The sequence below is a fragment of the Pseudomonas sp. ICMP22404 genome, assembly GCF_006227205.1.
In the GTDB taxonomy this organism is placed as follows: Bacteria; Pseudomonadota; Gammaproteobacteria; order Pseudomonadales; family Pseudomonadaceae; genus Aquipseudomonas.
The window spans coordinates 1-461,373 of sequence record NZ_VCNG01000003.1 but is presented as its reverse complement, the minus strand read 5'-3'; the positions used below and the strand labels follow the sequence as shown (position 1 = coordinate 461,373).

Genomic DNA, 461,373 nt, shown 5'->3' with positions numbered 1-461,373 from the left:
TCCCTCGTTCGTGTTGCGCAGCTAAGCCTGCGCCAGGACGAACGACACCGCGGCTCGGAATGACCCGCTCACTTTTTTCCAAGGTTTTCAAATGCGCTGCCGGATCGGCAGGTAGTTGAACAGGGAGCATTTGATATGACCAGACTCACCACCGCCCAACGTATCGTGATCGGCTTTGCCATCGCGCCGCTGGCCTTGATCGCTCTGGCGTTGTATGCCTTGCACGATCTGGCTGTGCTGCGCGACCAGGCCGAGCAGATCGTCAGGCAGGATTGGCCGAAGATCGACCCGATCATGGTGATCGCCACGGGCGTGCGCGATAACGCCAGGAACACCCGGGACTTGCTGATCGACAAGAACAACGTGCAGGTGCAGCAATCCATCGATGCCACGCGGCAACGCATCACCCAGGCTTTCGCGACGCTGGAGCCGCTGTTGTTTCAGCCCGAAGGCAAAGCGGCTTTTGCCGAACTGAAGAAGCGTCGAGAGGCCTACGTGGCCGCATTCGTCCAGGTGCAGGCGCTGATCCGCCAGGGCGCGATGGATGAGGCGATGATGCAGCTCAGGCAAGGGGTGATCCCGGCGGAGCTTGAGGTGTACAAAAGCCTGGAAGGGCTGATGGCGATGCAAGGCACGTTATTCGCCGAACGCGAGCACCTGGCCCAGGCGCGTTACAGCGATGCGCGGCGCAACATGCTGATGTTGGTCCTGGCCTGCCTGGCCGTGGTGAGTACCGTGGCGATACTGGTGACCCGCAGCGTGACCCGTCCGTTGGGCGGCGAGCCCGATGACGCCGCGCGGGTGCTGAGCCACATCGCCCAGGGCGACCTGACGATCCGCGTGCCGGTAGGCGTCGGCGCCAATGACAGTGTAATGAGCAACATGCACGACATGCAGCAGAACCTCAACACCATGGTCCGGCACATTGCGGCCTCGGTGGATCGGGTGGCCAGTTCATCCGAAGAGCTGAGTGCGGTGAGCAGCCAGACCAACAGCACGTTGCAGTTGCAAGGCATGGAAATCGAGCAGGCTGCGGCGGCGGTGAACCAGATGACGGCGGCGGTGGACGAGGTGGCGCGCAACGCCGTGAGCACCAGCGAAGCCTCGCGAGTCTCGGAGCAGACCGCCCAGCGTGGCCGTGAGCAGGTTCAGCAGACGGTCGCTTCCATCTCGGCGCTGGCGGACGGCGTGACGGACACGTCGGCGCGCATCCAGCAGTTGGCGGGACGGGTCGAGGACATCAGCTCGGTACTGGATGTGATCCGTGGTATCGCCGAGCAGACCAACCTGTTGGCCCTGAACGCCGCCATCGAAGCCGCCCGGGCCGGCGATGCCGGGCGTGGCTTCGCGGTGGTGGCTGACGAAGTCCGCGCGTTGGCCCATCGCACCCAGGATTCGACCCGGGAAATCGAGGACATGATCGGCAACATCCGCCAGGACAGTGGGCATGCCGTGACGGCCATGCAAAGCAGCAGCGAGCGGGTACAGGATACCTTGCAAGTCGCCCAGCGTTCCGGCGACGCCCTGGATGAAATCGCCCGCTCGATTTCGCAGATCAACGAGCGCAACCTGATGATCGCCAGCGCCACGGAACAACAGGCCCTGGTGGCCCGGGAGGTGGACCGCAACCTGGTGGGCATTCGCAACCTGTCGGAACAGGTGCTGCTGGGGGCAAGGCACACGGATACGGCCGGCCAGGACCTGGCACAGATGGCCGGCTCGCTGCATGAGACGGTGGCGCGGTTCAAGGTGTAGCCGAGTCGGGGTGAAAGGTATGTGGGAGCGAGCCTGCTCGCGATAGCGGTGGGTCAGTCCAGGAAGATGTTGGATGTGCCGGCGTCATCGCGAGCAGGCTCGCTCCCACAGGTTTTGCGTTGTACGGGATGCTGTATACGCCGCAAACCCCATGTGGGAGCGAGCCTGCTCGCGATAGCGGTGTGTCAGTCCAGGATGATGTTGGATGTGCCGGCGTCATCGCGAGCAAGCTCGCTCCCACAGGTTTTGCGTTGTACGGGATGCTGTATACGCCGCAGACCCCGTGTGGGAGCGAGCCTGCTCGCGATAGCGGCGTGTCAGTCCAGGAAGATGTTGGATGTGCGGGCGTCATCGCGAGCGGGCTCGCTCCCACAGGTTCTGGCGGCGTATGCACTGTCTCGTGGGATCACCACCCCCAGAACTGCAACCACCAGCCATATCCCACCAGGCCGCAGGCCAATGCCAGGCATGTCATGGCAGGTAATCGTCGAACCGGGGGCACCTGTTCCAGGCGTTTCCAACCCAGCCACAGGCTCCAGCTCATCGCCGCCAGCAACAGCGCGGCCCGAGCCGGTTGTACCCATTCGAGCGACAATCCTTCATAGCGCAACAGCTTCACCGTGGTGGCTGACAAGCCGAGAAACAGCCCTGCACCACCAAGAGGCGTCAAGATGATGGCCAAGGGCCAATACTGTGCAGCATCCCCCGATATTTTCGCCGCCAGGCGTATCAGCAGCGTCAACGAACCGCCCAGCAACAAGGCACTCATGCCCAGGTAGGCAAGGATGCACAACCCATCGAGCCAACTGAAACTGTCATTGAGCTGCGGATAGTGCGTCAGCAGCCACCACGGCGCGTTGTCCTGAAGGGGCCAGAGCAGATCGTGGGTGATCAGCCATTGGGCCAGGTTCTGCTTCAAGGCGATGAACCACGGGCTGACGGTCCACTGGAAAGCGCCCATGGCCAGGCCAATGACGCCGAACAACAGCAAGCGCACGTCCCACGGCGAGACGCTACTCGGTGTCGAGTGAAGGATTTCCTGGTTGCTGGAACGGGCGATCAGGCGCACGGCATCGCGCTGGCCGCTGCAACGACCGCAGGCGTGGCAGTCGGCGGCGCCTTGCATGCGACGAATGTCCAGCAAGGGCGCGCAGTTGGGCGGTGGCCGACGGGGCGCCGGGTTTTCCAGCCAGCGTTGTTCGTCCACCTGAAAATGCACTGGCGCCAAACGGGCGAGCAGGGCGAAGACGCCGCTGACCGGGCACAGGTAGCGGCACCACACCCGTTTGCCCCGGGCGAACAGCAGGCCGACGATCACCGCCGCGACGGTCGAACCGCCGAGGATCAACAACGCAGCCTGGGCATAGTCATAGACGCTGATGAGTTGGCCATAGATCGTGGTCAGGCAGAACGCCAGGGTCGGCCAGCCGGCCCAGCGCAGGCCTCGGGGCATGCCCAGGCCCTTGCCGTAGTGGCTGGCCCATTCGCTCAAGGCCCCTTCTGGACACAGCACACCACACCAGAGCCGGCCGAACAGCACAATCGACAGCAACACGAAGGGCCACCAGAGGCCCCAGAACAGAAATTGAGCCAACAATGTGAGGTTGTCGAAAAGGCGCGCCTGGCTGTCCGGCAAGGGCAGGAATGCAGGTATCACCAGCAGCACCCCATAGAACAGCACCACCGCCCATTGCACCGCACGAATGATCGCGCCGTGGCGGCGCATGCCGTCACCCAGGCGCTGGAGCCAGGCATTCAGGTCGGGCATGGCAGGGTTTCCACCTTGCGTGGCCGCAGCCAGCCGACGACGGTCAGCCAATAACCGATCCACACCAGCAACGTCAGTGCACTGGGACTCGCCCGATACCCGGCAAAATCGGCCAGGAAACCACCGAACCCATGACCATCATCCAGGATCGCGCTGGTGTCCCACAGGGCATCGCCGATGCCGCGATACACTGCCTCAGGCCAGTCCATCGCAAGCAACTGTCCGCCGACCCGTTCGATACCGCTGACCAGCAACGCCGCTCCCAGCAACAAAAGAATTGCCTCGCTGATGGCAAAGAAACGTGGCCATGAGATGAACCGTCGACTGCTGTGCAGCAAGGAAACGGTCAGCAGCGCCAGTACCAGCCCAGTCACCGCGCCAATGGCGAACAGGCCCAACTGCGGCCCCTGCAGGCGGGCCCCGGCACCATACAGGAAGACCACGGTTTCACTGCCTTCTCGGCTCACGGCCAACAGCGCCAGGACCAGCAGGCCCAGGCCACCCTGGCGGTCCAGGCGCTGATCGGCGTGACGGGTCAGTTCCTGCTTGAGCGTGCCGGCGTTGCGGTGCATCCAGCTCACCATCTGCACGATCAGCACACTGGCGAACAGCGCCAATGAGGCCTGGAACCATTCGTTGGCCGCGCCGCTCATGGCCTCGCCGGCCAGCAGGATCAGACCGGCCAGCGCGGTCGAAAGCAGCAGGCCCAGGGCAGCGCCGCTCCAGACGTAGCGCAATAATTGCCGGGTCTGTCGCTGCCGGCTGACCCAGGCCTGGAGAATCCCGAGTACCAACAAGGCCTCGACGCTTTCGCGCCAGACAATAAACATCGATTGAGTCATGCAAACGCCTCCTGCTGACCGATTACTGGGCCAGGATGCCGCCCTCGGGCAGTTGCGGATTGAATTCATCGAAAAACGGATAGTGCCCCGGACGCAACGGGTGAATCACGACAAAGGTGGTGACCCCGGGCGACAGCACTTTTTCCACTCGCAATGGCGTGCTCTCGAACTCCGCCGGGCCCTGGCCGACGTTTTTCAGCACGATCTTGAAGCGCTGTCCGGCCGCTACTTCCAACAGCGCCGGGGTGAAATGTCCGTCGCGGATGCTTAGCTCATAAGTCGGCAGCTCGGCCTGGGCCAGTGAGGGCAGCAGGCCCGCCAGCATCAGCCAGGCCAGGCGTCCATACCTTGCGGGCTGCCCGCAGGTTCGGCGGGCCATCTTCAATATCCGCCTTTCTTGCCGATCCCGGCGTAGACAAATTCGTAGTGCAATTCACAACGTTCGAACCACGGCGCGACGCCGGTTTCCTTATCGGTATGACGACCGAGCGAGCCATGACCGCCGGGGGGCAGGAGGGTGAAGGTCAGTTGATATTTGCCGGGGCCGAGCAGCTTCACGTTGTCGCCGTAGTGCGGTCCGTCATTGGCGACCATGGCGTGGAAGTCACCCTTGAGCTCGGTGTCGTTGCCCTGTTTTTTCAGCAGGAACGACACGTTGAGGTAAGGCACGAAGCTGCCTTCCTGGAAGCCTTGCGGGTTGTCCGCCGTGGCGCGGATATCCGCTTCCAGGTGAACATCGGAATCAGCAGTGGCGCGCATCATGCCGGCCGGGGCCATTTCAATCGGTTGCAGGTACACCGCGCCGACTTCCAGTCCCGGGCACATTTGCGGTTCGCCGATGGGGTATTCCTTAGCCTGGGCCAGTGGCGCGAGAACGAGGAGGGCGAGAGACAGGGGAACGGGCGTGCGCATGATGACTTCCTGGACGACGTAAGAGTTGGCCGGAGTCTAGGGAGCTTCGCTGCGAATAATAATGATTATTGTCAATTTTCAGCGTGATTCCATGAAAGCGATGAGAGGAAGGCTCTTGATCGAAATCAAGGGCTGTACGGGACTGGCGCGGTAGGGTGCAGCTACACCCATCTTTCAGCGGGGTTCCCATGGCCAAGCCCTTTCCCGTAAGTCCCAAACACCCTGAACGCATCTGCTGGGGCTGCGACCGTTACTGCGCGTCGAACGCCCTGGCCTGTGGCAACGGCGCCGACCGGACCATGCATCCGGCTGAGATGATCGGGGAGGATTGGTACCTGCATGGGGAGTGGGGATTGGAATTGACTGACATTACAGACCAAAGCGCCAATCCGAAGAAATAGACTAAAGCACCTGTCTGAAGGAATAGACCAAACCTGTGGCGAGGGGATTTATCCCCGCTGGGGCGCGAAGCGGCCCCACAATCTTAGGGCCGCTTCGCAGCCCAGCGGGGCGGTGCGACGTTTCGCTGAATCCCCTCGCCACATTAAAACCTGCCAGCCTGGAAATAACTGGCTGGCAGGTGTACTCAGAGCGTCGGCATCTGCCCGATCCGCCCCATCATCTCGGTCACGATCTGCAAGTCCAACATGAACTGCTCGACCGTCTTGAACTCGTTGTCGTTATGCCCGGTGTATTTGACGTCGGGCATTGCCAGGCCGAACTGCACGCCGTTGGGCAGGTCGTGGACCGAAGTGGCGCCCGCCGAGGTGCCGTACTTGTGTTCCATGCCCAGGTTCTCGGTGGCCACGGCTAGCAGCGCCTTGACCCATTCACCCTCGGGGTTGCGGTACATCGGTTCGTCGATGGAGTAATCGAAGGCCACCGCCACGTGGGACTTCTTGCTCCAGGCAGCCAGTTTGTCGGCAATTTCGGACTTGAGCGCTTCAGTGGGCTTGCCGACTGGAACACGCAGGTTGACGGCGAGCTTGAAGGTCTTCTCATCCATGCCGACGTAGGTCAGGGAGGCGGTCAGCGGGCCCATGAACGCGTCGGAGAAGCCAATCCCCAACTGCTTGCCCAGGTAGTCCAGGCCCCAGTTGTCAGCGGCGTAGCGGGCGGCGTCGGTGATGTGGTTGTGCTTGAGTGCGACCTTGCCGTCGAGGCCGTTGATGAAGTCCAGCATCCGCGCTACCGGGTTCACGCCCGACTCGGGTTCTGACGAGTGAGCGGAAACACCGGTAAAGGTCAGTTGGACGTCTTTGCCGACGACCTGGCTGGCGACCTCGAAGTTGCCGCCGTTGCGCTTGGCATAATCGGTACCGGCCTTGAGCAGGCTGGCGGCCAGTTTGGCAGGCTTGTCAGCGACGAAGGTGGCCACCGATGTCGATGGAATCTGGTTGGTTGCCAGGCCACCGGTCAGGGCTGTAATTTCGGCGCCCTTGCCTTGTGCGGGGCGGCGGGCAAAGTTTGCCATGACCGTGCCATAGCCTTTTTCGGCAATCACGACCGGGTAGCCGCCATCCAGCGCCAGGTTGTAATTCGGCGTCGGGTTGTGTTCGAAGTAGTAGGGGATCGCGTCGCCGGTGGTTTCTTCGGTGGTGTCCACCAACAGCTTGAAGTTCCTCGCCAGGGGCAGCTTCTCTTCCTTGATGATCTTCATGGCATAGAGCGCCACGACGATACCGTTCTTGTCATCCTCCGTGCCTCGGCCGTACATGCGGTCGCCCACCAGGGTGACTTTGAACGGGTCGAGCCGTGTGCCGTCCTTCAGCACCCAGTTTTCCGGCGTCACCGGGACCACATCGGCGTGTGCGTGGATACCCACGACTTCGTCGCCGCTGCCTGGCAGGGAAATTTCATAGACACGGTTGTCGATGTTGCGGAAGTTCAGATTGAAGGTCTGGGCGAGGCTCTTGATCTTGTCGGCGATTTTGAGGAATTCGGGATTCTCGTGCTGGGCCACGCCGTCCTTGCGGTAGGTCGGGATCGCTACCAGTTCTTTCAGGGTTTCGGTGGCGGCGCTGCCGTATTTCACTCGCGCGTAGATGCCCAGCAGACGATGGATTTCATTCTGCTGTTCGGTTGAAAGGGGCTTGTTGTCGAGAAAGGCGTTGATGGCCGGACCCAGGTCGGCGGTTTTGGCCAGGTCACTCTTGGCCACGCTGCCCAGGAATTGCCTGAAGTCGGTGACCGATGTGTCAGCGAGGGTCTTGACGAGCGTCGCGCTCTGCTGCGCGGTGATGTTGGCGAGTGCTGGCGCGGAGAGTGTTGCGAAGCTGGACAGCAGCAGGGTGGTCACAGCCAGGTGCTTGAGCGAGAAGTCCATTGCTGGGGGCATTCCTTTGCAGGCGAGTTGAAGGAAGATGTTTCATTGGCGAAACAACTACGCAACCTAACACTGCTGCCCAGCGGGCAGGGAGCCTATGAGGTGGATTTGTCGCACACTCAAGCAAAAACGGCGCAGAAATGAAAAACAACCAGGCGGGCAGCGCCACTGTGGGAGCGAGCCTGCTCGCGATGACGGCGGCACATTCAACATCTGCGTGACAGACCCACCGCTATCGCGAGCAGGCTCGCTCCCACAGAGGACTCAGGGTGTATGCGGTCTTTGCATATGCCACCTGATCTTGTGGGAGCCGGGCTTGCCCGCGATGACGGCGGTCCTGTCAGCGTTTCAGCGACAGATCCACCGCTTTCGCGAGCAAGCCCGCTCCCACAGGCCATTGCGGCATTGCTTAATGCGGTGCGCGAGGAATCGTCTTGAGCAGGTCTTCAGGGCTGATGTACCCGACCACCGGCTGCGCCGTGCTGCCCGGCAACGGCAGGTCGAGGATGTGGCCCTTGATCTTGCCGACCACATGCATCTCGCAAGGCTTGCAGTCGAACTTCAGTGTCAGGACTTCATCCCCATGGATGAGCTGCATCGGCGCGACCTTGGTGCGCACGCCGGTGACGCCCTTGGCCTGCTTGGGGCAGAGGTTGAACGAGAAGCGCAGGCAGTGCTTGGTGATCATCACCGGCACTTCACCGGTTTCTTCGTGAGCCTCGAACGCCGCGTCGATCAGCTTGACGCCATGGCGATGATAGAAGTCCCGGGCCTTCTGGTTGTAGACGTTGGCCAGGAACGACAGGTGCGACTCCGGGTACACCGGTGGCGGACTGGTCTCGGCCTTGCGGCCACCGCGTGGGTGAGCTTTGACGCGGGCGGCGGTCAGGGCTTCGATGGCTTCGCGCCGCAACGCCTTGAGCTGCGAGTTGGGAATGAAGAACGCCTGGGGCGCATCCAGCTCGATGGCGGTGGCGTGGTATTCGGTGGTACCCAGTTGGCCGAGCAGGTCGTGCAATTGCTCCAGGGCCTGCTCCGGCTTGTTGGCCACGCCGAACGGTCCGTCCAGGGCGACGCTGGCACGGATGCCTTCCTCGCTGGTGGCCGTCAGTTCCAGGCGCTCTTCGCGCAGGCGCGCGTTCCACGCCAGGCCAACACGGCGCTCGGATGAGGTCTTGAGCAGGGCTTGCTGCCAGTTATGGTCCAGGTTGCGGCTCAACGGGTGGTTGGGGCGCAACTGGTACATCCCGGCTGGCATTTCGTTCGGCTCGACGCGGTAGCGGTAGCGCTTCTGGCCGTCTTCTTCGAATTCGCCCTTGGGCTCGGCGATGTTGGCCCGGAAGCCCACCACTTCACGCTTGACCAGCACATTCAGGCCGTCGCCGTTGGACAACGGATCGAAGGTCACGACCTGCAGGTCGCGCTTGCCGACTTTTTCCACCACGCCCACCGGCACGCCGGTGAAGGTCGGTGAGTCGAAGGCACCGATGTCGATCTTGCGCTCGCTGACGAAGTAGTCGGTGCTGCCACGGTGGAAGGTCTTGTCCGGGTCGGGCACGAAGAAGTGCGCGGTACGACCGCTGGACGCGCGGGCCAGGTCGGGGCGGTCTTCGAGGACGTCGTCCAGGCGCTGGCGGTAGTAGGCGGTGATGTTCTTCACATAGCCCATGTCCTTGTAGCGCCCCTCGATCTTGAACGAGCGCACGCCGGCTTCCACCAAGGCGCGGATGTTGGCGCTCTGGTTGTTGTCCTTCATCGACAGCAGGTGTTTTTCGTAGGCGACGACCCGACCCTGGTCGTCCTTGAGGGTGTAGGGCAGGCGGCAGGCCTGGGAGCAGTCGCCACGGTTGGCGCTGCGTCCGTTCTGGGCGTGGGAGATATTGCACTGGCCGGAGAATGCCACGCACAGCGCGCCGTGGATGAAGAATTCGATGGCAGCATCGGTTTCGTCGGCGATGGCGCGGATTTCCTGCAGGTTCAGCTCGCGGGCCAGCACCAGTTGCGAAAAGCCGGCCTGGTCGAGGAACTTCGCCCGGGCCAGGGTACGGATGTCGGTCTGGGTGCTGGCGTGCAGTTCGATCGGCGGAATGTCCAGCTCCATCACCCCCAGGTCCTGGACGATCAACGCATCGACACCCGCATCGTACAGCTGGTGGATCAACTGGCGGGCCGGCTCCAGCTCGTTGTCGTGGAGGATGGTGTTGATCGTGGTGAATACCCGGGCGTGGTAGCGGTGGGCGAACTCCACCAGCCGGGCGATATCGCCCACTTCGTTGCAGGCGTTGTGACGCGCGCCGAAACTCGGGCCACCGATGTACACGGCGTCGGCGCCATGCAGGATGGCCTCGCGGGCGATGGTCACGTCGCGGGCAGGGCTGAGCAATTCCAGATGATGTTTGGGCAAGGACATGTATTTTTAGTCAGGCTGGTCACGGTCGAAGCGACCATTGTAGCCGCCAGGCGCCTTGCCGACACCTGTGGACTTGGATTTGTGCGATCCGGACCGATGCACGGCGGTTCCCAACAGGGTCAAGCCGACGTTGCGCTGGCGCTGCACCAACGGTTTCGCCCGGTGTTCTTGGCCAGGTACAAAAAGGCGTCGGCGGCCTTGATCAACATGGCGGGCGTTACGTCCACCGTGCCCGGCTGGGTAGTGGTGATGCCGGCGCTGGCCGTGACGATGCCCAATGGATGGTCGACATGTTCGATGTCCAGCGCCCTGATGGCGTCAAGAATGTCCTGGGCGACCTTGGCGGCACCAGTGCCGTCGGTATTGGGCAGCAGCACGGTGAATTCTTCGCCACCGTACCTGACCGCCAGGTCCCCCGGTCGTTTGACCGCGTCCTGGATCGCCCCGGCAATGGCATGCAGGCAGTCATCCCCGGCGGCGTGCCCGTATTTGTCGTTGAAGCGCTTGAAGTAATCGACATCGAGCATGATCAGGGCCAGGGAAGAGCCCTGGCGCTTGGCCAGGCGCAGCTCATCGGTCAAGGCAAGGTCCAGCTTCCTACGGTTGCCCAACCCGGTGAGGCTGTCGGTCAGCGCCATGTCCCGCATGCTCTGGTGCGCATGACGGATCTGCTTTTCCATGATGATCCGGTAGCGCAGTTGGCTCAGGACGATGAGGCCGAAGCCGACCAGGGTGACGATCAGGAAAACCAGCACGAAGCCGGTCTTAAGCAGGTCGCGGCGCCAGGGCGCGATGATGGAGTCCCGGGACAGGCCGGCTTCCACCACCAACGGGTACGTAGTCAGGGCGCGGTAGCCGTACAGGCGTTCGGTGTCGTCGATCACTGCACGGGCTTCGGCAGTACCCTGGTTCGATGTCGGCAGGAAGTTCTTGAAGATCACGCTATTGACCAGGCTCTTGCCGATCACCGTCTCGACGAAGGGGCGCCGTACCAGAATGGTGCCGTTGCGCAGGGCCAGGACCAGGGCGCCCTTGTCGTCGATCTTGAAGTCGCCGTAGTAGTCCACGAAGTAGCTGACCTTGATCGTTCCAAGCAGCACGCCGGCGAACGAACCGTCGGGATTGTTCAGGCGTCGGGAAATGGGAATGATCAGGTCGTCGGTGGACCGGCTCCTGATGACTTCGCCGATGCGTACGTTTCGATCCGTGTGGGTGCGGTGGTACTGGAAATAGTCACGGTCCGCGTTGTTGGCCGGTTCCGGGATCGTCTCCTTGTCCGTGACCACCCATTGCCCATCGGGCCCATAGATAAACAGCCCGTGCAGTTGCGGCATGATGGCGGATTGCTGCACCAGTAGTTTATGGAGGCGCGGGATATCGATGTTTTCGAATCCGTCGCCTTCCACTCGCTCGCTGAGTGCGGCGGTGACGACGTCCACCTGGCGGATGGTGTCTTCTGCATGCTGGGCCGTCGCCCGCGCCAGGTTCGTCACCGAATCGCGGGCGGCCGAAAATGCAGCACGGTAGTCACGCCATGTCCTCCAGCCTTCAACGGACAGGAAGGCTATCACCACCACCAGCATGAAACTGATGGTCAGCCTCAATGCCGCGCCTGGCCGCGCAGCCTGGGGGTCGAAATCCTCGACAGGGCTTTCGCCTTTTGGCTCCGGCCGTTTGCGTCCGAGCATCAACATTTCCTTTTACGACAAGTCTGCGCACTATGGATGCGCAGCCTATCTTATTCAATTCCAGCACATTAGCCAGTTGCGAGATCGACGTTGGCACAGACGCAGTGGGAAGCTCTTATGAAAGTTGGTGTCATTTCCGATACCCACGGATTACTCCGCCCCGAAGCGCTTGCCGCGCTGGCGGGATGCGATCGGATCATTCATGGCGGAGACATCGGCAGCCCCGGGATCCTCGAACAACTGGCATCGATTGCTCCGCTGTATGTGGTGCGCGGCAACAACGACCTGGATGCCGATTGGGCCAGGCAGCTTGCCGATAGCCTGCAATTCGATCTGTGTGGGTGGCAGGTTCTGCTGGTGCATGACATTGCCGATGTACCGGCTTCACTCGACCCGGGGGTGAAGGTGGTCATCACGGGGCACTCCCACAAGCCGGGTATCGAATGGCGTGGCGAGCGCTTGTATCTGAACCCCGGCAGCGCCGGCCGGCGGCGTTTCAAACTGCCGGTGACGCTGGGGTTGCTGGAGGTGAGTGCAGGCTCGATCGAGCCGCGGATCGTCTCGTTACTGGAGTGATGAAAGGGTGCGGGGCTGGTGCGAGGAGGACCGCTGTCGAGGAAGCCATTGGCTTTACTACCGAACAGGGGCGAAGTGGAATTACCTGCGGAAAAGCGCCATCATTTAGCCTTCATTTGGGCTCAATGACAGGGATGACATGCAAATCGATAATCTGAAGCGCTTTCTGGAAGCAGGAACGACCTTCTCCATGGGCGATGCCATCACGCCCCACACGGCCAATGATTTCTGGCAGTGGGCCTTCTCCAATATGAATGTGCCCGTATTACGAGGCGTGCTGATCGAGTACCTGGTGGCAAAGAAGTTGATTGCCCATTGCGACGACATCGTCGGTGATACGGTACGAGCGCTGACCACCTATACCCCGCGCAAAGGCGATCTGACCCGCAGCATTGAAAAACACTACCAGGTGCAGCCTCACGGCGATGTGTTCGACCTGCAACTGACCTGGGGCGTGACCTTGGAAATAAAGAGCACGGCATCCCCGGACAACTGGCGGCTGAACAAGACGTGCCGGTGGAACATCATTCAGGACAGGAATCTCAAGGAGGCAGTATTTCCTTCCCAGTTCTACATCCTTGCGCAGATGGGGCCGGCAGCGAGCCTCAATGACAGTGCACTGGACCTGGGTGCCATCGTTTTCCATGTGCGTACCGGTGAGGAACTGGACGCGCTGGCAGTGGGGCAACAGTCACTGGGATTCTCCAAATTCGTGGGCGTTGAAAACAAGCGCCGCAGTTGCAGCTATGACGAGTTGCCTGCCGTTCTATTGGACCTGCAGACGCAACGTCTGCGTCGTATCCAGAAGAAGCTCCGCCCGGATTGGAAGCTGGTTCCACTTGAGCGCGGGGACGATGACTTCCTGCCTTTGGCTGTGGAGCAGGCCGGCCAGGTGGAGGCGTGGTGGTATTGGCAGGCGGAGGTGCAAGGCAAATGGACTGCCGTGCCGATCGCGCCGATTCCATGGCCTTGGCTGCCGGACGAGACACCTGACTGGCGGGATTGGGAGGCAGCAGGTTTTGCGTTTGTCCCGGAGGTCGCGGCGTCGGTGGATGAGCCTGAGGATGCGCCGATTGTCGTCAGCTGATCCGCCGCCATCGCGAGCAGGCTCGCTCCCACACTGGTTGTGGGCTGGTCGCGAGGTCACTGTTTCACCATCCCTGTGGGAGCGAGCTTGCTCGCGATGGCGGTCTGTCAGTCACCTCAGTGTTGGCCGGCAAAAAACACCCGCCGAACCTTCCATGGCGGGTGTCTGGGAAAAACCGGCTCAGAAAGGAGGGATCTGGCCGGAGTCGGAAAGTGAAATCACGCCACCGGAATCGACGGGTCGGCCGCTGCCAGGGCCGCCGCGCGGTCGGCGGCGGGCGGGTAGATCCATATCGAGTTGATCTGGGTCTTGAGGTCCTTGGCTTCCTGGCCCACCAATTTGAGCTGGCGATCCCAACCTTCGGTGTACACCGCCCCCCAGGCTCCGAGGTCCAGGCAGGTCACGTACTTGGGCTGGCTGTAGGTCATCGGAGCCACGCCCAGCAGGTCGGCAGCGACATTGTTGCCGGCATAGCGGCCCAGGGCAATGGCGTGCTGGCAGGACATCGCCGCGTAGTTGCCCACGGTGTCGGTGGCGGCGTAGGCCACGTCACCGGCGGCGAAGATATGGTCCTGGCCCAACACCTTCAGGTTGCCGTCGACGTGCAACCGGCCCTGGCGATCACGGGTGCCGGGTACGTGTTCGGTCAACGGACTGGCGCGGAAGCCCACGGTCCAGACCACGGTGTTGGACTCGATTCGCTGGCCGTTCGACAGGGTGACGCCGCTGGGATCCACCGATTCGACCGAGGCGTTGAGAATCCATTCGATGCCCAGGTGAGCCGAGGCTTCGATAAGGGAAGGGCGGATGCCTTCGCCCAGGGAGGCGCCGATCTGCGGTGCGCGGTCGACGACGATCACCCGGATGTTGGCCTGTTCGCCCAAGGCGGCGCGCAGGCGGGCGGGCATTTCGGTTGCGGTTTCGATCCCGGTAAAGCCGCCGCCGGCCACCACCACGGTGTTGCGGGCGGGACTGTCCGGGCGGTTTGCGAGGGACTTGATATGAGCTTCGAGGCGGGTTGCCTGCTCGATTTCATCGACATCGAAGGCGTGCTCGATCACACCCTTGAAGTCAGCGCGCATCAACTGACTGCCGGCGGCGAGCACCAGCCGATCATAGCTCAGCGTGCCTTGGATGCCGGAGGCGTCGCGATAGCCCACTTGCTTGCGCTCGGCATCGACGCTGTCCGCCGAGCCCTGCACGAAATTCACCCCGACCGCGTTGAACAACTCGTCCAGCGGGGCCTTCATCGTATGGACGTCAGGCTCGTAGAAACGTGGCCGGATCCGCAGCTCCGCCTGGGGCGCCAGGACAGTAATCTGCACATCGTTGCGATCATGCTGGTCCAACAGGCGGGCCGCGCTCAACGCGCTCCATACCCCGCCGAAACCTGCGCCAACTACCAGAATATGCTGTTTCATGATGTGCTCCCGAAGACAAAATCGATACGTTGAATTGTTCAACTGTTTCAGCGTGACCGTGTCGCGAGGTACCCGAACGTGCGTGGCTTCATGCATTCAGCTTCGGTTCGCTGTAGGAAATGGTATTCGTCGGTTCGGCGTCCGACACTTCTACATAAGGTCAGCGGGGGCACGTCTGGGTATGAAGGATTTATACGAAGGTGTTAGAGCGATGGGGTTGAACGCGGCTTTTGTGAACGCCGCAGAACCTGTGGGGGCCGGGCTTGCCCTGATGCCGATCAGTTAAGCCACCGACCTGTGGGAGCAAAGCTTGCTCGCGATTGCGGTAAGTCAGTCAGCAACAATGTTGACTGACCTGTCGCTATCGCGAGCAAGCTTTGCTCCCACAAGGATTGTGCCGTTTGATCCTTGACTGACTGGCATTAGGGCTTGCTCGCGATGACGGCGGTACATTCAACATGGATGCAAGCTGACCCACCGCTATCGCGAGCAGGCTCGCTCCCACAAAGGATCGGCGGTTGGACGATGCTTTTGTGAACGCCGCAGGACCTGTGGGAGCCGGGTTTGCCCTAATGCCGATCAGTTAAGCCACCGACCTGTGGGAGCAAAGCTTGCTCGCGATTGCGGTAAGTCAGTCAGCAACAATGTTGACTGATCTGTCGCTATCGCGAGCAAGCTTTGCTCCCACAAGGTTTGTGCCGTTTGATCCTTGACTGACTGGCATTAGGGCTTGCTCGCGATGACGGCGGTACATTCAGCATGAATGCAAGCTGACCCACCGCTTCGCGAGCAGGCTCGCTCCCACAAGGATGTGTGGTTATTCAGTCGACCGGCCGATTGAGCACCGATTCGATGCTGGCGATCAGTTCAGCGCAGCGAAACGGCTTGGGAAAGAATGCCACCGGCTCCGCTGCACCGGCCTTGACCCGGGGCATCGGGGCGGGATGCCCAGTGATGAAAATGACCGGGATGTGAACGCCTTGGTCGGCCAGTTGGTTATACATCTGGATGCCGCTCATGCCGGGCATCGTGATATCCGAGATCAGGCAGGCGGTCTGTTCGGGACCGCCGGAGGACAGGAAGTCCAAGGCGTTGGCATAGGTGCGAACGGTATAGCCGCTGGAGCGCAAGAGACCGTCCAATGCGATTCGAACGGACTCATCATCATCGACCACTGAAATAATTGCGGTATTGGACATTTAGGTACCGAAGGTGATGTCAGGTCGCCATAAAGGCCCCGTCTTCCCTGCAAGATACCTTGTCCTGCCACCCCGCCAAGTTATACCTGGGTATGAACGTTCACCCGGCGCGATGCATGTCCAGTGCCTGGGCCATGCGCACCAGATCGGCGAACGAGCGCGCGCACATTTTGCGCATGGCCTGGCCCCGGTGGATCTTGACCGTGATCTCACTCAGGCCGATTTCCCCGGCGATCTGTTTGTTCATCAGGCCCGACACGGCCAGGCCCATCACCTGTTGTTCTCGGGCGGTCAGGGTGGCGTAACAGTCCTGGAGCGCCCGACGGCTAAGGTCGGACTCGCGGCGTAACCGATCCCGCTGGAGGGCGGCGGACACTGCATCGATCAAGTCCTGCTCCCGGAAAGGTTTGCTCAGGAAATCCACTGCGCCGGCTTTCATGGCCTTCACCGTCATGGCGATATCGCCGTAGCCGGTCATGAACACGATCGGCAGGTTGATATTGGTCGTTGCCAGCTGTTGCTGAAAGTCCAGGCCGCTGATGCCTCGCAGCCGCACGTCCAGCACCAGGCAACTGGGCTGGTCGGGGCGAGGGTGTTGCATGAACTCCGTCACCGAGCCGAACAACGCGACCTGCAGGCCAATGGAGCGCAACAGGCCGCCGAGGGCTTCGCGCAGCGGTTGATCGTCGTCGACGATATAAACGAGCGGCTCATCGTTGATGGCCTGGCAGGTGGAGTAGGTGGGCGTCATTGGGTGTCCGAAACGATCTAGTACAAGTGAGTAGGGGCCACGCGAACCGCAACGAAGTGCCTTGGGTGGCCTCACTGAGTCCGGCTTTCCGCGTCATGGAAATCGTTGCATCTTAAAAGTGCCGCAGGCCACCCGGTAGGACATAAAACCCTGAAATTGCGCCACGGTCCTGAAGCGCTGCATACCGAAGTATCGGTGGGCTTGCCTAAAGGTTGAATGGGTTGTCCCTAGGTACAACAGACAAGCGCACCACGGCGGACATAACCTGCCAGCCATACCGTCGCCGGTGCGTCTCGATGAAAAGGCCGACGATGATTCTGTCCACTCCTGACTCAATGGCCTGGCGCCTGGGGCGACGACTATGATGAACAGAAATGACCTGCGTCGTGCTGACATCAATCTGCTGGTTGTCTTCGAGACCTTGATGCATGAGCGCAATGTCAGTCGTGTCGGTGAAAAGCTGTTTCTCGGTCAACCGACGATCAGCAGCGCACTGGCTCGTTTGCGGCTGATGTTCGATGACCCCTTGTTCATCCGTTCGGGCCGTTTGATGGAGCCGACGTCACGGGCCCAGGAGATATTTGCCAACCTGAGCCCGGCGCTGGATGGCATTGCCGCGGCCCTGAGTCGCTGCCAGGCGTTCGATCCGGCCACCAGTGAGGCGACCTTTCATGTCGGACTGTCCGATGACGTTGAATACGCGTTGCTGCCGGAGCTGTTGCGCCGCCTGCGGGGCGAGGCGCCGGGCACCACATTGGTGGTGCGCCGGGCCGATCAATGGCAGATGTCCCAACTGCTGACCAGTGGGGAAATCACCCTGGGTATCAGCCACACCCTGGAGCTGCCGGCCAATGCCCGGCGCAAGGACTTGCGCCAGATCCGGCCGATGCTGCTGCGGGCCGATTCGCAGCCCGGCGAATTATCGCTGGACGAGTTCTGCCAACGACCCCACGCAGTGGTGTCGTCCATGGGCAATGTCATCGATGATTCTGATCGCGCCTTGAGCCTGATCGGGCGCCAACGTCGGGTGGTGCTGACCGTGCCTCAGTTCAGCGCCTTGCCCGTGCTGTTGGCCCACAGCGACATGATCGCCATCGTGCCGGACTACGTGGCCCAGGCAATGGCGGTGAGCGCGGGCCTGAGGGCCGAGCCGGCGCCGATCCGCTTGCCCGAGCACGCGTTGTCGATGGTCTGGGGAGGAGCCTCTCACAATGATCCGGGGGAGTGCTGGTTGCGCTCCCGTTGCAGCGCGTTCGTGGCCGCGCGCGCCGAGCATCTGGACGCCAGGAAAGTCGCTTGAGCGCTGCGGGCCGGCTAATCGTCTTTCGAGGCGTATCCCTCGGGGTCGATGTTGGCTTGCGCCTTCGCCACCAGTCGCTGCACCCATTCGGCATCCCGCTCGTTGACCACGGCGTAGCGCTCTGGAGGAAAAAAGCGCCAGTGATGGGCCACCTCGGCAAGGCGCTTGAGTTCATCGCCAGCCAGCCAGTACGACGTGTCGATCAAGGGGATCGCTGGGCCGTCGAAGCGCCGGCCCAGCGGCAGCTGGGTGCCGGGGGCAAAGGCAATCGCCAGATGCGCCCGTGGTTGCAGCTGCTTGGCCGGCGCAGGCGTCCGTCCAATCCGGGCGTAGGTGAAGTTGCCCGGGAATTGCTCCTTGAGCACCAGCCAGTGCCCTGCCTCGGTCTTGGCCAGGATCCACTGCGATACACCGCTGTCTTGCACGTGCTCGATTTTATCGTTGACCCAGAGCATGAGGGTGTTGCAGTCCGGGTCATAGTCGCTGGACCACAGGCAGAAGCCCGAGACCAGGGTATGGCGCTCAAGCTCGACCAGTCCTCGGTCCGGCATGGACTGCCAATAGCGTTTGGTCGGGTCGTGTTTGTCCCGCAGGAAATTACGCAGCGCCCAGGTCGTGGTGAAAAGCACCATCGCGACCACCTGCCATCCCAGGGACTCACCGATGATGGGGTCTACGTCCAGGCCAGGGGCAAACAGCGTTCGATAGAGCAACAGCCCCAGGATGAATGCGATGGGAGGCAACAGGGGGCCGAAGCACAGCGGCGGCATCAGCACCACGATCCAGTTGAAGCGGTGATGGGCCGCGTAGTCATGGGCCCAAGCCTGCTCCTGGGGGAGCATCGGCGCTTGCTCACGCGGGCCGATGCCTGAGTCTGGGGTCCAGAAACGTATGTACTGTGTGTAGGAGAAGTCACTCATGGACGAAGTCATGCTCGTTGAGGTAATCGTTGTGAGCCCCGGCCCGGTCAGCGGGAAAAGCGCTTGCGGTAGTCCCGAGGTGAAATCGAGAGGTGGCGCTGGAAGGTATGACGCATCCGCTCTTCGTCACCGAAGCCGCACGACCGGGCGATCTGGTCGATGTTGCGTTGGGAGTCTTCCAGCAGCCTTCGCGCGGCTTCCAGGCGGAACAGCTCGATGGCCTTGGCCGGGGTTCGCCCGGTCTGGCGCTTGTAGACCCGGGCAAAATTGCGCGGGCTCATCCGCGCCTGGCGGGCCAGCCGTTCGATGGTCAGGTCGTCGCCCAGGTGTTCGGCAATCCAGAGGTGCAGCTCGTCGAAGCTGGCGCTGTCTTGGGTTTGCAGTTGCAACAGCTGGCTGAACTGCGCCTGGCCACCAGGGCGCTTGAGAAACACCACCAGCTCCCGGGCCACCTGCAGGGCGACGTCGCGACCGCAATCGGCTTCCACCAGCGCCAGGGCCATGTCGATGCCGGCGCTGACCCCCGCCGAGGTCCACACGTGGCCTTGCTGGATGAAGATCGCGTCCAGGTCCACTTCAACCGCCGGGAAGCAGTCCCTGAGCATGTCGCACATGGCCCAGTGGGTCGCGGCGCGGCGTCCGTCCAGCAAGCCGGCCTGGGCCATCAGGAACGTGCCGCTGCACACCGATGCGGTGCGTCGGGCTTTGGCCGAGGCATGGCGCAGCCAGTCGACCAGGTCGACGCAATCGATCATCGCCTGGCGGATGTCGGGCGCGCCGGGGACGATCAACGTGTCGATCAGGACGTCGTCGAACTGGCGCAGGCAGCAGGTTTCCACGACCAGGCCCTCGGCGGTTCGCATCAATCCGCCGGCGAGGCTGGCGGTATGCACGGCGTAGCCGGGCAGGCCGCGTTCGGCCATGGCTTTGGTTGCCGCCCAGAACACCGTCTGGGCGCCGGTCAGGTCCAACAGGCCCATATGCGGATAGGCCAGGAAGACCAGCGTGCGTGGTTGGGTGATCGACCGGGTGGCGAGGTCGATGTCACGGGGCATTTCGTTCATGGTGGCGTGGAGGTTCAAGAGGTCGATTTCATTGTGCTTTATACACCGGAAGGCAATCCATGCCGGGTCGATTATCCATTTTCGGCACAATTGCTCGGTGCGCCTGGGAGACGGAATGGAACTTGCCTGATCTTTGCCCAACCAGCCCAGGAATCGATGAAGGTCGGGTCAATGAATAACAACAACATCGCATCGCCGGTCAATCGGTTCCGTACCGTCGACATCGATGAGCATGCCCGGAACATGGGCGGTTGGCAGGTCTGTTACGACCAACTGACCCCAGGGCGTTTCGAAGGCGAGTTGATCGAATTCCGTTCCGACTGGATGCAATTGGTGCGCGACCGCTCTAACCAGGCCATGACCAAGCGTGGGACGGCCTGGGAAGGGGCCATCACCTTCAGCATGCCGTTGGTGGCGGACGGTCCGGTCTTTTGCTCCGGGCATCCGATCCTCGAGCCCAGCCTGTTGGTGGCCCGGGGGCAGAACTTGCCTGAGTTGCGCACGCCCCAGCATCTGGACGTGCTGGGTGTCGCCATCGACGAGCAAGCGTTGGCGCATGTGCTGGAGCGGCAGGGCAGTCGTTTTCGAATTACCGATCTTCCCAAGTGTTACCGCCTCGGCGACTCGACGCTGCCGGCTGAACTGGCGGCCCTGTTCGGCGAGCTGGAAAGCGACCAGGGACGGGAATCATTGCTGGGTTACGAGTCGATCCGTCGCGGCCTGCGGGATACGGTGATGCTGCACATGCTGGAACTGGTGGCGCCGGACGAGGCACCGCCCCTCAGCCCCACGGCGCGCAAGCGCATGGTCGACCGGGCCCGGGAGTACGCGTTGGCCCATGTCGACGAGCCGCTGTCGATCCTTGATCTGTGCAACCACATCGGTGCCAGCCGGCGCAAATTGCAGTATTGCTTCCAGGAGACCCTGGGCATCAATCCCGTGGCTTATTTGCGGGCACTGCGCCTCAATGCCGTGCGCCGTGAGCTGCGCAACGGCGATCAAGTCCAGGGTGTGCAAGAGGTGGCGGCACGCTGGGGCTTCTGGCACCTGAGCCGGTTTTCCAGCGACTATCGGGTCCTGTTCGGCGAGACACCTTCGCAAACCCTGCGTCGCACGCATCTGTGCTGAAAACGGATAACGGCCGATAGGGCCTGCTCCCTAGGATGACCCCACCACCATACGGTCGGAAGGGGCATTCGATGAATCAGAACAACAAAACAAACGTCTTGCGCTTTACCTGGTTGACCCTGGGGGTGCTGGGCCTCTGCGCCGGCGCCCATGGCACCGAAAACGGCGCGCCGACCACCGCGGTCGGGGTCTATGATTTCGGCGCGGGCATGATGCCGCCGGCTACGCCCTTCGGGACCGTCGGCCTGCGTACGGCGTTCTACTCGGCCAACGTGCAGAAAGACCGCCACGGCCATTCGGCGGACAACAACTTCTCCCTGGACGTGCTGTCCATCGGCGTCGCTTACATGCGCATGACCGATTACACGGTGCTGGGCGCCAAGTACGGCTTCGGCACCGTAGTGCCATTCTTCAAGATGGACGCCTCGGTACAGGTGCAGACACCCGTCGGCCCGCTGGATCTCGAGGCCGATCCATTTCGCTTGGCGGACGTCCAGTTCCTGCCGGTGATCCTGCAATGGACCTTGTCGCCGAACCTGTTCGTCAACACCCAGTTCCAGATCCAGGCGCCCACCGGCGACTACGACAAGAATCGGCTGATTTCACCGGGGCTCAATCACTGGACGTTCTCACCCATCGTCAACGCCACCTACCTGTCCGACAGCGGCTTTGAAGTGTCCTCAAGCTTCGAAGTCGACGTGAACACCCGCAACAACGCCACCGACTACAAGAACGGCGTCGAGTACCGCCACGAGTTCGCCGTGGGCCAGCACGTCGGGCCCTGGACCATGGGTGTGGGCGGGTACTACTACCGCCAGTTCACTGATGACGATGCACCGGGATTGGAGAGCGGCAATCGCGCCCGGGTGATGGCTGTCGGGCCGGCGGTGAGCTACTTCAAACCCGGCATTCCGCCGGTCTGGCTGCACGTCTACAAGGAGTTCGACGCGCGCAACCGCGCCGAAGGCTATACCGCGGCGTTGCGCATTTCTCAAAGTTTCTGAAGGGGCTCGCCATGAACCAATCAAGTTCCGCTTCAACGGCCGCGACCCCGTCGCGCCAGGCTGGCCGGCGTGAAGGCCTGGTGCTGATGCTGGGCAGCAGCCTGACCATCATGGGGTCAGTCATGGTCGCACCGATCCTGCCTCGGTTGGGCGCCGAATTCGGTCCCGTCGAGCCCCGTGCCGATCTGCTCGTGCCGCTGGCCGTCACTGGGCCGGCCCTGGCGATTGCCGTGTGTGCGCCACTGGCCGGTTGGCTGGCCGACCGCATCGGGCGCAAGGCGTTGCTGGTGCTTGCCACCTTGCTGTACGCCTTGCTCGGCGCGTTGCCGGCGCTGCTCGACAGCCTGCCTGCGATTGTCGGTACAAGGCTGTTGTTCGGCTGCACCGAGGCGGCTGTCATGACCTGCTGCGCGACTCTGATCGCCGACTATTGGCACGGCGAGGAGCGCTTGCGCTACGTCAATCGGCAGGTGGTGACGATCGGCCTGGTAGGCGCGCTGTTCTTCGTCGTGGGCGGCGCGCTGGGGGAGCACTCGTGGCGTTCACCGTTCCTGCTCTATCTGCTGCCGTTGCTGCTGGTGCCGGCGATGCTGAAGGTGTTGTGGGAACCTCCGCTGGCGAGGCATCAGGTGGTGCGGCAGCCGGTCGATGAGACGGGCCCGACCAAGGTCGCGGTGCGGCAGTTGGTAGTCGGCTACCTGATGATTCTGGGCGGCATGGTCCTGACGTTCGTCGTGCCGGTGCAGGCGCCGATGCTGCTGGTCAGTCTGGGCATCACGTCGAGCACGATGATCGGCCTGGCCGCGGGCCTGAGCCTGCTGGCAACCCTGGTGGGCTCATTGATGTGGCCGCTGTTGCGCCGCCGCTTGGGTATCGCCGGCTGCAACGCCTTGCTGCTGGGCCTCATCAGTCTGGGGCTATGGCTGCTGATGCGTGGGCAGAGCTACAACGCGGTACTGGTGGCGGTTTTCATCCAGGGGCTGGGTTCCGGGTTGCTGGTGCCGAATGTGATGGCGCCGGTGATGAACGCCTTGACCGCCAGCACCCGCGGCCGGGGGTTGGGCGGGTTCACCTCGTTCCTCTATATCGGCCAGTTCGTCAGCCCGCTGGTGGTGGCCTTCGTGATGGTCTTCGCCGGAGACCTGCGCCACGCCATTCAATGGATGGTCTTCGCCGGCCTGGTCGCGGCACTCCTCTGGGTGATCGCCGGCCTGCGCGCTCGCGGCCACGACCAGGCAACTACTGTCGATTCAACACGCCCGGCTCACGCCCATCGTCATGAATAAGGAATCCGAAGCATGAGTATGCAAGACATCCACCAGTTGATGGATCGCGAAGATGCCATGGGGCTGGCCGAGTGGGTCCGGCGCGGCGAGGTCCGGCCTGGCGAATTGCTCGAGGTGGCCATCGAGCGCCTGGAGCGGGTCGAGCCGCAACTCAATGCCGTGGCCGAGCGGCTGTACGACTCGGCGCGGGCGCAAGCGGATACGGCTCAAACGGGACAGGGCCCGTTGGCCGGCGTGCCGACCTTGATCAAGGATCTGTTTTCGCCGGTCAACGGGGCGGCGATGACCAACGGCTCCCGCTCCCTGGGAAGCGCTCGGGCGGATTTCGAGGCGGAAGTCGTGACGCGTTTGCGGCGGGCAGGGTGCCAGTTGGTCGGCACCAGCACGTCGCCGGAGTTCGGTACGTCGTACTCCACCGAGTCCACGCGTTTCGGCGCGACTCGCAACCCCTGGAACACCGATTACAGTGCCGGAGGCTCCAGCGGTGGTGCGGCGGCGTTGGTGGCAGCCCGGGTGGTGCCGTTCGCCCATGGCAACGATGGCGGCGGTTCATTGCGGGTGCCGGCCTCATGCTGCGGCGTATTCGGCCTCAAGCCCAGCCGTGGCTTATTGCCGTCGGGACCGATTGTGGGGGAGGGCTGGGCGGGGATGGGCACGCCTCATGCGATCACCTTGTCGGTGCGTGACAGCGCGGCGTTGCTGGACGCGACCGCCGGGATGGATCTCGGCGCGCCCTATGCTGCCCCGGTGCAGGCGCTGCCTTATGTGACCGCAGTGCAGCGCGATCCGAAACCGCTGCGTATCGCCCTGGTCGAGCAGCTCGGCCCCTGGCCGACGTCGCCTGAAAGCTTGCGGGCGGTGGGCGAGGCGGCACGGTTGTGCGAATCCCTGGGGCATCGTGTCGAGCCGGTGAGCCTGCCGGTGGTGTTGCCGGAGTTTCTCGACCAGGTGTTCACTATCATCGGTGCAAGCACCCGTCACTACGTCGATCTGCTGGGCCAGATGCGCGGCCTTGCAGTCCAGGCCGAAGAACTGGAAGTGCGGACCCGGATCATCCTGCGGGACAAGGGTAATGTGAGTGGCGCCCAGTACGCGGCGGCCGTGGAATGGATACACGGCCTGGGCCGGCAACTGGCGTTGTTCATGCAGGATTACGATCTGATCCTCACGCCGGTCTTGACCCGTGAGCCGGCACCGATTGGCGAGTTGGATATCCAGGACGTGTGCCTGAGCCTTGATCAATTGATCGAGCGCTACCACAGCTACTCGCCCTTTACGGCCTTGTTCAATGCCAGCGGACAACCGGCGATGTCGGTGCCGTTAGCCTGGAGTGCCAGGGGGTTGCCGATGGGCGCGCATTTCGCCGGGCGCTTTGGTGAGGAAGCCACGTTGCTGGCCCTGGCCGGGCAACTGGAGCGGGCCCAGCCGTGGCGGGGGCGGATGCCGGCGGTGAATGCTTGTTGGTGAGCTTGACTGGCTAGAAGCGGAGCTTGTTGGCGATGCCTGCCACCGACGGGGCGGGCATCGACAATTTTTTGCGCGGCACTTCGTGTCCTTTCGTAGTGGCTACAACCCGCGATTTAGAGCGGTTGTTCTGTCGCGAAATACCATGAAGGCACAAGGCCAAGGCAATAATTTCAAATCAATATCAAAAAGCCATATTGACCCATTGTCCTACGATCAGTAACCTTTGCTGAATGTTTCAAGGACTGAAAATATGACTGACGGATTAGTTGCGCCTGCTCGCCTGTGCCTGATAGAAAAATTCCTTTCCTGCCCATCTTCTCGCCTGACCACGGTCTTGGCGCAGGATGCCGCTGTCTCCTTGAAACAGTCCGAAATGCTCGCCCGGGTGGCTTGTGCGCGCCAGGTATTGCGCCAGAGTGCCTTGGCGTCTGAACAAGTCGTTGCCATCGCCCTGCCGTCCAGCGTTGAAGTGCTGGTCATGGTGCTCGCGTGCTGGGCCGAGGGGTTGGCGATTGCCTTGCTGCCGCACGAATTGCCCCACGAAAGCAAACGCGAAGGGGCAGGAATAGAAGCGATGCTGGCATTGCTCGATCCGGCCTTGATCCTGACCTCGGGTAGCATCGCGCAGCAGCTTGCGCCAGCGTGGTCGGAGCGGGTCTTGACGGACGTCGCCCTGGTCGAGCGTATGCAGGTCGTGGAAACACCAGTCGATGAACCGGTGCTCAGCCGTCCCGAAAGCCTTGCGATCCTGCAGTTTACGTCCGGAAGTACCGGTGCGCCGAAAGCGGTGTGCATCACCCAGGCCATGCTCAGTGCCAATTGCCAGGCGATTGCCGAACGCGTGGCCGTCGCAGCGGCGGATCGCATGGTGAGCTGGTTGCCCCTGCATCATGACATGGGGCTTTCCGCCCTGACCCTGGCCTGGTGGTGCTCCATCGACCTGGTGTTGATGCCCACCAGCGAATTCAGCCGTCAACCCCTGGCCTGGCTTCATGCGCTGTCGCGCTACAAAGGCACGCTGTCACCGGCGCCGACCTCGGCCTTCGCGTTGCTTGGCCGCCTGGCGGGACGCTTGCGCGACGGCGATTTGGATCTGTCTCATTGGCGCTACGCATGGGTCGGTGCCGAACCGGTTTTCCACGCGCATCTTCGCCAGTTCGAAGCGGCCTTCAGGGCCTATGGCCTGCAAGCTGGGGTACTGCAACCAGCCTACGGCATGGCAGAAGCCGTGGTGGCCGTATCCCTCAATGCGCCAGGCCAGGCGTTGCGCGTGCGCTGGCTGGATACCCAGAGCCTGCATGCCGACGGTGTGGTCCGCGAGCAACCTGAAGGTGCGCCCGGCGCCGCGGCCTATCTGGGCAACGGCGTCGCGGTCGGTGACGTCGAATTGCGGGTGGTGGACGAACACGGCCTGGAGGTGAGCGAAGGCCTGCTGGGCAGTCTGCAGATTCGTGGCAGCAGCGTGATTCGCCGGTACTTGAAGATGGAGCCCGTACGCCCGCAGGCCAGCGATTGGTACGACACGGGTGACCTGGGCTTCATGCTGGGTGCCGAGGTCTACATTACCGGCAGGACCAAGGACCTGATTACCCGTGCGGGGGTGAACGTCAGCCCGCATATCGTCGAATGGTCGCTGGAGCATGGACTGGGTCTTGCGGCAGGTTCTGTCGCGGCGTTTTCCTGCATTGACGGTCGGCATGTCAAAGAGAGCGTCGTGGTGGTGATCGCCGTCAATGCGTTGGGCAATCGTGACCTGGAGGAACTGCGTCGCGAAGTCGCCCGGACAGTGGCGCGTCATGCCGGCGTTCAAGTCGACGACCTGGTGTTGATCCGTCGCGCCGATTTCCCCAAGACCACCAGCGGCAAGATCCAGCGCCAGGCGCTGAGTCGGTTGTACCTGAGTGGCAAATTGAACCCCGCAGCGGTCGCTACAGACGCTGTATCCGCCTGATCCTTCCCTAGCAGCACGGATTGCATACGTGCAAGGAGCACCTGTGTTTGATGTTATTTGCCAGACCATCCACCGCCTCTCGACGCAAGGCATTCTGCCGGCCCACCTCAATGGCTACCCATTGAAGGCCAGCGACACGCTGTTGGACCTGGGGCTCGACTCGATGGGCCAGTTGACGCTGCTGTCGGAGCTTCGGGGACAACTGTCGGCGGATTTTTCCGCGTCTCTGATCGACGCAATGACCACCCTCCAGGAGTTGGCGCAGTTGCTCGAAAACGCCAGCACATTCGAGTTGTCTGCCGCGGTCTGAAGGGGCAAAAGCATGTCCAATACCATCTCTGACAAGGCAGCGTGGTTCGTCAGTGCGCGAGCCGACACGCTGGCGATCCTGATTGGCGGTCCGCTTATTTCGGTGGCGCTGCTGCTGGCTATCATGCAGGGCCCGGCGTTCCTGATCGGTGCGTTGCTGTTCGCACTGTTCCTGGACATTCCCCATGTGTTGCACACCCACGTCCGGTTGTTCGCCGAACCGCTTGAATACCAGCGCCACAAGGTGCGCTTCTGGGCGAGCCTGCTCCTGATCTCGGTGGTTTGCGTCGGGTTGTATGCGATGAATGCCTTGCCCTGGCTGGTCGCAATCTGGGTGTACTGGCAGCCCTACCATGTGTGCAAGCAACACTTCGGTGTGGCCGCGCTCTATGCGAAGAAGGCCGGGTACCGGCATTCGACCCAGCCGGTTCGCGACATGGTGCTGGCGGGCTTCGCAGCTCCTTTGATGTACCGCATCACCCATGGCGGATTCCACTTCGGCGACTACCAGCTGTTCGGGCAGGCGCTGCCGTTCGCCAATATTTCCATCCCGACACCGGCGCTCGATCCGTATTGGGCCTGGCTCGCCTACGGGATATTCGCGCTCATGACCGTGAAGTTCATCGTGACCGAGTGGGCCCATTGGCGACATGGGGAAGGCATGCCCCGTTTTGTGCTGGTGATGCTGGCGGTGTCGTTGGGGTTGTACAACACCGCGTATCTGCTGGTGGATGACCTGTATGCGCTGATTCTGATCGGCACCAGCATCCATGCCTTGCAATACCACCTGGTCTGCACCTCGACGGTCCTGGCGGGCCTGCGCAGAACCCAGGCGCAGCCAACACCCTCCGGTGCGGTGGGGGTGGCCCATGGCTGGGTAAGGCGCATGGGCGCCAGGCCCTGGGTCTGGCTGAGTACCTTGGGTCTGGCCAGTCTGCTGGTCCTGAGCTTGGAACTGCCCTCGGTTGGATTGGTGCCCCTGATCGTTGTTCTTCATCACTTCTACCTGGACGGTGTCATTTGGAAACGTCGATGAAGACTGTCCCCGAGCGGGAGGGGCGAGCGTTTATCGCGGCGTTGCGCCCATTGATCGAGGACTTGCGGCGCCATCACGGGTGGCGTTACCGCCTGGATTTCGGGGTGAGCATCGCGCTGTTCTGGACCGCCTTGTCATTGCTGGACGTCAGCCGCTTTCCGACGTGGCTGGTGCTCTATTCGGTGGCGGTGTTCACCTTGTATCGGTCGGCCATGTTCATCCACGAACTGGTCCATATGCCTCGGCGAGCAGTACCGGGATTCAACCTGATGTGGAACCTGGCCTGTGGGATTCCACTGCTGTTGCCGTCGTTTCTGTACCTGAGCCACATGGACCACCACACGCTGACGCGATACGGCACCCGACAGGATCCGGAGTACCTGCCGTTTCAACGACAGTTTGGCCGTAGCCTGTTCACTTTGCTGATGGGCACGCTCCTGACGCCGCTGTTGCTGTTGGTGCGATTTGCCCTGGTCGGGCCGCTGTCATGGTGCATTCCGTCGCTACGCCGGGTGGTGATCGAGCGCTACAGCGCCGTCACCCTGCATGCGGCCTATCGGAACAGCGCCGCACGGTTCGGTGCTTCACCGGGATACAACCGCCTGCTCGAGGGGCTGACCAGCCTGTATGCCTGGGGGCTGATCCTGATGGCGGGGACCGAATGGTTGCCCTGGTCCCGTATCGGTCTGTTCCTGGCTGTCATCTATGGGGTGCTGGGGATCAACATGTTCCGCACCTGCCTGGCCCATCGCTATGCCTCCAGCGGTCAGCCGGTGTCCCTGCAGTGGCAACTGAGCGATTCCTCGACCCACGCTGTCCAGGGGCGATGGCTGGAATTGTTCGAGCCCCTGAGCCAGCGTTATCACGCGCTTCATCATTTGTTCCCGGCGTTGCCCTATCACGCCATGCGGCCTGCCCATGAACGCATCGTGGCGGCCCAAGGCATGGCGGCAGATCTCTATCGGCAGACCTGCGGCCATTCATCCTCCGTTTCCACGCCTTATTCCACCGAGAATCCGTCATGAGTCGCTGGCAGCAAATCAGTCCGTTTGAGCAATACGTGAACCCCGAGATTGGTGAACTGATTCGCCGGGTCGGGCTCGATAAGACCTTCGTCCGAGGCGAAGGCTGCTATCTGTACGACGAAGAAGGCCGTGACTACCTGGACTTTCTCGGTGCTTACGGTGCGTTGCCGTTCGGTCACAGCCCGGACGAGTTGCTGGCGGAGCTGGCCAGTTTCCAGCAGACCCGGGAACCGATCTTCGTCCAGCCCTCGAGCCTCGCCGCAAGTGGGCTGCTGGCGCAACGGCTGCTTGCCATCGCACCGGGTCAGTACCGCAGCGTGACCTTCCAGAACAGTGGCGCGGAGACAGTCGAGGCTGCTCTCAAGGCGTGTCTGATCAAGACCGGACGCAAACGTATTCTGTCGACGTATCACAGTTTCCACGGCAAGACCCTGGGGGCGCTCTCTGCCACCGGCTCGGACAAATACCAGGCGGGATTCCAGGCCCCGTTGCCGGGTTTCGACTTTGTCGACTACGGCGATATCCACGCCCTTGAGACCCAGCTGCAGCAATATCCGGGCGCCTATGCGGCGGTCATTGTCGAACCGGTTCAGGGGGAGGGCGGCATCAACCTGCCGCCGGCCGATTACCTGCGGCAAGTCCGGGCAGCCTGTGACCGCAGCGGCACATTGCTGATTATCGATGAGGTGCAGACCGGACTGGGGCGTACCGGAAGCCTGTTCGCCAGTACCGGTGTGCAAGCCGATTGCTTGCTGCTCGCCAAGGCCCTGGGTGGCGGCGTCATGCCCATCGGTGCGTGTCTATTGAGCGAGAACGCCTACAGCGCGGACTTCCAGAACAAGCATTCGTCCACTTTCGGCGGCAACACGCTGGCCTGTCGCATCGGCCTGAAAGTGCTGGATCTGCTGCACGAGCGCCAGGGCCTGTTGGACAACGTGCGTGAGAACGGACAGTACCTGCTTGAACAGCTCAAGGCCCTGGCAGCACGACACCCCTCGTTCATCAAGGAAGTGCGTGGCACAGGTTATCTGATTGGCATCGAGTTCCAGCTTGATCGCAGCCACTATCCGCAATTCCACGGTGGCTTCACTGGCATCATGGGCGAGCAGGAGAGCCTGGTGCCGATCCTGGCCAGTTACCTGCTCAACGTCGAAGGCATACGCGTGGCGCCGACACTCAATGGCGCCAACGTGATGCGTGTTGAACCGCCGTTGATTGCCGGCCGTGCCGAATGTGAGCGGTTCATCCAGGCCCTGGCCCGGACCCTGCAATGGGTCGAGGACGGGCGCACAGGCACGCTGCTGGCGCACCTGCTGGACGCAGAACCCAGCCCTGCGGGGCCAGCCGGGCAAGCCAGGCACGGGGTGGACTTCAGCGAGCCGGTGGCGGAGAACCACTTCGCGTTCGTCCTCCATCCGCTGGAGCTGTCGAACTATGCCGAGTTCGATGAAAGCCTCAGCCACTACTCGCAGTCGTCGTTGCAGCTGCTGGAACAGCGCTTGAACCCGCTGCTCGATCCATTCTTCGTCTCCACGGTAACGCTGACATCGCCCGCCACGGGCCGCACGGTCACGGGCGACTTCATCATGGTGCCGCGTTCGGCGGCCCAGCTTGCCGAGATGCCCGTGGAGGAGTCGTGTGCGGTGATTGGCCAGGCCATCGACATGGCGCGGCAGCGCGGCGCCACCCTGGTGGGATTGGGCGGGCACACTTCGATTGTGACGGGAGGAGGGATGCGCCTGCTGGATAAAGGCGTGGCCCTGACCACCGGCAACAGCTACACCCTGCTGACGGCGGTAGAAGCCGCCTGTCGCGCGGTGCGCATGACCGGGCGACGGATGCAGGACATGCGCGTCGCCGTCGTCGGTGCGACGGGCAGCATCGGTTCGGCCATCGCACGGTTGATCGTGGCGCAGGCCGGCCAGGTCACCCTGGTGGGCAACCCCAAGAGCGCACGCTTCAACACCCCGCGTTTCGCTTCAGTGATCAACCAGCTCGTGGCCTACAGCGCGCAGGCGACGGCGGCACCGGGTAGCGTGCTGGCGCATATCGCGCAGCGCCTGGACGAGCAGGACAGTGCCAGCCTCGGCTCGCTGCTCCTGGAGGAAAACGGTCGCCACACGGCGTTGCGCTGGAGCAACGATGTCCAGCAGTCGCTGGCCGACGCCGATCTGGTGTTGATCGCGACCAACAGTGCCGAACGGTTCATCAGCGCGGACGATATCGCCGCCGATGCCATCCTGTGCGACATCTCCAGGCCGGCCAATGTCAGCCAGGACATCGCCATTCGCCGCCCGGACGTGCTGGTGCTCGATGGGGGCATTGTCGAAATGCCCGGCGACGCCCGACTCGGCTCGCGCTACGGCATCCCCGACGACCTGGCTTACGCCTGCATGGCCGAAACCATGATGCTCGCCCTGGAAGGCCTCTCCCGGCATACCAGCCTCGGCCTGGACCTGAGCAACGATGACCTGGAACTGGTCCAGGCGTTGTCCAGCCGCCATGGGTTCAAGCTTGCCGGCTTCCGCAGTTTCGACAAAGCCCTCGACCCTGTCGCCTGGCAGCGATACGCCGAGCGTTTCAATCTTGCCACCGCCGAACCTATCTGACCGAGGAAGCCCGAATGCCGGTATTGGAAAAAACCACGCTGATCAAGGGGCGTAGTTGTGCGGAGGTCTTCGATTTCTGCATGGAGGGGGTCAATTTCCCGAAGATTTTCCCTGAGCGCGTCACCCCGCTGGGCAACATCGACATCGCCGATCTACGGATCACCCAGGGGCGCCAGTTCCGTTTCCGGCACTGGATGTTCGGGTTCATCCCGGCCAACTGGACCGTGGGCATTCGCGAGGTCAAGGAAAATGAATACTTCATCGACGAGATGATCAAGGGGCCGTTGAGTGCCTTCCGGCACGAGCATCGGGTCGCAGCGGCGGCCGGCGGCACGCTCTATACCGATCGGGTCACTTACAGGGCGATAGGGGGAGCATTACTGGAGCGGTTGTTTGTGGATGCCTACATGGACCGCATCTTCGAAGCCCGTCATCGCAATATGCAACAACTACTGGACGCCTCATGATCTCGATTGAAGTAGTGAACACAGCCAAGCGCCTGAAGCAGTTCATCGAACTGCCTTTCCGCTTGTACGCCGACGATCCGAAGTGGGTGGCGCCCCTGCGCAGCGACATGAAGCGCATCCTGTCGCCACGCCACAACCCGTTCTTTCGCGAAGCGCAGATCGAGCATTTCCTGGCGGTGGACGGACAGGGCCAGGCGCAAGGCCGGATAAGCGTGAGCATCCACGCCGAGTACAACCAGCGTTTCGGCGACGAGCATGTGTTCTTCGGCTTTTTTGAGGTGACCCCTGACCCTGCCGTTGCGCGAGCCTTGTTCGAAGCGGTTGCCAATTGGGCCCGGGCTCGCGGCAAGTCCAGGCTACTGGGGCCTTACAGCTACACCTCGACCCAGGACGCCGCGCTGCTGCTGGAAGACCTGGACGGGCGTCCCCCGACGCTGCTGCAAACCTATAACCCGCTCTGGTATGCCGAGACCCTCAAGCAGGTAGGGTTCGACCTGGCGTTCACTTTCAGCACCTACGGTGTCGATGCCGAGCAGTATCGTGCGCGACGCAAGGCCAGCCGCAGTGAAAAAGTGCTGCCCGGCAGCCAGTTCAGTGTGCGCACGGCGACGCGTGCCGACCTCAAGTCCAATCTGGAAGAGATTCGCTGCCTGTTCAACAGCGCCTTTGCCGAAAACTACGAAGTCGCGCCGATCTCCCAGCCCAGCTTCAAGTTTCATATCGACAGCGTGAAAGCCTTCATCGACCTGGAGGGGATCAAGCTGATCGAGCTCGACGGCCGAGCGGTGGCGTTCTTTGTGATTTTGCCGGATCTGAACCAGATACTGAGCCAGCTCAAGGGCCACTTTGGTTTGTTCGATCTATTCAAGTTGGGGCGCTACAAGCGCAGCGTCAACGGGGCGGTCATTGCCTTGATCGGCGCCGATCCGTCGGTACAGGGGCGCGGTCTCGGGCGGTTGATCGGTGATGAAATCGTCCGTTATGCCGAACCGCGTTTCGATCGGGTGGACACCATGTGGATCGACGACCGCAACCCATCCAGCTACGTGCTGGCGCGCAATGTCGGGATGCGCCGGACCAAGCGCTATGGTGTTTTCGGACTCGATCTGGCTGAAGCAGCGCTCTGAACTGGAGTTGTAGACGAAATGGATATCCCTTTGATTTCCTTGAGTGGGCTGAAAAAAATCTACCCCAGCGGCGATGAGCGCAGCCTGGTGCTCAACAGCATCAACCTGGACATTTCCCGCGCCAGCATGACAGTGATCCGGGGTATATCCGGATCGGGCAAAACCACGCTTCTCAATATACTCGGCGGCTTGGATCGGGCCGATGAGGGCCAGGTGCGCGTGGGAGACGCGAGCCTGGACAGCATGGACTTCAAAGCCTTGACCCGGTTCCGGGCCGAGCGCGTGGGCTTCATCTTCCAGTTTCACAACCTGATCCCGACGTTGACGGTCAAGGAAAACGTGTTGACCGGGCTTGAGCCGATCCGTTCGGTCACGCCACGGGACCATGCGCGTGCCGAGGAGTACCTGCGAAAAGTCGGGCTGCATGAGCACGCCGAAAAATTCCCCTCCAAGCTGTCGGGCGGCCAGCAGCAGCGGGTGGCAATCGCGAGGGCGCTGATCAAGGAACCGCAATTGATTCTTGCGGACGAGCCCACTGGCAGCCTGGATGAAGAGACCGGGATGCGGGTGTTCGAACTGTTGCGCCAGATGCAGGCAGAGAAACAGATCACCGTGGTGATCGTCACGCACAACCCCGGGCTGGGGCAACATGCCGATCATGTCTACGAGATGCGCTCGGGCAATCTGCACAGGGCCGACTCATGAACATGCTGGTACGGCATGTGCTTCGCTCGGTTCTGGTGATTCGCTATCGGTTGCTGACCATTGCGCTGATCTGTGCCTCGACCTTTGGCGTGCTGGTGGGCGCCTACTCGGCCATCGACAGTTTGTTCAGCACCGTCGAGGACATCCAGTCCAATGCCGCCATGGCGGAGTTGGAGGTGATCTTTGCCCCCGAAGACCTGATCAACCTGCCGGCGTTCGATGACATCGACGGCGTGACCGCCATTCATCATCGGTTATTGATGCCCGGGCTGGCGCCCCTTGGCGGTGAGCAGCCGGTCGCTGGATTGATGGTCAGTGCACCCGCGCAGGACTTCCTGGCGGTCAACCGCTTGAAGGTTTTGCAGGGACGCCTGCCCGAGGCCATGGAGACCACGGGGATCGCTCTGGAGCGAAACTGCGCGCAGTTCCATGGCAAGGGCGTGGGGGATCGTTTCAACTTCACCGCGGGGCGGGCCGAGTACCCGGTGGAGGTGATCGGGATTGTCGAAAGCCCCGAATACCTGGTTGCACCCCTCAACCCCAGCGTCTATGTGCCCAGCAACGGTTCGCTGTGCGTGCTGTTTGCCGACCAGGCGCTGATGCACCAGCAGTTGGGCTTCTCGGCCATCAACAGCCTGTTGTTCAGCCTGTCGCCGGACGCCTCGCTCGCGCAGGTCAAGCAGCGCATCACCGAGCGCGCGCAGTCACGCCTGGCGGTGGATTATGTGTTGCCGCGCCAGGAGCAGTTCAGCCAGAAGTTCCTCGAGCTGGACCTCAACACCTTCAAGGTCTTCCTGCCCACGGTGGTGCTGATTTTTGCGCTGTCGTCGACCCTGGTGGTGTTCTTCCTCATGTATCAGTGGGCCAAGGAAGAGCGGCCGCTGATCGCCATGTTTCTGACCCTGGGCTATAGCCGTCGACAGGTGGCCTGTGCCTATGGCTTGCCGGCACTGATGTTGATCGCACTGGCGTTGGTCCTGGGTTGTGGCTTTGCGCTGTTCGACATGTATGCGTTCGGCTTGAACTACGCGCGAGCCATCGGCATGCCCGAGCCACAACTGATGTTCAAGCCACCTTATCTGTGGCGAGCCGGCCTGTTGCTGTGCGGCACCGTTGCACTGGGCATGTACCTGCCCATGCGTTCCATTCTCAGCATCACACCTATGGACGCCTTGCGTGATGTCGGTGCCGGTCAAGAGCAAACCCTGGCGCTGCGCATGGTGGCTTGCCTGCGGCACATTGGCGGACCTTTCTGGTTCCGCTATTCGTTACGCAACTTGCTGCGCAGTTGGCGCATCAGTCTGGTGACGGTCCTGGCCATGTCAGCGAGTATCGCGATCACCATCGCGTTCTACATTTCCCTGACGTCGATGGAACGCACCGCCATCAGCAACGTCGAGCGTGACAACTGGAGCCGCGTGGTGGACCTGGACGTGGCCTGGTGGGACGAGGACATCGCCCGTCTCAATGGCCTGGCGCCAGGCAGTCGCTGGTCGACCTTCGTCAAGGGCGGTGCCCAGGTCAGCGGCCAGGGGCAGTTGGACAACGCCAGTCTGCTGGGTATCGAACCGGCGGACGGCGTGCGTCATGTGAACCTCATGGAAGGCCGGATGCTGTTGGACGGCGACCTTGAAGCTTTGGTGATCGAGCGCCGTATCGCTATCGCACAGGGTGTGGGTCCGGGAGACCGGCTGACCCTCAAGGTGCGCGGCAATCTCTATCCGGCCAAGGTTGTCGGAGTGTTTTCCGGGGCGCTGCCGGGCGAAATCATTACCACTCGACGCTTCGCCCAGCGCATGTTGGCCCTCGATGAGCAATTCACCGGCGCCTACCTGATCGATGCGGGAAGCAGCGGCCTGGACGACGCCGCGATCTATGCCTTGCCGGGCGTGGTGCGGGTAACGTCCAAGCAGAACATTGTCGCTTCCATTCTCGAAATCAGCTCGCACATCTGGGTGATCATCCATATCTCGGCGTTGATGAGCATCGCCATCGCCCTGTTGTTTGCCATCACCAGCATGAACTTCAGCATCGTGGGGCGGCGCGGTGAGTACGGTGTACTGCGGATCCTCGGTTTCAGCGACCGCAGTGTGTCGCTGATCATGCTCTGTGAAACCCTGAGCATCGCCGTGGTCGCTGGCATTGTCGCCATCCCCCTGGGGTATGGCCTTGGCGCCGTCCTCAACCATCGCTTGACCGATGTCTGGTTCAAGATCAACACCGACCCTGCCTTCAGCGATTTCTGGCGAGTCATCCTGCCGGCGTTGGTGATCATTCCCTTTGCGGCGATGCCTGCCATTCGCCACGTATTCCGCATCCCGGCGGTTGACACTCTCAAGCTCAGGAACTTCGGATGAACCACAAGCTGCCTGTTACTTTTTCCCTGTTGATGATGTGCATCGGGTCAGCCCATGCCGACGACGCGCTTTCAGTCATGCGCGATTCCGATCGCCGCATGAAAGCGGCGGACGAAAGGGTCGATTACCGCATGGAGTTGCTGGAAGGCGAGCGCTTGACGTTCACCCGCCAGCTCAGCCGCCTGGACAAGCGAATGAGCGATCGCACGGGGACCTTGGTGCGCTTTACCGCTCCGGCAGCCGTGAAGAACGTTGCGCTGCTGATCGAAGACAGTGGCAAGGCCATCAACGATATCTGGTCCTACACCCCGTCGACCAAAAGCCTGCGGCGCCTGGCGGGCTCGCAAAAGCAGAATTGGTTCATGGGCACGGACTTCACCTACGAGGATTTCGAAGACTACAAGCTGGACAGCTATCAGTTCACCAGCCTGGCGTCTTCCGAGCCTTGCCTGAGTTGGCCGGCCTGTCGGCGTATCGAGGCGAAGGCAAAAAGCGAAGAGGCGGACGTGTCCGGTTATTCGCGCAAGGTCTACTACCTCGAAGAGGCCAGTCGCTACCCGGTGCAGGTGGACTATTTCGATCGCCAGGGCGTGCTGGTCAAACAGCTCAAGACCGAGGGCCTGCAATTCGTCGATGGCTTCAGCAGGCCGACGGTGCAGACCATGCACAACCTGGCTGCGAACAAGAGCACACGCCTGATCGTCGAGAAGGTCAGCATCAATCTCGGCGTCGCTGACGCTGAGTTCACCCAACGTGCATTGCGCACTGAACACTGATCCCGGGTAGTCATTTATGTCGACGCAATCGCTGCAAGCACTGGTATTGGATCTACTGGCCAGCACCCTGGAACTGGATATCACGGAGATGGACGTCCAACTGAGCGTGGAAGAGCTGGGGCTCGACTCGCTGGACGTGTTGAAGCTGACTTACGCGATTGAAAAGCGCTTTGGCGTCAATCTCTCTGCCTACAGCCATACCGACATCAGTTCAGTGCATCGCCTGGTGGAAATATTGGCCGAACAGTTGTCCACCCAGCGAGCCGTTTCGTGAACGCCGTTGTCATCACCGGTGTCGGCTGTGTTTCGCCTTTCGGCGTCGGCCGCCAGGCTTTATGGGACGGTCTGGCCCAGGGACGTGGTGCCATTGGCCCGGTGCCCAGTCTGAGCGAGGCGGTCGGTGCGGCCTGCAACGCCGGCGCGGCGCCCGAAGACGCCCTGGTCGGGCGGTTCAGTGCCAACGAGTTGCTGCTGTTGGACCGTGCCAGCCAGTTCGCCTTGCTGGCCGCCGCCGAGGCCGCGGACATGGCCGCGATCGACCTGGCACAGGTTGATCCGACGCGCTGTGCGGTTTACATGGGCACGGCGGTGGGTGGCAGCGAGTCGCTGCACAGCGCTTACCTGGATCTGTATCAGGCCCGCAGTTCCACCCTGGCGCCCTGGACCGTGCCACGGGTCATGGCGAACGCCGCCGCCAGCCACTTGAGCCTCAAGTACGGCTTCAAAGGGCCCGCCCTGACGATCAGCACGGCATGCGCGTCTTCGACCCAGGCGATTGGCGAGGCTTATCGCCTCCTACGTCACGGTGATGCCGACCTGGTCATGGCGGGGGGCACGGATGCCTGTCTCAACGCGCTGGTATGGAAAGCCTGGGAGGCCTTGCGCGCGATGGCCCCGGATACCTGCCGACCGTTCTCTTCCGGTCGCCGGGGCATGGTGCTGGGGGAGGGCGGCGGTGTCCTGGTCATGGAAACCCTGGCTCACGCCCAGGCCCGGGGGGCACCGATCCTGGCCCAGGTATTGGGCTATGGCGTCAACAGCGACGCCGGCGACTTGCTCAAGCCTTCTGTGGACGGCCCGGCCCAGGCGATGCGCCAGGCCATTGCGGACAGCCGGCTGCCCGCCGAGACGTTCGGCTATATCAACGCCCATGGAACCGGCACGTTGCTCAACGACCGTTGCGAGACCGCGGCGATCAAGCAGGTTTTTGGCAGCCACGCATCGCAGCTGTGCGTCTCCTCGGTGAAGTCGGCCATCGGTCACCTGATGGGAGCTGCGGGTGTGGTGGAGTTGATTGGCGGCCTGATGGGCTCGATGCATGGGCAGATTCCCGGCACCCTCAACTACCTGGGGCGGGATGCGGAATGCGACCTGGACTATGTGACCGAGGGCACGCGTCAGGCGAACGTCCAGGCCTGGCTGAAAAACTCCTTTGCGTTTGGGGGGCTCAACGTTTCCTTGGCGCTGGCCACGGGGTCGCGTCGATGATTCTGGTCACGGGAGCCAGTGGGTGCCTGGGCAGTCATATCGTGCGCAGGTTGCTGGCGCAGGGGGAAGCCGTGGCAGTGCTGGTGCTGCCAGAGGACCCGGCTCCGGCGCTGGCGGGCCTGCGTGAACGCCTGGACTGGCGTGAGGGCGATCTGCTAGTTCCGGCCAGCCTTGCCCCGGCACTCCGTGGCGTGACCAGGATCTATCACGCCGCCGGCCTGGCCTTGCCCTATGAGAGCGAGCGCCAACGGATGTTCGCGGTGAATGTGCAGGGAACGGTCAATTTATTGCAGGCCGCCCGCACTGCCGGTGTCGGCCGCATCCTGCATGTGTCGTCCATTGCCGCCGTGGGCTACCCGGCCCGGCAAGCGGATGAAACCATGGCCTATAACGGCGACGCGTTTCGCCTGGCCTATATGCACAGCAAGCGTGAGGCCGAGGAACAGGTACGCCGTTTCTGCGCCGAAGGCATGGACATCGTGATTGCCTGCCCGTCGGCGGTCATTGCCTCCCACTGCGATGTGCTGCACGGCTGGGGCAAGGTCATGCTCGATCTCCAGTACCGGCGTCTGCCGTTCATTCCGCCCGGCGGCATCGCCGTTATCGGTGCGCGGGACCTGGTCGAGGGGCTGCAGGCCGTCATGGACCGCGGGCAGCGTGGCGAGCGCTACATCCTCAGCGCCCACAACACCAGTTACCGCGAGCTCTTCAGCTGCATGGCGGATGCGCTGAGCGTCAGGGCGCCACGCTGGCGCCCCCGGTCACTGGCTTGGATCGTCGCCTTGCTGCGCCCGTTGGATCTGCTGATTGGCCGGGTCCCGCTGCGGCTATCGGCTGACGTGGTGGCCTTGTTGGGCCGACAGGTCCATTACCGAACCGACAAGGCCCGACAGCAATTGGGTTTTGTTCCCAGCCAGTCGCTGGAAGATCTGGTGCACGAGACGGCCCATTGGTTGACCCGTCTACAGGAGCGTGAGCGTTGAACGAAAGGATGATGCCCGAGGTGGGTGTCCTGGCCGATACACCGGCGGTGGTGCAGTTGAATGCCTGGCTGCGGAACTGGGCCAAGCGCCTGGATTTCCGCTTGGTGGACGAGCGTCGTTGCCTGCCGCCGCATTGGGTATTGGCGTTGGGCAACAAAGGCTTGCTGGGCATGCAGGTGGCCGAACGCGACGGTGGCCTGTTGGGGTTATCGAATTTCGAACTGCTGCGGGTTCAGCGTCAGTTGGGAGCGATTGATCTGACGCTGGCCTTTTTCGTGGGGCTCAACAACGGGCTGGGCATTCGACCGATCCAGCGTTTTGGCTCGCCGGCCATGAAAGAGCGCTATTTGCCGCAATTGGCCAGCGGACGAATACTCGCCGCGTTTGCGTTGACCGAACACGGCGCGGGCTCCAATCCTCTCGGCCTGTCGGCGACGGCCCGGCGGGAGAGGGAGGGTTTCAGGGTGGACGGGACCAAGTCCTGGTCGGGGTCAGCCGCCTGGGCTGGGGTGATCTCGGTATTCACCCGGCATCTCGATGAACAGGGGCGCGACTGCGGTTTCGTCGGCTTGTGTCTGGATGCCGAGCAACCAGGCATGCGTCAGGGCAGCGAGGCGCTGACCCTGGGGCTTAAAGGTATGGTGCAGAATCAAGTGCATTTCGACGCCGCGCTGGTGGACGCGGACCGGGTGCTGGGCAGTCCGTTCGCCGGCATGGCCGTGGCCAGCGACACCATGGCCTATGGGCGCCTGGGCATCGCGGCCACTTGTGTCGGCGGGCTATGGCGGTGTCTGCAACTGATGATGCGTTACAGCACCCGGCGCAGTTTGGGCAGTCACCGGCTTTGGGACCACCAGCACACGCAACGGGTCGTGGACGATGCGCTGTGTGCCGCGACCGCCATTGGCGGTTGGGTCGACGATCTCGCGCTTCGCCTGGATCAGGGCCTGCCCGAGGCGCCGCCGCAGGTACTGGCCGCGGTCAAATGGGTGGCCAGCGAGATGCTCGGTGAAGTCAGTGACGCCGCCTTGCAGATGCTCGGTGCTCGGGGGTACTGCGACAATAATCCCATTGGCCAGCTATGGCGCGATGCGCGCATTACCCGCCTGTTCGAAGGACCGTCGGAAACACTGGCGACCTTTATCGGCCAACGGGTACAGGAGCAGCCCGTCACGACGCTTGACTACCTGGAGCAGACAACGCCCGGAAAGATCGCCGCTCAGCGACTTCGGCAATGGCTGGCCGACGCGGGCCCGATGGAACGCTTATCGGCTGGCACGCTCCGCCTGGGGGAATGCGTGGCTTGGCTGATACTCTACGCCCAGCCGTTGGATGAGTCATCCAGGCGATGGGTCGAGTTCCGCCTGGAACAGGCGCTGCACACCTGGGAGCGGGCCCGCTCACCGGTGCGGGCAATGCCTGGACTGGCCGAGTGGATCAATGCCAACGCAGGCCTGTGCGATGAGCACCAGCCCGGTGAAGACAGCACCATCGATCCTCTGCTCATGTCACGGGAGGGCCTATGAAGCGCACCGCATTGAAGGCCGGGTTGGCGATGAGTTTGCTCAGCGGCGCCTGCCAGGGCGCCTCGCTGGAGGCCTTGGATATCAGTGGCCGCCTGGAAACCCGGCAAGCACTGACGCGCGAGGGCGAATGGGGCCTCAACGAGTATTCAGCTCTGCTGGGTGGCAGTTGGCAGGATGATTCGGGCTGGCGGTACAAGGTGCAAGTCCGGGCGTTGCAGGAAAACCAACTCGACGGCGACTATCACGAAGTGGAACCTCGTGAGTTGTTCGCCGAGTATCAGGGCGACCGTTGCACCAATACGTTGGGTGTACAACAAGTGGTCTGGGGCAGTGCCGATCGCCTGAGGGTCCTGGATGTGATTCATGCGTTCGACCGACGCGAAGGTTATTTTGGCGACTATGTCCAACAGCGTCGGCCACTCGCGATGCTCAACAGCGAGTGTTCGGTGTTCGAGGATCAATCGCTACAACTGCTGGTGATTCCGCAGACGCGCAAGGACCTGCTGCCCGATGCCGGTTCCCGTTTCGCCGAACCGACTGTCGAGAATGCCTTGGCGGGCATTCCCCGGACAGAGGCGGACGACCCGGACTGGCGTAAGCCCGCTGACTGGACACCGGCCCTGAAATGGAGCGGTAACCTTCAGGGCATCGACTATTCATTGAATGCCTGGCATGGATGGCAAACGGAGGAGAGCTACACCGCCCGCTTGTCCCAGGCCGGCCTGAGTTATCGTGAGTCCCTGAAACGCCGTACCCTGTTCGGTGGTTCGTTCGCCATGCCGATCGGCCCCGTGGTGTTCAAGGGAGAGGCGGCGTTGGTTCCCGACGCGTATCGCTACTCAAGGGCGCCGACGGGTGTGCTGGAACTTGAAAAAAACCGCCAGCAACAACTGCTGTTGGGGGTCGATTACCTGAGCGGCGATTGGTTCTTCGGCATGCAGTACTACAACCTCTGGAAGGACGAGGTGAAGGACGCCGTCGATCAGGACCGCTCTGAAATAGTCAGCGTGGCGATCCGGCGGGAGATGTGGCAGGGCCGGCTTTACCTGACGGGCTATTTGGCCCAGGACCTGCGCAATTCCGCACAATACGCTGCCCTGGAAATGCGTTACGACCTCGATGCCCATTGGCAGTTGCGCACCGGATTGGACCTATTCGATGGTAGTCGGCAGAGCTTCGGATATTTCGACGAGCAAAGCCGCTGGGTGAACGCTGTGCGTTATTCGTTCTGAGCGGTATGCCGTTATGTCCGCACCAGTGTCCAGGCCTCACGTCTCCCGTAAAACGCCGCGGATAAGCGCCGCGAACGCTTGGGTCACTTCGTCCTTGTCATGCCGACCGCGCATCAAGGCTCCTGCAAGCGCTTCTCCTGCACCGACCAGACCGGTACAACGCCGTTCCAGTTCGGTCGCGGGCAGCGCGGTATGGGGCTTGAGCACACTGCTGAACATTTGCACGCAGTTATCCAGCAATTCCTGGAAAACCGCGGCTTTTTCGTTGCTCCCCGCCAGCGCCGCACCGACGGCAAAGAACTCGTCGGTGTTGTCTGCCGCGCATTGGATATAGGCACTGGCGAGCATCTGCGCGGTTTCCTCCAGAGGCCGCTCGGTGCCTGCCATCGCGTCACGGAACGCGTTGACCCGCTCGGCATCGATCCATTTATAGAGCTCGATCAGCAGGCCCGATCGAGTGCCGAAATGATCGTAGACCACCGGCTTGGACACACCTGCGCGCACCGCAAGATGCCCCAGGGTCAAGCGGTCGGCGCCTTCTTCGCGCACGACCAGCAAGGCGGTATCCAGCAACTGTCGCCGCCGCTCGGCTTTTGAAAGCCTGCGGGTAGAAGAGGCGCCCGGGGATTCGATGTCGGTTTGCACTTCGTCGCTCCAGATAAATAAACCTACCAATGGTAGGTATCGAGGTGTATGTTCGGGATGACTCTTCCTACTAATGGTAGGTTTCGTTCCCAACGCAAGGAGAACATACCATGACTCTTGATCCTATCCTGTTCATGGGCGGTTCTGGCGCCATCGGCCATCATACTGCCCAGGCACTGCGCGCCGCCCATCCCGGCGTGCCGCTGTTGATCGGTGGCCGCGATCTCACTAAGGCCCAACGGGCCGCGGAACAGTTCGGCAACGCCCAGGGCGTGCTGATCGATGCTTCGGCAGACGACCTGGGGCTCGGTGATCGCGCTGTCAGCGGCGTGGTGGTTTTCTACATGGACCGTGCCCTTGCGGGACTGCGTTACGCCCAAAAGCGTGGCGTGCCGCACCTCAGCATATCCTCCGGCATTTTCGAGATCGCACCGGAAATCGCGACGTACATGCACCGGCCCGATGCCGCGCCGATCGTCCTCGGGTACGAATGGATGGTCGGCGCCACGACGGTATCGACGCTGAGGGTGGCCGAGGCCTTCAGCCGTGTGCACGACATCAGGATCAGTGCATTGGTCGATGAACAGGACACTGGAGGCCCGACGGTCGCGACCGACTTCGAACACCTGAACAGGATGCTTCCCGCTGCCCTGACACGGCGTGAGGGCGTGTATGTCTGGCGCGAAGGCGAAGAAGCCAAGGCCAGCTTCCGCGCGGTGGATGGCAGGGACATCGAAGCCAGCGGGTTTTCTTCGATCGACGTCGTCGGGTTGGCAGCGGCCACGGGTGCGCCCAATGTCCAGTTCAACATGGCCATCGGACAGAGCTCGACCCGACGTCAGGGTGAACCCATGTCGACAGAGATCATCATCGAACTGGCTGGCGAGGACCAGAAGGGCGAAGCGTTGCGCACACGCCACGCACTCGTCCACCCGGCGGGCACGGCACCGCTGACCGGCCTCAGTATCGCGTTGCTCCTTGAACGGCTGCTCGGCCTGGACGGACAGCCGCCTACCGCGCCGGGCCTCTGCTTTCCCTATCAACTGCTGAACGCGGCGACGTATCAACAACGCCTGGAACAGGAGGGGGGCGTGTTGCGCGAGCTGGCGGTGGAATGATTCGGTCTTTCAGCGACGGATGCGCCGCTTTCGCGAGCAGGCTCGCTCCCACATGGGATCGGTGAAATCTCTGGTATTTGTGTAACGATACCGGACCCTGTGGGAGCGAGCCTGCTCGCGAAATACGAGCGTGTCGCTCCTTCAAATTGCCCGTTGAGCTGGTTATCAAAACTATGTGCGGGAATGCCAGATGGGCTTTAATGCCCGTGCGACTTATCTTCACCGCCAATGGGGTGAAGACCGCGCCTGATAGCGCGTTCAAGTTTCCGCGCTTTTTCTGATCAAGGAAGATAAAAACATTGAAAACAACTTTCGGCGCCTTGCTTCTGACCTGCATGACGACCATCGCGCTCGCGGATGAAAGCCCTATCGGTTTCTACGCTTCGACACTGCCGGACACGCACAACGGCCGTGAACTGGAGATGGTCGTCTGGTACCCCAGTCCAACCACCGCGCCCGCGCAGTTGATCGCCGATGACGTGGTCTTTGTCGGTAGTTCTGCTGTTCGGAATGCGCCGCCAACCGCAGGCGAGCACCCGTTGGTGGTGCTTTCCCACGGATTCAGGGGCAACTGGGGCAACCAGACCTGGCTGGCCAGTGCTTTGGCCCATCGGGGCTACATCGTGGCGGCGGTCAACCATCCCGGCACCACGACCCATGACCGTAGTCCCCAAGCCGCGGCGCAGTTGTGGAAACGTCCCGAGGATCTGCGCCGGGTCATCGATGCGGTGACCACCCAACCTGACAAGTTCGGCGTGGTCGCGAAGCGCCGAATTGCTGTCGTGGGCCATTCCCTGGGCGGCTGGACTGCACTGGAGGTCGCGGGGGCGCGCTTTGATCCGGACCGCTTTGCCGAGGATTGCAAGGTTCATCCGCAATTGAGCAGTTGCACTGTCTACGAACAGATAAACCCTGCAAGCAGCTCGGAATCGAAGGCGGCGCTGGCCGCCGATTGGCGCGATGAACGTGTCACCGCAGTGGTCACATTGGACCTGGGCCTTTCACGAGGCCTGACCGATGCAAGCCTGGCAATGCTACAAGTGCCCACGCTGGTGATCGCCGCCGGCGTAGCGTCTCACGATCTTCCCGCCCAGTTGGAGTCCGCCAACCTGGCAAAACGCCTGGCGCCGGCGTCCAACCGTTACATCGAAATCAGCGATGCCAGCCATTTCAGCTTCCTGTCGATGTGCAAGCCTGGCGCGCAGGCGTTGCTGGAAGAGGACGTACCTGGCGATGGCATCATTTGCCGCGACGGTGACAACGGTCGTCCGCGTGGGGTGATCCAGCACCAGATTACATCGCTGATTACCGAGTTTCTCGCGCAACCATCAGGCAGTCCGGAGGCACGTGCCCAACGGTTGACGGAAGTGCGGCTCAGCCTATAGATAACCCGGACGCCTGTGGGCGCGAGCCTGCTCGCGAAGAGCGAGCACACCGAGTGTCGCGTCAGGCACCATGAGCGCTCCTCCAGGATTAGACTGAAAGCCCGCCCAGATCATTGGGCGGGTAGGCAGGCGCGTGTTCCCACGTTTGCCAGGTGTTTCCCACTCGGTGATGCGGCAGCGCGCAGCCGCGTGTCAATCCATCCGACCACCGCTACAGTTTTCAGGTCCTGCATGCCCGTGTCGACGGTGGCCTTCTCACAGGAGGGTACGTAATGGACGAGGCAAAACTTAACGAGTTCATGGGCAAGCTGGTGTCCGACATGGGCGCCTCGGCAATGCTCGCCAACGTGATGGTTGGCGATGAACTCGGGTTGTATAAAGCCATGGCGGATAGCCGGCCGGTCACCTCCCAGGAACTTGCGTCCAGAACGGGCTGCAATCCACGTCTGATCCAGGAATGGCTCAGCGCCCATGCGGCTTCCGGGTACATGGAGCACCACGAGGGCCAGTTCGTCTTGCCTGAAGAACAGGCATTGGCGCTGGCCATCGAGGATTCGCCGGTGTATGTGGCGGGCGGCGTCATGGTGGTCGCGTCCATGTTCCACGACAAGGACAAACTGGTGGCGGCCATGCGCGGAGATGGAGGGCTGGCCTGGGGTGACCACCATCCCTGCATGTTCCACGGTACCGAGCGTTTTTTCCGGCCCGGGTACAAATCCTATCTGGTGTCGCAATGGTTGCCGGCGCTGGAAGGTGTCGTCGATAAGCTCACTGCCGGTGCGAAGGTGGCGGACATCGGCTGCGGGCATGGTGCTTCGACTATCGTCATGGCGAAGGCTTTTCCGGCCTCGCGCTTTGTGGGGTTCGATTATCACGCACCCTCCATCGCCACGGCGACGCAGCGTGCCAAAGAGGGCGGCGTCGACGACCGCGTCAGCTTTGTCCAAAGCACCGCGAAGAGCTTCCCGGGAAATGATTACGATCTGATCTGCTATTTCGATTGCCTGCACGACATGGGGGACCCGGTTGGCGCTGCACAGCACGCCTATCAGTCGCTGAAGGCAGACGGCACGGTGCTGCTGGTCGAGCCCTATGCCAAAGACACGCTGGACGAGAACCTGACCCCGGTCGGACGACTGTTCTATGCCGCTTCCACGTTCATCTGTACACCGAACTCGCTGTCCCAGGAAGTGGGGCTGGGCCTGGGGGCGCAGGCCGGGGAGGCGAGGTTGCGGGAGATATTTGCCGAGGCGGGTTTCAGGCACTTCCGGCGGGCAGCGGAGACGCCTTTCAACCTGATCCTGGAGGCTCGCAAGTAGTCGTGCGGGGACACGTACTCACTTGGACTCCTGTGGGAGCGAGCCTGCTCGCGATAGCGGTCCATCCGTTGATGGCAAAGGTGGCTGTGTTGACGCCTTCGCGAGCAGGCTCGCTCCCACGCAAGGCTATCGGTGCTGCTTTATAGCCACCGGGGTGTGGTGAAGAACGAGGCCATTTCCGAGCGGGCCAGTGCCGAGCCGAAGTAGGGGCCCTGGACATGGTCGCAGGCAACGCTGCGCAATTGTCTGAATTGGCGGGCGTTTTCGATCCCTTCGGCGGTGACCATCAGTCCCACGCTGCGGCTCAGTCGGATCATCGCCAGGACGCCTTCTTGATCATGCTCCAGGCCCAATTGCGAAAGGATATTGCGATCGAAGCGGATGCCGTCGAACGGTTGATTCAAGACTTCGCGAAGGGAGGCGATGTTGGTGCCGAACTTATCGATGTTGATCCGCACCCCCAGGTCCTTGAGGGCATGCAGGGTGGTGGCGACGGTCTTGTGGTCCACCAGCAGAATGCCCTCGGCCACTTCCAGGGTCAGTCGATGGGGGGCCAGATCGCTCGTCTCAAGGGCTGTCTGCACTTGATTGAGCAAGAAGTTGCTGCTGAACCATTTCGGCGAAACCGCAATGGATACGTTGACGGGTGTCGGCCAGCTCGCCGCTTCCTCACAGACGTTGACCAACATCCATGCCCCCAACTCTTCCAACTGGCCGGATGCTTCGGCAACCGGAATGAAGTCGGAACCACCCAGTTCACCTTTTTCGGGATGGTGCCAGAACGTCTGGGCTTCAAAACCGTACAACTGCTCGGCGTTGATATCGAAACGTGGCAGATAACGCAGTTCCAACTGGTCCCGGTGCATGGCGTCACGCAGTTGCTGTTCATAGCGCCGGCGATCACGGGCCACGTTACCCATGGCTTCCACGTAGACGCGCCAGGTGTTGCGGCCGGCTGCCTTGGCCGCATACAAGGCGATATCGGCCTGGCGCAACAGCTCATCGGCACGGCTGTCCCCGGGTTGCGCCCAGGCCACACCGATACTCACGCCCAGGTACAGGGTATTGCCGTCCAGGTGCATGGGGCGTTGCATGCAGTCGATCAGGCGTCCACAAAGTTGATCGAGGTCGTGGGCATTGCCTGGTTCGGGCATGACAATGACAAACTCGTCACCGCCCAGACGGGCCACCAGGTCGGAGTCGCGTACGTTCTGCAGAAGGATATGGGCCACCTCCTTCAACACTTTGTCGCCCACGGCATGGCCCAGGGAGTCATTGACCGGCTTGAAGCGGTCCATGTCCAGGTTCAACACCGCCAGCGACACACCGCTGACCGGGTCCAGGTACTCGCTGAGGCAATCGAACAGCCGGTTGCGGTTGGCCAACCCGGTCAGCGGGTCGTGCAAAGAGAGATGCTTGATCTGGGCCAATGCCCGCAGTTCATCGGTGATATCGGTGGCGGTGCCACGAAACCCCAGGGCGCCGGCTTCAATGGCGCGGACCGAGAGTTTGCAGGTGCGTATGCGTTGATTGCGTGCGGTGTACTCGCACAACAGCGGGTTCGATGACGCGTTGTTGGCGCCGCCGAGCAGCCACTGTGCAATGGAAATCGACCCGCCGTGAGGGTGCAGCAGGCGGTGCAGGGGCTTGCCCAGCCACTCGGCGGGACTGAATCCGGTCACTTGCTCGAAGCGTTCCGACAGATAGGTCAAGGTCCCGGCCGAATCGACCTCCCACAGCCAGTCGGAGGACACTTCGGCAATGTCGCGGAAGCGTTCTTCACTACGTTCCAGCGCCTTGCGGTGGGCCAGGAGGCTGTCGTACTGGTGTTCCTGGGCGCGCAGCATCATCAGGGCATGGCGCAACACGGCGAGGGCCAGGATCCCCAGGATCAGCAGCGCCAGCACCAGCAAGGGCAACAGGACCTTGCGCAGATCGTTGCCGGGGGTTGGCGGTCGCCAGGCCAGGGCCTCGTGGATGCTTTCGCCAAGGGATAATTCGGCGGTTCCGTCCGGCCCCGGCTTATGGGCGATGTAGGCGTCGGGCAGGGCAAAGTCCCTTGCCAGGTTCTGCAACGAGGCCGGATCGAGGACTTTCACGAACAGCATCAGGCTGGGCGGTCCTGGCATCTCTCGCACGCTGTTGTCCGTGCCGGTGGTAATGGCCGACGCGGCGACGAATGCGGGGGCGCCGTCGTGATGCAGCAACTTGACGATGACTTCATCGCGGTTTTCCGAAGTGCTGGCGGTCTTCCTCAGGCCTTGCAGGTCGCCTGTCAGCCAGGTGTTGGCATCGGCCTCGCTCATTTCGCCATTGATCACCGAGTAAACCGTCTTGCCCTTGGGGGAAATAACGAACACGGCCTGATAACCGTAGAGCGAATAGACGCTGCTACCGACATTTTCCTGGTCGTAGGCCCAGGCCTTGTCCACCGTCAGGTGCAGATGCCGGTAAGCATCGCTCCATTTGGAGTAGTCGTTCAGGTCGCGACCGATGCCGGTGCGGATGCCGTCGAGGGCCCGCTGGGCAAAAAACAGGCTCTGTTCCCGGGCACGCTTGTCCTGGGCAGCGGTGATGTTGAGCAACACGGCGATTGCCAGCGCGGACATGACGAACAGCAGGAACATGATGGCCGGGAAGGTGCGTCGGGTGAAGCTTCGGGTTGGCTTGCCCGGGGAAAAGTCGGTGGAGTCGTTGCCTGCATCTTCAGTCATAAACAAGTCATCAGCTAAACGCGAAATATCCCGCACGCCTCTGTATCGGCTGCCAGGCCAATTAACTTAACTGACCTGACACTCGGTAACTTGATTAAACGGTCAAGTATCGGCGCGGGTGCGCGATGACTGTCGCGGACGCGTTTACTCCTTATCCTTGCGATGGCCCGGCAGCAGGGCGCCCAGGACCTGTTTCGCGGTTTCCACCACGATGCCTCGCTCGTTAGGGTCACCCTGGAGCAGGGTCGAGGCGAATTTTTTCGCCTGTTCCAGTTTGATATGAGGTGGCAGGGGCGGCACGTTGGGGTCGGTCCGGAATTCGATCAACACCGGGCGTTCGGCCGCCAGCGCTTGCTCCCAGGCCGCGGCGACCTGGTCCTCCTGCTCGACAAGGATGCCCTTCAGGCCAATGGATTCGGCAAAAAGGTGATAAGGCACGTCCGGGATGTCCTGGGACGCCTCGAATTTCGGGTCGCCTTCCATGACGCGTTGCTCCCAGGTCACCTGATTCAAATCCTGGTTGTTGAACACCGCGCAGATCCAGGTGCCATTGGCCCAGGTGCGCCAGTACTTGGCGACGGTGATGAGTTCGGCCATGTTGTTCATCTGCATCGCGCCGTCCCCCACCAGGGCGATGACCGGCCGTTGCGGATGACAGAACTTCGCCGCGATGGCATAGGGCACCGCAGCCCCCATGGACGCCAGGCCACCGGACAACGAACACATCATGCCGCGACGGATCTGGATGTCCCGGGCATACCAGTTGGCGCAGGAGCCCGAGTCACAGGTGATGATGGCCCGATCGGGTAACCGGGGGGACAGCTCGAACGTGACCCGTTGCGGGTTGATCGGTTTAGCCGACACCAGCGCGCGTTTTTCCAGGGTCTTGTCCCAATCCGCTCGCCAGTGCTCGATTTTCTTGCGCCAGGCACGGTCGGCCTTTTCCTCGATCAGCGGCAGGAGGGCGCGCAGGGTGTCGGCGCAGTCGCCTTGCAGGTTGACCTCCATGGGGTAACGCAGGCTGAGCATGTCCGGCTGAATATCGATCTGCACCCCTCGGGCCTGGCCTTCGGGGGGGAGGAACTCGGCATAGGGGAAACCGGAGCCGATCATCAGCAGGGTGTCGCAGCCGGCCATCAGGTTGTCGCTGGGTTCGGTGCCCAGCAGCCCGATGGACCCGGTGACCCAGGGCAGGTCATCCGGCACCGCGGCTTTGCCGAGCAGCGCCTTGGCCACTCCGGCACCGAGCTTTTCGGCGATGGCGATCACTTCGTCTGTCGCCTGTAGCGCACCGGCGCCCACGAGAATGGCGATTTTCTTGCCGGCATTGAGGACCTCGGCGGCCTGGCGCAGATCTTCTTCGTAGGGCACGACCTTGGGTTTGCGGTAACCGACGCCGGAGTGAACCGTGCCGTGTTTGCGAGGCGGTGGGGTGTATTCCATTTCCTGCAGGTCATTGGGCAGGATCAGCGCGGTGACACGGCGCTCGCCGACGGCGGTGCGGACGGCGCGGTCAAGCAGATGACGCACCTGGGACGGTGTGCTGGCCTGCTGGACGAACGCCCCGGCCACATCCTTGAACAGGCTGACCAGGTCCAGTTCCTGCTGGTAATGCCCGCCCAGAGCGGCGCGGGCCTGTTGGCCGCTGATGGCGAGCACTGGCATGTGATCCATCCGGGCGTCGTAGAGGCCCGTCACCAGGTGCGATGCACCCGGTCCCGAGGTGGCGATGCACACCCCCAGCTCGCCGGTGAACTTGGCGTGGGCACAGGCCATGAACGCGGCCATTTCCTCATGACGGGCCTGGATGAAGCGAATCTTGCCATTGGCACGGTTCAAGGCGCCGAAAACGCCATTGATGCCATCGCCCGGATACCCATAGATACAGCGAACGCCCCATTCATAAAGACGTTCCACCAGAAAATCACCGACGGTCATGCTCATGTCTGTCCCTCATTGCTGGGCCGCAGCCGCTGGGGGCGGCGTGCAGCGTTGGGTGGCTACACAGGACTGGACCGACGCAAGTCTTCCAAGGTTTCGATTTTCGAAGGCGAGGGGCGATGGCCGGCTGGCGCTCATGGCATAGAGGGCGTCGCGGATACACGCGGGAGTGGGGCTTGCCGGTGAAGAATGCGCAAACCGAGCCACCGCTATCGCGAGCAGGCTCGCTCCCACAGGGGATTTATGGTGTAGGCGATTCGGTGAACGTCCGCGGAACCTGTGGGAGCCGGGCTTGCCCGCGAAGACGGCAGTACAGCCAGCATTGATGCAAACTGAGCCACCGCTATCGCGAGCAGGCTCGCTCCCACAAGGGATTTATGGTGTACGCGATTCGGTGGACGCCCGCGGAACCTGTGGGAGCCGGGCTTGCCCGCGAAGACGGCAGTACAGCCAGCATTGATGCAAGCTGAGCCACCGCATTCGCGAGCAAGCCCGCTCCCACGGGGGATTGAGGGTTTACGCCATTGGGTGAACACCTCGGAAACCTGTGGGAGCGAGCCTGCTCGCGATAGCGGTAGGCCGGTCAGCCCAAGGTCAACTGCCGAACGAGGTGCTGCGGTTCAGGCGCAGTTCGGCGCACAGGCCGCCGCCTTCTCGGTTGCTCAAGGTCAGTGAGCCGCCCATGGCCGTGGCCAGTTGCTGGGCGATGGCCAGTCCCAGCCCGGTCCCGCCGGTTTCACGGTTGCGCGAGCTTTCCACCCGGTAGAACGGCTTGAGCACTTCGGCCAGTTCCTGCTCGTTGATGCCGGGGCCGCGGTCCAGGACCTGGATCGCCAGTTGGCCATTGTTCTCGGCCTGCACCTCGATCCGCGCCGCGCCACCGAACTTCAGCGCGTTGTCCACCAGGTTCACCAGCACCCGGCGTAAGGCATGGGGGCGGGTGTCGATGACGGCGGCGTTCTTTCCGGACAACTGCACATCCTGCCCGGTGTCCTGGTAGTCGAACACCAGACTGTCGAGAAACGCATCCAGGCTGATTCGACAGCTGGCCTCGGTGGCGCCATGGATGCTGCGGGCATAGGCCACGCCTTCGCGCACCAAATGCTCCATCTCACCCAAGTCGCTCCAGAGTTTGTCCTTCTCAATGCCCTCATCCATGAATTCCGCCCGCAGCTTCATGCGGGTGATGGGGGTCTGCAGGTCGTGGGATATCGCCGCCAGCAACTGCATGCGCTCCTTCAGATAGGCGGCGATACGGTCCTGCATGGCATTGAACGCCTTGGCCGCATGGACCACTTCGGTCGGGCCTTGCTCATCCAGGCGTACGCTGTGGGCGTTCGGATCGAGGGTTTCCACGGCCTGGGCCAGCCGGGTCAGTGGGCCGACGGCGATGCGCACGGCCAGCCAGGTACAGCCGATCAGCAACGCCAACTGCCCCAGCAACACCACCGGCAACCAGGGGGACAGGGGCATCATGGCCGGCCGGACGTCGATGGTCAGCGGACTGCCGTCGCTCAGGCGCAGGTGCGCCTGGTAATGCTTCTGCGGTCCCGGAATGTCGATAAAGGTCAGGGGATAGGCCTGGCCGATGGCGTCCTCGATCGAATTCACCGAGATCGGCGCGTCTTCACGGGCTATCGGTTGGCCGGGTTGACCCTCATTCAGCAGGTAACCGTAGTTGCGCCGGGTGAGCTTGGGCAGCCATGCCGGGCGTTCGGCGGCGGGCAGGCGGTCCAGGATGGCGACGGAGGTCGAGACGTCGGTTTCCAGATTGCCGAGCATGGTGGACTTGGCGGTCTGGTAGCGCTCGTAATATTGGGCGCCAAACGACAAGCCCTGGGCCAGGATCAGGCCGACCAGGAAAATCAGCGACAGCCGCGAGGCGAGGGTGCGCGGCCAACGTAGCGGCAGACTCATGTCGCAGCCTCGAGGATTTCCACCGGCAAGGAGAAGACATAGCCTTCGCTGCGCACGGTCTTGATGTAGGCCGGCTCGCGAGCGTCATCCAGCAGACGCTGGCGCAGGCGGCTGACCAGCAGGTCGATGGAGCGGTCGAACAGATCGGCGTCCCGGCCCTGGGTCAGGTTCAGCAATTGGTCACGGTTGAGCACTCGCTGTGGGTGGTCGAGGAACACCCGCAACAGCCGGTATTCCGCGCCGCTCAGGGCGACCATGGTGCCGTCGGTGTCCAGCAGGTGACGCGCCGTGGTGTCCAGGCGCCAGCGACCGAACGCCAGCAGGCGGCCGCTTTCGGTCACTACCAGGTTGGGCGGCAACATGCGGGTGCGGCGCAATACCGCGTTGATCCGGGCCAGCAGCTCCCGGGCGGCGAAGGGTTTGACCAGATAATCGTCGGCGCCCATTTCCAGGCCGATGATGCGGTCGGTTTCGTCGTTGCGGGCGGTGAGCATCAGCACCGGCGTGGCCTTGTGCTTGCCGGCGCGCAGTTCCCGGCACAGGACCAGGCCGTCATCGCCCGGCATCATCAGGTCCAGCACGATCAGGTCCACCGGCGTGGTTTCCAGAAAGGCACGCATCTGCCGGCCATCGGCGACGACGGTGGTGCGCAGGCCATTCTTCTTCAGGTAGTTGCCCACCAGTTCTCTGATCTCGCGATCGTCATCCACTATCAATACGTGATCGACATGATCCATGGTGTCCAGTCCTCTCGGCGTTTCGTTGTGATCAGAATACAGGGGCCGGCGGGCCCGGCTCGCGGCGGTTTGTATTGCAGTGTATCTGGCGCCCGGCGGATACACAGCGATGCAAAAAGCCCCCTGGCTCGATACAGGCGGGATACCTCAGGGGCATTCAATGGCTCCCAACGAGGCGACACACACGGCCTCGACAGCAAACACACCCATTGAATGAATCGAGGATACCGCCATGAACACCAAAGCCATCTACGCCGCCTGCCTTTTCGCCGCACTGAACATCTGCACCCTGTCGGCCCGGGCCGAAAGCAATGTCCAGGCGCAGACCTACGCCTACGGCAGCCACCTGGACATCCAAAAGGTGCTCACCATCTCCGAAGACGCCGGGCCTGCCTGCGGCGTGGTCAATGCCCACATGACCTACCTGGATTCGGCGGGGCATCACCAAGCACTGGAATACCGCAAGTTGGCTGACCACTGCAATAACGATAATTGAGGTTAAACATTAATAATGATTAATAACTAACTGTTTTTAATCGATAAAATTTCAAGAGTGGCCCGAGACGGCCTGACTGCCCATGAGGTGATGCCATGCTTCTTATCGCTTTCCTCGGCGGGATCCTGACGATCCTCAGCCCTTGTATTCTCCCCGTGGTGCCGTTTCTGTTCGCCCGGGCCAACCGTACGCCGGGCTCGATGTTGCTGACCCTCGGTGGCATGGTGCTGACATTCGCCCTGGTATCGAGCCTGGCGGTGGTCAGCAGTGACTGGGTGCTGCGTGCCAGCAGCGTGGGACGGCAGGTCGCCCTGGGGGTGATGGTGCTGTTCGCCTTGTCGCTGATCTTCAGCCGGGTTGGCATCTGGTTGGCGCGGCCGCTGGTCAGCCTGGGCAATCGCGTCGATGCGGGTGCCGGGCGACTGGATGGGCCGTTGGCATCGGTATTGATCGGTGTCGCCACCGGGCTGCTCTGGGCGCCCTGTGCCGGACCGATACTCGGGGTGATCCTGACCGGCGCCATGCTGCAGGGCGCCAGCGCCGGGACCAGTCTGTTGCTGCTGGCCTACGGCCTCGGCAGTGCCTTGTCGCTGGGAACCCTGATCTTCGCCGGACGTGGCTTGGCCGCACGGCTGAAGCTCTCGCTGCCGGTGACCGCGTGGTTGCGTCGTGGCAGCGGAGTGGTTGTGCTGCTGGCGGCCGTGGCGATCGCTACCGGCGTCGATGATCGGCTGTTGGCCAACACTTCCTCCCAAAGCGCCGCGAGCCTGGAGCAACGCGTGCTGGAAAAGGTGCCACAGGCAATCGACTACGTGGTCAGCAAGGCCAGCGCCAACCCGATGCCGAACCTCGATTCCCAGGGCGCCATGCCTTCGCTGGATGGTGCGGTGCAATGGCTGAACTCGCCGCCGCTGAACAGCGAATCGCTGAAGGGCAAGGTGGTGCTGGTGGATTTCTGGACCTACGACTGCATCAATTGCCAGCACACGCTGCCCCACGTGAACGAATGGGCCAAGAAGTATGAGAAGGACGGCCTGGTGGTGATCGGCGTGCATACCCCGGAATACGGCTACGAGAAGATCATCGACAACGTACGCCAGCAGGTACGCAAACTGGACATCAACTACCCGGTGGCCATCGACAACCAGTACGCGATCTGGCGTGCCTTCAACAACCAGTACTGGCCGGCGCACTATTTCATCGATGCCAAGGGCCAGGTGCGCTACAGCCACTTCGGCGAAGGCCGCTACGGCGAGCAGGAGCAGGTGATCCAACAGTTGCTGCAGGAGGCCAAGGCGAGCCAGTAAAGCTGTGGCGAAGGGCCAGTCGAGTACTGGCCCATCGTTCGTTTGAAGGTTGTCAAACTTCTTTTATTTCAGAACGTTGGACGACAAACCTATGCGATTTTCTATGTGGGGCGCGGCCATATGGGTCGTGGCAACCTCTCTCCTGGCCAGCGTATCGCTCGACACCCAGGCCCGGGCGCTGACGCAAAACCAGCAGTCCGTATGTCGCTGGGGCGCGGACATCGCGGCGGGCGCACAAGCCTCCAAACTCTCCGGTGTCTCCCTGTACGGCGCCCGGAAAAAGCTGCAAGTGCGCAAGTTTCCCCGGCCATGGATGCGCATGACCGCCCTGGGCATCACCGAACAGACCTATGACAGCACGTCTCGCCTCAAGCCCGCCGCGGTCAAGCAGACCTACTACGAGCAGTGCGTGCGTCACGAGTTGGCGCGCCGCTAATCAATTCCGTTCATGCCGGGCTTCGGCCAGGCATGTCGATGCCATGCTGGTGCACCCTTCGGTACAGGGTTGCCCGGGAAATGCCCAGCGCCCGGGCGGTCGCGGTGGGTTTCCAGCGATGGCGCACCAGGGCGTCGAGCAGGGCCTGGCGTTCCGGGCTGGCACTGGGTTCCGGCGCAGGAGCGGCGTCTTGAGTGCCGTGCAACGACTCAGGCAGGTGAGCGCGCTGGATCACGGAGCTCTCGCACACCGCGCAGGCGTAGCGCAGCACATGGCGCAACTGACGGACATTGCCCGGCCAGTGATAGCCGAGCAGGCATTCCAGGGCGCCGCTGCTCAATTGCACGGCGCCGCCGCAACGGCTCGATTCTTCCTCGAGAATGCGGTTGATCAGCGTCAGCCGGTCACTGCGCTCGCGCAGTGGCGGCAGTTGGAAGCGGGCACCGCCCAGGCGGAAATACAGGTCCTCGCGAAACTCACCGGCGCTGACCAGGGCTTCCAGGTCGCGGTGGGTGGCGCAGATCACCTGAATGTCCACGGCTTTGCGGCGCGACGCACCGAGGGGCGCCACTTCTCCCTCCGCCAGCACCCGCAACAGGCGGGTCTGCAAGGCCAGCGGCATATCACCGATTTCATCCAGGAACAGCGTGCCGCCGTCGGCCTGTTGCAACAGGCCCTGCATGCCCTTGCTCGAGGCGCCGGTGAACGCCCCGGCCACGTAGCCGAACAACTCGCTTTCGATCAGGCTTTCAGGAATCGCGGCACAGTTCAGCGCGACGAAAGGGCGCTCACGACGCTGGCTGGCCTGGTGCAATTGGCGGGCGAACACCTCTTTGCCGGCGCCGGTTTCGCCCTGGATCAACACCGGCAGGTTGCGATCCTTGACCCGCACCGCCAGGCGCAGGCTGTCGGCCAGGCGAGGATCGATGTCGACCGACGCCATCGCCACCCGCGCACGCGGTAGCGCCCGATGCCGCGGTGCACTCACGCGGCCATGCAGGGGCGACTCGGCGCCCTGACGGCCGAAGGGATAAAGACTCTCATCCCGGGCACGGTGCAACCATTGTTGATCGAAGACCTGGCTGATGTGCTGCGGCAACTGGCCGTACTGCTGCAGCAGGTACTGGCGTGCGGCGGGGTTCAGGGCTTGCAGGCAGCCGTCGTCGTCCCAGGCGAACAGATAATCGGGCTGGCTGTCGACGTAGCCGGCGTTGCGATGGGCTCGCAGCACCCAATAGCCTTGGGCGCTGCTCATGAAGAATGCCTGTTCGATTTCCCGGGCGCTCTGCACCACCATCTGACGGATCAAGTGCTGCGAGCGGCGCTCATCCGGTGAGCGCACCGCCGACACATCCAGCACCCCGAGCAGTTCCCCCTGGGGGTCGAAGACCGGTGCGGCGGAGCAGGTCAGGCCAATGAACGCGGCGCGGAAGTGATCGCGCTTGTGCACCGTCACCGGCGCCTTGGCCGTGAGCACCGCCGCCACGCCGCACGTGCCTTCCTCGCCCTCCGACCAGCAGGTGCCCAGGTAAAGCCCGGCCTTGCGGCAGTCATTGCGAATGGCGGTTTCGACACGGTAGTCGATGGTCTGGCCCTGGGCATCGGTCAGCAGCACACAGTAGTCGGCATCCCGTACCCGGCCATGGAGGCGCGCCACTTCTTCGCTGGCGATATTGAGGAACAGCTCGGAGCGTTCCCGGCATTGCTTGAGCACATCCTCGGACAGGATGCGCGGGCCCTGCAACGAGCCGGGGTCGAGGTGATGCTGCTCCATGGAGCGACGCCAGGAGTCGAGGATCAGGTCAGGGACGGGCAGCTGTGGCAACTGGTCCGCGTTCTTCACGACGCGGCTGACGCAATCCACATGGGCCCTGGAGTGAGCGGAAAGCATGACTGGTCTCCGGTTCAGCTTCTTATCGTTGTGCACCCATTAAGCGCCGTTCGCCGGGCCCAGACAAGCCTGGCGAGATTGGCTGCTGGCGTGAGACGCCACGTCTCACGGTCTCGCCAGCGGCTCGTGCAGGCTGACATGTGGCGTCTCACGGGGGCTTGTCCCGGTTCGTGGTTTATCTCGCTGCGAGGGCTCTGGCCCGGGCGTTCGCTGGGTTTTTTCCGCACCTGGCACCGCCCTTGCTCTATGCCCTGGGCCCGCACGACGGGCCTTCCAATAATAAGAACCGAGGTACGTTATGTCTTCCTGCCCAGGTCGTTTGTCCCTCACGTTCAGGGTGGCGCCATGAGTCGCCGCCCCCTGACCGTGGGCATCATCGCCAACCCGGCTTCGGGACGCGACGTGCGGCGCCTGACCGCCAACGCCGGGCTGTTTTCCAGCACCGACAAGGTCTCGGTGATTCAGCGCTTGCTGGCGGCCTTCGGCGCCACCGGTATCGAACAGGTGCTGATGCCCACCGACATGACCGGCATTGCCGCTGCCGTGCTGAAGAACAGTCACAGCCGCCAGGCGCGCGACAGTCATTGGCCGACCCTGGAGTTTCTCGACCTGACCTTGCGCCAGACCGTCGAAGACACCCGCAGGGCTGCACGGCTGATGGCCGAGCGCGAGGTGGCGCTGATTGCCGTGCTCGGGGGGGACGGTACCCACAAGGCCGTGGCCGCCGAGGTGGGTGACATCCCGTTGCTGACCTTGTCCACCGGTACCAACAACGCCTTCCCCGAGTTGCGCGAGGCCACCACGGCAGGGCTCGCTGGCGGGTTGTACGCCAGTGGCCGGATCCCCGAACAGATCGGCCTGCGGCGCAACAAGCGCTTGCTGGTGTGCGAGGCCCGTCGCGGTCTGCGGGAAATCGCTCTGGTGGACGTCGCCGTGTCGCCGCTGCGCTTCGTCGGCGCCCGAGCCATCAGCCGGGCGGCGGACCTGGCCGAAGTCTTCGTGACCTTTGCCGAGCCGCAATCCATTGGCCTGTCGGCCTTGTGTGGCTTGTGGCTGCCGGTGACGCGGCAGGAGCCGGGCGGGGCCTGGATGCGCCTGGACCCGCAATCGCCCGAAGCGCTGCTGGTGCCGCTGGCCCCAGGCCTGCTGCAGGGCTGCGGCGTGCTCGCGGCCGGCCGCCTGGAGCCAGGTGTGGCCCAGCCGTTGGCGCTGTCCAGCGGCACGTTGGCCCTGGATGGCGAACGGGAAATCGAGTTCAACCCGCAGGACCGTCCCACGGTCACCCTCGATGCCGGCGGCCCGCTGAGCATCGATGTCGACGCGGTGCTGGCCTACGCCGCGCAACAGCGCCTGCTGGGCATCGGCCGTGAACATCCGCAACACCCCCTGAACCTGCAAGTCAGCCTTCAAGACACCCCTGGAGAATAAAAAATGTCGACACCGCTCACCCACGATCAACTGCTGCACGCCTACCAGGTGATGCGCACCATTCGCGCGTTCGAAGAGCGCCTGCACGTGGAATTCGCCACCGGCGAGATTCCCGGTTTTGTCCACTTGTATGCCGGCGAAGAGGCGTCGGCCGCCGGGGTCATGGCTCATTTGGGCGATGACGACTGCATTGCCTCCAACCACCGTGGCCACGGCCATTGCATTGCCAAAGGCGTGGATGTCTACGGAATGATGGCCGAGATCTACGGCAAGAAAACCGGGGTCTGCCAAGGCAAGGGTGGTTCCATGCACATCGCCGATTTCGAGAAGGGCATGCTCGGCGCCAACGGCATTGTCGGTGCCGGTGCGCCGCTGGTGGTCGGTGCGGCGCTGGCAGCGAGGCTCAAGGGCACCGACAGTGTCGCGGTGGTGTTCTTCGGCGACGGCGGCTCCAACGAAGGCGCGGTGTTCGAGGCCATGAACATGGCTTCGGTGTGGAACCTGCCGTGCCTGTTCATCGCCGAGAACAATGGCTACGCCGAGGCCACGGCCTCTAATTGGTCGGTGGCTTGCGATCACATCGCCGACCGCGCCGCCGGGTTCGGCATGCCGGGGGTGACGGTGGACGGTTTTGACTTCTTCGCCGTTCACGAAGCCGCCGGGGCGGCCATCGAGCGTGCCCGGGCCGGGGAAGGGCCATCGCTGATCGAGGTCAAGCTGACCCGCTATTACGGCCATTTCGAGGGCGATGCGCAAACGTATCGGGCACCGGATGAGGTCAAGCACTTCCGTGAAAACCAGGACTGCCTGATGCAGTTCCGCGAGCGCACCACCCGGGCCGGGTTGCTCTCGGCCGAGCAACTGGACCAGGTCGACCGGGAAGTGGAACTGCTGATCGAAAACGCGGTGCGCAAGGCCAAGTCCGATCCCAAGCCTGCGGCGGCGGACCTGCTCACCGACGTCTACGTCTCCTACCCCTGAACGCCTTTCATAAAACAAGAACAGAGAATTCCATCATGGCGAGAAAAATCAGCTATCAGCAGGCAATCAACGAAGCCCTGGCCCAGGAAATGCGCCGCGACACCAGCGTGTTCATCATGGGCGAGGACGTGGCCGGTGGCGCCGGGGCGCCCGGTGAAAACGACGCCTGGGGCGGTGTGCTCGGCGTCACCAAGGGCCTCTATGACCAGTTCCCCGGCCGTGTGCTCGACACACCCCTGTCGGAAATCGGTTACGTCGGCGCGGCGGTTGGGGCCGCGACCTGCGGTGTGCGCCCGGTGTGCGAATTGATGTTCGTCGACTTCGCCGGCTGCTGCCTGGACCAGATCCTCAACCAGGCGGCGAAGTTTCGCTACATGTTCGGTGGCAAGGCCTCCACGCCTTTGGTGATCCGCACCATGGTCGGGGCCGGCCTGCGCGCCGCGGCCCAGCACTCGCAGATGCTCACGTCCTTGTGGACGCACATTCCCGGGCTGAAAGTGGTGTGCCCATCTTCGCCCTACGATGCCAAGGGCTTGCTGATCCAGGCGATCCGCGACAACGATCCGGTGATCTTCTGCGAGCACAAATTACTGTACAGCATGCAGGGCGAGGTGCCCGAAGAGCTCTACACCATCCCGTTCGGCGAGGCCAACTTCCTGCGCGACGGCAAGGACGTGACCCTCGTGTCCTACGGCCGCATGGTCAACACCGCCATGGACGCGGCGCGTAGCCTGGCCGGGCGCGGTATCGATTGCGAGGTCATCGACCTGCGCACCACCAGCCCGATGGACGAGGACAGCATTCTCGAAAGCGTGGAGAAGACCGGGCGCCTGGTGGTCATCGATGAGGCCAACCCACGCTGCTCCATGGCCACCGATGTCTCGGCGCTGGTGGCGCAGAGAGCCTTCGGTGCGCTGAAGGCGCCGATCGAGATGGTCACCGCGCCGCACACGCCGGTGCCGTTCTCCGATTCCCTGGAAGACCTGTACATCCCTGACGCGGCGAAGATCGAACAAGCCGTGCTCAACGTGATCGAGTGGAGCAAGCGCTGATGAGCCAGATTCATACCCTGACCATGCCCAAGTGGGGGCTGTCGATGACTGAAGGCCGGGTCGATGCCTGGCTCAAGGAGGAGGGCCAGGCCATCACCAAGGGCGACGAAGTGCTGGATGTGGAGACCGACAAGATTTCCAGCAGTGTCGAAGCACCGTTCTCCGGTGTGTTGCGCCGGCAGGTTGCGCGGCAGGATGAAACCCTGGCGGTCGGCGCCTTGCTGGGCATTGTCGTCGACGGCGAGGCCAGCGACGCCGAGATCGAAGCGGTCATCGAGCAGTTCCAGTCCAGTTTCGTGCCGGGCGACACCGGCGATGAAGACACCGGCGCGAAACCGCAGAAGGTCGAGCTGGATGGCCGGGTGATTCGCTACTTTGAACGTGGCGAAGGCGGCATGCCCTTGGTGTTGGTCCACGGTTTTGGCGGGGACCTGAACAATTGGCTGTTCAACCATGAGGCCTTGGCGGCCGGCCGCCGGGTGATCGCCCTGGACCTGCCGGGCCATGGCGAGTCCGGCAAGACCCTGGAACGGGGTGACCTGGATGAGCTGAGCGGCGCGGTGCTGGCCTTGCTCGATCACCTGGACATCAGCGTCGCGCATCTGGTGGGGCATTCCATGGGCGGCGCCGTGTCGCTGAACACCGCACGCTTGATGCCCCAGCGGGTGCGATCCCTGACGCTGATCGGCAGTGCCGGCCTCGGCCCTGAGATCAACGGTGGCTACCTGCAAGGCTTTGTCGAGGCCTCCAACCGCAACGCCCTCAAGCCGCAGCTGGTGCAGTTGTTCTCCAACGCCGAGCTGGTCAACCGGCAGATGCTCGACGACATGCTCAAGTACAAGCGCCTGGAGGGCGTGGACGCGGCATTGAAGCAGCTGTCGACGACGTTGTTCGCGGACGGCCGCCAGCGGATGGACTTGCGCGAAGTGGTGCAGGCCGGTCACGTGCCGACCCTGGTGATCTGGGGCAGTGACGACGCGATCATCCCGGCGGCCCATGGCGAGGGGCTGGACGCCCGGGTGGAGGTGCTGGCCGGTCAAGGCCACATGGTGCAGATGGAAGCGGCCGAGCAGGTCAATCGATTGATCCTTGAGTTCATTGAACAGCACTGATCAACCGGGCGACGCGCGAGTCGTCGCCCCCAAGCATTCTGGAGAAACGCTATGAACGCTTCAATCACGCCTACCCGCAGCATGCGCGCCGCCGTCTGGCATGGCCGTAACGATATCCGCGTCGAAGACGTACCGTTGCCCGTTTCGCCGCCCGCCGGCTGGGTGCAGATCCGCGTGCAGTGGTGCGGCATCTGCGGTTCCGACCTGCATGAGTACGTCGCCGGGCCGGTGTTCATCCCGGTGGACGCGCCACACCCGCTGACCGGTATCAAGGGCCAGTGCATCCTCGGCCACGAGTTTTGCGGCGAAATCGTCGAACTGGGGGCCGGGGTAGAGGGCTTCAGCGTTGGCGAACCGGTGGCGGCGGATGCCTGCCAGCACTGCGGCACCTGCTACTACTGTACCCACGGGCTTTACAACATCTGCGAAAACCTGGCGTTCACCGGCCTGATGAACAATGGCGCGTTCGCGGAGCTGGTCAATGTGCCGGCCAATTTGCTCTACAAGTTGCCTGCCGGTTTTCCTGCCGAGGCCGGCGCGTTGATCGAGCCGTTGGCGGTGGGCATGCACGCGGTGAAGAAGGCTGGCAGCCTGTTGGGCCAGAACGTCGTGGTGGTGGGCGCCGGAACCATTGGCCTGTGCACCATCATGTGTGCCAAGGCCGCCGGGGCGGCCCAGGTGATTGCCCTGGAAATGTCCAGCGCGCGCAAGGCCAAGGCCCTGGAGGTCGGCGCCAGTCATGTCATCGATCCCAACCAGTGCGATGCGTTGGCTGAAGTGCGCCGCCTGACCGGGGGGCTGGGCGCCGATGTCAGCTTCGAGTGCATCGGCAACAAGCACACCGCCAAGTTCGCCATCGACCTGATCCGCAAGGCCGGCAAATGCGTGTTGGTGGGGATTTTCGAGGAACCGAGCGAATTCAACTTCTTCGAACTGGTGTCCACCGAGAAGCAGGTGCTCGGCGCGCTGGCCTACAACGGCGAATTTGCCGATGTCATTGCGTTCATCGCCGATGGCCGCCTGGACATCTCACCCCTGGTGACCGGGCGTATCCAGTTGGAGCAGATCGTCGGGCAGGGCTTCGAGGAACTGGTCAACAACAAGGAGCACAACGTGAAAATCATCGTGTCGCCGGCGCGGAGCTGATTTTTCCTGATGTGGGCGATTGGCGATGGCCGGCGGCGGCCATCGCATTTTTTGCCGTGGGTTCAATCCGGTAAATAGTCTCGCCAGACGCGGCTTTCGTCGAGTTGCAGCTGGCGCTCTTCCGTTTGCCGAAACCTGCGGTCGCAGTCGAGGAAGAACTCGTCGAGTTGCGGCGGTTCGACGTCGGTATCGCTGAGCATCGTGTGGACCTGTCCACGGTGGTGAATCTGGTGTGCGAACAGGTGCAGCAGCAACCGGTCGATACGCTCGGGCACCACGGCACCGTCGGCGCGTACCAATTCGACGGATCGGGCGAGGTCTTTCTCCCGCAGGGATTCGCAGAACGCCACCAGTCGCCGGTCGGTGCGGGCCTGGCATTGCACCAGCTCGGCAAAGGCCAAGGTCTCGGAGAAATCCTTGATCTGCCCGTCACGATCGCCTTCCAGGGCGGTGAGGTAATAGCGGTCCACCTCCAGGATATGGCAGAGCGTGGCTTGTATGGACGGAAAGAACCCCGTGCGTCGCGTCAGGTATTCGTCCTCGCTCAACTGCGCACAGGTGCCGAGCAGCCGGTGGTTGGCCCACTGGTTGTTCAGGGCCTGGGCGAGGAAATAATTCATGGTAAGCCTTCCTTGTGGGAGCGAGCCTGCTCGCGATGACGGCGGTACATCCAGCATAGCCGTTCCAGACAGACCGCTATCGCGAGCAGGCTCGCTCCCACAGTGGGTTGATGTGCTGGCTGATAATCCTCCATACACCTCGGTCAGTGTGGGAGCGAGCCTGCTCGCGATAGTGGCGGTACATCCAGCATAGCTATTCCAGACAGACCGCTATCGCGAGCAGGCTCGCTCCCACAGGGGACTTCATTTGCCTCGGGTCAGAGCCCCACATCCGGCAGCACCGGTCGATTCGCCAGGGCCTTGGCCATGATCTGTTCCACATACACCCGGTCTTCTTCCGGCAGGGCCAGGCGTGGTGGGCGGGTGAGGGCGCTGCCGCGGCCGGCGATGGCTTCGCACAGCTTGATGCATTGCACCAGGTCGGCGCGGGCGTCGAGGTGCAGGATCGGCATCAGCCATTCGTAGATCGGCATCGCTTCGGCGAAACGCCCGGCGCGGGCCAGGCGGAAGATGGTTTCGCCTTCCTTCGGGAACACGTTGGACATGCCCGAGACCCAGCCTTCGGCGCCCACGGCGAGGCTTTCCAGCACCACGTCGTCGAGGCCCGCGAACAGGACAAAGCGATCACCCACTTCATTGCGCACGTCGATGAACCGCCGGGTGTCGCCGGAGGAGTCCTTGAAGCACACCACGTTGTCGCAATCGGCCAGGGAAATCAGGATGTCCGGAGTCACGTCGTTCTTGTAGATCGGTGGGTTGTTGTAAACCATCAGCGGCACGTCTGCATGCCGGGCGACATAGCGAAAGTGCTCGGCGGTTTCGAACGGCTTGGAGCCATAGACCAATGCCGGCATCAGCATCACGCCGTCGACGCCGACCTTGCGCACTGCGTTGGCGACCTTGGCCGCCTGCACGCTGGTGAACTCGGCCACGCCGCAGATCACCGGCACCCGACCCCGGGAGGCGTCCACCGCGACTTCGGTCACGGCGATTTTTTCTTCGGCGCTCAGCGAAGTGTTTTCCCCCACCGAACCACAGACCACCAGGCCCGAGACGCCGTCACGGATGACGTTGGAAATGACCTCATGGGTCTTGTCCAGGTTGATGGAGAAGTCGTCGTTGAATTGGGTGGTAACGGCGGGGAATACGCCGCTCCAGTTGATGCGTTTGCTCATGGGGTGTCTCCAGTTGATGGTAGTACTGTGGCGAGGGGATTTATCCCCGCTGGGCTGCGAAGCAGCCCCCTGTATCTGTCTGGCGCAGCGAGTCGCCAGATTGGGGCCGCTTCGCGCCCCAACGGGGATGAATCCCCTCGCCACAAGGGATCGATGTGAGTTCGAAAATCATGCGCCAGGCCACGTATCTGAAAGCCGATAGCCCTGCGGCCATGGATCAGCCGGATCCAGCAGCAGTTGATGCGTCCCGGTGATCCACGCCCGTCCGGCAATGCACGGATAGATCGCCGGGCGCCCGGCCACGTCGGTCAGCGAGTCGATGCGACAATGGAATTCGGAGCCGATGATCGAGCGCCCGATGAACCGCTCGCCCACCTGCATCAACCCCTTGGCCTGCAACACCGCCATGCGTGCCGAGCAGCCTGTGCCGGTAGGGGAGCGGTCGATCTTGCCGGGCTGGATCACCACGGCGTTGGCACCCGTAGCGACGCCTGCCTCCATGACGACGGGCGCGGCGATCTGGCAGAACGAAATGTGTGACCAGTCAGGGTTCAGCGGGTGGACGAAGCCCAGTTGCTCATTGGCGGCCCGAGTGATGTTCAGCCCGACGGCCACCAGATCGGCGGCCTCGTCAGGGCGGATGGCGAAGCCCAGGCGCTGGGCGTCGACGATGACGAAACTGTCACCGCCATAGGCGGTGTCCACCTGCAGCGAGCCCAGGCCCTCGACTTCGATCCAGGCGTCGAGACGGTCGGCGAAGGAGGGCACGTTCTTGATCTCCACCCGTTGCACCTTGCCGTCGCGGCAATCGGCGACGGCTTCGATCAACCCGCCAGGGGCTTCGAGTACCAGGCGGGTCTGGGGTTCGGTCATGGGCAGGATGCCGCTGTCCAGCAGCACGGTCGCCACGCACAGGGAGTTGGAGCCGGACATCGGCGGGGTGTCGGCCGGCTCCATGATGATCCAGGCCATCTGCGCCCGAGGGTCCTTGGCCGGCACCAGCAGGTTGACGTGGCGAAACACGCCGCCACGGGGCTCGTTGAGAACGAAGTTGCGCAGGGTCTGGTCCTGGGCGATCCAGCGCGACTGTTCCCACACCGTGGCACCGGGTGGAGGGGCGACACCGCCGACGATCACATCGCCGACTTCGCCTTCGGCGTGGCAACTGACGACGTGGATGATTTTTGATGAGCGCATTGGGTTGTTCCTTGTGTTGTCCGTTCCGGCCTCATCGCGAGCAGGCTCGCTCCCACAGGGTACAAATCCCATGTGGGAGCGAGCCTGCTCGCGATAGGGGCATGGGCTATTTCACCGACTTGAGAAACGCCGCCGTCTCCCGCTGCATCGGGTTGCCGATCACCTGGTCCGGCGGCCCGATCTCATGCACCCGGCCATTGCAAAAGAACGCCACGCGATCGGACACGTCCCGGGCGAAGCGGATCTCGTGGGTCACCAGCACCATGGTCATGCCGTCCTCGGCGAGCATGCGCATGGTGTCCAGCACTTCACCCACCAGTTGCGGGTCCAGGGCCGAGGTGGCTTCGTCGAACAGCATGTAGTCCGGCGACATCGCCAAGGCCCGGGCGATGGCCATGCGCTGTTGCTGGCCACCGGAGAGCTTGTTCGGAAAGGCCTTGAGCTTGTCCCCCAGGCCCACGTGCTCCAGCTGTTTCACCGCCAGGGCCTCGGCCTCCTGTTTGCTCTTGCCCAGCACCTTGCGCGGCGCCAGCATTACGTTCTCCAGCACCGTCAGGTGCGGGAAGGCGTTCCATTGCTGGAAGACGATGCCGATCTTCTGCCGCAGGTGATTGAGATCGGTGGCGCGGTCATGCACCTCGACACCGTCCACGCGAATGCTGCCTTGCTGGATCGGCTCCAGGCCGTTGATGCACATCAACAGGGTCGACTTGCCGGACCCCGAGCCACCGATGATCGACACCACTTCACCCTTGTCTACGGTCAGGCTCACACCCTTGACCACTTCCAGGTCGCCAAAGGATTTATGCACGTTCTCGATCTCAATCATTTTCCTGCCACCTTCTTTCCAGGCGTGCGCCGAGGCGGGCGACCACCAGGCTCATGACGTAGTAAATGAGGCCTGCGATGCACAGCACCAGCAGGGGTTCCTGAATGCGCGTGACGATGGTTTGCGAAGCACGCAGCAGCTCGACGATGCCGATCCACATCACCAGCGCGGTGTCCTTCATCACCCCGAGTACCAGGTTCAGCCAGCCGGGAAACGCCACGCGCGTGGCAATCGGCAGGACGATGAAGCGCAGGTCCTGCAGGTAGCTCAAGCCCAGGGAACGGCTGGCCCGTCGGGTGCTCAGCGGCACCGCCAGCACCCCGCCACGGACGATTTCGGTGAAGTACGCGGCGGCGTAGACCCCGAGCACGATGCAGCCGACGGCGAAGGCGCTGAGGTTCAGGCCGACGATGCTCTTGAGCGAGTTGAACAGCACGAACTGGATCAGCAACGGCACGCTGCGAAACACGTCCAGTACCCAGGCCAGCGGCAGGCTGGCCCGGGGCAACAGCGCCCGGAGCAGGCCGAACAGTAGCCCGGCCAGGGTGCCGAGCAGGATCGACCAGGCGGTCAGCTGCAGCGTGACCCAGGCCCCGTCGAGCAAGAACAACAGGTCGTTAACGGTGAGGCTTGTTGCAAACATGACCAACCCTCAGTAGCGGAACAGGCGCCAGGACAACAGCCGGGCGAGCCCGACGATCAGCTTGGCGATCAGGTAATACAGCGCGGCCGCGAGCGCGAAGTATTCGAAGGTGCGGAACGTCTTGACGTTGTATTCCTGGGTCACCCCGGTGAGGTCGTTGTTCAGGCCGACCACCACGCCCAGCGAGGTCATCAGCACCGCCCAGACCATCTGGTTGGTCAGCGGGTAGAACACGATGCGCAGCAGTTGCGGGACGATGATCATCCGATAGGCCTGGAACGCGCTCATGCCCAGGGACCGGGCGGCGCGCATCTGCGTGCCGGGCACGGCCTTGAGACCACCGCGAAAGTTCTCCGCCAGGTAACCGGCATTGTTGAAGGTGATCCCGGCCAGCAACGCCAGCCACGAACTGACATGCAGCCCGAGGGAGCCGAGGCCGAAGTAGAGGATGTAGATCTGGAACAGCGACGGCGTGTTGCGGGCGATGGACACCCAGCCATTGCCGATTCCCCGTAGCAATGGATGGCGCGCCTGGCGCATCACCGTCAGTACCAGCGCGATCAGCACGCCGAAGATCATCGACAGCGCCGCGGTCTCGAACGTGACCCAGGCCCCGGCGAGCATGTCGGGCAACGCGCGCAGGGCCGGGCGCCATTGGAAGCTGTAGTCAAACATGGAAGGGGTTCCCCTGGCGGGTGGCGGGTTGCAGCCAGAGCGGCGGCTGACCAGTGGCGGTGGCGTTGCACGCGGCGTCGACGCAGGCCGCTAGGCTGGCGAAGTGCACCCCGCGTCCCACCAGGCCGGGCGCGTAATGGGCGTATTTGCCGGAGTTGGTCATCAGGGTGGTGGCAGCGGGTGGGATGACCGGTTCGCCCAGCATGCACCAGCAGGTGTCGGTCACCAGCGTGGCGCCGAAGGCCTCGATGGCGCCCAGGTGACCTGCCTGGCGGGCCTGTTCCAGTACCGCACGGCCGCAGGTGATGGCCAGCACCACGTCCGGGTGCTTGCTCCGGCCGACGCAGAGCGCCGCCAGGTTGGCAAATTCGCTGAGGGAAAAATGCGGGTTGCCCAAGGAGATCACGTCCACCCGGTTGTCCCGGGCACTGTTGAGCTCGCGCCAACTGGCAAGCAGGCCTGCGGCATCGACGGTTTCCATCGGTATCGGACAGTCCGCTTCCACGACATCGACCGGGTCGAGGGCTTCCGGTGTGACCCCGGCGATGTGGAACAACGGCGCGGCACTGGTGGTGGCGAATGCGGCGCCGAAGGCTTTCAGGTCATCCAGGGTCGGCGCGGCATGTTCCAGGCCGCGTATCAATGGAATACGCCGGCCGGTCAGGCCGCCGATGTGATAACCCAGCAGTGGATAGAAGCTGTCGTCGACAGTGCCTAATCCCGGCACGTCGACGATCAGTCTGGCCTTGCGCTGATCGTCCAGGTGACAACCGGTCAAGGGCGCGCGGCCGCACAAGGCAATGCAGATATCCAGGAAGTCCGGGTACTTCTGCGTGCGAGCCCCGAGCACACTGTTGGCGTAGACCACCGCGTTGGACTCGGCCCAGACGATCTGCTCGCCGGCCTTGGGCGCGGTCTCGAGCAGATACGGCGCGCAGGTAAAACTCAGCTGCGCGCCCATCGCCATGTAGGCATCGCCCAAGGCACTCGCCGGTTCGCCCAAGGCCGGATCTATGCCCAGTTCCCGCCAGCGGCGCTGGTCCACGGAAATGGAATTGAGAGTGGTGGGCACGCGCACCTTGGCGCCCCACTGCACCAGTTGCTCGGCAAAGCGCAGGCTGGCCGGGCCTGTGTAGATGCAACCGTCGATGTGGGCTTGGGTCACGTCCAGCAACTGCGTGGTGCCCTGGATTTCCGCCATGCGCAAGACGATTTGCATCGCCACCTGGGCGGCCTTGCCATGGTTGCCGTCGAGCAGTGCCCGGTCCTGTTCGGTGAGGTTGACCGTAGACGGCATGGGCGGCGGCAAGGGAACGTCGGCCTGATCCCAGCGATCGTCGGGGCGGCGGCCGGTCAGGGTCAGGCAATTGCCTTCGATGCGCACGAAACCCTGGCCGCGCAAACGTTCGAAGGCTTCACTACCGATCTGCACCACTGGCAGGGAACGCTGGAAAATCAACTGCGCCACCAGCACGCCCAAGGTCAGGATCTCATCCGTTTCGGCCAGCACCAGGGCGGCGGGTGCATGGCCGTTGCTGATCAGCTCCATCAAGACGCTGCTGCCGGTGCACGAGCCGCGCCCGCTGGGAATCGCCAGCACGCGCCCGGCCAGGCGCTGGCTGCTGAGCGGGTGATGCCGGTCGATGACTTCACCGCTGGCCGGATCCACACCGCCCCAGAAACTCAAGCCCACATCGGCAAAGAGCAGGGCGCCCTGGGCGGCACCCTCCACCAGACTGCGGCCCACGACACGGATAGGCGTGCTTGGCATGCCCCGATCCTCAGTAATAGACCTGCGGGACGGTCAGGTTGGCCGGCGGAATATCGGTGCCGACCCATTTGACGAACAGCTCTTTGTAACGACCGGTGCGCACCTGTTGGTTGACGAACAGATTGAGGTAGTTGATCAGGCCGAACTCGCTGCGCTTGGCGCCGAGGGACACGTAGTCGATGACATAAGGCGCGTCACCGGCGATCTTCAGGTTCTTGTACTTGCCGGACTTGATGGTCGCGGCGGCCACGGTATTGGTCACCACCGTCGCGTCGATGTGCCCTTGGGCGACGGCCAACAGCGTGTCGTTCTGCGACTGGTAGGCGCGGAAACTGCCGCTGCCCCAGTTCTTCTGGTCCTTCTCCAATGCGATGGCTTCGTAGGTGCCGCTGGTATTGCCCACGGCCTTGCCCTTGAGGTCGGCGAAGCTGTTGATGCCGGTGTTGTCGCGGGTCAGCACCACCATCTGGAAGGCGAAGTAGGGCACGGTCAGGCCAACGGTCTTGGCCCGTTCCAGGGTGTCGGAGGTGGAGGCGACGATGACATCGGCACGGCCGGAAATAAGCGCCGGGATCCGGTCCGGGAACGGCGTTTCCACGACTTCGGCATCTACCCCCAGGACCTTCGCCAGGTCGTGGCAATAGTCCACGTCGAAACCCGCCGGCTTGTTGCTTTCGTCACGAAAGCCCATGGGTGGGAAATCCAGGGTCACCGCGCAGCGCAGCTTGCCGGAGCCGATGATGTCATCGAGCTTGTCGGCATAGGCGGGGGTGATGAACAGAGGTGCCAGGACAACACTTAACGCTACGGCCAATGCAGGGTTTTTCATAAATGCCTCGCTGTCGAATAAATGCGGTGAGATATCGTATTGAGGATTTCGTATACGATATTAGATAAGCAATCGGCGTGCCTGTCTGGCGAGTTTCTCGCGCTTATGGGTAACTCGTTGATTACAAAACAGTAATAAGAGGGGGTGGGCTCGAAAGGTGCCGGAGGCCGTTTCAGTCAGGTGTTACAGATGGGAGCAATGGGCGCTCCGGCGCCCTGTTAGGGAACAGATTCAGTGCCGGCTTTCCCGATACTGGCTCGGCGACAGGCTGGTCAAGGCGCGAAACTGGCGACTGAACGCGCTGTGGTCGGTGTAGCCGCAGCGCAGGGCGATGTCGGTGATGGGCAGGTCCTTGTCCAGCAGCAGGCGCGAGGCTTCTTCCAGACGCGCCTTGTGAATCATTTGCCGGGGCGTGAGCTGGAAAATGCGTTTGCAGTGCCGCTCCAGTTGCGCCACTGACAACCCGGCGATGGTGGTCAGTTCGGCGAGGCTGATGGGGCGGGCGAAGTGATGTTTGATATGGGCATCCACCGCCGCCAGTTTCTGAAACGCTGGGTGGCTGGACTGCGGCAGTTGCAGGTCCCGGGAGATGCCGGCCAGGCCGACGATCTGGCCGCTGGGTTCGCGCAGGGCGATTTTATGGGTCAGGCACCACACCGGCTGATTGCCGTAGTACAGGTGGAGTTCGAGTTGGTCGGCCAACTCCCGACCGCTGGCCAGCACCCGTCGATCCTGTTCGGTATACAGCGGGCCGAAGCGCTCGGGGAACACCTGCTCGGCAGTGAGACCGAGCAGATCGGCGCTGTGCTTGAAGCCGCAGCGCCGGGCCAGGGTCTGGTTGACGAAGGCGTAGCGGGCCTGGGTGTCCTTGATGAAGAACACCACGTCCGTCAGGGTGTCGAGCAGCGGTGCGATGGATTGCAGGCTGTGCAGCAGGGTGCCCAGGTCGCAGGGGGTAAAGGACATGAGCGAGGGATACATGGGGCGGCATCATCTCGGGTGGGGGCAAGGGTTGCGCAAGAGTAGCAGCAGAATGATCGGCCAACTCATGTGGGAGCGAGCCTGCTCGCGATGGCGGTGTGTCAGCAACCTATCTGTATCTGAAAAACGCCATCGCGAGCAGGCTCGCTCCCACAAGGAGCTGCGCTTGTGCGGCCTAGTTGGGTGGGGTTTCTTCCAGCCCCAGCAAGGTTTCGATCCGCGCCGGGCTGAACGGCGGGCGTGGGGTGGGGGGCGTCCAGTCGAACAGATACTCCAGGGCGGCGCCGCAGACCCGGCCCTGGCACGCGCCCATGCCACAACGGCTGGCGAGCTTGGCTTCGCGCCAGCTCACGTGGCCGACCAGATCGCCGTAGGGCACGTCCTCGCACCGGCAGACCAAGGTGTCGGCCCGGGCCAGGGACTTGAACTGCCCATCGAGGGCGAAGGCCTTGTTCAGCGTCCGGGCGAAACCTTGCCAGCGCTCTCGACGCGGCCACAGGCGCTGGGCGGCCGTGGTATCGCCGACCGCCGCGTGACCGGCGATGGCGCCTTCCACCAGTGCCAGTTCGCTGCCGCCGAAACCGGTGCATTCACCGGCGGCGTAATGGTCCTGGCGGGTAGTCGCCTGCCAGCCATCCACCGCGAGGGCATGTTCGGCAAGCTCACAGCCCAGGGCCTGGCCGAGCTGGGTATTGGGGATGAGCCCGAAGCCACACGCCAACCGGTCACAGGCCAGCTCGACGATCTTGCCCTGTTGCAGCAACCGCACGCCTTCGAGCCGCTCTTGCCCCAAGGCCTCCAGCACATGGCTTGCTGTGCGGTAGTGCCGGTCGAACAACGCGAACGCTTGCAGAAGCTTGCCCGGCCAGCGCGGCAATTGCGCGGCGAAACCGGTCACGGCGGCACGGCTGGCCTGCTCGGCAATCCTTAACACGTGGGCACCCTGATGCCTGGCCGTGGCGGCGCTGGCCAACAGCAGCGGCCCACTCCCGGCGATCACCAGACGTTCATCCCGCACCGGCAGGCCCGCCTTGATCAGCGCCTGCAAGCCGCCGGCACCGGTGACGCCGGACAGGGTCCAGCCGGGGAAGGGCAGCAGCAACTCACGGGCGCCGGTGCACAGGATCAGGCGCTGGTAGGTGATCTGCCAACCGCGCTCGGCATTCTCTACCAATAGGGTTTTATCGGCGGCGCAAGCGATCACCCGGGTGCCGGCATGGCAGCGCACATTGGCGCAGGTCTGCAACCGCTCGCGCAGGCGGCGTGCCGCAGTGGGCAGGCTGGCCTGGGGGCCGTCGCGCCAGATCTGCCCCCCAGGTAACGGGTTGTCGTCCAGCAGCACGATAGACGCGCCGCGGCTGGCCGCAGCCAGGGCGGCGGACATGCCGGCGGGGCCGGCGCCAATGATCAGCAGGTCGGTGGTTTCGTTCATGGTCGGGTCTGCACGTGCATGCCGTCGCGGCACAGGGTCTGGCAGGCCAGGCGGCGCTGGCCGTCGATTGTTACCCGACATTCCTGGCAAATACCCATGCCGCACAAGGGCGCACGTCGCTGGCCGCTGACCGAGGTGCGACTGCAACCATCGGCGCCCAGGGCCAGGGCGGCGGCGACGCTGGTGCCTTGGGTGACCGTCAGTGGGCGGCCGTCCAGTAATAATTCAGGCATCGGGAGGATTCCAATATGAAGCCGTGGCGAGGGGATTTATCCCCGTTGGGCTGCGCAGCAGCCCCTCTGGATTACCCTGACACATCGAGTAGCCAGACTTCAGGGCCGCTACGCGCCCCAACGGGGATAAATCCCCTCGCCACAGGGATTTAGCTGACATACACAGGTTCTCCCAGGAAACGCTCCGGCAGGTAGGCCTGAGGGGCCAGTGGCGAGGCTTCGTTGAACAGCTGTGCCACCAATAGGTCAGCCGTCGCGGGGGCCGTTGTGACTCCCAGTCCTTCATGTCCCACCGCCAGCCACAGGCCCTTGCGTTGCGGGTGCTGTCCCACCAGCGGCAGGCCGTCGGGGCTGGCGGCGCGGAAGCCGGTCCAGGCGCGGATGCCGTTGAGCTGTGCCAGCCCGGGCATGTAGTCGACGGCGCGCTTGAGCATCTTCGCCAGCATCCAGCCTTCCACTTGCGGGTCGACGGTGCCGAACTGCCGCGAGGCGCCGATGAACAGTTGCCCGGTGGGACGGGGCTGGATATTGCACGCCACCGATGGGCCGCTGGCGTTGTGGGCACTGGTGACATAACCCAGTTCGACCAGGGTGTGAGTGACAGTGGCGGGGTAGCGATCAGTGATCAGCAGATGGCCCTTCTTCGGCTCGATCGGCAGCTCCGGGCACAGTTCGGTGGCCTGGATACCGTTGGCGAGGATCACCGCCTCGGCCCTCAACCAGCGCCCGTCGTCCAGGTGTACCCGCGAGCCGTCCACTTCGGCGACCTGCGCACGCTGCTGGCGGATGTGCGGGCTGTCCAGCATCCAGCGCGCGGCGGCGGGAGCGTAGAGGATGCCGTCGCCCTTGATCAGCAGGCCGCCCTCCAGACCCTCGCGCAACTCGGGTTCGCGCTGACGCAGGGCCCCGCGTCCGATCAGCTCGCAGGCTTCTCCGTGAGCCAGCAGATTCAGGTACTTGCTGTTGGCGACCGCCATCTCCTGCGGATTGGCCGCCAGCCACAGGGTGCCGTTGTTGCGCCAGGCACAGCCTTCGGGCAGGAGATGGGCCAATTCGCGCCAGCGTCCCAGGGAGTATTGACTGAGGGCCAGTTCCGCCGGATTGTCGTCCAGCACCAGCAGATGCCCCATGCCGGCCGCAGTCGCGCCGTGCCAGCCGGCGTCGAGCACCACCACCTTCAATCCACGCAGGGACAAGGCCCGGGCACAGGCTGCACCGATGATGCCGGCACCGATGACGATCACGTCGGCGATCAGGCCCTCGGTCACAGGCGAATGCCCCAGGCGAACGGGTCATCCGCTTCGATGATCAGCGTGGTTTCGGCGCTGATATAGGCACGGCCGCGAATCGTCGGCACGATGCGCTCGCCCGCCTGTTCATAAGAACCTTCGAACTCGCTGCCAATCACACTGGCCTGGCGCCAGCTCTGACCGGGTTGCAGCTTGCCGTCCGCGGCCAGGCACGCCAGCTTGGCACTGGTGCCGGTGCCACAAGGGGAGCGGTCGTAGGCCTTGCCGGGACAGAGTACGAAGTTGCGGCTGTTGGCTTGCGGGTCGTCGGCGAACAGCTCGATATGATCGATCAGCCCGCCGTCCTCGCCACGAAAGCCTTGCTGTTCCAGCGCTTGCTGCACAGCGTAGGTGTAGGCGGTCAATGCGTCGAGGTTGTCGCTCGCCACTCGCTGGCCGTGGTCGGCGATAAGGAAGAACCAGTTGCCGCCCCAGGCCACATCGCCTTCCACAGGGCCGATACCGGGTACTTCCAGGCGCAGCGCCTTACGGTAACGATAGGCGGGCACGTTGCGCACGCTGACCGAGCGATCCTCATGCAAGGTGGCCTGGACGGTGCCCACCGGGGTTTCGATGCGGTGCACGCCCGGGCCGATCCGCCCCAGGTGGGCCAGCGACGCTACCAGGCCGATGGTGCCGTGGCCGCACATGCCTAGGTAACCACTGTTGTTGAAGAAGATCACCCCGGCGCAGGCACTCGGGTCTACCGGTTCACAGAGCAGCGCGCCCACCAGCACGTCGCCGCCCCGAGGTTCCAGCACGCAGGCGGCACGCCAGGCATCATGCTGCGAGGCCAGGCGCTGCCTGCGCTCGGCCATGCTGCCCTGGCCGAGATCGGGAAAACCGTCGGTGACCAGTCGGGTCGGCTCACCGCCGGTGTGGGAATCGATCACAGTGATGCGCTTCATGGGACCACTTCCGTTCAGATAAGTGAGCGCAAGCGTGGCCCGCAACAGGGGGGAGCGGCTTGATGGTTTTATCTGTCGCCCATGACGAAATCGGCACAGTACAGGGGGCGCTCATCAGTCGGACGCGTATCTCCACTGCCACTCGATGTGTTCCGTATTGATGCCCAGGGCCTCGAACTTTTCCGCCACGTAGCGCAGGCAGGCACCTCCGTCGGGGCGGTAGTGCCCGGAGGCATCGTTGACCATGGCAATCACATGTTCCATGCGATGTTCCCTGATCCTGAATTCCCCAGCGCACGTGACCGGCCTGCCACTGCCGAGTTGGCTGTGCCGGATGTAGTTGGCCCGGTCAGCATGTTCCCAGCGTTTATAGATGACGGAGTTCTCCGGGGTATACACCCAGGTGTAGCTATTGGACCGGTCGTTGGGCGCGAGTATTTCGCTGGTTTGCGATTTCAATTGATTGCCGATCAGTTGGCCATCCCACATTCCCACCAGTTGACCGACGCCGTCGATTTTCGACGGGTCATAGCAACGCCAGTGCATGAGATCGCCAATGAAGGGCATCCATCTGATCGGGTAGGTCTGGGCGTTGAGATCAATCGATCGCTTGTCGGAATTCATCCAGTCGGAAAAATGCACATGGCCTGACCATACGGCCAGCAAGTGCGAGGATGAATTCTTCAGCCAACGGCGTACCTGCTTGAAGGACAGGTTGGTGTAGATGTCATTGGCCTTGATCAGCACGGATTCCAGTTCCCAGTCATCGGTGGCGATCGGATGGGCTTCGGGCCTCTGGTAGAAGGTCACGCCGTCGATTTCGGACAATGAGATCCGGGGGCGGCCGAACAGTCTGGGCAGGTCGATTTCCACCGTGATGGTCTGCCCGACTCGCGGGGCTTCACAGAATAATTGCATCTGGCTGAGGGGGCCCATGGACACATACAGGGTGTCGTCGGTGCCAGCCCAATGTTCATTGGTGATCGAGGCTGTCACCGTCAGGGTGTCTACGATGGTGTCGGTCATGATTGGAGGTGCGTTCTATCTCTGATTAAGAAGTCACCGATTCTGGCGCCGCATGGCAGGACCCTGGTGGTACATATGTATATGCGCAAAAAAAATGCCGGGTCGCTCAGCGCCCCGGCATTGTCGTTTAGCGATCAGCTTCAATGGCTGGAAGGCAGGAACTCGAACAGCGTCTTGCAGACGCCGGCGATGTGTTCGTCCAGCAGTTTCACCGCCCGTTCAACATCACCGGCACGGCAGGCATCGAGGATTTCCCGGTGCTCGTGATCGGCGCGTTCCTTGCCGGCCGACAGGCTCATCTGCATGCGCAGGTATCGCTCCAGCTTGTCGTGGACCGAGCGGATCAGGCCGACCAGGAAGGGCCGTTGTGCCGGCTCGTAGAGGCAGGCGTGCAACTGCCAGTTGAGTTCGGCCCAACGCCCGACGTCGTCCTCGCCGATGAACTCGCGGCAGATCGCCTCGGCGCGAGCGAAGGTGTCTTCGGTCATGTTGGGAATCGCCAGGCGCAGCACCTTGTCCTCCAGCAACATCCGCACTTCGAACATCTGTGCCAGCTCCACCTCGGAAATCCGCGTGACCATCGCGCCGCGATTACGCTGGAACATCACCAGCCCCTCGGCCTCCAGCCGCTTGAGGGCTTCGCGCACGGGGATCTTGCTGACGTTGAACTGACGGGCGATATCGTCCTGGCGAATCGGCTCGTCCTCGGCAAAATGCCCGGCCACGATGGCTTCGCGCAGGTGACGGGTAATGATTTCCGAAGTAGAAGGGGTGTTGCCCAGGTCGGGCAGTTTGAACTTGGATAAAGTCACGGCGGCGGGTCGGTTGCTGAGTTGGGGATATGGTATACGACTTGGCGGAGGTGGTGTCTCGGATCTTGACGCTACCCTCCAGACGAGTGAACCCTTGTGGCGAGGGGATTTATCCCCGCTGGGGCGCGAAGCGGCCCCAAAATCACGCAATTTGGGTGCCGCTTTAATCCAGGGGGCCGCTTCGCAGCCCAGCGGGGATAAATCCCCTCGCCACAGGGGGATGTGTCAGCCGTGGGACATACGGGTGACATACGCCTCTGTCCGCACGATGACCCATCCCGTCACCAACGCACCCAGCGACAACGCCACCCCGAACAGGACCAACGCCACATCGGCGCCGAATCGGTCAGCCAAAAGGCCTGTGACCACCACCGGAATGCTGAACCCGACGTACGCGAACAGGAAGAACCCGGCACTGACCCGGGCCTTTTCCTGGCCGGCCAGTGCGGTGATCGCCGATAGCCCGCCCAGGTACAGAAAACCGTAGCATGCACTGCTGGCCCCCAGCGCCCCGAGCAACACCGCGATCAGCGAACCGGTGCTCGCGCCCCAGGCCAGCAGGGCATAGCTCAAGGGCAGTACCAGCAAACCAAACCCGGTGGCCCTGGCCGGCTGCATGCGGCGGGCCCACGGTTGGAACAGCAACCCGCAACTGATCACCGTGAAGGTCGACAGGCCTGACCATTGCTGCAGATCGTGGCGTGCCAGCACCGAGGGCAGTATCGCGATGACCAGGCCCGAGGTCGCCCAGGCCAGCAGCATGGAGAAGCCATAGGGCAGGCTGCCGGCGGGGAACAGCGGCAGGCGCAGCATCGGCGCCCGAGTCGTTCTGGCGGCAGGGTCCGGCAGCCTGGACACCACGACGATCGCGATACCGGCCAGAATCAGTTGCAGCCAGAAACTGCCGGGCACGACACTCTGATGGACAAAAAGGAACAGACTGGTCAATGCGGCCCCCAGGCCGAACCCCAGGGAGGTGCTGGCGGTGATCCGATTGGCAGCGGAGCGGCTATCGCCGCCGGCCATCAGTTCGGTCATATAGGCCGTCGAAGTTGCCGAGGCCAGGCCCGTGCCCACGCCCATCATCAGCCGCGCCAGGCCCAGCGCGACAAGGTTTGGCCAGATGGAGGTGACGACCGTCGCCAGCATCGACAAACCCAGCGCCAGCAGTATCAGGGGCCGGCGTCCGACCCGGTCGGCCAGCCCGCCGAAGGCCAGCAGCACCGGCAACACCCCCAGCACGTAGCACGAAAAGGCGACCGCCGTGGCACCGGCGCCGTAGCCGGATGCCTGGGCATAAATGGTATATAGCGGCGCCTGCAGGTTGACCGCAAGGGTGATCAGGCAAAGGCCGAAAGCCAGTCCCCATGAATGTCGATGTTGTGCGTCCAAGCGTGTTCCCCGGGAGTCGTTGAGTAGGCGTCCGCTGGACTATCACTGCCGGGCTTCGCGGGAACAAGGAACAGGCCTAGGGGTTTTGTGATTAACTGTTCGCTTGAAATCGGCGAACACTTCAAGAGCACCCAGCATGGACCTGAACATCGACCGAAATGCCGTCGAACCCGTGACCCGGCAATTGATGACTCAGCTCGTGGGCTGGATCAGCAGCCATCGCATCCGCCCCGGTGCCCGAATGCCTTCCATCCGGCAACTGGCCCAGGAAAACGACGTCAGCCTGTCGTGCGTGATCAAGGCCTATGACCAACTGGTTGCCAGCGGGGTGTTGGAGTCCCGGCATGGATCGGGTTTCTTCGTCGCGCACCAAGTGTCTCGGCCCCTGGAAACGGATGTTGAAACGGGTGAGGGGGCATGGACTTTATTCGACAACGAATCGACGCAGCTCAAGCTCGGCTGCGGCTGGCTGCCCGACACCTGGCGCGACGACGCCGATCTGGGTCAGGCGATCCGCCAGGTGGTGCGCAGCGACAATCAGGCACTGTTCAACTACAGCACGCCCCTGGGCTCTGTTCATCTGCGCCAGCACATCCAGAAACGCCTGGGCCTGATCGACATACACACCGATCTTGCGCAGATCCTCACCACCCAAGGCGCCAGTCATGGCCTCGACCTGCTGGTGCGCACGCTGCTCAAGCCCGGCGACCTGGTCCTGGTGGAAAGCCCTGGTTACTACAACCTGTTCAATTTGCTGAGGTTGCACGGGGTCAGGACCGTGGCGGTGCCGAGAGGTCCCCAAGGCCCGGATATCGAGAGCCTGGAGCACTTGCTCGAACAGCACAAACCCACCTACTTTTTCATCAACAGCATGTACCAGAACCCCACCGGCACCAGCCTCGCGCCGAGCGTCGCGTATCGACTGCTGCAACTGGCCAACCAGCACGATTTCCGCCTCATCGAAGACGACATCTACGCCGACTTCCAGAATGGGCCGACGTCCCGCCTGGCGACTCTGGATGGCCTGGACCGGGTGATCTACCTGGCGAGCTTTTCCAAGACGTTGTCCAGTTCGCTGCGCATCGGTTACGTCGTCGCCCAGCCCGACGTCATCCACCGGCTGGCCGAGGTCAAGATGGTGACCGGCATCGGCTGCTCGCTGTTGGCGGAAAATGTCGTGGCGACACTGCTCGCCAATGGCGCTTATCGCAAGTTGCTGCAACGCTTGCGCCAGCGTTTGAACAAGCAGATGGCGAGTACGCTGCGCCAGCTTGACCAGGCGCATTGGGAGGTCTTCGCCGAGCCGACCGGAGGCCTGTTCGTGTGGGCCAGGCCCCGATATGTGGAGAGCGAGCAAGTGCTGCAGATCGCTCGTGAAGCGCAGGTCCAGCTCTCACAGGGCGCCAGTTTCATGCCGGCTGGGGAGACGTGCGACTGGCTGCGGCTGAACGTGGCGTTCGTTCAGGATGTTCGTGCGCAGACGTTTTTCCGGCGAATCGAAGAGGCGTCGCTGGCTGAACAGAGAAATGAAGCTCTGTGAGAGTTGGTAGGAATGCATGATTCTGTGGGAGCAAAGCTTGCTCGCGATTGGAGATCTCAGTCGGTAACAATGTTGGCGAGTCTGTCGCCATCGCGAGCAAGCTTTGCTCCCACAGAGTGCTTCGTTGTTGATCCTTGATTTGATGGCGCTCGAGTGGCGATGGTGACCGCAGGCTGCGGAATGCTAATGGGAATTTGTGTCAAACAGGAATGAGTTGCTGTATCTTTCGCGACACATTCTTGTCGACTGTCCGGAGACGGTCGGTTTTTCCATTAAGGTTGTGTTTCGATGCGTCGGATTCTCGTTTCACTGTGTGTGCTCCAGGCTTATTCCGTTTCCACCTGGGCAGATGAGCCCATCGCCCCGGACCGGGCGCCGCTGGAGTTGCAGGCCACGGACATCGTGGGGCTTTCGGACACTGAAACCGCGCAGGGGCCCGTCAACGGCTATCACGCCACCCGTTCGGCCAGCGCCACGCGCACCGACACCGCCATTCATGAAACCCCGCAATCCATCAGCGTAGTGTCCCGCGACGTGGTGGAAGACCTCGGCGCTACACGCCTGCAGGATGCCCTCGATTACGCGGGTGGCGTGGGGCGGGCCAACAACTTCGGCGGCCAGGGCCTGACCACGTTCACGGTGCGCGGCTTCACCACCGGAGAGTTCTATCGCAACGGTTTCCCGATCAACCGTGGCTACCCGAACATGCCCGACGCCAATACCATCGAGCGGCTTGAAGTGCTGCGCGGCCCGGCGACCATGCTGTACGGCCGTGGCGATCCGGGCGGCACCTTCAACGTGGTGTCCAAGCAACCGCTGGCCGAGCGCACGGTGACCCTGGGCAGCCAGCTCAACGACCAGGGCATGCGTCGCGGCACGCTGGATGCATCCGGGCCGTTGGATGAGGAGGGGCGCCTGGCCTATCGCCTGAACGTGATCGGTGAGGGTGGCGACACCTTCCGCGACCATGTCGAGACCGAGCGTTATGGCGTCGCGCCGGTGCTGAGCTGGCAGGTCAACGACACCACCCGCCTGACGTTCGAAGGCGACTTCATGCGCAACAACCATCCGCTGGACCGTGGCCTGACGCATTACGCTGGCCAGCGTGGCACGGCCTCCCGGGATACCTTCTTCGGCGAAAAAGACGCCGGCAAATTGCACAACGACAACAACATGGCGCAGCTGCGTTTCGAGCACATGCTCAACGACGACTGGACCCTGGCCGGTGGCACCCAGTGGCTCGACGGCACCTTGCAGGGCAACGCAGTGGAAGGCAACGGCATCGCCGCCGACGGCCGCACCCTGGGCCGTAACTTCAATTACCGCAAACTGGAATGGACCGACCGGGACACGCAGCTCAACCTCACCGGGCACTTTTCAACCGGCGGGTTCGAGCACACGTTGTTGACCGGGGTCGAGTACGAAGACTACGACTATCAGTCGATCATTCAGCGTTCCGCCGCCGGGGCGGGTGCCTACCCGATCGATATCTTCGATCCGGTGTATGGTCAGCCTCGTCCGGCCCTGACACGTACCCCCACCGACGACCAGGAAAACCTCAAGACATTCGGTGTGTTCGTCCAGGATCAGGTGGCGCTCACCGAGCGCCTGAAGCTGTTGGCGGGGACGCGTTTCGAGCGCTTTGAACATGAGTACGAGACCTTCGTGCCCAATGGCAGGAACTGGGACAAGAATGACAGCGCGGTCACGCCGCGGGTCGGGGTGATTTACGACCTGACTGACACAGTGGCCGTTTACGCGAACACTGCCCGTTCTTTCAAGCCCAACACCGGTGCCAGCCGTCAGGGTGGCGGATTCAAGCCGGAAGAGGGCAAGTCCCATGAGATGGGCGTGAAGTGGGAAGCGCTGGATCGTCAGCTGAGTGTCGATGCCGCCATCTACCAGATCGAAAAACGCAACGTACTTACCACCGATCCAGTGGATTCGACTTTCAGTGTGGCGGCAGGCGAAGTGCGCAGCCGTGGCTTCGACCTGAACGTGGCGGGCAACCTGACACCGGAGTGGCGCATGATCGGCGGCTATGCTTATGTCGATGCCGAGGTGACCAAGGACACCAGTATCCCCAGCGGCACCCGCCTGCTCAACGTGCCGAAGAACACCTTCAGTCTGTTGAACGTCTACGAGTTCCAGGACGGTGGCCTCAAGGGGCTGGGCCTGGGAGCAGGTGTCAGATACGTGGATGAGCGGGCCGGCCAGACCGCGGCGAATGCGTTCTCGATGGACAGCTATACCGTCGTCGACCTGCTCGGCTACTACAAGGTCAACGAACGGATCCGCCTGAACCTGGACCTGAAGAACCTGTTCGACGCCGATTACGAGGAAGGCGCCTTCGGCAACGTCTACGCCTACCCGGGCGCACCGCGAACGGTGCAGGCGGGCATTTCCTATACCCTCTAAAGCAAGTGCACTCCCTGTGGGAGCGAGCTTGCTCGCGATAGCGGTCTGTCAGTCAATAATTTCCATCTGACACACCGCCATCGTGAGCAGGCTCGCTCCCACAATGGGGCTGTGGCGATGCCTACCACTTACCCGTGCTCATCCCGCCATCCACCGGCAGTACCGCGCCGGTCGTAAAGTCGGCGCTCGCCAGATACAGCACGGCCTCGGCGATTTCCCCTATGGTGCCCACGCGGCCGGCCGGGGCCAGGTGGTTGAGGAATTCGCGATGGGCCGGGTCATGCATCGGCGTATCGATGATCCCGGGCGCGACGGCGTTGACCTTGATGTTGTGCGGCGACAGCTCGAGGGCCAGGGCCCGGGTCATCTGGTTGACGCCGCCCTTGATCAACACCGGCAGTGCGGCTGGCACCTGGATATTCGGCTGCAGGGCCACAGCGGCGGAAATGTTGATGATGAAGCCCTGCCGGCGACCGATCATGTGCGCGGCGGCCGCCTGGCTGGCGTAGACCAGTCCCTTGAGGTTGGTGTCCAGCAACGACTCCAGGTCTTGGGGGCTGTATTCGATGAAGGGTTTGGGCAGGAAGAACCCGGCATTGTTCACCAGCCCATCAACGGCGCCGAACGCTTCGATGGCTTTGGCGATGAGCTGGGTCGACGTGGCAGGGGCGGCGATATCGCCGGCCACACCGATGAAACGGGCCGAATGATCGAACCGCCCGGCGGCGTCGTCCAGCCCCGCGCGGGAACGGGCATTGCCGACCACGTTATAACCCCGGTCCAGAAACGCCTTGACCAGACCCAGGCCTATGCCGCTGGAGGCGCCGGTGATGATGACGGTTTTGTCGAGACTCATGATGTGACTCCTGATCGTTGAGTTGAACCGCTGCGCCGGTAGTGGCGCTGGTTGAGATCAGGGTATTGATGCGCTGGAGATTGATAAACGGGGCGGGTGGTACTTGAGTTGATACTTGATGTAATTAATCTCTCATTCAACCCAAGCCCCTTGTGGGAGCGAGCCTGCTCGCGATAGCGGTCTGTCAGTAGAACAATTTTCAGCTGACACACCGCTATCGCGAGCAGGCTCGCTCCCACAGGGGGAAATAGGGCTGACAGGCACAAAAAAGCCCGGTCAATCAGCCGGGCTCGATGAAAGCAGATCCTCACTCCTTGGGAAGACTTCGGTATTGCGTGGTTGTCATGCCCGCATAACCCCAGTTATCCGTATCGACTTCCTCGATCACGATATGGGTCAGGTGCGGATCCTTGCCCAGTACACGCTGGAGGGTTTCAGTGATCTCCGAGATCACCTGGGCTTTCTGTTCGCGGGTGACGCCATCGCGGGTGATACGCACATTGACGAAAGGCATGTTGCACTCCTGCTGGTTGAGAGAAGGCGCGCAGGTTTCCCAGCGCGACCGAAGCCACTGTATTTATACGCCACGGGCTGATAAACAGACCTCTACGATCTTCAGTTGATACACGGTGTAACGAATTATGAAGCGACATTTCGAAGACCTGCAGTTGGGCAGCATAGAACTGTTTTGCCTGGCAGCCGAAGCGGGCAGCTTCACGGCAGCGGCCCAGGTGGCAGGCGTGACCCCGGCGGCGGTGAGCCGTTCGATTTTTCGCCTGGAGGAACGCCTGGGTTCGCGCCTGTTCGTACGCACCACCCGCAGCATCCGCCTGACCGACGCCGGCAAGACCTATTTCGAGCAGTGCCGGCAGGCGTTGACCCAACTGGTGGAGGCGCAACAGGAGATGATGGGGGCGCAATCGATGCCGTCCGGGCAACTGCGCATCAGCCTGCCCACGACCTATGGTCATCACCGGATCCTGCCCTTGCTGCCGGCATTCCGTGCGCTGTACCCGCAAGTCAGCGTGGACGTGCACCTGAGCAACCGGAATATCGACTTCGTCGCCGAGGGCTATGACCTGGCGATTCGGGTCCGCGCCCAGCCAGACTCTTCTCTGATTGCACGCTTGCTGGAGGATGCGAAGCTGGTGGTGGTCGCGGCGCCGGACTATCTGCGCAGGGTCGGCACGCCGCGCACCCTCGAAGACCTGGACGATCACGAATGCATTCAGTTCGAGTTGCCCAGCAGCGGCCGGCGAATTTCCTGGCTGTTCAATGTCGACGGCAAGGAGCGGGAGGTATTCGGTCAGGGTAACTATTGCTGTTCGGACGATGTGCTGGGGGGGGTGACGCTGGCCAAGCATGGCGCGGGACTGTTCCAGACCTACCGCTTCATCGTCGAGCAGGAACTGGCGGACGGAGACCTGGTGGAAGTGCTGCAGCCATTCAGTGGTCGCTCACGTCCCTTCACCTTGCTCTATCCCCATGGCCGCTACATGCCCCAACGGGTTCGCGCCTTCGTCGATTTCCTGTTGCAGCATCGGGAGCAGTGGGCTGGCGGCTAAGGGCAATCCCTGTGGGAGCGAGCCTGCTCGCGATAGCGGTAGTCACTGGACTGACGCCATCGCGAGCAGGCTCGCTCCCACATTGGGTCCTGGGTTGACCGCAAGATCACTGTCTACTGACAGACCCTGTGGAGGTGATTAGAACTTGAACGCCTGCCGCCCGATCAGCAGCCACTTGCCATTCTTCTGCTTCTGCCAGATCTGAAAGTTCTCGATTTCAGTCGGCACGATGTCGGTGCCCTTGATCGCCTGGGCCGAGAAATGGTTGCGCACCAGGGCGGTGTCACCTGACAGGGTGATTTTCTGATTCTTCATTTCCAGGGTCTTGAACGCGCTCTTGCCGGTTTCGATGTCGGCGATGAAAGCTTTCTTGTCCTGGATGTTGCCGCTGGAGTGACCGTAGGTGAGGTTCTCGGCAGCCAAGGCCTGAAGCTGGGGAATGTCCTTGTGCAGCATGGCCTGGGTCAGGTGGTCGACGGCCTGGGCCACGTCTTGCTCGGCCGAAGCAACGGCCGTGGCTGCGTAGCCGCTGAACAGGCACAGGAAGCTGATGACCAATGTCGCTTTCTTCATGGGTGTTTCCTTGTTGTTGTAGGCATGAGGAATAGTGTGAGCGCTTTGGAATGTGCTCGTCTGTCATCGTACAACTGTTTTGAGCGTGAGGATAGCGAAGGTGTGGGTCGTGGCAAAGCGTGCGCATCGTTCGCAGGCCTTGTGGAGAGGGAGCATGCTCCTGCTGGGTTGTGCAGAGGCACTCAGGAACGACCCGTTGGACCGTAAGGGCGGATGTTCCTTTATTGACCGTGTGCGTGGAACGTAAAAAAAGAGCCTGATAGTTTCAATCAGGCTCTGAAATGAATAGATGAACCCCCTGGCTTCTGACAGGAAGTTAACTGATTTGATAGGTGTCAGATAATTCTGAAACTTCAACTGAGTACTCATTGGAATTCATATCTTTATAGCTAAGTCGTCCAGCAAAAACAAATTTGAAGTAAACTTTTTTACTTGAACCGTCCTTACCTTCAATGAAGATTAAGTCGTCAGGACGATAATTTTTAAAGCTCTGTTCAGTACAAGTGTGGTTTCGCATTTCGCGTTCTCCGAAGGGGGCGGAGACGTGATTGTTTTTTATTTTTATTGAATAGAGAACTGTCAGGTTTGACAGTTTTATATAAGACTTTCAGGCGGTATTTGGTCTCTTTATTCAGTTGGGGCAGGTTATCTGAGCCTGTCTGGCAGGCGATTCACTTATGCTTCAGAAATCACCCCCGAACCGCCCCCCGAATCCCTTCCAGTAACATGGTGAACGCCGGGTTGTCATTGTCTTCGTGCCACACCAGATGCAACTCGCTCTGTACCCCTTCGCCCAGATCGATTTCCCGGAACACCACCTGCTTGAACACCACGCTGGTGGCACAGCGCGGCACCAGCGCCAGGCCCATGCCGGCGTTGACCAGCGCCAGGATCGTCAGTGATGAGCCCAGCCATTGCACGAATTGCGGCGCGACCCGGGCCGAGCGGAGCATGCCGGTGAGCAATTCGTTGAAGGGTGGGTAGGCGGAGTGGGAATACATCAGAAACGGCTCGCCATCGAGGTCCTGGACGCTGACGGATTCGGCACGGGCCAGCGGATGACTTGCAGGCACCGCCAGGACAAAGGGCTCGCGCACCAGGCATTCGGTGGCGTAGCCGGTTTCCAGCAGCGGCGAGCGGACGATGCCCAGGTCGATACGCCGCGCGCGCAAGGCTTCATGCTGTTGGTAGGTGTTCATTTCCGACAGGACGATTTTCACTTGGGGCTGTTTCAGCCGTGCTTCGGCAATGACCTTGGGCAGGAACTCGTACACCGCACTGCCGACGAAGCTGATGGTGACCGAGCCGATGTCGCCCTGGGCGAAGCGCCGGGCGGCCGTGGCGGCTTGTTGCGCCTGCTCCAGCAGGTTCTGCGCCTCGATGAAAAAAGCCCGGCCGGCGGCGGTGAGGGCAACGCTGCGGGTGCTGCGGGTGAACAGCTCGACGCCCAGGTGATGCTCCAGCAGTTGGATCTGCCGGCTCAAGGGCGGCTGGGTCATGTTCAACCGTTCGGCGGCGCGGCGGAAATTGAGTTCCGTTGCGACGGTGGTAAAGCAGCGCAGCTGGGCCAGTTCAAACATTGATTCAATCCAGGTATCAATCAAGTGCCAAGTTAGATTAGACGGGAACAATACACGCCGTCCATCATCGAGCCGTTCCCCACAAAAACAACGATTGGGAGGCTCCCCTTGAACAACGTACCGGACTCCACCGATGACAGTACCCTGGCGCGCGCCGCGGCCAAGGTCAAACGTCATGTACTGCCCCTGGTGGTGGTGATGTTCATCGTCAACTACATCGACCGGGTCAACATCGGTTTCGTACGCAGCCACCTGGAAACCGACCTGGGTATTGGTGCCGCCGCCTATGGCCTTGGCGCCGGGCTGTTCTTCGTTGGCTACGCGCTGTTCGAAGTACCGTCCAACATGCTCCTGCAACGCTACGGCGCCCGGGCCTGGCTGACGCGGATCATGTTCACCTGGGGCGCGGCGGCGATGGCCATGGCCTTCGTGCGCGGCGAAACCAGTTTCTACGTGCTGCGCTTCATTCTCGGCGCAGCGGAGGCGGGGTTCTTTCCCGGCATCATCTACTACTTCACTCAATGGTTGCCGGCCAACGAGCGCGGCAAGGCGATGGCGATCTTCCTCAGCGGTTCGGCCATCGCTTCGGTGATTTCCGGGCCGGTGTCAGGTGCGCTGTTGAATGTCAGCGGCATGGGCCTGCATGGCTGGCAGTGGATGTTCCTGATCGAAGGTTTTGCCTCTATCGTGCTGTGCGGGTTTGTCTGGTTCTGGCTGCAATCGCACCCCAACCAGGCCAAATGGTTGACCGCCGAAGAGAAAGCCGTGTTGACCGCGACGATTGCCGAAGAACAGCGGGCCCGGGAAGCCGCGCAGGTGGTCAAGCCATCGATGTTCAAGCTGCTCGCCGACCGGCAGATCGCGCTGTTCTGTTTCATCTATTTCTCTATCGCCCTGACGATCTATGGCGCCACGTTCTGGCTGCCGAGCATGATCAGGAAAATGGGTAGCCTGGGGGATTTCCAGGTCGGTTTGCTCAACTCCATCCCGTGGATCATTTCCATCGTGGCGATGTACGGCTTTGCAGCCCTGGCCGGCAAATGGAAATTCCAGCAGGCGTGGGTCGCGGCGACCCTGGTGATCGCGGCGTTCGGCATGTTCATGTCCACCACCGGCGGGCCAATCTTCGCCTTCGTCGCCATCTGTTTCGCGGCCATTGGTTTCAAGGCGGCGTCGGCGTTGTTCTGGCCGATTCCCCAGGGTTACCTGGACGCCCGCATTGCGGCGGCGGTGATTGCCTTGATCAACTCCATCGGCAACCTCGGCGGCTTCGTTGCACCGACGGCATTCGGCTTCCTGGAGCAGACCACCGGCTCCATCGAGGGCGGCCTGTACGGCCTAGCGATTACCTCACTGATCGCCGCCGTGGTGATCTTTTTCGCCCGCACTTCGCCGGGGCGTGACACGCCCAGCTCATTGTCCGGCAAGCGCGAAACCCCCGCGCAGGCCCGTCCGCAGGAAAACCACCGAGCCTTGAACCCTGGCCCATCGGGAGCCGCTGTATGAAGATCAAACGCGTCACCGTCACCCCCATTGCCTTTCGCGATCCACCATTGCTCAACGCCAGCGGCATCCATGAGCCATTTGCGCTGCGCTCGATCATCGAGATCGAGAGTGACAACGGCTACATCGGTTTGGGCGAGAGCTACGGCGATGCCCCGGCCCTGGCGATCCAGCAGCAACTGCAGGACCAGTTGATCGGCCTGGACCCGTTCAACCTCAACCAGTTGCGGGCCATCGTCCAGGCCACCGTCGCCGCGCAACGGCCCGCCAGTGTCGCCGGCGCCGAACTGGCGCCGGGCTCCCATGCGAGCAAGGCCGTGAGCAACGCCTACTCGGCATTTGAAGTGGCTTGCCTGGACCTTCAGGCCCATTACCTGAACGTGCCGTTGGTGGATCTGCTGGGCGGCGCGATTCGCGAGGAAATACCGTTCAGTGCGTACCTGTTTTTCAAGTACGCCGAGCACATCGATTCTCCATATCCGCCGGACAGCTGGGGCGAGGCGCTGACTGAACAGCAGATCGTCGCCCAGGCCCGGCGCATGATCACCGACTACGGTTTCAAGAGCATCAAGCTCAAGGCTGGCGCACTGGAGCCGGAGCATGAAGTGGCGTGCATCAAGGCGCTGAAACAGGCGTTTCCCGGCTACCCGTTGCGCATCGACCCGAATGCCAACTGGTCGCTGGAAACCTCCATTCGCATGGCCGAGCTGCTGGGCGATGACCTGCAGTATTACGAAGACCCGACGCCGGGGCTGGCCGGCATGTCCGAGCTGCACAAGCGCACCGGCCTGCCGTTGGCGACCAACATGGTGGTCACCGATTTCGACGAGTTTCGCCGCAGCGTAGCGCTGAACAGCGTGCAGATCGTGTTGGCCGACCATCATTACTGGGGTGGCCTGCGGGACACCCAGGCGCTGGCGAAAATGTGCGACACCTTTGGCCTCGGCGTGTCGATGCATTCGAACTCGCACCTGGGCATCAGCCTCATGGCCATGGCCCACGTGGCCGCCGCGGTGCCGAACCTGGACTATGCCTGCGACACCCATTACCCATGGCAAGAGCCGGATGAGGAGGTGATCAAGGGGGGCAAGCTGCCGATTGTCGATGGCTGCGTGAAAATCACCCGGGCACCGGGACTCGGGCTGGAGCTGGACCGGGACCAACTGGGCATGTTGCATGAACAGTTCCTGCGCTGCGGCATTCGCCAGCGCGACGATGTGCGGCAGATGCAGCGCTACCGACCGGACTGGAAGACCGTCAAGCCGAGGTTCTGAACTGAAGCAAGGAGGCCTTTGTGGCGAGGGGATAAATCCCCTCGCCACAAGTAGATGTGCCAGCCCACACCCAAAGTACCGCGTCCGCCGGCAGTGCAGTCGTACACCCAAACTGCCGCGCCGGGCCGGCGCTTCCAAAGCACCCGCCAATTGCCTCCAAGGCAGCGTATGGCGGGGCCCGCAGCCTTTCGATAATCGCCTCCGACATCCCGTCCCCTGTTGCGGAGCGCGCCATGCACAACAATAAGAATACCCGTCGCCGTTTTATGCCTGTGGTCATCGCCAGCCTCTCGACCCTCGGCCTGACGCCTTGGGCCCAGGCTGAAATCATGCTGTACGACAAGGACCAGACCACCTTTTCCACCGACGGCTACATCAACGCCTTCTACGTCAACAGCGACGTGGACCGGGCAGGGGACCAATACGACCGGCGCCAGGCGCGGGTCAAGATGGGTTTCCTGCCAAACTACCTGGGCTTCAACATGAGCAAGCAGGTCGATGACCTCAAGCTCGGCGCTCGCACCTCGTTCTGGGTGACCATCAACGACAGCGAAACCAACGGCACCGACACTGCCATCGACGTGCGCCAGTTCTACGGCACCGTCGCCAACCCGGAGTGGGGCGAGGTGTTGATCGGCAAGGACTTCGGCCTGTTCGCCCGCTCCAACATCCTGCTCGACGAATTGCTCGCCGGCTACGGTCAGGTCAGCGACACCCTGGGACTGGTGGACGGCGGTGGCGTGTCGTTCGGCAACATTGGCAGCGGCTACCCCTATCCGTTCCCGACCTCGCAGATCACCTATCGCACCCCGGTCATGGACGGGCTGCGGGTGGCGGTGGGGATCATGGACCCGGTGGACACCAACGACAACAGCGCCACCGGCAAGGCCTACCAGGAAAACCCGCGCACCGAGAGCGAGATCACTTACCAGTTCGACCTCGGCGGCGCAAAAATCTACAGCTGGCTCAACGGCAGCTACCAGACCTCTGACAACACCGACTCCACCGTCGAATCGGTGACCTCCAAAGGTCTGGGTTATGGCGTGCAGGCGAAGATGGGCGGCCTGTCGCTCACCGGCTCCGGGTTCACCGCCAAGGGCATCAACCCGTTCTTCACCAACAACGCTGGCGAAGCGACGTTGCGCAACGTCGACAGCAAGGGCTATCTGCTGCAAGGCTCCTACAAGCTGGGCAAGAACCGCCTGGCGCTGTCCTACGGCAAGACCGATGACGATGGCAACGGCGTGGTGGGCAGCGGCGCCGACTACGAAACCCGCGGCATTGCGCTGTTCCATGACATCAACGACAACCTCAAGCTCGTGGCCGAGTACAACCAGTTCGAAATCAACGGCCACGACACCAGCGCCCAAAATGAAGACACCGATACGTTTGCGGTGGGGGCTGTGTTGACCTGGTAAGAAGTGAATCCCTTGTGGCGAGGGGATTCATCCCCGCTGGGCTGCGAAGCGGCCCCTTTTTCAGTCACCCAGCTTTGTGTCGACTGAACTGTTTTCTGAGGCCGCTCCGCGACCCAGCGGGGCGGTGCGACGTTTCGCTGAATCCCCTCGCCACAAAGGTGTTCCAGCTTAGGTCAGCGTTTTTTGTGGTGGCCCCAGCCGTGCGCATCGCGGCCCGGGCCGCCACCGTTCTCATCCCATGGAAGCGCACACCCGCTACCCAAGTAGCATTCGTGGGCCCGGCGCCGCTTCGTACACTCAAGGCTCCTGTCACGGAGGCGAAGATGCAGCAGGCCCAGAGCGAAGGCGTGGTAAGCGCGATGTCCCAGGCAACGGATGTCGAGCAAGTGGCCCAGGAACTGGCGCGGCAGTTGCTGCATCCGTACCTGGGCTTCGTGCTGTTTTTCTGTTCCGCCGAATACGATCTGCCGGCCCTCGGCCAGGCATTGTCGCAGAGCTTCGGCGGGATTCGCCTGGTGGGTTGCACCAGTGCAGGGGAAATCACCGCCCAGGGTTATGGCCGCAACTGCGTGACGGCGGTGGGGTTCGATCACCGGCATTTTTCCATTGCTGCCGAGCTGATCGGTGAAATGGGCGACTTCAGCCTGATCGACGCCCAGCAGATGGTCGAGCGACTGGCGAGCGGCTGCCGCAGCAATGCTCTGGCCCCGATCAAGGGTCACAGTTTCGCACTGACCCTGCTCGACGGCCTCTCCAGCCGCGAAGAGATGGTGTTGGCGGCGCTGAGCGCTGCCCTGGGAGACATCCCGCATTTTGGTGGCTCGGCCGGTGACGACAATTACCTGACCCACACCCATGTGTACTTCGAGGGCCAGTTCCACAGCGGCGCGGCCGTGGTGGTGTTGATCAATACCTGGCTGGAATTCGAGGTCTTCACCACCCACCACATTCTGCCCCGGGAAGAAAAACTGGTGGTGACCGGTGCCGACAGCGCTTCGCGCCGGGTCTACGAACTCAACGCCGAACCCGCCGCGGAGGAATACGCCCGGCATATCGGCGTGCCAGTGAGCGCCCTCGACTACCGGGTGTTTGCCGCCCATCCGCTGGCGGTACGCATCAACGACCAGTATTACGTGCGGGCCGTCCAACAGGTGCACTCGGACATGAGCCTGAGTTTTTACTGCGCGGTGGAGAACGGCATCGTCCTCACGGCCATGACTCCGGGCCCCTTGCTGAACAATCTGGAAAACCTCTTTGACGGCTTGCAGGCGCGGCTCGGCGATCTGTTGCTGACCATCGGCTGCGACTGCTTCCTCAGGCGCCTGGAGCTGGAAGATCGCGGCGGCCTGGAGCAGATCGGCCAGTTCCTGCGCAAACAACGGGTGATGGGTTTCAACACCTACGGAGAACAGTTCAATGGCATGCACATCAACCAGACCTTTACCGGAGTTGCCATTGCCCGACATCGCGTCCCCGGTCATCGCTGATCTGCAGGCGCAGATTGCCGGACTGCAACACGAAAACCACAAGTTGCAGCGTATCAACGCCGCGCTGATCGAGCGGGTGGAATCCGGCGTGACCCGGGGCAGTGACCCGTATGCGGCGTTCCAGCATTCAGTGGTGCTGGCCGAGCAGGTGCGCGAGCGCACCGATGCGCTGAACCAGGCCATGGCCGAGCTCAAGGCCGGCAATCATCTGCTCGGTGAGGCGCGGTTGCGGGCGGAAACGGCCCATCGGCACCTGATCGATGCCATCGAGAGTATTTCCGATGCGTTCGTGCTGTTCGACGCACAACAGCGCATCGTCCTGTTCAACAGCCGCTTCAAGGCGTTCTGGGCCCACAGTCGGGTGCGTATCATGGCCGGGATGCGCCTGGGCGAGGTCAAGCGCCTGATGACCGCCAACGGCTTGTTCAGCGAAGAAAACCGCGGCCAGGACGATGAACATGTGCTGTACCGGCTGCAGAACGGCCGCTGGTTGCAGGTCAGCGAGCGGCCGACCCAGGAGGGTGGCCGGGTGATCCTGTTCACCGACATCACCGACGTGAAACTCAGTGAAACCGTGCGCCGCGAGCAGGCCATCGCGCAGAAATCCCACCTGTTGCAGCGTGCGGTGGACAACCTCTCCCAGGGCGTGGCGATGGTCAATGCCCAGGGCGTGCTGGAGTTGTGGAACCGGCGCTTCCTGGAACTCAGCGGCCTGGCCCCGGTGGCGGCACACCGGCCGTTCAACGAAGTGATTGCCGACAGCGAACTGCAACTGTTGACCCCGGCCAGCCGCGACAGCAATGGTCGATTGATTCATGAGCGCGAGCAGCGCCTCTCCGATGGCCGGGTCCTGGAAATCCGCACCCATCCGCTGCCCACCGGTGGCTACGTCAACACTTTCACCGACATTACCGAGCGCTACCAGCATGCCGAGGCGTTGAGCGAAAGCGAGCGCTGGATCCGCCTGATCACCGACCATGTGCCGGCGCTGATCGCCTACGTCAATGCCGACCTGGTCTATGAATTCACCAACAAGGTCTACGAACAGTGGTATTGCTGGCCCCGTGGCGTGATGCTCGGCCAGAGCCTGCGCGAAGCCCACAGCGAGCAGCATTACCAGCGCCTGGAAGCCTACGTGGCCCGGGCGCTCGCCGGGGAGAGCGTGACGTTCGAATTCGCCGAAACCAACATCAACAACCAGGAACGCTACATGTTGCGTTCCTACGTGCCGAACCGCCTGGCCAATGGCGAGGTGGTGGGGATTTTCGTGCTGATCCGGGACATCACCGAACGGCGCCGCACCGCCGAGGCGCTGCACCAGGCCTACCAGAACCTGGAACAGCGGGTCCAGGAGCGCACGGCTGAATTGACGACGCTCAACGAACAGTTGCTGCGCGAGATCGATGAGCGCAGCCGCGTGGAACTGCGCCTGCGCGAAGCCAAGCGCGAGGCCGAGCAGGCCAACCTGTCGAAGACCAAGTTCCTGGCAGCAGTCAGCCACGATCTGCTGCAACCGCTCAACGCCGCGCGACTGTTCACCAGCGCCTTGCTCGAACGGCGTGAGCCGGTGGCGAATGCGCATCTGGTGCGCAACGTCAGCAATTCCTTGCAGGACGTGGAGAACCTGCTGGGTACCCTGGTGGACATCTCCAAGCTCGATGCCGGGGTGATCAAGGCGGACATTGCGCCGTTCGCCCTCAGCGAACTGCTCGACAACCTCGCCGCCGAGTACGCCCAGGTCGCCCGCAGCGAGGGGTTGGCGCTGCGCTTCGTGCCGTGTTCGGTGCTGGTGCGCAGTGACATGCAATTACTCGCCCGGATCCTGCGCAACCTGCTGAGCAATGCCATTCGCTACACCCCCAGCGGCCGCGTGGTGCTGGGGTGCCGACGCCACGGTGAGCGGGTGTCGATCCAGGTCTGGGACTCCGGCATCGGTATTGCCGAGGAGCGCCTTGAAGAAATTTTCCAGGAGTTCAAGCGCGGCGATGTACAGCGTCCGGACCAGGACCGTGGGTTGGGCCTGGGCCTGGCGATTGTCGAGAAGATCGCCGGGATCCTCGGTCACCGGATTCATGTACGGTCGTGGCCGGGCAAGGGGTCGATGTTCGCCATCGACGTGCCGTTGAGCGCCTCCGCGCCCAAGCCGGTGCCGTGCGTGGACATGAGCGAGCCGATGCTCGAGCGCTTGCGCGGGGCGCGGATCTGGGTGCTGGATAACGACGCGGCGATCTGTGCAGGCATGCGCACGTTGCTGGAAGGCTGGGGCTGTCGGGTCATCACCGCGCTGTCGGAGCAGGACCTGGCGCGTCAGGTGGGCAGCGACCACGCCGAGGTGGACCTGTTGATCGCCGACTATCATCTGGACAACGACCAGAACGGCGTCGACGCCGTGGCCCGGATCAACGCCAGCCGCAGTTCAGCGATCCCGGCGATGCTGATCACCGCCAACTACAGCAACGAACTCAAGCAACAGATCCGCGAGCGTGGGCACACCCTGATGCACAAGCCGGTGCGGCCGATGAAGCTGAAGATTGCGATGAGTCATTTGCTGGCCCAATCCAACCGTCCCTGAGCCGAACACTTTTTGTGGCAAAGCAACTGTGGGAGCAAAGCTTGCTCGCGATGCAGGCGCTGGAGTGTCAGAAAGAACACCGGCCTTCATCACGGGCAAGCCTTGCTCCCACAAAGTTTTTCCCCGCAAGGGCGCAGAACATCAACGCCGCAGATACGCCCCGAAATCAATATCCCCCGCACTGAGAATCGCCTGCACCCGGTTGTGCACATTGAGTTTGCGCAGAATCGCCGAGACGTGGGCCTTGACCGTGGTTTCGGCGATGTCGAGGGTGTAGGCGATCTGTTTGTTCGATTCGCCCTTGGTCATACGCTCGAGCACCAGCAGTTGCTTGCGGGTCAGGGCCTGGAGCAGTTCGGGCGGGAAGGCCGGGGTTTCGTTCAGGCGCCGGCCGACCGGGTTCTTCTGGGTACGGATGATGTCCGGTGGCAGGTACACGTTACCGTTGAGGATCTGCTCGATGGCGTCGGTCATCTGCGAGCGCGGCGAGGATTTGGTGATGAACCCCACCGCGCCGTAGGTAATGGCCTGCAGGACAATCTGTTTGTCCTGTTCGGCGGAGACGATCACCACGGGAATGGTCGGGGCCTCGTTGCGCAGGTTGATCAGGCCATTGAGGCCGTGCATGCCGGGCATGTTCAGGTCCAGCAGGATCAGGTCCAGGTCGTCGTGCTCGGCGGTCAGGGCCAGGGCGCTGTCCAGGTCGGCGGTTTCCATGACCTCGCTGCCCGGAAAACCGTCGCTGATGACGTTATGGATGGCTTCGCGAAACAGTGGGTGATCGTCGGCTATCAGGATTTTATACATGGCCATTCACCTCATTATTGTGTTGGGTTGGAGCAGTTGCACGCACGTTCAAGATCAGGGAAAGGGTTCAGGCTGCGCCGCTTGCAGGGGCAGGTGGGCAGCCTCCCATGCATCGACGCCGTCGCGATACCAATACAAATGCTTATAGCCCATGGCTGCGGCGCGTTTTACCGCGTTCCAGCTCAGCCAGCAATCGGAGCGGCAATAAAAGACCAACGGTTGATCCGCACGCCCGGCGGTGGCCTGGCGCAGGTGGTGAGCGAAGTAATCCTGCCAGGTCGGGTCGAGCTCGCCGTCGCCGGTATTGGCCAGCCAGAGACTGCCGGGGAGATTGGTGTGGGGCTCGTTGTCGATGAAGCGTCCCTGGACCCAGGGCCGACGGTAGACGTCGATCAACACCGGGGTGGGGGTCTGTTCGAGCAATTGCTGCAACGCCGGGGTATCGACCGTCCGGGCGCCTTCCACTGCGTCGGGGGTGGGGCTGCGATACCGGTCGATGCGATAGCCCTGGGGGGAAAACAGCGCCGTGTCGGCCAGCGCGACATTCAACGACAGGGCCAGCAGGACGACCGTCAGTAAACGGAGCATAGGATTGGTCCTTATTGTTATGCGTCCATTACATGACAGGGTCGCGGTCTTGGGAATGCGACCATGGACAGGGAAAGCAGTACTAAAGTCGTAATTTCTGGCCTTTGCACAATGGTCTGTACACCCGCGAACCCTGTGGGAGCCGAGCTTGCTCGCGATGGCGGTGGATCAGCTTGCCGCGATGGTGACTGTGCCGCCGTCATCGCGAGCAAGCTCGGCTCCCACAGGGGAATGTTTTCCTTCAACGGGATCTGTATCGGTTTGGATCAACCGGCCTTGCGCAGCGCCGCATGCTGCGGGTTGAAGGTCCACACCGCCAGCAGGGCGAACACCAGGGTCAACCCCATGCACACCGTCATCGCCAGCAGGTTGAACTGGCCATACAAGGCATAACGCACCAGTTCCACGCCATGGGTGAATGGGTTCACCGCACACAACCAGTACAGCCAGGGGCTGGCTTCGAGCATCTTCCACAGCGGATACAGCGCCGAGGACAGGAAGAACATCGGGAAGATCACGAAGTTCATCACCCCGGCGAAGTTCTCCAGTTGGCGGATCGCGTTGGACAACAGCAAGCCCAGGGCACTGAGCATCAGCGCCACCAGTAACAGCGCCGGCAGCGCCAGTAACAAACCCATGGCCGGCGGCTGGACGCCATACAGCCAGGCGATGGCGAGGAAGGCGTATACCTGCAGCAACGAGATCAACGACGTCGCCAGCAATTTGCTCGCGAGCAGGAAAGCCCGGGGCAGGGGACTGGTCAGCAGCACCCGCATGCTGCCCATTTCCCGGTCGTAGACCATCGAGAGCGAACCCTGCATGCCGTTGAACAGCAGGATCATGCAGGCCAGGCCAGGCACGATGTACACCTCGTAGGGAATGTAGGTGTCGTAGGGCGCAATGATCGCGATGCCCAGTGCCGCGCGAAAACCGGCGGCGAACACCAGCAGCCACAACAATGGGCGTACCAGCGCGCTCAGTAGCCGTGTGCGCTGCAATACGAAGCGCAGCCATTCGCGCATGACGATGCCGCTGAAACATTGCCAATACGCGTTCATGCCTGGGCTCCCGAGGTGGTCAAGCGGGTGAAGGCCGAACCCAAGGTACCGCCATGTTCCTGGCTCACGGCCTCGGCACGGCCGCTGGCGACCAGGCGGCCCTGGTGCACGATCAGCAGATCGTCGCAGGGTTGTACTTCATCCAGCAGGTGGGTGGTCCAGAGCACGCTGATGCCCTGCTCGTCACACAGTTGGCGGATGTGCCGGCCCAGAGCCTGGCGGCTGGCCGGGTCGAGGCCGACGCTGGGTTCGTCCAGCAGCAACAGGCGAGGTTCGTGCAACAGCGCCCGGGCGATTTCCACCCGGCGACGATGCCCTCCGTTGAGCGCTCGGACCCGTTCATGGCGTCGCTCGGTCAACTGCTGCCGAGCCAGCTCGGCGTCGATTCGGGCCATCCCTTCGCGCCGCGACAAACCGTGCAAGGCGAGGTGATAGCGCAGGTTCTGTTCGACACTCAAGTCCAGGTCCAGGGTGCTTTGCTGGAACACCACGCCCAACTGTTGCAGGGCCGGCCGTGGCGAATGCTGCAAGGAATGGCCGCCGACACGGATCTCGCCATGCTGCACATCGTAGAGGCGCGTGAGCAGGGCGATCAGCGTCGATTTGCCGGCGCCGTTGGGGCCCAGCAGTGCGGCGAAGCGCCCGGCGGCGAGGCTGAAACTCATCTGCTTGAGGGCTTCGCGAGGCCCGTAGGCAAAGCTCAGATCGCTGACCTCCAGGGCGTTCATGGCGTCACCACCACACCCCAGGGGTAGCGCCCGACTTTTACTGACTTGAGCACCTTGCGGCTCTGCACATCGATCACCGAGACATCGCCGCTGACGCCATTGGTGGCCAGCAACTGTTGCTGGTCCGGGGTAAATGCCAGTTGCCAGACCCGGCGGCCCACCAGCAGGTAATCCAGGACTTCGAAGGTCTTCGCGTCGATCACCGCCACATGGTTGGCCGGGCCCAGGGCGACGAAGGCCAACTGGCCGTCGGCGCTGAGCTTGATGCCCACCGGCTGGACCTTGTCCGGGTGAACGCCCTTGATCTGGAAGGTCAGGGTCTTGAGTACCTTGCGCGTGGCGACATCGAGAATCGTCACGGTGCCGCCGATCTCCGCCGAGGCCCAGAGCTGGCTGCCGTCGCGATTGAACTCGACGAAGCGTGGTCGCTGATCCACCAGGGTGCTGTCGGCCAGGGTCTGGGTGCTGGTGTCGATCCAGTGCAGCATGTTGGTGGTTTCACTGGTATTGACCGTCCACTTGCCGTCGGGGCTGACGGCCATGCCCTCGGGCTCGACACCGACGCCGATCTGGCCCAGCACCTCGGAGGTCTGGGTATCGATGACGGTCACCAGGGCGTCGTCTTCGTTGGAGACGTAGAGCCAGCGGTCGTTGGGGTGCAGGGCAAACTGCTCCGGGTCCTTGCCGGACGGCAGTTCCTTGATGATCTTGCGGGTGGCGACGTCCATCACCTGGACCCGGTCCGAATCGCTGGCGCAGATGTACAGCAGGCGATTGTCGTGGGACAGCAGCAAACCCCGCGGACGCTGGCCCACCGGCAGCGTTTCCACCACTTCCAGGCTCTGCATGTCGATCAGGCTCAGGCTGTTGTCTTTCTCGTTCGAGACCCAGGCGGTGCTGGCGGCGGCAGGGCCGGTGGCGAGCAGCACCGCGCCGAGGGCGAGCACCTGACGGAGCAGGGTGGGTTGGAACAGCGGGCGGCGCATGGCGGTTTTCCTTATTGTTGTTGTCGATCAGGGGTAGCGACAGCTCACTTCGGGCCGGTCGTAGCCCAGGCTGTCCATTTCATTGGTGGGGTGCAGGAAGCCGTCTTGTGGCGAGGTGCTGACCAGGGCCCGCGGCTGGACCAGGGGAATCGGTTGGCGCAGTTGTCCGTTCCAGGGGCGATAGCTGAGCTTGCGTCCCTTGAAACCGTCCAGGGGCAACTGATCACTCAAGGCCAACTGGCGAATGGCGAACGGGTCGGCCTGGCGCAGCTTGCTCACTGCGCTGGCGACGCTGCGCACGGCGATCCAGGCGGCGAAGTCGCGGTCGTTCATCCAGCGCCCGGCCAGGGCTTCGAAGCGCTTTTGCAGTTGCGCGGCGCCGTAGGTTTCCACGGTCTTGTGCCAGCCGGTGGGCGTCAGACCCTGGGTGCCGGCCACCGGACGCGGGTACCAGGTCTGGTAGGGCAGGTACTCGCCGAAGTCGCCACGCTCATCGGCCACCAACACCACGTCGTATTCGGCGGTCTGGGTGAACAGCGGCATGTCGGCCTGTGCGCCGCGGCGCTGGTCGTTATCGAACTGCCAGGCTTTCTCGGCGACGGTCTTCATGCCGAAGCGTTTCATGGCCCGGCGCAGGGCACTGGCATAGGCCTGGTCTTCGGGCGTCTGCCCGACGATCAACAACGCCTTCTGCCATTTGCGCACGACGCTGAATTGCACCAGGGCATCGGCGAGCATGGCCCGGTCGGGCAGGCTGTGCAGCACGTTGCCCAGGCAGTCGGTGGTGCGCAGGCTGTCATCAGCGCTGCCGGCATTGAACAGCAGGCTGTCGGGCAGGGCGGCGCTGAGCTGACGCAGGCTGGCGGCCGGGGCGTTGACCACGAACAGCCGCAGGCCCTGGTCGTGCTGGGTACGAGCGGCCTGGAGCAAGGCTTCGGGACTGTCGACGCTGGCGCTTTCCAGGCGGTATTCCTGCTTGAGAAAACGGCCGGTGCTGTTGCTGTCGATGATCGCCAGCTCGGCGCCGCGCAGCCCGGCATCGGCAGGTTCGGCAATGACGTTGGACAGCAGCGGGCCTGGGTCGGGGCGATAGCCCAAGTAGCCAATGCGCACCTGCAACGGCATCGCGTCCTCGGCCTGGGCGGTGGTGGCTGCCATCAGGGCGATCAAGGTGAAACTGACGAGCCGGCGCATGACACCTCCATTGCAGGTAGCGCCAGCATAGGAAGCCCTTGATCGGGGGGAAATATGCAGAAAGTACCGCCGGGGCAGTACCAAGGTAGTAACTCGTCGTCAATGTTGGCGTTTTAGGATGCGGACAACCGTCATTCATCAGGGAGCGGACAGACCGTGCGGACTTTCAAGGTGTTGCTTCTGCCGCTGTTGCTCATCCTGAGCTTGATTGGGGTCGACCGCTTGCCCGGCAGTCACCGCCGCCCCCCTGTGGGGGCGAGCCTGCTCGCGATAGCGGTGGTCCCGCCGACAGAGAGGGTGGATGTGCCGCCCTCATCGCGAGCAGGCTCGCTCCCACAAGTGACATGTGTCGATTCAGTGATGGGGTGTTGAGCATGTCGGCCCTGTGGCGGATCAATCTGTGGGTGGTGGCCTTCTTCGGCCTGGTCACGCTGGCCTGTGGGGGCCTGTTGCTGCATCAAGCCATGACCGACGTAAAGCGCGAGCTGCAATCGGCCGGTTCCGTGGTGCAATACCTGCGCGAAACCGCCGAGCGCGACCCGGCCAGCCTCCAGATGCGTCTGACCGGGAGCCTGCGCCATGTGCGGGTGCGCTGGCTGGCGGCGGGGGAAAGCCTGCAGGCGGGCGTCGACAGCGGGCTGAAGGCCTGGCTCGGCCGGCAAGTGCTGGTCGATGGCCCGGCGCCTCAGGTGGTGGATCTGCGCGACGGTCGTCGGGCCTGGATCGCCGTCGATCCTCGGGATGAAATCGAAGAAATCCTTGATTCGCTGGTGCAACTGCTGGGCGTCTGCGCCATGGCCTTGTCGCTCAGCCTGCTGGTGATCCGCTGGGCGGTGCGTCGGGGCATGCGGTTGCTGGATGACTTGCTCGACGCGCTGCGCCAGGTATCGGCCGGCGATCTGCGGGTGCGCCTGCCCGCCGAAGGCATCCCGGAGGCGCGGCAACTGGCGGGACACTTCAACCGGATGACTGCCGCCCTGGCCCAATCCCAGGCCGATAATACCCGGCTCACCCAGACACTGCTGGCGGTCCAGGAGCAGGAACGTACGCACTTGGCCCAGGCCCTGCATGATGATCTGGGCCAATACGTGGCTGGCATCCGCGCCCGTGCCTGCCTGCTGCGCCTGGTCACCGACCAGCCGTTGGTGTTGGAGCAGACGGTCAGCCAGCTCGAAGATCACTGCGAGCACTTGCAACAGGGTTTTCGGGCACTGGTGCACGACCTGTACCCGGTGGTGTTGCAGCACTTGCCGCTGGACGAAGCCATCGGATTGTTGGCGCGGCAGTGTCAGGACACCCATGGCATTGCCTGTGAGCTGCGGATCGACGCCGCGTTGCCGTTGTTGTCCGGGCCAGACAAGACCCAGCTGTATCGCCTGGTCCAGGAGGCGCTGACCAACGTTGCCCGTCATGCCAGCGCCACCCGGGTACGGATTCGTCTGCGTCAGCGCGGCGGACGTCTGCGGCTGCTGGTGCGCGATAACGGCCAGGGGGCGACGCAGCCGCCCCGACCGGGTGTCGGCCTGCATTCGATGTCCGAACGGGCTCGCAGCCTGGGCGGCGAGCTGCGTGTCATCTGCCGCCCCGGTGCCGGCTGGGCGCTGGCTTTGAATATCCCCCTGGAGGCGCGATGAATATTTTATTGGTGGATGACCATGCGGTGGTTCGGCAGGGGTTCGCCAGCCTTCTGCGGGCCCTGATGCCAGACTTGCAGGTCCGCGAGGCGGCCACGGGTGAAGAGGCGCTGTGCCAGGTGCAGGAGCAGGTGCCGCACTTGGTGATTATGGATTTCGGCCTGCCCGGCATCAGTGGCCTGGAAACCACGCGGCGCCTGCGCCAACGCCTGCCACAACTGCGCGTGCTGTTCTTCAGCATGCACGATGAGTTACCGCTGGTACGCCAGGCGCTGGACGCCGGCGCCGCGGGTTACCTGACCAAGAATTCGGCGCCCCAGGTGCTGGTGGAGGCGGTGCGACGGGTATTGGCCGGCCATGCCTATATCGAACAATCCCTGGCGACCCAACTGGCCTGTGCCAGCTCCCGGCACGACGCCGACCCGCGCCTGCAATGCATGACCCAACGCGAGCTGGAAATTTTCGTCATGCTCGCCAAGGGCACGCCCGCACGCACGATCGCCGAGCAGCTGTGCATCAGCGCCAAGACCGTGTCCAATCACCTGACGCTGCTCAAGAGCAAGCTGCAGGTCAGTTCCCATGCCGAGCTGGTGCATTTGGGGATCGACATGGGCGTGGTGCGGGTGGCGGGGTGATCGTGGGCACTGTGAGTTACTCGGCCCAAGACGTTGGACACCCGGTACAACCCTCCATATTCGCCCCCTGGAAATTCCCGTAGTGCTGACGTGATCCGCTCAGGTTGGCCTGTTCCAGGTTGCTTTCCCCCAGCTTGGCTTCCTGCAGGTTGGCGTCGCGCAGGTCGGCGCCCTTGAGGTCAGCCTTGCTCAGCCAGGCCATTTCCAGGTCGGCGGCTTGCAGGTTGGCGCCGTGCAGGCGCGCGCCGGACAGCCGGGAAAATTGCAGGTACGCGGCACTCAGGTCGGCGCCTTGGAATTGTGCGCCTTGGGCGAACAGCCCCCAGCCCTGGATCGCCTTGAGCGTGGCATCGGTGAAGTCCGCCAGGCGCAGGTTGCTTTGTTGCAGGCTGGCGCGGGTCAGGTTGGCCCCCTGCAAGCGAGCCCGTTCGAGGTTGGCCAGGTCCAGCCGGGCATGGCGCAAATCGGCACCCCGCAGGTCCGCGCCACTGAGGTTCATCTTGCGCAAGTCCTGATTAGCCAGTTGAGCACCGCGTAAATCGGCACCGGGGCATTGGCTGGATTCGGCGATGACGCAGCCGTTGAGGGTCAGGAGAGCTTCGGTGTCGTCGGCGTGGGCGTTGAGGGCGAGCAGCAATGCAAGGGGTAAGTAATTCATGGCAGTAGACTCGGTAAGCTCTGTGGGAGCGAGCCTGCTCGCGAAGCGGTGGATCAGCCTGCATGGATGTCGACTGACACACCGCTTCGCGAGCAGGCTCGCTCCCACAGGGGGATGGGATTGAGTTTTGAGGGGGGCGCGCTACTTCTGCGCCGTGGCCTTGTCCCAGCCTGGAATCTTGAACACCCAGAATGAGCCACCCTGTGCCACGGGCTTGGTCAGCTCCGCCATGTCACCACCCCACAACGGCACTGCACCGCCATAACCGACGGTCACGCCGATGTATTGCTCGCCGTCCTGTTCCCAGGTGATGGGTGGGGAGACGATGCCGCTGCCGGTCTGGAATTTCCACAGTTCTTTGCCGGTCCTGGCATCGAACGCCTTGAAGAAGCCGTCACCGGTGCCGGTGAACACCAGGTTGCCCTGGGTCGCCAGTACGCCGGCCCACAACGGCAACGGCTCCTTGTGCTCCCAGACCACCTTGCCCGTGGTGGGGTTCATCGCCCGCAGGCTGCCGACGTGATCGTCGTACATGCGCTTGATGCGAAACCCCATGCCGAGGTAGGCCGAACCTTTCTTGTAATTCACCTCCTCGGTCCAGTATTCCTCTTTCCATTGGTTGCCCGGGACGTAGAACAGCCCGGTGTCCTGGCTGTACGCCATGGGGTTCCAGTTCTTGCCGCCCAGGAACGGCGGCGAGACTTCCACGGGCTTGCCCCGGGTTTCGCCGGGCAATGGCTTGGCCGGACGCTGGCCGGGGTTCTCCACGGGGCGACCGGTCTTGAGATCGATGTGGCTGGCCCAGGTGATGTTGTCGACGAAGGGGAACGCGTTCTGCAGCTTGCCGTTGTTGCGGTCCACGACGTAGAAAAAACCGTTGCGGTCGGCATGGGCGGTGGCCTTGATGACCTTGCCGTCCTTGTCCTTGTAGTCGAACAGCACCAGCTCGTTGTTGCCGGAGAAATCCCAGGCATCGTTGGGCGTGTGCTGGTAGAACCACTTCACTTCGCCCGTGCTCGGGTCGACGCCCACCTGGCCGGAGGTGTAGAGGCTGTCATAGTCGTGGGGGTTGCCATCCTTGGCAGTCCGGGCCCAGGTGTTCCACGGGCCGGGGTTGCCCGCGCCGACGATGATGGTGTTGGTCTCGGGGTCGAAACTGGCGCTCTGCCAGGGCGCGCCGCCGCCGTGGCTCCAGGCTTGGACCTTGCCCGTTTCGGTGGTCTTGTCGTCGGGCCAGGAGGGCGCCTTCACATCGCCGGTGGGGGTGCTGTCCTTGCCGTTGAGGCGGCCCATGTGGCCCTCGACGAAGGGGCGCATCCAGACTTCCTCGCCCGTGTCGGGATCGCGGGCGAACAACTGCCCGACGACGCCGAATTCATCGCCGGAACTGCCATGGATCAGCAGCACTTTGCCGCTGGTCTTGTCCTTGATCAGCACCGGGGCGCCGGTCATGGTGTAGCCGCCGGCGTGATCGCCGAACTTCTTGTTCCATACGACCTTGCCGGTGTTTTTGTCGAGGGCGACCACGCGTGCATCCAGGGTGCCGAAGTAGATCTTGTCGCCATAGATGGCCGCGCCGCGATTGACCACGTCGCAGCACGGGCGAATGTTGTCCGGCAGCCGGTGGTTATAGGTCCACAGGCGCTTGCCGGTCTTGGCATCGAGGGCGAATACCCGTGAATACGAACCGGTGACGTAGACCACGCCGTCGCTGACGATGGCCTGGGATTCCTGGCCGCGCTGTTTCTCGTCGCCGAATGAGTAGGACCAGGCCGGGGTCAGCTTGAACACGTTCTTGTCGTTGACCTGGGCCAGCGGGCTCCAGCGCTGGGCGTTGGTGCCCATGCCGTATTGCAGCACGTCCTTGGTGGTCAGGTGATCGTTGGCAATGTCTTCCCAACTGACTCCCGGCGTTGCGGCGCTGGCCAAGGGGCTCAGCGACAGACTGCCGGCCAGCAGCAAGGCGACCGTCAGGGAGGAGAGGGCGGGTAGCGTTTTTATTCTCATGGTGGCAGTTCCCAGTGAAAGGTTTAGGCATGACTAGGTTGGGTCGCGCCGGGGGCCTGCCGATACGGAAAAAGTCCCGCCTTTGCCGGGAAGACTTCCCGAGCCGCCTGTCTTTGCGACTTGCGTCGGACGGCCTGCTACCAAGGAACTAGGACCCGGCCACCAAAGCAGCATTCGGCTGGAGCGGCTCGATTCCTAAGATGACGGCACGGCCTCTGTAGAGAGGTCAGCGTGCAATCCAGAGGGCATAACAATGACAACAAAACGCAACGCCATCATCGCTACCGCTTTGCTGATGGGGCTGGCCGGCGCAGGCTCCGTATGGGCCCATGGCAACGTAGTGCCCCAGGCAGTGGAGACCAAGGGCCTGACCCCGATCAAGGATACCGGCGTCGCGTTGGACGGCGACGGCTGGGCTTCCGTGAACCCCTACCGCACCTCGCCCGAGCATGACCGGGCGTTGGAGATCGGCTCGTCGGCGTACAACCAGAACTGTGCGGCCTGCCACGGCCTGGAAGCCAAGTCCGGCGGGATCGCGCCCGACCTGCGCATGCTGGACGCCGCCGAAGCCGGTGACGAATGGTTCGTCGAACGGGTGCGCCATGGCGCGGTGCGCGACGGTCGGGTCTACATGCCGAAAATGGCCGATTACCTGAGCCAGGAAGCGCTCTGGGCGGTGCGCACCTACCTTGACAGCGTGCACGTCGAGGAGTGATCGCCATGCGCCTGTTCGCGTGGATAATCTGCAGCGTGCTGCTGTGTAGCCAGGCCGTGCAGGCGCAAGTGCGCAGCTACGACCAGATGATTGCCGCCGGTGAGTTGAAGGTGGCGGTCTACAAGGACTTCGCACCGTACAGCTTCGAAGCCGACGGCCAACCCAGGGGCGTCGATGTGGAACTGGCCCAGGCCCTGGCAAAGGCGCTGGGTGTGCGGCTGAAGCTGATCTGGGCGCCCCCCGGCGAGAAGCTTGACGACGACCTGCGCGATTACATCTGGCGCAGCAGTCCGCTGCACGGCCGTCAACTGGCCGACATGATGATGCGCGTGCCCTACGATCACGACTACGTGCAAAGACGCAACGACATCGGTGAGCTGGAAAATGCCCAGGTGGTGATGTTCGGGCCTTACCAGCAGGAGTGTTGGCAAGTGGCTTATGACCGCCGTCGATTGGATTCGGTGGGCAGCGTCGCGGTGTTCCAGCAGCATCCCATCGGGGTCGAAGTCGACAGCGTGCCGTCGTTCTACCTGACGTCGGTGTTCAACGGCATGCTCAGTGCCAGGACCCATCACTACCCCAGCGTCGGCCAGGCGTTCAAGGCCATGCAGGCGGGTGAGGTCGACGCTGTCATGGCCATGCGCGGCGAGGTCGACTGGCAGGTCCACGAGGCCGCCGATGCGCAACTGGCCTTGGCGGAAAACGCCTACCCGAACATGGGCAAGCAGCGCTGGGAAATCGGCATGGCGGTGCATGAAAGCAACCGGCAACTGGCCTATGCAGTGGAGGAAGCGCTGGAAGGCCTCATCCGCGACGGCAGCCTCAAGGCCGTCTATGCCCATTACGGCCTGCGTTACGACGTGCCGGAGATGTATCAATAGGAGCGCAGGGATGAAATGGCTCGCGTGTTGCCTGCTGGGATTCGGCTTGCCAATGATGACGCTGGCAGCGGTCGAGCCTGGAAAGGACCCGGTTCCGTCGGTGATGTGGGCGTTCTATCACAAGCAACTGCTGGGCGACGCACCGTTCGTGTTCGACGAGCGGGTCCGGCTGTTGGCGCCTCCCTTTGCCGAAGATGCCCGCCAGGTGCCGCTGGAAATCGATGCCCGCGCTTTTACCGGTGATGTGGTCCGGATGCTGGCCTGGGCAGAACTCAATCCGTTGCCCAGGATCGTCGATTTCCAGCCGGGGGAGCGAGTCCTGCCCTGGTTGTCGATCCGCATCCGCATCGAGCAAGCCACCCCATTGCGCGCCGCCGTACAGACCCGCGACGGCCTGTGGCACGTTGGTTCGACCCTGATCGACGCGGCCGGCGGTGGCTGTACCGCGCCCAGTGTGGTGCGCACCCAGCCGGGGTGGGAGGAACACCTGGGCGAAGTGCTCGGTGCCCGTTATCCCCGGGGCGACACCAGTCGCCTGCGCGTGCAAGTGGCTCATCCGATGGACAACGGCCTGGTCAGCGGCATTCCTGAGTTCTTCCTTAATCAGGCTCAATTGCTCGACGCCGACAACCGGGTGCTGGCGCGCCTGGAGCTGTTCCCGGCAGTCAGCGAAAACCCCAACCTGGGCTTCGACGTACAAGGCCCCGGGCAGACCCGCTTGATGTTGCGCGACAACAGCGGCAATCAATTCGAGGCGGCGATCCCCTGACCCCAAGGAGCGCGCCATGCGCTGGATGTTATTGCTCTGTTTGTGCCTGCCGGTGTGGGCCAGCGCGGCGGACTATTCGCTCAAGCCCCGGCAGATCGCCGAGGACACGTGGCTGCTGGAAGGCAGCACCGAGAATTTCGCCAAGGACAACGGTGGCAACATCGTCAACACCGGTTTCATCGTCACCGACGCCGGTGTGGTGGTGATCGACACCGGGCCGTCGAAGCGCTACGGGGAAGCCTTGCGCCAGGCCATCGCGGCGACCACGGACAAACCGGTGGTCCAGGTGCTGCTGACCCATCATCATCCGGATCATGTGTTGGGCAACCAGGCCTTCAGCGACGTACCTATCGGCGCGCTGGCAGGCACCACGGACCTGCTCCGCCAGCAAGGCGACGCCATGGCGGAAAACATGTACCGGTTGGTGGGCGACTGGATGCGTGGCACCGAGGTGGTGCTGCCGACCCAGGTGTTGGCTCCCGGTACGCTGAAGGTGGGCAATCATTCGCTGCGGCTACTGCAACTGGCTGGGCACACCGGGGCTGACCTGGCGATCCTGGACGAAACCACCGGCGTGCTGTTCGCCGGCGATCTGGTGTTCTACGAGCGGGCCCTGACCACGCCAAACAGCCCGGGACTGGAGGTGTGGCTCAAGGACCTGGACACCTTGCAGGCCTTGCCCTGGATGCTGATCGTTCCCGGCCATGGGCCGGTGGCGAGCGATGCCGGGCCCTTTGCGCAGATGCGCGACTACCTGGGCTGGCTCGATCAATTGATGCGCGACGGCGCCACCCGGGGCGACGACATGGCCGAGATGATCCGCAGCCCCATTCCCGAGCGCTTTGCCGGGATCAGTCTGAGCCGCTATGAGCTGATTCGCAGTGTCAGTCATCTTTATCCGCGGTATGAGCGGGTGGGGATGAAGCGGGTGGAAGTCCCTCTCTGTGGGAGCAAGGCTTGCCCGCGATGAAGACACCGCGGTCTATTTGAAACCGAGGCGTTTTCATCGCGAGCAAGCTTTGCTCCCACAGCAAACTCCCTCGCCACAAGGGATTGTGTGTGTCTCTTACATGTACCAAGGAACTAGAAAACTCAACACAGCGTGCAATTGTTGGCAGCGGCCCCGAGCCCAAGAATCTGTGGCAGACCGGGAAAATTTCCCGGGTATAACAATAACCGCAGAGGTAGCCGTCATGACTCATCCCGCACGTCGCCAACCCTTCGCCGTGAGCCTGCTGCTCAGTGCCATGCTGCTGTCGGGTTCGGCCCTGGCCGCCGTGACCGATCAGGAAATTCTCCAGGACCCGAAGAACCCGCAACAGATCGTCACCAATGGCCTGGGCGTCCAGGGCCAGCGCTACAGCCCACTCGATACCCTCAACGTCAACAACGTCAAGGACCTGCGGCCAGTCTGGGCGTTCTCCTTCGGCGGTGAAAAACAGCGCGGCCAGCAGGCCCAGCCGATGATCAAGGATGGGGTGATGTACCTCACCGGATCCTATTCGCGGGTGTTCGCGGTGGACGCCCGTACCGGCAAGAAGCTCTGGCAGTACGATGCGCGCCTGCCCGATGACATCCGTCCCTGCTGCGACGTGATCAACCGTGGCGTGGCGTTGTACGGCGACCTGGTGTTCTTCGGCACCCTCGATGCCAAGCTGGTCGCCTTGAACAAGGACACCGGCAAGGTGGTGTGGAGCAAGAAAGTCGCCGACCACAAGGAAGGCTACTCCATCAGCGCTGCCCCTATCGTCGTCAACGGCAAGCTGATCACTGGCGTGGCGGGCGGCGAGTTTGGCGTGGTGGGCCAGATCAGTGCCTTCGACCCGAAAAACGGTGAGCTGCTGTGGACTCGGCCGACCGTAGAAGGGCACATGGGCTACGTCTACAAGGACGGGAAGGCGGTCGAGAATGGCATTTCCGGCGGCGAGGCCGGTAAGACCTGGCCGGGAGACCTCTGGAAAACCGGCGGCGCTGCGCCCTGGCTCGGCGGCTACTACGATCCGGAAACCAACCTGCTGCTGTTCGGCACCGGCAACCCGGCCCCATGGAACTCCCACCTGCGTCCTGGCGACAACCTCTATTCCTCGTCGCGCCTGGCCCTGAATCCGGACGACGGCAGCATCAAGTGGCACTTCCAGAGCACGCCCCACGACGGTTGGGACTATGACGGCGTCAACGAGCTGATCTCCTTCAACTACAAGGAAGGCGGCAAGGACATCAAGGCTGCCGCCACCGCCGACCGTAACGGCTTCTTCTATGTGCTTGATCGCACCAACGGCAAGTTCATCCGTGGCTTCCCGTTCGTCGACAAGATCACCTGGGCCAGTGGCCTGGACAAGGACGGTCGGCCGATCTACAACGAGGCCAGCCGTCCGGGCGCGCCGGGCACTGAAGCCAAGGGCAGTTCGGTGTTCGTCGCCCCGGCGTTCCTCGGTGCGAAAAACTGGATGCCCATGGCCTACAACCAGGACACCGGGCTGTTCTACGTACCGTCCAACGAGTGGGGCATGGACATCTGGAACGAAGGCATCGCCTACAAGAAAGGCGCGGCGTTCCTCGGGGCCGGGTTCACCATCAAGCCGCTGAACGAGGACTACATCGGCGTGCTGCGGGCCATCGATCCGAAGACTGGCAAGGAAGTCTGGCGCCACAAGAACTACGCGCCGCTGTGGGGCGGGGTGCTGACCACCAAGGGCAACCTGGTATTCACCGGTACGCCTGAAGGCTTCCTCCAGGCCTTCAACGCCAAGACCGGGGAAAAGGTCTGGGAATTCCAGACCGGTTCCGGCGTGCTCGGCTCGCCGATTACCTGGGAAATGGATGGCGAGCAGTACGTCTCCGTGGTGTCCGGCTGGGGCGGCGCGGTGCCGCTGTGGGGCGGCGAAGTGGCCAAGCGGGTGAAGGACTTCAACCAGGGTGGGATGCTCTGGACCTTCAAGTTGCCGAAGGATCTGGTGGCCAAGCGTTGAGCTGATCTTACATCCACTGTAGATGCGCAACCTGTGGGAGCGAGCCTGCTCGCGATGGGGCCATGACATTCAACATCCAGGTTGATTGATCCGCCGCCATCGCGAGCAGGCTCGCTCCCACAAAAGCCAGACCCATTCAGAAATTGCGGAAAACCTACGACCAAATAACGAGAGCCCCTCCTGCCAACGACGCATTCGTCTGGCCGGCGGGGCTCTCTACCATCGGCCTATCGCCTGTCCCGTGACAGGCATCGACCAGGCAGAGGCCCATCATGATCTACGCACAACCCGGAACCCCAGGCGCCGTCGTTTCCTTCAAGCCGCGCTATGGCAACTTCATCGGTGGCGAATTCGTCGCGCCGGTGCATGGCGAATACTTCACCAACACTTCACCGGTCAACGGCCAGGTGATCGCCGAATTCCCGCGCTCCAGCGCCGCCGACATCGACAAGGCCCTGGATGCGGCCCATGCTGCTGCCGATGCCTGGGGCAAGACGTCGGTGCAGGACCGCTCCCTGGTGCTGCTGAAGATCGCCGACCGTATCGAGCAAAACCTGGAAATCCTCGCCGTCAGCGAAACCTGGGACAACGGCAAGGCAGTGCGCGAAACCCTCAATGCCGACGTACCGCTGGCGGCCGACCATTTCCGTTATTTCGCCGGTTGCATCCGTGCCCAGGAAGGCGGCGCGGCCGAGATCAACGAATTGACCACGGCCTACCATTTCCATGAACCGCTGGGCGTGGTCGGGCAGATCATCCCGTGGAACTTCCCGTTGCTGATGGCAGCCTGGAAACTCGCTCCGGCCCTGGCCGCCGGCAACTGCATCGTGCTCAAGCCGGCGGAACAGACGCCGCTGTCGATCATGGTCTTTGCCGAACTGATCGCCGACCTGCTGCCGGCCGGTGTATTGAACATCGTCCATGGTTTTGGTCGCGAAGCCGGCGAAGCCCTGGCGACCAGCAAGCGTATCGCCAAGATCGCCTTTACCGGCTCCACCCCGGTGGGTTCGCACATCATGAAGTGCGCCGCCGAGAACATTATCCCGTCCACCGTGGAGCTGGGCGGCAAGTCGCCGAACATCTTCTTCGAAGACATCATGCAGGCCGAGCCGGCGTTCATCGAGAAGGCGGCCGAAGGCCTGGTGCTGGCGTTTTTCAACCAGGGCGAAGTCTGCACCTGCCCGTCCCGCGCCCTGGTGCAGGAATCGATCTACGCGCCGTTCATGGCCGAAGTGATGAAGAAAATCGCCAAGATCAAGCGTGGCAATCCGCTGGATACCGACACCATGGTCGGCGCCCAGGCGTCCGAGCAGCAATACGACAAGATCCTTTCGTACCTGGACATCGCCCGCGAGGAGGGTGCCGAACTGCTGACCGGTGGCGCGGCCGAGCGTCTGGACGGTGACTTGTCGAGCGGTTATTACATCCAGCCGACCCTGCTCAAGGGCCACAACAAGATGCGCGTGTTCCAGGAAGAAATCTTCGGCCCGGTGGTGGGTGTAACCACCTTCAAGGACGAAGCCGAAGCCCTGGCGATCGCCAACGACAGCGAGTTCGGCCTCGGCGCCGGCCTGTGGACCCGCGACATCAACCGCGCCTACCGCATGGGCCGGGCGATCAAGGCCGGGCGCGTGTGGACCAACTGCTACCACCTGTACCCGGCCCACGCGGCGTTCGGTGGCTACAAGAAGTCTGGCGTGGGGCGTGAAACCCACAAGATGATGCTCGACCACTACCAGCAGACCAAGAACCTGCTGGTGAGCTATGACATCAATCCGTTGGGCTTTTTCTAACTTTCGGAAACAGCGCTGAACCCTGTGGGAGCGAGCCTGCTCGCGATGAGGCCGGATCAGTCGACGATTGTGTTGGCTGACCCGCCGCCATCGCGAGCAGGCTCGCTCCCACATTTGATGTGTAGGACCTGCTACCAACGCACCCCCTCCACCGCTTCGAAAGTAGCATTCGAACCCACGGCACCCCGTGCATTAATGACCTTGCCGGAATCGCCCGGTACAAGAAGAGGAAAGACCCATGTGGACTAAACCCGCGTACACCGACCTGCGTATCGGCTTCGAAGTGACGATGTACTTCGCCAATCGATAAGCGTCGGCCCGGCCTGAGGCGTTCAGGCCGGGCTACCCTTTGGTCTGATTGCATTAACGGCGGGATGCTTTAGGCTCTGGGTATCCAACACAATAAGAACAGGCTTACCAATGAGCCATGTACCCGAAAAGATGAGCCTCAGTCCGCTGCGCAAGTTCGTTTCTCCTGAAATCATGTTCGGTGCCGGTTGCCGGCACAATGTCGGTAATTACGCCCAGACCTTCGGCGCGCGAAAGGTGTTGGTGGTCACCGATCCAGGCGTCATCGCCGCCGGTTGGGTGGGTGATGTCGAGGCCAGCCTCCAGGCCCTGGGGATCGATTACTGCATCTACAGTGGCGTTTCGCCCAATCCCCGTGTCGAGGAAGTGATGCTCGGTGCCGAGCTGTACCGGGAAAACCACTGTGACGTCATCGTCGCTGTCGGTGGCGGCAGTCCCATGGACTGCGGCAAAGCCATCGGGATCGTGGTCGCCCATGGCCGCAACATTCTCGAATTCGAAGGCGTCGACACCCTGCACGTGCCCAGCCCACCGCTGATCCTGATCCCCACCACAGCCGGGACCTCGGCCGATGTTTCGCAGTTCGTGATCATCTCCAACCAGCAGGAGCGCATGAAGTTTTCCATCGTCAGCAAGGCCGCCGTGCCGGATGTCTCGCTGATCGACCCGGAAACCACCCTGAGCATGGACCCGTTTCTGTCGGCCTGTACCGGCATCGACGCGCTGGTGCATGCTATCGAGGCCTTCGTCTCCACCGGCCACGGCCCGCTCACCGACCCCCACGCGCTGGAGGCGATGCGGCTGATCAACAGCAACCTGGTGCAGATGATTGCCAACCCGGCGGATGTCGCCCTGCGGGAAAAGATCATGCTCGGCAGCATGCAGGCCGGGCTGGCGTTCTCCAATGCCATTCTCGGTGCCGTGCACGCCATGTCCCACAGCCTGGGGGGCTTCCTGGACCTGCCTCATGGGTTGTGCAACGCGGTGTTGGTGGAGCATGTGGTGGCGTTCAACTACAACTCGGCGCCGGACCGTTTCAAGGTGATCGCCGAAACGTTGGGGATCGACTGCCGTGGATTGAATCATCGGCAGATCCGCACGCGATTGGTGGAACACCTGATCGCGCTCAAGCGCACCATCGGTTTCCACGAAACACTGGGACTGCATGGCGTGAGCACTTCGGATATTCCTTTCCTGTCCCAGCACGCGATGCATGATCCGTGCATTCTCACCAACCCTCGGGAGTCGAGCCAGCGGGATGTCGAGGTCGTCTATGGCGAAGCCCTCTGACGAACAGCAAAAAGCCCTGGCCGGGCTGCTGGGGTTGGGCAACCATTCGACGCGCAAGAGCCATTATCCCGAACTGGCGGCGCGCCTCGAAGACCTGGAGCTGGCCCGCCAGCGCCTGCAACAACTCAACGATCAGTTGGAGCAGCGGGTGGCCGAACGCACCGATGAGCTATTGGAAGCCAATCACAACCTCCAGCAGCAGATCGCCCAGCGCAAGCTCGTCGAGCAGCAGTTGCGCGACGCCCGCGACGCCGCCCAGGCCGCCAACCGCAGCAAGGACAAGTACCTGGCCGCCGCCAGCCATGACCTGCTCCAGCCGCTCAACGCCGCGCGCCTGCTGATTGCCACGCTGCGCGAGCGCCAGTTGCCGAACCCCGAGCAGGTCCTGGTGGAACGCACTCACCAGGCCTTGGAGGGCGCGGAAGACCTGCTCACCGACCTGCTGGACATTTCCCGGCTGGACCAGGCTGCGGTTCGCCCGGACGTTGCGTCCTATCGGCTGGACGAGTTGCTGGCGCCGTTGGTTTCCGAGTTTCAATCGGTGGCGGGCGCCGCGGGACTGGCGCTGCGCGCGCGCTTCGGTGATGAAGTGGTCATGACCGACCTGCGTCTGCTGACGCGGATCTTGCGCAATCTGCTCAGCAACGCCTGCCGCTACACGGACCACGGCGGCATTCTCCTGGCCGCCAGGCGCCGGGGAGGGCGCCTGAGCCTGGAGGTCTGGGACACGGGACGCGGCATTGCCGCCGACTGCCTGGAATCGATTTTTCTCGAGTTCAACCAGCTGGACGTGGGCCGGGCGGCGGATCGCAAAGGCGTGGGGTTGGGATTGGCGATCGTCGAGCGCATCGCCCATATTCTCGGCTATCGGGTCCAGGTGCGTTCCCGGCCAGGACGCGGCTCGGTGTTCAGCATCGAAGTGCCGCTGTCGGATGAAAAACCGTTGCCGTTGTCCGAGACGCCCGTCCAGGCGATGACCGGCAACCCGTTGCCCGGACGCCGGCTGCTGGTGATCGACAATGAACTCAGCATCCTGCAAAGCATGGCCGCGTTGCTGGGGCAGTGGGGCTGCGACGTGCTGACCGCCACCGACGAAGCGGCTGCTATCGACGTGCTGCAAGGCCAAGCACCGGAACTGATCCTGGCGGATTTCCACCTGGATCACGGGGTGGTCGGCTGCGAAGTGGTCAAGCACCTGCGTGAGCATTTCCAGCAGACCATCCCGGCGGTGATCATCACCGCCGACCGCAGCGACCAGTGCCGTCGCGCCCTGCGCAAACTGAATGCGCCGCTGCTCAACAAACCGGTCAAGCCGGGCAAGTTGCGGGCGGTGTTGAGCCAGTTGCTGGGCTAGCCTCCACCGCAACCCCCTCTGTGGGAGCGAGCCTGCTCGCGATAGCGGTGGGTCAGCTTGCATTGATGTTGAATGTGCCGCCGTCATCGTCGGATCGCCGCCCGGAGCAGGCTCGCTCCCACAGGGTTTTGCAAGTAACCCTCAAATATTTTCGAGCTGAAGACCGCCATCAAAACGCCGCCATTTGGTCGGCGTTTTCGCCCCGAATGTAAAAAGAGGCTTCGGTCTGGTTATTTCATTATGTAAACTCCCCCCGCTGCGACAATCGGGCACGGCCACGCCAGCCCCGATCAAGACCGTTTTGCAGTGTCCCTCACCCAGCTGAAGCCAAGACCTACAAGAAGTCAGTGCCGGAGAGACATAAACCGAGGCCGCTGTATTGCGCGGCCCTGTAGGTCCATCCTCCAGTCCATTCGAACCCGTCACGCTGGCGTTGCCGGCCATAGGCGTGGTCTATCCTTGAACAGACCGGAGGGCGGAATGGCGTTCCATCCTAGGGATACACACATGTTGAAGAAAACACACACGGCGCTACTGGGCCTGGCGATGGCGATGGGTCTTGCGACCACGCACGCCGCCGAGGCAAAAAAAGTGGACGTCCTGCTCATCGGTGGGGGCATCATGAGCTCGACACTCGGCGTCTGGCTCAATGAGCTGGAGCCGGGCTGGACCATGGAAATGGTCGAGCGCCTGGACGGTGTTGCCGAAGAAAGTTCGAATGGCTGGAACAATGCCGGTACCGGTCACTCCGCGCTGGCCGAGCTGAACTACACGCCGGAAGACAAGGACGGCAAGGTCGAGATCGCCAAGGCCATCGAGATCAACGAAGCCTTCCAGATCTCCCGTCAGTTCTGGTCCTGGCAGGTCAAGAACGGCGTGCTGAAGAACCCGCGCTCGTTCATCAACTCCACGCCGCACATGAGCTTCCTGTGGGGCGACGACAACATTGCTTTCCTGAAGAAGCGCTACGAAGCCCTTCAGGCCAGCCCGTTGTTCGCCGGTATGCAGTACTCCGAAGACCCCGCGCAGATCAGCAAGTGGGTTCCGCTGATGATGCAAGGGCGTGATCCGAGCCAGAAAGTCGCAGCCACCTGGAGTCCACTGGGTACCGACGTGAACTTCGGCGAAATCACCCGCCAGTTTGCCGCCTATCTGCAAACCAAGCCGAACTTCTCGCTGAAACTGTCCAGCGAAGTGGAAGACATCACCCGCAATGAAGACGGCACCTGGCGCGTTTCCTACAAGAACTTGAAGGACGGTACCGAAACCGAGACCGACGCCAAGTTCGTGTTCATCGGCGCCGGCGGCGGTGCTCTGCATCTGCTGCAGAAGTCCGATATTCCGGAAGCCCGCGAATACGCTGGCTTCCCGGTGGGTGGTTCGTTCCTGGTGACCGAGAACCCGACCGTCGCCCAACTGCACCTGGCGAAGGCCTACGGCAAGGCTTCGGTTGGCGCGCCACCGATGTCGGTTCCGCACCTGGACACCCGCGTGCTCGATGGCAAGCGTGTGATCCTGTTTGGCCCGTTCGCGACGTTTTCCACCAAGTTCCTGAAGAACGGTTCGTACTTCGACCTGCTGACCAGCACCACGACCCACAACGTCTGGCCGATGACCAAGGTCGGTATCGAACAGTACCCACTGGTCGAATACCTGGCCGGCCAGCTTATGCTGTCGGACGAAGACCGTTTCAATGCACTGAAGGAATACTTCCCGGAAGCCAAGCAGGAAGACTGGCGCCTGTGGCAGGCCGGCCAGCGCGTGCAGATCATCAAGCGTGACGAAGAGAAGGGCGGCGTGCTGAAACTCGGTACTGAAGTGGTTGCCTCCCAGGACGGCAGCATCGCCGGCCTGCTGGGTGCCTCGCCAGGTGCTTCGACCGCCGCACCGATCATGCTGAGCGTGCTGGAGAAGGTCTTCAAGGACAAGGTCGCCAGCCCGGCCTGGCAGGAGAAGCTGCACCAGATCGTGCCAAGCTACGGCACCAAGCTCAACGACAGCCCTGAGCGCGTGGCTCAGGAATGGGCTTACACCAGCGAGGTCCTGCAACTGGATCCGCCACCGGCGATCGGCAAGCCAGGTACCCCGGCGGCACCGGCCAAGCCGGCAGCCAAAAACGACGGCAACCCAGCGGCCGACATGGCGCTGTAAACCGGACATTGTCTGGTGCTGTACAAGAACGCCGCTCATTGAGCGGCGTTTTTTATGCTGGGGTCAGCGGTGAGGCGCGGGCGTGGGCGTGTCTCGGAAGCGCCGGTCAAAATCCTCCGCCAATTGCGCCAGGGTAATGCTGCCCAAACGCTTGAGCAGCAACGCCTGGGCCTCATCGAAGGCTTCCGTCAACGCGCCGTTCACCGCCTGTTCCACCAGGCATTGCGGGTGGTCGGTGGACAAGCCGATGGAGAAAATCGAGGTACTGCCCAAGGCTTGGTGGATGTCGAGCAAGGTCATCTCCGACAGGGGCTTGCTCAGGGTCCAGCCGCCCCGATGGCCTTTTTCCGAGGTGACATAGCCCTGTTCCTTGAGCAATGCCATGGTCCTGCGCACCACCACCGGGTTGGTGCCCAACATCTGGGCGATGGTGTCCGAGGTGGCGGATTGCTGGTGGCGGTCCATGTGGATCAGGACGTGGAGCATGCGCGATAGGCGGGTGTCGGTTCTCATGATGGCGTTTTCTGTGGCTTCGGCTGCGAGTATCGCCTGTAATGGCAAAAGTTACGAGATCGTTGACAGGTGCTTTTCAAGGAACTTACGATGTGTCGAGACTTTCATCCCGTCGACCCTTCCCTTGGAGATCGATCATGCGCTACGACGTCATCATCGCAGGCGGCAGTTACGCCGGTATGTCCGCAGGGCTTCAACTGGCCCGTGCCCGGCGCAACGTGCTGGTGATCGACGCCGGCCAGCGTCGCAACCGGTTCGCCGCAACCTCCCATGGCTTTCTTGGCCAGGACGGCCGGGCGCCCGGTGACATCGCCGATGACGCCCGAGCCCAGCTCATGGCCTATTCCACCGTGGAATGGCGCTCGGACACTGCCATCAGCGCCGTTCCCGAGGCGAGTGGTTTCACCCTGGAGACTGCTCAGGGCCAATCCTACAGCGCCCGGCGCCTGCTATTGGCCACGGGGGTCATCGATGATCTGCCGGCGGTGGACGGGTTGGCGGAGCGCTGGGGTAAAAGCGTCTTCCATTGCCCCTACTGCCACGGTTATGAACTGCAGCAAGGCCCTATTGGTGTGTTGGCAACGTCAGAAATGTCGCTGCACCATGCGCTGATGCTCCCGGATTGGGGGCCTACCACGTTCTTTCTCAATGGCGCGTTCGAGCCCGACCCGGAACAGCGGGCCAGTCTTGAGCAGCGGGGGGTGACCCTGGTGTCGGAACGTGTTGAACGGATAGAGGGAGAGCGGGCCAATGTCGTTCTGGCAAATGGCCGAGTGGTGGCGATCGACGGACTGTTTGTCTTGCCGCATACCCGCGTGGCTGGCTCGCTGGCCGCGTCCCTTGGCTGCGAGCTGGAAGACGGTCCACTCGGGGCCTTTATCCAGACTGACCTGACCCGCGAAACCAGCGTACCGGGGGTGTTTGCCTGCGGCGATGCGGCGATGCCATTCGGGTCGGTCGCGCTGTCCGTGGGCGATGGAGTGAGGGCCGGGTCGGGGGTGCATCGGTCGTTGATATTTGCGAAGGAGTAAGTCCGGGGGCCGCTGCGCGGCCCCTCTAGCACGCTATTGAGTGCCGAACATGGCGGTCCAGTAGATGCCCGCATCGCTCTTCGGGTCCACGGCATAACCGGCGCCCAGCTCGCGGAACTGTGGGTTCATCAGGTTGGCGCAGTGTCCTGGGCTCGCTAGCCAACCGTCCACCACCTTCAGGGCCGTGTCCTGCCCGGCGGCAATGTTCTCGCCGATCAATTGGCCGAGATAGCCGGCGAGTTCGGCGCGGTCGCCCGGCATGCGGCCATCGCGGTCCTTGTGGTCGAAGAAATTGTTGTTCGCCATGGCCCGGGTGTGGTTCACGGCGGCGAGGGCCAGGGTGGCGTTCCAGGCAAGTGGTGTGGTCGCGGCGAAGGCCTCGCTCCCGCACCGGCGCGGCTGGGCCCGGGCGCTATTGATCAGCTTCAGCAGCTTCTGGCCTTCGCCCTGCCAGTCCGCAAGGCGACCCGACAACAAGGGGCGCGCCAGCACAATGCGCCATTCGCGATCCAGCCGGCTGACGCCGATGTCGACAAACTGTGGGTCCAGCACCACTTGGCAAAAGCTTTCCTGTACGGCTTTCATCGCCGCTTGTGCGTCGCGGGGGCCGGACAGGCTGATGGCCTGCACGTTGACCATCGGATAGGCCGCGCGTGCCAGCGCTTGCTGCAGATCGCCAATGCCGTTGGCCGACAGGATCAACCGCGAGTCCATCGCCAGCGGCGGCAACTCCAGGGAGGCCTGGCCCGAGCAGCTTTGGGATTGGCTGCGATACAGATTGATGGACTCGACCAGTTTCGTCTCTTCGGTCGCCACGGCTCCGACGGTGAACGCCAGCCCCAGCGACAGCACGGCCAGGCGCAGGATGGATGAAATGGCACGCATGTAAATCTCCCTTGAGCGGACGGCGCCTATGATGCGCAATTTTTGCCCCGCTGGGGCAACGGTATTCACGCTCTTTTAAAATCCCGGGACAGTACCGTCTGGTACCGTTTGGGACAATCCTCATGTAGTGGGATCAGTTTTCTGCCGAATAAGTCCATGATTGTCATTTCAAAGCCATAAAATCTGAAGTATCGCCTAGCGCCAGGTGGGGGTGCCTCGAAGATCAACGGAGCCCGTCATGTTGAAAGTGATCGAGCAGCAGGCCAGCGCATCGCTGCGCCAGCGGATGGAAGAGGCCGGGTGCGCCTTTGAATTCATCGTGCTCGCCCCGGAGGTTGGTGAGGTGATCACCCCGGTGCATCACCGCCAGGCCGTGGATCAATTATTCCTCGCCATCAGGCATCTGTGGCTGGAGCGACATCGCCAGATGATCCTCGATCCTCGCTATGCCGATACCGCGCCTCCCGGCATGAGCTGGGACTTGGACAAGGCCCGAGCCAAGCCGCTGGACCGGCAGGAGGTCGCGCAACTTATGCGAACCGACAGGGAGGCGCACAATCCACCGCCTTTTGCCTTGTATGAGGCCTTTTGCGAGCCGCCTTACGGCACCCGCTTCGGCGATGGTCAGTTACAAGCGCTGTTCAGGGAGTGGCTCGGCCTGCTCGGGCTTGAGGCGGGCGTCGAGGTGGAAGTACTGAACTGGGTCGACAATTTCAACCTCGACTGGCTGGCCAGCGACGAGCCCGATCCCGCCCGGGACCCCTGGAGTGATTATTTCGACGACGGCCTGGAGTGGTGGGGCGTGTGGTGCCTCAGCATCTGGAACCCCCGACGCCGGACACTCAGCGTGCTGGCGGCCAGCACCACGGATTGAGACAGTCAACGCGCCGCCTGCACCCCACCCAGCGGCACCGCGCGAACCATCACGCTGATTGCCGCCAACGCCGCGATCAACAACCCCGGCGACGTCGCCAGTAACACCCCCGTGGTCCCGGCCCCGGCCGCCAGGATCTGCCCGGCAGCCAGGGGGCCAGCGACCGAGCCCAGTCGGCCGATGGCAACTGCCGCACCGACGCCGGTGGCACGTACGGCCGTCGGATAAGAGGGCGGCGCCAAGGCGTACAGCACCAACTGTGCGGCCATGACAAACAGGCCGGCGCAGAATCCGGCGACGGCCATCGGTACGATACCGACCGACAAGCCGACCCCGGCCAGGGCACTCAACAACCCGGCATAGACGAACAGCACCACCTTGATCCCGTTGCAGCGGTCCAGCAACAGGCCGCCGAGCAACGAGCCGAGGGTTCCGCCGATGTTGAACAGCATCTGTACCAGCCCGGCCTGGGGCTTGCTGAAGCCCTGTTCCAGCAGCAGCGACGGCAGCCAGTTGAGCAGCATGTACATGACTGTCAGGGTGAAGAAATAACTCAGCCAGAGCGCGAGGGTGGTACGGGCCCGACCGTCACCGAACAACGCCTGTCCAGTCGAGGTACGCGCCTCGGCGCCGACATCCTGCGTCTGGCGAAAGGCGCTGGATTCCGGCAGCCACAGCAGCATCAGCGGCACCACCAGCAATGGTGCCAGGCCACCGATGAAGAACGTCATCTGCCAGTGTTCACCGAACAGCATCGCGACCACTGCCGCCAACGCGCCCCCCAGCGGCACACCCGCATACATCACGCTGATGGCCGTGCCCCGTCGCTGTTCACCCACGGCCTCGGCGCACAGGGCGATGAGGTTGGGCAGGGCGGCGCCAAGCCCAAGGCCGGTCATGAAACGCACCAGCAGCAAGCTGGCGTACTGCTCGACATAAGCGGTGCTGAGGGAAAACACACCGAACACCAGCACGGCGCCGACAAGGATCTTCTTGCGGCCGATGCGATCTGCGATCCAGCCCCCGAAGAAGGCCCCGGGCAGCAGCCCGATGATGCCCGCACTGAACACCCAGCCCATCATTTTCGGGTCCAGCACGAAGGTCTGCCGCAGGCCGGCAGCCGCGGTACCGGCCGATTGCAGGTCGAAACCTTCGATCAGCGCAACGATGAAACACAAGGCGATGGTCAGCGTCGCACGACGCGCCGGATGATTCATGACAAGTCCTCTTATTGTTTTTGTCAGGGCCCGACTCTCAGCCAGCCGGTAAGCCGGATCAGATTAACAAAGCTAACTAAAAAATGAATCGTGTCGAACTGGTGCGGTATTTTTCAGGTATTACTAACAAAATCAGTAAGTTGAATATTGATTTTAGAAAAACAGTAAAAATGGTTAATGATATTAATGTTCGATTATCGGTCATTTCGGATTGACGGGGAGGGCGCTCGGTTTCCATTCTTCTGTTCCGTGTCCTCATCCAGCTGTGGGGACCGCAGAAAAACAACAACAATAAAAAGGACTTTCGAACATGCCGAACCTTGTCCGGGGTGCTTGTGCAGCAGCCCCCTTTACACGTCTCGCTCACCTGCTTGTCCTGGGGCTGGGCCTATCCTCGACCACTGCGTGGGCCGCGGGCTTCATCGACGACAGCCATGGCACCTTGACCCTGCGCAACTACTACATGGACCGCGATTACAAGGATGACGGTGCCAAGACGGCGGCCAGGGAATGGGCCCAGGGGGTGATCATGAACATGGAGTCGGGCTTCACCCCCGGTGCCTTCGGTGTCGGCGTGGATGCCCGGGGATTGCTGGGGATCAAGCTCGACTCTTCGCCCGATCGCAGCGGCACCGAACTGCTGCCGGTGTCCAGCAGCGACAAGCGCGCGGCGGACGAGTATTCACGCCTGGCGCTGACTGGCAAGCTGCGCTTCGGCCAGACCCTCGTGAAGACCGGCGATGTATCGATTTTCCTGCCGTTTGCGTTCGCCAGCCCGTCACGGTTGCTGCCGCAGACCTTCCGCGGCACGACCCTCAGTTCCAAGGACATCGAGGGGCTGACGCTGAACACCGGCTACATCGATCGTATCAACCGACGCGACTCCACCGATTACCAGCCGATGAGCATCGCGTCGCCCAATCGCCGTTTCAACGGTGCGGCCACTGCCTCCCACATGGCGTATGTCGGCGGTGATTACCAGATCACCAAAGACCTCGGCCTGCGCGCCTATCACGCCGAAGTGGCGGACCTGTATCAGCAGGACACCCTGGCGTTGCTGCATAACCTGACCCTGGGCGACGGCATGTTGACCACGGACCTGCGCAGTTTCTTCAGCCGTGAAGACGGTGCCGCCAAGGCCGGCAAGGTGGACAACCGCAATGTCTCGGCGCTGGTCGGCTATCGCTGGGGCGGTCATCGGGTCAGCCTGGGCTACATGCACGCCAGCGGCGATACCGCCACGCCCTACGTGTCCGGCACCGAGTTGATGGGGTTGAGCGAGATGACCATGAGTTCGGATTTCCTCAATGCCCGGGAGCGCACCTGGCAGGCGATCCATGACTACGACTTCGCCGCGGTCGGCGTGCCCGGGTTGAGGACGCGCTTGCGCTATGTACGCGGTGACCACATTGACCTGGCCGCCCTCGGTGCCGATGACCGCAAGGAGCGCGAGTTCCAGATGGAGCTGGGGTACGTGATCCAGAGCGGCCCGCTGAAGGATGTCGGGTTGCTTGCGCGCAAGTCGATCTATCGCAATGATTTTCCGGGCAGCGCGGCGTTTCGCGATGAAAACCAGACACGGTTCCTGGTGACGTACAGCGTGCCCATTTGGTAACAGTCAAACTTTCTTGTGGTGAGAATATCTGTGGGAGCAAAGCTTGCTCGCGAAACAGGCGCCTCGATTTCTGACAGACCGCGTCGCCCTTGTCGCGGGCAAGCCTTGCTCCCACACCTCCATCACCACAAAAGCATCCTGCTACTGATAGACCTTCTTCAACAACCGCAACAATTCTTCCCGCTCCGCACCGGAGAGGGCGGCCGTGGAGTCAAGGTCGCTCTGGGCGGCGATCTGCTTGAGTTCCTTGAGCAGGGTTTCGCCGGTCTTGCTCAGGAATATCCCATAGGAGCGTTTGTCCGGCTTGCAGCGCACCCGCACGGCCAGCGCCCGGCTTTCCAGCTTGTTCAACAGCGGCACCACTTGTGGCGGTTCGATCGCCAGGGCCTTGGCCAGGTCGGCCTGCATCAGGCCCGGATTCTGGTCGATGATCGCCAGCGCCGAGAACTGGGCCGGCCGCAGGTCATGAACGGCCAGTTGACTGATGAGGTTCTGGAACAGTTTCAGCTGGGCGCGACGCAGGGCGTAACCGATCAGGTCATCCAGCGCGGAGTCCAGCGGCGCCGGCACGTCGCCGCCGTCAGTTGCGCTCCCGGCGGGTTCGGCAAGCTTGGAAGACTTGGCCATCGGAAAAAGCATCCTCAAGGTTAATTATTAACAAGGCTATCCAGTTTGCCGAGGTTATGCCGCGATGGCTATGGTCGATTGCGAATTCATTGATCTAAGGCTTCATTTTTGTGAACGAAAAAACCTGGGTAAACCGATTAATAGTTAATTGACATAACTAGTTTTGCGGTTTAGCTTTTGTTCATCTTCAGCCAAAGAACAAGAGAGCACGTGTCATGAGCAATTACGAAGGTCGTTGGACAACGGTCAAAGTCGACGTCGAGGAAGGCATTGCCTGGGTCACCCTCAATCGCCCGGAAAAACGCAATGCCATGAGCCCGACCCTCAACCGCGAGATGATCGACGTGCTGGAAACCCTGGAGCAGGATCCGGCGGCCGGCGTACTCGTGTTGACCGGAGCCGGTGATGCCTGGACCGCCGGCATGGACCTCAAGGAGTATTTCCGTGAGGTGGACGCCGGACCGGAAATCCTCCAGGAGAAGATCCGTCGCGAAGCCTCGCAGTGGCAGTGGAAACTGCTGCGCATGTACGCCAAGCCGACCATTGCCATGGTCAACGGTTGGTGCTTCGGTGGTGGTTTCAGCCCGCTGGTGGCATGCGACCTGGCGATCTGCGCCGACGAAGCCACGTTCGGCCTGTCGGAAATCAACTGGGGCATCCCGCCTGGCAACCTCGTCAGCAAGGCCATGGCCGATACCGTGGGGCATCGCCAGTCGCTGTACTACATCATGACCGGCAAGACCTTCGGTGGGCAGAAGGCCGCCGAAATGGGCCTGGTCAACGAAAGCGTACCCCTGGCGCAACTGCGTGAGGTCACGATAGAGCTGGCGCGCAACCTGCTGGAGAAAAACCCGGTGGTACTGCGGGCGGCCAAGCACGGCTTCAAGCGTTGCCGCGAACTGACCTGGGAGCAGAACGAAGACTACCTGTACGCCAAGCTCGACCAGTCGCGCCTGCTGGACAAAGAGGGCGGTCGCGAACAAGGGATGAAGCAGTTCCTCGACGACAAGAGCATCAAGCCGGGCCTGCAGGCCTACAAGCGCTGAGACGCAGGCGCAGCGGGTGGCTCCAGAAGCGCCCGCAGGCTGTTCGTCAAAGGCCCTTGGCGCTACCGTGAACGTATTCCCGATAAAGACAATAAAGAGGAATCACCATGCTGGACGTGCCCCTGTTGATCGGCGGCCAGTCGTGCCCCGCCCGTGACGGTCGGACTTTCGAGCGTTGCAATCCGGTGACTGGAGAAGTGGTGTCCCGTGTGGCCGCCGCCACGGTGGAAGACGCCGACGCGGCCGTGGCCGCCGCGCATGCCGCGTTTCCCGCCTGGGCCGCGCTGGCCCCCAACGAACGTCGCAGCCGTCTGCTGCGGGCGGCCGAGCAGTTGCAGGCCCGCAGCGCTGAGTTCATCGCCGCCGCCGGCGAAACCGGCGCCATGGCCAACTGGTATGGCTTCAATGTGCACCTGGCGGCGAACATGCTGCGCGAAGCCGCCGCCATGACCACTCAGATCAACGGCGAAATCATTCCTTCGGACGTGCCCGGCAGTTTTGCCATGGCCCTGCGCCAGCCCTGCGGCGTGGTGCTGGGCATTGCACCATGGAATGCCCCGGTGATTCTCGCCACCCGCGCGATCGCCATGCCCCTGGCCTGCGGCAACACCGTGGTGCTCAAGGCGTCGGAGATCAGCCCGGCGGTGCACCGCTTGATCGGCCAGGTGCTGCAGGACGCCGGGTTGGGTGATGGTGTGGTCAACGTGATCTGCAATGCGCCTGCGGACGCTGCGGTGATCGTTGAGCGACTGATCGCTAACCCGGCGGTGCGCCGCGTCAACTTCACCGGTTCGACCCACGTCGGACGTATCGTAGGCGAGTTATCGGCCCGTCACCTCAAGCCGGCGCTGTTGGAACTGGGCGGCAAGGCGCCGTTTCTCGTACTGGACGACGCCGACCTGGACGCCGCGGTGGAAGCGGCTGCCTTCGGGGCGTACTTCAACCAGGGCCAGATCTGCATGTCCACCGAGCGACTGATCGTGGACACGAGCGTGGCCGATGCCTTCGTTTCCCGGTTGAAGGCGAAGATCGCCACCTTGCGTGCCGGTGACCCCGCCAGCGGTGATTCGGTACTGGGCTCGCTGGTCGACGTCAGTGCCGGCCAGCGCATCAAGGGCATGATCGACGATGCCCTGGCCAAAGGCGCCACGCTGGTGGCGGGCGGCCAGTTGGAGGACAGCATTCTGCAACCGACCCTGCTCGATGGGGTGACGCCGGACATGCGCCTGTACCGTGAAGAGTCCTTTGGTCCGGTGGCGGTGTTGTTGCGCGGCAGCGGTGACGAAGCCTTGCTCCGCCTGGCCAACGATTCCGAATTCGGCCTGTCGGCGGCCATTTTCAGCCGCGACACCAGCCGGGCACTGGCCTTGGCCCAACGGATCGAATCGGGCATCTGCCATATCAACGGTCCGACCGTGCACGACGAGGCGCAGATGCCCTTCGGCGGAGTCAAGTCCAGTGGTTACGGCAGCTTCGGCGGCAAGGCGTCCATCGAGCATTTCACCCAGTTGCGTTGGGTGACCTTGCAGAACGGTCCCCGGCACTACCCGATCTGATATCCATCGCATTGCGGGTGGCGGTGCCTCGAAAACCGCCGCCCGATGCAGGCCAGACATAACAATAACAAGGTCGCAGCCAGACGCTGCCACACTCCACTCGCATCGCGGGATCCGAGTGTGCCTTGGTGGAGGAAATGTACGTGAGTTCCGAGTTCAGATCGTCCTCCCAACCCGGCTCCGGGCTCTACCGCCAGGTGTCGATTGGTCACCCCGCGGTTGAGGTCAGTGAGGAGCAGGGCATCTTGCACATGCGCTCCCTGGAAGCCCTGGCCCCATTGCCGGCGCGCTTGCTCGACCGGCTGGTGCATTGGGCCCAGGTGCGCCCACAACAGACCTTTATCGCTGCCCGGCAGAGCGGGGGTGACTGGCGTCGGGTCAGCTACGCCGAAATGCTCGACAGCGTCCGCGCCATTGCCCAGGGCCTGCTGGCTTATGGATTGTCTGCCGACAAACCCCTGGCCCTGCTTTCGGGCAACGACATCGAACACCTGCAGATGGCCCTCGGGGCGATGTATGCCGGCATTCCCTATTGTCCGGTGTCGCCGGCCTATTCGTTGTTGTCCCAGGATTTTGCCAAGCTGCGGCATGTCTGCGACCTGCTGCAGCCGGGGCTGGTGTTCGTCAGCCAGGCGGCGCCGTTTGAACGTGCAGTCAATGCGGTATTGCCGGCGAATGTGCCGTTGATCACGGTGGATGGCGAGATGGCGGGGCGCTCCCGGGCAAGCTTCGCCAGCCTGTTGGCGCAGCCCGGCGGTGCCGAGGCCGAGCATGCCTTTGCCGCTACGGGCCCCGACAGTATCGCCAAGTTTCTCTTCACCTCAGGTTCCACCAAACTGCCCAAGGCCGTGGTCACCACCCAGCGCATGCTCTGTGCCAACCAGCAGATGCTGTTGCAGACCTTTCCGGTGTTCGGCGAAGCACCGCCGGTGCTGGTGGACTGGTTGCCGTGGAACCACACCTTTGGCGGCAGTCATAACGTTGGCATCGTGTTGTACAACGGCGGGACGTTTTACCTGGATGACGGCAAACCCACCGCCCAGGGATTCGCCGAAACCTTGCGCAACCTCAAGGAGATTTCGCCGACTGCCTACCTGACCGTGCCCAAGGGCTGGGAGGAACTGGTCAGCGCCCTGGAGCGCGATGGCGAGTTGCGCGAGCGCTTCTTCAAGCGCGTCAGCCTGTTTTTCTTTGCCGCCGCCGGCCTGTCGCAGAGCACCTGGGACCGGCTCGACAAAGTGGCCGAGCAGCATTGCGGCGAACGGATCCGCATGATGGCCGGGCTGGGGATGACCGAAGCGTCTCCGTCCTGCACCTTTACCACCGGACCGTTGTCCATGGCCGGCTACATCGGCCTGCCGGCGCCGGGTTGCGAAGTGCGATTGGTGCCGGTGGACGGCAAGTTCGAAGGCCGCTTTCGCGGGCCGCACATCATGCCCGGCTACTGGCGCTCGCCGCAGCAGACGGCCGAGGTGTTCGACGAGGACGGGTTCTATTGCTCGGGCGATGCGATCAAGTTGGCCGATCCGGCCAATCCGCAACTGGGGTTGATGTTCGACGGGCGGATTGCCGAGGACTTCAAGCTGTCCTCCGGCGTGTTCGTCAGCGTCGGGCCGTTGCGCAACCGTGCGGTGCTGGAAGGCACGCCCTACGTCCAGGACCTGGTGGTGACCGCGCCGGATCGCGAATGCCTGGGCGCCCTGGTATTCCCGCGGCTTCCCGAATGCCGACGCCTGTCGGGCCTGCCCGCGGACGCCAGCGATGCCCAGGTACTCGCCAGCGCCCCGGTCCGTCGTTGGTTCGCCGACTGGCTGCAACGCCTCAACCACGGGGCCAGCGGCAATGCCAGCCGAGTCGAGTGGATCGCCTTGCTCGATGAACCGGCGTCCATCGACCGCGGCGAAATCACCGACAAGGGCTCCATCAACCAGCGGGCGGTGTTGCAATGGCGGGCGGCGAAAGTCGAAGCGCTATACCGCGGCGAAGATGAGTCGATCCTGCGGGCGACACCTACCCGTTAAACACCCAACCCAGTGGGAGCGAGCCTGCTCGCGATAGCGGTCTACCAGTCGATTCTGCAGCGACTGACCCACCGCTATCGCGAGCAGGCTCGCTCCCACACTGGTTCTTCAATGGACACACATTCTACGTCCGGCCCCAAATCCCCTGTGGGAGCGAGCCCTGCTCGCGATAGCGGTCTATCAGTCGACGCTGCAATGGCTGATCTACTGTCATCGCGAGCAGGCTCGCTCCCACGGGGTTTTGCTTTTACTATGGCGGTCTCTTTTCCCTGGAAGTACCCCGGATGAGTAAGCCCGGCCAAACGGTGCTGGTTGCGTTGCGCAGAATGATTGCCTCTGGCGAGCTGGCGGCCGGTGAGCGGTTGATGGAGATTCCCACGGCGCAACGGTTCGGCGTGTCGCGAATGCCGGTTCGCATGGCGTTCAGGACGCTGGAGCAGGAGGGGTTGCTGGTGCGCTTCGGCGGGCGTGGGTTCCAGGTGCGTTCGGTCAGCGCCGAGGACATTGCCGGCGCGGTGGAAGTGCGCGGTGTGCTGGAAGGCCTGGCCGCGCGCCAGACCGCCGAACGAGGCCTCGACGCAGAGGCCCGCGCCATCCTCGAACAATGCCTGGTGCAGGGCGACGAACTGTTCGCCAAGGGCTACGTGACCGAGGAAGACCTGGAGGTCTATCACGACCTCAACATGCGCTTTCACCAGGTGATCGTCGAGGGCAGCCACAACCCAGCCATTGCCGATGCGCTGGCTCGCAACGATCATCTGCCATTCGCCTCAGTCACCGCCCTGGCGGTGGATCGGCAGAACATGGCCGGCGAATATCGGCGCTTCAACTATGCCCACATGCAACACCACTCGGTGTTCGACGCGCTGATCCATCGCCAGGGCGCGCGGGCCGAGGCGATCATGCGCGAACATGCCAACGCCACCTTGCGCTACGCCGAGGTGTTCGGCTCGACCCTGGCGGATGAGCGGATGAAGGTGATCTTGCGTTCCGAGTGAATACCATTGTGGGAGCGAGCCTGCTCGCGATGGCGGTGTATCAGTTACAGGTCTTTCACTGATCCAGCGCCATCGCGAGCAGGCTCGCTCCCACAGGGACTTGTGTTGTTCAGAGACTAGAGGTCCAGCACCAGCAACGGCGTCCTCGATCTGGAGCAGCACGGCGTGAACTGGTCGTTGCAAGCCTGCTCGGCCTCGGTCAGGAACATGTCGCGATGTTCCGGCACGCCTTCCAGTACGCGGGTCAGGCAGGTGCCGCAGACACCTTGCTCGCAGGAGATCGGAATCTCGATGCCATGGCTTTCCAGCACCTGCACGACGCTGCGGTCCTTGGGCACTTCGAACACTTGGCCGCTGCTGGCCAGCTTCACGGCAAAGCTGCCGTCGGCGCGGGTATCGGTGGGGGCGGCGGCGAAGTATTCGCGGTGCAGGCAGGCGTCCTGCCAGCCCTGGGCCCTGGCGGTGTCCAGCACATGTTGCATGAACCCGCCGGGGCCGCAGACATAGAGGTGCACGTCTTCGCTGGGCGACGCCAGCACCCGAGCAGTATCCAGTGCGGTCTCGGGCGCTTCGTCGAAATGCAGGAACACCCGATCGGCATACGGAGCCTGACCCAGGCGCTCGACGAAGGCGGCCCGCTCCAGGGACCTGGCGCAATAATGCAATTCGAACATCGCGCCACTCTGCGCAAGGTGCTCGGCCATGGCCAGGATCGGCGTGATGCCGATACCTCCGGCGAACAGCAGATGGCGCCGGGCCTGGAGGGCGAGGGGGAACAGATTGCGCGGTTCGCTGATGAACAACCTCGCGCCGGGCAGGATCTGCTCGTGCAGGCTGCTTGAGCCGCCCCGCGACGCTGGATCCTTGAGCACGCCGATGAGATAACGGTGCCGTTCCTCGGGGTGGTTGCACAGCGAATACTGCCGAATCACGCCACCCGGCAAATGCACATCGATATGGGCACCGGCCGTGAAGGCGGGCAAAGGCTGGCCGTCGACACGGGTCAGCTCGTAGCTGCAGATGTCCAGGGCTTCGTTGTGCCGCGCCGCGACCTGAACTTCGATCATGGCCGTTGCTCCGCGGGTTGTGGCTGATGGGTACTGGCAATCAACCCCGCCTGGGACTCGCGCTCACGGGCGATCCAGCGTTCCAGCACCCGACGCGACTGCACGCCACCGGCATCGATGTTGAGCTTGAGCAGGTTGCGTTGCGGATGGTCCAGCAGGTTGCGTTGCTGGCGCTCGAGCATCTCCAGGTCTTCGCTGAAAATCTTGCCCTGGCCTTCGCGAATGCTCGCGGTCAGGGCTTCGTCCTTGGGCTGGAAATGCCGGGCCATGCCCCAGAAATACCAGATGGACGTTTCGGTTTCCGGCGTAATGAAATCCACCACGATGCTCGACGCCTTGAACTGCGGCGCGGCGTGATAGCCGCCGTTGCCGGCATGGGCCACGCCGACTTCGATCATGACATGGCTGGGCGGGGTGAAGCGGCAGATCTGCCAGCGGTCCACCGGTACGTCGTCGGCCAGGTTGTTACCACGCAGGGCCATGCGCCAGAACGGTGGGGCCATGATGTTTTCCATGTGTCGGGCGGTGATGACCTCGTCGCCTTCGACTGTGGTCACCGGTGGCGCCTCGTCGATCTCCTTCTGGCCGATGCTCGAGGCATGCACATAGGTCTCGTGGGTCAGGTCCATCAGGTTGTCGATCATCAGGCGGTAGTCGCACTGAATGTGGAACAGGCCGCCGCCATAGGCCCATTCTTCATTTTCCGCCCATTCCAGAGGATGGATCAGTGCCGGGTCGGCCAAGGCCTGGTCGCCGGGCCAGACCCAGATGAATCCGTGGCGTTCCTGTACGGCAAAGGTCTTGTTGCAAGGAAATCCGCGCACCCGTTGCCCTGGCATCTCGACCGTCTTGCCATCGCAGCCCATCACCAGACCGTGGTAACCACACACCAGGTTGCCGTTCTCGACGTAGCCCAAGGAAAGCGGGGCGCCGCGGTGGGGGCAGAAGTCCTCGACAGCGGCGACCTTGCCTTCATGGCCACGGTAGAAAACCATTTTCTCGCCGCAGATCTGACGACCCAGGGGCTTCTCGGCGATTTCCTCGGGGGTGCAGGCAACGTACCAGGCGTTCTTGGGATACATGACGGGTCTCCAGGTGGTTTTTGTTTTTCTATGGATCCATTAAGTCTCTTAACTAGTTTTGTTGTCAACGTATTATCGACGAATTGAGGGGGATTTCATTTTTAATGGATCCATTGGTGTTGTCGCTCGACGAGCAGGATTTCGCACGGGTTGGCTCGAACTGGCGCCAAGGACATACTGCGACACGGGTTCTTGCGTGGCACATCGGAGTGATTCATGAAAACCAAGGCAGTCCTCACTGAACAAGATGTTGCACAGTTGTTGGTAGCAGCCAAGGAGCTGGCGCATCAGCGCCAGTGGGCCGTGTCGGTCTGTGTGGTGGACGATGGCGGCCATCCCCTTGGCCTGTTGCGGTTGGACGGTGCCTCGCCGTTGTCGGCCTACATCGCCACGGAAAAGGCCCGCACCGCCGCCATGGGCCGGCGTGACAGCAAGTTTTTCGAAGACATGATCAATGAAGGTCGCTACGCCTTCCTCAGTGCGCCACATCTGCATGGCATGCTCGAAGGCGGTGTGAGCATTCGCCATGATGGACAGTGCATCGGGGCCATCGGCGTATCCGGGGTCAAGTCCGAGCAGGACGCCGAACTGGCGCGACTGGCGCTGGAAGCGGTGTTGCCGGCCCTGGTTCCTGATCCTTGATCGGAGTGGGGAGCGCCAGTGTGTCCAATGTGGGAGCGAGCCTGCTCGCGATAGCGGTCTATCAGTCGACCCTGCAGTGGCTGAACTCCGTCATCGCGAGCAGGCTCGCTCCCACAGGGATCTGCGCAGGGTCTTCAGAATTCGCTGCACAAATCTTCCAGACAGGCCTCGCGCTGAGCAGTTAATCTGCTCAAACGGATAAATCGAACAGGATTACCCATGACCTCGCGCAACTGGATCGATCTCAAGCAGGACGCCACGTCCGGTATCGAGACCGTGCGCGCGCATTTTGAAGGGCATGCCTACGATCCCCATTGGCATGATGCGTACCTGGTCGGCGTGACCGAGGAGGGTGTACAGCAGTTCCATTGCCGCCGCCAGCAGCACAACAGCACGCCGGGCAAGGTTTTCCTGCTGGAACCTGGAGAACTCCATGACGGGCATGCGCCCCAGGTCGGCGGTTTTACCTATCGCACCTTATACCTGGAGCCCCATTGGCTGGAGCGAGAGTTGCGCTCGTTGTTCGACGTCGCGCCAGACAACGCACAGCTGGGGTTCGCCGCCACCCTGGCCGACGATGCACGCTTGGCGAACGCGACGGCCCTGGCGTTCCAGAGCCTGCACGACCAGGAAATCCGCATCGTCCGCCAGACGGCACTCGACACTCTGTTGGCCAACCTGACCCAGCACTTGCACTGGCGGGCGCGGATCAACCCCGACCCACGCCTGCCGTTGGTTGCGCAGCAGGCTCGCGATTATCTGCACAGCCACCTGAACGAAGACATCGGCCTGGATGATCTGGCGCGGGTCACCGGCGTCGATCGGTTCCGTCTGACCCGTGCGTTCAAGGCAGCGTTCGGCCTGGCCCCCCACGCTTATCTGATCCAGTTGCGATTGGCCAGGGCACGACGTCTGCTGGCCCGCGGCGAGAGCGCTGTGGCCGTGGCGGCCCAGCTCGGGTTTGCCGACCAGAGTCACCTGGGCCGCTGGTTCCAGCGCGCCTATCGCTTGAGCCCGGCGGACTACCGCAAGCGCTGCTCAATTGTTCCAGACTGAGCCCGGTCCACGGGGGAGGATAAGGTTAATCCTTCACCGAGAAATTGCTCCATGGACCAGTTACTGCCGTTTGCCTTGTTCGCGTTTGTCGCCTCCATCACCCCCGGCCCGACCAATATCCTGGTGTTGAGCCACAGCTCGCGCTTTGGCCTGCCGACCACCGTCCCGATCATCCTCGGGGCCTGTGCCGCGGCGGCTTTGCTGGTGTTGCTGGTGGGCACGGGGCTGGGGGACGTGCTGGCCCGCCACGCGACGATTCAAACGGCACTGTCCTGGGCCGGCATCGCCTGGCTGAGCTGGATGGCCTGGCAGATTTTCAGCGCGCCGGCCCAGGCCATCGATCCCGACCAGCCCGTCGAGGGACCGAGGCTCGGTCTGGTCGGGGCGGCCGGCTTGCAGTTGGTGAACCCGAAGACCTGGATGATGGCGCTGGCGGTGGTCAGCGTGTTTGCCGGCGCCGAAGCCGACCGTACCGTGCGGGTCCTGTGGCTGTCCCTGGCATTTTTTGCGATCTCGATTCCCTGCATGACCGTCTGGGCTTACCTGGGCCTCGGTGCTGCCAGGTTCTGCCGTTCCGCCGTGGCGATGGGACGGTTCAATCGGACCATGGCGCTGTTGCTGCTGGCCTCGGCGTGGCTGACCTTGCTGGTGTGAGGGGAGGTGACCTCCGCGGCTACCAAAGCCCGCAACCCCTTGCAACGGTTGCGCGGTTTTAAAAAACGGCCATTTCTTGGAGCATCGGGTTCGCGCCGGTTGAGCGCATCTCGATTGCCAATCGCCCCCAAGGATGGAGGTCCACCATGTCTACCCTCGATACCCATGTCGAGTTCATCCAGGCCCGGCTGCCCGCCTGGCTGAAACGAGCCACACGACCCCAGCAGGAACGCTTCAAGGTACTCACCCGGCAACTGCAGCGCGACAGCGATGCGCTGAATGCGTTGCTTACCGACTTGCCATCGCCCTATGCCTTTACCCTCGATCTGCTCAAGGTGCAGCCGCAGCTCCAAGGCTGGATCCGGGTGAATGGCGGCGGCAGCGTCGCCGATGCCATACGCCGGGCACGGGTCAGGCGTGGGCCTTTCGTGACCGATCCCTCGTTGTCGGTGATCGAAGCGGCCATGGGCAACTACCCTCCCGCTGACGCGGTTATCGGGGGGGATTTCGATAAGAAGGGTGAGTTGTTCATCCAGGGCAGGCCGGGAGAATTCAACCAGGGGGACAGCCCAACGAACCGTGCGCCACTGGATATGACGCCGGCCAGTTTCGCCAGCCTCTGTCGGCAGGTGGACGTCGGTGGGGCATATCGGCGCAAGCTCGAACAGCGGCTGCCCCGCATCGCCGGTGAGACTCCGGTCGTAGCAAAGGCCTACATGGCGTATGCACGCAGCCTGTTGGCTCATGATGCCTACGAGGCGAAGTTGGCCGGACGCCTGGATAGCACCGGTGAACGGCTATTGGCCCATGCCGGTGTCCAGTTGGAAGCGCGGCCCGTGACGCCCTTGGCCTGCGAGGTCAAGGCGCTGGAGCTGCTGTCCGCGCCGTTGTTCGGTGCCCGGGTGTACTGGGGACTGGCGAGCGACGCCAGCGGTGTTCGTCCGATCGTCCTGCACATGCCCCACGATACCGTGGCTCCGCTCAAACAGTTCGCAAGTTTGCAGGCGCTATCGTCGGAGCTGACCGAGCGGGTCCGTAAACGCAGCTATCGCCAGAGCCTGACGCAATACTTCCCGCTGCGCCTGCAGGCGAGCCTGGGGGAGGCCCTGCACGATCAGGTGGAGTGGACGATCACCGACAACCCCAATCTGTTCCAGGAAATCCATGCTCGCATCACCGGTTGGCGTGAGGGCGAGCAGGGTGAGAGCGGCAATCCCCGTCGCATTCGGATCCCCGTGCCCAGGGTCGCCTGGGGCCTGAATGACGTGCGCGAGGATCATTGGCACGCCGCTTACCATGAGTGGCGGGGCCACGCGCTGGGCAACGCCTCGTCCCTGATGGTGTCGACCCGGGACCAGGATTGGCGGGCGCTGCTGGCGCGGCTGGAATACTGGGAGAGTCTGCTCGAGCGTTCGCTGATGCTCGCGGCCACCTTTTTCCCGTTCTGCGTGCCCATCGGCATGGGGGCCGCGGTGGTCGGTGGGGTGCGCCTGGTGTATGAGATTTTCGAAGGTATCCAGGCGTTCAACGAAGGCCACGCACAAGAGGGGATCGAGCATATTTTCAATGTGCTGTTCGGGGTCGCTCAAGGCGCCTACCTGGGGTTCATAGGTGCAGCCATTGAACCCATGCCCGTGGCGGACGGTAGCACCCGGTTGTGGAATGGCGACGTCCGTCCCTTCGAAGCGCGGCGCCTGCCGCCGGTGGAGGCCGAGCAGGACGCCTGGGGCGTCTGGCGCACGACCGACGCGGCCTGGGTGCGGATCGAGGATCGTTATTTCGAAGTACAAGGCACACAGGACAATCTGAGCCTGCGCCTGCCGTCGGGGCACAGGGGCGTCACGCCGCCGTTGGAATGGAGCCGCGCCCGTGGCTGGCAGTGGGCGCATCGCAACCCGTTGCAGCGCGGTAATCTGGAGTTGCTGCGCACGTTTGCCGAGACACCTGCCGAGCTGGACAACCCTACGGTCCTCAGCGTGCAACGCCAGGTTGGCATCAGCGAGGCGCATTTGCGCTACCTGCAAGTCGAGGCACAGCCGATGCCAGCCATCTTGGCCGATGCCCTGGATGAGGCCCGGAACTGGCAATGGGTGCGGCACACCATTGACCGTCTACGCCGTGGCGAAGCCCCGGAGGGCATGCATTTTCGCATCGTCCAGACCCTCGCGGAGCTGCCGGGCTGGCCGGAAGACATGACGTTGCGCTACCACGATGGGATGCGAATTTACCCTGTGGGCGATGCGGCCGACACGCGCTCTATCCTGTTAATGCGAGCAGATCTCGCGCGGGATAACTGGGCCGCTCGAATCCTGGATGGGCTGAACGTGGATGAGCAGACCGCGCTGCTGGGCCAGAACAGCCTCGGCTTGCGCCCGCTGGAGCGCAGTCGCTTGTTGGCCGCGCGCTGGGCCGCGCGCCTGGAACGCGATGCCAAGCGGGTGACCCTGGCCATGGCAAAGTCAATCGCGCTTGACCCGCTGGCCGTTCCCTTGATCCGGGCGTTCCCGGGTTTGCCTGAGTCCATTGCCAACGAGCTTGTCCGCAACGTATCAGGTCAGGATCGACAACGGTTGCTGGAAGGACGGGTGACTGGAACACTCGGCAAGCAGGGGGCCGAAGCCTTGCGCGAACTGCGCCTGAGCCGGGCCTTGCGCGCCTTGGCGCGAGGTGAAAGCACGGTCGATCGAGACCGCATCGTCATCAACCTGCTGGCCAATACCCCTTCGTTGCGGGGGCGGCTGCACCTGCGCCTGTGGCTGCGCGAACTGCCGGACCCGATTGAGGTGGGGCAGGGTGGTTCGTTCAAAGTCATCCGCCAGGAAGGTGACCGGTATCGCCCCTTTGACGAAACCGGCGAGGAACTCGCGAGCGCCATGGACCTGGAAGGTGCGCTGCTCAGGGCGCTGCCGGATGATGCCCGCAGGGCGCTGGGCTTGAACATCTGGGAGGCGGACGAGTTACGTAACCAGTTGCTGGTGCAGGCCCTGGAGGACCGGCAAGCGTTGCGTCCCTACCTGGCGATGCGCCGCCTGGGCAGCCTTGGGTCGCGGCCTCTGTGGTTGAACGGGCACCTGGTTTATCCGCTCAGCGGCCGTGGCCGGCTGCCGCTGCAAGACTGGAGCGGTAGCTTGAACCAGCGACTTGAACGGCTGTATCCGGCTCACGCGGGGGATGCCCTGACACGGTTGCGGTTTGGCCTGGTCGAGCAGGCTCAACTCGAAGGCGTTCGCTTCGATGACTTGATCAACCGCCTGGAGAACGACTGGACCACCCTGGACCAAGGGTTGCGCCAGTGGGAAGAGCAGGAAGGATTTCACCATCCCGTCGAGCAGACGCTGGACCGTGAGGCACTGTTGGCGCAACGTCGGAGCGTTGCCCGGATTATCCGCCGTGCCTGGCAGCGCGCACCTGATCCGGGCAGCGAGGGCAGTGAACTGGTGGTGCGGATCGAAAACGTCAACCTCGGCCGGCTGCCTCCGGTGACTGTGCGCTTGGAACATATCGAGACGATGATCCTGACCAACCTGGGGCTGGTGGAGGATCCTTCGGATTTCCTGCGGATGTTCCCCGGCGTCGATTCGCTGAACCTGCAGGACAATCATCTCACCGCTGTCCCCGTTGCGGTGGCGCAGCTACGGGCATTGGTGGATCTGTCGTTGAGCCGCAACCCGCTGCACCTGGACGCGAATGTATTCGCACCTTTGCTGGGTACCGATCCCTATATCCCTTTGTGGACCCTGAACCTGTCGGGGATCGGCAGCGCACAGGCGGGCACCCATGCCGAGGTGATTGCCGCCATCGGCAGCCTGGCCGGAATACCCTCCCTGCGTGAAGTCATATGGGCCGACAACCTGAGTTTCACGCCTGAACAGTTGCAGGCCCTGACCTCTTCGCTGCCGGATTTGCGCTCGCTGAACCTGGCGCGCTGCGGCTTGCGCCTGGATGAAGAGGGCAGCGTGTTCCTGCGCACCGCCACGGCTTTGCAAGAACTGCGCTTGAACGAAAATAACTGCCGGGACCTGCCTGATCTGCCAGAGCTGGTGAACCTGATGACGCTGGAATTGAGCCGGACCGGACTTGACCGGGTGCCTCAACTGGCATTGTCAGTGCTGGCCAGGCACACCGAGGTGTTCATTTCCGATACGTTCGTCGTCGACCTCAGCGGCAATCGCATCACCAGCATCCAGGATGACCTGTTGCCTGTGCTCGCCCGCTTGAGCGACCTGGACTCCCTTGGGGTCTGGCTCGACGACAACCCGCTGCCCAGTGTCCAGGCCAACGCCCTTCGGGTGATTTTCCCCGAGTCTTTCCGATACACCATCGATGATTGGCTGTACATTTCGCCCTCGCTCCAGAGGGCCCTGGAGGTCGCTCGCGATGATCCGGGGATGCGCAGCTTCATCGACTGGTTCTCTACGCTCGTGCGCGATGCCGATAGTGGAACAACCGCCGGGTTGTCATTCAGCGTTCGCCAGCGGGCGGCTGCGGTCTTGCAGCATTACATGGGCTCTCCGGGCGCCTATGACCGTCTGCCGACGTTGATCGGCGACTTCGACCAGCAACTGCGGCAACTGCGCACGCGTCTGCAAGCCCGTATTCTGGACAGGGAGCAGCCGGACCTCCCCGAACTGGAACTGCACTTCAGAATGTTCCAGTCGGTCATGCGCGCGCGCCTTTCCCGACACGGTGCGCCTTTTGCCGGTTTCCTGACGGATCACCTGTCCAATTGGGAATACGTGTTGATGGAGCGATTTCCCGACCCCGCGCAACTCGAAGCGCAGATGACCCGGGACGCGTTCATTGACTGGCTCAGCGATGCCCAGGACACGTTCAACAGCAACGATCAGACCCCGAGCCCGGGCGAGATGCTGTGGCGGCCCTACCTGGAATTGATGTCGCCCCAATGGGCTGAAGGGCTGGCGATCTGGGAAACCCTCGATGACGACCTGGTGAATGCCTTCAGCGGGCCGGTGAATCCATCCCGCTGGCCCCAGGTGATGCTGGACAACCTGGCACACCCGGACCCCGAGTTGCCCAGTGCCCTGGAGCCGGTCACTGAAGGCGGGCGAACGGTCTGGCGCCGTATCGGGCTAGAAGCCGTCGCGGATGTGGATTGGGCCGCCGGCCGGCCGGTGACCCTCACCGAGGATCAACTGCGCCGCACCATGGCCATCTACCGTTCGGTCAAGAGCCGGGAAGTCGAGGCCTTGGTGCGTCGGGTGACCATGGGCCTGGTCAACGCCTGGTGGCCGGTGCTGCCGCTTTGAAGACCAGGGCCTTCAGGCCACATTGACTGTCGACGTCGGGAAACTCCGGTGGGTTGGCCAGGCGTTCGCTGAAGGCCAACCCAGGGGCTTCGCGAGTAACTCCGTCGATGAGAAAGTCCGGGCCGGTGGCCGGGTCATTGCTGCAGGCCAGGACGGTGCCGTCGGCGGCCAGCAGTTCCGGCAGCCGGCGCAGCACCCGCTGGTAATCCTTGGTCAGCAGGAAACTGCCTTTCTGGAAGGTCGGCGGATCGATGATCACCAGGTCATAGGGGCCGCTGTTGATCACCTTGCCCCAGGACTTGAACAGGTCGTGGCCGAGGAAGCTCACCTGGCCCAGGTCATGCCCGTTCAAGCGATGGTTGTCGCGACCCCGGCTCAGGGCCGCGCGGGACATGTCCAGATTGACCACGTGCTGCGCACCACCGGCGATCGCCGCCACCGAGAAACCGCAGGTGTAGGCGAACAGGTTCAGCACGCGCTTGCCGGCGGCATTGGCCCGGACCCAGTCACGGCCGTAGCGCATGTCGAGGAACAGGCCGTTGTTCTGCTTCTTGCCCAGGTCGATCCGGTACTGCAAGCCGCCTTCGGTCAGGGTCCATTCATCGATGGGCTCGCCCACCAGCCATTGGGTGAGGCTCTGCGGCAGATAACGGTGTTGCACCGCCAGGGTATGAGCCTTGCTGTGTTGCCATGCCGGCGTGGCAGCGATGGCGAGCAGCGTCGACAGCAGGTCGTCCAACTGTTCAGGCGCAGGCCCCTTGAACAAGGAAACCAGCACCACGCCTTGGAGCCAGTCGACGGTGATCTGCTCCAGCCCCGGCCAGCAGCGCCCGCGGCCGTGGAACAGGCGACGGGTTTCTTCCGGCACGGACGCCAGGGCGGTCAGTAAGTGAGTCTGCAGGGTTTGAAGGGCTTCAGGGTTCATCAGGCAATGCCGGCGATTCGAAAGGCCGGCATTTTAACCACCCGCTGAATAGGCGCAATCCCTGGGAGCGATGGTATCTGTGGGAGCACAGCTTGCTCGCGATAGCGACAGACCAGTCAACATTGTTGCTGACTGACTTACCGCAATCGCGAGCAAGCTGTGCTCCCACAGAATCCTCACAGCAGGCTTCTGTCCGGTGGGCCGTCAGCCACCACTGGTCGCCAGAATGCTCGCCACCTGTTGCGGCTGGCAGTTGAGGTAGGCCGAACGTTTGAGCCAGCTTGGGTCCGGGTACCAGGAAAACATGAATTGCCCACCCTTGAGCTTGTCGATCACCTGGCGCGCCACCTGGGGGCGCACGGCAGGGCAACCCTGGCTGCGGCCGATACGACCCTGGCGCAAGCTCCACAAGGGGTTCACGTAGTCGGCGGCATGGATCACGAGGGCTCGGTCACGGGCCTGGTCATTGAAGCCAGGCTCCAGGCCATCCATGCGCAGCGAATAACCATGGGTGCCCTGATAACTTTCCTGCGTGCGGAACAACCCCAGGCTGGACTGGTAGCTGCCCAGGCGATTGGAGAACTGCGTGGCGAAATTCTCCCCGGATTTCTGCCCGTGGGCCACCAGGTCGCGCAGTACCAGCTTCTTCTGGCGCAGGTCGAAGATCCACAGGCGCCGGGCCGTGGACGGTTGGGAATAGTCGATCACCGCCAGGTGACGGGCCTGGCGCGCACCGTTGGCGACCGCGCATTGCATGGCGCTCAAGGCACTTTTGAGTGCCAGGGGATTGAGTTCCGGCGCGGCGTGGGCGAGGCTGTTGTAAAGCTGTTGAGCATTCGCCTGCTCGGCCAGCGCCGGAGCGCATACCGCGCCTAGCGCTGCCATGGCCAGGCAGAGCCGGCGAATGAGCGTGAGCGTGGCTGAAAAGAATCCACGCGGGTTTACAGGCTGATGTTTGTGTGCGGCATCCCGTCCGTAATTGTTCGTGTGCATCATGATGGCGGGTCGTACCTGTCGCAAAGTCAACCGTCAACGAGACGGCCATGGATTGGAGTAAAGCAGTTGTTCAAAAAGCCCGTATGTTACTTGAGCCTTTTATTGCTCGCTTCGCCATTGGTCGCGACAGCCGGTGACGTTTCGTTTGGCGATCTGCCACCGGTACAGGCCACGCTGGTGCGGTTATCGGAGGCTTGTCCGGTGCTGGCCGGCGGTGTCGACTTTCCGACGATGCTGAGCTTGCAGGCGTTCTACGAGCAAAACGCCGGCCAGGCCATCTGGTCGGACGACGAACGGCTGATGGCCTTGCGGGTTCAGTTGCAGCAACTGGCCGATGATGGACTGGACCCGGCCCGCTACAGCTTGCCGGCCGCCGATACCTCCCTGAGCCCGGCCTGTGTCGACATCGCCATCAGTCAGCGCTACCTGCAAGCCTTGCATGAACTGCGTTTTGGCTATTTGCCCCAGGACCGCCTGGAGCCGGTGTGGAAGGCCAGCCCGCAGCCCCAGGACCGCCAGGCCATGATCCTGGCCATTGCCGGGCCGGGCTTGAACAACCTGGCCGCCGCCTTTGAACAAGCCCGCCCAAGCCTGGAACTTTATCGCAACCTGCGCAGGCTTTATGCCCAGCAGCGGCAACAACCTTTGTCCGAATGGCAGCCGGTGCCCACAGGGGCCCTGTTGCAACCGGACAAGCAGGACACCCGGGTGCCGGCCCTGGCGCGACGGTTGTTCAGCGAAGGTTACCTGAGTGCGCCGCCGGCCGTGGGCGACGAGCATTACAGCCCGAGCCTGGTGGACGCGATGAAAAGCTTCCAACTCCGGCATTCACTGCAAGCCGATGGCGTGGTGGGGCCCTGGACCGTCACCGAGCTGAATGTCAGCCCGGCCATGCGCCGCGAGCAACTGCGAATCAATCTGGAGCGCATGCGCTGGCTGGCCCAGGACCTGGAACCTGACAGTGTGCTGGTCAACGTCGCGGCGGCCCAGTTGACGGTGTACCAGGGCGGCGCGCCGGTCTGGCAAACCCGCACCCAGGTGGGCCGGGCGGAGCGGGAAACGCCGCTGCTCAAATCCCGGGTGACGAGGCTGACCCTCAATCCCACCTGGACCATTCCCCCGACCATTCTGAAAGAAGACAAGCTGCCGGAGATCCGCCGCGATCCTGAGTTCCTCAGCCGCCAGAACCTGAAGATCATCGATCGCGACGGCCTGCCACTGATGGCGGAAGACATCGACTGGGATCATCCGGGCGACCTGATGCTGCGTCAGGATGCTGGCCCGAAGAATCCGTTGGGCAAACTGGTAATTCGCTTTCCCAACCCGTTTTCCGTGTACCTGCACGACACGCCCAGTCAGGCCTTGTTCAGCAAGGGACCGCGGGCGTTCAGCTCGGGATGTGTGCGGATCGAGCAAGTGATGCACCTGCGGGACCTGCTGGTGACTCCGGCCGAACGCCTGCGCACCGACACCCTGCTGGCCGATGGGCGGACCTATGAGTTCAGGCTGGCCAAGCCCATGCCGATCCTGTTGGGTTATTGGACGGTGCAGGCGGACAGCCAGGGCCAGGCGGTGTATATCCCGGATGTCTATGGGCGGGATGTGAAGCTGTCCGCGGCCCGCGGTCGAGCACTCTGAGTCACGCGGGGGTGGCACTCGGGTGGAGCTGTACCGTCTTGTCCACCGTCGCGAACAGCCGCTGGCCAATGCCGACGGCGGCTTGCAAGTGCAGTTGCGGATCGATGATTTCCGAGTCGAGCAAACGGTGCGAGCTCAGTACCTGGGCGCCGCAATAATCAAAAATGCCATAATCGATTTGCGTGGTCATCGCCTTGCCATAGCCATGACGCAGGAAGGAGTCGGCATCGGCTCCGCCGACCGCCACCAGATGGACGCGCAGATGCTGCAACTTCTGGATAAACGGCTTGTCGAGGCTGAAATCGAATGCCCAGCCGTTGGAAAATACTCGGTCGATCCAGCCCTTGAGCAACGCGGGCATCGACCACCAATAAATGGGGTAGACCAGTACCAGCGTATCGGCACGCTCGATTCGCGCCTGCTCGGCCAGTACGTCTGGCGGTGGCGAAGCTTCGCGGCGATGGACTGCGTGGTCGGCGAAACTGAAGCGCGGGTCGAAGCCTTCAGCGGCCAGATCGGCTATCTCGAAGGTATGGTTGGGATCGGCGTGGGTCAGGCCTTGGCCTATTTTTCCAGCAAGACTATGGGTAAGGGAACGTGGGTCATGATGAGCCACAACGATGAGTACGTGCATGGCAAAACTCCTGCTGGTAACAACGACGGGGAAGCGGTTATGCTTGGTTAAGTTACTCTTAGTAAGTTACGGTTGGTAAAGTAAGCATGTCAAGCACGGGTGAAAAATCGCAGTCTGTACCTCGTCGTCGCTTATCCCGGCAGGACCGGCAACGACAGCTACTGGACGTCGCCTGGCAGCTGGTACGGGAAGAGGGCAGTGACGCGTTGACCCTGGCCCGACTCGCGGATCGGGGCGGAGTGACCAAACCCATCGTCTATGATCATTTCGTCAGTCGGTCCGGGCTGCTGGCGGCGCTCTACCAGGATTTCGATGTCCGCCAGACAGGGCTCATGGACGCAGCCCTTGAAGCGAGCGAACCGACGCTGAAAGACCGGGCCCGGGTGATCGCCTCTTCCTATGTCGAATGCGTGTTGCAGCAGGGGCGGGAAATTCCGGGCGTGATTGCTGCGCTGACCAGTTCACCGGAGCTGGAAAACATCAAGCGGGAGTACGAAGCGATATTTCTCGACAAATGCCGGACCGTCCTCGAACCGTTCGCGGGTACGAGAACGATCACCCAGGCGAGCCTGCGAGCGATGCTGGGAGCAGCAGAGGCGCTGTCCAACGCGGCCGCCATCGGTGAGGTCAGCGCTGACGAAGCGAAGGAAGAGCTGTTTGTGAGTATCGTCGCGATGGTGCAGAGAGCCGCCCGCACTCCTTAAAACTGAGCACCGTAATCGCGAGCAGGCTCGCTCCCACATCGGACTTATGGCAGACGCAGCTTCTGTGTTCGTCACCAGACCCTGTGGGAGCGAGCCTGCTCGCGATGAGGCCCGCCCATTCACCGCTGTGTTGACTGATCTCTCCGCGAGAAGCACTGCACTTTTATGAAGCCGGCAGCATCGGATCGCACCATGGGAAGGCAGTTGTCCCGGTGTCGCAGACGCTGAATTTCCCAGGCGACTGGAGCGCCGTCTTCGCGGGCAAGCCCGCCCCACAAGGGTAGAGCCGGTTGGAGCCTGTGGAATATGAGGGTTGGCACGCTCGCTGCAAGAGATCCCCCAGGCCCGCCGCGAATACAATCGAGCGGGCAACCCCGTCGGTCAACGAAGATCGAGCGCCAGCAGGCCGGGGAATAACGGTAGATCGGGCGCAGTCGTCGGGTCGATACCGCACAGAACAGGCAAAGACGCCTGGAACCGCAAGGTTTCAGGCGTCTTTTTTTTTGCTTTCAAAACCGTGATGGGCTTTTGTCGGGTGCTTTCTATGAATTCCAACGTTGCTTCCCTGAACAAGCTGCAAACGCTGATCGTGATCGGCAATGGCATGGTCGGCCATCACTGCGTCGAACAATTGATCGAGCGCGGTGCCCTCAACCATTACCGTCTGCATGTGTTCAGCGAAGAGCCGATGCGTGCCTATGACCGCGTGCACCTGTCCGAGTATTTCTCTGGCCGCGACGCCGAATCCCTGGCCCTCGGCGAAGCCTCGTTGTACCAGACCCCCGGCGTCACGCTGCACTTGGGTGTACCGGTGCTGGAGATCGATCGCCAGGCCCGTCAGGTTGTCACCGGCCAGGAACGCATCGGCTACGACAAGCTGGTACTCGCCACTGGCTCCTACCCGTTCGTGCCGCCCATCGAAGGCGCCGACGGTGACTCCCGCCTGGTCTATCGCACCCTTGAAGACCTGGACGCGATCCGCGCCGCTGCGACCAATGCCCGTCGTGGCGTGGTGGTTGGCGGCGGCCTGCTGGGCCTGGAAGCGGCCAATGCCCTCAAGACTCTCGGCCTGGAAGCCCACGTGGTGGAATTCGCCCCACGGCTGATGCCGGTGCAATTGGATGAGCAGGGCGGCCTGGCCCTCAAGGCTCGCATCGAAAAACTCGGTGTCGGCGTGCACCTGTCCAAGGGCACCCAATCCATCAGCGCTGGTGAGCACTACCGCTATCGGATGAATTTCGGCAACGACGACTTCCTGGAAACCGACCTGATCGTGTTCTCCGCCGGTATCCGCGCCCAGGATGCCTTGGCCCGCCAGAGCGATTTGCAGATCGGTCCGCGCGGTGGCGTCGTGATCGATGACCAATGCTTGAGCAGCGACCCGGACATCTATGCCATCGGCGAATGCGCGGCCTGGAACGGCAACATCTTCGGCCTGGTCGCTCCGGGTTACCAGATGGCTCGCAGCGTTGCGGCCCAGCTGAGCGGCGACAGCGGCGAGCCGTTCACCGGCGCCGACATGTCCACCAAGCTCAAATTGCTCGGCGTGGACGTTGGCTCCATCGGCGACGCCCACGGCCACACGCCGGGCTCGCGCAGCTTCCAGTTCATCGACGAAACCAGCGCCAGTTACCGGCGACTGGTGGTGGACGCCGATGGCAAGCGTGTCATCGGCGCGGTGCTGGTGGGTGACAACAGCTACTACGACACCTTGCTGCAGTACATGCAGAACGGCATTGCGTTGCCCAAGGATGCCGCCAGCCTGATCCTGCCCACCTCCGAAGGCGCACCGACCCTGGGCCCGGCCGCGCTGCCCGCAGCGGCGACCATCTGCTCGTGCCACAACGTCACCAAAGGCTCGATCTGCGCGGCCATCGACGGCGGCTGCACGGATCTGGGACAACTGAAGTGCGACACCAAGGCCGGTACCGGTTGCGGCGGCTGCGCCGCGCTGGTCAAGCAGGTGTTCGAACATGAGTTGGTCGCCCGTGGCGTCACTGTCGACAAGAGCCTGTGCGAACACTTCGCCTACACCCGCCAGGAGCTGTACGCCCTGGTGCGGGTGGAAGGGATCATCAGCTTCGACGAATTGCTGGCCAAACACGGCCGTGGGCACACCGGTTGCGACCTGTGCAAACCAGCGGTGGGCTCGATCCTGGCTTCGTGCTGGAACCAACCGATCATGGATCCGTCGCTGGTGCCGTTGCAGGACACCAACGACACCTTCATGGCGAACATGCAGAAAAACGGTACCTATTCGGTGGTGCCGCGTATCGCCGGCGGCGAGATCACCGCCGACAAACTGATCGCCATCGGCGTGGTGGCGAAGAAATACGACCTCTACACCAAGATCACCGGCGGCCAGCGCATTGATCTGTTCGGCGCCCAACTGCACCAGTTGCCGGACATCTGGGCCGAGCTGATCGAAGCCGGTTTCGAAACGGGCCATGCCTACGGCAAATCCACCCGCACGGTGAAATCCTGCGTGGGCAGCACCTGGTGCCGTTACGGCGTGCAGGACAGTGTGCAAATGGCCCTGACCCTCGAAGATCGCTACAAGGGCCTGCGCTCGCCCCACAAACTCAAGTTCGCGGTGTCCGGTTGCACGCGCGAGTGCGCCGAGGCTCAGAGCAAGGACGTCGGCGTGATTGCCACGGAGAAGGGCTGGAACCTTTATGTCGCCGGCAACGGCGGCATGCGTCCTCGGCACGCGGAGCTGTTCGCCACCGACCTGGATGATGCAACCCTGATCCGCTACGTCGACCGCTTCCTGATGTTCTACATCCGCACCGCCGACAAGTTGCAACGCACGTCGGTCTGGCGCGAAAGCCTCGAGGGCGGTCTGGACTATCTCAAGGACGTGATCATCGACGACAGCCTGGGCCTGGGGGCAGAGCTCGAAGCCCAGATGCAACTGGTGGTCGACCGCTACGAATGCGAATGGGCCAACGCCCTCAAGGACCCGGAAAAACTCAAGCGTTTCCGCACGTTCGTCAACGACAAACGCGGCGATCCGGATGTTCATTTCGTCCGCGAACGCGGCCAGCGCCGGCCGGTTCACGCCGGTGAACTTCACCTGATTCCCGTCACCGAGGAGGTGCTCTGATGAGCCAGTCAAACGTCGTTCGTATCCCCACCGCCGAAGCCCAGGTGCAATGGCGTGCCCTATGCAGTCGCGAAGACCTGGTCCCCAACTCCGGCGTGGTCGCCTGGCACGACGGCAGCCAGGTGGCGCTGCTGTATCTGCCCGAACAGCAGGACAAGCCGCTGTACGCCATCGACAACCGCGACCCCAAATCGGGCGCGAATGTCATCGGCCGCGGCCTGTTGGGTAGCATCAAGGGGGATCTGGTGATTGCCTCGCCGATGTACAAGCAGCATTTCCGCCTGGAAGACGGCCATTGCCTGGAATACCCGGAACAGCGCCTGCGGGTGTGGCCGGTGCGGTTGAATGGTGATGTGGTGGAGATTGGTGAGGATTGATCGCGCCTTCGGGAACACTGCTTTTGTGGCGAGGGGATTTATCCCCGTTGGGCTGCGCAGCAGCCCCAAATATTTTTGCCGCTGCGGTGTATCAATCGGAATGCAGGGGGCCGCTTCGCAGCCCAGCGGGGATAAATCCCCTCGCCACAGGGATTGTGTCTGAATCGAATTTTGCTGTTTGCCCTTTATGTGAAGTTGGGGATCGATAATGAAAACCGCCGCTCAACTGGTGAAACTCAAGAGTGTGCAAAACCAGCACGTCCACAGCATTGCGCCTGACCAAACGGTGCTCGAAGCCCTGCGGATCATGGCCGAGAAGAACGTCGGCGCGTTGCCGGTGATCGAGGACGGCCAGGTGGTGGGGGTGTTCAGCGAGCGGGACTATGCGCGCAAGATGGTGCTGCACGGACGCTCCTCGGTGGGGACGTCGGTGCGCACCATTATGAGCGCGCCGGTGGTCACCGCCGACAGCCAGCAGAGCATCGAGCGCTGCATGGAAGTGATGACCGACAGCCACCTGCGGCACTTGCCGGTGCTGGATAACGGGCAGTTGATCGGTCTGTTGTCGATTGGCGACCTGGTGAAGCAGGCCATCGTCGAACAAGCGGATCTGATTCGGCAGTTGGAGCATTACATTCGCGGTCATTGAGGCCGTACCCACAGGTTACTATGGGAGCAAGGACTTGCCTTGATACCAGGCAGCCGGCGCAAACCCTGTGGGAGCAAAGCTTGCTCGCGATAGGGGCAGACCAGTCGACATTTTTGCTGGTTGATCTACCGCAGTCGCGGGCAAGCCTTGCTCCCACAGCCCACAGCCCACAGCCCACAGCCCACAGCGCCTACTGGCTTGGCCCTGGCCGATGCTGGCGCAACAACTCGATCTGCTGGGCCGGAATCAACTCGCGCAAGGCCTTGTAGAGCGCCCGGGTTTCCAACAGGTTCCAGATGCGCAGCATGGTTTCCAGCGCATCGAGGGGTTTGCTGATGAAGTCCCGGGCACCGAGGGCCAGGGCACGCAGGCGGGTGTCCCGGGTGGCGTCGGCGGTCAGTACCAGGATCGGCAGGTAATCGTTGGCCGGAATGCGCCGGTTGAGTTGTTCCAGCACGGCGAAACCGTCGAACGCCGGCATGTGCAAGTCGAGGATGACCAGGTCCGGCTCGAAGCTGTTGAACAGATCCAGGGTGCGCAGGGGCTCGGTGCTGCTCAGCACGTTGTGCAACCCTTCGCGGGCCAGCAGTTGCTCCATCAGGTCCAGGTTGGGGCGCTGGTCGTCGATGATCAGGATGCGCAGGTCTCGATTCATGCAGGCTCCGGTAAATAACGTTCAAGGTGGGCCAGGAAGGCCTGGATATGGATGGGTTTGGTCAGGATCGCCGTGGCACCGGCATCCTGGAGGGCGCGATGGGTCAGGTCGCTGGCATCGGCCGTGATCATCAGTACCGGGGTGGACGCGGTGGCCGGGGACTGGCGCAAGCGACGCAAGACTTCCAGGCCTTCCAGGTCCGGCAGCGTCACATCCAGCAGGATCAGTTGCGGCGCATGCTGGCGTGCCAGGTCCAGGCCCATCTGGCCCTGCATGCTCGACAGCAGTTGGATGCCGGGGCGGCGCTGCATCAGGGTTTCGATCAACGCCAGGCTCGACAGGTTGTCCTCGATGCACAAGACCCTGCCATGGTATTCAACGGGCGGGCGGGTAACCGCCAGGGCCGCGATAGGCGGCAAATGCGTGGTGACGACCTGGGCGCCTGGCAACTGCAAGGTGAAACAACACCCTTCGTTCGGCACACTGCGCACCTGAAGATTGCCCTGCATCATCTCCAGCAGGCTTTTGCTCAGGGATAGGCCGAGCCCGGTGCCCTCGACCTGGGGATCGGCGCCCAGGCGCTCGAACGGCTTGAACAACTGGTCCAACTGCTCCGGGGCGATGCCGCGCCCGGTATCGCTGACGGCAATGTCCACCCGTTTGTCCAGGACGGCCACCTCAATGCGCACTTCACCCTCGGGCCGGTTGTATTTGATGGCGTTGGACAACAGGTTGAGCAGCACCTGGACCAACCGCTGACGGTCGGCCAGCACACCGCTGCCATCGGGCAGCGGCGGCAGCTCGGCCAGGTGAATGCCGGCGTCGGCAGCCATGGGTGAAACCAGCGTCAGGGCTTCGTGCAGAACCGTCGCCAGGGGAATTGGCTCGATGTTCAGCGGCAAGCGACCCGCCTCGATCCGGGCAATGTCCAGCACCTCGTTGATCAACGCCAGCAGGTGCTGGCCGGCGCGCAGGATGTGGCTGACCTGGGGACGCTGACCGGCCGTGGAGTCCATGTCCAGCAGTTGCGCGAAGCCGAGGATGGCATTCAAGGGCGTGCGCAGTTCGTGGCTCATGCGCGAGAGGAACTCGCTCTTGGCCCGGCTGGCGCTCTCTGCTTCCTCGCGGGCGGAGCTCAGGGCCATCTCGGCGGCACGCCGGTCGGTGATGTCACGGGTGATCTTGGAGAAGCCGCGCAGGGCGCCGGTGCTGTCGTACTGAGCGGTGATGACCACGCTGGCCCAGAAGCGGCTGCCGTCCTTGCGACAACGCCAGCCTTCTTCCATGTAATGGCCGTCGCGCATGGCTTCGCGCAAGGCCATCTCCGGATGCGCCGGGCATTCTTCGGCCAGGTAGAAAAGCGAAAAATGCTGGCCGATGATTTCCTGCTCGGTGTAGCCCTTGATCCGTTCGGCGCCGGCGTTCCAGGTGGTCACGTAACCCTTGGCGTCCAGCGCGAAGATCCCGTAGTCCCTCACGCCGTCGATGATCAGCCGCAGGCGCTCCTCGTTGTCGCGCAGCGCCCGCTCGCGTTCGGCCAGCAATTGTCCGGCTTCCACCAGACGTGTGCCCAACTGGCCGATTTCATCCTGCTCCGGCGGTTGCGGCAGCAAGGGTTGGCCCAATGCCAGGCGCTGGGCGTTACGTTGTACCTGCTGCACCCGAGCCACGATGCCCTTGGACAGGAACAGCACCGCGACAATCGCGCCGAACAGGCCGCACACCGCCGCCAGTAAGGTGGCGAGCAACAATCGCATGCGAGTGGCCGACGCGGCGGCGCTGCGCTCGGCGAGCAGGGCATCCTCGCGGATGCGCATGGCGTTGATCTGTTCGCGCAGCACGTCCAGCACTTGCTTGTTCTTGATCAGGAGCGCGGTGATGGCCTCGGTGTCGCCACTCTTGCCGCTGCGCAGTTCCACCAGCCCGTTGAGTTTCTCATCGATCAGCGGGGTGATGGTCTGGAGGTGTTCGCGCATCCTGGCGTCGCGGACATTGTGGTCCAGGCGTTGCAGGGCAGCCTCGATCAGCAGCGTGGCCTGTTCATAGCCGGGCAGGAAGTCCTCGCGTCGGGTCAGCAGGTAGCCACGTACACTGGCCGCCGCTTCCGCCAGCAGGGTATGCACCGTCTGAATATCGCCCTGGACACGCAGTACCCGACGGACATCTTCTTCGGCCCGGGCAGTCTGGCGCTCGGTGATGTAGATCAGCACCAGCGACAGCAGCAGCACCACCAGCGGCAGGGAAATCACCACCAACGCCTTGCCCCGCAGCGGCAGGTCGGCCCAGCGGCGGGCCGCGAGGTATTTCATGGCCACTGCCCGGCGGGTTGTGCCACCAATCCCAGGGCGATGCCTCGCACGGCGGCCTGGGTCCGGTCGGCAGCCCCGAGCTTGCCGATGACCCGCTCCACATGGGCCTTGGCCGTACCGGGGGCGATGCCGAGCTTTTCCCCGATTTCACGGTTGCTGAAGCCGCCCGCCACCAGTCCCAGCACTTGGCGTTCCCGCGCAGTCAGGGCCTGGAGCTGTGCAGTGCCGCTGCTGCCACGTTCGGTCATGCGCCGCAACAGGCGCGCGCTGACCGAACTGTTCAGTGCTTCTTCGCCCCGGGCGACCCGTTTGAGTGCGTCCAGCACTTCATCACGGCTGGCATCCTTGAGCAGATAGCCGACGGCGCCGGCACCGATGGCCGCCTCCAGATGGTCGGGGCTGTCGTCCATGGTGAAGATCACTACTTTGATGCCTGGCTGGCGCTGCTGCAGGATGCGCGCCGCGCCGAGGCCGTTGAGCACCGGCATGCGGATGTCGAGAATGGCGATGTCCGGTTGCAGCTGTTCGCACAGGTCGAGGGCTTCCTGGCCGTCGCGGGCCTGGGCGATGACCTCGAACCCGGCATTGCCGGCCAGCAGGGCGATGAACCCGGCGCGGGTGACTTCGTGATCGTCGGCCAGCAGCAGCCGTAAAGGAGAGGTCATGGATGTGCTCCGTGGAGGGGTAGCGGCACGCTGGCCTGCAATCGGGTGCCGTCGCCGGGCCGGCTCAAACATGTCAGTTGGCCGCCCAGCAGGATGGCCCGCTCCTGCATGGCAGCCAGGCCCAGATGGCGAGTGCCGTTGGTTTCGATGGGTTGCTCCAGGGCAAAGCCACGGCCATTGTCTTCCACCCGCAGGGCCACCTGGCCGTCGCTGATCGAGAGTCCCAGGCTCACGTGGCCGGCCCGGGCGTGCTTGAGGATGTTGTTGATGCCTTCCTGGGCGATGCGGAACAGGGCGATTTCGGTATTGCCCGGCAGACGCGCGGCGCTGTGTTCGACCCAATCCACTGTCAGGCCGGCCTCGCGCAGGCGATCGGCTTCCTTGTCGACGGCTTTGTAGAGGCCGAAATCATCCAGCACATGGGGGCGCAGGCCGCCGATCAGTTGCCGGCCCTCACCGACACAACCCTGGGCCAACGCCAGGATGGTTTGCAGTTCGCTCGCCAGGTCGGGCGGCAACACCGGACAGCGTCCGGCGAACCCCTGCAAGCGCTGATGCAGGCCGGCCAGGTTCTGCGCGAGACCGTCATGCAGGTCATACGCCACGCGCTTGCGTTCGTCTTCCTGGGCCGTGAACAGCCGGTGGACCAGTTCGGACATGGTGCGCTCGCGGGCCTGGAGGGCTTCGAGTAGCCGATGGTTCTCCAGGTGCGCGGCCAGCAGGGTCGCCAGCAATTGCAGGGATTCGATGTCTTCGTTGTCGGGCGCGCTGATGATCACGCTGTTGCCCAGCAACAACACACCGAACACTGTCCCGTCGGCGGCTCGCAGCGGGACCCGCAGGACCTGGGGCAGGGGGCTGTCGGGGTATTCGAGCCACTGCGGGCCGGATAGTGGCGAATGAGCGAGGCTGGCGAGCCAATCGAGTCGCTCGCCATTGCCATGGCTGGCGAGGGCGCTTGCCGGGTGATCGGGTGTCCACTCCAGCAGCAGGCCATGGTCCATGGCGATGAACGCGCAGGCCCTTTGCACAACACGCTGGCGCATTTGCGCCAAGGGCAATCGGGTCAGTTCGTGGCCAGTGCCCAACAACAGGCCCAGGCGCGCGGCGCGGCTTTGCGACTGACGATACTGGCTGCGAATGGCCAGGGCGCTGCCGGGATCATGGGGTGGGCTTTGCATGGAGGCTCCAGCGTGAAAGGGACCGGTCCGGTCGCGACGTGGGTATTAGAGCGCGTCATCGGCGCCGGGCCTATCTGCCGATCGGCATAGTCGATTGGCACCGGTTGGCCGATGGCGGGGGCCGTTGCGAACGGCAAAGTGGGGCCACTGAAACCGACGCTATTAATACCGAAAGGAACGCTACGATGAAAATGAAAACCCTGGCCCTCGCCACTTTTTTTGTCCTGACCACGCCTTTTGTCCATGCCGCCGATGCCACGCCTTTTGTGTATCGCACCGTGGCCGAACAACCCAAGAACGTGAACGATCGGGAGATCGCTGCGCTGTTCGACCAATGGAACAAGACCCTGCAGAGCGGCAGTGCCAGCGCGATGACCAGGCTCTACGCGCCGGATGCGATTCTGCAACCGACCCTTTCCAACAAAGTGCGCACCACGCCGGCGCAGATCCAGGATTATTTCGAGCACTTCCTGGCGGGCAAGCCGGTCGGGCAGATCAACTACCGGGAAATCCGCCACCTGGGTCCCGATGCGGCGATGGACAGTGGGGTCTACACCTTCACCCTGACCAATGCCGATGGCAGCAAGAAGGATGTGCAGGCGCGCTACACCTACCTCTACGAGCGCCTGAACGGGCAGTGGAAGATCATCAACCACCACTCTTCGGCCATGCCGGAAGTGCCGCAAGTCCTGCACGCCAGCCACTGATATCCCACGCCACCCGAGCGCCCTTGATCCCAAGGGCGCTTTTTTTTGTGTGTCAGAAAGATCCCTGTGGGAGCGGGCTTGCTCGCGAAAGCGGTAGACCTGCTTGCATCGATGTTGACTGACCCATCGCTATCGCGAGCAGGCTCGCTCCCACCATGTCCCGGTTGAATCCAATCCCAGCGTCTGACCGCCGCCCCACAGTATTCCGCAGCGCCTGCGAAGGTCCTGAAGGCCGCAATTCCCCTGTGGGAGCGAGCCTGCTCGCGATAGCGGTGGGTCAGCTTGCATCGGTGTTGACTGACCCACCGCCATCGCGAGCAGGCTCGCTCCCACAAGAGATGGTTGGCCTAGAGCCCTCGGTTTCGCCTTTATTTACACATCTCGCCGCACAAAGGACTTGGATTAGCTCGCGAACATTAATTAGAATCAGTCTCATTTAAGACATTCCATGCGCAGGGCTTCTTGACATGTTTGATGCAGCTACGCCGGCGGAGCACTCCCTTCACGCGTTGTACCGTGACCATGGCGGTTGGCTGGAAGGCTGGTTGAGGCGGCGCATGGGCAATGCCTGGGATGCGGCGGATCTGCGCCAGGATACTTTCCTGCGGGTATTGTCCAGTGCCCAACCCCTGGCGGACCTGCATGAACCACGGGCCTATCTGCTCACAGTGGGCAAGCGGCTGCTGAGCAATTTCTATACCCGTCGCAACCTGGAACAGGCTTACCTCGATGCCCTGGCAAGCCTGCCCGAAGAGTGCGTTCCGTCCCCGGAGCAACGCTGGCTGCTGCTGGAAACCCTGCATGCCCTGGACGAATTGCTCGATGGCCTGCCGCCCCAGGTGCGGCGGGCTTTTTTGTGGAGTCAGCTCGAAGGCCTGGGTTACCGGGAAATCGCCGAGCGCATGCAGGTGTCCGAACGCACCGTCAAGCGCTACATGGCCCAAGCCTATGAGCATTGCCTGCTGGTGGACTTTTGATGCGTCCGGCCCCGTCGTCCGAGGCTCGGGAGGTCGCCCGGGCGGCTGCCCGCTGGCTGACCCTGATGGAGTTCGGCGGCAACGAGTTCGACTCCGCCGGCCTGCAACGCTGGCGCGACAGCAGCGCTCACCACGAAGCGGCCTGGCAGAAGGCCCAGCGACTGCGTCAGCGCTTCGCCGGGGTACCGCCTTCGCTGGGCATGGCGACCCTGGATCGTCCATCCTTGCCCCGGCGTGCCGTACTCAAGCGCGCACTGGGTGTCGCCGCGCTGGTTCCAACGGCCTGGATGCTGGGCCGGGCGTTGCCACTGGACGCCTGGCGCGCCGATCTGCACACCGCCACCGGCGAACAGCGGAGCTGGTCGCTGGTCGATGGCAGCCTCTTGCAACTGAACACCGACAGCGCCGTGAACCTGGACCTCAAGGCCCGGCGCCTGGTGCTGGTGCAGGGCGAAATGGCCCTGAAGGTCAGCGGTGTCACGCCCTTGGCTGTCCAGGCGCCCTATGGGCTGATTACCGTCAACCAGGGTGAAATCTGCGTGCGCCTGGGTGAGCAAGGTTGCCGGGTGTCGGTGGTCAGCGGTTCGGCACAGCTGCAACCGTTGCACGGACCTGTGCTGCGGCTGGAGGCGGGCCAGCAGGCCAGCCTCCACGCAGCAGGCGCAGGGCCAGTGGTCGGGCTCGACGTCACGCAACCGGGTTGGCGCGACGGGGTGCTCGTGGCGCAGAACCAGCCGCTGGGGGACTTTCTCCGTGAGCTGGGCCGCTATCGTCCGGGTGTGCTGCGCTGGGACGACGCCCTGGAGTCGCTTCGGGTAACCGGCAGTTTCCGTCTGGAAAACACCGACAAAGTCCTCGCTTTACTTTCGGCCAGCTTGCCCCTGGATATCCAGATGCGCACCCGTTATTGGGTCACTCTGACGCTTCGAAAAAATATCGCCTGAAGCCTGTCCCCTTTTTTTGTCTCGCTTGTCATTCAAGGCAAGTGCACAAAAACGAGAGCTCCTTCCAATGTCCGCAGTAGTCCCTTTGCATGTTCGCCCGGCCCTTGCCGGCTGGCGTCCGCTGTTGAACCTGAGTCTCATGCTGAGCCTGAGCGCCAGCCCGTTCTTCATCTCATCCAGCCATGCCGAAGAAGCGGCCCGGCGCAGCTACCAGGTGCCGGCCGGCAGCCTCAGCGCGGCACTGACCCGCTTCGCCGGGTTGGCGGGTGTCAACCTGTCGGTGGATCCGGCGCTGGTGAGTGGTCGCAACAGCGCCGGACTCTCGGGCGAATATGGGGTGGAGGAGGGGTTTGCCCGGTTGTTGCAAGGCTCCGGCCTGCAACTGCAATCGGTGGGTGAACAGGCCTACATCCTGGCCCCGGCGCAGGAAGGGGGGAGTCTGCAACTGGCGCCCACCTCGATCCTCGGCGCCGCCAGTTCGGAGGAGGGCGAGGCGTACGCCGGTGGCCAGGTCGCGCGTCGTGGTTCCCAAGGCTTGCTGGGCTCTCGCGACTTCATGGAAACGCCGTTCAGCATGACCACCTACACCAGCGAGACCGTCAAGAACCAACAGGCCCGAACCCTGGGCGACCTGGTCAACAGCGACCCCTCGGTGCGTGCGACCAACCCGGCGGGTGGGCGGTATGAGCAGTTCACTATCCGCGGTTTCAGTCTGTTCAACAGCGATGTGGCCTACAACGGCCTCTACGGCATCCTGCCGACCTATACGATCGACATGGAAATGGCTGAACGCGTCGACATCCTCAAGGGACCGAGCCAGCTCATCAACGGCATCTCGCCGCGAGGCAGCGTAGGCGGCGGGATCAACGTGGTGCCCAAGCACGCCACCGACAAGCCCATCACCTCGTTCACCGGCAGCTACGCGTCCAACAACCAGCTCGGCGGTGCCGTGGATGTCGGCCGACGTTTTGGCGAAGACAACAAGTTCGGCATTCGCTTCAACGGTGTGAAGCAGTCCGGCGACACCGAATGGGATCACCAGAGCGTGGACCGCGAGATGGCGGTGGTTGGCCTGGACTTTCGCGGCGAACGGCTGCGTCTCTCCACGGACATCGGCCATACCGAGCGCGATACCGATGCGCCGCAGGAACGTGTGCAGGTCGGCGCCAACGCACAGGTCCCCCATGCCAGCGATGTGCGCAGCAACTATGCCCAGCCCTGGAGCAAGGCACGCACCAACGACACCTTCGGCATGGTGAACGCCGAGTACGATGTCAGTGACTCAACGATGCTATACGGCGGTGTCGGTGCGCGTGAGAGTCATCATGATTTTCTTCGGCATAATGTTTCGATCACCAATGATGCTGGCGATTTCACTGTTTCCCCCCGTGATTTCTCTCGGGATGAAAGTGTCCGTACGGCCAATGTCGGGGTGCGCAACTGGTTCCACACCGGGCCGGTAAGTCATGAAGTCAACCTGGCCGCCAGCTATTTCTACATGGACTTCACCAACGGCGGTGCCCGCTATGCCAACGGCAGCAGCAACCTGTATGACCCGGTGGAAACCACGACGCCAAGTACTCCTACGCGCAAGGATGACAAGGTCTACACCGAGAATCACTTCAGCGGCGTGGCGCTATCCGATACCCTGGGTTTCTTCGATGACCGCTTGCTGCTGACCCTTGGTGCCCGCTGGCAGCGGGTGGAAGTGGATGACTGGACCGCAGGGATCAAAGGTGCAACTGCCTATGATGAGGAAAAAGTCTCGCCATCGGGCGGCATCCTGTTCAAGGCCACCGATAAACTGTCGCTGTATGCCAACTACATGGAAGGCCTGAGCCAGGGCAAGATCGCGCCGTCAACCTCGATCAACGAGGATGAGATTTTCCCGCCATTCATCAGTCGCCAGGTCGAGGTAGGGGCCAAGTACGACGCCGGTCCGTTCGCCTTGACTGCCGCTCTGTTCCGGATCAAGCAGCCGGCCTACGCGACCGACGCCACGACACGTGTCTTCGGTCCGAATGGCAAGCGTGAAAACACCGGCGTGGAACTGAGCGTCTTCGGTGAACCCCTCAAAGGCACCCGCTTGCTAGGTGGCGTGATGTACATCGACAGCGAGCTGACCAACACCACCGGCGGCACTTACGACGGCAACCGCGCGCCGGCCACGCCGAAGTACAACATCAATCTGGGCGCTGAGTGGGACGTGCCGACTGTGCAGGGCCTGACCCTGACTAGCCGCGGCATCTATTCCAGCTCGCAGTATCTGGACCAGTCCAACACCAAGGAAATCGATTCCTGGGTACGCTTCGACGTCGGTGCACGTTACGGTTTCAAGGTCGATGAAAAGAACATCACCCTGCGTGCCAACGTCGAGAACGTGGCGGACAAACGCTACTGGAGTTCAGCCGGGGCTTCGGATGACAGCGAGCCCGGTCTGACATTGTCGACCCCGCGCACCTACCTTCTGTCGGCTACCGTGGATTTCTAAACGGTGTACAGCTCCAGGGACGGAGCTATTTACCTATTGTTATATATCGTTCTGATATTGGTTGATATTAATCTGCAATTATTTGAGGCCTGTAATTCGATATAAAAGCTGATTAACACTGCTTTCGGTGCTGATATTAAAGTGCCTTGTCCCTATGTTTATTCCTGAATACTCCAATTCATTTCGGTGAATTTCCCCTGCGCGTCATTTAATAAAAATGGATCGCGAAAAATTCCCAATTTATTTGAAATTAAATATTGCACTCATCAGCGAATGAGAATAATTTGCATATCGGGACTTAATCAGGATTGATTCTCATGTTGAATGAAAGCGCTGTACGCATCGATTCTTTGCAGAAGGACAATGCACATTATCTGCGCCGCCAAGGCCAGTTCGAATCCAATGTTCGCAGTTACCCGCGCAAGTTGCCCCTGGCCATCGCCAAGGCCCATGGCGTCTGGGTGACGGACGTGGAAGGCAAGACCTACCTCGACTGTCTGGCAGGGGCCGGGACGTTGGCATTGGGGCATAACCATCCTGACGTCATGGCCAGCATCGATTACTTCATCTCCTCGGGCATGCCCATGCACACCCTGGACCTCACCACACCGCAGAAGGACGCCTTCAGTGAAAAGCTGTTGAGCCTGCTGCCGGGGCAGGGACGCGACTATTGCCTGCAATTCTGCGGGCCGTCCGGGGCGGACGCGGTAGAGGCGGCGCTCAAGCTGGCCAAGACGTTCACCGGGCGCAGCAGCATCATCAGCTTCAGCGGCGGCTATCACGGCATGACCCACGGTGCGTTGTCGGTGACGGGTAACACCGGGCCGAAAGACGCTGTGGCGTCCTTGATGCCGGGCGTGCAATTCATGCCGTACCCCCATGAGTATCGCTGCCCGCTGGGCATCGGCGGTGAAGCCGGGATCGAAGCGCTGGGCTATTACTTCACCCAGTTCATCGAGGATGTGGAAAGTGGTGTGTCGCTGCCAGCGGCGGTGATCCTCGAGGCGGTGCAGGGTGAGGGCGGCGTCAACTGCGCCCCGCCCCAATGGTTGCGCCGTATCCGCGAGGTCACCCAGCGGCACGGTATCCTGCTGATCATCGATGAAGTTCAGGCGGGCTTTGGTCGCACCGGCAAGATGTTCGCCTTCGAGCACGCCGGGATCGAGCCGGACATCATTGTCATGTCCAAGGCGGTAGGAGGGGGATTGCCGCTGGCGGTGCTGGGCCTCAAGCGTGAGTTCGATGCGGGCAGCCGGGCGCTCACACGGGGACATTCCGGGGCAACCAGATGGCCATGGCCACGGGGTTGGCGACGCTCAACGCCTTGCAGCAACAGGACCTGCCAGCCCAGGCCGCACGTCGTGGCGCCTGGCTCAAGACTCGACTGGTGGAGCTGCAGCAACGTTATCCGGCCCTCGGCCAGGTGCGAGGGCGTGGGCTGATGCTGGGCATCGAGATCGTCGATGAGCGCCAGGCCCCCGACCGCCTGAACAGCTACCCGGGCGACCCCATCCTCGCCGTCGCCATTCAGAAACACTGCTTCGACCACGGACTGTTGCTGGAGCGAGGGGGGCGCCAGGGCAACGTGATCCGGTTGTTGCCGCCGTTAATCATCGACGATGAGCAATGTGCCCTGGCAATGGAACGATTTGAACAAGCGTTGCAGGCTGCACTTTCGCAAGAGCGCCATTAAACAACCACTCGATATATACGTGGCTATATCAGTCATATCAGTCACTGGTTAAACAGCATTAAACAAATTTCCCAGAGTTGGGAAGGCGGGCACCTATTGTCTTGTCGCTGAACACAAAGCGAACTTGCCCAGACATGAAGTCATCCGTAACCCGCAGGTTACGAGGAGCAACTATGCAATATCCCGATCGTACTGCTTTATCCCACCGCGTCAGCGAATTGGCGAGCACTCGCGCCTTGCTCAATTGTTTGATCAAGGAGTTCGCGCTGCCGGAAAACTGCCTGGATTATCACTGGCCCCAGGATATGCGCGGCATTGCACCTGGAAGTTATCTGGAAGGGCTGCAATCGAAGGGGATTCCCCTGACCATCAGCCTGCCCAACGGTCAACAGTTCTTCGTGCTGGTGGATCGTCGCGATCGTCTTGGCAGCCATCGCTACCTGTCTGACGTGTATGCGCGTCAGGGCGATACGTCGTGGAGCAACCTGGCGTTCCCCGAGTTCGTCGCGCAACTGCTCGGCGCCTGTGAGCACATGACCCGCGCCAGCAACGAGGAGTTGCTCGAACAGGTGCTGCAAAGCCAGTCCCTGACCGCCGCCATCGTCGCCCACAACATCGACGGTAATGGTCCGGCGCCACTGAGCAACTACCTGGCCAGCGAGCAGGGGCTGTGGTTTGGTCATCCGAATCATCCGGCGCCCAAGGCGCGGCTCTGGCCAGCCCACCTGGCCCAGGAAACCTACGCTCCCGAGTTCCAGGCCCGGACAGCGTTGCACCTGTACGAGGTCCCGCGCGAAGGACTGCGGATCTCCGCCAACGGGCTGACCGAAGAGCAAGTGCTGGCCGGATTTGCCGATCAGAGCCGTGCCCGGCCGGACCGGGCGATCATCTGCCTGCACCCGGTCCAGGCACAGCTGTTCGTACAGGACCGGCGGGTGCAACAGCAACTGGAACTGGGCGAGCTGCGGGACCTGGGCACCACTGGCGCGCTGGCCAGCCCGACGGCCTCCATGCGCACCTGGTACATCGAAGGGCATGACTATTTCATCAAGGGCTCGTTGAACGTGCGCATCACCAACTGTGTGCGCAAGAACGCCTGGTATGAGCTGGAAAGCACCCTGATTATCGACCAGTTGTTCCAGCGCTTGCAGCAGACCCAGCCGCAAACCCTGGGTGGCCTGTCCACCGTGGCCGAGCCGGGTTCGTTGAGCTGGGCGCCCAAGCATGCGAGCGAAGCCGACAGCCACTGGTTCCGCGAGCAGACCGGCGCGATCCTGCGCGAGAACTTCTGCCGTCGCGGCGGCGCGGACGTGAGCATCATGGCCGGTACGCTGTTTGCTCGGGATATTCATTCCCAGCCGCTGGTCCATGAATTCCTGCAAGGTTTCAACGGCCGGACATTGGATGACGGGCAATTGCTCGACTGGTTCGACCGCTACCAGGCGCTGCTGCTGCGTCCCGTGCTGGCGTTGTTTTTCAACCACGGCGTCGTGATGGAACCCCATCTGCAGAACAGCGTGCTGATTCACGACGACGGCCAGCCACAGCAACTGCTGCTGCGGGACTTCGAAGGGGTCAAGCTGACCGAGGAACTGGGCATGTCCGGCATTGACGTCGGCCTGCATCCCCGGGTGCGCCAGTCGCTGGTCTACAGCCGTGAGCAGGGCTGGAGTCGCATCAGTTATTGCCTGCTGATCAACAATCTGTCGGAAGCGGTGCTGGCCCTGAGCTGGGAGCGTCCGCACCTGGCCCCGTTGATGTGGGAACGGGTGGCGCGTCAACTGCGCAGCATTCGTCAGGAACTGGTACGGCCGGCGCCGGAACTGGACGCGTTGATCGCCGGCGAATCGATTTCCTGCAAAACCAATCTGAAGGTGCGCCTGGCCGCCAAGGCCGATCGTCAGGCCGGTTACGTCAGCCTGCGTTCGCCCTGGGGCGAGGAGGTGCGTTATGCGTGATCTGCCTGAAGCAGTGATGGCCGCCATTGATGCGGCCCGACGCACCAGCGAAGACCCACTGGCGCTGTTTGTCTATGACCTTGAGGCGCTGACCCGTCATGTCAGCGACGTCATGGCCGCGTTGCCCGCCGGTGTGGAGCTGTATTACGCGATCAAGGCCAACAGCGAAGCGCCGATGCTCGCGGCCCTGGCCCCCCTGGTCAGTGGATTCGAAATTTCCTCGGGCGGTGAGATCGAGCGGGTCGTGGCATGCCCGACGCGTAAGCCCTACGTGTTCTCCGGGCCGGGCAAACTCGATTCGGATCTGCGTGCCGCCCTGGAGAACCGGGTCGAGGCGATCCATTTGGAAAGCCTCAATGAAATCGACCGCCTGCAACGTCTTGCGCAACAGGCCGGTCGCGTCCAACCGGTGTTCATCCGCATCAACCCGCAGTTGCCGTCGACCCTGTCGAGCAAACTGGCGATGGCCGGCACCGCGACGCCCTTTGGCATCGACGAAGCGGAACTGCCGGAAGCCGTGCGAAGGGTGCAAGCGTTCAGTCACCTGAGCCTCAAAGGCTTCCATGTGCATGCGATGTCCCATCAGAACTCGGTGGAACGTCACGAGCAGTTGTTGGATTTCTACCTGCACCGCTGGACCGAATGGAAGGCGTTGGCGACCGGGGATGAGCAGCCGACCCACCTGAACGTCGGCGGCGGCATTGGTGTCGACTACCTGAGCGGGCAGCGCTTCGATTGGCAGCGTCTGTGCCGGCACCTGGGCAAGTCCCTGGCGCAGCATGAGCAGCCACCGGTGGTGCGCTTCGAGCCCGGCCGCTTCATCAGCGCATTCTGTGGTTACTACGTGATCGAAGTGCTGGACACCAAGACCAGCCATGGCGAGCACTTCCTGGTCTGTCGGGGGGGGACCCACCAGTTCCGTCTGCCGGCGGCCCAGAGTCACGATCATCCGGTCATTCACCTGCCACGTCGGCGCAAGCCGCAGCCGGACACCGCGCAGGCCTGGACCGTGGTCGGCCAGCTGTGCACGCCCAAGGATGTACTGAGTCGCGGCCGCCAGTTGCAAGGGGCCGAGGTGGGGGACCTGTTGGTACTGCCCATGGCCGGTGCCTATGGCTACAACATCTCCCACGCGGACTTCCTGTGTCATCCGCGTCCGCTGCAACAGTTTGTCGGCGCCACTGCGACTGGAGCGCGGTTGTGACGGTGCCGCGTCACTGGGTGGTGATCAACGTCATGCTGGGCACCCTCACGGTCAGCCTCAACAACAGCTCGCTCAACCCGGCGTTACCGGCGTTCATGGCGGCGTTCGCCATCGGACCACTGATGGCGACCTGGATCGTCGCGGGTTTCATGACCGCCATGGGCATGACCATGCCGCTGACCAGCTTCCTGAGCCAGCGCCTCGGCCGCAAGCGCTTGTACTTGTGGGGCGTGGCGCTGTTCATCGGCGGTTCGCTGATGGGCGCGGTGGCTGACTCGATAGTGCTGGTGATTGCGGCGCGGGTGGTCCAGGGGATCGCCAGCGGGCTGATGATCCCGTTGTCCCTGGCAATCATTTTCTCGGTGTATGCCAAGGACGAGCGGGGGCGGGTCACGGGGCTGTGGAGTGCCGTGGTGATGCTCGCCCCGGCGGTGGGGCCATTGTGCGGCAGCCTGCTGCTGGAGTGGTTCAGCTGGCGCTCGCTGTTCCTGATGAACGTGCCCATCGGGCTGGTGGCGCTGATCCTGGGATTGGGCGTGTTGCCGGCTTCCGAACCGCCGGAGCGCAAGCCGTTCGATTTCGCCGGGTATCTGCTGATCGCCTCGGGCATTGGCTTGCTGATGGTCGCCACCAGTCGCCTGCACCACGCCGACGGCCTGCTGGATCCGCTCAACCTGGCAATGCTGACGGCCGGCGCGTTGTGCCTGATCGCCTTCGTGCGCGTCGAGCTGAGCCGTTCGGAGCCGCTGCTCAACCTGCGGATCTTCAACCTGCGCGGCTACCGCCTGAGCGTGATCATCGCCGTGGTGCAATCGGTGGGCATGTTCGAGTGCCTGGTGCTGGTGCCGCTCCTGGTGCAGATGGTGCTGGGCTACAGCGCGATCTGGACCGGGTTTGCCCTGCTGTGCACCGCCGGATTCGCCAGCCTGTTCGGCCAGATGGGCGGCAAGCTGCTCGACCGGCATGGGCCACGGGCCGTGGTGTCGGTGGGCATGTTGCTGACCGGCGCCTCGACCCTGGCCCTGGGCATGCTCGGCCCGCAGGCCACCCTCGCCACGGTGTTCGTCTTGATGATGGCGCGTGGTGCCGGGCTGGGGCTTTCCTACATGCCGGTGACCACCGCCGGGCTCAACGCCTTGCCGGAGCCGATGGTCACCCAGGGCGCGGCGATGAACAACATCTCCCGGCGCCTCGTGTCGTCGCTGGCCATCGTGATCGCCTCGCTCTGGCTGGAAATGCGCCTGGGCGCCGAAGCGGGTTCTGCGCTGCGAACCTCGGGTGCTGTCAGCGAAGTGTTTATCGCCACCGGCGTGCTGATCCTGTTGGCCTTGCCCTGCGCCTGGCGCTTCCCCATGCCGGAACGGACGGCCCCGGCGCCATCCGCGGCCCTCGAACAACGTTAATCGATAAGGAATTCCCATGACGATTTTTGAACAAGCCCCGCAGTCCACCGCCCCAGGCGCCTGGCTGGCGGGCACCGATGCCGATGTCCGGATAAAAGTCCAACAGCGGGTGGTCGGTCAACTGCTGCAAACCCTGCTGTACGAAGACGTGCTGGCGTATCAGTGCCAGGCGCTTGCGAACGGCCGGTATCGTTTCATCGTGCAGGGCACCGATGCCGCGCAACAACCGGTGCAATACCACTGCAACGGCCTGCGTAGCAGCAGTTTCGAGCTGATCCGCCTGGATCACGCCAGCCTTGAGCGCGTCGATGCCGCAGGCCAATCCCAGGCGCCGGACCTGCACCAGGCCCTGGCGGAACTGCTCGGCGAATTCGAAGGCAGCGCCCACCTGCCACGTTTTATCCAGGAACTGGAACAGACCCAGCTCAAGGATCTGCAATCCCGCAGCCAAGGCTACCGTGTACCGCGCGCGCCCCATCGGCTGGATGTGGATGCGCTGGAACAGCACTTCATGGACGCCCACAGCTACCACCCGTGCTACAAATCGCGGATCGGTTTCTCCCTGCACGACAACACCCGCTACGGACCGGAGTTCGCCAGCCCCATCGCGATTGTCTGGCTGGCCGTGGCCAAGTCCTGCGGGGCGATGAACCATTCCGGCAAGATGGATTTCGACGCGTTCATCCGCCAGGAAGCAGGGGAGACGCGCCTGCAACAGCTGGCCACGATCCTCGAAGGCCGCGGTCAGTCGCCGGACGCTTACTGGGTGCTTCCCGTCCATCCATGGCAGTGGGAAAACACCATTGTCCCGACGTTTTACCCCGAGCTGCTCAGCGGCGAATTGATCTACCTGGGCACCTCGCAGGAGCAGTACAAGGCCCAGCAATCGATCCGTACCCTGGCCAACGCCAGCGCGCCCGAGCGCCCCTATGTGAAGCTGGCGATGAGCATGACCAACACCTCCAGCACGCGGATTCTGGCGCGGCATACGGTGATGAACGGCCCGATCATCACCGACTGGCTGCAGCAACTGATCGCCACCGACAGCACCGCCCGTGCCCTGGATTTCGTCATCCTCGGTGAGGTGGCCGGCGTCAGCTTCAATTACGACCACCTGCCGGCCACCCGAGCGCCTCAAGCCTATGGCACCCTCGGCGCGATCTGGCGTGAAAGCATCCATGCCTATCTCAAACCCGATGAGCAAGCGGTGCCGTTCAATGGTTTGAGCCACGTGGAAAACCGCTACGGCCAGGGCGAGCAACTGCCGTTCATCGATGCCTGGATTGCCCAGTACGGTTTGCAGGCCTGGACCCAGCGGCTGCTGGAAGTCACGGTGCCGCCGATCATTCACATGCTCTACGCCGAGGGCATCGGCATGGAGTCCCATGGCCAGAACATCGTGCTGATCACCCGGGACGGTTGGCCGCAACGCATCGCTCTCAAGGACTTCCATGACGGGGTGCGTTACTCCCCGGCGCACCTGGCGCGGCCGGAAATGTGCCCGACGCTGGTACCGTTGCCCGCCAGCCATGCAAAGCTGAACCGCAACTCGTTCATCCTCACCGATGACGTCAATGCGGTGCGGGATTTCTCCTGCGACTGTTTCTTCTTCATTTGCCTGGCGGAAATGGCGATTTTCCTGCGCCAGCACTATCAGCTGGATGAGACCCGCTTCTGGCAGATGACCGCCGACGTCATCACGGCTTACCAGGCTGCGCACCCGCAACACCGCGAGCGCTTCGGACTGTTCGACGTGTTCGCACCGTCCTATGAAGTGGAAGAGCTGACCAAGCGTCGCCTGCTGGGGGACGGGGAGCGGCGCTTCAAGTCGGTGCCCAATCCACTGCACGCCTTCAGGCCGCAGACATGCTGAGAACCAATCAACTGAAACTCAAGCTCGGTGCGGGACAGGCCGCCTATGGCCTGATCAGTTCGATTCCGTCGGCCATGGCAATCGAGTTGATCGCCGAGGCGGGCTACGACTTCGTGATCATCGACATGGAGCATGTGCTGATCAACCCGGAAACTGTGGAGCACATGATCCGCATGGCCGAAGCCTACGCCATCACACCCTTGGTGCGGGTGGCGGACCTGAATCCGAAAACCCTGCTACGTCTGCTCGATGGCGGCGCCCAGGGCGTCGTGTTGCCGATGATTGAAAGCCCGGCACAACTGGCCGATGCGATTGCCGCATGCAAGTACCAGCCGTTGGGGCGGCGCAGCCTGAATGCCGGGCGCCCCGGTTCGTTTGGCAAACACAGCCTGGCCGAGTACGTGGGACTGGCCAACGCGCAAATCATGGTGGTGGCGATGATTGAAAGCGCCGAAGGCGTACGGCGTGCGGCGGACATCGCGGCGGTGCCCGGCCTGGACATGATCCTCGAAGGCGCGGCGGACCTGTCCCAGTCTCTTGGCACGCCCTGGCAGATCAACACGTCGGCGGTACAACAGGCGCTGCTGGACACCTGGCAGGCGGCCCGCGATGCCGGCATTCCCTATTGCGCCATTCCCCGCCAACCCGACGACCACGCCCGCTGGCGTGCCCGAGGGGTGAACACCTTTGTACTGGGCGACGAGCGCGGCATCGCGTTTCGCGCCCTTCAGGGCCGCCTGGCCACACTTTCTTCAGAAGGACATGAATCAAGATGACTCGCCTGACCTCACAAGCCCTGGCCCAAGCCGCCGATATCGTCATGCAGGATCTGGTGGATTGCTTGCTGGCCGAACATTTCTTCGGCAGCGAGCCCTTGCCCCTGGTACGCATCGGCGACTGGCAGCAGGCCCACCCGACAGCGCCGACGCTCGCCGGGCTGACCCCGCAGCAGCGTATCTGGGATTGGTGCTACGACCCGACCGAACAGCGCTTCATCAGCGTTGCCCTGCGTGCGGGCATCACCCAGCAGTGGGAAAAAGTGCCGGGCACAGCGGTGCTGGCGCGGCAGGAGGAACAATGGACCGTGCTCTCCCCGGAAGACTTCATGAAGCGGGTGTTCAGCGCGATGGCCGAGCGCTTCAAGGACAACGATAAAGGGCTGGCGCTGTTTCTCGATGTGCTGCGCACCAGCGTCAAGCAGACGGCGTTGTCTCTGTCCCATACGGTGGATGACCGTGAGTTGATGGCCCAGGATCCGGCGACGTTTTTCCGCACCATGGAACAATGGGCCTCGCTGCGCGATCGTCCCTATCACCCATTGGCCAAAGCCAAGCAAGGGCTCGACGACGAGGAATACCTGCGCTACCAGGCCGAATTCGCCCGCCCGGTGGCCTTGAACTGGGTGGCGGTGGACCGCACGCTTCTGCAATGCGGTGGAGGCGTGGGGGACCTGGCGCAGTGTTATCCGGCACGTTATCTGTTGCCTGAGCCTATGCAGGCCCGACTCGCCGGAGAAATGCAGGCAAGGGGCCTGGCCGACAGCCACATTGCGCTGCCGGTCCACCCATGGCAGTGGGAACATGTGCTCGACAAACAGTTGGGTGAGGTATTCGCCAAGGGTGACTGCCAGCGCTTGAGCTTCAACGAGGGCGATTTCTTCGCCACCTCGTCGCTGCGCTCCATGACGCCATGCTTCGACGGCGCCGACTACCTCAAGCTGCCGATGGCCATTCACTCCTTGGGCGCGTCGCGCTATCTGCCGGCGGTGAAGATGATCAATGGCGGCCTGAGCGAAGCCTTGCTCCACGAGGTCCTGGACAAAGACGCGACCCTGCGTCAGTCCTTGCACCTGTGCGACGAGGGCAAGTGGTGGGCGTTCATGCCACCCGAGGCCACGTTGTTCGACGAGGCGCCGAGGCACCTGTCGGCCATGGTTCGGGGTTACCCGAGCGCGTTGCTCAGCGATGCCGACACCCGCCTGCTGCCCATGGCCGCCCTGGGCACGCCGCTGCCGGGCAGCAACCGCCACTTCTTCGACGACTGGATGCGGTATCGCAACCTGCCGGCGGACGCCGAGTCGGTCATGACCCTGTTCCGCGAACTGGCCCGCAGCTTCTTCGACATCAACTTGCGCATGTTTCGCCTCGGCATGCTGGGGGAAGTCCACGGCCAGAACGCGGTGCTGGTGTGGAAGGACGGCCATGCCGAAGGCCTGCTGCTGCGCGACCACGATTCGCTGCGGATCTTCGTGCCGTGGCTGGAGCGCAACGGCATGGCGGACCCGGTGTACCGCATCAAGAAAGGCCACGCCAATACGCTGTACCACGAGCGTCCTGAAGACCTGTTGTTCTGGCTGCAGACCCTGGGCATCCAGGTCAACATGCGGGCGATCATGGACACCCTGGCGCAGGTCTACTCAATGCCGGTGAATGGTTTGTGGCAGGCCTTGCGGGACGTGTTGGACGAGTTGATCGAGACCATCGACTTCGACGCCGAGGCCCGGGCGATGCTCAAGGCGCAGTTGTTCGACTCGCCAAACTGGCCGCAGAAGCTGTTGCTCACGCCCATGATCGAGCGGGCCGGTGGGCCGGGCAGCATGCCGTTCGGCAAGGGCGAGGTGGTCAACCCGTTCCGCCGGCTGTCGCTGGAGGCCTGAGGGCATGGCGGTCACTCGAGGGCTCGGGATCGAACCGGCATTCACCGATGCGGCCCGCCGGTTTACGGCTGGCGAGTGGGCGGTGCTCAGCGGCCCCTTGCGGTTGAAACCGGCAGGGGAACGCGATTCGTCGCGTTCCCTGGCGGCCCATGAACTGTTGAATGGCGGTGTGTGCCTGCGGCTGTTGGACGAGCTGACGCCGGTCCTTGGCTCACCGTCCCGGGCAATCACCGCCTCGCTGTTGAGCAAGCGAATGTCGTTCCTCATCACCAACACCTGCCTGTATGCGCTGTCGGCATGCGACAAGGGGCTGCTGATGTCCTTGGACAACAGCGTCATCGAATACGGTCACGACGAGGGACGCTGGACCTCGTCGATGCCATTGCTGGACCTGGAGCCCTGGACCTATGCCGCCGGCGAGCGGCAGGCCTGGCGTGAAGCGGTGGTCGGCAGCCTGTTCGCCGGGTTGCTCAAGCCATTGTGGGATCGGTTCGCCCAGGTCAGCGGCATCTCCCGACGCATCCTCTGGGAAAACACGGCGGTGCGGGTCTATTCGCTGTATGAAAAACGCATGGACAGCCTGCAGGATCCGTCCGCGCGCCGGCGCATCGACGCCGACTTCGACTGGCTGCTGAACCAGGCCGATCCTGGGTTGTTCGGCCTGGATTACAACCCGTTGCAGCATTTTCGTCGCGCCCCCATGCCCCTTGCCGATGGAGGCTGTCGGCGATTGCGGCGCACGTGCTGTTTCTATTACCAAGCGAGCAACCCGGTCGAATACTGTTCGGCCTGCCCGTTGCTGCGCAAGAGAACAAGACATGAATGATTCAATCGCACCAGCGGAGCTCACTGACTCGCTGTTGGCACAGTACCGGGGAATCGCTTCGTCCACCCTGGGGCACTTCACCGACAGCGGTTACCTGCGGGGTATTCGCCCGCTGTTCGATAACTTGCGCATGCTCGGCAGGGTGGTCACGGTCAGGCTCTTCACACCCGACGGCAGTGTCTTGCGCGAAGCCTTGCTGTTGAGCGAGCCGGGGGATGTGCTGGTGGTGGAATGCGTGGGTGACCCCGATTGCGCTTGCTGGGGAGAATTGCGCACCCTGGCCGGACTGATCAAAGGCCTGGCCGGCGTCGTGGTGTGCGGCGCGGTGACCGATGTGGCCGCCCTGCGGGCCCATCGCCTGCCGGTGTTCAGTCGCAGTGTCAGCGCTTTCACGACCCGTAGCCTTGGGCTCGGCGGCGAAGTCAATCAGCCGATCCGGGTGTCGGGTGTCACTGTGCATCCGGGGGACATTGCCATCGGCGATGATGACGGCGTGTTCATCCTCGGGGTGCGACAGGCCACCGATCTGCTGCCCAAGCTGCTGGCGAAAGAGCAGGCGGATCGGCAGAAAAGAACCGAGTTCCTGCACCGGATCCGGCGCTGAGGCTGAGCCTCAGGCGTCGCGGAACAAATCGTGGGCGTCCAGCAGGCGCCAGGCGATTTCCGGGCGCTTTTCCAGCCCGCGGCGAATGGCGGCCGGGATCGATTGGCGAATCTTGCGGCAGAGACCGGGTTGTTCCTGGAACTCGATGGCGATACCGCGCATGGTCCGGACTTCGTTGTAGCCCGGCTCGATGGTCAGGCGGATGCCCAGGTTTTCGTAAAGCCGCTGTTGCAACCGTTCGAGCTCGGCCAGGTCCTGGATGTTTTCCAGCCGCTCGAGCAAGCGCTTTTCTTCCTGGCGATTCAGGCAAAGGATGCGCAGATCGCTGCCCGCCGTTTCCAGCAAGGCATCGCGCCCGCAATCGCAGACGCCAGGCGGGCAGGGGGGGCGGATCGGAATCGACGCGGTCATGGGCTCCACAAGTTTGCGCTACGACAAAGCCGCCCTTTGGTCATCGGCGGCCCAGGCAATGTGATGCCTGGCGATACTGGGGTCAACCCTGCCATATGCCCGCCGGTCTGTCACCTGGCCTGGCCCGCTCGTCTGTTTATCCGCCGATTCGATCAAATTTTTCCAGAGCCAGCCCCCTCAAGAGAGACAAGTACGTTTCGGTCCGCTCCCACAGCGACGACTGTGGCAGGCATAAGGAGAACCTGATCGATGCAAGTGAACCTGTCGACATTACCAATGCTGGAAGCGCTGCTGATGGCCCGCGGACCGGGCGGGCAAGAAGACGAAGTCCGGCAAATCTGCCTGCGGGAACTGGAGCCCCATTGCGACAAGACCTGGGTCGACCCGGCCGGAAACGTCATCGGATTGATCGAGGGTACCGCCAGCGGTAGCGGCCGCCAAACGCCGGTCAGGGTCATGGCGCATCTGGACGAAATCGCCATGCTGGTCAAACGCGTCGAACCCGATGGAACACTGCGGGTGGTGGCCTTGGGAGGTGCCAACCCGATCAACTTCGGCGTGTGCCCGGTGGACATCCTGGGCGATCGGGATTTCATCCCGGGTGTGTTGTCGTTCGGCTCCATGCACAGCACGGCCGAAACCCATCAGGGGGCGGATGTCCTGTCCGGGAATGTGCACTGGGAAGATGTCCACGTGATCACCCGTTGCTCCCGGGAACAATTGCACCGCCACGGTGTGCGCCCCGGCACGCGGGTAGTGCTGAGCCAGCACTGGCGCCGGCCGTTTCGGGTGGGCGATGCCATTGCCGCGCATTTTCTCGACGACCGTGCGCCGATGGTCGCGACCCTGCAGGCCGCCGCGCTGTTGGCCGAACGCCGGTCAGAGCTGGTCGGTGGGGTGTATTTCGTGTTCACCACCCAGGAAGAAGAGTCCAACGCCGGAGCGCTATACGCCGCCGCCCACTTACCGGGCGAGGTGACCGTAGCAGTTGAGGTCGGGCCGGTGGTTCAGGAGTACGGAACCCGACTGAGCGTCAACCCGATCATCAACACGGGGGACGAAAAAGGCTGCTACAGCCGTTGGATTGTCGACCAGCTGTACCGTGCCGGCGAACGCTGCGGCCTGGCGCCGCAATTTGCATTGCTTGTGGACTTTGCCAGTGATGCCAGCGCCGTCATGGGCAGCGGCGTGTCGGCCATGGGAGGTTGTATCGCGATACCCACGGAAAACACCCATGGGTATGAGCTGATCCTGGAAGGCAGCATTGAAGCCTGCGCGGGGACGTTGCTGGAGTTCCTGCTCAATCGATGAGGCCCTGCGGCCAGTGACCCCTATTGTTGGAGCAGGCTTGCTCGCGAAAGCGGTAGATCAGTGATGATCCTGTCGACTGACACACCGCCTTCGCGAGCAAGCCCGCTCCCACATGGGACCAAGGTGCCTGCAAGTTTCGAGTCTCACCGAGCTTCCCTGTGGGAGCGAGCCTGCTCGCGATGACGGCGGCACCTTCAACACTGGAGCAAACAGACCCACCGCTATCGCGAGCAGGCTCGCTCCCACAATTGGCCCACGGTGCAGCAGGATTTGAGTCCCACCGCAGGTTCTCTGTGGGAGCGAGCCTGCTCGCGATGACGGTGGCACCTTCAACACTGGAGCGGGCAGACCCACCGCTATCGCGAGCAGGCTCGCTCCCACAATGGGCCAAGGTGCCAGCAAGTTTCGAGTCTCACCGCAGATTCTCTGTGGGAGCGAGCCTGCTCGCGATGACGGCGGCACCTTCAACACCGGAGCAAGCAGACCCACCGCTATCGCGAGCAGGCTCGCTCCCACATTGAGCTCAGGTATTGGCAGGTGTTGTGTCTACAACCCCAGTTCGGACAACCCGGGGTGATCATCCGGTCGGCGGCCCAGGGGCCAGTGGTATTTGCGTTCGCTTTCCTGGATCGGCAGGTCGTTGATGCAGGCGTAGCGGTTGCACATCAGGCCTTGTTCATCGAACTCCCAGTTCTCATTCCCATAGGAGCGGAACCAGTTGCCCGAATCGTCGTGCCATTCGTAGGCATAACGCACGGCGATGCGGTTGTCGGTGAATGCCCAGAGTTCCTTGATCAGCCGATAATCCAGTTCCTTGGCCCATTTTCGGGTCAGGAAGGCTTTCGCTTCTTCACGGTTATGGACGAATTCGGCGCGGTTGCGCCATTGGGTGTCCAGGGTGTAGGCCAGGGACACTCGCTGTGGGTCACGAGAGTTCCAGCCGTCCTCGGCCAGGCGAACTTTCTCGATGGCCGATTCACGGGTGAAGGGCGGCAACGGCGGACGAACTTCAGCAGGGGAAGACATGGCAATTCTCCAGCGAGTGATGAATCAAGTTTCATGACTTTCGATGAGGCAGGCTGTCTACTTTTTTTCAACCAACAACACTCTCAACATGTCCTGGGCGTGATCGGCGGCACTGTGATCGCCCATGACCAGTGCGACAGTAATGGCCCCATCGATCAGAATCAGCAGTTGTCGGGCCAGGGCTTCGGGATTTTCGGCGCCTTGTTCAACGCACAACCGGGTGACGTAATCGAGCAACTTCTGCTTGTGCAACTTCGCCAATTGGCGAACCGGGTCCTGTGGGTCTCCGGTTTCACCGCTGGTATTGATGAACGCGCAGCCTCTGAAGCCGTCGCTGTCAAACCAGCCCTTGAGCACGGTGAACAGGTTGTACAGCCGTGCAGCCGGGGTAGGGGCCTTGTCGACCTCGGTGCTGAACCAATGCATCCAGCGCTCGTCCCTTCGCGCGAGGGCGGCCAGGATCAGCTCGTCCTTGTTGGCGAAATAGCGGTAGATGCTTTTCCTGGAGACGCCGGCGGTTTTCACCAGAAGATCCATGCCGGTGGCGGCAATGCCACTTTTATAGATCAACTTTTCGGCGACATCGAGGATGATGTCTCGTGTGTCGTTACTGATGATTTCGTTCATGGCGAATACAGTGGAACGATCGTTCTTCTTGGTCAAATGTTTTTTCCTGTGGTTGCCCTTTTTGAAGCATGGCTTGCTGGCGATGGGGCTCCGCCATCGTGATCGCGAGCAAGCTGTGCTCCCTCAGAGTCCCAAACCCATCCGCCATGGTGTAAGCTCAGCGGCTCTTCGGAATCGACCTTTTGCGAGCCCTATGCCGTCGCTTTTCAAACGCTCCCTGCTGCCCAAGCTGCGCAGCTTTGCACTGACCGCCGATGCCGTGACCATCCTCGATGGCGCAGCCGAGTTCCGCCGTTGCCTGCTGGAGAAAATCGCCCAGGCCACCCAGCGCATCTACATCGTCGCCCTGTATCTGCAACAGGACGAAGCCGGCCAGGAAATCCTCGATGCCTTGCATGCCGCCAAAGCGGCGCGTCCGGAACTGGACGTGGTCGTGGTGGTGGACTGGTTGCGAGCCCAACGCGGGCTGATCGGCGCCAAGAAGCAGCCGGGCAACTCGGCGTGGTACCAGGAGCAGACGCGCATCCATGCCAGCGAAGTGCCGATCTACGGTGTGCCGGTGCAGACCCGTGAACTGTTCGGGGTGCTGCATTTGAAAGGTTTCGTGATCGACGATTGCGTGCTCTACAGCGGCGCGAGCCTGAACAACGTCTACCTGCACAAGTTCGACAAGTACCGCTACGACCGCTATCACCTGCTGCAGAACACGGCGCTGGCCGATTCGATGCATCACCTGGTGCAGCACGGCCTGATCACCTCCAAGGCGGTGCATCGCCTGGACCTGCCGAACCTGCCCAGCACCCGCAGTTTGCGCAAGGACATTGGCGACCTGCGCAGTCGACTCAAGTACGCGGCCTATGACACCACGGCCGGTAGCCTCGACAAGAGTGGTCTGTCGGTCAGCCCGTTGCTGGGCGTCGGCAAGAACAATCCGTTGAGTCGGGTCATCGGCGAACTGATCGCCAGCAGCCGCCAGCAACTGACCATTTGTACGCCTTACTTCAACCTGCCCCTGGCGGTGACCCGGGAGCTCAACCGCGCCCTGGCCCGTGGGGTCAAGATCGATATCATCGTCGGCGACAAGACCGCCAACGACTTCTTCATCCCGCCGAGCGAGCCGTTCAAGATCATCGCCGCGCTGCCTTACCTGTATGAAATCAGCCTGCGTCGCTTCGCCAAGCGGCATCAGCGCTACATCGACAGCGGTCAGTTGAACCTGCACCTGTGGCGTGACGGCGACAACAGCTATCACCTCAAGGGCATGTGGGTCGACGAGCGCTACACGCTGCTGACCGGTAACAACCTGAATCCGCGGGCCTTTCGCCTGGACCTGGAAAACGCCTTGTTGCTGGATGACCCCAAGGGGGAGTTGCTGGAACCGCGTCAGGCCGAGCTCGAGCAGATCTACCGGCATACCCGCAGAATCGAACGCTACCTGGACCTGGAAGCGTTGCCGGACTACCCGGCGGCGGTGGCCAAGTTCCTGAAACGGGTCAGCCGGGTGCGGATCGAGCGGCTGCTTTACCGGATCCTGTGAACACCGGCGCCATGGCCGAAAAAGACACCATCTCCATCCAGCTGGTGCGTGAGGCGCTGCTGCAAAGCTGCGCCCCAGGCCCTGCCACCGATGAAGTGCTGAGCAAGGTCGGCATTGCTCCCGCGTGGCTCGAAAATCCTCAGGCGCGGGTGCCGGCCGCTGCCTATGCGCGGCTCTGGCGTTTGCTCGCAAGGCGCCTGGACGATGAGTTCTTCGGCATGGACCCGCGCAAGCTCAAGTCCGGCAGCCTGGCGTTCTTGTGCCAGTGCGCCATGGCGCAGCCAACCCTGGCGGCCGGCCTGACGGCGGGGCTGGGGTTCCTGTCGTTGATGCTTGAGCAGTTGCCGGCCCAGTGGGTCCGCCAGCAGAGCCTGGCGGAAATCGTCTTGCTGGAAGACGATCAGGAGCCACGTCGGGCCTTTACCTACTTCACCTATTGGATGATCGTCCATGGCGTGGCCTGCTGGCTGGCTGGACGGCGCATTCCCATTCTGTCCGTCGAGCTGCGCTGCCCGGCGCCGGACTTCTGCGACGACTACCGGGTGATGTTTTCCCAGAACCTGCGCTTCGACCGCCCCCGTACCCGGATGATCTTCGCCGCCGAGTACCTGGACCTGCCTATCCGCCGCAGTGTCGAAGAACTCAAGCGTTTCCTGGCCCGGGCACCGGCCAATATCCTGGTCAAATACCGCGACCCGCAGAGCCTTGCCAGCCGGATCCGGCACGACCTGCGCCAGTTGCCGGCCGAGCAATGGCCGGAAACCGAAGCCCTGGCCCAGCAGTTGTGCGTGTCGGCGTCGACCCTGCGCCGGCGCCTGGCGGAAGAAGGGCAGACCTATCAGGGACTCAAGGACAGCGTGCGCAAGGAGCTGGCGATCACCTGGCTCGCCGAACCCTCCATCAGTTTCGTCGACATCGCTTCGCGCCTGGGTTTCGCCGATGCCAGCTCGTTCTACAAGGCATTCCGCAAGTGGTCCGGGTCCAATCCGGGGCATTATCGCAGCTTGATTCTCAACGACCCCCGCTGACTCATCGGGCCCCGGCTTTCAGCTTTCAGCGCGCGATACGGGGCTCCCACTTTGTTTGATGCGAGATCGGCAACTTGCACGAATCGCCACGGCCTATCGGAAAGTACTGGAACCCCCGCTGCGCCAGGCGCTCTGCGTCGTACAGATTGCGGCCATCGAAGATCACCGGGGCCTTGAGCCGTTTCTGGATCAGGTCGAAATCCGGTGCCTTGAACTGTTGCCACTCGGTGCAGATGATCAACGCATCGGCACCGCTGAGGGTCGCTTCCGGTGTGCCCATCAGGCTGAGATTGAGATGATCCTGGTACAACGACTGGGTCTGGCGCATGGCCTCCGGGTCAAATGCCCGTACATGAGCGCCGGCTTCCCACAGTGCCTCCATGAGTACCCGGCTGGGCGCGTCCCGCATGTCATCGGTGTTGGGCTTGAAAGCCAGGCCCCACACCGCGAACGTCCGGCCTTGCAGGTCACCTTCGTAGAACGCATTGATTCGCTCGAACAGTTTTTGCTTCTGTCGCTGGTTGATCGCTTCCACCGCCTGCAACAGGTCATTGGAGCACTGGGCCTGCTGGGCGCTGTGGATCAATGCGCGCATGTCCTTGGGAAAGCAGGAGCCGCCATAGCCGCAGCCGGGGTAGATGAAGTCATAGCCGATGCGCGAGTCGGCACCGATGCCCAGGCGTACCGATTCGACGTCGGCGCCCAGGTGCTCGGCCAGCTCGGCGATCTGGTTGATGAAGCTGATCTTGGTGGCAAGCATGCAGTTGGCCGCGTACTTGGTCAGCTCGGCGCTGCGCAGGTCCATGAACATGATGCGTTCATGGTTGCGATTGAACGGTCCATAGAGTTCACGCATCACGTCACGGACATCATCCCGCTCGCACCCGATGACGATCCGGTCAGGACGCCTGCAATCGGCGACGGCCGAGCCTTCCTTGAGAAACTCCGGGTTGGAGACGACATCGAAATCCAGTATCCGGCTGTGGCGTCGCAGGGCCTCGTTCATCCGATCACGCAGGGCATCCCCCGTGCCCACGGGGACCGTGGATTTTTCAACGACGATGACGGGCTCGCTACGGTGCCGGGCGATGGCTTCACCCACTGCGAAGACACTGCTCAGGTCTGCCGAACCGTCCGGGTGCGAAGGCGTGCCTACGGCAATGAACAGGACCTTGCCATGCTCCACGGCCGGCTGTTCCTCGCAGGTAAAACGCAGCCTTCCGTTATCCAGGTTGTCCTTCACCAACGCGGCCAGGCCAGGTTCAAAGATGCTGACGTGTCCCTGATTGAGGGCGGACACCTTTTCGCAGTCGATGTCCATGCAGACGACATCATGACCGACCTCTGCCAGGACGGCTGCCTGGACCAGACCGACATAGCCGCTACCGAATACACTGATTTTCATACGACCTTCCTGGGTGCGGATGCTTGAACGGGGCGAGAGTTGATGGTGAGGACGCCGAGGATGACCAGGGTCACTCCGAGGCTTTTCGAGAGGCTGAAGCCTTCATTGAAGAGCGGCAGCGCGGCGGCAAGCAGGTACACCAGCGCATAGCTGATGCTCAGCAGCGAATAGGCGCGGCCCAACGGCAGGTCTCGCAGCGCAACCAGCCAACAGAGCATCGACAAGGCGTAGGCAAAAATGGCGCCCACGACCACGGCCAGCGCCGTTGGATCGAGGCTGCCGGTGAGCCACTGTCCGGGCAGCGGAAGACGACTCATGCTCCAGCGCAAAGCCAATTGCGCGATGCTGACCAGCAACACGCTGCCCAGTGCAAAGATGACACCGCGACGAAGATTCATGCGTGCTGCCCCAGCAACATCACGCCGACGATCACCAGGGCGACGCCCAGCCAATGACGACGGTCGACGGGCTCGTGGAATACAAATCGGGCGACAAGGGTGATCAATACGAAATTCAGGCTCAACATCGGGTAGGCGATGCCCACTTCGAGGCGCTGTAATACCAGCAACCACACCAGCAGCCCGGCCCCCAGCGCCGCAAGCGCCAGCCACAGCCACGGCGAGCACAGTTTCTCGCCCCAGCCCGATGACCGGCCACGCCAGCTCTCGACGGCGTACTTCTGGGCAATCTGTCCCAGGCACGTCAGTACGCAGGCAGCCAATAGCAGCAACAAGCTCATGATGCGTCCTGGGGGAAAATCAGGATGACCAGGTTGCCCCGTTCATAACGTTTCCCATCCTTGGGCAACCGTTCGATTTCCTGAAGTTCTTCCTCTCCCTTGACCCGCATGACTACGCCGACCGAACCGCTTCGACGGGCGTCACGCATCCATTGCTCGACCTGTGGCGGGTCGACCCGTTGGTGTAGGCCGTCAGGGTAGGCAAGGCCATATTTCAGCTCGCCAATGGTGTTGTACAACGCCACTTCCTTACGCTTCAGGCGCCAGGCGAGGGCGGATGCGGCGCCAAGATCGTTGCTCAGCAACTTGTCGGCATGGCTGAGGGCATCGAGATGTTCGAGGATGAACTGATCGGGCATCTTGTTGGTGACCACGGACGCGGGCATCGCGGCCGGTAGCAACCCGATCAGCAGCAGGCTGCCGAAGGCCGGGGCAGCCCAGCAGCGCAACGGTTGAAGGGCTTGTAACAGGTTGGTCCCGATCCAGCCGCTCAGGCCGAGGGAGAGCAATGCCAGGTGTTGCGGTTCGTGGTCGTACAGCGGTTTTTTCAGTTGCAGGTAGACCAGGGCGACTAGCATCAGCAGGCCCAGCGCCAGGTTGAGCCAGCCGTTGATGACCAGGGAGCGGCCCTGCTTGTGTTCCAGCCGGTCCGCCAGGGCATGGCCCAGGAGTAGCGCCAGCGGCAACAGGCACGGCAGGATGTAGCTCGGCAACTTGCCTTTGCTAAGGCTGAAAAACAGCAACGGCATCAACAGCCACAACAACAGGAACGCGATATTCGCCTGGCGCCGTGCCTGCCACGCTTGCCGCAACGCAGCGGGCAACAGAGCCACCCATGGCAGGCTGAACGCCACCAGCAGCGGCAGATAGAACCACCAGGGGGCGTCATGCTGGGCATCGTCCCCGGCAAAGCGCCGGATATGCTCGTGCCAGAAGAAGAACCGCCAGTAATCCGGTTCCTCGATGTGCACCGCCAAGGCCCAGGGCAGGCTGACGACAATGGCCACGGCAATCGCCAGCGGCCCGAAGAGCAGCAATTCACGCCAGCGTCTTTGCCAGGCCATCCAGGGCAGGGCGATCAGCACCGGCAACAACCAGGCGAGAAAACCCTTGGTCAAGAAACCCAAGCCGCATGCCAGCCCCAGCATCGTCCAGCCGATCAGGCGTTGGCTGCGGGCACCGCTGTCCAGGGCAAACCACAACGCCGCCAGGCTCAGATTGACCCAGAAGGTGAACTGCGGATCGAGGTTGGCATAGCCCGCGGCGCCAGCGACCACGGTCAGGCTCATGTACAACAGCGCGCAGACGAAACTCTTGCGAGGGTCGTTCCAGAGCCGGCGGGCAAGCAGGTAGCACAGCATCACGCTGAGCCCGATGCTGATGGCCGAGGCAATGCGCACACCGAACAGATTCTCACCGAACAGTGCCTGGCCGACGGCGATCATCCAATAGCCGGCCGCTGGTTTTTCGAAGTAGCGCAGGCTCATGAACTGGGGTGAGACCCAGTCGCCGCTCAGCAGCATGCCCTGGCTGATCTGGGCGTAGCGGGTTTCGTCGGGAATCCACAGCCCATGACTGCCCAGCGGCAGCAGGTATGCCAACAGGCAGGTCGCCAGCAGCAGGGGTAGTGCCCAAGGCTTGCTCATGCGCCTTGCACTCCCAGCCAGCCTTCACGACCTTCGAGCGTGCCGCGCTTCACACGACCAGCAGGCAAGCCGTCAACGGCGGTGGGCAGCAGATCGCCCAGGGGCTGAAAGCGGATGCTTCGTTGGCGCGCCTGCGCCAGCAATTGACGGAAATGGTTGGCCATCAGTATCCCTTCGACTTCGGCATGGATCGTGTAGACGTTGAGTTTTCCGGCGGCAAAGCGCTCAAGGATGAAAGCGTTGTAGTCCTTGGCCATGACGCTTGGGCCGACCACCTCGTCGAAGGTCGGCAGATCAACGGGGATCTGCGGCGTGCCCAGGCTTCCACCGGCCAGCGCGGGCCGGAACAGGCTCTGCCCCCGACAGTCGCTGTTGTAGCGAAAGCCAAACGCCTGCTTGGCCTCGATCACACGCTCATCCGCGCGCCAACCGGCCGCCGCCGAGCACGTAACGGGCTCACCGAGGATATCGCTGAGGCTGTCTACCCCTCGGCGAATCTGCTCGATCAGCCGCGCTTGTTCCCATCGTCCGGCGTTGGCCTGCCAGCCATGGTGGTCCCAGGCGTGCAAGCCGACTTCATGGCCAGCCGCCCGGGCCTGACGCATCAGGTGCCCGAGGTCGCGGCCGATAGGCTTGCCGGGCCAGGCGGTGCCGGCCAGGAGGATGTCCCAGCCGTAGAGTCCCGCGGCGTTGGAGCGCAGCATTTTCCAAAGGAACTGCGGCCGCAGCAGGCGCCACAGATGACGGCCCATGTTGTCCGGCCCGACGCTGAAGAAAAACGTCGCCTTGACCTGTGCTTCCTGGAGAATCTCCAGTAACTGCGGCACGCCATCGCGCGTGCCTCGGTAGGTGTCGACATCGATTCGAAGACCCGCCTGCATCAACGCTTGTCCGCGATTTCGAGCATGGCTTCGCGCAGGAAGAAGTCCAGCGTGTTGCCGATGGTTTCACTCATCTGCACGGTTGGCGTCCAGTCCAGCAGGCGCTTGGCATTGGCGATGCTTGGTTTGCGGTGTGAGACGTCCTGGTAACCGGTGCCGTAGAAGGCCTTGCTTTCGACATCGCGGAACCCTGCGAAAGGCGGAAAGTTGTCGCGCAACGGGTGCGCCTCGAACTGTCGCAGCAGCTCCTCGCCCAATTGGCGAATGCTGGCTTCGTTGTCCGGGTTGCCGATGTTGATGATCTGCCCGTTGCAGGCGTCATTCTCGTTGTCGATGATCCGCGCCAGTGCTTCGACACCGTCGGCGATGTCGGTGAAGCAACGCTTCTGTTCACCGCCATCGAACAGGCGGATCGGCGTACCTTCCACCAGATTGAGGATCAGTTGGGTAATCGCCCGGGAACTGCCGATGCGTGCCGAATCCAATCGATCCAGGCGCGGGCCCATCCAATTGAAGGGGCGGAACAAGGTGAACTTCAGGCCTTTCTGGCCGTAGGCCCAGATCACCCGGTCGAGCAGTTGCTTGGAAATCGAGTAGATCCAGCGCTGCTTATTGATCGGGCCGACAACGAGGTTGGAGGTATCTTCGTCGAAGTTGTTGTCCTGGCACATGCCATAGACTTCGGACGTCGAGGGGAAGATCACCCGCTTGTTGTACTTGACGCAGTAGCGAACCAGTTTCAGGTTCTCTTCAAAATCCAGCTCGAACACCCGCAGCGGATTGCGGGTGTACTCGATGGGTGTGGCGATGGCTACAAGCGGCAGGATGACGTCGCATTTCTTGATGTGGTATTCGATCCATTCGGAATGGATGCTGATGTCGCCTTCGACAAAATGGAAACGCGGATGACTGCGCAGGCGTTCGATGGCATCGGAGCCGATGTCGAGGCCATAGACGTCGTATTTGTCGTCGCGCAGCAGTCGTTCCGACAGGTGATTGCCGATGAAGCCGTTGACGCCCAGAATCAACACCCGTGTGCGTCGTGGGCCCCGGCGAGACTCCGTGCCGCGTAGCACCGAGCCGTCAACCAGTCCCAATTCGTTGGCCAGTTGTGGCCCGCCCAGGTACAGGCCGTTTTCGTTGCGTTGGCCCGAGGTGATCACCAGGGAATCAACGCCACACGCAATGCGCAGTGGATCGACGCTGATGACGCGCCCCGGATCCAGGCCTTCGTTGCCCTCGACGACTTCCGCGCTCCAGACGATCAGCTTGTGTTCACCGACGGCACAAAACGCTCCGGGATAGGGTTGGGTCACGGCCCGGACCAGATTGAACAGTTCCTCGGCCGGGCGTTGCCAGACCAGCTTGCCGTCAGCTGCCGTGCGCCGACCGAACACCGTGGCCCTGGATTCGTCCTGCTCCCTTTCGCTGGCTTCACCGGCAAGCAGGCTGGGCAGCGTGTCGCGCAGCAGGTCGCTGGCCGCCTGGCGTAATTTGCCGTGCAAGCTCAACGCGGTGTCGCTGCGCTCGATGGCAACTTTTTGCTGGGCCAGGATCGCACCGGCATCCGCGCGTTTGACCATGCGGTGCAAGGTCACGCCGGTTTCGGTTTCACCGTTGACCAGTACCCAGTTGGCCGGCGCCCGCCCGCGATAACGTGGCAACAGGGAACCGTGCAGGTTGAACGCGCCTTTAGGGGCAATGGCGAGCAGCGGTTCGCTCAACAAATGACGGTAGTAGAACGAGAACAGGTAATCGGGATCCAGCTTGCCGATGCGCTCGATCCACAGCGGATGATTGACGTCTTCGGGAGCATGAACCGGGATGCTCTTGCGTGCACACAATTGGGCGACGGAGCCGTAGAAGGTGTTCTCCTTGGGGTCATCGGCGTGGGTAAACACCGCGACAATGTCGAAGCCGGAATTGAGCAGGGTTTCGATGCCGACACAGCCAATATCGTGATAGGCGAAAACTACGGCTTTTTTGCTCATGAGAGAACCTGATCTGAAGAAGTGGAGGTGAGGCCGTCAACGGTGATAACGGGGGCCGGCGTGGCGGGTTGTCCACGCAGGACCTTTTCGACGAAGAACCGCGGGCGCGCACGCACGTCGCTGTACATCCGCCCCAGGTATTCGCCCAGCAAACCCATGCCAATGAATTGCCCACCGGTGAACACGAACAGCACGGCGAACAGCACGAACGTCCCGCCACCGGCCCAGCCAGCGCCGAAGACCAGCCGCAGCACGATCAAGGCCATGGCGAACAGCACCCCCAGGCCGGCCATGGCGAAACCAACGATGCTCAGCAGCCGCAGAGGTGTGGTGGTCATGCAGGTGATCAGGTCGAACATCAGGTTGACCAGGCGCATGGCGCTGTACTTCGATTCCCCGTGCTCGCGCTCGGCGTGGCTCACCAGGATCTCCGTGGTGTGCCGGGCAAAGCTGTTGGCGAGGATCGGGATGAAGGTGCTGCGTTCGCGGCACGCGAGCATGGCGTCGACGATGGACCGCCGATAGGCGCGCAGCATGCAGCCGTAGTCGCTCATGGCAACGCCGGTGGAGCGTTGCACCGCCAGGTTGATCAGCTTCGACGGCCAGCGCCGCAAGGCCGAGTCCTGGCGGTTATTGCGTACCGTGGCGACCACGTCATAGCCCAGTTCGGCCTGGGCCACCAGGCGCGGAATCTCTTCGGGCGGGTTTTGCAGGTCAGCGTCGAGGGTGATGATGACGTCGCCCTGGCAGTGTTCGAAACCGGCCATAATCGCGGCGTGCTGACCATAATTGCGGTTCAGGATCACCGCGACGATCGGGCTGCCCCGCAGCGTCGCGGCTTCTTCCAGTATCTGCGCCGACTCGTCCCGACTGCCATCGTCGACCAGCACGATTTCGTATTTGTGGTGCAGTTGCCGGCACGCCGCTTCGGTACGTCGAAGCAACTCGGGCAGGCTCTCTTCTTCGTTGTAGACCGGTATGACAATCGACACGCAATTGATCGGGTAAGGTTTCACAGGTGTGCGTCCAAGACGTTTTCAATGGTGTCGACGACGCGATTCACGTCATCGCCGGTCATGTCGGGAAACAGCGGAATCGAGCACAGGCGTGCCGAGTTCCATTCGGTATTGGGTAGATGGACGTCGGGGAAGCGCTGGCGGTAGTAGGTGTGCAGGTGCGTTCCGATGAAATGGATGCCCGTGCCGATGTTCTGCGCCTGCAGGGCTTTCATGAACGCTTCGCGGTCCAGGCCGCAGCGCTCGGCATCGATGCGCAGGACGAACAGGTGCCAGGCATGCTGCTGCGCATACGCCGGAATCGCCAATGGCTGCACCTTTGAACCTTCCAGTCGTTGCAGGTACGCCTTGGCCAAGTCGGTGCGCTTGGCGTTGATGTCGTCCAGGCGCTCCAATTGCACGAGAGCGATGGCGGCGTTGATGTCGGCCAGGTTGTATTTGAAGCCTGGTTCCATCACTTGCGCTTGAGGCTTGCGACCATGGGTGAGGCGGTCGTAGGCGTCGACGCCGAGGCCGTGGAACTTGAGCATGCGCACCCGGGCGGCGAGTGCTTCATCGTCCGTGACGAACATGGCGCCTTCGGCACAGGTCATGTTCTTGATCGCATGGAATGAGAAAATGGCCGTGCCCTTGGCGCCGACGTGACGCCCTTGGTAAAGGGTGCCAGCCGCGTGCGCGGCGTCTTCGATAACGGCGATGCCGTGTTTTTCCGCCAACCCATGGAGAGGGTCGAGGTCGAACGCGGCGCCGGCATAGTGCACCGGGATGATCGCCCGGGTACGCGAGGTAATGGCCGCTTCGATGCTCGACAGATCACTCATGAGCGTGTCGCGGTCCACGTCGACGAACACCGGTGTGGCGCCTAGCAGGCAGATCATGTTGGCCGTCGACACCCAGGTCTGGGACGGCGTAATGACTTCATCGCCAGGGCCAATGCCTAATGCAAGTAACGCGATATGCATACCGCCGGTGGCCGAAGAAAGTGCAACGGCGTGCCGGCAGCCGACATAGGCGGCGAACTGCTCTTCAAGTTGCTGGTTTTTCGGGCCCGTGGTGATCCAGCCGGAGCGCAGTACCTCATTTACAGCGGCAATCTCTTCATCGCCAATGCTGGGGCGGGAGAAGGGAAGGAACGATTGACTCATGGGTACCCCAAGGATCTGAAGAGTAAGTAAGCGTTGAAAACGAGAGATTGGATCCAACGATAGCGTAGACGCTAAAAATAAGGCCGTATCAAGGAGTTACCTCGTAAGGAAAGCACCGTAGGAAGTGTTTCAGCGTTGCTTGGGCAGGAGGCACTCGAGACGAGTTAGCCCGTATTTATTGAGGTTAGGCGGTTTTTTTTGAAAGAAGTGTGAAAAAAAGCTGATTAAAAAAAACTTCACTTAATTAGGAAGTTTTCACATTCGAGCCTGACTCTTACATGGCTAGTGGCAGAATGCTTACAGGTGATTTTTCATCTGTATTACATTTTATTCTGCTAGGCACATGCCTTTTTAGTCCTATCAACAGGCTGGCGACCCTGATGGTTTTCACGTTCGCGCATTCGCGCTTCCAGCAAGTCATGTTTCGATCACAAAACCGTCATTTAAGTTTGATAAAAGCTCTGCAAGTTCCGAAAAATCGGGCCATCAAACAGAGTGAAGTATGCAAGTGACTGTTTTGAGTAGCAGGTATGTCAGTTTCAAGGCGTTCTCCTGCCTCCTGGTTGGGCAGGAGTCCGGCGCATGAGAATCCTGGTCACCGGTGCCGCTGGCTTCATCGGCTTTCATACCGTCAAACGCTTATGCGCCGACGGCCATCAGGTCATTGGTATCGATAACCTCAATGGCTATTACAGCATCGAGTTGAAACGGGCCCGGCTTGCGCAACTGGAGGCCTGTTCCAACTTTCAGTTCCGCTGGCTCGATGTGGCCGACAAGCAAGCACTGCTGGATCTGTTTGCCGAACAGCGTTTCGAGCAGGTCATCCACCTGGCTGCCCAGGCCGGCGTGCGTTATTCCATCGACAGTCCGGATACCTACGCGCAAAGCAATCTGGTGGGCTTTCTCAACATCCTCGAAGCCTGCCGTGCCCATGAGCCGACGCACTTGATCTATGCCTCGAGTAGCTCGGTGTATGGATTGAACGATCACCTGCCGTATGCCACGACCGACCCGGTCGATCGACCCATGTCGTTCTACGCCGCGACCAAGCGTGCCAATGAGTTGATGGCGCATTCCTATTCCCATCTCTACGGCATTCCCACGACCGGCCTACGCTTTTTTACCGTGTATGGGCCTTGGGGCCGACCCGACATGGCGCTGTTCAAGTTCACTGACGCCATCCTGAATGGCCGCGCCATCGATGTGTACAACGATGGTGCGATGTCTCGGGATTTCACCTACATCGACGACATCGTCGAAGGCCTCGTGCGATTGCTGCCACGCCCGCCTACCGACGAAAGCGGCGCACCGAACAAGGTCTACAACATCGGACGCGGTTCGCCGGTGAAGCTTCTGCATTTTGTCGAATGCATCGAAGAGGCGACGGGCATCCGCGCCATCAAGAACTTCTTGCCGTTGCAGTCAGGCGATGTGCTCAACACGTGGGCGGACACCCGTGACCTGGAAGATCGGGTGGGGTTTCGCCCGCTGACTTCGCTGTCCAGCGGTGTGCGGTCGTTTGTCGATTGGTACCGCGACTATTACCGCGTTTAACCGCGCATTTCGAATGTCCATAGGAAAACCATGCTCGAAACCCCTTATGTATCCGTCTTGATCCCGGCGAAGAACGAAGCAGGCAATCTCATTCCGTTGCTGGAGGAGGTGCGCGCAGCGCTGGTCAACGAGGCCTTTGAAGTCATCGTAGTGGACGATGGCAGCACCGACGCCACTGCGGCCGAACTGCGCACGCTGCAAGGCCAGGGCTACCCTCAGCTGCGAGTGCTCAGCCATGCCCGCTCCCTGGGACAGAGCACCTCCATCCACCATGCCGCCGTGGTGGCTCGCGGGCACTGGTTGGCGACCCTGGATGGCGATGGCCAGAACGACCCGGCCGATCTGCCGAAAATGCTCGACCTGGTGCGCGGTTCGGAAGGCAAGCCCGCAGGCGTCAAGCTGGTGGCGGGGCATCGGGTGAACCGTCGCGACACGGCGAGCAAGCGCTGGGCCTCGCGGTTTGCCAACAAGCTGCGTGCCAGTCTGCTGAAAGACCAGACCCCGGATACCGGATGCGGCATCAAATTGATCGAGCGCGAGGCCTTTTTGCGCCTGCCGTACTTCGATCACATGCACCGATTCATTCCTGCCCTGATCCGTCGTCATAACGGCCGGATGCTGGTTCAGCCGGTCAATCACCGTGAACGCGGGGCAGGGGTGTCCAACTACGGGAACCTGGACCGGGCCCTGGTGGGCATCGTCGATTTGTTGGGAGTGTGGTGGTTGATCAAACGCACCCGTCTGGACGTTAACGCGCAAGAAAGCGAGGCCTGACATGGGCAGGGAATCGATGTGGTTGGCTGTGGGATTCATGGGCCAGTTGGTCTTTACCGGGCGCTTTGCCCTGCAGTGGCTTTACAGTGAATACAAGAAGCGCAGCATGATTCCGGTGGGATTCTGGTACCTGAGCATTGTCGGCAGTGCGTTACTGCTGGCATACGCCATTTATCGCGAAGACCCGGTCTTCATCCTCGGCCAGTCCTTCGGCTTCATCGTGTACCTGCGCAACTTGCAGTTGATCGCCAGGCAGCACGAGCACAAAGGCCTTGAGCTGGACAAAAGGGGCTGAAACGGTGCGGATACGATTATCTTCCCCACGATGGGAATGGCTGGGTTTTGCGCTATTGGCGTTGGTCATGGTGGGTGCCGGGCTCGGCTGGCGGCAACCGCTGAATGTCGATGAAGAACGTTTCCTCGGCGTGGCCCTGGAAATGCTGCAGAACGGCTCGTGGTTCATTCCCCATCGGGCCGGGGAAATCTACGCCGACAAGCCGCCCCTGTTCATGTGGGCGGTGGCGCTGTTCGTGCAACTGACCCACCTGCCAAATGTTGCCCTGTACTTGCCCGCGCTGTTGGCCGGCAGCGTGACCACGGCCTGCCTGTATGACCTGGGCCGGCGCCTATGGGGGCGGCGCATCGGAGTGATTGCGGCGCTGCTGTTCCTGGCGACCTACCAGACCTACAGTATTCTGCGCACTGGACAGATCGATGGTTTTCTCGCGCTCTGGACCATTCTCGGTCTCTATGGCCTGTGCCGGCACCTGTTGCTCGGGCCGGACTGGCGCTGGTACTACATCGCCTGTGCGGCGATGGGGTTTGGCATCATCAGCAAAGGGGTCGGCTTTCTGCCGGTGTTGATGCTGATCCCTTATGCCTACGCGGTGCGTAAAGGCTGGAAAGGTGTGACGCCGATGCCCGGAAAAGCCGCTGCCTGGTGGCTGGGGCTGCTGGTGGCGTTGGCGGCCATTGCGGTATGGCTGGGCCCGCTGTTGTTGATCGTGGCGCAGGGCAGTGCCGACAGCCTGGCCTATGCCCAGGAAATCCTGTTCAAGCAAACGGCGGGTCGCTATGCCAACGCGTGGGAGCATCGTGAACCCTTCTGGTACTTCTTCGTCGAGGTGATACCGAAGTACTGGTTGCCGATTTTCTTCATGCTGCCCTGGCTGGTGCCGGCCTGGCGCAGGCAATTGCTCAAGCACGATGGGCGGGTGCTGGTGCTGCTCGGGTGGGTGCTGCTGGTGCTGCTGTTCTTCAGCCTGAGCAGCGGCAAGCGCAAGCTGTATATTTTTCCGGCATTGCCAGGGTTGATCCTGCTGGTGGCGCCGCTGGTTCCGTGGATGTTGCGCCGCTGGTTCAGCCGGCGCCCGCGGGGCAGGACGGTGTTCGTTGTCCTGACTGTTGTGTGGCTGTGCGCCTGGTTTGTCCGCGGCTTCGTCGAGCCCCACAAGGAGGGCGTCAACCCCCACGAAACCCTCATGGCTGACGTCGCGCGATTGAGCAACAACGCCGAACTGGTGCTGGTGGGGTGGCGTGAAGGGCACTGGTTGTTCGCCCGACAACCCATCGTGCACTTCGGTTTCTATAGCGATCAATCCCTGGAGCAATCCGCGCTGTGGCTTCGTAGCCACCCGCAGGCCTATGCGCTGGTGCCTGCGCGGGACCTGGCGCGCTGCTACGACCCGCAAAAGGCCCACAGCGTCGGCGAGACCTCCAGGGCCGAGTGGTTCCTGGTGGGGGCCGATGCGGATAACCAGCGGTGCCAGCCTCAGGCACCGGGGAAGGTGTATTCATTTGCGTGGAAGCAGCCTTTGTAGCGACTGGGAGACTGCTATCGCGAGCAGGCTCGCTCCCACAAGGGTTTCGCGGTGAGCACAGATCTCCTGTGGGAGCGAGCCTGCTCGCGATAGGGCCATGACCGGCAACCCACCCCCAAACCATGGCCAAACCAGTCAGCCAACTTGATAGCTTTGACCATTGCCGCCCAAGCCCTTCGGCGCGAGTATTCCTCTGTCCACGGTTCCCCCAACCAATAAAAAGTACAGAGGGATTCTAGTCATGCGCGATTACTCGTCCGCCACGTCGCAGTTCGATTACCTGCACACTGTCGACGCCGCACTCCACGGTTCGCTCGAGGCGTTGAACGCCTGCGTCGAGTGCTGCGACCGGCACGCGTTGCCGGGTCGCATCGCGTTGTTCTGGGAGGGCCGTGACGGCAGCGATGCGACCTGGACCTACCGTGACCTGCAGGACAACGCTGCACGCTTCGCCAATTTCCTGCTGGCCCAGGGCGTGGGCAAGGGCGACAAGGTAGCCGGCCTGCTGCCGCGTACCGCGGAGCTGCTGATCGTGGTGCTCGCCACCTGGCGCATCGGGGCCGTGTATCAGCCATTGTTCACCGCATTCGGACCCAAGGCCATCGAGCACCGTCTCGGCAGCTCCGGGGCTCGCATCGTCGTTACCGACAGCGTCAACCGGCCCAAGCTCAACGAAGTGACCGGTTGTCCCACCGTCGTCACCGTCGGCGGCGAACAAGGCCGGGGGATCGTGCGGGGCGACTACAGTTTCTGGGCTGAGGTGGCGAACCACTCCAACCAGTGCGAGCCGGTTATGCTCACCGGTGAAGACCCATTCCTACTTATGTTCACGTCCGGCACCACCGGGCCGGCCAAGGCATTGTCCGTGCCGCTCAAGGCCATCGTTGCCTTCCAGAGCTACACCCGTGACGCCGTGGACCTGCGTCCCGAAGATGCTTTCTGGAACGTTGCCGATCCGGGCTGGGCCTACGGTATCTACTTCGGCGTGACCGGCCCGTTGGCGATGGGCCATCCCATCACCTTCTACGATGGTCCCTTCACCCTGGAAAGCACGTGCCGGGTCATCAACAAATACGGCATTACCAACCTCACGGGCTCGCCCACCGCCTATCGCCTGCTGATTGCCGGAGGCGAGCAGTTCGCCCGGTCGATCAAGGGTCGGCTGCGCATCGTCAGCAGCGCCGGCGAGCCGCTGAACCCGGAGGTGATCCGCTGGTTCGCCGATAACCTGGATGTGGTGATCCACGACCATTACGGCCAGACCGAACTGGGCATGGTGCTGTGCAATCACCACGGGCTTGAACATCCAGTGCACCTGGGAGCGGCCGGCTTTGCCTCGCCGGGCCACCGGATCGTGGTGCTGGATGACCGTCACCAGGAGCTGGGCGTCGGCCAGCCGGGCATTCTCGCCGTCGACCGTAGCCAGTCGCCGATGTGCTGGTTCGCCGGTTATGAGGGCGGGCCCACCAAGGCGTTCGTCGGCAATTATTACCTGAGCGGCGATACCGTCGAGTTGAACCCGGACGGCAGCATCAGTTTCGTCGGTCGCAGTGATGACGTGATCACCACCTCGGGCTACCGCGTCGGTCCCTTCGACGTGGAAAGCGCCTTGATCGAACACCCGGCGGTGGTCGAAGCCGCGGTGATTGGCAAACCCGACCCGGAGCGTACCGAGCTGGTGAAGGCCTTCGTCGTGCTCAGTGCCCAGTACCGTGCCGCGCCAGAACTGGCCGAAGAGTTGCGCCAACACGTGCGCAAGCGCCTGGCCGCCCATGCGTATCCCCGTGAAATCGAATTTGTCAGCGACTTGCCGAAAACTCCGAGCGGCAAGCTGCAGCGCTTTATCTTGCGCAACCAGGAAATTGCCAAAGCCCAAGAAGCGGCGGCGCAGAACGTTTCAGCTTGAACCCAAGGAAACCATGATGCAGATCGACAATAAAATTTTCCTCGTCAGCGGCGGTGCGTCCGGCCTCGGTGCGGCCACCGGCGAGCTGTTGGTCAAGGCCGGCGCCAAGGTGATGCTGGTAGACCTCAATGCCGAGGCCGTGGCCGCCCAGGCGCAGAAGCTCGGCTGCCGGAGCGTAGTAGCGGATATCAGCAACGAGGCGGCGGCCGAAGCGGCGGTCAAGGCCACTGTCGAGGCATTTGGCGGCCTGAACGGCCTGGTGAACTGCGCCGGCATCGTGCGTGGCGAAAAGATCCTCGGCAAGAACGGCCCCCACGGGCTCGCCAGCTTCAGCCAGGTGATCAACGTCAACCTGATCGGCAGCTTCAACCTGCTGCGCCTGGCCGCTGCGGCCATTGCCGAAACCGAGGCCGATGCCGACGGCGAGCGCGGCGTGATCATCAACACCGCGTCGGTGGCTGCCTTCGACGGTCAGATCGGCCAGGCGGCCTATGCGGCATCCAAGGGCGCCATTGCCAGCCTGACCCTGCCGGCCGCCCGGGAACTGGCGCGTTTCGGCATCCGCGTGATGACCATCGCCCCGGGAATTTTCGAAACGCCGATGATGGCCGGCATGACCCCGGAAGTCCGTGAATCCCTGGCCGCCGGCGTGCCGTTTCCGCCGCGCCTGGGCAAACCCGCCGAGTATGCGGCGCTTGTCAGGCACATCATTGAAAACAGCATGCTCAACGGCGAGGTGATCCGTCTCGACGGTGCCTTGCGCATGGCAGCGAAGTAAGGAGAATTTGTCATGACCCACGATCCGATTGTCATCGTCAGCGCCGTCCGCACGCCAATGGGCGGTTTCCAAGGCGAACTCAAGAGCCTCAGCGCCCCGCAACTGGGCGCGGCCGCGATCAAGGCCGCCGTGGAGCGCGCCGGTATCACCCCGGGCTCCGTCGAAGAAGTGCTGTTCGGCTGCGTGCTCGCCGCCGGCCAGGGCCAGGCTCCGGCGCGGCAGGCGGCGTTGGGTGCCGGGCTCGACAAATCGACCCGTTGCACCACCCTGAACAAGATGTGCGGCTCGGGCATGGAAGCGACCATGCTCGCCCATGACATGCTCGTGGCCGGCAGTGCCGAGGTGGTGGTGGCCGGCGGCATGGAAAGCATGTCCAACGCCCCGTATCTGCTCGACCGTGCCCGCAGCGGCTTGCGCATGGGCCACGGCAAGGTCCTGGACCACATGTTCCTCGACGGCCTGGAAGACGCCTATGACAAGGGCCGCCTGATGGGCACCTTCGCCGAGGATTGCGCCGAAGCCAACGGTTTCAGCCGTGAGGCCCAGGACGCCTTCGCCATTGCGTCCACCACCCGCGCCCAGCAGGCGATCAAGGACGGCAGTTTCGACGCCGAGATCGTGCCGCTGCAGGTCATGGTCGGCAAGGAACAGGTCACGGTGAGCCACGACGAACAGCCGCCCAAGGCGCGAATCGACAAGATTGCGTCCCTCAAGCCGGCATTCCGCGAGGGCGGCACGGTGACGGCGGCCAACGCCAGCTCGATTTCCGACGGTGCCGCTGCCCTGGTGCTGATGCGCCAGAGCCAGGCGGCACAGCGCGGCTTGAAACCCCTGGCGGTGATTCACGGCCACGCGGCGTTTGCCGATACGCCGAGCCTGTTCCCCACCGCACCGATTGGCGCGGTGAAGAAGCTGATGCAAAAGACCGGCTGGTCGCTGGATGAAGTCGATCTGTTCGAAGTCAACGAAGCGTTTGCCGTGGTAGGGCTGGTGACCATGGCCAAGCTGGAAATTCCCCACGACAAGGTCAACATCCACGGCGGTGCCTGTGCGTTGGGCCACCCGATTGGTGCTTCCGGGGCACGGATCCTGGTGACGCTGCTCTCGGCCCTGCGCCAGAAGGGCCTCAAGCGCGGCGTTGCGGCGATTTGCATCGGCGGCGGCGAAGCCACGGCCATGGCCGTTGAATGCCTGTATTAAGGAATCACCATGCTCCCGACTGAAGAACAGACACAAATCAGCGACGTGGCCCGGCAGTTCGCCCAGGAACGCTTGAAACCGTTCGCCGCCGAGTGGGACCGCGAGCACCGCTTTCCCAGGGAAGCTATCGCCGAGATGGCCGAACTGGGCTTCTTCGGCATGCTCGTGCCGGAACAGTGGGGCGGTTGCGACACCGGCTACCTGACTTACGCCATGGCCCTGGAAGAAATCGCCGCCGGCGACGGGGCGTGCTCGACCATCATGAGCGTGCACAATTCGGTGGGTTGCGTGCCGATCCTCAAGTTCGGCAGCGATGAGCAGAAGGCCCGGTTTCTCACGCCCCTGGCCAGCGGCGCGATGCTCGGCGCCTTTGCCCTGACCGAGCCCCAGGCCGGCTCGGACGCCAGCAGCCTCAAGACCCGGGCACGACTGGACGGCGATCATTACGTGCTCAACGGTAGCAAACAGTTCATCACCTCCGGGCAGAACGCCGGGGTGGTGATCGTGTTCGCGGTGACCGATCCGAGTGCAGGCAAGCGGGGCATCAGCGCGTTCATCGTGCCCACCGATTCACCGGGGTACAGCGTGGCGCGGGTCGAGGACAAACTCGGCCAGCACGCCTCCGACACCTGCCAGATCCTGTTCGAGGATGTGAAAGTCCCGGTCGCCAATCGCCTGGGGGAGGAGGGTGAAGGCTACAGGATCGCCCTGGCGAACCTGGAGGGCGGGCGGGTCGGCATCGCGGCGCAATCGGTCGGCATGGCACGAGCGGCATTCGAAGCGGCCCGTGACTATGCCCGCGAGCGCCAGAGTTTCGGCAAACCGATCATCGAGCACCAGGCCGTGGCGTTCCGCCTGGCGGACATGGCGACCCAGATCGCCGTGGCACGGCAGATGGTGCATTACGCCGCCGCGCTGCGGGATAACGGTCAGCCTGCACTGGTAGAGGCTTCCATGGCCAAGTTGTTCGCCTCGGAAATGGCCGAAAAAGTCTGCTCTATGGCGTTGCAAACCCTGGGCGGATACGGTTATCTCAACGACTTCCCGCTGGAACGCATCTACCGCGATGTACGGGTCTGCCAGATCTACGAAGGCACCAGCGACATTCAGCGCATGGTCATTTCGCGCAATCTTTGAACAGGAGTCCTGCATGAGCTACGAAACGATTTTGTTGGAAATCAAGGACCGCGTCGGCCTGATCACCCTCAACCGTCCCCAGGCGCTGAACGCCTTGAACGCGCAGATCGTCAGTGAGTTGAACCACGCGCTGGACAGCCTGGAAGCGGACCCGAAGATCGGCTGCATCGTGCTGACCGGCTCGAAGAAGGCCTTCGCCGCCGGGGCCGACATCAAGGAAATGGCCGAGCTGACCTATCCGCAGATCTACCTCGACGACCTGTTCAGCGACAGCGACCGCGTGGCCAACCGCCGCAAGCCGATTATCGCGGCGGTGAACGGCTTCGCCTTGGGGGGCGGCTGTGAGCTGGCGCTGATGTGCGACTTCATCCTGGCCGGCGACAACGCCAAGTTCGGCCAGCCGGAAATCAACCTCGGTGTGCTGCCGGGCATGGGCGGCACCCAGCGCCTGACCCGCGCGGTGGGCAAGGCCAAGGCCATGGAAATGTGCCTGACCGGGCGTTTCATCGATGCGGTGGAAGCGGAACGTTGCGGCATCGTGGCGCGGATCGTACCGGCCGACGAACTGCTGGACGACGCCCTGAAAACTGCCGCGCTGATCGCGTCCAAGTCGGTGCCGATCAGCATGATGGTCAAGGAAAGCGTCAACCGTGCGTTTGAAGTGAGCCTGTCCGAAGGCGTGCGTTTCGAGCGACGGGTATTCCATGCGGCGTTCGCGACCCAGGATCAGAAAGAAGGCATGGCGGCCTTCGTGGCCAAGCGGCCGGCGGAGTTCCAGGACAAGTAAGCGGCGCCCTGACAGACGCCATCGCGAGCAGGCTCGCTCCCACACTGGGTCTGCGGTGTACGCAGCCTTTGTGTACGCCACAAGACCCTGTGGGAGCCGGGCTTGCCCGCGAAGACGGCGGCACAGTCAGCGCCTCCGTGGCAGACACGCCGCTTTCGCGAGCAGGCTCGCTCCCACACTGTGATCCTGCGGTGTGCGCAGCATGTGTGTACGCCATAGAACCCTGTGGGAGCGAGCCTGCTCGCGATGGCGGCCTATCGGCTTGCAGTCATTTGACTGGCAGGTTCGCTACGCGGCCTCGTGGAACTTCGCCTGGGATTTGCCGGCACGCTTGGCCCGGTACAGCGCTTCGTCGGCCTGGGCCAGCGCGTCGGCAAACGCGCCGCCGCTCCAGAGCGTGCCACCGATACTGCAACCGATCTTGATCGAGTGTCCGGCCAATACCACCGGTTCGGCCAGTTTCGCGAGGATGCGTTGCGCAGCACCCTGCATACTGGCCAGTGATTCTTCGCTGTTCAGGCGCAGCAGCAACACGAATTCGTCCCCTCCGTGGCGGACGGCAATGTCGCCTTCGCGTACGGCCGTCAGCAGTCGAATGCCGACTTCATGAAGCAACGCATCACCAACAGCATGGCCGAAGTCGTCATTGACGGGTTTGAATCCGTCGAGATCCACGCACAGCACGCCGAAGTCGCGTTGCGTATCGACTTCGCGGCCCACGGCCTCGACATACTTTTCCAGCGCCGCCCGATTGGGCAGGCCGGTGACGACATCGCGATAGGCAATGCCTTCGACCACCGCCAGCTGTCCTCTCTTACGGGTCAGGCTGTCGACGAGGTGGCGGATTGCAACACTCAGTGTTTCGACCTCGCGACTGCCCTTGAGAAGGGGGATGCTGACATCGGCCCCCTCGGACAACCGGGCGGCCGCCTCGGCAATGGTATTGATGGGCCCGGTAATAATGCCCGCCACAAACCACCCGACCACAGCGAACAGAACGGACAGCAGGCCACCCCATAGGAGGATCTCGTTACGCAACCGATGAGCCTCGGCGAAAGCGGCTTCGGCCGGCTGTCGCGTGATGACCGTCCACCCCAAACCGGGATAGTCGCCGACGCCAACGCTCTGGGCCGAACCAGCCATATACAGGTTACCGTCCGGCCAGCGCTTGACCGACCAGCTTTGCCCGCTCCCTTCGCTGACGGTGATGCCGATGGGTTTGCCGATCATTTCGTTGGGACCCAGGAGGACGGTGCCATCCTTGCTGAGTACCAGGAATTCCAGCCCGGGGAGGTGGGTCTGCAAGGGCTCGAACAAGGACCGGCCAACCTCGGCAGCCCACTTCCAGGAAAGGTGCGCCGCGAGCACGCCCACCAGACGCCCGGAGTCGTCCCGGACCGGCATGCTGATGTCGACGAATTTCATTGCTTCGCCGGAAGGGTTGGGCAGCAGCTTCGCCAGCATGACCGCCTCATGGACATCGCCGATGAAGGTCTCGTTCAGGCCATTGGCGAAGACCGGCCGCTGTGAAATGTCGACGCCTTCGAGCAACTTGTCGGTCGAGGCGACTACCGTGCCATGGGCATCGGTCAGGCCGATCCAGGAATAGCTTGGAAATTGATCGCTGAGATGGTTGAGCAGTGCTCGCGCTTCGCCAATGCTGGCGGCGTTGCGCAACGTCTCCAGTTGGCTCAGGACGGTGAGCGCCTTGGACCGGTTACTCATATCGCGATCGAGGCGATCAACCATCGAGTAGGCGTACTCGCTCAGTTGAAGGCCGGTTTTCTCTTTGAGCCTGGAGATGGACGATTCACCAATGACGGCACCGAACAGGCAACTAAGGACCAGTACGACCAAGGCGACAGCCAGTGCTATTCGCGCTCGTAAACTCTGAAAGGGAAGGGAATACATGTAAGTCGCCAAAGAGATGGAGTCGAATACCTGGGTCCCTGGCATCCTGTTTTTTCGTTATCGTCTCAGAATTCCCTCGCCCAGGGTACTGCCTTCGGCAAATGGCGCCGGCCACGCACAATCTCCACGGCGACACGATGGATGACGGGCGGGCGAAGCAGGAGGATATCTGCCGGGCTCAAGACGTGCGGGAGACACGCGCCCCAAACCCGGCAGTTGTTTCAGTCAGAAGATGAACTTGAGTAGCGCGATGACCACGATCAGGCCGATCAGGAAAATAATGCCAACGGTACTGCCAAGAAATTTCAACATGGTAGAGCTCTCATCGGATGGGCTTAATGGTCTAGACCCCTGGCGCAGTCGCTCGTTTAGATTATTTTGCGAAGGCTCACAGCCATTCGAATCGGCGATTTGACGATCCGCGGTATACGCGGCATGCTTGCTCGATCATGAGCATTTATGCTCGTTTATGCAGGTTGTAGACCCATGAGCTCACCCAACGATGTATTCCCCGGCGAACGCCAGCAGTTCATCAGCGAACGCCTTGCGCGATATGGCCGCGTGATCGCGGCCGATCTGGCCAGTGAACTGAATGTGTCCGAGCACTCGATCCGACGCGACCTGGGGGCGTTGGCGGCGGCCGGGCTATGTAAACGCGTTTACGGGGGCGCCATTCTCCTGCCCGCGGCCGAGCGACCGATAGACGTTCGCGTCAGGCAGGACGCCGGGCGCAAGAACAGTCTCGGCCAGACCGCCGCCGGGTTGTTGAGCGCCGGGCAGCACGTCTTCATCGATGCCGGTTCCACCAACCTGGCCATTGCCTGCGCCATTGACCCCCAGCTCCAGTTCACCGTCACCACCAACTCGCCACTGATTGCGGTGCAACTGATGAAGTTGCCTCGCGCCGAGGTCATCGTGCTGGGCGGGCGCTTGAACCCGGTGGCAGGCGGCGCAATCGGGCTGGCCGCGGCGCAGCAGCTGCGGCAGTTCAGTTTCGACCTGTGCTTTCTCGGCGCCTGCGCCATCGATCCGGACAACGGCATTACCGCTTTCGGCCTGGACGACGCTGAATTCAAGCGCGCGGTGGTCGCAGCGAGCGGCCAGGTGGTCGTGGCGGTGACCAACGAAAAACTCTCCAGCGTGGCGCACTACCAGGTGGCCGCGTGTGGCGAAGTTTCCGCACTGGTGGTGGAGCACGACGCGCCGCGGGAGCGCCTGGAGCCTTTCTTCAGCCGGATTTCCAATGTCGTGACGGCGTCTCGTTAGGTCGCTCGCTGCCGGGCTTGCCCCAATGCCAGTCAGTTGAGGAGCAAACGGCGCTAATCCTGTGGGAGCAAGCTTTACTCCCACGGGTTGTGGCTTAACTGACTGGCATCAGGCTTGCCGGGCCTCGACGCGAACGACCAGCCAGATGCCCGCCCCGGACACCAGCATTCCCAACGCCATCGGCCATGACAGCGGTTCGTTGAACATGGCCCAGGCCCAAAGCATTGTGACCGGTGGGCTGAGGTAGAGGAGGCTGGCGACGCGGGTGGCGGTTGCGCGGCGCAGGCAGAGCCAGTACAGCCCATAGCCGCCCATCGTCGACAAGCCCACCGTCCATAGCACGCTCAGGGCGAACCCGGCGCTGGGTATCGGAGCCAGGCTACCCGGTATGCCTTCAAGAACGGCAAATACCACGCCCGACACACAGCATTGCAGCCAGAGGTTGGGCATCAGGCCCAGGGCTTCGGACGCTGGCAGACACTTTTGCCAAAGGGTCGCGACGGCCAGGGAAAGCATGCCCAGCAAGGGCAGGGCATAGGCCCATCCTGGCGCGTGTCCCCAGGCGAGCGCACCGTGGGTGGCCAGCGCGGCGCCGGCCAGGCCGATGACCAGGCCTGCCCAGACTTGCCAGGGCTGTCGCTGTCCGAGGGCGCAGGCACCCAGCAGCGCCAGGCCCATCGGCAGCAGGTCGGCGAACAACGCGGCGAGGCCCGCGGGCACGCCCAGGGCAATGCCCTGGGTGATACCGGCGAGATAGCCGCCCATGGCCAGCAGGCCGATGCCGGCGTTTTTCAGTAGCGCCGCCGCCGGCGCCCGGCGTAACGGCTTGGCAACGAAGGGAAACAACACCAGTGTGATCACGACGCAGCGCCAGAACACCACCAGCAACGGAGGCGCGTAATCGATGGAAAAGCGCGCTCCGACAAAACCGGAGCTCCAGGTCAGGATCAATGTGGCTTCCAGCAAGGGCAACGGAATCATCCAGTACCAGGCGGAACGGGTCGAGGCAGGGCATGGGATCGTTTTCATGACCCCACGCTACAAAAACGCAGTAATCTGATAAATCAAAATGTGTTGCAGCAGTTCTTCACAAAAGGTGAATCATGGCGGCCGTACTCGACATCGAGCTGATTCGTACATTTCACGCCGTTGCGCGTATCGGCAAGTTCAGCGCCGCGGCAGAGCATCTGCATAAAAGCCCGGCGGCGGTGAGCGTGCATGTGCAGCGGCTGGAGGCGGTCGCCGGCGGGCGCCTGCTCAACCGCGACAATCAATCGGTCTCGCTGACGGCGCTGGGCAAGCGCCTGCTCATGTCGACTACGGAATTGCTGAGCGCCCATGACCGAGTGCTAGCCGATCTGCAGGGTAGCCGTCTGGCGGGGCGCATCAGTCTGGGAGTGCCCGACGAATATGCCAATCATGTCATCCGCGACATTCTGCCGACGTTCGTGGCGGCCTGGCCCAACGTGGTGCTGGAGCTCAAGACCGCCCCCAGTTATGCGCTACGGGACCTGGTGCAGCGTGGAAAACTCCAGGCCGCCGTCGTCACCCTGCCGAAGGGCCAGCAGGACGCGCAGGGGCAGGTGTTGGTACCGGCCACGCCTGTCTGGGTCGGGCCGATCAACATGATGCTGACCCTTTCGCAACCGCTCCCATTGGCCGTACACGCGGCGCAGTGCCCTTATCGACAAGCCATGCTCGAATCGCTCCGGCACAGCGGCCGCAAGGTGCGCATCGTGCTGGAAAGTCCCTCCAACCAGGCCGTCAAGGCGTGCGTCGAGGCCGGGCTGGCGATCAGCCTGATCGATCGTGCCCGTGTGACGGAGAAGATGCAGATACTCACGGGCCTGCCGGTCATTCCGGAGCATGACGTGGTGTTCATGCGCTCGCCCGGTGGCGAGGCCGATGAGGCGGTGGATTTGCTGGGCCAGGCCATGGGACAGCTGTTCAGGCTTTAGTGGCCTGTAACCGTACAGGCCACTGCCGATACCACTCAGGTGCGGAAGTGCCCCACCCGTTGCTGCTGATGATTCGCCATGTCATAGAGCTGAAGGCTGGCTTGCGACGCGTCCTGCATCCGGCTGGTCAATGTTTCGCTGATCGTGCGGATGTCGCTGACACGATGGCTGATGTCTTCGACCACTGAGCTTTGTTCCAGGGCCGCGCTGGCGATCTGCTGGTTCATTTGTTCGATCACTTCCACGGCGTCGCTGATGTGCTGCAACGCCACTTGGGTCTGCTCGACTTGAACCACGCTGCCCCTGGCCAGTTCGCGGCTGAGCTGGGTGTTGTGTACGACCTCCTGGCTGAGCTGTTGCAGCGCCTCGATCACCCTGCGGATGTGTTCCACCGAGTTCTGGGTATTGCTGGCCAAGTGTCGGACTTCGTCTGCCACCACCGCGAAGCCGCGCCCCTGTTCGCCGGCCCTGGCCGCTTCAATCGCAGCGTTCAGGGCCAGCAGGTTGGTTTGCTGGGCGATGGCGCAGATCACGTCCAGCACCTGGTTGATCTGCTGGCTGTTGTCGGCCAGGGTCTGCACCTGGCCGAGGGTGGTTTCGAGGCTTTGATCAAGGGTACCGATACTGCTGACGGCGTTGGCGAACAGGGCTCGTCCGGATCGGCTGGCACTTTCGGCGCGAGTGGCCGCATCCGCCGCCTGATGGGAATGTCGGGCGACTTCCTGGGCACTGGCGCTCATCTCATGCAGCGCGGTAGCGGCCAGCTCGACATCCCGGTACTGCCTGGACATGCCCGTGCTCACTTCCTGGGCCACCTGGGAGGAGGTATCGGCGGTGTTGCGGGTGTCCTGGGACGCTTGCTGGATATCGCGGATGATGGGTTGCAGCTTGGCGAGGAAGCGATTGAAGCCGTTGGCCAGTTGGCCCAGCTCGTCGCTGCGGTCGTCGGGCAGGCGCCGGGTGAGGTCGCCGTCGCCTTCGACAATGGCATTGAGCATGTCGGCGACGCTGAGCAGCGGCCGGGTTACGCCGTAGGCGGTCAGCCAGATGAGCGACAAGCCCAGACCGCCGGCCAGCAGGCCCAGGCCGAGGTTGACCCAGTTGGCGTGTTGCTGCCGTTCATCCAGCTGGGCCTGCATCTGCAAGGCCGGTGCCTGCACCAGCGCTTCGGGAACCCGTATCTGCAACTGCCACGGGGCGCCGTTCGCGACGGTCTGCACGCTCTGGCGCACGTCGACCGAGGTCTCCGATACGCTGCCGCTGTGGCCGGCAAGCTGGCCCGATGAGGACAGAATGCTGATCTCGCTGTGGCCAGGATACAAGTCATCGGCCAAGCTGGCGGCGAGTTTCTGCAAGGTGTCGAGGCTGATGTCCATACCCACGACGCCGATGGCCTGTCCCTTGTCCATCAGCGGCACCGAGATACTGCTCATGAGGGTTTTCCTGCCCTCGACTTCGACTTCGTAGGGCTCCGTCACGCAGGTTCGCCGCTCGGTCTGCGGGCAGAAGTACCAGGCGTTCCCCGGTTCGCTGCCCGGCGGAGCACTGTTTGCAACGATCTGGGCTTCGCTGAGTATTTCCTGGACCAGTTGCCCCGGCTGGCTTTGCGACCAATACAAGGCAAAGCGACCTTTTTCGTTCCCGGCCAGGTTTCGCTGGTCGGAAAAACCGGCATCTTCCCCGGCCAGCGCGTCGGGCAACAACACGACGTACAGCCCGAGGATCTTCTCGCGCTTGAGCAAGGCCTGGCGGGCGGCGCCGATCAGCGCCTGGCGCAGTTGCGTGGCGGTCAATCGGCCGTCCAGGGTCTGGGCGCGTAGCTGCAGCACTTCCTGGCTGAATCCTTCCCCGTACAACGCTGTTTCGTTGAAGAAGCGCTCAACCCGCTGGCCGTGGGCGAGGGCTTGGGCCTGCAGGCGTTCCAGGGCTGACTGGCCCAACAAAAGACTGCTCTGTTGCTTCAACAACTTTGCGCCCTGCTGGTTCTGGTACAGGGAAGCACCGGTCAATGCGCCGACCACGGCGAGGAGGGACAGCCCACTCAAAAGCGTGATCCGCCACTGAATACTGAGACGCGCGAAGAACATGCCGGGACTTCCTGCTGGAGGCTTCAGATCGCACGCAGACAAAGCCTGGGGTGGCATTGGAAGGCGCGTCCCGCCTGATTGTTATTGTGGGGGACCCGGACTTGGTTCAAGAGCGGGCGAGGTCATCTTGCCGGACGCAATGTCCATGTCGTTAGCCCGAATCGGCAGCCACTGCCGAGTGCCGGACATCGCGATTGCCCCGCTTTGGGGCGGGGCTCCCGATGCTGCCGATTTGGGATAGCGAACGGTTTTGGCGAGGGCATAGGATCGACCCCAGCACCCAGGCAGCAAGCGAGTGCACAGCGGTGAGTCTGGCGTGCCCGGATCCTGCAACAGCGGCCTCATACAATAAGGTTAAAAAAATGAGCGTATCTTTTCCGATCAGCAACTCGACGGAGTTGAAGCGAGGCGCCTTGGGTGTCGGCTTCATCATTTTCTTCGTGGTATCGGCTGCAAGCCCACTGAGCGTCATCGCCGGAGGCTTTCCCATCGGCATCATGCTGGGGAACGGTGCCGGTACGCCGGCCTTGTTGATCCTGGCCCTATTGGTATTGCTGGCGTTCTCGGCGGGATACACCGCCATGTCCCGGCACATGACCAACGCGGGCGGTTTCTATGCCTTCACCGCCCGTGGGCTGGGTGGCCTGGCCGGCGGCGCGGCGGGGGTGTTGGCAATGTTCGCCTACAACATCCTGCAAGTGGGCCTGTACGGCATGTTCGGCGGGGTCGTCAGCGGCACAATGGCCAGTGTCTTCAACCTGGACTTGCCGTGGTGGTGTTATTCGCTCCTGGCCATGGCGAGTGTGGCGATTCTGGGTTATCGCAAGATCGACCTCTCTGCGCGGGTGCTCTCGGTGGTGGTCATCGCCGAGTACCTGGCCATCCTGATCCTGGATTTCGCCATCCTCAAGAGCGGTGGCGACAGTGGCATCAATCTCGATTCGTTTGACCGCAGCCACGTGCTCAGCGGCACGCCGTCCATTGGCCTGTTGTTCTGTTTTGCCGCCTTCATCGGCTTTGAAGCCACCACCATCTATGGCGAAGAGGCCCGCGATCCGCACCGTACCATTCCCATCGCCACCTACAGCTCGGTGCTGTTGATCGGCGGTTTCTATGCCTTGTCGGTGTGGGCCATGGTGGTGGGGGTGGGGGCGGACAAGATTGTCCCGACGTTGCAGGCATTGCAGGACCCGACCACGTTCATCTATGGCATGTCCGATCACTTTGTCGGCCCGCACCTGACCCAGGTCATCCGTATCCTGTTCATGGTCAGCATCTATGCCGGACTGCTGGCGTTCCACAATGCCGCGGCCCGTTATTTCTACGCCATCGGCCGTGACGGTCTGCTGCATCGCCAATTGGGCACGACTCACCGCGTCCACCAGAGCCCGCACATGGGCTCGGCGCTGCAAAGCCTGATTGCCGCCGTGGTGGTGCTGATTTTCGCCGCGCTGGATGCCGACCCGATCCTGCAGCTGTTCGCCTGGTTCTCCAACTTGGCGACTCTGTGCGTGATCCTGCTGATGGCACTGACCTCGGCGGCGGTGGTGGTCTACTTCCGGCGCCACCCGGAACTGAAGCTCGGCCTCTGGCGCGGGCGGATCCTGCCAGTGTTTTCCTGCCTGGCATTGCTGGTGGTCCTGGCGCTCGCGGTGATTCATTTCGACGTGCTGACCGGGGCCAGTGCGCGGCTGTCTTATGCCCTCTGCGCCATCATCCCCGTTGCGCTGGTCGTCGGTGTAGGCCTGGCGATCCGGCTACGCAGGATTTCCCCCGAGCGGTTCAAGACCCTGGGTAGCCACAAGCTTTAGGGTCTGTCGCAGCACTGTTCAACTCTCACGAAAAATACCGGTCCGCGTGGTACGGGACGGCCCGTCCGCGCGCGAAAGGGAGGTACTGATGCACGATTATCAAATGCTCATCAACGGGGTTGCGGTCAGCGGCGAACAGGGTGGCTTCGATGTCATCAACCCGGCCACCGGCAGCGCCTTTGCCCGCTGTCCCGCCGGCTCCCTGGCCCAGTTGGACCTGGCGGTCGACGCGGCCCAGGCGGCCTTCAGCGAGTGGCGCCACAGCACTCACGAAGACCGGCGGGAGCGCTTGCTGGGCATCGCCGCGGACATCGAAGCGCAAGCCGAGGCGTTGGCACGATTGATTGTCCAGGAGCAGGGCAAGCCGCTGGCGCTCGCGCTGTTCGAAGTCATGGGGGCAGTGGCCTGGACGCGCTACACCGCCGAACAGCAGATTCCGGTGGAGCGGGTGGAAGAAACCCCGACCCAGCGTATCGAGCTGCACCGCAAGCCGTTGGGGGTGGTGGCCTCGATCACGCCTTGGAACTGGCCGTTCATGATCGCCATCTGGCACATCATGCCGGCGCTGCGGGCCGGCAATTGCGTGATCAGCAAACCGTCCAGCCTCACGCCGTTGAGTACCCTGAGCCTGGTGCACATCATCGCCCGCCATGTGCCCAAGGGTGTGATCAACGTCGTGACCGGAGAACAGGGTTTCGGCAGCGCGATCACCTCCCATGCCGGCATCCACAAGATCGTATTCACCGGCTCGACCGCCACCGGCCAGAGCGTGATGCGCGGCGCCGCGAGCAATCTCAAGCGCCTGACGCTGGAGCTGGGCGGCAATGACGCCGCCATCGTGTTGCCCGGCACCCCGGTGGAGGCCGTGGCCGAAGACATTTTCCAGGCGGCCTTCCTGAACATGGGCCAGACCTGTGCCGCCCTCAAGCGCCTGTACATCCACCAATCCCAATACGAGGCCTTCGCCGACGCGCTGGTGCGGATCGCGGCGCGCCAGGTGGTGGGTGACGGCCTGGAGCCCGGCGTCACTTTCGGGCCGGTGCAGAACCTTGAACAGCTGGAACTGGTCGAGGCGCTGGTCGCCGACGCCCGTGCCCATGGCGGTCGGGTGTTGTGCGGCGGTGCTCGGTTGGACCGGCCGGGGTTTTTCTATCCGCCGACCCTTGTGGCCGACGTGACGGACGGGCACCGGCTGGTCGATGAAGAACAGTTCGGTCCGGTGCTGCCGTTGATTGCCTATCAGGATATCGAGGACGTCTTGCGTCGCGCCAATGCCAGCGACATGGGCCTGGGGGGCTCGGTGTGGGGCAGTGATGTCGCGCAGGCACAGGCCTTGGCCGGTCGCCTGGAAAGCGGCGTGGCCTGGGTCAACTGCCACGCGCAGATCCAACCGAATACGCCTTTTGGCGGCAGCAAGATGTCCGGGTTCGGCGTCGAGTTCGGCCTTGAAGGGTTGCTGGAGTTCACCGGCCAGCAACTGCTGTTTGTACGCACCCGTGAAACTGAGTGAGGACTTGAATCATGTACGAGCAATACAAGACAGCGCAGAAGAAGTTCTGGCACCCGATGAGTTCCGCGGCACCGGCCCAGCGCTCGAAAACCCTGATCATCGCCAAGGGTGACGGCAACTACATCACCGATATCGACGGCCAGCGCATGCTCGACGGCGTCGGCGGTTTGTGGAACGTTAACGTGGGCCACAATCGAGCCTCGGTAAAGGCCGCCATCGCCGCGCAACTGGATGAACTGGCGTATTACCAGACGTTCGATGGTATCGCTCATCCACGGGTGTTCGACCTGGCTGAGCGGCTGGTCTCGATGTTTGCCCAGGAGAACATGGCCCGGGTGCTGTTCAGCGCCGGCGGTTCGGATGCGGTGGAGACGGCATTGAAAATGGCCCGCCAGTACTGGATCGCCAGTGGCGAGCCGGGGCGTACCCGTTTCCTGTCGTTGCGCAACGGTTACCACGGCGTGCACATGGGCGGCACTTCGGTGGGCGGTAACGGTGTCTATCACTACAACCACGGGCCATTGCTCGCGGGCTGCCATTTGCTCGACACGCCGTGGCTGTATCGCAACCCCTGGGATTGCCGCGATCCGGAAGAACTGACTGCCCACTGCATTCGTCAGTTGGAAGACCAGATCGCGCTGTTGGGCGGGCAAACCATCGCTGCGCTGATCGCCGAACCGGTGCAGGGGGCCGGCGGCGTCATCGTGCCGCCGGCGAACTACTGGAAGAGGCTGCGGGAAGTCTGCGATCGCCACGGCATTCTGTTGATCGCCGACGAAGTGGTGACGGGGTTCGGTCGCACGGGCTTCATGCTCGGCAGTCGGGGTTGGGGTGTCGCGCCGGACGTGTTGTGCCTGGCCAAGGGCATCACCGCCGGTTACATCCCGATGGGCGCCACGGTGTTCAACCAGCGGATCGCCAATGCCATCGAGAACGGCCCGGGGTTCAGCAGTGTGATCATGCACGGCTACACCTACAGCGGCCACCCGACCGCGTGTGCCGCGGCCCTGGCGGTGCTGGACATTGTCGAGGCCGAGGATCTGCCGGGCAACGCCGGGAAAATCGGCGCTCAGTTGCTGGAGCAACTGCAGCCGCTGGCGGAACGCTACGCGGTGGTCGGTGAGGCGCGCGGCAAGGGCTTGATGATCGCCCTGGACCTGGTGACGGACAAGGCCACCCGCGAGCCCCTCGATCCGGCGACCGGCCTTGCTGCGCGGATTGCCGATGAAGCGCGCCGTGGCGGTGTGCTGGTGCGTCCGATCGGCAACAAGATCGTCTTGTCGCCGCCGCTGACCCTGACATCAGAAGAAGCCGGTTTGATCGTTCAGGCCCTCGATCACGCCCTGGCCACCTGCCGCTGACCTGCAAAGCCGGTGCAGTCATCTGCACCGGCTTCACGAATCGCCAAGACAGCCTTTGAAAGGCGCACCACAAGGAGCTTCAGCCATGCGGTATCCATCGCGTATTGAATTTTTCAGCAGCGGTCTCGCCTGCACGTTGGCGTTCTGCGCCATGGGCCAGGCCCAGGCCTATGAGCTGTACGCCGACGAAGACAGCCACCTCAACGCTGACCTGCTGGCGGTGTTCGGTCATTTCAACAGCCGCAAGAACTACGACGGCACACCGGGCGGGTCCACCTGGCGGGAAGGCTTCATCAAATATGGCGTGAGTGGCGACCAGGCCTTGGCCGGTCGGGGAACCGCCTACGGCGCATTCAGCCTGGTCAGTTCCGCGACCTGGGGCGACGGTGACGCGGCAGGGAACAGTCTGGGGAGCGAGCGGACCACGAAAATTGAAGACGCTTATCTGGGCTGGCGTTCCGCCGATCTGTTCCCGCTGTTGGGCCAGGACGGCGTCGACATCTCCGGTGGACGCCAGGTGGTCAAGTTGGGCAGGGGATTTCTGATCAACGACGACGGGCCGAACATGGGCAAGGGCCCCGCCGATGGCCGCCTGAACCGTGGTGGTGCCTATTACCTGGCGGCTCGACACGCTTTCGACCAAACCGCGGTGGTGCGCCTGGGCGGGCAGGACGGTGTGCATGGCAGCGTGGCGTGGCTCAAGTCCGACAACCGTGCTCAGGCCGAAACTGAACTGGCCGCCGGTACCCTGGACTACACGGCCAAGGCCGGAACGCTGGGGCTGACCTGGGTCCATGGCATTGATGTGAGTGACCACTGGGCCAGTGATTTTCAGAAGCAACGCAAAGGGATGGATGTCTACAGCATTCGCGGTGAAGGTGACGCAGGGATCGAGAACGCCAGCCTGGCGTTTGAGTACGCCTGGCAAGACAAGGACGCCGGTCCCGAGAAAGCCTGGTACGCCGAGGCCGGATACACTTTTGCCGACGTGACCTGGTCACCGAAACTGACATACCGCTATTCCCGCTACTCGCAGAAATGGGACTCGCTGTTTACCGGCCAGAGTACCGGCTACGGGACCTGGTTCCAGGGCGAAGTGGCCGGCAACTACGCCGGGCCATTCAACAGCAATACCGCCATCCATCACGTCGGCCTGAAGGCCACGCCATTGGAGAACCTGACCCTCGGCGCGCTGTTCTTCGATTTCAACACGGTGCGCAAAAGCAATGCGCTGAACCTGGATGCGCGGGAGCTGGACCTCTATGCCGAGTGGGCCGTCAATCCGCACCTGATCGTCACGCCGCTCATAGGGCTCTACAAACCGGACCGGGACTCGACCACCGGCGGCAATCAAGCCACCGGCAACGGCACCAACGTGTACAGCCAGGTGAGTGTGGCCGTTCCGTTCTGAGGCACGGGCTGCGGCGGCCTAGTGCTGAAGGGGGGCGGGTGGGTTGTGCATTTTTTCGGCAATGCGCCGGGTGGTCTCCATCACCATTTCAACCACGGTTTCCTGGCGCAGCAGCTTGAAGCTCTGGGTGCTGCCGACCGCGGAAAGGCTGCCCACCACCTCGTCGATCTCGGAATTGATGATCGGCGCGGCGATACCGGTCAGTCCCTGGTTGAGTTCGTCGTGGGTCAGGCAGTAGCCATCCTTGCGGATCTTTTTGGCTGCCTTGGAAAAGCTGGCCCAGTCGTAGGGATTGTCCGGGTCGTTGGCCAAGTGCTCGTCGTACAGGCGTTGCAGGCGCCGGCTCTTCTGGAAGGCGATCAGGACCTTGGACTGCGCACCGCGAAAAAACGGCAGCGGCTGGCCGCGACCGAAGGCAAAGCGGTACGTGTCAGTGGGTTCGGCGATGTAGGTGTTGATGATGTGACCGTCGTAGAAAACGCTGGCGAACACCGCCAGGCCGGTTTCTTCGGACAGCTCGTGCATCAGCTCGCGGCCGGCCACGAGGATCGGGTCGTACTGCCGCATCATCCAGTCCAGTTCGATGATCCGTGGACCCAGGCCATAGCTGCCGGCATCCACCCGGCTTAGCAGGCCGGCGTCGCACAGGTCCTTGACGTAGCGGTACACGGTCGCCCGTGAGAGGCCCATGTGCTCGGCGATGGTGTCGGGGTCGATCTTCAGCCGTTGCGGGCCGAACAGGTCCAGGACACTCAACATTTTACTCAGACTGCTCATTTGGCTCCTAAAGGGGAAGGGCGCGTGGCTGGCCGTTTGGTGAGCACTATAGGTAGACGCGCCTGGGATGGAAAGCCTGCTCACCGGCTGATGCAAGCGCTGCAACGTTACTCCAGGGCTTGAGAAATGCAAGCGGATTTGCAAGATATGATGCGCCATAAATTCACATTAATCTCAAAATACGAGCTTTATGAAAATAAAATGCTTGTTATGTTGGTTTTGATGTGTGATAAATCTCAGCCATTGCAAACGCTCGAACAAGAGGGCTGGAAATGAATGGCGCGCAATTGATAGTGAAGGCGGCGGTGGCAAGCGGTATCGAGTACTGTTTCGCCAACCCCGGAACGACCGAAATCCCCCTGGTGGCCGCCATGGCCAGCGCCCCGGCCCTCAAGCCGGTTCTGTCCTTGTTCGAAGGTGTATGCACTGGCGCCGCGGACGGTTACGGCCGGATTGCCGGCAAGCCGGCGATGACCCTGACGCATCTGGGGCCTGGTTTCGCCAACGGCATTGCCAACCTGCACAATGCCCGTCGCGCCAACACCCCGATCGTCAACGTCATCGGCGATCACGCCTCCTGGCACGTCAACTACGATCCGCCGCTGGCCAGCGATATCCAGGCATTGGCCGGGAGCGTCTCCGGCTGGGTGCGTACATCGCGCACGGCATCGGGTATCGGCGAGGATCTCCAGGAGGCCGTGCGGTCCGCCTGGCAAGCCAAGGGCCAGATCGCCAGCCTGATCCTGCCGATGGACCTGCAAGCCAACGAAGTGGCGCAGGAAACGGCCTTCAGCACCTTGCACGCGCCGGTTCGGCGGTTTGCCGGTGACCGGATCGAAGCCATCGCCCAGGCACTGCGCAATGGTCAGCGCCTGGTGTTTATCGTGGGTGACCAGGGCCTGTCGGTTGCCGGCCTTGAAGCGGCAGGGCGCCTGGCACAGCTGCCCGGTGTGCACTTGTTCGCCGAAACCTTTCCGCGCTTGAGCTATCGCGGCGGTGGCCTGCCGGACCTGGATCGCTTGCCCTATTTCCCCGAAGTGGCCATCGGCGTCCTGGACCAATACGACGCGGTGGTGTGTGCCGGCATTCCGGAGCCGATCAGTTACTTCGGCTACGAAGGCATTCCGTCTCGCTTGGCGGAACGGGATCGCCTGCTTTACCTGGCTGACGTCGGTGATGACGTGGCCGGTGCACTCACCGCACTGGCCGACGCACTGGAAGCACCGGCTTTCGTGCCGACGCCGATGGGGGTCGAGTTGCCGCCTGCTACCGCCGAGTTGACCCCGCAGTCGATAGGGCAGGTGTTGGCCGCTTCGTTGCCGGATGACTGCATTGTCTCGGTGGAGGGTGGCACTTGCGGCTACCCGTTCTTCACCGCGTCGGCCCGTGCCGCACGGCATCGGGTGCTGACCAATACCGGGGGGGCCATCGGCCAGGGCATTCCGGTGGGGTTCGGCGCAGCGCTGGCCGAGCGAGGCAATCGGGTGTTCTGCCTGCAATCGGACGGCAGTGCCCAGTACACCATCCAGACCCTGTGGAGCATCGCCCGGGAACAGCTGCCGGTGGTGATTCTGATTGCGGCCAACCATCGCTACGCAATTCTGCAGAACGAGTTGCGCCGGTTTGGCATGACTGATTTCGGTCCCGAAGCCCTGAGCCTGACCGTGCTGGACCGTCCACGCGTCGACTGGAAAGCCCTGGCCAAGGGCTACGGCCTGGCGGCGAGCACGGTGCACACCAATGCCGAATTGCAATGCGCCTTGGCCAATGCGGCCGCCGATGGCGGTCCTTGCCTGATTGAAATGGCGCTGTGAAGGAGGGGATATGAGCCAGATCCAACTGTTACCTGCCGTCGAGAAATTCCTTGCGCAACCCGGCCGACTGTTCATTGGCGGCACCTGGCAGGACGCCGCCAGCGGTCGCCGGTTTGCCGTGGAAAACCCGGCCAGCGAAAGCAGCGTGGCTGAAGTGGCGGAAGGCGGTGAACGCGATGTCGACGCGGCCGTCGCAGCGGCCCGCGCAGCTTTCACCGGGCCGTGGGCGCAGCATTCGCCGGCCCAGCGTGGCCTGTTGTTGTTCCGCCTGGCGGAATTGCTGGATCAGCACCGCGAGGAACTGGCCCAGTTGATCACGCTGGAGAACGGCAAGCCGATTGCCAATGCCCGCGGTGAAGCGGCCAGCGCCGCCAACATCATTCGTTATTTTGCCGGCTGGCCGACCAAGATCGAGGGCAGCACGCACCCGGTGTCTCCCGCCAGCGGCGCGCCGATGCTCAATTACACCGTGCGTGAGCCCGTGGGCGTCTGCGCGCTGATCGTGCCGTGGAATTTCCCGCTGACCATGTGCGTGTGGAAGCTCGGCCCGGTGCTGGCGACCGGTTGCGTCGCGGTGCTCAAGCCGGCCGAACAGACGCCCCTGGTTGCGATTCGCCTGGTGCAGTTGATCGAGGCCGCCGGCTTCCCGGCCGGGGTGGTCAACCTGGTCACCGGCCTGGGCGCCCATACCGGCGCGCCGCTGGCCGGGCACCCGGACGTGGACAAGATCGCCTTTACCGGTTCGACCCAGGTCGGTCGGCTGATCGCTCAAGCGGCCACCGGCAACATGAAAAAGGTGTCCCTGGAGCTGGGCGGCAAGTCGCCCAACATCATTTTGCCGGACGCCGATATCGTGCGCGCCGCCAAGGGCGCCGCGGATGGGATTTTCTACAACCAGGGCCAGGTCTGCACCGCCGGCTCGCGTCTGTATGTGCACGCCAGCGTCCTCGACCAGGTCCTGGAAGAACTCCAGCGCCATGCCGCCGCCCATGTGCTGGGCCCTGGACTGGATCCGGCCAGCAGCATGGGGCCGCTGGTGTCGGCCCGGCAATTGGGCTCGGTCCATGGCTATCTGCAACGGGGCCAGGAGGAGGGCGCCGAACTGATCTGCGGCGGCGACCGGCCGGCCCACCTGGAGCGCGGCCATTTCATTCAGCCCAGCGTGTTCCTTGACCGCGCCGAGCGGGCCTGCGTCGCCCGCGAGGAAATCTTCGGCCCGGTGCTGACCGTCATGAGCTGGACCGAGGTCGATGAGCTGGTCCTGCGGGCCAACGACTCGCCCTACGGCCTGGCGGCCGGTCTCTGGACCCGGGACTTGCGCTCCGCGCACCGCGTGGCCGCGCAATTGAAGGCCGGCTCGGTGTGGATCAACTGCTGGAACGTCGTCGACCCGGCCTCGCCATTCGGTGGCTACAAACAGTCCGGGTGGGGACGGGAAATGAGCAAGAACGTGATCGATGCCTACACCGAAACCAAAAGTGTTTTCGTCGATCTCGCCTGAGCCGAACAATCACAAGAGGAACTGCTATGGATCTGGAATTACAAGGCCGCGTGGCCATCGTCACCGGCGGTGGCATGGGCATCGGCAAGGAAGTCGCACGCTTTCTGTCCCAGGAAGGTTGCAAGGTGGTGATCTGCGCGCGGCGCATGGAGTATCTCGAACAGGCCGCTGAAGAAATCACCGCAGAGACCGGCAACGAAGTGCTGCCGCTGTTCTGTGACACCAACCAGATGTCGGCCGTGTCCGACATGGTGCACGCCGCCCACAAGCACTTCGGTCGCATCGACATCCTGGTCAACGGTGCCGCGGCGCCGTCCGGCGTGGTGCGCAATGACATCGAGCACGCGGGCGACGACGAACTGCTCTCGGACCTCAACACCAAGGTCATCGGCTATTTCCGGTGTGCCAAGGCCGTGACCCCGCACATGAAGGCGGGCGGCTTCGGTCGCATCATCAACATCGGCGGCCTGACCGGTCGTGGCAGCAAGGTCCTCTCGGGGATGCGCAACCTGGCCATCGCCCACATGACCAAGACGCTCTCCGACCAGCTCGGCCCTGCCGGCATCACCGTCAACCTGATCCATCCCGGTGTGGTGGATACCCCGCACATCCAGGAGCTGTACGAACGCGAAGGGATCAAGCAGGGCAAGACGCCGGGGCAGGTCGAGCAGGGCTACATCGACGCGACGCCGATCCGACGCACCCTCGCGCCCATCGAAATGGGTTGGCTGATCGGCTTCCTGGCATCGCCCAAGGCCGGCGCGGTGACGGGCGAATCCATCGGCATCGATGGCGGCCTGACACGTGGCATCTTCATTTGAGGAGCAGCAGCAATGAGTAACGGAACCCTTTTGGTCGCCACCGTCGGGCAGGCAGTGATCCGCAGCGCCGACGACGGCCGCACCTGGCACCGCCTGGGCCTGGGGCAGGACCTTGAGTTCGATGCAATCACCCGGTCCCTGAGCGTCCACCCTGGCACGCCTGAAGTGATCTATGCCGGCACCGACGTCGGCCTGTGTGTCAGTCACGACACCGGCGGTCACTGGCAGCGGGTGGACTCGCCATTCAACGGCCAGACCGTGTGGAAGGTCGCCGTGGACCCTGCGGATGCCCAGCGTATTTTCGTCGGTACGGGCGCACCTTCCCGCGCCGTGCTCTGGCGCACCCTCGACGGCGGCCAGAGCTGGGACCGCGCACCGGTGGACATTCCGGAGTTCTGCGAGGGTGTCAGTCGACCACGCTTGCTGGCCTTCGCCTATGACCCTACGGATCGCAACCAGCTCTGGTTCGGCCTGGAAGAGGGCGGTCTGTTCCATAGCCGCGATGGCGGCGATAGCTGGACTCGGGTCGACGACCGGCTGCTGTGGGACTTCAACTCGGATGTCCACAACATCCTGGTACTGCCCAACCACGGCCAGAAGGTCATCGTGGTGGTGTGTGTCAACGCGGTCTACCGCAGCCTCGATGAAGGACAGACCTGGACCGGGATCATTGCCCGCGAAACCTTCGGCTTGTACTACGTGCGGGCCATGAACGCACCGCTGGGCAGCGAGGACACGCTCTACCTGAGCATTTCCGACGGCACGCCCGGCACCACCAGCAAGGTCCTCGTCTCCCGCGATGCGGCGGTCAGTTGGGAGGTGTTGCCCCTGCCGCAGCAACCCAATTCGTGCGTCTGGGCGATTGCCTGCAACCCGGCTGACCCGCGCCAGATCGTCGCCGGCACCAAGTACGGGCACCTGTTCACCTCCGAGAACGGCGGTGACGGCTGGCAGAAGCAGTGGCGTGAGTTCAGCGAGATCGCCGATGTGCTCTGGACACCGGCGGTGGCGCAGATCAAGTCCGGACACCAATCCATCATCAAGAACTGAGGTATCGCGCGATGAAAGTCGAGGTCGTTCGTACCCACCTGTCGCTGTTCGTTCGCGACCCGGAAACGTCGGCACGCTGGTACGCCGATGTCCTGGGCATGCACGAAAGCGCCCGGGGGGACAGCTGGATCATGATGGCGTTCGGTGCCAAGCACCACGACATCGCGTTGCTCCGGGCCGAGCCGGGAGCCCATCAGGGCGGCCTGGGATTGCAGCACTACGGGCTGGAAATCGCCGGTGACATGACCACGCTGCGCCAGCTGTACGGCATGTTGCTCGGCAAGGGGATCGAAGTGGTGAAAATCACCGACCACGAAATCGGCCATGGCGTGTACTTCAACGACCCCGACGGCAACCGCATGGAATTCTTCCTCGAGACTGAACATGACGACGAACGCGGCAAGGCCCGTTTCAAGGCCGCCGGAGCACCCAGTCGCAAGTTTGATCTCGACCCACTTTGAAAGAGCATCGAGTCATGAAAACCGCAAATTTTGCTACTTATCACATCCGTAAATGGTACAGCTTCGTCGAAGAAACCCTGGCCAACGAAAGCGGCCAACTGGCCGATGGCGAACCCCTGTTCAAATATGCCATTGGCGCGGTGATCGCTAACCCCTACGCCGGCCGCTACAGCGAAAGCCTGGCCGAGTTGATCGAGCCGTCGCCCTTGCTGGGCCAGGAGTTCGGTCGGCGCATCCAGGCACTGGCGGGCGAGCACGAAATCGTCAGCTACGGCAAGGCGTGCCTGGTCGGCAGCCAGGGCGAGTATGAGCATGGCAATGCGCTGCTGACCAATCCGGCGGCGGACCCGATCCGCGTCGCCCTGGGCGGCGGCAAGTCCTGGGTGCCGTCCACCGGCAAGCGCGGCGGCCCTGGCGTGACCATCGATGTGCCGCTGGCCCACAAGGATGCGCTGTACGTGCGCTCGCACTACGACAGCATTTCGCTTGCGTTCGGCGACGGCCCTTCGGCTGACGAACTGATCATCATCTGGGCCTTCGCCACCCGTGGGCGTTTGCATGCGCGTCTGGGCGGCCTGCAAGCCGCGGACGTCAAGGGCCTCGACGGCTTGTATTAAGGGGCATTGACCGTGGGAACCGAACGAATGTCCGCAAACAGCCATTTCTTCAGCAATCGAACGGGGATGCGCCTGCACTATCTGTCCTGGGGCAGCCCGTCAGGCATCCCGGTGGTGCTGCTCCATGGGCTGCGATCCTACGCCCAGACCTGGCAATCCCTGGCCGATGCCTTGGGTCCGCCCTATTGTTGCTATGCCCTGGACCAGCGTGGCCGAGGGCACAGCGACTGGGCGCCCGCCGACACCTACCGGACCGAGGCCTATGTCAGCGATCTGGAAGACCTGGTGGCGCACCTGGGGTTGCGGCGGTTCGTTCTGGTGGGCCACTCCCTCGGTGGCACCAATGCGCTGGAGTATGCACGGCTTAACCCCGGGCGGCTTCAGGCGCTGGTGATCGAGGACATCGGCCCCGGTTCCTCCATCAGCGGCGACGGTGCCGAGCGCATTCGGCGGGAAATGAGCGAAACGCCCCTGCGTTTCCCCGACTGGGAAAGTGCCGCTCAATTCTGGCTGCGGGCGCGTCCGGGGTTGTCCCAGGAGGCGCTGGCGTCCAGGTTGACGTATTCCATGAAGGAAACCCTCGAAGGCATCGAATGGCGCCACGACCAGCAAGGCATTGCCCAGGCACGCCTGACTATCACGCCGACCGACCTGTGGCCGGCGGTGCGGGCGCTGGATTGCCCGACGCTGTTCATCCGTGGCGGGCGTTCCGACTTTCTACCGGCGGCAACCCTGGAAGCCATGAAGATCGCCAATCCGCTGGTGCACACCACGGAAGTCGCCGACGCCAGTCACTACGTCCATGATGACCAGGGGAAAACCTTCAACCGAGTCGTCAGGGACTACTTGCACGGCCAGCACCTACAACCACAACAACGAAGCGGTGAAGCGTGATGAAGCAGGACAAAACCCAGGTGGTCATCGTGGGCGGTGGCCCGAACGGCATCACCGCCGCGCATTACATGGGCCTGTACGGTATCGATTGCGTTGTCCTCGAACTGGCGGACGGGATCCTGCCGTACCCCCGCGCGGTGGGCATGGATGACGAAGCGCTGCGGGTGTTGCAGGGCATCGACATTGCCGAGCTGGCCAGCCGGGACATGATCTGCAACGTGCCCCTGCGTTACTACAACGCCCGGGGCGTGTGCTTTGCCGAAGTCAAACCGAGCACCGCCCACTATGGTTGGCCGATGCGCAACATTTTCATGCAGCAGCTGCTGGAAGGAACGCTGCGTGAGCAATTGGGCCGACACCCCGGTGTCGAGCTGCGCCAGGGGCATGAAATGCTCGACCTGGAGCAGGACGGGCAAGGGGTGACGTTGCAGGTGCGCGACGCCCAGGGCGAGTTGTACCAGTTACAGGCTCAATACGTGATCGGCGCCGATGGCGGCCGTTCCAGCGTGCGCAAGAAGCTCGGCATCGAGCTGCTGGGCCTGACCCATCCGCGCAAATGGGTGGTGGTCGACACGGCCAACGATACCCTGGATGCACCCTATACGGCCTTGCACGCCGATCCTCAACGGCCCTTTGTCTGCATCTACCTGCCGTACCAGCAGCGCCGCTGGGAGTTCATGCTGCTGGAAGGCGAAGATGAAAACACGATGTGCGAGGAGGCGACCATCCGAGGGTTGATCCGGGGGCATATCGGCAACGCCGCCGATCAATTGGAAATCATCCGCATACGCGCCTACACCCATAACTCCAGGGTCGCGGCGCGGTTTGTCGAAGGGCGCGTGGCCCTGGTGGGCGATGCGGCGCACATTTCCCCGCCGTGGGCCGGGCAGGGGCTCAATTCGGGCCTGCGGGACGTGGTGAACATTGCCTGGAAAATCGCCGCCATCATCCAGGGGCGTGCGTCGGCCTCGATACTTGCCAGTTACGACCAGGAGCGACGCGGGCACGCCACCGACCTCATTGCCTTGGCCGACAACATGGGCGCCGTATTGGGGCTGACCAATCCGCTGATGGCGGGTGTGCGGGACTGGCTGTTCCAGGCCGTCAACAGCGTCGACAATCTGCGTTCGCACCTGCTGGAGTTCAAGTTCAAACCCAAGGCGACCATTACCAAAGGCCTGGTGCATCACGAACGGGCGGAGCTGCACGAGGATGACCTGGTGGGGCAGTTGTTCATCCAGCCGACCGTCGAAGATGAACAAGGTCAGCGCCGGCGCTTGGACGAGGTGCTGGGCCATTCCTATGCCGTGCTGGGCTATCGGGTCAATCCGAACGAGCCGCTCAGCGAAGAGACCCGTGCCTACTGGGCGCGCTGGAACACCCGCTTCATTCAGGTCAATCGCTCCCGCAGCGGCAAGGGGCGTAACCAGCCGTTGTCCGCGAGCCAGGCGATCTGCGTCGAAGACGTCGACAATCGCTTGGGAGAGTGGTTTGCCAAGGTGCGGGATTGCGTCGTGGTGGTGCGGCCAGACCGTTTCGTTGCCGCGATTACCACGCCCGAGAGGCTGGAAGGCGTACTGCGCAAACTCGCGGAGCAACTGTCATGAAGCCATGGGATGAACTGCCGGGCCAGCTTCATCAGGCGACGTTGACGGCGCGGGCGCTACCGCCATTGGCCCCCCAGGCCTTTGACTTGTCGACCGGCTACGCCCTGCAGCGCGAGGCGTTGCGCCAGCGTCAGGCCCGAGGCGAGCAGTTGAGCGGCTGGAAGGTGGCCTTCGCCGGGGGCGCGGCGCAGAAGCGGATGGGTATCGAAGAACCGGTGCTGGGTGCGCTGACCGACGCCATGGCCGTCGAGCCCGGCGGTTCGGTAGACCTGGCGAGCCTGATCCAGCCCAAGCTGGAAATTGAACTGGCATGCTTCCTGGGGCGGACCCTGGCACCGGGCGAGCACAGTGACGAGGCGATTCTGGCCTGCGTGTCCGCGGTCGCGCCGGCCTTCGAGATCGCCGACTGTCGATGGCAAGGCTGGAGCTTCGGCGTCGGGGCGTTCCTGGCCGACAACGCGGCGGCGGCGCTGTACTGCGTGGGCCCGCGTGTTGAACTCGAGCCGGGCCAACTGCCCCATGTGAGCTATTGCCTGGAACGGGATGGGGTGGCCTGCGGTAACGGTGATACCCAAGCGCGGGAGGATACGCCACAGGTCAATCTCTGTTGGCTGATCCGGCGATTGCTGGCGGACGGGCAGCGCCTCGAGGCAGGGCAGGTCGTGCTGTCAGGGGCGTTGCTGCCGCCCATGGACATCCAGCCTGCGGAGTATCGTCTGCACATGCTTGGCACGGAACTGGCTCTGGTTTTCCGGGCGGACGCTGGCGCTCCGTAAACCCTGCCGCTGTCATGGACGATCGAGCACCTTACGCACGGTCGGTCAATCAAAGACCGACCCTCGAGGAACACTGATCATGCTCGCCGAAGTCCGTACCTTCAATGATCCTCAACAGCATGCCGGTTCGATCCTGGGCTGGCAGCAGGTCTATGACCAGCTCGGGCGCGGATGCCTGTCCAGCGAGCTGCAGCAGATTTGCGCCGAGCGCTTTCAGATCTTCCAGGAAGTGCTGGATAAGCGTGTGGTGCAGCGAGGCTCTGCGCCAAAAGGACGCCTGTGCATTGCCATGTCGCTGGGCAGCGCACCGGTGGTCCAGGGGCATCAGGTCGACGCTCACAACGTCGTACTGTTGCGCGACGGAGAAGACTTTGTCCTGCACGCACCGGAAGGGACGCGCTTCTTCGCGATCAACGTCGACATGGTGCGTTTCGCCAAGCTGGCGGCCTATGAGCTGCCGCACGACCAGCTCAAGCGCCTGAAAAGTGTGTCCCAAGTCAGCGTGGATGAAACGGTCCTGCTGCGCGTACAGCAGAGGATCCATCCGTTGTTTCGCCGCCTCCTGGAGCAGCCGGACGCGATCACCCCGGCCTCGGAAAAAATGTTGGAGGACGTGCTGCTCAACGCCTTCCTCGATCTGTTCAGCCATGCCTCGGACGAAGTGCGCAGTCGCCGTGGCAACGTTGCCGTCAGTGCTTATCTGGTCAAGCGTTGCCAGGAGTTGGTAGGAGACAGCGGCGATACATCGCTGAGCATCCTCGATCTGTGCGAGCAACTGCGGGTCAGTCGCAGGACCCTGCAGAACAGCTTCCAGGCTGTGACCGGGATGCGTCCGGTCGAATACCTGCGCAACCTGAGGCTCAATGCCGTACGGCGGCGCTTGATCACCACCCAGGCAACCGAGCAGAACGTCGGCGAGATCGCCGTGGCCATGGGCTTTTTTCACCTGAGCCACTTCGCGACGCATTACCGGGAACTGTTCGGTGAGTCCCCTTCGGAAACCCCCAGGGCCAGATAATGCTGTTCACTTAAGAAAAGCGATGAACCTGTGGCGAGGGGATAAATCCCCTCGCCACAATGAACCGGGCAAGTCTTAAGTGAACAGCATTACAGGAGCCACAGGTTGATAGCCTGGCAATGTTACCGGGCTACTGCTTTGCACATTAATGGGCGCCCCCTGGGCCAATAAGTAGCACATCCCCACGGCTTAGCCGTGATGCCGGAGTACCTACCGGCCTGCCTGGCTATTCCTCTTCGCCTTGAAATCAACCCCTTGCGCGTTCGCCATTGGTTTTGGCACGCATTCTGCTATTTTTGAATCCATGGATAATTGGATACAAAAATACAAGGGGTGCGGCCATGCAATTTGCTCCGTCTTACACTGAACGTCCCCCGGTGACCGCCGAGGAAGAGGCTTACAACTTTTTGCTGGAGGCCATCTGCGGTGGCCGGTTCCATAAGGGGGATCGGCTGATCGCCGAGGACATCGCCAGTGAGATAGGCATGAGTCGCATGCCGGTGCGCGAGGCGTTCCGGCGCCTGGATGCCCAGGGCCTGGTCACGCTGCGACCCAATCGCGGAGCCGTCGTCAGCGGCCTGGACATCGACGAACTGCAAGAAGTGTTCGAGATGCGCAGCGCCCTCGAAGGCCTGGCGATCCGGATCGCGGTAGGGCGCATTGGCGACCGCCAGTTGGCTGCCCTGGAGCGTTTGCTGGACGAGATGGACGACTACCGCGACGAAAGCGCCGAGTGGGTCAGCCGTCATCGGGCTTTTCACGAATACCTGTGCAGCCTCAGCGGTCGCCCCAGGCTGCTGAAGCAGATCAGCGCCCTTTATTCCCTGGTGGAGGCGCCCATGCGCCTGTGGTTGCAGCACGTGGAGAAACCCATGAGTGCGCGCCAGGAGCACGTGGTGATCCTCGAAGCGATCCGCGCCGGTAACGCCGACAAGGCCGAGGCGGTGGTACGCGCGCACATCGAAGGCACCATCCCTGAATTGATCGAGTTCCTGCAAGCGAAAAAATAAGCAGAGCAGGCCTGAGCCTGCCCGTGTTCTGACTTCGAGTACTGCCCGTTACCCACTGAACTGGAGTGTCTGGTCATGCATAAGCCTCGCGTGTTGATAGCCGCAATATCCTTGGGATTCTGTGCACAGTGGGCGTTCGCCGCCCCCGTGGTGCCGGAGCGCTTGATCAAGGCCGACAAACTGGTCTATTGCTCGGGCATGGACTCGCCGCCGCTGGTGTCCTTCGATGAGGCACAGAAACCCAAAGGATTGACCGTCGACCTGGGCCTGGAAATCGCCAAACGCCTGGACGACAAGAAAGTGGAATGGCGAGTCGTGCCGTTTTCCGGGTTGCTCCCCGCGTTGCTGGCCAAACAGTGCGACATGATCGTCGACCAGCTGTTCGACAAGCCCGAACGCCGCGAAGTGATCGACATCGTCAACTACATGTACTCCAGCCAGGCGGTGGTGGTGCCCAAGGGCAATCCAAAGGCCATCAAGACGCTCCCGGATCTTTCCGCGCGCAAGGTGGCGGTGCTCAACGGCTCCACCATCAAGACCCTGCTCGACGCCGAGAATGAAAAGCTGACCAAGGCCGGCAAACCGGCGATGAAGCTGGTGGTCTACAACACCGATACCGATGCGTTCCAGGCGCTGCGCATCAGTCAGGTCGATGCCTATGGCACCACCGTGGAAACTGCCGGTTATTACGCCGCCATGGCCCCCGACCTGTTCGAGGAAGGGGTGCCGGCCTTCAGTCGAATTCTCACCGGCATCGGCATCCGCAAGGACGATCCGCAATTGAGCGCGGCAGTGCAGCAGGTGATCAGCGACATGCGCGGCGACGGCAGCTACAGCCAGTTGCTCAACAAATGGCATGTCGCCGGCGACACTCTCGATTGAGGTAAGCGTCGATGAATTTCAATTGGGATGTGTTCTGGCAGTACCTGCTGCAGCCCAGTGGGGTCTACCTCACCGGGCTCTGGCTGACTTGCCTGATCAGCGTGCTGGCGATGTTGCTGGGCTGCGCCCTGGGCCTGGCGGCGGCGCTCTTGCGGCTGTCGAAGAACCCGCTGCTGCACCTGCCGGTGCGCTTTTACGTGTGGCTGATGCGCGGCACGCCATTGCTGGTGCAGATTGTCTTTCTCTACACCGCGCTGGCCGCCGGCGGGATCTTCCGCTTCGAGGACATCGACCTGTTCGGCCTGGTGATCCCCGGCAATATCCAGGCGGCGATCATCGCCCTTGGCCTGAACGAAGGCGCCTACATGGCGGAGATCATCCGCGCCGGCATCGGTGCGGTCGACAAGGGACAGTATGAGGCCGGGCGCTCCCTGGGCATGACCTTCGCCAGGTTGATGCGCCGCATCATTCTGCCCCAGGCGTTCCGGGTCATCGTGCCGCCGCTGGGCAACGAGTTCAACGTAATGCTCAAGAACACCACCCTGGTCAGCGTGATCGGCGTTCAGGAGTTGCTGCTCAGCACCCAGATGGTGACGTCGGCGACGTTCCGGGTGTTCGAGCTGTACCTGGTGGTGGCGATCTACTTCCTGCTGCTGACCACCCTCTGGGGCTTCTTCCAGCGCTGGCTGGAGGCCCGCTTCGGTCAATCGGACCGTCCGTCTTCGCCACCGCCCGCGGCCACGCGGATGTTCGGCCGCAGCACCCTGAAATTGCTGAGGGAACGTTGACCATGGCGCACAAAAGTGAAGAGCTGATCATCGAGGCGCTGGATGTCCACAAGTCCTTCGGCGACCTGCAGATCCTCAAGGGCATTTCCCTGCAGGTACGCCGCGGTGAGGTGGTGGTGCTGATCGGGGCCTCTGGTTCCGGCAAGACCACCTTCATCCGCTGCATCAATCTGCTGGAGGACATCCAGGGCGGGCGCATCCGCGTCAACGGCCAGGCCATGGGATATCGGGAACGGGCCGACGGCAGCCTGGTGCGCGATTCGGAGCGCAACATCGCCCGTCAGCGCCGGGACATCGGCATGGTATTTCAACGCTTCAACCTGTTCCCACATATGACCGCCCTGGAGAACATCATCGAGGCACCGATCCAGGTCCTCGGGGTGCCGCGCGCCGCTGCGTTGGAACAAGCCCGTAGCTTGCTTGCACGGGTCGGCCTGGCGGACAAGGCCAGCCATTACCCCTCCATGCTCTCCGGCGGGCAGCAGCAGCGCGTGGCGATAGCCCGGGCGTTGGCGATGAAACCCCAGGCGATGCTGTTCGACGAGCCCACCAGCGCCCTCGATCCGGAAACCGTGGGCGAGGTGCTGCAAGTAATGAAGGAGCTGGCGGAAGAGGGCATGACCATGGTGGTGGTGACCCACGAAATGGGTTTTGCCCGGGAAGTGGCCGACCGTGTGGTGGTCCTGGACCAGGGCGAGCTGATTGAGCAAGGGCCGCCGGAGCAGATTTTCAGCCACCCCAGCCACCCGCGTACCCGGGCCTTTCTCAGTCGCGTGCTTTGACTCGTTTTGTCTGTGAAGAGAGTTTGTCATGTTGAAATTTTCTGCTCACGAGTACCCGTATCCGTCGCAACGCCAGAGCGTCTTTGCCCGTCGTGGCATGGTCGCCGCTTCTCAGCCACTGGCCGCGCAGGCGGGTATCGAAATCATGCAAAAGGGCGGCAACGCCATCGATGCCGCCATCGCCACGGCGGCGGCGCTGACCGTGGTGGAGCCCACCGGCTGTGGTATTGGCGGTGACGCCTTTGCCTTGGTCTGGTGCAAGGGCCAGCTGCATGGCCTCAATGGCAACGGGCATGCACCGGCATCCCTGAACGTCGAAGCAGTGCAGGCGGCCGGCCATGAACGGATGCCGCTCTACGGCTGGACGCCGGTGACGGTGCCCGGTTGTCCGTCGGCCTGGGCCGAGTTGTCACAACGCTTCGGCAAGTTGCCCTTTGCCGATCTGTTGCAACCGGCGATCAGCCTGGCGCGGGGTGGCTTTGCGGTGTCGCCGGTGGTCGCCCATCAATGGCAGATCGCCGTGAAGGAATTCACGCTCCATCGCGACCCAGTGCTGGACGCGTGGTTCGATACCTTCCTGATCGAAGGGCGCGCGCCGCGGGCCGGGGAGATCTTCCGCAATCCGGCCCAGGCCCGTACCCTCGAAGAACTCGCCGCCACCCGTTGCGAAAGTCTTTATCGCGGTGTCCTGGCCGAGCGCCTGGATGCCCATTCCCGCGCCACCGGTGGCTACCTGCGCAGCACCGACCTCAAGGACTATCGTGCTCAGTGGGTGGAGCCGATCCACGTCAACTACCGAGGCATCGATGTCTGGGAAATCCCGCCGAGCGGGCAGGGCCTGGTGGCCTTGATGGCGCTGAACATCCTCGAAGGCTTCAGTTTCGATCACCGCGACAGCCAGCAGACCTGGCATCGCCAACTGGAAGCGATGAAGCTGGCCTACAGCGATGGCCTGCACTACATCACCGACCCGCGGCACATGCGCGTGGCGGTGGCCGATCTGCTGAGTGAGACATACAGCGCCCGGCGCCGTGAACAGATCGGCGAACAGGCCCAGCCGCCCGCGCCCGGCGATCCCCACGCCAGCGGCACCGTGTATCTGGCGACCGCCGACGAAGAAGGCAACATGGTTTCGTTCATCCAGAGCAACTACCACGGCTTCGGCTCCGGGGTGGTGTTACCCCACAGCGGTATCGCCCTGCAGAACCGCGGGCAGGAATTCAGCCTCGACCCGACGCACGCCAACTGCCTTGCGCCGGGCAAGAAGACCTTCCACACCATCATCCCCGGCTTCCTCACCCAGAACGGTCAGGCCCTTGGTCCTTTCGGCGTCATGGGCGGCTACATGCAGCCCCAAGGGCATGTGCAGATGGTCATGAATCTGGTGGACTTCGGCCTGAATCCCCAGGCGGCCCTGGACGCGCCGCGCTGGCAGTGGCTGGGCGGGATGAAGGTCGGCATCGAGCACGGCGCGTCACCGGACCTGGTCAACGCCCTGGCGCGCCGCGGCCATGAGGTGCAGGTCAGCAGCGACCTGACCGACTACGGTCGCGGACAGATCATTCTTCGCGATCTGGTCAGTGGTGTGCTGTGCGGCGGGACCGAGCCCCGGGCGGATTCGCACATCGCAGTCTGGTAACCCAGGGGCGGGCAGTGATCCGGGAGGATCAGGTGGCGGCCCTCGGGGCGGTTCCTGCCGGCGCAAGCTCTTTCGCACCGGTCGAGTGATGCCGGGTCTCCGGCATCGCCAGCAACAGCAGCAAGAATGCGACCCCGGCGACCGCCGCCAGGGTGACAAAAGCCGCATCGTAGCCGGCACTGTGCACCACCCATCCCGCCAGGCCAGGGCTGAGTGCCGCACCCAGGCCGAACACCGCGGACAACGCCCCCAGGCTGACATTGAAACGCCCGGTGCCTTGGGTCAGGTCCTTGACCACCACGGGAAACAGCGCGCCGAAGATACCGGCGCCGACGCCGTCGAGTAACTGCACCGCCACCAGCCAGTAGGGGTCGTTGGAGACCACGTACAGGAGCCCGCGCAGGGGCAGGATCAGGAAGCCGACCAGCAGCAGCGGCTTGCGACCCCATCGGTCGGCCTTGGCGCCGACCAGGATCGCCATCGGTACCATCACCAGCTGTGCGGCGACGATACAGGCAGAGGTCAATGGCGTGGCCATCTGCAGGTTGACCAGAGCCAGCTTTTGACTGACCAGCGGCAGCATGGCGGCGTTCGCCAGGTGAAACAGTGCGCAGCACACCGCGAACAAGCACAGGGGCCGGTTGCTCAACAACACGCTTAGCCCGGATGGATGCCCATGGCCGCCGGTGGACGCCGGGTTAAAGCCGCGGGCCACGTCATGATCGATGGCGTTGGCCGAGACCAGGCTGGCGGCAATGATGCTGCCCACCGTCATGACCGCCATCAGATAGAACACCGCCACCGGCCCGAACAGATAAGCGAAACCGCCGGCCAGCAATGCCGAGCAAGCATTGCCGGCGTGATTGAAGGTTTCGTTGCGCCCGGTGCGGCGGGTGAAGGCCTGTGGACCGGTGATGCCCAGGGAAATGGCGGCGATGGCCGGGGCGAATACAGAGCCGGCGATGGCGCTGACGGTCTGGGTCAGGGCGACCAGTGTGAAGGCACTCATCCATGGCAGCAGCAGGCAGCTGCCGGTCACCAGCAGTGCGGCGACAATGACCACTGTCCGTTTCGCGTGTGTGCGGTCGAGCAGCGCGCCCGCCGGGGCCTGGGCCAGCAGCGCAGCGACACCGGCCAGGGTCATCACCAGGCCGATACTGGCCGGGTCCCACTTGTGCACCGCCAGCAGGTAGATCGCCAGATAGGGACCCAGGCCGTCACGCACGTCGGCGAGGAAGAAGTTGAGGCTATCCAGCGATAGCTCGTTGCGACGGTTCTTGACGGTGTCCAAGTGCGCAGTCTCGATAGGGCAGGAAGACGTGGGCGCATTGTGTCAGTTCCCGGCCCATCCGCGATGAATTCCTGCCTGCCCTTTGCCCGGGATTACAGGGGCATCTTCAACAGCGCCTCATAATCGGGGCTGATTTCCGCCAGGATCATCAGGGCCGCGGCCCCGACCGCAACCGCGTCGGGACCGGCGGAGCCCAGTTGCACGCGTGGATACTGGCGGTCCGCGCGGCTGCTGATGGAGCGACTGAGGGGTTCGAGCCTGCGGATCAGTTCCTTCAGCAGCGCTTCGGGCAGGAAACCGCTGATCAGGATGGTCTGCGGGTCGAGCAAGGACTCCAGAATGTTGATGGCCTGGCGCAAGGCGGGGGCCGCTTCGTCAAGCCAGGCGTCGATGGCGGCGCTGACATGGGGATCGTCCATGTCCTCTGCCGACAGGTTCTGATCGGTGTCGCGGCCCAGGTGTTCCATCAACGCCGCGATGGAGATGTAGCGCTCCAGGCAGCCCTGGTTGCCGCAGGAGCAGGCCTTGCCATTGGCAATCACGGTCATGTGGCCGATTTCGCCGGCGTTGTGCCAATGGCCGGCATACAGGCGATTTCCCAGGTACATGCCGGCACCCAGGCCGCTGCCGATGAACAGGTGGACGAAGTTCTGCACTTCGCTGGCCAGGCCGTGCAGGCGTTCACCCATGGCGGCGCAGGTCGCATCGTTCTCGATCAATACCGGCATGCCGGCCAGTGGCTGCAAACGCTGGGCGATGTCCGGCCCATCCCAACCCGACAGCGCTGTGGGGCCCACCGAGGAAATGCCTTCGACGTTGAATGGGCCGGGCAGGGCGATACCGGTGCCGATGAACCGACCGCTGGGACGCTGTCGGCGGAAGTCTTCGATGACCTGCAGGATCAGCGGAAGGGCTTCGTCGTAGGTCGGGTAACGGACCGGCAGGGTCACTTGGGCAAGGGTCTCGCCCAGCAGGTTGAGCAGCACGCCAATGATGCAGTGTTGCTCGACATGAAAACCGATGGAAAAGCCGCCTTCGGGGTTGATCGAGAGCGGCACCGCCGGCTGGCCCCGCGCGCCTTTTTCCGGGGTATGGGCGAGCAGCATGCCTTCGCTTTGCAGCTCGCTGACGATGTTGGACACCGTCTGTGCCGTCAGCGAGGTCAGGCGTGTCAGGTCGGCACGGGTCAGGCGTCCGGCCAGGCGAACCGCTTCGAGGATCACTCGACGGTTGTGCTGGCGAGAGTGTTCGGCATTGGTGCCGGTGGTGGTCATGGGGCTGCTGGTGGTTTTCATCGGGGAATCATCGCGGCTGGGTATTAATTAAATCAAGTTGAATTAATATCTCCGCTGTGATTTTCTAGTGCTGCCCCGGCTCATGGCCGGGGCGATGCCCAATAACAATAAGGTCCATGCGACAGACGCCAGTTGCTGGCATGTATGACTTCAAAACCTGCCCCAACCGCACTGTCCATCCACACGAGGTCGTCATCGATGAATGCGCCAATTCCCGCCGGGCAAAGTACGTCGGCTATCCGTCGCAAAATAGGTTTGTTTCCCGCTGTTACGCTCAACATGAGCCAGATGTGCGGCGTGGGTCCGTTCATCACGATTCCGGCGATGATCGTCGCCATGGGCGGGCCCCAGGCCTATCTCGGCTGGATTTTCGGTGCGCTGCTGGCGCTCTGCGATGGTCTGGTATGGGCCGAACTCGGTGCGTCGTTGCCGGGGGCGGGCGGTACCTATGTGTATCTGCGCGAAGCCTTTGGCAAGCGCACCGGCAAGCTGTTTCCGTTTCTATTCGTATGGACGGCGATGCTGTTCATTCCGCTGATCATGTCCACCGGCATCATCGGTTTCGTCCAGTACCTGAGCTGGTTCTGGCCGCAGATGAGCCAGACGGCGGGCAACGTCATCGGCCTGGTGCTGATCTGGGCCATCGTCCTGTTGTTGTGGCGCAAGATCGAGTCGATTGCCCGGCTCAGTATCGTCCTGTGGGGCATCATGCTGGTCAGCATCGGCGCCTTGATCGTGGCCTCGCTCTCGCACTTTCATGCCGACCTGGCGTTCAGCTTTCCCGAAGGCGCGTTCAACCTGGTCGACAGCGGCTTCTGGTTCGGCATGGCCGGCGGCCTGACCATCGGCATTTATGACTACCTGGGCTACAACACCTCGGCGTACCTGGCTGGGGAAGTCGAGCAGCCCGGCCGTGTGATCCCGAAATCCATCGTTCTGTCGATCCTGGGCATTCTGTGCATCTACCTGCTGATGCAAGTGGGCGTACTGGGGGTCGTGGATTGGCACCGCATGCTCGATCCGGACTCGGCGGCGTACAAGTCGGTGGCCTCGGTGGTACTCAGTGAGACCTGGGGCGAAACGGCTGCCGCAGTCGTCACCGTGCTGATCCTGATCACCGCGGTGGCGTCGGTGTTCGCCGGTTTGCTGGGCGGTTCCCGAGTGCCGTTCGAGGCGGCGAACGACAAGGTGTTCTTCGGCGTATTCAGCAAGACTCACCCCAAGCACCAGTTTCCCACCTACGGCATCCTGAGCATGGGTGTGCTGACCTCCGCGGGCTTCATGATCGGCCGTTTGACCGACCTCACCACGTTGATCCAGTTGCTCACCACCGTGATGATCCTGGTGCAGTCGCTGTCGCAGATCGTAGCCTTGTTCGTGCTGCGCAAGACCAAGCCGCACCTGGCCCGGCCTTACAAAATGTGGCTGTACCCGGTGCCTGCGGTGATCGCTTTGCTGGGCTGGGTCTATATCTACTTCGCCTCCAATCACAACGCCCCCGGTGCCTACCCGATCCAATGGTCGCTGGTGTGGGTGGTGGCGGGGGCCGTGGTGTTCCTGTTGTGGGCGCGGATGCAAAAGCTCTGGCCGTTCGAGAAGTGAGACTTGCCCATGTACCAGCCGTTTGAATCATCCGGCCGCGACGTACCCCGGCAGGGGTTGCTGCTGGCTATCGACGTGGGGGGCACCAAGACCCACGTCGCCTGTTACGACATCGCCAGTGGGCAGTTGCGCAGTGACATCGTCGCGACCCATGCCGACGGCCTCCATGGCGTCGCTGCGCTGGAGCGTATCCTCGATACGGCGCGGGCCTGCGCCGAGGCTTTCCAAGACGCTCCGCTGCTGAGCGTCGCCGCGGTGTTCCCCGGGGTCATCCGGGGCCACACTTTGCTCATGGCTCCGAACACGCCCGGGCTGGATGGGCTGGACCTGCACGGGCTGATCGTTCGAGGGCTCGGATGCCCCTCGGTGTTGCTGGACAATGACGTCAAGGCCGGCGCCCTGGCGGAAGCCCGTTGGGGGGCGTTGCAGGGCATCGACAACGCCATCTACCTGAACCTGGGCACCGGGTTGGCGGCGGCGGCCATCGTCAATGGACGGTTGCTGCGTGGGCACAATGGCGCGGCGATGGAGATCGGCTACCTGTTGTCGCCGTTTCTCGACAGCGAAGACCCGGGCAAATGGCGCACTCATGCCGAGGGCGCCGCGCCGTTGGAAGAGCTGTTTTCCGGCACCGCGCTGGGCGAGCTTGCCCGGCAGTTGCTCGGTGAAGGCCACCAGGCGCTGGATCTTTTTTCCAGTGGCGATGCGGCGGTGCACAGGGCACTGCGCGAGCGCATCACGGCCTGCGCGGTGCAGGTCGCCAATGTCGCCGTTGCCCTGGATGTGGAGCGCATCGCCATTGGCGGTGGACTGTACCGCCAGGCCAGCCTTCTGAAACCGCTCATCAAGGACTTGATCGACCGGATCGTACCGTTCGCGCCGCAGGTGGTGGCGGCCCGGTTTGCCCAGGATGCACCGCTGTGGGGAGCCCTGAGCATGGCTATGGAAGCCGCTCATCTTGAGCAGATCGATCAGCGAGCGATCGCTGCCACGCTTGAACCTGTAGCCATCCCTTGAACAGGCCTCTGGAGAAATTGATGTCGTTGATGCATATCGAAACCCTGTCCATTCCAGACATTCTCCAGCGCATGCTGGAGGATGATCACGCCCTCCAGGCGCTTGCGCAGGCACTGGCTGCGGACGTTCCCGACTTGATGATCACCGTGGCGCGGGGCAGCTCGGATCATGCCGCTGCCTACTTCGGGCATGCGCTGATGAGCCAGGTGGGTGTGCCGTGCCTGTCCATTCCGTTGTCCCTGGTCAGCCTGCAACGAGCGCCATTGCGCCTGAAAAATGCCTGGGTGGCGGCCTTCTCTCAATCCGGCAAAAGCCCTGACCTGATCGACAGTGTCGAACGGCTCCAGCAACTGGGGGCGAAAGCAGCGGCCTTCGTCAACACCCCGGCGTCTCCCTTGGCGCAAGTCTGCGACACACCGCTGCTGTTGCCCGCCGGCCTTGAACAGAGCGTGGCGGCGACGAAAAGCTTTGTCGCCATGCTGATGGCCGGCGTTCAACTGACGGCGAGCCTGGCGGCCTCACTGACAGGCAGCCGTGCATTGTCAGATGCATTGCCGCCTTTGCCGACCCAGATGCGGGCCGCCGCCGAACATGACTGGTCCAAGGCGGTGGCATTATTGACCGCGGCCGACAAAATGCTGGTCATCGGCCGCGGCAGCGCATTGCCGATTGCCCAGGAAGCCGCTCTCAAGCTCAAGGAAACCAGCGGCATCCAGGCCGAAGCGTTTTCCAGCGCGGAGGTGCGTCATGGGCCAATGGAGATCATCGAGCCGGGCTATCCCGTGTTGGTGTTTGCTCCCAGTGGACCCGAGCAGGCCGGCACGCTGGCGTTCGTCGATGACATGCGCAAACGTGGCGCGAACGTGTTGGTTGTAGCGCCCTTGGGCACGGCAGGGCTCGACCTTGCAAGCGAGCCCACCGGACACCCGCTGCTGGAGCCGTTCACCATGATCCAGGGGTTCTACCTGATGGCCGCCCGACTGGCCGAGGCTCGGGGGCGCGATCCTGACCAGCCGCGGTTCTTGAAGAAAGTGACCGAGACGCGGTAAGGCGGGGCATGGCCATCAGCGGGCAAGCAAACCCGCCAGCAATCACAGCATGCGACGCAGCACGTCTTTTTGTGGATCCCGGTCGAGGAACCGATGCTTGAGGGCGCCGGCGATGTGCAGCAGGATCAGGACGAGCAGGGTATAGGCCAGTACTTTGTGCAGCCATTGGAACACGACGAACCAATCGTCATTTTTCGGGAGCAGCTCCGGGAGGTTGACCCCGAAAAAGAACACCCCGTCGCTCATCGTGTAGGTGCTCGACATGGAGTAACCCATCAACGGCACGATCACCAGAAGCCCATACATGACCCGTTGCACCAGGTTTGACATCACCTGCTCAGGGCCGGTCAGCGTGTGCAGCGGCCTCGGCAACTTGGGCGTCATGTAGCGCAGGGCGATCTGGACCAGCACCACCAGGAGCGTCAACACCCCGAAGGATTTGTGCCAGGGGTAATAGAGCTCGTACTTGCTTGCCACTTCGTCATTCATCCCGGTCATGTGCCAGCCTGCCCAGAGGAGGCCGGCTACGAGCACGGCGCGTACCCAGTGCAACAGCAACAGGGACGTCGGATACCGATCAATTATCTCTTGATTTGTGGTGTTCATCGCAGTCGCCTCATCAATCGTCAAAGACATCGGGAACGCACTTGAACCACCACCCTCGACACCTCGCGGGGTTTGGAGGGTAGTTAGCTCAGTGCAATATTGTTCTCAGGCCGGTAGCAGTACGGTAATGACCTTCTCCTCGGTGTAGGCCAGTGCGCCGCTGAACCCTCCTTCACGGCCAATACCGCTGTCCTTGACGCCGCCCCAGGGCAGGTTGGCGTCCAGCGGGCTCCAGCAGTTGATGCCTACGGCACCGGCCTTCACCGCAGCGGCCACGCGATGGGCTCGCACCAGATTACTCGTCCACACCGTGGCCGCGAGGCCGTAGCTGGAATCGTTGGCCAATGCGACAGCTTCTTCGTCAGTATCGAAGGCAATCACCGTGCCGACCGGGCCGAAAATCTCGTCCCGGGCGATTGCCATGTCATTGCGGGCATTGGTGAAAATCGTCGGCCGCACGAACCAACCTTGCTCAGGGTTCGATACACCGCCGGCCAGCAGCGTAGCGCCTTGATCGATGCCCAGTTGAATGTAGCGGTTGACCCGATCGAACTGCGCCTTCTTGGCCACCGGTCCCATCTGCACATCGGGCTGCCGAGGGTCTCCCACCTTGACGGCACACGCGGCATTGGCAAGCGCTGCGGCGAAACGCTCCGCGAGGCTGCGCTGGACCAGGATGCGCGAACCGGCAGCACAGACCTGGCCCTGGTTGGCGAACAGGCCGAGGCTACAACCAAACAGTGCATCGTCGAAGGAGGCGTCATCGAAGACAATCTGCGGGCTCTTGCCGCCCAGCTCCAGTGCCACGCGCTTGAACAGCACACCGGCAGTGCGCTGGATCTCGCGTCCGGCCTCGGGGCTGCCGGTGAAGCTGATCTTGGCGACATCCGGGTGCTCGCACAGGGCACGGCCGACTTCATTGCCGTAACCGGTGACCACGTTGATCACACCGTCGGGAAAGCCCGCTTCCTGGGCCAGGGCCGCCAGGTGCAGGGCTGACTGCGGCGTTTCTTCCGACGGTTTGATCACCACGGTGCAACCTGCCGCCAGCAACGCGGCGAGTTTCCAGACCGTGATCATCAGCGGCGAATTCCAAGGCACGATGGCCCCGACCACGCCCACCGGCTCGCGTACCGTGTATGAAAGGGTCTTGGTGCCAAAGTAGCCGCCGGAGGGGATGGTGCGGCCTTCGAGCTGATTGGCCCAACCGGCGGCGGCACGCAGGTTGGCGAGCACGTTGGGGATGTCCAGGCGACGCGGTTCGATCGGCGAGCGCCCGATGGCGTCGGCGTCCATGTCGGCAAGCAGGTCGGTATCGCGCTCCACCAGGTCCGCCAGTTTCAGCAGCAGCCGGCCGCGCTGGGCACCGTCGAGCTGGCTCCAGGCGCCGCCTTCAAGCTGCTTGCGGGCGGCCGCCACGGCGCGGTTCACGTCCTCGGCCGTACCGCGCGCGGCGCTGCCGTAGATCTGTTCTGTCACAGGGTTGATGAGGTTCGTTCGACGGCCGTCGGAGGCCTCGAAGGAGCCGCCTTCGATGAAGTGATTCAGATGCTGTGTCATGTTTGGATCCATGAATGTTGTGCAGTGGTCAGGTAGACCCGTTTCATGCCTTGAGCGAGGCCAGGGCGTCGCCGAAGATGTCCAGCGCCTTGAAGAACAGCGAGCGCGAGATCGTCAGCGAAGGCATGACACGCATCACGTTGCTGTAGCGACCGCAGGGGATCATCAGCACGCCGTGGTTCAGCAGGTAGCCCATGAGTTGGCCGATCTTGGCGCCTTCCAGCGGTGCCTTGGTGGCCGGGTCTTCAACCAGTTCGATGCCGATCATCAGGCCGCGGCCGCGCACCTCACCCACGAACGGGCTGTTAAAGCCACGGATACGCTTCTGCGCTTCCAGCCCCAGGGTGTGCGCACGGTTGAGCAGATCGAGCTCCGGATCCTGCAGGATGCTGATGTTGGTCAGCGCCACGGCGGCGGACAACGAGTTGGCAGCGAAGGTGTTGGGCACCGAGCCGTCAGGAATCGCGGCAGCCAGGTCCGAGCGCATGATCAGGCCCGCCATGGGCAGGTCGCTGCCGATGCCTTTGCCGAACGTCAGCATGTCGGGCTTGACGCCCGAGTGCTCGACCGCCCACATTTTGCCGGTACGGCCGGCGCCGGACTGTACTTCGTCGACGATCAGCAGCGCGCCGCTGCGGTCGCAGGCCTTGCGCAGGAGCTGCAGGAACTCGGGTGAAGGGGGCACATAGCCGCCTTCGCCCTGCACCGGCTCGACGATCACGGCGGCGACGTCATCGGCGGCGGTGTAGGGGGTGTTCAGCAAGTAGTCGACGTAATCGCCGGCGATCTGCTCGGCGCTTTTGTGGGTGGTGTCGAACGGGAAGCGGTAGGCGTAAGGGTAGGGGGCGTGAATGACGCCCCCCATCATGGCGCCATAGCCCTTGCGGTAGGCCGTACCTGTGGTCAGCGCGCCTGATGCGTTCCAGACGCCGTGGTAGCCTCCATGGAAGGCGATGATCTGGTGCCGCCCGGTGATGCGCTTGGCGAACTTGACCGCGGCCTCCAATGCATCGCTGCCGCTTTGGGTAAAGAATGTGGTGCAATCGCCGCGCAAGCCATCGGGCGCGATCTCGGATATCTTGGCTGCCAGCTCGGTGCGTCGGGTGCTGTTGATTTCCAGGGCATGCATCAGCACTTCGGACTGTTCGCGGATGGCCTGCACCACTTTCGGGTGGCAACGGCCCACGCTGCTGACGCCCACGCCGGCGGACAGGTCGATGTAGGTGTTGCCGTCCGGGTCCTTGAAGGTCGCGCCGAACGCCCGGTCCATGGCCACCGGCATGCGTCCGCCGCCGCGGGCCATGGACTCGGTACGCGCCGACAACGCCAGGGCCTCGCGGGTCATGGGACCGGGGAGGGTGCTGGAAATAATCCGCGGGGCATCCGCGAAGTGGAGGGATTCAAGTTTGGCTTCACTCATGACGGTCTCTCTGGATGTCGGTTGGAGTGTGCCGATCATCTCTAGCCCGCGTCTCCAGGCGGTAGCCCGAATCGGCACATGGGTAAATTGCGCTGAAGGTGGCGAGTGATATTCCGCTATGGAATTTTGCTAAATTCCTTTAATGTGCGAATATCGGTCAAGAAGGCAGGATAAGAACAATAATATTTGAGAGGCTTTCGCATATTATGAGAAATGTTCACATAAACCACTTTCGCGACGTCCACCTCCATGCCGCTACCGTTCAGGAGTGGAGTCAGGACTACAACCAGCTCACCGCCGGTTCGGCCGAAAGTACGCTCATGCAGCTGACCACCGCCCATTGCCATATCTTTCGTGAGCAGATCAACCAGCGCGTCGTGCAGCACGGCGTGGCCCCCCGCGGCAAAATGTGTTTTGCAGTGCCGATCAATGTCCCTGGCGCGATTCGGATGCAAGGGCGCGAGGTGGATGACAGCAGCCTGTTCTTTCTCCACGGTGGAGAAGAGTTCATGTTCCATATGCCGATGGGCATGGAGCTGCTGTCCATCACCTTCGAACGGGAATTGTTCGAGCAGGCGCTGGCGCAAACGGCTTCGGCAAAGGAAATCAGCCAACTGCTGCGTCAACCGGTGATCAGGGTTTCCACGCCGCACTTCGCGCAGGCGCGTCGGCGGTTGCTGGCGATATTCTCCCAGGCCCTGGTGAACGAAGAGCTCGACAATGTGTGGGAACAGGAGCTGGAACAGGCGATGCTCGGCGAGATGCTGCAGCTCATGACCGATCCGGCCTGCGACAAGTACCAACGCACCACGAGCTCCACCCGTAGCTTCATTGTCGAGAAATGCCACCGTCTGACCACTGCCGAAATGAACAACGTGCCCAGCGTGGACGAGTTGTGCCAGCGCTTGCAGGTGAGTCGGCGTACCGTGCAGAACAGCTTCCGTGCGGTGGCCGAGACGACGCCGCTGAACTATCTGCGCTCCGTCAGGCTGAACGGTGTGCGCCGCACCTTGATGTCCACCCAGGCGTCGCATCTGTCGATTGGCGATGCCGCTGCCCAGTGGGGCTTTTATCACCTGAGCCACTTCGCGGCGGAGTACCAGGAACTGTTCGCAGAGTTGCCGTCCCATACCCAGCGCGCAGCCATTCCCGATTGCGCCCTCGCCTGAGCAACACAACCCCTGTGGCGAGGGGATTTATCCCCGCTGGGCTGCGTAGCAGCCCCAGATCCCGCCATTGTGGAGTGTCAGCTAACTGCAACTGGCTTTATGGGGGCTGCTACGCAGCCCAGCGGGGATAAATCCCCTCGCCACAGTTTCTGTGGGGCTGAAGGGGCGCCCGGGATTTTCATGGGAAGAACAGTCTGATGACCGATTTGGGTTAGTGCGACATGGATGGGCAGGCATAGGATCGAACCCGGCGTGCAACAAAAACAATAAGCCATTCGGTGCCGGTGGACGGATGACTGCATCGATCCCACAGCGACTGCCTCATACAGAAAGGTCAAGCACATGAGTGTATCTCTCCCGGTCAACAGCTCCACGGAGCTCAAGCGTGGTGCCCTGGGTGTCGGTTTCATCATTTTCTTCGTAGTGTCGGCGGCGAGTCCGTTGAGTGTCATCGCCGGTGGTTTTCCCATTGGCATCATGCTGGGCAACGGTGCCGGTACACCGGCGTTGCTGATCCTGGCTCTGCTGGTGTTGCTGATGTTCTCGGTGGGTTACACCACCATGTCCCGGCACGTCACCAATGCCGGTGGTTTCTATGCATTCACCTCCCGCGGCCTGGGTGGACTGGCGGGTGGCGCGGCAGGGGTGTTGGCGATGTTTGCCTATAACATCCTCCAGGTGGGGCTGTACGGCATGTTCGGTGGCGTGGTCAGCGGCACCATGGCCAGCGTGTTCGGCCTGGAACTGCCCTGGTGGGCTTATTCGCTCATGGCCATGGCCAGCGTCGCGATCCTGGGGTATCGCAAGATCGATCTCTCGGCCCGGGTGCTGTCGGTCATCGTGATTGCCGAGTACCTGGCGATCCTGACCCTGGATTTCGCCATCCTCAGCACGGGCGGTGACAGTGGCGTCAATCTCGACGCATTCGATCGCAGCCATGTGTTCAGCGGCACACCCTCGATCGGCTTGCTGTTCTGCTTCGCCGCGTTCATCGGCTTCGAGGCCACGACCATCTACGGCGAAGAGGCCAGGAACCCGCAACGGACCATCCCGATTGCCACCTACTGCTCGGTACTGCTGATCGGCGGGTTTTATGCACTGTCGGTCTGGTCGATGGTGGTGGGTGTGGGCGCGGACAAGATCGTGCCGATGCTGCAGGCCTTGCAGGACCCCACGACCTTCATCTACGGCATGTCCGATCACTTTGTCGGCCCACACCTGACCCAGATTATCCGGGTGCTGTTCATGGTCAGTATCTATGCCGGGCTGCTGGCCTTTCACAACGCAGCCGCCCGTTACTTCTACGCCATCGGACGCGACGGCCTGTTGCCGCGCCAACTGGGGACGACTCATCGCGTCCACCAGAGTCCCCATATGGGCTCTGTCTTGCAGAGCTTGATTTCTGCGGTGGTGGTGCTGATTTTCGCCGCCATGGATGCCGATCCGATCCTGCAGTTGTTTGCCTGGCTGTCCAACCTGGCCACGCTGTGCGTGATCTTGCTGATGGCGCTCACGTCCGCCGCGGTATTTGCCTTTTCCCGCAGCCACCCCGAGCTGAGGCTCGGACTCTGGCGTGGGGGGATCTTTCCCGCGCTATCCTGCCTGGTCCTGTTGGCGGTCCTGATCATCGCGGTGCTGCATTTCGATGTGCTGACAGGCGCCAGCCAGACCTTGTCCTATGGCCTCTGCGCGATTATTCCCGCAGCTTTGCTGGCCGGAGTGTTCCTGGCGGCTCGACTGCGCAAAAGCGCTCCGGAGCGATATCTGGCATTGGGGAGCCACAAGCTCTAGGACGTCACAGGTGCTGCTTCAGGAAGCGTATAAACTCAAGGGCCAGTTGCGAAGGTTCTTCCTGGGTAGGCAGCAGCAAGGCAATCTCGTACTTGATGGCGGGCTTGAAGGGTTTCAGGACCAGGTCGCGGGCGAAGGGACGGCTGACCACCGGATCGACCATACCGACGCCCATTCCGGAGCGGACCAGTTCGCATGCTGTCGCAAAGAACTCTGTCTCGGCCACCACGTTCCAGGATGACCCGTACGCCGAAAACGCCATTGCCAGTTGCTGGTAGAGGGGGTCGCCCTTGAACAGCGAAACGAACGGCACGCCATCCAGGTCCGCCGGGGTAATCATGTCCAATGCTGCCAGCGGGTGATCGGCAGGCATCATGCACTGGCATTCATAGGCAATCACCTCCATGCGGGACGTCGGATAGTCGAGCGGCAGCTCGGCAATGGCCAGGTCGAATTGCTGCGTCGTGATCAACTCACGAACGGACTGGGAGTTGCGGGTGATGACCTTGAGCTCCAGGCCCGGGCGCTCCCTGGCGAATTCGGCCATCAGGCGTGGCAGCAAACTGATCGAGATGCTGGCGTAGGCGGCGATCGCCAGATGACCGCGCTTGCCCGTGCGGATTTCCCTGGCGATACGCTGGGTTTTCTCCACGGCCTCCAGCGCCCGTTCCGCCTCGATGAAGAACAGCCGGGCTTCAGGGGTGGGTTGCAGGCGACCGCCCTTGCGCACGAACAGTTTGAGGCCGGTTTCATGTTCCAGGTTGGCGATGGTGCTGCTGATCGCCGGCTGGGAAATATTCAAGAGCTCCGCAGCGCGGGTCATCGTGCCGTGAATCATCAAGGTTCTGAAGCACTCGAGCTGGCGGATTCGCATGGGTTGACCTATAGATTCAACTTATACTGAAGCCACTTTATATTATTGGTTTGAGGTTTTCTTCTGTGTTTTCCTTGATTGCAGGCCCATCAGTGCAGAGGAAAACCGCGACATGAACACGATGACTTCGATGACCCCCGGTGAGCGGCTTCTCTTGCCAGCGCGGCAGGGTGTAGCGCTCCGGTTGAGGCAGGGGCAGACCCTCCAGGTGATCAACACCCATGGCAAACAGGTGGTGGACACCTGGGCCTTCAACCCGAGCGACCTGCAGGAAGCCATGTCGATGGAGCACAGTCGTCCCTTCTGGTTGAAACTCAACCCACGGGAAGGCGACAGCTTGCTGACCAACAAGCGCCGCAGGATCCTGACGCTGGTCGAGGACACGACGCCGGGCATCCACGACACCCTGGTCGCCGCCTGTGACCCGACCCGCTATGTTCAACTGGGCGTCGTCGGCCACCACGCCAGCTGCAACGAAAACCTCTTCCTGGCCCTGGAGGCCATCGGTCTGTTGGCGCCTGATACGCCGAGCCCCTTGAACCTCTTCATGAACGTCCCGGTGCACGAAGATGGACGCATCGAGTTTGCCGAGCCTGTCAGCAAGCCAGGACAATATGTCTGCCTCAAAGCGGAAATGGACGCTATTGTGGTGCTGTCCGCCTGCCCCCAGGACGTGACGGCGGTAAACGGCATGCGGCCCCAGGACGTCCATTACCGCATCCTCTGACGGATCGCCAACCTGCTGGCCCCTGTTGCTCGCCGGCAGGACACTGAATACGTCGCAAGCACCCGTCGGGTGTCCGGAGAAAACCATGCGCAAAATCCCCCCTCTGAATTCCGTGCGCGCGTTTGAGGCGGTCGCACGGCACCAGAGTTTTTCTGCCGCGGCGAACGAGCTCTCGGTGACGGTCGCCGCGGTCAGCCATCAAGTGCGCCAGCTGGAAGAAGGCTTGGGGCAGAAGCTCCTGGAAAGAGGCCGGATGGTGACCCTCACGCCTGCCGGGAAGGCGATCTATCCGTTGCTGCGCGAGGGTTTCGACCAGATTGCCCAGGCGTTTGCCTTGTTGGGCGGGGCAAAGGAGGGCGATGCCATCCACGTGTCCACCACACGGGCCTTCGCCGAACGTTGGCTCATGCCGCGTCTGGCGAAGTTCAACGAGATTTATCCGAACATCGTGGTGTCCATCCACGCCTCGGAAAAAGTCGTGGATCTGCGTGCTGAAACCGTCGACCTGGCGATCCGATATGGACCGGTCGATGCCGATGTGCGCGGGCCGGTGTTATTCGAAGACAGGTTCATCGCGGTCGCGGACAAGCGCATTTGCCCACTGGAACACAACGCAACGATCAACGATTTCCCTAATCGACCGCTGCTGGCGTTCAAATGGAAGAACCAGGCACTCGAAGCCCCCTCGTGGTCAGCCTGGCTGGCCGGGGTCAAGCGCGATGCTGCCGCAGATCTGCGTATTTCCTGGTACAGCGAGGAAACCCTGGCGCTGCATGCGTTGGAGCAGGGCCTGGGGCCCTTGTTGTGCAGCGATGTGCTGATTGATGATGAGCTGCGTTCCGGGCGGATCCGGCGGCTTGAAGGACCGGTGTTGGCGGGGTTCACCTATCACTTGGTCGAGAACAGCCATGGCAACCCGCGGCGCAGCCTGGTGCTGTTCAGGGAATGGCTCCTGGACGAGGCCAGGTCATTCAGGGGCAATGCCCTCAATGACCTGGCGGGACATCAACGGTTGCTCACCACCTGAGGCCATCCGCGAGCATGGCCGACTCTATGGCCAGGCATGCGCTGAGCAGTGGGTCATCGCGATCCCGGGTCGTCGAGAACAACACTGAGGTGGCAAGCCCGAGGCTGTCCTGGCCGGATGGGAGGGCGACCCCCGGCATGTCCAGCAGGCTGCCGATCATGGTGAGTGACAAGGTCTCCAGATTGACCGCCGCGAACAGCGCGTCGTCTTGCTCCAGGGGCGCCATGGGCGGGGCGACATGCTTGACCGTCGGCATGACCAGGAAGGCACCGTCGAGCTCATGCTCGATGGCCGCCATCAGTGCTTCACGTGACTGTCGGATCCTGGCCTCGGTGGCCGAGTCGATGTCCTTGGCCGCACGCAGGCGCGCGCGCACGCGTCTGTCCATCCGGACACCCTGCGGGCTTTCCACGATCGGGCCCAGCAGGCGCCAGGCTTCTATCGCGCCCAACCAGCCCGAGCGGGCAATCAGTTCACGGGTTCGGGCAACGGCGGCTACCGCTCGATACTCAACCTGGGTCCCGGCGGCGCGCAGCCGTTCCATCGTGGCGACAAGGTTCTGCCGTACCGCTGGTTGCAGTGCCGGGTCGGACAACACACCTTCGTCGACCACAATGCGCAGGTCCGAAAGCCTCGCAGCCTGGTAACCCCCGTCGTTGATCCCGCGCATCGCCCTGTCCAGCGCGGCGCAGTCAGCCACGCTGTGGGCGAAGGCGCCCAGGCTGTCGAGCGTGACAGCGAGGGGGTGAACGCCTTGCTGGCTGTATCGGCCTGTCGAGGCCTTGTAGCCGACCACGCCATTGAACGCCGCCGGGACGCGGATCGAGCCGGCGGTGTCCGTGCCAATGGCGCTGGTGACGATGCCCCGTTGAACCGCGATGGCCGAACCGGAGGAGGAGCCGCCGGGCACGCGGGTTTCATCGACCACGACAGCTGAGGTCGGTGTCCCGAAATGCGGGTTCAGGCCCAGGCCGGAATAAGCGAACTCCGCGAGGTTGGTTTTCCCCAGCGGGATCATGCCCTGCGCGGTGAGGGCGGCGATGACTGCCGCATCCTCGACGGCGATTTCAGCGTCGACCCGCGTGATGGAGCCGGCCGTCGTCCGGCTGCCGGCAACGTCCAGCAGGTCTTTGACCGCGTAGGGAATGCCGTCGAAGGCGCTCAACGGGGTGCCTTGTTGCCAGCGCCGGGTCGACGCGCGGGCGGCGTCGAGGGCGCGTTGCTCCAGCAGGGAGATGAACACCGGCTGCGCTTCTTTCGCCGCGGCCAATGCGCAGGCGACCAACTCTTCGGGTGTCGTCAGGCCTTGCCTCAATCGCTCGGCGGTTTGCAACATGGTGATCATGTGTTCTCCCTTGTCGAATAGGCGACGGTGCTGGACGCTCAAGCCAGCGACACCTGGTGTTGTCTCTGCTCGATCATCTGCCGGACCAGCACCGGAACGGCGTCGAAGGCATTGGCGATGGAGGCTTCATGGCGAGCGTCGGCAAACTCCTGGTAGTCGATGGAAATCACATGGGTTTCATTCACGCCCAGGTAGTGCGCGCACGTCTGGATGTGCGTGTCCAGGTGGTTCATGTTCTCGCGAACGCCACCCGGGCCAAACCCGAATTCGCCTCGGGACGACAGGATGACCAGTTTCTTGCCGCTCATGATCGGTTCCAGTGGGTAGTCGCCACGCTCCAGGTCGAAGGTGAAGGTTTTGCCGATTCGGATCACCTTGTCAAACCAGGACTTGAGCGCGGCGGGCATGCCGTAGTTGTACATCGGGGAGCCGATGACGATGACGTCGGCGCGGTCGAGCTCATCGATCAGTTCGTCCGAGAGGCGGATTTCCTCACGTTTTTGCGGCGTCATCTGCTCTGCGGGGGTAAAGACTGCGGCAATCCAGGCTTCGGTCACGAAGGGCGGTGGGTTGCGGCCGACGTCACGGGTGATGACCTGAGTGTTGGCATCGCGCTCACGCCACGCCTCGACAAAGGCCTGGGACAGTTTACGGCTCAGTGAGCGGTCGGATCGTGCGCTGGCGTCAATGTGAAGAAGGGTGGTCATGTCATGTTTCCTGTTAATACCAAGGTGGAACTACCTCAGTGACGGAGACAAGTTGGCCATGGGGTTCAGTTGTTCGACTATTGATATTTATTTGAACGACATCAAATAAAACTCAACAAGTGATTGTTCTTGCTCGGACTGTTTTGAAAAGACGTTATTTTCAGCCCTGAAATGCTAGTTTCATGTCTGGAAGTCTTGCGCGCTTGAGGAAAACTCAAGGCGGCAAATTTTCTAAAGGACGCTTTAGTTATCGTCAATTACTTAAACTTGCAGACCTCGCTTTAATGAATCCGGGCGATACAGGTGGTCGCCGGTCAGCGAGGAAAATAATAATGTCAACGCGTCGCGAATCTGAAAACAGCTTAATCAACGAGGCTAACTATGATGCACTCGGTGTCGAGCCCGTGCCCGATAGCCATCGTACTTCTACACCCCTGGACCAGTTCTGGATCTGGGCAGGGGCGAACGTGGCGCCGATCAACTGGGTATTGGGTGCCATCGGTATCCAGCTGGGCCTGAGCCTGATCGAAACCCTGCTGGTCATTGTGGTCGGCAACCTGTTGGGCGCCGCCTTGTTCGGCGGCATCTGCATCATGGGACACCGCACGGGAGTGCCGCAGATGGTGCTGTCCCGGCTGGCGTTTGGCCGCCGTGGTGCCTACCTCCCGACCCTCATGCAAGTGCTGATGCCGATGGGCTGGGTGGCGACCAACACATGGATCGTGCTGGACCTTGCGGTGGCCGCCCTGGAAAGAATCGGCATCAGTGGTGGCATGGAGCTCAAGTACGGCATTGCCCTGGTCGTCATGATCGTGCAGGTCGGGATCGCTGCCTGGGGGTTCAACGCCATCAAGTGCTTCGAGCGCTACACCATGCCGGTGATCCTGCTGATCATGGTGGTGATGACCGGCCTGGCCTTCACACACGTGGATATCCAGTGGCAGCGTTCGACCGTCGAGGGCATCGGCAAGCTATCGGCCATGAGCAGTCTCATGACGGCGATCGGGATCGGTTGGGGCATTTCGTGGCTGGTATACGCTTCGGACTACACCCGCTTCACCCAGAGCAAACTGTCCGATGGGCAGGTGTTCCGCTCGACGTTCCTCGGCATGTTCCTGCCCACCGTATGGCTGGCGTTCCTGGGCGCGGCGATTGCCTCCGCGGGGGCCGGCTCGGACCCTGCGCAACTGATCATTGCGGTCTTCGGCACCATGGCGTTGCCGGTCCTGCTGGTGCTGCTCCATGGCCCGGTGGCGACCAACATCGTGGTCATCTACTCGGCAGCGCTGGCCACCTTGTCCTTGGACCTGCGCGTCCCACGTTGGGTGGTTTCAACGGTCTCGGGCCTGGTGGCGCTGTTCATCCTCTATCTGTTCCTGCAATCCGGCGAGTTTGTCCACGCCTTTGAAAACCTGATGGTGTTTTTCGTGGTGTGGATCAGTCCGTGGGCGGGTATCACCCTGGTCGATTTTTTCCTGATTCGCCGGGGCCAGGTCGATTTGAAGTCGCTCTACTGCCATCACTCGGAAAGCAACTGCACCGATGTGAACTGGAGAGGGGTATTTGCACTGGCGGTCGGGGTGTTGGCGGCCTGGTTATTCCAGGTAGGCACCATTCAATCGCTGCAAGGCCCTCTTGCGATGGCATTGGGTGGAATTGATTTGTCCTGGTTGGCCGGGTTTGGCGTGGGCGGCGGTATTTATTACGTATTGCACCGTTCGCGCCCCACTGAAGTTATTCGCTCGTCAGTGATGGCCAAGTAAGCGCTGTGCAACGATTCATCATTAAAGAGGTTATTGCAAATGTCTCATCTTGAACAAACCAATGTGCTGGCTGCGCTGAGCGGCGGCGCCGAGATCGATGCGTTCCTGGGCAACGTCGTGGAGATCGCGATCGTGACCCGGGATCACAAACGCACCATGGACGGCTTGCTCAAGCTGGGGATCGGTCCATGGCGGGTGTACACCTTCAGCCCGGAAAACACCCAGAACCAGACGTACCACGGTGAACCGGCCGATTTTGTGCTGAAAGTCTGCTTCGCCCAATCCGGAAACATGGTCTGGGAGCTGATGGAGCCGGTGTCCGGGCCGACGATTTTCGCCGACTTCCTGGAAAAACACGGCGAAGGGATCCAGCACGTTGCCTATGACTGCAACAACATTCCGTTCGAGGAACGTATCGCTGAATTGCAGCGGCGCGGTTTCAAATGCGTGCAGTCCGGCTCCTGGATGGGTGTGAATCATTTCGCGTTCTTCGGCACCGAGGCCGACACCACCACGGTCTTCGAAACCTACGCCTTTCCTGCCGATTGGGATTATCCGGAGCCGGAGTCCTGGTATCCGCCTCGGGCATAAGCCCGCACGGCATCACCGGGTTTCGCCTGGGCGCCACTAGGTACAGAGCCTAGCGTCCAGGCTTGGCCGCTTTGCAACGACACAGGAGTAGAACCATGAACCCTGTCCGGATGGATAACATCAGTTGGGTGGACTATGAGCGCCGAGTGCGATCAGGCGCAGTGGTCTTGCTGCCTATCGGCGCCACGGAGCAGCACGGGCCCCATCTGCCCTTGGGTACCGACGCCTTGCTCGCCAGTGCAATCAGTGAAGACGTGGCACGGGAGATCGACGGTGTGGTCGCCCCGGCCTTGTCCTACGGCTATAAATCCCAGCCCAAGTGTGGAGGCGGGCAGCACTTCTGCGGCACCACCAGCGTGGATGGCGCGACGCTGATCGCCATGGTCCGCGATGCCGTGCGCGAGTTTCATCGCCATGGCGTGAAGCGCCTGGTCCTGGTGATCGGTCACTATGAAAACCAATGGTTCGTGACCGAAGGCATCGAGCTGGCGATGCGGGATATCGGCCCGGAGGCCGGGCTGGAGGTCATGCGCCTGGAGCACTGGGAGTTCGTGAAGTCACAGACCCTCGACAAGGTCTTTCCGAACGGTTTTCCGGGCATCGCACTGGAGCACGCAGCAGTCATCGAGACGTCGATGATGCTGCATTACCACCCGGAGCTGGTGTGCCTGGACCAAATCCCCGATCACGGCCCGGCCGAGTTCCCGGTCTACGACATGTACCCGAGCCGAACCGAATGGGTGCCGGCCAGCGGCGTGCTGTCATCCGCGCTGGGGTCGAGCGCAGAGAAGGGGCAGTTGCTGGTGGCGGATGTCATCAGCGGTATCGTCCAGGCGGTGCGGTCGGAGTTCAGGCTCGCCGGGGCCGAGTCGCAGGTTTCAAACGACTGAACCGGGTTCTTGTGCAGGGTTGCCGGACGCGAACATTGGCAACCGCTGCAACATCCAGTTCAGCAACTCTTGGGCAGGTGCCGCCAGCGGGCGTCCGGACTTCACCAGCAGTTTCGCCTCGACCCCCTGGAACAGAGGATGATCGACGGCCACCACCGTGAGGCTGCCTTGTGCAATCTCCCGATAGGCCGCCACTTCGCCCAATAGCGAGGCAAACTCGCCGCTGGCGACAAGGCGCTTGAGGGCGGCCAAGGAGTTGCTGACCAGCGCCGGACGAATCTCGATTTTCTCGGCGTACTCGAGCATCTTCAGCGCGTGGCCGATACCGAAGCTTGGCGGCGTCAGCACCAGTGGGCAGTGGAGCAAGTCGGCGACGGTGGCCATTGTCCCTTTCAAGGCCAGCGGATGGTCCGGGCGAACCAGCAGCATGATGGGCTGCCGGGACGTTGCGTGGTAATCGATGTGAGCGTGGGGAGGCGGGTTGTAGGCCAGGCCTATGTGCGCGCGATTTTCCGCGATTTCGTTCAGGACATCGTCCACGGGCAGTATGTCCAGCCTGACGTCGAGCCTGGGGTACTGTTTGCAGAACGGTGCGAGCACGTGGTCCACCAGGGTATCGACGTAGCCTTCGCTGATGACCACCCGCACGTGTCCCTGTTGCAGCCCCTTGATGGCCTGGAGCTGATCTTCGAGCTTCTCCTGATGTGATCGATAGCCGCGCCAGAACTCCAGCAGGTGCGCGGCTGCCTCGGTGGGCTGGACCCCACGGGCCTGGCGCTCGAACAGCCTGGCGCCCAATTCCTCTTCCAGCAACTTGATCTGACGGGTGATCACCGAGGGAGAGGTGTTGATGCTGTCCGCTGCGCCACGGATCGATCCGTGGGTCAGCACCTCATGAAAATACCGCAAGCGTTGCTGGTTGATCTCGCGCATGGCTGTTGTCCTTTCGAATCTGCGTTGCCCATAGAGCAACGTTACACGAACATAGTTGCTCTTGCTGCTATTGAGGCCGTCGGCGCAACATCCTCGACACGTCAGAGCAACAAGAAAATTGGAGACGCCCATGTCGACCATCGTGAATCCGGTACCCAGCGCAGCCCTTTCAACGTTGTACCGCAAGCTCAATTGGCGCCTGTTGCCACTCCTGTTCGTTTGCTACGTTTTCGCCTACCTGGACCGCATCAATGTCGGCTTCGCCAAGTTGCAGATGCAAAACGACCTCGGGCTGTCCGACGCCGCTTATGGTGTCGGGGCAGGGGTGTTCTTCCTGGGCTATGTGCTGTTCGAACTGCCCAGCAACCTGATGCTACCCCGGGTAGGAGCGCGAAAGACCTTCAGTCGCATCCTGGTGTTATGGGGCATCACCTCGGCCTGCATGCTGTTCGTGCGCAACGTGCCGATGTTCTATGCCATGCGTTTTCTGCTGGGGGTCTTCGAAGCTGGATTCGCCCCGGGGATGATCTATTACCTGTCCTGCTGGTACGGCCCCAAGCGCATGGCCCGGGCCATCGCGATCGTATTCATCGCCGGTCCCGCTGGCGGCATTATCGGTGGGCCGCTTTCGGCCTGGCTGATCACCACATTCGAAGGTGTGGGTGGGCTTGCCGGGTGGCAATGGATGTTCCTGATCGAGGGCTTGCCCTGCGTCCTGCTCGGTGTGTTTGCCTATTTCTACCTGTGCAACCACCCGGCCGAGGCTCGCTGGCTGAGCGGCGAGGAAAAGCAGATGCTGCAGCGTGAGCTGGGGACCGCCCCTGGCGGCGCGCATTCGTTCCGGGCGGTGTTGCGCGATCGCAGGATCTACATCCTGGCGAGCGCCTACTTCTGCATCATCTTTTCGATCTACGCCATGAGCTTCTGGTTGCCGGCAATCCTCAAGGCCCAAGGTGTCCACGACATGATGCAGTTAGGGTGGTGCGCGGCCATTCCCTACGTGGCAGCGGGCGCCGGCATGTACTGGATCGGGCGCCGCTCAGACCGTTTCGGCGAGCGTCGCTACCACTGTGCGGTCCCGGCAGCCGTCGGGGCGGTACTGATACTTTTGTATCCTTCTGCCGATGGGAACCTGATGCTATCAATGGTTCTGCTGACGCTGGCGATCGCCATGATGTTCATGGCCTACACGGTCTTGTGGGCGATGCCCTCCGAGTTGATCAAGGGCGAAGCGGCAGCGGGAGGCATCGCCCTGATCAACACCATCGGCCTGTGCGGCGGTTTCTGGGGGCCAGCGGTGATCGGTTGGGCGAAGACATCAACGGCGAGCATGAACCCTGGCATCGTCGCGGTCGGTTGCGTGTTTCTCTGCGCCGCGTTGGTGATCATCGCGAGCAAACCGCTGGCGCGTCGCGACCGGGTCTTGAATCCCGTGCAGATTGAACAGGCGCTTTGAACTTAACACCCATCGTGTTCCGCAAGGAACCTTTCCAAAGAGAGAACGCAGATGCTTTTACATCTATCGACCTGGGCCGAAATCGAAACATTTCTCCAACGCAGCCGTACCGTGGTCATCCCGATCGGCTCCAACGAGCAGCACGGGCCTACCGGCTTGTTGGGGACGGACTGGATGTGCCCGGAAATCATCGCCCATCAGGCGCAGCAGGCCGCAGACATTCTGATTGCCCCGACCTTCAACATCGGCATGGCGCAGCATCACCTCGGGTTCCCGGGAACGATCTCGCTCAGGCCTTCGACGTTCATCGCCGCCATCGGTGGCTGGGTACGTTCGTTGGCTGCCCACGGGTTTGAGAAGATACTGTTCCTCAACGGCCACGGCGGCAATATCGCCTCCATTGAAGCGGCGTTCTCGGAGCTCTACGCCGAGGCGAGTTTTGCCCGGCGCCCGGCGGGTTTCGCCTTGAAGCTGTGCAATTGGTGGGACCTGGAAGGGGTCAATGAGCTGGCGCGGGAGCAGTTCCCCACCGGTCACGGCATTCATGCGACGCCGTCGGAAATCGCCGTGACCCAATGGGCCTATCCCCACGCCATTAAATCGGCGGATTACTCGCCACAGATCGCCAACTGGGGCCCGATCCGGGAGGCGGCGGATTTCCGCGCCCGTCATCCAGATGGCCGCATGGGGTCAGACCCGGCGCAAGCTTCTGCGGAGAAAGGCCGGCAACTGGTGATGCTGGCCGCACAAGGCCTGGTGCAAGAGGTGCAAGCCTTCAGCCGCGAGTCCATGCCGGGTTGAACCGCAGCGCTGCCATTGCGCACGCCTGGGCATTCCGGGCGTTGACGCTTCATCTCGTAAAAACCGCAATCAATCAGGTACGCCGCGATGTGGAAAATCGATCACAGTTACATTGATGGAGCCTTCGTTCCCGTCCATGGAAATGAAACGGTGGAATGCATCAACCCGGCGACCGAGGCGGTCATCGGAACGGTCACCCTGGCTGATCGCGATGATGCCCGCCGCGCCATCGCTGCGGCGGCCCGTGCGCAAGCCGCGATGAATCGCACCTCCAAGGCTGAGCGTATCGAGATGCTCGAACGCTTGCAGGCCGCCGTGCTGGCGAGCACGAACGAGATCCGCGATACCGCCATCGAGGAATACGGCGCGCCGCTCGCCCGTGCCCAATGGGTCAGTCGTTATGCTTCGCAATCATTTGCCAACGCGGCGCAGGTGTTGAAGGACTACGAGCTGGTTCGTTCGATCGGCGACGCCAGCGTGGTGATGGAGCCGGTCGGCGTATCGGCACTGATCGCCCCCTGGAACAGCACCGCCGGAACGATCTGCAGCAAACTGGCATCGGCCATCGCCGCCGGTTGTGCGTCGGTCATCAAGCCGAGCGAGTTGAGTCCCTTGCAGACCGACGTGCTTGCCCGCGCATTGCATGGCGCCGGTTTGCCGAAAGGCGTTTTCAACATTTTGCTGGGACGCGGCAGTGACGTTGGTGATGAAATCAGCACCAACCCACAGGTCGCCAAGATTTCATTCACCGGGTCCACCGCCACCGGAAAGCTGATCGCTCGTGCCGGTATCGAGACCATGAAACGCGTAAACCTGTCGCTCACCGGGAAGTCGGCCTCTATCGTCCTGGATGACGCCGACCTCGACACGGCCATTCCCCTTGCCTTGAACGCGGCGTTCATGAACAACGGCCAGGCCTGCGTCGCTGGCACGCGCTTGCTCGTACCGCGCACGCAGGCCAAAGAAGTCATTGAACGGGTGAAAAGCCTGGTCGAGGCGATGGTCGTCGGCCATCCGCAGGACCCGTCCACCGTCATTGGACCGCTGGTCAACCAGGCCCAGTTCGACCGCGTGCAGGGCTACATCCGCCGCGGACAGGCGCAAGGTGCAACGCTGGTCATTGGCGGTGAGGGCAGGCCGGCTGGTTTTGACCAAGGCTATTTCGTCAGGCCCACCGTCTTTGCCGACGTCAGCAATGACATGGATATTGCACAAGAGGAGATTTTCGGCCCGGTGCTGTCAATCATCGCGTATGACTCGCAAGAGCAGGCGATCGACATCGCCAATGCCACACCCTACGGTCTGCAGGCCTACGTGTTTTCTCGCCAAGTGGACCGCGCCCGAAGCCTGGCGAGCCGGCTGCAGGCGGGCTCGGTGCTGATCAACCGAATCACACCGGAGCTGCTGGCCCCGTTCGGTGGGGTCAAGCAGTCCGGGGTCGGGCGGGAGTTTGGTGTGTTTGGGTTGGAAGGGTTTCTGGAGGCGAAGAGTATTGTGTTGGAGTTACAGCGGGGTTAGCCACCGACGCTATGGGGCAGCGACACCAGCTCAATCTGCGTGCCCCACGGCGCTTGAAAATAGAACCAACGAATACCGTCCGAGTTGGTGATGGGTTCGTTGAGAATGGTCACATTCAGGCGCTTGAGGGTAGCCAGGCTGCTGTCAATATCGGCGGTACGCAAGGCCACATGGCTGGCCCCGGCGTCGTCGCCATGGGGTTGGGCCTGATTGACCTCAGAACCTTGGTATTGAAACAACTCCAGCTTCGCGCCGCCGTCTATTTGCAACATCACAAAGCGTTGCAGCTCGCTGGAGCCATGCCAGCGGAATTGGCTTTTCCACTGATCCGGGATCTTGCCGGGGCTGATATCCGAAACCACCCGTGCGCCCATCAGCGCGGAGAAAAAGCGGATGGCTGCGTCGATATCCGGCACATTGATGCCAACATGGTCGATGGCTGAAACTTGAAGCGGTGCGGCTGCGCTCGTGGCGGGGTGGCTCTGCGGGGGCGTGGTCGCCGCATGAGTAGCGGTAGTCAGAGTCACGCTGGCGGCCAGCAGTGCCCATTGCACTGGGTTCATAACCTGTTCCTCTTGAGATGGGTTGGCGGGCGACCGTGGCAGTCGCCCGCTGGGTGGTCAGATTTGTGCCTGACCGCCGTCAACAAACAGCTCGATACCGTTGACGAAGCTGGCGTCATCCGAGGCCAGGAACAACGCAGCGCTGGCAATTTCGTCAGCTTCACCGACACGCCCCATGGGGATCAGCGACGCCATGTAGTCCAGCAAGCCCTGCTGCTGAGCGGCATCCGGGCCGGCCAATTCAACCAGACCAGGAGTGCGGGTGGCGCCGGGGCTGATGGTGTTGATGCGCACCTGGCGGTCTTTCAAATCCAGAATCCAGTTGCGTGCAAATGAGCGCACGGCGGCCTTGGACGCGGCGTACACACTAAAGGCGGCAGTGCCCGAGCTGCCCGCCGTGGAGCCGGTGAGAATCACCGAGGCTTTTTGGGCCAGCAGCGGTAGGGCCTTTTGCACAGTGAACAGCACGCCTTTTACGTTGCGATTGAAGGTGTCGTCGTACTGCTGTTCTGTGATGTCGCCCAGTGGCAGCATGGAACCGCCGCCGGCATTGGCGAACAGCACATCGATTCGGCCGTGGGCCGCGCCAATCTGGCGGTACAACGCGTCCAGCTGGTCGAGCTTGGTGGAGTCCACCTGCACGCCGGTGGCGTTGCCGACCGCGGCGACCGCGGCGTCCAGTTCGGCTTGGCGACGGCCCGTGATGTAAACGTGGGCGCCTTCCTGAGCGAAGCGTTTGGCGGTGGCCAGGCCGATGCCAGTAGTGCCGCCGGTAACCAATGCAATTTTGCCTTCGAGTTTGTTAGTCATGGTGTTTCTCCCGTATTTCGATTGAGTGAGTTGCGGTGTGGGAGAAGCTTATCGACGGGGCGGAACTTTCAAAATAGAATTGTCTGAAACCTATCGTTGCAGAAATGAAATGAGCAAGCTTCCAGATTTCGAAGGGTTGGCGATGTTCGCCAAGGTGGCCGAAGAAGGCTCGTTCGCTGGCGCGGCGCGTGTCATGAGCGTGTCGGTGCCAACGGTATCCCGAGCAGTCGCGCGGCTGGAGGAACGTCTGGGTGGGCGCTTGTTCAACCGTACCTCGCGGCAACTGGCACTCACAGAGTTCGGCGCGAGCATGGCAGCCAAGGCTGGGGAGATTTATCGGCAGGCCGAGGAGGTGGAAAGCGAGGCTCAGGAGTTATCGATCCAGCCCCGCGGCCAGGTACGCCTGGCGATCCCCATGTCGTTCGGACTGCGTTGGGTGGCACCGCTGATGCCGCAGTTGATCCGGCAGTATCCCGAGCTGTCGATTGACCTGCACCTTTCAGACGCCTCGGTAGACCTGATCGCTGAGGGCTTTGATGCGGCATTACGCATTGCCGTATTGCCGGACTCATCGCTGGTTGCACGGCATCTCTGCGCTGTCACCCAATATCTGGTCGCCTCACCGGCTTATCTGGACACCCATGGCCACCCCGGTCATCCCCGCGAACTGGCGGCCCGCACGTGCCTGAGTTATGCCTACCGAGCCCGTAGCCAAGTGTGGCGGTTCACCCATAAAGACGGCACCGAAGAAGACGTGGTGCCCAGCGGCCCGTTGAGAGTGACCAACTCGGATGCGTTATTACCCGTGTTACTTGAGGGACTGGCCATCGCTGAACTGCCGGAATTCATTGCCAGCGAATACCTGGCGGATGGGCGCTTGGTCTTGGTGCTACCGGAATGGAGCATGGCCCGTGGCGGCCTGTATTTCGTCACCCCCACGGCCCGTACCCGGCCGGTAAAAATCAAAGCATTGTCGGACTTTTTTGCCGAGCATTTAAGTGAGCCCGTCTGGCGATGGCCGTTATGAGACGATGGGTACTAGCCTTTCAATTATGAAACGATGAATTTCATTGGCTTCTATTTTTGAAGCGGAATGGATCCTTTAACGTGGTTTGGTCGGCACCGCGCGGAGTGCCCATCCAAACTCGTTTCGGGAGAAAGCTATCATGAGAAATGCCGTGGAATTGCTTCAACAGTACCTGGATTCCATCCAGACGCCGTTCTTGGCGGCGGCTCTGTTCGCAGAGGATGGCGTGCTGGAGTTGCCCTATCTGGAGTCGCTCGGCATCCCCCACAGCGTCCAGGGCCCAGCAGCCATCGAGGGCTTTATCAGCTCATTGCTTGGTAAAGTGCCAGATTTCAAATTCCGCAACGTGCGCTTTCTGATCGACACCCCCGACCAGGTGTTTGCCGAATACAGCGTAGAGGCCCTGGTGCCTGCCACCGGCCGCATCTACCGGCAGATGTACGCCGGCCGCTTGGTGGCCAAAGACGGCAAAATTCAACTATTGCGCGAATCCATGGACACCGTAGCCGCTGCCAAAGCGTTCGCGCCGGTTGAGCCGGCGCAAGGCTATTGAACCGCGATACTTTTAAGATCAGAAACTTGCGGCTGGAACCGGTTGCCACATCCAGAGCAGCAAACAGCGAGGTCGTTCCATGCAGGTCCCCCTCAGTTGGCATATCGAGATGCAGGAGGGCGATTGCCTTGGCCATCCTTAACCACTTTTAGCCAGACGTTTTTGCCAATCGCCGCTATGACCGCGCTGGCATTCTTCCTCAGAGTCAAGGCGAACATTGCGATCCGACACGTTCAGATCGATGCCAGCCTCTTTCAACGCGATGGCCGTCAGCTCAAGAATGCGAGCCTTCGCGTCAACCTGGGCCTGCTGTCTGTCAGCGAGGGTTTCGAACACCCAGGTCACCTTCAGGGTTTTCGTCAGCGCGTTCAGGTCAGCGGTGTGGGTGAGCCAGGTGAAGCCTTTGATTTCACCTTTTGCTGTTTCGCACGCTTCGGTCAGCGTGGTGATCAACCGGCGTTCGATCCGCGCCAGTTCACGTTGCCCTGGAGGCATTGCAAGTTCCTTTGGAGTTGATGGAAGGGAGGCACTGATCAGGCCGCTCGAAACTCGACCGTCCACGCCCCGCGATCTTTATGAATGGTGCCATAAATTGGCACCACCGGGTTTTATGCTGCGCTCCTCAAGCAGAGATACCCATCCATTCTCGTCGCTGCTTGCTTTGTGAAGGAACTGCACCATGCCCGGATTTCAACGTATCCAGTACAACAACTATGGTTGCCCGGAAGTGATGCGGGTCGAAGATTTCGAATTACCCGCGCCCGACAACGGGGAAGTAGCGGTGGGGGTAAGGTTCGCAGCCATCAATCCAATCGACTGGAAGTTGCGCGACGGACAGATGGAGATTGTCACCGGCAGAGCGTTTCCCCGCGCGATGGGCATGGACTTCTCCGGCATCGTCACGGCCGTTGGTAGCGGTGTCACGCGACTCAAGGTCGGTGACGCCGTATTCGGTCTAGCCCGCTTCAAGGACAGTGGTGCGTTCGGCCAAGCGCTGGTGACAAAGGAGGCATTCCTGGCCAAAAAAAAGCCCGACAGTGTTTCCTTATTATGCCCCCGACCCCGAATGGGTGCTGGAAATATTCACCGGCGCGCAGGCTGCTATATCGACTGTTCCACTGCGGTGGATAACGGCAAATGGTCGCGCAAAAAATCGATAAAACGCTGGGTCTTGGCGGGCAGCAGGCGCGTTTCGGTCATGGCATAGACGGGAACAGGTGTCGCCTGCCACTGCGGTAGCACGCGACGGAGCCGTCCCTGAGCTACATCGTCAGTCACAATACCTTCGGCCAGAACCGCAATGCCCATCCCCAAGGTGGCCAGGCGCTGGATCATTACTACGCTGTTCAGAAGAAACCTGCCTCCCACTTCGACATCTATGGTTTCTTCTGCGTTATTCATCGTCCATATGTCGGGCTTATGAGTGCGCAGACGCAAACACTCGTGCTGCAACAACTCGACAGGATGCTTGGGCTCTCCGGCCAGATCCAAATAACGCGCAGAGGCGTAAAGAAAACGCGGCAACTGCGCCAGCTTGCGTGCGATCAAAAGGGAGTTTGCAGGTTCTCCCATACGAATCGCCACATCAACGGGCTCACTCACCAAGTCGGCCAGACGTGCTGACAGATCAAACTCGAAGCGTATGCCGGGATAAAGCTGGGCGAACTTCGCTACCAGAGGGGCCAGGTATAGGGTGGCAAAGCCTTCAGGAAAAGAAGCGCGGAGCAAACCGGTCGGCTGCGAGAGCATTTCGCCCAGTTGTTCGTGCACAAGTCGCGCCTCTGAGACGATCCGCTTGCTGCGCTCGTAATACAAAAGCCCCGCTTCTGTTAGCTCCACCTTACGTGTTGTGCGGTGGAGCAAACGCAAGCCAATCGCCTTTTCCAACGCGCTGATGCGTCGGGACAATGTCGAGTTCGGCATCCCCAGGGCATCCGCAGCCCCTCGAAATCCTTTTGCTTTTACGACTTCGACGAATAACGCCATGTCGTCTAAATGGGTCATACAGATTGCTCCATTAATGGATCAATCAATTCTACCTATGCCTATTTATCCCGTATACGCGGCAGTGCAATATCAGGCCTCGCTACTTGGTGCGACACAGGTAGCGAAGACAGCCCAGACGATACTGGACACGTCCTTTAGGAGAACATGATGACATTCCAACGATTAACCGGTGAAAGCGCGGCCTTGCTACTGATCGATCATCAGATCGGCACAATGGGCTGGGTCACATCGACAAGCTTTGATGAGATGAAAAAGAATGCCGTCATCCTCGCCAAGGCCGCGAAAATTCTAAACATCCCAACGGTCCTGACCTCCAGCATGGAAGAGGCGGCGCAAGGGCCATTGCTCAGTGAGTTTCAGGCCATTCTGCCTGCCGAGTTTGCTGCCCGCATCAAGCGTGCAGGCATCGTCAACGCAATGGACGATGAAGCGTTTGCTGCTGCCGTCAAGGCGACCGGCCGCCAAAAGTTTATATTGGCAGGGGTCACTAATGACGTGTGCACGGTTTACCCAGCGCTCACGTTGGTCGGCCTGGGACATGAAGTTCAAGTCGTCGCCGATGCGGGCGGTTCCCCTACCAAGAGTGCCGACGATATCGCACTGCGCCGTATGGAGCGCGCAGGCGTTACCTTGACGAGCACCAACCAACTCATTGCTGAGCTTGCTGGCAGTTGGAGTACGCCCGAAGGTAGTCAACTGGTCCAGGCATTGAATCTCAGCTAAGACTTCTCTCGATAAAAAACGGATAGGGAGGTCATTACGCAGTTTAAAAAATTCACCACTGCTAATCGAACCTGATGAGCTTCACAGCGCCTGCTTGTTACAAATGCGTCCGACTGGCGGCGTTTACACGCCCGCCCAGCTGTTTAGCGCCGACCCGGTGAGGCGCTTACCAGCGTCTGGCGCACTAAGCATCAACCTAACTCAACTCGAGGAGGCAACAGTCGTTCATCATCACTTGATTTCGTAGCGTGCCGTTTCGCGTGCTACGGCTAGCTACCTATCTACCCCACTCGAGCATCAATAACTTTGTTCCGCCTGAGCCTTTTCGTATGATGAGCGAACACGATATTTGGAATGCTTTCAGTGAAGTCGCCACCTAAAATTGGATCATCTAGTCCCGCTGCGCCAGGTGGCGTCAAACCAGATTTCAGTGATGCTGTAGCCCAGCTTTCGTGGGACGACTTACGCATCATTAAAACGCTAAGCGAATGCGCCAATCGCGCTGACGCTGCCAAGAAACTGGGGATCAACGTTTCTACCGTTTCGCGCCGAGTGACCCAGGTTGAGAAAACACTTGGGGTGGCACTGTTCGATCACCGTCGCTCTGGATATATGCTCACTGCTGAAGGTGCGGAGTTGCGAGCGCTCGCCGAGCGGGTCGAGCTGGATATCGTCAGTGTTGCACGGCGTGTTTCACGGGCGGGTCAGGGGCCACTCGGAAAGCTTCGGATCACCACCAGTGATTCGTTACTGCTGTACTTCCTCACGCCCATCATCGCGCAGTTCAAGGCCCTGAATGAAGGGATAGCGATTGAGGTACTGGTAGGCAATCAGACATTGAGTCTTGCCCGAGATGAGTCGGATATTGCGGTAAGAGCGACCAACAAACCAGCAGAAAGTCTGGTGGGACGAAAGCTCGCGACAATTGCCTGGGCGCCATACGGCAGTGATAAAAACGCGCCGACCTCAACACCTTTCGCAGAAGGCCAGGCGTGGGTGTCCTATTCAGCTGCCCTATGCGGCCTCAAGGCAGCGAGCTACGTCGATAGCCGAGTTGCCCCTGACTGCATTTCCTACCGCACCGATTCGGTTGCCGCAGCGAGCGCTGCCATTGTGGCTGGTCTTGGTTTTGGATTCCTTCCCTGCATGCTGGGTGACATCACGCCCGGGTTGGTGCGCGTCGGCCCCGTTGTGCCTGAACTTCAGGACGGGCTTTGGCTGCTTACTCATCAGGACATTCGAAGGTCATGGCGAGTCAAAGCATTCATGACGTTTTGCGCAGGGGCTGTCGCTGAATTAAAGCCCTTGGTCGAAGGGCAGCGAGCTCTCCCGGTTTCGTAGACGGAACCGGGAGCACGTCTTAGTTGGCGCCCGAGCCAATGACCGCCTTGCAGACAATTTCGATCAACTGCGATCGCTGTGCGAGCCTCGATACGCCGATGATATTGCTTGCGCACTGGGGCCGCTCAGTGCCAAAGGCGGCCTTGCGAACATTGCCTACCACGGCAAATGCCGCGTCCATGTCCAGCACATAAAGCGTTTCTTCGACGACGTCTTCAAGTGTCGCGCCATACAGAGCGAGCAACTTGGCGATGTTGTCGTAGGAGACGCGCATTTGCTCCCCCATCGAAGAGAAATCACTGGGCTTGCCTTCGCTATTCAGCGGTGCGGGAGCGACCAGGTTGCCATCTTCATCGTGGTTGAATTGGCCGGATATATAGACTTCGTTGCCTATCTGTCTGGCCTGGGGATAGCCGTAGCTTTCTTCCCATGCCACACCCCAGTAAGCGGTTTTCTTTCCAAACGGTTGCGAAGCTGCCATTGCATTCTCCTGGCGTAGAACAGGCTGCTCGCACAGCGGCAGTCCGAGTTGTGGGAAGGCGAAGACTAGCACCGCAAATGCTCTTTCAATGGCGCATTAATGCGCCGACACAGACGCATTGATGCGCCCCCGAAGTCGTGAGTGATCAGTTACCTTGCACTCGAATTCGGTGCGGCACCCATCTGCGAATAACGTTCCGCGAACGTCAGCAGATACGCGATAGGCACCCTTAAAAAGATTTGAGATGGGAACTCCATACCCAGAGCTTCAACGAAGCCGATGAATGATGTCCGTCGTCTACGGTTTTCAGTAGCTCATCAAGATGTATGGAGATGGCGACCTTGGAAGTGCGTGATAAGGCGCTGTCAGCACAGCCGCTTCTGGAAATAAAACCGGGTATGTCCCGGCGGATAATCCACCAGGCGTCCGAATTCGGAATAACCCAGTTTTTGATAAAACCCCGGCGCCTGGAAGCTGAAAGTCTCCAGCCAAATACCGATGCAGTGCTTCTCCTTTCCGACTTCTTCTGCCATGTGCATCAGGCGTTCTCCGATACCCTGACCACGCATCGACTCTGGAACACTGACGAGATCGATGAGTAGCCATCGATAAGAAATTTTTCCATACAGTCCACCCATCACTTCATTGCTGTCTGGGGCTCGTAGCAACAGGGCGAACGTCTCGTGTGCATCGTCCCCACCATTGGCCAGGTTATGGGCCAGCAGCGGATTCAAGATTCCTAACCGCTCTGCTTCAGTCACATTTTCCGAAAGTTGGATGTTCAAAGGCACGGTGCTCTCCCTGAGCGATAAGCAAACTGGCTCAACAAGGTAGCTTATTTTTTCCATGCCCAGGCGAATCAGTGAAACTCTTTATGCTCTTTGTATGGACGGGTTGGAGGGCCGCTTTTGGCCCAGTCCGCCCACGGCTGGCGGACAAATGATGGCAATGATGCTCATGCGCGCAGAAACAAGTTAACGAGCGCTCTGCCTTCAGATTGCCTTAAGGATGGACTGGCAGGGTGGCGGCATCGGTTCGCTGGGCAACCGGAGACTGTCGAATGAGTCGACCGTCGAGAAGGACAATCACGAGGCGCTTCCTATGACCCGCGACAAAGGCATACCCCGTTATGGAAAACTTTCAATCACCCTGCATTGGCTGATGCTCGTGTTGTTTGTCGGCGTGTACGCGTGTGTTGAAATCAAAGGCTTCCTGCCCAGGGGCAGCGAAGCACGTGGCCTGCTGATGGGCTTTCACGGTCTCTTCGGTCTGAGCATTTTTGCTCTGGTGTGGGTGCGACTGCTCGGCCGCCTGACGCCACGCCCACCGGTCACCCCGAAACCGCCTGCATGGCAAACCGGCATGGCTCACCTGATGCATCTGGCTTTGTACGTGCTGATGATCGCCACGCCGCTACTGGCCTGGATGATGTTGGCCGCTGGAGGCAAACCGTTCCCGTATTTCGGTTTCCATTTGCCGGCCCCGGTGGCGATCGATCCTGACTTCGCAAAGCGCCTGAAGTATTGGCATGAACTGTTGGGCAGTACCGGCTACTGGCTGATCGGTCTGCATGCGGCGGCGGGACTGTTTCATCACTATTGGGTAAGAGACAACACGCTGACTCGGATGTTGATTGAGCGAGATCATTCCTGAGGCGCAAGTCACGCTCGTCTTGGCACTCAGGAGGTACTGACTTCGTTGGCGAGCGAACCGTTGCGGCGCAGCCGGGCGCAGGTGACTGACCCAAAGCGTGCTGAGTTTGAGGACTGTCCCTGCCGCGGACCGCTCTTACTGCGGCCACTGCTCAAGCAGGATCGAGACAAACTTCTCGGCGGCGGGGGACAAGGAGGCGCCTCGTCGGTAGACCAGACCCAGTGATCGGTTGACCACCGGCTCGATCAGCGGCACGCTGACCAGGGTCGGATGGTCCCCGGCGGGCATCGCCAGGCTGGGCATTGCCGACACCCCGAGGCCTGCTTCCACCAGCCCCAGTGACGTGGACAGGTGTTGCACCTCGTAGAACCACTGCGGACGCCAGCTCAGGCCCGCCAGGGCGTGATCGAGCAGCATCCGATTGCCACTCAGGCGACCCACCCCGATCAGGCGATAGTCGCTGAGTTCCGACCAGGTGACGGCGCTGCGCCCAGCCAATTCATGATCGCGGCGGCAGGCCAGGACAAAGGGTTCGTTGACCAGGGGCACGAATTCGATGTCCGGGTGCTGGCCGCTCATCATGTTGATGCCAAAGTCGGCTTCGCCGCGCAGGACCGCCTCGAGTCCTTCGTTGGCACTGAGGTCGAGCAGGCGGATGCGGATTTTCGGATAGCGCTCGTTGTACAAGCGGATCACCGACGGCAGGAAGTAGAAGGCTGCGGTGGGAATGCACGCCAGGGTCACCCGGCCGATTTGCCGCTCGGCCAGCTCGCGAATGTTGAGGATCGAATCGTCGAAGTCGTCCAGCAGACGCCGGGCTTTGGGCAGGAAGTCGCGTCCAACGCTGGTCAAGCTGACCTTGCGCGTCGTGCGATCAAGCAAGGCGGTGCCCAGACCTTCCTCCAGTTTTTTCATGCGACGGCTCAGGGCGGGCTGAGACAGGTGCAGTGCATCAGCAGCCTCGTGGAAACTGCCTAGTTCGGCGATTTTAACGAAAGATCGTATGTCCTGAAGCTCATATTCCATGCCAGATCCCATAAGCAAAGCGAGGCGTCGTGCCGATCATCCTACGACCATTCATTCGTAAAACGCAATAAAGCCTCCGATCTTTGCATTGGAAACACTTTTCAAAGCCTGCCACTCTTGCCTCCAGAACATCAATTATCCAGATTGATCAACAAGAGTTAGTGTTCATGCAGCGAATCCCTTGTGTGCTCATGCGCGGCGGTACCTCCAAAGGCCCAGTGTTTCTCGCTTGGGACCTGCCGGCCGCCATCGTTGAACGTGACGAGCTGTTGCTCGACCTGATGGGATCCGGCCATGAGCTGGAGATCGACGGCATCGGCGGCGGCAGCCCACAAACCAGCAAGGTGGCGATCGTCAGCCCATCGTTGCACCCTGAGGCAGATGTCGATTACCTGTTCGTCCAGGTCATGGTGTCTCAGCGTCGGGTCGACACCGCACCCAACTGCGGCAATATGCTCTGCGCCGTCGGTCCGTTCGCCATCGAGCAGGGATTGGTCAAGGCGGGCGGCGACCATACCCGGGTGCGTATCCGCAACCTCAATACCGGTACCTTCGTCGTTTCCGAGGTGCAAACCCCGGGCGGCAAGGTCAGCTATGAGGGTGACACCGCCATCGACGGCGTACCGGGCACTGCCGCGCCGGTGCAATTGACCTTCCTGGATGCGGCGGGCAGCAAGACGGGCAAACTCTTTCCTACCGGGCAAGCGCAGGACGTCATCGACGGCATTGCGGTGACTTGCATCGATATGGCCATGCCCATGGTGATCGTCGAAGCGAGTCAGCTCGGCAAGCGCGGCGATGAAAGCCCCGCCGAACTGGATGCCGATAAAGTGTTCCTGCAACGCTTGGAGTCCCTGCGGTTGAAAGCCGGCCTGGCCATGGGCCTGGGCGACGTCAGTGACAAGGTGATTCCCAAGCCGGTGCTGGTGTCGCCGGCCAAATCTGGCGGGACGCTCCAGGTGCGCTATTTCATGCCGCACAACTGCCATCGCGCGCTGGCGATTACCGGGTCCATCGGCCTTGCCACCGCGTGCGTGACCGAAGGCAGCGTGGCCGCCGGATTGATCGGCGGTGTCAGCGAGCCACGCTTGCAGCGGGTCCGTATCGAGCACCCAAGCGGCGGTATCGACGTTGTTTTGTCCTATGCCGGGGAAAAGGGTGAGACCATCCGCGCCTCGGTGGTGCGTACCGCGCGCCGACTGTTTTCAGGTTTCGTCTACGCCAAGGGTTCCCAGCGACTGGCCGGGTAGCCAGGCTGTCGCTGTCGTTAGCATCAGAACAATTCTAAAAATGGGTGATGCCATGAAAGTTGTTAAATCGCTCTACTTCCAGATCATCTGCGCCGTGCTGCTGGGCGTGGTGGTCGGGCATTTCTGGTCGCAACAGGCGATTGCCTTGAAGCCACTGGGCGATGCCTTCATCAAGCTGATCAAGATGATGATCGCGCCTGTGGTGTTCTGCACCATCGTCACCGGCATTGCCGGCATGAGCGACAAGCGCTCGCTGGGGCGCTTGTTGAGCAAGACGATGCTGCTGTTCCTGGGCTTGACCGTGGTCAGCCTGATCATCGGCCTCGTGGCGGTCTATGTGTTCAAGCCCGGAGCCGGGATGAACATCGACCCGACCCATTTGAGCACCCAGGGCCTGGCGCAGTACACCGACTCGGCGGCGAAGCTGGGGGTGGTCGACTTCTTCATGCACATCATTCCCGACACCTTCATCGGCGCCTTCAATAAAGGCGAGGTGCTGCCGGTCTTGTTTATCGCGGTGCTCTGCGGCTTTGCCCTGTCTTCGCTGGGTGAGCGGGGCAAACCGGTACTGGACGTACTGGAGTCGGCTTCACACATGGTGTTCAAGATCTTCTCCTACCTGATGCGTTTCGCCCCGATTGGCGCATTCGGCGCCTTGGCGTTCACGGTCGGGCAGTACGGCATCACGTCGCTGGGGAGCCTGGCCAAGCTGATCATGACCTTGTACATCGCCTGTGGGTTCTTCGTTTTCGTGGTCCTGGGCGGTATCTGCCGGGCCCATGGCTTCAGCTTGTGGAAACTGTTGCGTTACCTGCGCGAAGAGTTCCTGGTGGTGCTGGGTACCTCTTCGACCGAACCGGTGATGCCGCGGATGCTGGAAAAACTCCAGGCCCTGGGTTGCAAGAAAGGGGTAGTGGGGCTGGTGCTGCCAACCGGTTACTCGTTCAACCTGGATGGCACCGCAATCTACCTGTCGCTGGCAGCGATCTTCATCGCACAGGCCTGCAACATCGAGCTGACGCTGACCCAGACCGTCACCATGCTGGCGATCATGCTGCTGTCGTCCAAGGGCGCGGCAGGGGTGACCGGCAGCGGGTTCGTGGCGCTGGCTTCGACCCTGACGGTTATCCATGACATTCCCCTGGCCGGCCTGGCCCTGTTGATCGGCATCGACCGCTTCATGTCAGAGGCTCGGGCACTGACGAGTCTGGCAAGCAACGCGGTGGCGACCGTGGTGATTGCCCTCTCGGAGAATGCCTGCGACCGCCAGGTGCTGTTGCAGACCCTGGATGGCAAGCCTTCCCCGTCAGTGGTCCAGGCGACAGATGACGCCTGGGACGACGTCAAGGCCGCGAAACACCTCTAGCCGGTCACGGCAAACTCGATATCTCGGCGCAGCATCATTCCTGAATTCTGCCAGGCACACTGAACGTGTCGCCTGGCAGGTTGGAAGGCGCGCGCCTGGGTGTTGGTAAAGCTACGAATAACAACAAGAGAACTGACCTATGCTCGCTTTACTTGGCTTGGCCATGGTGGTGGTCTTCACCTTCCTGATAATGACCAAACGCCTGTCGCCGATCGTGGCCCTGACGATCGTGCCCATTGTCTTTGCGGTGATCGGCGGGTTCGGCGGCACCACCGGCAAAATGATGCTGGACGGCTTGAAGATGGTCGCACCTTCGGCCGCCTTGCTGCTGTTCGCGATCCTGTTTTTTGGCCTGATGATTGACGCCGGCCTGTTCGATCCACTGATCCGCAAGATTCTCAAACGGGTCAATGGCGACCCGATGAAAATCGCCGTCGGCACGGCCTTGCTGTCGCTGGTGGTGGCACTGGACGGCGATGGCACGACGACCTACATGATTACCTGCGCCGCCATGCTGCCGTTGTACAAGCGCATCGGCATGAACCCGATGATCCTGGCGACCGTGGCGATGCTCTCCCTGAGCATCATGAGCGGCATGACCCCCTGGGGCGGCCCGGCGACCCGTGCGATTGCCGCACTGGGCCTGGATGCCGGCGATTACTTCGTGCCCTTGCTGCCGACCATGATCGGCGGTGCGCTGTGGGTGGTGTTCACCGCATTCCTGCTGGGCCGTGCCGAGCGCAAGCGCATTGGCAACGTCCAGCTGCAAAGCGGCGGCGGGGATTGCTATATCAAGGCAATCATCGAGGACACCCCGCACAAGCGCCCGAAACTGGCCTACGTCAATCTGCTCCTGGTGATCGCGGTCATGGCGGCTCTGGTGATGGGGCTCATGCATTCGGCGATCCTGTTCCTGATCGGGTTCGTCCTGGCGCTGATGATCAACTATCCGCAACTGGACATTCAGAAGGAGCGCATTCTTGCCCATTCGGGCAACGCCATGACCGTGGTCCTGCTGGTCTTCGCTGCGGGCATCTTCGCCGGGATTTTCTCCGGGACGAAAATGGTCGACGCACTGGCACAGACTCTGGTCGATTGGATTCCGCCCTCGTGGGGACATCTGTTCCCGCTGGTGGTGGCGATCACCAGCATGCCGCTGACCTTCGTCCTGTCCAACGATGCCTACTACTTCGGCGTCGTGCCCATCCTGGCCAATGCCGCTGCTGCGTATGGGATCGATCCGGTGGAAATCGCCCGGGCGTCGATTCTCGGTCAACCGGTGCACCTGATGAGCCCGCTGGTGGCTTCGACTTTGTTGCTGGTGGGCATGGTCGATCGTGACCTTGGCGACTTCCAGAAAGCGACCGTCAAGTGGGCCGTGCTCACGTCCCTGGTGATTACCGCGCTGGCCTTGCTGACCGGTGCGCTGACCCTGTTTTCCTGAACCACCCGACACCTTCTTTTGCGCCTGTCACGCCTCGTCGCCGAGGTGTGCGCTGGCTTGCACGCCAAATAACAACAACGAGAAACCGATATGCACACTTCTCTGATCCGTGGGACTGTATTTCCTATGCTTGGCCTATTGCCGCTGGCTGCCGCCAACGCCGAGGGTTTCATCGACGACAGCAAGCTCAAGTTGCAACTGCGCAACGTCTACTTCAATGAAAACTTCCGCGACGAGCACGGGATGAGCGCACGAGCGGCGCGAACCGCGAAGAGCGAGCGCACCGAATGGGCCCAAGGCTTCCTCTTGGATTACCAATCCGGTTTTACCCCCGGCACCGTTGGCTTTGGCGTCGATGCCCTGGGTTTGCTCGGCGTCAAGCTCGACTCCGGACGTGGCCGCAGTGGCACCGGCCTGTTACCTGTGCATGACGATGGTCGTGCCGCCGATGAGTTTGCCAGCGCGGGCATGACCGCCAAGGCCAGGGTGGCCAAAACCACCCTCAAGTACGGCACCTTGTTGCCCAAGACTCCGGTGCTGATCTACAACGATGCACGGCTGTTGCCGCAGACCTACCAGGGCATGCAGATCAGCAGCACCGACATCGACAATCTCGCCCTGACCGGGGGGCATCTTGAGCGTTTCAAGCTGCGGGACTCCAGCGACAGCATGCCAATCGTGCCTGACGGCTATGGTGGCGATCAGTCAGGTGACTTCAACTACGCCGGTGCCGATTACAAGCTGGGGAAAAATACCCGCTTGAGCTACTTCTACGGCGAGCTTGAGAACTTCTACCGACAGAACTTTGCCGGCATCCAACACGACCTGCCGCTGGGCAGCGGGGTACTGACCAGCGACCTGCGCTACTTCAACAGTGTCGATACAGGTTCGGCCTACGGCGGCAAGATCGACAACGACATGCTCAGCGGCCTGCTGTCCTACGCTGTTGTCGGCCATACGTTCAGTGCTGGCTACCAGGCGCTCAGCGGCGAGGCCGGCTTGCCGTACATCAGCGGTGCCACGGTCTATTCCTTCAGCAATGTCGGGATTGGCAAGTTCATCGAGGAAGACGAGAAGACCTGGATGCTCGGCTATGGCTACGATTTTGCCCGCCTCGGCGTGCCTGGCCTGACGTTTTCCAGTCGCTACCTGAGCGGCAACGATGGCAAGTCCAACAGCACCGTGAAGGAATGGGAGCGTGATGCCGAAGTCGCCTATGTCGTGCAGCAAGGCACTTTCAAGGGGCTGGGGGTGAAGCTGCGCAACTACGTCTATCGTTCGGATTTCTCACGGGGCCGTGACAGCAATCGAATCTACTTCACCTACGATGTCGCGCTTTGGTAGGACGTTGATCCAACCGGCTTGAACGTCTGCCTCAATGTGGCCTCTGAGAGTAATGCAGGGCGAGCCCACTTCGCCCGTTTACCCTCGGAGGCTGGATGCACATGAACATTCTGATGGTTCTTACCTCTCACGATCAGTTGGGCGACACCGGCAAGAAGACCGGTTTCTGGCTGGAAGAATTCGCCGCGCCTTACTACGTGTTCGTCGACGCCAAGGCTTCGGTCACGCTCGCGTCTCCAAAGGGCGGGCAACCACCGCTGGACCCCAAGAGCAACGAAGCAGACGCGCAAACCGATGCGACCCGTCGCTTTGGCACGGATACCCAGGCCCAGATGGCATTGGCCGACACGGTGCCGCTGGGTGAAATCGATCCCTATGATTTCGATGCGGTGTTTTATCCAGGAGGCCACGGCCCGCTCTGGGATCTGGCCGAGAGCACTGACTCCAAGGTCCTGATCGAAGCCTTCTACGAGGCGAATAAACCTGTTGCCGCCGTCTGCCACGCCCCCGGGGTGTTCAAGAACGTTAACGCACCGGACGGGCAGCCGATTGTGCAAGGTAAAAAGGTGACGGGATTCACCAACTCCGAAGAGGAGGCGGTAGGCTTGACGCAGGTGGTGCCATTCCTGGTGGAAGACATGCTCAAAGCCAAAGGCGGCGAGTATTCCAAGGCTGCGGACTGGGCCAGTTATGTGGTGGAGGACGGGCATTTGATCACCGGTCAGAATCCGGCGTCTTCCGAAGCCGCCGCCCATGCGCTGCTCAAGCGTCTGAAGCAGGAGCTGTCTGCCTGAGTCATGGGTCATTCGCTGGAACGGACACTGCCGGCTGCGAACGATGCGGCCGGCGGGTGGAGGGATACGCATCATGTATGACGTTTACAATCTGTCCCGTTTTGTCGAAGCCCAGGGCCCGGTGTTCAACCGCGTCATGGATGAGCTGCGCTCAGGTCGGAAAACCAGTCACTGGATGTGGTTCATATTTCCGCAACTGCGGGGGCTTGGTCGTTCCGATATGGCCGCTCGGTTCGCCATCTCTGGCGTGGCCGAAGCCCGCGCGTATCTGCAGCACGAAGTGCTCGGCCCCCGGCTGGAGGCGTGTGTGAGCACTGTCCTGCAACACCACGACCTGAGCGCCGGGCAGCTATTCGGCTCGCCCGACGATCTGAAGTTTCGCTCCTGCCTGACGCTGTTCATGGCGGCGCAACCCGAGTCCGCCCTGTATCCGCAGGCGCTCGATCAGTTCTATTCGGGTGAGCCCGATTCCAAAACGCTTTTGCTGCTGGGTGACTGACGGATCAACGCCCGAACGTCGCCGTCATGCCCAGCAACCGCTTTTGCCGCCAGGTCGGCGCGCTTGTGGGGAAAAGCACCTCGTTCGGCCGATAACGGGCCAGACCGCAGGCGGCGGCGATGCGCTGGCGTTGCTGGCCGCGAACCAGTGCCTGTGCAAACGTGCGTTCACTGTGGGCCAATCCCAGCAGGTAGCGGGTGCCGACCTGCCACTGCCCGTTGTTGGCTTGCCACCAGGTTTCGATGGACCGAGGGTCGGGCCAGGGCAGGTTTTCATCGGGGTCCATGGCGACGTTCGGGTCCGCGGGGTTGTCGTTCGGGCCTGTGTCGAAGTCCGGCAGTTCTTGCAATTCCAAGTCGAGTAGCGCCAGGTCGGCGCCGATGATCAGGCTGAAGGCTTCGCCGGCCACACGGGCGTAAGGCAAGTCGCTCATCTGTTGGATCAGCCAGGGCACGCAGACCGGATCACCCAGCAATCCAAGGGCCTGGATGCCGACGCGTCGGTGCCGGGGATCCTGTACCAGTTGGCGTATCCAGGCGATGCTGGGCTCCCGTTCCTGCCAGGCCAGCAACACGCAGAGGGCGCGGTATTGAAATTCGCCCGGCTGCTCGGCGACTTGGCGCAGGGGCTCCAAGGCCTGCTGATCACCCATCTGGACGGTAGCCCAATTGGCCCAAAAACACGTGGCTGGATCCGGGTGTCGGCAGTGGGCACGGAGGTTGGGTAGCAAGTCGCGCCGGCGCAGTTCGCCGGCGGTGCGGGCGGCACGGGCCAGCACGCTTGGGTCCGTGTCGCACAGCCCTTTAAGCAGGGCGGGGCCCGGGTCGTGCCGATGCATGCCGCAGGCGGCCAGGCCGAGTCGGCGAAACATCGGCTCAGGGGCGGCGAGCATGCGCTCGATCCAGGGCGCTAGCCGTTCCCAGTCAATCCAGCCCAAGGCCATCAGATAACCACGTTCCGTTTCTGGGGCACGTCGCAGGTGTTCGCTCAACTGCGACAACACTTTCCCATTGGCTGTCTCGAAGGCCAGTACCACACAGGCGAACATCTCGCCGATGGCATGGGGGCCGAGCTGCGCCAGGAGCATTTCCAGGCCGTCATGGGCTGCGATACGCAACCCGTCGAGGTGAGCATCGAGGCGGTTGTCGAGTGTGCCGAGGTGTTCGATGTCGTAGTGGGGGGCGTGCAGGGCATCGTCCCGCAGATTGGCGAGGAAGCTGGCTTCTTCGGCGTGTTGTTCGATTACCAGGGACAGCGAGTCGCTCATGGGATAGGCATCGCAATGATAACGGCGATGCGCAAACTCACGTGTTGTGTGGGCATATCACCCGCTCCCACTGATGGCCGTCGAACTTGAGGAGGTCGTCGATACCAAAGGAGTAAAGCAGCCCATCTGCCGTATCCAGTTTATGGGCGCCGGGAGGAGGGGTGAGGCCCGTGTCGACATCGAAGAAGGCTTGCCCGTCATAGCGAACGAGGCCATGCACGTGGGAAATGTAGAGTTGCCCGTCGTACAACGCCATGTCCCAGAAATTCAGGGTTCTCTCTGTGTCGAGAACATGCCACTGATGGCGATTGCCAACCAGCAACAGACCGTCATTACCGCAGACGTAAACCTCGTCTTCGCTTTTGCACAGCACGCGAGACAGAGGACGGTTGGTGGGGGAGTCCAGCGAGTTCCAGCGTGAACCGTCGTAGTGCAGGATGAGGCCTTTTTCTCCCACGGCATAAATGTTGTCGTGGGCCAGCCCATCCAGGCTTTCCAGGGTAGGCGAGCCGATCTTTGCCCCGGCTGGGCTCATGCTTGCCCAGGCTCCGTTCGAATGTCGATAGACCTGGGATGACTGGCCGCAGATGTACAATTCGTTGGCGATTTCCCGGATGCACAGCAGCTCGCCAAGGCGGCCTGTTTCAATGCGATCGTTTTCGAACTTGCCTCGGATATTGGCGAGGGTGAAGTCCGCCGAGCCAGACGTCACGTGGCGAAGGTTGCCATGGCGTCCGAGCATCCAGAGGCTGTTGTCGCTGCGCCTGAAGCAGACGGACCCGATGACATCGTTGTCGACGTCGTTGTAGACCCAGTTGTCATCGAAGCAAAAGGCGACCCTGGACATTTGCTCGCCCGGCAGGGAGTTGTATTGTGCAGGCACAACGATTGTGCCGGCCTTCACAACCAGGCCGCAGGTAAAAAACAGGGAGTCTTCATTGTCCATGATGGTTTCTCTATATCAATGGGGCCGGGTTCTTCGGCTTTTTTTCAAGGGCAGGTGCGCGAACTTCTCCCCTGCGCATCCCTGATTTTGGACCCACCCCCAGGTCTTGGTGTCCCTTGTCGATCTGGGCCTTGAGGCAGTCCTTGTCGCAGCCCGTCTCATCGGCGACCGCTTGTGCCGAGAGATCACTGATTTCGGCGTAGGTGAAGTCATCGCGACCATTCAACATCGCGTCTCGCTTGACCACGTAGCCGCGGCCGATACGTCCATGCTGCATGAGTTTATCTGTCGGCCCTTCACGGGAATTGTGGTCGGCGCCCTCTACGCATATGCAGGGTGCCTTGTTGTGGTCATAGGTGGGCACGAAAGGATCGCCGCGAACTTTCAGCTTCCCGGTCTTCGGGTTTATGGGGCGAGGGGTCGACAGATCGGCCACCGGCACCGGGTGGTGCGGCGTCTTTCCTCCGCACTTGGAACAGCGGCTCTTTGGCGAGTTTGGTACCAGCATGCACTTGCGTGCTTCACAACACTCGGGGCTGGTATTGTCGGCCGGGCCAGGTATGGCTCCGCGTGACAACGACTTGGCCGGTGGAGGACAGGCGGCCTTTACCTTCTTCACGTTTCCTGACTTGACGCAGGGATTTTCGGGATCCGCCATGGCCACCGCATCCAGATAGGGCCATGTCAGTGTGTTGGCCGTCGAACCATGGTTATGGGTGGTCAGGTCCATGTTTCGCACGACGTTCTCGCCTTCGAACTTCACATTCATCGACCAGGCCGTGAAGTAGACCTTCCCTTTGATCTTATTGGTGATGATCCCCTTTTTCGGCGCATTGCCAGCCTCATCCCCATAACTGGTCTTGAAGTAGCTCTTATCCTTGAGCATGGCCTCCTTGCCACTGATCTTCACGGTTCGCGTGCCCCGGGTGGTGTCCTTGGCCATGCCGGTATTGGGGTAGGGGATGGGCACGCCAAGCGGAGTGGCCGCGGTTTGCGGCGGGGTGAAACACACATCCGGAAAGCAGGCCACGGACTTGCCATCCGCCGCCTTGCAAGACACTTCCATGTTGTTGGCGTAGACCTCGTTCGCCATCACGCAGCCCTCATGTTCTGGTAACTGAGCAGCGCCACGGCGCGTTCGCCGGCGTCGTTGCCGAGATGGCAGAAGATATTCGGGCCTTCGCCGTAGCCCTTGCGACTGGCGGCCAGGGCCACGGCAAGCATCACCGGGCCGATGGCGGCGCCGACTTCACCGATGCAGTCGGCCGGATGCCAGAGGTGGAAGAACTCCTTGCGTACCCGCAGGCTGCGGCCCAAGGCCAGGGCCGCTTCCTTGAAGTAGTACTGCTCGCCGGACAGGTCGGTGAGCCGATAATCCATCTGCTCCAGCCCACAACCGGCCTCGCTCAGGGCCGCGCGTACGGCTTGAGTCAGGCCTTCGGCGCGCAACGGAATGTCTTCGGCTTCCACCGTGGCCTTTTCCATGCCGAAGCCCAAGCCTACGCACATCAGTTGCGCATCTGCACTGGCGACGGGAGAGGCCAGCACCACGGCGCTGGCGCCTTCGCCAGGGATGAAACCGTTGGAATTCTGGCTGGTGAGCAAGCGTTGGCGCGCTTCGAAGGCGTCCAACGTCGGGGCGCTGAGGAAGGAGTCGACGCCGGCGACCAGCACATGGCGGTGGCCGCCCTGGTAGATCAGCGTGCGCGCATTGAGGAGCGCCACCGCGGCACTGACCCGACCACGGACGATGACGTTGGAGCTGGGATGAAAACGCAGGCCCAGCTCGGCTTCGATGGCGTGCAACAGCCCCTTGTCGAGACCTTCGAGGCGGCCGGGGCGCTCGGCTTCCGCCAGCCCCAGCAGCAGCGGGGTGCTTTGTGGGTCGACGCCCGGGGTGTCCTGCAAGGCCTCGGCGATGGCGCGGGCCGCCATCTTGATCAGCTTGATGCGACCGCGCCAGGGCTGCTCCAAGGTCACGCTGGCAGCGATCAGCCATTCACCGCCGCGGTCGATAAAGCGGGTCTCCTGGAAATTATCGATGGCGCAGCGGATCGCCGCGCAGCTCGCCGGCGCGCTGAGGCCGACCGCGCTGACCATGCCGGAGCCGACGATGCAAAGCGCGCTCATCAGTCCGTCTCCTCGGGCGCCTGCCTGGCTTTTACCAGGGAAGAGAGCGACGGGTAGTAGTTCTTGCCCAATTCACGGGCTCGCCACCAACCCGCGGACATGCTCCCGACCAGCACCTGAGCGATCTCGAACAGGTTGCGCCGCAGGGGCCGGGAAACACGCCAGGTCAGCTGTACCTGACCCGCGTCCGTGTCGATCAGCAAGGTATCGATCACCGCTTGCACCGTGTCATGACCGCCTTTTTTCAGGCAGAAGGTCACCGGTACTTCCATTTCAGGGATGCGAAAGCCGGCGCGCTCCAGGGGGGTGAGGTTCAACAGCAGCACATCCTCGCCGCCGCGCAGGTAATCGGTATGTTGATCGGCAGGGGCGGCCTGGAAGTAGCGATTGTCGAAATCACCCGGCAAAAACGGAAAGCAGTCCGCCAACCAGGCATCGTCGTAAGTACCGGCGAAACGGGCGCGTTGCGGCCAGCTACGGCCGATGGGGCCGAGGGCCATGGGGCGGAAGTGACCGCAAGGGCTGTCGACTGGCTTGCCCGGTTCCTCGGTGTTCGGCATGGGTCTGCCGATGATGACCGTGCTGTCCATGCCGCCAGGAAACCAGCCGCGACCGCTCGGGTTGTCCGGGTAGCACTGCTGCATTTCGGGGGCGTTCACCCTGGAGTGAGTGCCGCCGAAAGCCTGGGCATACGTGATGTCCTGTTCGGTGAATGGCTGCGGTGAGCCGGGAGAGACGCCGAGCATTCCCTGTTGCCATTGCCGTGGGCCGAAGACGGAAAAGGCCTTGCTGACGCGGCCGACGCGAATGCCTGCGGTCAACTGTGTCACGGGGCGGCCGCCGGGCGCATGGGCCTTGCCGCACACCAGCACATCGCAACATGGCTTGAGCGGCGCAAAGTCCATCTCCCGCAGCGGCGCGCTGAGGCCCGGCTCGCCGAAAAAGGTGTCGGCCATCAGTAGCGGTTGCTGGACGTCGGCGAGGGTCGCGACGCGGCCGTCCAGCGGCAGATTGAATGTGCCCTTGACCACCACGACCAGGGATTCACGGCCATCACTGGCCATGCCCAGGGTATAGGCAGCAAGCAGTTTGCTGGCGTTGAGCAGCTCCATGGTCCGACTACCTTCTAGTTGATCTGCACCGAACCGCCCTTGATGCGGTTGACCCCGCTGGAGCGGCTGGAGAGGTAGGCGCCACGGATGATCACTTTGCCCGCGCGGGTCAGGGTGATGCTGGCCTTGCCGCAGCGCAGGACGATTTCCCGCTCGGCGGTGAACTCCAGCCGTTCACCGTCCAGGTGGGCAAGCGCTGGCGCTGCAGGCTCCTCCAGGCGCTGGATGCGGCCGATCACCAACGGCCGTGCCGGGTCGCCCGCCTCGAACATCAACGCGACCTGAACGCCGATGTCTTCACGGGTCAGCGGGGTGGTGGTGCGTGCGACTAGGCCTGTTTCACCGGGACAGCCGGGAAACGCCACCACCGGGGCGTCCACCTTGGGCACGTCCAGCAATACGCCAATCACCACGCCGTCCACGCGCATCGGCGCGCAGGTGGTGGCTGAGGGTAGGTGGTATTCAACGGTCATAGCGGCCACTCCATGGCTAGTTCTGCAGGATCTTCTGGCCTTTGACGACGACGTTCCTGTTGGCCTTGATGTTGATGGCGCCGGAGCCGTCGAGGGTGATGTTCTTGCCGCTGATCATGATGGTGCCGTCCTTCTTCATGGTGATGCTGGCGGCTCCCGTGGTCAGCGTGATCGAATCGCCGGCGGTGAGGGAGAAATGCTTGCCCACATCCAGGCTGTCGTTCTGCTTGATGTCGGTGCTGCGGTTCTGGGCGACGTCACGGGATTCGTTCTGGCCGATCTGGGTGTTGTGGTTACCGTTGATATCGGTGTTCTGGTTGCCGCTGATCTCGATGCCTTCGTTGCCCTTGACCGATTCGTTGCGGTTGCCGGAAATGCCGATCGTCTCGTTGCCGCCCACGTCCTCGCTGCGGTTGCCGACGACAGTGATGGTTTCGTTGGCGCCGACCTTCTCCGTGCGGTCCGCTCCGATGGTGATGGTCTCGTTACTGCCGACTTTCTCGGTACGATTGACGCCGATGGTGATTTTTTCGTTGTTGCCCACATCCTCGGTACGGTCCACGCCGATGGTGATGGTCTCGTTGTTGTCCACCGTCTCCTTGCGGTCGTGTTTGACGTGCACGGTTTCGTCGTTGTCGATGGTCTTGCTGCGGTCATGACCGACCCAGTGGGTTTCGTCGTTCTCGACCTCGATGTCCTGGTTCTTTTCGGCGTGGATGAACAGCTGCTCCGCGCCTTTCTTGTCCTCCATGCGGATCTCGTTGAAGTTCGCCGGTGAACCGCCCTTGCTGGAGCGGCTTTTCACCCCGCTCTGGGTGGCATTGGCGGGCAGTCCATAGGGCACGGTCTGTTCGGCGTTGTAGACGCGGCCAGTGATGATCGGTCGGTCCGGGTCGCCTTCCAGGAAACCGACGATCACCTCCTGGCCGATCCTTGGAATCTGCACCGAACCCCAATTCTTGCCGGCCCAGGCTTGGGACACCCGGATCCAGCAGGAGCTGTTCTCGTTGGATTGGTCATGACGGTCCCAGTGGAAATGCACTTTGACCCGGCCATATTGGTCGGTCCAGATTTCCTCGCCACTGGGACCCACCACCACCGCCGTCTGCGGCCCGCGAACAATGGGCATGGGCGTCAGCGGGAGAGGGCGGAAGGCCTGGTGGGCGTCCATGCAGTCCAGTTCGCTGACGAACTGTTCGGTGAGGTCCGACTGCCCGCTTTCATAGGGATCCTGGCGAATCTGGTAGCGTGCGACCACCACTAGGTACTCGCGATTCTGGTCTGCCCGGTCGTAACCCGTCAGTGTGAACAAATGACCGGAGCCCAGCCCACGAACGAGACCGCGCAACTGCACCCGCTCGAACTGACTGTGGATGGCTTCGATACGGGTACGCGCGTAATGCTCGCCGTCGTTGCTCTGCAGGTATTCCCCGGGATAGTCATAGAGCGGGTAGTCGCCGTTGCTGTGGCCGCGCATGACACTGGAGCGCACTTCAAGGCTGGCACGCGGGCGCTGGAAGTCATAGTCGTTCAGCGCCAGGGAACCGGGTTGGACTTCCCGTGCCAGTTGCCAATCGTAGAAATGATCCCGTTCGCGCATCTGTCGATCAGGCGGATAGAAGGGAACCGAGGCGTAGTCCGGCACCGTGGTATGGGCACCATAGGCATCGGCCAGCACCAGTACATGGCGGGCCTTTTCATGCCGGAAGTAATAATAGATGCCTTCCTGTTCCATCAATCGGCTGACGAAGTCGAAGCTGGTTTCGCGGTACTGCACGCAGTATTCCCACTCGCGATAACTGCCGCTGAGGCTGTCTTCGAAGTCGGAGAAACCGAGGTCGCGGAACACCTGCTTGATGATGTCCGGCACTGTCTTGTTCTGGAAAATCCGGCAATCCGACGTGCGCGTGAGCAACCAGAACCAGGGCCGCAGCGTGACACGGTAACCGGCGAACTGGCCGTGTCCGGTCAACTGACGGCAACTGCAGACCATCCCGTGGAAGTAGCGTTTAGCGCCTTCGTACAGCTCCAGGGTCAAGCCCATGGGCTTGCCCAACAACTGATCGAAGGTGATCGCCCGGTCTTCGGAGGTCAGATCCAGTTCATAGTGAAAACACCGGCCTAATTCTTCACTGCCTTCCATGCTTTGCAGCAGCAGGACGTTACCACCAAGGGGGCTGTCGACCTGCACCAGGCGGGTGTTTTGCGTGATTGGCATCAACGGCGTCCTCTGGCTCGGGTTCGGACGTCAGCGGGCAGTCTTGACTGCATATCTATCTATCACAGGATGATCTCCCTATCGGTCTATTCGGCGCTCAGCCCCATCTGTCTTCTACGGATCGGGGTTGTCGAGCGCTTTAGGTTCTGTACGAAAAGCCTTGATACTCGTTCATGCTGCGTTGAAAGCAGCCTCGGAATGCTCATGTACTCCAGTACAGTCGGACGCGATCCCGGCCGTTCCACGGCTGTTTTCGCCTTGACTTACCTTCGTCTCAAGACTTTCCGTACAGAACCTAGCCTCGTCCAGCAAGCGTAGACGGGAATGAAGGGGTTGTTACTCGCTTTATGGTGGAAGAGACGGGATACGAACTCTGCCGACCACCAGGGCGATGATTCACTGGTCAGCTATCGCAACGCGGTGCTGAACAGATGCGCCGAACTCGCAGATAAATTCGGTTGCAGGCCTCAGCCGTTCTGGAAGCCTTTCTCGAAGACTCCCCCGGGAGGCGCATTAGCAAAAAGAGAGGGGAGTGTAGCGATAACAAATTTCTCTCACCTTGCGAATAACTTTCCTACAATCACCGGAGGACGAACGTTTTCCCAGCCAGGAGGCATCGCATTATGTACTTACATTCCCTCGCATATCGCTCCCGGGTGCCGACGACGTCGAAGCTCAGAGCGTGCGCTTCTGTCGCAACGCCGTAAGTTTTCCACGGTAGCAATACAAAGCCTGTTGACCTGGCAATTCGCTGTCTGCCTATCGCCTTTTGGGTATGGGAAAAGCAAATCGGGTCTGGGTTTTACGTGCCTGTAGCAAAACACTCAAAGGAATGACAGAGATGAAAGTTACAACACTGCTTCGCCACGTAATGCTGTGCTTGTGCAGTTGGGTGATGGTCTCGACGGCGTATGGGGAGAGTGTGATTGTCGCCACGCCTAGACAAGGACAAGCAGTTGGGATCGAAGTCGATGTTTTCGACAGTCCGGACGCGACAAGCGGCAAGCCTTCTTCGACGAGCACGGTGAAATTCGGGCATTCGGCATATTTCGTACCGGCCGTGCAGTCGTTCAAAGGTAATATCTATATGTTCTGGGCAGAAAACAACGACATAAGAAATATCAACTTCGCTACTTCGGCAGAGGGAAAAAACTGGTCCAAGGCCCAGACCATTCCGGTGGACAGCGTCTACGGCAATGTCTCGGTAAGTGTATTCAAGCAGAAACTGGTATTGACCTTTGCCGATCCCCAGAGCCGCTTGAAGACCATCAGTTCCGGAGATGGCATACACTGGTCTTCCCCTCGTCCGATCAGTACTGTTCATACGGCCATTAACAACAAGCCTGTCGTGTACAACGGAAAACTGTTCGTTTTTTTCAGTGAGAACTCAGGCAAAGCTATCTACTACGTCACCTCGGATGACGGTGTTAATTGGAGCAGGGAGAGTCAGGCGTTCGCGGAAAACACCGATATTTTGACGATGGTTCCGGTCGTTTACAACGGCAAGTTATGGACCTATTACGGGTTTGAGAACGGCGCCATGTATGTACGCCCTTATAATCGCGCCGGTAATTGGGAAGCCCGGCAAACGGTGAATGGGATCATCGGCAAGGGGGCCAAGGGTTTCCTGAACAGTGCAGCGATGATCGATGAACGCTTATTCATCACCAGCAATGCCAATACCTTTTACTCAACCGATGGAGTGAACTGGTCGCCGTATTTCTCCGCCCCGTTTCCTTCGTTCGAGGCATACCCCTCAGGAGTGGGCGTTTCCTACGCCATCACCGCAAACGACCTGACCACCAACAACCCGCAACTGCCAACGGACCTGGCGACAGGCCTGAGCCACACCGACTATGCAACCTTTGCCTGGCGCAGCTTCATTGCCCTGAACAATACAGCCAACACGCCGCTGCCGGCCAACCGCGGCGTCGGTAATCCCGCCGCCAGCTTCGCTGATTCGGGCAAGCTGCCGCAACCGCCCAGCCCCTTGTTATGGCAGACGTTCGCCCATCGATCCGAGTTGTTTCCGGCAATGGAGCCGAACAAGGCAGGCGGACCTACGCGTCCGTTCGCTTCCCTTCCACAATACAGCTACATCAATTTCCCCAAGGGTATCCCTTTAGCGGCGGGTGCCAGTTTTGCCCATTACAACAACCTCGACGAGGCGACCCAGATCGGCCAGAACGCGATATTTTTCCCGGTCAACCCTCCCAACCCGGCCAAGAACGGGGACAACTTTGCTCCTTCGAACGACAGTCAGCTTCTGTTCGAAGCCAAGGCCAACCCGGTGATCTACGAATATGCGCGAACCTTGCCCGCCTTTCCACCCAATGTCGTGCTGCCCGATGGCGCGCTGGAGGTGAAGGCGACATGGCGCAAACTGGCGGACATTCCGCGCGCTCAACAAGGGCGCTACCACACAGCAACTGTGGTGACGTATCACGGCGACGATCAGCATCCAGTGGCTTATAACGAAACCTATGCGTTGATCGCCTTGCACATCATCCACAAGACGCCCAACTATCCGACGTTCATCTTCGCCACGTTCGAGCATCAGGATGCTCTGACCTTGCCGGATAGCAACTCACCGACCGGGCTTTACTACGTCGCCAATTACAAAAGTATCGCCTATCCCGACTCAAACAATCAGCCGCCGGTGGCAACATTCTCCGACGGCAACGGGATTCATCAGGTGACCCTGCCCGCCAGCAACTTCGTATCGCCGCCCATCTATTCCGGCAGCAAGGGGATTCCAGACGGGCAGGCCGGCCCCATCAGTGTGGTGCAGCCGCAAACGGTTTTCTCCGAAGTCAAGGCAGTAAACGATCAGGTCAAACAGTTGATGAACGGCAGTGGCGAATTCAACAATTCAGTCTGGAAGTATTACCAACTCAAAGGCGTGCAAGCCATTCCGTCGAGTGAGGAAACCGACCCGGATTATTATTTGGCCAACATCATGGTCGAAAGCAGCCAACCGGGGATTCAACTGTTTCGCGGTAGCAACGTCTTCCCGATTCCGCCAGATCACGTCCTTACCCATATGCGCAACTTCAGTAACATCAGGGTGCCGGATTTCGACAACGCCACTCATAGCCAAACCATGGGCGGCTGCATGGGGTGTCACGGCATCGCCCAGAGCCAGTTGAAACAGGGTTTCAGTTTTCTGTTCGATGCAATCAACCCTAAATTAATTGGCAAGAACAGTAACAAAACCGGTTTTGTCGGCCCGGAGACTATTGGACTACCGGATACCAAGACCATGCTTGAACGGGCCCGAAAATACCCAACGAGCCTTCAGCCTGAAACGCAAGCGCCATAGCTACCACGGCTCCGATCGTCCTCACACTCTGCGTGGGGACGTCGGACTATCGCATTCGTCGCGTAGCCTGCGCGGTCCGATCCGCAGCATCTGAGGATTTTCGACAAGCCCTGAAGCTTCCGACTCAAGCACGCCTCGACATCGCCTGGATCAAGCAAGCAGTGTTGTGGGATTCCTGTGGCTTATCGATTTTTCGAAATCACACCGCTCATGTATTGATTCAAATCCCGCAGGTCCTGAACGCTCCAAGCGTGGGGCGGTAGCTTCACACCATTCTCCCGCAGGGTTTTTGGAATCAGGTTTCCATTGGGACGAAGGATGACCGATGAAACGATAACGCCGGGATAATCATGGAGTCGTTTTTTGAAAGCGGTGGTGGTCAGGTCAGGCGTCGGAGGGGTGCTTTTGTCAGCCAATGGTCCTGTGCCTTTGATATCTGATCCGTGGCACATGGCGCATCTCTGCAGGTAGAGACTTTTTCCGTTGGTGTTGTCCGCCAGGGATAGGGGTGTTTGAGTAAGTGATAAGCACCCTAGCAAAAGCGACAAGCCCAGGTGATTGCCTATTTTACGGGTTAGGGTCGATGGGCTGTTATTTGCCGACACCACGATCCGTTGCATGGAGGGACGTCCTGTCAAAGAAGGAGGAGGGGTTTGCTGGTTTTCCTGGAACTGCAAAAAAGAGCCACTTAAATGAGTGGCTCTTTTTTGCCCTGGGATTTCCCAGTGTCAGGGGGAGTGGTGGACGTACAAATCGAACGTTGGCGTGTGGCCTCGTCCGCAGGACAGCGTTACTCGCTCTTCGCCGCCATCAGCGCATTCAATTCGCCGTATGTATGGGCTTTCAAGGCTTGAGTGTCGAGTTGGCCGTTATCCAGGAAGCTACGGACCAGTGCTCCCATGGCACCGTGCAGAAACTCGGCGATGCTGGAACCCGCGCTGAGCCGCCTGACACCCAGGCGCTTCAATTCGTCCGGGGAGGGCAGTCCGTCCCGGGACAGCAGGTTGACGGGCAGTTTGGTCTCGCGGCAGACGGTGGCAATTTCGTTCGAATCGACCACGCCAGCGGCAAACAGGCCATCCGCCCCGGCGCTGGTATAGCGTGCGCTGCGCTTCAGGAGTTCCTCCAGGCGCTGTTCGGCGGGGAACAGGTTTTTCAGGTAGACGTCGGTCCGTACGTTGATGAACAGCTTGACGCCCGCCTGGTCCGCCACTCTTCTCGCGACGTCGATCTTGCGGACAAGCAGCTCTGGAGAGCCCAGGCCGTCTTCGATGTTGATCCCGACCGCCCCTGCGGCGACGACGGCCTCAATCACCTGGCCGACCCGCTCCGGGTCATCCGAGTAGCCGCCTTCGATATCCACCGTGAGCGGTACGCTGAGCACCCGCACCATCGACTTGACGGTGGCATCCAGCAGGTCGAGAGGCAGCTTGTTGCCATCCTGATAACCATGCGACCAGGCCATGGCGGCGCTGCTGGTCGCGACTGCCTTGCCCCCTAAACGTTCGACAATGCGCGCACCACCTGCATCGGCCACATTGGCCAAGACCAACAGACCATTCTGGTGCAGACTGTGAAAAGCGTTATCCAATGTAGGCATGACAATTCAACTCCTTGAAAGTTATGTTTTTAATGCAAGGACGGCGTGTTGATAGAGCTTAATCGGGTAGTGAGTTACTGGCCGCAAGGCCATTTTGGAGGGGGAATGCTTTTTAAGTGTAGGCGGACAACGGGATTATTTTTGAGTCATACACTTCGCGAAGTGTGATCGATGTTTTGATTTGCGTGATGCAAGGAATTTTGCGCAACGTTTTTTCAATGAATGTTGTATATAAGGCAATGCTCTTGCAGACGATCTTCACCAAAAAATCATAATCCCCCGTTACGTTGTAAAGAGCGACGACTTCAGGGCACAAGGTGATTTTTTCCTCAAGCTTCCTGGTCACTTCTTCGGTATGGGAGTCGACAGAAAGATGAACGAATGCGGTGACTTCGAACCCCAGGGCTTCCTTGTTCAGTATGGCTTGATAGCCCTGGATGAAGCCCTCTTTTTCCAGACGCTGAAGGCGGCGCCAGCAGGGCGTCTCGCTCATGGAAAGAACTTCCGCAAGTTTCGATGTGGTGGTCAGGCAATTAGTTTGCATTATGCTCAGGATTTTTAAATCTATTGCATCGAGCGCCGTAGAGTTCTTTTTCAAAATAGAATCCTTTCTAAAATGGGCCGGCAAAGAGCGTCCTGGCTGATTACGATGCCATTGATTTTTAGATGATGCAAATTTTTTGAAAGGGCGGCCAGGCAGTGGCCAAAGTGCGCTTGAATGTCACTAGGAGGTTACAAAATGTCGTGCCAACAACATTGCAGACATGGCGCGTAGAGGGGATTTATGAGAGACCGTGCGACGCGAGTTGCTATCCGTGGTGGCAATGCCGGGGACACATTGTGCCCCCTGTGCTCGGTTTTCAACGGATAGGCGCACCTATCAGAACATTCCCACTGTCAAGCCTGCGCGCCGCCCACGCTCACCTCTGGGGTCATTGCAGTCACGGCTCGACGGCTCGCGGATCGGGCGAGAAGCGGGGTGGCGATGCCTGCCAAGGCAAAGATGATCCCCAGGCCGATCCACCCGGCGGAGCCGCCCTCTACGACGGCAATGGGTAATATCCCAGGAAAAATCACGGTCATCAGATTGGCTCCGAGCGCATAGACGCTCAGGTAGTAGGCACGATGTTCGGCTGGGGCCAAATAATACGAAATGCCCCAGGCGCCCGCACATTGCCATAACTCGCCAAACGTCATTACCACACAGGCAAATAGCAGGATGCCAGCGACCAGGTAGGAGGGTTGCTCCGCCGTGGTGAACGCTACCATCGCGCATGAAAGTGCCAATGTGATCCCAGCATACAAGTGCTTGCGTGCCGCATGGACCACCTCGTTGCCGCGCTTGCTGAACGCCAGTTGCAGGGTGATGGCCATGATGCCGTTGATCACCAGAATGATACCGATCAGTGACTTCGGTGCCTGTGTCTTGGTCAGCAACCATAAAGGAATGGCGATGGTCATGACCGCCTGATGTAACGACAGAATGCCGTTGCACAGCGAGAGCGATAAGAAATTCAGGTTCTTCAACGGGTGTGCAGGCGCCGCTACACGTTGGGTATCCACCGGATCCTTTGTGGAGTGAGGCAGCTTGGCGGTCACCAGCAAGAGGGCGGAAAACAGGAACGCCAGCGCGTTGGCGACGAGCAGGCCAATCACTGCCCCCGGACCGCTGGTGAAGCTGACCACAATGGAAAAGACACCGGCGGCCAGCATGTAGGCGACATTCCTGACGATCGCCACCTTGGACATTGTCTTCACGTAGGCATCCGCTTTGACCGCGGACCCTACCAGGGTCTGGATGATGGGCCAGACGGCTTGCTCGACGCAGCCGATAAAGCAGGCAATCAGTAGAAACGTGTAGAACTCGTCGACGAAGGGATAGATTAAAAAACCGACCATTCGCCAGACCTGCAGAAACGCCAGGACCCGAGCGGCGCCAAGGCGATCCGCCAGGCGCCCGATGGGCACCGCGCAGACCAGGCCGCATAGACCGGCCAAGGCCAGGCCGATACCGACTTCAACGTTGCTCAGGCCAACGACCTGGGTATAGAAGAATGTGGCTCCGGCGAGAAAAAGCCCACGGCCGGCGGCATCGACGAACGCAATGAGCAGTAGCAGAAGAGAGGCGCGGTTGTCTGAAATGGCTGCCTTTTCAGCGAAACTTTTGCGCACGGACATCAGGCTATTCCTTTAGATAAAGACATGGCCCCTGGAATCCGCACCTGGGGGATTCGGGGCTGGAGAGCAGGTCACCGGTTGAACATCTCGACGCCTGCAGAGGGGCCACGATAGTTGTGAACCCCTGTGCGCGGCAATCGACTCAAGCCTGTAAGCGTTGCCGTAGACTCAGTGGCCGCATATCGGTCCACACCTCCTTGATGTAGTCCAGGCATTCGGATTTGCTTCCGCGTTTTCCCGCCAGGTGCCAGCCTCCTGGCAGCGGTAGGTCGGCCGCCCAGATGGAGTACTGCTCTTCAGCGTTGGCGACGACCAGGTAAACGCCGTGGTCTTTTTCTTCAGTGGTCATGGTTGCACTACCTTGGAATGGAAGGGATTGTTAGATTTTCCTGATAATCAGCATGTACATCTGCCCATGCAGGTTTGGAAATTTGGCTTTGAAGGCCAGATCCATGTCCAGCAGGTTCTTGATTCTGTAAGGGCCGTCCTGCTGCAGGTCGAGCTCATAGCCCAGGGATTCCGGGAACAATCCCAGGCTCCTGATCTCTTCGACGACGAAGCCTTGCGCGGTGGCCATCTTGCTGGCATCGGCGCGGCTGATCGCGTTCTGGCGCATCAACTCTTTCTGTTCATGGGAGTAGATGGAAAGGTAGGTCAGGTGCGGGCATTCGATGTCCCAGGTCGAGATGACACAGAACCCACCGGGCACCAGGCAGCGATGAATTTCTGAAAGGACGGTGGGAACGTCTTGTCTGGGAAAGTGCGCCGCGGTGCCCATCATGCACGTGATGAGATCGAACTGGGTGCTCTCGAACGGCAGTGCCCGGGCATCGCCCTGGTGGAAGTTCGGATTGAGTGCACCGTTGCTCTTCTGCCGGGCATATTCCACCGCCATCGGTTCCAGATCGACGCCAAAGGCCTGGATGCCTTGCTGGGCCAGCAGGGTCGGGTAGCGGCCGGTGGCTGCGCCGATGTCCAGGCTTTTGCTGAACGGTCCGTAATGCTTGATGCAATCGAGCATGTTGACCAGTTCCAGCGACTTCTTCGCCTCGTCCTCAGGGACGGAACAGTCATAGCGCATATAGGCGGCGACGTCGTAGTCGAGCTTCGCGTCGGCGACCTTGTCCTGGCTGTCCAGAGCGTACTCGGAAATGATCGACAGCAAGCGCTTGCGATGCTCGGCCACTGACGTCAGTTCTGTGGTCCGAGGATGTGGGACACCGTCTTCAGGGGCCAGGTCGAAACCGCGCTGCGAGACCGGGCTGAGCAGTTCGTGAATCAGGCTGCCATACCAGTCCGTGTCTTCCGGGTTGGGGCGGGAAGTGTGCTGTGAGGATGGGGCATTGAGACTCTGCAGCCTGGCGCAGACATCGAGATAATTGGGGTTGAGGGTGAACACCACCTCGTAGTATTTCTGGGCTTCAGTGACAGAGCCTTGTTCCTCATGGATGCGGCCCAAGGTGTAGAGCGTCTTTTTCGCCTCTTCGGTGACGGTCAGCTCCCGTGCTCGCCGGAACGCGGATTTGGCTGCGGAGGGCAGACCCGCATTGAGAAAGGATTCTCCGGCCAGGGTGAAACTCTGCAGTTTCATCCGTTCATCCTGGCCGGCCCAGGTGAAGTGCCGTGCGGCTTGATGCCATTCCTGGCGTTTCTGGTGGGCCTGGGCCAGGAGGAAATGGCTGGTGTAGTGTTTGGGGAAGCGTTGTACGTCCTCGCTGAGCAGTTTGATGGCGAGTTCATCCAGGTTGTCCTGGCCCAGCTGCAGCGCTCCTTCGTTCAGCCAGTTTGCGGCGTACTCGGTCAGGCCCATCTGACCCAGGCTGGCGAGGGTTTCATTGACCGCGTGGCGTTGCTCGGCGGCATTGTCCAGACGTTCGGCGATGGACTGTTGAATGTTGATCTGTTCGTTAAAGGCATCATGGGCGTGGTTGGCGAGCAATTTGACGGTGCCGTCGGTGCAGCCTGAAACGATGATCGAACCATTTTCCGAAATGCCCAGGGCCCAGACCTCGCCATCCACTTGCCGGGACCAGAGTTGCTTGCCTTGGCGGTTGAGGAGATGGATCTTGCCATCCAGCGATCCTATCGCAACCGTTCCGCCCTGGGACACCGCGACACTGGAAGTGCGGGCATCCTGATGCTGCCCGCCGAGCGCCCGGTCCTTGAGCGCCCACAAGGTGTCGGTATGGCTGGCGTCTTCCAGATGCGGTTGCCGGGTTTGGCTGAGCTGATAAGTGTTCTCCACTCGCGTGGCGATGTGATGCGTCTGGTTTTTGCAGCGAAGGCTCAGGCGAGCACCATCAGCCGAGAAGCTGACACTGTGGACCGGCGATTCCAGTACGGCGTTGAACAGCTCCTGTCCATCGGCATTGAAGAGAGAGACCGTGCCCGTTCCATCCGACGTCCGTTGCGTGCCTACCGCGATGTGATGAGCGCAAGAGATGGCCGTGGCGGTGATCTCATCAGCAAACCGATGGGACCAGAGCAACTCGCAGTCACGGGACAGCACCTTCAGGTTGCGGTTTTTACACGCAATGACGAGCAAGGCGGCGTCTGCCGTGATCGAGAGGCTGACAACTGCGGAACCGACGTTTCGGCTCCAGAGTTCGCTGTACGGGGTCTCCAGGAATAGTGGGCTTGGATGAGCGACGTCACTCAAGCCATAGGCCATGTTCGCGGAGGCTCTTTGCACACTGGCCGGGGTGTAAACATCAGCGTTGAAGTTGGTCATGGCATTCCTTATCAAACCATCTTGTTTGTTCGTGTTTAATTGAAGTGCTTGCAGATATACGGCGTGGCAGCTTCCAGAATGCTGTAGTGGTCGGCCTTGAAGGCATGCGTCTTGAACGACCGCTCACACCAAGGTCGCCACTGGTTCCGGAGTTCGGCACTTTCTTCTGTGTGCAGTAACGTCAGGTCGCTGTTTATCCCGGCTTCGGGAAGATAATCCGCCAGGGCCTGTTGGTTGGCCTGGAAGACCTGCAGTCGTCGCGTCAGCTGGTGGTCGTCCATGCTGTCCGGGATCAAGCCGATCCGCCGTGCCGCGGTAATAGCCAGAGGGTCCCGGTCTGGATGTTCAATCAGTTGGCTCATCTCGCTGGCCGAGAATGGCAGGCTGACCGAGAGTGAGCGGGCCATGTCCATCAGGTAGGCCCCCAAGGGCCATGTCTGCGCCTGTGCTGGACGGCCTGGCGCTGGTGCGTCGATCAGCAACAGGTGCGCTTGCCGGTCTTGCCTTTCAAGTTGACGGGCCATCTCAAAGGCAATCACCCCGCCCATTGACCAGCCACCCAGCAAGTACGGCCCTTCGGGCTGGACCTCAAGCATCTCTGCGATATAGGTCATGGCCAACTCTTCCAGGGTCTGGAAGACGGGAGCGCCGCCTTCAATGCCTTTGGCCTGGAAGGCATGCACATTCATGTCATCGGGCAACAGCTGTGAAAGTTTGATGTAGGGCGACACCACACCGCCAACGGCATGCACCAGGAACAGGTGTTTGTGCGTCCCTCCCTTGAGCCTGATACAGGTCGAGTTCCGTTCGCCGAGCCCCTGGCTGATTCTGTCGATGAAGGCACCCAGATCCGCTGACTCGAAAACGTCGCGCACGGAGGCGGCGAGTCCCAGTTCCCGGTTGACCTGATCGATCATCTTCATCGCCAGCAGCGAGTGCCCGCCTCTGTGGAAGAAGTTGTCGTTCAAGGCGATGGCGTCGAGTTTCAGCGTGTTTTTCCAAATAGTCGCCACGCTTTTTCCGAGCGGCGTGGTCGGCGCGCACAGTTGGCCAGGGAGCGGCTGAGACGTGATGACAGGCGCGGGGAGTGCTCGCCGGTCGATCTTGCCGTTCGAGGTCAATGGCAACTGCTCAAGAAACAGGAATGAGATATCCACCATATGGCTTGGCAGCGTCTGGGCCAGAAACGCTCTCAGCTCAGCGACATTCGGCTGGTCCCCGGCAACGCCAACCAAATAGGCCGTGAGGGTCGGGTTGTCGGGCTCGCTGGCGTGCATGCTGACGACGGCCTGGCTGATTTGCGGGTGAGCGCACAGCCGCATTTCAATTTCACCCAACTCGATGCGGAAGCCGCGCAGCTTGATCTGCTGGTCGTTGCGTCCCAGGTATTCGATATCGCCGCTGGCACGGTAACGGGCAATATCGCCAGTCATGTACATCCGGCTGCCCGGTGTTCCGTGGGGATCGGGCAGGAACCGCTCGGCGGTCAGGTCCGCACGCTTCAGGTAGCCCCGGGACAGTTGCACGCCGGTCAGGTAAAGCTGGCCGGTCACACCGATGGGAACGGGTTGCAGCGCATCGTCGAGAATGTAAGTGCGAGTGTTCGCGATCGGTCGGCCGATGGGTACGGCATCACGCGTGTCATTGGGCTGGCAGTGCCAATGGGTGACGTCTATCGCGGCCTCGGTTGGGCCATACAGATTGTGCAGTTGCGTCGCCGGGTAGCGCTTGAAGAATTCATTTTGCACCGAACTGGAAAGCGCCTCGCCACTGCTGAAGACCCGGCGCAGTGCACGGCTATGATCGGCCTGGGTAAAGGCCATGTAAGCGCTGAGCATCGAAGGGACGAAATGCGCGGTGGTGACACCTTCACGTTCGATAAGCGCTTCCAGGTAGCCAGGGTCCTTGTGTCCTTCGGGCTTGGCCAGCAGCAGGCGAGCGCCCACGGACAGTGGCCAGAAGAACTCCCAGACGGATACGTCGAACGAAAACGGTGTCTTCTGCAGCACCCGGTCAGTGGCGTCCAGCGGGAAGGCGTCCTGCATCCAGAGGATTCGGTTGATGATGGCCTGGTGGCTGTTCAATGAGCCTTTCGGTTTGCCCGTCGAGCCCGAGGTGTAGATGCAGTAGGCCAGGCAGGCCGGCTCCAGCGAGCGCCCGGGGTTGGTTTTCGGCTGGAGGGCAAACGCCGCGTCCGAGTCCAGGCACAGGCTGTCGGTATTTTGCAATACGACCCGATCGATCAGGCTGCGTTGAGTCAGGGTCATGACCGGCGAGGCATCTTCGAGCATGTAGGCGATACGCTCGTCGGGGTAGTGCGGATCGATCGGCACGTAGGCACCGCCGGCCTTCAGGATCCCCAGCAGACCGACGACCATCTCGACGCTTCGCTCCAGACAGATTGCGACCAGATCGTCTGGCCCGACGCCGCGTTGAATCAGGTGATGGGCCAACTGGTTGGCTTTTTCGTTGAGTTCCCGATAGCAGAGATGTTGCCCTTCAAAGCTGACCGCGATGGCGCCTGGGGTCTGCTCGACCTGTTGTTCGAACAGGTGATGAAGCGCCGCCACCGGATGGAAGCTCACATCGGTTGCATTCCAGTGCTCGAGCATCCGGTTTTTTTCCGATGCGCAGAGCAGATCGAGGTTGGCGATTGGTTTCTCGGCGTTCTGGACGACAGATTCCGCCAGGGTTTGAAACTGCGTGGCCATGCGTTCGAGGGTGGCGGCCTCGAAGAGGTCGCTGTTGTATTCCCAGCGCGCCTGGTAGCCGTCGGCCGAAGGCGTCAGTTCCAGGCTCAGATCGAACTTGGCGGCGGTGGCGCCGATGTCGAAGCTGCGGACGTCCAGGCCAGGAAGCCGCAACTCCTCGGGCGCGGTGTTCTGCAGGACGAACATCACTTGGAACAGCGGTGAGCGGCTCATGTCCCGGGGAACATCCAGGGCCTCGACGACTTTCTCGAACGGCAGGTCCTGATGGGCGTAGGCGCCGAGGGTGGTGTTTCTGACCTGTTCCAGCAATTGGCGGAAGGTTGGGTTTCCCTCGAGCCGCGTGCGCAGGGCGAGGGTGTTGACGAACAGGCCGATCAAGGGTTCGACCTCGGTACGGGTCCGATTGGCAATGGGCGTACCGACGACGATGTCGTGTTGGCCACTGTGGCGGCTCAATAGCAGGTTGAACAGGGCCAGCAGGGTCATGAACGGCGTCGCGCCCAAGCGTTGGCTCAAGGAGTCGATCTGCCCGGACAGGGCCGGGGCCAACGTCCGGCTGATGACTTGGCCGCGGTAGGTCTGTATCGCCGGGCGCGGTCGGTCGGTTGGCAGCTCGAGGCTGGCGGGGGCCCGAGACAGTTGCTGGCGCCAGTAATCGGCCTGCGCCTCGAATACACTCGGGGCCAGGCACTCCCGTTGCCAGAGGGTGTAGTCGCTGTACTGGATCTCCAGGGGCGGCAGGGGGGAGGCCTGACCCGCCTTGAACGCCTGGTAGAGCGCGCTGACTTCACGGCTGAGCACCGCGATCGACCAGCCGTCGGCAATGATGTGATGCAAGGTAAACAGAAGGACATGTTGCTGTTCCGCTACCCGCAGCAGGGATACCCGTAGCAGTGGGCCGTTCTCCAGCGAGAACAATTGCTGCGCGCCCCTGCGTGCCTGGTCCCGGGCCAGCGAAAGCGGTTGTGGGGCATGACACAGGTCGGTATAGACCAGTACGTCGGCGACCTGCGGGTGAACGATGCTCACCACCTGGCCGTCTTCTCCAAGGGAAAAGGTCGTGCGCAGGGGCTCGTGGCGCCGGATCAGTTCGTCCAGGCACTGACGCAGCGTTGGTACGTGCAGCGCGCCGTTCAGTTCCAGGGCCAGTGGGATGTTGTAGGCCGTGCTCGAATGGTCAAGGCGATTCAAGAAAAACAATCGTTCCTGGCCAAAAGACGCAGCTTTGATCCCCGACCCCGTGCCGGCGGCAGCGATTGCCGGCAGGGCCGATGCCGGGCTTCTGTTGATACGCAGCAGCAGTTGTTCGATCGTGGGGGCTTCGAACAGGGTGCGCAGCGCCAGGTCAACGTTCATTTTTTTACGAATGCGCGAGACGACCTGGGTGGCGAGCAGAGAGTGTCCGCCGAGTTCGAAAAAGTCATCGGTGATACCGACCCGTGGCAGGTTGAGGACACTGGCCCAGATAGCGGCGAGCTGTTGCTCGCTCTCGCTTCGGGCGGCGACGTAGTTATCGCCGAGAGCGTCGGCCTCGGGTTGCGGCAAGGAGCGTTTTTCGACTTTGCCGCTGGGGGTCAGGGGCAAGGATTCGAGGATGACGAAGGCGGTCGGGACCATGTAGTCCGGCAGCGTTCGTTTCAGTTGTTCTTTGATGTCCGCGATCACCGGGGTGCAGTCGCTTTTAGCGACCAGGTAGCCCACCAGTTTCTTGAGTCCCGGACGATCTTCCCTGACGACCGCCGCCGCGCTGGCCACCGTATCGAGGGCCATCAGAGCCTGTTCGACCTCGGCCAGCTCGATACGGAAACCGCGGATTTTGACCTGATGGTCCGAGCGTCCCAGATACTCGATGTTGCCATCCGGCAGGTAACGCGCGACGTCACCGGTTTTGTACATTCGAGCGCCCGGTGTGAGGCTGTGGGGGTTGGGAATGAAGCGTTCTGCGGTGATGTCAGGGCGTTCCCAATAGCAGCGCGCCAGGTGTACACCGGCAATGTAGAGGTCACCCCGCACCCCGACGGGAACCGGCTCCAGACTGGCATCAAGTACATACATCTGCGAGTTGAACAGCGGCTTGCCGATAGGCGGAAGGGCTGGCCATTGGGAGGCGTCGCCGCTGAGCCGGTAGCCGGTCACAAAGTGCGATTCCGTGGGGCCGTACTGGTTGTGCAGCAAGGCATCGGGCAATTTCTGAAACAGCTCGACGACTTCCTGAGTGACTTGCAGTTGCTCCCCGCCGCAGACGATCTCCTTCAGGCAGGCCAGTTGATCGAGGTCCCTGGCGGCGTCGGCAATGCCTTGCAGGGCGACGAATGGGATGAACAGACGGGCGATCTCCTGTTGCTGGATAAGCTCCAGCAGCAGGACGGGATCCCGGCGGGTTTCTTCGCTGACCATGACCAGTGTGCCGCCGCTGGCCCACGTAGAGAAAAACTCGTCGAAACTGACATCGAAACTCAGCGGCGAGAACTGCAGCGTGTTATCGCCCCGGCCCAGGCGCGATTCGGTGAGCTGCCACTGGACCAGATTGGTCAGCATTTCGTGGGTCAGGGCTGCGCCCTTGGGTTGGCCGGTCGACCCCGAGGTGTAGATGACATAACACAGATCAAGCAGGTTCTGCTGCCTGGCTGGATTTGACGAAGCTTGCTCCCAGGCGCTCGCACACTGGTCCATGCAGATAACGGTATCGCTGCAACCTTCGACACGGGGCAGCAGGCTGGTCTGGGTGACAATCAGGTGGGCGCGGGCATCCTGGGCCATGAAGCGCAAACGCTCGGTCGGATAGCTCGGGTCCATAGGCACGCACACGGCACCGGCCTTGAGAATGGCGAGAATCGCCACGGGTACATGCATCGAGCGTTCAAGGCAGATTCCCACCAGCATGCCCGGCTGGACGCCCGAGTGTTGCAAGTGATGGGCGAATTGATTGGAGCGGGCTTCCAGTTGCAGGTAGGTCATCGACTCGGTGCCGAATACCACCGCCGGCAAGCTGGCGCACTGCTCGCTCATTTCGGTGAACAACTGATGGACCGCCAGGGGACGATAGGGGCGGTGCATTGCATTCCAGTCGAGGAGGATTCGCTGCTTCTCTTGCGCGGTGATCATTGGCAACAATTGGATCGGTTGTTGCGCATTGTCGATCGCCGAGCGGGCCAGTGTTTCGAAGTGGCTGGCCATGCGCTCGACGGTGTCGGTGTCGAAGAGGTCGCAGTTGTATTCCCAACGCATCTGGTAGCCCTGGGCCGAGGGCGTCAGCTCAAGGGTCAGATCGAACTTGGCTGTCGTTGATTCGACTGGGAAGCTGCCAATGTCCAGGCCCGGAAGGGCAAGTGTTTCCAGTGGGGTGTTTTGCAGGATGAACAGCACCTGGAACAGCGGCGAGCGACTCATGTCACGAGGAATCGCCAGGGCTTCGACGACTTTTTCGAAGGGCAACTCCTGATGGGCGTAGGCGCTGAGGGTGGTATTGCGAACCTGCTCCAACAGCTCGCTGAAGGTCGGGTTGCTTTCAAGCCGCGTGCGTAAGGCCAGGGTGTTGATGAACAGGCCTATCAGTGGTTCGACCTCGGAGCGGGTCCGATTGGCGATCGGCGTGCCGATCACAATGTCTTGCTGGCCGCTGTAGCGGTTCAGAAGCACATTGAACAGGGCCAACAGGGTCATGAACGGGGTGGCCCCCTGGGCCTGGCTCAACGCGTCGATCTGTTCGGACAGTGACTTGTCCAGCGACCGACTGATGACTTGGCCGCGGTAGGTCTGAATCGCCGGGCGCGGCCGATCGGTCGGCAGTTCCAGGGTGGTGGGGGCCTGGTCCAGGTGCTGGGCCCAGTAGGCGATCTGCGCGTCGAACTCGATGGGCGCCTGCCATTCTCGTTGCCAGAATGCATAGTCGCTGTACTGGATTTCCAGTGGCGGCAAGGGCGAGGGTTGCCCCTGGGTAAAGGCCTGGTAAAGAGCCATGACCTCACGGGCGAGGACCGCGACCGACCAGCCGTCACCGATGATGTGATGCAGGGTCAACAGCAAGAGGTGTCGCTGGTCGGCGATTTGCAGCAACGATGCCCGTAACAACGGGCCCTCTTCCAGGGAAAACAGCTGTTGCGCTTCGGCATTGGCCTGGGTTTGAGCGATCAAACGCGGCGTTGGGTGATGACGCAGATCGCTGTAGACCAGCTGACCCAGCGCCTCGGAATGAACCTGTGCCTGGGGCTTTCCGTCCTCGTTGAGGGCAAAGGTGGTGCGCAATGACTCGTGCCGATGGATCAGCTCGTCCAGGGATCGGTGCAGCGCCGCCACTTCCAGCTCGCCGCTCAGCTCTAGGGCCAGCGCAATGTTGTAGGCCGCGCTGGCAGGCTCGAAATGATTCAGGAAGAACAGGCGCTCCTGGGCAAAAGACAGCAGTTGAGGCCTTCCAGGCAGCGAATACGGCAGAATCGGCGGGGCCTGTCGAACCGACTCCGAGCCCAGGCATTCGACCAGTTGCGCAATGGTCGGCGCTTCGAACAGGGTGCGCACCGTGAGATCGATATTCAGGGCTTTGCGCAGCCGGGAAACCACCTGGGTGGCGAGTATCGAGTGTCCGCCCAGGTCGAAGAAATTATCGGTGATACCGATGTTCTCCAGCTTGAGCACTTGCTGCCAGATATCGGCCACGACCTTTTCCATGGCTGTGCCGGGCAGGACATGCCTATCGCCGGGTGGCGTTACGCAAGGCGCTGGCAAGCGCTTGCGATCGATTTTGCCGTTGGGAGTCAGGGGCAGTTGTTCGAGGACCACGAAATGTGACGGGATCATGTACCCCGGCAGGGTCTGCGCGAGGTGCTGACGCAGTTGCGCCGGATCTGCCGAGTATTGCTCGCCGACCAGCAGGTAGGCCACGATCTGCTGCTCTCCCGGCTGATCCTCACGGACAATCACCACCCCTTGGCGCACATCGGGGTAACTGACCAGTTGTGCTTCGATTTCACCCAGTTCGATGCGGAAGCCGCGGACCTTGACCTGATGATCAATGCGCCCGAGGAATTCGATTTCGCCGTTGGGTAGCCACTTGACCAGGTCACCGGTTTTATAAAGACGATCTCCCGCCGCGGATCCATAGGGGTCAGGTACGAACTTCTGCGCGGTCAGATCCGCACGATTGAGGTATCCCCGGGCGACACCTTCTCCGCCAATGTGCAACTCGCCCGGACTGCCAGTGGCACACAGGCGGGAACCTTCATCGAGGACACGCAGCACGGTATTGGCGATCGGACGGCCAATGGAGCTGGTTTCGTCCGTCACGCGGCTGATGGCCGACCAGATCGTGGTTTCGGTTGGCCCATACATATTCCACAGCGAGTCGGTGCGTTGCAGCAGTTTGCGCGCCAGCGCCGGTGCGAGGGCCTCTCCACCACAGAGCACCTTGAGTGCCAGCGTGCTGGGCCAACCGGCTTCAAGCATCAGCCAGTAGGTCGAGGGAGTGGCTTGGATGAAGGTCACATTCTGATGGATGGCCAACTTGATCAAGGCCTGGCCATCGGCTGCCGCATCACGTTCGGCCAGGACCAGGCTGGCCCCATTGATCAGTGGCAGGAAAAGTTCGAGGACACTGATATCGAACGAGATCGAGGTCACCGCCAACAGCCGGTCCTGGGCGTTGATGCCAGGCTGCTCAGTCATGGAGAGCAGGAAATTGACAACCGCCCGGTGAGGCACCTGGACGCCCTTCGGCAAACCGGTGGAGCCCGAGGTATAGATCACGTACGCCGTGTTCCGGGCGGTGACGGGATAGCGGCTATCGGAGTAGAGCGGTTCGGGTTCAGCGCGATCGAGCAGGACAATGTGCAGTCCTTCGTCGATGAATGTCTCGGCGTACTGTTTCTCGCTGAGCAACACCTTCGCGCCGGAGTCCTGGAGCATGTGCAGCAGACGGGCATGGGGATAGCCGGGGTCCAGCGGGATATAGGTCGCGCCAGCGATCCAGGTGCCGAGCAATGCTGCCACCATGGTGATCGAGCGATCGAGGCATACCGCCACGCAGGTTTCGGGGCCCGCGCCCAGCGCCACCAGCCGCGCCGCGATGGTACGTGCTTGCTGCTCAAGCTGACGGTAACTGACTTGTTGCCCGGCGCAGAGGATGGCGATCGCATCGGGGGTGAGCTGCGCCTGGGTCAGGAACAGATCATGAACGCATTGGTCTACGGCGCGCGGGTCAGCCAACGTCGCGGCGGGTGCCAGCCGAGACAGCCGCTCTTGCTGGGGTAGAAGCTCAAGGTCGCCGATACGGGTGTTGGCGTCGGCAACGATGGACTCCAGCAATACGCGGTAATAGCCGCTCATGCACTCGATTGTGGCCTGGTCGTACAGCGCGGTCCGGTACTCGAAGAAGCCTCCCAGGGTTCCCTGGCAGGTGTTCATTTCAAGCGACAGGTCGAACTTGGAAAAACGGCTGTTCTGCGTCAGTGCACTTGAGGTCGTTGCGCTGAGTGTCAGTGCCTGCGCCACATCTTGGTTGAAGAAGGAAAACAGCACCTGGAAGATCGGCGAGTGGTTGAGTTCCCTCGCTGGACGCAGTGCCTCCACCAGGCGTTCGAAGGGGATGTCCTGGTGCAGGTCTGATTCGAGCAGTGTCGATTGTGCCTGTTGCAGGTAGTCGGCAAAGGGCTGTTCCGCGCGCATCTGGCTGCGCAGCACCAGGGTATTGACGAAGAAGCCGATCAGCGGCTGGATTTCTGCGTTATTGCGATTGGCGACCGGGTAACCGACGCTGATGTCGGACTGATTGCCCAGGCGAAAAAGAAGTGTGTTGAAGGCGCAGATCAGCACCGTGAACACGGTCGTGTGATGACGTTGGCTGAGTTGCTGGAGTTGTGTCCCCAGCTCGACGGGAAGGCTGAAATAGACGCGGTTGCCGGCGTAATCGAGCCGAGGAGGGCGGGGACGGTCGGTCGGTAGTTCGAGGACGCTCGGCGCATCCTTGAGCTGGGTTTCCCAGTAGTCCAGTTGCGGCTGCATCACTTCTTCCTGCAGCCATTCCCTTTGCCAGACTGCGTAGTCGGCGTAATGCACTTCAAGCGCTGGCAGCGCGGGCGCAGTGGCGTGCAATTGGGCGTCGTAGAAGCTGCTGAGTTCGTTCAGCAAGATGCTCATGGACCAACCGTCCGCAACGATATGGTGCACAGTCAGCAGCAGAATGTGTTCGTCGGGCTGAACCTTGACGGCCGTGGCCCGGATCAGCGGAGCGGTCGTCAGATCGAAAGGCTTGGCGGCTTCATCGTCCATGAACTGTTGTAGCGTGACGTTCTGTTCGACGAGTGCTGTCAGCTCGACAGGCGTGATCTTCACAGGCGCCTCGCGGGAGACGATTTGCACAGGCAGATCGTCGTCCACCGCAAAACGGGTGCGTAGCGCTTCATGCCGCTGGATGACGGCGTTGAGGCTACGTTCCAGGACATCGAGCCGCAGTACCCCCCTGATCCGGCAGGCTGCCGGAATATTGTACAGGCCGGTGCCGGGTTCATATTGTTCAAGGAACCACAGGCGTTGCTGAGCAAAGGAAGTACTGAATTGATCGGCTGACATGACTCAAACTCTCTCTGATTCCCTGTCAGGGTTCGCCGGGTCTTGATAGAGCGCTTCGCGTGGCGCATGCATCGAGAACAATCGAATCCGAACAGGGGCACTAGGGCATTCTTTTAGGGGCGATCGGTGATCGGCACCCGTGGGTCGGCTGTGGAGTCGGGCGCTCACTCAACCGTCTGGTTTCGCGCCAGGCGCCTTATCGGCGGAGGCGACGACCGTGGCATTCGTGTTGCCTGGTCCACATAAACCGCCATGGCAGCGATTGTTGGCGACTCGAACAACAGCTTCAGGGGAGGGCTGACCGAGAAGATTTCCTGGGTTCTGGCGAGGATCTGCGCGGCCAGCAGGGAATGCCCTCCGAGTTCAAAGAAGCTGTTGTTGATCCCGATTCGCGGGACTTTCAACGTCTCTTGCCATAGGGCGACCAGGGTTTTTTCTGTGGCGGTGGTAGGGGCCTGGTATTCCTCTGCCGGTGTGTCCGCGTGATGCACGTGAGGCGCAAGCGCCTTTCGATCGATCTTGCCGTTGGCACTGAGCGGCAATGCGTCGAGACCCACGAAAAAGCTCGGCAGCATGTAGTCGGGCAGCGCTTTGCCAAGCTGTTTGCGCAGCTCCGAGCTATTGATCTCGCCCGCACTGGAGGCGATGAAGGCCACCAGGCACTGGCCGCCAAAGGCATCATCCCTGGGTACGACGACGGCTTCGCGCACACCGGTGCACTGCAGCAAGGCATTTTCGATCTCGCCCAGCTCTATGCGAAAACCTCGGATCTTGATTTGATCGTCGACACGTCCGAGGTACTGGATATCGCCCGATGGCAGATATCGCCCGCGGTCCCCGGTGAGGTACATCCGCCGACCATGGCTATCGAAAGGGTCCGGGATGAAACGCTCTGCCGTCAGGTCAGGGCGTTCGAGGTAGCCTCGAGCAAGCTGCACGCCGGCGATGTAGAGATCGCCGATGACGCCCACGGGAACGGGCTGCAGCGTGTCGTCGAGAAGGTACAACCGAGTGTTGGCCACGGGACGGCCAATTGGTACGAGTGGGTGACGGTAACCGGGCTGGCATTCCCAGTACGTGACGTCCACGGCCGCTTCGGTCGGACCGTACAGGTTGTGCAACCGAGTGTGTGGATAATATTCGAGGAATTGATTGGCCACGGCCACCGGCAGGGCTTCACCACTGCTGAATACCTGGCGTAACGCGGATGGCGATGCCCCGGACTTGAGGAAGGCTTGCAGCATCGAGGGGACGAAGTGCGCGGTGGTCACTTCCTGTTCACGGATGATGGCCTGCAAATAGGACGGATCCTTGTGACCCTCGGGTTTGCAGATGACCAACCGGGCCCCTTGGAGCAAGGTCCAGAAGAACTCCCAGACCGATACATCGAACGAAAAGGGCGTCTTTTGCAGGACCCGGTCGTTGCTCGATAATGCGTACTGCTCTTGCATCCACTGCAACCGGTTGACCACCGCACCATGGGCATTCATCACCCCTTTCGGACGGCCTGTGGAACCGGAGGTGTAGATGCAATAGGCGAGGCAATCGGCATCACCGATATTCAAATTGTGCGATGGGTGCTTCGCGATCTCTGGCTGTTCGGTCTCCAGCCAGAGGGTCGGTACCGAATGTTCAGGCAAGCAGTGCCGCATGTTCTCCTGTGAAACCAGCACGTCAGGTTTCGAGTCTTCCAGCATGTACGCCAGGCGCTCGGCCGGATAGCCGGGGTCCAGGGGCACATAAGCGCCCCCGGCCTTGAGGATGGCCAGTAGCGCAACGACCATTTGCGGACTGCGCTCGATGCACAGCGCAACCCGCGAGTCGAGCTTGACGCCGTAGTCGAGCAGATGACGAGCCAGCTGGTTGGCTTGGACATTGAGCTGCGAGTAACTCAGTTGCTCCTCCTCGAAGACTAGCGCGATGGCTTCGGGGGTGCGTTCAACCTGTTGCTGGAACAGCTCGTGCAGCGTTTGTCCGACGGGATAGTCCCGTTTGGTGTCGTTGCACTGGGTGATCAACTGTTGCCGCTCGGCGTCTTGCAGCAGGGGCAAGGTTTTGACCGGCAACTGTGGCTGTGCAGTCGCACCGGCCAGCACGACGAAGAAGTGATTCATCAGGCGGTCGATGGTCGAAGCAGCGTACAGCGCCTTGTTGTATTCGACCGCCACGGTCAGGTTCGCTGCTGACGCGTGCACTTCCACTTTCAGCTCGAACGCTGCGTGGTTGACTGTGTTCGGGTGATGACCGACGAGGGTGATACCGCCGTTCTTTTGCAACCCCGAGGGCTGTGCGTGCTCGGCTATTTCGTTGTGAAAATTCATCACGAGCTGGGCATAAGGGGTGCCACTGGTTTGCCTCGGTGGGGCCAGGTGCTTGAGGATCAGTTCGAACGGGATTTGTCGGTCGTAAGTCGTCAGTAACTGTTGGGCCGTGGATTTCACCAGGCTGCTGAAATCCTCGTCGCCCTCGATATGGCTGTGCAAAGGCACCACGTTAATGAAGTTGCCGACCAGGCCTTCGGTGCCCTCCGGGCGGTTCGCCGACATGACGCCGATGCACAGGTCATTCTGGCCCGTCATGCGTCGCAGCAAGACATTCATGGCGGTCACCATGACCATGAACAGCGTGGCGTTTTGTGCTCGGGCGAATGTTTCGAGCTGTCGAACGAGTGGCGATGGAACTTGCAATTCGCGCACAGCGCCTTCCTGGCCGGTATTCTCGTGGCGTGGAAAATCTGTCTGCAAATCCAGGGAGGTCGGGGCGTGGGCCAGGTGTGTCCGCCAGAAATTCAGTTGCTCCTCAAGCCAAGGCCCGGCGAGATTCTGCTGCTCCCACACGGTGTAGTCGGCATACTCGATGGGCAGCGCGGGAAGTGGAAGCGGATGACCTAGCGCAAGGGCCTCGTAGAGGGCCGAGAAGTCACTTTGCAGCACCTTGCTTGACCAGCCGTCACAAATGATATGGTGCAGGGTCAGCAGCAGGACATGGCGCTGTGGAGCGCTTTGCAGCAAGCGTGCGCGAATCAGCGGCCCTTGTTCCAGATTGAACGGTTTATAGGCTTCCTCGCGTATGGCCTTGGCGATTTCAGGCGCTGCGTTGTCGCCCTGTTGGCTGAAATCGACCACCGTCAGCGGGATTTCCAGCGTCGGCAGGATCTGCTGTTGGAGCATGCCGCTTTCGCTTTTGAACAGGGTTCGCAACGGCGCGTGGCGCGCGATCATCAGGTTCAGGACCTGCTGGACAATCTGCACGTCCAGGGGGCCGTCGATGGTCAGTGCCAGGGGCAACGAATAGAACGGATTGTCCGGTTGGTACTGGTCGAGAAACCAGAAACGTTGCTGCGCATAGGACAGTGGCAGTGGACCTTGGCGTGGCGAGCGAGCGATGGCTGGCAGGGATTGACTGGATGGGCCTTTCGCAGCGGCGACTTCCCTTGCCAGCAGGCGCGGTGTCGGCGAGTGGAAGAGGGTGCTCAGGGGGAGTTCAATGTTGAACTGCTTGCGCACCTCCATCACCATCTGCGTGGCCAGAAGTGAGTGCCCGCCCAGGACGAAAAAACTGTCGGTACTGGAAATGTCCTCTCGATCCAGCGCGGTCCGCCAGATCGATAACAACTGCGCCTCTATTTCCGCATGGCGCGGATTGTCCTGAGCCTGCGCCTCATGCGTTTCGTCATCCCTGCTCCAGAACCAGAGCGTCGGCAGTTGTGCCGCATCGAACAGCTGTCGGCAGCGGCCCCGCTGGATCTTGCCGCTGGAGGTCCTGGGTATGACGCCGGTCTTGACCAGCAGCAGTGCCGACAGGTCGAAGATTTCGTGACGATCGGCCAATTCAGCCCGGAGGCGGGAAATCAGCCTGTCGGTATCGGCCTGTTGCCTGGATTCCAACTCCTGCACGATCACCAGATGACTGGTCTCGCCGTCCTCGATGGAGAACGCGGCACAGCCATTGGCGCGAAACGCAGGGTCCAGGGCCTCGACCGTCATCTCGACGTCCTGAGGGTAGATATTGCGGCCGCCGAAGATCATGACCTCTTTTAACCGGCCGGTGATATAGAGATCGCCGTCGCTGATGAACCCCAGATCGCCGGTACGCAACCAGCGACCTTCCTCACCTTCAGCCTGGGTATGGAAAATGCGGCTCTCTTCTTCCCGTTGCCAATAACCCAAGGCGGTGGACGGACCTCTTATCCAGACTTCACCCACCTGTTCCGGAGCGAGTCGCACCGAGCGCTGCGGATGAAAAATCCCGACCTGATGATCGCCGGTGAACTCGTTGCCCGTGGCCACCATCTCCACCGCATCCGCGGCATGTAATTCAGGCTTGACCTGGCCATCTTCAAGCGCGCTTTTGCTGATACTGCGGATAAGTGGCAGCTGTCCGACAGGGGTTCGCATGTTGGCGGTCACCAACAGCACGGACTCGGCCATGCCATACGCCGGGACCATGGCGTGAGGTTTCAAGCCACAGTCGGAAAATGCCTCGACAAACGCCTTCAGGGTTGCCGGACGGATACGTTCCGCGCCGTTGACGGCAATTTCCAGCGAGCTGAGATCGAGAGAGCTCTTCTGTTCTTCGGTGATGCGCTGAACGCAGAGCTGGAAGGCGAAGTTGGGGCCGCCGGTGATCCGGGCGCGGTAATCGGAGATCAATTTCAGCCAGCGGTAGGGGCGCATGACAAACGCCGCCGGGGGGAACTGCACGCAGTGGCTGGCCATATAGACCGGGAGTATGATCGCGCCGATCAGGCCGAAGTCGTGATGGGGCGGCAGCCAGGAGACAAAGACGTCCTGTTCGCGTATCCGATACGTCTGTTTCGACAGTTCGACATTCGCCAGCAGGTTGGCGTTGCTGACCATGACGCCTTTCGGCGCGCCCGTCGATCCCGAGGTGTATTGCAAGAACACAATATCGCTCGCAACGGTCGGCGGACTGCGCCACTGCGCGCTCGCATCCTCCAGGGTATTGCTGGCCAGCCAGATGAGGTCGCCCAGTGGGTTGTCCGTTCCACCGGTGGTGGCCATGCGCTCGAGTCCGGTGAGTACAGTGTCGAGCGTCAGGGCGAGGGTCGGTTGTGAGTCCTGCGCCAGCAGATGCAGTCGAGGCAGCGTCTTGGCGTTGGCCGGCGACAGGGCCGGAACCGCGATGACCCCGGCATAGACACAGGCATAAAAGGCAACGGTGTATTCCATGCAAGGGGGATACACCAGCAGCACCCTGTCCCCGGGTTGGGTACGGCGTTGCAGGTGGGCCGCCAGGCTACGGGCTTTCTGATCCAGTTGAGCGAAGGTCATGCTGTCGCTTACCGACTCGCCGTCAGCCAGGTAAGTAAAGGCCAGGTGCTCAGCGCTGCCTGAATGTTGAGCCGCTCTATAGCGAACAACTTCCAGGAAAGTATTAAAGGTTTGCGTAGTTGGCTTGTTCATTTGACGGCCCTGAAGTTTCGCGGTGTCGATGGTGGTAGCGGGGTCCTGCTGGTCGACAAGGGATTAGGACGACGCATTGGCCGTGTTTTCTTTACTGAGCTGGACGGCGCGTTCCGGGAACATCAAGGGGGAATTGAAATAGTGCGAATAAGGCACGGTATGCCGGTCGCTGGGGAGTTCTTTGGTCAGTTCTGGAAGTCTTAGCCAATGCAGGCCGGGTTTGTAATGATGTTCTTGGTGATAACCCAGGTTGAAGGTCAGCAGGTTGTAGAGTTTTCCATAACAGCTGACGGAGTCGCGTTTCGGGTCGTAGGCGTCTGTTGCGCCCCAGTGTTGAAAATAATTTTCTCCTTGTCTGAGGCTGTCGATGACGTAAGTGGCCGGAATGAAGTAAAAGAAAAAAAACTGCCAGTCGATCAGGCAAAGTACCAGGCGGAACAGGAACCACGCCGCCAGGTCGTATTTCGCGGCCTTCAGTTTCGACGGTTCCAGCAGCTTCTTTAATGCACGAGTCGCTAACTCCGGATCCTCCGGGGAGGCGAGGGCCGCGACGCGTTCGATAGGCCAGTATTTAAGCAGGATCAACAAGGTGAAGTACTTCAGTCCCAGCGATTCGAAGATGAACAGAGCGAAGCTGATAAGTTGTTTTGTGAGCGGGCGCTTCAGGCCGAGGATCGCCAGAATGGATTTGTCGTTCCATGACTGATGGGTGGCGTGGTGGATGCCATGGCCGATGTTATAGGGCGTTTTAGGCGCTTCCGTCATGGAAAAGCCCATTCGCACCAGCGTGTTCATCCAGCGAATGCGAAAGAATGGAGTGTGGTAGTGATTGTGGTTGGCACCGGCGTTCTGCAGGGAAAGGGCAAACAGGACGGGGACCATGCCCAACAGCGCGATCAGCGACAGGCTTTGATAATGGTAGGCCAACAGGGTGTAAACGCTGATTTGGAAAGGGATCACCAGGCAACACGCAATATCCCAGCGGGAATACCTGAATACTTTACTTTGAAGCATGTCCACTCCTTGTGACGTTCTTCTGCACGATGAAGCTTTCCCGAGGGAACCAGATTGAGGGGCGGCGGTATGTTGCGAAGGTTTGTTCCAGCCAAGTGCCGTTACAGTTCGGTTTTTCGAACCCTTGTTTTTATGAGCACTTCAATAAGGGGTGTGTCGATGCAAATCGTGTGGAACTATTATCTGTTTCTCCGTGAGAGGATTTTTGCTTTTTTCGAGGTCGGCAGCAGCGTTATAGAAATATTTTTTCTTTTTCTCGATCCTATTGAGAGAAAAAATCCTGAAGCCCGACAGTCTTGTCCTGTGTGGCGGCGATAGCGCCGCCGGGCACTTCAATTTCTGCGCTACGAATCCAGAGCCGTTTCCCTTAGTCTGAAGTTCATTCAATGAAAGGGGTTCATAATGGATTTTGACTCGCTGAGTATTTCCGGCATGGCGCAAGCCATCGCAGCGGGGGAAACAACCAGTCGACAACTCGTTACGTTTTATCTGGACCGAATCGCCGAAAACAATGGGCTGATCAACGCCATCGTCCAGCAGCCGGATGCGGCGCAACTGCTTGAGCAAGCGGACGAGACGGATCGTCGGGTAGCGGCCAGGTTGCCGCTGGGGCGTCTACAAGGGGTGCCCATCACCATCAAGGATGTCTGTCATGTCCAGGGGTTCAAGATGTCCTGCGGTATGCCCGAGTGGCATGGGCCGGCCAGCGTCAGCGATGCCACGGTGGTTCAACGGTTGCGTCAGGCCGGTGCGCTGATCCTGGGCATAACCAATGTGCCCGAGCTGTGCATGTCCTTTGAAACGGAAAACTTCCTGTATGGGCGTACCCACAATCCTTTCGATCTTTCCCGGACCCCCGGGGGCAGCAGCGGAGGAGAGGCGGCCGCTATTGCCGCCGGTTGCAGCCCGGGAGGCCTGGGCTCGGATGCGGGTGGAAGCTTGCGTATACCGGCCCATTTCAATGGCATCTGCGGACTCAAGTTGACCCACGGTCGCGTGCCGCTGACCGGGCAGTATCCGATGGAGCGCACCGGGTTGATCCACATGACTTCGGCCTATGGTGTTCTGGGCCGCTACGTCGATGACGTCAAGACCCTGGGCTATTTGATCGCCGGGCCCGATGGGCATGACCCGGATACCGTCGATGTGCCGTTCGACGATGAACTGGCTATCGAGCAGATCAGGGTGGCGATGTTCCATGAATTGCCGGGTGTGACGGTCAGGCCCTCCATAGTCGACGCGATGCAAAGGATCGCGGGGCTGCTGGAACCAGTGGTCCAGAGTGTGAGCCAGGCCTGCCCGGAAGGCATGGATCTGGCCTGTGACAGCCTGTGGAATATCTTCCTGTCCGGAGGTGATGCGGGCAGGGCTTGGGACAAGTTCCTTCCCGGTTTGGGGCGCGATCAATTGTCGCCTTGCCTGGACGGGTTGGTCAAAGCGAGTAGGGCGACCGAGTTGAGTGTCGACCAATTCAAAGGCGAGCTGGCGTATATCAATACCTTTCGCCGCGGTCTGAGTCGGTTCTTCAGGGAGCATGATGTTTTGGTCTGCCCGGTTTTCCCTGATATTGCATTTAAACCGGGCGAGTCGTTGGACGAGCGCTCACGTTACTCCTATGTATTTCCCTTCAGTCTTTCCGGTTCGCCTGTAGTGGTGTTACCGGTAGGTCTGGATCCGGATCTGGGATTGCCGATCGGCATTCAGATCGTCGGGCCGAATTGGAAGGAGGACCGTATCCTGGCGTTGGCCAAAGTATTGGAGAGCAAACTGACGGGATGGCGGCGAGCGATTCCTGGTTGACTTTGGACAACCAGATCGAGAGCCAGATACGACCATGTGCGCTCTGACACTCGATCAGGTTGTTTGCCGGATCGCTGCGCAGCGGAAAACAGGCGACCGCAATCATGAGCGATCAGCTGCGCTTGAGATCGCTTGCGGTTCAGCCTTACTTTTCCACGCGTGCGGACGAATGAATTACAAACAGGGTCGGGATACTGCCGCGGTTGATCAGACAGTGTGCCCGTTCAGGGTTTCGGCCACCCAGTCGGCAATGTACTGGCCGGCATTGATGCTGTTATCGAAGCTCGAATGTTGCACCCCACCTTCGCGCTCGGTGAATATCTTCAGTTCGCGTTTTGGGCTGTTGACCAACTGCTCGTAAGTGCGGTGCGCCCACTTCAAAGGAATCTGTGAGTCCTTTTCACCGTGGGTGACGAGGAAGGGGACCTTGATGCGATCCAGTATGCCGTCCAGGTGGACATTCTCGGCAATGGCCATGAACTCATCGGTGTCTTTGGCACCCCATACCCAGGCCACATGCGACCAGTAATGGGGAACCGGGAAGCTGCCTTCCTTCTCCAAGCGACGCTTCTGCACATCACGCCAGTCATGGTTGGCACCCCATACCACACCGCAAGCGAAGCGCGGCTCGAAGGCTACCGCGCGGGGACAGTAATAGCCGCCGAGCGACACGCCTTCCAGGCCGATGCGCTTGGCGTCGATGTCGCTGCGGGTTTCCAGCCAGTCCACTACGCGACTGGCCCAATGTTCGCTGTCAAAACGTGCGGTCAGGTGATGAAGGCGCAGTGCTTCACCGGTGCCGGGTTGGTCGATGATCAACGACGACACGCCACGCTTGGCCAACCAGGCGGGCAGACCGACCCGGTATTTCATTTCCTTGGTGGAGTCCAAGCCATTGACCTGTACCAGAATCGGCGCTGGACCAGTTACGCCTTCGGCACGTACCAGCAGCCCGGAGATGTGCTTGCCCTCGTAGGGGATCTCAACGCGCTCGCAGTTTTCCCGCGACAGTTCGATACCGCGTTGGAAGATTTGTAAAAAACGCTGGTACAGCGCCGTGCGGCCGGGAGCGCCATGGGCTTGCAGGCGTTCGCAGCTCAGGTAATAGGTGGCAGCGCGGTTGTATTTTTCCCCGGCTGATAACCGTCGGCCTTTGGCTTCGTCTTCCTCGGCCAACCCGCACAGCTTGTCCGCCATTTTTGCCCAGGTTTCACGGAAGGCCTTGCTACCGGCGGCATCCGGTTGTTTGGCCGCTTCCTGCAGCGGCGCGCACATCTCTTCGATTTCGCCGATGCGGGCACCCATTTCAATGGCGAGGTCGACGGATAGATTCCACACGTAGTTGGTTGGGAAGTAGCGGAACATGATTGTTATTGTCCTTGTGCAAGCAAAGGCAGGCAGCCAGGTCCAGGCCAATTGGGTCCGGGCAGGGCGGTTTGAAGCAGGCTAAGGGCAGGTGGGCTATCTGGCCAATCGCGAGTCAGGATGACAGGTATCGCAAACGACGATGGCTTGTGTGGATTGCATCGGGTCAATGAACGCGACGCTCACACTTCAAGCCGTAAATCCAGACACCTGTCATCGTACTTGGCGATTGTTCCTAGCGAAGGATGCGATTGGTGCTGTCGAGATTCGATTCATTAAAGTCCGCCGCATACCGTGCCGCCGTTGGCGGTCGGCACTACTCGATCCCGCCGTTGATGAGCTTTGACACCGTTCGTCACGGCGTTCTATTCCCTCCTGTGCAAGGAAATGGGCATGTCTGCACTGAGCCGTGTGCTCGGCAATCTATCGGTGGGGGCCAAGCTGTCGCTGGGCTTCGGACTAGTACTGCTGGTGACGCTGGGAGTGGCTGTCACCGCTTTTCGTTCTCTGGGCGTGCTGCAGCAACGCGGCGAGCAACTACGTCAGGAGTCATCGATTCAGGCACTGATCCTGCGCGCCCGCATCGCCGAGAAAGAATTCGCTCTGGATCTTGCTTCGCAGCACCTGGACCAGGTGCGCGAGACGCTGGAAAAACTGAGCCAGCACCTCGATGTTGAGCCAGCCAATGACCCCGCGCGCGTCCCTGTACGCACGGCTACCAGTGCTTATCTGGAGCAGTTTCTCGGTTATGCGGGCTCGTTGCGTCGGGCCCGCGAAGCGCGCCTGCGCATGCAGTCGCTGGCGCGCGCGGCCGGCGATAGTTTTACCCTGCTGTTCCTCGATCAATTGGACGGGCTCAACACTCGCTTGGGGCAGGGGGCGCCGCCGAACAGTGATCAGATGGTACTGCTTGAGCAGACCGCCGCGTTGCGGGACAAGCTGGCCAAGCTGCGCGACAGTGAACTGTACTACTCGCTCGACGGCGAGGAGCGTTACCGCAGTGACTGGGAAATGAGCATGAGTGACCTTCTGGCGTCCATGCAAACGCTTGATCTTGGCGAGCAGCAAGGCGAGTCATTGCAAGAGGCAAGCACGGCCCTGGGCGACTACCGCAAGGCCTTTATCGAGTTCGTCGACAGCCGTGGAAAAAGCGCACAAAGCACTGCGGCGATGAACGCACAAACCGAGCAGGTGAGCAAGTTGCTGGCTCAGGCTGACGAGCAGCAGAGGCAAGCAGTAGTAGACGATAATCGCTCCGCGTCTCGTCAGTTGGGCCTGATCACCGTGCTGGCGCTGGCCTTGGGCATGGGCGCCAGCCTGTTGATCCGCCAGTCGATTCTGCAGCCTCTGCGTCAGGCCGTGCAGTTGGCCGAGCGTGTGGCGGCGGGAGATCTGAGTCAGCCGCCGTCAGGCCGCGTTCGTCGCGATGAATTGGGCCAGCTGTTGAGCACAGTGGGCAGTATGCTGGGCAACCTGCGTGGGTTGGTCGGGCGCATCGACCGTGGTGTTGGCTCGCTTGACGGTATGGCCGCCAGCCTGGCCGATGTGAGTCAGAGCAACCGTCGTGGTGTTGAACAACAACACCAGGAAACCGAACTGGCAGCCACCGCCATGCAGCAGATGGCCGCGACGGCGCAGGCAGTCGCCCGTAACGCCGGTGAGGCCCGTGAAGCGGTGGCACATGCCGACGAACAGGCCCGTGAGGGCGATGAGCTGGTGCGTCAGGCGGCTGGCAAGATCGACCAGCTGGCGGTGGAGATGAGGGGGTGTGCGCAAGCCATGCAGGCGCTGCTGCTGGAGAGTGCAGCGATTGGCGGGGTGCTCGATGTGATCAAGGCGGTGGCCGAACAGACCAACCTGTTGGCGCTCAACGCTGCTATCGAGGCTGCACGTGCGGGTGAACAGGGGCGCGGTTTCGCCGTGGTCGCCGATGAGGTGCGGGGCCTGGCACGGCACACCCAGCATTCAACCACGGAAATCGAAGGGCTGATCGCTCGTCTGCGTGGTGTTGCCCAGCAAGCCGCCGAGCGTCTGCAAGGCAGCCATGTGCTCAGTGATGAAACGGTGGCGCTTGCCGCCCAAGCCTCTCACGCATTGGCGCGAATCACCCGGGCGGTGTCACGTATCGAGCAGATGAACCAGCAAATTTCCGCCGCCGCCGAGCAGCAGAGCGTGGTGGCCGAGCAAGTCAGCCATAGCATGACACGGGTGCGCGAAGTGGCCGAGGGCAGTGCAAGGGGAAGCTTGCAACTGCAAGTATCAACGGCCGCTCTGCAACAGGTGAGCGGAGAGTTGAATGCGGCCGTCCGGCACTTCCGCACCTGATTCGTTGCTGAACGACAGGAGCAACTATTGCTCCAGTTCGTTGATGATCTGGCTGATCTTCGCACGCAGCCAACGATGCATCGGATCCCCGTCCATGGTTCGGTGCCAGAGCATGAACTCACGCATCACCGGAATTTTCACCGGTGGTTGCAGGATGCGCAGCGGCAGGTAGTTGGCGTAGAGCCTGGCCATGCGCTGGAGCATGGTGGCAACACGTTGGGTGCCGACGATCAACTGCGGCAAAGTGTTGAAGTCATGGGTGACCACTTCCATGCGACGAGTGATGCCGTATTGGCTCATCAGCCACTCCTCGACGCTCAGTTGCCGGTTGCGGCCGAAGATCACGGACACATGGCCCATCTCGATGTACTGCTCAAGCGTGATGCTATCGCCCACTTGGGTGTTGCCGTCCCATACAACACAAACGTGCTCTTCTTCGAACAACAGCTGCGATGGGTGGCCTTCGATGAGGTAACGCTCTGGCACGATCATCATGTCGGCTTCGCCGCGCATCAGCAGCTCGGTGGACGTGTCGCCGGGTCCAAGCAATTCGAAGGTAATGTGCGGAGCTTCCAGGGAAATCTTCTGGATCACCCGGGCAAACAGGACGCTGATCAGGTAGTCCGAAGTGATCAGTCGGAAATGACGCTTGCTGGTGGCTGGATCGAACACCGGTTTGGCGGTGATCGACGATTGGATCGTCAGCAGGATCTGGCGCACGGGTGCCGCGAGTTCACGGGCATAGGGCGTGGGCTGCATCTTGCGGCCGACCTGCGCCAGCAGTTCATCTTCGAAATAGACACGCAGCCTGCTCAGTACACCGCTGGTGGCGGATTGGGTCATGTGCAGGCGTTCGGCGGCGCGGGTGATGTTCTGCTCTTCCAGTAACACATCCAGCGCCACCAGGAGGTTGAGATCCAGGTGGTTGAAGCGCATGGCGGTCTCGATTTTTGTATTTATTTTGTAAATACCTTCCGGCGTTCCTATCACGGCGTCAAGTCCCTCGAAGGGGCTAAGTGACCGATGAATGTTCGAGCTTCCCCGTCGTTGGCTTGGTGCAGGCAGGTATCGCATTTGCCGATAGGTCGCATCCCGACAAGCGATTAGTCAGTGGATTATCCCCGCGTCAGTATCGGCACGCAGTCGGTTGGCCGTGACGCTTTATCGACTCCAGGAACCAGCATTGGCAGCGCAGCGCATCGCATCGGCACTGCTGCCGTAAGTGAGTGTTGGCCTTGCGCTGAAAATTTAAATGGAGTGGTAACAATGAACATTATCGGCCTTGATGCCTTGATTTTTGGCGTCGACGACATCCAAGCCTGTACCCATTGCCTGTGTGACTATGGCCTGCAAGCTGTCGATGTCGACAGCGAGGGCGGCCGTTTTGAAGCCCTTGATGGCACTGCCGTGATTATCCGTCGAGCTGACGATACTCGTCTGCCGACAGCCATCGGGCCCGCGCCCTCGATTCGTGAAACCGTTTATGGCGTGGCCGGCGCGGCTGACCTGGATGCCATCGCCGATGAGCTGGGGCGTGATCGCCCGGTGACTCGCGGTGCCAACGGCTCCGTGCACAGTGTCGACGACATGGGCTTTGCCATTGCTTTCCAGATCAGTGTGCGGCGTCCATACACTGCGCCGGCTGACCTGACCAATGCGCCGGGCCATGCCCCTCAGCGTCCGGTCAACCAACCGGGCATCAATCCCGACATGAAGGCCTTGCCGCGGACGCTCTCCCACGTGGTGTATTTCGTGCCGGATGCCGCCAAGGCCGAGGCCTTCTACAAACGCCTGGGCTTCATGACCACCGATACCTTCGTGGGTGCGGGCCCATTCATGCGTCCGGCCGGTTCCGATGATCACCATTGCCTGTTCATGATCCAGACGCCACCCCATATGAAGGGCTGCGAGCACTTCACCTTTCACATGGGCAGCGGCACGGAAGTACTGCTGGCCGGGCGACGCTTCGAGCAGAAAGGCTGGACCAGCTTCTGGGGGCCGGGCCGCCACCTCTTTGGCTCCAACTGGTTCTGGTACTTCAACAGTCCGTTGGGCTGTCACATCGAATACGACGCAGACATGGACAAACACGATGATGCCTGGCAAGCACGCCAGGCGCCGTTGTCGGCGGATAACTCGCAGTTGTTCCTGTTCACGTCAAGGGAAAAATGGTTCCCGAGCGGTCCGCCGCCCAAGCAGGTCTGAGTGCGGATGTCGCCCATGAGTCACGACGCCTTTGTGCTCTGTCGCCTGGATGAACTGGTGGAAGGCCAGGCACGCGGGTTCGATCCTCTGGGCACGGGAAAGGACAGTGTGTTCGCCCTGCGCCATGGTGGTGAGGTTCGGGTCTATCGCAACAGTTGCCCGCACCTGGAGGTGCGCCTGGAGTACCGCAAGGATCGTTTTCTCAGTGTCGATGGTCGTCAGATCGTCTGTTACGCCCATGGTGCCCGGTTCCTTCCGGACAGTGGCCTGTGTGTCTACGGGCCTTGCCTGGGGGAGCGCCTGAGTGCGCTGCAATGGCATGCAGAGGCCGATTGGCTGGTGCTCGAAGCGGGTCAATTGGAAGTGTGTGAACCTTAGTTAACGTATCGCGCTAGCTGATACATCGTATCCCTACATGCGATTAGTCAAACGCCTGCTTTGCCGAGAAAGTGAACACAACGCGGTAGCGAATGTGTGCAGAAACAGCCGGTAGTGAAGCCTGGGACCGCTCCGGCAGAACGCTAGCGTGAATAACAAGAATAAGAGTGAGACGAGCATGAACGCAGTGAAAAAGGTGCTTATCGTCGGTGGTGGTATCGGTGGTCTATGTGCCGCGATCGCTTTGCGTCGCAAGAACATCGAAGTCGATCTTGTCGAGCTCAAGACCCAGTGGACAGTCTACGGCGTTGGCATCATCCAGCAGAGTAACGTCGTGCGCGAGATGGCCAAGTTGGGTGTGTTGGACGGCTACCTCGGCGCCGCCTACGCGTTTGAGGATGTGACCATCAATACCACGGACGGTGAACAGCTGGCGCGAATCCCCGGTCAGCGCCTGGCTGGCCCCGAGTATCCAGCCAACGTCGGCATCTCGCGGCTGGCTCTGCATCGGGTCCTTAGCGAAACCGTTGCTGCCCTTGGCGTCCCGGTCCGTCTGGGCCTGAGCGTCAAGTCGCTGGAGCAGGTGGGCGAGGGCGTTGATGTGTTGTTTACCGATGCCAGTCGTGGCCGTTATGACCTGGTCGTGGGTGCCGATGGCCTGTACTCCCACATGCGTGGTTTGCTGTTCGGCGAGCAGTACCTGCCGCGCTTCACCGGCCAATCGGTGTGGCGCTACAACTTTCCGCGCGCCGCTGGAATCGATCATCTGGCCACCTTCCAGGGAGCCGCCGGCAATGCCGGGCTGGTGCCGCTGGGTCGCGACCAGATGTACCTGTTCGTGACTTCCCATGAGCCCTCCAACCCGAGGATGGAGGCCGCCACGCTGGCGACTCGGATGCGCCAGCGCCTGAGTGGTTTCACTGGCCTGATCGGCGAGCTGCGCGAGCAAATAATCGACAGCGAACGGGTGATCTACAAGCCGCTGGAGGTGGTGTTCGTCAACGAGCCCTGGTACCGCGGTCGTGTCGTGCTGATTGGCGATGCGGTGCACGCCACTACGCCACACCTGGGCCAAGGCGCTGGCATGGCCATTGAAGATGCTGTTGTGCTAGGCGAAGAGCTGGTTGCCGGTGGCAGCGTCGAACAGCAGCTCGAACGCTTTATGGCGCGCCGTTATGAGCGTTGCAAATTCATCAGCGAAAGCTCGGTGTTGGCAGGCGATAAGGAAATTGCCCACGACCGCAGCTTCGATCGGATCGGCCTGGTCAGGCGGATGCTCGAGATCACGGCAGAGCCCATCTGAGGCGCCGGCAGGACCGATTTCGTTTTCCCAAGGATGTTCATGCCCGTGCAGGCTTGGCCTGCTCGACGGCGGGCGCTGTTCATCAGAAGAGCTGACATACAACAACAATAAAGAGGGTTACTTCGATGGCTACTCGCAAGATCGCTGCCTCGCGGCGTGTCCCCTTCACCCTGACCCTCGCGGCCAGCCTGGGGCTTGGTGCTTCGGCTGCCCAGGCGTTTCAGATCGATACCGGTAATCCCGATCTCAGCTTGCGTTGGGACAACACGCTGAAGTACAGCGCGGCGTGGCGCCTCAAGAACCCCAGCAGCAAACTCAGCGAGGGCCAGACGGCGCTTAATCAGAATGACGGTGATCATAACTTTGGCAAGGGGCTGATCTCCAATCGCCTGGATATCCTTTCCGAAATGGATATTGGTTATCACAACTTCGGTGCTCGCCTGAGCGGTGCCGCTTGGTACGACACCGTTTACCAAGACCGCAACGACAACAACGACGCGGCCAGTGCCAACCAACGTTCGGTGGGCTTCGACGAGTTCACCAGCGATACCCGTCAGTTGCACGGTGGTGACGGCGAACTGCTGGATGCCTTCGTCTACTGGAACGGTGAATTGGCCGACCGTACCTTATCGGTTCGCGCGGGGCGTCACGGGCTGATCTGGGGGGAGAGTCTGTTCTTCGGCGGCAACGGCATCGCCGGTGCCATGGCACCGGTGGACGTGGTCAAGGCGCAATCGGTACCCAACACCCAGTTCAAGGAAATCACCCGGCCGGTCAACCAACTCTCGACCACCTACCAACTCACTGACGATGTGTCATTGGGCGCCTTCTACCAGCTGGAGTGGGAGGCCACTCGCTTGCCGGGCGCCGGCAGCTATTTCTCCACCAGCGATACCATTGGTGACGGTAATGAGCGGCTGATCACTGGCGGGCCGTTCCCCGATTTCCTTGGCGGTAATGCCAATAGCCCGGCCGCGTTTTTCCATGGCAAGGACAAGAAGGCCAGGAACTCCGGCCAGGGCGGCCTGCAGCTCAAATACAACACTGGGACGACGGATTACGGTTTGTATGCGCTCCAGTATCACGAGAAAACCCCAACGCTGTACTTGAAGCCGAATGCCACCGGGCCGAACTTCAGCACCGGACAAGTCGGCGAATACTCCTGGGTTTACCCGGAAGATATCCGTGTCCTGGGAGCCAGTTTCGCGACCTCCGTCGACGAGTACAGCTTTGCCGGCGAGGCATCGATGCGTTGGAACATGCCGTTGGTGTCCAACGCTCAGACCGTCCTGCCGGGCGTCGAGGCGGACAACAACGATGACGCCCTCTATGCCGTTGGCCGGACGGCCCACGTCAACCTCAACGTCTTGGCGTCCCTGGGTCCTTCCTTTGTCGCCAATGAAGCCAGCCTGGTAGGGGAGGTGGCCTGGAACCGCCTGCTGGCCGTGACCAGGAACCGCGCAGCTCTTGACCCTAACGCCACCGACGACGCCCTGGGCCTGAAACTGGTCTACACGCCGACCTATCGCCAGTTCTTCCCTGGCGTGGATATCAGCGTGCCGCTGGGCATCAGCTATTTCCCCATGGGCAAGTCGGCCGTGATCAGTGGGTTTGGTCCTGACAGAGGAGGGGACATGAACATTGGCGTCTCTGCCACCTATCTGGACCAAGTGACCGTGGGACTGACTTATACCCACTTCTACGGTCCCGAGGACACCAGTCTCAACGCCGCCAATCAGTTCAACTACAAGCAGTCGTTGAAGGACCGGGACTACCTGGCTTTCTCCGTCAAGACCACGTTCTAAGAGGATTTGCGCATGACCATTCAGTTCACTCTAAAGGCCTTGTGCTTAACCCTGCTGGCCGCTGCCGCGCCGATGGCCTTGGCCGCCAGCGCCGAACAGGCGGCCGCGCTGGGCAAGACCCTGACCCCCTTCGGTGCCGAGAAAGCCGGCAATGCCGATGGCAGCATCCCGGCCTGGGACGGTGGCTACACCAAGGTTGATCCGGCCTATGTTCCGGGCGGCAAGCGCGGCGATCCGTTTGCGGCGGACAAACCCTTGTACAGCATTACCGCGCAGAACCTGACCAAGTACGCCGACAAGCTCAGCGACGGTACCAAGGAACTGTTCAAACGTTTCCCGGACACTTATCGCATCGATGTCTATCCGACCCGGCGTACGGCGGCCGCGCCGCAGTGGGTCTATGACAACACGTTCAAGAATGCGACCCGCGCGAAACTGGTGAACAGCAGCGCCGGCCTGATCCCCGACGGTGCCTATGGCGGGATCCCGTTTCCGATTCCGCAGAACGGTACCGAAGCCATCTGGAACCACCTGCTGAACTGGCGCGGTACCTCGGTGGCGGCGCATTTTCGTCACTACCTGATGACTGCCGATGGCAATCAGGTGATGACGAGTGACGGTCTGTTGACCCAGGAAATGCCCTACTACTTCGAGGAGGGCGGTCCTGAGAACTACTCGGGCGATTACTGGCTTGTGCACTTTGTCAATCTCGGCCCGGCGATTCGTGCCGGCGAGCAGATCCTGGGGCGTGAGAACATCAACGGCGATAAATCCCAGGCCCATGTCTATCTGAGTGGCCAGCGTCGGGTGCGCACGCTGCCCAACGCCTGCTGCGATACACCTACGCCGTCCACCGCCGGGGTTATGTCCTTCGATGAGCTGAGCGTGTGGGGAGGTCGAACGGACCGGTTCGACTGGAAACTGGTGGGCAAGCAGGAGATGTACGTTCCCTACAACACCAACAAGGCGCAGAACGCTGCCCAGCCACAGGACCTGTTAGGCAAGCACCATCTGAACCCGGATTACGTTCGTTGGGAGTTGCATCGTGTCTGGGTGGTCGAGTCAACCTTGGCTGCTGGCAAGCGCCACCAGTTGCCCAAGGGCCGTTACTACCTCGACGAAGACACCTGGCAAGCCCTGCTCGGCGACCGTTGGGATGCCAGCGGCCAACTGGCCAAGACCCTCTGGTCGCTGCCTTCCGTATTGCCCGACCTGCCAGGCCTGGTGCAGCTGTCTGCCGGATTCTATGACCTGACCTCCGGTGCGTGGTTCGTTCAGAACCTCTACGCCGGATTGCCAGAGCAGTATCACGCGGTTGATCGCTACAAGGTCTCGGAGTTCTCGCCTGCGGCGATGGCTGGACGTGGCGTGCGTTAAATCCGGGCTGAGCGTGAAGGGTAGGCCTGTCGGTCTGCCCTTGGGGTGTGAGTGTTATTCCGAGGTGGCTATGAACAGAATCAGTCAGGCGGGCTTCTTGCTCTTGGCCTTGTATTTACCCTTTGCCATGAGCGAGTGCCTGGCCGGGTCAAATACCGTGGGCGCACCGCTGAACACCCCGGCCATGGTGGTGCCGGCTGCACAGAAAAGCGTATTGATCGATCTGGCGCGGGCCGGTACACGCCTGGTGGCCGTAGGCGAGCGGGGCCTGGTGCTGCTTTCCGACGACAATGGGCTGCGCTGGCGCCAGGCCTCCGTGCCGGTATCGGTCAGCCTGACGGCGGTGCAGTTCGTCGATGCACAAAATGGCTGGGCCGTCGGCCATGCCGGGGTGGTATTGGCTACGCGTGATGGGGGCGAGCACTGGACGTTGCAACTGGACGGTGCACGCGCGGCGCAGCTCGAACTGGAGGCAGCCAAGGCCGACCAGGCCACCGCTGCCAATCCGGATGACGCATTGCTACGTGTGCAAAGTGCCGAACGTCTTGTTGCCGAGGGCGCGGACAAACCCTTTCTGGCGCTCGAATTCATCGATGCACAGCACGGCCTGATCGTGGGGGCCTACGGACTGGCGCTATGGACTGCCGACGGTGGCGCCACCTGGAAGTCACGGATGGGACACATCGCCAACCCGAACGGGATGCATCTGTACGCCATCAGTCACCAGGGGGCACGCTGGTTCCTGGCTGGCGAGCAGGGTTACCTGGCGCGCTCGGATGACAGTGCGGTTTCGTTCAATCAGCTGCAAAGCCCTTACGAAGGCAGTTTCTTCACCTTGCAGAGCCGCGCTGATGGTGCCCTGTTGGTGGGCGGCCTGAGGGGCAACGCCTTTATCTCCAATGATGGGGGCGACAGCTTCCAACGCCTGTCAGTCCCCATGCCGATTTCCTTCAACGACGCCACCCGCCGTGCCGACGGCCAGGTGCTGTTGGTGAACCAGAGCGGTGTTCTGTTTCGCAATTCCGAGCAGATCGGGGCGGCGCTGCTGCCACTGGGCAAGCCATTGGGGCGGCCTGTTTCAAGCCTGGTCGAGGCGGCCGATGGCAGCCTGATTGTCGCCGGTTTCACTGGGCTGCAGCGTATTGCGCAGCCATCCACTGCCGCTTCGGAGTGAGGTCATGACGTCCCCTAGCCATTTCACCCCGTCTCCTGCGAATGCCTTCGATGACTTTGATCCGCGTTCCGGCTCGGTACTCGAGCGAGCCCTATTCAACCATCGTCTGTGGGTGTTGCTGTTGTGCCTGGCGACCACGCTGGTGCTCGGTTGGCAGTCCAGCCGTGTCGAGCTGAACGCCAGCTTCGAAAAAATGATCCCCACTCAACATCCCTACATCGCGAACTACCTGGAGCACCAACAGGAACTGAGCGGTCTGGGTAACGCGGTGCGCATCGCCGTGGTCAACAAGCGGGGCGACATTTACGACAGCGCTTACCTCAAGACTTTGCAGGCGTTGAGCGACACGATCTATCTGCTGCCCGGTGTCGACCGTGCGTACATGAAGTCATTGTGGACGCCGGCCACGCGCTGGGTGGCGGTGACCGAAGCGGGCCTGGATGGCGGTCCGGTGATTCCGGACAACTACGATGGTGGTGCCGCCAGCCTCGCGGCATTGCGGCGCAATGTGCTGCTGTCCAACGAGATCGGTCAGTTGGTGGCTTTCGACCAGGCCTCGAGCATCATCCACGTGCCACTGCTACAGCGCACCCCTGATGGTCAGCCGTTGGACTACACCAGGCTGTCGCAACAGCTGGAGTCGCTGCGCAGTCAATACCAGAGCGACAGCATCGACATTCGCATCACCGGTTTCGCCAAGAAAGTCGGTGACCTGATCGCCGGCCTGCGGCAGATCCTGATGTTCTTTGCCGTGGCCATCCTGATCACCGCGGTGGTGCTCTACTGGTACACCCGCTGCATACGCAGCACCTTGCTGGTGGTGTTCTGCTCGCTGGTGGCGGTGGTCTGGCAACTCGGCCTGCTGCCGTTGCTGGGCTATCAACTGGACCCCTATTCGGTGCTGGTGCCGTTCCTGGTGTTTGCCATTGGCATGAGCCATGGCGCACAGAAGATGAACGGCATCATGCAGGACATCGGGCGTGGCATGCACCGTGTGGTTGCGGCACGCTTTACCTTCCGCCGTTTGTTTCTGGCCGGCCTCACCGCACTGCTCTGTGATGCGGTTGGCTTCGCGGTGCTGATGATCATCAAGATCCAGGTGATTCAGGACTTGGCGATGATTGCCAGCATCGGTGTGGCCGTGCTGATCTTCACCAATCTGATCCTGCTACCGGTGCTGCTTTCCTATGTGGGTGTCAGCCGCCGCGCGGCTCGGTTGAGTCTGAAGAGCGAGCATGCCGAACAAGCCGGGCAGAGCCGCCATGGGTTCTGGCGCTTCCTCGATTTGTTCACGCAACGTCGCTGGGCCGCCTTGTGCATCGTCTTGAGCCTGACACTGGCGACCGTTGGCTTCGTGGTCAGCCTGCAATTGAAAGTCGGTGATCTCGACGCCGGCGCCCCCGAGTTGCGGGCTGACTCGCGCTACAACCAGGATGATGGGTTTCTGACCCAACACTACGGCGCCAGCAGCGATCTGTTCGCGGTCATGGTCAGGACCCCGGCTAGCGCCTGCTCGCGCTACGACATCCTGAGCAAGGTCGACGCCCTCGATTGGCAACTACGCACCTTGCCAGGCGTGGATTCGACCAATTCCCTGGCGCTGCTCAATCGCCGGATGCTGGTCGGACTGAGCGAAGGCAGCCCGAAGTGGTACGAACTGCAGAATAACCAGGCGATGCTCAACATGGTAACCGCCGGGGCGCCGCGCGGCCTGTACAACGAAGACTGCAGCCTGCTGACGCTCTACGTCTACCTCTCCGACCACAAGGCGCAAACCCTGAGCAGCCTGGTGGATCACGTCGAACAATTCGCCGTGGCGAACAATACCAACGACGTCCAGTTCCTCCTGGCTGCTGGCAATGCCGGGATCGAGGCGGCGACCAACATTGTCGTCAGGCAAGCCAACCGCGAAATGCTGTTCTGGGTCTACGGCGCGGTGATCCTGCTGTGCCTGATCACCTTCCGATCCTGGCGCGCCACGATCTGCGCGGTGATTCCGCTGATGCTTACCTCGATCCTCTGTGAAGCACTGATGGTCTGGCTGAACATCGGCGTCAAGGTCGCGACCCTGCCGGTGATCGCCCTTGGCGTGGGCATCGGCGTCGACTATGCGTTGTACGTGATGAGCATCCTGCTCGGGCACATGCGCCAGGGCGCGAGCCTGTCGGAGTCGTATTACCGGGCACTGCTGTCCACCGGCAAGGTGGTGATGCTGACTGGTGTGACCCTGGCGATCGGCGTGGCCACCTGGATGCTTTCGCCGATCAAGTTCCAGGCCGACATGGGCGTACTGCTGGCCTTCATGTTCGTCTGGAACATGGTCGGGGCGTTGGTACTGCTGCCGGCCCTGGCTCACTTCCTGTTGCCGAGTAAGCGGGCGAGCAAGGGACAGGCCGCACCTGACCTCTTGGATGAGACCAGCCGCTCGATGAATGTGCCGCTGTTTCCCCCCGTGGCGGAGGCGGGCAGGGTGCCGCGTTCGCCGAGCAAGACGGCTTCCGATCACGATCAGACAGCGGCTAATCCAGTCGCGCCATAACAAAAAAGGACATTGCCATGCCTCGCCTGTATTTATTCCAACAGCCTCTCTGGCTTGACTTCATCGCCGGTCTGAGCGCCTTCGGCATGGCGTTTTCCGCGGCCCAACCTGCGCAGGTGCATGATGAACGTTGAACGTCAGGCGGGTTTGTCGCAGTCGTTGTTACTGCTGCTCGGCAGTTGCTTGCCGGTACTGGGGGCGGTGCTGCTGGCGCCTGTGTTGCCACGCATGCAGGCGCATTTCGCCGAGACACCGGGCGTGGCGGTGCTGGTGCCCGTGGCCTTGACGTTACCGGCGCTGATGATTGCCCTGTTGGCGCCTGTCGCTGGAGTCATCGCCGACCGGCTCGGGCGCAAGCCGTTGTTGATCGGCGCCATGCTTCTCTACACCCTCTGCGGAGTGTTGCCTTTCTGGTTGGAGTCACTACCGGCCATCGTAATCAGCCGTGCCGGTATCGGGTTGGCCGAGGCGGCGATCATGACCTGCTGTACCACGATGATGGGTGACTACTACAGCGGTGCGCGGCGGGAGCGCATGTTCGCCCTGCAAATGGTCGCCACCTCGCTGGCGGCGACGATTTTCATTGCCGTCGGTGGCGTGCTCGGCGAGCACGGCTGGCGTACACCTTTTGCCTTGTATGGATTAGGGCTGGTGCTTCTACCGTTGATGGCCTGGCTGCTATGGGAGCCGCGCGCGCGTGAAGTAGCAGCGGCAACAGCGGCGAGAAAGGCGTTTCCCTGGCGTGTCCTGGCGCCGTTGTATGGTCTGGCGTTTCTGGCGGGCCTGAGCCTGTTCATCGTGCCGGTACAAGTCGGCTTCCTGCTCAATTTGCTGCATATCGACGGCTCGCAGCAGATCGGCTTGACCATGGGGGCGAATCAACTTGGGGTACTCGCCGGAGCCTTGGGTTTTCGTTTGCTCAACGGTGTTCCGGCGCATCGAAAAATGCTCCTGGCTTTCGCCACGGCCGGTATCGGCGGCGCACTGATAGCGGCGGCCGGTAGCCATGGGTTGGTGGTGGTCGCCGTCCTGATCAATGGCTTGGGCATCGGTCTGATGATGCCGACCTTGATCACTTGGATCATGGCTCAGGTCGACTTCCATCAACGCGGCCGCGCCGCCGGCGGCTTCACGGCGGCATTCTTCGCCGGCGAGTTCATCAGCCCACTGGCCGTGTTGGCTATCACCGGCGCGGTGAGCGGTGCGTTGCCGACCGCCCTGGGCATCGTCGCAGGCGTCCAGCTCTTGGTAGCCCTGGCCTGCATACGGTTGCGGGGCCGTGGCTCTGCTCTTTCCGTTGCGGTTGCCGCAGATACAAATCGCTGACCTGCGCATTCGACGTTTCATGAAGATAAGAACAACGAGGAGAACACCGTGACTTATTTGCTTAACACCTGGTACATCGCTGGATGGGCAGACGAGCTGGCGCAAGGTGGCCTGCTTGGAAGAACCATCGTCGAGCAACCCATCGTGTTCTTCCGCGATAGCCAGGGTGCGATTCAGGCCCTCGCCGACCGCTGCCCGCACCGTTTTGCCCCGCTGCATATGGGCAAGATTGTCGGCGACAGCGTTCAGTGTCCATACCATGGCTTGCATTTCGATGGCAGTGGTCAATGTACGCACAATCCCCATGGCGACGGGAACATCCCCAAGGCCGCCTGCGTGCGCACGTTCGCGGTCGTTGAGCTCCATGGGGCGATCTGGGTGTGGCCTGGCGATCCGACCCGGGCCGACGATGCGCTGATCCCTGATTTTTCTTTCCTCGAGCGAGCCCCAACCCACGCCAAGGGGCATGGGTATTTACCAACCCGTGCGCACTACGAACTGCTGTCCGACAACATCATGGACCTGAGTCACGTTGATTTCCTGCACCCCGATACGCTCGGTGGCGGGGCGTTGTCACGGGTGCGTGCCAGCGTTGAGGAACTGGCCGATGATCGCGTGCGCATCAGTTGGTGGGCACCTGACGATGTACCTCCGCCGGCTTTCGGCGCGCATCTTGAGGACCCGACCCGGGCGGATGTCTGGGCTGAAGTCATCTGGCACGCCCCTGGCCTGATGCTGCTGGGCAGTGGCGCCACTGCGCCGGGGCGTCCCAGGGAAGAAGGGCCCGTGACATGGAACCTGCATCTGATGACACCCCAGGACGCAAGCAATACCCATTATTTCTTCGCGAATACTCGCAGTTTCGAGCAAGACAATGTGCAGTTGAATGCGTTTGTTCAGGACATGCTGATCGGCATTTTCGCCGGAGAAGACAAACCCATGGTCGAGGCGCAGCAACGCCAGGTCGGCGAGGTTGAATTGCTCGGCCTTAATCCTGTTCTGCTACCGGTCGATGCAGGCGCCGTGCGTTGCCGACGTGTCCTGCGTCGTTTGATCGAGTCTGAGCGGGCGACCGCTGAACAATCGGTGGTTACCCAGTGATGATCGACGTCATTGTGACCCACAAGCATCGCGAAGCCGAGGACATCTACAGCTTCGAGCTGGCCACGGTTGATCACCGTCCGCTGCCAGCGTTCAGTGCCGGCTCGCACATCGACGTGCACCTGCCCAACGGCTTGGTGCGCCAGTACTCGCTGTGCAATCACCCCGAAGAGCGTCACCGCTATCGGCTGGGTGTGCTGCTCGATCCCGTGTCTCGTGGCGGTTCGAAGGCCATGCACGAGCAAGTGCAGGAAGGCAGCCGGCTGCACATCAGCGAGCCACGCAACCTGTTCCCGCTGGCGCATGGGGCAGGGTATAGCCTGCTGTTCGCCGGCGGTATCGGCATTACGCCAATACTTTGCATGGCTGAGCGCCTGGCCCAGATCGGCGCTGCTTTCGAGCTCCATTACTGTGCTCGCTCGACTGAGCGAATGGCCTTTGTCGAATACATCCGACACTCGACCTTCGCCGATCGCGTACATATCCACGTGGACGATGGCGAGGAGGCGCAGCGTCTCGACGCCGCACGGGTTTTGTCCGCACCGGCCGACGACTGTCACCTGTATGTCTGTGGCCCCAATGGCTTCATGGAGCACGTACTTGGCACGGCGCGCGCGCAGGGCTGGACCGAGGCGCAATTGCATCGTGAATACTTTGCCACCGCCGTTGTACCTGCCCATGAGGTGGGTGGCTTTGAGGTGCAGCTGGCCAGCACCGGGCAATGCCTGCAGGTGCCTGCCGATCGCAGCGTGGCCCAGGTGCTGCTGGAGGCCGGTATCGACATTCCCCTGTCCTGCGAACAGGGCATCTGTGGGACCTGCCTGACGCGTGTACTGGAGGGTGAGCCGGAGCATCGCGACATGTTCCTGACCGATGCCGAGAGGGCCCGTAATGACCAGTTCACGCCTTGCTGCTCACGGGCCAGGAGCGCGCGACTGGTTTTGGATCTTTAGGTTTTTCATGAATCCATCTATGTCCGTTGCGGCGCCATTTTTCGCCAAGCCGGTCGGCAGACTGATTGAGGAGTCGAACATGCAGCAACTTCCAGGTTTCAAACGTGTGGTCACCGGGCACGATGCCCAGGGCCTGGCGGTGGTCGCACTCAGCGGACCAACGCCCAATAGTTTCCCGCTCAAGGCGGTACCCGGCACGGTCTTTCATGAGATCTGGAACAGCGGCGCCAGCCCGGCCGTGCTGGATAACGGCGACGACCCCACCGACAAGCCGCTGCAATTGAGTCCTGTACCACAGGGCAGCGTCATTCGCGTGGTGGACATCCCGCCTGACAGCGTGCAGAACCAGGTCAGTGCCGAGGCTGCCGCAGCTGCCTTCGCTGAAATCGGCCAGGCCCATGCGGGTACAGGGCAGGCTGATTCGAGACACAAGCTGATGCACCGTACTGAAACGCTTGATTACGGCGTGGTCACGGAGGGTGAGGTCTGGCTGGTATTGGATGGCGAGGAGGTGCATCTCAAGCGCGGTGACATCGTCGTGCAACGAGGCACTAATCACGCTTGGAGCAATCGTACCGAGCAAATGGCGCGGATGCTGTTCGTCCTGCTCGATGGCCGCTTCGCCCCTGAGCTGCAAGGAGAACACGTATGAAGCTCAGCACCTTGAAGAATCACAGCCGCGACGGCCGCTTGCTGGTGGTCTCGCGCGACTTGGCCTGGGCAGTGGATGCCAGTGATATTGCCGCGACGCTGCAAGAGGCCATTGATCATTGGCCAAGCGTCGAGACCGCGTTGCGCACCCGTTATGACGCCTTGAACGAAGGCGCGCTGGCGGCTGCCTTTGCCTTCGATCCACAGCTCGCTGCGGCGCCGTTACCGCGAGCCTGGCAGTGGTTGGATGCGTCGTCATTCCTCAGTCATGGGGAGCGAATGCAAAAGGCCTTTTCGCTCGATCCGATTGAAGGCGTCGAACACACGCCGCTGATGTATCAGGGCTGCGGCGACGATTTCCTGGGGCCCCACGACGACATCGTGCTACCCAGTGAAGCCCACGGCATCGACTTCGAAGGTGAGTATGCGGTGTTGGTCGATGACGTGCCCATGGGCTGTTCGGCAGAAGAAGCCGCAAGCCATATCCGACTCATCCTGCAAGTCAACGATGTCAGCCTGCGAGCGCTCGCTCCCCGTGAAATGAAGACCGGCTTTGGTTTTATCCAAGCCAAGTCCTCCTCCAGTTTCGCCCCGGTGGCGATTACCCCCGACGAGCTGGGCGAGGCCTGGCGTGACGGACGTGTACACCTGCCACTGCGAGTGGAATGGAACGGCCAATGGTTTGGTCATGCCCATGGCGGAGCCATGCATTTTGGCTTTCATCAGCTGATTGCTCATGCGGCGCTGACCCGACGCCTCCGGGCCGGCTGCCTGATAGGTTCCGGTACCGTTTCCAATTCCGACCCCAGTGTTGGCGCTGCTTGTATCGCCGAGCGTCGTGCCGTTGAAATGATTGAGCAAGGCGCGCCACAGACGCCGTTCATGCGCTTTGGTGATCGCGTGCGCATGGAGGTCTTCGATCAGCAAGGGCAGTCGGTCTTCGGCGCGATAGAGCAACGTGTCGTGCGCGGAGACCTGCCATGCGCGTGATGATTACCGGGGCCAATGGTTTTATCGGGCGGGCGCTGGTGACGCGATTGCTCGAAAGCGGTGAGCTACGCGGTCGCCCCATCAGCACCGTGATACTGCTGGACAAGGCGCTGGTAGGGTTTGCCGAGGACCAGCGCTTGCGCCGACATTACGGTAGTGTCACCGACGCCGCGCTGTTACGTCGGGCGCTGGCCGATGGTATCGACGTGGTTTTTCATCTGGTCAGCATCCCGGGCGGGGCGGCCGAAGAGCATTACTCCCTGGGCTATCAGGTCAACCTGTTGGCGAGCCTGGAGTTGCTTGACCAATTGCGCGATCAGCCTGGCCCGCCAGTGCTGGTGTATGCCAGCAGCGTGGCGGTATACGGCGGCGATCTGCCAGGGCGCCTCGATGAGCGTGCCGTACCGCGCCCGCAGTTGAGTTACGGCACACACAAGTTGATGGTGGAGATGGCGCTCAGCGATCTGGCCCGACGAGGCGAGGTGGACGGTCGTGCCGTTCGCTTGCCTGGCATTGTCGCCCGTCCACGTGAACCCAACGGACTGCGTTCGGCGTTCATGAGCGATCTGTTGCACGCTTTCGCCGAAGGTCAGTCGTACTGCTGTCCGGTATCGCCGCAGGCACAAGCCTGGTGGATGTCCGTGAAGTGTTGCGTGGATAACCTGTTACGTGCCGCTGAGTTGCAGGCAGGAGAGCTTGGTGATTCGCGGGTCTGGCAGTTGCCGCTGCTGCACCTGTCCATTGCCCAGGTCATCGATGCCCTGGCCGCTGCCTACGGCCAGGAGCGCCGCGCACTGATCCGCTTCGCGCCGGATGCCGGACTGCAAGCATTGTTTGGGCAGTTTCCGGCGATGAAAACCCCTCAGGCCCGCGCCCTTGGCTTTCGTCATGACGGCTCAGCCAGTGCCCTGATACGCAACAGTTTGAATACCGCTGCCTCGGCGCGTCGTGCGCGTGGGCGAGTGATGACTGGAGTGACCGAAAATGCAATCGACTAAACGCCGTCTGGTAGACCTGTCCGTTACCCTGGACAACAACCCATACACCGACCCGCCGCCGTTGCTGCCTAAGATCGACTACATGGATCATCAGCTGGGCTGGCCGGAGATGGCCGCGATGTTCCCCGGCCTGTCCAAGGCGCAACTGCCTGGCGATGAGTCCTGGGCCGCGGAACGTTTGCAGATCACCACTCACAGCGGCACGCATATGGACGCTCCGTGGCATTACGCTTCGACCACTGACGGCGGTAAGCCGGCTTTCGGTATCGACGAGCTGCCGTTGGAGTGGTGCCTGCAGCCCGGCGTGAAACTCGATTTTCGTCATCTGCCGGATGGCCATGTGGTGAGTGCCGCGCAAGTGCAGGCTGAGTTAGTACGCATCGGTCATGACCTGCAGCCACTGGACATCGTCCTGGTCAACACTCGCGCCGGTGCGTTGTTTGGGCAACCGGGCTATCTGGATGCCGGGGTGGGCATTGGTCGCGAGGCCACGTTGTATTTGCTGGAACGTGGTGTGCGAGTGGTTGGCACTGATGCCTGGAGCTGGGATGCACCATTCAAATACACACGTGAGCGCTTCGCTGCCACGGGAGACGCCTCGATTATCTGGGAAGGACACAAGGCCGGGCGCGACATCGGCTACGGCCAGATGGAGAAACTGGCCAACCTTGAGTGTCTGCCTGCCCACGGTTTCCAGGTGTCCTGTTTTCCCTACAAGATCAGGCACGCCTCGGCCGGTTTCGTCCGCGCCGTAGCGATCTTCGAGGAGTGAGCCTGCACGAAGAACAGGGGGACGACATGCTCAACGATAAGAATCTTCGGGCTGCCTCGATACTCGGCCCCGCCGCACAACCTGCGGCCACCGGGTTGACGATTGTCGATCCTCGATGGACTTTGTTCATACGCGTCGCGGCGGCTGGAAGTCTCAGTAAGGCGGCTGTCCTGCTGGATACACCTCAGTCCATGGTAAGTCGAGGTATTGCCCAGCTCGAAACACAATGCGGTGAGCGGCTGTTTCACCGTACTGGACGTGGGGTGGTCCTGACTGAATTCGGCGAGCAATTGCTGCCTTGCGTATCGGGTCTTCTCGCGGACGCCGAGAGCCTTGCCGACGATATCCGCAACCGGCGTGGAAAGCCGGTGGGCGAGGTGGTTGTCGGCATCCTGCCCTCTGCGGTACGTCGGTTTGCCGGTACACTTTTTGCGGCCGTACAGGCACAGATGCCGGGAGTGCGGTTGCACCTGATCGAGGGCGCGAGCGCTCAACTCGAAGAGCAGTTGCATGACGGTCGTCTCGATATGGCGTTGGTGCTGCGCGAGAATGAAGCAAGCATCGGCGAGGCGTATCTGCTGGCCAGGCTTCCCCTGCATTTGGTAGGCCCCGCGACCGATCCAATCTTCGCCCATCGGGATATCGCACTCAAACAGCTATCCGGATTGCCATTGGTGGTGCCAGGGCGCCCGCATTTACTCAGGGCCAGGCTCGATCACCTGGCGGTCGAGCAGGCCATGGAACTGCACATCGCGGTGGAGGCCGACTCCGTCCAGCTCCAATATGAAGTCGTCGCGGCGGGCGGAGGCTATGCGATTGCCTCGGTGCTACCGGGTTCGCTGGATCAACGATTGATGTCCTCACGCATTGTCGCTCCCGTTCTTGAGCGTTTTGTCGTGCTTGCCGAATCTCCTCGCCGTCCTGTGACCCGTGCCTCCCGCGAGGTACGTCGGTTAATCTGCAATCTGGCCATGCCATCGATTTGAGCGATAGCTGCTTTCGATTCCTAGCAGTATTCGGCGTGGTGGACGCCTCGTAGGGTGTCAGTCAATCAATGGCTGATACCCGATTGCGAGGTTAGCAAGATGCATGACTCCCCAGTGCCCCCAGTAATTGCCCCGACACTCTTTCTCAGCGATGCCGATGTTGCCTCGCTCTGTGACTGGAGTGCAGCCGTTGCTGCGCTCGCCGAAGCGTATGCCTGTCCCGCCTCCGACGCCATGGTGCCGCCTCGCTCCATGGCTCGGGGCGACGGGATCTGGCTACGCAGTTTGACGGCCGTGCCTCCCGCGGGCGGCCATATGGGCTGCAAATTGATCGCGGCGTCCATGCGTGCCCGTTGCGCCAGTTATCTGATCGCACTGTTCAACCAGCAAACCATGGCCCTCAGTGCGTTGATCGATGGCAACCGGGTGACTGGGTTGCGCACCGCTGCTACCGCCGCACTGGCGGTGGATCTGCTAGCGCCCCGGCGGGCCCTGCGGGTCGGCGTGATTGGGGCGGGGTTCGAGGCGCGCGGTGCGCTTGACTGCCTTAAATCCGTGCGGGAAGTGGCGCGAGTACGAGTGTTCAGTCCGACACCCGCGAGCCGTGAGCGGTTTGCTGAAAGCTTCAAGTCTGTGCTGGATATCCAGGCGGTCAGCACAGCACCGGAAGCGGTGCAGGACTGCGATGTGGTGATCTGTGCCGCGCGCAGTCGTGACGAATCTCCCGTATTGCTGGGGGAATGGCTGCCTGCGGGTGCAACGGTGGTTTCATTGGGCTCCACCTTGCCTGAGCAACGGGAGGTTGACCCGGTCACGATGGATCGAGCCGCCTGCATCATCGCTGATATGCCGCAGGAGGTGCTTCACGATACCGGTGACGCCATTGCTGCTATCAGCGCTGGCATTTATATCGCCGACAAACTGGTCGCGTTGGCGGATCTGGTCGCAGGTGGTGTCACGCCGCGTCGAAATGCAAGCGACATCGTCCTCTACAAGTCGGTGGGCTCGGCGCTGCAGGATGTCGTCATTGCACAAGCGCTGTACGAGCGCGCCAAGCAACAAGGCCTCGGTATCGCGCTGCCCGCCAGCATTGTTCCTGTCTCGAAATAAACCCTCCACTGTTCGAAGGAAATCATCATGGCCACCTATAAAAAAGCCGATGCCCGTACCTGGGCCCGTGAAAACCTGATTGGCTGCTCGGCAGTCACCATCCCCAGCTTCAGCGCCGACCTGAAGCGCCTCAATGAACGCGGCATACGCCACGACATCGAACATACGGTCGGACTCGGCTACAGCAGCACATTGCTGTGCAGCGAGTTGACGATCTCTGCTCAGGAAAACGCCCAGTTTACCGCCTGGGCCCGGGAGTCGGGGAAAGACCTGATTCTGTTCTTCCACGCGGCATTTGGCACCCTTGCCGAAAACATCGAGGCGGTGAAGCTCGCCGAGAAAGCCGGCGCAGACATCGTCCTGCTCTCCTATCCTCCACAGTTCTGGCCGACCAGCGAGCAGGAAATCTACGACTACACCAAGTCGTTCTGTGATGCGACGAACCTGGCGGTCATGCTGTTCCCGATTCCGCTCTGGGGGTTTGAGCGCGTGCATCCGGCGGGCATGTCGCTGGCGCTGGTGCATCGCCTGTTGACCGATTGTCCGAACATCGCGGCCATCAAGTCGGAGCAAGGGTTCCCGCTGCCGGCAGGCATCTGCGAAATGTATTACCACTTCCGCGATCAGGTGGTGATCAGTTGCCCGATCGAAGGCGATGCCATTCCCTTGATGAGCCTGATGAAGCTGCAGTTTTCCGGCACCAGCAATACCGCCTGGATGAGCGACTACTACCCCAAGGCGTTCGAGCTGGCACGTACGGGGCGGTTCGAGGAGGCGATGGAACTGTACTGGAAGGTCAATCCTGCGCGGAGTGCCAACGGCGCCGCCGCTCAGACCTATGCGGGCGGCACCGGGGTGCTCAATCGTACGATGTGGAAATACCAGGACTGGCTTGCCGGGTTCAATGGTGGCCCGCTTCGGGCGCCGGCGATGCGCGTGCCGGATCGCCTCATGAAGTCTCTGCGCCAAGGACTGGTGGCCGCAGGCCTGCCAGTGACTTCGGATCCCGATAGCGCCTTCATGATCGGGCGTCACCCTTGCTGAGCATGAGGATTCCAACGTGCATCATTTACTGAAAGATCCCACGCTATGGCGTACCGGTGCCTATATCGGTGGCGAATGGCTGAACGAAACGCCGCACGGTCGGTATACGCTGCGTAATCCGGTCGATCAAACCGTACTCATCGAGTTGCCGTGCTGCCGCGAAACCGAAGTGCGACGTGCTATCGATGCCGCCCATGAGGCCTTTGGTCCGTGGCGTCGCTTGACGGCCAAACGTCGTGGCGAGGTGTTGCGTCGCTGGTATGAGTTAATGGTTGAACATCGCGAGGACATCGCCACGCTGATCACTTTGGAGGAGGGCAAGCCACTGGACGAGGCCCGTGGTGAAGTCGATTACGCCGCCTCCTTCGTGCGATGGTTTTCGGAGGAGGCCACGCGGGTACGTGGCGACCTGATCCCCGGTGTGAAAGACACCCAGCGTATCATCGCATTGCGCGAGCCAATCGGGGTCTGCGCCGCCATTACGCCATGGAACTTCCCCGCGGCCATGATTACCCGCAAGGCGGCTCCAGCGCTCGCGGCGGGTTGCACGATGGTCGTCAAACCGGCAAGCCAGACACCAATGACAGCCCTCGCGCTCGCCGAACTGGCCCAGCGCGCCGGGGTGCCGACAGGTGTCTTGAGCGTGATCACCGGTAACGACACCCGAGCAATCGCGGGCGAACTTACGGCTAACCCGTTGGTGCGCAAGCTCACGTTTACGGGCTCTACTGAAGTGGGCCGGCTGCTGTTGGCGCAAGCGGCGCAAACCGTCAAGAAATGCTCGATGGAACTGGGCGGCAACGCTCCCTTCATTGTCTTCGATGACGCTGATCTTGATGCTGCTGCCGACGGGGTCATACACGCCAAGTTTCGCAACAGCGGTCAGTCCTGTATCGGTGCGAACCGGGTGTTGGTACAGGCTGGGGTATATGACGCGCTGGCCGAGCGTATTGTCGAACGTGTGGCACGGCTCAAGGTGGGCAACGGTCTCGAGGCCGGCGTGCAGGTAGGCCCGATGATCGATGAGGCCGCGGTGCAGAAATCCCAAGCGCTTGTCGATGACGCCCTGGCGCAGGGAGCCCGGTTGTTGTCTGGCGGTAGTCGTCATGCAATCGGCGGGGGATTCTTCCAGCCCACGGTACTTGCCGACGTGACCCATGGGATGCGGATGGCCCGGGAGGAGATTTTCGGCCCGGTCATGCCGCTGTTGCGTTTCGAGACGGAGGACGAAGCGATCACGATGGCCAACGACAGCGAGTATGGTCTCGCCGCCTACTTGTACAGCCGTGATGCGACACGTATCTGGCGCACCGCAGCGCGCATTGAATCCGGCATGGTCGGGATCAACTGCGGTCTGATATCCAATGAAGTCGCCCCCTTCGGTGGGGTCAAGCAGAGCGGTTTGGGGCGAGAAGGATCCCACCTTGGGATCGACGAGTTCCTTGAGGTGAAATATCTCTGCTGGGATGGCCTGGAAAGCATCTGAAACTGAAGTAGCCGGGGGGGCGGTGGAGGGCGGTTACAGGAGCCGTACCTCATCGGCCTCCTGTATTTTTCTGCGTGGGCGAACTGTCCCGTGCGGGCTGACAATGCTCGGTTCTGCCGCAAGGGCAGGCCCCGAGAAATTCCGCAGCCTCATCTGCGGCAGCCATCGCCGCCAGCGATACCTCGGATTGTGGAATGCGATTTCAGCGCGGATATCCAATTCGATAGGCTCTTCCTTGATCCGGCCTGGGAGCCGGAATTTCATGAGTTTCAGCCCTCGGTCGATAGTGTCGCTGAACGCTTCGGTGCGCAATGCAATGTCAGCCCGATAGAAATAAGAATAATTAGGAGAGCGTGATGATTGCAGCAGTCAATAAAGTCCTGGTTGTCGGAGGCGGTTTTTCCGGTATGACAGCGGCTATCCAGCTTGCCCGTCAGGGCGTCGATGTGGATCTGGTCGAGATAGATCCGTTATGGTGCCCCCTCGGAGCTGGCATTACGCTGAGCGGCCCTACGTTAAGAGCGCTTGATACTGTCGGCATCCTTGAACGGGTGGCCGAGGAAGGGTATCTGTCCACCGACTTCGATGTGTTTTCACCGGCTGGCGACCTGATCGTGCAGTTGGCGCTTCGAGCCCCCGTCAGCCATAAGCAGATCCCCTGTGGCGGCGGCATCCTGCGTCCAGTGCTGGCGCGGATTTTTGCCGATAAAACACGGGAAGTAGGCACTCACGTGCGCCTTGGCATGACGTTCGACAGCATCGTCGAGCATGGGGATGGTGTCGAGGTGACGTTCACCGACGGGACCCATGGACGCTATGACCTGGTCATCGCCGCCGACGGCGTGCATTCGCGGATGCGAAAGGAGTTTTTTTCAGAGGCGCCATCGCCTAAACCCCTTCACCAGAGTGTCTGGCGTGCAGTGCTCAAGCGGCCGTCGGAGATTGTCCGCCCCAGTCACTGGCTGGGACGTACCAAGGTCGGCGTCAATCCGATTTCCGCCACGCACATGTATATGTTCCTCATGGAAAACCGGGAGTTTTCCGAGTGGATCGATCCGGCGAACTGGGCAAGCGAAATGGCCCGCCTGCTGGGTGAGTTCCCTGCGCCGATCCTGCGGACGCTTGTGCCGCAACTGTACGAGCCGGGCGCCAATATCGATTACCGTCCGCTGGCCAATCTGTTGGTACCCCTGCCATGGCATAAAGGCCGCATCGTGATGATAGGGGACACGGTGCATGCCACCACACCTCATCTGGCTTCCGGGGCCGGCATTGGCATCGAGAGTGCCATCGTGCTCGCCGAAGAACTGCTTGCCGCGAGCGATCTACAGGCGGCCTTGTGTCGGTTCGAAGCACGACGTTGGGAGCGTTGCCAATTGGTGGTCGAGAATTCCGCACGGTTGTGCGAAATAGAAAAAGGCGGCGGCGACAAACAGGAACATGCCCAGATCATGGGCGACTCCATGGCGACGTTGGCTGAGCCGATCTGAGGGATCGCAAGCCTTCGGCTGGAGCAGGACGGTCGGGCTATTGCCGCGGCGGTGGTGGTAACCAGGCCGACGGCCCGGATACCCACCAACGGCGCGTGTCCTGCTGAGGTCTTGTCCTGAGCTCTGTATGAAAAGCCTTGATACTCAGTGATGCTGCGCTGAAAACAGCCTCGGAATGCTGATTTACAACCCGTAAAGTCGAGCGCGACCGCGGCCGTTCCTCGGCTGTTTTCGCCTTGCCTGACCTTCGTCTCGAGACTTTTCACACAGGGCCTAGCGATCCAGGATGACAACCTCTTTGACGTACACGAAAAACGATTCGGACGACGTTGCGACCCCTTCATCAGAAAGCCGTTGGAACAGCGCCCTCTGATACTGACGAAAGATTGCAAGATCTGCTTCGTTTGCAAACCACATGCTGGAAACGCCTTCATAGACCGCTACGTTGGGGCCGAAGTAAGCCGTTACCCTGTCACCCTCGGGAAGATACTTGGAACGGACATGCCGGCCTAGAGCATGTTGGAAGTCAGGAAGCTGGCCGGCAATGGCGTCGTGGGCCAGATCCCAGGCGGTGAAAAAAGAATCCAGCGTCATTGCCGGGTTCTTCTTGATGAAGATCATCGCCTTCCATTGAAGGGGGCCGGTACCGTCCGCGGAGGTATCCGCTTCGTCCATCAATTGGGCGACTTGTTGGGAAAGATCAGCGAAATTTTCTGCATCAGGTCCGGTGGTTTGTTGGGTATAGGGATCGCTGAAGGTGCGAATCAGACCTGACATGTCGTCAAAAAATAATTCGGTGACCGAATCTCTGTGGAAGTTTTGCGTGTAGGCGATGTCGGCGTCGGTGCCGAAAGCAGAGTCGATGACATGATTCTGCACATATCGTTTGACCCCCAATGGTTTGGTTCTGGCGATTTTTCCATGCTCGTGCTCGATGTATGCCAAAAACTCAGCATGGGTCATTCCGGGTTTTCGGCGTACAGCGGCTAGGATCTTAATCATGAGGGCGCTCGCGTCTGATAAGGGGAAATTGTTTTTAACTTGCTACACATCGAAGGCGGTTTTTCAGGCTGAACTTAGCGCTGCAGCCTTGTTTTTAGATGTGTAAATAGAAGATAAGGCGAACATTCGCCTCCCAACCAATCGGTGTTTCTGCTAGGAGGTATCACGTAGGCACATACTTGACGAGCTTTCATGTGAGGCGCGCTTTGCGCCGTACAGCTCGGCTAAGTTACTTCGACATCCGGATGGATTGCCTTTCTTGGGAGAGGCCGGGAGTTGGCCGTTGTGACACATCGCGCAGCTACGGTTGAATGCGCCTTCGGGCTCTTGAGCCGCCTCAGCGGAAGCAAAGAAAACCATGCGGGCGGACACTATTATTTTTTTCAAAATTGACCCTTGAATGTGTCATTTTTTTCATGCAGGGACAGCGTCTGGCAGGGCTAGGATAATGATTAAATCGGTGAGAGGTTTTTTGATAAGAGAGGGGTACAGTCGAGTTTTAATTCGTAGAATGCAAGGCCATCATCAATAATATGAAGCTCCAAGGGCCGTCCAAGTCCGTTCCGGACGGCAGTGCAGAAGCTCATAGTACAAATGTGCTAGGTCAGGTGTTCTATATCCTAAGTCGTGTGAGTCGGACATCATCGGATGGTGTTTTTACTCGAATGGACGTCGTGTGTTTTGTGATATGAGCTGCCGAATTATCGTCGCAGACGAGCATCCGCTGTTTCGCGAAGGGATGACGGTATTGTTGGAACGCTTAATACCTGGCGCGTTGATCGAACAAGCCGGGAGCCTTGAAGAAGTACGAGCCCTGATAGTCGATGGACGCTCCCTTGATGCATTAATTCTTGACATGCGCCTTCCTGGGTTAAGTTCAGTTGGAGACTTGGCACAATTGCGTCAGGAAATAAAGCACGTCAAAGTAGTCGTCGTGTCGACAGTTGATGACGGTGAAACTGTCGAGCAAGTCATGAGTGCAGGTGTAAACGGGTTTGTCGGCAAGAGCCTTTCTTCAGAGGAAGTTGGCAAGGCCATTTCGAGCATTCGAAGTGGCGAGGTACTGGTCAAATACGAGTCTTCGGATCCTATGCCGCCGGATTTGGATGACGACATGAGCAGGTTAACCCTCAGGCAGAGGGAGGTCTGGCAACTGATTGCTCAAGGCAAGACCAACAAACAGATCGCCGCGGCGCTTGAAATTTCTCCCTTCACAGTGCGGATCCATGTTTCTTCGCTGATACGTGTGCTAAACGTGCCCAACAGAGCGGTGGCCGCTGCGCGTTTTGCGGGTCGCCAGACCATTGGCCCCGTGCGTTAGTCAGGCGACCGAGTATTGATATCGCGCTGGCAACCGTAGCCAACGTATGGGGTATCACACCCTGTCATCAGGGTGCTGACAAATGCCAGCACCCGTGGTCCGCATCTTATTGGATACAAGCATCGAAGCGTCCCTTTTTCGGGAAGAAACTCAACGAGTGTTATCCATTAATAGATCCGGTAATACTTCACAACGTCGTCCTCGAAATAAATCGTCAGGACGGTGCCTTGAGTCTGGCTTTGGCCTGTTCTCGTGCCGGTTACGCTGCTCACATCGTTAGCAACGCCTTGTGCCTTCGAGGCTTGCGCGGAGGCGTCATACATTTTCAGGCTGGTCTCGGTCGAGACATATTTGTGAGCCAGTTTCATGTATTTGTCCAAGCCCTCTTCGCGCTTGTCATAGGTCCAGTTCGACTCGTTGTTTGTACTCGTCGAGTTCAGCTCTTCACTGGCGGGTGCGCCGAACATTTGGCTGATTTGGCTTTTGGTTGTTTTGCCTGGAATGATCGTTTGTTTCAAGTAAACGGTGTCATATTTTTTAGCGCCCGGATTCAAGGAGTTCATCAGGTCGCCCGTATTCGTGCAACCGCTGAGGGCGCCGGCCAGCAAGCACAGTGCTATTCCGTTTTTAAGGGCTCTTCCGTAGTTGAGAGACATAATACTTACCTTAGTAATTGCCGGCCCTTCCATTTCAACTGGCCAGGTGGTTAGTCGAGCTCGCGCTTACTCCGCGTTGATGTTTGTCAACGGGATTCGCTCATCATGTTTTTTGCATCGTGCGCAGTTATGCCAAACGACGCACGGCGTGTTTGTTATATTGCATGAGGCTGTTGTAAAGACTCTTTATCGAGCCTTTACAGCTTAGGGCGGGAGGGCGGATCGACGCTATAGTACACGTGTGCTATGGCGAGGATCGCATACAGGGTCGATAACTCGTTCGCTGTAGTTACGGCGAACCTGCTTCCTAGGTTCTGTACGAAAAGTCTTGAGACGAAGGTCAGGCAAGGCGAAAACAGCCGAGGAACGCCCGGGGTCGCGTCCGACTGTACTGGAGTACATGAGCATTCTGAGGCTGTTTTCAACGCAGCATGAACGAGTATCAAGGCTTTTCGTACAGAACCTAATCTTAAGTTTTTGCTGACCAGCCCCCACTGGTTGGAAAGTTGGCGAACTGCGCGGCCGCGGCCGCGCGGGTGGGAACATTCAAGGCTTTGAGCAAGCTGGAGACATGGATGCGTACGGTGAACGGCGAAATGCCCAGCTCCTTGGCTATTTCCTTGTTGGTCTTGCCCGCAGCGATCAGGCCGAGCACTTGCCGCTGTCTCGCCGTGAGCTGGGCGACCACATCGTCCACGACCGAGTTTTCCGATTGGTACTTGACGACCACTTCACCCTCGCGAATCGCCATGATGGCTTCGGCAATGCTGGTCGGATCGACATTCTTGCCGATGAAACCGTCCGCACCCAAGGCCATTACCTGGGAAATGACATCCATGTCTTCTACCATCGAGACGATAATGATTGAGGTGCGCTTGAACTCGGCGCGTAACTGGCCGATGACCTGTAACGATTTGATACCTGGAAAGCGCAGGTCAAGAATCAGTGAATCCACCTCCACGCCAGTTCGCGCCAGTGTCAGCACTTCATCCAGATTGCCAGCCTGTTCGATGTGCGCCGCAGGTAGAAGTCTTTCTATGGTCCTGAGCATACCCTCGCGAAACAACGGATGGTCATCCGCCACAATGACTCTGCATGTCATGGCCCAAGATCCTCCTGACCTTAAAGTCCATGCATCGTAACCTAAACAGGAACTTTGGGTTTCAACCTTGAAACAACTCTTCATAATGGAATATTCCCGTGACAATGACGGAAAAGAACAGTGAGCTTGACCAGGCGACATTACGGTTGACGGTCAGCACCTGTGCCTCGCTCTATATCATCGTGGTGGCCTGCCTGCCCTCCAGTGATTTCGCCACGTATACCCCTATCATGTGGTACATGGCTTTTTTCATCAGTGTTGCGATCCCGCTGCGCATGGCGATCAAGCGCTGGCCGGGACACTTTTTCTGGCGTCGGCTGTTTGCAATGGCCCACGACTACTCGGGGATTGCGTTTGCCCTGAGCGTGGGTGGGGAAGGGGCATTGCCGGTGTACGCTGCTTTGCTTTGGGTTACGTTGGGCAATGGCATGCGCTTCGGTTCGCGCTACCTGGCAGCGGCGACGCTGATAGCCCTTGGCATGCTGGTCTTGATTTTTCTGTTCACGCCGTTCTGGCGCGGACAGCCCTATATGTTTCTTATGCTGATCGTCACCACCATCGTGGTTCCCGCCTACGCGCACATCCTGTTGACCCGCACCCGGATTGCTTCGGAAGAGGCCATTGCCGCTAATCATGAGAAGTCCCGGTTCCTCGCCCAAGCCAGCCATGACTTGCGCCAACCAATCCATTCCATCGGCCTGTTCACCGCTTGCCTGCGTGACGCCAAGCTGGGCCTGGAGGAGCTGCGCCTGGTCGATAACATCGATCGCTCACTGCATACCGTGTCACAACTGTTCCGTTCGATCCTGGATATCTACACGCTCGACAACGGGCAGCTCGAGCCGAAGTCCGAATCCGTACACTTGGGTGCGTTGCTTCAAGACGTGGTCAAGCAAAACACTGAAGCCGCCCGTTGGGCAGGTGTCGAATTGCGCTTGCGACCCTGTCAGCATTGGGTCAATGCCAATGCCGGCCTGTTAGCGACCATGGTGCAGAATCTGGTTTCCAACACGCTCAAATATGCGCCAGGCCAACCGGTATTGATTGGCGTAAGGCCCAAAGACCGGGGGCTGTCCATCGTCATCTACGACAAAGGACGGGGCATAGCCAGCGAGCATCTGCCTGAGGTATTCAAAGAGTTCTATCGGGTGCGTCACGTACGTGACAAGGACGTTGAAGGCCTGGGGTTGGGATTGTCGATCGTCAAGCGTATCAGCCACTTGCTCAAGCTGGATATTCAGCTGGATTCAAGGCTCGGTAAAGGGACTCGTGCCACGATCACAGGATTGGAAAGGGTCGCACCAAGGGTGGAGCCGAACCGCGCTGCACCTACGCATAGCCGCTTACAGGGTTTGCGGGTGTGCCTGGTAGAGGATGATCCCAACGTGTTGATGGCAACATCCGCGCTGTTGGAAAAATGGGGCTGTGAGGTCGAGACCCACGGTGATGGAGTGAACGTGACCAGCGACTGCGACATCATCATCGCGGACTTCGATTTGGGGACGAAGATCTCGGGCTCCGAGTGTATAGCGGCGATTCGCGAGCAGCGCGGTTGGGAAGTTCCGGCAATGATCATGACGGGCCATGAAATTGAAAGAATCCGTCACGCGTTGCACAACATGAATATCTCGGTTCTGGCAAAGCCCGTACGTCCGCCGGAGCTACGGGCGACATTGCTTGAACTGACTAAGCATTTTGCCAGAGAGAGTCATTAACGGGCGCATTGTGCAGGTGACCTATATAAGTATTATCAGCCGAGACTTCAAATAGATCGCTGGTTGACTCGCTTGGAGAGTTCCACCGCGGATTCCTTGCGCTCCGAATAACGATCGACCAGGTAGTCCTGGCGGTCTCGCAACAGCAATGTGAACTTCATCAGCTCTTCCATTACGTCAACCAGCCGGTCGTAGTACGAGGACGGTTTCATGCGGCCTGCATCATCGAACTCGGTAAAGGCCTTCGGCACCGAGGACTGATTCGGGATGGTGAACATGCGCATCCAACGACCGAGTACCCGTAACTGATTGACCACGTTGAAAGATTGCGAACCACCACACACTTGCATCACTGCCAACGTCTTCCCCTGCGTAGGGCGCACAGCCCCCATCGCCAAAGGCACCCAGTCAATCTGTGCCTTGAATACCGCACTCATGGAGCCGTGCCGCTCAGGAGAGCACCAAACCTGGCCTTCCGACCATTGCATCAGTTCGCGCAGTTCCAGGACTTTGGGGTGGCTGTCGGGCGCATCATCCGGTAGGGGTAGGCCGGATGGATCGAAGATTCGAGTTTCGGCGCCAAACTCATCCAGAAGGCTTGCGGCTTCCTGAGTCACCAACCGGCTGAAGGAACGCTCTCGTGTCGATCCATAGAGAAGGAGGATTCGAGGCTTGTGAACTGAGGGCGTGCGTGGCGTCAGTTGCTCCAGGGTGGGAATGTCGATGAGATCGGCCTGTACGTTCGGCAGTGAATCCTGCATATAAACTCCTGAGGCGACACCACCCAGGCACTGCTCCGGTTGATCGTTACGCGCACCGATGCCCCAATGGGGCACGATGCTGACCAGGTTCGAACAGGACTTTGATCGGGGCGGTCACAACCTTTTTACATATGGAAAATCGAATATACGTATTTTCGAATATGTCGTAAAGCACACCGGTTCGATCATGCCGTTTCCTTGCGAGGCCAGGGTTGGCAGATTCAACAAGGTCCCGCGTCGGGCGCAAACGGCGCAAGCGCAGGCGTCCATCCTGGTGCCAGCCGCCGTAGCGGCGTGATGAGCAGACCGAGACAGGCCAGTAGCACATACAAAAGCCCGGCGATGGCAAACAGCAAACTCAAGCCGCCGATCTTGCCGCTGCCCAGCAGCGGGGCGAGCGCGTCCTGCCAATCACCGGGAGCGCTCAACAGCGGGATCGCCCAACCGTCCGCCAGGGTCCCGGCGCCCAGTGCACCAATCGGCATTGCCAGCAGGCAAACCATCTGCCGCGTCGACAGGACGCGCCCCAGCACTTCGGCAGGCAGGCTGCGTTGCCAGAAGCTCTGGTCGCTGCTGGTGCTCAGCGAGAAGCAGCCAAACGCGACGAAAGCCGCTGCGTACAGCAGCACCGGCGAGTCACTGATGCCAATACCTAGCACGCTGGCCCCCAGCAACAGGTCCGCGAGCAATACGGTACGGATCAGCCGCGCCGGTGGCCTGGCCACCACCCACAACGAGCCGGCGAGCATGCCCAGGCCGCCACAGGTCATCACAGTGCCCAGCACCAGCACCGAATGGCGCTCCATCACCAGAGGTGACATCAGCGCCGAGGCCAGGCCGAGCATCAGGTGTTCCAACGCCAGGTAGGCCAACAATGCCCACAGCGCCGGGCGGGCGCGCAGCACCGCCAGTGCAGTCGGCACGCCGTCGGTGGACGCGACGCGGCCCGTGCCACTGATGCGTAGCGCCGAAGCGACTACCGCCAGCCATATCAGGATGCCCGCAGAAAACAGCACCGCGCCCACGTCCAGCCACAGCACCCCGGAAACACCGACAGCACCCAGCAGTAGTGCCGCCAGGGTCGGCGCGAGCAGTTGCGGCAAGCCGACCATCAGTTGCATCAAGCCGTTGGCCCGTCCGATGGCGCGAGGGCTGTGCAGCAAGCGCGGGATCGCCGCCTGGCAGACCAGCATGCGCAGCACCTGGGCACTGGAGTTGACCGCCGCGAAGGCATACACCTGGCTGTGATCCAACGCGCCTTGGTCGAACAGCCACCACAGCACCAGCGCGGCGAGGCCGCTGCAGCATTCGACACCGAGCAAAATCGCCCGTGCCTCGCAACGGTCCACCAGCCAGCCGGCCAATGGCGCCAGGAGCAGGCCGGGCAACGCCGACAAGGCGATGACCCAGGCGTAATCGGTGACACTGGCGTGTTGCTGCAACAACCAGATGCCCAGGCTGAAAGCCGCCAGGGCCGATCCCATAGTCGACGCGACCTGGCCGAGCCAGGCCCACAGCCAGGGCCGGATCTCCCGCGCCGCTTGTGGGAGCGAGCCTGCTCGCGATGGCGATGGGGCAGTCGACATAAATGGCGACTCAGTGCCCGCTTCGCGAGCAGTCGCGCGCGTGTTGCGGGGAAACGATGTATCTGAGCCTGCATCAATCTTCATGGGATAACGGCGCCTCTAGCGCGGGCCAATGGTGGCGTAGGTGAGCGGCCAGGGTGGGGGCCGATCGTGCCTTGAGGATCGACAGGTGGTCGCAGTCGGCGATCACGCACTGTTGGCAGTCCAGGGCAACGGCACTCCAGTGCTGTTCGACTGGCGGTGGTGGTCGGCGGCCATGCTCGGCTTGCAGCAGTACGACGGGGCCCGGGTAGGCTGGTGTCGGCTGGTAGTCGGTCGCCAGGTTGGCCTGGAACACCCGCAGCGGGCCGCGCAGTGACGTGGCTCTGGCCTGTGCCGGCATCAAGCCGACAGCCTGCATGCGCTCCAGCAACGTGGCGCATTGTTCTTCCGGCTCCTGATTCGCCAGGGTGTCCAGATCAAGCTCCAGGCTGCATCCGGCGTCGAGTTCCAGCAACGCCACGTAACGCCCCAAGGCCTCGCGGGCATCGCGGGCCATGCGCTTGCCCGGTACACGGCTGTCGATCAGCAACAGCGGTGCCACCTGCGCACCGCTCGCCTGCAACTGGCGGGCGATTTCAAAGGCCAGCCAGCCGCCGAACGAATGTCCCAGCAGGTAGTAGGGCCCCTGTGGCACCTGGGCTCGGATTTCCCGCACGTAGGCGCGGGCCGCCGCTTGCACCGACCCATGGGGTTCGCTACGGCCATCGAGGCCACGGGCTTGCAGCCCGATCACCGTCAACCGTGCATCCAGCTGGCGCACCAAAGGCACGAAACTGCTCACGTTGGCGCCTGCGCCCGGCACCATGAACAAGCAGGGCGCAGTGGGCGAGCCGGTTTGCAACGTCAGGCTGGCACGGCTGGCGGCAGATTGAAGCGGATGCGCCTCGCTCTGTGCCAGTGCCCGCTCCAGGGCAGCCGCCAGGCCTTGCAGATGCGTCGGATCGCGCATGATCGACCAGTGATCGCCGGCGACCCGCTGTTCCACCAAGTCCGGGCCCAGCAGCGCTCGCCAGTCGGCGCCCAGGTCGCGGGTGCCGATCAACTCGGGACGCGCCAAAACCGCACTGAACAGATGCACCGGCAAGCCCAGTGGCGCCGGTCGGTAGCGAACCATGGCGTTGCGCAAGGTCAGGTTCAAGCGCGCCCGGCGGATCAGTGCCGGGCGATCGAAGGCGGGCGGCAACCAACCGCGGGTGCGCGCCGTGGCGAGCACGGCGTCGAGGTCCAGGCCGCTGTGCCATGGCACCTGCTGGTCCTCATCGACCTGCTGGGTGGCCAGATAGCCAAGCAACTGCTCGCGCAGATCGCTTTCGCCGAGGCTGAAGGGCAACACCGGCGCCCGCAGCGCCCCTGGCTGGCTGCTGTCGATCAGCCCGAGGAACGCCACCTGCTCGTCCTCGCCCAGCAGTTGCCGCGCCATTTCATAGGCCAGCACACCGCCGGCCGACCAGCCCGCCAGCCGATAAGGACCGTCGGGCTGAACAGCGCGCAACAGCGTGATGTAGCGCTTGGCGAGGGTCGGGTTGTCGACACCGTCTTCCAGCTCGGCTGCGGCCTGCACGGCGTAGAGACCAAGCTCCGGGTCCAGGTGGCGGGCCAACCGTTCATAGGGCAGCGCTTCGCCGGTGCCTTCGTGGATGAAGAACAGCGGCGGCTGGCGGCCGCTGCCCGGACGAATACATAGCAGGCCCTGGGGGCCAGCGGCGTCCCGCGTCACCACCTGACTGGCCAGTGCCTCCAGGTCCTCGGCGTTGAAAAGCGCCCCAACGGTGACGTCCAGGCCTTGCGCGCGTAGACCGTCGAGCAGTTGCACCAACAGCAATGAATGCCCGCCGAGGGCAAAGAAGTTGTCTTCGCGGCCGACCTGCTCGACTCCCAGCAATTGCGACCACAGTTGCGCCAGACGGGTTTCCGTGGCGCCGCGGGGTGGTGTGTAGGGGCGTTGTTGCAGAGCCTGGTGGTCTGGCGCTGGTAAGGCACGTCGATCAAGTTTGCCGTTGGCAGTCAGCGGCCATTCTTGCAACTGGACATAGGCGCCGGGCAGCATGTGCGCTGGCAGCTGTTCGGCCAGGGCCGCGCGCAGCGCACCCGGTGCCAGGTCGCCACCCGGCTCGGCCAGCAGGTAAGCGACCAGGCGCGGATCACCCGGCTCGTCCTGGCGCGCCAGCACCACGGCTGAGCGCACGCCGTCCAGCGCCGCCAGGCGCGCTTCGATTTCCCCCAGCTCGATGCGAAAGCCGCGCACTTTGACCTGCTGGTCGTTACGGCCCAGGTACTGCAACCGGCCGTCGGCGGTCCAGCGGGCCAGGTCGCCGGTCTTGTAGAGCCGCTCTCCGCGACTTCCGGCGAACCGCGCAGGCTGGAAGCGTTCGGCATCCAGGGCCGGTCGGTTCAGGTAACCCCGGGCAAGGCCGGGCCCGGCAACGTGGATCTCGCCGACCACGCCTTGGGGCACCAGCTCGCCATGCTCATCGAGCAAATAGATCCGCAGGTCCGGGATCGGCCGGCCGATGGGCACCAGTCCGGTGTCGGCGTCGCAGTCGGCGGCTTCAATCGGTTGATAGGTGACGTGCACCGTGGTCTCGGTGATGCCGTACATATTCACCAGTTGTGTACGGTGACTGTCCGGCCGCGCGAACCAGGGCCGCAGCGCGGCGCCGTCGAGTGCTTCCCCACCGAACACGATGCAGCGCAGGCGATGGGGCTCGGCGCGGGTCTGCTTCATCCAGGCATAGAAGGCGCTAGGGGTCTGGTTGAGGACCGTGACGCCAGCGTCTACCAACAGGTCGTAGAAGTCCTGCGGACTGCGTGAGGTCAAGTACGGCACCACCACCAGCCGGCCGCCATGCAGCAGCGCGCCCCAGATTTCCCAGACCGAGAAGTCGAACGCGAACGAATGGAACAGCGTCCAGACGTCCCGTTCGTTGAAGCCGAACCAGCCTTCGGTAGCACTGAACAGTCGCAGTACCGCGCGGTGTTCAATCATCACGCCCTTGGGCACGCCGGTGGAACCGGAGGTGTAGATGATGTATGCCAGGTCGGCATCGCTGGCCTGGGGATCGGCGGGCAGGTCTGTCCCGGGCTGCTCGCTCCAGTTGCCGCGGTGCGGGTCCAGGGACAGCACCGTGCAGGCGGCAGGCACCTGCAGCGCTGGCGGTAGTGCCCCGAGGGTCAGCACCACCCGGGGGCTGCTGTCGCCAAGGATGAAGTTCAAGCGTTGTGCGGGATAGACCGGGTCCAGCGGCACATAGGCGCCGCCGGCCTTGAGACTGGCCAGGATGCCAACGAGCATGTCCAAGCCGCGCTCGGCGTGGATCGCCACACGGATGTCCGGGCCGACACCCAGCTCCCGCAGGCGATGAGCCAGGCGGTTGGCGCGCTGGTTGAGCGCCCGATAACTGAGGGTCTGCGTGCCGTATTGGAGTGCAATGGCATCGCCTCGGCGCGCCGCCTGGGCCTCGAAACGCTGGTGCAGGCGTTCGCCCGTCGCCGGCTCTACGCGGACGACCGGGTTGAAACCGTCGAGCAACTTTTGGCGTTCGGTCCGGCTGAGCAAGTCGATGCTGGTCACGGTCTGTCGATCGTCGGCGACCATGGCCCGCAGCACCGCCAACAGCGCATGCCAATGGCGCGCCACGGTAGCGGCATCGAATAGCGCAGTGGCGTAATTGAAACCGCCCTGGATCACGCCCTCGGCCTCATGGACGTCCAGCGCCAGGTCGAACTTGGCCGTGGTCACGGGTGCGCCCACGCTTTCCAGCTGCAAGCCGTTGCCCAGGTCAAGCTCCCCACGGGGCGCGTTCTGCCAGGCCAGCATCAATTGGAACACTGCGTTATGGGCCTGCGACCGCGGTGGGTTGAGGGCTTCGATGACCTGCTCGAAGGGCAAGTCCTGATGGTCCTGGGCGGCGAGGGCGAGCGCCCTGACCTGGGCCAGCAGTGCGTCGACCCGCGGCCCTTCGTCCAGGTCGATGCACAGGGCCTGGAAGTTGACGAAGAAGCCAATCAGTGGTTCCAGCTCGACCCGGGCACGGTTGGCGACGGGTGAGCCGATGACCACCTGGGCTTGGCCCGAGAGGCGACTGACCACCACGGACCAGGCGGCCAGCAAGGTCATGTACAAGGTGACGCCATGGCGCTGGCTCAAGGTTTTGAGACCCCGGGTCAGTTCTGCGTCGATATGCACTGGCAAGCTGGCCCCCGCGTAATCCAGCCGCGGCGGACGTGGCCGGTCGGTGGGTAGGGTGACGCAGCTCGGTGCGGCGCCCAGGTGTGCAGTCCAGTAGGCACGCTGGCGCTGCAGTTCATCGCCTTGCAGCCAGTGGCGTTGCCACAGGGTGTAGTCGCCGTACTGGCGCGCCAGCGCCGGCAATGGATCGTCCCGGCCCTGGCTGAAGGCCTGGTAGAGGCGGGAGAATTCGTCGGTGAGCACCCCCATGGACCAGCCGTCCGAGACCAGATGGTGCACGGTTACCAGCAGGATGTGGTCATCAGTGCTCAGGCGCAGCAGGCGGGCACGGACCGGCCATTGACAGGTGAGGTCGAAGGGCCGGTCGGCTTCTTCGGCGCAATCGGCCTGCCAATCCGTCGCGCCGGCGGTACTCAGGTCCAGGCTGACCAGCGGCAAGGCAGCGGGCGGGTCGATGACCTGTCGCGCATGTCCGGCCAGGCTGACGAAGCGCGTGCGCAGGCTTTCATGGCGCGCCACGATGCGGTCAAGGGCCCGACGCAGGGCGTTTTCATTCAATTGGCCACGCAAGCGCAAACCGGCCGGCATGTTGAAGGCCGCTGTCGAATCCGGATTGAGCTGCTGGATCAACCACAGGTTTTGCTGGGCGAACGACAGCGGTAGCGGTTGACTGCGATCAGCCTCCGGCAACGGTTCCTGGCGGTTGTGGACGGAGCCGCCAAGCAGCGTGGCCAAGGCGTGCAGGCGCGGCTGGGCGAAGACCGCCGAAAGCGGCACTTCCAGACCCAACCGATGGCGGACCTGGGCGAGCAAACGCAACGCCAGCAGCGAATGCCCGCCGAGGGCGAAAAAGTCATCCTCCCGGCCAATCGACTCGACGCCAAGCAGTTCACTCCAGATCGCCGCCAGACTGGCTTCCAATTCGCCTCGCGGCGCGCTGTAAGGCGTCTGGGCGAATGACTCGGGCGTTGGGGCCGGCAGGCGCAGGCGATCGACCTTGCCATTGCCGGTCAGCGGCAGGCTCGCCAGTTGCACGAAGGCGCTTGGCAGCATGTACTCCGGCAGGCGTTCGCTCAACTGGCTGCGCAACGCCAATGGTGACAGCGCTTGGGCGGCGCTGAAATAGGCCACCAGGCGGGGCTCCCCATGTTCGCCCGGTTGCACGACGACCACCGACTCGCGAATGCCGGGCACTTGATCGAGGCGACTCTCCACCTCGGCCAGCTCGACCCGATAACCGCGGATCTTGACCTGCGAGTCGTTGCGTCCCAGGTATTGCAAGGTCCCCTCGGCGGTCCAGCGCGCCAGGTCGCCGGTTTTGTACAGGCGTGCTTCGGAGCGTGGGTCTAAGGGGTATTCAATGAAGCGCTCGGCGGTCAGGTCCGGTCGATTCAGGTAGCCTTGGGCCAGGGCCAGGCCCTTCACATGCAGCTCACCCACGGCCCCTTGGGGCACCCACTGGCCATGTGCGTCCAGCAGGCACACCTGGGTGTTGGCAATCGGCCGACCGATCACCGGTACGTCGGCCCATTGCTCGGGATCATCGCCCAAGGTATGGGCACAGACCACATGGGTTTCGGTCGGACCGTAGTGGTTATGCAGGTGCGCCTGGGGATGCCGGAGGAAAAACGCGCGCAGCGCCGCGGTGATGCGCAAGGCTTCGCCGGCAACGATCACATCGCGCAGCGCCGGCAATGCCAGCGGCGCTTCGCTCCAGCGCTCGGCCAGTGCCGCCAGGGCAATGTACGGCAGGAACAGGCGCTCGATGCGGGTCTCGCAGAGCCACTGCGGCAGGGCGGCGAGGTCCAGGCGCCGGGTCTCTTCCAGCAGCACCAGCGTACCGCCGCTGCCCAGGGTGGAGAACACTTCCTGGAAGGCCACGTCGAAGCCCAGCGCGGCGAATTGCAGGGTGCGCGCGGCACCGGGCAGCGCCTGGCCAGCCTGCCAGGTCAACAGGTTGCTCAGAGCCAGATGCCCCATGGCGACACCCTTGGGCAGGCCGGTAGAGCCGGAGGTGTACATGACGTACGCCAGATCGTCCGGGTTCGGTTGCCCCAGCGGTGGTGCGGCGGGGGCTGGTGTCGCGGTGGCCGAGAGGCGGACGGACAACGTGCGGCAGCCCTCGCCAGTCTGCAAGGCCTCGACGCGCTCGACATCCCACAGCAGCAGGCAGGGCTGGCAATCGTCGAGGATGCCTTGCCGACGGGCAATCGGCTGGCTGGGGTCGAGCGGCACGTAGGCCGCCCCGGTCTTGAGCGTGGCAACCAGGGCCAGCACCATTTCCAGGCTACGGGGCAGGTGGATGGCCACGCGTTGGCCGGGCCCTGCACCCTGGTCGATCATTGCCCAGGCCAAGTGGTTGGCCTGGCGGTCCAGTTCCCCATAGCTCAAGCCGCGCCCATGCAGTTCGACGGCAATGGCGTCAGGCTGCAGCAGCGCTTGACGTTCGAAGGGGCGGTGCACCCAGCCCGCTTCAGGAAATGGCGTCGGCGCCGGGTTGAGCTGGTGCAGCAGGCGCTGGCGTTCGTCGGCGTCGACCAGTGCCAGGTGCGTGACCGCCTGGCGATCGTCGGCGATGAACTGACGCAGCACCTGGACCAGATAGGACCAATGCCGGCTGATGCTGGCGCAGTCGTACAGGGCGGTGGCGTAATTGAGCCCGCCGACGATCCGTCCCTCGGCTTCGTAGAGTTCCAGGGAAAGATCGAACGGCGCGGTGGCCTGCTCGCCGGCCAGGGGCGTGAGGCTCAAACCGTCGAGGTCCAGGCTGCTGCGAGGCGCGTTCTGCCAGGCGAACATCAGCTGAAACACCGGCGTATGAGCCAGAGAGCGCGGCGGGTTGAGCGCCTCGACCACATGCTCGAACGGGACGTCCTGGTGGGCTTGGGCCTGCAAGGCATGCTCGCGGACCTGGGCCAGCAACTGGCCGACTTCCGGTGCGCCGCTCAAGTCCACACACAATGCCTGGGTGTTGACGAAAAAGCCGATCAGCGGCTCCACTTCGCTGCGCGTGCGGTTGGCCACCGGGGTGCCGATCACCACCCGCGTCTGGCCGGACAGGCGCGCCACCACCACGGACCAGGCCGCCAACAGCGTCATGTACAACGACGTGCCATGGCGCCGCCCCAGCGCCTTAAGCGCCGAAGCGGTGGACTCATCCAGGGCCACCTCCAGGCGCGCACCGGCGAAATCCTGGCGCGGCGGCCGCGGGCGGTCGGTGGGCAGGTCGACCCGTTCCGGGGCCTCGCACAGGTGTTCGAGCCAATAGGCCAACTGCCTGGCGCCACGCTCCCCGGCCAACCATTCACGTTGCCAGGCGGCGTAGTCGGCGTATTGAATGGCCAGGGGCGCGAGCGAGTCGGGTGCGTTGCCGTGGAAAGCTTTGTACAGAACCGAGAGCTCGTCGATCAGCACGCCGATGGACCACCCGTCAGCAATGATGTGGTGCAAGGTCACGTGCAGTACGTGGCGATGGACACCTTGGCGCGCCAACCACACCCGCAGCAGCGGACCCTCGCTCAGATCGAAGGGCCGAGCGGCTTCGAGGGCCATGGCGGGCTGCAAGTCGGCGGCTTCGGCCAGCTCCACCCGTTCATAATCCCAGCGTGGCGTGGGGTCTATGACCTGATGGACTTCGCCGTCCTGCTCGATGAACCGCGTGCGTAGCACCGCGTGGCGCTCGACGATACGCGTCAGGGCACTGCGCAGGGCGTTTTCGTCCAACTCTCCATCCAATTGCAGGGCACCGCTGATGTGATAGGCGGCGCTGGCCTGGGCATCCAACCGTGCGATGAACCAGAGCCGCTGTTGGGCGAATGACAAGGGCCGCGCTGCTGCCTGCGGCAACACGGGAATGCCGGTCAGGACACTGCATGTCGCGTTGGCCAGCAGCGGTGCCAGTCCGGCCACGCTCGGGTGCGCGTACAGGGCGGCCAGGGGCAGTTCCAGGCCCAGGCGCTGGCGCACCCGCGAAACCCATTGCACGGCCAGCAGCGAATGCCCACCCAGCTCGAAGAAATCATCGTGTCGACCCACCCGGGCCACGCCCAAGAGGTCGCACCAGATGTCGGCCATGAGGCATTCCTGTTCGCCACGCGGTGCCTCGTAGGCTTGGGTACTCCAAGCGTCTTCGCCGGGGGGCGGCAAGGCCGCGCGGTCGAGTTTGCCGTTTGGCGTCAGCGGCAGGCTGTCCAGCGGTACGATCAGGGCCGGTACCATGTGCCTCGGCAAAACCGCGGCCAGGGCATCGCGCAGGGCCGGCGCGACCAGCGGTCCATGATCGGCGGCCGCCACGGCGTAGGCCACCAACGCCGGCTCGCGACCCTCGCGCGCCAGCGCCAGCACCGCCGCCGCGCTGACCTGGGGCAATGCCAGCAAAGCCGCTTCGATTTCCCCCAGTTCGATGCGGAAGCCACGGATCTTGACCTGGAAGTCGTTGCGTCCCAGGTAGTGGAGTTGACCCTCGGCATCCCAGAAACCCAGGTCGCCCGTGCGGTACAGCCGCGCCGTCGGGTCGCTGCTGAACGGGTCGGCCAGGAAGCGCTCCTGGGTCAGTTCCGGGCGACGATGGTAACCCCGCCCGACGCCGGCACCGCCGATGTACAGCTCGCCCGGCACGCCCACCGGCAATGGCTGCAGGGCCTCGTCGAGGACATGCACCTGGGTGTTGTCGATGGGCCGGCCGATGTGCGGCAGGAACCCACGGTCACGGTCCATCGACACCCAGGTCGAATAGACCGTGGTTTCGGTCGGGCCGTAGAGATTGTTGACCTGGCGCACGACGCTATCGGCGAACAACCGCTCCACCAGTGCCCGAGGCAACGCCTCGCCGGCCAGGTTGACGCACGCCAGCGAAGCCGCCAGGGCATCGGCGCGCAGCAGCGCGTCGAGCGCCGACGGCACGGTGTTGAGCAGGCTCAGTTCCGGGCGCTGATCGAGCAAGGCGAGGGCATCGTCCACCAGTTCCAGGGTGCCGCCACAGGACAGCGGTGCGAAGCACTCGAACACCGACAGGTCGAAGTTGATCGAGGTGCTGAACAGGCTGCGTTCGAGGGTTTGCGCACTGAAGCTGCGCAGCGCCCAGTCAAGGAAGTTGCGCGCGTTGCGGTGCTCGATCATCACACCCTTGGGCTGCCCGGTGGAACCGGACGTGTAAATCATGTAGGCCAGGTGATGGGGCTCAAGCCCCGCGCCCAACGGCGCGACGCCCTGTGGTGCGTCGTTGCCGCGCAGCACCTCGTCGACGTTCAGGCGCTGGCAATCGCTGGCGAGGGGCAGCGTCAGCGGCGCATCGCCCATCGTCAGGATTGCCACCGGGGCGCTGTCTTCGAGCATGTAGGCCAGGCGCTGGGCCGGGTACACCGGGTCTAGCGGAACATAGGCACCGCCGGCCTTGAGCACGGCGAACAGCGCGACGATCAGTTCGGGGCTGCGGCGCAAATGGATGCCGACCCGCTGGTCGGGGCCGACGCCGAGTGCCTGCAGATGCCGAGCCAGTAGATTGGCTTGGCGCTCCAATTGGGCATAGGTCAGCTCACGACCCTTGCAACGTACCGCCACGGCCGCAGGCGTAAGACGCGCCTGGGCTTCGACGCGCGCGTGCAGCAGGGCGCGCTCGGGTTGGGCCCGCTGGGTGGCGTTGAACCGCGCCAGTTGCTGGCGTTCTTGCGCCGGCAGTACGTCGAGGCAGCGGGCAAGCCGCTGCGGGTCGCTATCCAAGGCTTCGACAAGGCTCACCAGGGCGCAGTGCATGAAGCTCCAGGCCCGTTGCGCGCCCACCGTGCCGGCGACTTGCGCGGTCAGGCTGAAGCCCTGGCCCAGGTCGTCCACGGAAAAGGTGAAGGGATAGTTGGTGCGCTCGGCGGTGCTGAGCACGCGCATACCCTCCACCTGCTGGTGCGGGGTGTCTTCCAGGCTGTAGCGGAAATTAAGCAAGGCGCAAAACAGCGGCGAACTGGACGGCACGCCGCTGTAACGCTGGGCCAAGGCCAATGGCGTGTGCTCATGTTCGAGCAGCGCCGACAACGCCTGATGGGTGTGTTGCAGGCTGTCGACCACCGAACGCTGTGCAAAACCGATGCGCAGCGGCAGGGTATTGATGAACACACCCAATGCCTGGTCGGCACCTTGCACCCCTTGCAGTCGCCCCAGCAACACCGTGCCGAACACCACATCGGCGCGGCCGGTGGCCTTGCCCAACACCAGCGCCATGGCCAGGTGAAAGAGGCTGGCCACCCCCACCCGGTGCCGACGCGCGGCCTGGCGCAGGGCAGTTGCCAGCGCCGGTTCAAGAAGGGCGCGTTCCTCATCAAGGGCGCCGGTATTCTGCACGTCGAGCAGGCCGAACGGGGCCGTGGGCTCGCTGACGTCGGCCAGCATCGATTGGAAAAACGCCTGCTGCCGGACGCGGTCCTGGCTCCGCCGGGCGTGCGCGACGAAGCGGCGGAACGGCACCGGTTCCCCCAGTGCACTGGCCCGGCCCTGTTGAATCAGGACAATTTCTTCGACCATGCGCTCCAGGGTGGTGTGGTCCAGTACCAGGTGATGGTGCAAGACCTGCAACAGCCAGCGCTGCTGCGCGGCGTCGAATGCCTTGACCACCCGCAGCAACGGCGCCTGGCGAATGTCCAGGCGTCGCTGGCGGGAGTCGGTATGGGCTTGCAACTGCGCCAGCGCATCGTCCTGGGTGATACGCAGGACCTCGACCGGCAGCGGCGCGGTGCGCCAGACCACCTGCACCGGTTGGTCCAGGTCTTCCCAGGCCAGGGCGGTGCGCAGGATGTCGTGACGCGCGATGACCCGTTGCAAGGCTTCGCAGAACGCGTCCAGGCCGGTCTCCTGGTCAAACGCCAGGGTGGTGTGCAGCAGGTAGGTGTCGCCCTGATCCTGCAAGAGATAATGAAAAAACAGGCCTTCCTGCAACGGGGCCAAGGGGTAGATGTCCTGTACGTTGGCCGCGCCCCCTTCAACATTGGCAACGATCCGATCGATCTGTGCCTGGGTCAGGTCCACCAAGGGCAGCAGGTCCGGGGTGATCCGGGTACAGCCCGCTGGCAAGGAACTGGCTGATACGTCAAGGGGGGCTGCCGGCGTTTCGCCGTGTTCAGCCAGGATCGCCGCGAGTGCGCCGACCGTAGGGGCGCCGAACAGCGTCCGTACATCGATGGCCCAACCGTCCACCCGCAGCTGCTCGACCAACTGCACCGCCAGCAGCGAATGCCCGCCCAGGGCAAAGAAGTTGTCCTGGCGTCCCACCCGCGGCACGCCGAGGGTTTGCGCCCACAGCTCGGCGAGACGATGTTCTACGGGGCCTTGCGGTGCTTCGTAGCGCTGCAGGGCGAAGTGATTTTCACTCGGCTCGGGCAGTGCGCGGCGGTCCAGCTTGCCGTTGGCGGTCAGGCTAAAAGCCTCCACGTGCACAAAGGCCGCCGGCAGCATGTAGTCGGGCAATACCGCGGCCAACCGGGCCCGTAGCTCATCGGGCTGTTGAGCCTGGGTCGCACTGAAATAGGCCAATAAGCGCTGCTGGGCGTCGACTCGCACCACCGCTTCGGTGATGCCGGGCAGAGCCTTGAGCTGCGCTTCGATTTCCCCCAGCTCGATGCGAAAGCCGCGAACCTTGACCTGCAAGTCGTTACGTCCGAGGAACATCAGCACGCCGTCGGCACGCCAACGCACCAGGTCACCGGTGCGGTACAGCCGTTTTCCAGAGGTGAAGGGGTTGGCGACGAAGCGCTCTTCGCTCAATTGCGCCTGATTCAGGTAACCGAGGGCCAGCCCGTCGCCACCGATGTACAGCTCGCCAGCGACGCCGATGGGCACTGCCTGGCGCTGCTCGTCGAGGACGTAGACCTGGGTATTGCCGATGGGCCGACCGATGGGAATGTCGCCCGCCAGTGCATCCTCAAGGGTGATGCGATGGGTGGTGGCGAAGGTGGTGCTTTCGGTGGGGCCATAGCCATTGAGCAATTGTCCGGGGGGCGATCGGCGCAGCACCCGTTCGATGCAGCGCGGGTCGAGCACATCACCGCCCACCATCAGCAAGCGCAAGGCGGCGAAGGCCGGGGCCAAAGCGTCGGCGAACTGATGGAACAACCCGGCGGTGAGCCACAGCACGCTGACTTCGTGGCGCAGCAGGTATTCATTCAAGCGCTCGGCGTCGAGCACGATCTGGCGCGGGCAGACCACCAGGCAGCCACCATTGAGCAGGGCGCCCCAGATTTCCAGGGTGCTGGCATCGAAGGCCGGATTGGCGGCCAGGGCGATGCGGTCCTGAGCGCTGAAGTCGGCAAAGCCGTTGTTGCGCACCAGCCGAGTGACTGCTCGGTGAGGCACTTGCACGCCTTTGGGCACGCCAGTGGAGCCGGAGGTGTACATGATGTAGGCAGGGGCATTCGCCGGCGCCGCGTTGACCTGACGCTGGGGCGCGTCATCGTCCAGGGACAGGTCCGAGTCCCACGGCACCAGCACTCGGCACGCCATGGCAGCGTCCAGCGGCGCTTCCGGCCATTCGTCAACGAGCAACCAGGCGCTGGCGCAATCCTCGAGCAAGGCGCGTTGGCGCTGCGCCGGGATGGCGGTGTCGATGGGCACGTAGGTCGCGCCATTTTTCAGGATTGCCAGAATTGCCGTGATCAGGCGCGGGCCACGCTCCAGGCACAGCGCCACCCGGGCACCTTCGCCAATGCCTTGGGCGGCCAGCCAGTGAGCCAGTTGCTCGGCGCGCTGGTCGAGCTGGCGGTAACTCATGGCGCCGGCGTCGTCCTGGATTGCCGTGGCTTCGGGCCGGCGACGAGCCTGGGCCTCGAAGAGGCTGTGCAACGGCTCGTCGGCGGGGTAGTCGTGGGCCGTGTCATTGAAGCCGTGCAACACCTGGTGGCGTTCGTCTTCACCGAGGATCGACAGCCCATCGAGCGTCTGCCGGTCATCGTTGACCATGGCTTGCAAGGTGGTGCACAGCGCCTGCCAATGACGTTGCACGGTGGCAGCGTCGAACAGGGCGGTGGCATAGGTCAGGCGGCCGGCGATCATGCCGTCGCGTTCGTGCAGGTTCAGGGTCAAGTCGAACTTGGCGCTGTCTTCGGCGGTGGCCAGCGGCGTCAGCTCCAGGGCGCCCAGTTCAAGGCTCGGCTGCGGCGCGTTCTGCCAGGCGAACATGACTTGGAAGATCGGGCTGTGGGCCAGCGAACGCGGCGGATTCAGAGCCTCCACCAACTGCTCGAAGGCGACGTCCTGGTGCGCCTGGGCGTCCAGGGCGGTGCGCCGCACTTGGCCCAGTAGCTGGTCCACTCGTTCGACATCGACAAACCGCACGCGCAGAGCCTGGGTGTTGACGAAGAAGCCGATCAGCGGCTCGATTTCGGCGCGGGTGCGGTTGGCCAGTACCGAGCCGATCACCAGGTCATCCTGCCCGGACAGGCGCGCCAGGACCACCGACCAGGCAGCCAGCACGGTCATGAACAGGGTGTTGCCATGGCGCTCGCTAAGTTGCCTGAGGGCCTGCACCAATGCGGCCTCCATGCTCACTTCGAGACTGGCACCGGTGAAATCCTGCTGCGCCGGGCGCGGCCGGTCCAGCGCCAATTGCAGCAACGGCGGGGCATCGGCGAGTTGCACGCGCCAGTAGGCCAATTGTTCGGTGACCCGTTGGACCTGACGGGGAGAGCGCTGCCACAGCGCGTAGTCGGGGTACTGGATGGCCAGTGGCGGCAGGGGATCGGTGCGGTCCTGGATGAACGCTCGGTAGAGTTCGCTCAGCTCACGGATGAGCACGGCCAGCGACCAGGCGTCGCCGACGATATGATGCAAGGTCACCAGCAGCACATGCTCCTGGTCGGCCAGGCGCAACAGACAGCCACGGATCAGCGGACCACGTGCCAAGTCGAAAGGTGCTTCGGCGGCTTCGACGCAGTGAGCCTGAAACACCGCGGGTGGCTGGTCCCGCAGGTCGACGCTGCGCAGGGCGAAATCCGCTGGCGGGTCGATGACTTGGTAGGGCTCGCCGCCTTCGGTCACGAACCGGGTGCGCAGGGCTTCATGCCGCTCGACGATGCGCGACAGCGCGGCGCGCAACGCCGGCTCGTGCAGTTCGCCGCGCAGGCGCAGACCGCCGGCCATGTGGTAGGCAGCACTGGCCTGGGCATCCAGGTGGGCGATGAACCACAGGCGTTGCTGGGCGAACGACAGCGGCAGTGGCGCCAGCCGGGCACCGACCGGGATCCGCGCAGTGCCAAGGTGGCCCGACGCGGCCAAGGCTTCGATGGCTCGCGCCTGTTGTTGCAAGATCGGGTGCTCGAAGACGCTGGCCAGGGGCAGCTCGATCCGCAGCTGTTGGCGCAGTTGGGAAACCAGTTGCACGGCCAGCAGCGAATGCCCCCCGGATTGGAAGAAATGCGCCTGGCGGCTGACCTGCGCCAAGCCCAGCAGCCGGCCCCAGATCGCCGCCAGTTGGGTTTCCAATGGGCCCTGGGGCGCTTCGAAGTGGCCGTCGACAACCTGATCCGGGGCCGGCAAGGCACTGCGATCGAGTTTGCCATTGGGGGTCAGGGGCAGCGCCGGCAAGGTCACATAAGCACTGGGTTGCATGTATTCGGGCAGCGCCGTGGCCAGGGCATCGCGCAATTGCGCCTCGCTCACCGGGGACTCGGGCTGCATCACCCAGTACGCTACCAGGCGCGGGTCGCCTGGCACGTCCTGGCGGGCAATGACCACCGCGTGCTGCACGCCCGGCACCCGGCTCAGGGTGCTTTCGATTTCGCCCAACTCGATGCGATAGCCACGCACCTTGACCTGGAAATCGTTGCGGCCCAGGTACAACAACTGTCCGTCGGGCGTCCATCGACCGAGGTCGCCGGTGCGGTACATTCGCGCACCGGCTTCGCTGGCGAACGGGTCCTGGACGAAACGCTCCTCAGTCAACGCCGGTCGATTCAGGTAACCACGCGCCACCCCGGCGCCACCGATGTAGATTTCGCCGGTGACCCCCAAGGGCACCAACTGACGATGGGCGTCGAGCAGGTACACCCGGGTATTGTCCAACGGCCGGCCGATGCCCGGCACGAAACCCTGGTCACGGTCCATGGACACCCACGTCGAATAGGTGGTGGTTTCCGATGGGCCGTACAGGTTGCACAGCCGCTGTACGGCACTGTTGGCGAAAATTTGCTCCACCAGTCCCTGCTTGAGGGGTTCGCCCGCCAGGTTGACCACCTGAGTCGACAGTGGAATTGCCTGGGCACCGACCAGCGCATCGAGCGCCGAAGGCACACTGTTGATCAGCGTCACCGGCACTGGGCAGTCGAGCAGCGCCAGGGCATTGCTGGCCACGTGCAGGGTCGCGCCGGCGGCCAGCGGCACGAAGTATTCGAAGACCGCCAGGTCGAAGTTGATCGACGTGGCGAACAGGCTGTCGCGCAGGCTGGCGGCGTCGAAGGCCTGCAATGCCCATTGCAACAGGTTGCAGGCGTTGCGGTGCTCGATCATCACGCCCTTGGGGGTGCCGGTGGAGCCGGAGGTGTAGATCACGTAGGCCAGGTGATGCCCGCCCAGGCCCAGCTGGACGGGGTCCGGGTTGTCGGCAGGTTGTTCGGCGAGGCGCGCCTGGGTCTGCGGATCGTCCAGGCACAGCAGCGTGCAGCCATCGCTGGCAGCCATGTTCGATTGCAGTGCAGCGACGGTCAGCAACGCCCGCGGGGTGCTGTCGTCGAGCATGTGCGCCAGGCGTTCGCGGGGGTAGGCCGGGTCCAGCGGAACATAGGCCGCCCCAGCCTTGAGAATGCCCAGCAGGGCTACCAGTAGGTGCGGACCACGCTCAAGACAAATCGCTACGCGACTGTCGGGGCGAACCCCGGTTTGCACCAACAGGTGGGCCAAGCGATTGGCCTGGCTGTTGAGTTGCCCATAGGTCAACGGCGCGACCCCGCCAGCAGCGTCGAAACGTGCGGCGATGGCCTCGGGCTGACGCTCGGCCTGCTGTTCCAGGGCCCGATGCAGCAAGTCCTCGGCGGGCCGTTCGCGGGCCGTGGCATTGAAGGTCTGCAGCAGTCGCTCGCGTTCCGCCTCGGGCAATACCGAAAGGTGGCAAGCCAGTGTGTCGGGCTGCCGTTCGAGGGCGTCCAGCAGGTTTTCCAGAGCACTGCCAAGCCAGCCGAGCACCGGCGTGGCGCCGACCTGGGGATCGATCTGCAGGCTCAACGAGAAACCCTCGCCGAGGTCGTCCACCGAGAGGTTGAACGGGTAATTGGTGCGCTCCTCGCCGCCGAGCACGCGCATGCCAGCGAGCGCCGGCGCCTGGTCGTTGCCTGCGCTGTGGCGGTAATTGAGCAGCGCCGAGAACAGCGCGGTGCCATTGGGCAGGGCGCTGCAGCGTTGGGCCAGGGCCAGGGGCGCGTGTTCGTGGGCGATCAGTCGGCTGAGCAGGGTGTGGGTTTGCTGCAGCGCCTGTTCCACGGGGACGGCCAGGCGCACCCGCAGCGGCAGGGTATTGATGAACAGGCCCATGGCCGTGGCGGCCTCGGCGGCGCCCGATAACCGCCCGAACATCACCGTGCCGAACACCACGTCGTCGCGACCGCTGGTCTTGCCCAGCACCATCGCCCAGGCCAGGTGGAACAGGCTCGCGCTGCTGACGTGCAGGCGCCGCGACAGCTCGCGGATGCGCCGACTCAACGCCACCGGCAGCGGCGCCTCCAACGTCTGCACCTGGCTACCATCCCCCCGTACATCGAGCAGGCCGCACGGTGCTGTAGGCTCGTCGATATCGCCCAGCAGTTCGCTGAAAAAAGCCGTGTGTTGTGCCTCGCTCAAGCCCTGGCGGGCGCGCATGACGAAATCGCGAAACGGCTGTGGCGCCTGTAATTGGTCCACGCACCCTTGCTGGATCGCCGCGACTTCCCCCACCAGCCGCTCCAGGGAGGTGTGGTCCATGACCGCATGATGGTGCAGCAGTTGCAACAGCCAGCGCCCGCCGGCCGGGTCCTCGGCGGCGACTGCGCGCATCAGTGGCGCCTGGCGCAGGTCCAGGCGTTGCCGACGCGGATCGGTATGGGTTCGCAGCGCGGCTTCGACATCGGCCTGGTCGGTGGTGAATGGCTCCAGGGTCAGTGGAGCCTGGCGCCAGACCACCTGCACCGGTTCGTCGAGGCCTTCCCAGGCCAGCGCGGTGCGCAGGATGTCGTGACGGGCGATGGCCTGGTTCAGGGCTTCCATGAAGCGCAGCAGGCAGGTCTCATCGTCGAAGGCCAGCAACACGTGGAGCAAATAGGTATCGCCATGTGTCTGCAGAAGATGGTGAAACAGAATGCCGGCCTGCAACGGCACCAGGGGATAGATATCCTGGATATTGGCCGCGCCACCCGGGACGCCGGCAACGATGCTTTCGATCTGCGCCTGATCGAGCTGACACAGGTCGAGCATCGCCGGGGTGATGTCGGTGGTCCCCACGGGCAGTCCGCTAGTCCGGGCCACCGGGGTCGCGGGCTGGCGCAGTGCTTCGATCAGCGCCGGTTTGTGGCTGCGCAGCAGTGCGATCAGTGCCTGATCGGCCAGGACTTCGTCGTCGGCCACTACCGACAGTTGATCGCCGCGCAGGGACAGGGTGACGCCACGGTGTTTGAGCAAGGCCAGCAATTGATCCGCAGTCACAGGAGCAGTTCCTTCAATGGAGTGGTGACCGCCGCCAGACCGGCGAGGGTCGGCGCGGTGAACAGTTGGCTGATGTCGGCCCGCAGGTTGTGCTGGCGCAGGCGCTCGACCAACCCCATGGCGATCAGCGAATGGCCGCCCAGGGCGAAGAAATTGTCGTGGCGGCTGACCCGCTCGACACTCAGCAGCTCGCACCAGAGGGCGGCCAGGAAGATCTCGATTTCGCCCTGGGGCGCTTCATAGGGCGTCTGCACGAACGCCTGGGCGTCCGGCTCGGGCAGCGCGTTGCGGTCGAGCTTGCCGTTGGCGGTCAGCGGCAGCCGGTCCAGGCGCACATAGGCGCTGGGCAGCATGTAGTCGGGCAAATGTTCGCTCAGCTCGGTGCGGGCCAAGCCTGGAGTCGGCGGTGTGTCGCCCTGCAAGTAAGCGATCAGCCGGTCCACGCCGTGGCGATCGGGACGGCCCACCACCACGGCCTGGCGCACCCCGGGCAGCGTCAGCAGGTGGCTTTCGATTTCACCCAGTTCGATGCGATGCCCGTGGATCTTCACCTGGAAGTCGGTGCGTCCCAGGTAACTGAGGCTGCCATCCGACTCCCAGCGGCCCAGGTCGCCGGTGCGATACAGACGAGCATCGGGTGCGTGGTTAAACGGGTCGATGAGGAAACGTTCGCCGGTGAGCGCCTCACGCCGCCAGTAACCACGCGCCACCCCCTGGCCGCCGATATGAATCTCTCCAACCACCCCCTGCGGGACGCGCCGACCATGGGCGTCGAGCACTTGCACCTGGGTATTGGGCAGCGGTTTTCCGAGGCTCGGCAGCGCGTGTTGATCGAGCCAGGCGCTGGTGGTGTCGACGGTGCACTCGGTGGGCCCGTAGACGTTCAGTACCCGCACGCCGGCTTCGTTGGCCAGTTGTGCCCAAAGTTCAGCGGGCACCGCCTCGCCACCCAGCAGGATGCGTGGCGGCAACGGCTGTGGCCGGACTTGGGCCTGCCGGTGCTTGAGCAGCGCTTGCAACTGGCTCGGTGTGCAATCGAACAGGGTGACTTGCTGTTGGTGCAGGTAATCCAACAGCGCCCCGGCATCCAGCCGTATGCGTTTGGGGATCAGCACCAGGCAGTGACCACTGAGCCATTGGCAAAGCTGCTGCACCGAGGCATCGAAAGCCATCGACGCATTGAGAGAGCAGCGGCTGTTGGCGGGCATGTCGTCCAGACGCTGGCGCAGGCCGGCCCACAGATTGAGCACCGAGCGGTGCTCGACCATGACCCCTTTGGGTTGCCCGGTGGAACCGGAGGTGTAGATCATGTACGCCAGGTCAGCCGGCTGCGGGCCTGGCGCGGTTTCTGCCGCTGCTGGAGCGTGCTGCCAGTCAGCTACTCCAGGGGCGTCGAGGCTGATCAACGGTCCGCCCGTAAAGGCGGGCAGCCGGTCGCGCACCTGCTCCTGGGTGATCAGCGCCGCGGGGGCACTGTCGTCCAGCAGATAGGCCAGGCGGCTGGCCGGGTAGTCGGGGTCCATCGGCACATAGGCACAGCCGGCTTTCCACACCGCCAGCAGGGCGACCGCCGCATGCGCCTGGCGCTCCAGGCAGACAGCGACGAACTGACCGCGCCGCAGCCCTTGGTCCAGCAGGTGATGGGCCAGGCGACTGGCTTGTCGGTCGAGCTCACGAAACGTCAGGGACTGATGCTCGTCGATCACTGCCAAGGCGTCCGGCGTTGCCGCGACCTGTTCGGCAAACCGCTGCGTCAGCGTACCTTCGGGCGCAGCCGTGGGCGGCGGGTTGAAGCGGTCCAGATGCGCCTCTTCCTGCGGGGGGAGCACGCACAATTGCTGGACCGGCATGTCGCCTGCCTGTGCCAAGGCCTCTACCAGCGAATCGAGGGCTTGTAACATGAACTCCACGAGCCGCTCTGGTGCGTGTTCGGGGTGGGTCTGGGCCGTGAGCTGAAAACCTTCGCCCAGGTCGTCCATCGCCAGGTTGAAGGGGTAATGGGTGCGTTCTTCACTGTGCAGCAGGGTCATTCCCGGCATCGCCTGGGGGATGTTCGCTTGCCCGGCATGGCTGTAGCGGTAGTTGAACAGCGCACTGAACAGGGCTGTGCCCGCCGGCACCGCGCTGCATCGCTGGGCCAGCGCCAGCGGGGTCTGTTCGTGGCAGAGCAGACCGTTCAAGGCATCCTGAACCCTGTGCAGCGCAGCGTTGGTACTGTCTTGCAGGTGCACGCGCAACGGCAGCGTGTTGATGAACAGACCCAGGGTCCGGTCCGCATGGGCGCCAGCTTGCAAGCGTCCGAACAGCACTGTGCCGAACACCACATCGTCGCGGCCGCTGAGGCGCCCCAGCACCAATGCCCACGCCAGGTGGCAGATACCTGCAACGCTCACGCCGTGGGCATGGGCCTGCTGGCGCAGCCGGCGCGCCAGGTCCGGGGTCAACGCCTGCCGGTGCTCCAGGGCTTGCCAGCGCGGATCGGCGCGCAAGTCGACGTCGAAAGGCAAGGTCGGCTCGTCCAGGTCGCCCAACTGCTCGCTGAAGAACTTGCACGCAGCGTCCACCACCTCCGGACGCCGTGCCTGGGCCACCAGGCCACGGGGGCTGGTGGGCGCGGGCAGTTCTGCCCGACGACCGCCTTCGATCAGGGCAATTTCCTCGACCATCAACTCCAGGGAGGTGTGATCCACCACCACATGATGATGCAGCAACAACAGCAGCCAACGGTCATGGGCCGCGTCATAGGCCACGCGGGCTTCGATCAGCGGCGCCTGGCGCAGGTCGAGACGAAAATGACGCGGGTCGGCGCTGGCGTGCAAGCGGGCGGCGATATCCTCGCCGTCGAGCACCAGGCGTCGGGGCGTAAAGGCGACGTGCCGCAGAACCACTTGCAATGGCTCGTCCAGATCCTCCCAGAGCACCAGGGTACGCAGCGCGTCATGCCGGGCAATGACCTGTTCCAGCGCGGCGCAGAACCGTTGCAGGCAGGCCTCGTCGGTAAACGCCAGCAAGCTGCGTAGCACGTAGCGATCGCCGTCTTGCTGGGCCCGGTGGTGATAGAGCATGCCTGCCTGCAACGGGCCCAGCGGGTAGATGTCCTGGATGTTGGCAGCACCGCCGGGCATCTGTGCGGCGATCTGGTCGATACGCGCTTGGGACAACGCCACCAGGTCGAGCATCTCAGGGGTGATGCGCGAACAGGAGGGCGCGATGGCACTGACGCTGGCCTCAGGCGCGGCGCTACGCTCGAGTGCTTCCAGGCGCCGGGCCTGAGCGGCGAGGGTCGAGCGCTCGAAGACGCTGCGGATGTCCAGGTTCCAACCATTGCGACGCAGTTGTTCGAGCAGTTGCACCGCGAGCAGCGAGTGTCCGCCAAGGCTGAAAAAATCATCCTCGCGACCGATCTCCGACTGGCCTAGCACCTGTGCCCAGATCGCCGCCAGACGTTGTTCAGTGTCACCGCGAGGTGGCTGCCTGATGCCCTCGACGAGGGTGGTGCCGGGCATCGGCAGAGCCTGGCGGTCGAGTTTGCCGTTGGGCGTCAGTGGCAGGCGCTCCAGGACAATGCAGGCACCGGGCAACATGTAGTCCGGCAAGTGTTGTTCCAGATGGGCGCGTACAGCCGCCGTGTCGGGAATTAGCCCGTGGGCATCCTCGGCCACCAGGTAGGCGACCAGTCGCGGGTCGCCGGCCGGCGCGGGTTGCGCCACCACCACCGCTTCGCGCACGCCCGGCAGGCCGAGCAACTGGGCCTCGATTTCCCCCAGTTCAATGCGAAAACCGCGCACCTTGACCTGGAAGTCGTTGCGCCCCAGGTACTCCAGGTGCCCGTCGGCCCGCCAGCGCCCCAGGTCGCCGGTGCGGTACATGCGCGCCGCGGCATCATCGACGAATGGATCGGGCAGGAAGCGTTCGGTGGTCAGTTCGCTGCGGTTCAGATAGCCCCGCGCGACACCGGCACCGCCGATGTAGATCTCCCCGGCCACGCCCAGCGGCACCGGTTGGCGGTGTGGGTCCAACAAGTAGATTCGGGTGTTATCCAGGGGACGGCCAATGCCGGCCAGGTAGCCGTCTTCGCGGCGCATCGACAGCCAGGTGGAGTAGGTGGTGGTTTCGGTCGGGCCGTAGAGGTTGCACACCCGGCGCGCCGCGCTGCGGCTGAACAACTGTTCCACCAGCGCAGCCTTGAGCGGTTCACCGGCCAGGTTGATGACGCGGACGGTGTCGGGGATGGCATCGATCCGCAGCAGTTGCTCCACCGCCGAGGGCACGCTGTTGACCAGCGTCACGGCCCGCGGTTGCGCCACCAGCGAGAGGGCGTTGGCCACCAGTTGCAGGGTCGCGCCGGCGGCCAGTGGCACGAAGCATTCGAACACCGCCAGGTCGAAGTTGATCGAGGTGGCGAACAGGCTCAGTTGCATCTCCTCGACCTGGAAATTGTCCAGCGCCCAGTGCAGCAGATTGCAGGCATTGCGGTGCTCGATCATCACGCCTTTGGGCAGGCCCGTGGAGCCGGAGGTGTAGATCACGTAGGCCAGATGCGCCGGGGTCAGGTTCGGGATCTTTGGGTTGTCCAGGGACAGGGTGTCGAGTCGGTCCGCCAGCGGCGGCGAATCCAGCTGCCAATGGGCTGCGTCTGGGGACGTCGGCAGGCGCCCGTGCGCGGCCTGGCTGGTGAGCACCAGGCGCGGCGCACTGTCTTCGAGCATGTGCAGCAGGCGCGCCGTCGGGTAGGCAGGATCCAGCGGCACGTAGGCTGCGCCGGCCTTCAGGGTGGCGAGCATGGCCACTAGCAGAAGGGGCCCGCGTTCGAGGCAGATCGCCACCCGGTCATCGGGGCACACGCCAGCGGCCAGCAGGGCATGGGCCAGTTGGTTGGCGCGGCCATTGAGTTGCGCGTAGGTGAGTGATGTCTCCTCGGTACTGTCGATCTGCGCCGCCACTCGGTCGGGATGCAGCGCCGCCTGCTGCTCGAAGGGTTCATGCAGGAGGGTGTCGCGTGGGTGCGCCCGGTGGGTGGCGTTGAACTCGTTCAGTACCTGCTCGCGCTCGGCGCTGGGCAATGTGTCCAAGGTGCAAGCGCGTATCGCCGGCGTTGATTCGAGGCTCTGTGCCAGCGTTTCGAGGGCCTGAACCATGTGGGCCAGCACGACCTCGGCGTTCACCGAATGATGAATCTGCCCGGTCAGGACGAAGCCGTCGCCAAGGTCGTCCACGGACAGGCTGAACGGGTAGTTGCTGCGCTCCTCGCTGCCCAGCCACTGCGCACCCGGCAGCGCGAACGCCGGTTGTGCGCTGCGTTGAGCCTGACTGTGACGAAAGTTCAGCAACGCCGAAAACAGCGGCGTCTGGACGGGCAGGGCGCTGCACCGTTGCGCCAGCGCCAGGGGCGCGTGTTCGTGGGCCAGCAGTTCGACCAGCCGGCCGTGGGTCTGCCGCAGGGCCGTGTGCAGCGGCGCGTCGAGGTCGATGCGCAGCGGCAAGGTATTGATGAACATGCCCAGCGCCCGCTCGGCTTGTTCGCCGGCGCTGAAACGGCCGAACAGCACGGTGCCGAACACCACCTCGTCGCGGCCACTGGACTTGCCGATCAACAGGGCCCAGGCCAGGTGGAACAGGCTGGCGACACCGACCTCCCAGGTCTTGGCCGATCGTCGCAAGCGCAGGGCCAGGGCAGGTTCCAGCGTACACTGGGCCTCGCGGTTATCGCGGCCCGAACCTTGTACGTCGTGCAGTCCGTAGGGCAGGGTCGGCTCGGTGAGGTCGCCGAGCAGCCGCTGGAAATAAGCCTCGGCGCTGGCCTGGCGATGGGGCTGGCGCGCCTGGGCGACGAACTGGCGAAACGGCACGCTCGGGGGCAGATGGCGATGGGGGTCGAGCATCAGCGCACGAACCTCGGCGAACAGCGATCCCAGGGTGGCGTGGTCGATGGCCAGGTGATGATGGACCAGTTGCAGTTGCCAGTGCCGTGTCGCGCTATCGAAGCGCACGAAGGCCCGCGCCAGGGGCGCGTGTCGGATATCCAGCGGCTGGTCGCTGAACCGTTCACCGTCGGCGAGCTGTTGCACCGGCAGGCTCGCGCTGCGCCAGACCACTTGCACCGGCTCGTCCAGGCCTTCCCAGAGTACCGCGCTGCGCAGGACATCGTGGCGGGCGATCACTTGGTCGAACGCCGCGACGAAGCCTTGCAGTCGCTCGTGGCTGTCGAAGGCCAGGATGGCGCGCAACAGGTAGGCGTCGTCATCCGGTTGCAACAGGTGCTGGAACAGCAAGCCTTCCTGCAGAGGCGCCAGCGGATAGATGTCCTGGACGTTGGCCGTGCCACCCTCGACAGCCGCGACGACCGAGTCGATCTGCGCTTGCGGAAGACTGAGCAGGGGCAACAGCATGTCCGGGGTGATGTGCGGGCAGTCCGGGTCGATGCCCGAGGCGACGATGGGCGCGTGGGGCTCGGCTGGGCTCAGCGGGTGTTCGAGCAGCAGGGCCAGGTGGTGAAGGTTCGCCGCAGCGAACAAGGTCCCGATGTCGAGGTGCCAACCTTCGGCCCGCAATTGCTCGACCAGTTGCACGGCCATCAGCGAGTGGCCGCCGAGGGCAAAGAAATTATCCTGGCGGCCCACCCGCGGCACGCCGAGGGTTTGCGCCCACAGCTCGGCGAGACGATGTTCTACGGGGCCTTGCGGTGCTTCGTAGCGCTGCAGGGCGAAGTGATTTTCACTCGGCTCGGGCAGCGCGCGGCGGTCCAGCTTGCCGTTGGCGGTCAGGCTAAAAGCCTCCACCTGCACAAAGGCCGCCGGCAGCATGTAGTCGGGTAATACCGTGGCCAAGCGGGCCCGCAGTTCGTTGGGCTGTTGAGCCTCGGGCGCGCTGAAATAGGCCAGCAGGCGCTGCTGGGCATCGACCCGCACCACCGCTTCGGTGATGCCGGGCAGGGCCTTGAGCTGCGCTTCGATCTCCCCCAGCTCGATGCGGAAGCCGCGGACCTTGACCTGCAAGTCGTTTCGTCCAAGGAACATCAGTACGCCATCGGCCCGCCAGCGCACCAGGTCACCGGTGCGGTACAGCCGCGTACCGGGGGCGAAAGGGTTGGTGACGAAGCGCTCTTCGCTCAATTGCGCCTGGTTCAGGTAACCGAGGGCCAGTCCGTCGCCACCGATGTACAGCTCGCCAGCGACGCCGATGGGCAGCGGCTGGCGCTGCTCGTCGAGGACGTAGACCTGGGTGTTGCCGATGGGACGGCCGATGGGAATGTCGCCCGCCAGCGCATCTTCGAGGGTGATGCGGTGGGTGGTGGCGAAGGTGGTGCTTTCGGTGGGGCCGTAGCCGTTGAGCAACTGTCCGGGGGGCGATTGGCGCAGCACCCGTTCGATGCAGCGCGGGTCGAGCACATCACCGCCCACCATCAGCAAGCGCAAGGCGGCGAAGGCCGGGGCCAAAACGTCGGCGAACTGATGGAACAACCCGGCGGTGAGCCACAGCACGCTGACTTCGTGGCGCAGCAGGTGTTCATTCAAGCGCTCGGCGTCGAGCACGGTCTGGCGCGGGCAGACCACCAGGCAGCCGCCGTTGAGCAGAGCGCCCCAGATTTCCAAGGTGCTGGCGTCGAAGGCTGGATTGGCGGCCAAGGCGATCCGATCCTGGGCGGTGAAGTCGGCAAAACCGTTGTTGCGCACCAGCCGGGTGACGGCGCGGTGGGGTATCTGCACGCCCTTGGGCACGCCCGTCGAACCGGAGGTGTACATGACGTAGGCGACAGCACCGGCACGGGGCAGCGGCGGGTTCGGCGCATCTTCGAATGATCCGCCGACATCGATCAGTTGCACGCCTTGCACCGCCGGCCTGTCGTCACCTTCGACCAGCAGCCAGTCACTGCCACAATCGGCCAGTACCCGAGCTTGATGGGCCAGGGGAGCATCCCGGTCGATGGGTACATAGGCGGCGCCACGCTTGAGGATGGCCAGCACCGCCACGATCAACGCCGTGCCGCGGGGCAAAGCCAGCGCCACATGATCACCAGCGTTGATACCGCACGCCGCCAGATGCCCGGACAGGCGCTCGGCGCGGCGGTCTAGCTGGCGGTAGCTCAACGACTGTTCGGCATCGAGCAGTGCCGTAGCATCGGGACGCCGTCGTACCTGCGCTTCGAACAGGCTGTGCAGAGCTTCGTCGGCCGGATAGTCACGAACGCTGGCATTGAACCCATGGAGTACTTGCTGCTGTTCGGCGGCGTCCAGCAGCGAGGCCTCGGCCAGCGGCCGGTCGGGGGCGGCCAGCAGCTGTTCGGTCAGATGTTGAAGGCGCCGCAGGTGCGCGGCCATGTCGTCGGCGCTGAACAACCTTGGGTCGTAGTTGAACTCCAGGAGCGGCTCGGTTTTCTCCTCGTAATGACGCAGGTAAATGGCCAACGGGTAGCGCTCGTGACCGTTGTGCCAGGTGCGCAGCGCGCAGCGTGCCGGACCCAGGTGCACGTCCCCCGGGTATCGTTCGACTGACAGCATCACCTCGAACAAATGGCCGGGATGACCGGCGCGGGCGCGCAATTCGCGATGCAGGGTTTGTAACGGGTAGCGTTGGTGCCGATAGCTGCGCAGCGTCTGGCTGGCCACCTGCTGAACGGCGTGGGCAAAGCTCAGCGTCGGGTCGACCTGCACCGCTAGTGGCAGGACCGAGGAAAACATCCCGGCCGTCCGTTTTTGCAGCGGGTTGCTGCGGTTGTGCACGGGCAGGCCGATGACCAGCTGTTCGCGTTGGTCGGTCATTCGGCTGAAATAATAGGCCAACAGGGCACTGAGGCTGTGGCTCAGCGTGGCCCCCTGGGTTTTCGCCCATTGGCTCAACCGCTCAAGGCGCTCGCCACCCAGGGTCCAGATCGCCTGGGCACTGGGCACCGGCTCGCCGACGTTGGCTCGGGCCTGCTGGAACAACGGCGCCGGCAGCGCCGGAAATTGTTCGAGCCAGTAATCACGGGCCTTGGCGTAGCGCGTCGAGTCAAGGAACGCTTGGTCCCGGGCCACGAAATCGCGATAGCCCTGTGCCAACTCGTCGTCAAGGATAGGCGGCTGGCCTTGCAGCAACTGGTTATAGGCCGCGCCCACAGCCTGGCCGATCAGGCCCACCGAGGTGCCGTCGCAGATCAGGTGGTGATAACGGCTGTTCCACAATGCATGGGTGTCCGACAGCTGGAACCACTCCATGCTCCACAACGGCTGGTCGTAAAGGGTGAACGGGGTACGATTGAGCTGCGTGATGTGGGCCAGGGCGCCGTCGCGGGCCAGGGGTTCGGCGCGCCAGTCGTAGTAGGCCAGGGCACCCTGCACGGTGTCGTCAACCCGTTGCGTCAAGTGCCCGGCATGCTCGCTGAAAACCAACCGCAACGCGTCATGCTGGGCCACCACGGCCCGCAGCGCGGCGGTGAACAGGGCGAGGTCCACCGCGCCGTGGATTTCCACGGTGACACCGATGTTGTAGGAGGGGGTATTGGGCGACAGCTGTTGATCGAGCCAGACGGACTGTTGGGTGGAACTCAATGAATAGCATTGCGCTTCGACCATGACACTTCCCTGTGAATGGTTGCGATCCCGGTCGACACGCAGCGGAGGCGGCGACTTTCGCGAACCGATTGTCCTTGAGAACGAACGGCGCACGGGCCTGGTCGACGGGCCTCTCCCTCCTGTCTGCAGAGGGGAGCGAGGCAAGCCACTGGCGGCGCCCGGACGTTCAATCCGAGCGCGTAACATAGCAGCGCTTTCGAAGATGGGAAGCTAATTTTTAAAGGTTGTACGATGTCATAACGCGATCAGATGAACGCGGTTCCGCAGCCTAGAGCGGCCGCCGCGTCGGGGCGGATAAGGTTCACTGCGACGAACACGACGATGGGGTTAGGACCTTTCCGTGCGAACGCTCTTGGACCACAGTGCTGCCGCCAGACAGCCGATGCCAGCCCCGCCCATCACCAACGCCATGCCCTTCGGTGTTCCATCCGCTAACCAACTGACCAATGCTGCACTGAAAATGTCGCTCCCGTAGTGCATGGCCCCGACGAGGGCCAATGTCCAGAAGATTGCCGGCCATGACCACAGCAAAAGGATTGGTGGGCCGCCGGAGGCAGAGTCCCGATCCTTTTGCTGCGGGGCAAACAGGATGTTGCGGCGCTTCCCGAGAATGCATGGGAATTCAAGGCTGAGTTTCCGGATCGGGTCACGCTGATTGAAATCGATCACATGGGCCATGCCGCGTTTCCTGAACAGCCGGATGCCATCGCCAAGCATACTGAAGCCTTTCTCGGGTCGTGAGCGTGCGGCCCACCTGGCTTCAGATATGGTTGAATCACGCACTGCTGGCACTGTTGCTGGCAACTGCTTGAAAAATCAACGCGTAAGTCATTATCTCCAGATGGGCGGGGCGCTGGAGCACGGCCCTCCGAGTCCTGAGGTGGCTGGCGCAAGGCGCTACTTTCTCTTCCAGTACTTCTGCATTTCGAGAAACAGAAAGGACGCCGTCCAGGTGATCAGCACCAGACCGGTCAGTGCTTGCAGGCCGGTCAGGAACTTGATGTTGCCCACGGGACTGATGTCACCGAAACCGATGGTGGTATAGGTCGTGAAGGAAAAGTACACGCAGTCCATGAAAGAGCCATTGAACTGGCCGGACAGGCTGCCCCACTCGCCATCGCGGGTCATCAGGTAGTACGCCAGGGCGAAGCACCAGACTTCGATCGCGTGCGCCAGCAGAGCGCCCAATACGCCTATGACCATCCTGAAGCGGCTCCAGACCTTCAGCCGTGGCAGCCAGTCGTTCATGCGCAACAGGCATTCGTAATGAATGACCACGGCGGTGATCACTACCAGCATATTGATCAGCGTAATGGTCAGCATGGCGAGCCTCGGCGGGTTGTTCTCAGGACGACGCCCAACTCGCGGCAACCGCGACCAGCTTGAGTGGCAACAGCGCGGGGAAGTCCGCCGGGGTCAGGCTTTCTTTTTCCATCAACAGGCGTGCGCCGGTTTCCAGGTCGGAGCGATGCGCCTGGAGCAAGGTCTTGGCCCGTGCGTAGGATTCGTCGAGCAGGGCGCGTATACACAGGTCGACCTCCCTGGCGGTCTGTTCCGAATAATCTTTCTGCCCCGTGGCCTGCATCTGCTCGCCCAGGTAGCTCAGGCTTTGTCGCTCCAGCACCGACTGTCCCAGCTCGGCGCTCATGCCGAAGCGGGTCACCAACTGCCGGGCGATATCAGTCGCGCGGGCCAGGTCGTCGGCGGCCCCGGTGGAGGTCTGGCCATAGATCAGGCATTCGGCGGCGCGGCCTGCCATCAGCACGACGATACGATCCTTGAGCATCTGGCAACTGATCAGGAAGTGGTCTTCCGTCGGACGCTGCAGGGTGTAGCCCAGGGAACCAATGGTACGCGGCACGATGGAGACTTTGTGCACCGGGTCCATGGCTGGCAGGTGAGTCGCCGCCAGGGCGTGGCCCATTTCGTGGTACGCCACCACCTGGCGTTCTTCGGGGCGCAGCACGCTGCTCTTGCGTTCGAGGCCGGCGACCAGACGCTCTACGGCTGCCGTGAAATCGTCCAGGCTGACCGTGTCGGCACCGCGACGGGTCGCGACTATCGCCGCTTCATTGACCAGGTTTGCCAGGTCGGCGCCGGTGAAACCGGTGGTGATCTCGGCAATGCGCGCACTGTCGAGGGCCGGGTCCACGGCGATTTTTTGCAGGTGCACGCTGAGAATCGCCTGCCGCCCCTTGCGATCCGGACGATCGATCAAGACCTGACGGTCGATCCGACCGGCGCGCAGCAGTGCCGGGTCGAGAATTTCCGGGCGGTTGGTGGCGGCCAGCAGCACCACGCCCTCGCGGGGGTCGAAGCCGTCCAGCTCCGCCAGAAGCTGGTTGAGGGTCTGTTCTTTTTCGTCATTGCCGCCCAATACGCCGACGCCGCGCATCTTGCCCAGGGCGTCCAGTTCATCGATAAAGATGATGCAAGGCGCGGCCTCGCGCGCTTGTTCGAACAGATCATGGACCCGCGCAGCTCCGACGCCGACGAACATTTCGACGAACTCCGAGCCCGAGATCGAGAAGAACGGCACCCCGGCTTCGCCTGCGATGGCTTTGGCCACCAGGGTCTTGCCGGTGCCCGGCGGGCCGACCAGCAGCGTGCCTTTGGGAATATGCGCTCCCAGCCGTGCGTACTTGGCCTTGTCCTTGAGGAACGAAACGATCTCCACCAACTCGGCCTTGGCTTCATCGATGCCGGCGACATCAGCGAAGGTGACGCCGGTGTCTCGTTGAACAAACACTTTGGCCCGGGATTTGCCGATGTTCATCAGCCCGCCCAGGCCCTGTTTTTCCGCGACGCCGCGGAACAGGAAATGCCAGACCACCATGATTAGGATAAAGGGCAACAGCCAGCCCAGCAGGCCGCTCAAGAAGCCATTGTCATTGACCCCGGTGAAGCTGGCCCCCGATTGCGTCAGGTTCTCGGCCAGCGCGGGGTCGACCCGCACGGTCGAGAACAACGTGTGACCGTCGATCGGCACTTGCAGCTTGCCGCGGATCCGGTCTTTCTCGACCTGCAAGTCGCTGACTTTCTGCTCGTTCAGCAGTTGCAGGAACTGACTGTAGGGGATGTTTTGCACCACCCGATGTTCTGCCCACAGAAACTGTGCAGCTGCGAACACGACAAACGCGGCCAGAAAGTAGGACAGATTCCATTGGTGGTTCTTTTTCATGACCTCGACTCACAAGTAGGTGCGTACGGCGAATGCAGCCGCTGGGTGTTATGACGGGCGAAGATTGGCCAGTGACTGGTTTCTACACCCAAACCACGGAAAGTCATTGAGGTATATCAACAAGGCACGAGTGACTTGGCCATTGGGCAAGGGCCTGACATTAGTTGACAAAGATCAGAGTGCACGCCGGGCAACACCGGATACTTGAACGATGGTTTTCAGTCACGCGCTGCTCGGCAGGAAATCGTGCTGCAATCATGCCCGTAGGCCGAGGTCTCTAATGTCGACATTCAAACGTATTCTATTGATTGCACCTTCGGAGATGACTCGCACTCCGGCCTTTGACCGGGCCCACGCGCTGGCCTGTGCCACTGGCGCGTTGTTGCATATCGTGGCGTTTGACTATGTGAAGCCGCTGGCATTGGCCGGGCTGTTCGACCATGACGCGATGGCCCAGGCCAGGGAAGGCTATCTGCAGATCCATCGCCATTGGCTGGAGCAGCAAGTTCGCTTTCATCGGCGCGCGGGGCTGGAGATCCACTATGAAGTGGTGTGGGCAAAACCCAGCCCGGCGCATGTGCTGGCGTATGTGAACGATTTTCGCGCTGACCTGGTGGTCAAGGACGCTCAGCATGTCTCGGCCCTTGACCGGACCTTCCATCAACCCCTGGATTGGCTGTTGTTACGCGACTGTACGGCCTGCCTGCACCTGGTCACCAACGCCCGGCATCCAAAACCGCTGAAAGTACTCGCCGCCGTGGACCTGTCACATCTGGAGGAACTGACCTACGGGCTCAACGAACGCGTGCTCGAATTCGCGTCGACATTGGCACGAGCCTGCGACGCACAATTGCATCTGTTGAATGTCAGCAACTGGTCGGTGATGGGCGATCCCCCAATGAGTGTGCCGACCCTGAGCCTGGAGAACACTTTGAGCGACGCGGTCAATGACGTCCAGGCAGAAGCGTTCGACGCCCTCGCCGAACGCTACGGCATCGACTGGGCGCACCAGCATGTATTGACAGGTATTCCTCACAAAGTGATCAGCCTGTTCGCACGGCAGAATGCGTTCGACGTGGTCGTGCTGGGCACGGCCTATCGCGACGGGCCCGACCGGATGATGGGCAGCACTGCCGAGAGCGTGCTGAACCGTACTTCATGCAGTTTGATGATCGTCAAGCCCTTGCCCTGGCTTGACTGAAACCGCCGATAGCGATGGACGCGCGGGGTTTTCGATGGCACGGGTAGTTGATTTTTATCAATCGCTGTCCGCGGAAAAAGAGCAACGTGCGGGGGCTGGTTCAAAGCGCACTCGCACAAGATGCCTTTGCCCACCGAGCCGCTGCACGGAATGAACGGCAAGATCTCAACCTCATCGAGTATCGGTTGACGGGGCCTGCACCACCGAACCCGTCATGGAGCAATCATGCATTTCCTAGCCTTGGCGGTGGACTATGACGGCACGATTGCCGAGAGCGGCAATGTTCCGGCGCAAGTCTGTACAGCGCTGGCCACCCTCAAGGACAGCGGTCGCAAGCTGTTGTTGATTACCGGCAGGGAGCTGCAAGCGCTCAAGCATCATTTTGACCGTTTGGATCTGTTCGACCTGGTGGTCGCGGAAAACGGAGCGCTCTTGTACGACCCGCGCACCGACACAGAGGAGCTCATCGCCGATTCTGCCTCGACTGAACTGGTGCAGCGCCTGCGGGAAAAAGGCGTTTCGCCTTTATCCGTTGGCAGGTCGGTCATCGCCACCTGGCATCCGTTCGAGGGCGCGGTGATCACCTCGATACGCGAACTGGGCCTCGAGTTGCAGATGACCTTCAACAAAGATGCGGTCATGGTCTTGCCGTCGGGAGTGAACAAGGCCTCGGGCCTGAGCGCGGCGTTGCTGAGACTGGGGATCTGTGAATTGAACGTGGTCGGTGTGGGCGATGCCGAAAATGACCACGCGTTTCTGGCGATCTGCGGCTGTGCGGCGGCGGTGAACAACGCCATTGAATCGATCAAGGCCCAGGCAGATATTTGCCTGCGCAATGATCACGGGCAAGGAGTCTGCGAATTGATCGACATGCTCCTGGAAAAGGACGCGGCGCTGGTTCCGGTCGAGCGTATCGGCATGGAACTGGGGCAGACCGCCGATGCGCGCAAGGTCTGGCTGGCGCCGGAGTCGGTGATGCTGGTCATCGGCAATTCCGGCTCCGGCAAGTCGAGCTATGTGACCTGGCTGACCGAGCGCATGGTCGAGGCGCGTCAGGGATTCTGCATCATTGATCCCGAAGGCGATTACCTGTCCCTGGACGGTGCGGTAACGGTGGGAGGACTGACCGTTCCGCCGACCACCGAAGAGTCATTGCATCACCTGTTGCTGGCACGGCTCAACGTCGTGGTAAGCACCTTGGCCCTGGACCCGCCGGCCCGGGTGCAACTGTTCGGCGAATTGCTGCCTTTTATCCAGCAGCTACGCAGCACCTCGGGTCGACCCTACTGGCTGGTGGTGGACGAGGCTCACTACATGTTGCCCCACTGTGCTGCCTGGCCTGCGGGGTTCCTGGCCAATATGGGGGCAGTCATCGTGGCGCTGGATTTCGAGCAGGTCTGTCCGTCCGTGCTGGAGGTGGTTGACGTACTGGTGACGCTGGGCAGCACCGCCCGGGAGCTGGTCCAACGTTTTGCCCAGCACACGCAGCGCAGCAGCCCGGATTTTGCACCGCGCACCTCAGCGCCTGAATATTGCTGTCTCTGGGAGCTGCGCAAAGGTAACGAAGTGGTGCAGATGACCCCGCAGCAGCCCCAGCAGAAACATCATCGCCACAGTGGCAAATATGCGGCGGGGGATGTGGGGGACTGGCATGCGTTCTACTTTCCAAGCCTCGACCAACGCGCTTCGAACCTGGCCGAGTTTTTATCTTCGCTGGCGCGCCTGGACGATGGCGCCTTCTGCCAACACCGCCAGGCCGGAGACTTTTCCAACTGGTTTCGCGAGGTGATCCGCGATGACGTGCTGGCCAACGAAACCCATCTGCTGGAAACCGACGCCTCGGTGGCGTCCCAGGATGCCTTGGCTCGGATCGCGCGCCTGGTGCAAGCGCGCTACCATCTGGAACACCGATGAAAGGTCGGGCAACTTACCCGATTAGAGCTCCAGTTGGTGAACAATGCGATCGAAGTCCCGATCCAGGTAGGCCGAGGTAAAGCCAAATTGCTTGTACAACCCATGAACCGGGTAATCGGTCGACAGGTTCGTCGAGCACATTTTGCGATACCCCTTGCGCCTGGCTGCATCTATCAGATGCCCCAGCAATAAACGGCCCAGGCCCTTGCGTAGCCAGGGTTCGGCAACGGCGACAGCGCAACCGCAGTGCTCGGGATTATCCGCGGCACGCCTGTAGTGGCTGACGCCGATGACCTGCAACTCGCCCTCATGGTGGATCAGTGCCAGGTAACCTTGGCTGAACGTCTCGGACTCGCTCAGCAGTGTATCGATGGCGTGCCCATCGACATGGTTCACCGCCCCCAGAAAGCGCAAACGCAACGACAGTGGAGACAAACGCTGGAAAAAAAGCAGCAGGCGCGCATGATCGTCGGTCGACAGCGGACGAATGAGCACATGGGTTCCGTCGCTCAGCTTCTCCAGCCAGTGTTCTGCGGGCGGTGCTTTATCCATCTCGGCAATGAGAGCAGCAGTGTGTTGATTAGCTAGCATGGTGGACTCCAGCGCACAGTGAGGTCGAACAACGACCGGGATCACATTGAGGGTTCGGTGGCGCCGGCGTATTGATCAAAGTCAGAAAGCGCGATGCGGACCCGCAAAGGCCGTGGCATTCAGCGACATATGCTCCACCCGCACATCCGTACCGCTGCCGTTCGCGGGTTGACCTGGGTCAAACGCAGCCATCCGTACCGCGCCAGAATCAGGCACTCTGCTGATTCGTTCAGGGGCACGGCATGCCTGTCAAATCGCCCACTCCAGGTGTCATTGATTCGCCTGTGTGTGAAGAAGACCCACCCTATAGCCGCTCCGCGCTGTGGCTAAGCTGGCTGCTGGGCGCCGCGATGTTTGCGGCCGTGGTCGGTGTGGCTCTGCGATTCACCGACGTCGAATCGTTCACACGCTTGCTGGCCCGAGCAGAGCCGTTATGGCTGGTCGCCGCACTGGTTCTGCAGGGGCTGACGTATATCGCTCAAGGCCAGGTCTTTCGAGTCGTGCTCAAGGCCGGGGCACAACCGCTTTCACTCTGGGACGCGGGCAGACTCAGTGTGATGAAGCTGTTTGTCGATCAAGCGCTACCGTCCTCGGGCATCAGCGGAGCCTTCGCGGTCGTGGCCTCCTTTGTCCGCCTCGGGTTCGCAAAACCGCTGGTACTGGCAAGCCTGGTGCTGGACTTGTCCGGGTATTTTCTGGCGTATGCAGTGTCAGTCGGCGTGGCATTGCCGGTGGTGATCCTCCAGGGCCATGCCACACCGACGGTCATGACGGCGTGCCTGCTGTTCGTCAGCGTAAGCCTGCTGCTGGCAGTCGTCATGCCTCGACTGACGGGCAACCCGCGATGGGTAGCGCATCTGCCGGGACAGCGCTTTTCGATTGTCGCCAGAGTCGTTTCATTGCTCACGGGCGCGGACAAAGACCTGGCTCGCAGCCCGGGTCTGCTCTGGCGCATTACCCTCTTGGAGCTGATGATCATTGTGCTGGATAGCGCGACATTGTGGGTTCTGGTCCGGGCGCTGGGTGTCTCGGCACCGCCGTTGGGGTTGTTTGCCGGCTTTATGCTGGCCAGTGTGCTGCGCAGTATAGGCATAGTGCCCGGTGGGCTCGGCGCCTTCGAAGCGGCGGCGGTGGTGACGTTGCATTGGGTCGGAGTGAACGTTGCAGTGGCGCTTTCCGCCACCTTGTTGTTTCGCGGGTTGACCTTCTGGTTACCGATGCTGCCCGGCCTTTGGCTGGCCCATCGCGAATGGCGCTCCACCGCCAGGCAACCGGAGCGCTTGACTACCACCGATTACTGGAGCCCGGCGCTGAACCAGGTATTCAGCAACGTCCACAGCAGCCCGCAAGGGTTGAGCCAGGCCGAGGCCCGTGCGCGCATGCGTAGCGCGCCGGCCCGGCCCAAGGACCGCCCGCGCGGTCTGGGCAGGCTGGTGCTGGAGCAAATGCGCACACCTCTGGTGCTGATCCTGATTGTGGGCACGCTGGTGGCCGTGTCGGTGGGGGACTGGCTGGATGCGGCGATTGTCGGCTGCATTGTGCTCATCAGCGAGGTACTCAGCGCCTGGTATGAAAATCGCGCGAGCACGGCGGTGGAGCAATTGCGCAGCAAGATCGCATTGCGCGCCACGGTACGTCGCGACGGCAAGCCCCTGGATATTGCCGCAAGCGAGGTGGTGCCGGGGGATATCCTGTTGCTCAGCGCCGGCAGCCTGATCGCAGCCGATGGCCGGATTCTGCAGGCCCTCGATTGCTTCATCGGCGAGGGTCTGCTTACTGGCGAAACCTTCCCGGTAGAGAAATTACCGGGCGATTGCACACCTGAGGCCACCCTCGGCCAACGGCACAACTGTGTATTCATGGGCACCTCGGTGCGCAGCGGGACCGCCGAGGTGCTGGTCACCCGCTACGCCTCGGACAGTGAAATCGGGCGCATTGCCAAGACCCTGACGCTGCGCCCGCCCGAGACCGAGTTCGAGCGCGGCCTGCGACGCTTTGGCGGGTTGCTGCTGCGGGTGATGCTGGTGATCACGATTGTGGTGTTCGGCATCAATATCCTGTTGCATCGTCCCGCCCTCGATACCTTGTTGTTTGCCATCGCGCTGTCCATCGGGCTGTCGCCGGAGCTGCTGCCGGCGATCCTGAGTATCACCCTGGCCAAAGGCGCACAACGCATGGCGGGCAAGGGCGTCATCGTGCGTCACCTCAATGCCATCGAAAACCTGGGGGCGATGGACATCCTGTGTACCGACAAGACCGGTACGCTGACCCGAGGTGTCGTCGTGCTGGACGGCGCCATGGACGCAGAGGGCAATGTCGACGCCACTGTCCTGCAGTTGGCGGTATTCAATGCCAGCCTGCAGACCGGCATGCGCAACGCAATGGACGATGCGATCACCCTGGCTGGTAAAACCCTGGCGCCCTGTCCCGGGGCGAGCAAACGCGATGAAGTACCGTATGACTTCGTCCGCAAGCGCTTGAGCGTGGTGGTCGCGAATGCACCGGAGGCCGCCAGGCTGATGGTGACCAAAGGGGCGCTGGATAACGTGCTTGAGGTCTGCACCCATGTGCGCCGCGGCGAACAATTGCTGGCGCTGACCGCGAACGAGCGGGCCGCGATCACGCAGCGTTTCGCCGACTGGAGTGAGCAGGGGTTCAGGGTTCTGGGCTTGGCCACGCGTGTCTTGCCGGATCTTTCGCACTATGGTCGGGACGAAGAAAAGGACATGACCTTTCGCGGTTTTCTCCTGTTCTTCGATCCGCCGGAGCCGGGTGTCAAAGACACCATTGCCAGCCTTGGCCGCCTCGGCGTGCAGGTGAAGATCATCAGCGGCGACAGCCATCTGGTCGCCCGGCATGTCGGCCAGGCCGTGGGCCTGCCGGTGGAGCGGATCATCACCGGTGCCGAACTAGGTGCCATGAAAGACGAGGCATTGATGCACTTGGCGCCGCTGACGACGCTCTTCACCGAAGTCGACCCCAACCAGAAAGAGCGCATCATCCGCGCCCTGCAAAAGACCGGGCACGTCGTCGGTTATATGGGGGACGGCATCAATGATGCTCCGGCGCTGCAGGTGGCCGATATCGGTATTTCCGTGGATAACGCCGCCGATGTGGCCAAACAGGCCGCCGACTTCGTGCTGCTGGAGCACAACCTCGACGTGTTGCGCGAAGGTATCGAGGAGGGCCGGCATACCTTTGCCAATACCCTGAAGTACATTTCCATCGTCTCCAGTGCCAATTTCGGCAACATGATCAGCATGGCTCTCGCGTCCCTGGTCTTGCCCTTCCTGCCGATGCTGGCCAAGCAGATTTTGCTCAACAACTTCCTCTCTGACATCCCCTCCATGGGTATCGCCAGCGACAACGTCGATCGCGAATGGGAAAACACCCCTCATCGCTGGAACATCAGTGAAATCCGCAACTTCATGGTGGTGTTCGGACTGGTCAGCTCACTGTTCGATGTATTCACCTTCGCGGCGCTGTACCTGTTGGCGGAAAAGGGTCCCGAAGTCTTCCGCAGTGGCTGGTTCGTCGAGTCGCTGTTGACCCAACTATTGACGATTTTCATCGTGCGCACCTACCGCCCGTTCTACCACAGCCGGCCGGCGAAGCTGTTGCTGTCGAGTGCCGCGGCCATCGGTGCGTTGGCCGTCGGGCTGCCTTACAGCCCGATGGCGCCGTGGTTTGGCCTGGTACCCTTGCCCTTGCCGATCCTGCTGACGGTGTTGGCAATCAGCGGGGTGTACATGGCGGCGGCTGAAGGAGCGAAGCGGCTCTTCTACCGCCACCAACGTTTGAACCGCGCTCGCGGTATGCCATAGGAACGCGCCTTCCAGGGCTTGCCTCAGGCGATTCGCGAGATGGATGCTCCGCTATTTCTTGTTTCTGATTTTTCTGATCTGGATCAGGACCCGCCCAACAGCGGCTCCTATGCTCGGATTGGCGCCAGGCGTTGGGATAAACCAGTTTGCATTCTGCCGTCCCAATCTCCAGGACCATCGCGACCGGCTGGACCAGAACACAACCGCGCCCTGACGGCCAGTCCGATGTAATCAAACCGCAGGCGTCAGCGCCTGATGAGGTGAGCTATGACCCATAGTCCTTCTCTGCAAACCCTCTGGCAGGATCGGTCTGCGGCCGGTCAAAGCCTGGTGGAGCCGTTGCTTAAATATGCACGGCGCCCCGACGTCATCGTCCTGGCCTTGCCCCGAGGCGGCGTTCCGGTGGCCTATGAGGTGGCGACCGCTCTGCAGGTGCGGCTGGACCTCCTGGTGGTGCGCAAGCTCGGTGTTCCCTCCCAGCCGGAATTCGCCATGGGCGCCATCGCCAGTGGCGGGATACGCATTCGCAATGAAGAGATGCTGCGGGCGCATTCGATAGATCAAGACAGTTATGACGCCGTGGTCGCACGGGAAACCCGCGAGCTATTACGCCGCGAGCAGGTGTACCGGGGGACGCGGCCGCCGGTGCCACTCAAAGACCAGGTGGTCATCCTGATCGATGACGGCCTGGCCACGGGGGCCTCGATGATCGCCGCCATCCACGCGGTGCAGCTGCAGGCCCCGGCGCGTATCGTCGTGGCGGTGCCGGTGGCGCCGCCAGATACGGTGGAAACCCTGCGCTGCATCGTCAATGAAGTGATTTGCCCGCTGATGCCTGAGCGGATGATGTCCATCGGGTACTGGTATGCGAACTTCTCCCAGACCAGCGATGAGGAGGTCATTGAGCTATTGCAGCGGGCCTGGCAGCGCCGATGAGGCTGATGTCGGATCAATCGCCATGATCCTCCGGCCCATCATGAAGTTGATGAAAAATGTTGCGCTTCATGCAAATGAATTCCGGGTCCATGACCATGTCGAGATTGCGCGGGCGGCCGATGGGTACGTCGAGCACTTCCTTGATCCGGCCAGGGCGCGCGCCCATCACGAATATGCGGTCGCCGAGCAGGATTGCCTCGTCGATGTCGTGGGTGACGAACAGCACGGTTTTCTTGCTGTGCTCCCAGACCTTGAGCAGCAGTTGCTGCATTTGCAGGCGGGTCTGGCTGTCGAGCGCGCCGAAGGGTTCGTCCATCAGTAGGATTTGCGGGTCATTGGCCAGCGCACGAGCGATCGCCACGCGCTGCATCATTCCGCCTGAAAGCTGTTTTGAATAGTTGTCGGCAAAGCGCCGCAGACCGACTTCGTTCAGGTAGAACTCGACGATGTCCTTGCGCTCTGCGGCGGGCATGCCGCGCCGCTTGAGGCCGAACTCGATGTTCTTGCGCACGGTCAGCCACGGGAACAAGGTGTAGCCCTGAAACACCATGCCGCGATCGGCACCGGGGCCGTCGACTTGTTGACCGCCGACATAGATGTCGCCAGCGGTTGGCTCAGCCAGGCCGGCGGTCAGGTACAGCAGGCTGGATTTGCCACAACCTGATGGGCCCACCAGCACCGCGAATTGTTGATCGGGAACGTCGAACGTGACCTTGTCCAGCGCCGTGAAGGTATCGCCCGACGGCGTCTTGTATTGCAGGGTGACGTTGTCGACCCGCAGGCGCGGTGTGGCAGGGGCGCTCACGGGGGTTGGTCGTAGCTGAATCGGTGAGGTTGCGGTTACTGAGCCCATGCGGCCACCTTCAAGCGAAGAAGTCTGAACAGTTGATCGGTGATCAGGCCCAGCAGGCCGATGACGGCGATCGCCAGGAAAATCACATCGACCTGAAAACCACGCATGGCCTTGAGGCTCAGGTACCCCAGGCCGCTGGAAGCCGCGACCAGTTCGGCCACCACCAGGTAGGTCCAGGCCCACCCCATGGTGACGCGCAAGGTGTCCAGCACACCGGGAAGCGAAGCCGGGGCGATCACGTGCAGCACCGCATCCGTGCGACTGGAGCCCAGGGTGTAGGAGGCGTTGATCAAATCCTTGGAGATGCCCTTGGACACGTCGGCGATCATCACCAGTTGCTGGAAAAACACGCCGAAAATGATGATCGACACCCGCTGTTCCAGGCCGATGCCGATCCACAGGATGAACAGCGGCACGAATGAGGTGACCGGCAGGTAGCGGATGAAGTTGACCAGCGGTTCGAGGAACGCTTGCACGACCCGGAAGCTGCCCATCATCAGGCCGATCGGCACCGCGACCACCGACGAGACGATGAAACCGACCATCACCACTTCCACGCTGGCCCACACATGCGGACCGAGGGTGCCGTCACGGGCCAGGCGCATGGCTGCCTCGAAGACTGCGCCCGGTGTTGGCAGGAACATCGCTGGTACCACGGCGCCGTAGGAAAGAAAGGCCCACAGACCGATCATCAGGACCCAGGCCAGGCTGCTGGCACTCCAGATCACCTGTACAGGCAGGCTGGTCTTGGGCGTCAGGCAGCGGTTGAGCCACGAATTGCGCTTGGACATGACGTGCTCCTGGTTTATTTCGGGCTGATGAAGCGGTTGTCGATCAGGTCGCTGTAACTCACGTTGTACGGCTTGCCCTGCAACTCGCTGGCGGTTTCGTTGGCCAGTTTGATCACCGTGGCGGCATCGCCCTGGGTGCCGTTGCTGCCCAGCAGTTTTTCGCTCATGGCCTGATCGTAGAAGCGCACGCCCTGGGCGGCAGCTTCCAGTTCAGCCGGGTCGGCGAGGTAGCCACCGACACCTTTGGCCATGATCGCGTAGGCCTCTTTCGGGTGGTCCTTGGTGTATTGCACGGCCTTGTAGAGGCCGCTGACCAGCGCCTTGACGTCAGCCTGCTGTTTGTCGATCACATCACAGCTCAGTGCCACGACATCGACGATCACGCCAGGCGTCGTGCTGCTGTCTACCAGTACCTTGCCTTGTTGTTTCTTGCGCACGGTGGTCAGGTGCGGTTCCCAGGTCACCGCGGCCGGCACGCGGCCGGCGATGAAGGCGGTGGCCGCGTCGTCTGCGGTCATGTTCTGGATCGTCAGGTCGCTCATCTTCATGCCGGCGTTTTTCAGCAGATAGTTGAGCCAGAACTGCGACACCGAACCTTCGTTGACGGCAACGGCCTTGCCTTTGAGGTCCTGCAGGCTGTTGACGTCCTTGCCCACCAGCACGCCGTCGCCGCCGTGGCTGTCATCCAGCGCGGCCACGGCCTTGAAGCAGAACTGCGGACGGTATTTGAGGATTTCATCGAGGGTCGAGGCCGAACCGGACAACTTGCCCGAGGCCTGGGCAGCCATGTACATGGAGGCTTCTTCGATGGTCGGCAACTCGACGGTGAGGCCCTGTTCCTTGAAGTAGCCCAGGTCCTTGGCCAGGTAGAGGGTGCCGTAGCCGACCCAGGTGGTATGTCCGATGGACAGGGTTCCGGCTTGAGCACCACCGGCAAGGCCGGCAGCGATTGCAGACAGGGCCAGCGGACGCACGCAACGCGATACGAAAGACTTGATCATGTAACACTCCCGGAATCGTGGTTGTAATTCGTTATTTCTCGGGGCAGTGGGCTAGACGCCAAAAACACATCGCTTATGGCCTCTTGCGGACCTTTTTGCCTCTGTGGGCAGGATTGATGGTGGCCGATGTCGGGGGATAGGAAAATTAGTAAATATGTGGTCGGTGATGAGGAAAAAACTGGGGTGGGGAAGGGGGCGTGAATAGCGTTCCAACCTGGGGCGCGCAATAAGAAAACGCCGCTTCCTGGTGCGGAAAACGGCGTTCTTCGAGGCTGCTGCGTGACTTCAAGAGACGGTGGTACGGCACCGGATCAGATCCGCCGCTTTCTCGCCGATCATGATGCAAGGCGCGTTGGTATTGCCGCTGATCAGCGTCGGCATGATCGAGGCATCGACCACGCGCAGGCCTTGAATGCCATGCACTTTGAGGTCCGGCCCGACCACACTCATGGCGTCGACTCCCATCTTGCAGGTGCCCACCGGGTGGAACACCGTCGCGGCATATTCGCGCACATAGGTCATCAGCTGTTCGTCCGTCTGTACGTGGGCGCCGGGCAGCATCTCCTTGCCACGAATGCCATCGAACGGTTGATCGGCGAGGATCTTGCGCGCCAGTTTAAGGCCTTCGATCAAGACCCTGGCGTCCTCGGGATCGGAGAGGAAATTGAAGTCGATGACCGGTTTGGCCGCGCTGTCCAGGCGTATCTCGCCGATGCTCCTGGGGCGCAGCACGCAGGTGTGCACGGCATATCCGTGTCCCCACTCGAACAGCCGTCCGCGATGACTGCGATAGCCTGGCACGAAGTGAAATTGCACGTCCGGCAGGGCGTTGGCCAGCGGTGTACGGGCAAATCCCCCAGCCTCGACATAATTGGTCGTCAACCAACCTTTTTTGCGCCATACATAACGCAGCGGCGACAGGACGATGCTTGGCAGGGCGCCCAGTGAGAAACCCAGTGTCAGCGGGCTTTTCGAACGCACCGTGATGAGCCCGTCGAGGTGATCCTGCAGGTTCTTGCCGACACCGGGCAGGTCGTGTTCAACCTTGATCCCGGCCTTTTCCAGCTCGCTCGCAGGTCCGATGCCGGACGCGAGCAACAGGCTCGGGCTGCCCAGCGAGCCTGCCGACAGAATGACCTCCCGGTTCGAACTCAGGACCAGGGTCCTGCCGTCCGAGACCACCTTCACCCCCTTGGCCACTCGCTGCTGGAGCATCAAGGCCTGCACCGAGCAATCAGTGATCACGGTGAGGTTGGGGCGATCAAGCACGGGGGCGACAAACGCGCGATAGCTCGACAGGCGCCGTGCGTTTTTCTGCGTCAGATTGTAGAGGCCACAGCCTTCAAGCGTTTCGCCATTGAAGTCGTCGTTGAGAGGGATGCCCATGCGCTGCGCGGCGTTGACGAACAGTCGCGACACCGGATTGGGATCGCGTGCCGCTTCGACGTGCAGCTCGCCAGCCGTACCATGCAGGCGCGGGTCCTGGCCGAGTCGGTTGTTTTCCGATTTCCTGAAGTAGGGCAGCACGCTGTCCCAGTCCCATCCGGCACAACCGGCCTGCGCCCAGCGGTCGTAATCACTGGCGTGACCGCGAATATAGATCATGCTGTTCATCGAACTGGAGCCGCCCAGCGCCTTGCCGCGTGGTGTGTGCAGGGTTCGGCCGTTGAGGTGCTTTTGCGGCGCCGAGAGGAAATTCCAGCTGTACTTTTTGCTCTTGTACAACGTGATGGTCCCGGCTGGCGTCTGGATACGCAGGCTGTTGTCGTGGCTTCCCGCCTCGATCAGGCAGACGCTGACGTCGGGATCGGCACTCAGGCGGTTCGCCAGCACGCATCCGGACGAACCGGCGCCGACAATGATGTAGTCGTATTCGGTTTTCATGCGTTCCCTCTTGAAAGCGCCCCAAGTGGCAGGCATGGCTCAGCGCAGCTGAAACCAGGTGGTCTTCAGTTGTGTGTATTTATCGAAGGAATGCAGCGACAGGTCGCGACCGAAGCCGGACTGCTTGCCACCGCCGAACGGTACGCTGACGTCCAGCGCGTCGACGGTGTTGACCGAAACCGTCCCGGCATTCAGTCGGCTGGCGACCCGGTGTGCGCGATTGAGGTCGTCGCTCCACACCGATGCAGCCAGCCCATAGATGTGCTTGTTGGCCATCTGCACGGCCTGGTCTTCATCATCGAATGACGTGATTGCCAGCACTGGGCCGAATACTTCTTCACGAGATAGGCGCATGCCCGGTGTGACGTCGGTGAACAGCGTCGGCTGGATGAAGTTGTCCGAGCCGTTGATGACGACCCGTTCACCGCCCGCCACCCGTCGTGCACCGCTGGCACTCGCTTCGCCTATGTAATCCATGATGCGTGCGGCCTGGGTGGCGTCGACGATGGCGCCCATTTTGCTGGCCGGGTCCAGTGGATCGCCGGGCTGCCAGTGCTGCGCTTTCTCGATCAGGCGCTCGACGAACTCATCATGAATCGAGCGCTGCACCAGCAGCCGCGAGTTGGCCGAGCAGACTTCTCCCTGGTTGAAGAAAATCCCGAACGCGGCTTTTTCGGCGGCCAGGTCCTGATCCTGGCAGTCGGCGAACACCAGGTTCGGGCTCTTGCCACCGCACTCCAGCCACACCTGCTTGAGGTTCGACTGCGCCGCGTATTGCATGAAGTATTTGCCCACCTGGGTGGAACCGGTGAAGACCAGTGCGTCGACATCCGGATGCAGGCCCAGTGCGCGTCCTGCCTGTTCGCCGAGGCCGGTGATGACGTTGAAGACACCTTCCGGTACGCCAGCTTCCAGCGCCAGTTCGGCAAGGCGCAAGGCCGAGAAGGGGGATTGTTCAGCGGGTTTGAGGATCACGCTGTTGCCGGCGGCAAGCGCCGGGGCGAGTTTCCAGGCCGCCATGTCCAGCGGGAAGTTCCACGGCACCACGGCCGCGATGACCCCCAGCGGTACCCGAGTGATCGTTGCCAGCGTGCCAGGGCCGGTCGGTGCGACCTGGTCGTACAGCTTGTCGAGGCTTTCGGCGTACCAGGCAAATACGTGGGCAGCGCCCGGTACATCGATGCTGTAGGCGTCCATCACCGGCTTGCCCATGCTCAGGGAGTCGAGCAGTGCCAGCTCTTCGCGATGGGCCAGGATCGATTCGGACAGGCGCAGCAGCACAGCCTTGCGCTCCCTGGGGTGCATGCGCGCCCATGGCCCGGTTTCAAAGCAATGGCGAGCGCTCTGGACTGCCTCGTTGACTTCGGCATCCGAACAAGCGGCCACATTGGCCAGCAAGTCATTCGTGGCCGGGTTGACCACGGCGAAGGTCGCGCCGTTGCGCGCCTGGTGAGGCTTGCCCGCGATCATTGCCGTGTTGATGAAGCGTTGGCTGTCAGCCAGGCGCTGCCAGCTTTTCAAGTCCGTCACTGCACACTCCTCAATGGCCTCCAGGGCCATGGTCACAATCAGTGGGGCCGATAGTGGGGGAATGCCAGGCGACGGGAAATTATTAAAAATGTCGTTGCTACCGATAAAAAAGCTCGCCCGAAATGTTTCCTTGAGAGGCGACTAAGACTGTATGAACATCGCTTTTTTAGCTTCATTGGAGAGCAATTTGCTTGTTTCTTCGCGGCTGTGAACCTCGCAGAATAACGCGCAGGATCCAGCACTCCGGTTCACCCCATTCGAGGTAGCTATGGCCGCTTACAACCTGCGACAACTCAAGTACTTCGTCACCACGGTGGAGTGCGGCAGCGTCGCCGAGGCATCGCGCAAGCTCTACATCGCGCAGCCTTCGGTTTCGACCGCGATCAAGCATCTGGAAGAGAGCTTCGCGGTGCAGTTGTTCATCAGGCACCATGCCCAGGGCGTGACGCTGACCCCTGGCGGCGCGCGGTTCTATCGCAAGGCGCAGGAACTGCTGCGGGTGGCCCATGAGTTCGAGCAGAACGCCCTGGCCGACAACGATATCGTTGCCGGTCAGATTGACATTGGCTGTTTCGAAACCGTCGCACCGCTGTACCTGCCGCGGCTGCTTTCCGGTTTTCGCGATCGCTGGCCGGGGGTGGAAATTCGCATGCGCGATGGTGAGCAACAGGAACTGGTGCAGGCGCTGACGTCGGGCAGCATCGACCTGGCGATTCTGTATGAGCATGACCTGGACAGCACGATCGAAACTGCACCGCTGATGGCGCCGCAGCAGCCCTATGCATTGTTACCTGAGGGACATCGCTTCGCCAATCAGGCGAAGGTGTCGCTCAACGATCTGGTGCTCGAACCCATGGTGCTGCTGGATGTACAGCCGAGCCGGACCTATTTCGTCAGCATCTTCGAAGAGCGCGGTCTGTCGCCGCACATCCAGTTCAGCTCGCCGTCAATCGAGATGGTCCGGGGCATGGTGGGGCGCGGTTTTGGCTTCTCGATCCTGGTGACCCGACCCAAATCCGAATACACCTACGATGGACAGAAAGTGGTGTGCGTGCCGCTGGCCGAGCAGGTCACCGGCTCGGGACTGTCAGCCGCCTGGCTTCGCCGTTCGGCATTGACCAAACCGGCGCAACTGTTCGTGGATCATTGCCGGGAAGAGTTGGCGCCCAGGACCTGAGTCATCCGACGTAGCATCTCATCGCATCCCTCGAGTTGTTCGAGGCTCACGAACTCATCCGGCTTATGCCCCTGATCCATGCAGCCTGGGCCGCACACCACGGTAGGAATGCCGATGGCGTCGAACAGGCCTCCCTCGGTGCCGAACGCGACGGTGGTAAACGCCTGTGAACCACAGAACTGTGCAATCAGCTGTGCTGCCTGGCTTTTGGCATCGGTGGCGAGGCCTGGATACGCCGACAGCTCGCGGAAACGAATGTCGCTGCCCGGATTGACTTCACGCATGCGCGGCAGCACTTGCTCCCTGGCGTACTGTTGCAACTGCTGTGCGACTTCGAGCGGGTCCTGGGCCGGCAGCGCACGCACTTCGAAATCGAACCGACAATCCGCCGGTACGATGTTCAGTGCCTTGCCGCCGCTGATCATGCCGGTTTGCACGGTGCTGAACGGCGGATCGAAGCGAGTGTCATGCAACTGCGGGGCGCGCAGGGTTGAGCCGATGCGTCCCAGCTCCGTAATCAATTCGGCGGCGTACTCGATGGCGTTGACGCCTTGTGGCGCGTAGGCCGAATGGCAGGCCGCGCCCTCCACGTCGCAGCGCATCGCCAGCTTGCCCTTGTGCCCGAGCACCGGCTTGAGTTCGGTGGGCTCGCCGATGATGCACAGCAGCGGTTTGACCGGGCGCTGCTCAAGCTCGGCCAATAACGAGCGGACACCGAGGCAGCCGATTTCTTCGTCGTAGGACAGGGCGATGTGCACCGGCATCCGCAACGGCTCGGCCCGCAATCCGGGCACCGCCGCCAGGACACAGGCGATGTAGGCTTTCATGTCCGCCGTGCCGCGCCCGAACAACTTGCCGTCCTTTTCGCTCAGCTCGAACGGCGCCACGGTCCAGGGTTGGCCGTCCACCGGCACCACGTCGGTATGACCGGACAGCACGATGCCCGGCCGATCAGCCGGGCCTATCGTCGCGAACAGATTGGCCTTGTTGCGCTGCTCGTTGTAGATCAGCTCACAGGGCACGTCGAACTGCGCCAGATAATCACGAACGAACTCGATCAACTGCAGATTGGATTCGCGGCTGGTGGTATCGAAGCCCACCAGGGCGGCCAATAGATCCCGGCTGCTGCTCATGTGTTCGCTCAATGGTGCTTTATTCATCACCAGGCACGCCGTAGCGGGGGGCCTTGGTCGGGTCGAGCGCACGAGTGATGTAATCCTGCATCTGCGGGCTGTAGTCGGCCCATAGCTGCGCCAGCTTGCCGATCGGGTCTTCGTCAGCCCAATCCACACGCAGATCGACGATCGGCCAGGTCAGTTCGCCCACCACCACCAGCGCCGCCGAGTGCACCGGGCCGGCTTCACCTCCGGCCGCCACGGCTGCCTGCATCGCGGCAATCAGTCGATCTGCCAACTGACCGCCGCTGTTTTCAAAAGTGTGTACCAACGTCTCGATAACCGCGCGATCCGCTAGCATGTTGCCCGCACCGACGCATTGCTCACCGGTGAGTGCATGGTGCGTGCCGAGGGTTTCGCTGCCGCTGAAGTGGGCGGTCTGGCCGAGGTGATCGATGGCGGTCAGCTGGCGAAACTGGCTGTAGCCGTTGCTGGTCAGCGCCTTGTCCAGCGCCTGGGCCACAGACAGTCCGCGTTCCAACTGGTCGAGCACCTGAGGGCCGAGGGCGGGGAGGGTGATGTTTTGCGTGGCAACCGCGCCCACACCGGGGCGCAGCCACGGACAACGGGCGCCCACGGCAATGCTGGAAGAGCTGATCGCGATACCCAACTGCCCTGTTTCGGCGCAACGACCGACGATGGAAAACGTCATGGTGTGTTCATCCTGTTTCGTCCAGACCTTCCATCCGTCGCCCGGACCGCGTGTGTGACGCTACCCGGGCGAGGACGGTGCATGAGCGCATTGTGTCGACGCGCTGCAGTTGGCGAAACGAGGTTTTTTGTAGAGCCTGCCTACGTAAAAACTTCTCAATCGGCGTTTGAAGTTACGGCGTTTCCTTACAGTCGTCCGTATTCTCGCGCCGTGCGATCCACCGCGATGCGGGTCTTGTCGACCAGTTCGTCCAGTTCCGCGCGGGTGGCGACCAATGCCGGGGCCATGATCATGCGGCCTAATGTCGAACGAATGATGAGGCCTTCCTCGAACCCGAGGGTGCGGCAGCGCCAGGCGATGTCGTTCTCGTTGGCGAAGCGTTTGCGGGTGGCCTTGTCTTCGGCGAACTGCAATGCCGCCACCAGTCCCACGCCCTGGACTTCCCCCACCAACGGGTGATCGCCGAACACCTCGCGCAGGCATTTCTGCAAGTAAGGTCCGGTGTCGGTTTTCACTTGGGTGACCACGCCCTCGTCGCGCAAGGCCTTGAGGTTGGCGATCGCCACTGCGGCGGCTACCGGGTGCCCGGAGTACGTCAGTCCATGGGCGAAGACGCCACCTTTTTCCACCAGCGCTTCGGCCATGCGTCGCGACAGGATCAGCCCGCCCATGGGGATGTAACCCGAGGTCAGGCCCTTGGCGATGGACAGTGTGTCCGGCTCGAAGCCCAACGCCTGGTGAGCGAACCATTCGCCGGTGCGGCCGAACCCGCCGATCACTTCGTCGGCGCACAGCAGTACATCGTATTGGCGGCAGATGCGCTGGATTTCCGCCCAGTAGGTCTGCGGCGGAATGATCATCCCACCCGCGCCCTGGAAAGGTTCGGCGACAAAAGCGGCCACCTTGTCCGCGCCCAGTTCGAGAATCTTGTCTTCCAATTGACGCGCCGCGCGCAGGCCAAACTCTTCGGGGCTCAGATTGCCTTCATGGGCGAACCAGTAGGGTTCGTCGATGTGTGCGACATCGGGAATCGTACCGCCCATTTCGTGCATGAACTTCATGCCACCCAGCGCCGTCGCCGCCAGCGTCGAGCCGTGGTAACCGTTCCAGCGACCGATCATGACTTTCTTCTCGGGCTTGCCCATCACTTGCCAGAACTTGCGCACGGTGCGGATCAATACCTCGTTGGCCTCGGAGCCGGAGTTGGTATAGATCGCATGGCTGTAGTGCGAGGGCAGCAGGCTGAACAGCAGCTCGGACAGTTCGATCACCGCTGGGTGGGTCGTGTGGAAGAACATGTTGTAGTAGGGCAGTTGAGCGAGCTGAGCGCTGGCAGCGGCGACCAGATCCTTGCGCCCATAGCCCAGGTTGGTGCACCACAGCCCTGACATGCCGTCCAGGTAGCGCTTGCCGTCGTTGTCCCACAACGACAGCCGATCCCCCCTGACCATCACTCGCGGTCCTTCTTCATTCAACGCTTTCTGATCGACGAAGGCATGAATGTGATGGGCTGCGTCGGACGCCTGGTAATCACGGGTAGTACGGACGGGATCGAGTTCGATGGACATTGCACTTCTCCAGGATGATGGCGCCGCAATTTGCATTCAAGGGAATGGGCGTGGATGAGGGCAGGGCGCGCATCAAGTTTTGGCACTTAAAAATATTTTTGTAAAGAAAATATTTGTTGATCGAAATTATTATCCGTAACCTGCAAGTCATCGAAAAAACCACGCCTGGGGCACCATGACAGGACTCAGAGAGCGACAAAAAGAGCAGCGCCGGCAGAACATCGTCGAGGCCGCGCTGGCGTTATTCAAAGCCAACGGCTTCGGCGCCACCACGTTGGAGCAGATTGCCAATCAGGCAGGAGTGTCCTCGCCTACGGTGGTCAATTATTTCGGCGGCAAGCAAGAGATCCTGCTGGCCCTGTTGAAGGCGCCCGATGAACAGGCCATGGGGGAGGCGAGGGCGAATCTGAACGAAAACGCCGACCCACTCGATGCTCTCTGCGAACTCGAAGGCTTGATGACGCGCTATCAGTTGCGCGCCATGCCGACGTCGCTGTGGCGTGAACTGGCACCGTTTCTGTTCACGGGGGAGTTGGCCCAGGCCTTCGAGCCATGGAATGCTGCCGTGGTCGAGGAGGCCAAGGCGTTGCTCGTGCATTTCCAGAAGCTGGGCAAGGTGCGTGAGTCGGTCGACGTCGACGTGGCGGCCACTTTGTTCAACCAGTACGCCAACCTGGCGTTCATCCAGCTGGCAACCGCAGCGGTGCCCGATCGCGAAGCCCATGCAGCGCACATGCGCAGTGTGCTGGGGTTGATGTGCCATGGGATGCTGACTGAGGCAAAGCCTGCCTGACGACGCCTCGGGCAGCCCCTAGTTTTTTCCTGCTCTGCGACGACAAAAATCATAATTTCGCTATCGCCTGTTCCTGCACAGAATGCGTCCACACCCGCCTTCGTGAAGGACACAGGTATGACAGCTGGAAACAACGAAATCGATACGCTCGTGGTTGGCGCAGGTCAGGCTGGCATCGCCATGAGCGAGCATCTGAGCAAACTGGGCATTGCTCACCTGGTCCTCGAGCGCAGCCGGATTGCCGAGGCGTGGCGCACAGGCCGCTGGGACTCATTGGTGGCCAACGGGCCGGCCTGGCACGATCGTTTTCCAGGGCTTGAGTTCGACGACCTGAGCCCGGACAGTTTCGCCCCGAAAGAGCGGGTCGCCGATTACTTCGAAGCCTATGCGCGCAAATTCAAGGCGCCGATTCGCACCGGCGTCGAGGTACGCAAGGTCGAGCGCAATGTCGGTCGCCCGGGCTTCACGGTCCAGACCTCCGAGGGGGTGATCCAGGCCAATCGCGTGGTCGTTGCGACAGGGCCTTTCCAGCGTCCCGTGATCCCGGCCATTGCCCCGAAAGACGCTCGGCTGACGCAGATTCACTCTGCCCAATACCGCAATCCCCAGCAGCTTCCTGACGGCGCCATTCTGGTGGTGGGCGCCGGGTCCTCCGGTACCCAGATCGCGGATGAACTGCAGCGCGCCGGTCGCGAGGTCTACCTCTCGGTGGGCCAGCACGACCGTCCTCCACGTGCTTACCGCAATCGGGATTTCTGTTGGTGGTTGGGCGTGTTGGGCGAATGGGACCAGGCGACGATGAAGCCGGGCCGTGAGCATGTCACGATCGCCGTCAGCGGCGCCCATGGAGGGCGCACCGTGGACTTTCGCGAGCTGGCCGAGCGTGGCATGAAACTCGTCGGTGTCACCCGTTCGTTCGACAACGGCGTCGTGACGTTTCAGCCCGACCTGGCCGACAACCTCGCGCGTGGCGACGAAAACTATTTGGCGGTGCTCGATGCGGCCGATGCGTACATCGAGCGCAACGGCCTTCAACTGCCGCCCGAACCCGAAGCCCGTCGTGTGTTCCCTGACCCTGAATGCGTGCGCAACCCGATTCTTGAGCTGGATTTGTTCAAGGCGGGCATTACCACGATCATCTGGGCCACCGGCTATGCCACCGATTACAGCTGGATGAAAGTCGACGCATTCGACGCCAAGGGCAAGCCTGTTCACCAGCGCGGCGTGTGCAGCGAATCGGGCATCTATTTCCTGGGATTGCCGTGGCAATCGCGCCGGGGGTCGTCATTCATCTGGGGTGTCTGGCATGACGCCAAATACGTGGCCGACCACATCGCGACCCAACGGACCTACCTGGAGTATCGCGATGCGGCACAGCGCGAGGCCGAGCAGTCCGCTTCGATGATTGCGCCGATTCTGGATCGCCCCGTCGGTGTCTGATACCCCGCGCCCATTTTGTTGTTTGGAGAGACCTCGCATGACACAACCGACCCACACCCGCATCCGCATGTTCAACACCAAAGAGACCTACCCGAACCAGTCGCTGGATAACGATCTATGCCAGGCCGTTCGCGCGGGCAACACGATTTACGTTCGCGGCCAGATCGGCACCGATTTTGAAGGCAATCTGGTTGGCCTCGGTGACCCACGTGCCCAGGCCGAGCAGGCGATGAAGAACGTCAAGCAACTGCTCGAAGAGGCCGGCTCGGACCTGTCACATATCGTCAAGACCACCACCTACATCATCGACCCGCGTTATCGCGAGCCGGTCTACCAGGAGATCGGCAAGTGGCTCAAAGGGGTCTTCCCGATTTCGACGGGGCTGGTGATCTCCGGCCTGGGCCAGCCTCAATGGCTGATGGAGATCGATGTGATTGCCGTGGTGCCGGACGACTGGCAGCCGAATCAGAAATGACAAGCCCAGCACGGTTTGCGCAGTGTATGCTCAGGGGAGCCATCGCGCCTACACCCTGGCGCCGGCTCTATTTCTACCCAAAAAGGGCTTCTTGCCCTCAGCCGTCGAAGAGCGAATCGCAACAGTGCCCATACGAGGAAGAATCATGCGGATGTGGATGATGGCAACGGGTATTTGCCTTGTCGCAATCGTAAGCAATGCCCAGGCTCAAACCCCGCCTCAAGCCACTCAGGAGATAAAAGGCTTGCTGGACTTTGTCGAGCACAGTGAATGCCGATTTGTGCGTAACGGAGGAGAGTTCCCAGGTCCCCAGGCGCGCGCGCATCTGGAGAAAAAGCTGAATTACCTGGAGGACAAGAACAAGGTGAACAGTGCAGAAGACTTCATCGATCTTGCTGCCACGCAAAGCAGTATGAGTGGCCGCGACTATGAGGTGCGGTGCCCGGAAGGCGCGCAACCGGCAGGTGCCTGGCTCAAGCGAGAACTACAGAGACAACGGCAGCTTCATTGATTTTGTCTCAAGACGAATAATGTAAGCACTGTTAAGTTGCTTTCACTGATGAGTGCGGAAAGACAAGATGAGTAGCGAAAGTCCACACATCAACGTTGAGCGTCTTCGTATTCCGCGCACGATCTGGGCTTTGGGTTTTGTCAGCCTGTTCATGGATCTATCGTCCGAGCTTGTACACAGCTTGGTGCCCGTGTTTTTGGTCACCACACTGGGTGCGAGCGCATTGACTGTCGGGATAATCGAGGGGATCGCCGAGTCGACCGCCATGCTCGTCAAGATATTCTCTGGCGCCATCAGCGATTTCATTGGCAGGCGCAAAGGACTTCTGTTGCTTGGGTATGGTTTGGCGGCCCTGACCAAGCCGCTTTTTCCTTTGGCGCACTCAGTTGAAGTGGTCTTCACTGCACGCTTTCTGGATCGAATCGGAAAAGGTATTCGTGGTGCGCCGCGAGATGCCCTCGTGGCAGATGTCTCGCCACCAGAGATCCGTGGAGCCTGCTTTGGGTTACGCCAATCGATGGATACCGTAGGGGCCGTTCTTGGCCCCGCTCTGGCCATCTTGTTGATGCTGTGGCTCGCGGATATACAGCTTGTACTGTGGGTTGCAGTCATTCCGGCAGCTATAGCGGTGGCGCTCATTGTCACCGGAGTAAAAGAACCCGTTCACGCCTCCCGGGAACACAGATTTCGATCTCCAATACATTGGCGCGTCCTTCACGACTTCTCCGCTGGGTATTGGTGGGTGGTTGTCGTGGGCGGGGTGTTTACGCTTGCCCGGTTCAGCGAAGCGTTTCTGGTATTGCGGGCGCAACAGTTGGGCTTGTCAGTGACCTGGGTTCCGCTGGTGATGGTAGTCATGGCGCTTTTCTATGCGTTGTCCGCTTACCCTGCCGGTTGGCTATCCGATCGTATCAGTCGCACGAAACTGCTCTGTGTGGGTATGGGACTACTTGTCTTGGCGGATCTGGTTCTTGCTCAGTCCAGTTCTGTCATCACGATGCTGCTGGGCGTCGTGTTATGGGGGGTTCATATGGGATTCAGCCAAGGCATTCTCGCCTCTCTGGTGGCCGATAAAGCCCCAGGAGAACTCAAGGGTACGGCCTTCGGCATTTTCAATCTGGTCAGCGGTGTATGCATGCTGATCGCCAGCGTTCTTGCGGGCTGGCTATGGCAAAGCATTGGATCAGGCAGCACGTTCCTCATGGGAGCATTGCTTGCCGCAATCGCTCTAGTCCTGCTTTTATTCAAGAAGCAATAGCGTCTTGGGCGGAGAACGCTTTGACGCGTTTTTTTCACGGTCTAAACGAGTGCTTGAAGCCTGCCGGGTAGGTCAGTGATCCGGGTGAAGACCGGAAATCCTTTTGTTCTCCAGGACGGGCGCTTGTTGGGCGGCGCGCAAAGCAATTCCGCCGAAGGACACGCTGGCATCCACATAGCGCAACGCGGACTTCATGTCCTTCCAGCCGACATATCCCATCAATCCCTTGATGTCCCAACCGTTCGCAGACGCCCAGGTCGCAAATCCGCGCCGCATCGAGTGACTGCTGTACAACTCCGCTGGCAATCCTGCCTCTTTGAAAATGCGGCGCAACACGGGAATCAAGCTATGCGGTTGCATGGCTTTGCCTGACAGGTTGCCCCAACGATCAATTCGCTGGAACACCGGGCCACTTGCGATTCCGGCCACTGTTATCCAGTTGATATAGGCCTCAACGGGACAGAGCATGACGAGCGCCGGCGTCTGGAAGGTCGCTCCTTCATGCTGACGGTCGCCCTTGGTGTAGGGCAGGAAAAAGGTAATCCCTTCACCGCTTATGGCTTTCGTGTTCTCTACCGTCAGCCTGGTCAACTCATCGCCCCGAAAACCACGCCAGAACCCAATCAAGATAATCGCCACCGAACGACGGTGACGCACCAGCGACTTGTAGTCTCCGCGTTCAAGCGCGGCAGTTGCTTGCCCTTCAAGCCAGGCGACTGCTTGCTCCAGGTGCTTCAGCAGCAGCGGGGCGGCCTGTCTGACCTGTGCAGGGTGCACGACCCTGATGCCTTTGATCATTTGGCGGACATCAGGCGTCTTGGTCGGGTCAGGGAAGCCCTGGGTGATGTGCCACTGGGCCAGGGCCGCCAGACGCTGCTTCAGCGTGTTGATGGAGAGCTTGTCGGCGTACTCCGCGAGGTACCGAACCACACCTGTGCCGGTCGTGGGCAGGTATCCGCCCCACGTGACCTCAAAGTGCTCGATCGCCGCCCGGTAGCTTTTTCGCGTGTTCTCCCGGGTGCCGGCGCTCAGGTACCGATCTGCCTTTTCCATCGTCTGCCGCCTTCAAAATCGGAGCGTTTTTGCCTGCATACGCCGCGGGGAGGTGTTCCGGACGCAGCGACGGTTCAAGAAGCCATAAAGCTCTATTATGGGCTTGTAGAAAATCAAGATCAAAGGGTGTAAGGTTCGCTTAATTCAATATGTATTTACATGACATGTAACACAGTACGAAATCGTAGGAGGCCCTATGGCTCGAGGCGGGATCAACAAAGCTGTAGTGCAGAAGGCACGTCAGGCGCTGCTGGCCAGAGGGGCCAACCCCAGCATCGACGCAGTGCGCGTAGAGCTTGGAAATACGGGGTCCAAGACGACGATTTCTCGTTACCTGAAAGAGCTTGAACCCTCCAATTCAGAGCCCGTGACCTCACGTGAGCGCATGGGTGAAACGCTCAATGGCATGGTGCAGACGCTGCTGGATCAGCTGATGGAGGAGGGCCAGGAAGTCATCTCCCAGGCCACTGCAGCTTTTGAACAGCAGCGGACTGCGCTGGAAAACCAGATCAGCGAACTCAGATCGGAACTGGCCACCGCTCAACGTCAACTGGCTACCCAACAGGCGGCGATAGAGACGCAGAGCGCTGAGCTCGCAACCACCCAGTCCTCGCTCCAGGCTGAGTTGACGCGTAACGCACGACTCAGCCAGCGCTGTACCGACCTGGAATCCTTGGTTGCTGAAAAGGACAAGCACCTCCAATCGCTGGAGGAAAAGCACGTCCAAGCCCGTGGGGCGCTCGAACATTATCGAGGGGCGGCGAAGGAACAGCGTAATCAGGATCAACGCAGGCACGAGTCTCAACTGCATGAGATGCAGGTTGAGCAACGCAAACTGCGAGAGACTATCGCCGTAAAACAGGACGATCTGACCCGTCTGAATCGCGACAATGAACGCCTGCTTGGTGAAGCCCGGCAACAAACCAAAGCCTTGCACACGCAGGAAGCTTTGGTTCAGTCGCTCAATGCTCAAATTGAGGCACTACGCCAGGGCGAGGCCAAGACCGCTGGGCTGACTGAACACCTCATGGAACAGATCTCGGCTCTGCGTGAAGAGGTAAAGGCGCTCCACAAGGCCGCCGCTGTAGCCGATCTGCGTGAGCAGGAAACCACGGCGCTGATCGCGTCGCTTCAGAAAGAGAATGAGCAACTTCGGCGGGTTGAGAGCGGTGAGTCAGGCCCGGAGGAGGGGAGCGATGCCTCCTCAGGGGTAGAGAAGAAACAACTCGCCGGGCACGCCAAGCCTTCGAAACGACCTAGGAGATGAAGCATGGATCAGATCGCAGGAAATCCGCAGAACCGTGATGAAGGCTCGTCAGCTTGGAAATTCGCTCATCAGCGTCTCTCCCGGATGCTGATGGACAGGGTTGAGCCGTTTGGCTCCCTGGTTCCGATCATGAAGCTGCATGCCGCCGACACCAGAGAACACCGGCCGACATTCAACGTCACCGAGAGGCGAACCGGTTAAAAGCGTCCCAGCTTGAGGGGGTACTCGATCACGATATAAACCCGGTCGATGTCATCCCCACCCTGGGCGCTATTGGCCCGATGGGCCACCTGGGACACCTGCACGGACAAATCCTTGGCCGGTCCCGATTGCACGGTGTAGTGCAGATCGATATCCCGTTCCCAATGGCGTCCTCCATCCCCTTGTTGCGGGACGAACTGGCCGGCATCCGGGTCAAATGGGTTGTACGCCCCACCTTGGGGAGCATGGGTGCCATCGATGCCGCGGCCGGTGACGTAGCGGGTCATGAATTTCAATCCCGGGACGCCGAAGGCTCCCAGATCCAGGTCGTAGCGCGCCTGCCACGAACGTTCGCCTGCACCGTTGAAGTCGGCGTATTTGATGGAGTTGGCGAGGTAGATCGAGTCGCCGCCCACAAAGTCGAAGGGCGTGTCGCCATGGATCTTCTGATAAGCCAGGGTGAAGCCCTGGGCGCCGACGGTGTATTTGCCAGACAGGCTATAGGCGGTGTTATCAATCGCGCCGGCCTCGGCGTCAGCGTAATCCTGGGTGTGGTAAAGGTTGCCGTCCAGAAAGAACCCGGATTGCTTCAGATGCAGGTTGGCGTAGTACTGACGCCAGGTGTCGCTCAGCTCGGACGCGTACAGAGCACCGCCCAACGGCTGGTCCTCGAACAATTGGGCACCGAGGAAACTGATGTCACCGGTTTCGGTGCTCACTCCATAACCGGTGAAGTCCCCTCTGTGGGTCGAGGCATCCTGATTCTTGAACGCGGTGAAGCGCCCGGCCTGCAAATGCACGTCGTCGAACTCCCGGCTGTCGAGCAGAAACCCCGTGGCGTATTCCGGTTGTAAGCGTTTGTCGGCGGTGTCGAACACCGGGGTTTCCACGGTCATCTCACCGTAGGCCAAGGTGGTCCGAGACGCGCGCAGTTTCAACGCGCCACCGGCACTGGAGAAGTCGCTCTCACTGCGGCCATCCGAATCCAGCGGCAGCAAACCCGTTCCGGAATGCCCCTTGCCGCCATCCAGCTTCACACCGAGAAAACCATGGGCGTCGACACCAAACCCGACGGTGCCAGGGGTAAAGCCGGAGGCAAATGAGGCGATGAAACCTTGGGCCCACTCCTGCTTATAGTTTTTGTTCGCCGGGGAGGGGGATCGGTAGTCATTCTGCAGGAAGAAATTTCGGCTCAGCACATCTAGGGTCGAGCCGTCCATAAAGCCTTGCGCCGATGGCTCGGCAGCCAGGGCTGTGCCGCAGGTGCCGATTAGCAACATGGATAACCAGAGCTTGGATCGTGGCCATGGTTGCGCGCGAGCTTTATTGCTGCAAAGGCTCTGGGTGTTCAGTGCTTGGTTTGCGGTATGCATGCTGTAGCCAGTTCGGTGACGAGGGCCTGATTATTGGCCGCGGGGCTCTGGCTGGTGAGTTAAACGTTGTTAATTCTGAGTGGAGATGGCTCAGTAAATTGGGTAGCCGGATCTGACAATCTGAAAATCAGATCCTGTCATGGACATAAGAACGCTTGAGGGCTGGCGGTGTGGCGCAGACCCCACGGTCTATGCTGGATTCGTTACAGCGGACGGACCAGAAGGTGGAGTCTTTGAAGCAGAACCTTACAAAAGCCGAACATCAGGATCGGCCGACGACACTGGAGGCTCCGGTAGATGGCACGGTACAGCAGTTGAATGTACATACCTGGATGGAGTGGACACGTGCGCAGCCGTTGTTGACGATTGTGTCTATTAGGCTGCCGGTGAAAGTCGATAGGCGTCACGTGACTGGTTATTTTCCGAGTCCACTGCAGCAGTACGTGATGGAAAGCTTGTGAGAGTAGTAATCGTTGCTTTCCATTAATTTCAAGTGTCAAGGAGCAGGAAATGGAAGGTGTCATCAGGACTCTCGCTACAGGGTGCGTTGTGGCGATTTCATTATGCGTTGGTCAGAGTAATGCGGCGGGAGAGAAGTATCAGGAGCAAGGGCGCATTCTGGGCGGGATTTTGATTTCCGTTTTGATCAAGGAGGGGGCATGTGCTAATTCTCAGGAATGCTTTAAGAAGGAGCTTATATTCGGAGACGATGACACTGCCGTTAGAATAAATTTTTATGACATGCAAGATACTCGATTGATAAATGCCTTGATTTCAGAGGCGATATTGTTTGGCTCCCAGCTTGAACACAAGGTTCCTGTGAAATTAACATTTAACTCTCGTCGCAAGGCGGAGCTGATGGGCTTACGGTTTTGGTGGGAAAAGTCTGATATATCAGTGGAGATAAATTAATAGGCAGCCAATAATTACCATGCCGGTGATGATAGGGTATTCATCATGTCGTCATGCCTGTTATATGTACAAAAACCTGGCAGCGCACTTGATGTTTTCCTCTGAGCGCGGAACTGAGTGAAAAGGACCGGATAGTTGAGCTGGATACTGTTGTAGGTTTTATTACGGACCACCTTGTCGACGCGCTTGCCCACCGCATCGGTGTAGCAATTCTACGTAAGCTGACAGGGGTAAACTCAAGGGCGAGAGTTGCCAAATGACGCGTTGGGAAAATTCCTCGCTAGTCATTATTTCACCCGGATATGCGTGCTGTTTGGCACCGAAAAGATGATCTAACGCCCGAATTCTATGGCGCGGCCAAACAGACCGCTTGGCGGTTCCAAAGGCGCCGCCTACTCACAGTGGGAGCGAATCGGGCTAAAGCCAGCGCAAACTCGTATGGCATTGAACGCCTCGCAACGCCTGTCCTCCAATCACTATCGGAAAGAAGAAGGAGAACCAGCATGCAGCCTGAGACTGAAGGACTCGAAGAGCGCGGCCCTAGCGGCGTGCCCTACATAAACGACCCGGAAAAGCCCACTTCACCGCCCTTGAACGACGCCGACGCCACTGATGCAGCCGAGGCGGAGGAAGATATTCAGGACGAAGCAGAATCCATTTAAATGTGAGGAGCAAGACAATGGACAATTATCACCTGAGCCCTTCTGCGGATGGTTGGGAGCTTAAAAAAGCCGGCGCAGAACGGGCTTCCAAAAAAGCTGCCACAAAGCAGGAGTTGATGAACTCTCTGGCAGATTTCTTTGATGGCAAGACCGCCTCGGTGAAGATTCACAAAGCCGACGGCTCCATCGAGGAAGAACGCACCTATCCGCGTTCCGCTGACCCCAGGCGAACCAAGGGGTGACCCCCATTTCCGCTGCCGACCTGGGAATCGAGATCGACGCCCCGGGCGGCCACGGAGTGTATCGGTGGCTGCTCGCCAGTTTTTTGATCGGTAAAAGGATCCGTTCCTCTGTCGCCGTTGAGGCGTACCGGAACCTGGTTGATCGATATGGACTGGATACGCCAGCAAAGCTCGCCCGGTGCCCACATCGGGATCTTGTCAGGCTCCTCGGGCAAGCGGGCTACGCACGATACGATGAATCCACCGCGCGGCGACTGCACGAGCTTGGTGTGGGCCTGGATACCGGACTGAAGTCTCGGATGAACGCTTTGCAGGGCGGTTCAATGGAGGCTGCGGAGTTTGAACGATGGGTGCTCAGCTTTAACGGCATCGGGCCGAAGACGTTGGAGATCTTCAAGCGCGAGGTGGTGCTGAGAGACAAATAGGTACAAACAGCTTTGGCATGGAGAACTCGCCTCTTACCCACCCACGGTCGCTGCGATTAGACGCTGAACCGCCGCAGAATCACTTCCAGTCCATTGGACATCGCCTTGAGTTCCTGGGTCGTTCGCACGATCCCTCCCTGGGCGGCGGCGTTCTCTTCGACACTTTGTGCCATTTTTTCTACGTTGCACGCGACCTGCTCACTGGCGGCGCGCTGTTCCTGCAACGACAACGAAATGAAACTGACGGCGGCAAGAGATTCGTCCAGCGCGCTCTTGATCCTGCTCATGGATTCGCCTGCACTTTCGACCAGTTTCTGGCCATGGGTCACACGCTCGGAGCCTGCGGCCATGCTCTCTTTGGCTTTGCTCATGCCATTCTGAATCGTGTTGACCAACGTGACGATTTCCGTGGTGGATTGAGCGGTGCGGGCGGCCAGGCCGCGAACTTCATCTGCTACCACCGCAAAACCGCGGCCTTGTTCGCCGGCTCGGGCCGCTTCGATGGCGGCATTCAACGCAAGAAGATTGGTTTGTTCAGCGATGCCCCGGATCACACCGACAATCAGACTGATGTCGTTCGACTGAATAGCCAACTGATCGATATCGGATGAACTTTGCGCCACCAGATTGGCAATGTGTCCCATTTCCTGGATGGACTCGTGCATCACCGCCATGCCGTCATCGGTGATTTGTCCTGCTTTCTGCGTGGTGTTCTGGGCCTGTTTTGCGTTGTCGGCAATATGGGTGATGCTCACCGAAAGTTGCTCTACCGTGGCGGCCATGGACGAGGCTGTCTCGCTTTGCAGGGCGGCGCTGCTCATTCCCTGTTCGGAAGATGCCGATAATTGCAGGGTAGTGCCCTCGATCTGCTCGGAGGCGTGGCCGATCTTGCCGATCATTTCGCGCAGGCTATGGCGCATGGCCTGAACGGAGTGCAGAACCCCGGTCGACGGCTGTCGCAGATCCAGCTGTGTACCGGCCAGTTTTCCTTGGGCGATGTTCGAGCTGATAGCGGCGAGTTCTGTGGGCTCGGCACCGAGTTGGCGGCTCAACAGCCTGGAAAAGTACAACCCGTAGGCCGCACCGGTGGCCAGCGCCAGGACCAGAATCAACAGGCTGAGTTTGAGGTAAAAGGTGTAGGCGATCTGCTGCTGATCGAACTGGCTTTTGGCTTCGACCAGTTGCACTTCGATCAGCTCGGAGAATTTGGCTGATAAGGGGTCAATCAGTGGATACAACTGATCCGTCGCAAAGCGTGCGATACCGGCATTGTCGTTCTGACGCAACATACCCTGCAAGTTTTGCAGTGGCCCGCGGGAGGTTTCCATCAGCGGCTCGATTTGCGCGATCAGATGGGTTTCTGCCGGGATCAGTTGCGTCGATTTATAGGCTTGCCATGTTCGATCGATTTCCCGCAGGGCTTGCTCTATACGGGTCAGCGATTCGGCTTTGGTAAAGGTGCCGTTGCGCGTCTTGTGGGTGGCGTCGACGATGTCCACAGCGTACAGGTCGGCAATTCTCTTCAAGTCCCTCAGGGGTACGACTCGGTCGAGATAGACGGTCTCCAGACTGAGTACAGCGGATTGCATTCCAAAGAGTCCGAGTCCGCCGACGCATAACAAACCAATCAGTAACGCGCTAGTGAGCAATAGGAGATGGGTCCTGATCTTCCAGCTTTGCATATTCCATTATTCCTAATCACCTGGATCGGGTTTCTGATCGAAGGGCAGAGCCAGGTGTTGCACGCCCAGTGAAGGCATAACGATATCGTGTTCTGTGTGGTCCAAGGTAAAGGAACGGCGACCCCGCCTTGCCTGATTACGCCGGCTGTCACTTATGCGGCAGAAACTTCGAGGGTGTGGTGGTTCTTGGGCGTAGCACCACACCCATGAGATCGCCGCCCGAGCTATGCGCTTTGACAGGTCAAACCTGAAAGCACAGACCTGAGTCGCTCCATCGTCGTCGATGAGCAAGTCTGCATGGGCTCACGAAGCTCGTTGCTGATCAGGCCATGGATGCTCAGAGCTGCTTTGATGACAGCCGGGTTAGGCTCAGCGAACGCCATCTTTATCCAAGGCAGCAGGCGGTAAAATGTAGCCCGGGCGCACATGACATCGCCTCTATCCATCTCCTGCATCATCTGGACATACAGACTTGGACAGATGTGTGCCGAGGCTGAAATGGCGCCGGCTCCACCCAGGGCGAGGTTTGTGAAAATCTGGATATCCTCGCCAGTCAGAATCTCTGCATTGCCGTCCTTGATCAGGGCCATAGTGGTTTCGACGTCACCACCGCAGTCCTTGATCGCTGCGATTTTTGGGTGACGCACGATCCTTCTCAGCGTCTCTCGTTCGATCCTCACGCCTGTTCGGTAGGGAATGTCGTAAAGGACTACCGGGACAGATGAGGCATCGGCGACTGTTTGGAAAAATGACTCGATGCCTTGCTGCGAAGGCCGGATGTAGTAGGGCGCTGGAATCAGAATGCCGGCGATGTCACGGCTCTGGATCTTTTGCTGGAATGCCAGGGCTTCCTGCAGGTTGTTGGCCGACAGCCCCATGATCACCTGGTCCGGTCGAGCGATCTGCAGAACGGCATCCAGTACCTCGAGCTGTTCATCCTTGTTCATCGCTGCGGCTTCGCCAGTGGTGCCGCATACGACCAGCCCCCTCACGCCTTCAGAAAGCAGTGTTTTCACCAAACCTTCGAGCGCGTCGAAGTCGACGTGTCCCGAATGAAAGGGCGTCACCAGTGCAATCCAGATACCGCGAAAATTAGACATGCATTACTCCTCAGGCAGACCGATTAGTCGACGTCAGAGGAGGGGATGGGAATCAAGCGGGGAGGAGGCCTGGCGCTATCTGTCCTGTCAGCTCATCTGACGGGACAGCGCCCCGGTCAAATGAGCGGCTGTTTCTTGGATTTCTTGGCAACGGACACGCATGCGCATGCCTGGGCGCAGAGGCCCTTGGCAGACAGCATGTGGTCAGTGGTGAGAATCATGGTTGATCCGTTGCGAAGAGGAACTGCTCGATAGTGCACAGGGTGCGGTGCCTTGGTCAACTATGCGGCGGAAAAATGATCACGCAGTTCGGTTGGGCGACATGCTCAACGGCGCGACAATCCACAAGGGGATAAGCGGTGGACATGTTCAACCTCCTTGAGCACAGGCATCCAGCGCTTGGCTGATGTCGGCCAGCAGGTCCGCGATGTCTTCAAGGCCCACCGACAAACGCACCAACCCCTCGGAAATCCCGTGGTGCGCACGCTCTTCAGGCGTGTAGGTGGAATGGGTCATGCTGGCTGGATGCTGGGCCAGGGACTCGGCGTCTCCCAGGCTGACCGCGCGGGCGAACAACTCCAGTGCGTTCATGAAACGCCGGCCGGTGGTCAGGCCGCCCTTGAGTTCGAAGGCGATCATGCCCCCGGGCAACTTCATTTGCCTCGACGCCAGGTTGTACTGAGCAAAGGAGGGCAGGCCGGGGTAAGTGACCCATTCGACGGCCGGGTGCGCATGTAAATACTCGGCGATCACCTGGGCGTTGCTACAATGGCGTTCCATGCGCAGTGACAGGGTTTTGAGCCCGCGCATCAGCAGAAAAGCGTCCTGAGGCGACATTACCGCACCGGTCAGGTCCTTGAGGCCTTGCAGGCGAATGCGGTCCGCCAGTGGATGACTGGTAACCACGATGCCGGCCGTGATATCGCCATGGCCACTGAGGTACTTGGTGGCCGAATGCACCACTACATCCGCACCCATTTCCAAGGGGCGTTGCAGGTATGGAGTGCAGTAGGTGTTATCGACCACCAAGGTGACATTCCGATGATGGTGGGCAATCTTAGCCACCGCGCAGATGTCGACCAACTGCATGTTCGGATTGGCCGGGGATTCGAAATAGATCATGCGCGTCGAAGGACTGATGGCATCGCGCAGTTCGGCCAGGTTGGACATGTCAACATGGCGCACCTTGACGCCAAACTCGCCGATACCGTGGTGCAGCAGGGCGAAGGTGCAACCGTACAACGTACGGTTGAGAATGATCTCGTCACCGGGGCGCAGCAGGGTCCAAAAGGTCGCGGCAATGGCTCCCATGCCGGAGCTGAAGGCCACCGCCGCCTCGCCGTTTTCCAAAGCCGCCATGCGTGACTCCAACAGAGCCAATGTGGGGTTGGAGATCCGCGTGTAAAAATGCCCGGATTCTTCGCCGGCGAAACAACCGGCGCCGTACTCGGCGGTAGGGAAGGCGAACGTGGAGGTCAGGTAGATCGGCGGGATCAGTGCGCCGTTGTTGTCCAGCGGCTTATAGCCGTGATGGATGGCGCGGGTGGAAAAGCCCAGTTCATTGTTTTTATTGTTCATGTTGGACGCTCCTGTATTTCCTACAATGCTATGCTCAATTCCAACAAGAAAAATTCCAAATTGACCCAGAAATAACCCATAAATTGGAATAAAGGCCCCGGAAAACACAATTTGGAGGCAAGACATGCCCGGCGAACTGGATCGTACCGACAAGGCCTTACTCGCGGCCCTGCAAAGCAACGCCCGGCTGACCATCGCCGAACTGGCCGAACATGTGGCGCTGACCACTTCGCCGTGTTGGCGACGGGTGAAAATTCTTGAAGAGAACGCAGTGATTACCGGCTACCAGGCGATTCTTTCGCCCAAGGCACTCGGCTACGGCGTCACCGCATTTGTTAGCGTGATGATGGAGTCCCACAGTCAGGAAATGGCTCGATCCTTCGAACAGCGCCTATTGGAAATCCCGGAGATCGTCGCCTGTCACAACGTTTCCGGACGCTACGATTTTCTACTGGAAGTGGTGGCCAAAGACCTGGAGTCTTTCGGCGAGTTTGCGCGAGAGGTGCTGCAAACCTTGCCGGCGGTCAAAGAGATTTATTCAAGTTTTTCGTTCAAATCGGTCAAGCCCTCACGAGTGATCCCGGTGCTGGGCTGAGCGCGGTATTACCTTTGACTGTCGGCCCGGGCAGGCGCGTTATTTGAGCAGCCAAGTTCTGATCTAATTGCGCAATGTCCCAGAATGTAGATAACTTCACCCGATGCAACATTGAACTCGTCAAATAGCTATTTACTGTTGCCCGATTACGAAGATCTCCTCGAAACATGCAGCGGAAAAATGATCACGCAGTTCGGTTGGGCGCGATGCTCAATAGCGTGTCATTCCGCTCTTGCTCTTGTAAATGACTAGACAGAGGGGGAGAGTCAGCAATAGCAGTCCGGCCAGCACCATCAGTCCGTCGGTCACCCCTGTTTTGTCCGAGATGGCACCAATCAGCACCGGGGCCAAAGCGCCGCCACCTACGGTACCGGTATAGAACCAGGCGAATATCCGATCACGTCGGTCACGGGCGGCGAAATCCGGCACCAGCCCGCCCAACACCGATGAGGTTCCGTTCAGTGCAACTCCGATCAGCGGCATCACCAGCATGAAGGCACCGAAGGGCAGCACCAGCGCCAGCAGGATGAGTAATGCCGTCAGCACCTCGGTGCAGATCACCGTGCGCACGGGGCCAAGCCGGGCGCCGAGGTAGCCACAGAACAGCTTGCCAAAGGCGCCGCCGAAGAACAGCAGTGAAAGCGCCAGGCCGATATGCCCAGTGCTGGCTCCCTTGCTTTGCAGTAGGAACGGCAGGAAAGTCAGGAAACCCATGCGCACGCCGCTGTCGAGAGTTCCGGTAGCGATCAGTGCCACGAGGCCCGACGTGGTGCCGGTCTTGTCGGAGATTGTGATTTTCTTTTTGTCCGTTACGCTTTCCCGAGTTTTGGGAACCAGCAACCAGAGGCCGATCGCGGCGGCGATGCCGATCATTCCAAGCAGCGTGGCGCTGGTCTGCCAGGAGATGTACGCCAATGCCAACCCGGTCGCGCCCGGAATGACGGCCTTGCCGACATCTCCAGCAAAATTGTACTGAGCCAGTGCCTGCTTGACCCGGCCGCTTCCATCATAGGCATCCGATACCAGGGCCGATGCGAGCGGATGCTGCGTACTGGCGCCCAGCCCGCCGATCATCAACGCCAACAGCAACAGGCCTATATCGGTGGCCTGTGCGGCAAGCAAATAGGCAATGCCGGCCAAGGCTGTGCCTCGGATCAGCAGCGTTTCACGGCCCCACCTGCGCGCGCCGCGACTGGCCAGCAGTTGGAAGCCGGCCATCATTCCCGCATAAACGCCACGCAGCAGACCTACTTGGGCATAGCTGAGGCCAAAGTAGGTCTGCCATATGGGCAGCAGTACATAGATTACGTCGGTCAAACCATCGTGTGCGGCATGCGCCAGGCTTCCGGCGGCAAGGGCTTGTCGGCGGTTTGCCTCGGAGGTCGCCGATTCATCGAGTGGTTGTATCAGAGGGATATCCTGACGCATTGATTGGGCCCAATCCTTTGACCTAGGCTAGCCGTGTTGTGAGGCTGTTGTTAGCGCCGACAAGAAGGTGGTGGTGCTTGCCGGATCGATTCGAACGGACAGGAGCTTGCGGAAGTTCGCAATCTTCAAGTACCGGATCTGCATGGCTTATTCCTTGTGACGGCTAAGGGTGGACCGCCGGGCTGATGGATTTCGAGACTCTAGCTCAGCTGTCGCAGGACTCCAATGACCGCCGTTGGATTTTGCCACGACGGTAGCCTAATTGGCTCTCGACTCCTTAACGCATTCTGATGCAGGTTGATGTCCATCCGGCAAGCGACAGCCTCACTGCACTTATCGAGCAGAGCCAAGCCGGGATCGATGGTCTATATGTTGGCTCGCTTGATCCGATTGATAGTGGTGTTTCTTTTGTATTCGATATGGTAATCGAGGGGCATCATTTATCAGTCGATTCTATATGAGATTTATAGAAGCATTGAAAGTGTGAGATGGCTCGAGCGGCCATGAAACAGCTTATCGCAAATTATAATTGCGAGCGGTTCGATCAAGGGACGCTTAAGAGTTTTGCCAGATATCTTTCCTAAGAAACCTAGCGAGTCGTTGCAATCGCTGGACTCCATTTTCCTTGCGAAAAGCTTACGGAGTTTCTTTGGCGTCAAGAACTCCTTCGTGTGTGCAGATCGCAAAATTGACGTCAATAAATATTTTCTCTTTTAGGAAGCGCAAGGAGGGTGGCCCTCAACTAGTACTTAACAGTAAATGGTGTGATAGCATTTTGATCTAAGTATTTTTAGTTCGTCGTAAATTCCTAGTCTACGCTCGCTTTAGTGCCTCTTCGTCAGAGGCAGAAGCGAGTCGTATACCTATGGATGCGATTTTTGATGAAGGCGTCGATACAGCCGCCGGACTGCCGCCCGAGGCAGTCGACACCGGACTGACTTGTCTAGTGATGCTCGCTCGTTTTCATAATATAGCTGCCTCTGCGGAGGAGCTTAGTCACCAGTACCTTTCCCAAGGACAGGCGTTTGGTAAAACGGAAATATTGCTGGCTTCACGCGAGCTGGCGTTAAAAACCAAAGTCGTCAAGACAACAATTGAGCGCTTGGCACATACTCCTTTACCTGCCATCGCTTGCGCAACCGACGGACGCTTCTTCATCATTGCTCGGTTTGATCAAGACAAAATCCTGATACACAATCCAGAGTCGTTGCGTCCCGAGGTTTTAAGTACAGACCAGTTATTGGGTATGTGGCAGGGAGAACTCATCTTATTGAGCTCACAGGCCACTCAAGCCGCCGAATTAGCCAGATTCGATTTCACCTGGTTTATCCCGTCCATTATAAAATACCGAAAATTACTCAGTGAAGTGCTACTTGTCTCCTTTGTTCTACAAATTTTCTCGCTACTGACACCACTCTTCTTTCAAGTGGTAATGGACAAGGTGCTGGTACACCACGGGCTGACCACCTTGGATGTCATTGCCGTTGGACTACTAGGGATCATGTTATTTGAAACTCTTCTGAGTGGCTTGAGGACCTACGTTTTTGCACATACAGCCAGCCGTATCGATGTGGAATTAGGGTCCCGTTTGTTCCGCCATTTGGTGACACTGCCTTTGGCGTATTTCCAGGCCAGAAGAGTGGGCGACTCGGTGGCTAGAGTCAGAGAGTTGGAGCACATCCGAAGTTTTCTGACAGGTAATGCTATCACCTTGGTGTTAGATATCTTGTTCTCGGTGGTTTTTATCACCGTGATGTTTTTCTACAGCGGTTGGCTGACGCTGGTTGTTGTAGTCTCGTTGCCTATGTATGTACTGGTTTCCATATTTATTACACCTTTACTTCGCTCTCGGTTGAGAGAGAGTTTTGCCCGGGGAGCGGAAAACCAAGCATTTCTGGTAGAGACGATCAATGGCATAGATACGCTCAAGTCGATGTCGGTCGAGCCACAGATCACCCGCAAGTGGGATAACCAGCTCGCCGCCTACGTATCTGCAGGGTTCAGAACGCAAACCCTGTCGAACATCGCGAATGAAGGTGTTTCGTTGATCGGCAAGCTGGTGACGGTGGCTACGCTTTGGTTAGGCGCGCGATTAGTTATCGACGGCCAGCTTTCGGTCGGGCAACTGATTGCTTTCAACATGTTAGCGGGACGCGTTTCGCAACCGATTATTCGCTTAGCTCAACTGTGGACCAACTTTCAGCAGACAGGTGTTTCAGTACAGCGTTTAGGCGACATTCTAAATAGTCGCACTGAGCTGTCCCAGGCCACCCGCAGTGCTTTGCCAGCGCTTAAAGGTCACGTGGAATTTGATCAAGTTCAGTTTCGTTATCGGCCAGAAGGGTCAGAAGTCCTGCGTGGAGTCAGTCTCGTTATTCAGGCTGGCGAGGTATTGGGGGTAGTAGGACGCTCCGGCTCCGGGAAAAGCACACTGACGCGTTTGTTGCAGCGACTTTATGTACCGCAGCGAGGACGTGTTCTAGTCGATGGCATGGACTTGGCTTTGGCAGATGTTTCATCCCTGCGTCGTCAAATCGGAGTAGTGCTACAAGACAATATGCTGTTCAACCGCAGCATCCGTGAAAACATCGCCCTCACAGATCCTGGCGCACCGCTGGAGGCAGTCATACATGCAGCCAAGATGGCCGGAGCCCATGATTTCATCCTGGAGTTGCCGGAGGGCTATGACACGGTGGTGGGTGAGCACGGAGCTTCGTTGTCTGGCGGTCAGCGACAACGGGTTGCGATTGCTCGAGCACTTATCGGTAACCCAAGGATTTTAATTTTCGATGAGGCCACTAGTGCCCTTGATTACGAATCCGAGCGAGTTATCCAGCAGAACATGAAGGACATTTGTAAAGGTCGCACGGTGATCATCATCGCCCATCGGCTTTCCGCTGTGCGCGATGCTCATCGCATTGCGGTCATGGACCGTGGTCAGATCGTGGAGCAAGGTACCCACTCCGAACTGCTGGCGCTTCAAGCCGGTCATTACTCACGTTTGCATCGCTTGCAGCAAGGTTGAACTGCCATGGGCCAATCTTCGGCAACACGCGAGTTATTGCGCCGCTACCATCATGCCTGGCGGCATTCGTGGGGGCAGCGCAGGTTGTTGGACACTCCCCACCGGCTCCCCCATGAAGTGCAATTTCTGCCGGCTGCCCTGGCTTTGCAAGAGCAACCGGTGCATCCGGCGCCGCGCTACACACTGTTCGCAATCATGCTCTTTGCTGGCTTAGCGTTGCTATGGGCTTGCCTAGGAGAAATTGATGTGGTTGCCACGGCGACTGGCAAGGTAGTCGCCAGCGGGAGAAGCAAAACTATTCAGCCCAGCGAAGTAGCTGTGGTCAAGGCGATCCATGTTCACGACGGTGAACAAGTCAAAGCTGGGGACGTCCTTGTCGACCTGGATGCCAGTGCAACAGGGGCAGATGTGAAACGCTTGAGCAACGACTTGTTGGCTGCTGAGGTAGATAGCGCCAGGGCCGGTGCAATGCTGGAGGTAATTGAATCCCGCAAAGAGCCCGGTCCTTTGACGGGCAAAATTAAGAATGCAGACCCGTTACAGCAATTGGCCGCAGAACGGTGGTTACAAGGCCAATACCTTGAAATGCGCAGTGCTTTGGATCAAGTAGATGCGGAGATTGATCAGCGATCTGCAGAAATTCTGTCGGCAACGGCCACTGTCGCATCACTGCTCAAAACCTTACCCATCAGTCGACGCTTGGCCGATGACTATAAGCTGCTGTTGGAAAAACAATATGTACCTCGTCATGCCTACTTAGAAAAACAACAGGCACTATTAGACCTTGAACGAGAAATGGCCGTGCAGCAAGTGCGGGTCATCGAGTTGCAAGCAACAAAAAAAGAAGCGCAGCGTCGTCGAGAGGGAATTCTTGCCCAGACCCGCCGCGAGATGCTCGATCTTCAGCAGCAATCCGAGCAAAAGATTGCATCACTGACTCAGGAAGTTAGAAAGGCTGAACAACGTGATCACCTGATGCACTTAACGGCACCGGTGGATGGCACTGTTCAGCAATTGGCTATTCACACGGTCGGTGGAGTAGTGACGGCCGCTCAAGCGTTGATGGTGATCGTGCCCAAAGATCAGGTTGTTGAGGTTGAAGCCATGCTGGAGAACAAAGATATCGGTTTTGTACATGCCGGACAGTTGGTTACGGTAAAAGTCGAAACATTTACGTTCACCAAGTATGGCGTGTTAGAGGGCGAAGTTATCAGTGTTTCCGATGACGCGATAGAAGATGAAAGACGTGGGCTTTTATATAGCGTCAGGATTCGGCTGCCGAAAGCCAAAGTTTTGGTGAAAGGGCAAGAAATACAGTTGATGCCGGGAATGTCTGTGTCCGCCGAGGTAAGGACGGATCATAGGAAAGTTATCGAGTATTTGTTGAGCCCTCTAGAGCAACATCTGTCGGAGGGGCTCAGGGAGCGATGATTAACCTTGATTGAGTTGGTAAACAAATTACTATTTTGGTGAAAAATAATGGGCGCTAACATTTCCGATCGATCTAGGGTTGCCTACAGAAATTTTGCGATTTTTAGTTTCGTTGGTTATCTGGGATTTGTGATTATTGTTCTGTGGCATCAGTCCATATCATACATTCCGGATAGATTAAGCGAGTCCTCAGGTGTTCTTTCGGAGGAAAGATTCAAGGGTAAAGCCATCACGAAAATCATCGACGGTGAGAATGTTTATCGGTTTACCTGTGCTTCAAATTTAGGGGGGTATCCAACGTGCATAACGAAGCAGAAAAGCTCGGATTTATTAGGTAAGCATGCCCGTGTTTTCTGGTATGAACAAAAATTTTTGCCTGCGTTGGAGCAGCGAAAATTAGTAGTTCTGGAGGTGGATGGTAAAGAGATCATCAGTAGAGCGATGTCCGAACAGAGGTTGGCTAAAGGTAAGAGAGGTAGTGTTTGGGTTCTCGGTGGCGTTGGTTTTTTTGCGCTTTGCATTTCCGTCTTCTTTTTAAGGAAGGCAAGGAGGAATTAAAGTGGATAAAAGTACATTAGATGCAATTTCCAGCGCCCTGTCTTATCTAAGTACACCAGTGGGGTCGGGGTCGGTAATTGTTGATGCATCAAAAGGGCAAGTTTTTAGTGCGGCCCTTGGAGCAACGCAGACGTTAGTTAGCTTCGGGGAGATGATGGGGAAACGCCTGCCTATCGCAGGTTCAGCTCTTGCTTATTCGGCCCTTGGTCGTGACTTTTTGAATATGAAAACGACCATCGACGATTCTGGTGAAGTTCACGTAAGTGATATTTACTCTGTCTTTGCCGATCTGTCGGCAATTGTGGCGTCGGCGACATTAGCTGCTGCAGTCGGCGCAGCTTCGGCCCCGGCTTTGATCGCTACGGCTGTAGTAATTACAGCGGCTGGCGCAGTGCTCACGGTTATGGCAATGAATAGTGGCGATGAAAGTATTGATTTAAATCCATATATTGACTCTTTGAGTAACGCTCTTCACGGCTTGGGTGAGGTGCTAGGTGAGGCTTATACATCGGCCATAGAAAGTTTTCAGGATGCGATGGAGGCGACCGGGGACTTCGCTCAAGCGTTCAATGATTATGTGGTCGGGGCTCTGGATGATATTACGGATGCCGTTTCCTCTAGCATTTTCAACTTCACAGATTTGATAGTTGAGAATTTGCGTGATGCCTATGATGCCGCCCTGAATACGGTAAGTCCACTGATCTTGGATTTGGATGGAGACGGAGTTGAAACACTGTCTTTGAGTAGCGGTGTATATTTTGATCACGATGGCAATGGCTTCGCTGAAAGCACCGGCTGGGTCGGAAAAGATGATGGTTTATTAATATGGGATCGAAATGGCAATGGACAAATAGACGATGGGAGTGAGCTTTTCGGCAATTACACTCATTTGACAAACGGGCAAATAGCTACCAATGGGTTCTCGGTGTTAGCTGACCTGGACAGTAATCATGACGGCAAAATAGATGCTAATGATGCGGCTTTTGGCCAGTTGGGAGTATGGAAAGATAGTAATAGTGATGCGAAACTTGATGAGGGAGAGTTGTTGAGCCTTGGCGAGGCTAATGTTCAAAGCCTTAGCGTAGGTTACGTAGACGAAAATACGACTGATTCCCAAGGCAATAAAGTGCTGCAATCGGGAACCTATACAGATAGTAGCGGTGCGTCACATGATTTGGACGATGTTTGGTTTGTGGTGGACACCGCGCGGACTGTAGATCTAAACAAAATAGTATTGGGGGAACAGACGGCATCTTCAATCGACCTGGATGGGTTTGGTAATGTGGCGGACCTGAGTCAGGCAATATTGCGCGATACGACTGGGCACCTTAAACAGTTAGTTGAGCAGTTTGCGGTTGAGACAGACACTACGAAGAGATACTCGCTGCTCGATCAAATCATATTCTCTTGGAGCGGAGCGGCTGCATATACTTCAGTCAGTCGTGGGGGATATATCGATGATGGGCGCAAACTTTATGCCTTGGAAGCGTTTTCGGGACAAGGCTTTATCCAGTCAGCCGGGATCAATGTAGGCACTGGCAATCCGGGACCTAATGCTGCCGCAAAACTCATGCAGGCATATGGCCAACTGGCTGGTTTTCTGTATTCGGGGTTAATGTTGCAGACTCACTTTAGGCCTTTAGTTGAAGCAATCGATCTTGGCTTTGAAAATTACGAATTAAAATTTGACGTTGCTCGTTTGGTCGAAATGTTACGATTTGCATATGACGAAGATTCTGCGCTCGGCGCGCAAGAGATGTCCGAATTTTCTAAGGCTCTATTGGACTCTGGTGTGCAGGGCGGGGCTATACTGACTAATCTGCGGCAAGCCGGAGATGTTAATGTTCCAGGCTTTGATTGTCTGCTGGCCAATATGGGTTACTCGCTAGGTGGATTAATTAACGATGAGTTGTATGGCGACTCCCATAATAATGCACTTTTCGGCTTGGCTGGCCGCGACACTTTATATGGTGACGCTGGTAATGATATTTTGGACGGTGGGGCTGACGACGATTATCTTAGTGGTGATGAGGGATCTGATATTTATCGATTCAGTCGGGGGTGGGGGCACGACACACTTAATAATTTTGATAGCGGCGATAATAAGGTCGACTTCATCGAATTTGCTTCAGATATAGCACCCTCCGAAATAGGCGTCACTCGCTCGGGAGATGATTTGGTTCTTGTTTTACGTGGTGGTGCTGACAGGATAAAAGTAGTCAATTATTTTTATAGTGATGGTGCGAGTGACTATTATTTAGAAGAGATCCGCTTTGCTGATGGTGCGATATGGAGACTTGAACAAATTAAGGCCATGGTGGGTATCACTACTCCAGGCGATGATGAAATTCATGGTTACGCCTCATCCGATAATTTGAGTGGAGGACTGGGTAATGACAAATTGTTTGGAGCCCAGGGTGACGATGTGCTCATTGGAGGAGGCGGCAATGATTATATTGAAGGTGGTACTGGTTCAGATGTTTATCATTTCAATCTTGGTGACGGGCGAGATGTAATCAACGAAGATGTTGAAAATCTTGGAGACTCGGATGTCTTGTACTTTGGTGAAGGAATAAGCCCCGCGGATATAAACGTTAGCATTCAGGGGAGTAGCTTGCTTTTACAGCATGGTAATGGCCATGATCAAGTGGTTTTTCTTAACTGGTTCATTCAGCTAGGTTCTCGTTATCAGGTGGAACGAATTGAGTTTGCCGATGGAACTGTCTGGATGAGTTCAGAGCTTACAAGTAGTCTACTAAATAGGACTGGAACGGAGTTCGATGATGTTATTACAGGAGCTAGTTCTAGGGTCAGCCAAACATTCCTTGGCGGGGGCGGTAATGACAACCTGACGACTGGCGCGGGTGACGACCAACTCGAAGGCGGTACTGGTAATGATATTCTCAACGGTGCGGCGGGCTCCGACATCTATCTCTTCAACGTAGGAGATGGGCAGGACGTTATCAACGATGACAACATCTCTTACTACTACGGTGGTGTCGACGTCTTGCGGTTTGGCACGGGCATCCAGGTCTCTGACATCATGGCCAGCCGATCCGGAACCAGCCTGGTGCTTAGGCATATTAACGGTCAGGATCAGGTGACGGTTACCAATTGGTTTACCGAAAACACCGATCGTTATCAACTGGAGCGCATCGAGTTCGCCGACGGCACGGTGTGGACCAGCTCGGTGTTGTCTGCCCAACTGCTCCAGCTCATGGGTGGCGCGGGCGATGATGTGCTCACCGGAATCGGTGCTGCCTTCAAGCAGGTGCTGTCCGGTGGTGGTGGCAACGACACGTTGACGGCCGGGGTCGGGGATGACCAGCTTGAGGGCGGTGTGGGCAACGACACGTTGAACGGTGGGCAAGGCTCCGATCTGTACCTCTTCAGCCTCGGAGATGGGCGTGACGTCATCAACGATGACAATCTCTCCTACATGTATGGCGGTGTCGACGTTTTGCGGTTTGGCACGGGTATCCAGGCCGCCGACATCCTTGCCAGCCGATCCGGTACCAGCCTGGTGCTTAGCCATGTCAACGGTCAGGACCAAGTGACGGTCACCAATTGGTTCACCGAAAACACCGATCGTTATCAGTTGGAGCGCATCGAGTTCGCCGACGGCACGGTGTGGACCAGCGCGGCGTTGTCTGTCCAGGTGCTCCAGCTCACAGGCGGCGCGGGTGACGATGTGCTGACCGGTGTCAGTAGCAGTCAGGCTCAAGTTATAAGAGGTGGCGGTGGTAACGATACTTTGACCGCCGGCGCTGGTGCTGACCAGCTTGAGGGCGGTACGGGCAATGACACGTTGAATGGTGGCCAAGGCTCCGACCTGTACCTCTTCAACCTCGGCGATGGGCGTGACGTCATCAACGATGACAATCTCTCCTACATGTATGGCGGTGTCGACGTTTTGCGGTTTGGCACGGGCATCCAGGCCGCCGACATCATTGCCAGCCGATCCGGCACCAGCCTGGTGCTTAGCCATGTCAACGGTCAGGATCAGATAACGGTCACCAATTGGTTCACCGAAAACACTGGACGTTATCAGCTGGAGCGCATCGAGTTCGCCGACGGCACCGTCTGGACCAGCACGACACTGTCCGCTCAGTTGCTCCAGCTCACAGGCGGCGCGGGTGATGATGTGCTCGTCGGAATCGGCGCGGCCTTCAAGCAGGTGCTATCCGGTGGTGGTGGCAACGATACGCTGACGGCTGGAAGCGGTGATGACCAGTTGGCGGGCGGTACGGGTAATGACACATTGAACGGGGGGCAAGGCTCCGATATTTATCTCTTCAACCTCGGCGATGGGCGCGACGTTATCAACGATGACAACCTCTCCTACATGTATGGCGGTGTCGATATCCTGCGGTTTGGTATGGGGATCCAAGCCTCTGACATCGTTGCCAGCCGATCCGGAACCAGCTTGGTGCTTAGCCATGCCAATGGTCAGGACCAGGTGACGGTTACCAATTGGTTTACCGAAAACACCGATCGTTATCAGTTGGAGCGCATAGAGTTCACCGACGGCACCGTCTGGACCAGCGCGACGTTGTCAGCCCAGATGCTCCAGCTCACAGGCGGCGCGGGTGACGATGTACTGACCGGTGTCAGTAGCAGTCAGTCTCAAGTTATAAGAGGTGGCGGCGGTAACGATACGCTGACGGCCGGCTCCGGTAATGACTTGCTTGAAGGCGGCACGGGCAACGACACGTTGAACGGCGGCCAAGGCTCCGATCTGTACCTCTTCAGCCTTGGAGATGGTCGTGATGTCATCAACGATGACAACATTTCTTACTACTACGGCGGTGTCGACGTCTTGCGGTTTGGCACGGGCATCCAGGTCTCTGACATCAGTGCCAGTCGATCCGGGACCAGCCTGGTGCTTAGGCATATTAACGGTCAGGATCAGGTGACGGTTACCAATTGGTTTACCGAAAACACTGGACGTTATCAGCTGGAGCGCATCGAGTTTGCCGACGGCACGGTGTGGACCAGCGCGGCGTTATCTGCCCAGTTGCTCCAGCTCATAGGCAGTGCAGGTGATGATGTACTGACTGGTGTCAGTGCTGCCTTCAAGCAGGTGATATCCGGTGGCGCTGGCAACGATACGCTGACGGCCGGTAGCGGTGATGACCAGCTTGAAGGCGGTACGGGCAATGATACGTTGAACGGTGGAGCGGGTTCCGACACCTATGTCTTCAACCTCGGCGATGGGCGGGATGTCATCAACGATGACAACATCTCCTACTACTATGGCGGTGTCGATATCCTGCGATTTGGTGCAAGCATCCAGGCCTCTGACATCAGTGTCAGCCGATCCGGAACCAGCTTGGTGCTTAGCCATGTCAACGGTCAGGACCAGGTGACGGTTACCAATTGGTTTACCGAAAACACTGGACGTTATCAGTTGGAGCGCATCGAGTTTGCCGACGGCACGGTGTGGACCAGCGCGGCGTTATCTGCCCAGTTGCTTCAGCTCACAGGCGGTGCGGGCGATGATGTGCTCACCGGAATCGGCGCTGCCTTCAAGCAGGTGCTATCCGGTGGTGGTGGCAACGATACGCTGACGGCCGGTACCGGTGATGACCAGCTTGAAGGCGGTACGGGCAATGACACGTTGAACGGTGGAGCGGGATCCGACACTTATCTCTTCAAGCTCGGCGACGGTCGGGATGTCATCAACGATGACAACATCTCCTACTACTATGGCGGTGTCGATATCCTGCGATTTGGTGCAGGCATCCAGGCCTCTGACATCAGTGCCAGCCGATCCGGAACCAGCTTGGTGCTTAGCCATGCCAACGGTCAGGATCAGGTGACGGTTACCAATTGGTTTACCGAAAACACTGGACGTTATCAGCTGGAGCGCATCGAGTTTGCCGACGGCACGGTGTGGACCAGCGCGGCGTTATCTGCCCAGTTGCTCCAGCTCATAGGCAGTGCAGGTGATGATGTACTGACTGGTGTCAGTGCTGCCTTCAAGCAGGTGATATCCGGTGGCGCTGGCAACGATACGCTGACGGCCGGTAGCGGTGATGACCAGCTTGAAGGCGGTACGGGCAATGATACGTTGAACGGTGGAGCGGGTTCCGACACCTATGTCTTCAACCTCGGCGATGGGCGGGATGTCATCAACGATGACAACATCTCCTACTACTATGGCGGTGTCGATATCCTGCGGTTTGGTGTGGGCATCCAAGCCTCTGACATCAGTGCCAGCCGATCAGGAAGCAGCCTGGTGCTTAGCCATATCAATGGTCAGGATCAGGTGACACTCAACAACTGGTTCACTGAAAACAGCGGACGTTACCAATTGGAGCGTGTCGAGTTTGCTGATGGCGCTTTTTGGAATACTTCTCAAGTTGCATCGAGGGTAAGTACATCGGGTAATGACACTATAATAGGCTCCAGCACTAACGACCTGTTGCAAGGAGGCCAAGGTAACGACCTGCTACAAGGCGGAGAGGGAAGTGATACTTATATTTTTGTCGCAGGAGATGGCCAGGATATTATAAATAATGACTCTGCTACGCCCAATGACATGGATACCCTTAGTATCTCTGGGATTACACCCCAAAACCTGTGGCTGTCCCGAGATGGCAATAATTTGGTAATTGATGCGAGAGGGACTGATGATCGAATTACAGTCAAAGATTGGTACGTGAGTGCGGCACAAAAAATTGATGTGATTCAGGCAGGGAGTACAGCGTTGTACGCCAATGCGGTAGACAATCTGGTCAACGCCATGGCTTCTTTTGGAGATCCGGCTGGCGGCGAGATCAATCTGACTCAAGAACAGCGTGATCAAGTTAATGTAGTGATTGCTACTAACTGGCAGTAAGGGATTGGGGGCCTGCACGTAACGTAGAGCTTTTCTCCATGGCAGATTTTTGTTGTTCGGTTCTTATACGATCTTAACGCTGTATTCTGGGCATGCTGAAAGCCCTTGATTCTATTAGATCTACAGACGGAAATGGGCTATCAATGATTGCACTGTTTTGCATCGATTTCCATTTCAGCTCTGTGCAGTACCAGGAGCAACGATGCGGCATACTCAGCAATGGCAGTTTCACGAAGTAGCGGTCGAAGCGCAGCAGACGTATGTCTCGCGTCGCATGCGATTTCGGTGTAGCTGTGCAATCGCGCAAGGAAAGCTCGGGTTTGTCGCCCTTGAGCTGCTGAGCCAGAGCGAGCATTGCGCGATTGAAAGCCGTTTGGCAATATCTGATGCCCTCGTTCTTTCGTCGGCTCTCCATCCCTCTCAACTGGGGGCTGGCGGTAGGAGAGAATGGGTAACCCGGCCTTCGCGCCGGGTTTTTTGTTTGTGCTCTAGCAAGTTCGGGGAACGGAACAGAAAAGAGGAGCCCAAGCGAAAGGGGAGCGAGGCTTCACTACTCGATCCGGAGGTGCCACTGAGCACTGACCAAAAACTATGATGTAGAAATCGAACTCGACTCACCGTTCATACCGCTTATGCGACCGTTGGTCGCCATCAGCCCGCAGGATGCGACTTGGTTTTGAAAGAGGTGCATTGCTATTTTTCGACAATATTCTGTAAAAATCATTTAAAAACAATGGTTTGCGTGAAGTTTAAAACACGACGACGGAACTGGAATAGCTAAGCAGACTTCGTAGGTAGGTGCGAGTGATAACAAAGGTGCATGGAACCAGTGGTGGCTCTTTGATATTATCTCCATAAGCCATGTCGATACGACACAGACGCCCACTCCCAAATGACAAAGTCCGATTGCTATTAAACGCGCAACGGATTTCTACATCTCCTATGGGGATTAAAGCAAATAGTATTAAAAATACTTCTTACCGATTGCGATAAAAAAATTGGTTATGAGTGAAGTATAACAATGCGTGTTGATGGTTCGAGCTGCCTTTTACAATTTGGCATGATTCGACAGGTGGGTATTGCTTTTCCTGATTTACCCGCATGGCTGAAGCGCTACGGGTTATAAAGCTAATCGCTATTTAGGTTATAGCTAAATGTTATTATTGTCCGATTTTGCGAGCTATTCATAACCTATTGATGCTTATCGAAAAAATTGGCTGCCCGCCCGGTTTTTAACTGGACCGAGTGTGTGTGATCTTTGCTTAGGAAACAAGGAATCAAGTTTCTGACTGTTAAGCCGAGCTAATGGATTGATGTTTAAAGTCGAGCATTTCTTGGATAAGCAATGAATCTCATTAACACAGTGTGCCAAAGTGTATTATTCATGGGCTGCGTATCGAGCCCTTTAGCTTTTGCGTTTGATAATTCTTCCTTGGAGCATGCCGACCTTCTTGGTGTGTACCAGTCCGCCTTTAACAATGACGCTCAACTGGCTGCCGCGCGCCACGCCTACTTGGCTCAGCGCGAAGCGGTTCCTCAGGCTCGTTCGGGCCTGCTGCCAAATCTGACGGCAGGTGCAACTTCAGAGACGGTACGGTTGGAGCGCGACGAGCCCTCTCTCAGTCGTGAACGCAGCGGAACCACGTTTCGCGCTAACCTCAGTCAACCGCTTTTTCGTGTAGACCGCTGGTTCCAGTTAAAGGCGGCAGAGTCCAGTGTTGCCCAAGCGGAGCTAGAGCTTTCGGCCAAGGTACAGTCCTTGGCGTTGACTGTTGCTCAAGCGTATTTCGAGACACTGCGTCAGCTTGATGCTTTGGCTGCCGTCCAAGCGGAAGAAGCCGCTCTGCTCCATCAGCGTGACCAGGCGCAAGGTAGGCTGGAAGACGGTGCCTCAAGCATTACCGACGTGTACGACGCACAAGCGGCCTATGACAACGTGCAGGCGAATCGGCAAGTCGTGCAGCGCAAGGTCGATGATGCGTTTGAGGCATTGAGCCGTTTGACCAATCAACCCTACAGAACCATTTCTGGAATGGGGCACCAACTCCCTGTCGAGTCGCCCATTCCTAACGAAGCACAATCGTGGGTCGACACAGCGGTTCGGCAGAATCTGCAGCTTCAAGCTAGCGAGCAAGCGGAGCAAGCTGCTGACCAAACGCTCAAGCAGCACAAGGCTGGTCACTTACCTACGATCGATGCGGTAGCCTCTTACCGCAAGGGTGACAACGACAGTTTCGGTTACAGCAATCCCACGGATTTTGGCCGCAATGGCTACCGTGACAATGTTGCGCAAGGCAGTATCGGTATTGAACTGAATATTCCGATTTACTCTGGCGGAATGACTCACTCCAAAGTCAAAGAGTCTGTCGAGCGACTTTTACAAAGCCAGGATGAAAAAGAAGATCGGCGTCGTGAGATCGTATTGAATGCGCGCAATGCGTTTAGAGGGGTTAATACCGATATCGCACAGATTGCTTCGCGCCGACAGGGGATCGTCTCTGCCCGCAAATCCGTCGAGGCCAATCAGGTAGGTGTCGATATTGGTTCGCGCAATATTGCTGACGTGCTCACCGCGCAAAGGCAGTTGTATTCGGTGGTGCGCGACTATAACAACGCACGTTATGACTACATTATCGACAACCTCAAGCTGAAACAGGCTGCAGGGACTTTGAGTGTGGATGACCTTAAGTCTCTATCCGTCTACTTAAAGCAGGATTATGTGCCTGAGCGAGATTTTCTCCCGCCGGGGATTTGAGTGGATTCAGATCAATAGCGAGCCCTTGGGCATACATGCTCATTATCTAGAGTGTGCTTTTTATTAACCACGGTTTCACTCCGTGCCTGGAGTGCAGGTTGCCGCCTGCACAAGGAATTCTGTAAACGTAATGATTGAAACTGAAGCGGGCGATGCGACGCCTGAACAGGCGCCCCCATTTGACACTGGCTTAGCTTCGCTTGTGATGCTTGCCAGGTTTCATCAAGTCGCGGCTTCCGCCGAGCAGCTTGCTCATGAGTTCGGAAACGTTGATCGTCCATTTGGTCACGCGGATATGTTGTTGGCTGCGCGAAAGCTCGGTCTCAAAGCCAAGATGGCGAATACCTCCGCCGACCGCCTTCATCGCACACCGCTGCCCGCCATCGCCACCGATGTAAATGGGGAGTTCTTCATTATTGCGCGCCTGGATCAAGGCAAGGTGTTGATTCACAACCCGGCCGTGCAACGCCCCGAGGTCATCACCCTTGAGGCTCTTCAATCCCGTTGGACGGGTCAGCTGATGCTGATTCGCTCAGAGGCAAATACGCCTGGTGAATCTTCTCGGTTCGATTTCACCTGGTTCATTCCCGCCATCGTCAAATACAGAAAGCTGCTCGGCGAGATCATGCTGGTTTCGTTTGTGTTGCAGATATTCTCGCTGGTGACACCACTGTTCTTTCAAGTGGTGATGGACAAGGTCCTGGTGCACCACGGTTTGACCACGCTGGACGTGATCGCGGTGGGTTTGGCTGTTGTCATGCTGTTCGAGTCGGGCTTGACTGGGCTGCGCACCTACGTGTTTGCCCATACGGCCAGCCGCATCGATGTGGAGTTGGGTTCCAAGTTGTTCCGGCACTTAATCACGCTGCCGTTGGCCTATTTCCAAGCGCGGCGCGTGGGCGATTCTGTGGCTAGAGTCCGGGAGCTGGAAAACATTCGCAGCTTCCTCACTGGCAATGCGATCACGCTGATTCTCGACGTACTGTTTTCCGTCGTGTTCCTGGCAGTGATGTTCTATTACAGCGGTTGGCTGACACTCATCGTCCTGGTGTCATTGCCGCTCTATATTCTGGTGTCGGTACTGATCACACCGATACTGCGCTCCCGACTGAACGACAGCTTCGCCAAAGGGGCTGAGAACCAGGCCTTTCTGGTCGAGACCGTCAACGGTATCGACACTCTCAAATCCATGGCTGTTGAACCTCAGGCCATCCGTAAATGGGACAATCAACTGGCCGGTTATGTAGCGGCCGGTTTCAGAACCCAGACGTTGTCGACCATCGCTAACGAAAGTGTGTCGCTGATTGGCAAATTGGTCACTGTAGCGACCTTGTGGGTGGGCGCTCGACTGGTAATTGAAGGGCAGTTGTCGGTAGGCCAACTGATTGCCTTCAACATGCTGGCCGGTCGCGTAGCACAGCCGATCATGCGTTTGGCGCAGCTATGGACTAACTTCCAGCAGACCGGCGTTTCCGTGCAGCGTCTGGGCGACATCCTCAACACTCGAACCGAAATCGCTCAAGCGACACGCAGTTCGTTGCCGCCGATTCGCGGTCACATCGAATTCGACCAAGTCCATTTTCGCTATCGCCCTGATGGAGCCGAGATCCTGCGCGGTGTGAGCCTTCGCATCGAGGCGGGGCAGGTAATTGGCGTCGTGGGGCGTTCAGGCTCAGGTAAGAGCACGCTGACTCGCCTGCTCCAGAGGCTTCACGTCCCCGAGCGTGGGCGTGTAATGGTGGATGGCATGGACTTGGCGCTGGCGGACGTCTCTTCGTTGCGCCGACAGATTGGCGTGGTGTTGCAAGACAACATGCTATTTGCTCGTAGCATCCGCGAAAACATAGCCCTGGCCGATCCCGGCGTATCACTGGAGAAGGTCATTCATGTGGCCAAGCTCGCCGGTGCCCACGAGTTCATTCTGGAGCTCCCCGAAGGCTATGACACCGTGGTAGGAGAGCACGGCGCATCATTGTCTGGAGGTCAGCGGCAACGGGTTGCCATTGCTCGAGCGCTGATGGGGAATCCGCGGATCCTGATTTTCGACGAAGCCACCAGCGCTCTCGACTACGAGTCCGAGCGCGTGGTTCAGCAACACATGAAGGATATCTGCAAAGGCCGCACGGTCATCATCATTGCCCACCGGCTCTCAGCCGTGCGGGATGCCAATCGCATTGTTGTGGTTGATCGCGGTCAGATCGTTGAGCAGGGCAGTCATGCCGAACTCTTGACCCATCAGGCTGGGCATTACTCACGCTTGTACCGCTTGCAGCAAGGAGCCAGCAATGTCTAACGCTGAATCGGCAGGCCTGTTGCGGCGTTATCGACACGTCTTGCGTGAGTCATGGAAGGCTCGTCGGAGTATGGACGCACCAAAGCGCCTGGCCCATGAAATACAGTTTTTGCCGGCCTCTCTTGAGCTACAAGAGCGTCCAACTCATCCAGCGCCTCGCGTGTTCATGTGGGCGATCATGGCATTTGCTGCGATTGCGCTGGTTTGGGCGTGTGTTGGCAAGATTGATGTTGTGGCAACCGCGACTGGCAAGATCATTCCCAGCGGTAAAAGCAAGGTGATCCAGTCCAGCGAAACGGCGGTGGTCAAAGCCATCCATGTACACGACGGTCAGACGGTGAAAGCCGGTCAGTTGCTGTTGGAGCTGGACTCTACGGCCGCTGAGGCTGATGTGGGGCGAGTGCAAAGCGAGCTGTTGGCCGCCCGCATCGACAGTGCCCGGGCGAGCGCCATGCTCGATGCCATCGATCGACAGCGAGCGCCGCGGACCTTAAATGGCTCGATTCCGGGAGCGGACCCCGAGCACGTATTGGCTGCTGAGCGCTGGCTGCAAGGTCAGTATCAGGAGTACCGCAGCAGTCTGGAGACTGTTGACGCCGAAATAGCCCAGCGCCAGGCCGACATACAGTCCGCACGTGGACAGGTGGCCAGCCTTCAGAAAACCCTACCTATCGTCGCCAAGTTGGCGGATGACTATCAGCATCTGCTGGAGAAACAGTACATCGCTCGCCATGCCTATCTGGAAAAGGAGCAGGCGCGGCTGGACGTTGAACGACAGTTGAGCGTGCAGCAAGCCAGCTTATTGCAGTCCTCAGCGGCGCGACAGGAGGCTGAGCGCAGGAGGGCTGGTGTGGTCGCGCAGACCCGACGGTCTATGCTGGATTTGTTGCAGCAGGCGGATCAGAAGGTGGCGTCTTTGAAGCAGGATTTTGCCAAAGCCGAATATCAGGATGGACTGACGACACTGGAGGCCCCGGTGGACGGCACGGTACAGCAGTTGAATGTGCATACGGTGGGTGGGGTGGTGACACCTGCGCAGCCGCTGTTGACGATTGTGCCGATGGGGCAACCGGTTGAGGTTGAGGCTGTTTTTGAGAACAAAGATGTTGGGTTTGTTCACCAGGGACAAGCCGTAACGATAAAAGTAGAAACTTTTACTTTCACCAAATATGGAGCGGTCTCGGGTGAAGTCATCAGTATTTCTGATGACGCTCTGGAGGATGAAAAGCGTGGCTTGATATACAGCGGCAAGATTCGCTTGGATTCGGATCATTTGAATGTGAAAGGGCAAGATATCAAATTACTGCCTGGTATGGCGGTGACTGCAGAAGTAAAAACAGATCAGCGAAGGATAATTGAGTATTTCTTGAGTCCCTTGCAAGTTGCAGCGAGTGAGAGCTTGCGAGAGCGGTGAGATGGGGGAATATGAGGAGGCGGAGGTTTTGATGAATGACTCAGATGCTACTAAAGGAATTTGGAGACGGGCTATGAAGGCTGGTTTTTATAAATTTATATTGTTTTTTTTCTTACTGCCCGTCCTTGCGTGGGCGGAACCTCGCTGTGGAACGCTGGGTAATGCCGTGATTAGGTTTGACTCAAAGTATTTATTCTTTCCGATAACTTATGAGGGGGTCAATTATTGGTCAGGGAAAGGAAAAATAAATGAGGGCAAGGGTTGTAGCGATAAAATTAACGAAGTGGCTTTTGCTGTGAATTGGCCGAGTCTTGAACCTTCGGGCGGTGAAAATTATTACACTCGACCAAAGCCAAATAGAATTGCCGTTGTTGCTAAGATTAATAAGTCGAATGATGTTGCGCGATCTCGAAAGAATATTCTATATCGTTATCTTAGGGACGGATTTAATAGTGAGGGGCCTGCAAAGACGGATCAACAGGTGGAGGAAATGAGGGGGTTCAATTCTGATTTAGGGCTCTTTGAAGCCACGCCAAAAAACATCGATGGGGGTACTGTTAGAAAAGTATTCTGGCAAGAAACCAGTCAAGGTGATATTGGTTTGATAGTTAATTGTATTGTGTTTTCCGAAGGGCGAGGTTCTTCATGCGAACAGTCATCCTATGATCCTCAGGACGATATATGGATAGAGCTGGATTATATGGTCGATATTGTTCATCAGTGGCGCGATCTTGAAAGCGCTGCTGTGGCGTTCGTGCGCGGATTTCAACTAAATAATTGAATGTAAAGGTGTTGTAATGGCTGTTGAAGATATTTCTGCTCATGTTGATCTTGCTTACGCTTCCGATCTGCTTGCGAGCGGCGGCCCGGCCGCGATGTACAACTATTTGGCGTCAAATGGATATTTATATGCCAACCTGGCTAATGGCGTTGCTAATGGTGGGAGTTTGGCCGGTGATGCAGCGCTGAGTCATATGCAAGAAGTGGCCGCAGAAAGTGGTCATCCTTTAACGGTGGCGGATATAAATAAAATTCGCTCAGACATGGCTATTGCTTATCTAGATGCCTTGCTCGATAAGCAAGATAACGGGGATTTCTCTGACATTACATGGCGTGAAGCTTGGACGTTTCATTCTCAAACCTTCATTCAAAACCATTTGCCTCCTGATGCATGGACTCTTAATACGCCTTTTTCAGTAATGACGGACGCTGAGCGTGCCGATCTTTGGCAACGGTCTCTGGAGGCAGCCGGTGATCCTGGCAAAGAAGCTGCGCTGGCATTTACATTGGCGGCAGCCATGTCGGACCAGGCTGGGCTGCTTTCCGCAGCGTCTCCCGACGAAAATTTCGTGCGTGAACTTGCGGAAGGATTAACCGAGGTCAGGCCTCAGTCACCAGAGCAAATTGCGACTATTCAGCATTGGTTGGCTATCAACGCCGCATCCCTAAATAACACTCAGAATTTTTTTGACGCGTTGGGACAGACGTCAGGGCGCTTTATCGAATCGGTCAAGGCCCAGATAAAAGTTGATTCGGGCGCTTTTATTGATGTACTTAGGAAGATGGTCAATGATGCTGAGGCATTGGGATCACCTCTGATCCTTGATCTTGATGGTGATGGCGTAGAGACCACGGGTCTTTCTGCTCATGTTCATTTTGATCATGATACTAACGGCTTTGCTGAAAGCACCGGCTGGGTTGGTCGAGATGACGGCTTACTGGTTTTTGATCGCAATGGTAATGGTCGTATTGATAACGGTACCGAACTCTTCGGCGACAATACAAAACTACCAAGTGGCGATAAGGCGGCGAACGGATTTGCTGCATTGGCGGCGCTGGATACAAACGGTGATGGTCGGATTGATGCTTCCGATACCGATTATGCCAGCTTGCGTGTTTGGAAAGACATTGACAGTGACGGCGAGACCGATGATGGCGAGTTAATTACATTGTCGCAGGCTGGCGTGCAGAGCATTGGTGTAAACTACGTCGCAAATAGCGTGACCGATTTGAGTGGTAACCAGCACTTGCAAGTAGGTACGTATACCCGCCTTGATGGAAGTGCGGCGACAGTTGAAGATATTTGGTTTGCCACTGACTTAGCCCGAACCGTTGATCAGAATGAAATAACTATAAGCGAGTCGATAGCAACCATGCCAGATATCTCAGGTATGGGGAATGTACATAGTCTACGACAAGCCATGGCGCGTGACACAAGCGGTGTCCTTGTCTCACTGGTCAAGCAATTTGAGCTGGCAAGTGACGTGAATATCCGTAACTCGCTCGTGGACCAAATCCTGATTAGTTGGACTGGTGCAGACCAGCACAGTGTTGGCACTCGAGGGTACGTCAATGAGGGCCGAAAGCTTTATGTCATTGAAGCATTTTTGGGAAAGACCTTTACTCAACAAAATGGAAGTGCTGACCCTGGTCCAGACGCAGCCGAGACGCTTTTAAGAGCCTATAATTTTGTGAGCGAATCGGTGCGTAGTCAATTGATGTTGCAAACGCATTTGAAGCCAGCGATGGATATGCTATCCATCAAAGTAGAGAGTGGGGTTGTCGCTTGGGATGTCTCAGCATTCCTCGCCTCGATCCGTACCCAGTATGCTACCGCCCCAGCATCCGCACTACAGAGTTTGCAAGAATTCACGATAGCTCTGAAATCATCGGGCTTTCAAGGTGCTACGGCGATCCTGAAGGCATTGAGTCAACAGGGAAATATTAACGGTTCTGACTTGGATGCAGCGTTAACGACCCTTAACCGGCCGGGACAATTAGGTAGTGGGGTGGACGACACGCTCAGTGGTAAAGATACGTATGACGGTGTGATGTATGGTCTTTCGGGAAATGACACACTTAAGGGATTCAGTGGGAACGATTATCTTTCGGGTGGCTTAGGTGATGACACACTTGATGGTGGTAAGGGCAACAACCAGCTATTTGGTGACGAAGGAAATGATCTACTGAAAGTCGACTCCGACTCGAATAACAATCTGCTGAGTGGTGGTGTTGGAGATGATCAGTTGTTCGGCAGTTCTTACGCCGACACCTATCTGTTCAACGAGGGAGATGGTAAGGATGTCATTACTGAGAATGATGCCGGCCACGTGGCGACCGATACCTTGCGTTTCGGCGCTGGAATCCATGCTAGCGATATCAACCTGCAACGGGTTGGTTCCGACCTGGTGTTTAAGCACCGCAACGGTACCGATCAAGTAACAGTCAAGGGACTGTTCGATGGCACCACCTCCAGCACCAGCATTGTCAATCAGAGCGTCATTGAGCGCGTCGAGTTTGCCGACGGTACGTCCTGGACCTGGGCTGACATGATTGCTGCAGGCTTGAATCAAACGGGAACATCAAGGTCGGATGCTCTTGTCGGTTGGAATGGCAACGACATTATCCATGGGGGAAGTGGCGACGATACCTTGGACGGCGGTTCCGGCAGCAACCAGTTGTATGGTGATGCGGGTAACGACGATGTCCGGGTCACTTCCAACTCAAGAGATAACATCTTAGCGGGTGGGGCGGGTAACGATACGTTGACCGGTGGTTACTTTTCGGACACCTACCTATTCAACCTGGGTGACGGTCAAGACACCATTTCGGAATACGACCCTGGTTACGGGAGCACCGATGTCTTGAGATTCGGAGCTGGGATCCTTGCCAGTGACATCCTGATGCGTCGGACTGGTCCTGATTTGATATTCCTGCATCGTAACGGCACCGATCAGGTCACGCTCAAAGGCTTATTCGATGGTGCGACCTCTGATACTACGGCCATTAGTCAGACCATCATTGAGCGAGTTGAGTTTGCCGATGGCACGTTCTGGACTTGGTCGGACATGGTTGCGCAGGGGTTGAGCCAGACGGGATCTGCGGGGGCTGACGCCTTGGTCGGCTTCAATGGCAATGACATTATTCATGGTGGCGATGGCGACGATACCGTGGACGGTGGAGCTGGTAGCAACCAGCTCTTTGGAGATGCGGGTAATGACGTCATTCAGGTAGCTTACAACTCCAGAAACAACACACTGGCTGGCGGGGCTGGCAACGATACCTTGAAAGGCGGCTACTTTTCAGACACCTATCTGTTCAATCTGGGTGACGGTCAAGACACCATTTCGGAATACGACCCTGGTTACGGGAGCACCGATGTCTTGAGATTCGGAGCTGGGATCCTTGCCAGTGACATCCTGATGCGTCGGACTGGTCCTGATTTGATATTCCTGCATCGTAACGGCACCGATCAGGTCACGCTCAAAGGCTTATTCGATGGTGCGACCTCTGATACTACGGCCATTAGTCAGACCATCATCGAGCGAGTTGAGTTTGCCGATGGCACGTTCTGGACTTGGTCGGACATGGTTGCGCAGGGGCTGAGCCAGACGGGATCTGCGGGGGCTGACGCTTTGGTCGGCTTCAATGGCAATGACATTATTCATGGTGGCGATGGCGACGATACCGTGGACGGTGGAGCTGGTAGTAACCAGCTCTTTGGAGATGCGGGTAATGACGTCATTCAGGTAGCCTACAACTCCAGAAACAACACACTGGCTGGCGGGGCTGGCAACGATACCTTGAAAGGCGGCTACTTTTCAGATACCTACCTGTTCAATCTGGGTGACGGTCAAGACACCATTTCGGAGTACGACCCTGGTTACGGGGGCACCGATGTCTTGAGATTTGGAGCCGGAATCCTTACCAGTGACATCACGATGCGCCGGGTTGGCTCCGACTTGCTTCTCCTACACCGTAACGGCACCGATCAGGTAACGGTCAAGGGGCTGTTCGATGATGCTACCGCCAATGCCAGCGTCATCAGTCAGAGCGTCATTGAGCGTGTCGAGTTTGCCGACGGCACGTCCTGGACCTGGACAGATATGATTGCGACAGGGCTGAATCAGGTGGGGACGGCAGGCGCGGACGCCCTGATAGGTTGGAACGGCAACGATATTATCCATGGCGGAAGCGGCGACGATACGTTGGATGGCGCAGGAGGCACCAACCAACTGTTCGGTGATGCGGGTAATGACGTCATCCAGGTCGCTTATAACGCAAGGGATAGCGTTTTGGCCGGTGGGGCGGGTAACGATACGTTGACCGGAAGCTACTTTTCGGACACCTATCTGTTCAACCGTGGAGATGGTCAGGACAGAATCAACGAATATTCCCCAGGCTACGGCGCTACCGACACCTTGGCGTTTGGGGCGGATGTTAGCCCTCAAGACTTATGGTTCCGGCAAAGCGGGTCCAATTTGGAGATAAGCCTCATTGGAGGAGACGACAAATTGACCATCAGTAACTGGTATGAGTCGAGTGTTTATCACGTCGAGGTCTTGAAAACGGCAGATGGGAAGACGTTGCTTGATAGTCAAGTGCAGAGTCTGGTCAACACAATGGCCTCTTTTGGCGTGGCGCCGGGGGCCGAAACGACTATTACCAATGATCAGCGGGCTCAGCTCGACACGGCATTGGCTGCAAATTGGAAATAGAGCTGTATAAGCCTAGCTTCGCCCTCGGATGAACTGAAAATCTGCCCCCGCGCAAGTGCATTTGGCGGGGGCATTTTTTTGTCTGTTGAAAATTGCAGTCGACCCTAGAGGCCCCTATCCAGTCGAAGCGCCTAAGTGGCCTGATGTGAGCAAGAGCGTCTTATTCAATCGGAGGACGTACCGTATCCGCCGACCTTCCGATCCGCTTGTCTGATAATTCCTATACAAATTGACCGCCATACTTGTACAAAGTTAACTGTATGTTCGTACAGGTATTTTGGTGTCGTGCGTCATGAGCTTTTCAATCTTGGGTCCTATTGCCGAGGGTGGCTTGAAGCTGCCTTTGTGTTCGTTTCGTGTGCCTGCTGGGTTCCCATCCCCGGCAGCGGACCACATCGAAGCGCACATCTCACTGGATGAGGTTCTGAACATCCGTGCTCCGCATGTCTATCTGGTTTCGATTGCCGGGGAGAGCATGCAGGGCGCTGGAATCTTCGAAGGGGATTTGGCGGTAGTGGATCGAGCATTGGAGCCGGTGCACGGGCACATCGTTGTGGCGCTGTTGAATAACGAACCTGTGTGCAAGCGGCTGTGCCTGCGGGGAAAGGAGGTGATTCTCCTGTCGGAGAACCCAAAGTACCCACCCAGGTACGTGCTTGAGGGGGACGAACTGGTCATTTGGGGTGTGATCACCTGCAGCGTGCGCAGCCATGTCTAAAGTCCAGCCGGTGTTTGCTCTGATCGATTGCAACAGCTTCTACGCCAGTTGCGAACGTGTGTTTCGTCCAGACCTGGCCCGGGTGCCCATCGTGGTGCTGAGCAACAACGATGGCTGTGTGATTGCCCGCAGTTACGATGCCAAGCCCTACGTGAAGATGGGGGAGCCGTACTTCCAGATCAAGCACAAGCTGCAGAAGCACGGCATTGTTCCGTTCTCATCCAACTACGCGCTTTATGGCGATATGAGTGAGCGGGTCATGACGCTCATTGAGTCCATGGTGCCGGCGGTTGAGGTGTACAGCATTGATGAAGCCTTTGTTGATCTGACTGGCATTGATGGCTTGGATGCGCTGGGTCGCAAGATTCGTAGCCAGGTGCTGCGTTGTACCGGCATTCCAGTCGGGGTGGGGATCGCTCACACCAAGACGCTGGCCAAGCTGGCGAACCACACGGCCAAGCGCCTTCAGGTGCAGACGGGTGGGGTGGTTGATATCTGCGATTCGTTCAAGCGTGATTGGGTGTTGCGCAACACGGATGTGTCCGAGGTCTGGGGTGTTGGCCGCAGGATGAAAGTGCACCTGGATGGCATGGGAATCAAGACGGCTATGGACCTGGCCAAGGCCGACCCCTGGACGCTTCGTAAGAAGTTCAGCGTAGTGATCGAGAAGACGGCTCGGGAGTTGGCCGGTACGCCGTGCCTGGAACTGGACGAGCCAGATCCGCCCAAGCAGGAGATATGCTGTAGCCGTATGTTCGGTCAGCGTCTTACCGAGTTGGCGCCGATCAAGGAAGCGGTGGCCACCTACATGATGCGGGCCTCGGAAAAGCTCAGGGCTCAGCAGTCTCTGTGCAAGAAGGTTCGTGTGAGCATCCGCACCGGGATGTTCAATCCGGAGGAGGCGAAATACGCCAATGGGGTGCTCGTTGAGCTGCCGTATCCGACGGATGATGTTCGTCTGCTGACAAAGGCCGCAATGGATGCACTGGATCGGGTGTACAGGCCGGGTTTCAAGTACAGCAAGGCGGAGGTTTTGCTGATGAACCTGTGCCAGAAAGGGGAGTATACGGATGATCTGTTCGCGACCTCGCAGCCAGCGGAAGCTACAAAATTGATGGCGGTACTGGATCAAATCAATGGGCGATGGGGTAGGGGGACGCTTCGCGCTGCCAGCGTTCCGGTCAATCCGGAGTGGGGGATGCGGCGGGACATGATGAGTCGGAGTTTTACGACGAGGTTGGATCAGTTGTGGGTTGTTATTTGTAAGTAGCGGGCAGTGCTGTTCTGGTGGGTTCTGATGTCGGGTCGGGGTGTGAGTCCTAATCTCGCGGCCTTCACTCGGATCTGTTGAGCCGGTTGACGAGATGGGGCAACGCTCTTCCATGGTCACCCATAGAAGGTGAGCCTCGGGCAGGGTCGGAGGTAACCTGCGCGGAAGGCCGCTCTATTTCAGTGAGCTGCATGTCCTGATCCATGCCACGGCGTCCGCGTTGGACTACGCTCAAGAGACCTTGGGGAGAAGAAACGATGAATGATGGGCAAATCGAAATAGTGGCTGACGTGTTGGAGCTGATCCAGGTGAATCAGAACGCTCTGGCCGCTGCTATCGAGGAGTTGGCCTTGTGGAGCAAGGCTAGTAACTCAAGCAAAGCTCATCGCAATGTCGTTACGGCTCTGCAAACCCTTGATCAAAATGCAGAAGGCATTGCCAGTGCGCTGAAGCTGCTACGTCAGGAAAAATTACGCGTCGATGATCGCTTCAAGAGCTGAGATCGCAAAGCCCGGTGTTCAAATTCGAATCCAGAACTCAGTCGAACTCCTGACCGCGCGACTGGAAATCCTAATTGCAATGCTCGCTCGATATCTTCCCTGATTTGCGGAACTGAATGAAAAGGACGATGGTTGAGATGGATACTGTCGTAGGTTTTATTACGGACTACCTTGTCAACGCGCTTGCTCACCGCATCGGTGTAGCCATTCTACGTAAGCTGACAGGGGGTAAATTCAAGGGTGAGAGTGGCTTTGCTTGGGGCTGGGCAGTCGCGTTGGGCGGCGTGGTTTTGGTTACGCTCTTTGGGGCATTCATTGCCTTGATGATCCATGTCTCATGGTAAGGCAAATTGCGTCCTGGCTCTCCACGCACATTTGCGTCTTTGCTGTGAGCGAGTCCTCGTCATGGTGGCAAGTCTGCTGACTATCTACCGCTGTATCGGCAGGAGAAAATCTTCTGTCGCGCCGGGCGCGCATAGCGCTCGCTCGAGCTGCATAGCCACTGATTGTGGGCACTCTCAATAAATAAACACGATTAAAATCTGTTCAAAATAATAGGGTAATCTCATTGAGGTCGACTCAACCTATCCAACGAATTCTGGCGCAAGGCCATTTTGATGGTCTGTGCCTGATCTATTCCCTGTTCAATGCGTACAAAGCACTTAGAAGTCCAAGCGACAAAGCCTCAGATTTCGCGTACAGGAACTCCAATTTGTGGAGGCGCGTCATTGGCAATACGCCATCCCTTCACAATTTCGTGTTGGGGGAGGGAAGCGATTTCGGCAAGCTCAGGAACGCGACTGACGCCAAGGTGAAGCAAGCCTTCATTGCGACCTGCTTCGAGGTGATGACTGATGGATCGGCTGTGTCACCTCTGGTGACTTCCACTGACATTGAGGCTCTGACCACAATGGATTTCAGTAAGGCTGTGGCGATTCTCTGTGTGAGGGAAAAGGCTGAGTTCGAGGAAGGCGGGATGGGGGAACACTGGGTTGCGATTGTGGGACGTGATGATGATGCCGGGGTCTACCTTGTTGCTTGCTCGTACACCAACCACTCCTACGGGCTGAATGAGAGACAGGATACCAAGACGGGGCGATTCTATAACACGACTATCAAGGTCGCGGGGATCAACAAATCTACTTCCTACCCGAACAATATCAATGTCATTCAGCTCGTCCCGAATTGAAACGCTCATGTGAGCCGGTAGGACGGCAAGAAGCTATGGCCCGGCATTTTTTATGCTGGCGATCTGCTTGGTCGCTCAGACTCAGGAGTTTTCAACCGCCTATGGTGCTTTGGAAGTGATGCGGTGGTCCCGGTCTTACAGGCAGGATGCGGCCACTAGAATTTTGGAAGGGACGCCCTGTGAGCTTGAAGCAAATACTATGGTCCTTCGGGATCATACTGGGTGTGTTCGAGCTCCTCATAAGTGGGTGTATTGGTGGAAACTTGGATCGATCTCAGCTGACCATGCGGCTTGGAGTGGCTTCGGATCATTGTTAAGTGGTGTATCTGCCATTGTGAAGTGGCAGCTTCTGGCCCGATTGCGACCTGTCGCTGGAAATTATCAAGGACCAGCCAAGCTAAGCTAAGCATGCCGACTGCCAAAGCGCATATGCCTGTCTGACCTCGACGTGTTATGCGATAATGGCTCAATAGTGGCGTATTTGCGCATGGATTAGGACGTAGAAAGGAAGATTTGTATGGCATGGATGAGCACAGCACCGATTTCTCTTCAGTGCTGGCAGGGCAGGACGCCTCAATGATTCATGGAGCTTTTCGTAGTTTTCGCTTGGCGAAATGGTTAGGTTCCACGTGTGCCTCGTTGGACATAGCCTCCAACGGATTGATGGCTGTCGATTGGACTGGACGATCGTCCAAAGTCCTGGCGACTGGAATGCCCAAGCCACCTCAACTAAATCGTTGGTTGGGGATTTCTTGTTTGACCCTAACCTTGCCCTCCGGTCAATTGAGGGCGATTGGATGGGGTATCAAACGGGCTGACGACCTTTGGCGTGAGGTGTTACGTGAGTGGTATGGCAGCCGGGTGCTTGCCATTGCAGATACGTTGGATGCTTTCCTCAAGAGAGTTCGAGCCTGCCATTATTGCCGGCGGTCCCAGTGGACGTCGCTTCACGCTGATCTAATTGAACAATCCAAGCATTGGCCAGCACTGCCTCCAAGAGGGCTAGGTGTTCTGTCAGCGGCTGAGCGCAAGATTTTGATCCGAGCTTGGTCCTGGGTCCAGAACGGGGAAAGGTGTCTGCGCCGTTGGCGTAGTCATTACGTGAAGCTCAGTTTGGTCGAACATGCTGAGTTGTTCGATACAATCGAGTCCATGCCTCTCACGCTCAACCAGCGGCTTGCCTGCATCGTGGATGAGGATAACAACCTGGTACTTGCTGGGGCGGGTACCGGAAAAACCAGCACGACCATGGGCCGAGTCGCCTTTCTGGTGCGCAGCGGACAGGCGCAGCCGGAAGATATTTTGCTATTGGCTTATGGAAAAGATGCTGCTGAAGAAATGCGCGAGCGACTGGAAGCGCGTGTAGGGATCAAGGGCATCAAAGCATCGACCTTCCACTCCCTGGGGAAGGACATGCTGGGTCAACCGTCTCTTACCCCAATGGCTGATGATGACGCTGCCCGAAAGCGGTTTGCCCAAGTAGCTTTTGAGGATTTACAGACGGACCCAGATTATCGCAAGCGACTGTTGCAATACTTCGAGAGCTACCTATTTCCGATCAAAAACCCCTTCGATTTTGCCTCCCTAGGTGAGTACTTCGTTTACCTGGCAGAGCATGAGGTCAGAACCCTCAAAGGGGAGCGTGTCAAAAGTATGGCTGAATGCCGGATCGCCAACTTCCTTTTCAAGATGGGAGTGGAGTACCAATATGAGCCTCGGTACAAGGTGTCCACCCGTACGGCAAAGAGACGGGATTATCACCCGGATTTTTACCTACCTGCATTTGAGCTCTACATCGAGCACTTCGGTACAGACCGCCAGGGCAATACTGCGCCTTACATCGATCGCAAGGCTTACCATCAGGCGATAGCTTGGAAGCGCGCTCTGCACAAGCAACACCAGACCCGTTTGATTGAAACCTTCCACTTCGAGCAACAGGAAGGCCAGCTACTGCCTTTGCTAGAGAAACGTTTGGCAGAGGCTGGCGTGACTTTCAATCCGCTGCCCGATGAAGCCATGCTGGAAACGCTTCGTGAGTTTGGTGTGGTCACCGAATTTGCTGAACTGCTCGAAAAGCTGCTGACGGGGTATAAGGCCGCTGATCTGGCTAAGGTCGATCTTGAAGCACGTATCAACGCGGCACCTTTCCCGGATCAAATGCGGGCAGCGCTTGAGCTACTGATGCCTATCTACAAGCGTTACCAGGATGACCTGGAGGGTAAGGATCAGATCGATTTCGATGACATGATCGTAAAGGCGGTGCGCTTGGCGGAGCAGGGTGGTTTCAACGCTCCATGGCGTTTTGTGCTGGTTGATGAGTACCAGGATATCTCCGAGCCAAGGGCTCGTTTGGTTAAGGCTCTTCGGCGATCGCAGCCTGATGGGTCGTTGTTCTGTGTTGGGGACGATTGGCAATCCATTTATCGGTTTGCGGGCAGTGACATTCGTCTCACCTCGCAGTTTGAGACTTTCTTCGGTGCGACCGCCATCAGTGCGCTGGACAAGACCTTTCGCTTCAACGATCGAATCAATGCTGTCGCCAGTCGGTTTGTGATGCGCAACCCTGCGCAGTTGAAGAAGGATATTCATACCCATACGCTGGAGGATTCGCCTGCGGTTTCATTGTTCAGAACCGAGCTGGACGATGATGAAGTGTTGCCTCACGTTTTGACGCGGATATCGGCCAGAGCCAAGCCGGGATCAGTGGTCTACATATTGGCTCGCTTTAATTTCTTGCTGCCAGATAAAGCTAGGCTCAAACAGTTGAGTGATAGCTACCCGGGGCTGACGATAAAAACGTACAGCATCCATACCTCCAAAGGGCAGGAGGCTGACTACATCGTGGTGCTCGGCAACAAGGCGGGTAAGTTTGGTTTGCCTCCGCAAAAGGCGAGCCATCCGTTGCTGGAAACGCTTTTGCCACCGCGTGAGACGTTTGCCCATGCTGAAGAGCGGCGACTGTTTTATGTGGCGCTCACCAGGGCTAAGCGGCGGGTGTACCTCGTCGTAAGCAAAGGGAAGGCGTCCAGCTTTATCAAAGAGCTCCTTGATGAAAAATACGACGTCGAGCTCAATGAATTTGGTGCATTGGTCGTAGTGCCTGAGCCGGGTCCCGCTTGCCCTGCTTGTGAGGCGGGTGAGCTGATGTTGCGCATCAGGAAAAACGGTAAAGAATCATTTTACTTCTGTTCCCTTTCTCCGCGCTGCAAACATACCGAAACGGCTTGTCCAGATTGCCAGTCACTCATGCGAAGGGAGGGGCGCTACCTGATCTGCAGTAAGGACTGTGGGGGGTGGGTAGCGTTGTGTCCGGTCTCTGGGGGGCGGATGATGCAGCGAGGGACTGATAAGCCTTTCTGGGGATGCACGGATTATCGGAATGGGCAGGAAGGCTCTTGTGGTCATATGGAGAAATCTATTGCTCCTCCGAAGGGCTGTAGGGGGCGTACGCGAGTGCAGTGATCGGGAAAAATTAACGGAAAAAGTTGCGACTACACATCTAGAGACACCTTCAGCACCGCCATTGCTCTTCAACTAAAGTTTCAGGCAGGAGAACAAAGTGAGCCACAAGATTTTCTTGAGTCACAATCATGCGGACAAGCCAATCGTCGAACCTGTGGCCGTTAGGTTGGCAGAGATTTTTGGCATTGATCAGGTTTTCTATGATTCCTGGTCTATCCGCCCAGGTGACGGCATCATTGATCAGATGAATAAAGGGCTAGAAGCACCAGAGTACGTCTTCTTTTTTGTCTCGGCCAAAAGTCTCGCAAGCCAAATGGTCAAGTTGGAGTGGCAAAACGCTTTGCATGCTGCAACACGCGGAAAAACTCGAATGATCCCTATTAGAGTTGACGGCAGCTCGATGCCTGCTTTGCTTACTCAGACGCTCTACATTGACATGTTCACCGTCGGCCTTGAAGCGGCAATCGCTCAGATCGTAAGTGTGGCGCAAGGAAGCGCATCGTTTACGCCTCAACATCAGGGCTTTTCAAATCTAACTTTCTCAGCGGTAACCGGAGCTGATGGATCCATCGCCGTAACAATCCAAGCATCCCATTTGATGGAGCCGAATCCTAGTTTTCTCCTACTGACTAAAAATTTGGAAGAAGAGATCTCCTGGACCCATGGGAGTAACGAAGCTTTTTTTGGTGGTTACAACAAAAATGCCTTCACAAGCTCCAACGGCGAGCTCATTCACGCCATTCTTTTCAAAACAATGGGCGGGGCGATAACACCTAGACACCCGCTTCAAATCAACCTGAGCAAGCGAACGGATGCGCCTTTAGTATTGCTGGAGGTGAGGCACGAGGCAGGCAAAAACGTCTGGGAGCCGATTCCCTATAAAGCCTGATCAAGGTCATAACGGAAACAGCAGCGGATTTGCCGCCTAGGTACACCGCAAGCCGCGCATCTGTGGCGCCGAGTACATAGCGCGATGCGAAATTTCGCGTCCATCAAGAAAGGAGAAGCAACTTGACCGTTTCTACCTGCCGCATTTGTGGACTCCTCTATGTCCCATCCTTGGAAGAAGATCGCCAAACGCACGCAGATATTCATAAAAAATATGCACGGGGCTCTCAGCCTCAAAAAGTTCGGGATTTTTCAAAAGCATTCGGATGGGCTGTCGCTTTCAACGATGGCGGTCTTGACCGAATGAAGGATCATTACGACCCTGAGCTTGGCAAGCTTGTTGTTGCGTTCTCGTGGTGGAGCCGCGCGCTTTCGAATGGCGTTCCGGAGAAAGATTTTGACCGTTACATGGATGCCCACTTGGCATTTGCTGATTCACTGGTAAGCGGCGTCGGCCAGGTAGAAGCAAGAGCAGCAATCCAAAAATGGGAGCGCTACGCAGGGTAACCCTGGTTACCGGAAATTCTCGCCCAAGTCCCGCATCTATGGGTCAACGGCCTCAGACTCTTCCGGTTGGCATCCAGCACATCAAGGACTGTCTTGATCATGAAAGATGAGGCGCAATCAGGCTATAAGCCTGTGCAGGACGATGTGCTGAAGACATTGGGCCTTGCAGTGATCGCGGCGCAGGGTGTTGAGCGTCTTTTGAGCAGTTGCCTAACGTTTCCATTGCACGGCGAGCCACTGCAAACTGTGGAACAGCTTCAGATCCTGCTTGAGCGACATTCAAAAGCCACTTTGGGACAACTGCTCAATGCGCTGCGAAAGAGGGTAGACCTGCATCCTACCTTTGGCGACAAGTTGGATCGCTTCCTCCAGTATCGCAACGTCATCGCGCATCGGCTACATGATGTACCCGGAGGTCTTGACCTGCATTCCGATGAAGGACGGGGGAGGCTAAAGGCTTTCCTTCTCCAGCACATGGATGATGGTCAGACCGTCAGCATGGTATTGCTGGGCGTTTTGCGGGAATGGGCGAGGCAAGAGGGCATTAGCATTCCAAGCGAGCAGCATCTGAGCCAGCGAATGCTGGATCACCTCGACGCTAATGTCATGCCAAATTTGGATGCCTTGATCAGGTCTAAAGAACTTAGCTCGAAGCCAATGGGCTCGAACACGGATTAGACCATGAATGCAATCAGGACAGAGCTTGAGAAGGTGGCCCTTTCGTGCAGGGTTGGACTCATTAGCCTCGTTAATGCAAAGGGCTCAATCGTTAACGGATTTCCCTCCGGCGCGTGAGGGGGCGCTTCCGACATTTTGGGGAAAGTAGTTTGGGAAACGCTTCAGTATGAAGGGGAGTACGTCTGCGGTACACGTCACCCAAAGCAGAAAGAGGGAGCGATCCACGCATGGTTTGAGGTCGGTAATTTCATCATCGACATCACATACTATCTGTTTCAAGCTACTAGACTATTCGGCTGGGTTTTCGATCGTAACGATGGCTGGCATGCGCAGTTCCGATCCCAGGAGCGCCTCAGGGGGGCATGCCCAATAACTGAATCACCACTGTTTCGAAGAGAAACGAAATGACCGTTTTGCCCAGAGTGTGTAAAGACGTTTCGCCAAAATTGAAGCGTGCGGGTCTACGTTAAATCTGAATTTATGGGCACGTCTGCAGATGTGGATTTTGCCTAGACGCATGATTTTCAGTCCGGTTTCGAGTACCTGTCGCGCTGAAATGCGTTTTTACACAGCCTCGGCCGAAAGCGGTCAGCCGTGAACGACAGCTTCTGGCCGGAAGCCGACCTTTAAGGTCGATGCGACAATCATCTTGAGACGCACACGTGTCACCTATTGCTTGTAACACTCTGATTGGGTAGAACTCACGAAAAATGAACGTTATGCTATACCTTTGATTTTTAGGACGTTTTCAATGCAAGGGATGCGCAAAACAAAGCTAATCTCGCTTTTTATCATTCCTCTGATTGCGGCTTGTACCTCTCCTCAGCCAACGGGCATCTCAAACACATCCAAACAACATCCGCTGACTCAACCTACGACGATCGACAACTGTTCAGTAGGCTGTCCATTAGGCGGCGGAACCCAAACGCTGTATCGTCAGGCCTATACGCTAAACAACAACGGCTCAACGAAATTCGCCAACTGGGTTGCCTATAAAATTACAAAGGGAACCCCTGCAAGCGGCCGTCCTCGAAACTGGAAAACCGATCCGGATGTCCCTGCTGAGGAGACATTGAGTCCTGCTGATTACAGCGGCGCCAACGTCGCTCTAAAAATGGACCGAGGCCACCAGGCGAACCTGGCATCCATGGGCGGAGTCTCCGATTGGCAGACACTGAACTACCTCACCAACATCACACCGCAGAAATCTGATTTGAACCAAGGCGCCTGGGCGCGCTTGGAGGATCAAGAACGCAGCCTCAGCAAGCCGACTGAAATCGACGCTGTCTACGTGACCACGGGGCCTCTCTACGAAAAAAACATGGGCTCGTTACCAGGCACCAACAAGATCCATACGATCCCGAGCGGATACTGGAAAGTCATTTTCACCGGCAGCAGTCCAGCCAATGGTCTGTACGCAGCGTTCATCATGGAGCAGGACACACCACGCTCTGCCAATTTCTGTGATTTCCAGGTAACAGTGAACGAGATCGAGAGGCGCTCGGGGCTCACCCTGTGGAATGGATTGCCACAGGAGCTTCAGACGAAGCTGAAAAGCGAGAAAGGGCGGTTGTCTCAGAAAATCGGATGCTCTGCAATGAGGGAGGTATCCAGCAGGTAGCGTCGCAATAAAAAACCACCTGTGGTGAACAGGTGGTTTCGGAGAGCATCGGTGAAGAAAACAGATCAGTGAATAAAATTCATTGCAGCGATCAAGATTCCGATGGTGGCTGAGAGCATGACGCCCATGCGAATAGTCAATTTCGAGTCAGCTTTGGCGATTTCAGCCGTTAGCCGATGTTCGAGATTAGTAAGATCACTCTTGGTCGCAAGCAAAGTATGCATGTCATTCTCCATTGCGTTGATCACTGCATGGGCTTTGGGCTCGGGGACGTTGATCGCGATCAGTGCCTGGTACAGAGCCAGTTCCATTTTCATTAAGGCCTCCAAAAAATTAAGGGCCTTGTCCCACGACGGGAAAGGCCCGTCGTGGGTGAGAAAATCTGTGTTTCCATCGACCTTAAGTCGACTGACTGCGCTACCGAAACGATGCAGTCATTGGGATGGATCCTGCGAAACATCGCAGCGCCGTATGAGAGGATCCTTACGGCTGGCATGTAGCTGAACACGTCAGCAAGACACGTGTGTAAGTTGCGTCGCTGGGGGACTGCTGTCAATCCACAAAGCGGTTACCGGGTGTTTCCTAAAGTGGGGCGTTTAGGTTTCTTTGGCTCTGGTTCCACCACCTTGAGATAGGGGTTGTTCAGGGCCAGGTCGTTCATGAGGCCACCGTGTGATTTGAGAAGGTAACCGTGTAGAAGTCTGGTTCTGCGCGCACCGCTGACCTCGCAGGTCCAGATGTTAAGGTCGTTGGGATGTTTGCGATGCAGCTTCATTTCCTCAAATCGTTTCTGAATCCATTGCCAGTCGTGCAGTTGCTCTTTCTTTGCGATACGGGCGAGGTGAGGGTGTTCCTGGCCGTAGCGCATAAAGACTCCTGGGGTGACCAGAAAAATGGTGTCGTTGACGGTGTGCACCAGAGCTTTGGTGTCATTCATGATGAGGCGGTGAGATCGCACGCCTTGAGTTAACCATTCCATGAAGTGAGCTCCGGATGGCTTGATTGGCATCTCAGCCTTCGTCTCCATGATCACTGGCTCTAGATCATCTCGGGGGATTTCGTCGAAGTCATCGGGTAGGCAAGGGGGACCTCCGAATAAATCCATGAGCGCGTCGACAGAGTCAGGTAACGCAGGCTCTTCGGTCATTGAGTAGGGGAGTGTGAGTGGTGGGCTGTTTGCTGGGGCTACTCCCTTCCTGGGCTGTCTTGGGGAACTATCGGGACTTGAGGCGTCGTCCGAAGGTATCGGGAGGGTCTCGATGTCGTCGACTATGACCGTGCCTATGAAAGCGGCTGGGCGCGCTCCGGCGTCCCAGATCAAGGCAGGTGAAAGCTTCAGAAACGTGAAGCTATGAGACCAGCCTGTCTTGCTTGTCACTGTGGCTTTCCAGATGGCTTTGCCGTCGGCGTTGGGTAGGGCAATGCCGTGTTCTTGCAGCACATTGAATACGGCGATGTTTCTTTCTGGAATGCCATCGACACCTAGCGAAAGCAGGTGAGCGCGGAGTTTGTCCGAGACGGTTTTGCTAACTAGCCAAAGGGCGTCCTGGGTGAGCCAACCATCAGAGGCTTGGGGCTGGTTGAGCTTGAACTCTTCGCTCAATAAATAACGCAGGCCTTCGAGCAGCTTGCGTTGCAAGGCGTGTTTTGGGGCGGCCATGGCCTTGGCGGGATCGCCACCGAGCGCTAGTGCAACGGAGGCTTGATCGGCCTGAGTGATCAGTATGCCGAGGTCGCCGGTATGCTCGCTTTGTCCTGCCCAGTTGAACATCAGGCAATTCCACGGCTCCGGGAAAGAGCAGAGCCAGTCTTGGATCTCTCGGGTAACAATCTGATGGATGAGTGGACCGGTTGCTGCGGTATGGAGACGGTATTGCCGGTCTTTTCGATAGCGTAGACGGTACGGGGCCGAGAGTGGCCCGTGCCAAGGATGCCAGACGCTGCCGTCGGCGTACTCAACGTGTATGTCGACAGCGATTTTACCCAGGTCATGGCCCAGGGCGGCGTAAGCCAGGGCGGCGCTCCAGGCTTCAGCTTGGGCGATCTGAACCTCGGGTTGTGCACCTGATGGAAGCAGATGGGATTGCTTCAGCTTCAATGCGTAAACGATGACTTCTAGGCCGTGATCGAGCATGCCGCCAAGGTATGCGTGGTGGTGATTTTCTGAAGCGGGTAGAAGCTGAACGAGCTCAGCGTATCGGCTGATTGGGTCAAGGTAGAGTGTGTTGAACTGAGAGCGGGAGAGGGCGGTGCGCTGCCAGATCTGCTCCAGTAGCTTTTGCCGGCGAGGTGATGCCAGCAGCGATTTTGCCGATTGAGGCTCGGTGAATTCTGCAGACGGTGTTGGCTCGGTTGGAGCAGTTTGTTTTGGAGTTGATCGCGGCTTTCGGCGAAACAGCGAGAGCATGATTGATCCCTATAATGTGGGCTTGTAGGAAGCCTTTTCTGCTTTTCGGGTAGGGCCTTTCCCCTTCTGCTCCATTCCCTTGGTTTGCTCCATTTTCCCATTTACCTTTTAGCGGCCGCGGCAGGTTAATGAGCTGCCGCGACCCCCCTTTTATGGACGAAGGGTAACCATGGGCAACGGAGGTGATTAATGCGCAGACAGGAACAAGCTACGAGAGCCGAAAGACTCGGTGAGTACGCTGGGCGATGCTGGAGATCTTATTTGAGGGTTCTGGATCGACTCTCGGGTGGTCTCCAACGACTGGGTATCCCCAATTCCCTATCTCGGATAATTGCGTTGGGTTTGCAGGTTTCAGTCCTCTTCGTTTTGCTGTTCGTTGCGTTCTGGGGCGCGATCATTGTTGCGTTCATTTTTGTTGTCTCAAGATCAATCGGTCGCTCGGGCCAGCAGCGTGAGGACTGGGCAATCGGCGAACAATACGATGAGCGAGACGATCCATCTTACGACCCCATAAATTACTCCCGCACATCTGATCCCAGATTTGATGATGAGTGAGCTGCATCTTTGGATGAGATCATTTAGTCATCTTCATCATAAATCCAGCTCCCTCAGATCCCGCCTGGCCCGCTGCTTTGGAGCTGTCTGTAAGTCCGTGGATCAAGTTTCCTGTACGTACGCCTACCCATGCCAGACTCGTAACCCAAAAAGCAGGCATTACGATGAACAGAGTCGCCATAACGTAGTTCAGTAGCATGTCTCCGAAGGAGTTGTTGGCGCCCAGGAGCACGTTGAAATTGCTGTGTGGGGAGTTCCAGCCGTAGAGGGCGTCGAGGATGGTGCTGTCGAGCCAGCGGGCGAGTTGGAACCAGAAGTCGACGAAGAACAGGGCGAATTGCACGCAGCTGATGGTGGTCAGGGCTTTGAGTTCGTAGGTGCCGATGACCAGGATTAGCGGGATGCTGATGGTCAGCGCCATCTTGAGGAATGACAACACCATCGGCAGGGCCTGGCGTACGACGTCCATGGCAGGGAAGTAGGCCAGTGAGCCAACAGTCAGTCCAAGGTCTGAGGCGGCGCGAGCGCTGAGGTTGGCGGCGGTCATGTCAATCTGGCCCGCATAACTGGCATAGACGTCGCGTTGGTTTAGGGTCTGTTGACGTGGAGAGGCCACGGAGCGAACGACGGCGTCTTCAGCCTGGTGGGTGTTCAGAAAGCGAGCCCACTGGCTGAGTCGAAATAGTAGGTTGGGGTCTACCTGACGCAGCAGCCTGAGCCGTAGGCCGTGGCCAACGTCTGTCCACCACTGTTTACAACTGGGGTATCCGCCGCCCCCTGGGATTTGTGGCAATCCTGCATCTCGAGTGGTGTTGTAGGGCCAGCGACTGCGGGGTGTTTTCGATCGATACGTGTCGTAGTAGCCGGGGGTGTTGAGCAGGTACTTTGAACCGATCCAGTTGATGTCATCCATCGTATCGTCGTTCAAGTCTGGGCGGTTCATGAACAGCTTGGCCCGAGCGGGGCCGTAGCAGTCTTGGCTGAAGTCGGCTACTTCCTGAGCCAGAATTGGATCGTCGATACGAGCCGTGTCAATGTCGATGCGTATCTGTCGCAGATCCGTACCGCAGGGAATTGCAGCAGTGGCTCCACCGGTCAGAGCCTTGGAGAGCGAGTGTATGAAGAACCACCATACGGGTACTTTTGCGCTTTGGTTATTGAGCACCGTGAAGGTGTTGGACCAACGTGTGTCCTGGGGTGTCGCAACACTCACCTGACATTGTGCAGATCGTGTGACGTCGAACTCGATAGTATTGAGGTCGACGTCAATGAAGGGGATGCCGGCGAACATGATCACCACGATGGCGACCCAAACCCTGTTCTCGATACGCAGCGAAGAGAGCACGCCCTTGTTGCCTTCATCTGCACCTTCGCTACGGGCTCTGAGCCATTCCTGAATGATGATCGCCAGAAAGGGCAGGGCAAAGACGCCGGTGGCAACCAGCATCTCCCATATCCCGTTGTTGACGATCCACCCGACGAGGGTCAGGTAATACTCCAGATAGTCGTTAGTGTAGAGCGTCATGGGCGTGGCCGCGATTGGCTGTCGGTTGCAAAGATCGACCACTCGAGGAGCACCAGGACACCGATAGCCGATACTTCAGCGCAGAGAAGGCCATGATTTTGCTTAGCTGTTAAAGCTCGACTCGCCAGGCTGATCCGCATCCGGTACCAGCCCCCAGCAGTGACGCAGTAGAGAACAAGTCGCCAGGCCAAAAGGGCGACCTTGTTTGTATCTATCCATGCACTCCAGGCGCTGAAGTCGCTGGAGGTTTCCAGAATCAGTAACCCGATTACGGTAGACGCCAAGCCAAGGATGACGCTCCAGAGGAGCAAGTGCGCGATTAGCGTTCTGGTTTTTGACGGGCGCATCATCGTTGTTGCCCCTCTGTAATAACCTGCTGGATCAGATCCAGTCGGTTGCGTACGGGGTCGCCTTGGTAGACACCCTGAGAAGCTGCCGCACGGCTGCTTTGGCGTTGGATCAGCATCATTGGTGAGTTGCCTGCCAATGTGCTGCGCAGTTCAAGCTCGGTCTTGAGGCTGTTGATTTCCTGAGTCAGAGCTTCGCTTTCTGTACCGATAGCTTGTTGGGCCAGTTGATTGGCGGCGACGTTTGGTTCCTTGCGTCCCGTCAGTAGGGTTCGTTGCAGCAGGAGGGCTTTTTCAAGGACGCTGGAGAGGGCTACTTCGGAGGCCAGACGTCTTGCCAGCAGATCTTGATCAGGCTCATCACGCAGAGCCTCGATCACGCCCCGGGTGATGGGCAGTGATTGGCTACTGGCTGCCATCAGGTTCTCTAGAGAGGTTGGCTTGCTGCCTTTGAGAAGCCCCTCAAGTGCTTGTAGCTTGGCTTCGTATTCTTCCTGGATGAGCGGTGTAAGGCCCACGCCAGGTTTGGTTTGGGTCTTGGTGCAGTTATCGCAGGTCTGGTGTTCCTGCTCACCCAAAACCCGTGTTGCCCAAGCCTCAGCCTCCTGGGGGGACGACCAAGTCTGGCAACTCAAGCGATTGCCGCACGCGTCTTTAGGGATAGAGGAGCGGTTACCGACATCACGGCCGTTAAGCAGGTTGAAGCCGGCGCGAGTAATGTCTGACACCACTTTGATGGGAGGTTGTCTTTTACCTCCGGCTGAGTCGCCGCCGACCCAGGGAACACCATTATTCCCTCGGTGTTTCTCAGCCTGTTCAACCGCAGCGACGGCATCGCCGCTTTTCACTGATTTACTCAGCGCCATGCCTTCTGCCAATTGTCCCCAACCGAGCTGCCCACCTGCGATGTCAGCCATTCGTTCAGCGACGGCCAAACAAGTGGATTTGGAGCGATCGAAGTCGAGCCGTGCTTGCAAGATGCCGTTGGTGAGTAGGTTATACAGGCCAGGATCCGCCCGCTGAATGATCAGGGCGGGGAGAGAGGCCACGGCCGCGGTGGCATTCTGAATCACATTGCTCATGATCGACTTGAAGCCGCTGGTGGCACCGTTCAATTGATTCTGCAGGGTATGATTCAGACTCATGTCGCCGCAGATCAGGTTGGTGTCCCAGCCTGCACCGACCATGATGGTGTCCATGGAAGCCGCACCACCCATGGACACCGCACGTCCGCCCCCAATGCTGTACAGCACTTCATCTCCCATCACCGTACCGCTGTGATGGATGCCGTCTTTGTTAATCTGGGTCTGAGCGGCGTGGGCAGCTGTCGCGAGGAGTAAGGTGACAATGAGAAGCCGGGGGCCGCGGAGGCTTGACCTGATCGAAGCGTGCGATGTTTCGGTTTTCATTCGCCTGCTCCTGAGTAGTCTGTGCTGCCCAGAAATATCTGTCCTTCGCGCTCGCAGCAGCTATAGGGGCGCCATAGCGCCCACGCATAGTCTCCGTGTGGCGATTGAGTGTGTTGGAGCTTGTTGGGGAAGACGGCGCAGGTTTTGGATTGGTTGGGCGTAAGCTCCTGCCATTTGCCGGATCGCGGGTCGCTTTCTTTCAGCGGACCGGCTGGCCAATACCCATCTTGGGCCGTCCCCAGCAGTGGCTGATAGACGTGCATTTGCCCGCGGCGGGTGACGATGTCGCCGGCCCGTTGGGCCACAACGGCAGCGCTTTTATAGTCGTCGACGCCGTGCAGGAATCCACCACGCGGATAGACTGAACCCCATAGATCCCCGCTAGCGCGACCGCCGATCTCTCGCACGCCGGGCGTAAGCGATTCGGGAAAGACCAGTTCGGGGACGTTATAGCGCCAGGCGATGCTGTCCAGGGTGCTCAGAAAGTAGGGCATCAGGATCTTGCCTGCCCCCGAGCAGCCGTACCCGGACTGGCTGACGAACTGGCTGAATGTGGCACCTCCAGGGTGGCCGATGACGTCGGCGTTTTTGAATTTAGCGAGGTCAGCTTCATGGCTGATGCCGACGCTACCGTCACCGCCACCCAGGGCGGTAGGGTTCGCTGGGCTCATGGTCCGAACCTCAGTCCATGGGTTCTCACCAGTGTTGCTGTAGCTCGAGACGACTGCATCGGGTACGTAGTGACGGACCTTGGGAGATGTCTCGACTTCGCAGCCAAAATTGGTGCAGAAAAGCCAGTAACAGATGCCGACCACGCGATAGGCGAGGCAGTCTGGTGAAAGACTTGAGGCGGTGATCGTTGCGGTATTGAGCGCAAACGCAGTGAGGGGAAATCCCATCGCCGCGGCGATGGCAGTGAAACGGCATATGTTCGGGCGACTTAGGGGCATGGTTTGATCCTGCGCAGAATGGTTGCGCAGTGAACCAGCAGAACTCGGCCTCTACCCGTGACAAACGGATCTGGCCTTATCCCGCATAAAGGCATCGTTTAGAAAAAAAGCGCCCGATGGGCGCTTTGAAAAAAGTGGGTTGAGGCATCAGCCAACGAAAACCAGCGGAATCAACCCGGCTTCAGCGAATGAGTAGGGTTCACCCTCGCCAATAATGAAGTGATCCAGAAGACGGACATCCAGCCTTGGTAGCAGGTCGTTTAGCGCCTTGGTGACTTCTTTGTCTTTGCCGCTCGGACTGGTTTCACCGGAGGGATGATTATGAGCGACGATAATTGCTGCACAGTTATGCTCCAGGGCACGTTGCAGAATTCGTCTAGGGTAAACGGCCACTGAATCAATCGTTCCGTAGAACAGCGTTTCGTAGGCCATTACCTTGTAGGAAGAATCTAGGAATAGCGCGGAGAAAACCTCCTGGGCCTCACCCGCGAGTCGCAATCGCAGATAGTCGCGGGCGTCTTGCGGTGCTTTGAGGTAAGGACCACGTTTGAACATGCGTTTCTCCAGAATCGAGATGGCTTGCTTGATCACGTCATCCTGATGCTCTGGGCTGCTCTCCTCGGTAGAGGCGGAAGCCGTTGGGGAAACTATTGTCATAGGAAGCTCCGTTGACGAAGAGGCTCCCACCCCAGGGGCAGAAACCCCATGGGATTGATGTATGGATTGACCGAGCGGAGTCGGAAGAGAGGAGACTGCATCCACCATCGCGTGGGCGATGGTTATTCGCGGTCGGATGCTCAACGAATGAATTGATCTGCTCAGCAGCGCTGGGCCGTAGCCTTTAAGACCAAAGCTACCTGGGCGTGTCGCTGACCAGGTCAGCAGGTAAAGCATGATTTGCCGGGTGAGTGTCGAACGAAGGAGGGGACATCGTCACGATTCAATCCGCAACGCAAGCTTTCCTCTTTCTAGGACCGGAGGTTGAAGAGTATCGAGGATGGCGTCAGTGAAAGGCTGGACTATTCACTTGGCGTGTTTGCCCTCTAAGATCGGAGCAGATACTCGACTCATCTTTGGCAACAGATTTGATCAGGCAAAAGTACAATGTGCCGTTGGATACGAACGTCCCGCCTAGCTTCAACACGCTCATGCATAGCGCTCTGAAAAAGGATAAATAACAGTGGAACCTCACGATCTCCTCGACCAAGTCAATGACAGCCAAACTTTCTTACGTTTTGCTCGTGCACTGATGGCAGACTGCGCTGCAGCCTCTCCCGAAAGCATGGACTGGGAGAACAATACGATAGAGGGATTCTTAGAAAGCGCCATTGCTTGGGCGGAGTCCAGTGACTTCGGTATCAGCCAAGGACTTCAGCCATCTAATTCCTGGCAACAGTTTGCTGTTTTTCTGTACTGCGGGAAGATCTATGAATGAACGTAAGCGCCCATGCACCAGTCAATCTGGACATTGCCGCTTGTAGCGATGGTGTCCGCCAGGGCGGATCCATTGCTTATCAGCCAGGTGCGGCAGGTTTATTCGCCCGCCCTTTACCGAAGCCTGTCATTGGGTTATGTCGATGACAAAGGCCGAAGCGTTGCTGACATGCAGGGCACGCTGGAAGCGAACCTGATCGCCGAGCGATGTGCTCAGTCATTCATTGGACGTGCACGCGTGTCTGTCTCAATGAGCTGGCTATCGAAGCGCAATGGTTCGATTCCTCTCGCACGGTCAATTTTCTCGGCCATTTGAATTGCAGCATCCAGCTCGCTGATGCCTTGCTCTTGCATAAGCTTGAACCGTGCCGCTTTCTCCTCTGGTTCGGTCATGGCCATAGCCAGGTACAAGCTGGGCGGAACAGCTCTGAAGAGCGCTTCCATGGACTTGGAGAGCACGACCCCTTCGCAATATTTCCCGGACTCCTTGCGAGCGGACATCATCATCGACTTTTGGGCGGGGCTGAGCTCGCGGAAGCGTGCAATTTTTTCCACTTCATCAGGTGGCATGCTCAAGCAGATCCACCACTCGATCATGTTCAGCATAGGCTCGGCTGCCTTGGGCAAATCGTCGAGATTCTGCGTGGCCAGCCAGAACCAAGCCCCCAGCTTTCGCCACATCTTGGTGATCTTAACCACGTAGGGTGAAAGCAGTGGGTTCTTGGTGATGATGTGACCTTCATCCGTGACGTTGATGATCGGTCGGCCCAGGAACTGGTCACGCTCAGCGATGTTGTTGACGGTATTGAGCAGCGACAGATAGGCAATTGAGAGCTGCGCGTTGTAGCCCTCACGAGCGAAGGTGGCCAAGTCGACGATGGTTATGTCCGCTTCTGGCCATGGTGTACCTGGCCGGTTGAACAGTTCGCCGTCCAGCCCCTGGCAGAACAGATCCATGGCCTCAGCCATTTCCAGAAGACGTGTCCGGCGAGATTCAGGCAAGGACAGTTCGCTTGCGCGAGCGCGCAGCGCGTCACGTACGTCCTGGGTCAGAACTGTGCGATTGTCAGTGACACAGCACTGCGCAGCGTCGAGGATGCTTTGCCGAATCAGGCTTCGGTCCGCACGGGTCAGACGTGCCTCTTCTTTGTCCTCTCCGCCGGTGATCATCAGGCGAGCAGTGATTTCAAGTTCCCCAAGCACATCTCGCTGCTCATCACCCTCGAGGGGCGTGATTGAGTCATCCAGTCGGTCGGCATCAAGCGTTTCAATTTCGTCCGGTGTTTCCACCAACCGACGTGCATCTACGAAGGGCGCCAGGCTTACGTTGGCACCTGGTGACAGTTTCACGTGATGCACTGACAAACCCAGGCGCTTGGCAAACTCGGCAAACAGCCCAAAGGAGTTACCTGCTTCAACGATAAAAAGCCGCGGTTGGTAGATGGCCGTGACCTGGTTGAGGATGTTGTTGAGCGTTGCAGACTTGCCTGAGCCCGTGGGGCCGAACAGAAACAGGTGGGCATTCATTTGCCGATCGAGACGGTTCAGTGGGTCGAAGGAGAGGGGGCCGCCGCCACGGTTGAAGAAGGTAATACCCGGATGTCCTGTACCTTGGCTGCGCCCCCAGACCGGAGCCAGGTTCGCAGCGTGCTGTGCGAACATCATCTGGCTGTACCACTGGCGTTTGTCCTTGGCCGGATCAAAGACACACGGCAACCAGCGCAGGTAACTGTTGAGTGGGGCAACCTCATCGTCCTCACGTACAGGTTGCAATCCGGCCTGTAGCATCACATTGGCGAGCTGCATGCCACGAGCATTCAATTGCGCGATGTCTTGGCCCCGAAGGTAGAAGGCAAGTGATCCTCGATAGAGCTTGTGGGAGGACCCGATAATCGATCGGGCTTGATGAACATCCTGTCGTGCCTGCTCGGAAGCCAGGGTCTCGCCTACGGATTTCTTGCTCAGATGGTTAAGGTGGGCTTCGAGCACGTCCTGAGGCGTGGCCACCAGTGTCAGACACATCAGAGTGTCCTCAGGCATCTGGTCGAAGTATGCATTGATCGCGTCGCCCTTGCGCGTTTCTCCCGTCAGGTGGCCCGTGTGGGGCACTGTACGCAAGCGATCCATCGTCATGACGCGGTGCGGCATGCCGTCGAAGTACCAGATGCCTTGAGCTGCATCAGAGTGAGGTTGGTTGAAGAACAGGCGCTGAGAGAAGTCCGTACCGCTGGCCAGTTCGATTTCGCCGGCGTTCGTTTCGGTTGGGTAAGCTGTTAGGTCGTAAAAACGTTCCCGGTCTTGCGTGGTGCTGCCCAGCAACGAGGGGGCAGGGTTGAACCAGCGCAGCAGCCAATCGTGGATATCCTTTGCCTCAAGTCGGCAAGTCTTGATGCCAATACCGGTCAATCCAGCCGTCAGCCGGTCGCACACGTTGCTCAGGGCCTGTTCCGCGGACTGGCCACGTTTCAAGGAAGTCGCGTGAGGGGCACGACGGTACACAACCATCCGTACACGTCGAATCTGCCCCTTCCAGGGCAAGCGAGTCAGTGTGGTGTCCTCAAAGAGTCCTCCAGGCTTGGCGATCGCGTTGAGGTGGTGAGCGAAGAACCGCTGGTAAAATGTGCTGAAAGCGCTGCCCCGCGCGCGAGGTTGGACGTACTGACGCAGCGTATGCAGATAAGCCTCCCAGTTGGTTTCATCCTGGGCATAGAGCTGTACTACCCATGGGTTTTGGTCCAACTCGTCAAAACTGTCCTGCAGGATGTTTTCAAGCATGTCCCTGGCTTGCTGCAGCCAGGCGCTTTCTCGGCCTTCCGTGCCTAACGGGGTAATCTCGAAGAAGGCGGCTACCGAGAGCCCATCTTCAAGCAGCATGCAGTTGGATTGGGGGAGAAATTCGACCCAGGGCAACCGATCCACGAACGAGGGTGCAGTGTCATAGAACGTGTTGTCGTCTGCCTCAGTCACCGGCTTTATGCGACCGATACCTGGCTCAGCGATGCCTTGCGCCGCCAACTTGGCGACGTGGCGAGTCCAGGCATCCCGTTCCATCGGTTCTGACGGCGGTTCCTGACGCTTCCATCCAGTAAACCAGGTCATCAGTAGTCCTCCAGTCGTTCGCCTGGCATAGCGTACTGAACGCGCTGATGTAGAGGAAAAACCGTGCTGTACCCAGGCACCGGTACGGCTTCTGTTCCAGCCCGGTGAGGAAAGACGTACATCACGAGATCTGGATTGTGCAGTCGGTGAAATTGACGCTGGACTTCGTTTTGAGCAGTCCGTGTATAGGGGGTAGCAAACGACGGTACAAGAGGTTCCGTTAAGGGGCGCCTCAAGGCTTGCCTCGCATCCAGCAACTGCTGAGCGGCCCGTCCGTTTGTTGAACCACTGGTTTGCTGATTCCAGACCTCCATCATCGTGCTGCCGTCATGGCTAAGCAGGTCTTCGGTATTGGTTGCGCACCCCGTAAGGGCAACAGCCATCAGGGTTATCCTCGTTGGCTTAATCCAGTTCCGTGACATCATTTCGACCTCCAAGGGTGTGATCAACTTTGCGCCCGTAAGGGGAGTAGTCGAGCGCGAGGGGCTGTTCGATGTGCACGGCAACCTGAGCACCTGGCTCGACGTACACAGCGGCAAAGGCTTGGCCGTAGAGTTTGTTGACCCACTGGGAGATGTCCTGCACACCACTGGCGAGTAGTCGATTCATGGCTTCGCCCCCAGAGATGCCAACCGTGCTCATCGCGCCGCCGCTGCCGGCGTAAACGGTCGCGTTATCAGACTTGATCAGGGATGCCGCACCGACACCGGCTGCCGTAATGAGGGCTTGTGATCCCAGATACTGCTGAGCGTTGCCGCGGCGTTTGCCGGCGACACAGGGAATCCCATGCTGATCGCTGATCCACCCCAGGCCTTCCTGGGTAGATCTGCTATTAGATGCGTTCTGCGAGCCGTCACTGCCATCACGGCCGTCGCCGGGCAGGGTGCGAATGGTTCCGTCCTGGAACACAAAGGTGATGGAGCGGATTTGCCCTCTGACGCAAGACAGCGTCCAATCGCCTGATGCAGTACCGCTGACGACGGCACCGGCAATCTCCGGCAGATCAACGCCATTGGCTGTCAGGTTGTCTGCTCCGATCAGAACCTTGAATGGGTAAGGATCGTTGACGGTGCCGTCGATAGGGACACGACCGATGAGCGCTGTCATTGCCACGGAGCCCATCAGTGTGGCATTGGGCGGTACGGTATAGGTTGGCCTTACTGTAGGGACCTCAACGTCCCTGGAGATTCTGGTGCTGAGGGTATCAGCTAAATTACTCAACGGATTTTGCGTGGGACCGAAACGCGTGGGGAAGCTAAAACCCGATTCGGAGGAGGGAGTGGCTGTGTCCTGGGGCAGGGCATCATCAGGTTCAATCCAACGAATATCGCGCCTGAAATCTGAGTCATCGCCATCGTACGAACCTATCCCCACCGGCAGATCCATGGGGTTTTCCTTCTGGTATAAGCCATCCAGTTGCCGCTGAAGATCCTGTAGGAGCCATTGTGTTTCCGAGTCGTCACCTGTGATTTTTCGCTCTTCGTGAAGACGCTGTCGCTCATTCTCTAGAGCGAGCTGGATGCGCTGTTCAATGACATCCACAAGTTGATTCAGTGATTCAGTCTCTTCTCTGCGTGGCTCCCTTTCGCTCACTGCTTTCTTCAAGTCAGCTCGAAGCTGTCGTACCTGCGCTACCAGGGTGGCGACGGTATCGCTCGACGTATCGCCCTCCAATCCAAGGGCTTTGATCTCTTCAGCGGTGAGTTGGCTCTGTACTTCGATTGGTTCGGAAGGCGAAGACCTGTTGGGCAGTAATTTCACCAGGACCAGAATCACCAAAAACGCCATAGGGATCATCAACCATTTGAGCAGCCCATTACTTTTCATGGTGCACCTCAAGGGATGATTCGGCCTCTGCGTAAGGCAGGTTTAAAGACGCATCCACGGAACTGATCGTTGGGAGCAGCGAAAGTGCGATGCCATGTCCTCGAGTGGTCAGGTAAGCAACCGTGGTATCCACCGAGGTGCCTTTGGGGCCAAGAAAGGAGTGCTGGAAGGTGGCCGTCGCGAAGTCACCCAACAGCAATCTGGGATCGAGATCGACAACGGCCTGGGTTTGGTTGGTCAGTCGGATGGCCGTGACCCAGTAATCGTCGAGGCGCCAGGCAGCCAGCGCTTTGGCGCTGATCGGTAAGCTAGGTGCTAGAAGCTCCATCGAGAGATTGGAAGGAAGATTAACCCGCCTGACACCGTGCAAAGGTTCTACAGTGCGAAGCGGTGCATACAGGTTCTGGGCAGCGTAGCGAGTCAGCGCCACGGGGATAGGAGTTTGAGATGACGGTTCACGGGGCTGAGCTGCTGACTCGTTGGAGCTGTCTTTCGTGCGCGGTCTGTCTACGGGCGATTCAGTGATCCTGATCGGTTCCAACTGAGACTGCCCATCCCGGGCTGTCTCTGCGGCGATGTCAAGGAGGATCAATTCTCCCGTGACAGCATCCTGTAGCTGTAGGCGCGTCGGCTCGATCGGTTCATTGGCCCTCAGATAAACCGTTCCCGCCGCACTTTGTATCCTCAGACGATCACCCAAATGGGAGGGTATGCCGACACGTACATTGCGCTCTACAAACAGTACACGTTCTTGCCCCACAAGCAGAGGAATAGCAAGCGGCAGGCGCTTCCACTCCATGACCTCGACTGCCTGGCATGCAGCGGAAGGGAGGAGCAATATCACTGCCAAGGACGCAGCGATTAATTGCGTATTCATGAGGTCTCTCCCAACGGGCGTTCTGTTGGTTGGGAGGCAGGCGCCGAAGTCGCCGGAATGGCAATACGCTGAGGTGCTCCGTCGTAGCAGTCCAGCGCAAGTCCGAAGGGATTCAGTTCAGGATCAACGTCCAGACGTACTACCTTGATGGGGTAGCGAACGAGCGCCCGCTTAACCTGTTCAGCGCCGTGGTACTCATCCGCATTGATATCCAGAGTCACGAGCCAATCGCTATCGGAAACTACTTTCACACGGGTCTCTGGATCGTCCCCGTAACCGCGCCCCGGGATCTCGTATATCCCTCGCACACGCTTTCTCAGTTCTCCTGATCGGCGTCTCTGATCATAGTCATACTGAAAAAAAGAACGGCACTTCGGGGTCATGTAGGCCGACAGCGATTGTAGGTTTCGGTTGTAGTCCTCTTCGCCGTCCGTTGGCCATCGATTGAGTTGTTGAAAAATGTAGAAGGTGAAGGCATACACCGACTCGGGTGGAATTTCCCACCACTTGCGAGTACTGCCAGAGCGCAGGTCCGGGGGGACATGAATCGTGAGTTCCCGGGGTGCACTCCACCAACCGGCTCCCAGCCCCAACACGATCAGGCATAACCCGCCCGTGCAGAACCTGAGTGTTTTCACATGGGATTGCAGATGCAGTACTTCGTTTTTGAACCTGCTCATATAGCCTCCCGACGTGTCGTCCAAAAGCCGGTGCGTGTGATCAGCTCACTCATACCCAATTGAAGTGAGAGGCGAGGGCATTGGTTGGCTAGCCGCCACTGGAGATGCCGATAAAGCCATGTGTCCGGGCGGCCTCGCTTTTGCCGGCGTATCAGTCCTCCGCCGATAAATAATCCTGCAGCAATCAACAGCACGATTGAGGTAGGTATCACTGCGATGCTGCCCAACAACCACGCTGAAGGAATGCCCAGTATCAGGCCCGTTGCTCCAGACAACCCTGTGGCGATCCAAAGCTCGTCTGCGGTCAGTCCTCGAACGACAACGGGTTGTCGATTGAGGCGGTGTGGAAGAAAGGTGATGGTGCCTTCGAATGCGTTTTGTTGAAGAGACTCCATGGTGCGTCTCCTTACAGAATGCCGGTGGCTTTGGTCAGCAACCAAATACCGACCACCAGCATGACTGCACCCACCGCGATGCTCAGACCGAACTGACCCCAAGTGGATCGTCCAGTATGGATTTCGGAGTAGCGGGTGTAGGCGTGGTAGCAGACGCCGATGAACATGGAGGCGACCACGAGCAATGCAACGAGCATGACGATGTCGTAGCCGTAGTTTTGCATCGTCTCCATGATGCCTTTGCCAGCACCGCGAGACGGGTCTTCCATTGTGGGCAATTTACCTTTGGCTAAGAGCGGAGTTGGGAGCAAAGATTGGCTAAGTGTCAGTACGGGGATGAGGTGTTTGTAGTCTTGGGAATGCCGATTCATGGGGGGCCTTTGACTCATGCAAGGAGGAGATACGTCAGGGCCAGGTACATCGCCGTGAAGCGAATCACCACACCCAGAAATTGACGTTGATTGAGGCGTTGCTCAGCCCAGCCGGAATAAGCTGTGCGGATGGCCCATACGCCCCAGAGCAACAACGTTGCGAATACGGCGCAGGTCAGCACAGTGGCTGTACTGGAAGGTGTGATGCCGCCGTTTGCCTGATAGGCGGTGATCTGCGCGGCATTCATTGATCAGGCACCGCTTCGTCGGTGTAATGACCGTGCAGGACAGCAACCTCACGAGGTATGGCGCGTCGAGGTGACAGATAATCTTGGATGCCCGTGCTGACGTGGGAGATGTCTGCACGGAGGCGGGCATAGTTGAAGTGGTAGCGTGAGGACGCAGACTCTTTATCGAAATCGCCTGCTGCGGCGAGCCGCTCAATGGCGTTCAACTCGCGTAGCAAGATTGCTAAACGTGTATGTTCGTCGATGATTTCGTTGGCTGTAGCGGTGGTTTTTCCCACGAACGCGAGTAGGAAAAAGAGTTTCTGTAAGTGTTTTGGGTTTAGGGAACTGATCATTGTCGAGCTCGTTCTGTCCAGTAAGACGGCTCAATATTGCGAGGAGAAAGGGGCCCAGCGCTGAGATCAATGGGATTTAGGTGGACACCTTATTGAGTTTGGCTCGACGTAAATTCCCAGCATCAAACGGGGTATCGATGGGGTCGATTAGGCCTTGGAATAGGATATTCTTGAACGCCTAATTTCGAGAGGAAACTGAATAAATATATAATTTTCAATAGGTTAATAACGTCAAGCTTACCTATTACTTTCAGTGAAAAATTGCGTAAATTAAGATAATGAAAAATATTTCATGTTTGTAAAATTGACGTCAATTAAATGAATCCATAGCATCGCCCCTCGATTGATGGCCTCCTGCCATCTCGGGGTCAAATATGCGAGCTTTAATTCTCAGGAAGAGTCTTTCTCTGGCGCTTTTTGCTGTTGGTCAGGGAGTTTTTTTCACTGCTCACGCCGCCCCCACCCCTGGTGAAACCGACCTGATCCGCGAACGCCAGGATCGTTTGCTCGAAGAGCAGCGCCGGCGTCTTGAGGAACTCAAGGACTTGCCCGGAAAAGAGGCCAGGCCTGTCCAGCCGACCGCCCCGGTCGATACCCGTTGCTTCCCCATCAAGACCGTTGAACTCAAGGGCGCCGACAGACTTTCGGCCAGCGAGCGCGAGCGCCTGCTCAAACCCTACATCGGCCAATGCCTGGGCGTGCCCCAGCTCAATGAACTGCTCAAGGTCATCACCGACCACTACATCGAGAAAGGCCTGGTCACCAGCCGTGCCTACTTGCCGCAGCAGGACCTCTCCAGCGGCCACTTGCAAGTGCTGGTGGTCGAGGGCCGCCTCGAAGGCTTGAAAGGCGCCGAGAACAGCCAACTGTCGGAGCGCGAATTGGCCATGGCGTTTCCCGGCAAGACCGGCGAGCTGGTCAACCTGCGGGAAATCGAGCAGATGGTGGACCAGCTCAATCGCCTGCCGTCGAACCAGGCGCAGATGGAACTGACCCCCGGCCAGAACGTCGGCGGCAGTGAAGTGCTGGTCAAGAATACCCCGCAAAAGCCCTGGCGCGCCGGGCTGTCCCGGAGCAACGACGGCCAGCGCAGCACCGGCGAGCAGCAGTGGGGCACCCGCTTCGAGTGGGACAGTCCACTGGGCCTGGCCGATCAATTGATGCTGCGCGGCGGTCATGACGCGATGAGCGATCACCAGCACACCTCCCTCAACGCCATGCTCTATTACAACCTGCCGTTTGGTTGGTGGAACGTCAGCTACACCTACAGCCAGAGCGAGTACCGCTCACAGATCGCGGCCAACGGTTTCAACTTCAAGCAGACCGGCGACAGCCAGAACCATCAGTTGCGGATCGAGCGGGTGATCTATCGCGACGCCCTGAGCAAGACTTCCCTCAACACTGGGCTGGCCTACCTGCGCAGCAACAACTTCATCGAAGACAGCAAACTGGCCCTGAGCAGTAATCGCCTGAGCGAAGCGCAGTTCGGTATCAACCACGGCCGCCGGGTGGGCAGTGCCTTCGTCAATCTGGACCTGGGCATGCAACAAGGGATCGGCGCCTTCGATGCCCAGGCCAACCACGACCCGGCACCCGGCCAGGCTGACGCCCGCTATCGCAAATACACCGCCACGGTCAGCTATTTGCAACCGTTCAAATTGTGGGACGAGTCTTTCAGCTTCAGCAGCTTGATGACCGGCCAGCGCAGCGAAGACGTGCTGTTCAGCCCGCAGCGCATGAGCCTGGGCGGAGAGTCTTCGATTCGTGGCTACAAGGACCAGTCGTTGGCTGGTGACAACGGTGGCTACTGGCGCAACGACTTGCGCTGGAGCCGCCCGGTGACCCTGGAATGGCTGCGTCCGGTATTTGCCGAATACGGCACCAGCCTGGGGTATGACCAGGGCGTGATCAGCGGGACCCGCTACAACGGCGATCAGCACGGGCGCATGTCGAGCAACTCGCTGGAACTGTTCGCCCGTGGGCAGCACCTCACCACCAGCGTCACCTTCGCCCACTCCCTGGAACGCCCGGATGCGCTGACCGAGCGTGAAGCGCCGATCTATTTCCGCGTTGATCTATCCATTTAATTCTGTTGCAACGAGACCTGATCATGGACGACCGCCAATACGCCTTGCTGGCCCGCCAACCTTCTGCTGCCCTGCAAAACCGCGAACGGTTCTGCGGCATGCCCAAGCGCGGCCTGG

Annotated in this window: 357 protein-coding genes and 2 pseudogenes (1 of these 359 only partly in view); 210 read left to right on the top strand and 149 right to left on the bottom strand. The window is 60.9% G+C overall.

Annotated elements, in window-relative coordinates:
• Positions 1-25, top strand: partial view of an anaerobic ribonucleoside-triphosphate reductase activating protein gene (locus tag FGE05_RS07960; protein ID WP_139643481.1) — the 3' end only. The gene continues 671 nt to the left of window position 1, outside the view; the window shows 25 of its 696 coding nt (coding positions 672-696); the start codon falls outside the window, past its left edge; its stop codon occupies positions 23-25.
• A 110-nt stretch (positions 26-135) separates the two neighbouring features.
• Positions 136-1,755 carry a methyl-accepting chemotaxis protein gene (locus tag FGE05_RS07955; protein ID WP_139643478.1) on the top strand — a complete coding sequence of 540 codons (1,620 nt, stop codon included), beginning with the start codon at positions 136-138 and terminating at the stop codon, positions 1,753-1,755.
• Positions 1,756-2,161: 406 nt separating this feature from the next.
• Here the strand turns inward: FGE05_RS07955 and FGE05_RS07940 are convergent, their stop codons facing one another.
• The 4 genes from FGE05_RS07940 to FGE05_RS07925 are packed head-to-tail and all read right to left on the bottom strand — an operon-like array spanning position 2,162 to position 5,277.
• Positions 2,162-3,523 (bottom strand): 4Fe-4S binding protein, encoded by a 1,362-nt coding sequence (locus FGE05_RS07940; RefSeq protein WP_139643475.1) that lies wholly within the window; start codon positions 3,521-3,523, stop codon positions 2,162-2,164.
• Positions 3,511-4,365 (bottom strand): FTR1 family protein, encoded by an 855-nt coding sequence (locus tag FGE05_RS07935; RefSeq protein WP_139643473.1) that lies wholly within the window; start codon positions 4,363-4,365, stop codon positions 3,511-3,513. Before FGE05_RS07935 ends, FGE05_RS07940 begins: the two co-directional genes overlap by 13 nt.
• A gap of 22 nt (positions 4,366-4,387) precedes the next feature.
• The gene (locus tag FGE05_RS07930; RefSeq protein WP_139643470.1) at positions 4,388-4,744 is read right to left on the bottom strand and encodes a cupredoxin domain-containing protein; all 357 of its coding nucleotides are present in this window, start codon (positions 4,742-4,744) and stop codon (positions 4,388-4,390) included.
• Positions 4,745-4,746: 2 nt separating this feature from the next.
• Complete coding sequence (locus FGE05_RS07925) at positions 4,747-5,277, bottom strand: iron transporter (RefSeq protein WP_139643467.1); 531 nt, start codon at positions 5,275-5,277, stop codon at positions 4,747-4,749.
• Positions 5,278-5,465: 188 nt separating this feature from the next.
• Here FGE05_RS07925 and FGE05_RS07920 point away from each other — a divergent pair, with 188 nt between their 5' ends.
• Positions 5,466-5,678 (top strand): DUF3079 domain-containing protein, encoded by a 213-nt coding sequence (locus tag FGE05_RS07920; RefSeq protein WP_139643464.1) that lies wholly within the window; start codon positions 5,466-5,468, stop codon positions 5,676-5,678.
• A gap of 185 nt (positions 5,679-5,863) precedes the next feature.
• Here FGE05_RS07920 and FGE05_RS07915 read toward each other — a convergent pair whose 3' ends face one another.
• From FGE05_RS07915 to FGE05_RS07905, 3 genes are all read right to left on the bottom strand, one after another.
• Positions 5,864-7,603, bottom strand: coding sequence for a dipeptidase (locus tag FGE05_RS07915; protein WP_139643462.1), 1,740 nt, complete (start codon positions 7,601-7,603; stop codon positions 5,864-5,866).
• A gap of 409 nt (positions 7,604-8,012) precedes the next feature.
• Complete coding sequence (locus FGE05_RS07910) at positions 8,013-10,013, bottom strand: U32 family peptidase (protein ID WP_139643458.1); 2,001 nt, start codon at positions 10,011-10,013, stop codon at positions 8,013-8,015.
• A 119-nt stretch (positions 10,014-10,132) separates the two neighbouring features.
• Complete coding sequence (locus FGE05_RS07905) at positions 10,133-11,701, bottom strand: sensor domain-containing diguanylate cyclase (protein WP_139643455.1); 1,569 nt, start codon at positions 11,699-11,701, stop codon at positions 10,133-10,135.
• Between the two features lie 117 nt (positions 11,702-11,818).
• On the opposite strand from FGE05_RS07905, the gene FGE05_RS07900 reads away from it, so the two are divergent.
• Entirely contained in the window at positions 11,819-12,277 is a 459-nt protein-coding gene (locus tag FGE05_RS07900; protein ID WP_139643453.1) for a metallophosphoesterase family protein, read from the top strand.
• Between the two features lie 139 nt (positions 12,278-12,416).
• Positions 12,417-13,364, top strand: coding sequence for a hypothetical protein (locus tag FGE05_RS07895; RefSeq protein WP_139643449.1), 948 nt, complete (start codon positions 12,417-12,419; stop codon positions 13,362-13,364).
• Positions 13,365-13,582: 218 nt separating this feature from the next.
• Here the strand turns inward: FGE05_RS07895 and FGE05_RS07890 are convergent, their stop codons facing one another.
• The 3 genes from FGE05_RS07890 to FGE05_RS07880 all read right to left on the bottom strand — a co-directional run bounded on the left by FGE05_RS07890 (position 13,583) and on the right by FGE05_RS07880 (position 16,735).
• On the bottom strand, positions 13,583-14,785 hold the full coding sequence (locus FGE05_RS07890) for an NAD(P)/FAD-dependent oxidoreductase (protein WP_139643446.1): 1,203 nt from the start codon (positions 14,783-14,785) through the stop codon (positions 13,583-13,585).
• 821 nt (positions 14,786-15,606) lie between these two features.
• Positions 15,607-15,984 carry a response regulator transcription factor gene (locus FGE05_RS07885; protein WP_139643444.1) on the bottom strand — a complete coding sequence of 126 codons (378 nt, stop codon included), beginning with the start codon at positions 15,982-15,984 and terminating at the stop codon, positions 15,607-15,609.
• Positions 15,985-16,084: 100 nt separating this feature from the next.
• On the bottom strand, positions 16,085-16,735 hold the full coding sequence (locus FGE05_RS07880) for a response regulator transcription factor (RefSeq protein ID WP_139643441.1): 651 nt from the start codon (positions 16,733-16,735) through the stop codon (positions 16,085-16,087).
• Positions 16,736-17,096: 361 nt separating this feature from the next.
• Between FGE05_RS07880 and FGE05_RS07875 the strand changes: the two genes are divergently transcribed.
• Complete coding sequence (locus tag FGE05_RS07875; protein ID WP_283812164.1) at positions 17,097-18,035, top strand: LysR family transcriptional regulator; 939 nt, start codon at positions 17,097-17,099, stop codon at positions 18,033-18,035.
• A gap of 14 nt (positions 18,036-18,049) precedes the next feature.
• Here FGE05_RS07875 and FGE05_RS07870 read toward each other — a convergent pair whose 3' ends face one another.
• Both FGE05_RS07870 and FGE05_RS07865 read right to left on the bottom strand, forming a co-directional pair.
• The gene (locus FGE05_RS07870) at positions 18,050-18,955 is read right to left on the bottom strand and encodes a hypothetical protein (protein WP_139643438.1); all 906 of its coding nucleotides are present in this window, start codon (positions 18,953-18,955) and stop codon (positions 18,050-18,052) included.
• A 47-nt stretch (positions 18,956-19,002) separates the two neighbouring features.
• Positions 19,003-20,010, bottom strand: coding sequence for a GlxA family transcriptional regulator (locus tag FGE05_RS07865; protein ID WP_175363921.1), 1,008 nt, complete (start codon positions 20,008-20,010; stop codon positions 19,003-19,005).
• 180 nt (positions 20,011-20,190) lie between these two features.
• Here FGE05_RS07865 and FGE05_RS07860 point away from each other — a divergent pair, with 180 nt between their 5' ends.
• The 19 genes from FGE05_RS07860 to FGE05_RS07770 all read left to right on the top strand — a co-directional run bounded on the left by FGE05_RS07860 (position 20,191) and on the right by FGE05_RS07770 (position 42,495).
• Positions 20,191-21,147 carry a helix-turn-helix domain-containing protein gene (locus FGE05_RS07860; RefSeq protein ID WP_139643435.1) on the top strand — a complete coding sequence of 319 codons (957 nt, stop codon included), beginning with the start codon at positions 20,191-20,193 and terminating at the stop codon, positions 21,145-21,147.
• A 71-nt stretch (positions 21,148-21,218) separates the two neighbouring features.
• On the top strand, positions 21,219-22,151 hold the full coding sequence (locus FGE05_RS07855) for a transporter (RefSeq protein ID WP_139643433.1): 933 nt from the start codon (positions 21,219-21,221) through the stop codon (positions 22,149-22,151).
• A gap of 11 nt (positions 22,152-22,162) precedes the next feature.
• Complete coding sequence (locus FGE05_RS07850) at positions 22,163-23,437, top strand: MFS transporter (protein WP_139643430.1); 1,275 nt, start codon at positions 22,163-22,165, stop codon at positions 23,435-23,437.
• 12 nt (positions 23,438-23,449) lie between these two features.
• Positions 23,450-24,904 (top strand): amidase, encoded by a 1,455-nt coding sequence (locus FGE05_RS07845; RefSeq protein ID WP_139643427.1) that lies wholly within the window; start codon positions 23,450-23,452, stop codon positions 24,902-24,904.
• A 250-nt stretch (positions 24,905-25,154) separates the two neighbouring features.
• A complete protein-coding gene (locus tag FGE05_RS07840) occupies positions 25,155-26,855 on the top strand; it encodes an AMP-binding protein (RefSeq protein ID WP_139643425.1) in 1,701 nt (566 codons plus the stop codon).
• A 43-nt stretch (positions 26,856-26,898) separates the two neighbouring features.
• Positions 26,899-27,165 (top strand): acyl carrier protein, encoded by a 267-nt coding sequence (locus tag FGE05_RS07835; RefSeq protein WP_139643421.1) that lies wholly within the window; start codon positions 26,899-26,901, stop codon positions 27,163-27,165.
• A 12-nt stretch (positions 27,166-27,177) separates the two neighbouring features.
• Positions 27,178-28,200: a hypothetical protein gene (locus tag FGE05_RS07830; protein ID WP_139643418.1), complete on the top strand. Its 1,023-nt coding sequence runs from the start codon at positions 27,178-27,180 to the stop codon at positions 28,198-28,200.
• The gene (locus FGE05_RS07825; RefSeq protein ID WP_139643415.1) at positions 28,197-29,225 is read left to right on the top strand and encodes a fatty acid desaturase; all 1,029 of its coding nucleotides are present in this window, start codon (positions 28,197-28,199) and stop codon (positions 29,223-29,225) included. The genes FGE05_RS07830 and FGE05_RS07825 overlap by 4 nt, the downstream gene beginning before the upstream one ends.
• Positions 29,222-31,834, top strand: a complete 2,613-nt coding sequence (locus FGE05_RS07820; protein ID WP_217510168.1) for an aminotransferase class III-fold pyridoxal phosphate-dependent enzyme — start codon at positions 29,222-29,224, stop codon at positions 31,832-31,834. Before FGE05_RS07825 ends, FGE05_RS07820 begins: the two co-directional genes overlap by 4 nt.
• Positions 31,835-31,848: 14 nt before the next feature.
• A complete protein-coding gene (locus FGE05_RS07815; RefSeq protein ID WP_139643413.1) occupies positions 31,849-32,301 on the top strand; it encodes an SRPBCC family protein in 453 nt (150 codons plus the stop codon).
• Positions 32,298-33,428 carry a hypothetical protein gene (locus tag FGE05_RS07810; protein WP_139643410.1) on the top strand — a complete coding sequence of 377 codons (1,131 nt, stop codon included), beginning with the start codon at positions 32,298-32,300 and terminating at the stop codon, positions 33,426-33,428. Before FGE05_RS07815 ends, FGE05_RS07810 begins: the two co-directional genes overlap by 4 nt.
• Before the next feature lie 18 nt (positions 33,429-33,446).
• Positions 33,447-34,133 (top strand): ABC transporter ATP-binding protein, encoded by a 687-nt coding sequence (locus tag FGE05_RS07805; protein ID WP_139643407.1) that lies wholly within the window; start codon positions 33,447-33,449, stop codon positions 34,131-34,133.
• Entirely contained in the window at positions 34,130-36,490 is a 2,361-nt protein-coding gene (locus FGE05_RS07800; protein WP_139643404.1) for an ABC transporter permease, read from the top strand. Before FGE05_RS07805 ends, FGE05_RS07800 begins: the two co-directional genes overlap by 4 nt.
• Positions 36,487-37,266 (top strand): outer membrane lipoprotein-sorting protein, encoded by a 780-nt coding sequence (locus FGE05_RS07795; RefSeq protein WP_139643401.1) that lies wholly within the window; start codon positions 36,487-36,489, stop codon positions 37,264-37,266. The genes FGE05_RS07800 and FGE05_RS07795 overlap by 4 nt, the downstream gene beginning before the upstream one ends.
• A 16-nt stretch (positions 37,267-37,282) precedes the next feature.
• Positions 37,283-37,540, top strand: coding sequence for an acyl carrier protein (locus tag FGE05_RS07790; protein WP_055134400.1), 258 nt, complete (start codon positions 37,283-37,285; stop codon positions 37,538-37,540).
• On the top strand, positions 37,537-38,754 hold the full coding sequence (locus FGE05_RS07785) for a beta-ketoacyl synthase (protein WP_139643398.1): 1,218 nt from the start codon (positions 37,537-37,539) through the stop codon (positions 38,752-38,754). The genes FGE05_RS07790 and FGE05_RS07785 overlap by 4 nt, the downstream gene beginning before the upstream one ends.
• A complete protein-coding gene (locus FGE05_RS07780; protein WP_175386388.1) occupies positions 38,751-39,737 on the top strand; it encodes an SDR family NAD(P)-dependent oxidoreductase in 987 nt (328 codons plus the stop codon). Before FGE05_RS07785 ends, FGE05_RS07780 begins: the two co-directional genes overlap by 4 nt.
• Positions 39,734-41,263 carry an acyl-CoA dehydrogenase family protein gene (locus tag FGE05_RS07775; RefSeq protein WP_139643392.1) on the top strand — a complete coding sequence of 510 codons (1,530 nt, stop codon included), beginning with the start codon at positions 39,734-39,736 and terminating at the stop codon, positions 41,261-41,263. Before FGE05_RS07780 ends, FGE05_RS07775 begins: the two co-directional genes overlap by 4 nt.
• The gene (locus FGE05_RS07770) at positions 41,260-42,495 is read left to right on the top strand and encodes a hypothetical protein (protein WP_139643390.1); all 1,236 of its coding nucleotides are present in this window, start codon (positions 41,260-41,262) and stop codon (positions 42,493-42,495) included. Before FGE05_RS07775 ends, FGE05_RS07770 begins: the two co-directional genes overlap by 4 nt.
• A 36-nt stretch (positions 42,496-42,531) precedes the next feature.
• Here the strand turns inward: FGE05_RS07770 and FGE05_RS07765 are convergent, their stop codons facing one another.
• Positions 42,532-43,140: a TetR/AcrR family transcriptional regulator gene (locus tag FGE05_RS07765; protein ID WP_241801905.1), complete on the bottom strand. Its 609-nt coding sequence runs from the start codon at positions 43,138-43,140 to the stop codon at positions 42,532-42,534.
• Between the two features lie 110 nt (positions 43,141-43,250).
• Between FGE05_RS07765 and FGE05_RS07760 the strand changes: the two genes are divergently transcribed.
• The 3 genes from FGE05_RS07760 (at position 43,251) to FGE05_RS07750 (ending at position 46,962) form a co-directional block, all read left to right on the top strand.
• Positions 43,251-44,258: an NAD(P)-dependent oxidoreductase gene (locus FGE05_RS07760; RefSeq protein WP_139643387.1), complete on the top strand. Its 1,008-nt coding sequence runs from the start codon at positions 43,251-43,253 to the stop codon at positions 44,256-44,258.
• A gap of 299 nt (positions 44,259-44,557) precedes the next feature.
• Positions 44,558-45,643, top strand: a complete 1,086-nt coding sequence (locus FGE05_RS07755; protein ID WP_139643384.1) for an alpha/beta fold hydrolase — start codon at positions 44,558-44,560, stop codon at positions 45,641-45,643.
• Positions 45,644-45,915: 272 nt separating this feature from the next.
• Complete coding sequence (locus FGE05_RS07750; protein ID WP_139643381.1) at positions 45,916-46,962, top strand: class I SAM-dependent methyltransferase; 1,047 nt, start codon at positions 45,916-45,918, stop codon at positions 46,960-46,962.
• 140 nt (positions 46,963-47,102) lie between these two features.
• On the opposite strand, the gene FGE05_RS07745 is transcribed toward FGE05_RS07750, so the two are convergent.
• The 4 genes from FGE05_RS07745 to FGE05_RS07730 form a co-directional block, all read right to left on the bottom strand.
• A complete protein-coding gene (locus FGE05_RS07745) occupies positions 47,103-49,676 on the bottom strand; it encodes an EAL domain-containing protein (RefSeq protein WP_139643378.1) in 2,574 nt (857 codons plus the stop codon).
• A gap of 144 nt (positions 49,677-49,820) precedes the next feature.
• Complete coding sequence (locus tag FGE05_RS07740; RefSeq protein ID WP_139643375.1) at positions 49,821-51,620, bottom strand: thiamine pyrophosphate-requiring protein; 1,800 nt, start codon at positions 51,618-51,620, stop codon at positions 49,821-49,823.
• 591 nt (positions 51,621-52,211) lie between these two features.
• Entirely contained in the window at positions 52,212-53,534 is a 1,323-nt protein-coding gene (locus FGE05_RS07735; RefSeq protein WP_139643372.1) for an ATP-binding protein, read from the bottom strand.
• Entirely contained in the window at positions 53,531-54,271 is a 741-nt protein-coding gene (locus FGE05_RS07730) for a response regulator (protein WP_139643369.1), read from the bottom strand. The genes FGE05_RS07735 and FGE05_RS07730 overlap by 4 nt, the downstream gene beginning before the upstream one ends.
• A gap of 232 nt (positions 54,272-54,503) precedes the next feature.
• On the opposite strand from FGE05_RS07730, the gene FGE05_RS07725 reads away from it, so the two are divergent.
• The 3 genes from FGE05_RS07725 (at position 54,504) to FGE05_RS07715 (ending at position 56,510) form a co-directional block, all read left to right on the top strand.
• Positions 54,504-54,767 carry a DUF2790 domain-containing protein gene (locus FGE05_RS07725; protein ID WP_139643366.1) on the top strand — a complete coding sequence of 88 codons (264 nt, stop codon included), beginning with the start codon at positions 54,504-54,506 and terminating at the stop codon, positions 54,765-54,767.
• 95 nt (positions 54,768-54,862) lie between these two features.
• A complete protein-coding gene (locus FGE05_RS07720) occupies positions 54,863-56,074 on the top strand; it encodes a cytochrome c biogenesis protein DipZ (RefSeq protein WP_139643363.1) in 1,212 nt (403 codons plus the stop codon).
• A 103-nt stretch (positions 56,075-56,177) separates the two neighbouring features.
• Positions 56,178-56,510 carry a hypothetical protein gene (locus FGE05_RS07715; protein ID WP_373682438.1) on the top strand — a complete coding sequence of 111 codons (333 nt, stop codon included), beginning with the start codon at positions 56,178-56,180 and terminating at the stop codon, positions 56,508-56,510.
• A 10-nt stretch (positions 56,511-56,520) separates the two neighbouring features.
• Here the strand turns inward: FGE05_RS07715 and FGE05_RS07710 are convergent, their stop codons facing one another.
• Positions 56,521-58,401 carry a sigma-54-dependent Fis family transcriptional regulator gene (locus FGE05_RS07710; protein WP_139643357.1) on the bottom strand — a complete coding sequence of 627 codons (1,881 nt, stop codon included), beginning with the start codon at positions 58,399-58,401 and terminating at the stop codon, positions 56,521-56,523.
• Between the two features lie 345 nt (positions 58,402-58,746).
• Here FGE05_RS07710 and FGE05_RS07705 point away from each other — a divergent pair, with 345 nt between their 5' ends.
• The 5 genes from FGE05_RS07705 (at position 58,747) to FGE05_RS07685 (ending at position 64,120) form a co-directional block, all read left to right on the top strand.
• Complete coding sequence (locus FGE05_RS07705) at positions 58,747-59,829, top strand: ATP-NAD kinase family protein (protein ID WP_139643354.1); 1,083 nt, start codon at positions 58,747-58,749, stop codon at positions 59,827-59,829.
• 3 nt (positions 59,830-59,832) lie between these two features.
• Entirely contained in the window at positions 59,833-60,810 is a 978-nt protein-coding gene (locus FGE05_RS07700) for a thiamine pyrophosphate-dependent dehydrogenase E1 component subunit alpha (RefSeq protein WP_047702923.1), read from the top strand.
• 35 nt (positions 60,811-60,845) lie between these two features.
• Positions 60,846-61,862: an alpha-ketoacid dehydrogenase subunit beta gene (locus FGE05_RS07695; RefSeq protein WP_139643351.1), complete on the top strand. Its 1,017-nt coding sequence runs from the start codon at positions 60,846-60,848 to the stop codon at positions 61,860-61,862.
• On the top strand, positions 61,862-62,974 hold the full coding sequence (locus FGE05_RS07690; RefSeq protein ID WP_139643349.1) for an acetoin dehydrogenase dihydrolipoyllysine-residue acetyltransferase subunit: 1,113 nt from the start codon (positions 61,862-61,864) through the stop codon (positions 62,972-62,974). Before FGE05_RS07695 ends, FGE05_RS07690 begins: the two co-directional genes overlap by 1 nt.
• An 81-nt stretch (positions 62,975-63,055) precedes the next feature.
• A complete protein-coding gene (locus FGE05_RS07685) occupies positions 63,056-64,120 on the top strand; it encodes a 2,3-butanediol dehydrogenase (RefSeq protein ID WP_254705014.1) in 1,065 nt (354 codons plus the stop codon).
• A 62-nt stretch (positions 64,121-64,182) separates the two neighbouring features.
• On the opposite strand, the gene FGE05_RS07680 is transcribed toward FGE05_RS07685, so the two are convergent.
• From FGE05_RS07680 to FGE05_RS07605, 16 genes are all read right to left on the bottom strand, one after another.
• On the bottom strand, positions 64,183-64,740 hold the full coding sequence (locus FGE05_RS07680; protein WP_139643340.1) for a DinB family protein: 558 nt from the start codon (positions 64,738-64,740) through the stop codon (positions 64,183-64,185).
• Positions 64,741-64,997: 257 nt separating this feature from the next.
• Positions 64,998-65,915, bottom strand: a complete 918-nt coding sequence (locus FGE05_RS07675) for a dihydrodipicolinate synthase family protein (RefSeq protein WP_055137750.1) — start codon at positions 65,913-65,915, stop codon at positions 64,998-65,000.
• A gap of 168 nt (positions 65,916-66,083) precedes the next feature.
• Positions 66,084-67,112 (bottom strand): proline racemase family protein, encoded by a 1,029-nt coding sequence (locus FGE05_RS07670; protein ID WP_139643337.1) that lies wholly within the window; start codon positions 67,110-67,112, stop codon positions 66,084-66,086.
• A gap of 106 nt (positions 67,113-67,218) precedes the next feature.
• A complete protein-coding gene (locus FGE05_RS07665; protein WP_024777747.1) occupies positions 67,219-67,941 on the bottom strand; it encodes an amino acid ABC transporter ATP-binding protein in 723 nt (240 codons plus the stop codon).
• Positions 67,934-68,584, bottom strand: coding sequence for an amino acid ABC transporter permease (locus tag FGE05_RS07660; protein ID WP_041024840.1), 651 nt, complete (start codon positions 68,582-68,584; stop codon positions 67,934-67,936). Before FGE05_RS07660 ends, FGE05_RS07665 begins: the two co-directional genes overlap by 8 nt.
• A gap of 9 nt (positions 68,585-68,593) precedes the next feature.
• Positions 68,594-69,259, bottom strand: coding sequence for an amino acid ABC transporter permease (locus FGE05_RS07655; RefSeq protein ID WP_041024839.1), 666 nt, complete (start codon positions 69,257-69,259; stop codon positions 68,594-68,596).
• Complete coding sequence (locus FGE05_RS07650; RefSeq protein ID WP_139643335.1) at positions 69,252-71,030, bottom strand: aconitase X; 1,779 nt, start codon at positions 71,028-71,030, stop codon at positions 69,252-69,254. Before FGE05_RS07650 ends, FGE05_RS07655 begins: the two co-directional genes overlap by 8 nt.
• A gap of 10 nt (positions 71,031-71,040) precedes the next feature.
• Complete coding sequence (locus tag FGE05_RS07645; RefSeq protein WP_139643332.1) at positions 71,041-71,859, bottom strand: transporter substrate-binding domain-containing protein; 819 nt, start codon at positions 71,857-71,859, stop codon at positions 71,041-71,043.
• A gap of 231 nt (positions 71,860-72,090) precedes the next feature.
• Positions 72,091-72,840: an AraC family transcriptional regulator gene (locus tag FGE05_RS07640; protein ID WP_139643329.1), complete on the bottom strand. Its 750-nt coding sequence runs from the start codon at positions 72,838-72,840 to the stop codon at positions 72,091-72,093.
• A 175-nt stretch (positions 72,841-73,015) separates the two neighbouring features.
• Positions 73,016-74,272 (bottom strand): FAD/NAD(P)-binding oxidoreductase, encoded by a 1,257-nt coding sequence (locus tag FGE05_RS07635; RefSeq protein ID WP_139643324.1) that lies wholly within the window; start codon positions 74,270-74,272, stop codon positions 73,016-73,018.
• Positions 74,269-74,505 (bottom strand): 2Fe-2S iron-sulfur cluster-binding protein, encoded by a 237-nt coding sequence (locus FGE05_RS07630; RefSeq protein ID WP_139643321.1) that lies wholly within the window; start codon positions 74,503-74,505, stop codon positions 74,269-74,271. The genes FGE05_RS07635 and FGE05_RS07630 overlap by 4 nt, the downstream gene beginning before the upstream one ends.
• Positions 74,506-74,654: 149 nt before the next feature.
• Positions 74,655-75,773 carry an FAD-binding oxidoreductase gene (locus FGE05_RS07625; RefSeq protein ID WP_139643319.1) on the bottom strand — a complete coding sequence of 373 codons (1,119 nt, stop codon included), beginning with the start codon at positions 75,771-75,773 and terminating at the stop codon, positions 74,655-74,657.
• Complete coding sequence (locus FGE05_RS07620; RefSeq protein ID WP_139643317.1) at positions 75,770-76,702, bottom strand: 4-hydroxyproline epimerase; 933 nt, start codon at positions 76,700-76,702, stop codon at positions 75,770-75,772. The genes FGE05_RS07625 and FGE05_RS07620 overlap by 4 nt, the downstream gene beginning before the upstream one ends.
• 114 nt (positions 76,703-76,816) lie before the next feature.
• Positions 76,817-77,728 (bottom strand): hypothetical protein, encoded by a 912-nt coding sequence (locus tag FGE05_RS07615; RefSeq protein WP_139643314.1) that lies wholly within the window; start codon positions 77,726-77,728, stop codon positions 76,817-76,819.
• Between the two features lie 140 nt (positions 77,729-77,868).
• The gene (locus tag FGE05_RS07610) at positions 77,869-78,540 is read right to left on the bottom strand and encodes a GntR family transcriptional regulator (protein ID WP_139643311.1); all 672 of its coding nucleotides are present in this window, start codon (positions 78,538-78,540) and stop codon (positions 77,869-77,871) included.
• Positions 78,541-78,765: 225 nt separating this feature from the next.
• The gene (locus tag FGE05_RS07605) at positions 78,766-79,932 is read right to left on the bottom strand and encodes an MFS transporter (RefSeq protein WP_139643308.1); all 1,167 of its coding nucleotides are present in this window, start codon (positions 79,930-79,932) and stop codon (positions 78,766-78,768) included.
• Between the two features lie 136 nt (positions 79,933-80,068).
• Between FGE05_RS07605 and FGE05_RS07600 the strand changes: the two genes are divergently transcribed.
• Positions 80,069-81,472 carry a PLP-dependent aminotransferase family protein gene (locus tag FGE05_RS07600; RefSeq protein ID WP_139643305.1) on the top strand — a complete coding sequence of 468 codons (1,404 nt, stop codon included), beginning with the start codon at positions 80,069-80,071 and terminating at the stop codon, positions 81,470-81,472.
• A gap of 288 nt (positions 81,473-81,760) precedes the next feature.
• The gene (locus FGE05_RS07595; protein WP_139643302.1) at positions 81,761-83,890 is read left to right on the top strand and encodes a TonB-dependent siderophore receptor; all 2,130 of its coding nucleotides are present in this window, start codon (positions 81,761-81,763) and stop codon (positions 83,888-83,890) included.
• Positions 83,891-84,011: 121 nt separating this feature from the next.
• On the opposite strand, the gene FGE05_RS07590 is transcribed toward FGE05_RS07595, so the two are convergent.
• Together FGE05_RS07590 and FGE05_RS07585 are read right to left on the bottom strand one after the other, a co-directional pair.
• On the bottom strand, positions 84,012-84,746 hold the full coding sequence (locus FGE05_RS07590) for an SDR family NAD(P)-dependent oxidoreductase (protein WP_139643299.1): 735 nt from the start codon (positions 84,744-84,746) through the stop codon (positions 84,012-84,014).
• 307 nt (positions 84,747-85,053) lie between these two features.
• Positions 85,054-85,260: a 4-oxalocrotonate tautomerase family protein gene (locus FGE05_RS07585; RefSeq protein WP_003202537.1), complete on the bottom strand. Its 207-nt coding sequence runs from the start codon at positions 85,258-85,260 to the stop codon at positions 85,054-85,056.
• Between the two features lie 127 nt (positions 85,261-85,387).
• Between FGE05_RS07585 and FGE05_RS07580 the strand changes: the two genes are divergently transcribed.
• Complete coding sequence (locus FGE05_RS07580) at positions 85,388-86,311, top strand: LysR family transcriptional regulator (protein WP_139643297.1); 924 nt, start codon at positions 85,388-85,390, stop codon at positions 86,309-86,311.
• Positions 86,312-86,449: 138 nt separating this feature from the next.
• Here the strand turns inward: FGE05_RS07580 and FGE05_RS07575 are convergent, their stop codons facing one another.
• The gene (locus FGE05_RS07575) at positions 86,450-86,884 is read right to left on the bottom strand and encodes a nuclear transport factor 2 family protein (protein ID WP_139643294.1); all 435 of its coding nucleotides are present in this window, start codon (positions 86,882-86,884) and stop codon (positions 86,450-86,452) included.
• A 689-nt stretch (positions 86,885-87,573) separates the two neighbouring features.
• A complete protein-coding gene (locus FGE05_RS07570; RefSeq protein ID WP_139643292.1) occupies positions 87,574-88,464 on the bottom strand; it encodes a LysR substrate-binding domain-containing protein in 891 nt (296 codons plus the stop codon).
• Between the two features lie 108 nt (positions 88,465-88,572).
• On the opposite strand from FGE05_RS07570, the gene FGE05_RS07565 reads away from it, so the two are divergent.
• From FGE05_RS07565 to nahK, 5 genes are all read left to right on the top strand, one after another.
• Positions 88,573-89,970, top strand: a complete 1,398-nt coding sequence (locus FGE05_RS07565; RefSeq protein WP_139643290.1) for an MFS transporter — start codon at positions 88,573-88,575, stop codon at positions 89,968-89,970.
• On the top strand, positions 89,967-91,241 hold the full coding sequence (locus tag FGE05_RS07560) for a glucarate dehydratase family protein (protein WP_139643288.1): 1,275 nt from the start codon (positions 89,967-89,969) through the stop codon (positions 91,239-91,241). Before FGE05_RS07565 ends, FGE05_RS07560 begins: the two co-directional genes overlap by 4 nt.
• A 233-nt stretch (positions 91,242-91,474) precedes the next feature.
• Positions 91,475-92,659 (top strand): porin, encoded by a 1,185-nt coding sequence (locus FGE05_RS07555; protein WP_139643285.1) that lies wholly within the window; start codon positions 91,475-91,477, stop codon positions 92,657-92,659.
• Positions 92,660-92,982: 323 nt separating this feature from the next.
• Entirely contained in the window at positions 92,983-94,146 is a 1,164-nt protein-coding gene (gene nosP / locus FGE05_RS07550; RefSeq protein WP_139643283.1) for a nitric oxide-sensing protein NosP, read from the top strand.
• Complete coding sequence (nahK, locus tag FGE05_RS07545; RefSeq protein WP_139643280.1) at positions 94,076-96,718, top strand: hybrid sensor histidine kinase/response regulator NahK/ErcS'; 2,643 nt, start codon at positions 94,076-94,078, stop codon at positions 96,716-96,718. Before nosP ends, nahK begins: the two co-directional genes overlap by 71 nt.
• Positions 96,719-96,859: 141 nt before the next feature.
• Here nahK and FGE05_RS07540 read toward each other — a convergent pair whose 3' ends face one another.
• From FGE05_RS07540 to FGE05_RS07515, 6 genes are all read right to left on the bottom strand, one after another.
• Complete coding sequence (locus FGE05_RS07540; protein ID WP_041021386.1) at positions 96,860-97,525, bottom strand: response regulator transcription factor; 666 nt, start codon at positions 97,523-97,525, stop codon at positions 96,860-96,862.
• A 54-nt stretch (positions 97,526-97,579) separates the two neighbouring features.
• Entirely contained in the window at positions 97,580-98,113 is a 534-nt protein-coding gene (locus FGE05_RS07535) for a PQQ-dependent catabolism-associated CXXCW motif protein (protein WP_139643276.1), read from the bottom strand.
• Positions 98,114-98,379: 266 nt separating this feature from the next.
• Positions 98,380-99,171 carry an ABC transporter permease gene (locus tag FGE05_RS07530; RefSeq protein ID WP_139643272.1) on the bottom strand — a complete coding sequence of 264 codons (792 nt, stop codon included), beginning with the start codon at positions 99,169-99,171 and terminating at the stop codon, positions 98,380-98,382.
• Positions 99,168-99,899 (bottom strand): ABC transporter ATP-binding protein, encoded by a 732-nt coding sequence (locus tag FGE05_RS07525; protein WP_139643268.1) that lies wholly within the window; start codon positions 99,897-99,899, stop codon positions 99,168-99,170. Before FGE05_RS07525 ends, FGE05_RS07530 begins: the two co-directional genes overlap by 4 nt.
• Positions 99,896-100,885 (bottom strand): YVTN family beta-propeller repeat protein, encoded by a 990-nt coding sequence (locus FGE05_RS07520; RefSeq protein WP_139643264.1) that lies wholly within the window; start codon positions 100,883-100,885, stop codon positions 99,896-99,898. Before FGE05_RS07520 ends, FGE05_RS07525 begins: the two co-directional genes overlap by 4 nt.
• A 27-nt stretch (positions 100,886-100,912) precedes the next feature.
• Positions 100,913-102,079, bottom strand: coding sequence for an ABC transporter substrate-binding protein (locus FGE05_RS07515; protein ID WP_139643261.1), 1,167 nt, complete (start codon positions 102,077-102,079; stop codon positions 100,913-100,915).
• 374 nt (positions 102,080-102,453) lie between these two features.
• On the opposite strand from FGE05_RS07515, the gene FGE05_RS07505 reads away from it, so the two are divergent.
• Entirely contained in the window at positions 102,454-103,713 is a 1,260-nt protein-coding gene (locus FGE05_RS07505) for an ATP-binding protein (RefSeq protein ID WP_139643255.1), read from the top strand.
• Positions 103,710-104,348 (top strand): response regulator transcription factor, encoded by a 639-nt coding sequence (locus tag FGE05_RS07500; RefSeq protein ID WP_139643252.1) that lies wholly within the window; start codon positions 103,710-103,712, stop codon positions 104,346-104,348. The genes FGE05_RS07505 and FGE05_RS07500 overlap by 4 nt, the downstream gene beginning before the upstream one ends.
• Before the next feature lie 16 nt (positions 104,349-104,364).
• On the opposite strand, the gene FGE05_RS07495 is transcribed toward FGE05_RS07500, so the two are convergent.
• Together FGE05_RS07495 and exaA are read right to left on the bottom strand one after the other, a co-directional pair.
• On the bottom strand, positions 104,365-105,006 hold the full coding sequence (locus tag FGE05_RS07495) for a pentapeptide repeat-containing protein (RefSeq protein WP_139643248.1): 642 nt from the start codon (positions 105,004-105,006) through the stop codon (positions 104,365-104,367).
• Positions 105,007-105,147: 141 nt separating this feature from the next.
• Complete coding sequence (gene exaA / locus FGE05_RS07490) at positions 105,148-107,013, bottom strand: quinoprotein ethanol dehydrogenase (protein WP_139643245.1); 1,866 nt, start codon at positions 107,011-107,013, stop codon at positions 105,148-105,150.
• A gap of 253 nt (positions 107,014-107,266) precedes the next feature.
• Between exaA and pedF the strand changes: the two genes are divergently transcribed.
• The 10 genes from pedF (at position 107,267) to mqo (ending at position 119,244) form a co-directional block, all read left to right on the top strand.
• A complete protein-coding gene (gene pedF, locus FGE05_RS07485) occupies positions 107,267-107,728 on the top strand; it encodes a cytochrome c-550 PedF (protein WP_139643242.1) in 462 nt (153 codons plus the stop codon).
• A gap of 5 nt (positions 107,729-107,733) precedes the next feature.
• Positions 107,734-108,609: an ABC transporter substrate-binding protein gene (locus FGE05_RS07480; RefSeq protein ID WP_139643239.1), complete on the top strand. Its 876-nt coding sequence runs from the start codon at positions 107,734-107,736 to the stop codon at positions 108,607-108,609.
• Between the two features lie 10 nt (positions 108,610-108,619).
• A complete protein-coding gene (locus FGE05_RS07475) occupies positions 108,620-109,378 on the top strand; it encodes a quinoprotein dehydrogenase-associated SoxYZ-like carrier (protein ID WP_139643236.1) in 759 nt (252 codons plus the stop codon).
• Positions 109,379-109,394: 16 nt separating this feature from the next.
• Positions 109,395-110,348: a quinoprotein relay system zinc metallohydrolase 1 gene (locus FGE05_RS07470; protein ID WP_139643234.1), complete on the top strand. Its 954-nt coding sequence runs from the start codon at positions 109,395-109,397 to the stop codon at positions 110,346-110,348.
• A gap of 223 nt (positions 110,349-110,571) precedes the next feature.
• Entirely contained in the window at positions 110,572-112,347 is a 1,776-nt protein-coding gene (locus FGE05_RS07465; protein WP_139643231.1) for a PQQ-dependent methanol/ethanol family dehydrogenase, read from the top strand.
• 272 nt (positions 112,348-112,619) lie between these two features.
• Positions 112,620-114,140 (top strand): aldehyde dehydrogenase family protein, encoded by a 1,521-nt coding sequence (locus FGE05_RS07460; protein WP_139643228.1) that lies wholly within the window; start codon positions 112,620-112,622, stop codon positions 114,138-114,140.
• 238 nt (positions 114,141-114,378) lie between these two features.
• On the top strand, positions 114,379-114,450 hold the full coding sequence (gene pqqA / locus FGE05_RS07455; RefSeq protein WP_003243383.1) for a pyrroloquinoline quinone precursor peptide PqqA: 72 nt from the start codon (positions 114,379-114,381) through the stop codon (positions 114,448-114,450).
• A gap of 131 nt (positions 114,451-114,581) precedes the next feature.
• Positions 114,582-115,739 (top strand): alcohol dehydrogenase-like regulatory protein ErcA, encoded by a 1,158-nt coding sequence (gene ercA / locus FGE05_RS07450; protein ID WP_139643671.1) that lies wholly within the window; start codon positions 114,582-114,584, stop codon positions 115,737-115,739.
• Complete coding sequence (locus FGE05_RS07445) at positions 115,723-117,093, top strand: hybrid sensor histidine kinase/response regulator (RefSeq protein WP_139643226.1); 1,371 nt, start codon at positions 115,723-115,725, stop codon at positions 117,091-117,093. Before ercA ends, FGE05_RS07445 begins: the two co-directional genes overlap by 17 nt.
• A 507-nt stretch (positions 117,094-117,600) precedes the next feature.
• Complete coding sequence (mqo, locus tag FGE05_RS07440) at positions 117,601-119,244, top strand: malate dehydrogenase (quinone) (RefSeq protein WP_139643224.1); 1,644 nt, start codon at positions 117,601-117,603, stop codon at positions 119,242-119,244.
• Positions 119,245-119,307: 63 nt separating this feature from the next.
• Here the strand turns inward: mqo and FGE05_RS07435 are convergent, their stop codons facing one another.
• On the bottom strand, positions 119,308-119,757 hold the full coding sequence (locus FGE05_RS07435) for an Rrf2 family transcriptional regulator (protein ID WP_139643222.1): 450 nt from the start codon (positions 119,755-119,757) through the stop codon (positions 119,308-119,310).
• A gap of 137 nt (positions 119,758-119,894) precedes the next feature.
• Between FGE05_RS07435 and FGE05_RS07430 the strand changes: the two genes are divergently transcribed.
• Positions 119,895-120,788, top strand: coding sequence for an NAD(P)/FAD-dependent oxidoreductase (locus FGE05_RS07430; protein ID WP_139643219.1), 894 nt, complete (start codon positions 119,895-119,897; stop codon positions 120,786-120,788).
• 33 nt (positions 120,789-120,821) lie between these two features.
• Here FGE05_RS07430 and FGE05_RS07425 read toward each other — a convergent pair whose 3' ends face one another.
• Positions 120,822-121,673 carry a CAP domain-containing protein gene (locus FGE05_RS07425; protein ID WP_139643216.1) on the bottom strand — a complete coding sequence of 284 codons (852 nt, stop codon included), beginning with the start codon at positions 121,671-121,673 and terminating at the stop codon, positions 120,822-120,824.
• A 238-nt stretch (positions 121,674-121,911) separates the two neighbouring features.
• On the opposite strand from FGE05_RS07425, the gene FGE05_RS07420 reads away from it, so the two are divergent.
• Positions 121,912-122,547, top strand: coding sequence for a hypothetical protein (locus tag FGE05_RS07420; protein WP_139643213.1), 636 nt, complete (start codon positions 121,912-121,914; stop codon positions 122,545-122,547).
• A gap of 5 nt (positions 122,548-122,552) precedes the next feature.
• Here the strand turns inward: FGE05_RS07420 and mhpT are convergent, their stop codons facing one another.
• Positions 122,553-123,764 (bottom strand): 3-(3-hydroxy-phenyl)propionate transporter MhpT, encoded by a 1,212-nt coding sequence (mhpT, locus tag FGE05_RS07415; protein WP_139643210.1) that lies wholly within the window; start codon positions 123,762-123,764, stop codon positions 122,553-122,555.
• A gap of 310 nt (positions 123,765-124,074) precedes the next feature.
• On the opposite strand from mhpT, the gene FGE05_RS07410 reads away from it, so the two are divergent.
• On the top strand, positions 124,075-125,379 hold the full coding sequence (locus FGE05_RS07410; protein WP_139643208.1) for an OprD family porin: 1,305 nt from the start codon (positions 124,075-124,077) through the stop codon (positions 125,377-125,379).
• Positions 125,380-125,520: 141 nt separating this feature from the next.
• On the opposite strand, the gene FGE05_RS07405 is transcribed toward FGE05_RS07410, so the two are convergent.
• A complete protein-coding gene (locus FGE05_RS07405; RefSeq protein ID WP_139643205.1) occupies positions 125,521-126,006 on the bottom strand; it encodes a MarR family winged helix-turn-helix transcriptional regulator in 486 nt (161 codons plus the stop codon).
• Between the two features lie 215 nt (positions 126,007-126,221).
• Between FGE05_RS07405 and FGE05_RS07400 the strand changes: the two genes are divergently transcribed.
• The 4 genes from FGE05_RS07400 to FGE05_RS07380 all read left to right on the top strand — a co-directional run bounded on the left by FGE05_RS07400 (position 126,222) and on the right by FGE05_RS07380 (position 131,627).
• On the top strand, positions 126,222-127,052 hold the full coding sequence (locus tag FGE05_RS07400) for a p-hydroxycinnamoyl CoA hydratase/lyase (protein WP_024777695.1): 831 nt from the start codon (positions 126,222-126,224) through the stop codon (positions 127,050-127,052).
• Between the two features lie 107 nt (positions 127,053-127,159).
• Positions 127,160-128,608, top strand: a complete 1,449-nt coding sequence (locus FGE05_RS07395; RefSeq protein WP_139643202.1) for an aldehyde dehydrogenase — start codon at positions 127,160-127,162, stop codon at positions 128,606-128,608.
• Positions 128,609-128,751: 143 nt separating this feature from the next.
• Positions 128,752-130,629: a feruloyl-CoA synthase gene (locus FGE05_RS07390; RefSeq protein ID WP_139643668.1), complete on the top strand. Its 1,878-nt coding sequence runs from the start codon at positions 128,752-128,754 to the stop codon at positions 130,627-130,629.
• A gap of 284 nt (positions 130,630-130,913) precedes the next feature.
• Positions 130,914-131,627 carry a GntR family transcriptional regulator gene (locus FGE05_RS07380; protein ID WP_139643199.1) on the top strand — a complete coding sequence of 238 codons (714 nt, stop codon included), beginning with the start codon at positions 130,914-130,916 and terminating at the stop codon, positions 131,625-131,627.
• Between the two features lie 116 nt (positions 131,628-131,743).
• Here FGE05_RS07380 and FGE05_RS07375 read toward each other — a convergent pair whose 3' ends face one another.
• Together FGE05_RS07375 and FGE05_RS07370 are read right to left on the bottom strand one after the other, a co-directional pair.
• Positions 131,744-132,694 (bottom strand): PDR/VanB family oxidoreductase, encoded by a 951-nt coding sequence (locus FGE05_RS07375; RefSeq protein WP_139643196.1) that lies wholly within the window; start codon positions 132,692-132,694, stop codon positions 131,744-131,746.
• On the bottom strand, positions 132,691-133,776 hold the full coding sequence (locus tag FGE05_RS07370) for an aromatic ring-hydroxylating dioxygenase subunit alpha (protein WP_139643193.1): 1,086 nt from the start codon (positions 133,774-133,776) through the stop codon (positions 132,691-132,693). The genes FGE05_RS07375 and FGE05_RS07370 overlap by 4 nt, the downstream gene beginning before the upstream one ends.
• 216 nt (positions 133,777-133,992) lie before the next feature.
• Between FGE05_RS07370 and FGE05_RS07365 the strand changes: the two genes are divergently transcribed.
• The 4 genes from FGE05_RS07365 to FGE05_RS07350 all read left to right on the top strand — a co-directional run bounded on the left by FGE05_RS07365 (position 133,993) and on the right by FGE05_RS07350 (position 141,395).
• Positions 133,993-134,418, top strand: a complete 426-nt coding sequence (locus FGE05_RS07365; protein ID WP_139643191.1) for a heme-binding protein — start codon at positions 133,993-133,995, stop codon at positions 134,416-134,418.
• Positions 134,419-134,637: 219 nt separating this feature from the next.
• Entirely contained in the window at positions 134,638-135,474 is an 837-nt protein-coding gene (locus tag FGE05_RS07360; protein WP_139643189.1) for an AraC family transcriptional regulator, read from the top strand.
• A 51-nt stretch (positions 135,475-135,525) separates the two neighbouring features.
• A complete protein-coding gene (locus FGE05_RS07355; protein WP_041024012.1) occupies positions 135,526-136,128 on the top strand; it encodes a LysE family translocator in 603 nt (200 codons plus the stop codon).
• 146 nt (positions 136,129-136,274) lie between these two features.
• Entirely contained in the window at positions 136,275-141,395 is a 5,121-nt protein-coding gene (locus FGE05_RS07350; RefSeq protein ID WP_139643188.1) for a dermonecrotic toxin domain-containing protein, read from the top strand.
• On the opposite strand, the gene FGE05_RS07345 is transcribed toward FGE05_RS07350, so the two are convergent.
• Positions 141,364-142,320 carry a class I SAM-dependent methyltransferase gene (locus FGE05_RS07345; RefSeq protein ID WP_139643185.1) on the bottom strand — a complete coding sequence of 319 codons (957 nt, stop codon included), beginning with the start codon at positions 142,318-142,320 and terminating at the stop codon, positions 141,364-141,366. The two genes, FGE05_RS07350 and FGE05_RS07345, sit on opposite strands and share 32 nt — an antisense overlap.
• A 204-nt stretch (positions 142,321-142,524) precedes the next feature.
• Positions 142,525-143,205: a murein L,D-transpeptidase catalytic domain family protein gene (locus FGE05_RS07340; protein ID WP_139643184.1), complete on the bottom strand. Its 681-nt coding sequence runs from the start codon at positions 143,203-143,205 to the stop codon at positions 142,525-142,527.
• Between the two features lie 177 nt (positions 143,206-143,382).
• On the opposite strand from FGE05_RS07340, the gene FGE05_RS07335 reads away from it, so the two are divergent.
• Positions 143,383-144,954 carry a murein L,D-transpeptidase gene (locus tag FGE05_RS07335; RefSeq protein WP_139643182.1) on the top strand — a complete coding sequence of 524 codons (1,572 nt, stop codon included), beginning with the start codon at positions 143,383-143,385 and terminating at the stop codon, positions 144,952-144,954.
• 1 nt (position 144,955) lies between these two features.
• Here FGE05_RS07335 and FGE05_RS07330 read toward each other — a convergent pair whose 3' ends face one another.
• Entirely contained in the window at positions 144,956-145,588 is a 633-nt protein-coding gene (locus FGE05_RS07330) for an NAD(P)H-dependent oxidoreductase (protein ID WP_139643173.1), read from the bottom strand.
• 86 nt (positions 145,589-145,674) lie between these two features.
• Between FGE05_RS07330 and FGE05_RS07325 the strand changes: the two genes are divergently transcribed.
• Positions 145,675-146,292 (top strand): TetR/AcrR family transcriptional regulator, encoded by a 618-nt coding sequence (locus FGE05_RS07325; protein WP_139643171.1) that lies wholly within the window; start codon positions 145,675-145,677, stop codon positions 146,290-146,292.
• Between the two features lie 381 nt (positions 146,293-146,673).
• Here FGE05_RS07325 and FGE05_RS29805 read toward each other — a convergent pair whose 3' ends face one another.
• Complete coding sequence (locus tag FGE05_RS29805) at positions 146,674-146,847, bottom strand: hypothetical protein (protein ID WP_175362731.1); 174 nt, start codon at positions 146,845-146,847, stop codon at positions 146,674-146,676.
• Here FGE05_RS29805 and nirB point away from each other — a divergent pair.
• From nirB to FGE05_RS07310, 3 genes are all read left to right on the top strand, one after another.
• Positions 146,837-149,398 (top strand): nitrite reductase large subunit NirB, encoded by a 2,562-nt coding sequence (gene nirB, locus FGE05_RS07320; RefSeq protein WP_139643169.1) that lies wholly within the window; start codon positions 146,837-146,839, stop codon positions 149,396-149,398. The genes FGE05_RS29805 and nirB overlap by 11 nt on opposite strands.
• The gene (nirD, locus tag FGE05_RS07315; RefSeq protein ID WP_139643167.1) at positions 149,398-149,775 is read left to right on the top strand and encodes a nitrite reductase small subunit NirD; all 378 of its coding nucleotides are present in this window, start codon (positions 149,398-149,400) and stop codon (positions 149,773-149,775) included. The genes nirB and nirD overlap by 1 nt, the downstream gene beginning before the upstream one ends.
• A 208-nt stretch (positions 149,776-149,983) precedes the next feature.
• Complete coding sequence (locus tag FGE05_RS07310; protein ID WP_139643164.1) at positions 149,984-150,424, top strand: CBS domain-containing protein; 441 nt, start codon at positions 149,984-149,986, stop codon at positions 150,422-150,424.
• Between the two features lie 190 nt (positions 150,425-150,614).
• Here FGE05_RS07310 and FGE05_RS07305 read toward each other — a convergent pair whose 3' ends face one another.
• Genes FGE05_RS07305 through FGE05_RS07290 form a run of 4 tightly spaced genes read right to left on the bottom strand, consistent with a single transcriptional unit; the run spans position 150,615 to position 155,234 of the window.
• Positions 150,615-151,079: a response regulator gene (locus FGE05_RS07305; RefSeq protein WP_024777679.1), complete on the bottom strand. Its 465-nt coding sequence runs from the start codon at positions 151,077-151,079 to the stop codon at positions 150,615-150,617.
• Positions 151,076-153,388, bottom strand: coding sequence for an ATP-binding protein (locus tag FGE05_RS07300; RefSeq protein WP_139643162.1), 2,313 nt, complete (start codon positions 153,386-153,388; stop codon positions 151,076-151,078). The genes FGE05_RS07305 and FGE05_RS07300 overlap by 4 nt, the downstream gene beginning before the upstream one ends.
• Positions 153,385-154,053 (bottom strand): response regulator transcription factor, encoded by a 669-nt coding sequence (locus FGE05_RS07295; protein WP_139643159.1) that lies wholly within the window; start codon positions 154,051-154,053, stop codon positions 153,385-153,387. Before FGE05_RS07295 ends, FGE05_RS07300 begins: the two co-directional genes overlap by 4 nt.
• On the bottom strand, positions 154,050-155,234 hold the full coding sequence (locus FGE05_RS07290) for a sensor histidine kinase (protein ID WP_139643156.1): 1,185 nt from the start codon (positions 155,232-155,234) through the stop codon (positions 154,050-154,052). The genes FGE05_RS07295 and FGE05_RS07290 overlap by 4 nt, the downstream gene beginning before the upstream one ends.
• 185 nt (positions 155,235-155,419) lie before the next feature.
• On the opposite strand from FGE05_RS07290, the gene FGE05_RS07285 reads away from it, so the two are divergent.
• From FGE05_RS07285 to FGE05_RS07220, 13 genes and pseudogenes are all read left to right on the top strand, one after another.
• Positions 155,420-155,941 (top strand): SgcJ/EcaC family oxidoreductase, encoded by a 522-nt coding sequence (locus FGE05_RS07285; protein ID WP_139643153.1) that lies wholly within the window; start codon positions 155,420-155,422, stop codon positions 155,939-155,941.
• 467 nt (positions 155,942-156,408) lie between these two features.
• Positions 156,409-156,918: a sigma-70 family RNA polymerase sigma factor gene (locus FGE05_RS07275; protein ID WP_139643147.1), complete on the top strand. Its 510-nt coding sequence runs from the start codon at positions 156,409-156,411 to the stop codon at positions 156,916-156,918.
• Positions 156,918-157,862: a FecR domain-containing protein gene (locus FGE05_RS07270; protein WP_139643145.1), complete on the top strand. Its 945-nt coding sequence runs from the start codon at positions 156,918-156,920 to the stop codon at positions 157,860-157,862. The genes FGE05_RS07275 and FGE05_RS07270 overlap by 1 nt, the downstream gene beginning before the upstream one ends.
• A gap of 67 nt (positions 157,863-157,929) precedes the next feature.
• Positions 157,930-160,353, top strand: coding sequence for a TonB-dependent receptor (locus FGE05_RS07265; RefSeq protein WP_139643142.1), 2,424 nt, complete (start codon positions 157,930-157,932; stop codon positions 160,351-160,353).
• Between the two features lie 317 nt (positions 160,354-160,670).
• Positions 160,671-162,046, top strand: a pseudogene (locus FGE05_RS07260) (diaminobutyrate--2-oxoglutarate transaminase).
• 173 nt (positions 162,047-162,219) lie between these two features.
• Positions 162,220-164,004, top strand: a complete 1,785-nt coding sequence (locus FGE05_RS07255) for an IucA/IucC family siderophore biosynthesis protein (protein WP_139643139.1) — start codon at positions 162,220-162,222, stop codon at positions 164,002-164,004.
• Positions 163,997-165,208, top strand: a complete 1,212-nt coding sequence (locus FGE05_RS07250) for a type III PLP-dependent enzyme (protein WP_139643137.1) — start codon at positions 163,997-163,999, stop codon at positions 165,206-165,208. Before FGE05_RS07255 ends, FGE05_RS07250 begins: the two co-directional genes overlap by 8 nt.
• Before the next feature lie 32 nt (positions 165,209-165,240).
• Positions 165,241-166,611 (top strand): DHA2 family efflux MFS transporter permease subunit, encoded by a 1,371-nt coding sequence (locus tag FGE05_RS07245; protein WP_139643666.1) that lies wholly within the window; start codon positions 165,241-165,243, stop codon positions 166,609-166,611.
• 16 nt (positions 166,612-166,627) lie between these two features.
• Positions 166,628-168,484 carry an IucA/IucC family siderophore biosynthesis protein gene (locus tag FGE05_RS07240; RefSeq protein WP_139643134.1) on the top strand — a complete coding sequence of 619 codons (1,857 nt, stop codon included), beginning with the start codon at positions 166,628-166,630 and terminating at the stop codon, positions 168,482-168,484.
• The gene (locus FGE05_RS07235) at positions 168,478-169,260 is read left to right on the top strand and encodes an HpcH/HpaI aldolase/citrate lyase family protein (protein WP_139643132.1); all 783 of its coding nucleotides are present in this window, start codon (positions 168,478-168,480) and stop codon (positions 169,258-169,260) included. The genes FGE05_RS07240 and FGE05_RS07235 overlap by 7 nt, the downstream gene beginning before the upstream one ends.
• A complete protein-coding gene (locus FGE05_RS07230) occupies positions 169,257-171,140 on the top strand; it encodes an IucA/IucC family siderophore biosynthesis protein (RefSeq protein WP_139643129.1) in 1,884 nt (627 codons plus the stop codon). Before FGE05_RS07235 ends, FGE05_RS07230 begins: the two co-directional genes overlap by 4 nt.
• 4 nt (positions 171,141-171,144) lie before the next feature.
• On the top strand, positions 171,145-171,966 hold the full coding sequence (locus FGE05_RS07225; protein ID WP_139643126.1) for an IucA/IucC family C-terminal-domain containing protein: 822 nt from the start codon (positions 171,145-171,147) through the stop codon (positions 171,964-171,966).
• Entirely contained in the window at positions 171,959-172,570 is a 612-nt protein-coding gene (locus tag FGE05_RS07220) for an RraA family protein (protein ID WP_139643125.1), read from the top strand. Before FGE05_RS07225 ends, FGE05_RS07220 begins: the two co-directional genes overlap by 8 nt.
• Positions 172,571-172,579: 9 nt before the next feature.
• On the opposite strand, the gene FGE05_RS07215 is transcribed toward FGE05_RS07220, so the two are convergent.
• Positions 172,580-172,981 (bottom strand): hypothetical protein, encoded by a 402-nt coding sequence (locus FGE05_RS07215; protein WP_024777662.1) that lies wholly within the window; start codon positions 172,979-172,981, stop codon positions 172,580-172,582.
• A 249-nt stretch (positions 172,982-173,230) separates the two neighbouring features.
• On the opposite strand from FGE05_RS07215, the gene FGE05_RS07210 reads away from it, so the two are divergent.
• A complete protein-coding gene (locus FGE05_RS07210) occupies positions 173,231-174,292 on the top strand; it encodes a M42 family peptidase (RefSeq protein WP_139643122.1) in 1,062 nt (353 codons plus the stop codon).
• A gap of 546 nt (positions 174,293-174,838) precedes the next feature.
• On the opposite strand, the gene FGE05_RS07200 is transcribed toward FGE05_RS07210, so the two are convergent.
• Positions 174,839-175,318: a nuclear transport factor 2 family protein gene (locus FGE05_RS07200; protein WP_139643096.1), complete on the bottom strand. Its 480-nt coding sequence runs from the start codon at positions 175,316-175,318 to the stop codon at positions 174,839-174,841.
• A gap of 57 nt (positions 175,319-175,375) precedes the next feature.
• Positions 175,376-175,945, bottom strand: coding sequence for a TetR/AcrR family transcriptional regulator (locus tag FGE05_RS07195; RefSeq protein WP_139643663.1), 570 nt, complete (start codon positions 175,943-175,945; stop codon positions 175,376-175,378).
• Positions 175,946-176,138: 193 nt separating this feature from the next.
• Here FGE05_RS07195 and pssA point away from each other — a divergent pair, with 193 nt between their 5' ends.
• Both pssA and FGE05_RS07185 read left to right on the top strand, forming a co-directional pair.
• Entirely contained in the window at positions 176,139-177,482 is a 1,344-nt protein-coding gene (gene pssA / locus FGE05_RS07190; protein ID WP_139643093.1) for a CDP-diacylglycerol--serine O-phosphatidyltransferase, read from the top strand.
• Positions 177,483-177,493: 11 nt separating this feature from the next.
• Positions 177,494-178,510 carry an AraC family transcriptional regulator gene (locus tag FGE05_RS07185; protein WP_139643090.1) on the top strand — a complete coding sequence of 339 codons (1,017 nt, stop codon included), beginning with the start codon at positions 177,494-177,496 and terminating at the stop codon, positions 178,508-178,510.
• Between the two features lie 25 nt (positions 178,511-178,535).
• Here the strand turns inward: FGE05_RS07185 and FGE05_RS07180 are convergent, their stop codons facing one another.
• From FGE05_RS07180 to arnB, 8 genes are read right to left on the bottom strand one after another with little or no spacing between them, the layout of a single operon-like run.
• The gene (locus FGE05_RS07180; RefSeq protein ID WP_139643086.1) at positions 178,536-179,915 is read right to left on the bottom strand and encodes a UDP-glucose/GDP-mannose dehydrogenase family protein; all 1,380 of its coding nucleotides are present in this window, start codon (positions 179,913-179,915) and stop codon (positions 178,536-178,538) included.
• On the bottom strand, positions 179,912-180,313 hold the full coding sequence (gene arnF / locus FGE05_RS07175) for a 4-amino-4-deoxy-L-arabinose-phosphoundecaprenol flippase subunit ArnF (protein WP_139643084.1): 402 nt from the start codon (positions 180,311-180,313) through the stop codon (positions 179,912-179,914). The genes FGE05_RS07180 and arnF overlap by 4 nt, the downstream gene beginning before the upstream one ends.
• Positions 180,310-180,654: a 4-amino-4-deoxy-L-arabinose-phosphoundecaprenol flippase subunit ArnE gene (arnE, locus tag FGE05_RS07170; protein ID WP_139643081.1), complete on the bottom strand. Its 345-nt coding sequence runs from the start codon at positions 180,652-180,654 to the stop codon at positions 180,310-180,312. Before arnE ends, arnF begins: the two co-directional genes overlap by 4 nt.
• A complete protein-coding gene (gene arnT / locus FGE05_RS07165) occupies positions 180,651-182,300 on the bottom strand; it encodes a lipid IV(A) 4-amino-4-deoxy-L-arabinosyltransferase (protein ID WP_139643078.1) in 1,650 nt (549 codons plus the stop codon). The genes arnE and arnT overlap by 4 nt, the downstream gene beginning before the upstream one ends.
• Positions 182,297-183,181, bottom strand: coding sequence for a 4-deoxy-4-formamido-L-arabinose-phosphoundecaprenol deformylase (gene arnD, locus FGE05_RS07160; protein ID WP_139643076.1), 885 nt, complete (start codon positions 183,179-183,181; stop codon positions 182,297-182,299). The genes arnT and arnD overlap by 4 nt, the downstream gene beginning before the upstream one ends.
• Positions 183,181-185,172: a bifunctional UDP-4-amino-4-deoxy-L-arabinose formyltransferase/UDP-glucuronic acid oxidase ArnA gene (arnA, locus tag FGE05_RS07155; protein WP_139643072.1), complete on the bottom strand. Its 1,992-nt coding sequence runs from the start codon at positions 185,170-185,172 to the stop codon at positions 183,181-183,183. Before arnA ends, arnD begins: the two co-directional genes overlap by 1 nt.
• Positions 185,169-186,188 carry an undecaprenyl-phosphate 4-deoxy-4-formamido-L-arabinose transferase gene (arnC, locus tag FGE05_RS07150; RefSeq protein ID WP_139643069.1) on the bottom strand — a complete coding sequence of 340 codons (1,020 nt, stop codon included), beginning with the start codon at positions 186,186-186,188 and terminating at the stop codon, positions 185,169-185,171. The genes arnA and arnC overlap by 4 nt, the downstream gene beginning before the upstream one ends.
• On the bottom strand, positions 186,185-187,333 hold the full coding sequence (gene arnB / locus FGE05_RS07145) for a UDP-4-amino-4-deoxy-L-arabinose aminotransferase (protein ID WP_139643064.1): 1,149 nt from the start codon (positions 187,331-187,333) through the stop codon (positions 186,185-186,187). Before arnB ends, arnC begins: the two co-directional genes overlap by 4 nt.
• A 582-nt stretch (positions 187,334-187,915) precedes the next feature.
• Here arnB and FGE05_RS07140 point away from each other — a divergent pair.
• The 9 genes from FGE05_RS07140 (at position 187,916) to FGE05_RS07100 (ending at position 197,289) form a co-directional block, all read left to right on the top strand.
• Positions 187,916-188,887 carry an NAD-dependent epimerase gene (locus FGE05_RS07140; protein ID WP_139643062.1) on the top strand — a complete coding sequence of 324 codons (972 nt, stop codon included), beginning with the start codon at positions 187,916-187,918 and terminating at the stop codon, positions 188,885-188,887.
• A 30-nt stretch (positions 188,888-188,917) separates the two neighbouring features.
• The gene (locus FGE05_RS07135) at positions 188,918-189,661 is read left to right on the top strand and encodes a glycosyltransferase family 2 protein (protein ID WP_139643059.1); all 744 of its coding nucleotides are present in this window, start codon (positions 188,918-188,920) and stop codon (positions 189,659-189,661) included.
• A 1-nt stretch (position 189,662) separates the two neighbouring features.
• Positions 189,663-189,956 carry a lipid-A-disaccharide synthase N-terminal domain-containing protein gene (locus FGE05_RS07130; protein ID WP_041023770.1) on the top strand — a complete coding sequence of 98 codons (294 nt, stop codon included), beginning with the start codon at positions 189,663-189,665 and terminating at the stop codon, positions 189,954-189,956.
• 67 nt (positions 189,957-190,023) lie between these two features.
• Positions 190,024-191,481 (top strand): glycosyltransferase family 39 protein, encoded by a 1,458-nt coding sequence (locus FGE05_RS07125; protein WP_176562989.1) that lies wholly within the window; start codon positions 190,024-190,026, stop codon positions 191,479-191,481.
• 241 nt (positions 191,482-191,722) lie between these two features.
• Complete coding sequence (locus FGE05_RS07120; protein WP_139643054.1) at positions 191,723-193,387, top strand: AMP-binding protein; 1,665 nt, start codon at positions 191,723-191,725, stop codon at positions 193,385-193,387.
• A gap of 16 nt (positions 193,388-193,403) precedes the next feature.
• Positions 193,404-194,165 carry an SDR family NAD(P)-dependent oxidoreductase gene (locus tag FGE05_RS07115; RefSeq protein WP_139643051.1) on the top strand — a complete coding sequence of 254 codons (762 nt, stop codon included), beginning with the start codon at positions 193,404-193,406 and terminating at the stop codon, positions 194,163-194,165.
• 12 nt (positions 194,166-194,177) lie between these two features.
• The gene (locus FGE05_RS07110; RefSeq protein WP_139643048.1) at positions 194,178-195,365 is read left to right on the top strand and encodes an acetyl-CoA C-acyltransferase; all 1,188 of its coding nucleotides are present in this window, start codon (positions 194,178-194,180) and stop codon (positions 195,363-195,365) included.
• 9 nt (positions 195,366-195,374) lie between these two features.
• Complete coding sequence (locus FGE05_RS07105) at positions 195,375-196,502, top strand: acyl-CoA dehydrogenase (protein WP_041023099.1); 1,128 nt, start codon at positions 195,375-195,377, stop codon at positions 196,500-196,502.
• A gap of 13 nt (positions 196,503-196,515) precedes the next feature.
• Positions 196,516-197,289 carry an enoyl-CoA hydratase gene (locus FGE05_RS07100; protein WP_024777310.1) on the top strand — a complete coding sequence of 258 codons (774 nt, stop codon included), beginning with the start codon at positions 196,516-196,518 and terminating at the stop codon, positions 197,287-197,289.
• A gap of 288 nt (positions 197,290-197,577) precedes the next feature.
• Here the strand turns inward: FGE05_RS07100 and FGE05_RS30210 are convergent, their stop codons facing one another.
• Positions 197,578-199,146: a sensor domain-containing diguanylate cyclase gene (locus FGE05_RS30210; RefSeq protein WP_283812106.1), complete on the bottom strand. Its 1,569-nt coding sequence runs from the start codon at positions 199,144-199,146 to the stop codon at positions 197,578-197,580.
• Positions 199,147-199,686: 540 nt separating this feature from the next.
• Between FGE05_RS30210 and FGE05_RS07090 the strand changes: the two genes are divergently transcribed.
• The gene (locus FGE05_RS07090) at positions 199,687-200,466 is read left to right on the top strand and encodes a DeoR/GlpR family DNA-binding transcription regulator (protein WP_139643042.1); all 780 of its coding nucleotides are present in this window, start codon (positions 199,687-199,689) and stop codon (positions 200,464-200,466) included.
• A 108-nt stretch (positions 200,467-200,574) separates the two neighbouring features.
• Here the strand turns inward: FGE05_RS07090 and FGE05_RS07085 are convergent, their stop codons facing one another.
• On the bottom strand, positions 200,575-201,495 hold the full coding sequence (locus FGE05_RS07085; RefSeq protein ID WP_139643039.1) for a DMT family transporter: 921 nt from the start codon (positions 201,493-201,495) through the stop codon (positions 200,575-200,577).
• Between the two features lie 74 nt (positions 201,496-201,569).
• Here FGE05_RS07085 and FGE05_RS07080 point away from each other — a divergent pair, with 74 nt between their 5' ends.
• Positions 201,570-202,424: a LysR family transcriptional regulator gene (locus FGE05_RS07080; protein ID WP_139643037.1), complete on the top strand. Its 855-nt coding sequence runs from the start codon at positions 201,570-201,572 to the stop codon at positions 202,422-202,424.
• Positions 202,425-202,459: 35 nt separating this feature from the next.
• On the opposite strand, the gene FGE05_RS07075 is transcribed toward FGE05_RS07080, so the two are convergent.
• A complete protein-coding gene (locus FGE05_RS07075) occupies positions 202,460-204,511 on the bottom strand; it encodes a methyl-accepting chemotaxis protein (RefSeq protein ID WP_139643034.1) in 2,052 nt (683 codons plus the stop codon).
• A gap of 362 nt (positions 204,512-204,873) precedes the next feature.
• Here FGE05_RS07075 and FGE05_RS07070 point away from each other — a divergent pair, with 362 nt between their 5' ends.
• The 4 genes from FGE05_RS07070 (at position 204,874) to FGE05_RS07055 (ending at position 210,604) form a co-directional block, all read left to right on the top strand.
• The gene (locus tag FGE05_RS07070; RefSeq protein ID WP_139643031.1) at positions 204,874-206,322 is read left to right on the top strand and encodes an APC family permease; all 1,449 of its coding nucleotides are present in this window, start codon (positions 204,874-204,876) and stop codon (positions 206,320-206,322) included.
• 88 nt (positions 206,323-206,410) lie between these two features.
• On the top strand, positions 206,411-207,832 hold the full coding sequence (locus tag FGE05_RS07065; protein ID WP_139643028.1) for an aldehyde dehydrogenase family protein: 1,422 nt from the start codon (positions 206,411-206,413) through the stop codon (positions 207,830-207,832).
• Between the two features lie 11 nt (positions 207,833-207,843).
• A complete protein-coding gene (locus FGE05_RS07060; RefSeq protein ID WP_139643026.1) occupies positions 207,844-209,193 on the top strand; it encodes an aminotransferase class III-fold pyridoxal phosphate-dependent enzyme in 1,350 nt (449 codons plus the stop codon).
• Positions 209,194-209,278: 85 nt separating this feature from the next.
• Positions 209,279-210,604 carry a hypothetical protein gene (locus FGE05_RS07055; RefSeq protein ID WP_139643024.1) on the top strand — a complete coding sequence of 442 codons (1,326 nt, stop codon included), beginning with the start codon at positions 209,279-209,281 and terminating at the stop codon, positions 210,602-210,604.
• Positions 210,605-210,622: 18 nt separating this feature from the next.
• Here FGE05_RS07055 and FGE05_RS07050 read toward each other — a convergent pair whose 3' ends face one another.
• Complete coding sequence (locus tag FGE05_RS07050; RefSeq protein WP_139643022.1) at positions 210,623-211,381, bottom strand: IclR family transcriptional regulator; 759 nt, start codon at positions 211,379-211,381, stop codon at positions 210,623-210,625.
• Between the two features lie 126 nt (positions 211,382-211,507).
• On the opposite strand from FGE05_RS07050, the gene FGE05_RS29800 reads away from it, so the two are divergent.
• The 16 genes from FGE05_RS29800 to FGE05_RS06975 all read left to right on the top strand — a co-directional run bounded on the left by FGE05_RS29800 (position 211,508) and on the right by FGE05_RS06975 (position 227,041).
• Positions 211,508-211,657, top strand: coding sequence for a hypothetical protein (locus tag FGE05_RS29800; RefSeq protein ID WP_176562985.1), 150 nt, complete (start codon positions 211,508-211,510; stop codon positions 211,655-211,657).
• The gene (locus tag FGE05_RS07045; protein ID WP_139643019.1) at positions 211,654-213,195 is read left to right on the top strand and encodes an acetolactate synthase large subunit; all 1,542 of its coding nucleotides are present in this window, start codon (positions 211,654-211,656) and stop codon (positions 213,193-213,195) included. The genes FGE05_RS29800 and FGE05_RS07045 overlap by 4 nt, the downstream gene beginning before the upstream one ends.
• Before the next feature lie 10 nt (positions 213,196-213,205).
• Positions 213,206-214,696, top strand: a complete 1,491-nt coding sequence (locus FGE05_RS07040; protein WP_139643016.1) for an aldehyde dehydrogenase family protein — start codon at positions 213,206-213,208, stop codon at positions 214,694-214,696.
• A 26-nt stretch (positions 214,697-214,722) separates the two neighbouring features.
• Positions 214,723-215,517 (top strand): SDR family NAD(P)-dependent oxidoreductase, encoded by a 795-nt coding sequence (locus FGE05_RS07035; RefSeq protein WP_024777297.1) that lies wholly within the window; start codon positions 214,723-214,725, stop codon positions 215,515-215,517.
• Between the two features lie 12 nt (positions 215,518-215,529).
• Complete coding sequence (locus FGE05_RS07030) at positions 215,530-216,567, top strand: YCF48-related protein (protein WP_139643014.1); 1,038 nt, start codon at positions 215,530-215,532, stop codon at positions 216,565-216,567.
• Positions 216,568-216,578: 11 nt separating this feature from the next.
• Positions 216,579-217,028, top strand: a complete 450-nt coding sequence (locus FGE05_RS07025; RefSeq protein ID WP_139643011.1) for a VOC family protein — start codon at positions 216,579-216,581, stop codon at positions 217,026-217,028.
• 14 nt (positions 217,029-217,042) lie between these two features.
• The gene (locus tag FGE05_RS07020; protein WP_041023086.1) at positions 217,043-217,645 is read left to right on the top strand and encodes an amino acid synthesis family protein; all 603 of its coding nucleotides are present in this window, start codon (positions 217,043-217,045) and stop codon (positions 217,643-217,645) included.
• 27 nt (positions 217,646-217,672) lie between these two features.
• A complete protein-coding gene (locus FGE05_RS07015; RefSeq protein ID WP_139643009.1) occupies positions 217,673-218,539 on the top strand; it encodes an alpha/beta fold hydrolase in 867 nt (288 codons plus the stop codon).
• Positions 218,539-220,146, top strand: a complete 1,608-nt coding sequence (locus FGE05_RS07010; protein ID WP_139643005.1) for a bifunctional 3-(3-hydroxy-phenyl)propionate/3-hydroxycinnamic acid hydroxylase — start codon at positions 218,539-218,541, stop codon at positions 220,144-220,146. The genes FGE05_RS07015 and FGE05_RS07010 overlap by 1 nt, the downstream gene beginning before the upstream one ends.
• Complete coding sequence (locus tag FGE05_RS07005) at positions 220,143-220,922, top strand: 2-keto-4-pentenoate hydratase (RefSeq protein WP_139643001.1); 780 nt, start codon at positions 220,143-220,145, stop codon at positions 220,920-220,922. The genes FGE05_RS07010 and FGE05_RS07005 overlap by 4 nt, the downstream gene beginning before the upstream one ends.
• 79 nt (positions 220,923-221,001) lie before the next feature.
• Positions 221,002-221,940 carry a helix-turn-helix domain-containing protein gene (locus FGE05_RS07000; RefSeq protein ID WP_139642998.1) on the top strand — a complete coding sequence of 313 codons (939 nt, stop codon included), beginning with the start codon at positions 221,002-221,004 and terminating at the stop codon, positions 221,938-221,940.
• 341 nt (positions 221,941-222,281) lie between these two features.
• Positions 222,282-222,950 carry a GntR family transcriptional regulator gene (locus FGE05_RS06995; protein ID WP_139642995.1) on the top strand — a complete coding sequence of 223 codons (669 nt, stop codon included), beginning with the start codon at positions 222,282-222,284 and terminating at the stop codon, positions 222,948-222,950.
• A gap of 75 nt (positions 222,951-223,025) precedes the next feature.
• Positions 223,026-223,832 carry an ABC transporter substrate-binding protein gene (locus FGE05_RS06990; protein ID WP_139642993.1) on the top strand — a complete coding sequence of 269 codons (807 nt, stop codon included), beginning with the start codon at positions 223,026-223,028 and terminating at the stop codon, positions 223,830-223,832.
• Positions 223,833-223,843: 11 nt separating this feature from the next.
• Positions 223,844-224,620 carry an amino acid ABC transporter permease gene (locus FGE05_RS06985; RefSeq protein WP_024777287.1) on the top strand — a complete coding sequence of 259 codons (777 nt, stop codon included), beginning with the start codon at positions 223,844-223,846 and terminating at the stop codon, positions 224,618-224,620.
• Between the two features lie 2 nt (positions 224,621-224,622).
• Complete coding sequence (locus tag FGE05_RS06980) at positions 224,623-225,402, top strand: amino acid ABC transporter ATP-binding protein (RefSeq protein WP_139642988.1); 780 nt, start codon at positions 224,623-224,625, stop codon at positions 225,400-225,402.
• Between the two features lie 28 nt (positions 225,403-225,430).
• A complete protein-coding gene (locus FGE05_RS06975) occupies positions 225,431-227,041 on the top strand; it encodes a gamma-glutamyltransferase family protein (RefSeq protein ID WP_139642985.1) in 1,611 nt (536 codons plus the stop codon).
• A 28-nt stretch (positions 227,042-227,069) separates the two neighbouring features.
• Here FGE05_RS06975 and FGE05_RS06970 read toward each other — a convergent pair whose 3' ends face one another.
• Both FGE05_RS06970 and FGE05_RS06965 read right to left on the bottom strand, forming a co-directional pair.
• The gene (locus FGE05_RS06970) at positions 227,070-228,332 is read right to left on the bottom strand and encodes an MFS transporter (RefSeq protein ID WP_139642982.1); all 1,263 of its coding nucleotides are present in this window, start codon (positions 228,330-228,332) and stop codon (positions 227,070-227,072) included.
• A gap of 92 nt (positions 228,333-228,424) precedes the next feature.
• On the bottom strand, positions 228,425-229,627 hold the full coding sequence (locus FGE05_RS06965; protein WP_139642979.1) for an ROK family transcriptional regulator: 1,203 nt from the start codon (positions 229,625-229,627) through the stop codon (positions 228,425-228,427).
• Positions 229,628-229,825: 198 nt separating this feature from the next.
• Between FGE05_RS06965 and FGE05_RS06960 the strand changes: the two genes are divergently transcribed.
• From FGE05_RS06960 to FGE05_RS06950, 3 genes are read left to right on the top strand one after another with little or no spacing between them, the layout of a single operon-like run.
• Entirely contained in the window at positions 229,826-231,229 is a 1,404-nt protein-coding gene (locus tag FGE05_RS06960; RefSeq protein WP_139642976.1) for an APC family permease, read from the top strand.
• A 9-nt stretch (positions 231,230-231,238) separates the two neighbouring features.
• Complete coding sequence (locus FGE05_RS06955) at positions 231,239-232,246, top strand: ROK family protein (RefSeq protein WP_139642973.1); 1,008 nt, start codon at positions 231,239-231,241, stop codon at positions 232,244-232,246.
• A gap of 20 nt (positions 232,247-232,266) precedes the next feature.
• Positions 232,267-233,295: an SIS domain-containing protein gene (locus FGE05_RS06950; RefSeq protein ID WP_139642970.1), complete on the top strand. Its 1,029-nt coding sequence runs from the start codon at positions 232,267-232,269 to the stop codon at positions 233,293-233,295.
• Between the two features lie 42 nt (positions 233,296-233,337).
• Here FGE05_RS06950 and FGE05_RS06945 read toward each other — a convergent pair whose 3' ends face one another.
• From FGE05_RS06945 to FGE05_RS06935, 3 genes are all read right to left on the bottom strand, one after another.
• Entirely contained in the window at positions 233,338-233,901 is a 564-nt protein-coding gene (locus tag FGE05_RS06945) for a cytochrome b (RefSeq protein ID WP_139642967.1), read from the bottom strand.
• Positions 233,902-234,006: 105 nt separating this feature from the next.
• Positions 234,007-235,461: an aldehyde dehydrogenase gene (locus FGE05_RS06940; RefSeq protein ID WP_139642962.1), complete on the bottom strand. Its 1,455-nt coding sequence runs from the start codon at positions 235,459-235,461 to the stop codon at positions 234,007-234,009.
• Between the two features lie 43 nt (positions 235,462-235,504).
• The gene (locus tag FGE05_RS06935) at positions 235,505-236,881 is read right to left on the bottom strand and encodes an aspartate aminotransferase family protein (protein WP_139642960.1); all 1,377 of its coding nucleotides are present in this window, start codon (positions 236,879-236,881) and stop codon (positions 235,505-235,507) included.
• A gap of 206 nt (positions 236,882-237,087) precedes the next feature.
• Between FGE05_RS06935 and FGE05_RS06930 the strand changes: the two genes are divergently transcribed.
• Positions 237,088-238,050 carry a helix-turn-helix domain-containing protein gene (locus tag FGE05_RS06930; RefSeq protein ID WP_139642957.1) on the top strand — a complete coding sequence of 321 codons (963 nt, stop codon included), beginning with the start codon at positions 237,088-237,090 and terminating at the stop codon, positions 238,048-238,050.
• A gap of 342 nt (positions 238,051-238,392) precedes the next feature.
• Positions 238,393-239,841, top strand: coding sequence for an APC family permease (locus FGE05_RS06920; protein ID WP_139642954.1), 1,449 nt, complete (start codon positions 238,393-238,395; stop codon positions 239,839-239,841).
• Between the two features lie 4 nt (positions 239,842-239,845).
• Here the strand turns inward: FGE05_RS06920 and FGE05_RS06915 are convergent, their stop codons facing one another.
• On the bottom strand, positions 239,846-240,715 hold the full coding sequence (locus FGE05_RS06915; protein ID WP_139642951.1) for a LysR substrate-binding domain-containing protein: 870 nt from the start codon (positions 240,713-240,715) through the stop codon (positions 239,846-239,848).
• A 112-nt stretch (positions 240,716-240,827) separates the two neighbouring features.
• Here FGE05_RS06915 and FGE05_RS06910 point away from each other — a divergent pair, with 112 nt between their 5' ends.
• A complete protein-coding gene (locus tag FGE05_RS06910) occupies positions 240,828-241,442 on the top strand; it encodes a DUF1989 domain-containing protein (protein WP_139642949.1) in 615 nt (204 codons plus the stop codon).
• Between the two features lie 85 nt (positions 241,443-241,527).
• Positions 241,528-242,469 (top strand): LysR substrate-binding domain-containing protein, encoded by a 942-nt coding sequence (locus FGE05_RS06905; protein ID WP_139642946.1) that lies wholly within the window; start codon positions 241,528-241,530, stop codon positions 242,467-242,469.
• Here FGE05_RS06905 and FGE05_RS06900 read toward each other — a convergent pair.
• The gene (locus FGE05_RS06900) at positions 242,459-243,814 is read right to left on the bottom strand and encodes an amidase family protein (RefSeq protein WP_139642943.1); all 1,356 of its coding nucleotides are present in this window, start codon (positions 243,812-243,814) and stop codon (positions 242,459-242,461) included. The two genes, FGE05_RS06905 and FGE05_RS06900, sit on opposite strands and share 11 nt — an antisense overlap.
• A 38-nt stretch (positions 243,815-243,852) precedes the next feature.
• Positions 243,853-244,521: an FMN-dependent NADH-azoreductase gene (locus FGE05_RS06895; protein WP_139642940.1), complete on the bottom strand. Its 669-nt coding sequence runs from the start codon at positions 244,519-244,521 to the stop codon at positions 243,853-243,855.
• Positions 244,522-244,925: 404 nt separating this feature from the next.
• On the opposite strand from FGE05_RS06895, the gene FGE05_RS06890 reads away from it, so the two are divergent.
• The 3 genes from FGE05_RS06890 to FGE05_RS06880 all read left to right on the top strand — a co-directional run bounded on the left by FGE05_RS06890 (position 244,926) and on the right by FGE05_RS06880 (position 247,765).
• A complete protein-coding gene (locus tag FGE05_RS06890; RefSeq protein ID WP_257225607.1) occupies positions 244,926-246,284 on the top strand; it encodes a cytosine permease in 1,359 nt (452 codons plus the stop codon).
• A 39-nt stretch (positions 246,285-246,323) separates the two neighbouring features.
• Complete coding sequence (locus FGE05_RS06885; protein ID WP_139642935.1) at positions 246,324-246,875, top strand: VOC family protein; 552 nt, start codon at positions 246,324-246,326, stop codon at positions 246,873-246,875.
• 95 nt (positions 246,876-246,970) lie between these two features.
• Positions 246,971-247,765 carry a creatininase gene (locus FGE05_RS06880; protein WP_139642932.1) on the top strand — a complete coding sequence of 265 codons (795 nt, stop codon included), beginning with the start codon at positions 246,971-246,973 and terminating at the stop codon, positions 247,763-247,765.
• On the opposite strand, the gene FGE05_RS06875 is transcribed toward FGE05_RS06880, so the two are convergent.
• Entirely contained in the window at positions 247,754-248,698 is a 945-nt protein-coding gene (locus tag FGE05_RS06875) for a LysR family transcriptional regulator (RefSeq protein ID WP_139642929.1), read from the bottom strand. The genes FGE05_RS06880 and FGE05_RS06875 overlap by 12 nt on opposite strands.
• Before the next feature lie 130 nt (positions 248,699-248,828).
• Between FGE05_RS06875 and FGE05_RS06870 the strand changes: the two genes are divergently transcribed.
• The 3 genes from FGE05_RS06870 (at position 248,829) to FGE05_RS06860 (ending at position 252,473) form a co-directional block, all read left to right on the top strand.
• On the top strand, positions 248,829-250,154 hold the full coding sequence (locus tag FGE05_RS06870; RefSeq protein ID WP_139642926.1) for an MFS transporter: 1,326 nt from the start codon (positions 248,829-248,831) through the stop codon (positions 250,152-250,154).
• 51 nt (positions 250,155-250,205) lie between these two features.
• Entirely contained in the window at positions 250,206-250,955 is a 750-nt protein-coding gene (locus FGE05_RS06865; protein ID WP_139642923.1) for a creatininase family protein, read from the top strand.
• An 87-nt stretch (positions 250,956-251,042) separates the two neighbouring features.
• Positions 251,043-252,473 (top strand): aldehyde dehydrogenase family protein, encoded by a 1,431-nt coding sequence (locus tag FGE05_RS06860; protein WP_139642920.1) that lies wholly within the window; start codon positions 251,043-251,045, stop codon positions 252,471-252,473.
• On the opposite strand, the gene FGE05_RS06855 is transcribed toward FGE05_RS06860, so the two are convergent.
• Both FGE05_RS06855 and FGE05_RS06850 read right to left on the bottom strand, forming a co-directional pair.
• Complete coding sequence (locus FGE05_RS06855; protein ID WP_139642917.1) at positions 252,470-253,036, bottom strand: VOC family protein; 567 nt, start codon at positions 253,034-253,036, stop codon at positions 252,470-252,472. The genes FGE05_RS06860 and FGE05_RS06855 overlap by 4 nt on opposite strands.
• A gap of 57 nt (positions 253,037-253,093) precedes the next feature.
• A complete protein-coding gene (locus FGE05_RS06850) occupies positions 253,094-253,846 on the bottom strand; it encodes an SDR family NAD(P)-dependent oxidoreductase (protein WP_139642914.1) in 753 nt (250 codons plus the stop codon).
• A 109-nt stretch (positions 253,847-253,955) separates the two neighbouring features.
• Here FGE05_RS06850 and FGE05_RS06845 point away from each other — a divergent pair, with 109 nt between their 5' ends.
• Positions 253,956-254,873, top strand: coding sequence for a LysR family transcriptional regulator (locus tag FGE05_RS06845; RefSeq protein ID WP_139642912.1), 918 nt, complete (start codon positions 253,956-253,958; stop codon positions 254,871-254,873).
• A gap of 139 nt (positions 254,874-255,012) precedes the next feature.
• Entirely contained in the window at positions 255,013-255,426 is a 414-nt protein-coding gene (locus tag FGE05_RS06840) for a nuclear transport factor 2 family protein (RefSeq protein ID WP_139642908.1), read from the top strand.
• 138 nt (positions 255,427-255,564) lie between these two features.
• Here FGE05_RS06840 and FGE05_RS06835 read toward each other — a convergent pair whose 3' ends face one another.
• Positions 255,565-255,921 (bottom strand): hypothetical protein, encoded by a 357-nt coding sequence (locus FGE05_RS06835; RefSeq protein WP_139643657.1) that lies wholly within the window; start codon positions 255,919-255,921, stop codon positions 255,565-255,567.
• Positions 255,922-256,105: 184 nt separating this feature from the next.
• On the opposite strand from FGE05_RS06835, the gene FGE05_RS06830 reads away from it, so the two are divergent.
• A complete protein-coding gene (locus FGE05_RS06830; RefSeq protein ID WP_139642907.1) occupies positions 256,106-256,633 on the top strand; it encodes an alcohol dehydrogenase catalytic domain-containing protein in 528 nt (175 codons plus the stop codon).
• Here FGE05_RS06830 and FGE05_RS06825 read toward each other — a convergent pair.
• Positions 256,528-257,430, bottom strand: coding sequence for a LysR family transcriptional regulator (locus FGE05_RS06825; RefSeq protein WP_139642903.1), 903 nt, complete (start codon positions 257,428-257,430; stop codon positions 256,528-256,530). The genes FGE05_RS06830 and FGE05_RS06825 overlap by 106 nt on opposite strands.
• Before the next feature lie 150 nt (positions 257,431-257,580).
• On the opposite strand from FGE05_RS06825, the gene FGE05_RS06820 reads away from it, so the two are divergent.
• Positions 257,581-258,156, top strand: a complete 576-nt coding sequence (locus tag FGE05_RS06820; RefSeq protein ID WP_139642899.1) for an isochorismatase family protein — start codon at positions 257,581-257,583, stop codon at positions 258,154-258,156.
• Between the two features lie 354 nt (positions 258,157-258,510).
• Positions 258,511-259,497: a LysR family transcriptional regulator gene (locus tag FGE05_RS06815; protein ID WP_139642897.1), complete on the top strand. Its 987-nt coding sequence runs from the start codon at positions 258,511-258,513 to the stop codon at positions 259,495-259,497.
• Between the two features lie 19 nt (positions 259,498-259,516).
• Here the strand turns inward: FGE05_RS06815 and FGE05_RS06810 are convergent, their stop codons facing one another.
• Positions 259,517-259,978 (bottom strand): RidA family protein, encoded by a 462-nt coding sequence (locus FGE05_RS06810; protein ID WP_139642893.1) that lies wholly within the window; start codon positions 259,976-259,978, stop codon positions 259,517-259,519.
• Between the two features lie 365 nt (positions 259,979-260,343).
• Positions 260,344-260,769 (bottom strand): N-acetyltransferase, encoded by a 426-nt coding sequence (locus tag FGE05_RS06805; RefSeq protein WP_139642890.1) that lies wholly within the window; start codon positions 260,767-260,769, stop codon positions 260,344-260,346.
• Positions 260,770-261,079: 310 nt separating this feature from the next.
• On the opposite strand from FGE05_RS06805, the gene FGE05_RS06800 reads away from it, so the two are divergent.
• Positions 261,080-261,631, top strand: coding sequence for a cytochrome b (locus FGE05_RS06800; protein ID WP_139643655.1), 552 nt, complete (start codon positions 261,080-261,082; stop codon positions 261,629-261,631).
• A gap of 135 nt (positions 261,632-261,766) precedes the next feature.
• Here FGE05_RS06800 and FGE05_RS06795 read toward each other — a convergent pair whose 3' ends face one another.
• The gene (locus tag FGE05_RS06795; protein WP_139642887.1) at positions 261,767-262,657 is read right to left on the bottom strand and encodes a LysR family transcriptional regulator; all 891 of its coding nucleotides are present in this window, start codon (positions 262,655-262,657) and stop codon (positions 261,767-261,769) included.
• Positions 262,658-262,824: 167 nt separating this feature from the next.
• On the opposite strand from FGE05_RS06795, the gene FGE05_RS06790 reads away from it, so the two are divergent.
• The 6 genes from FGE05_RS06790 (at position 262,825) to FGE05_RS06765 (ending at position 269,354) form a co-directional block, all read left to right on the top strand.
• On the top strand, positions 262,825-263,907 hold the full coding sequence (locus tag FGE05_RS06790; protein WP_139642883.1) for a 4-oxalomesaconate tautomerase: 1,083 nt from the start codon (positions 262,825-262,827) through the stop codon (positions 263,905-263,907).
• 40 nt (positions 263,908-263,947) lie between these two features.
• Positions 263,948-265,273 (top strand): dicarboxylate/amino acid:cation symporter, encoded by a 1,326-nt coding sequence (locus FGE05_RS06785; RefSeq protein WP_139642880.1) that lies wholly within the window; start codon positions 263,948-263,950, stop codon positions 265,271-265,273.
• 139 nt (positions 265,274-265,412) lie between these two features.
• Positions 265,413-266,717 (top strand): CitMHS family transporter, encoded by a 1,305-nt coding sequence (locus FGE05_RS06780; protein WP_139642878.1) that lies wholly within the window; start codon positions 265,413-265,415, stop codon positions 266,715-266,717.
• Positions 266,718-266,807: 90 nt separating this feature from the next.
• Positions 266,808-268,061, top strand: coding sequence for an OprD family porin (locus FGE05_RS06775; RefSeq protein WP_139642876.1), 1,254 nt, complete (start codon positions 266,808-266,810; stop codon positions 268,059-268,061).
• A 101-nt stretch (positions 268,062-268,162) separates the two neighbouring features.
• Complete coding sequence (locus tag FGE05_RS06770) at positions 268,163-268,855, top strand: type 1 glutamine amidotransferase domain-containing protein (protein ID WP_139642873.1); 693 nt, start codon at positions 268,163-268,165, stop codon at positions 268,853-268,855.
• Between the two features lie 73 nt (positions 268,856-268,928).
• Positions 268,929-269,354, top strand: coding sequence for a DUF1810 domain-containing protein (locus FGE05_RS06765; protein ID WP_139642870.1), 426 nt, complete (start codon positions 268,929-268,931; stop codon positions 269,352-269,354).
• Positions 269,355-269,358: 4 nt separating this feature from the next.
• Here the strand turns inward: FGE05_RS06765 and FGE05_RS06760 are convergent, their stop codons facing one another.
• The 7 genes from FGE05_RS06760 to FGE05_RS06730 are packed head-to-tail and all read right to left on the bottom strand — an operon-like array spanning position 269,359 to position 277,500.
• Complete coding sequence (locus FGE05_RS06760; protein WP_139642867.1) at positions 269,359-270,621, bottom strand: TIGR02270 family protein; 1,263 nt, start codon at positions 270,619-270,621, stop codon at positions 269,359-269,361.
• Between the two features lie 37 nt (positions 270,622-270,658).
• Complete coding sequence (locus tag FGE05_RS06755; RefSeq protein WP_139642864.1) at positions 270,659-271,567, bottom strand: hypothetical protein; 909 nt, start codon at positions 271,565-271,567, stop codon at positions 270,659-270,661.
• A gap of 10 nt (positions 271,568-271,577) precedes the next feature.
• The gene (locus FGE05_RS29795) at positions 271,578-272,660 is read right to left on the bottom strand and encodes a PAAR-like domain-containing protein (protein WP_175362671.1); all 1,083 of its coding nucleotides are present in this window, start codon (positions 272,658-272,660) and stop codon (positions 271,578-271,580) included.
• Complete coding sequence (locus FGE05_RS06745) at positions 272,660-273,700, bottom strand: beta-ketoacyl synthase N-terminal-like domain-containing protein (RefSeq protein WP_139642861.1); 1,041 nt, start codon at positions 273,698-273,700, stop codon at positions 272,660-272,662. The genes FGE05_RS29795 and FGE05_RS06745 overlap by 1 nt, the downstream gene beginning before the upstream one ends.
• A complete protein-coding gene (locus tag FGE05_RS06740; protein WP_139642859.1) occupies positions 273,697-274,809 on the bottom strand; it encodes a DUF2169 domain-containing protein in 1,113 nt (370 codons plus the stop codon). The genes FGE05_RS06745 and FGE05_RS06740 overlap by 4 nt, the downstream gene beginning before the upstream one ends.
• Before the next feature lie 14 nt (positions 274,810-274,823).
• Entirely contained in the window at positions 274,824-275,282 is a 459-nt protein-coding gene (locus tag FGE05_RS06735; protein WP_139642856.1) for a DUF6484 domain-containing protein, read from the bottom strand.
• Positions 275,283-275,298: 16 nt separating this feature from the next.
• Positions 275,299-277,500, bottom strand: a complete 2,202-nt coding sequence (locus FGE05_RS06730) for a type VI secretion system Vgr family protein (RefSeq protein ID WP_139642853.1) — start codon at positions 277,498-277,500, stop codon at positions 275,299-275,301.
• 841 nt (positions 277,501-278,341) lie between these two features.
• Between FGE05_RS06730 and FGE05_RS06725 the strand changes: the two genes are divergently transcribed.
• Positions 278,342-280,822, top strand: coding sequence for a glycoside hydrolase (locus tag FGE05_RS06725; protein WP_139642850.1), 2,481 nt, complete (start codon positions 278,342-278,344; stop codon positions 280,820-280,822).
• Positions 280,823-281,004: 182 nt separating this feature from the next.
• Here FGE05_RS06725 and FGE05_RS06720 read toward each other — a convergent pair whose 3' ends face one another.
• From FGE05_RS06720 to FGE05_RS06680, 9 genes are all read right to left on the bottom strand, one after another.
• Complete coding sequence (locus tag FGE05_RS06720) at positions 281,005-281,442, bottom strand: c-type cytochrome (RefSeq protein WP_139642847.1); 438 nt, start codon at positions 281,440-281,442, stop codon at positions 281,005-281,007.
• A gap of 170 nt (positions 281,443-281,612) precedes the next feature.
• Entirely contained in the window at positions 281,613-282,422 is an 810-nt protein-coding gene (locus FGE05_RS06715; protein WP_139642843.1) for an isocitrate lyase/phosphoenolpyruvate mutase family protein, read from the bottom strand.
• Between the two features lie 112 nt (positions 282,423-282,534).
• Positions 282,535-283,020 (bottom strand): Lrp/AsnC family transcriptional regulator, encoded by a 486-nt coding sequence (locus FGE05_RS06710; RefSeq protein ID WP_139642840.1) that lies wholly within the window; start codon positions 283,018-283,020, stop codon positions 282,535-282,537.
• 299 nt (positions 283,021-283,319) lie between these two features.
• The gene (locus FGE05_RS06705) at positions 283,320-284,600 is read right to left on the bottom strand and encodes an MFS transporter (RefSeq protein WP_139642837.1); all 1,281 of its coding nucleotides are present in this window, start codon (positions 284,598-284,600) and stop codon (positions 283,320-283,322) included.
• Positions 284,601-284,742: 142 nt separating this feature from the next.
• Complete coding sequence (locus FGE05_RS06700; RefSeq protein ID WP_139642834.1) at positions 284,743-284,949, bottom strand: MbtH family NRPS accessory protein; 207 nt, start codon at positions 284,947-284,949, stop codon at positions 284,743-284,745.
• A gap of 30 nt (positions 284,950-284,979) precedes the next feature.
• Positions 284,980-287,331 carry a methyltransferase domain-containing protein gene (locus FGE05_RS06695; protein ID WP_139642831.1) on the bottom strand — a complete coding sequence of 784 codons (2,352 nt, stop codon included), beginning with the start codon at positions 287,329-287,331 and terminating at the stop codon, positions 284,980-284,982.
• A 35-nt stretch (positions 287,332-287,366) separates the two neighbouring features.
• The gene (locus tag FGE05_RS06690) at positions 287,367-297,602 is read right to left on the bottom strand and encodes a non-ribosomal peptide synthetase (RefSeq protein ID WP_139642828.1); all 10,236 of its coding nucleotides are present in this window, start codon (positions 297,600-297,602) and stop codon (positions 287,367-287,369) included.
• Between the two features lie 164 nt (positions 297,603-297,766).
• Entirely contained in the window at positions 297,767-303,028 is a 5,262-nt protein-coding gene (locus FGE05_RS06685; protein WP_139642824.1) for a non-ribosomal peptide synthetase, read from the bottom strand.
• A gap of 63 nt (positions 303,029-303,091) precedes the next feature.
• The gene (locus FGE05_RS06680; RefSeq protein WP_139642821.1) at positions 303,092-304,042 is read right to left on the bottom strand and encodes a fatty acid desaturase; all 951 of its coding nucleotides are present in this window, start codon (positions 304,040-304,042) and stop codon (positions 303,092-303,094) included.
• A 402-nt stretch (positions 304,043-304,444) separates the two neighbouring features.
• Between FGE05_RS06680 and FGE05_RS06675 the strand changes: the two genes are divergently transcribed.
• Positions 304,445-305,842 carry an amidase gene (locus FGE05_RS06675; RefSeq protein ID WP_257225606.1) on the top strand — a complete coding sequence of 466 codons (1,398 nt, stop codon included), beginning with the start codon at positions 304,445-304,447 and terminating at the stop codon, positions 305,840-305,842.
• A gap of 207 nt (positions 305,843-306,049) precedes the next feature.
• Here FGE05_RS06675 and FGE05_RS06670 read toward each other — a convergent pair whose 3' ends face one another.
• Positions 306,050-307,207 carry a S9 family peptidase gene (locus FGE05_RS06670; RefSeq protein ID WP_139642815.1) on the bottom strand — a complete coding sequence of 386 codons (1,158 nt, stop codon included), beginning with the start codon at positions 307,205-307,207 and terminating at the stop codon, positions 306,050-306,052.
• A gap of 387 nt (positions 307,208-307,594) precedes the next feature.
• Between FGE05_RS06670 and FGE05_RS30315 the strand changes: the two are divergent.
• Positions 307,595-308,674 (top strand): annotated as a pseudogene (locus FGE05_RS30315) (HAMP domain-containing protein); the annotation flags it as partial.
• The gene (locus FGE05_RS30310) at positions 308,669-309,532 is read left to right on the top strand and encodes a methyl-accepting chemotaxis protein (RefSeq protein WP_373682436.1); all 864 of its coding nucleotides are present in this window, start codon (positions 308,669-308,671) and stop codon (positions 309,530-309,532) included. The pseudogene FGE05_RS30315 and the gene FGE05_RS30310, both read left to right, overlap by 6 nt.
• A gap of 24 nt (positions 309,533-309,556) precedes the next feature.
• Here FGE05_RS30310 and FGE05_RS06660 read toward each other — a convergent pair whose 3' ends face one another.
• Complete coding sequence (locus FGE05_RS06660) at positions 309,557-310,468, bottom strand: LysR family transcriptional regulator (protein ID WP_139642812.1); 912 nt, start codon at positions 310,466-310,468, stop codon at positions 309,557-309,559.
• Between the two features lie 330 nt (positions 310,469-310,798).
• Here FGE05_RS06660 and FGE05_RS06655 point away from each other — a divergent pair, with 330 nt between their 5' ends.
• The 19 genes from FGE05_RS06655 (at position 310,799) to FGE05_RS06565 (ending at position 333,220) form a co-directional block, all read left to right on the top strand.
• Positions 310,799-311,737, top strand: coding sequence for a VOC family protein (locus FGE05_RS06655; RefSeq protein ID WP_139642809.1), 939 nt, complete (start codon positions 310,799-310,801; stop codon positions 311,735-311,737).
• A gap of 15 nt (positions 311,738-311,752) precedes the next feature.
• On the top strand, positions 311,753-312,115 hold the full coding sequence (locus tag FGE05_RS06650) for a Rieske 2Fe-2S domain-containing protein (protein ID WP_139642806.1): 363 nt from the start codon (positions 311,753-311,755) through the stop codon (positions 312,113-312,115).
• A gap of 178 nt (positions 312,116-312,293) precedes the next feature.
• Positions 312,294-313,418, top strand: coding sequence for an FAD-dependent oxidoreductase (locus FGE05_RS06645; protein ID WP_139642803.1), 1,125 nt, complete (start codon positions 312,294-312,296; stop codon positions 313,416-313,418).
• Positions 313,419-313,543: 125 nt separating this feature from the next.
• Positions 313,544-315,223 (top strand): DUF1302 domain-containing protein, encoded by a 1,680-nt coding sequence (locus FGE05_RS06640; protein ID WP_139642800.1) that lies wholly within the window; start codon positions 313,544-313,546, stop codon positions 315,221-315,223.
• A 12-nt stretch (positions 315,224-315,235) separates the two neighbouring features.
• Positions 315,236-316,600 carry a DUF1329 domain-containing protein gene (locus FGE05_RS06635; protein ID WP_139642797.1) on the top strand — a complete coding sequence of 455 codons (1,365 nt, stop codon included), beginning with the start codon at positions 315,236-315,238 and terminating at the stop codon, positions 316,598-316,600.
• Between the two features lie 70 nt (positions 316,601-316,670).
• Positions 316,671-317,774 carry a YCF48-related protein gene (locus FGE05_RS06630; protein WP_139642796.1) on the top strand — a complete coding sequence of 368 codons (1,104 nt, stop codon included), beginning with the start codon at positions 316,671-316,673 and terminating at the stop codon, positions 317,772-317,774.
• Between the two features lie 4 nt (positions 317,775-317,778).
• On the top strand, positions 317,779-320,313 hold the full coding sequence (locus FGE05_RS06625) for an RND family transporter (protein WP_139642793.1): 2,535 nt from the start codon (positions 317,779-317,781) through the stop codon (positions 320,311-320,313).
• Between the two features lie 123 nt (positions 320,314-320,436).
• The gene (locus FGE05_RS06620) at positions 320,437-321,639 is read left to right on the top strand and encodes an MFS transporter (RefSeq protein WP_139642791.1); all 1,203 of its coding nucleotides are present in this window, start codon (positions 320,437-320,439) and stop codon (positions 321,637-321,639) included.
• Positions 321,640-321,687: 48 nt separating this feature from the next.
• Positions 321,688-322,740, top strand: coding sequence for an aromatic ring-hydroxylating dioxygenase subunit alpha (locus FGE05_RS06615; RefSeq protein WP_139642788.1), 1,053 nt, complete (start codon positions 321,688-321,690; stop codon positions 322,738-322,740).
• Positions 322,740-323,693, top strand: a complete 954-nt coding sequence (locus tag FGE05_RS06610; RefSeq protein WP_139642785.1) for a PDR/VanB family oxidoreductase — start codon at positions 322,740-322,742, stop codon at positions 323,691-323,693. Before FGE05_RS06615 ends, FGE05_RS06610 begins: the two co-directional genes overlap by 1 nt.
• 79 nt (positions 323,694-323,772) lie before the next feature.
• Entirely contained in the window at positions 323,773-324,345 is a 573-nt protein-coding gene (locus tag FGE05_RS06605; RefSeq protein WP_139642782.1) for a cupin domain-containing protein, read from the top strand.
• Positions 324,342-325,334, top strand: coding sequence for a fumarylacetoacetate hydrolase family protein (locus FGE05_RS06600; protein ID WP_139642779.1), 993 nt, complete (start codon positions 324,342-324,344; stop codon positions 325,332-325,334). The genes FGE05_RS06605 and FGE05_RS06600 overlap by 4 nt, the downstream gene beginning before the upstream one ends.
• Entirely contained in the window at positions 325,325-326,332 is a 1,008-nt protein-coding gene (locus FGE05_RS06595) for an NAD-dependent epimerase/dehydratase family protein (protein ID WP_139642777.1), read from the top strand. Before FGE05_RS06600 ends, FGE05_RS06595 begins: the two co-directional genes overlap by 10 nt.
• The gene (locus tag FGE05_RS06590) at positions 326,319-327,104 is read left to right on the top strand and encodes a cyclase family protein (RefSeq protein ID WP_139642773.1); all 786 of its coding nucleotides are present in this window, start codon (positions 326,319-326,321) and stop codon (positions 327,102-327,104) included. Before FGE05_RS06595 ends, FGE05_RS06590 begins: the two co-directional genes overlap by 14 nt.
• A 26-nt stretch (positions 327,105-327,130) precedes the next feature.
• Positions 327,131-328,090 carry a LysR family transcriptional regulator gene (locus FGE05_RS06585; protein ID WP_241801811.1) on the top strand — a complete coding sequence of 320 codons (960 nt, stop codon included), beginning with the start codon at positions 327,131-327,133 and terminating at the stop codon, positions 328,088-328,090.
• A 99-nt stretch (positions 328,091-328,189) separates the two neighbouring features.
• Complete coding sequence (locus FGE05_RS06580; protein ID WP_139642771.1) at positions 328,190-329,200, top strand: ornithine cyclodeaminase family protein; 1,011 nt, start codon at positions 328,190-328,192, stop codon at positions 329,198-329,200.
• Between the two features lie 27 nt (positions 329,201-329,227).
• Positions 329,228-330,244, top strand: coding sequence for a dihydrodipicolinate synthase family protein (locus tag FGE05_RS06575; RefSeq protein ID WP_139642768.1), 1,017 nt, complete (start codon positions 329,228-329,230; stop codon positions 330,242-330,244).
• A 16-nt stretch (positions 330,245-330,260) separates the two neighbouring features.
• Positions 330,261-331,730, top strand: coding sequence for an NAD-dependent succinate-semialdehyde dehydrogenase (locus tag FGE05_RS06570; protein ID WP_139642766.1), 1,470 nt, complete (start codon positions 330,261-330,263; stop codon positions 331,728-331,730).
• Between the two features lie 356 nt (positions 331,731-332,086).
• A complete protein-coding gene (locus FGE05_RS06565; protein ID WP_139642764.1) occupies positions 332,087-333,220 on the top strand; it encodes an FAD-dependent oxidoreductase in 1,134 nt (377 codons plus the stop codon).
• A gap of 273 nt (positions 333,221-333,493) precedes the next feature.
• On the opposite strand, the gene FGE05_RS06560 is transcribed toward FGE05_RS06565, so the two are convergent.
• A complete protein-coding gene (locus FGE05_RS06560) occupies positions 333,494-334,222 on the bottom strand; it encodes an EthD domain-containing protein (protein ID WP_139642761.1) in 729 nt (242 codons plus the stop codon).
• 688 nt (positions 334,223-334,910) lie between these two features.
• On the opposite strand from FGE05_RS06560, the gene FGE05_RS06550 reads away from it, so the two are divergent.
• Positions 334,911-335,543, top strand: coding sequence for a response regulator transcription factor (locus FGE05_RS06550; RefSeq protein ID WP_139642753.1), 633 nt, complete (start codon positions 334,911-334,913; stop codon positions 335,541-335,543).
• 167 nt (positions 335,544-335,710) lie between these two features.
• Here FGE05_RS06550 and FGE05_RS06545 read toward each other — a convergent pair whose 3' ends face one another.
• Together FGE05_RS06545 and FGE05_RS06540 are read right to left on the bottom strand one after the other, a co-directional pair.
• Positions 335,711-336,199 (bottom strand): hypothetical protein, encoded by a 489-nt coding sequence (locus FGE05_RS06545; protein WP_139642750.1) that lies wholly within the window; start codon positions 336,197-336,199, stop codon positions 335,711-335,713.
• A gap of 469 nt (positions 336,200-336,668) precedes the next feature.
• The gene (locus FGE05_RS06540) at positions 336,669-337,301 is read right to left on the bottom strand and encodes a response regulator transcription factor (protein ID WP_139642747.1); all 633 of its coding nucleotides are present in this window, start codon (positions 337,299-337,301) and stop codon (positions 336,669-336,671) included.
• A gap of 104 nt (positions 337,302-337,405) precedes the next feature.
• Here FGE05_RS06540 and FGE05_RS06535 point away from each other — a divergent pair, with 104 nt between their 5' ends.
• Positions 337,406-339,016, top strand: coding sequence for a hybrid sensor histidine kinase/response regulator (locus tag FGE05_RS06535; RefSeq protein WP_139643649.1), 1,611 nt, complete (start codon positions 337,406-337,408; stop codon positions 339,014-339,016).
• A 47-nt stretch (positions 339,017-339,063) separates the two neighbouring features.
• Here FGE05_RS06535 and arsH read toward each other — a convergent pair whose 3' ends face one another.
• The 7 genes from arsH to ftsH form a co-directional block, all read right to left on the bottom strand.
• Positions 339,064-339,777 carry an arsenical resistance protein ArsH gene (gene arsH / locus FGE05_RS06530; RefSeq protein WP_139642744.1) on the bottom strand — a complete coding sequence of 238 codons (714 nt, stop codon included), beginning with the start codon at positions 339,775-339,777 and terminating at the stop codon, positions 339,064-339,066.
• Between the two features lie 221 nt (positions 339,778-339,998).
• The gene (locus FGE05_RS06525) at positions 339,999-341,363 is read right to left on the bottom strand and encodes an MFS transporter (RefSeq protein ID WP_176562984.1); all 1,365 of its coding nucleotides are present in this window, start codon (positions 341,361-341,363) and stop codon (positions 339,999-340,001) included.
• Between the two features lie 73 nt (positions 341,364-341,436).
• A complete protein-coding gene (locus FGE05_RS06520; protein WP_139642737.1) occupies positions 341,437-359,235 on the bottom strand; it encodes a non-ribosomal peptide synthetase in 17,799 nt (5,932 codons plus the stop codon).
• On the bottom strand, positions 359,232-368,786 hold the full coding sequence (locus FGE05_RS06515) for a non-ribosomal peptide synthetase (protein WP_176562983.1): 9,555 nt from the start codon (positions 368,784-368,786) through the stop codon (positions 359,232-359,234). The genes FGE05_RS06520 and FGE05_RS06515 overlap by 4 nt, the downstream gene beginning before the upstream one ends.
• A gap of 327 nt (positions 368,787-369,113) precedes the next feature.
• Positions 369,114-369,464, bottom strand: coding sequence for a hypothetical protein (locus tag FGE05_RS30075; RefSeq protein ID WP_257225604.1), 351 nt, complete (start codon positions 369,462-369,464; stop codon positions 369,114-369,116).
• Between the two features lie 219 nt (positions 369,465-369,683).
• A complete protein-coding gene (locus FGE05_RS06505) occupies positions 369,684-370,109 on the bottom strand; it encodes a potassium channel family protein (protein WP_139642731.1) in 426 nt (141 codons plus the stop codon).
• Between the two features lie 22 nt (positions 370,110-370,131).
• Entirely contained in the window at positions 370,132-371,967 is a 1,836-nt protein-coding gene (gene ftsH, locus FGE05_RS06500; RefSeq protein WP_139642727.1) for an ATP-dependent zinc metalloprotease FtsH, read from the bottom strand.
• Between the two features lie 280 nt (positions 371,968-372,247).
• On the opposite strand from ftsH, the gene FGE05_RS06495 reads away from it, so the two are divergent.
• Complete coding sequence (locus FGE05_RS06495) at positions 372,248-373,168, top strand: universal stress protein (RefSeq protein ID WP_139642724.1); 921 nt, start codon at positions 372,248-372,250, stop codon at positions 373,166-373,168.
• Between the two features lie 225 nt (positions 373,169-373,393).
• Positions 373,394-375,082, top strand: a complete 1,689-nt coding sequence (locus tag FGE05_RS06490; RefSeq protein WP_139642721.1) for an HAD-IIB family hydrolase — start codon at positions 373,394-373,396, stop codon at positions 375,080-375,082.
• 21 nt (positions 375,083-375,103) lie between these two features.
• Here the strand turns inward: FGE05_RS06490 and FGE05_RS06485 are convergent, their stop codons facing one another.
• Positions 375,104-375,673: a GNAT family N-acetyltransferase gene (locus FGE05_RS06485; protein ID WP_139642718.1), complete on the bottom strand. Its 570-nt coding sequence runs from the start codon at positions 375,671-375,673 to the stop codon at positions 375,104-375,106.
• A gap of 242 nt (positions 375,674-375,915) precedes the next feature.
• Between FGE05_RS06485 and mgtA the strand changes: the two genes are divergently transcribed.
• On the top strand, positions 375,916-379,497 hold the full coding sequence (gene mgtA, locus FGE05_RS06480; protein WP_139642716.1) for a magnesium-translocating P-type ATPase: 3,582 nt from the start codon (positions 375,916-375,918) through the stop codon (positions 379,495-379,497).
• Positions 379,498-379,764: 267 nt separating this feature from the next.
• Positions 379,765-380,433 carry a phosphoribosyltransferase gene (locus FGE05_RS06475; RefSeq protein WP_139642713.1) on the top strand — a complete coding sequence of 223 codons (669 nt, stop codon included), beginning with the start codon at positions 379,765-379,767 and terminating at the stop codon, positions 380,431-380,433.
• A 13-nt stretch (positions 380,434-380,446) separates the two neighbouring features.
• Here the strand turns inward: FGE05_RS06475 and FGE05_RS06470 are convergent, their stop codons facing one another.
• The 5 genes from FGE05_RS06470 to FGE05_RS06450 form a co-directional block, all read right to left on the bottom strand.
• Positions 380,447-381,286, bottom strand: coding sequence for an ABC transporter ATP-binding protein (locus FGE05_RS06470; protein ID WP_139642711.1), 840 nt, complete (start codon positions 381,284-381,286; stop codon positions 380,447-380,449).
• Positions 381,274-382,077, bottom strand: coding sequence for an ABC transporter permease (locus FGE05_RS06465; RefSeq protein WP_139642708.1), 804 nt, complete (start codon positions 382,075-382,077; stop codon positions 381,274-381,276). The genes FGE05_RS06470 and FGE05_RS06465 overlap by 13 nt, the downstream gene beginning before the upstream one ends.
• Before the next feature lie 14 nt (positions 382,078-382,091).
• Positions 382,092-383,078: an ABC transporter substrate-binding protein gene (locus FGE05_RS06460; RefSeq protein WP_139642705.1), complete on the bottom strand. Its 987-nt coding sequence runs from the start codon at positions 383,076-383,078 to the stop codon at positions 382,092-382,094.
• A gap of 285 nt (positions 383,079-383,363) precedes the next feature.
• A complete protein-coding gene (locus FGE05_RS06455) occupies positions 383,364-384,962 on the bottom strand; it encodes a GMC family oxidoreductase (protein WP_139642702.1) in 1,599 nt (532 codons plus the stop codon).
• A 39-nt stretch (positions 384,963-385,001) separates the two neighbouring features.
• A complete protein-coding gene (locus FGE05_RS06450) occupies positions 385,002-386,522 on the bottom strand; it encodes an aldehyde dehydrogenase (RefSeq protein WP_373682433.1) in 1,521 nt (506 codons plus the stop codon).
• Between the two features lie 238 nt (positions 386,523-386,760).
• Between FGE05_RS06450 and FGE05_RS06445 the strand changes: the two genes are divergently transcribed.
• Complete coding sequence (locus FGE05_RS06445) at positions 386,761-387,669, top strand: LysR family transcriptional regulator (RefSeq protein WP_139642697.1); 909 nt, start codon at positions 386,761-386,763, stop codon at positions 387,667-387,669.
• On the opposite strand, the gene argE is transcribed toward FGE05_RS06445, so the two are convergent.
• The 3 genes from argE to FGE05_RS06430 form a co-directional block, all read right to left on the bottom strand.
• Positions 387,636-388,802 (bottom strand): acetylornithine deacetylase, encoded by a 1,167-nt coding sequence (gene argE, locus FGE05_RS06440; protein ID WP_139643644.1) that lies wholly within the window; start codon positions 388,800-388,802, stop codon positions 387,636-387,638. The two genes, FGE05_RS06445 and argE, sit on opposite strands and share 34 nt — an antisense overlap.
• A gap of 19 nt (positions 388,803-388,821) precedes the next feature.
• Positions 388,822-389,496 carry a DUF1028 domain-containing protein gene (locus FGE05_RS06435; RefSeq protein ID WP_139642694.1) on the bottom strand — a complete coding sequence of 225 codons (675 nt, stop codon included), beginning with the start codon at positions 389,494-389,496 and terminating at the stop codon, positions 388,822-388,824.
• A 185-nt stretch (positions 389,497-389,681) separates the two neighbouring features.
• Complete coding sequence (locus FGE05_RS06430) at positions 389,682-391,064, bottom strand: aspartate aminotransferase family protein (protein WP_139642691.1); 1,383 nt, start codon at positions 391,062-391,064, stop codon at positions 389,682-389,684.
• 175 nt (positions 391,065-391,239) lie between these two features.
• On the opposite strand from FGE05_RS06430, the gene FGE05_RS06425 reads away from it, so the two are divergent.
• From FGE05_RS06425 to FGE05_RS06405, 5 genes are all read left to right on the top strand, one after another.
• Entirely contained in the window at positions 391,240-391,857 is a 618-nt protein-coding gene (locus tag FGE05_RS06425; protein ID WP_139642689.1) for a TetR/AcrR family transcriptional regulator, read from the top strand.
• 117 nt (positions 391,858-391,974) lie between these two features.
• A complete protein-coding gene (locus tag FGE05_RS06420; RefSeq protein ID WP_139642686.1) occupies positions 391,975-393,297 on the top strand; it encodes an NAD(P)/FAD-dependent oxidoreductase in 1,323 nt (440 codons plus the stop codon).
• Positions 393,298-393,334: 37 nt separating this feature from the next.
• The gene (locus FGE05_RS06415) at positions 393,335-393,772 is read left to right on the top strand and encodes a RidA family protein (protein WP_139642683.1); all 438 of its coding nucleotides are present in this window, start codon (positions 393,335-393,337) and stop codon (positions 393,770-393,772) included.
• Between the two features lie 145 nt (positions 393,773-393,917).
• Positions 393,918-394,283 (top strand): DUF5329 domain-containing protein, encoded by a 366-nt coding sequence (locus FGE05_RS06410; RefSeq protein ID WP_139642679.1) that lies wholly within the window; start codon positions 393,918-393,920, stop codon positions 394,281-394,283.
• Between the two features lie 67 nt (positions 394,284-394,350).
• The gene (locus FGE05_RS06405; RefSeq protein ID WP_139642677.1) at positions 394,351-395,541 is read left to right on the top strand and encodes an MFS transporter; all 1,191 of its coding nucleotides are present in this window, start codon (positions 394,351-394,353) and stop codon (positions 395,539-395,541) included.
• A gap of 72 nt (positions 395,542-395,613) precedes the next feature.
• Here FGE05_RS06405 and FGE05_RS06400 read toward each other — a convergent pair whose 3' ends face one another.
• Positions 395,614-396,594 (bottom strand): tyrosine-type recombinase/integrase, encoded by a 981-nt coding sequence (locus tag FGE05_RS06400; RefSeq protein ID WP_139642674.1) that lies wholly within the window; start codon positions 396,592-396,594, stop codon positions 395,614-395,616.
• A gap of 196 nt (positions 396,595-396,790) precedes the next feature.
• On the opposite strand from FGE05_RS06400, the gene FGE05_RS06395 reads away from it, so the two are divergent.
• Positions 396,791-397,861, top strand: a complete 1,071-nt coding sequence (locus tag FGE05_RS06395; protein WP_139642671.1) for a DNA-binding protein — start codon at positions 396,791-396,793, stop codon at positions 397,859-397,861.
• A 3-nt stretch (positions 397,862-397,864) separates the two neighbouring features.
• Positions 397,865-398,062 (top strand): hypothetical protein, encoded by a 198-nt coding sequence (locus FGE05_RS06390; RefSeq protein ID WP_139642666.1) that lies wholly within the window; start codon positions 397,865-397,867, stop codon positions 398,060-398,062.
• Here FGE05_RS06390 and FGE05_RS06385 read toward each other — a convergent pair.
• Positions 398,059-399,342, bottom strand: a complete 1,284-nt coding sequence (locus tag FGE05_RS06385) for an OprD family porin (protein ID WP_139642665.1) — start codon at positions 399,340-399,342, stop codon at positions 398,059-398,061. The two genes, FGE05_RS06390 and FGE05_RS06385, sit on opposite strands and share 4 nt — an antisense overlap.
• 326 nt (positions 399,343-399,668) lie before the next feature.
• On the opposite strand from FGE05_RS06385, the gene FGE05_RS29790 reads away from it, so the two are divergent.
• From FGE05_RS29790 to FGE05_RS06370, 5 genes are all read left to right on the top strand, one after another.
• A complete protein-coding gene (locus FGE05_RS29790) occupies positions 399,669-399,896 on the top strand; it encodes a hypothetical protein (protein WP_176562981.1) in 228 nt (75 codons plus the stop codon).
• A 49-nt stretch (positions 399,897-399,945) separates the two neighbouring features.
• Positions 399,946-400,347 (top strand): hypothetical protein, encoded by a 402-nt coding sequence (locus FGE05_RS06380; protein ID WP_139642661.1) that lies wholly within the window; start codon positions 399,946-399,948, stop codon positions 400,345-400,347.
• Positions 400,348-400,850: 503 nt separating this feature from the next.
• The gene (locus tag FGE05_RS29785; protein WP_175386843.1) at positions 400,851-401,009 is read left to right on the top strand and encodes a hypothetical protein; all 159 of its coding nucleotides are present in this window, start codon (positions 400,851-400,853) and stop codon (positions 401,007-401,009) included.
• Between the two features lie 17 nt (positions 401,010-401,026).
• Entirely contained in the window at positions 401,027-401,251 is a 225-nt protein-coding gene (locus FGE05_RS06375; protein ID WP_024777212.1) for a DUF2188 domain-containing protein, read from the top strand.
• Positions 401,248-401,676, top strand: a complete 429-nt coding sequence (locus tag FGE05_RS06370) for a DNA methylase (RefSeq protein ID WP_139642659.1) — start codon at positions 401,248-401,250, stop codon at positions 401,674-401,676. The genes FGE05_RS06375 and FGE05_RS06370 overlap by 4 nt, the downstream gene beginning before the upstream one ends.
• Before the next feature lie 56 nt (positions 401,677-401,732).
• Here the strand turns inward: FGE05_RS06370 and FGE05_RS06365 are convergent, their stop codons facing one another.
• The 3 genes from FGE05_RS06365 to FGE05_RS06350 all read right to left on the bottom strand — a co-directional run bounded on the left by FGE05_RS06365 (position 401,733) and on the right by FGE05_RS06350 (position 406,036).
• The gene (locus FGE05_RS06365; protein WP_139642656.1) at positions 401,733-403,358 is read right to left on the bottom strand and encodes a methyl-accepting chemotaxis protein; all 1,626 of its coding nucleotides are present in this window, start codon (positions 403,356-403,358) and stop codon (positions 401,733-401,735) included.
• Positions 403,359-403,582: 224 nt separating this feature from the next.
• Complete coding sequence (dapA, locus tag FGE05_RS06360; RefSeq protein ID WP_139642653.1) at positions 403,583-404,458, bottom strand: 4-hydroxy-tetrahydrodipicolinate synthase; 876 nt, start codon at positions 404,456-404,458, stop codon at positions 403,583-403,585.
• Positions 404,459-404,827: 369 nt separating this feature from the next.
• Positions 404,828-406,036, bottom strand: coding sequence for a methionine gamma-lyase (locus tag FGE05_RS06350; RefSeq protein ID WP_139642648.1), 1,209 nt, complete (start codon positions 406,034-406,036; stop codon positions 404,828-404,830).
• 124 nt (positions 406,037-406,160) lie between these two features.
• Between FGE05_RS06350 and FGE05_RS06345 the strand changes: the two genes are divergently transcribed.
• Entirely contained in the window at positions 406,161-406,631 is a 471-nt protein-coding gene (locus tag FGE05_RS06345) for an Lrp/AsnC family transcriptional regulator (RefSeq protein WP_047703123.1), read from the top strand.
• A gap of 210 nt (positions 406,632-406,841) precedes the next feature.
• On the opposite strand, the gene FGE05_RS06340 is transcribed toward FGE05_RS06345, so the two are convergent.
• The gene (locus FGE05_RS06340) at positions 406,842-408,059 is read right to left on the bottom strand and encodes an MFS transporter (RefSeq protein ID WP_139642646.1); all 1,218 of its coding nucleotides are present in this window, start codon (positions 408,057-408,059) and stop codon (positions 406,842-406,844) included.
• 290 nt (positions 408,060-408,349) lie between these two features.
• On the opposite strand from FGE05_RS06340, the gene FGE05_RS29780 reads away from it, so the two are divergent.
• From FGE05_RS29780 to FGE05_RS06240, 20 genes are all read left to right on the top strand, one after another.
• On the top strand, positions 408,350-408,520 hold the full coding sequence (locus FGE05_RS29780) for a hypothetical protein (RefSeq protein WP_175386844.1): 171 nt from the start codon (positions 408,350-408,352) through the stop codon (positions 408,518-408,520).
• A 404-nt stretch (positions 408,521-408,924) separates the two neighbouring features.
• Positions 408,925-411,084 carry a type I secretion system permease/ATPase gene (locus FGE05_RS06335; protein ID WP_139642643.1) on the top strand — a complete coding sequence of 720 codons (2,160 nt, stop codon included), beginning with the start codon at positions 408,925-408,927 and terminating at the stop codon, positions 411,082-411,084.
• Positions 411,085-411,090: 6 nt separating this feature from the next.
• Positions 411,091-412,515 carry an HlyD family type I secretion periplasmic adaptor subunit gene (locus FGE05_RS06330; RefSeq protein ID WP_139642641.1) on the top strand — a complete coding sequence of 475 codons (1,425 nt, stop codon included), beginning with the start codon at positions 411,091-411,093 and terminating at the stop codon, positions 412,513-412,515.
• Between the two features lie 48 nt (positions 412,516-412,563).
• On the top strand, positions 412,564-413,073 hold the full coding sequence (locus tag FGE05_RS06325; RefSeq protein ID WP_139642639.1) for a hypothetical protein: 510 nt from the start codon (positions 412,564-412,566) through the stop codon (positions 413,071-413,073).
• A 1-nt stretch (position 413,074) separates the two neighbouring features.
• Complete coding sequence (locus FGE05_RS30205) at positions 413,075-419,917, top strand: calcium-binding protein (RefSeq protein WP_139642636.1); 6,843 nt, start codon at positions 413,075-413,077, stop codon at positions 419,915-419,917.
• Between the two features lie 1,384 nt (positions 419,918-421,301).
• The gene (locus FGE05_RS06315; RefSeq protein ID WP_176562988.1) at positions 421,302-422,672 is read left to right on the top strand and encodes a TolC family outer membrane protein; all 1,371 of its coding nucleotides are present in this window, start codon (positions 421,302-421,304) and stop codon (positions 422,670-422,672) included.
• Positions 422,673-422,802: 130 nt separating this feature from the next.
• The gene (locus tag FGE05_RS06310) at positions 422,803-424,965 is read left to right on the top strand and encodes a type I secretion system permease/ATPase (RefSeq protein ID WP_139642629.1); all 2,163 of its coding nucleotides are present in this window, start codon (positions 422,803-422,805) and stop codon (positions 424,963-424,965) included.
• The gene (locus tag FGE05_RS06305) at positions 424,958-426,379 is read left to right on the top strand and encodes an HlyD family type I secretion periplasmic adaptor subunit (RefSeq protein WP_139642626.1); all 1,422 of its coding nucleotides are present in this window, start codon (positions 424,958-424,960) and stop codon (positions 426,377-426,379) included. The genes FGE05_RS06310 and FGE05_RS06305 overlap by 8 nt, the downstream gene beginning before the upstream one ends.
• Positions 426,380-426,410: 31 nt before the next feature.
• Positions 426,411-427,160 carry a hypothetical protein gene (locus tag FGE05_RS06300; protein WP_139642624.1) on the top strand — a complete coding sequence of 250 codons (750 nt, stop codon included), beginning with the start codon at positions 426,411-426,413 and terminating at the stop codon, positions 427,158-427,160.
• A 16-nt stretch (positions 427,161-427,176) separates the two neighbouring features.
• The gene (locus tag FGE05_RS06295) at positions 427,177-431,877 is read left to right on the top strand and encodes a calcium-binding protein (protein ID WP_139642621.1); all 4,701 of its coding nucleotides are present in this window, start codon (positions 427,177-427,179) and stop codon (positions 431,875-431,877) included.
• 292 nt (positions 431,878-432,169) lie between these two features.
• Positions 432,170-432,595 (top strand): LexA family transcriptional regulator, encoded by a 426-nt coding sequence (locus FGE05_RS06290; protein WP_055137764.1) that lies wholly within the window; start codon positions 432,170-432,172, stop codon positions 432,593-432,595.
• Positions 432,588-433,865: a translesion error-prone DNA polymerase V subunit UmuC gene (gene umuC / locus FGE05_RS06285; protein ID WP_139642618.1), complete on the top strand. Its 1,278-nt coding sequence runs from the start codon at positions 432,588-432,590 to the stop codon at positions 433,863-433,865. The genes FGE05_RS06290 and umuC overlap by 8 nt, the downstream gene beginning before the upstream one ends.
• Positions 433,866-434,122: 257 nt before the next feature.
• Positions 434,123-434,365 carry a hypothetical protein gene (locus FGE05_RS06280; protein WP_139642615.1) on the top strand — a complete coding sequence of 81 codons (243 nt, stop codon included), beginning with the start codon at positions 434,123-434,125 and terminating at the stop codon, positions 434,363-434,365.
• A gap of 137 nt (positions 434,366-434,502) precedes the next feature.
• The gene (locus tag FGE05_RS06275; RefSeq protein WP_139642612.1) at positions 434,503-434,709 is read left to right on the top strand and encodes a hypothetical protein; all 207 of its coding nucleotides are present in this window, start codon (positions 434,503-434,505) and stop codon (positions 434,707-434,709) included.
• Between the two features lie 224 nt (positions 434,710-434,933).
• Positions 434,934-435,554, top strand: coding sequence for a hypothetical protein (locus tag FGE05_RS06270; RefSeq protein ID WP_139642607.1), 621 nt, complete (start codon positions 434,934-434,936; stop codon positions 435,552-435,554).
• Between the two features lie 1,101 nt (positions 435,555-436,655).
• Complete coding sequence (locus FGE05_RS06265) at positions 436,656-439,016, top strand: UvrD-helicase domain-containing protein (RefSeq protein ID WP_257225599.1); 2,361 nt, start codon at positions 436,656-436,658, stop codon at positions 439,014-439,016.
• A gap of 97 nt (positions 439,017-439,113) precedes the next feature.
• Entirely contained in the window at positions 439,114-439,905 is a 792-nt protein-coding gene (locus tag FGE05_RS06260) for a toll/interleukin-1 receptor domain-containing protein (RefSeq protein WP_139642605.1), read from the top strand.
• A 122-nt stretch (positions 439,906-440,027) separates the two neighbouring features.
• Positions 440,028-440,411 (top strand): hypothetical protein, encoded by a 384-nt coding sequence (locus tag FGE05_RS06255; RefSeq protein ID WP_139642602.1) that lies wholly within the window; start codon positions 440,028-440,030, stop codon positions 440,409-440,411.
• Between the two features lie 99 nt (positions 440,412-440,510).
• Entirely contained in the window at positions 440,511-441,089 is a 579-nt protein-coding gene (locus FGE05_RS06250) for a hypothetical protein (RefSeq protein WP_139642599.1), read from the top strand.
• A gap of 751 nt (positions 441,090-441,840) precedes the next feature.
• Entirely contained in the window at positions 441,841-442,710 is an 870-nt protein-coding gene (locus tag FGE05_RS06240) for a DNA/RNA non-specific endonuclease (RefSeq protein ID WP_139642597.1), read from the top strand.
• A gap of 65 nt (positions 442,711-442,775) precedes the next feature.
• Here the strand turns inward: FGE05_RS06240 and FGE05_RS06235 are convergent, their stop codons facing one another.
• On the bottom strand, positions 442,776-443,027 hold the full coding sequence (locus FGE05_RS06235) for a hypothetical protein (RefSeq protein WP_139642595.1): 252 nt from the start codon (positions 443,025-443,027) through the stop codon (positions 442,776-442,778).
• 251 nt (positions 443,028-443,278) lie between these two features.
• Positions 443,279-445,117, bottom strand: coding sequence for a MobH family relaxase (gene mobH, locus FGE05_RS06230; protein ID WP_139642592.1), 1,839 nt, complete (start codon positions 445,115-445,117; stop codon positions 443,279-443,281).
• A 189-nt stretch (positions 445,118-445,306) separates the two neighbouring features.
• On the opposite strand from mobH, the gene FGE05_RS30305 reads away from it, so the two are divergent.
• Entirely contained in the window at positions 445,307-445,672 is a 366-nt protein-coding gene (locus FGE05_RS30305; RefSeq protein WP_055134762.1) for a DUF3742 family protein, read from the top strand.
• A 19-nt stretch (positions 445,673-445,691) separates the two neighbouring features.
• On the opposite strand, the gene FGE05_RS06220 is transcribed toward FGE05_RS30305, so the two are convergent.
• The 4 genes from FGE05_RS06220 to radC form a co-directional block, all read right to left on the bottom strand.
• Complete coding sequence (locus FGE05_RS06220; RefSeq protein ID WP_139642589.1) at positions 445,692-447,197, bottom strand: conjugal transfer protein TraG N-terminal domain-containing protein; 1,506 nt, start codon at positions 447,195-447,197, stop codon at positions 445,692-445,694.
• 346 nt (positions 447,198-447,543) lie between these two features.
• Positions 447,544-448,953 carry an integrating conjugative element protein gene (locus FGE05_RS06215; protein ID WP_139642587.1) on the bottom strand — a complete coding sequence of 470 codons (1,410 nt, stop codon included), beginning with the start codon at positions 448,951-448,953 and terminating at the stop codon, positions 447,544-447,546.
• Positions 448,950-449,852, bottom strand: a complete 903-nt coding sequence (locus FGE05_RS06210; protein ID WP_257225610.1) for a TIGR03756 family integrating conjugative element protein — start codon at positions 449,850-449,852, stop codon at positions 448,950-448,952. The genes FGE05_RS06215 and FGE05_RS06210 overlap by 4 nt, the downstream gene beginning before the upstream one ends.
• 198 nt (positions 449,853-450,050) lie before the next feature.
• Positions 450,051-450,560, bottom strand: a complete 510-nt coding sequence (gene radC, locus FGE05_RS06205) for a DNA repair protein RadC (RefSeq protein ID WP_055129574.1) — start codon at positions 450,558-450,560, stop codon at positions 450,051-450,053.
• Positions 450,561-451,083: 523 nt separating this feature from the next.
• Between radC and FGE05_RS06200 the strand changes: the two genes are divergently transcribed.
• On the top strand, positions 451,084-451,338 hold the full coding sequence (locus FGE05_RS06200; protein ID WP_055129575.1) for a hypothetical protein: 255 nt from the start codon (positions 451,084-451,086) through the stop codon (positions 451,336-451,338).
• Between the two features lie 212 nt (positions 451,339-451,550).
• On the opposite strand, the gene FGE05_RS06195 is transcribed toward FGE05_RS06200, so the two are convergent.
• The 9 genes from FGE05_RS06195 to FGE05_RS06155 are packed head-to-tail and all read right to left on the bottom strand — an operon-like array spanning position 451,551 to position 459,169.
• A complete protein-coding gene (locus tag FGE05_RS06195; protein ID WP_139642579.1) occupies positions 451,551-454,436 on the bottom strand; it encodes a conjugative transfer ATPase in 2,886 nt (961 codons plus the stop codon).
• Positions 454,436-454,858, bottom strand: a complete 423-nt coding sequence (locus tag FGE05_RS06190; protein ID WP_139643640.1) for a TIGR03751 family conjugal transfer lipoprotein — start codon at positions 454,856-454,858, stop codon at positions 454,436-454,438. Before FGE05_RS06190 ends, FGE05_RS06195 begins: the two co-directional genes overlap by 1 nt.
• Entirely contained in the window at positions 454,839-456,263 is a 1,425-nt protein-coding gene (locus FGE05_RS06185) for a TIGR03752 family integrating conjugative element protein (RefSeq protein ID WP_139642576.1), read from the bottom strand. The genes FGE05_RS06190 and FGE05_RS06185 overlap by 20 nt, the downstream gene beginning before the upstream one ends.
• Entirely contained in the window at positions 456,253-457,140 is an 888-nt protein-coding gene (locus FGE05_RS06180; protein WP_139642574.1) for a TIGR03749 family integrating conjugative element protein, read from the bottom strand. Before FGE05_RS06180 ends, FGE05_RS06185 begins: the two co-directional genes overlap by 11 nt.
• On the bottom strand, positions 457,137-457,820 hold the full coding sequence (locus tag FGE05_RS06175; RefSeq protein WP_139642571.1) for a PFL_4703 family integrating conjugative element protein: 684 nt from the start codon (positions 457,818-457,820) through the stop codon (positions 457,137-457,139). The genes FGE05_RS06180 and FGE05_RS06175 overlap by 4 nt, the downstream gene beginning before the upstream one ends.
• Positions 457,817-458,215: a TIGR03750 family conjugal transfer protein gene (locus FGE05_RS06170; RefSeq protein ID WP_139642567.1), complete on the bottom strand. Its 399-nt coding sequence runs from the start codon at positions 458,213-458,215 to the stop codon at positions 457,817-457,819. The genes FGE05_RS06175 and FGE05_RS06170 overlap by 4 nt, the downstream gene beginning before the upstream one ends.
• Positions 458,216-458,226: 11 nt before the next feature.
• Positions 458,227-458,586 carry a TIGR03745 family integrating conjugative element membrane protein gene (locus FGE05_RS06165; protein WP_055129580.1) on the bottom strand — a complete coding sequence of 120 codons (360 nt, stop codon included), beginning with the start codon at positions 458,584-458,586 and terminating at the stop codon, positions 458,227-458,229.
• 14 nt (positions 458,587-458,600) lie between these two features.
• Entirely contained in the window at positions 458,601-458,834 is a 234-nt protein-coding gene (locus FGE05_RS06160) for a TIGR03758 family integrating conjugative element protein (RefSeq protein WP_055134749.1), read from the bottom strand.
• Positions 458,831-459,169 carry an RAQPRD family integrative conjugative element protein gene (locus tag FGE05_RS06155; protein ID WP_139642563.1) on the bottom strand — a complete coding sequence of 113 codons (339 nt, stop codon included), beginning with the start codon at positions 459,167-459,169 and terminating at the stop codon, positions 458,831-458,833. Before FGE05_RS06155 ends, FGE05_RS06160 begins: the two co-directional genes overlap by 4 nt.
• Before the next feature lie 374 nt (positions 459,170-459,543).
• On the opposite strand from FGE05_RS06155, the gene FGE05_RS06150 reads away from it, so the two are divergent.
• Entirely contained in the window at positions 459,544-461,256 is a 1,713-nt protein-coding gene (locus FGE05_RS06150; protein WP_139642559.1) for a ShlB/FhaC/HecB family hemolysin secretion/activation protein, read from the top strand.
• The last annotated feature ends 117 nt before the right edge of the window (positions 461,257-461,373 follow it).

Coding starts and splice junctions, on each gene's coding strand:
- FGE05_RS07955 (WP_139643478.1), top strand. CDS start 136: ATGACCAGACTCACCACCGCCCAACGTATCGTGATCGGCTTTGCCATC.
- FGE05_RS07940 (WP_139643475.1), bottom strand. CDS start 3,523: ATGCCCGACCTGAATGCCTGGCTCCAGCGCCTGGGTGACGGCATGCGC.
- FGE05_RS07935 (WP_139643473.1), bottom strand. CDS start 4,365: ATGACTCAATCGATGTTTATTGTCTGGCGCGAAAGCGTCGAGGCCTTG.
- FGE05_RS07930 (WP_139643470.1), bottom strand. CDS start 4,744: ATGGCCCGCCGAACCTGCGGGCAGCCCGCAAGGTATGGACGCCTGGCC.
- FGE05_RS07925 (WP_139643467.1), bottom strand. CDS start 5,277: ATGCGCACGCCCGTTCCCCTGTCTCTCGCCCTCCTCGTTCTCGCGCCA.
- FGE05_RS07920 (WP_139643464.1), top strand. CDS start 5,466: ATGGCCAAGCCCTTTCCCGTAAGTCCCAAACACCCTGAACGCATCTGC.
- FGE05_RS07915 (WP_139643462.1), bottom strand. CDS start 7,603: ATGGACTTCTCGCTCAAGCACCTGGCTGTGACCACCCTGCTGCTGTCC.
- FGE05_RS07910 (WP_139643458.1), bottom strand. CDS start 10,013: ATGTCCTTGCCCAAACATCATCTGGAATTGCTCAGCCCTGCCCGCGAC.
- FGE05_RS07905 (WP_139643455.1), bottom strand. CDS start 11,701: ATGCTCGGACGCAAACGGCCGGAGCCAAAAGGCGAAAGCCCTGTCGAG.
- FGE05_RS07900 (WP_139643453.1), top strand. CDS start 11,819: ATGAAAGTTGGTGTCATTTCCGATACCCACGGATTACTCCGCCCCGAA.
- FGE05_RS07895 (WP_139643449.1), top strand. CDS start 12,417: ATGCAAATCGATAATCTGAAGCGCTTTCTGGAAGCAGGAACGACCTTC.
- FGE05_RS07890 (WP_139643446.1), bottom strand. CDS start 14,785: ATGAAACAGCATATTCTGGTAGTTGGCGCAGGTTTCGGCGGGGTATGG.
- FGE05_RS07885 (WP_139643444.1), bottom strand. CDS start 15,984: ATGTCCAATACCGCAATTATTTCAGTGGTCGATGATGATGAGTCCGTT.
- FGE05_RS07880 (WP_139643441.1), bottom strand. CDS start 16,735: ATGACGCCCACCTACTCCACCTGCCAGGCCATCAACGATGAGCCGCTC.
- FGE05_RS07875 (WP_283812164.1), top strand. CDS start 17,097: ATGATGAACAGAAATGACCTGCGTCGTGCTGACATCAATCTGCTGGTT.
- FGE05_RS07870 (WP_139643438.1), bottom strand. CDS start 18,955: ATGAGTGACTTCTCCTACACACAGTACATACGTTTCTGGACCCCAGAC.
- FGE05_RS07865 (WP_175363921.1), bottom strand. CDS start 20,010: ATGCCCCGTGACATCGACCTCGCCACCCGGTCGATCACCCAACCACGC.
- FGE05_RS07860 (WP_139643435.1), top strand. CDS start 20,191: ATGAATAACAACAACATCGCATCGCCGGTCAATCGGTTCCGTACCGTC.
- FGE05_RS07855 (WP_139643433.1), top strand. CDS start 21,219: ATGAATCAGAACAACAAAACAAACGTCTTGCGCTTTACCTGGTTGACC.
- FGE05_RS07850 (WP_139643430.1), top strand. CDS start 22,163: ATGAACCAATCAAGTTCCGCTTCAACGGCCGCGACCCCGTCGCGCCAG.
- FGE05_RS07845 (WP_139643427.1), top strand. CDS start 23,450: ATGAGTATGCAAGACATCCACCAGTTGATGGATCGCGAAGATGCCATG.
- FGE05_RS07840 (WP_139643425.1), top strand. CDS start 25,155: ATGACTGACGGATTAGTTGCGCCTGCTCGCCTGTGCCTGATAGAAAAA.
- FGE05_RS07830 (WP_139643418.1), top strand. CDS start 27,178: ATGTCCAATACCATCTCTGACAAGGCAGCGTGGTTCGTCAGTGCGCGA.
- FGE05_RS07825 (WP_139643415.1), top strand. CDS start 28,197: ATGAAGACTGTCCCCGAGCGGGAGGGGCGAGCGTTTATCGCGGCGTTG.
- FGE05_RS07820 (WP_217510168.1), top strand. CDS start 29,222: ATGAGTCGCTGGCAGCAAATCAGTCCGTTTGAGCAATACGTGAACCCC.
- FGE05_RS07815 (WP_139643413.1), top strand. CDS start 31,849: ATGCCGGTATTGGAAAAAACCACGCTGATCAAGGGGCGTAGTTGTGCG.
- FGE05_RS07810 (WP_139643410.1), top strand. CDS start 32,298: ATGATCTCGATTGAAGTAGTGAACACAGCCAAGCGCCTGAAGCAGTTC.
- FGE05_RS07805 (WP_139643407.1), top strand. CDS start 33,447: ATGGATATCCCTTTGATTTCCTTGAGTGGGCTGAAAAAAATCTACCCC.
- FGE05_RS07800 (WP_139643404.1), top strand. CDS start 34,130: ATGAACATGCTGGTACGGCATGTGCTTCGCTCGGTTCTGGTGATTCGC.
- FGE05_RS07795 (WP_139643401.1), top strand. CDS start 36,487: ATGAACCACAAGCTGCCTGTTACTTTTTCCCTGTTGATGATGTGCATC.
- FGE05_RS07790 (WP_055134400.1), top strand. CDS start 37,283: ATGTCGACGCAATCGCTGCAAGCACTGGTATTGGATCTACTGGCCAGC.
- FGE05_RS07780 (WP_175386388.1), top strand. CDS start 38,751: ATGATTCTGGTCACGGGAGCCAGTGGGTGCCTGGGCAGTCATATCGTG.
- FGE05_RS07770 (WP_139643390.1), top strand. CDS start 41,260: ATGAAGCGCACCGCATTGAAGGCCGGGTTGGCGATGAGTTTGCTCAGC.
- FGE05_RS07760 (WP_139643387.1), top strand. CDS start 43,251: ATGACTCTTGATCCTATCCTGTTCATGGGCGGTTCTGGCGCCATCGGC.
- FGE05_RS07750 (WP_139643381.1), top strand. CDS start 45,916: ATGGACGAGGCAAAACTTAACGAGTTCATGGGCAAGCTGGTGTCCGAC.
- FGE05_RS07745 (WP_139643378.1), bottom strand. CDS start 49,676: ATGACTGAAGATGCAGGCAACGACTCCACCGACTTTTCCCCGGGCAAG.
- FGE05_RS07740 (WP_139643375.1), bottom strand. CDS start 51,620: ATGAGCATGACCGTCGGTGATTTTCTGGTGGAACGTCTTTATGAATGG.
- FGE05_RS07735 (WP_139643372.1), bottom strand. CDS start 53,534: ATGAGTCTGCCGCTACGTTGGCCGCGCACCCTCGCCTCGCGGCTGTCG.
- FGE05_RS07730 (WP_139643369.1), bottom strand. CDS start 54,271: ATGGATCATGTCGATCACGTATTGATAGTGGATGACGATCGCGAGATC.
- FGE05_RS07725 (WP_139643366.1), top strand. CDS start 54,504: ATGAACACCAAAGCCATCTACGCCGCCTGCCTTTTCGCCGCACTGAAC.
- FGE05_RS07720 (WP_139643363.1), top strand. CDS start 54,863: ATGCTTCTTATCGCTTTCCTCGGCGGGATCCTGACGATCCTCAGCCCT.
- FGE05_RS07715 (WP_373682438.1), top strand. CDS start 56,178: ATGTGGGGCGCGGCCATATGGGTCGTGGCAACCTCTCTCCTGGCCAGC.
- FGE05_RS07710 (WP_139643357.1), bottom strand. CDS start 58,401: ATGCTTTCCGCTCACTCCAGGGCCCATGTGGATTGCGTCAGCCGCGTC.
- FGE05_RS07705 (WP_139643354.1), top strand. CDS start 58,747: ATGAGTCGCCGCCCCCTGACCGTGGGCATCATCGCCAACCCGGCTTCG.
- FGE05_RS07700 (WP_047702923.1), top strand. CDS start 59,833: ATGTCGACACCGCTCACCCACGATCAACTGCTGCACGCCTACCAGGTG.
- FGE05_RS07695 (WP_139643351.1), top strand. CDS start 60,846: ATGGCGAGAAAAATCAGCTATCAGCAGGCAATCAACGAAGCCCTGGCC.
- FGE05_RS07690 (WP_139643349.1), top strand. CDS start 61,862: ATGAGCCAGATTCATACCCTGACCATGCCCAAGTGGGGGCTGTCGATG.
- FGE05_RS07685 (WP_254705014.1), top strand. CDS start 63,056: ATGCGCGCCGCCGTCTGGCATGGCCGTAACGATATCCGCGTCGAAGAC.
- FGE05_RS07680 (WP_139643340.1), bottom strand. CDS start 64,740: ATGAATTATTTCCTCGCCCAGGCCCTGAACAACCAGTGGGCCAACCAC.
- FGE05_RS07675 (WP_055137750.1), bottom strand. CDS start 65,915: ATGAGCAAACGCATCAACTGGAGCGGCGTATTCCCCGCCGTTACCACC.
- FGE05_RS07670 (WP_139643337.1), bottom strand. CDS start 67,112: ATGCGCTCATCAAAAATCATCCACGTCGTCAGTTGCCACGCCGAAGGC.
- FGE05_RS07665 (WP_024777747.1), bottom strand. CDS start 67,941: ATGATTGAGATCGAGAACGTGCATAAATCCTTTGGCGACCTGGAAGTG.
- FGE05_RS07660 (WP_041024840.1), bottom strand. CDS start 68,584: ATGTTTGCAACAAGCCTCACCGTTAACGACCTGTTGTTCTTGCTCGAC.
- FGE05_RS07655 (WP_041024839.1), bottom strand. CDS start 69,259: ATGTTTGACTACAGCTTCCAATGGCGCCCGGCCCTGCGCGCGTTGCCC.
- FGE05_RS07650 (WP_139643335.1), bottom strand. CDS start 71,030: ATGCCAAGCACGCCTATCCGTGTCGTGGGCCGCAGTCTGGTGGAGGGT.
- FGE05_RS07645 (WP_139643332.1), bottom strand. CDS start 71,859: ATGAAAAACCCTGCATTGGCCGTAGCGTTAAGTGTTGTCCTGGCACCT.
- FGE05_RS07640 (WP_139643329.1), bottom strand. CDS start 72,840: ATGTATCCCTCGCTCATGTCCTTTACCCCCTGCGACCTGGGCACCCTG.
- FGE05_RS07635 (WP_139643324.1), bottom strand. CDS start 74,272: ATGAACGAAACCACCGACCTGCTGATCATTGGCGCCGGCCCCGCCGGC.
- FGE05_RS07630 (WP_139643321.1), bottom strand. CDS start 74,505: ATGCCTGAATTATTACTGGACGGCCGCCCACTGACGGTCACCCAAGGC.
- FGE05_RS07620 (WP_139643317.1), bottom strand. CDS start 76,702: ATGAAGCGCATCACTGTGATCGATTCCCACACCGGCGGTGAGCCGACC.
- FGE05_RS07615 (WP_139643314.1), bottom strand. CDS start 77,728: ATGACCGACACCATCGTAGACACCCTGACGGTGACAGCCTCGATCACC.
- FGE05_RS07600 (WP_139643305.1), top strand. CDS start 80,069: ATGGACCTGAACATCGACCGAAATGCCGTCGAACCCGTGACCCGGCAA.
- FGE05_RS07595 (WP_139643302.1), top strand. CDS start 81,761: ATGCGTCGGATTCTCGTTTCACTGTGTGTGCTCCAGGCTTATTCCGTT.
- FGE05_RS07590 (WP_139643299.1), bottom strand. CDS start 84,746: ATGAGTCTCGACAAAACCGTCATCATCACCGGCGCCTCCAGCGGCATA.
- FGE05_RS07585 (WP_003202537.1), bottom strand. CDS start 85,260: ATGCCTTTCGTCAATGTGCGTATCACCCGCGATGGCGTCACCCGCGAA.
- FGE05_RS07580 (WP_139643297.1), top strand. CDS start 85,388: ATGAAGCGACATTTCGAAGACCTGCAGTTGGGCAGCATAGAACTGTTT.
- FGE05_RS07575 (WP_139643294.1), bottom strand. CDS start 86,884: ATGAAGAAAGCGACATTGGTCATCAGCTTCCTGTGCCTGTTCAGCGGC.
- FGE05_RS07570 (WP_139643292.1), bottom strand. CDS start 88,464: ATGTTTGAACTGGCCCAGCTGCGCTGCTTTACCACCGTCGCAACGGAA.
- FGE05_RS07560 (WP_139643288.1), top strand. CDS start 89,967: ATGAAGATCAAACGCGTCACCGTCACCCCCATTGCCTTTCGCGATCCA.
- FGE05_RS07555 (WP_139643285.1), top strand. CDS start 91,475: ATGCACAACAATAAGAATACCCGTCGCCGTTTTATGCCTGTGGTCATC.
- nosP (WP_139643283.1), top strand. CDS start 92,983: ATGCAGCAGGCCCAGAGCGAAGGCGTGGTAAGCGCGATGTCCCAGGCA.
- nahK (WP_139643280.1), top strand. CDS start 94,076: ATGGCATGCACATCAACCAGACCTTTACCGGAGTTGCCATTGCCCGAC.
- FGE05_RS07540 (WP_041021386.1), bottom strand. CDS start 97,525: ATGTATAAAATCCTGATAGCCGACGATCACCCACTGTTTCGCGAAGCC.
- FGE05_RS07535 (WP_139643276.1), bottom strand. CDS start 98,113: ATGCTCCGTTTACTGACGGTCGTCCTGCTGGCCCTGTCGTTGAATGTC.
- FGE05_RS07530 (WP_139643272.1), bottom strand. CDS start 99,171: ATGAACGCGTATTGGCAATGTTTCAGCGGCATCGTCATGCGCGAATGG.
- FGE05_RS07525 (WP_139643268.1), bottom strand. CDS start 99,899: ATGAACGCCCTGGAGGTCAGCGATCTGAGCTTTGCCTACGGGCCTCGC.
- FGE05_RS07520 (WP_139643264.1), bottom strand. CDS start 100,885: ATGCGCCGCCCGCTGTTCCAACCCACCCTGCTCCGTCAGGTGCTCGCC.
- FGE05_RS07515 (WP_139643261.1), bottom strand. CDS start 102,079: ATGCGCCGGCTCGTCAGTTTCACCTTGATCGCCCTGATGGCAGCCACC.
- FGE05_RS07505 (WP_139643255.1), top strand. CDS start 102,454: ATGTCGGCCCTGTGGCGGATCAATCTGTGGGTGGTGGCCTTCTTCGGC.
- FGE05_RS07500 (WP_139643252.1), top strand. CDS start 103,710: ATGAATATTTTATTGGTGGATGACCATGCGGTGGTTCGGCAGGGGTTC.
- FGE05_RS07495 (WP_139643248.1), bottom strand. CDS start 105,006: ATGAATTACTTACCCCTTGCATTGCTGCTCGCCCTCAACGCCCACGCC.
- exaA (WP_139643245.1), bottom strand. CDS start 107,013: ATGAGAATAAAAACGCTACCCGCCCTCTCCTCCCTGACGGTCGCCTTG.
- pedF (WP_139643242.1), top strand. CDS start 107,267: ATGACAACAAAACGCAACGCCATCATCGCTACCGCTTTGCTGATGGGG.
- FGE05_RS07480 (WP_139643239.1), top strand. CDS start 107,734: ATGCGCCTGTTCGCGTGGATAATCTGCAGCGTGCTGCTGTGTAGCCAG.
- FGE05_RS07475 (WP_139643236.1), top strand. CDS start 108,620: ATGAAATGGCTCGCGTGTTGCCTGCTGGGATTCGGCTTGCCAATGATG.
- FGE05_RS07470 (WP_139643234.1), top strand. CDS start 109,395: ATGCGCTGGATGTTATTGCTCTGTTTGTGCCTGCCGGTGTGGGCCAGC.
- FGE05_RS07465 (WP_139643231.1), top strand. CDS start 110,572: ATGACTCATCCCGCACGTCGCCAACCCTTCGCCGTGAGCCTGCTGCTC.
- FGE05_RS07460 (WP_139643228.1), top strand. CDS start 112,620: ATGATCTACGCACAACCCGGAACCCCAGGCGCCGTCGTTTCCTTCAAG.
- ercA (WP_139643671.1), top strand. CDS start 114,582: ATGAGCCTCAGTCCGCTGCGCAAGTTCGTTTCTCCTGAAATCATGTTC.
- FGE05_RS07445 (WP_139643226.1), top strand. CDS start 115,723: ATGGCGAAGCCCTCTGACGAACAGCAAAAAGCCCTGGCCGGGCTGCTG.
- mqo (WP_139643224.1), top strand. CDS start 117,601: ATGTTGAAGAAAACACACACGGCGCTACTGGGCCTGGCGATGGCGATG.
- FGE05_RS07435 (WP_139643222.1), bottom strand. CDS start 119,757: ATGAGAACCGACACCCGCCTATCGCGCATGCTCCACGTCCTGATCCAC.
- FGE05_RS07430 (WP_139643219.1), top strand. CDS start 119,895: ATGCGCTACGACGTCATCATCGCAGGCGGCAGTTACGCCGGTATGTCC.
- FGE05_RS07425 (WP_139643216.1), bottom strand. CDS start 121,673: ATGCGTGCCATTTCATCCATCCTGCGCCTGGCCGTGCTGTCGCTGGGG.
- FGE05_RS07420 (WP_139643213.1), top strand. CDS start 121,912: ATGTTGAAAGTGATCGAGCAGCAGGCCAGCGCATCGCTGCGCCAGCGG.
- mhpT (WP_139643210.1), bottom strand. CDS start 123,764: ATGAATCATCCGGCGCGTCGTGCGACGCTGACCATCGCCTTGTGTTTC.
- FGE05_RS07410 (WP_139643208.1), top strand. CDS start 124,075: ATGCCGAACCTTGTCCGGGGTGCTTGTGCAGCAGCCCCCTTTACACGT.
- FGE05_RS07405 (WP_139643205.1), bottom strand. CDS start 126,006: ATGGCCAAGTCTTCCAAGCTTGCCGAACCCGCCGGGAGCGCAACTGAC.
- FGE05_RS07400 (WP_024777695.1), top strand. CDS start 126,222: ATGAGCAATTACGAAGGTCGTTGGACAACGGTCAAAGTCGACGTCGAG.
- FGE05_RS07395 (WP_139643202.1), top strand. CDS start 127,160: ATGCTGGACGTGCCCCTGTTGATCGGCGGCCAGTCGTGCCCCGCCCGT.
- FGE05_RS07380 (WP_139643199.1), top strand. CDS start 130,914: ATGAGTAAGCCCGGCCAAACGGTGCTGGTTGCGTTGCGCAGAATGATT.
- FGE05_RS07375 (WP_139643196.1), bottom strand. CDS start 132,694: ATGATCGAAGTTCAGGTCGCGGCGCGGCACAACGAAGCCCTGGACATC.
- FGE05_RS07370 (WP_139643193.1), bottom strand. CDS start 133,776: ATGTATCCCAAGAACGCCTGGTACGTTGCCTGCACCCCCGAGGAAATC.
- FGE05_RS07365 (WP_139643191.1), top strand. CDS start 133,993: ATGAAAACCAAGGCAGTCCTCACTGAACAAGATGTTGCACAGTTGTTG.
- FGE05_RS07360 (WP_139643189.1), top strand. CDS start 134,638: ATGACCTCGCGCAACTGGATCGATCTCAAGCAGGACGCCACGTCCGGT.
- FGE05_RS07355 (WP_041024012.1), top strand. CDS start 135,526: ATGGACCAGTTACTGCCGTTTGCCTTGTTCGCGTTTGTCGCCTCCATC.
- FGE05_RS07350 (WP_139643188.1), top strand. CDS start 136,275: ATGTCTACCCTCGATACCCATGTCGAGTTCATCCAGGCCCGGCTGCCC.
- FGE05_RS07345 (WP_139643185.1), bottom strand. CDS start 142,320: ATGAACCCTGAAGCCCTTCAAACCCTGCAGACTCACTTACTGACCGCC.
- FGE05_RS07340 (WP_139643184.1), bottom strand. CDS start 143,205: ATGGCAGCGCTAGGCGCGGTATGCGCTCCGGCGCTGGCCGAGCAGGCG.
- FGE05_RS07330 (WP_139643173.1), bottom strand. CDS start 145,588: ATGCACGTACTCATCGTTGTGGCTCATCATGACCCACGTTCCCTTACC.
- FGE05_RS07325 (WP_139643171.1), top strand. CDS start 145,675: ATGTCAAGCACGGGTGAAAAATCGCAGTCTGTACCTCGTCGTCGCTTA.
- nirB (WP_139643169.1), top strand. CDS start 146,837: ATGAATTCCAACGTTGCTTCCCTGAACAAGCTGCAAACGCTGATCGTG.
- nirD (WP_139643167.1), top strand. CDS start 149,398: ATGAGCCAGTCAAACGTCGTTCGTATCCCCACCGCCGAAGCCCAGGTG.
- FGE05_RS07310 (WP_139643164.1), top strand. CDS start 149,984: ATGAAAACCGCCGCTCAACTGGTGAAACTCAAGAGTGTGCAAAACCAG.
- FGE05_RS07305 (WP_024777679.1), bottom strand. CDS start 151,079: ATGAATCGAGACCTGCGCATCCTGATCATCGACGACCAGCGCCCCAAC.
- FGE05_RS07300 (WP_139643162.1), bottom strand. CDS start 153,388: ATGAAATACCTCGCGGCCCGCCGCTGGGCCGACCTGCCGCTGCGGGGC.
- FGE05_RS07295 (WP_139643159.1), bottom strand. CDS start 154,053: ATGACCTCTCCTTTACGGCTGCTGCTGGCCGACGATCACGAAGTCACC.
- FGE05_RS07290 (WP_139643156.1), bottom strand. CDS start 155,234: ATGCAAAGCCCACCCCATGATCCCGGCAGCGCCCTGGCCATTCGCAGC.
- FGE05_RS07285 (WP_139643153.1), top strand. CDS start 155,420: ATGAAAATGAAAACCCTGGCCCTCGCCACTTTTTTTGTCCTGACCACG.
- FGE05_RS07275 (WP_139643147.1), top strand. CDS start 156,409: ATGTTTGATGCAGCTACGCCGGCGGAGCACTCCCTTCACGCGTTGTAC.
- FGE05_RS07270 (WP_139643145.1), top strand. CDS start 156,918: ATGCGTCCGGCCCCGTCGTCCGAGGCTCGGGAGGTCGCCCGGGCGGCT.
- FGE05_RS07265 (WP_139643142.1), top strand. CDS start 157,930: ATGTCCGCAGTAGTCCCTTTGCATGTTCGCCCGGCCCTTGCCGGCTGG.
- FGE05_RS07255 (WP_139643139.1), top strand. CDS start 162,220: ATGCAATATCCCGATCGTACTGCTTTATCCCACCGCGTCAGCGAATTG.
- FGE05_RS07250 (WP_139643137.1), top strand. CDS start 163,997: ATGCGTGATCTGCCTGAAGCAGTGATGGCCGCCATTGATGCGGCCCGA.
- FGE05_RS07245 (WP_139643666.1), top strand. CDS start 165,241: ATGCTGGGCACCCTCACGGTCAGCCTCAACAACAGCTCGCTCAACCCG.
- FGE05_RS07240 (WP_139643134.1), top strand. CDS start 166,628: ATGACGATTTTTGAACAAGCCCCGCAGTCCACCGCCCCAGGCGCCTGG.
- FGE05_RS07235 (WP_139643132.1), top strand. CDS start 168,478: ATGCTGAGAACCAATCAACTGAAACTCAAGCTCGGTGCGGGACAGGCC.
- FGE05_RS07230 (WP_139643129.1), top strand. CDS start 169,257: ATGACTCGCCTGACCTCACAAGCCCTGGCCCAAGCCGCCGATATCGTC.
- FGE05_RS07225 (WP_139643126.1), top strand. CDS start 171,145: ATGGCGGTCACTCGAGGGCTCGGGATCGAACCGGCATTCACCGATGCG.
- FGE05_RS07220 (WP_139643125.1), top strand. CDS start 171,959: ATGAATGATTCAATCGCACCAGCGGAGCTCACTGACTCGCTGTTGGCA.
- FGE05_RS07215 (WP_024777662.1), bottom strand. CDS start 172,981: ATGACCGCGTCGATTCCGATCCGCCCCCCCTGCCCGCCTGGCGTCTGC.
- FGE05_RS07210 (WP_139643122.1), top strand. CDS start 173,231: ATGCAAGTGAACCTGTCGACATTACCAATGCTGGAAGCGCTGCTGATG.
- FGE05_RS07200 (WP_139643096.1), bottom strand. CDS start 175,318: ATGTCTTCCCCTGCTGAAGTTCGTCCGCCGTTGCCGCCCTTCACCCGT.
- FGE05_RS07195 (WP_139643663.1), bottom strand. CDS start 175,945: ATGAACGAAATCATCAGTAACGACACACGAGACATCATCCTCGATGTC.
- pssA (WP_139643093.1), top strand. CDS start 176,139: ATGCCGTCGCTTTTCAAACGCTCCCTGCTGCCCAAGCTGCGCAGCTTT.
- FGE05_RS07185 (WP_139643090.1), top strand. CDS start 177,494: ATGGCCGAAAAAGACACCATCTCCATCCAGCTGGTGCGTGAGGCGCTG.
- FGE05_RS07180 (WP_139643086.1), bottom strand. CDS start 179,915: ATGAAAATCAGTGTATTCGGTAGCGGCTATGTCGGTCTGGTCCAGGCA.
- arnF (WP_139643084.1), bottom strand. CDS start 180,313: ATGAATCTTCGTCGCGGTGTCATCTTTGCACTGGGCAGCGTGTTGCTG.
- arnE (WP_139643081.1), bottom strand. CDS start 180,654: ATGAGCTTGTTGCTGCTATTGGCTGCCTGCGTACTGACGTGCCTGGGA.
- arnT (WP_139643078.1), bottom strand. CDS start 182,300: ATGAGCAAGCCTTGGGCACTACCCCTGCTGCTGGCGACCTGCCTGTTG.
- arnD (WP_139643076.1), bottom strand. CDS start 183,181: ATGCAGGCGGGTCTTCGAATCGATGTCGACACCTACCGAGGCACGCGC.
- arnA (WP_139643072.1), bottom strand. CDS start 185,172: ATGAGCAAAAAAGCCGTAGTTTTCGCCTATCACGATATTGGCTGTGTC.
- arnB (WP_139643064.1), bottom strand. CDS start 187,333: ATGAGTCAATCGTTCCTTCCCTTCTCCCGCCCCAGCATTGGCGATGAA.
- FGE05_RS07140 (WP_139643062.1), top strand. CDS start 187,916: ATGAGAATCCTGGTCACCGGTGCCGCTGGCTTCATCGGCTTTCATACC.
- FGE05_RS07135 (WP_139643059.1), top strand. CDS start 188,918: ATGCTCGAAACCCCTTATGTATCCGTCTTGATCCCGGCGAAGAACGAA.
- FGE05_RS07130 (WP_041023770.1), top strand. CDS start 189,663: ATGGGCAGGGAATCGATGTGGTTGGCTGTGGGATTCATGGGCCAGTTG.
- FGE05_RS07125 (WP_176562989.1), top strand. CDS start 190,024: ATGGTGGGTGCCGGGCTCGGCTGGCGGCAACCGCTGAATGTCGATGAA.
- FGE05_RS07120 (WP_139643054.1), top strand. CDS start 191,723: ATGCGCGATTACTCGTCCGCCACGTCGCAGTTCGATTACCTGCACACT.
- FGE05_RS07115 (WP_139643051.1), top strand. CDS start 193,404: ATGCAGATCGACAATAAAATTTTCCTCGTCAGCGGCGGTGCGTCCGGC.
- FGE05_RS07110 (WP_139643048.1), top strand. CDS start 194,178: ATGACCCACGATCCGATTGTCATCGTCAGCGCCGTCCGCACGCCAATG.
- FGE05_RS07105 (WP_041023099.1), top strand. CDS start 195,375: ATGCTCCCGACTGAAGAACAGACACAAATCAGCGACGTGGCCCGGCAG.
- FGE05_RS07100 (WP_024777310.1), top strand. CDS start 196,516: ATGAGCTACGAAACGATTTTGTTGGAAATCAAGGACCGCGTCGGCCTG.
- FGE05_RS07090 (WP_139643042.1), top strand. CDS start 199,687: ATGAGCTCACCCAACGATGTATTCCCCGGCGAACGCCAGCAGTTCATC.
- FGE05_RS07085 (WP_139643039.1), bottom strand. CDS start 201,495: ATGAAAACGATCCCATGCCCTGCCTCGACCCGTTCCGCCTGGTACTGG.
- FGE05_RS07080 (WP_139643037.1), top strand. CDS start 201,570: ATGGCGGCCGTACTCGACATCGAGCTGATTCGTACATTTCACGCCGTT.
- FGE05_RS07075 (WP_139643034.1), bottom strand. CDS start 204,511: ATGTTCTTCGCGCGTCTCAGTATTCAGTGGCGGATCACGCTTTTGAGT.
- FGE05_RS07070 (WP_139643031.1), top strand. CDS start 204,874: ATGAGCGTATCTTTTCCGATCAGCAACTCGACGGAGTTGAAGCGAGGC.
- FGE05_RS07065 (WP_139643028.1), top strand. CDS start 206,411: ATGCACGATTATCAAATGCTCATCAACGGGGTTGCGGTCAGCGGCGAA.
- FGE05_RS07060 (WP_139643026.1), top strand. CDS start 207,844: ATGTACGAGCAATACAAGACAGCGCAGAAGAAGTTCTGGCACCCGATG.
- FGE05_RS07055 (WP_139643024.1), top strand. CDS start 209,279: ATGCGGTATCCATCGCGTATTGAATTTTTCAGCAGCGGTCTCGCCTGC.
- FGE05_RS07050 (WP_139643022.1), bottom strand. CDS start 211,381: ATGAGCAGTCTGAGTAAAATGTTGAGTGTCCTGGACCTGTTCGGCCCG.
- FGE05_RS29800 (WP_176562985.1), top strand. CDS start 211,508: ATGCAAGCGGATTTGCAAGATATGATGCGCCATAAATTCACATTAATC.
- FGE05_RS07045 (WP_139643019.1), top strand. CDS start 211,654: ATGAATGGCGCGCAATTGATAGTGAAGGCGGCGGTGGCAAGCGGTATC.
- FGE05_RS07040 (WP_139643016.1), top strand. CDS start 213,206: ATGAGCCAGATCCAACTGTTACCTGCCGTCGAGAAATTCCTTGCGCAA.
- FGE05_RS07035 (WP_024777297.1), top strand. CDS start 214,723: ATGGATCTGGAATTACAAGGCCGCGTGGCCATCGTCACCGGCGGTGGC.
- FGE05_RS07030 (WP_139643014.1), top strand. CDS start 215,530: ATGAGTAACGGAACCCTTTTGGTCGCCACCGTCGGGCAGGCAGTGATC.
- FGE05_RS07025 (WP_139643011.1), top strand. CDS start 216,579: ATGAAAGTCGAGGTCGTTCGTACCCACCTGTCGCTGTTCGTTCGCGAC.
- FGE05_RS07020 (WP_041023086.1), top strand. CDS start 217,043: ATGAAAACCGCAAATTTTGCTACTTATCACATCCGTAAATGGTACAGC.
- FGE05_RS07015 (WP_139643009.1), top strand. CDS start 217,673: ATGTCCGCAAACAGCCATTTCTTCAGCAATCGAACGGGGATGCGCCTG.
- FGE05_RS07010 (WP_139643005.1), top strand. CDS start 218,539: ATGAAGCAGGACAAAACCCAGGTGGTCATCGTGGGCGGTGGCCCGAAC.
- FGE05_RS07005 (WP_139643001.1), top strand. CDS start 220,143: ATGAAGCCATGGGATGAACTGCCGGGCCAGCTTCATCAGGCGACGTTG.
- FGE05_RS07000 (WP_139642998.1), top strand. CDS start 221,002: ATGCTCGCCGAAGTCCGTACCTTCAATGATCCTCAACAGCATGCCGGT.
- FGE05_RS06995 (WP_139642995.1), top strand. CDS start 222,282: ATGCAATTTGCTCCGTCTTACACTGAACGTCCCCCGGTGACCGCCGAG.
- FGE05_RS06990 (WP_139642993.1), top strand. CDS start 223,026: ATGCATAAGCCTCGCGTGTTGATAGCCGCAATATCCTTGGGATTCTGT.
- FGE05_RS06985 (WP_024777287.1), top strand. CDS start 223,844: ATGAATTTCAATTGGGATGTGTTCTGGCAGTACCTGCTGCAGCCCAGT.
- FGE05_RS06980 (WP_139642988.1), top strand. CDS start 224,623: ATGGCGCACAAAAGTGAAGAGCTGATCATCGAGGCGCTGGATGTCCAC.
- FGE05_RS06975 (WP_139642985.1), top strand. CDS start 225,431: ATGTTGAAATTTTCTGCTCACGAGTACCCGTATCCGTCGCAACGCCAG.
- FGE05_RS06965 (WP_139642979.1), bottom strand. CDS start 229,627: ATGAAAACCACCAGCAGCCCCATGACCACCACCGGCACCAATGCCGAA.
- FGE05_RS06960 (WP_139642976.1), top strand. CDS start 229,826: ATGAATGCGCCAATTCCCGCCGGGCAAAGTACGTCGGCTATCCGTCGC.
- FGE05_RS06955 (WP_139642973.1), top strand. CDS start 231,239: ATGTACCAGCCGTTTGAATCATCCGGCCGCGACGTACCCCGGCAGGGG.
- FGE05_RS06950 (WP_139642970.1), top strand. CDS start 232,267: ATGTCGTTGATGCATATCGAAACCCTGTCCATTCCAGACATTCTCCAG.
- FGE05_RS06945 (WP_139642967.1), bottom strand. CDS start 233,901: ATGAACACCACAAATCAAGAGATAATTGATCGGTATCCGACGTCCCTG.
- FGE05_RS06940 (WP_139642962.1), bottom strand. CDS start 235,461: ATGACACAGCATCTGAATCACTTCATCGAAGGCGGCTCCTTCGAGGCC.
- FGE05_RS06935 (WP_139642960.1), bottom strand. CDS start 236,881: ATGAGTGAAGCCAAACTTGAATCCCTCCACTTCGCGGATGCCCCGCGG.
- FGE05_RS06930 (WP_139642957.1), top strand. CDS start 237,088: ATGAGAAATGTTCACATAAACCACTTTCGCGACGTCCACCTCCATGCC.
- FGE05_RS06920 (WP_139642954.1), top strand. CDS start 238,393: ATGAGTGTATCTCTCCCGGTCAACAGCTCCACGGAGCTCAAGCGTGGT.
- FGE05_RS06915 (WP_139642951.1), bottom strand. CDS start 240,715: ATGCGAATCCGCCAGCTCGAGTGCTTCAGAACCTTGATGATTCACGGC.
- FGE05_RS06910 (WP_139642949.1), top strand. CDS start 240,828: ATGAACACGATGACTTCGATGACCCCCGGTGAGCGGCTTCTCTTGCCA.
- FGE05_RS06905 (WP_139642946.1), top strand. CDS start 241,528: ATGCGCAAAATCCCCCCTCTGAATTCCGTGCGCGCGTTTGAGGCGGTC.
- FGE05_RS06900 (WP_139642943.1), bottom strand. CDS start 243,814: ATGATCACCATGTTGCAAACCGCCGAGCGATTGAGGCAAGGCCTGACG.
- FGE05_RS06895 (WP_139642940.1), bottom strand. CDS start 244,521: ATGACCACCCTTCTTCACATTGACGCCAGCGCACGATCCGACCGCTCA.
- FGE05_RS06885 (WP_139642935.1), top strand. CDS start 246,324: ATGTCTCATCTTGAACAAACCAATGTGCTGGCTGCGCTGAGCGGCGGC.
- FGE05_RS06880 (WP_139642932.1), top strand. CDS start 246,971: ATGAACCCTGTCCGGATGGATAACATCAGTTGGGTGGACTATGAGCGC.
- FGE05_RS06875 (WP_139642929.1), bottom strand. CDS start 248,698: ATGCGCGAGATCAACCAGCAACGCTTGCGGTATTTTCATGAGGTGCTG.
- FGE05_RS06870 (WP_139642926.1), top strand. CDS start 248,829: ATGTCGACCATCGTGAATCCGGTACCCAGCGCAGCCCTTTCAACGTTG.
- FGE05_RS06865 (WP_139642923.1), top strand. CDS start 250,206: ATGCTTTTACATCTATCGACCTGGGCCGAAATCGAAACATTTCTCCAA.
- FGE05_RS06860 (WP_139642920.1), top strand. CDS start 251,043: ATGTGGAAAATCGATCACAGTTACATTGATGGAGCCTTCGTTCCCGTC.
- FGE05_RS06855 (WP_139642917.1), bottom strand. CDS start 253,036: ATGAACCCAGTGCAATGGGCACTGCTGGCCGCCAGCGTGACTCTGACT.
- FGE05_RS06850 (WP_139642914.1), bottom strand. CDS start 253,846: ATGACTAACAAACTCGAAGGCAAAATTGCATTGGTTACCGGCGGCACT.
- FGE05_RS06845 (WP_139642912.1), top strand. CDS start 253,956: ATGAGCAAGCTTCCAGATTTCGAAGGGTTGGCGATGTTCGCCAAGGTG.
- FGE05_RS06840 (WP_139642908.1), top strand. CDS start 255,013: ATGAGAAATGCCGTGGAATTGCTTCAACAGTACCTGGATTCCATCCAG.
- FGE05_RS06835 (WP_139643657.1), bottom strand. CDS start 255,921: ATGCCTCCAGGGCAACGTGAACTGGCGCGGATCGAACGCCGGTTGATC.
- FGE05_RS06830 (WP_139642907.1), top strand. CDS start 256,106: ATGCCCGGATTTCAACGTATCCAGTACAACAACTATGGTTGCCCGGAA.
- FGE05_RS06825 (WP_139642903.1), bottom strand. CDS start 257,430: ATGACCCATTTAGACGACATGGCGTTATTCGTCGAAGTCGTAAAAGCA.
- FGE05_RS06820 (WP_139642899.1), top strand. CDS start 257,581: ATGACATTCCAACGATTAACCGGTGAAAGCGCGGCCTTGCTACTGATC.
- FGE05_RS06815 (WP_139642897.1), top strand. CDS start 258,511: ATGCTTTCAGTGAAGTCGCCACCTAAAATTGGATCATCTAGTCCCGCT.
- FGE05_RS06810 (WP_139642893.1), bottom strand. CDS start 259,978: ATGGCAGCTTCGCAACCGTTTGGAAAGAAAACCGCTTACTGGGGTGTG.
- FGE05_RS06800 (WP_139643655.1), top strand. CDS start 261,080: ATGACCCGCGACAAAGGCATACCCCGTTATGGAAAACTTTCAATCACC.
- FGE05_RS06795 (WP_139642887.1), bottom strand. CDS start 262,657: ATGGAATATGAGCTTCAGGACATACGATCTTTCGTTAAAATCGCCGAA.
- FGE05_RS06790 (WP_139642883.1), top strand. CDS start 262,825: ATGCAGCGAATCCCTTGTGTGCTCATGCGCGGCGGTACCTCCAAAGGC.
- FGE05_RS06785 (WP_139642880.1), top strand. CDS start 263,948: ATGGGTGATGCCATGAAAGTTGTTAAATCGCTCTACTTCCAGATCATC.
- FGE05_RS06780 (WP_139642878.1), top strand. CDS start 265,413: ATGCTCGCTTTACTTGGCTTGGCCATGGTGGTGGTCTTCACCTTCCTG.
- FGE05_RS06775 (WP_139642876.1), top strand. CDS start 266,808: ATGCACACTTCTCTGATCCGTGGGACTGTATTTCCTATGCTTGGCCTA.
- FGE05_RS06770 (WP_139642873.1), top strand. CDS start 268,163: ATGAACATTCTGATGGTTCTTACCTCTCACGATCAGTTGGGCGACACC.
- FGE05_RS06765 (WP_139642870.1), top strand. CDS start 268,929: ATGTATGACGTTTACAATCTGTCCCGTTTTGTCGAAGCCCAGGGCCCG.
- FGE05_RS06760 (WP_139642867.1), bottom strand. CDS start 270,621: ATGAGCGACTCGCTGTCCCTGGTAATCGAACAACACGCCGAAGAAGCC.
- FGE05_RS06755 (WP_139642864.1), bottom strand. CDS start 271,567: ATGGACAATGAAGACTCCCTGTTTTTTACCTGCGGCCTGGTTGTGAAG.
- FGE05_RS29795 (WP_175362671.1), bottom strand. CDS start 272,660: ATGGCGAACGAGGTCTACGCCAACAACATGGAAGTGTCTTGCAAGGCG.
- FGE05_RS06740 (WP_139642859.1), bottom strand. CDS start 274,809: ATGGAGCTGCTCAACGCCAGCAAACTGCTTGCTGCCTATACCCTGGGC.
- FGE05_RS06735 (WP_139642856.1), bottom strand. CDS start 275,282: ATGACCGTTGAATACCACCTACCCTCAGCCACCACCTGCGCGCCGATG.
- FGE05_RS06730 (WP_139642853.1), bottom strand. CDS start 277,500: ATGCCAATCACGCAAAACACCCGCCTGGTGCAGGTCGACAGCCCCCTT.
- FGE05_RS06725 (WP_139642850.1), top strand. CDS start 278,342: ATGAAAGTTACAACACTGCTTCGCCACGTAATGCTGTGCTTGTGCAGT.
- FGE05_RS06720 (WP_139642847.1), bottom strand. CDS start 281,442: ATGCAACGGATCGTGGTGTCGGCAAATAACAGCCCATCGACCCTAACC.
- FGE05_RS06715 (WP_139642843.1), bottom strand. CDS start 282,422: ATGCCTACATTGGATAACGCTTTTCACAGTCTGCACCAGAATGGTCTG.
- FGE05_RS06705 (WP_139642837.1), bottom strand. CDS start 284,600: ATGTCCGTGCGCAAAAGTTTCGCTGAAAAGGCAGCCATTTCAGACAAC.
- FGE05_RS06700 (WP_139642834.1), bottom strand. CDS start 284,949: ATGACCACTGAAGAAAAAGACCACGGCGTTTACCTGGTCGTCGCCAAC.
- FGE05_RS06695 (WP_139642831.1), bottom strand. CDS start 287,331: ATGACCAACTTCAACGCTGATGTTTACACCCCGGCCAGTGTGCAAAGA.
- FGE05_RS06690 (WP_139642828.1), bottom strand. CDS start 297,602: ATGTCAGCCGATCAATTCAGTACTTCCTTTGCTCAGCAACGCCTGTGG.
- FGE05_RS06685 (WP_139642824.1), bottom strand. CDS start 303,028: ATGAACAAGCCAACTACGCAAACCTTTAATACTTTCCTGGAAGTTGTT.
- FGE05_RS06680 (WP_139642821.1), bottom strand. CDS start 304,042: ATGCTTCAAAGTAAAGTATTCAGGTATTCCCGCTGGGATATTGCGTGT.
- FGE05_RS06675 (WP_257225606.1), top strand. CDS start 304,445: ATGGATTTTGACTCGCTGAGTATTTCCGGCATGGCGCAAGCCATCGCA.
- FGE05_RS06670 (WP_139642815.1), bottom strand. CDS start 307,207: ATGTTCCGCTACTTCCCAACCAACTACGTGTGGAATCTATCCGTCGAC.
- FGE05_RS30310 (WP_373682436.1), top strand. CDS start 308,669: ATGCTGGGCAACCTGCGTGGGTTGGTCGGGCGCATCGACCGTGGTGTT.
- FGE05_RS06660 (WP_139642812.1), bottom strand. CDS start 310,468: ATGCGCTTCAACCACCTGGATCTCAACCTCCTGGTGGCGCTGGATGTG.
- FGE05_RS06655 (WP_139642809.1), top strand. CDS start 310,799: ATGAACATTATCGGCCTTGATGCCTTGATTTTTGGCGTCGACGACATC.
- FGE05_RS06650 (WP_139642806.1), top strand. CDS start 311,753: ATGAGTCACGACGCCTTTGTGCTCTGTCGCCTGGATGAACTGGTGGAA.
- FGE05_RS06645 (WP_139642803.1), top strand. CDS start 312,294: ATGAACGCAGTGAAAAAGGTGCTTATCGTCGGTGGTGGTATCGGTGGT.
- FGE05_RS06640 (WP_139642800.1), top strand. CDS start 313,544: ATGGCTACTCGCAAGATCGCTGCCTCGCGGCGTGTCCCCTTCACCCTG.
- FGE05_RS06635 (WP_139642797.1), top strand. CDS start 315,236: ATGACCATTCAGTTCACTCTAAAGGCCTTGTGCTTAACCCTGCTGGCC.
- FGE05_RS06630 (WP_139642796.1), top strand. CDS start 316,671: ATGAACAGAATCAGTCAGGCGGGCTTCTTGCTCTTGGCCTTGTATTTA.
- FGE05_RS06625 (WP_139642793.1), top strand. CDS start 317,779: ATGACGTCCCCTAGCCATTTCACCCCGTCTCCTGCGAATGCCTTCGAT.
- FGE05_RS06620 (WP_139642791.1), top strand. CDS start 320,437: ATGAACGTTGAACGTCAGGCGGGTTTGTCGCAGTCGTTGTTACTGCTG.
- FGE05_RS06610 (WP_139642785.1), top strand. CDS start 322,740: ATGATCGACGTCATTGTGACCCACAAGCATCGCGAAGCCGAGGACATC.
- FGE05_RS06605 (WP_139642782.1), top strand. CDS start 323,773: ATGCAGCAACTTCCAGGTTTCAAACGTGTGGTCACCGGGCACGATGCC.
- FGE05_RS06600 (WP_139642779.1), top strand. CDS start 324,342: ATGAAGCTCAGCACCTTGAAGAATCACAGCCGCGACGGCCGCTTGCTG.
- FGE05_RS06595 (WP_139642777.1), top strand. CDS start 325,325: ATGCGCGTGATGATTACCGGGGCCAATGGTTTTATCGGGCGGGCGCTG.
- FGE05_RS06590 (WP_139642773.1), top strand. CDS start 326,319: ATGCAATCGACTAAACGCCGTCTGGTAGACCTGTCCGTTACCCTGGAC.
- FGE05_RS06585 (WP_241801811.1), top strand. CDS start 327,131: ATGCTCAACGATAAGAATCTTCGGGCTGCCTCGATACTCGGCCCCGCC.
- FGE05_RS06580 (WP_139642771.1), top strand. CDS start 328,190: ATGCATGACTCCCCAGTGCCCCCAGTAATTGCCCCGACACTCTTTCTC.
- FGE05_RS06575 (WP_139642768.1), top strand. CDS start 329,228: ATGGCCACCTATAAAAAAGCCGATGCCCGTACCTGGGCCCGTGAAAAC.
- FGE05_RS06565 (WP_139642764.1), top strand. CDS start 332,087: ATGATTGCAGCAGTCAATAAAGTCCTGGTTGTCGGAGGCGGTTTTTCC.
- FGE05_RS06560 (WP_139642761.1), bottom strand. CDS start 334,222: ATGATTAAGATCCTAGCCGCTGTACGCCGAAAACCCGGAATGACCCAT.
- FGE05_RS06550 (WP_139642753.1), top strand. CDS start 334,911: ATGAGCTGCCGAATTATCGTCGCAGACGAGCATCCGCTGTTTCGCGAA.
- FGE05_RS06545 (WP_139642750.1), bottom strand. CDS start 336,199: ATGTCTCTCAACTACGGAAGAGCCCTTAAAAACGGAATAGCACTGTGC.
- FGE05_RS06540 (WP_139642747.1), bottom strand. CDS start 337,301: ATGACATGCAGAGTCATTGTGGCGGATGACCATCCGTTGTTTCGCGAG.
- FGE05_RS06535 (WP_139643649.1), top strand. CDS start 337,406: ATGACGGAAAAGAACAGTGAGCTTGACCAGGCGACATTACGGTTGACG.
- arsH (WP_139642744.1), bottom strand. CDS start 339,777: ATGCAGGATTCACTGCCGAACGTACAGGCCGATCTCATCGACATTCCC.
- FGE05_RS06525 (WP_176562984.1), bottom strand. CDS start 341,363: ATGTCGACTGCCCCATCGCCATCGCGAGCAGGCTCGCTCCCACAAGCG.
- FGE05_RS06515 (WP_176562983.1), bottom strand. CDS start 368,786: ATGGTCGAAGCGCAATGCTATTCATTGAGTTCCACCCAACAGTCCGTC.
- FGE05_RS30075 (WP_257225604.1), bottom strand. CDS start 369,464: ATGGCCCATGTGATCGATTTCAATCAGCGTGACCCGATCCGGAAACTC.
- FGE05_RS06505 (WP_139642731.1), bottom strand. CDS start 370,109: ATGCTGACCATTACGCTGATCAATATGCTGGTAGTGATCACCGCCGTG.
- ftsH (WP_139642727.1), bottom strand. CDS start 371,967: ATGAAAAAGAACCACCAATGGAATCTGTCCTACTTTCTGGCCGCGTTT.
- FGE05_RS06495 (WP_139642724.1), top strand. CDS start 372,248: ATGTCGACATTCAAACGTATTCTATTGATTGCACCTTCGGAGATGACT.
- FGE05_RS06490 (WP_139642721.1), top strand. CDS start 373,394: ATGCATTTCCTAGCCTTGGCGGTGGACTATGACGGCACGATTGCCGAG.
- FGE05_RS06485 (WP_139642718.1), bottom strand. CDS start 375,673: ATGCTAGCTAATCAACACACTGCTGCTCTCATTGCCGAGATGGATAAA.
- mgtA (WP_139642716.1), top strand. CDS start 375,916: ATGCCTGTCAAATCGCCCACTCCAGGTGTCATTGATTCGCCTGTGTGT.
- FGE05_RS06475 (WP_139642713.1), top strand. CDS start 379,765: ATGACCCATAGTCCTTCTCTGCAAACCCTCTGGCAGGATCGGTCTGCG.
- FGE05_RS06470 (WP_139642711.1), bottom strand. CDS start 381,286: ATGGGCTCAGTAACCGCAACCTCACCGATTCAGCTACGACCAACCCCC.
- FGE05_RS06465 (WP_139642708.1), bottom strand. CDS start 382,077: ATGTCCAAGCGCAATTCGTGGCTCAACCGCTGCCTGACGCCCAAGACC.
- FGE05_RS06460 (WP_139642705.1), bottom strand. CDS start 383,078: ATGATCAAGTCTTTCGTATCGCGTTGCGTGCGTCCGCTGGCCCTGTCT.
- FGE05_RS06455 (WP_139642702.1), bottom strand. CDS start 384,962: ATGAAAACCGAATACGACTACATCATTGTCGGCGCCGGTTCGTCCGGA.
- FGE05_RS06450 (WP_373682433.1), bottom strand. CDS start 386,522: ATGGCCCTGGAGGCCATTGAGGAGTGTGCAGTGACGGACTTGAAAAGC.
- FGE05_RS06445 (WP_139642697.1), top strand. CDS start 386,761: ATGGCCGCTTACAACCTGCGACAACTCAAGTACTTCGTCACCACGGTG.
- argE (WP_139643644.1), bottom strand. CDS start 388,802: ATGAGCAGCAGCCGGGATCTATTGGCCGCCCTGGTGGGCTTCGATACC.
- FGE05_RS06435 (WP_139642694.1), bottom strand. CDS start 389,496: ATGACGTTTTCCATCGTCGGTCGTTGCGCCGAAACAGGGCAGTTGGGT.
- FGE05_RS06430 (WP_139642691.1), bottom strand. CDS start 391,064: ATGTCCATCGAACTCGATCCCGTCCGTACTACCCGTGATTACCAGGCG.
- FGE05_RS06425 (WP_139642689.1), top strand. CDS start 391,240: ATGACAGGACTCAGAGAGCGACAAAAAGAGCAGCGCCGGCAGAACATC.
- FGE05_RS06420 (WP_139642686.1), top strand. CDS start 391,975: ATGACAGCTGGAAACAACGAAATCGATACGCTCGTGGTTGGCGCAGGT.
- FGE05_RS06415 (WP_139642683.1), top strand. CDS start 393,335: ATGACACAACCGACCCACACCCGCATCCGCATGTTCAACACCAAAGAG.
- FGE05_RS06410 (WP_139642679.1), top strand. CDS start 393,918: ATGCGGATGTGGATGATGGCAACGGGTATTTGCCTTGTCGCAATCGTA.
- FGE05_RS06405 (WP_139642677.1), top strand. CDS start 394,351: ATGAGTAGCGAAAGTCCACACATCAACGTTGAGCGTCTTCGTATTCCG.
- FGE05_RS06400 (WP_139642674.1), bottom strand. CDS start 396,594: ATGGAAAAGGCAGATCGGTACCTGAGCGCCGGCACCCGGGAGAACACG.
- FGE05_RS06395 (WP_139642671.1), top strand. CDS start 396,791: ATGGCTCGAGGCGGGATCAACAAAGCTGTAGTGCAGAAGGCACGTCAG.
- FGE05_RS06390 (WP_139642666.1), top strand. CDS start 397,865: ATGGATCAGATCGCAGGAAATCCGCAGAACCGTGATGAAGGCTCGTCA.
- FGE05_RS06385 (WP_139642665.1), bottom strand. CDS start 399,342: ATGTTGCTAATCGGCACCTGCGGCACAGCCCTGGCTGCCGAGCCATCG.
- FGE05_RS06380 (WP_139642661.1), top strand. CDS start 399,946: ATGGAAGGTGTCATCAGGACTCTCGCTACAGGGTGCGTTGTGGCGATT.
- FGE05_RS29785 (WP_175386843.1), top strand. CDS start 400,851: ATGCAGCCTGAGACTGAAGGACTCGAAGAGCGCGGCCCTAGCGGCGTG.
- FGE05_RS06375 (WP_024777212.1), top strand. CDS start 401,027: ATGGACAATTATCACCTGAGCCCTTCTGCGGATGGTTGGGAGCTTAAA.
- FGE05_RS06365 (WP_139642656.1), bottom strand. CDS start 403,358: ATGCAAAGCTGGAAGATCAGGACCCATCTCCTATTGCTCACTAGCGCG.
- dapA (WP_139642653.1), bottom strand. CDS start 404,458: ATGTCTAATTTTCGCGGTATCTGGATTGCACTGGTGACGCCCTTTCAT.
- FGE05_RS06350 (WP_139642648.1), bottom strand. CDS start 406,036: ATGAACAATAAAAACAATGAACTGGGCTTTTCCACCCGCGCCATCCAT.
- FGE05_RS06345 (WP_047703123.1), top strand. CDS start 406,161: ATGCCCGGCGAACTGGATCGTACCGACAAGGCCTTACTCGCGGCCCTG.
- FGE05_RS06340 (WP_139642646.1), bottom strand. CDS start 408,059: ATGCGTCAGGATATCCCTCTGATACAACCACTCGATGAATCGGCGACC.
- FGE05_RS29780 (WP_175386844.1), top strand. CDS start 408,350: ATGCAGGTTGATGTCCATCCGGCAAGCGACAGCCTCACTGCACTTATC.
- FGE05_RS06335 (WP_139642643.1), top strand. CDS start 408,925: ATGGATGCGATTTTTGATGAAGGCGTCGATACAGCCGCCGGACTGCCG.
- FGE05_RS06330 (WP_139642641.1), top strand. CDS start 411,091: ATGGGCCAATCTTCGGCAACACGCGAGTTATTGCGCCGCTACCATCAT.
- FGE05_RS06325 (WP_139642639.1), top strand. CDS start 412,564: ATGGGCGCTAACATTTCCGATCGATCTAGGGTTGCCTACAGAAATTTT.
- FGE05_RS06315 (WP_176562988.1), top strand. CDS start 421,302: ATGGGCTGCGTATCGAGCCCTTTAGCTTTTGCGTTTGATAATTCTTCC.
- FGE05_RS06310 (WP_139642629.1), top strand. CDS start 422,803: ATGATTGAAACTGAAGCGGGCGATGCGACGCCTGAACAGGCGCCCCCA.
- FGE05_RS06305 (WP_139642626.1), top strand. CDS start 424,958: ATGTCTAACGCTGAATCGGCAGGCCTGTTGCGGCGTTATCGACACGTC.
- FGE05_RS06300 (WP_139642624.1), top strand. CDS start 426,411: ATGAATGACTCAGATGCTACTAAAGGAATTTGGAGACGGGCTATGAAG.
- FGE05_RS06295 (WP_139642621.1), top strand. CDS start 427,177: ATGGCTGTTGAAGATATTTCTGCTCATGTTGATCTTGCTTACGCTTCC.
- FGE05_RS06290 (WP_055137764.1), top strand. CDS start 432,170: ATGAGCTTTTCAATCTTGGGTCCTATTGCCGAGGGTGGCTTGAAGCTG.
- umuC (WP_139642618.1), top strand. CDS start 432,588: ATGTCTAAAGTCCAGCCGGTGTTTGCTCTGATCGATTGCAACAGCTTC.
- FGE05_RS06280 (WP_139642615.1), top strand. CDS start 434,123: ATGAATGATGGGCAAATCGAAATAGTGGCTGACGTGTTGGAGCTGATC.
- FGE05_RS06275 (WP_139642612.1), top strand. CDS start 434,503: ATGGATACTGTCGTAGGTTTTATTACGGACTACCTTGTCAACGCGCTT.
- FGE05_RS06250 (WP_139642599.1), top strand. CDS start 440,511: ATGAAAGATGAGGCGCAATCAGGCTATAAGCCTGTGCAGGACGATGTG.
- FGE05_RS06240 (WP_139642597.1), top strand. CDS start 441,841: ATGCAAGGGATGCGCAAAACAAAGCTAATCTCGCTTTTTATCATTCCT.
- FGE05_RS06235 (WP_139642595.1), bottom strand. CDS start 443,027: ATGAAAATGGAACTGGCTCTGTACCAGGCACTGATCGCGATCAACGTC.
- mobH (WP_139642592.1), bottom strand. CDS start 445,117: ATGCTCTCGCTGTTTCGCCGAAAGCCGCGATCAACTCCAAAACAAACT.
- FGE05_RS30305 (WP_055134762.1), top strand. CDS start 445,307: ATGCGCAGACAGGAACAAGCTACGAGAGCCGAAAGACTCGGTGAGTAC.
- FGE05_RS06220 (WP_139642589.1), bottom strand. CDS start 447,197: ATGACGCTCTACACTAACGACTATCTGGAGTATTACCTGACCCTCGTC.
- FGE05_RS06215 (WP_139642587.1), bottom strand. CDS start 448,953: ATGAAAACCGAAACATCGCACGCTTCGATCAGGTCAAGCCTCCGCGGC.
- FGE05_RS06210 (WP_257225610.1), bottom strand. CDS start 449,852: ATGGGATTTCCCCTCACTGCGTTTGCGCTCAATACCGCAACGATCACC.
- radC (WP_055129574.1), bottom strand. CDS start 450,560: ATGACAATAGTTTCCCCAACGGCTTCCGCCTCTACCGAGGAGAGCAGC.
- FGE05_RS06195 (WP_139642579.1), bottom strand. CDS start 454,436: ATGACCTGGTTTACTGGATGGAAGCGTCAGGAACCGCCGTCAGAACCG.
- FGE05_RS06190 (WP_139643640.1), bottom strand. CDS start 454,858: ATGTCACGGAACTGGATTAAGCCAACGAGGATAACCCTGATGGCTGTT.
- FGE05_RS06185 (WP_139642576.1), bottom strand. CDS start 456,263: ATGAAAAGTAATGGGCTGCTCAAATGGTTGATGATCCCTATGGCGTTT.
- FGE05_RS06180 (WP_139642574.1), bottom strand. CDS start 457,140: ATGAATACGCAATTAATCGCTGCGTCCTTGGCAGTGATATTGCTCCTC.
- FGE05_RS06175 (WP_139642571.1), bottom strand. CDS start 457,820: ATGAGCAGGTTCAAAAACGAAGTACTGCATCTGCAATCCCATGTGAAA.
- FGE05_RS06170 (WP_139642567.1), bottom strand. CDS start 458,215: ATGGAGTCTCTTCAACAAAACGCATTCGAAGGCACCATCACCTTTCTT.
- FGE05_RS06165 (WP_055129580.1), bottom strand. CDS start 458,586: ATGAATCGGCATTCCCAAGACTACAAACACCTCATCCCCGTACTGACA.
- FGE05_RS06160 (WP_055134749.1), bottom strand. CDS start 458,834: ATGAATGCCGCGCAGATCACCGCCTATCAGGCAAACGGCGGCATCACA.
- FGE05_RS06155 (WP_139642563.1), bottom strand. CDS start 459,169: ATGATCAGTTCCCTAAACCCAAAACACTTACAGAAACTCTTTTTCCTA.
- FGE05_RS06150 (WP_139642559.1), top strand. CDS start 459,544: ATGCGAGCTTTAATTCTCAGGAAGAGTCTTTCTCTGGCGCTTTTTGCT.